The organism is Clostridium sp. LIBA-8553 (assembly GCF_057782465.1).
The window spans coordinates 576,716-1,038,088 of record NZ_CM173489.1 but is presented as its reverse complement, the minus strand read 5'-3'; the positions used below and the strand labels follow the sequence as shown (position 1 = coordinate 1,038,088).

Below are 461,373 nucleotides of genomic sequence, written 5' to 3'. Positions count from 1 at the left end.
TTCCTAACAATTTAGCTACTTCATTTTGCGTTTTCCCTTCGAAGAAAAGTAACTGAATTATTTGTTTTTCTTTATCTTTAAGCTTGTTTATAGCAATCTTTAAATCTAGCTTTTCTATCTCATTATCAATTTCAAAATTAGAAACACAATTTTCTATAACCTCAATCTTTTTTCTTGAATCTAAAGATAAAGTATTATTAAGAGAAGAAATATTTACTTTCTCATAGACCTCTTTATTATCATTTCTTTTTCTGATAAATCTATTTTTATCATGAAAATACTCTGTTCTAATATATCCTCTCATTGTGTTTATTGCATAAGTTGAAAACTTAAAACCTTTCTTTTCATCAAATAAATTTGAAGCTCTAACAAGTCCTAACATTGCAATTGAAATTAATTCATCTAAAGGTCTTTCATCACCTTTTTTATAAACTTCATTTGCTACCTTATAAGCTAATTTTAAATGTTCTTCTGCTTTTATCATTATTTCATTCCCACTCCTTAAATTACATTTACTGAAAAGATAAAACTTAAAGCGCATCCAACAAATATCATTAAATACTTAAAACTTTTTTTAGGCTCTTTCTCATTTATAGATTTATCTAAAAAATAAACACTTAAAAATAAAGTTGTTGCTGTTGTTACTATTCCAAAGGCTATTTTTCCTCCTGGATTTAACATACTGTATTCTCCTTTTCTACTGTTTTTGTATAAGCAATATCTGCAAAAACCTCATTTACATATTCAACACTTCTTGCAGATGGTTGCTTTTTTATTTCAAAGTAAGAACCATCTATCCAACCGTTGCTTACAAATGGTTTTCCATCTACCCAAGACTTTTTAGGCTCAGACCGATTGTCTATTTTCTTCTTAGCCATTTCCTTGCCCTCCTTCGTTTATTTACCTTTAGCTCCATAAGGTTTTTAATAGAGCTTGTACTATTCATTCCCTTAGCATTAGTGGGATATACTATTTAACTAATGCTTGTCCAATATCCTTTTTTGACATTATCAATATTAAAGATTTAATTGACTTTGGTTGTTAAGCATGTCTATTTCTTCTTGTAAATAGAATGGAGCTTTATAACTCTCTGCAATCTCCTTAGCTTTACTTAAATGTTTTCTCTTTATAGCTTTGTAAGTATTGACATTAAATTGATCCTTTACAAACTTCCATACATTCTTATAAACTTTATTTGAAATTGATTTATCCTTATATGCAGGGCTACCATACCCACCTAAAGCATTTGTTCCTACTCTTTTTACTACTTTTTGAAGTTCCTCTGGTTCAGCACCTATTAAAGGTAAATCTTCTTGAAATTCTTTAAGTTCATTTTTAACCTCTTGAACCTCTCCTTTAACTTCTTTAAAGGCTTGTACTTGTGCTTCGAATAAATCTATTGCACTTGTTGGTTTTTTTCGTTCCTTTAATGCTTGTTCCATTTTATTAAAAGCTTCAATATATTTTAGTTTCCATTGAAGAGCTTTAGGTCCAGTAAATCCCATAGCTAATAATGTAAAACCATCTCTAGTCATTAAATACTCTTTGTACCATTGTTTATTTTGTTGATGTTGGTATTCACTTTCTATAAATAGGGTGTCGGAACTTTTTCCTATACCCAAAATTAATTTCTCAATACTGTTTACAACATCTTTATGCTCTCTTTCAAAATCACAAGCTATCTGTCTGCTGCTTACCACAAGTTGTCCATTTTGATTTGAAAGTTTTACACCTTCTATATCTTTGTTTTTAAAAATCATTAAATTATTCATCATCAGCACCACCTTCAATTTCATCTAAGATTTTAATAAGTGTACTTAAATACTCTTCCATATTTATTCCTCCTCAATCTCATTTGGTTTACACTTAAATAATTTAGATAAAGTATATATTTCCTTATCTGTAGCTTGGCGTTCTCCATTTTCGGCTCTTGCATAATGTCTAGTACTCATACCTAAATATTCTGCAATTTTATATTGCTTATATCCAAGCTCAATTCGTTTTTGTTTTAACTTTGTCATCAGTTCGTCGCCTCCCTTCCGTGCCTTTATTATGTCTTAAATTTAAGACATTTTCAAACATTATTTTACTTTGTTTTCGGTCATTTATCCAAATTATGTCTTTATTTCTACGATTTACTTCTTTTTTCTATGTCTTAATTTAAAGACATTAAAAACTGTAAATGTCTTGTTTTTCAGACATTTATCTGTTATTATATAGTTGAAAGGAGGAACATAATATGGAATTTAAAGAAAAGCTTAAAGAATTTAGAAAATCTAATTCTTTAACTCAAGTTGAGTTTGCTAAAAAATATGGTTTTTCTAGAACTACAATTACTGAACTGGAAAGTGGAAGAAAAACACCAACATTGAAAATGATTGAGAAAATTTCAGAAGCTACTAATACAAGAACATCTTTTTGGTTAGATGACAAAGATAATATTACATTTAATAATTTTGATGGATTAAAATTGATTTATCAAAAACTAAGAGCTACTGGCGATATAGATCAAAATGGAGTTATGAACTCTAAAGCTAAAAAGCTAGTTGATGAAATGGTTGCTGCTGAATTTAGATTATTAGCTCAACAAGAAAAATAAAAAAAAGAGTTAGAGGTTAATCCTCTATCTCTTTTAATATTTTTTCTAGTGTTTCTAAATAATCTTCCAAATAATCCACTCCCATTTGCTCTTCTTCATACGAACATATGTTCTGTTTTTTATAGCTTTATTTTACTAGATTTTAATATTTTTTGCAAATATATTAATTTATTAACATAATGTACATTTGTTACAAGTAAGATTGTAGAATATTTTACTCAAAAGATTAGCTGAAAGATTAAATATTAGCAGGGAGCTTGGAGTTAAGGAGAATTATATTTTAAAATTTAAATAACTTGGAGGTAACTTATATGAAAAGAATTGCTATTTATTCAAGAAAATCTGTCTATATAGAAGGTTCTATATCTATAGAAACACAGATTAATATGTGTAAGGAGTATATGCTTAAGAAATTTCCAAACTCTAAATTTGAAATATTTGAAGATGAAGGGTTTAGTGGAGGTAATACTAATAGACCAGCTTTCCAAAGGCTGCTTAAATTAGCTGAATTAAAACAAATAGATGTAGTTGTTTGCTATAAAATAGATAGAATAGCAAGGAATACTTTAGATTTTCTAAATATACTAGAAATGTTTAAACAAAACAATGTTGAACTTGTATCTATAACAGAAGGCTTTGACCCAAACACGCAAATGGGTAAAGTAATGCTTACATTACTAGCAAGTTTTGCTGAAATGGAAAGAAGTAATATACAACAAAGAGTTAAAGATAGTATGTTTTCTTTAGCTCAAAAAGGCAACTGGACTGGTGGAACTCCTCCTTTAGGATTCAAGATTAAAGAGAGTGGTGGACTTGAAATAGGCAATAAAAACTTAATATTAGATGTATTTAATATGAAATATAAGAAATATAGAAATACTGACATAATAGAATACATTAAAGAGAAATACGACCATACTTTTGTAAACACTACTTTATCCAATACCCTTAGAAAACCTATCTACGTTAAGAGCTCTAAAGAGGTTTCTATTTATTTAAAAACTAAAGGATATGAAATACTTAAAGAAGAGAATAATCTAAATTCTTATTACACTTATAAAAATAATAATAAAGATTACGCTATAGTTAACAATGATATAGAAGGGTTAATTGAACCGCATATTTGGATTGCGGTAAATAAAGCTATGGATGATAATTCTAATGGTGAAACAAATAGATTTAGCGAAAACTTTTGGCTAACTAAAACACTTAGATGCAAGTATTGTGGCAAGACTTATTGTGGACAAGTAAAAACTGTTAGAAGTAAATATACAAATAAATATGGAGAAACTAAAGAGTATATAGGAAACTATGAATATTACATGTGTAGAGATATGCTAAAAGGTAGATTAAAAACTTGTGAAAATACTAAGAGATTAAAAAGAGATTCTCTAGAACTTAAAATAGAAAAGCTGATATACGCACTTAAAGATAAATCATATTTCTTGAAAAAATATAAGGGTAGAGAAAAAATAAATATAAATGATCTGCATGATTTAGAATCTAAAATTAAGAAAATAGATAGTAGCATAGAGAATCTAACTGACAAAATAGCATTACTAAGCAATGAGGCATCTATGTTTTTAATAGATAAAATTGAATCCCTTGTAAAAGAAAAACAATCTATAAAAGAAAAAATTATAGATTTGGAATTAAGTACTTTAAGCAATTTTGATGTTACAGAAGATTCTATATATGAAAACATACTTAAGTTTAAAAAAGATTTGAGTGTAGAGCAAAAAAGAAATCTAGCCATGAATATATTTGAGAAAATAACATATGACTATAAAGCAGATAAATTTGAGGTTTATTTTAAATAATTTTTTTGTTTAATTAAACATTATAGCACTACCGCCAGTTGCATGGAAGAAGCTTCCGTGTGGTAAGTGGTCTAAAACTGTAGCCCCAGCATGTATCATAGCCGCTGTAGCAAGTGGTGCAACTCCAAGTTGAACGATTGTTGGTCCAAATACTGATGTAGCCACTGCTGTTCCTGATGTAGTAGAAGCTGTCGCCGCTGACATAAGTATTCCTGAAACTGGTGCTAACATGAAGCTTGGTAAACCTAAAGTATTTATTCCACTTATAATAACATCCTTTAATCCTGAGTTAGCAATTATTCCTGCTAAAGTTCCAGTTCCTATTAAAAGGATTGCAACTCCACTCATCTTAGCTAGTCCATAAGTAGCGTATTGGTTAATATGCTTAACTTTTCCCATAGCTATTATTCCACACATACCACCGACTGGTAATGCTATTAATGGATCTATAGCAATTCCTGCTAATGGTCTTAACATTAATAATACTATTGCCACTAATGGTCCAACCATAGCTGGTAAGAATCCTGGCATATCAGTAACTTCTTTCATATGTTCCTCTGAACTAACTAAAGAACCTTTTTTCTTTATTCTACTTGCTAATATACATGTAACTATAACTCCAAATATAGCTGGTATAATACCTGCTATCATAACATTTGTTAATGAAACTCCTAAATTATCAGCCGCTGCAATTGTGTTTGGGTTTGGAGACATGATATTCCCGGCCTTCCCTCCTCCAACCATTGCTAGTAATATAGCCGGCTTACTTAAACCTGATTTGTGAGCGATTGCTAAAGCTATTGGAGATACTGTTATTACTGAAACGTCTACAAAAACTCCAACCATTGTTAATACCATAGTAGCTATGGCTAAAGCTATAAGAGCTCTTGATTCTCCTATTTTCTCAACTATAGTCTCTGCAATCTTAGCTGCGGCACCGGATTCAATTAAAACTCCTGCTAGTACCCCTGCTGTAAGTATTCTTAAGATAGCAGGCATCATGTTTTTTGCACCATCCATCATTAAATTAACTGTTCCTGTTAGCCCTGCTCCACCAACAAGCCCACCTATTAAAGCTCCTAATATAAGTCCGTATGCTGGATGAACCTTTTTTATAATAAGAGTAATTGCAACAACTAATGCAATCACTGCTCCTAAAGCTGTAACTGTTACGTCCACAATAAATTCCTCCTTTTTTAATAAATCTAAAACTTAACATATTCTTAATTTTGTTAACGAATTTCATTGTATAAGTTTTCATTTTTAAAATCATTATTAAATTTTCCTAATTAAAAAGGTTTTCTTTATGCATATGCACAAAGAAAACCTATACTTTTACTTTAATTCATTTGCTATATATGTAATCATAAATTGAAATAAATCCAGATAATTATCAAAGCTTAATCCTGTTATTTCCTCAATTTTCTCCAGTCTATAATTTAATGTATTTCTATGTATATGTAGTGCCTCTGCTGTCTTTTTTCTCTCTCCACTATGCTTCATATAAGCTGTAAAGGTTTCTAATAATTCTTCTCCCATATTTTCTTCTAATATCTTATTTTTGATAACTTTCCATTCTTCTTCATCAAGAAAATTATCTAAAAAACTAAAAACTTTTACTTTTGAATACTCATAAAAGAATTCATCTTTATATAATTTTTTTCCTATATCAACTGCTTCAACAGCTTCATTCATTGATTTAGAAATAATTTTATGTCTTGCACTTATTCCTATTCTAGAATTTGTATCCATCATTATCTCTTTTAATTCCTTTAAGCGCTTATATAATAAATTATTATATAATAAAATCATAACTATTCTGTTTGAAGTTAAATTTATATAGTACTCATCATCTTTTATAAATCTCTTTACCTTTTTCACAATTTCTTTAAATTTATCTTTCTCAAACTCTAAAACTAAAATTATTCTATCTAAGGAAATGTTAACCCCTACATTAGCACCTCTTTGTATGAACTCCAAATCATAAGATTCTTTTAAATATAACCATTCGTAAAGAAATTCTTCCTTTAATCTTTCTTTTACTATGTGCTTGTTTAGAGTATATTCTTGGTTTATTAAAAGCTCAGCAGTAACAGTTACAAGTTGTGTAAATTGTCTAACTTTCTTAGGATTACCAGTTATCCCAATAACCCCTATAGCCTTGTCCCTAAAGAATATTGGTGAATTTACTCCAGACTTAACTTTATCTCCATCCTTAGATATTTCTATTACTTTCTTTACTTTTAAGGCTTCTAAAGCACCATTATGCAGCATTCCAATTCTACTTGAATCACCACTTCCTATTATTATCCCTTCATGATTCATTATGTTCACATTGTAAGGAATAACTTCCATCATTTTATTAACTATGTTTTGAGCTAGTTCCCTATTTAACATCATACTACGCTAAGTAAAATTTAAAATTTTATTATACTTAACTCCTCCTCTCCATAAACTGATACTAGCAAAAAATTTAAACATTTACAATAACTTAATAAAGAAAAGGATACAAGGCACAATTACCTTGCATCCTTTAAGATCTAAACATAACTCTTTTCTTTGTTAAATATATTTACTTTCTTAAGAGTAAAATATCCTATAAAACTAAAAATAATGCTTGGTACAACAAATATCATATCAATTGGAAATATAATTGCTGAAATCAAATAAAGAATTCCTGCTGTTAAAGCAAACCCTCTTTTATTTTTTATATATGAAATCCAATTAAATATTGTAGCTAAAGCAAATAAAATCATATGTGGTATCACTATAATTACCGCAATTAATGATATAGCCTTTTCTACATCAACATTACTTATAACCCCTACAAAAAAATAAGCTGCAAAAAATCTAATTAAAAGTAAAGAATAAATTAAGCCTAGTATTCCTGATACCAATAATGCCTTTGAACGCTTCTGCTTCATTCTCTAAAAAAACACTCCTATAATTCTTATATTCGTTTAATAATAACCTACTTAGAATTGTATTGGGCTATGTTTTATGTATGCATTAATTTTTAGCTAGTTATTAATATAGTCTACTATTCTATTTAAAAATCAACACTAATTTAAAACATAGCCTTATACTAAAATATTTTTATAGTTTTCCTAGTTATCATGTTATCTAAATTCATGTACTATAATGCTAATTTGTAGATTTCAAAAACATCAGCTGTATTTAATTTCACGAAATTACCAATAGTGTGTGCATCATTATCTGTACATTTTTTAGCCATTTCTTCTAGTCTATCTTCTCCTATTTCTAGCTCTTTTAAAGTTATTGGAAGATTTATTGATTTAAAGAATTCCTCGAGTTTTTTAATTCCTTCTAAAGCAATTTCTTCTTTAGTTTTACCCTCAACTTGAACATCAAAAACTCTAGTAGCAAATTGGTTAAATCTATCTAAATCATGCTTATAGACAAACTTCATCCAAGCTGGGAATATAACTGCTAAGCCTGCTCCATGAGTTACATCATATATTCCACTTAACTCATGCTCTATTTTATGTGATGCCCAGTCTGTTTCTCTTCCTGTACTTAGAAGATTGTTGTGAGCTATTGTTCCTGACCACATAACTTCTGCAAAACTATCATAATCTTCTTTATTTTTTAATACCTTAGGAACATTATTTATAACTGTTTTCATTGTTCCTTCAATTAATCTATCTATAAGTTCTACATTTTTTGTATTTGTAAAATATCTTTCCATTAAATGAGCTAAAATATCTGCACTTCCTGCAGCTATTTGATACTCTGGTAAAGTAACACATAATTCTGGATTTAACATTGAAAACTTAGGATATAAAAGTGGTGATCCTGTTGATCTTTTGTACCATCCGTCTTCGTTAGTTATAACAGTTCCTGAGCTTGACTCGCTTCCTGCTGCTGGAATTGTAAGTACTGTACCTATTGGTAACGCTTTTTCTATATTTAGATTCTTAGTAAAGAAATCCCATACATCCCCTTCATAAGGAACTCCAAGAGCTATGGCCTTAGCTGAATCAATAACACTTCCTCCACCAACTGCAAGTATAAAATTAATATTGTTATTTTTACAAAGCTCTATACCTTTTTTAACTAAACTTAATCTTGGATTAGGTTTAACTCCTCCAAGTTCAATAACATGTAACCCAGCTTTATTTAAAGAATCTAAAATTCTATCATATAATCCATTTTTTTTGATACTTCCTCCACCATAATGGAAAAGTATCTTACTTGCACCTAAATTCTTAATTTCCTTCCCAACAGTTAATTCGACTCCTCTACCGAAGTTAATTTTAGTAGGATTATAAAAAGTAAAATTTTCCATTCAAATCATCCTTTCTATTTTTTCTCATATTGTTTTAGTTTTCCAAAATAATTACGTTTACAATATTATATATTACTTTTTACATTTAGTAAAAGATTCTACTAATATATTTTAAGGTCTTAATTATGTTTAAAATATAATAAATTATTAAATAGAAAAGGCAACCTTCCCTTAAAGGCTGCCTTTTCGTAATACCTAGTTTCCCTAAGCAAGCTATTGCTTGCTGTTTTCTTTAAGTAATTAGAAGTGTTTCTTTTAATTCCCTTAATTTTTGTTAGTATTATCTTCTATATAAATATTACTTAAATTCTTAGTTATTTTAATGTTACTTTTAAAGTATGAACTTCAAATGGTTTAAATGTAAGTTCCATTGTTTCTTTATTTAATTCTTCTCCATCTATGCTATCTTCTATTAAGTTAACCATTTCTACATTAGCATATGGAACATTTATATTAACTTTAACCTTAGCATCTTCACCGTGACACTCATATAATCTGATTATCATGTCATCATTATCTTCTGCTTTTTTAATTGTATCAATTATTACATTTTCACAATCTATTGAAGCCATTGCCTCTTTAACTAGATTTTCACCTAAGTTTTCACTATATATTACTTGAATTGGAGCATTAACTTCATGAGCTTCATGAACAACATTTCCTTCAATATAATCACCTTTGTGTGGGAATAAGCAATAAGTAAACTCATGCTCTCCTCTATCAGCATTTGGATCTGGATATCCTGGGCTTCTTAAAAGATTTAAGTCTATCTTAGTTTCTGAAACATTGTGTCCATACTTAGAATCATTTATTAAAGCTACTCCATAATCTCTTTGTGATAAATCTACCCATCTTTGAGCACAGATTTCTCCCTTAGCCATATCCCATGAAGTATTTCCATGAGTTGGTCTCTTTATTGTACCAAATTGGATTTCACAATCTGCCTCTCTAGTATAAACATTAGTATTGAAAGATGTTCTAAGCATTTTTCCATTTTCTTTCCAATCAACCTTTGTTTTAAAGTCAATTCTCTTGCTACCTTCTAAAATACTTATTTCTTGTACTAAAGTAGAATCTCCACACTTGTAGCTTTGTTTAATCGTAGCTTTTGGTCCATCAACTAGAACTTCTGATTTTACTAATTCAAATCTTTGAGATGGTCTATCCTCATAAACACCTGAAAAATCCCAAGCATCTCCATTATCTTCATAAACTCTAAGTTCATTTCCATTTTCATCTCTTAAAACTTCTTTATTTAACTCTTTATCAAAAATTCTTGAAATTGTTCCATTTTTATTGAATTCAACTTTAACTAAACTGTTCTCTAAATTATTCTCAGAAACTCTTAAAGTTGAAATTTCACAATATGGCTCAACCTCTTCTTTTTTTATGATTTCTCCACTTAAAGGCTTAACTTTAATCTTTGTCCATCTATCATAAAGCTTAATCCATTGCTCTCTGCTCCATGATAATGAGTTAATTAATGCTACTCCTTCTTCTTTGCTATCAGCGCTTTCTAAGATATCTTTATATAACCTCTCAGTCATACCTTCTACTTTGGCAAGCATCTTTTCATAAGCTTCTACTGACTCATCATATACTCTACCTATTGATGAACCTGGAAGAATATCGTGGAATTGATATAGAAGAACTTCTTTCCAAACTTTTTCTATCTCAGCTTGAGGATATTCTCCTTTTCCTAAAACCTTAGCTTGCATTGCTGCTAACTCTAAGTTTTTAAGAGCGATTTCCATTTTTCTGTTATACTTTTTATTCTTACCATGTGTTGTGTAAGTTCCTTGATGTTTCTCTAAGTATAGTTCTCCACTCCACACACTATATTTATCTATATCTTTTTCTATTCTCTTAAAGAAATTGCTTGAAGGCTCTTGTTTGACAGGAGCTATTCCATTTATATTTCTTTCTCTTCTTAATCTCTCTAAATGCTCTTCTCCTGGGCCACCGCCTCCATCACCAATTCCAAATAGCATTAAGCACTCGTCAGATAAACCTTTATCTAAGAAAGCTTTCTCTGATTTAGCAACGGCTCTTGGTGCAGCTGAACTATTATAGGTTCCTTCTGGTGGCATGTGAGATAATACTCTACTTCCATCTAATCCTTCCCATACAAATGTATGATGTGGGAATTGGTTGTGATTATTCCATGATAATTTAATTGTCATGAAGTAATCTACTCCACTTTTCTTAAGAATTTGTGGAAGAGCTGCTGAATATCCAAATACGTCTGGAAGCCATAAAGTATCCATTTCTTTTTTGAACTCTTCTCTGAAGTATCTCTTTCCGTATAATAATTGTCTTACTAAAGATTCTCCTGATGGAACGTTAGTATCTGGTTCAACCCACATACCTCCTTGAGCTTCCCATCTTCCTTCTTCTATTCTCTCTTTAATTCTTGCATATAAATCTGGATAGTATTCTTTCATCCACTCATAAATTTGAGGTTGGCTTGCTCCAAATACATACTCAGGATACTTCTCCATATTCGCTAAAACTGTTGAATATGTTCTAGCACCTTTTCTTATAGTTTCTCTTATTGGCCATAACCAAGCTAAATCTATATGAGCATGTCCAATAGCTGAAACTGAAAGTGAAGGATCTCCACCTTTTTTATCTAATTCTTTCTTTAATATCTCTCTAGCTTTTTTAACTTCTTCTTCATTTAGGATTGTAACCTCTTGTTGAGTAACAACTCCATCCTTTAAGAAATCACATCCGCTCATTCCAGTTTTAATACTTAATACCTTTGATGCTTCATAAAGAGCATTTAATATAGTATGATATCTAGCACTATCTTCTGGAAGTTGATTCATAAGTTCATGTAAAACCTCTACATCGTAGTAAAGAGCTTTTACTTCTTCATTACAAGTTGCAATATATGCATCTTTTATAATTCCATTGTCTCTATATTTACCGAATAAGTCATTACAAGCACAATCTGCCCATACATCGATGACTTCTCCACCAAGAGCTCTATCAAACATAGGAACTTCTCTCTTACCAGGCATTCCTAGACTTAAATCAAACTCTGAATTTAAAGTTGTAAGACCTCTCATAGGAGCTCCCTTTTCATCTACAACAAAGGCTTCTCCACTTACATCTATTAAAAGAACAATCTTTTCTCCCTCACAACTTGCTGGTACTTCACCCTTAAAGTTAAACCAACCACAGTCCCAAAGTTCTCCCCAAGACTCTCCTATAACTCCTTTTTTATACTCTCCAGTTAATCTATTTTCATAACTTACTGGTTCCTTAGTGATATACATATCTATGTCTAAAGGTGCAACCACATTATATATTGCCTTCTCTAACTTTTCACACAAACCGTTTACAATATTCTTACGTTCATTTATCTGAAATAACATTCATCTCACCCCTTGATAAATTTAAAACTTATAAAATAAATCTTTAGAGCTGTACATTAATAATCAAAATTAATGAGCTTCTTTTCTTTAGATTCATCTAAATTCTATATTTTAAAGATATCTTATAAGCAATTAAGTGTAAAGTGGACAAATATTAGTTTTATAGTTCATATTTTTAATAGTTAAATTTTGTACAAAAATATATTTAAATATAAAATAAATAAGACCAAGGTTAGGAAAAATTTTAGAACCTAAACCTTGATCTCAATTTATTTAAAAAGGATTAAAAAAAGCATTTTATAGTTAATACTAATTTGCGGAAGAAGTTAATTCTATAAAATTATATAATTTAATCCTTGTTAAATACTATAATTAAAATTTATCACAAACTATTTCAAAATATGATTTTGGATGATGGCAAACAGGACATTTTTCTGGAGCTGCTGTTGCTTCTAAAATAAATCCACAGTTTTGACATCTCCACAACTCTTTTTCATCCTTTTTAAATATTTCACCATCTTTCAACAGATTATGTAATTCTAGATATCTTTCTTCGTGATGTTTTTCTATTTCCCCTACTTTTTCTAGTATGAATGCTATTTCATTAAAACCTTCTTCTCTTGCTTCTTTTGCAAATTGAGCATACATATCTGTCCATTCATAGTTTTCTCCGCCTGCTGCATCTTTTAAGTTATCTACAGTTTCACCAACTGTACCATCATGTAAAAACTTAAACCAAATCTTTGCATGAGCCATCTCATTATGAGCAGTTTCTTCAAAAATATCAGCTATTTTGTTATATCCTTCTCTTCTAGCTTTTTCTGCATAAAAAGTATATTTATTTCTAGCCTGTGACTCTCCAGCAAAAGCAGTTAAAAGATTTTTTTCTGTTTTACTTCCTTTTAGCTCCATAAATTTCACCTCAAAAATTTAATTTTAAAGTTTATTAATTTCCATTTCTAATAAACATAAATACAATTTAATTTTTCCCTTTTTGAAATTTTATATTCTAAATCTATCCTTAAAATTTTTAGCTAAAAAAAAACAAAATTCTTCTTAAATAAAAACAGGCTGTATAAAATTTTATACAACCACAATATAAATGATTTCATTTTATTAAGTTATTATATAATACGTATTTCATCATTAGTTATATTGTTAATTAAATAAATTTCCATGTTATCTCTATCTACTTTATTTAAATCATAAAACATTCTTGCCATATAAAATTGATCATACTGTGAATTCGGATTATATTTTTTATCTATTTCACTATACTTTCTTATGGCAATCTCATTAAATCCAATCCATTTCTTTAAATTATAAGATTTTTCAAAATCTCCACTTTTTAATTTTACATTATATGTTTCAGAAATCTCTCTACTCTTTTCTTCATCTATATTTCCAACAAAAATGTTAACTAACGATCCAAAATCAAAGTTTCCTAAACTTAAAACTTCAAACTCAATATTATCAAATCGAATTTTTTTATTAATAACTGTGTATCCCTCATTACTTAAAGGAATTTTATCATTTGTTCTTATTGTTTTATCTACATAACCTACATTCACACGCTCTGTATAATCTTTTGGTTTAGCACTAATTGTAAACTCAGTTTTATTAATAGGCAAGCTTTTATCTTCTCTAGCAACAATAAAACCAGTAGTTAGTTTAATATGTTTTAATCTATTGTTAAATTTATACAAACTATAAAAACTACTTAACATGATAATTTATCATCTTATTAAGTTAGTATTAAAAATCATATTATAATTTTAAATCAAATAAAAAATACAACTATTATTATATTTACCTATTTTAATAGTACTTATATAAAATTCTAATTTTTCTTTTTAACTTTTAAAATTTAGCTATCCTATATTTTTCATAAATAAATCCACTAAACTTTTTTCACTATTAAAACCTAAATCCCTCAAACTGTTATGAATTGCATTTAAAACAGTAGTTATATTTTCAATCCTTGCATTCTCACCCATATGTCCTATTCTCAATAATTTATTCTCATATTTATCTAAGGATGTTGACATTAATACATTGTATTCTCTATTTAAATGGTCTCTTAATTTTAAAGCACCTATTTCTTCTGGTATTTCAACAGCTGTAACTGTATTTGAATATCCACTTTCTAAAAATAAATTTAACCCATATTCTTTTAGTGCTTTTCTAGTTGCTTCTCCAATTTTTCTATGTCTTTCAATTACTTTTTCTGTTCCTTCTTCCATAATATTATCTATTGCAACTCTAAGTGATATAATATCACTTGCTGGCATTGTATAAGGGAACCATTTATCCTTATAATAATTCTTCCATATATTTAGGTTGCAATAAAATCCTGCCACTGGAGTTTCTCTATTTTCCATAGCTTCTCTTGCATCATCACTTATGCTAACCATAGTTAATCCTGGCTCTGCTGAAAACGCCTTTTGTGAACCTCCTAGGGCTATATCAATCTTCCAATCATCAACTTTTAACTCTTCTCCTACCATCCCTGAAACAGAATCAACTACAGTTAAAATCCCATAACTTTTAAGTAAAGGACAGATCTTATTCACTGGATTTAAAACACCTGTTGGAGTATCACAATGAACAACAGTAGCATATTTAAAATCATTATTCTCCTCTAAAAATTTAGATAAAGCTTCAATATCAATCTCCTTGGTATAGTCTCCCGAAAAATACGTTACCTCTCCACCATACATAGTTACAAACCCATCAAACCATCTTCCATATAAACCATTATCAAGTACTAAAACCTTGTCTCCCTTTTCAGTTAGGGATGCACAGGCTGCTTCTAAACCTAAAATCCCCTCTCCACAAAGTATATAGCAATCATTTTTTGTATTTATAAATTTCCCAAACCTATCACAAGTCTCCTTATAAAACTCAACGAACTCTAAGTCCACATCAGGATTAGTAGTTTTTAGTGCTCTAGCCATCCTAACATTTTCGCTTAAATTAGTAGGTCCTGGTGTATAAATTATCTTATTACAATTCATGACTTATTCCTCCCAATACTCTCATTAATTTCTATAATAATAAAATATCACACCATAAGAAAACTTTAAATTATACCGGTATAATTCATTTAAATTTATGCAAAACAATCATTAACTTTAAATAAAAAGCAAAGATCTATAAATAGTTATCTACCTGTTTATTGACTATTTATAGATCTTTATTTATCTTATTAATCTAATCTTAATATTTTTCACATATGCCCTTAGCTTAATTTAATATTTTATCTGATATAAAATTAAGCTCATATTCTGTAATAATATTATCTCCATCTAAATCCCATTCTATTTTTTCTTTTCCATAATATTTAGAAGCTAATGCTAAATCGCCTAAATCTATTACTCCATTTTTATTAAAATCTCCCAGTAAACCTTTCTCTTTTTCTGGTCCATATACTTCTAATTCAAGAACTGAATATGAAGAATTATTATTTCTCTTAGAGCAATTAATTCTCACATATCTAGCCATTTCTTCTCCAAATGTTATGGAATTTAAATTTTCCGAATTATTATTTAGTGTAGAAATCTTATTCCACTGATATCCATCTTCTGATATTTCAATTGAAAACTCTTTTGCTGGATTTCCCCATCTTATTAATACTTCATTTATTTCTTTTACTTCTCCTAAATCAACCATAAGCCATTGATTATCTGAGTTTTTAGAAACCCACTTAGAACCCTCATTTTTAATATTACCATCTGTTGCTCTCCATTCATTGGTGTACAATAAATCATTTGAAGAAGAATATGCATCTTTTCCACAAGCTAGATTCACTTTGTAATTCTCATCTCCAGCAATAGCCTCGTCAGCTAAAACTCTATTATATAATTTAATATTATCCATACCACCTACTAAACCTTCTCCAATCTTCTCCAAAGGTAAAACAAAGGTAGTTAGGAATTCTTGTCCACTTATAATACTATTATCATGTCTTCTATAACTATGAAGTTGTTGTACAAACTCACCATTAGCATATAAGGATAAACTTTCAAAAGTTCCTACTAAGGTTAAAGTTGTCCATTCTCCTTCTTTTAATCTATAATCAAAATTTTGCTCATAGAAGCTTCTTCTTATAGCTAAAGTTCCATCCTCTAAAACCTTTAATTCTCCTTCATATCCTGAGAAAAGATTCATGACCTTTCCAAGTTCATCAACCTTAACATCAAAAGAAATTGTATATGGATAAGCTAGAGCCTTAAGTGGAGTTTCTATCACTGTATTACCATTAAAATTTAAATACTTATTTGAATCCTCTTCCTTAATTTCTCCATTTTGAATAGTTCCATCATATCCATTGCCACTCTTATCTAAAGCATTTTCTCCATTTTCAAAGTCATATTCTATAACTACATCACTGTTACTTTCGATTTCTCTTGAAACTTCAGTATTTGGTCCCTCATCTAATCTATTAAAGGTCTTCATAAACTCTGTATAATCTTTGTCCTCTTTATTTCCTCTCCATGTCTTTTCACTAATAGTAGCAATAGCTGGTAGTAGTCTCTCATGTAAATCAGCCTCTACTATTCCTTCCATGGATTCATCTCCCCAAATAGCCGTTTTTCCTCCTAAAAGATTTGGTTCTCCTAATGGCACAAATGTATTTGCATTAAACTGATTTGGCTCCCAATTGTTATAAACATATTGAGTATCCATAAAATCCTTATGCCATCTTGAAGGAGTTATATAAGTATATGGCTGTGGAACATTAACAATCTTGTATCCTTCCTCAATTCTCGCCTTAGGATCTTCCCAAGCTAAGCTCCATACATCTATAACAGTTTCTTTTGGAAGTATTGTATCTCCTGCAAAAGGCTTTAAAGAACCCCAAACTCTTGGTGTTTTTCCTTTATCCACTAAGTATTGTGACATATTTGCTGCATATTTTCTAAATTTATCTCCTACCCTTGTATCATATTCATCTATTCCCAAATGAACTGTATCTCCTAAAAATACTGGATTCTCCTCATTTAAAAACTCATCAAATAATTCTTGTATAAACTTAGCTCCCTCTGGATTATCTATATCTATATGATCAAACCAATAATTTTCTGAATGTATTGGTGTACCCTTCTCCCTATTATACTTAGTAAAAGGAAGTGAATGAGCAGGTGTATCTATTTCTGGTACAACCTCCATACCTCTGTCCATAGCATCTAATTGTAAATTAACAAACTCTTCTTGAGTATAATAAGGATCGTTTAAATCATCATTACTAGGCTTTAATCCTGGATGATTCTTACTCTCTAGTCTAAATGCATTATAGACTGAATCCCAACTTTTTGGCTTATTATAATTTGTTCCCGATGGAGCCCATTGATTGTCATTTAAATGTATATGGAACTCATTAATTTTATACCATGACAATATCTTGGAATAATCCTCTAAGAATTCCATTCTCATAGGCATTCTTGCTACATCAAGCATAGCTCCTCTAATTTCATACTTAGGAAAATCTCTTATAACTCCACATGGAATTTCATCATGATTTTCATCCTGCCATAATATTTGAAGTAATGTTGTTGTTCCATATAATGCTCCGGTATAATAACTTGAATATATCTTTATAGAATCTTGAACCTGAGTAAAATATCCTTCTTCTCCAACTTCATATTGATCTTCCAATTGAGACTCTATATAAATATCTCCTTTTTTAACTTCCGAATCTGATGAAACTTCTGCTATATCAAGCTCAATTCCTTTAAAGTCCTTTAAGCTTTCATTAAATAGCTTAGCTACCTTCATTAAATCTACATTATTTTTATCATTAATTAATATTCTTGACTCTTCTGTTAAAGTAAAATTCCCTTCTAATCCGTACCACTCTTGAAGACTTGGAATTACCTTTGGCTCTTCATTTCCCTTCTCTATTGGAGGGAATAACTCTTCATTTAAAGAAGTTTTATTTGGAACATTTAAATTTAAACTCTTTTCAACAGTCTTTTCTGGATCTTTCTCTTTATAAATTTCAAATAACAAACTAACATCTCTATCTTCTATATTAGAATCTGTTATTTCTCCTTCATTACTTATTACATTTTTAAACTCACTTCCTCTTAACCTAATACCAAAGCCCTCTGGCACTTCTGGTAACTTAATCATCTCATCACTTACTGTTACTTCTGGTAAAGAAGTTATTGAGTTTGCAATTTCATCTAAAGAAGGCTCAAAATCTGGTACTATTTTCTCTGTTCCTTGTACTTCTAACTCTCTTACGGAAACATTATTGTATGCATTAGCATTTCTTTCTCTTATATAAACTCTTATATATCTGGCATTTTCCTTGTTATCAAAAACGATTTCATCCACCTTATTCATATCATTACTAGGATTATGCTTTACTCTTTTAATCTCTCTCCATTCTTTACCATCATCTGAAATTTCTATACTATAATCCTCTGCAAAAGCTTTTTTGTACCAATGTATTTTGGCACTTTCAATCTCTAAAACTTTTCCAAAGTCAATAGATACCCATTGATGACTATCTTCTGAAGGTTCCACAGGCATTGTAGGACTAGACCATCTTGAATCATCTGAAGTAGTATCTCCATCAACTATTTTGTTAGAAGTCCACTCTGAATTATTATTTTCCACAGCTGATGCCTTTGTTTCTTTTCCTTGAGCTACATTTCCTTTAAAAAGCTTATATCCCATAACCTCAAACTCTCTAATACTAACACTTGTCCACTGATTCCTCTTAGTAATAAATATTCTTACATACCTTGCAGTTTCTTCATTATCAAAACTAACCTTATTAATCTTATTTTTATCATTTTCATTCTTGCCTACTGGATTAGTTAATGTTTCCGTCACATCTTTCCAATTTTCTTTGTCAGAGGATGTTTGTATCTTAAACTCTGTTGCATATGCAAAATTTTGCCACTTTATGTTGATATGATTTATAACATACTCTTCACCTAAATCAACCATAAGCCATTGTGGTTTAACTGATGTTACTTCTGCACTTGACCATCTAGAATCTTCTGTAATATAATCTCCGTCTACAGCCTTATCTCCTTGCCAATTACTTGAAGATTCTACTCCAGAAACTTCAACATCTTTTTCTAAAGCTAAGTTTACAAATGAAATATCATCTAAATTATCTATTTCATTTGCTTTTGTAATTTTCCCTTGAGTTCCTCCTAAAACATTCATCATAAAAATCCCACATAATATCGCTCCAACCTTCTTTTTATTCAACTTACAAGTTCCCCCTTAACAATAATATCACTATATATTTTTATTCTAATGAAGATTATTATATAATTAACTTATTAAAAATTATTTTATTTAGTAAATGAACCATATATTTAAGGAGTTGATTTTATGATAAAACATATTGTTATGTGGAAACTAAAAGATGAGGCTGAAGGAAATTCAAAGGCTGAAAATGCTAAAATAATAAAAGATTCTTTAGAAGACTTACAAGGAAAAATCAAGGAAATAGTTGCTCTTGAAGTTGGAATAGATGTTAATAAATCAGAACAAGCTTACGACATCGTTTTATACTCAACATTTAATTCTTTAGAGGATTTAGACTCTTACCAAAAGAATCCTGATCATGTAAAAGCAGGTTCTTTCGTAAAAAAAGTAGCAAGCTCAAGGGTTGTTGTTGATTACGAAGTTTAAAGAATATAAAACAAATCCCCTAGAATTATAAGTTATCTCAATTATAATTCTAAGGGATTTTTATTTAATCTATTTTTTCAAAAATTAAAACCTCTTTTATAGATGAAGTTATTTCTTTTATTGCAGGACCTATGATAATTTCACCATTTTCTCTTTTCCACTCCCCTTTTGGGAATTTCACAATTCTTTTTATTACCCCTTTTTTAATAGTTGGAGCCACCATGTATTTTGGGCCTAACATAAATTGATCTTGAATTCCTTCTAAACCTTCATTAGGAAATTCATACTCCATATACCTAACTATTGGTTCTCCATTTTCGCTAGCTTCTTCTGCTAAGCTATAAATATACTCTGAATATTTCACATGTTTCCAAGCTACATCTTTACATAGTTCAAAATTCTCTCTAGATAGCACTCTCCATGGTGCTGCTGAAAATTGCATCATTGGCATAAGTGCCGCACATTGAGCATATCTTACAAACAATTCTTCATCTAGATTATCACTATTTTCTAAGAAATTAAGATACTCTCCTCCCCCAATCATATCTGGGCATGTGTATGCATATCCTAAAATCCCTTGTGCTAGTTGATTAGGAATAAGCGAAGAAACCCCATTATATTCCCAACTATGATTTTTATCCGCTAACCTTTGTACTAAAGGTAATCCTGCACACTGAAAGCAAGCTCTATATTCATTATATTCATAATTTAATCCTAACAATACCCAAAGTTTACTTTGTTCATTAGCTTCTACTTTCCTATATGTTAAATCATCATTACTATAAAAACTTGCATCCCCCGCATCAAATTTAAAGCCATCAACTCCATATTCTTTAATTAAGAAGTTATTTTGATTACAATACCATTTAACAGCTTTAGGATTTGTTAAATCTAAAACTGCTGAATAACCATTCCACCATTTTTTTATTGCCACAGAACCGTCTTTATTTTTTACTAAAAAACCTTGATCTCTTAAAAATCTAAACTCTTGTGTATCAGGAGTAATAAAAGGGCATGTCCATAACATTACCTTAAACCCTAATTCATGTAAATTCTTTATCATACCCTTAGGATTTTTAAACTTTTCTCCATTGAATCTCCATTTTCCATAATAGTCGCTCCATCCATCATCAATCATTATTATTCCTGTAGGCATACCATTTTGAATTATGGAATTAGCATATTCCAATATCTTTTCTTCTGTTTGATCATATAAAAGCTCAATCCAAGTATTATATTGTGGTTTAGTAAAGAAAATTTTAGGTGGTACTTTACCATTAGCTTTGAAAAAATTTTTAGAAGCATGTAAAAAAGCATCCTTCAGATTTTCTCCAACTTCATATAATTTTGGTATTTCATCTTCAGTAATTATTTCTATAACACCCTTAGAAACTTTTAATTTAAATCCAGAATTGCACCATATGTATCTCCCATTATTTGAAATAAGTAATGTATTTGCTTGGTTAGGACTCTCATTTGGATATATATTTACTTCGTAATTTGAATTAAAACTCAATGGATACTTTATCCCATCATTAACAATTGGTCCATACCAGAATTCTTTTTCCTTCATAGCAAAAGTATAACTATTAAATTTCCCCATACCAACTTACCTCTCAACCATTTAAATTATGTTTAACTAAAATAAGCAAATTATAATGCGTCAAATATATTTTAACTCTCTTCTCATTATATTACATTTTTTTATAATTTTGGATATAAAATAATACATTTTCATAAAATAAAAAGAAGCTCAAATTAAATAATTCGAGCTTCTTTATTTTCTAAGTATATTTATTAGCTTTTATAATTATTTTTGTTTTAAAGCATTTTTTACTGTTGATTTATATCCAGTATATGTTGCATAGAAATATCCACCATAAACAATTACCATTATTAAAGCAGTTACTAATGATGAGGCTCCTATATCTGGTTTATTGAACATTGCTAGGAATCCATTTACCACCTTTATTGCAACTACTGAGTGAACTAAAGCTACAACCAATGGTAATCCAAAGTAAATACTTACTTGTGCAAAGATTGATTTATTTATCATCTTTTGAGATACACCAATTCTTCTTAAAGATTTATATCTTTCAACACTATCACTAGCTTCTGATAATTGTTGAAGTGCTAATACCGCAGTACTTGATATTAAGAATATTATTCCTAAGTATATTCCTATGAATAATATTGTATTTGTAACACCATTACTTTCTTCATATATACGATCTTTTGTATATCCATTTACAAACCCATATTTCTCTGTATCAACTCTTCCATCTCTATAGTCATCAAATAACTTTTGTACTCTTTCTCCTTCTTCTTTTGAGTTCTTGGTAAAATTTATATTAATTTTACTTGAAGAAGGCTCTAAGTTAGAAACAACATTATCTGGTACTATTAAAGTAAGGACATTACTTTGCATACCTACACTTTCAAATGCTTCATCTATTATCTTATCTTTACCTATTAATGAATCATTTGCAATAGTATATTCTTTACCATCAATCTCTATTTTGCTATTACTCTGAAGTAGATTTTTTAAAGTACCTTCCAATTTAGGAAAATCAGATGAAATTAATATTTCATTATTATTTAAGCTTAATGATTTTTCTCCTTTTAAATCTCTTATAGCGTTATATGAGCTTATATTTATAGAATTCACACCATAGTCACTTGCAATTTCTAATATTTTTTTTGCATTATTATTTTCTGCATTTTTCTCTAATAAATTTCCTAGATTAGTATTATCTAATCTATATTCATTATATGAAGCAATCTTATCGTCTGAATTAAATTTAAATCCTAACTCCTTTATTGATTCTTCAGCAGTCTTTATTTTACTATCTTTATCAGGATAATAAGTAGCTGATGCATCAAATGGAGTTGTAGCCTCTAATCCTTTTTCTAATGCATTCTTAAAACTTAGACCAGTTGATAATGTTCCTATAGTTAGGAATAACATAAGACATATAACTGTCATTGATAAGAAGTTAGTATTTATCTTACTATTTATTTGTCTTAATACAAATATATTTAGTCCTTTTAAATACATATTTTTATTCTTTTGAACTGCGAATAAAACAAATCCTGCTAAGCTAAAGAATAGTAATAAGGTTCCTAAAACGCCTAAGATTATTGATACCCAGAACATTCTATCAACTGGATTTAATCCAACTTTAATTACTAAAGCATAAGCTCCTCCTAATAACCCTAAAGATAGTAAGAAGATTATTGCTGTTAATATAGGATTTTTTATTTTTATATCCTCATTCTTTTTAGCTGCTGTTAACATATCTATAAGTTTATACTTTGAAATTACAACAGTATTAAAAAGCATAACTAAAATAAATATTATACCAAAATATAAAATAGTTTTTACAATAGCATCAGTTGATAGTAAGAACTTATAATTACTTAATGGAACTTCAAATAACTTAGCTGCAAAAGCAGATATTCCTTGAGAAACTATTATACCTACTCCTAAACCTACAACTAAAGATATAATACCAACTAAAGCTGTTTCATATGTAAGTATTTTTGAAATTTTATTTTTTCCCATACCAAGGGTCATATATATACCTAATTCTTTTTTACGCTTTTTAACTAAGAAGTTATTTGCATAAAGAATTAATCCACCTAAAACACATGATATAAATACAGAAATTCCAGATATTAATCCCTGTAATACTGTTATATATTCAGCCTGTCTTGATCCAAGCTCTGAAAAAGCTTTTTGATCTCCTATGGAGTTAAATGCATAGAATATGCACACTCCAAGAGTTAATGTTAGAAAGTATATTGAGTAATCTTTAAAGCTCTTTCTAACATTGTTTAAAGCAATCTTAAAATACATCTCTATCATCCCCTCCAAGAAGTGTTATAACCTCAATAATTCTATCGAAGAACTCTTTTCTTGAATCTGTTCCTCTTACTAATTCATTGAATATTTTTCCGTCTTTTATAAATAAAATTCTATGTGCATAACTTGCTGTAAAAGCATCATGAGTTACCATAAGTATTGTAGCATCTAATTCCTTATTTAAGTTTTCAAATGAATCAAGAAGCATTCTAGCTGATTTTGAATCTAAAGCTCCTGTTGGCTCATCGGCTAAGATTAATGATGGATTTGTCACTATTGCTCTCGCTGAAGCAACCCTTTGTTTTTGTCCACCTGATATTTGATATGGGAATTTATTTAATATTCCATCTATCCCTAAACTCTTTGCAACCTTTTTAATAAGAGCATCTATTTCCTTAGGCTTTTTACCTTGTATTGTTAATGCTAAAGCTATATTTTCATAAGCTGTTAAGGTATCTAATAAATTAAAATCTTGGAATATGAATCCTAATTCATCTCTTCTAAACTTCTCTAATTGCTTTGATTTTAATTTTGTAATATCCTTTCCATTAATAACTATACTTCCTGTAGTAACATTATCTATAGTTGATATACAATTAAGTAATGTTGTTTTACCACTTCCTGATGGTCCCATTATTCCAACAAACTCACCCTTATCAACCTTAAAGTTAATATTGTCTATTGCTTTTGTTATGTTATCTTTGTTTCCATAATACTTTTCTATATTTTCAACACTTAAAATATTTTTCATATCTTGTTCCTCCTCGTTTCATCTTACAATATTATTTTATCCTCTTTAAGATAAATCACATATTTATTTTTCTTTCATAAACCTTACAATGTTGTAAGATTTCCTTAGAAGAAAATATTTAATAAATAATAGAAGTTCAAATGAAAAAATCATTGTAATATTCGAGATATTATAAAAACTACATAAAAAGAAATAACTCTACTTAAACCTTATAAGTAGAGTTATTAATTAACTTAATTTCTTTTATATAATTTACGAAATTATCTTTTAATATCTATATCTATTATATCCACCAAATGAAGTATTATCTTTATCGAACCAAGAATCTAAAAGTTCAAACCAGTTACCAACTTTATTTATTTCTGAATCTAATCCATCTTTACACCATGCTAGTTTTCCATATCCACTTCTTAATCTATAAGCATTAGTGTCTAAAGGATTGTACCATCTTTGAATAGCCCAATGTGGTATTGCTTGTCCTGAATATTGATCATAATAATTTCTATTACCATCAGGAAGGAAAATACTTATCCCATTTTTACCTTCTTTGAAATTTTTAAACTCTTTTCCTCCAAATGAGTATAAAATTAATTGGTCAACATTTTTCATAACATTCTTTGATAATTTTTTAGTTGTTTCATCAAATTCATTACTTAAGCTAATTTTTTCACATAAATCATATAAATCAAAATATGGATATTCAATCCATTCATATTCATCATATGCCTTAAAATAATGCATAGTTGGTGCATTTTTCCCTGTACCTCTTAAACTTTCAATAGAATCCTTTTTATTATTTTTGCTTAAATTTCTAGCTAAAGCATCAACTGATTTTTTAACTTTTTCAATTTTTGAAAGATCGTAGCAACTTAGCTGTTGACTAGTTACTCCATAGCTATTTACAGAATCACGCTGCTCTTCTACAAATAAGGCACCAAGTTCATTATTTGTAACAAGTGATGGATCAAATATTTTTTCTTTACCTCCTAATGTGGAATCAACTTCTCCATTTTCACCTTTAGTAGATTTTAAACGTGAAAATATTTTGTCATAAGGATATCCATTCCCCCAAACAACTGGAGATGATGCAACAAGTGTTTTTGCTTCAAAACTTCCATTATTAGGTCTATATTGATAAGCTACCTCTGAAGTTCCCATTAAACAAGCATCAAATACTAAAACATCAACACATTCATCTTTAGTAAGTACATCTGAAATTTCTCCAGTATAAAGACAATCTTTATTATTACTATCATCCCAACATATAGATTTGTTTACTGAACTAGTTCTCTCTTCATCTTTAGCTCCACCACCATGATTAGACATTATTAACATATACTTATCTGCTTTGTAATTATTTTTACAAAATTTAACGAATTTTTTCAAAGTATTTGCATCTCCCATGTTAGCTTCATAATTACTTTCAGTAGTTATCTCTTGGAATTCACTTTTCCCACTAATTCTTTCGGCAGAATTTTCACCTATTTTATACAATCTTGTATCTTCAAAATTAGAACCTAACACTGATGAATCATTAGAATAGCCAGGAATTCTATCAACTAATACTATAATATTTAGATTAGGATTATTTTTATAACCCTCTTTCATTTCTTCAATATCATTAAGTATGTACTCTTCTAGGTTATTATCACAATCAGCATATACCATAACCGTTAGTTTTTTATTACTTTCATTTTTTTCAACATTTTTAATTTCTTCTGATACAGTTTTATGTTTTCGTTTTGGAGCAGCACTTACTGTTGAAGCTCCTCCTAGTAGAACACTACCAATGGTAATAGTAGCCATCAATAATGATAACTTTTTCTTAAACATATACATCCCCCTCTAAAATTAACATTAATTTAATACTAATTTAATATTAATTTAATATTTTAATTTTTCAATACAATTTGCATAACTGGTCAAAATTTATACATAACTGGTTATAATAATCTATTATTTAAGTTTATAAATATACAAAAAGTATTTAATTTTTGGGGAATATAATGAGTAGCTATTAGTTCATATAACAATTCCAATTCTTTCATTCCTTAATATTAAAAATTATAAAATTGCAATTTTTTACATTTTATTTACACTTATGATATAATCAACCAAATAGGAGGTTGATTACATGTATTACTTTAAAGAATTTACTTACACTTCAAGTAGTTTTCTTATCTTATTAATTATTTATTTAATAAGAGTTTATCCTTCTTATGCCATGGCTAAGAAGGCCAATTTAAAAGATCCCTTGGATGATGCTTATACCAATCCTCGGTGAATTACAAATGTTTCACCTAGCTGGTATGTCTTATTGGTATTTTATTCTTACATTTATACCAATTTTAAATATTATTATTACTATACTTGTACTTTATAAAATTTTTAAAAATTTTGGATTCGGATTACTTTCTACAATCATAGGAATAATATTTTCACTTATAGCATTCTGGTATATAGTCCTATCTGATAGAAAATTTGTAGGATCCATACCTTGGGAATATCAAAATGAATTAGTAGGGTAAATTGCCCTGCTTTTTTTATTCAACTTTAACACCTCTACTATAAATTCTGTAGAACATTCTATCTATTAACACACAATATAACTATCATTTTTCTCCACAAAAACCTCATGAACGCTATTTTTAGTTAATAGATGATGGAGCCTTGTTTAATCTTCCAGTAACTTTATTTTAGGTTTATCAAAAAAACTTATTTGATTATTTATCATATATTTCACTTCTCTTAATTTCTAAATTTAGAAAAAAAATACCGCATATCCAATATAGAATAATACGGTATAAATAATTCTTTATTTATTAAAGTTCTTATCTATTTTATCTATAACAGTATATGTACAAAAAATAATAGTTGATATTGTAGCCAGTCCTACAACCATTATTGCTGCATCTTTACCATTAAGTATGCTTCCTAAAACAAAAAGAAATGCAAATATTATAACTATTGCTAATCCAATTGACTTAAAAATCATCTTAAACAATTCCCAATCCCCCATTTATACATATCATATTTTGTAAATTATATCATTATAATCCATATATTTCAATAACCTTAATTAGTTATCTAATTGGCTATTATGGCATCTCCTATTGGGAAAATTATGCTAACTTCTGTTCCCTCATTTTCTTTTGAAGTTATTTTTAGACCTAAGCCTAACTTATCACAAAGATTTTTGCATAGGTATAATCCCATACCTGTAGATTTAGTAAATCTTCTTCCATTTTCTCCAGTAAAGCCTTTTTCAAAAACTCTACCTAAATCTTTATTAGGTATTCCAACACCACTATCTTTTATTTTAAGAGTTATACTGTTTTTAGATTTCTTTGCAAATATTTTAACTCTACTATTTTTGGAACTATATTTTATTGCGTTATTTATAACTTGATTTATTATAAATTCAACCCATTTTTCATCACTATAAACATTGTAATCTAAATCTTCTAAGTCTATAGCTATTCTTTTATTTATGAAATCCCTAGAATTTTTCTTAATTACATTTCTTACACTTTTCCCTAAGGAAAATTCTTTTACAATATAATCTTTGCTAACATCTGTACTTCTAGCATAATATAAAGCTTGATCTATATATTCTTCAATTTTCTTTATTTCCTTTTTAATATTTTCACTAGACTTACTCTCATTATTTTCTAAAATAAGCCTAGTAGAAGCTATTGGAGTTTTTATCTCATGAACCCATGTTTCCACATACTCTCTATAATCTTTTTGCTCAAGTCTATATTTTTTAACATTCTCATGCATATCTTTGTCAGTTTCTTTTAAAACCTCATATAAAAATTTACCATGATAGAAATTTGGTTCTTCTATTACCTCAGGTAGTAAATACTTTTTGTCTAAATTATCTAAAATACCACTTATGTTATCATAAAATTTTTTACTCTTGTAAAAATCTAAAATTATATATGTAAAAAGAGGAATAAACCAAAAACATCCTATTAAAAATATTATTCCTGAACCGACATTACCTATGAACAATAAAACTGCTATGGTAGCAAAAATTATAAAGTTTACAATTAAAAAGAATATTTTATCCTCAAAATAATCCCTTAGTTTCATGGCATAATATACCCTAATCCCCTTCTAGTTTCTATAGCCCCTTTTACTCCAACCTCTTCTAATTTTTTTCTAAGTCTAGTTACATTTACTGAAAGTGTGTTATCATCCACAAAAATATCTGAGTTCCACATATAATCCATAAGATCTTCCCTTGAAACAACATTTCCTTTGTTTTTTAAAAGATGTGATAATATCTTAAGTTCATTTTTAGTTAACTCTTCTTCTTTTCCTCTGCAAGAAATTGTTCCATTAGATAAGTTAAGCTTTAAATCTCCATATGTTAAAACTTCTTGCTCAGCCAAAGAATATGTTCTTCTAAGTAATGACGCTATTCTAGCTAATAAAATTTGAGTATTATAAGGTTTTGTTATAAAGTCATCTGCTCCTAAATTCATACTCATAATCTCATCCATATCACTATCTCTACTTGTAACTATTATTATAGGTACATTAGAATCTTTTCTTATTTCTCTACAAATATGATATCCATCAAAATAAGGTAAATTTATATCTAGTAGTATTAAATCTGCATTATTTTCTTTAACATATTCTAATATATTTTCAAAATCTGTTGGAGCTAAAACTTCATATCCATATCTAGTAAGAAGTTTTGTAAGTTCTTCTCGTATTGTATCTGTATCTTCAATTATAAGAATCTTCTTCATTTAACTCATCCTTCCACTTTATTTATAAACTTAGAATATCATAAAAAGTTCAAATTTTAAAACACAGTATTTCTAGAAATACTGTCTTTCTTTATGTTATTTAAACTTTTTCTTTATTTTCATTATTATTTGTAATTTTATATTTTTTAATATAAATTCTGTTTACATTATAAAAAAAACTGTATCAGAGTATATTAACAAACAATTACTTTGATACAGTCTAATTTGAATAATAAAATCTATTTTTCATCACAGAAAATATATTTCTTATAAACTCTAAATCTATAAATTAAACAAGATATACTTCCTTTTAAGATATTTGATATTGCTATACTCCACCATACTCCATTTATACCTAAAAACTTAACTAAAAATAAAGCCATAGGTATTCTTAGCATTGTAAATACTATACTTATAGTTGATGGTATTTTAGGAAGTCCTAATCCTGAGAACACTCCATTTGATATCATTTCAAAACTACTAAATATTTGAACTATACCCAGAACTCTTAAATAACTGCTTCCGATTATGATTGTAGCCTCATCCTTAACAAATAATCTAACTAAAGTTCCAGGAATGCATATAAATAAAGCTGAAACAATTATTGAATATATCGCTCCTAAAAATAAAGCCTTCTTATATCCTTCATTAACTCTATTAAGTTTCTTTGCTCCATAATTTTGACCTGTAAAGCCTGCTATGGCTCCATTCAATCCTCCAACAACCATGAAACTTACTGATTCTATTTGTAATCCTATTTTCTGAGCTGCTATAGCATCAGCACCAAAACTAGCTATTATCCTAGCTAGAATTATATTTACTAAGGTAAAAAGTACCCTTTGAGAGGCCATAGGAAATCCTAATCTAGCTATTTCTCTTATTTTTTCATAGTTTATTTTCTTTTTTAAATCTATTTTAAATATTCCTTTTCCATGATACATATACATGAAAAACATAAGCATATTTGCTAATAATGTTGCAACTGCTGCACCAAAGACACCCATTTTAAATATATATATTAAAATCGGATCCAATACCATATTTAGAATTATTCCAATAGCACTTATTTTTAAAGCTAATTTATTATTACCAAAGCTAGCTAATATTCTTGTGAAAAGATAATTAAAAAAGCTAAAGAATAATACTGGAGCACTTACAGCCAAGTATATATATGAGTCTCTCTCTACTATTGAATCATTTAAATTTAAAAAACCTATAAATCCCTTTCCAAATATAACTAATATTAAAGCATATATTATACCTATAACAAAGTTCATAATAAGACCGTTTCTTATATAATCCTCTGTTTCTATTTCATTTTTTCTTCCTACTTCATGAGAAACTTTTATTCCAGTCCCAGTCACTACTAAAGCATTTATAGAATATCCAAGTCCTAAAAAGAAGCTTGAAGAGCCAATACTGGCTACAGCACCACTTCCTAAGCCTCCAACCCAAAACATATCTATAATACCATATGCAAACTGAAGAAATGAACTTCCCATAATTGGAAGAGCTAAGGTGGTAAGTACACTTAACACCTTTCCCTTAGTTAAATCTACTTTCTTCATATTCATCTCCTAATAAATCTATTAAGCTTTTTATAATCATAAAATCTATAAATATGTTCCGAGAATCAGCTGTATTTCACTAAGAATTTATAGAAATCATTCCAATAAATTTACTAAAGCTTCGAAACTCCCTTCGGTCAAACAGTCTCAGCTTCTTAACATAAATTTCTTTCCATGATTACTTAAATTCTAAAGCTCATACAGATGTTCTCTTCACATACTTTATAGATTTTTTATGAACCCAAAAGCTTAATACTTATTTTCATAAATAACTCTTTATTAAAGTTGTCCATTTTTTATTCTATATACTAACTCTTCAACTTTTTCTTTTATTTTATTTCTTGTATATATAAAATCATCATCACTTTTACCAGTTGGATCCTCTAACCCCCAGTCTTCTCTATATTTGCAAGGTAAAGTTGGACACTGAACATTGCATCCCATAGTTATAACTATGTCTACTTCTGGAATTTCACCTAATAATTTAGGTCTTTGAGTTAACTCCATATCAATTCCTATTTCTTTCATTATTCTAACTGCATCTTGATTTATCTTATCTCTTTCTTCTGTTCCAGCAGAATAACTTTCAAAAACATTTAATCCAATTATCTTTCCAAAGGCCTCTGCCATTTGAGATCTACACGAATTATGCACACATACAAATGCTACTTTTTTCATAATAATAATACTCCTTAATCTTCTTCTCCTATTAAATATAAATACTTAAAAACATTGTTAATTCCAAATCTTCATTATATTATCCCACATCATTTTTCCATATCTGAATAGGTTATTACATCCATAAAGAATAGTATTGCTCTATTGGCATTGTTTAAATTAAGACTATAATGGTTCCACGTTCCTTCTTTTCTAGATTTAACTAACCCACACTCACTTAAAATCTTCATATGATGAGATAATGTTGATTGAGAAATATTAAAACATTTAAGTATTTCACAAGCACACTTTTCTCCATCTGATAATAAATTTAATATTATTAATCTATTTGAATCTCCTAAAGCTTTGAAGACTCTTGAATTCTTTTCAAATCTATCTTCCATAACTATACACATCCTAACACAAAGTAATCCTTTATTCATTATATTTACAAACATCGATATATGTCAATATAATTTATTAATATATGTTATATCGTAACGTAATATACTAATAATACATCTACATTTATAGATATATAACCAAACAAATTTATATTAATATTGTTCAATTCAATTAAACATATAGTCACTTTTTATTTTAAGGCTCTGTTTTAAACTAGTGTTCATTTTAGATAGAACCGTAATACTATCTTAATGAGCAATTTAGAGTTTGATTATCTATGGAAAAATAATAGCGTTAAGAGGCTTTTTTTGTTTGAGCGATAGCGAGTTTAAAAGCCTTAGCTATTATTTTGGAATAGATAATAGAAACTCTTTGCGAAATTAAGTAAGTCTGAGGGGCTAGCTAAAATCAACACTCAATTAAAACAGAGCCTTTATTTTAATATAATAAAAAGGATGCTAATTAGCATCCTTTACTTAATTCACTTTTAAGCACTTTTTATATGATTCATTTAATATTTCATTAACAAACTCTTTTTTCATATAAGGCAACTTTACTTCCTCAACTATTTCACTATAGTAATCTATAATAATTTTTCCTACTCCTAAGTTTGATTGTATAGGATTATCTTTGAAACTCACAGCTTGTATATCTCTTGCCTTTAATATGTGTATAGTTCTAAAGAATCCACCAGTAACTGCCCGTACCTTATTGTCTTTAACTTTTAAATTTGTATTTATCCCTTTTAAAATAGTAGAAGGTATTACTATTAATAAAAGTAAATTTATTAACATTACCCATGGTGTTTTAAAAATTAATAAAGCAATGACTGATGTAAAAAGAATACCTAATACTGGCTTAATTATCATGGTTATTCTACCATGTTTTATTCCTTCTCCATCACCTTCTACTTTCCACTGTGGTATAAGTTCTTCAATTAAATTTTGTACTTCTTCTAAATCTCCTAATGGATATAATAAAACACGATCTTTTCCCTCTCCAGAATACCCTTTTAAAGTTAAATTCACTTCATACTTTTTAATAAGCTGTCTAATTGGATTAGATTTTATCTTTATCATTTTAATATTATCTTCTTTAAATGAAAATTCTTTAGTACTTAGTAACCCATACTTTATTTTTATGTTCTCACCACTTTTAGAAATAGTAAAATTATAATATTTTATAAAATAATATATTGTTGCTATAAGTTTAAGTCCTAATAATATTCCAACTAAACTTATAAATACAACTACTATGATTCCAACAGATAAAGTATATTGCTCTACTCTTGAGAAAAAACTATCTAAAAAATTAATAGTCACTATCTTTTCTAAATAGTCTATTCCATTAAAAATAAATATTAATGCTACAAATAAATTAAAGCTAGTAAAACCAAAAAGTATTAGCTTTTTATTTTCAAACTTTCTTTCGTATTGTTTTTCAGATGTAGTATCATTACAATTACTATTTTCTATAATCTCTTTTTTATTTAATACTAAACTCGCCTCAGAAATTTCTAATTTCTCATCATAAATTTCACCATCTCCTGAAAAAGCAAAGTTCTTTAAAATTTCTATTTCTTTATCAGAAAACATAAACTTAATTTCTTCTAATCCTACATTCTTAGCTGAACTTTCTATTTTAAGCACCTTATAACCTAAAATTTTTTCTATTAGATTTTGAGATATATCCATTGACTTTAAATTTTTTCTAGGTATTATTAGAGTCTTCTTTGATAATATGCCTTTATGATATTTCGCTTCATCATTTGATATAACTAAAAAAGTTTTATTCCACTCAATTATCATAAAAACTAAATCTAGTAAGATAACAATGCCAATAAGATACCAGGCCTTATTTTTAGAAAATGCTATTGTTACTAAACAAAAAACTAAAATATTTATTATTGATTTAGGCAAGCTATAAATCAAACTTTTCCAATTATTTTTTATTTTTATTTCTCTATTATGTAAAGGATTTTCATAATTATTAGATTGATTTATTTTTTTACTACTCAACTCTTCACTCATAATTAACCCTTAAGTTCCTCCCTTACATTTTCATTTATCTTTTTACTTAAAAACTCTCTAATCTTTTCCACTTCATCTTTATCGATATTAGGAATATCATAACTTCCACCAGCTGTTCCTATCTTAACAGTAGCTAAATTAAAATAACTATTAATTGGTCCCTCACTTAAATTTATATTTTGTATTCTAACAATAGGAATTGTTACACTCTTCCTAAAGTATATCCCCTCTGTGAAGAATATCTCATCTTCACTTATTTTATAACTCCATTGCTTATACTCAAAAAATGGCTCAATAAATGCACTTACAGCAGTTAATAATATTACTATTAAACTTACTATATTTATTGGTGTTCTAAATTTATTTATAAACCAATTAAATCCCTGAAGATTAAACTTAGGCAAAATAACCATTGCTACTATATATATAATTAATAATATTATTAGAGCAATACTTCTAGATATTACCCAAGATTTAATTGCTTTATTACTAAGCTTTCTATTCATTAACATCCCCCTTTTTAAATTTATTTGTATTTATTTTTATGACAACTTATTAAAAAAGTTTAAATTTTATAAAATTTGTTAACTTTTCCTTAAAATATCATATAGAATTTACTTAGTCAATTTTAACCCTTAAAAATTAAGATAAGCTTAAGAAAGAAATCTAATTATTAATCTAAATAAAAAGACTGTATCTATATAATAGACTAACTTTTATAAAATTAGTTCTATATCTTAGATACAATCTTAACCACTAAATTTCTATATATTTAAGGTTTTATTTAAATATAATATTGAGCCTGTGCACTATACATAATCTCATATTCATTACCTTTATCTTTTACAAGCTCATCATGTGTACCATATTGAATAAGTCTTCCTTTATGGAACACTGCAATCTTATCACAGAACTTACAGCTAGATAATCTATGTGAAATATATATTGTAGTTTTCTTTCCTATAAGTTCATTAAACTTACTATATATCTCATGCTCGGCTTTTGGATCTAAGGCTGCTGTTGGCTCATCAAGTATTACTATTGGTGCATCCTTGTAAATAGCTCTAGCTATGGCTAATTTCTGTGCTTGTCCTCCTGAAAACTCTATACCACCTTCATCAAAGTTTTTGTATATAGGGGTATATATCCCCTTAGGTAGTTTCTCTAAATCTTTTTCAAATCCACCTTTTCTTAAAACCTCTTCTATATCCTCGTCCTTAACATTTTCAACATTATCTAAAGCTATATTTTCTTTAATTGAAAATGACAAAAGCTTAAAGTCTTGGAATACCACAGATAAAAGTTTCATATATTCATCATAATCATATTCCCTTATATTCACTCCATTTAGTAGAATTTCTCCCTCTGTTGGATCATAAAGCCTTGCTAAAAGTTTTATAAAAGTTGTTTTGCCTGCTCCATTTAATCCAACTACTGAAAGCTTTTCACCTTCTTTTATATTAATTGAAACATTTTTCAAAGTGAATTCTTTACTTCTTGGATATTTAAATGAAACATTCTTAAATTCTATATTTGCCTCTTCTAAATTTTCAATATGCTTACCATTCTTAACTTGTTTTGATTCTACACCCTCAAACTCCATATAAGCTTGAAGGTATCTACACATTTGTCTTATTGTCACATAGTTTTTAAAAAGATTAGAGATTGATGTGCTAAAGTTTATAGCTGCATTTGTATACATTGCAAAATCACCAATACCTATGCTTTTATTTAAAACTCTGTAAGTTATATACCCATAAACTACAAGCATTTGTAATTGTACAACTACCTGGTTAAATCCATCAAAAAGGCCTAATTTATTAAACATTTTGAACCAAATACTCATACTATTTTTATTAAAATTATCTATCTTATTAACTAAAAGCGGTGCTATATTATAAAGTCTTACATCCTTTGCTGCTCCAAAATCATTTACCGTATTTGCATAATACCCATACTCCCTATTTAGTGGAATTAACATATCATAAAACTTATGCTGTAATCTTTGAGATTTTTTATAAACAAAAGTGTTTAAAAGAACTATTCCAACTATAATTACTATAATAATCCAGTCTAAAGTTAGGATTAATCCTATTAAAGCTATAATTTTAATCACTTCAGTCAATATACTTGATAAAGTAAATATAAGTTGCCATATTGCCCCTTGATTTCTTATTGGAAATAATGCTCTTTCTTTCAAATTAAGCATTTCTGGATCTTCTATATTTTCAAAATCCATATCCATAACCTTTTTTCCTATTAGCAAATCAAAACCTGCAACTATTTCCTCATTTTTAAAGGCACATTTATTTTCTAAGATTCTATTTATGGCATTTAATATTCCATTACCTATTACTGTTGCCAATACTAATAAAAGAAGTACTTTTATTCTCTTAGCTCCTAGCAATTCATCTATAATATACTTTGGCATTATTATATTTAAGAAAGGAACTGCAGCAGCAAAAAATGATGAAAAGAACAATGTAGGCAAATAAGTTTTTGACATACCATGTGCTGTTTTTAAGAAATATTTTATTATATATAAATCACTAGTGTACTTTTCCTTCTTATTCATTATGATAAAGCCTCACTTTCTTCTTTATAATATTGAGACTGTATGTTAAACATCTCACTATACTTTCCATTTTTACTTAAAAGTTCATCATGTGTTCCATATTCAACAACCTCTCCATTTTCAAAGAAAGCTATAACATCGCAGAATTTTGTACTTGCTAACCTATGTGATATATAAATTGCTGTTTTCTCTCCTATTAACTCATCAAAACCCTTATAGATATTATATTCTGCTACAGCATCTAAGGCTGATGTTGGCTCGTCCAAAATTACTATTTTCCCATTCTTATATAAAGCTCTTGCTAAGGCTAACTTTTGATTTTCTCCTCCTGATAGTTCTACTCCCTCTTCATCTAATATTTTTAAAAGTGATGTATCTATACCCTTTTCAAGTGAATTTATTTTTTCTCCAACTCCTGCTTTATTTATACATTTTAAAACCTTATTCCTATCAGTATCTTTCGCCTCTTTTAAAGATACGTTCTCTAAAACACTAAAAGCAAATGTCTTGATTTCTTGAAATACTACAGATAAAATCTTAAAATATTCTTCCTTTGAAAAATTCTTTATATTAACCCCATTTATTAATATTTCCCCACTTGTTGGCTCATAAAGTCTACATAAAAGCTTAACAAAAGTTGTTTTCCCAGCTCCATTAATTCCAACAATAGCAAGTCTTTGTCCTTTTTTTATTTTTAAAGAAAGATTTTTATAAATATATCTCTCTGTTCTTGGATACTTAAATGATACATTTTTAAATTCTATCTCATAAGAATCATCTTGTGGAATTTCTATTGGATTCTCTACCTCATCACTATCCTTCATTTCTAAAAATTCTCTCATATCATCTAAATACATACTTTGAACCTTGATATTAGCAATATCCTCTAATATACCTTTCATCCAGTCACCAAATCCACTGATTGTTGAAAAATACATTGTGAAATCTCCAATAGTCATAGCAGCAAACAATACATTATATATCAAATAACCATAAACAACAGCTTCCCTTACTAAAAGAAGCCCAACATCTGCTAACTTAGCTTTTATTTCTTTTTTTCTTAAAGCTTTAGAAATATCCAGTCTTGCCCCTCTAAACTTTTTAAACTTATTAACTAAAATATTCTTTAAATTATATATTCTTATATCTTTTCCATATGAAAAATCATACATGGTATCAAAAGCATAAAAACTTCTTCTATCTTTATCAGCTGCATCATCTTTTAAACTATACTCATATTTTTTAACATTGAATGTTAAGAAGTAACTTATTAAAACGTTTAACATTAAAAATAATAAAATCCATGGACTTAGGAAGAATAATATTGAAATATATCCAATAAAAGCTGTAAGCTTACCACAAAGCCCTAACAGTAAGTGATATATACCTTCTACCCCTGTATTGTTGCTATTGACTGCATTATATACACTCTCTATTTTATTTAAAACTTCTGGATCTTCAGTATTCTTAAAATCCATACGCATTTCTTTTTCACTTATTTTTGAAATATAACCCATTCTTAGCTCAACAATTCTTGGAAAATAGGCATTTCTAAGCCAAGAAACTATAAAATTAGCTATTGAGGATAATACAAAAAAACTAGCTAGAATTATTAAGATAACTTCTATTCTCTGTTGACCCATAAGTTCATCAATCAAAAATTTAGGCAAAAATATCCCTAAAAAAGTAACTGCTGGCGCTAAAATAGTGTAAATAGCGCACTGCAAAAACACTATTTTATCCTGTTGCCAAGCATATCCTAAAACATACTTTAAATTACTTATAAGAGTACCCTTTTTCTTATGACCACTCATAAATTCTCCCCCTTCAAATACCTTTTTATTCCAAATTATCTATATATATTTTATCATTCTTTCTTGATTTTTCTATAAAATACTATGGTTTATTAAAATTTTTAACTTTTTCTATAATTTTTACAATAAATTTAATTAATCAAACTATACTTTTTAACCATATCCTTTACTCTATCTAGATTTATTTTTTGTATTACCACAGCTATTTCATCTAGGTTTATCTCTTTTCCCTCATTGACTAAATAATAAAAACAAACCCCTAACTTTCTTTTTATTATTAAAGTCATTTCATCTTCAATTCTTCCATACTCTCTTTTTAGGGCAAGAACAATATTTTTTGCTTCATCTCCATTAATAAGACCACTCAATATTAAGTCCTTATATATTAATAAAGTAAACAAAGTAACTTCATTGTAATTTTCTTCTCTTCCCGCAAAAGCATCAAACATGTTTAAAATGGTCTCTGAAACAATGTTACGTTCTACTATATACTCTCGTCTTAGATAAATATTTTTAATCTCATTAGAGAACTTCTCTGCCAATTCATCTAGGGAGGCATCATCTTTAAGTTCTATTATGGTATTTACTCTTTCTATGATCTTCTCCCTTGGGAAAAATGTCTCTTGTCCAGTAGAAACACTCTTTTTTATAAACCATTCCTCTGGAATTAGATTTTTTCTCTTCCATCTATATAACTGTCCATATGATATTCCCATTAAAGCTAATAAATCTTTTTTTGAAATTAATTCTTCATGCATACCTTATCACCTACTGTGCTTTTTTCATCTGTTATTTTTAATTCACCAGTATATTCTACTTTCTCTATTTCACATCCCTTTCCTATAGTAATATCATGTCCTCTAAGAATTTTACATTTTGTATTTTCTAAGGATATTTTGTCTCCTTCAATAATATCACATGTTAAGAATCCATCTGAATTAATAGCAAATTTAAAAAACATAAATCTTTTCCTATATTCAGCTTTCACTGTGATTTCTTCTCCTCCAATTTCTTTTATATATGACTCTCCTTCTGGGAGTATTGTTATTTTATCAGCGGCCAAAAGATTTTCCATATATATATTTCCAATACTATAAAAATCTTCTCCTTCACATTCCCCATCAATTTTGCATCCACCTCTTATTATCATCTTTTCAAAGGTTACATTACCACGAATTGAACATCCTCCATTTAAAATTATTTCTTTCCCCTTTAAATCTTGCTTAAACATTCCTGATCCATTTACTTTTAATGTTTCTGTTGATGTTACATTGCCATCGCATACCACACTACCTGAACACTTAATTTCTTTTGTAATTATATCTCCTTTAACATCTGCGCTTCCACTTGTTTTCACTGCATTAGCCTTTATATTTCCTAAAATTTGGCCAGAGCCTGATACCTTAACATTATTATATTCTCCTGGCGAAATTGTTCCTGAACCTGCTATTTTAACATCATATAAGGTTTCTTTATTTTCCATAAAACTACTATCTCCTTTTATAAGAACTATTTTATCTACTTAAAAATTATATTTCATTCAACTAAATTAAAATTTTTTCTTTAACACAACTTCCCTCAGCTACACTCAATTCTCCTGAGTATTCAATCTTCTCTATTTTGCAATTTCTGCCTATAGTTATATTATTTCCTCTAACAACCTTCGCAGTGGTATTTTCAATCTCTATATTATCTCCTTCTATAAGATTACAAATCAATTCATTTTTTTGTTTATAATTAAATATAAAAATTTTAAAGCAATTTTCCTCTCCAGCTTTAATTTTTATATTTTCTCCCCCTATTTCATTAACATTAGATCTACCTAATAGTTTTATATCAATTTCATCGGCAGATAATAATCCTTCAATATTTATTTTTCCTTCACCATAAATTTTTCTTCCTTCACAATCATTCTTGCATTTTAACCATCCTGAAAGCTCGATCAAATCAAAGTTTATTCCTTCTAAACATTTTAAAGTACCTGATATATTCACTTTATTTGCAGTAATATTTTTTAAGACTTTAAAACTTCCTGATGAGTTAATTGACTCAATAACTTTAGCCTCACCTAAAACTTTAAACATTCCAGAAATGTCTATAGAGTTAGCTTCTATATTAGCTAAACTGTCTCCCTTTCCTGATACTCCAACATTATTAGCTTTTATATCACCCCAAATTTTAACCATTCCTGATATGTTGATATTGTTATATTCACCTCCAGCAATTTTCCCCATTCCTGAAATATCTATATTATTAAGCATTGTTTCATCACCCTTCTTTCAATATAACATTGTTACGTTATATCCCAAAATAATAACAGTTTATACTAATTTAAAATTAGATTTAAAACCAACAAACGAAACATTGTTACGTTAAACTTTAAAAAAATATAAATCTATTTATATTTTTAGTATATACGAAATACCATGTTTTGTAAACAAATTCTTTTAGATTTATTATTTTTATTTTCAGTCTATTTCTAAAAAATATTAAGTTACCTATATCTATGACTTTATATTTTAAACATGTTATATAAAAAAATACGAAGCTATAGTTATTAACTATAACTTCATATTAAAAATTATCTGAAAAGCTCTATTACTTCATGAACTCTTGTGTAGCATAGTATGTATTTCCAATTTTATAAACTCCAACTCCCATAGAAGTAAAGTTTGAAGATAATATGTTAGCTCTGTGACCTGATGAATTCATCCAGTTTGTCATAAACTGATTAGCTATGTTCGCGTCGCCTGAGTATCCACTTAAGTATGCTATATTTTCTCCCCATGCATTATAAGAAACTCCATCAGCTTTCATTTTAGCTGTTATTAATTGTCCATTTGGATCTTCATGAGAAAAATACTTTTTAACTCCCATATCTTCTGATTTAATACGAGCATATTTTTGCATTGTATTATTATAACTTAAAGGCGCTACCCCTGCTTTAGCTCTTTCTTCATTAACCTTGTTGAATATCATTTGTTCAATTTGAGCTACGTAAGCACTCTCGTTACTTGATTGATCTGCTGGCTTCTCAGCTGGTTTTTCTGCTGGCTTATTTTCAGGTTTTTCTGCAGGTTTGTTAACTGGTTTATCTGCAGGTTTTTCTACTGGTTTATCAGCTGGTTTATTTGCTGGTTTTTCTGTTGGATTGTTAACAATTAGATTCTCAGCAGGCTTGTCATTAGCTGGTTTTTCTGCTGGTGCTTCAACTGAATCATTTTTATTTGAATTACCAGTTTCTGAACAACTATTTCCTTTATTTAAAGTCCCATTATTAAAACATGGAATTTTAAATCCAAAAATTGAAAATTTATTATCATTTATTTCTTTACTATTGTCACAAGTTTGATCCTTGCAATTTGTTCCATTGTTATTGGCACAATCATTATTATTTTCACACGCTTGATCCTTAGATCCATTACATTCTGCGTTTGCTTCATCACATTGTGAAGAATTGTTTATATTATCATTTTTTTCACTATTAGCTTGTCCTTCTTCTTTATTAGCTTGTCCTTGATCTTTACAGAATGTTTTAGCTACAGATTCACACACTTTTGTAAAAGGATTGCTACTCTCAGTAGTTGCCTTAGTGTTTTCAACAGAAGCTTGTCCATCTTCTACTTTTTTGTTAGTCTCAGTTAAAACATTATTACTAGTTTCTAAGCTTTTAGGATTTGTTGTACTTATAGTATTAGCGTATGCCATTCCAGCACTACCAGCAACTACTCCTAAAGATACTATTACAGAAATTAATTTTTTATTCATGTTTTTCCCCCCAATTATCTTTTGTTTTTCCTAAGAAAACTAACTCTAATTCTTATAAGCCTTCATATACATAGATATTATTGAAAGCTCTAATTATATCTTAAGTAAAGTATAATTTAAGAATTACTTAGCTATTAAATAAAAAAGTGTTATATCTTAACTACTAATATGTATAAGTCATTTGGCTCTTACATTTTTCTGTAAACTTAAGATCAACACTTTTTTTCTAACTTAGGAATCAATTGATATCAAAGTCTTTTATCTAGACTTTAACTGAATTATATATGACTATTAATCTAATATCCACTTTTTCACCTATGTTTTACCAATATTGTTTTTGGGTATACAGTAAAAATGATTCTATACTATTAAATTATTCATATTAATCCTATTTTTATAGTATAAAGTATATAAAATCTCTATGATATTTTTTCATATATTAGCTAATAATATTATTGGATCCTCTTATTTCTTTTTTTAAAAATTATATTTTCGACAGATGTCGTCCTTTCAAAGTCACGTAAAAATGGGTTATATCATTATTAGTTACATGAAATTATAGAAATCATAATAAGATCCTCTATAATGACTTTTAAAATTAATATGATATAACCCCTTTTGTTTAAATATTTAATTTTCTAATTTATAAATTTTATATTAAGGCTATAGACTTTCTAAAATACTTTAGAATAAATACTACTTTACTTAATTTCTATAGTAACTTCTTCTTCAAAATACATACTCTTAACCTTTATTTTGCAAAGTCCAGCTTCTCCATGAGTTCTTACCCAAAAGGCTGTCGCTCCACCAGAAATTCCAAATTTACTTGGCCCCATTATGCTTAAAGGTCCATCTATTTCAACTTCAATAAAATCATTATTTAAGAAAAGAACCTCTCCTAAATTATCTAAGAGTTTAACAACAATCCTTGTAGCATCATAACTTGACTTATCTGAAGAAAGTTCTAAGTCGTCTGGTATAACTTGAAGTTTATCCATACTTCTCAACTCACCAATTTCCTTTGAAGCAACCTCTTGATTATTTATGAAACCTTTTATAGTTAAAGCATTTTCTTTATCCCCCCAGCCTCCAGCTAATTTATAAACTAAAGACATGATTTTAAATACTGGCACATTAACTTTTTCACTGAATTCTTCTATATATTTATAATCCTCTTCGGCTAAATTTGTTAAATTGGAATTTTTTAATTTATTTAACACAAACTCCTTAATTTCAACTTTTTCAGCCTCACTAAGAGGTATTTCTAAATCCATAGCAAGAATATGTGAAACCTCTACTGGTGGATGTGGTAAATTAGGAAACTTTTCTTTATTAGGATAATAAGTATCAATATATATTCCATCTTTAAATAGCTTTATATAATCACAGTTTGTAAGAATGGTAAATGGAAGTATTGCACCACCATCTCTTTCCCCTTTAGCTCCTAAAGTAATAGGTTCTAAAACAACTCCAGCCTCTGCTTCCTTTTGGCTAGCATATGAATAAGCTGCATACTTAGGATTTCTAAACATATCAGAAACTCCATGGTAGCAAATTTTATCTCCTGATCCAAATGAGCTATGTGTATTATAGTCAAAGGCACACCATCCTATTGCTCCACTTATTTCATCTAATCCAAAAGATTCATTAATAACTCTTAAATGTCTATATGCATGTTCAACTTTTTTACATTCTTGATCAAAACTTTTAGTTGGATACATATGTCCATTATACTCAGTTACTAAATAAGGAACTTTCTTTCCTTGTCCTGTTACTTCATCTTGAGTTCTTAATACTTTTTCTCCACCACTGTGTATAAAATCATTCATAGTATAGACATCTTCTAAAAAATCACTATTTTCTAAGTATCTAACCCCACCAGTTTGTCTAATCGGATCTAAACTTCTTGCCATGGCATTAGTCTTCATATAAAACTCATGATTGTCTTGAGATTCATTTATTCTAACTCCCCATAAAACTATAGAAGGTCTATTATAATCTCTCTTTATCATTTCTTCTACATTTTTAATTGATTCAGCTTGCCATGCCTCATCACCTATGTGTTGCCATCCTGGTATCTCTTCGAAAACCAATAAACCAATTTCATCGCATTTTCTTAAAAAATGTCTTGATTGTGGATAATGAGATGTCCTAACTATATTAAGTCCTAATTCATTTTTTAAAATCTCAGCATCTCTTTCTTGAACTCTTTCTGGCATAGCATATCCTACATATGGATAAGCTTGATGACGATTTAATCCAACAAGTTTTATTCTTCTTCCATTTAAATAAAATCCATCTGGTCTAAATTCGGCTTCTCTAAAGCCAAAAGTATCGCTATATTCATCTATAACTTCTGACCCTTTTAATAATTTAACTTTTATTTCATAAAGCTTAGGATTTTCTATATCCCATAATTCAACCATATTTAATTCATCTATTTCTATCTTTTTAATATTTGTTCCTTTTTCAATTGGTAAGCTTGTACTTAAAGTTTCTTCAAAAGCTTCGTCTCCAAATTCTACTACTATTTCTATATCATTTCTATAGTTGACAAAGTTATTTATTTCTATATCAACTTCTAATTTCTTTTCTTCCTTTAAACAATCATATGCTCTTGCATATAAGTTATTAATAAATGTAGGTTCAACTATTCTTAATGAAACTTCTCTGTATATTCCTCCATAAGTTAAGTAATCAACAACATATCCATGTGGAGGTATATCCGGTCTTTCTCTTGAATCAACTATAACTTTTAATATATTATCCTCATTTATTTTTAGGGCATCTGTAATATCTACTGAAAAATTAGTGTAACCACCCTTATGTCCACCAACATGAATTCCATTTAAATAAATCTCTGCATCTATCATAACACCTTCAAAGTCTATAAATGCCTTTTTACCTTTAATACTCTCATCAAAATTTAAAATTTTAACATAAGTAGAAATAAATTGATATGTCTTTTCGTCAAAATAGTTATATGGTAATTCTATATTTGTATGAGGTAAATCTACTCTTTCAAAATTACTAAAATCAAACTCATTTTTTAAATACCCCTCTTTGTAATCCTTTGCATAAAACCATTGATTATTGATATGAATTATTTCTCTCATAAATTCCCCTCCTAATTTTGCAACTAATTCTGCACAAACTCAAAGTAAATTATTACCATATATATTATACACGTTTTCTCTATGAACTTTCTTTTAACAATTGAAGTTTCTAACAAATAATTTAATTTTGTCTAAGATAAAAACACTTTAAACTTAACAATATAAATAAAATTCATTATTAATGCTTAAAGTGTTCTAATTTGCATTTATAATTTTTTAATTAATGTTATTTTACCCCTTGATAAGGCTAAAACCCCTTCATTTTCTAACTTCTTAAGTTTTCTACTAACAACTTCTCTTGAAGATCCTATTTCTTTTGCAATCTCATTATGAGTAATATAAATATTACTTGTACCTTTTTCTTTTAAAAATTTAGTAAGTCTAGTATCTATTGGCTCATGAATAATATTTTCGTTTTTGTCTATTATTCCTCTAAATTTTCTATATAAATCTTTATATAACGCTTGAAAAAACTCTAAATTATTAAATAAATATGTTCTTAAAACTTCTGATGGTACTATAAACATTTCTGAATCTTGAATAGCATATCCTTCTATGTTAAGAGGGAGACAATGCATAAAGCATCCAAGAGCTTCATGACATAATTCACCTTTTTTTATAGTGTATAAATTAGTCTCATTCCCTTCTTCGTTTATTCTTTGAATTTTTATCTCTCCTCTAATTACTAAAGGAAAACCAGCACAGCTTTTTTCTTCGCTTGATTTAATGAATTCTCCACTTTTAAGTTCTATTAATATTATTTTTTCTTCAAAAGCACCATTGCTTTTTTCATTTATATCTTTTAATAATGGATATATATCATAGAGTAAGTCTAATTTTCTACTTATATCCTTGCTCATATTTAAAACTCACCTCTTCTCTTATATTCATATCTATTCTTTTTAATATTTTTAAAATAAACATTATTTCTATATATTCAATTTATAAATTTCCAAATAGTTAATTATCAGATAAGCTTTTCACAACATTTTCTCACAGTAAAACTCTATATTTATAGTAGCAAATAAGATTATAAAATAAAACAATCTCCTTTTATAACTTAATTAAATATAATAATTGTATATAGCAACTATTATAGGAGATATTATATGAGTCACGATTATATTTTAGGTGAAGAAAAAATTTTTACTGCCTTAATGAAATTAAGTATTCCAGCAACCCTTGCTATGCTTGTTAATGCTATATATAACATTGTTGATACAATCTTTGTAGGTCGTGAAATTGGTGCCTTAGGAATTGCAGGTGTATCCATATATCTTCCCTTACAAATGATTATGATGTCACTAGCATCATTAATTGGTATTGGTACGGCTTCAATTTTCTCAAGAAAAATTGGACAACATGACTTAGAGGGAGCTAATAAAGCTTTTGGTAATCTAATTTTATTAGTATATTCCTTTTCAATATTTACATTAGTATTTGGATTTATATTTTTGGAGGAGCTTGTAAAATTTCTTGGTGCTAGTAATGAGGTTTTACCTTATGCAATGGATTATGCTAAATCAATACTTCCTGGGGTTTTATTTTTTCCAATGTGTGTAGCAGCTAATAATATAACAAGAGCTGAAGGAAGTGCCAAGGATGCTATGTGCTGTATGAGTATTGGAATGGTGGCAAACATAATTCTAGACTATTTGTTCATATGCAAATTTAATATGGGGATAGTTGGTGCTGGTTTAGCAACATCAATTTCCAAATCACTAAGCTTTTCATACCTAGTTTATTACTTCGTGAATAAATCCTCTGTAAAAATTAAATTTGAGTATATAAAATTTGATTTTTCAATATTTAAGGAAATTATTGAAATAGGTTCCTCTGCTTTCATAACTCAAGTATCTATTAGTCTAGTTACATTACTACTAAATCATTCCTTAGTTAAATATGGTGGAAATCTTGCCCTATCTATATATGGAATAGTATACAAACTTACCTTGTTTATACAAATGCCTTTATCTGGACTGGTTCAAGGAATGCAGCCTATTGTTGGTTTTAATACTGGAGCTAAAAACACGACTAGGGTTAAGAGTACATTTAAATTAACATTAATAATATCAACTTGTATTGCTACAATTTTCACCTTAATAATATTAATAAAATCTGATATATTCATGCAATTATTCACAACAGATGCTACTCTAATAACTGAAGGAAGTAAGGTATTAAAAAGTAATATAATTATGTATCCAGTACTAGGTATATATCTAACATCTATTGGTTTCTATCAATCAACAGGAAGAGGAAAAGAATCATTAATTTTATCTTTGCTAAGACAATTTATTTTCTTTATTCCACTTTCAATAATACTACCATTACTATTTAACCTTGGTATATGGGGTATATGGATAGCCTTCCCTATTTCAGACTTCCTAGCATTCATATGCACATTAATAATTGCTAAAATAAGCCTTAATAAAAAGCTATGTAATCAATGAAGAATAATATAATGAATTATCTAAAAGCTTTAAAAGGGAGTATATCAAACTTATATACTCCCCATAGAATTATTTGTATTGTCAATATTAACTTATAATATGTAATTAGCTTACTGTCTTTGCTATATTCTCTAACTTTTCATTTAATTCTTTAATTTTCATATTAACTCTTACTTCTTCATTTTTTAATTTTTCTGCTATTCTTTTTATTTCGCCTTCAAGCTCAAAAATTTCATATAATGAACCTTTGGTATCTTCTTTATCTGAAAAATCATAAAACATACAATTAAAGAAATTATCAAAAATATAAACAATTCCACTAATATCCTTATCTTCTAAAGACATTGCTTTTCTAACAGCTTCTAATTCTTTATTTAACATCTCAACTGAATAACTTAATCGTTCCATAGTAGATTTTGCAAAGTCTATTTTTTCACTCTTTTCTATAGGATTTATTACTCCTGCTCCTATAATAGTGTATGACTCCCAATTTTCAGCACTATCTAAAGCACTTTTTATTTCATCAGCTATCATAAGAGCATTTTCTCCTTCATTTAAAGCTTCTAAAACCAAAACTTTTTCATTTAAAAGAGAACTAATTTCCTTTTCATATTTAATTATCTCATCTTTAACCTCTAAATTACTTCTCTTTAACATGTCTATTTTTTGTAATATGAGAGCTTCATATTGATCATCTTCTACTTGTAGCTCTCTTAACTTTTTCTTTTCTTCTTCTAAATCATTATTTAAATTTTTAATATCTGACTTTAAATTATCATATTTTAATTTAGCATCTAGATATTCTTTTTCTTCTTTATTTAATTTTTCATTTTTATTTCTCATTATGCTTGCAATTAAATTTGAAAAAGAAAATGATTTTAACCTTTCTACATCTTTTTCTTCCTTAATTAAGTTTTTTTCTAAAGATTCCAACTCTTCCTCTTTATTGTTTAAAGTTTCTATTATTGAAGAAATTTTATTTTCCAAAGCTTCTCTAAGCACCTTATTGTTTCTATACTTTTTGATTTTTTCATCTATTTCTTTAATCATTTGCATATCTTTTCTATTACTAACATTTTTAAAAAATCATAAATTATAAGTTTTTAAAATTATTAGTAACTTCTCCTCCTCATCAAAATTTAATTATTTCTTATTAAACTGAATATAGCATACCCCTAATCTATTGTAAATATATGTATTACTTTATTGGGAAATGTGAAATTTATAGTTTAATCTAAAGTAATACATATATTTTATTTCTAATTAATTTTGTTCAATAATTTTTTCTAATTTATCATTTAAAGTATTAATTTTTGCATTTATAATATTTTCTTTTTCTTCTAATCTATTTATTAACTTTATCATCTTATTCTGAAAGTCTTCAATCTTATATAAAGAATCTTTTATTTCTCCCTGAACAGAAAAATCAGTAAATATATTATCAAAGAAAATATCAAGGGTATATGAAAGTCCACTTATATTTAAACTTTCATTAAATACTGAAACATCAACATCACCTAATTCTTTGTTAAGTCTTTCAACAGCATAACTAAGTCTTTCCATATAAGTTTTAGCATCATCAATTCTACTATGTTTAATGGAAGAAGAAATCATTCCGCCTGCAATTATGTCATATGTTCCCCAACTATGAGCACTATCTAAAGAGTCTTTAACTTCTTTACTAATCATTAAACAATTATTAGCCTCTCTTAAAGCCTCTGAAATTTCAGTTTTGCTGCTTAATAATTCTTTTATTTCATTTTCAATATTAATTATCTCATCTCTTATGTTTAAATTTAATTTTTTAATTAATTCCCTTTTCTCACTTATAAGATTTTTATATCTTCCTTCAATATTAATTAAATAACCTAATCTCTCATTAGTACTTTCTATATCATGTCTTAAATTCTCAACATTAGACTTAAAGCTATCATATTTAATCTTTGCCTCTAAATATTCTTTTTCTTCTTTCTCTAATTTTTCATCTTTATTTCTTAATAAACTAGCCATTAAATTTGAAAATGAAAGTGTCTTAAGCTTTTGAACATCCTTTAATTCCTTTTTCAAACTTTTTTCAAGTTCCAATAGTTCCTTTTCTTTATTATCTAAATCCTCATTAAGAATTAAACTCTTCTTTTCAAGAGTTTCTTTTAAAGCTATATTTTCACGACACTCTTTTATTTTTTTATTTAAATCTTTAAGCATAACCACTCTGCTACCTATATTTATTGAAATATTTTAATAACAATACAAATTTAAAGTAGCATTCTATCCCCCTTTTTCCCAAAATTATTAAAACTATTATAAAATTTTAAAGTAATTATTATTAATTAATATACTAAATTTACTATCTTTATACTCTATAGTTATCTAAACCTATAATAAAGATGTAAACTTATAAATTATGCAATTACTTTAAATTATAAGCTCCTAATATTATTAAATTAAACCCTTCTTAAAGTAATGTAATATTCATAGCTTTTATACCAATTAGGAATTTTATTTTCAAAATACTCATAATCTTTAAAAGCATTTAATGCTCTTCTTTGCATTGCTTCTATTTCATCCTTACCAAAAGCTTCTGCCCATGTTATTGAAGTTAAAGATGAATATGCAACATAAATAGCTAAGATATTCCAAAACTCTTTTGGTGGATTATTATCAAAATATCCAATGTATTTCCCTTAGAATTCTTCCAGCTTTTACTCCTAAATCATACTGTTCATTTTTAGGTAAATCTGACAAACAAAGATTTAAAGGTTTTCCTTCTATCCATGAAAGAATCATATAAATATCATGGTTATTATTACAAAAACCAAAGGATATTGCTTTTGACATTTCAAATGAAAGTTTGTTGAACTTTTTAATAGCATCAAATTCTCTTTTTTTATCCTCTATATTAGCTATATGTGATAATCTTACTAACAATTTATTTCCTTTTTTATCTTCTACATAGTACTTTTCATCATTGGACCAACCTTCATTAATCTTTTTCACCAAGCTCCATCCTCTATAAAAAGGTATATCTATTAACTTGCTATACATGTTTATTCACCTCCACTTATAAGATTTAATCACCAAGTCGAGTCTCTCTCTCCCTCTAATTTTATCACTTATTTTAGAATTTATGTTAATATATTACTTTGTTTTTTTATATTACCAAAAAATTTAGGATAGGAACTTTTTTTAAAAGACCTATCCTATTATTTCTTAATTTTTAATTATATTATGTACCTTATTACACTTAAAGGAAAACGCTTTTGAATTTCTTCTTTAAAAAATTCTTTTATTTCTTGTATATCTTCTTTATTATAAACATATTTGCCATAACCAAATTGACCATATTTAAATTTTCTTTCTTCTTCGTTCATAGGAAGAGAGGTATCTGGAAATATTTCAATTATTCTATTTTTAGCCTTTATGGTATATCTATGACTTATAACTTCAAAACCTAAATTTTTATCTTGCTCTATTGGAATTTCGCTTCTTAGCCTATCTAAGAGGTCCTTATACTCTTCCTTCCAATTTTCATATAAAAATACTGGTGCAATTATAAATCCTAATGGATATCCTGCCCTTGCAACCTTACTAGCAGCTTCAGCTCTTACTTTTGCTGAGGAAGTTACATGCTCATAATCATTTATTACTTTGTCTGTATTTATACTAAATCTTATTTCTGTATGACCATTATGATTTAAGTTTAAAAGGCTATCTATATCATTATATTTAGTAACAAACCTAAATCTAGCAAACTCTTTTTTTCCAAAATGCTCTATGCATTTAGCTAAAGATTTAGTATATGGTTCAACAGGAATTGGATCTGAAGTTGCTGCCCCTTCAAATATTGTTACATCTGGATTTCTCTCTTCAATATATTTATCAGCTTTCTTTAAAATTTCATCTATATTAACATATACTCTAACAAAGGGTTTATCACCTAATTGAGTGTTTAAATAACAATATTCACATTGACCCATGCACCCTGAAACTAATGGTAACTGATAATGAGCAGAAGGCTTACAGCTCTGAAATTTCATACTTTTTTTAATCCCAACAACTAAGGTTTCCTTTCCTTCCCGATATTGCTGATTAGGATTTTCTCCTGGAATAGCTGACTTTACTCTATTAGATGATAAATTTATAATTTCTATTCCCTTTTTTTTAAAAATATCGTATAGTTCTTTACCTAGCTCATATTCTAAGGCCCCTTTTTCAAATATTACTCTTTTTGGAATAAACATAATAATCTTTTAGTAAAAGTACTAAATACCTTACTAAACCCTCCTCTTAGCTTTTTATGATTATTATTTCCCAATATCACTTAATAAATTTAAATATTAGCCTATATATTTATTATATTATAATTTACTTAATTGGAAATCAAAAGAAAGTGAGTAATTATATGATACAGATTTATGAAATGAATATAACAGATTTTAATACTTTTAAAAATAAGCTATTTTATATATTACATTCTAATATGTCATTAATATCTCCTACATATAATTCATATGAAGAGAATTTTATTATTTGAGAAAATAATATATACTCTCTTATTGAAAACCCAACTAGAAAAATAATCCTTATATATTTTCACCATGAGTGAATCAGAAATGTATCTCAATAACTTTGTTGATGAAAACTTAATCGAAAAAGATAATTCTACTATAGAAAAATAGCTCTTTCTATTGATATTAAAAGTTTTCCCTTATTTATAAAAAACTTTAAGGTAGAAAAAGATTCTTTAACTAAATTATTTCATTATTCATCTTCTCCAAATCTCAAACCTTTAAGTGGATGTGATGGTAGCATTTATGAAAATTACATTGGACAATATTCAGAAAATAAAATAATATTACTAAACTAAGAAGTAGCCTTTAATTTTCTTATAAAGCTACTTCTTTTTAAACTTTTATCTTTTTAGTATATATTATATTAAAATAGCCTGTACTGCCCATCTTCATTTTTTTCACATTAATATGCAATACCAATGTAAAAGTTTGAATTTTTGTGTCCAAAATATTGACATAGATCTAAATCCATCTGGCTCCTCGTTTTATATCTATTTTGTTATACCCAACACAAAACTCTTTAATATTATTTTTTCTTAAATATGGATTTTACCTCTCTTTTGACAACATCAAAAAAACTTAACGACTTAACCATGTGATTTGGATCAACATATTTTCTTACAGTACGAAGTACTTTCTTTGTTTCTTTAGACGAAAAAGAATATGTACCATTTTTCTTAGTTTTAATTGCATATCGTGGAATCCACTTTCCTTTTAACATTACTGACGCAATGACATAATCAACTTCTTCCCAAGGAATTTGAATGAATTTTCGATAATCACTAGAATTATAAAATTCAAACCCTTTATCACCAATCATTATTTTCCCATAATCCGCAAGACCTGCAAAAGATGTGGCATCAACAACTAAATCAACTTTTGTATTGAGTGATTGAACCATACATTACACCTCTTTTCTACTTAACATACACATTTATTTTATTTATATATTTCTAAAAAAATCAAGAGCTATTAAAAAAAATAGCTAAATATAATTAATGTTTTAATTATATTTAATCTTAAATTTCTTTATTTTCCTTTTAAAATTTCAAATTAAATAATTATTTTCTATTACATAATATCATAAAAATTGTTTTTCTTATTCTATTTTAGCTTATTTATAGTTAATAAAAGCCTAGGTTAAGTAAAAAATATTACACTAACCTAGGCTAAATAAACATATTACATTAAACCTATCACATGGAAAATAATACCGATTACGAATAAAGAAAGAATAATGACAATTGGAGATACTTTCTTTTTAAGTAACCACATACAAAGAAATGTTAATAATAATCCTGCAAGTCCAGGAATCAATAAATCTAAGTTATCTTGTAATGTTGTAACCTTATCAGGAGTTAATGATAATCCAGCTGCTTGTTGCAATAGGGCCTGTTTAACACCTTCTGCCCCAGCAGGAAGACTATTCCAATCAATGTAAGCACCTTGACTTAACTTAACAGATGATATTACAGGTGTAAATTTAATAGATACCCATCTATTAACTAATGACCCTAAGATGAACATACCAAGTATAGATGCACCTTTTGTAATATCTTGTAATAAACTACCTGATAAATCCTCTGTAATACGAGAACCTGCTTTATAACCAAACTCTTGTGTATACCAAGTAAATGCCATACGTATAATGTTCCAACCTAAGAAGAATATAATTGGTCCTAATATATTACCAGCCATAGCAAGTGAAGCACCTAATGCTCCTAATATAGGTCTAACAGTAAACCAGAAAACAGGATCTCCAATACCAGCTAAAGGTCCCATCATACCAACTTTAACCCCTTGAATAGTTACATCATCAACTGGTGTTCCATTTGCACGATCTTCTTCTAATGCTAATGTTACCCCAATAATAGGTGAAGCTACATATGGATGAGTATTAAAAAACTCTAAGTGACGTGTTAATGCTGCTGATCTTTCTTCTTTAGTTTTATATAATTTTTTGATGGCAGGAATTAATGAATATGCCCAACCACCATTTTGCATTCTTTCATAGTTCCAAGATCCTTGAATGAAAGTTGAACGCCACCAAATAGAAAGACGATCTTTTTTTGTTAACTTTAAATTTTTTTCCATCTTCGTCTTATCTCCCTTCTTAGTATCTATCAATAATATCGCCTATTGGATCTCCCATGTTTGATCCACCATTACCTGAGCCACCTCTTTTACTAAGTGCTAAGTAAATAAGAGCTAAAGCTACACCAATTGCACCTAATCCTATAAGTGTAAGTTGAGGAATAGTTGCTAATACAAAACCGATTGCGAAGAATGGCCATACTTCTTTTGTTGCCATCATGTTTATTACCATTGCATAACCAACAGCTACAACCATTCCACCACCTACTGCTAAACCATCTGTTAACCAAGCAGGCATAGAAGCAAGTAATGAACTTATTGGACCAGCGCCAATTAATAAGATTAATGCAGCTGGGATTGCTATACGTACACCTTGCATACAAATAGCAATAATATGCCACATTTCAACTTTTCTTATATTTCCTTCTTTAGCGGCAGCATCCATAAAATGTACAAATGCTGTAGCTATTGTACGACAAATGATTGTTAGTAATAATCCTGCAACTGCTAGTGGAATTGCTATAGCGATAGCTGAAGGAATTCCTGCTTGACCTTCTCCACTAAGAACTAGAATGATCGCAGCTGCAACAGATGCTAATGCTGCATCTGGTGCTACGGCAGCACCTATATTTGCCCAACCTAAGGCAATCATTTGAAGACTACCACCTAAGATTAAACAAGGTAGTAAGTTACCTGTAACTAATCCGATTAAAGTACAAGCAACTAGAGGTTGTTGGAATTGGAATTCATCTAGGATACCTCCCATTCCAGCTAAAAATGCAATAATAATAACTAATATTACTTGAAATATATTTAGATCCACGATTGTTAATCCTCCTTTTTCTATTAAAATAATTTATATTATTTTAATTTGTTTAACTCCTCTTGTGCTTTTTTAAGAATTTCATCCATATTTCCTTTTGAATCATTTGGAACTTTACGAACATCAAAATCTAATCCAGCATTTTTAAGTTTATTAAAAGTATCTATATCTTCTTGATTGAAAGCAAGTACTTTATTTGGTTGAACTTTTCCTGGAGAATGTGCCATAGAACCAACATTAACTGTCTTTATAGGTACTCCTCCTTCTACTGCTCTAAGTACATCTTCTGGATTTTCAAAAAGAAGTAATGCACGTTGTCCTCCAAAGTGTTCATTATCTTTTGCAAGTTTAATCATTTGATTAATCGGAACAGTATGAGCTTTAACTCCTGGAGGAGCAGCTTGTTGAATTAATTTCTTACGAAGTTCATCTTTAGCTACATCGTCTGACACAACTATAATTCTTGTTGGTCTCACAGTTTTTGTCCAAGCAGTTGCTACTTGACCATGAAGCAAACGTGAATCAATACGTGCTAAAACGTATTCAAATGATCCTGGCGCACCTACATTAGATTGTTGAGCAGAATCTACAACAGTTTTTTCAGAATCTACAGGTTCTAATGATTCTGGCTTAACTTTAACTCCTTCTCTAGCTGTTTTTATTATGCTAGCGGCAATTTCTTGTGCTGATTCCATTGAAAAACGTGAAGCATATGCTTCAATAACCATTGGTAAATTCATACCAGCTACGATTGCCCATTTATCTTTATGTTCTTCAACTAGGCTATCCGCTTGGTTAAATGGTGTTCCTCCCCAAAGATCAACTAAGAATAAAACCTCATCTTGATTGTCAAAGGATGCAATTGCTTCTTTCATTTTTGCTTTAATATCATCAGGTCCTTCACTAGGCATCAATGTAACAGCTTTTACATTTTCTTGTTCTCCAAAAATCATTGAACCAGATTGCAGTATTCCTTTAGCAAACTCCCCATGACTAGCAAGAATAATTCCTACCATATGTATACCTCCTATTTTTTATTTGTTGCGATAAAATTTACTTATTTTATCTTTATTTTACAAGCTTTACACTAATTTTACAACGATATATATTTAAATACAAATTTTATTAAATGAATAAAACAAAAAAAAATGGTGATTTATGCTAAATAAAGAGCATTTTCCTCTCTTATACCAATATTTTGAGCTATTTTAAAATATTTTACAAAAAAACTGTAGAAAAATTTGTTTTCACACAAATTTCCCTACAGTCTCTATTAGCTTTTAAAATACTTGTAAAAATATATTCTATATTTATTTAATACTTTTAAACTCAAAACCTTTGCTTTGTAAATATTCGATTATACTTGGTAATGCCTTAACTGTTTCTTCTTTTCCATAAGTATCATGCATTAAAATTACTACATTATCTGCATCAGGTCCTAAAGAATCTATACTTTTCTTAGCAAATTCAACTAATTCGGTAGCATTTTTCTTTTTCCCCTCTGCATCTCCATTTAAAGCATTCCAATCTATGTTCTCTATTCCTACTTCAAGCATTTTTTCCTTCATAGGTGTTCTATCTTGCCAAGACCAATATCCTCCTGGAAATCTAACTACGCTTGTTGAAAAATTTTCACCTAGAACTTCTTTCATTAAATCATTATTTTTATTTATGTCTGAAATTATGTTATTAACATTCATCTTTCTATTAGGATAAAGATATTTGTAATCGTGACTATATGTATGATTTCCTATAGCATGTCCATTTTTTACGATTTGCTTTAATAAATCCTTTGATTTATCACCAGCACTTATTGAGTTTCCAGTTACAAAAAAAGTTCCTTTTATATTGTATTTATCTAATATATTTAAAACTTTAGGTGTATTAGTTGTTGATGGTCCATCATCAAAAGTTAAATATGCTACCTTCTTTCCATCTTTTCTAACTGGATACTGTAATGTTCCTTTTAAAAGCCCATTAGTATATTCTGATACAAGTTTAGCATCCTCAGCATTTGGATCTTCCTCAAAAGATAAATATTCTAATTTATTTGTTTTTTCTTCATTATCTACTTTTTTCACCTCATCGGACTCTTTAGCGTCTATAACTTCTTTACTCTCCGTTGCTTCAACCTGTTTTTCATTTAATGACTTACAACCTACAAAAGTACCTAAGCATATAAGTACACTTAAAAAAAGACCAAATTTTACTCCTTTTCTCATAAGTTTATCCCCCATTCAATTAAATAGTACAAATTAATTTTACAAAAATAAAAAATTATAAAAAATACAAAACAGGAACAATTTATTTAAAATTATCTGACTTTTTCATTATATTTTAAAGATTAAAGTTTTCTTAAGAAAACATACATAATAAAAAGTTCAAAAAACATAAATTAATTAAATATCTTGCAACCACTTCTCATAAAATGCTAACTCACCTAAATACCCAAAACAATATTTTATGTATGACTGGTCTTTTTTTGAGTAAAACTGGGTGCAAATAAAAAAAGCCACTAATTAAGCAGCTTTTAGATGGTTGCCCATGCCATGTAATAATCATCTTCCTTGTCTTCGTTAAAATTAACCTTAACAATCTTATAAGAATCATCATTACAACAACAAGTCATTTTATTGCCATATTCATCATAAGTTCCTTTTTCATAATACTCTTTTAAGGAAACAAAATCATATCCTAAAGAATGTACTGTATCTTTTAAATTTTCTACTCCAGTTCCTTTTATCCCTAGCTCTTTTATTACATCGCATTGGCACTCTTCACATAGTGTCATAGCATATAAATTTAGTTCATCATCATAGAGAACTAACTCTACAGTGCCACATTGAGTTAATAAATCCTTGAGTTTTTCTTTAAACATAATATTCTCCCCCCTTAAGTATAAACATATTATTATATTTATATCCTTTAAGTAAAGATTTAATACATAATTAAATTATGTATCCTAGAAATTATTATACTCCTCTATATTTTCTCAATCAAACCTCTATAGAAATCCTAATCCTTTGAATTTATTAGATATTCTTATTTACACTAAATTTTGTTTACTTTTATACTACAAATATAAGTTATTTTTTATAGATATATTATTTTTTCTTTTGAATCTTTAAGTATTCTTTTAGCTAACTCTTTTGGTGTAAGATTCTCATTAACCCCACATTTTCCTGGCCAGAATATATAATCACTACAATTTGAACAATTTATACTATTATTTAAGAGAGATATATAATAATCAGTAGCAAACTCATCTAAATCTCCAGAGCAAATTAAACTTATTAATTCAGCCAACTCATCTTCTTCAATATGAATTCCCTTTTTAACATCATTGATTATTGCCCACTTTGCCATATATTCTAAAGTTGCATTATACTCCATACATACAAAGTCTTCAGATTCATATGAATATCCTGTTACCTTCTTTAATTCATCTAGTAATAAATCCTCCTTTTCTGTTCCTTGATAAATTAATATTTTCTCAATAATATTTTCTACCTCTTCTAATTTATCTTTATCAAATATAGGTAAATCAAAATCTACTCTCATTTTTCCTCCTATTTATATAAATATATATTCTAATAATAAAAAACAGTATCTATTAGCCATTTATAATTGAAAGATTAAAATAGATACACTATGATCTATTTTAATCTTTCAATTAAGAACTTAACAACGGCATCTTCATTGTTATTTCCTATGACTTTTGTTGCTATAGATTTCAGTTCCTCCGAAGCATTTTCTAAAGCATAACATTCATCTGCTATTTCAAACATAGGAACATCATTTTCTCCATCTCCAAAAGTTATAACTTTACTATGATCAACATAGTCTGCTAAAAACTTTATTCCATTTGCTTTAGATGCGTCTTTATTATATACATCTAAGAAATATGCTCCTTCATTATATATATCTTTATAACAGTTACCTGTGACCCCTTGTACATTCATTATCTTATCAAACAATTCTTTAGCTATAGCTTCATTATTTTCAAAAAACACAAAATTTACTATTTGATTATCTTCTAAAACATCTAAATAACTTTCAACTTTTTTAAATGACTTAAGAGGCTTATTACATCTTTCTTCATAATATTCTCTTTCAAAATCATATGTAAAATCTTTATGATATACCCATAAATAATCATCCTTTATTCCATAAAGGAAAAATGTCTTATTATACTCTTCAAGAATTTTTATTACCTCTTTAACACTATCCTTGTCTATTTCTTTTACATTTATATATTTTTTGTTTTCAATGTCATAAATTATAACACCATTCATAAGAACAACAGGTGTTTTTATATTAATTCCATCTAAAATCTCAGAAACAGTAGCTGGACTTCTAGCTGTTGCAATTGCAAAATTAACTCCTGTATTTATTAATCTATTAAGTTCTCTCTTTGAATAGTCTGATATAATTTGATCCTTATTTAATAAAGTTCCATCTAAATCTGAAACAAATAAATCCATTTACTACCTCTTTCTCTAATGTATAAACATTAATTACCTTTTTTATTTAATATACAACATATCTAAATATTATTCAAAGAAACTAAAGAAAAAAAGTCAATTAATAAAAGGATACCTTTCATAATCGACTCTTTAAACATCATTAATCATCTTTCTTTAGACACTGAATTAATAATAGATTTTTCTTTTACTCTTCTTTTATCTATTATCTTTATTACTATTTCTTACAATCAAAACTAATATGTACATTGTTATTATATTTATTAAAAATCCGAATAAATTTATATGACATGATAAAAGCAAACTAGACTTAAAATCAGCCCCTCCATGAACAAGAGTTATATATTTATATGGAAATCCAAAAGTTCTATACCCTTCAAAGTTAACTCCAGCCCTTGATATTATAGTTAATATTACTGTTAACCATGCAGATAGATTTAATAATTTTAAAGAAAACACTTTGCTTAACACTTTTTTCATAAAATCATCTCCTATATATAAGTATAATGAAAATTCTTTAAATTGAAATAAACCTTATTTATCTAAAAAAGATGTTTTTTTATATCTAAAAATTTTATTTAATCATTATAAAAAAACTAAATATATTTTTAAATTCACTTTAAAAAATTATTAAAATAATATATAAATTTTTATAATACTGATTATTATATATAAAAAGAGCCTTATTAAAATATAAACTAATAGATTTTATAACTAGTTTATATTAAGTAGACTCTTCTCTCAAAACTCTATTTAATTTTGTTTAATATTCAAAAACATTTTCTTATCATTAGTGTATATTGTTTCATTTAAACCTCTATCTTTTATATATTATAAATATTTATTATATTATTTTTTACTCATCTTTAATGATATTTCTATTATAGAATCTATAAACTGTGAATATGATATTCCCCTTTCCTCTGCACTTTGAGGAAATAAGCTTGTTGCTGTCATACCTGGCAATGTATTTATTTCTAATAGATACGGAACTCCCTCTTCAGAAACTATCATATCAACTCTAGCATACACTTCACATTCTAAAGCATTAAAAGCTTTTAATGCCATTTCTTTAACCTCATCATATAAAGACTTTTCTAAAGTTACTGGTAAATGTTCTGCTCCATTGGCTAAATACTTTTGTTCATAGTCATAAAACTCTGTTTTAGCCTTTATTTCAAGTATTGGGAAAAGTTCATTATTTAATATAGGACAAGTGATTTCTCTTCCTTTTATAAACTCTTCAATCATTACTTCCTCATCATACTTTAAGCCTTCCTTCACAGCCTCTTCTATATCCTCTTTTTTATAAATTTTAAATGTAGCAACACTTGATCCACCACTATTAGGTTTAACAAAAACAGGATAACCTATTTCATCAATTTTCTTATAATCAATATCCTCTATTGACTTAACAGTAATCCATTTAGCTGTTCTTATATTTTCATCTCTTAATATTTTCTTGCTTAAATTTTTGTCCATACATAAAGCACTACTTAAAGCTCCACATCCTGAATATGGTATATCCATTATATCTAAAAAAGCTTGTACAGTTCCATCTTCACCAAACTTTCCATGTAAAGCTAATAAGGCAAAATCTATGTCTTTTATCTTTTCTATAACATCAGTTTTATTATCTATTATGATTTTACTTACCTCATATTTTTCCTTATCTATATGATTAAAAATTGACTCTCCACTTGCTAAAGAAACTTCCCTCTCTGAAGAAATTCCTCCCATAATTATTCCGACCTTCATATTATTATCCTCCAAATATAAATAACTAAAATCTTTACTCTATAATATTATTATAAGATTTTAATATATAAAGGTAAGAGCCACTTAAGCCGAAAATTTACACAACAGTGGTTTACTGCTATGACATATCAACCCATATTCTATACTTTTTACAATGTAATCATCTATTTAATAACCAATCTTATCTCCAAAATTTCAAGCATATATTATATAAAACACTTAAATTCAATAACAATATTAATAATTAAAGGAGATATTCTATGAATAAAGAAGCTAACTCAAAGTTACTCCTATGTATTTTAGGAAGTATTATACTAATTCTACTTCAATTACCAATAATTCATGATGCACTTTTCAATATATTTGGTGGTGGGAGCGGAGCAAATGCATTTACTAATACCATATATAACATAAAAAATTTACTATCATTCACTGGTACAATACTTTTAATGATTTTCTCAATTACACTAGTAGTTAAAAACATAAACTTTTTAAAATAATCAAAAGCTAATAAAAAAATGATATTAGCCAGAAATCGTTAAGAGCTGACTAATATCATTCTTATTAACTTTTTAAAATCTTATCTAGCAGTTCTTACTGTTATTGTATCTCTTTCTGAAATTTCTCCATTAGAATACTTAGCTGCTACTTTGAAGTTATAGATTGTATGTCTATTTAATTTTTCAACTGTGAATTCAGTTTCATTCATTGAAACTTCTCCAACTTTCTTGTTATCTTTATAAATTATATATCCATCTAATCCATAAGTATTCTCAGGTACATCCCAAGCAAGTGTTACGCTCTTCTTTTGAACATCAATAGTTCTAAGATTTTTTGGTGCACCCTCCTCTATTTCCATTTTGATTTCTCCAAATCCTGAGTATGGAATTTCAATTCTTCTAGCTTTTTTACCTTCTGATTTAATTTCTAGTACAAATACTCCACCCTCTGGATTCACAGGTATTCTATCTAATGTAGCAATGTCTCCACCTTTAGCTACAGGTACACTAACCTTATCTGGGAATATCGAATCAGAACTACTAAATATGCTTACTACATCTCCAGCTTCTAAATCTTTTATTTTTATAGTACCATAGTTAGGATTTTCTCCATTCATTCCTGGAGCTTTATATGGAGTTAATTCAAATCTTTCAGGAGCTTTTGAGTATTCCCAATCTTCTCCTTCAAAAGCAACACTCATTCTTAAACTTTCTTCTTTTCCTTCTTCAACTATTCCATAATAAACTCTTCCACCATCTTTACCAAAGTCTAAACCTTCAAACTTAGCTTCTCCATTAGCATCTATAGTAGAAGTTGCAAAAGGAGTCTCATCATCTAATGATTTATAAAGATTAACTGTTTGTCCTTCTTTACCTCTTGTAACTAATACAGAGTCATTAGCTCCATTGTTATTTTTAGCATCTACAAATCTCATTGGAATTTCAACTGTCTGATCTACAAATGTATCCTCATAAAGTTGGAATTCATATATTCTTATAGCACCCCAAGGAGAGTTACCTGAATCATCAATTCTAAGTCTTAAATGTTGTGCAACTATTGGTTCTGCTAAGTTTCTATCTGTAATAGCATCTTCATTTCCAGTTACAACATCAACCTCTTGATAAGTTTGTCCTCCATCATATGAAACTTCTAAAGCAAAATCATTTGTATTCATATCTTTTGCTTCTCCACCAGCTTCAGCATGTTTAACAACCCATCTTTGAATATTTTTTGGCTCTTGTAGATCAATTGTTAACCATCCACTCTTAGCTCCAGCTGCACACCATTTACTGTTATTATCAACACTTCCATCTACAGCCTTAAGACCTGGTTCTGCTGCACCTTCAGCACTTGTTTCAACTGGTTTATTTAATGCAAAGTTTACAAGCTCTTTTTTCTCTGGAATTTCTGTAGCATCATGAGGAATTCCCCAATTAAATGTTACTTTCTTTCCTTCTCCTCTATTGTAATTTACATCTACAGGAACTACTTCAATATCAAATTCCATTTCTTCTCCATATCTACTAAACTCTTGAACATAATAAGCATCATTTGGAGTTGCTCCCATAAGTTCTCTAGATCCATCTGGTTTAATTCTATATATTTCATAAAAAGCTAAATCTTCATTATTTCCAGCTTCTAATCCATCCCAGTATATTCTAGCCTCTGCACTGTTTGCATTGTGAACCATTGTTTCTTCTAAGACAACATCACTATTTTTTAATCCTTTATTATTTTCAGCAGTTTCTTCTATAGATATTTGTCCTACATTCATTTTAAAGTTTTCAATGTCTTCACTGCTTTCAAATTTTAATGATATTGCAGATATTGTTTTACCAACATGCTCTCCTAAAGGTATTTTAACTTCTGTCCACTCTCCATTACTTGCTGTATTTACATCAAAGAATGTAAAGTTTTCCTCATCATAATTTTCTCCAAAACATAATCCAACCTTCATATTAGGAACAGACTCTGTTTTATAAACAATTGATAATTCCGTTGAGTTATTTTCTATAGCTAAATCTGTACTATATAGTTTTATATGATTTGGATTTGCAGCCTCTAAATTTCCCTCAATCTTTAATGAACTTCCTCCATTGTATGCAGTTTTAAAATCAAAATCTGGTGTAAGTTTTGAACCATTTGATTCAACTATCCATCTCCAAGTTGGTAAATAGTCTTGTATTGCTCTATTATTCCACTCTTCATCTCTTGAAAGTGAACCATCTATATAATAATCTTCTCCATGCCCTAGGTTGAAGTTTGTCACAAATGGTAAGTCATTTATTGCCGATCTATCTGGAACATAATTAGCTAATCCAACCCAGTCCTGTTCTGTATCTGACTTTGAAGGATCTCCTGTTGGTCCTATCCAGAATTTTTGATCATGCTTATAGAAATCATAAACATCCTTAGCCATTGAAAATGTTGAGTTTGGAGTATACATAGCCAATGAAAGTCTAAGCTTTCCATCCTCATCTAATAAGTAATCATCATTAAATGGTGTATTATATGCGTTTTGTTGAACATCTAATCCTGCATAAACATCAAAAGGACTTCTTCCTAATGCTGTTGCAGTATTAACTGTAGTCTCTATCTTTTCTGGAGTCCAGTTATAATTTAAGAAAAATTCATCAGTTGTTCTATTTTCTCCATTTTGGAAGAAAGGAGCATTCTTCTCATTTAGAGCATCTTGCCATTTAACATTTCCATCAACAGTCATAGAATCATACCAACCTATAACCATATTTGGAGCTTTCTTTTTAATATATTCAAGCATCTCTACCATAGTATCTGCGTCTTCTTTTACACAACCATAAGATTCTTGGTTAAAGAAGTATCCATCAAATCTATAATAATCTGCTATCTCAATCATCTTATCTGCCACAGGAAAGTTTCCATTTTCATCTTTCTGAAGAAATGCTCTTACTTGTTCAGCATATCCTTCTCCTGGCCCCCATGGGAATCCTATTGTAGCTAAAACTGGAACACCGTTTTTATGTGCATTATCAACTACATCTGGAGTTGGAAGTGCAAAGATTCCTCTACTTGATCCTCCCCAATAAACATATGAATTTACATACTGCCAATATGAGAACACATATGCATCCATTGAATCACTACCTTGTGATGGTGCCTTGTCTACATACGGATTAGTCAAAGCAACATTCATTATTTTTGCTTCTGGATGAGCATTTTCATTTACTATGTCTCCCATAAATCTGTCTTGAAGTTCAATACTTGCTCTGTTATACTTCGCGTCTGGATCACTTTCTGGATTCCAGTTTAATAAAGTCTCAATACTGTAAACTTCTCCTAATGGTGCTAATGATTCCTTTTGGTCATATGGAATATTTGGTGAAGCCTTAACTTCAACTCCTCCAAAACCAAATAGTGAAGTTGTTACTGATGCCATACATAAAACTGCTAGCAAACGTTTACTCATGATACCTCTTTTTCTCATTCTTTTATCCCCCTAAAAATCTAGTATTACTTTTATGACTTTATATTTATATTCAATAAACTCACATAATATTACAAAAAAGTAAAACTTTTTTTCAAAAAAAATTTTTTCTTCCATGAAATCACTCCCTCTTTTTTGGAAAATATTGTCCTAATATGTTTAAATTGGTTCAAAAATATACTATAATTAGATATATATAACTGTTTAAATATTACTTATTACTTCTCTGTTACACTAATTAAATTTAAGTTTTCATTTAATAATATTTTTTTAAAATATCACATTTAAATCAATAGAACTGTTTTAGACTATTATTGATTTTGAAATAAAACTGCGAGATTATCTTAATACGCAATTAGTGTTGCAATTAATAAATACCATAAAACTTTATAAATATATTAAACAAATGATATTAATCATACGCTTATTTTTTATTGCTAAAACTTATCAAAAACTTTAGTAATCAAAAGTAAGTGTGAAAGGAGAAAATATTATGGTTTTAATTCTTATTCTTATAGTTGGATTAATGTTTTTATTTATAGGTCTTTATATATTTAAAAATAAGAAATTTAAACTTGGATATTATCTTTTCTACTTCAAGAGGATTGAAAACTACTATGACGTAAATAAAATAAAAAATAAAGATAATATTACAACTTTAATAAGCATGACTTTCATAATAATCGGTACTATTTTAGTGCTAACAGAATTTATGTTTTTTATTTTTAAATTTGAAGATGCTTATTTATTAATTCCTGTTGTAGGTTGTTTTATATATTACATAATAGAAATGCTTGAAATCAATAAAAAACTATCTAAGTAATATTTAAAAGCAAAAAAGGGCTGTATGAAAACCTAATAATAAAACTTATTTTGATACACGCCCTTTTTATATTAAAGTTAAATCATAACTCAAATTTAATATAAACTTATTTTCGTTCTTTATAAAATATTATTTCATTTAATTTTAAGGCTCTGTTTTAGGTGACTATTGCTTTAAAACAGAGCAAAATTTAAATATTCTTCACTTGTAACATCAAGCTATTTATAATAATGTTTATTAAAAAGAAATAATAGCAATAAATTGTAAAGAATATTATATTAAATAACTTATAATTTATTAACATCTTTTTTAAGTCCTTAAATATTCCAATTATAAAAATGATCCAATAAGGTCCTAATACCATAAATGAAATTGCTATTTTATCAATAATAGAAACTTCTTCTCTCCCCATATCACTAAACCATATTGCAGCTAAATTAGTACCTAATATAAATGGAATGAACAGTATTGAAACTACTATTATTGTTATTAAATTTATCTTATTAAAAATAGTTTTATTAAACTTCATTTACCACTTCTCTCTCAAAAATTATTTCATAAGCATAAGTAACATTAATACCTGTTTTTTCATTAATTGGAGTAACTATTTGTTTCAATCTCCATCCATTTTTAGCTTCTTCTTTTATAACCTCTTTACATTTTTCAAAGGAATCCCCTCTTTTAGCCTTAAAAGACTTATCTACTGGTACGTTTATAAACTTATATTCATACATATAAAAATCTCCTTTTATTCCATAACTTTATTCACTATTTAATAATATAATAACTATATATACTATTCTTAAATCAATATTATATAGTTATCCTTGCCATTATAATTTCATCAGCATATTCTCCATTTTTCAAAGCTGATTTTACTTTTATTCCCTCTTCTACAAATCCAAATTTCTTATATAAATTTATTGCTTTACAATTATCTCTAAATACGCATAATTCTAATCTTATAATATTAAGATTTTCACTTAAACTTATTAATTTCTTCATTAATAAACTTCCTATCCCTCTGTTTTGATATTTACTATTAACCATTAATGTTATTGCCGCCACATGTCGCTTTCTTAAATTACCATGATTCATTAATATTCCTAAACCTACAACTTTTCCAGACTCTTCAGCAACGTACCAATACTGGTTCTCACCCCTATTTATAATCTTTTCTTTAATTAATTCTTCTTCTTCATCTTTATTTGAAAGTATGTTTTCCATAACTCCAACCATTTTTCTAATTCTGCTAATTTCCTTGAAGTCATCTACATTAACTTCTCTAATATCTAAATTCATATTTTATTCCTCTCCAAATTAATTCTTATACATATACTTTAATTTCATACTAATCGTTAAATATATTTTTTAATTAAAAACATTTTTTCATATATATACTTATTAATAAATATGATATTATATATCATATTCCAATTTAAACCAATTAAGTGTTATTATATCATAAAATATATTAAATTTTAGTTATATAACATTTTAAATTAGGGGGATTCAAATGAATAATACAGTTGTTATTTACAAATCTAAATATGGCGCTACTAAAAAATACGCACAATGGATTAGTGACAGTTTAAATACAGAAATTTTTGAAAGTAGTAAAATCAATATGAAAGATTTATTAAAATATAAGAACATAATATATGATGGTGGACTTTATGCAAGTGGAATTTTAGGATTTTCTTTAATATCTAAAAACTTTAACAAATTGAAAGATAAAAATATAATATTATTTACTGTTGGTTTAGCAAATCCAAGTAATAAAGAACAATTTAATCCTATTTTAGAAAAGAATTTATCTGAAGAAATGAGAAAGAAAATTAAAACTTTTCATTTTAGAGGTGCTATTGACTATAAAAGATTAAGTTTTATTCATAAATCTATGATGGCTATGTTAAAAAAATCTGTAGAAAGATTAGATGAAAATAAAAGAGATGAAGAAACAAAAATGATGTTAGAAACCTATGGACAAATTGTAGATTTTACTGATAAAGCTTCAATTATCCAATTAATTGATTACTTTAATCAACTACAAAAAATTTAGTCTTTTTAAATTAAATAAAACTTTTAAAAGGAGTTGTTTTTTTGAATAATAGTTACATGATTAAAAAAACTTTTATTTTATTTCTTACACTTACATTATGTAGCTTAATACAGTGCTATTTAAATTTTAAATTTACTAATATGTCTTTTTTTCCTTTAATATTAATTTCATTATCAATATACTTGCTTGTATTTAAAGGAATTTCTATAAAGGAACAATTTTCGATAGTCAAACCAACTATATTTTTAAATAAATCTATTCTCAAAAGCATTGCTTTTTACATCATTTTTATAATAATTTTATTTTTTGTTCCTGCATTAATACTATTTCCGCCTAATCCATATGATAAGTTAAATTGGACTGCTTTATTTATTAACTCACTTTATTTATTAACTGGTGCTTTTCAAGAAGAAATTGTTTTTAGAGTTTATGCTTTTCACTACTTAAGGAAATTTTGCTTAAAAAAACAAATAATTATTTCAAGCTTTATTTTTTCTATTATTCATTTAATAACACCTATTCTTTATGGTGATTTATTACGTTTTGAATCAATTAGAATTCTATTGTTTACATTCTCAGCAGGCCTATTTCTAGCTGTAATATATGCTAAGAATAAAAACTTAATACAAATTTCTTTAATACATTTATCTATTAATTTAGCATCAAGCTTAATCTCTATATTTTTTATAGATGTACTTTCAATAAACTTATTTAGTGTAGTAATATCTTTTATATTATTAATTTCTTCTTTTTCAATCTTTAAGTCCATAATATCAAATACTAATTTTAATAAAAGCATTAATAATATTCCTGAAATATTTTAGAGAAGTCCTTATAATCATTTAATATTATTTTTTATAAAATAAAAGAGGCTCTTTCAAATTTTATTATTCTAAGTTTTTGAATAGCCTCTTATTTATATAAAACTTATTCTACCTTATTATTAAATTCATCCACCTATTTTTGTATCATATCATAAGTTACGCATACAGGTCTGTTGTTTCTTGGATCTTGTACAATTTCTGCATCTATATTAAATAATTTTTTAAGGTTATCTTTTGTCATCACCTCATAAGCAGTTCCTTCACAAGCTATCTTTCCACTTTTCATCCCAATCATATAATCAGCGAATCTAGCAGCATTATTAAGTTCATGAATAACCATAACTATAGTTGTCCCATGCTTCTCATTTAATTCTTTAAGCAGGTTTAGAATTTCTAATTGGTGTGCTAAATCCAGATAAGTTGTTGGCTCATCAAGTATTAATATGTCTGTCTGTTGAGCTAAAGCCATTGCAATCCAAGCTCTTTGTCTTTGCCCTCCAGATAAATCTTCTATATCTCTTTCCCTAAATTCAATTAACCCTGTAACTTCTAAGGCCCATTGAATTATATTTTTATCTTCATTCTTTAATTTACCGAATCCCTTTTGATGTGGAAATCTTCCATAAGCTATTAATTCCTCAACAGTAAGACCATTAGGTGCTTGTGGGCTTTGAGGCAATACAGCCATTACTTTTGCTAATTCCTTAGCTGACTGGGCCTTTATACTTTTTTCATTTATATATATTTCTCCACTCTTCGGAGTTAAAATTCTAGCTATTGTCTTTAATACTGTAGATTTTCCGCATCCATTAGCTCCTATTATTGTAGTTATCTTTCCCTTTGGTATCTTTAAATTTAAATCCTTAACTATATCTAAACTTCCATATGAAATATTTAAATTCTCTGTAGTTATGCAATACATATTTATCTCCTCTGCTTTCGTAAAACTTTAATTATCAATACACAAAAATCTATTTTGATAACATTAAATAAATGAAATATGGAACACCTATTATAGCTACTATTATTCCTACTGGCATTTCCATTGGTGCAATTAAATTTCTAGCTATAGTATCAGATATTAACAATATTAAACTTCCAATAAGCGCTGCTATTGGAATTAATTTTTTATGCTTAGGTCCAACCAGTTTCCTTGCAATATGAGGAGAAACTAGACCTAAGAATCCTATACTACCGGCTACAGATGTTGCTACTCCTGCTAAGATAACAGCATATATTATTAGTTTTCTTCTTTCCTTTTCAACCTCTATGCCAATTCCTGTGGCAACTTCATCTCCTAAATTTAATCCATCTAAATATCTTGATTTATATAGACTTAAAACCATAAATATAATTATAAATGGTAGTATTGCTAAAACATATTTCCAGCTTGCTCCCCATATACTTCCTGATATCCAAGCCATAACCCTATTAAACTCTTGAGTAGTAAATCTTAATTGAAATATTGTTAATAATGATGTAAAAGCTATGTTTATTCCTATACCAATTAATAATAATCTTGATGAATTTATTCCATCTTTCCATGCTAATATGTAAATTAAAAACGCCCCAAAAATTGCTCCACTTAAAGCCACTATAGGCATAGTAAATATAGTTAAATTGCTCACTCCATCATATACATTTCCATTCATTATGTACATATAAATTACAACAAATAAAGCAGCACCTGAATTTATACCAAGTATTCCAGAATCAGCTAAATCATTTTTTGTGACCCCTTGTAAAATAGTTCCTGCTGTAGCTAAAGCCGTTCCTACTAATATTCCTATTACTATTCTAGGAAGTCTTAACTTAAAGATAGCAATTTCATTACTTTTAGTACCTTGTCCAATTAATGTTTTAATAACCTCACTTGGTTCTATTGATAATGAACCCATATTCAAACTTATTAAGAAGGTAATAAAGATTAATCCTACTAAAATTCCTGTTACCCAAATAAATTTATGATTCTTTTTTATATTCATAATTTACTTACCTTCCTTTCTAACTAAGTATATAAACACAGGAACTCCTAATAAAGCCGTTAAAGATCCTATTGGTGTTTCATAAGGAGGGTTTATAACTCTAGCTAATATATCACTGTATACTAATAAAACAGCTCCTAATATCATAGAACTTGGTATTATATATTTATAATCTGATCCTACTATTGCCTTACATATTTGAGGAACTATTAAACCGACAAAGACAATATTACCAGCCACAGAAACAGAGGCTCCAGTTAAACATATTACTATGACTATAGCTATAAATCTTACAAGATTCGTTTTTTGTCCAAGACCTATAGCTACCTCTTCTCCTAAACTTAAAATTGTTATTTTAGGTGACATAACCATAGCTCCAATAAAGGCTATTCCTCCTACTAAAGCTAATAAAATTACCCCTTCCCACTTAGCACTAACTAATCCTCCTGATACCCAGAAGCTTAATTGTTGAGATAAATTGAAGTACATTGAAATTCCCATTGCCAAAGATATAAGCAAAGTTCCTAAGGCTGTACCTGCAAGAGCTAACTTGACAGGATCAACTTTTCTAGAAGATCTTGAACTTATGAAATATACTAAAAGACCACTTATACTAGCCCCTAAAAAGGCAAACATCATAAGAGCAAAGCTATTTATTACTAAATTAGGATATATTCTTTGAAGAACAAATGCCACAGCTATCATAAATGTAGCACCTTGAGTTATTCCCATTACTGAAGGTTCTGCAATTGGATTCCTAGTTATTCCTTGCATAATAGCACCAGCTACAGCTAAAAATCCACCTACCAAAGCTGCTGCAAGAGCTCTCGGTATTCTTACATCCCTAATTATTTTAATATTTACATCTGCATCATTTGTAAAAATAGACTTTACTATCATAGAAAAATCAATATCTTTAGCTCCTATAGATATTGATAAAATAATTCCACCAAGCAAAAGTAATAAGCCTATAGCCATTAGCCAATAAGCTAAAGTCTTTTTCTTTTGTATTTTCATAAATTGACCTCCTTAAAGTATCACCCGAGTTTAAATAATTATTTAGTTTAAAATAAAACCTAATTTAAAAATATTCTATTTAAATTGAAATAGTAGGTGTAAAATTCTTAATCTTACACCTACTAAGAAATATGTACTATTTTACAACTTCATCTTTAATTGATTGTAGTAAAAGCTCTCTTCCCATTGGATTGTAAGCTTGACTAAAATATGGACTTACATCAAGCATTGTTACATTTCCATCTTTAACAGCTCTCATCTCATTCCAAACACTATTTGATTCTAAATTAGCCTTATCTGATTCTGTTCCTAAAACTATTATATGATCCGCATCTATTTCAGTAAGTCCTTCAAGTGTTACTGTAGGTAATGTTATACTATCTTGTTTTGGCATTTTACTTGGCTGAGGTAATCCCATATCATCTTTTAAGATTGTTCCTATTCCACCTTCAGTAAATACCATAAATTGTCCTGAATTAGCTAAAACAGCTAAATATGTTCCTTCTCCATTAGCTTTTTTTATTTCATTACCTAATTCTTTCGCTTTTTTATAATAATCATCTAACCACTTTTGAGCATCATCTTCTTGATTAAATAATTTTGCTATCTCTTTAAATTTCGCTTCCCAGTCATTTGAGTTATCTTCAAGCATAACTACTGGTGCTATTTCAGCTAATTGGTCATATATTTTTTCTTGTCTTGGTGACATTATTATTAAATCTGGATTTACTGATAGTATCCCTTCTATATCAGCTGTATCCATCATAGAATGTCCAACTATCTTTGTATCTTTTAATTTATCTGCCATATATGATGGAACTTGATCCGTTTTGTATGAGTCAACATTTGCTGTAGCAACAGGCGTATGTCCTAATAATACTAATTCCTCACTACTACCTGAAATGTCTACTATCCTCTGTGGATTAGTTGGTATTTCAACTTCTCCTTTTACAGATTGTACAACTCTTTTTTCCCCATTATTACTTTCATTATTCTTACTACTTGAACATCCAGCAAGCATTCCAACTGTAAGCACTGCAATTCCTAAAACTGCTAACCTTTTAAATCCCTTCATCATTTGTCCTCCAACTTCTTTTTTTGATTCCCATTAATATTTACTAATGATATTCAATATCATTTAAATTCTAAATTTATTATAGCATCTAATCTTATTTAGTCAATATATTTTTATATTTTTCTATCACTGCAAAATTTAACAATATGACTAAAGTTATTTAATTCCTTCTCTTATAAAAATACAATTTTCTCTTTTCTTATAAATCATTAATACTAAATGATTTCACTAAATCTTAAATTAAGTATAGAAATCTCTAAAAATCAATAAAGCCTAAAATAAATAGAAGCGTAAAGGATTCTCACCTCTACACTTCTATCTATATAATAAAACTTATTCTACATAATAAAATTTTGCATCCCCAAAGGTAGCATGATCTGAATCATTCCCATTTCCTCCATCATTTACTACTAACTTTAATTACATCTAAGTAAACTTGGAATATTACTAAAGAAACAGAACTTCCAGAAACCTCTTGGTCTACTCCGACTTTAGCCATAAAATATGTTTGATTTCCTCCTTAGTTATGCTTCGTGTTTGAAAAACATCATACTTTGAGTAATTTTCATCAATTGCTTTAAGTGCTTCCATTCCACCTACTGTTATTTAATTATTTTATTACCTAGCAGTTCTTAAAGTTAGTGTTTCTTTTTGTGATAATTCTCCATTTGAATATTTAGCTGCTACTTTAAAGTTATATATTGTATGTCTATTTAACTTCTCAACATTGTATTCAGTGACATCTTTTTCAACCTCTGCAATCTTTTTACCATCCTTATAAATTACATATCCTTCTAATCCATAAGTTGATTGCGGAGCCTCCCATCCTAACTTTATATTTCTTTGTTGGACATCCAATGCTTTTAGGTTTTTAGGTGCTTCAACTTTTACTTCCATTTCAACTTCTCCAAAACCATTATACTTAACTTCATATCTAACAGCCTTTTTACCTAGACTCTTAACTTCTAATATGAATGAGCCTCCATCCTTATTTATTTCTATTCTATCTAAAATAGCAGAACTTTCTCCTGCTCCAACCTTAACTGAAGTCTTTTCTGGAAGAATTGAATCCATACTTGAATATAGACTTACTATGTCTCCTTCACCTAATCCTTTTATTTCTAATATTCCATAGTTTGAAGATTCTACAGTAGTTCCTGGTGCTATATAAGGTTTTAGTTCATAACTTCCTGGAATACTAGTTTCAGTCCAAGCCTCATTTTCATATTCAACGCTCATTTTTAAGCTTTCTTCTTTTCCATCTTCAGCTATAGCATAATAAACTCTTCCTTCTTCACTACCTAAATCTAAATCCTCGAACTTAGCCTCTCCATTTCCATCAATAATTTTAGTAGCAAAAGGAGTTTCATCTCCTATGGATTTATAAAGATTTACTGTTTGTCCTTCTTTTCCTCTTGTAATCACTACAGAGTCATTAGCTCCAATATTATTCTTAGCACTTACAAATCTCATAGGAATATAGTCAACTTGCTCTGTATAAGTATCCTCAAATAATTGAAATTCATATATTCTTATAGCACTCCATGGTGAATTACCTGAGTCATCTACTCTTAATCTAAAGTATTGAGAAGTAACTGGTTCTACTAGATTTCTATCTGTAACGGCATCAGTATTTCCTCTTACAGTATCAACCGCCTCATAAGTTTTTCCTCCATCATATGAAACCTCTAAAGCAAAATCGTTTGTATTAGTTTCCTTTGCTTCACCACCAGCTTCTCCATGCATAACAACCCATCTTTGGACAGTCTTTGCTTCTCCTAAATCAACATTTAACCATCCTGAATAAGCATTAGTCGCACACCACTTACTATTATTTTCTACAGTTCCATCAACAGCTTTCATAGCAGGCTCTCCACTATTTTCTCTACTTGCTGTTACTGGTCTATTCAACGCAAAGTTAACAAGTTCTTTATTATCTGGAACCTCAGTTGCATCGTGAGCTATTCCCCAATCAAAAGTAACTCTTTCTCCAGTCCCTCTATTATAGTTAACATCTACAGGAACTACCTCTATTTCAAAATTCATTTCTTCTCCATGTCTCTCAAAGTCTTGAACATAATAAGCATCATTTGGAGTTGCCCCCATAAGCTCTCTTGATCCATCTGGCTTAATTCTATATACTTCATAGAATGCTAAATCTTCCTCATTTCCACTCTCTAATCCGCTCCAAGAAATTCTCGCCTCGGCACTGTTAGCATGGTGAACCATTGATTCCTCCAAAACAACTTTACCAGTTTTTAATCCCTTATTATTTGCTTCAGTATCCTCTATAGATATTTGACCTATATTTATATTAAAGTTCTCTATATCTGACTCACTTTCAAACTCTAAAGATATAGCTGAAATAGTTTTTCCTACATGCTCTCCTAAAGGAATTTTAACCTCTGTCCATTCTCCATTACTATTTTTAGTAACATCAAAGAAAGTAAAGTTTTCATAATCATAATTTTCTCCAAAACATAATCCAACTTTCATATTAGGAGCTGATTCTGTTTTATAAACAATTGATAATTCTGTTGATTCCTTTTCTAAAGTTAAATTTGTACTATAAAGCTTAATATGATTTGGATTTGATGCTTCTAAATTCCCTTGTATTTTTAAAGATGAACCACCATTATAAGCTGCCTTGAAATCAAATTCTGGAGAAAGTTTTGCTCCATTTGACTCAACAATCCATCTCCAAGTTGGGAGATATTCTTGAAGCGCTCTATAATTCCACTCTTCATTTCTTGAAACTTCTCCATCTATATAATAATCTTCCCCATGACCTAAATTAAAGTTTGTTACAAATGGCAAATCATTAATTGCTGATCTATCTGGAACATAGTTTGCTAATCCAGCCCAAGAAGAATTAGTATCTGACTTTGAAGGATCTCCTGTTGGTCCTACCCAGAATTTTTGATCATGATTATAGAAATCATAAGCATCCTTAGCCATTGAGAATGTAGAGTTTGGACAATACATAGCTAAAGAAGTTCTAAGCTTATTATTTTCATCTAGCAGTTGATCTACTCTAAAGCTTGTATTATATGCATTTTGTTGAACATCTAACCCTGCATAAACATCATAAGGACTTCTTCCTAGTCCCCTAGCTGTATCAACAGTAGTATCAATCTTCCACTTACTCCAGTTATAGTTTAAGAAAAATTGATCAGTAGTCTTAACATCTCCATTTTGGAAAAATGGTGCATTTCTATCATTTAATGAATCCTGATAAGACACATTTCCTGTGGAAACCATGGAATCATACCATCCAATAACTATATCTGGATCTTTTTCTCTAATATATTCAAGCATTTCTATCATTAAATCTGCATCATTTTTATTACATCCATAAGATTCTTGGTTGAAGAAGTAACCATCAAATCCATAGTAGTTAGCAATTTCTATCATTTTATCTGCCACTGGGAAATTTCCATTTTCATCTTTTTGAATAAATTTTCTAACTTGCTCAACATGCCCTGCTCCACTTCCCCATGGGAATCCTATTGTAGCTAAAACAGGAACTCCGTTCTTATGTCCAACATCTATTACATCTGCTGTTGGCATTAAAAATATTCCCTTACTAGAACCTCCCCAATAAACATAAGAGTCAATATATTGCCAATATGAGAAAACATAAGCATTAATTGATTCTGTTCCTTGAACTGGCGCATTATCTGTTAATGGATTAGTTAAAGCGCAATTCATTATTCTAGCCTCTGGATGAGCATTTTTATTTACTATGTCACCCATAAACCTATCTTTTCTTTCAATACTAGCTCTATTATATTTAGTATCTGGATCGCTCTCCGGTGTCCAATTCAATAAATCATCTATGCTATACCCTTGTCCAAGTGGAGCTAATGACTCCTTTTGATCATATGGAGTGTTTTGAGAAGCCTTAACTTCCTTAGGTGCTCCTAAAGTAAATAAAGATGTTGTTACTGATACTAGACATAATATAGATAGTAATCGTTTACTCATTACTCCTTTAAAATTCATACTTACTTTTCCCCCTTAAAATATAAGTTGTAGTAAAAATGTACTACTTTATATTTATATTTTTCCAAAATTAATTTATGCTATTTTAAAATAGATAATATATATTCCGAAATTTTATATTTAAAATTATTTCCTTTAAACATAAACTTTTCTAAATTTAATTAAGATATATAAATATAACTAAGTATTAAAAATATTGTATAAATATTGAATATTGTAATATTTTTTTCACATTTAAATCATAACTCTGTAAGGTATATATGAGAAAATATTCTTAAGGATAAATATTACATTACTTGAAGGTAAAAACAAAGGAAGTGAGAGATTGATTAAAAAGAAAATTTTTGTTGGAATAGCTGTTGTAATAGGTCTACTTATAGCAGCCTTCATTATTTTCGAAGGTTTTTTAACATATAAAATGATGACTTTTAAAAAGATAAACCAACTTAAGGATGTAGACTATGAAATAATTTTAGGTGCTGGATTAGAAGGAGACAAGCCAAGTCCTATCCTCCAAGAAAGACTAGATGCTGGGCTAGCTTATTTGGAACTTCATCCCAACACTAAGGTAATAGTTTCTGGTGGACAAGGTCATAATGAATTAATTCCAGAAGCTGAAGCAATGAAAGATTTTCTTGTTAGAAAAGGAATTGATCCTAATAGAATTATAGAGGAAGATAAATCTAAATCTACTTTTCAAAACTTAGAATTCAGTCAAAAAATTCTTGATGAAAGAAATGCTAGTAAAGATGAAATATTAATAGTAACAAGTGATTTTCATCTATTTAGAGCTATGGAAATTGCAGATTACTTCGACATAAAAAATGAAGGGCTTCCATCAAAAACTCCTATAGTTCTTAGAGTTCAATATATGGTTAGAGAATTTCCTGCTATGATTAAATTACTTTTACAAGAGACATTTTTAGATACTAAAGATATTGTTTAATAATAATCTTATGTTTTAAAATAAAATCAGCAATAAAAATAGATGGGATTGTATTAAAACTCAAAAATAAAACTTATAAATATTATGAAAATTATATATTTATAAGTTTTTTTGAGCTATTTTGATACAGACCCATCTTCTTTAAAATTATCTATTTTTGTATTTATTATATTTATTTCTGGACTATTTTCATCAACTCTTTCTATTTTAACTACAAGATATTTAGCTTTTTCTATATCACCTCTTCTTATAGCTTCATTTGCTTTATCTGAAAAATATACTATCATACATTGCTTGCACTCTTTTATTTCTTCGCTACTCTTATCTCTCAAATCTCCTGATTTATCAGTAATCTTACTGAAAACATCTATTGCATCTGAATATCTTCGTGCTCTTTTTAATTGCAATCCTCTATCATAAAGTTCATTTTGTTCCTTGTTAAATTGTATTTTATCTATTTTTTCACATACTATATCTGATTTGTGATCCATAATCTTTGCTTTATCCAATAATATTTCAGCTGTCTTATACTCTCTATTATCAATAGCTTTATTTGCATTCTCTATAATATTATTAAATCTTTCTTCTTTTAAATTGATGTAATGCTCAGATATTGCCCATGCCCCTAAGCCAAAACATCCAATAATTAATATAATTGTGATTAACCTTTTCATCTCCTCATCTCCATATTCAAATATATACAAACGCATCAAATTATTAACATTTTATTTACTTTATTATAACACATTCTGAAAACGTTTGTATATATGTTTTTTGAAATGGCTATATGTTCTAAATAATGTTGATTTTCAGATAGAATTTTAAGATTATTATCTTATACTAAAATATTTTTATTATATTAATTTTTTGTTTTAATAACAAAGGAATATGCATTTCTAAAGTTTCTATGATTATATTTTTCTCTATCAACAATAATTACTGTGTATTCCTTATTGGGCTCTAACCCAGTTATCTCTTTGCTATTTTCATTTAAATCAATTTTACAATATTCTTCACCATTTAAAACTATATATGCAGGTTCTATTTCCTTGTCTATAAATTCCTTCCAAGAAATTATTATCTTATTAGATTCCACTTTAATTCTAAAAGGATTGTACGCTGTTTCTAGTTCTGCACTTCCTAATGCTTTTTTATAGACCTTGAGCTCATCAATTAATAATTCTTTTATTTCATTTTCTTTAAACTTAGTTAATTTCAAAATTCCATTTATAAAAGCTTTATTTAAAGAAATATCATTTTGATTTCTTTCTTCCATATGAATTACATCTCCATCCATATGGTATTTTAATTTATTTTCATTATTTTTACTTATAGCAATTTGGTGCCACTCCTCACAATTAATCTTACTCCAAAACAAAATTGTGAACTCACTATTTTGAGATGAAATTATTAAATTTTCTTCATCAAATATTCCTTTATTAATTAAGCTTTTAAAATCTTTTATTCTCAAAGCCTTTCCTTCATAAATTCCTGTAGCAAATTCTTCTTCAATATTAATTAATTTGTTATAAGAAGATTTATCTCTTAAGGAACAATTATTAAAATCAATATCTAAAATCTTTGCTTTTTCATAGAACTTAGCGTCTAAATCTACTATATAGTTGTAATCTTTTATCCATTTATGTTCTCTATAATCGTATAGACTTATTTGAACTTTGTCCTCATTGACACTTACATGATATCCAATCTCGCCTCTAGAATCCCCATAATCATTTGAACGAAATCCAGGTACATCAACCATTATTCCATATTCAGTTTTTAAAACATCTAACTTTCCTAATCCATTATGAATATGCCCAGTAAACATTATGCATTTAGGATGTTTTCTTAAAACTTCTTTTAAAGCAAAATCCTGAACGCCAACATCCCATTCATTACTATTCCAATAAGTATCTCTTAAAGCTTGATGTAAAAATAAAAATACAGGCTTATCTTCTTCTTCTCTTTCTCCCATAGCTTTATCTAACCAATCAAGTTGTTCTTGAGAAATATAGGCACGATCCTTAATATGCCATTCAGTGTTAAGAAAAATAAAATGATATCCATTAATCCATTTATCAAAATATATTTTTCCTTCAGTTTCTCCCATATATTTTTTATTGTATTTCATGTATAAACTATAAGGTTCATTCCAAGTATCTTTCCATCTAACTTGGTGATTTCCTATTGCAGTTAAAATTTCTAATTCCTTATGGTGTTTATCTAATATATCAAAATAAGTTTTAAACTGATATTCCTCACCAGATTCTGCAAAATCTCCACAAACCATGATTCCAGAAGAATTCTTAAAATCATTTTTAATACTTTCAATTGCTTTATTCCACTTCACACTTAGCTCATGTTCCATACTATCACTAACAATATGAATATCGCTAAAAACATCAAACTCAAGTATGCCTTCTTTTGGAATCTCATGACTCTTATAAAAACCAAAGTCTCTTCCTAAAATCCTATTTACCATATATTCACTCATATAAATTAATTGCTATAAAACTTATAAAATTACAGCAATCCCTTCCCTCCTTTAATTGAAGTATTTCATAAAATATACATTTCCCTTTTACTTTATCCCTTGTTTTAGAAATTGTATATTGTCTATTCCTACAAAATCATAAATTTGCAATTCTTCTATTTAATTCTTTACTTATGTTCATAAAAAGTTTATATTAATATAGTATTAGTTAACACTTTATTCAAAATTTTAAATTAATTAGATTTTAATAGTTAACTAAAACAAAAGCTAAACTTTAAATTGTTAGTTATAAAACATATTTTCATATATAATATTTAGCTATAATAAGGAGTTGAAAAAATTGAATACAACAAACAAATTTAAAAACACTATTTCAACATTAATTATGATTGTTTTATCATTTTTAATCATTCATCTATTACATAATATTTCAAAGGGCATTGTTGGATTAATGTGTGGAGGACAATTACAATTTAGTCATGGAATTTCTGTAGTAAATGCTAATTACGGAAACTTTTCTTATGTGCTTAATCTTATAGTTGGTATTTCAATACCTGTATTATTTTTATTTGCACTAGTACTTATATTTAATAATTCATTAAGAAATGGATTATATCATAAATTTACTCTTATATTCTTCATATGTTCAGTTTTAAGTATTTCAATATACTTAATATTCTATCCTTTCATTTCATTATTTACTGATCTTGGATTACATACTGAACTAGATGAATTAATAGAATTAACAGGAATAAGTCCATTAATTATATTACTAATAGCTTTATTAACGGTAGCTTTATTAGTAAAACTAGCTTCAAGAAAAAATTTATTTAAACATATGCAAAACTCTAAATAAATCATTCTAATCTTAATAAAAAAGGTTGTATTAAAAACTTTAATCAATAAAACTTATAAATAGTATGAAGAGAATATATGGATAAGCTTTATAATTTAAGCCATTATGTAGAAGATTTTACGTTAAGAAGCGAAGTTGTTTGACCAATGGGAGTTCTTCACTTTAGCAAAATCTTCGGAATAATGGCTATAAATAAGGACTACAATGTAACTAACGTTCCATTGTATAAGTTCAAGAGCCAAATTAAAATTTGGACTTTCACTTAAAATCCAGTAATTCTCGGAATATATTTATAAATTTTATTTACTTGTTTTAATACAACCCTTTATTTATTATTATTCTTCTTTTCAAGCATTATGTTAAGTATAGTGTCATCAACAGTTTTAAAACCATTTTGAATTAATGTTTCTATACTTTCAATAGTTTTTTCTACATCTTTAGAAACTATTCCATCATTAGATGTTGCGGATATGCCGTTCATAGCCAGGTTTGCACATTGAATTGCTGCGTTTGTTCCAGTAGCAATTTTTAAAGCACAAGTTTCCTTCGCTCCATCACATATCATTCCTGAAAGATCTGAAATCATATTATTTATACAGTAATTTATATTTTCTATGCTGCCTCCAAGTAGGTAAGTTATTCCACAAGAAGCTCCTGTTGCCCCTGCAATTCCTGCACCACATAAAGGAGAAAGTCTTCCCATATGTTTTTTTATTCTAATTGTAACTAAGTTACTTAAAACTAAAGCTCTTGCTAATTCTTCTTCAGATTTTTCTAAAAGCTTTGCTGTTTGAGCTACTGGAATTGAACAGGCTATACCTTGGTTACCACTTCCTGCTGTTGTCATTATAGGCATTGCACAACCATCCATTCTAGCATCTGAAGCTGCTGCTGAAGCTGCAATTATTTTATTTGAAGCATCATTAGAAAACAGATTGAAATTTCCTTTTTGAATTATTTTACTTCCAACTTGAAGACCATAATCTCCTCTTAATCCTTCTTCTGATACTCTTTCATTCATTTTTGCGCTTTCTAAGATGAATTTTATATCATCAAAATCTACCTTTTTAGCAAAGTTGTAGATATCTTCTATTTTAAATAGTTTATGATCTTCTTCTAACTCTTCATTAACTTCATTATTGTTATCTATTAAAATTTCATTATCACATTTAATTAAAGTTACATTAGTATGAGTATCTTCTATAATTACTGTAGACTTTGAGATTTCAGAATAAAGTTCTACTTCTATGTAAAGAGCCTTATCAATATCTTTTTGCTTTATATTTATTATATTGCTTTCTACAATTTGCTTAGCTTTTTTTAGTTCATCCTCTGTAAAATTAGATAATATGGTTAATTTTTTATAGGATTTTTGAATTGAGATTCCTAATGCAGCTGCTATTTCTATTCCAACCCCACCAGTTCCAGGTATTCCAACTCCTAATGCATTTTTTATTACATTTTTACTTAAATAAATATTTACTTTTTTTATTTTTCCATTTAAATGTTCTGCTGCTATGGATGCTGCATAAGCTATTGCTATTGGCTCCGTACATCCTTCTGATGGTACCACTTCTTTTTTTAATGTTTTTAAGTATAACTCTCTCATATTCTCACCTTCATCAAGTTTAATTTATATCTTAATTATACCATTTAAAGAATTAATATGTAATCAATTACACAACTCTTTTGCTATTTGTTAAAAAAAGTAATTTATAGCTAATAAATCATTTAAATAAAGCCCTATTTTAGGTTAATGTGATTTTTATCTACACTTTCAGACCTAGCTAAAAATAAATACTAATTTAAAATATAGCCTTAAATAAAAAAGGTTACATCAAAATCATGACAAGACTAACTCTCCTTATCATATTATTTGATATAACCATTCTCTACTTTTGTGTTCAATTTACCTTATAGTAACCAATCTAAATTTCTCTACAAACTAATTCTATTTTATATATAATTTATTAAAATCCATTAAAACTTTCATCCTCTTTAAAAGTTAAGTAACTACTTTTCCAAACTCTTTAATTGTAGACTCTCTCTCTAATAACTTTGTTTCTATCACTATATGTTTATTTTCACTTTTTTTATTTATTAAATCTAATAATAGATTTATACTCTCTTTTGCTAGCTTTTCCTTTGGTTGCTCTATGGTAGAGATTCCTGGGAAATAATATTTCGTCATCTCCATACCATCAAAACCAAGTAAAGCTATATCTTCTCCAATTTTAAGGCCTTTATCCGTTATTGCCTTTGCTGCTCCTACTGCCATAATATCAGAAATTGCAAATATAGCAGTTACTTCTTTGCTTTCTTCTAGCAATTCTAAAGTTTTATTGTATGCATGCTTGCAATCATACTTTCCATATTTTATATACTTTTTATTTATTGCAAACTTCTCTTCAAGAATAGCTCTCTTATATCCATTGAATCTCTCTATACTAATTCCTTTATCATCCTCATCTCCTAATAATATAGCAATATTTTTATGTCCCTTATTAATTAAATATTTTACTCCCTTGTAAGCAGAGTATCTATTTTCAACCTTTATGGTAGAAATTGAATTTATATCCTGTTTAGTTAGTACATCTGCTGAAGTGAAAACTATAGGAACCTTTATTTCCTTAAATAACTTGCTATCTACATTATAAAGCTGAGCTCCTAAAGAAATGATGCCCTTAAGCTTATTTTCCTTAATCAAGGATAACATACTCTTTATTTCTTCAGTTTCATTTTTATATTCTCCCTGTTGAAGTATCATAAAATAACCTGCTTTTGAAATTTCTTCTCTAATGTAATTAATAATCTCTGAAAAGAACGGGTTATATACCCCCCTTACAAATATGCATATATTTCGTGTATCATTCATCTTCAAAAGTCTAGCACTATTGTTAGGTACGTAATTATATTCTTCAATTATTTTAGTTACTTTTCGTCTAGTTTTATCGCTTACATCTGAGCAATTATTTATTACTCTTGAAACAGTTCCAACACCAACTCCTGCTATTTTGGCTATATCCTTAATCTGCATAAATTCTCCTAAATCCTTCTTTATTCTTTTACAGCCCCAGCTACTAAACCTTTTGCTATAAATTTTTGAATTGATATAAATATAATCATTATAGGCACTGTAGCTACCATTGCTGCTGCTGCATATTTAGGCCAACTAGTTGTACCATTGTTCATCATACCATTTAATCCAAGCATTAATGTTTTTACTTCTGGAGCTTTTAAAAGTGCTGCTGATATCATAAATTCTCCAAATACTCCTATAAAAGAGAAGAAAAAGATTACTATAAGCATAGGAGCTGATAATGGAAGAATTATTTTCATAAATATTTTAAAATGAGATGCTCCATCAACATACCCTGATTCATCTAACTCCTTAGGAATTCCATCAACAAATCCCTTCATAAGCCATATATTATATGCGCTTGAACCACATAAAACCAATATTAAGAAAGGAATATTGTCCATTCCAAATGGTAATTTATAAGCTATTGATAATATAGCTGGAATTGCCATTGTTGCTGGGAACATCTGAAGTATTAAAAGTGTCATTAATCCATATTTTTTCCCAGCAAATTTTAATCTACTAAAAGCATAAGCCGCTGGAAGTGTCATTATAACTTGTACTATTGATACACAAAAACATACTATTAAACTGTTCTTAATCCAAATTAAAAAGTCTGTTTCCTGAAAGATATGTCTATAATTATCAAAAGTTATTGCCTTAGGAATTATTCCATTCTCATAAAAACTTGTTCCTGGTGATAAGGAAGCTGATATTATTGCCCATATAGGAAAAATTATTATGAGTATTGAGATCCATAAAAATACTCTACTAATCCATAGCTTTACTCTTCTTTTTTTACTGATTTTCTTTTTATAAACCAACTTTTTATTTTCTAGTGATTCTTCATTTTTGCTTAGTTCTATTGAATTGGCACTTTTTGATCTTGTAATACTACTCATATCTTAATCCACCTCCTTAAATTGACCTGATGCTCTCATTTGGAAAAATGAAATACCACCAACAATAATAAACATTAATATTGATAGAGTTGCTGCTAATTCGAATCTTCCAAACTGAGTTGACATCTTATATGCTGCTGAGCCTAAGATATCTGTATATCCTGCAAATGGTGAGTCTGGTCTAACTGGCCCGCCTTTGAATAGTAAGAATGCCACTCCAAAGTTACCAAAGTTCATTGCCCATGAACCAATTAATAATGGATAAGCAGTTCTTGTAAGACATGGAAGTGTAATTTTAAAGAATTTTTGAAATTCATTTGCCCCATCAATATCAGCAGCTTCATAATATGTATCTTGAATTGATGATAATCCTCCTAAACACACATTCATCATGTATGGGAATCCAATCCAAATACTAACTAAAACTAAAGCTAATCTTGCTGGTCCTACTGTTGTAAGCCACATAACTGGCTCTTTTATAATATGTAATTTAAGTAAAAGTTGATTTATAGCTCCATATTGACTATTTAATAAACCTTGGAATGCTATTATTATAATGGTAGCAGGCAATGCCCAAGGTAATATTAATAACCCTTTATAAATAAATGACTCTTTCATATCTTCATTAGACAAAATTATTGCAAAGATCAATCCTAAAGCAAAGCTTCCAAAAGTTATCACTGTTGCAGCCACTACTGTCCATCCAAAAACAGGTAAGAAAACCTCTTTTAAAGGTCCTGTTAAAACACTTTTAAAGTTTTCTAATCCAACAAACTTCCAACCAGTATTTACTGTCTCTAGATTATAATCGGTAAATGCAATTACTATTGTTAATGCTATGGGTATTATTGACAATATAAGCATGCTTATAAGTGCTGGTGCTAAAAACTTTGAAGCAGTTAAATTGTCTTTATTCTTACTTTTCTTTCTCACCATAAATTTTTCACCTCAATACTACTTTCTAAATTCTAAATAAAAAGGGGAATTGTTTTCCCCTTTTTTATCTTATTGCTTTTGTAAATCTATTCCTTTTTTAACTCCAGCCACAATTTCATTTGCAACTTCTTGTGGATTTTCTCCTTGAAGTACTCTTTGAATATTCTTTAATGGTTCCCAAACAGCATCCATAGCTTTAATATTTGGCATTGGTTCTGCATTTTTAACTGATCCTAAGAATCCTTGAACATATTCGTTATCTTTAACTTCTTTCTTATCTAACATAGCTTTAGTTACTGGAATTTTTCCTTTTTCATATAAACCTTCTTGAGTTTCTTTTACTAAATAATCTAAACATTCCCATGATAAATCTATATTTTTGGATTTTGAACTAACAAAAGCACATTGAACTCCGGACATTGGTTTAAATTCTTTACCATCTATTGAAGGAATTTTGGATACACCAAAGTTAAGATTAGCCTCTTTTAATCCTTGTATATCCCAAGGTCCTGATATGTAGAACATAGATTTTCCTTCTTTAAAGTTTGTCAAAGCTATATCTCCACTTATATCTGCTGGCATGAACTTATCTTTAACAACAAAGTCTTGAAGCATTTGTAACCCCTTAACAGATCCTGCATTATTAAGTCCTATATCATTTACATCATATTTACCATCTTTTTTACCAAATATGTATCCACCATTTGTTAATAAAAACCCTAAATCGGTATATTGATCATTTATATTAAATTGGAAAGAACCCTCACCTTTTTTAAGTGCTTCATTTACAAGCTCATCCATTGTTTTTGGAGCTTCTTTAACTAAATCTTTATTGTAATATAACGCTGTTGTTTCTACTGATATTGGAATAGCATATTTTTTATTATCTACAGTTACAGCATCCCAAACCCCTTTATCTACATATTCATCTTCTTTAACATACTTAGATGGAACTTCTGATAATATTCCTGCTTGTTCATATGCTGCCAGTTGATTATGTGCTGATCCAAAATATATATCTGGTCCTTTTGTTGAGTTAGCAGCTTGTAAAAATGCTTGAAAATCTCCATCATCTCTTACTACCTTAACTTTATTTCCAGTTTCTTTAGCCCAATTATCTGCAGCTTCTTTTAATACTGGCACCTCTTTCTCAGGTAGTTTTGTCCAAATTGTTAATTCAGTACCGCTTCCTGATGCCTCAGCCGTTTTGTCTCCGCTACCAGAGCACCCCATAAACATAGTTGTTACTAATACACCAGTTAATAATGTTGCCAATAACTTTTTCTTAATCATTTTTAATTACCTCCCATAAACTCTATACTATAGTTTTTTATTTTAATTATTAATTAAAATCTTATTTGTAAACATTTACATAAGGTGACATACATATCCTTATTAATTAATGTATATTATTGATAATATCTAATTCTTTATTTGAAATTTTGTAAAGTTTTTTAATTAAAACTAACTCAAGAATCACTAATACATAAAATAAGATTAATATTTTAATAGCTAACTTTTAAAGGTTAGCTAAAGCAAACTTTATTAAATTTAAAGCTTGCTCTAACTGAGGGATTTTATTTTATCATTTAAAATTCCTTATAAATCTTAAATGCGAAGGGCTTTAATTTAATTTCTTCCTCTAAAAACTCTATATTATTATTAAATAACTCACTAACCTTTTTATTTTTAAGTTCTTTAGGTAAAAATACTTTTTCCTCTTTACCCGAATTATTCATTATAACAACTATGTCACCTTTTGAGTAGATAAGTATATTATCCTCACTAGTCGCTCTTATCCAGTTATTATCTAGTAAATTAAATTCTTTATTTTCTTTTCTAATTCTTATAATTTTTTTCATGAATTGAAGCATATCCTTGTCTTGCTTATTTTCATCCCAAATCATACATCTTCTATGGAATTCCATTCCCATTCCTTGGTCACCTTCCATACCAACTTCATCTCCATAATATATACATGGAGACCCTGCTTGAGTAAACATAAATAGATATGCTAATTTCATCTTATTCTTATTTCCTCCAGCAACAGTTAATATCCTTGGTGTGTCATGACTATCTAATAGGTTAAATATTGTTTCTCCTATTTGTCTTAAATAACTAACCTTATTAGCTTCTATCATATATTTAAAATCTTCTGTATTAGACTGGTCTAAACAGAAATATTCTTTAGCTGCATCTGTTACAGGATAGTTCATAACTGCATCAAATTGATCTCCCATAAGCCATGGAAGTCCATCATGCCAAACTTCTCCTAATATATAAACCTCTTTATTAGTTCCTTTTACTACCTCTCTAAATTTTCTCCAAAATACATGATCAACTTCATTACATACATCTAGTCTCCAGCCATCAATGTTCATCTCCTTAACCCAGAACTCAGCAACCTTTAATAAATAATCTACAACCTCTGGATTTTCAGTATTTAATTTAGGCATTGTAGCTATTCTTCCAAAGGTTTCATAGTTTAGATTATTTCCATCAACATTTTCTAGACCTCCTTCTAGAACAGGAAACTTCTTTATACAAAACCAATCTTTATATCTTGACTTTTCATTGTTCTTTAATACATCTTGCCATTGAGGTGAAAAATAACCAATATGATTAAATACTGCATCTAGCATTATTTTCATTCCTCTTTCATGAGCCTCACTTACAAGCTTTTTAAATACTTCATTTCCTCCTAGAGCTGGGTCTACTTTAAAGTAATCAATAGTTTCATATCTATGGTTTTCTGTTGCTTCAAAGATTGGACAAAAATATAATCCATTAACCCCAAGATCACATAAATAGTCTAATTTATCTAAAACACCTTGTAAGTCTCCTCCCATAAAGTTGTATCTAGTAGGCTCTGTTCCCCACGGTTCAACATTTTCAGGGTCTATAGATTTATCTCCATTACAAAATCTATCTGGGAATATTTGATACCAAACTGTATCTTTTACCCATTGAGGTGTTTTAGCAACATCTATACTATTTAAATATGGGAAACAATAAAAGTTTTCTATAGCACTTAGCTTTCTTTCATCATTTTCTCCATTTAATTCATCTATTCTTTTTTCTGTAAATAAAAGAGTTTCTTCTTCTCCATATAATATAAACCCATATCTTGAACGCTTTGTTATTGGCTTATAATCAATTATCCAGTGATCAAAATACTTAGTTTCACATTCCTTTCTCATAGGATAGCTTTTTCCGCCTATCCATCTTCCTCCTCCAGTGGCATTCATGTTTCCTCCATCACATCCACCTACATCCCATATATATGGATCTCCAATTCTTATATCCACCTTTTTAACTTCACCCTTTTTAGTTTTAATCCTTAAATTTAAGGTATCATCATTATACCCATAAGAATAATTACTCTGTGCTATATGATGTATTGCCTCTCTTGTAATTTTATTACTCATAAACTCCTACTCCTCCATAAATATTTTTATATTTTTTGTCTTATAGCCATCAATTATGAAATTTAGCTTCAACAAATTTAATTTTAAAAATCAATATACCTTAAGATAAATTCACTAAAATTCATATTTCGAATAACCTAAATGAATCAAGTCTGATTTTATTCTAAAGTAATGAATAATCGCATTCAATAACTTTTTAGAAACGTTTCCAATTTTCTCTTAAAAAAACTTATTCACACTATAAATTTAACTACTTTATTGAATTTCTTCTTATAAATTCATAATCTAAATTAATTCCTGATACAACTTTTTTTCCCTTTATGAGATTTACTAAAAGTTGTCCTCCTTCATATCCAAGCCTATACATATCTTCTTTAACTGAACTTAATGTAGGAGTTAAATATTTTGCTATTTCCTTATCTCCAAAGCTAACTACTGAAACACTCTCTGGAATGTTTATCTTAAGTCTTTTTAATCCTTTATAAGCTCCAATAGCTATATTATCTGAAGCACAAAATACCCCATCAATCTCATTGTTAGAAATTAATTCTTCTATTGCTTCTTCACCAAATTCCTTTGAAAAATCTCCACAATAAATTAATTCATCTGTTATCTCAAGATTGCTTTTAGCTAAAGCTTCAATATATCCTTTTATTCTTTCTTTAGTAACATACAAATCTCTTTTTCCTTGGATTGTAGCTATTTTTTTACAACCACTATTTATTAGACTTGTAACAGCTTCATAAGCAGCTTTAAAATTGTCTATACTTATGCTAGCAACACTTTCTCCAGATATATCAGAATTAACAGTTACTATGGGAAAATTTTTGCCAATCAATTCTATAACATGTTCATCATTTTTATCTAAACCATATAACATTGCTCCTGCAATATCATTTTCTCTACAAAACTTATAATAGGACTTTCCATGCTTTTTTGATACTGAAGATGTAAATATTGATATGGAGTAATTTTCTTCCTCACCATATTTATATAACCCTCTTAATATATCAAATACTGAATCTTGCTCATTTAAACTATTTGTTATTATAACTAAATTATTGCTATTTCTCTTAACTAGAGCTCTTGCATGTTTATTAGGTACGTAATCTAATTCTTTGGCTACTTTCAATACCAACTCCTTAGTGTAAGAATTTATATCATCATATCCATTTAAAGCTCTAGATACTGTAGATATAGATACGTGACATCTTTTTGATATATCTTTAATTGTAGTCAATTTAACTTCTCCCCTTTTGTAACAATAGACATAATTATAATTTATTAAGTAAAATCTAAATTTAAAAACTTGTTTTAAACTCCAAATTAATGTTGTTATTTACTTAGATAAATTCAACTAAAACAATTCAAGTAAAGCAACTATTTAATTATTTATTATTTTTAATAGTTACAAAGTATTTGTGAATATATAATTAACATAGTTTTAAAATAATTTCATTTTTTAACAATTTATTCTCTTGTATGTAATTATATTCCCATTTATGAAAACGTTCAATATTTTTTCACGATTTTAATCAACGGAATCGTTTCCGAGTTTTTCCCAAACTATATTTCAAACAAAATCACACTATATTGATATTATTAATAACAAAAACTGTATGCTTATTTTTAAATTAAGCATACAGTTTTTATTTTCCTAAATAGTTATTCTAAAATCTAAACTAATTTATAACAGAAATAAATAGTAAAAATTCACCTTACATTAAAATTTATTTTTCCTACTTCTAATTTTGCCAATCTACTGTTATAATTCCTGTGGAATCAGTTGGTGTTTTATAAACATGATTGTTTCCACTTTCCCATATAACTTGATTTCCTTTTTTCTTAATAAACTTAAAATTTATTTCTTTTCCTGCTGGAACACTTACATCGAAATACCAGTTAGGATATTTATATTCTATTTGATTATACATTGCCCCAATAGCTTTATCTGGATTCCAATTTCCAAGTTCAGCTACATCACCACTTAAATATATATTTTCTCCCATTAATGTTTTAGCATTTTTAACTACAAATCTAACACATACTTGTTTATCTGTTAAAACATTTATATTCTTATATTCATTTGATTTTATTCCATTAGAAGTTGTTAAACTAACATTTACCTTACCTGGAGTCACATTAGGAACCTTAACTTTTACCTCTCTATCGTTCCAAGAAATAACTTCTCCTTCCTTATCTCCAATGTTAACAGTTCCTTTAGAATCACCAAATCCTCTACCATCAATGGTTACTGTTTTACCTGTTTCTACAGTAGAATTTCCTACATGTCCTATTATAGGATTATTTTCTTTAGCTACATAGCTCCATACGGCTGTTGCTCCTGGTTTCAAATTGAAATTCTTAATATTTCCATTACCGTCTACTTCAATGTTATTTTCTGTAGTTACTCCGTTTAAAAGACTTTCATAAGTTCCTTGTGGTAGTGCTGTCATAGCCCCTGTTATATCTACACTATTTGATTCACTATTATTTATAGCAACTAAAGCTACATTATCACCAAATTTTCTTTCATAAATGTAGACATCATTGTTAATCCATCTTTGCTCAGTAGTTCCATAAGCTATAGCTGGATTTGTTTTTCTTAAAGCCGATAGCTTTTGTATTATTTTATAAGCTGTTGTATTTTCATCGAATCCAGTCATCATTGCTCTGTTATATGGATCTCCATTACCAGTCATATATTGTTCTGTTCCATAGTATATAGCTGGTACCCCTCTTGAAGTTAGTGTACAAACTAAAGCCTCATCAACATTTCTCTTATCTCCATTTTCAGTTTGGAATCTATCCATATCATGGTTATCAATAAATGTAACTTGATCATTTACATGATCATATTGATTAGCTGTATCTGTAATAACTTGATTTAATCCATACATATTATCTGAACCATCTCTAAATACTTCTCTAACCTTTTGAGCATATCTAAAATCTAATAAATTCATTCCACTATTATTTGCAAACTCTACATTTTTGGGATCATTTTCTCCTTTTCCTAAGAACCATTCACCAAAAGTAAATACTTGCTTATGATCATAAACACTATCCATGAAGTTCTTTTGCCAACCTTCTGGCATATGTTTAACTGCATCCATTCTTATACCATCAATTCCAGTATCAAGCCATATATCTATAGCTTGTTTAAGATATGTATCCACAGTAGCATTTTCATGATTTAAATCTGCTAAATCAAACAAGTTCTTATATATTCCATTTTCTATTGTTGAGAAATCAGTTCCCCCATTATGATTAAATATTCCATTAGGATCATTAGAATGAGTTGCTATAAGCTTTCCATTATCGTAAAGTGCTCCATCTTCTGCTCCTTTACTTGTAGGAGATGTATGATTAGGTGCAAAATCTATTACAACCTTTATATTGTTATCATGAGCAGTTTTAACTAAGTTTTTAAAATCCTCCATATTACCAAAAGCAGGATTTGGCTTTTTGAAATCTCTTGCCCAATATCCATGATAAGAAGTACTTCCATCTGGAAATACACTATAAATATTTTCAACTGGTTGAGAAATCCACAATGCTGTTATTCCCATATTATTTAAATAACCACTCTTTATTTTATCAGCTATTCCCTTCCAATCTCCACCAAAGTATTTTTTTAAGTTTTCTTTGTTTGCATCATACATACCATTCTTAGGATTATTTGATGCATCACCATCATAAAATCTATCTGTTACAATTTGATATATAACATCAGTATCAAAGTTAACCTTGTTATCAACAGAGGCATCAGCTGAATATTTCTCCGCTGCATACACTGTTTCCATATTAGGAATAACAGGTAAAGTAACAACTCCTTGTGCTATAGTAATTCCAAGAGCTATACAAATCATTTTAATTTTTTTACTCATAAATCTCTTCCTTTTGGATATATAGATTTAATATTAAAAAATTGCAATTTTCTATATTATAAATTTATTATAACTTATCATGTAATCCTTTAACATAAGAGTTTTACCTAAACCGTTTCCGACTTTATAATGTAATTAAACTAAAAGCTATAAATAATCCTTATACTAATAAGATAATTTGCATATCAAAAAAATTTACAAACATTATTAAAGATCCTGTGTAACATTTAATATAACGCCTATCTTCTAATATATTTATAGATTTTATTTAGAATTATCCTATATAAATTCCTTGTTATTTCTATATTGCCCCTACTTCTAAATACTTAATTTATACCATATAAAAAACTAAGTTACTCTTTTGAATAGATTTCTAAATATATAAGGATACCTAATAAAGTGCTATTTATTAAAAAACTCATAAGAGGACTATTAACTTTAAAAAGCATATCTAGAGCGAAAATTAAAATCCAAAGTCCATAAACAAAAATTCTTGTACTTTTAGCTTTTCGCTTTTTCAACTTACTTCTTCTATTTTCTACCATAATCCCAACCCCTTATTACAAATATTTCCATATATTAAGAATAACTCATTTTTTTGATTTTCCCAAGTAATCTTATGTTAACTTTCCATTAACTTACAAAACTCTATACTATATAAAAACAATTAGCTTTAAAAGTAAACTTATATATTTTCATTATTTTTAAACAAAAAAAATTACTGAAAATAATACTTTCCAGTAATATTAGTAGTAAAACTACTAGTTTTGCTAAACTTTTATAAAATTACTTGTATCAATTTATAAAAACTCTTTTAATGCCTTTATATATTTAGCTGAATGAGAATCACTTCCTAAAATCATAGGTATCTCTTTCTCAGTGGCCATATCTAATACCTTACCTTCAACATAAAGTTCTCTACATTCTTCTTTTCTTAAGCCTGCAATATTAAAATCAAGCTCATACTCTTTTTCTTTTATGATATTTAATATCTTCTCTATCTTTGGAAGATGCTTTTCATAGTTATAAGGAAATTCTTTATTAAACTTTCTTACTAAATTTAAGTGGCCTATTCTCTTAGGCTCATAGGATCCTAAATCACTTTCTAATGCCATAATTACGGTGTCATAGTATTTATTATATACTTCATCTAAGGAACCTAAATCCCCTATAATTTTTTGAAATTCTTCTGTACTAAAATCAATGCAATAATAACCTTTATTTCCTTTAATCATATGTACTGATAAAATTCCATCACTAAAAAAAGCACCATACTTATTTAAAAGCTCTTTAATTTCCTTTTCATATCCTTCTATATAATCTACTTCTACACCTATATTAATTTTTATCTTATCTTTATATTTCTTTTGTAATAGTTGTCCTTCTTTTAAGTACTCCTTTATTTTTTCTATTTCCATAGCACTATCCTTTAAGGGTGAAGGATCTTCAAAGTTTTTTGGAAGTGGCAAGTGCTCTGTAAAACTTATCTCATCTAAACCACACTTTATTGCCTCCTCAACATAATCCTCCATATTATCTTTACTTCCATGAGGACAATATTGTGTATGAATATGTCCATCTTTTCTCTTAAATTCAACTAATTTTTTTATATAATCTAATTTCATTTATATATCCATCCTTATTCCATTAGCTTTTAGCCAATTATTTTTTTCTCTATAATCTGGCATTACTTTAACCACAGCTTCCCAATAGTTTTTTGAATGATTTTTATGAATCATATGAGTCATCTCATGAACAACTATATAATCAAGCACTTCTATAGGAGCCATTATACATCTCCAATTAAAAAGTAAGTCATTATAATATGTACAACTTCCCCATCTTCTTTTTTGCTCTTTAACCTTTATACTTCTAGGTTTTAGTGAATAAAACTTAGAATAATAATCTACTCTTTCCTTAATTATTTTTATTCCTACTTCTCTATACCATAATTCAATTGCTTTTTTTATTTTTTCTCTATCATATTTGGCAATATCAACAACTAGCTTTTTCCCTATTAGACTAACAGAAACTCCTTTTAAAAATTGATTATATCTTATTTTTAATAGATATTCTTCTCCTAAATACATAAATGGTTCTCCATCTGCAAACTCTCTTTTAACCTTTTTAGAACTAATAATCTTAGCATTTTCTTGTTTTTCAACTATCCATTTACCTTTTGTCTTAACATACTCAAGTATACTCTCCTTTGGAATACCCATAGGAGCTCTAACTTTTACCTCTCCTTTAGCTAAAATCTCTATACTCATAGTTTTTCTTTTGCTAAGTATTAATTCAAACTCTACATACTTATCTTGAAATTCAAATCCTAATTTCATAATTTCCCTCTATTCTTTAAAGCTATAATACTTGTCAGCCTCTAATCTAGTATTTAAGTAAGATTACTTATTAAATTCTTTTTTAAGTTAATGCCTTTCCTACTATATTTTTACCAGTTAAAATTAAGTATTTTTTTCATTTCTATATATATCAAGTCTTAATTCTTTTAAATAACAGTTTTTATAAAGAATTATTCATAAATCATAATCTTATTCATGTAATTTATTTACTATTTAATTATACTAATTCACTCTCAAAATTCCAAAATAATATTCTAAAAAATAAAAATGTCTCACAAAATGTGAGACATTTCTACTATATTTCTTCATTATTTTCATTCATTCTTACTATTCCAGCCATAGAGAAAGCTATAACCTCTAACATACCTAATGAAATAGTTAAAGCCATTCCTATATTAATAATGTATTTCACAAATGATATATTTAAAACCTCGGTATTAATTACATTTAAAGCAACTAATACTATTCCTAAAATAATCATTATACTCATTCCATATTTAAATATCTTTGAATAAAACTTACTAAAATACTTTAAACCTTTTATTCTCTCAGTAAAAGTTTTAATCCAGAATCTAAAAGTTAACTCTCTTTTCTTTAAATCCCATATGTGATAACCTAAAGCAAAAAGTATCCATGCAAGAGCAATTCCTGCTAATATTGATTCCTCTAAAACACTACTTGCTCTTCTAATCATAAGCATATAATCAATCATTACAAATATAGTAATAATCTCAATCTTTAGTTTTCTTTCGTAACTCTTCATTCTCTCCTCCAAAACTTTTAAATACTATATAAATCTTATCAATTTAAAGTTTTTTTGTAAACAGAATGTACTAATTTCTCTCTTCTCTTTAACTTTTTATAAAATACCATTCATATATTTAAATATAGACTTTAATACGAAAAATCTTTAATAAGAGCTTAAATTTATGATCAAATTTAAATTAAAATATCCAATAACATCCTAGGCTTCTCAAGTTCATAATCTGCGTGTATTCCATCCTTGTTTCTACAACCCCAAAGGGCTAGTGCAAAATCAATACCTGCAGCCTTTGCACAAAGATAATCTGATTCTGTATCTCCAATATAAAGACATTTATCATGCTCAGCACCTAAAAGGCTTATTGCCTTTTCTAATGGTTCTGGATGTGGTTTCGAATTTTCAACATCTTCCACTAAAACATTAACCTTCATATATGTATGAAAATTATTATTAACCATATCTATACCATATTGATACTTTGTTTTTGAACTAGCTACAGCTAAAATATATCCTTTCTCCTGCAACTTATCTAAAACCTCTTTCATTCCTTCATAAGGAACAGCTCCTGTCTTGTCCTCATTTACATAGGAAACCCATCTTGGATAAACTTCATTAATATTCTCTATCCCAAGCTTTTTTAAAGTAATTTTTCCTGGGAAAGCCATGTATGTAACGAGTTCCTCATATGACTTTTCTATTCCTAACTCTTCTTTTACAATTCTCATTAAGCTTCTAACATTCATTCCTTCAGTATTTAAAAGTGTACAATCTATATCAAAGATTATATATTTATACTTACTCACATTCTATTCCCCCTATAGTTCTAAATTAAAAATCTCTTTCATATAATAAAATAATATACTTTTTACGTTTAACCATATAAATATTATTTTATAATAAAGCATTTATTTAATTCTATCAAAATATCTAAAAATTTCTACTCCTAAATATTAATTTAAACTATTTAAATTTTAATGAAAGGACTCTTACTATGGATATATTAGTATTTTGCTTTATGGTTCTCTGTTATTCTTTATTTTTACTATGCATATAATATTAAATTTAATTCAACTGTTTATTTAAGAACTCATGCTTGTGAAAGCATAGTTTCTCCAAATAAAAATAAAGTTATTATTCTTTAAATTTAATTATAACTTTGATTTTACTATTTTTAGTTTTACTTATACACATATTATAAAATTTTATAATATGTATAAATAAATCCAATAAGCTAAATTATTCTAGCGTAAACAAAAAAATGCTATACTTTAAGAAAATGATTCTGAAAGCAGGTGAAAATTTATGTTTACAATCGATAATTTCACTTTTGACTCCTTAAGAAAATTAAACGAATTAAAACCTTATAATTGTTTAGATATAAGATCCTATAAGAAGAATAGAAAGGTTGTTATTGAAAAACTTGAAAACACCTTTAATGTTTATGAAGATGGATATGAAAAAAGAGAATTTCTAGATCTTTCAAGAGAAGAATTAAAAAAGCTTTTAAGAAGCATAGAAAAAATTGAGTTTCCTAGAAGTAATAAACTTAGAGTATATGTTTTAGAAACAAAAGATGATAGTACTTGTAGAGCAAACTATAGAGATGAAACAATTATAGAAGAGGAAAAAGAAAAACTTTCTATATTTATAGAAGCTTCTTATAGTTCATATGAAGCAATAAAAGGTTTAATTGAGGAAAGTAATGATTTAATAGAAGAAGTGACCTTTGCTCATAATGTATCCATAAAAGCAAAAGTTTCAGAAGAAACATACTTCCTTTTAAAAAGTTTTATAAAAGATAGACAAGATATAAATATATTTGCGTGTTAGAATTTCATTAAATCTAATACTTAACTCTTTTAAGTACACGTCTTATTCCTCTCTTTATCTCTATTGCTCCAAATAGAAGTAATGATAAACTATAAAAAAATAGACCTAAAGAGGTCTATTAATGTACTAATTTCTATAATAAATTATTGAAGTAATTTATTCCTATAGCTTCTCTAACTTCATAAAGAGTATTACTTGCTTTTTCTCTTGCATTTTCACTACCACTTTTTAAGATTTCATATACATAATCAATATTTTTCTCATATTCTTTTCTTCTTTCTCTTATAGGCTCTAATTCTGCTTGTAGTACTTCATTTAAGTATTTTTTTACTTTAACATCACCTAAACCACCTCTTCTATAGTGCTCCTTCATTTCTTCCACCTTTGTTTTGTCTTGTGCAAAAGCATCTAAATAAGTAAACACAGTGTTGTTTTCAACTTTTCCTGGATCCTCAACTCTAATATGATTAGGATCTGTGTACATTGACATAACTTTTTTCTTTATAACTTCTGGCTCATCAGATAAATATATTGCGTTATTTAAAGATTTACTCATCTTAGCATTTCCATCTATACCAGGTAGTCTTCCTAAACCTGCCTTTGGTAAGATAACTCTTGGTTCAACTAATACCTCTTTTTCATATATTGAATTAAAACTTCTCACTATTTCTCTTGTCTGCTCAATCATAGGTAATTGATCTTCACCAGCAGGAACTACAGTAGCTTTAAATGCTGTTATATCAGCAGCTTGACTTACAGGATAAATTAAAAACCCTGATGGTATGCTCATGTTAAAGTTTTTCTCTTTTATTTCATTCTTAACTGTTGGATTTCTTTCTAACCTTGCAACTGTTACTAAATTTAAATAATGCATAGTTAATTCATTTAACTCTGGAATTTGAGATTGAACGAATATAGTGGATTTACTTGGATCTATTCCAACGGCTAAATAATCTAAAGCAACCTCAGTTAAGCTTTTTCTTATTTTTTCTGGATTTCTAGCATTATCTGTTAACGCTTGTTGGTCTGCAATCATTATATAACTTTCATATTCTCCACTATTTTGTAATTGTACTCTATTAATCAAAGAACCAACATAATGTCCTATGTGTAATTTTCCTGTTGGTCTATCTCCTGTTAAAATTATTTCTTTTTTCATAAATTTCTCCTCCTAATCTTTTAAATTGCTTCTATAATTTAAATATATTTAATTCTACTTATTCTCTGTTCTAAAATTCGTATTAATTTTTAGATAAATCCATAAAGCCACCTTAATAAGTAACTAGATATAAAGTCTTATCTAAAAATCAACATTTACTTAAAATATAGCCTCTATTAAAATAAAAAAACTCCGTCCTAAATAAATAGGACGGAGATAACTTCCGCGTTGCCACCTAACTTGCATATAAAAATATGCCTCTCAACTTCAAGTACTATTATACTCTATCCGCTGTAAGGTGCGGCACACCACTCCGATACTCTCAAAATAAGATTTCTCTTTGTTCCTCAAAGGTCCATTCATTAAATCTCTTCTTGCTAGGATTCCACCACCCCTAACTCTCTTTATTGAAGCTAAATTTAATTACTACTCCTTATCAAAGGATTTATTATAATATATCACTTTTTTATTTATGTGTAAAAACAGTTCATTATATATTTTATATAAAAACATAGAAATTATTATAAAATATATTATAAAAAGCTACCATTTTCTAAAAAATTATAAGTAAAATTTAGATTAAAGACCTATTTTTTTAATTCTTCATTATATTGAATTTTTATTTTAGGTTTTGTTGCCATTTTTACCTCCACAAAATAATAGATATTTTAAATTAAAGCTCTACCTCAGGTAAATGTGGCTTCTTAACTATTTATTCAGAGCTAGCTTAATTCCACTAAGTATTGCTATTATTACGTAGATAATACAATCCTTATACTCTATATAAAAAAATCAACACCAGTTTAAAACAGAACCTAAATCAAATATGAAATGCTATTTTGGCAATAATGTTTTTACAAACTCTAAGTTATTAAAATCATGTTCTTTTATGTAATTTAATAAGTCAACTAAGTAAGTCTTATGATGTTCCACAACCTTTGAGAAACATTGTATAAATCTAACCACTTCCTCTTTTGAAAGTGCTTTATTATCATCATTTCCTTCTCTATTTGCATTATATAAATACATTCCAACTAAATAAAATCTCATAAAGGTATATCTTATAAGTAGCATTATATAACTATCAAATATAGATTCTATCTCACAAAATGGGAATAGATTGCTATAAATAAAATTAACAATATAATTTTCAAATATATAGCTATTTTCATCTAAAAACTCTTTCTCATAATCTTCAAAAGCTTTTATATACATTTGAGCATTTTTAGCTAAATAGTTTTCCTCATTAAGATTAAGTCCTTCCCTAACTTCTCTTGAATATTCCTTAAATCTTTCGCTATCAACATCTTTTTCTACACGCAGCATAGTAAGTAGCTTCTTAAAGAAATCAACTTGAATAATATAATTCATAGGATTTTCTTTATATGGGTCTTGGACATTATTTATGTCATATTCCTTTATGAAATTTAATACATTATCATAATTATATTCATATTCATCTTCTAAACTATTTATAAATTCGCCCAATATGTAAAGTCTCTTATCTAATGAAAACTTTCTATTTTTTATTATCTTTATACTTACTTCTCTAATTTCTTTAATAAACTCTACAGGAAGCCACTCTCCTTCACCAAGTTCAGTATTAACCTCACTTGATATTATATGTTTTCCTAAAGTTTCATCACCTTCTGAAAAATCAATACCTTCTTTTTTAAGTAAAAGAATTCTAGCTGCCTCAGGACAAGCTACAGCAAGTGACATTTCATAAATTCCATCAATTTTATTAGTTACCCTAGGAAAAGATGTACAAACATTTGAAAGATATTCTTCACCAAGATTGGCATGGATAACACAATAATTCTCACAATTTAAGAAAGGACATCTCTTAGTTTCTCCTAACTTAACTTTTGCAAAATCAATTTCATCACATTGATGGTTCTTATTTTTAATAAGATTACTTTCAAGCATATTTTTCATTTCATCATCTTGAATTCCTTTATATTGCTCAAAAGTAAACTTATCAATATCAACATCCCATCCTATACAACAGCTATCTTCACATTCTCCCCCAATACATTTAAACTCTTTAAGATATATTGGATATCTCATTTTAACACTCTTCATCATATACTTCCTTCTCAATAAAATACTTTAATTCACCTAATTATTTTACCATAGGATTCTATATATCTTAAAAATTAATTATCTTTCTCTAGAAAAACTCTCTGATTTCTTTAATCATTCTGTCTTTGTTTTCATTTAATTGAGGTATTCTATTAACATTTGCACCTGATGGATGTGGAAACCCCTTAAGAATTTGTCTTTCACTTATAAAACCTTCTTCTTTAAGCTTACATAAAACTTCTTCTACAGCTTTTCCTAAAGGTATTAGTAATATATTTTCAAAATCATCTAAACTTTTAATTTCAGAAAGAAAATTATCATAAACATACTTCATTAAGAAATCACTCTTTATTAATTTGGGAGTATGTCCTGTGTAGTTTGCCTTTTTAACAAATACAGAGTAAGGAATTAAGGACACTGTATGTAACAAATAGTCCCTTACTCCAAAAAGCTCTCCACAATCCTCTATTTCTAAAACCTTATTAAGTTCTATCTCATTTAACATACTAATTATATTTTTTCTTAAACTTCCACTAAAACGTCCTGCAATCTTGCATTTATATTGAATTTCTTTAATATCATCACTTACTTCTAACTCTTTTCTTGCAGTTGCCATAGCTGTACTCATTTGATTGAACCCTGGAGTTATACCAACTATAAAAACCTTAGCTTTAGGATTTATATACTCATTATGTGGTGCATAATAAATCTCAATATTTCTTTCCTTATCAACAAGAAAATCATCTATTAAAAGTTCTTCTTTTGTATATTTATCTTTTAAAGGCAATTTTTTAATTGCTTCTTCATAATCATATAAAGTTTTTTTCATATTAACATCTCCAAAATAAATATATTTATATCATAATCTAAGTTTAATAATCTTTTTATATTTTTTATTTAGAAAATTCATATTATAAATTTGTTCTCTAAACTAAATATACCAAAATTTCTCTCTTTATTATAATATTTAACTACTAAAAATCTAAAAAAATAAAGTATAGTCCTTATAAATTTCTATACTTTATTTTATAGTCTTAACCTTAAATTATATATTTCCAAATACATCGTAACTTTATAACAATTGTATACTAACTTTTTAATCTTTGACTCTTTTTTAGGTAAAGTTGATTTTTAGCTATCCCTTCAGACTTAGTCAAAAATCAACACTAGTTTAAAACATTGCCAAATCTTTAAATTACATTTATAGTTACATATTTTCAAGTAAGAAATTATTTATATCTCTAATGATAAATGTTATTTTAAAACTACTCTAAGAATCCTATCATCGTTTATAGCAGGATTTCCTCTTCCATCTCTATTGCTAGTTGAAATATAAATTGATCCATCCTGTGCAACTACAACCTCACGTAAACGTCCATACTTATTTTCAAATAATGTTTCTATATTAGTTACTTTAGTTCCACTTTTATCAAAAGACATAACAAGTAATTTCTGTCCTCTAAGGGTAGCAACCAATAAATTATCTTTCCTAGCCCCTTTATTTATGAATGCAATTCCTGAAGGTGCCCAAGTTTCTTCCCCACTGTGTACTATAGGCTTCTTAAGATTAAAATTAGTTAAATCTTCATCTCCTTGAACAAGAGGCCATCCATAATTTGCTCCAGGCTCTATTATATTTATCTCATCATGTGCTGATTGTCCATGTTCTGATTCATACAACATGTTTTTTGAATTCCAGGCAAGTCCCTGCGGATTTCTATGCCCCAAGCTATAAACTGGTGAACCAGAAATAGGATTATCATTAGGAATACTTCCATCTAAATTTATTCTAAGTATTTTACCAGCTAAGCTACTGGAATCCTGTGCTAAATTAGAATTTCCTGCATCTCCAGTTGTTATATATAACTTTTTATCAGGACCTATTTTTATTCTTCCACCATTATGAATTTGTCCTCCAGGAATTTTACCTAAAATAATTTTATCAATAGATGCTTTATTGTTATTTTCAACTAACCTTATAACGCGATTATAGATCTGATTTGATTCCATATATGTATGCATAACATATATATAATGGTTCTGTGCAAAATTTGGATCCAATACAATTCCCATTAATCCTCCCTCTCCTTCACTTATGAAAGGTGAACCTAAGGTAATTAAAGGTTCTAGATTAAGCTTACCATTTTCAATAACTCTAATTCTTCCTGGACGCTCAGTAAAATAAAGTTTGCCTTCTTGACTTACATCTATAGCCCAAGGTACAGATAACTTTTCAGCTATAACTTCAACCTCATAATTAAATTGTCTTAGTTTAGAGCTTCTTTTTATTGAATTTACTGCTTTAATTGAACATACTTTTATTCTTATTAGAATACGGTAAAATAACTTTTTCATATTACTATCCTCCAAGCTTTAATTAATACTTAAGAAATATATACTTTGAGAAAAAGATAATATATTTTAAAACAATTATATATGTTAAAGAATTATTTATAATTTATATATAATCTTGATATTTACCATATTTTATTAAATCCTCTTCTTTAATGTTACTAGCCCTTAAGAATTTAGATTTGAATCCTTATTTCAAATCTAAATTCTTTTATAAAATTTTCTTTAGAAACTCAATATTTTATATTTAAAATTTTACTTTAAATATATCTCTTTTCAGTCGAAAACCTCATACAAAATAGAATAGACTTAATTAAAATCTATTCTATAAATAGCGTTTTATTAATCCCAAACTGAATTTATCCAATTAATCATTTGGATATTTGTATCTACTATATCTTTATATCCATCTTTTGCAAAGAATCCTATCATTATTAACTCTATTGCTAAAAGCATATATTTTATACATTTCTTCTCTTCAATAGTAATATCTATATCACTTTCATATCCTTCAATAACAGCTTTTGAAAAATCTATCCATTTATTTCTTTTATCCTCATTATGAAAAACTGAAGCTAAGGAACCTGTACACAAATAACATACATCAAATATTCTTGCATTAACTTGAGTTAAATCAAAGTCTATATACCCTACTAGCTCATCATTTTCAAAAATCATATTTTCTCCATGAAAATCTCTATGAATTATTTGCCTTGGCAGCTTTAAATATAATTCCTCAAAGTTTTCATTTAAATCCCTCTTAATATTATTAAAACAATATATTTCTTCTTTGCTTAAGTTACTCTGAGGTAAATATTTATCTATCTGCTCCTTAACCCATCCATTTAACTCTTTAATCATATTATTATCCCATATTTTTTCTTTTTCCATAACATCTTCAGTTAAGGTTTTTAATCCTTTATGAAGCCTTGCTGCACATTCCCCTAGATAAAACCCCCTTTTTACATAATCATCTTCAAAATAATCCTTAATTACTTCTCCTTTTATTTTAGTAAATAATACATAATATTTATTATTTAGTTCAGTATAAAAATCTCCATCTACTGTTTCCACTATCTTCTGCCCTGGAATTCCACTTTTTAAAAGGAGTTTAGAAATATTAACATTATTCTTCATTTCTCTTTCATCATTAGTCATTTTTAATATATAATCCTCGCCTATAGCCCATATATGAGTTTCTCTATCTGTTTCGTAAAATATATCCTCTGCTTTAATAACTAAATTTTTATCTATTCCCCATATATCTAATAACGATTGTAATTCTTCCTTATTTTTTATTAAATCTCTCTCCAAAATACTCTTCCCCTTTTTAAAATTGCTTTTCTCTTATTAATAACTATACTACTATGTAAAGTTCTCATATTAAACCTATAAAATTTTTATGAAATAAAAATGAGCCAAGGCTAACTCATAGCTTGGCTCATTTAGATTTTTTAGATTTCTCTTTCAATATTATTCTATCTATACTCTTTTTAGCTAAGAAGTATTTCTCTGCAAGTTCTTGCCTACTTAATCCGTCCATATATTCAGCATAAATACTTTCATTTCTTAGCTTAACCTCTTCACGAGTAGATGTTTTAGCTCCCCATTCCTGTCTATTACATTCTTTCCTAGGGATATAAATATACTCGCCATCTACGTATTTTTGAATTAGTTCAATTACTTCCTTAGGTAATACCTCTTTAGCCGTGATATAGCACATAATGCTCCTCCTAAATATAAAAAATTAATTTAGGTTTAGCAAAGGCTATTTGTCTTTTATTACTTAAAATGCAATAGCCTTGCTATGCATTATTAGCAGGTTCCATCATAAAAAATTCCCCCTTTATATACCATCTAACTATGATTTTACTTATTTTAACATTAAAAATCAAATTTATATTTTTATATTGTTTTCTAATTTTATAACTGCCTCATTAATTCTTTTCTCTCTAGTTTCACTTTTCTTTGCACCAGTTATCCACTGTACATACTTTCTTTTAGCTGAATAAGATAGGCTTTCATAAAAATCTTTAGCAACTTTATTTTTATCTAAAACTAATTTAAAATCCTCTGGTAATTCAACTATTCTTTCTTCCTCATCCTTTTCTATCTCAACGATTATACAGTCTCCAGCTTCCTTACCAATTTCCTTTCTTATAGCTTTAGTTATACCTATCATATAACAAGGTAATCCCATTTTTACAATAGAACCTCTGTACTCAACCTCATCAAATTTTGCTTTAACCTTAACTCTCTTACTTCCAAAAGTCTCTTCAACATCAAAAGGAATTTCTATAAATGTAGCATCTTTACCAGGATGTTTTTGAATTACAGCCTCAAATTTATAAACCATATTTTAAACCATACTCCTCTATTGTACTTAACCAACTGTCTTTAGCTTATTATAAACCTTAGGTATGTTTTATACCATTTTCACATATTAAAAATAAAATATTTTTCTAACTTATTTAATTAAATCTCTATTTCTATTATTTTTAAAATCTTATTATTCATTTATACCACAATTTAACTATAGAAGACACTGCTTTAGAGTAGTGTTGATTTTTAGATAGAACCTTAAGACCCTCTTAATCATCTGAAAAGCTAGCTAAAAATCAACACTCACATAAAACATCGCTAACTATAAATACCTATTCCTTTATCCAATAACTACTACAATCATTAGAACGTTCAACAAAACCATATTCTATTAAAGCTCTTCTTATAGTTGCATAGTCACCATATATTCTTCCTAAAATCCTATTGATTTCTTTCTCAGAATACTTCTTTCCCTTAGAAAAATGCTTTACTATTTGAGATAGTATTATTATTTTTTTCTTTTCCTTAGAAGGGAACGTCTTTAACGCCCCACTCTCATCCATATAATTTTTAATTGTTTCTTTTATTTCTTTATCAGTGATATTATATCTATCATCTAAAGTAGTTGCTGTCTTATGTGCATCAAATAAAGTTTCTTTCTCAAGTATATTTACTTTCTTCTTTGTATTTGATGATAATAATTCCATCATAGCTAAAAATAAACGTGCTTGTTTTTCCTTTTCCCTTAATTTGTAACGATGATTTCTTATGGTAGATTGTACCACTCCAAATTTTTGTGCTATTTCTTTATCACTTAATCCAGATGCCATTAACACCAAAAGTTCTCTTTGTATTTCAGATATTCCTGTAAAAGAAGTATTCATACTTAATAAATATTCTAAAGTAGATCCATGCTTATCTTCTATATGAAGCTCAGTAGCTTTTTTTGCATCATAAAGCAAAGAGCCAATCTCATATATTCTCCCCTTTGTAAACTCTTCCTCACAAATTATACATTTAAAACTATCCTCTTGTTCAATATATCCTTTTTTTACTTCTTCAATAGTCGCATCCCAAAATAATTCTTTATTAACTTCATTCACAATTCTCAACTCCTTATTTTTCTAATTTGTATAATTAAAATTTTTTAATTATTATATGTCTATTTTCTTTATTTGTCTATATATAAACAAACTTTAACGTAACTTGTTTTCATTATTTTAAAACTACATTCTATTTTTTCTATTTCGCTCACTTTATTTCACTAAACAAGTAAAATTTGAAACTTGATAAAAAAAATAAACTATGTATAATTTATTTTAAAACTATATGAAATTATTATGAAAAATTTGTAAATACAAATTCAAAAAACTTGTTACTAAGGAGAAATACATATGAATTTTTGGGATAATATTTTTAACGCTATTAATGGACTAGCAGGAAAAAACCATATGTTAGATTCAATTATGCTTTTTAGTTCACAAAAGTTACCTTATATTTTTGCTGCTGCAATAGTAGTTGTATATTTAATAGGTGTGATAACTAAAAAGAAAGTAGCTAGAGGAGTAGCTATAGATACTGTTGTTTTCACAGCAATAAACTTATTTATTTCAATGATATTAAGTCATATTTGGTATTTTCCAAGACCATTCGTAAATGATCCTAATGCCAAATTATTATATCCACATGCAGCTAATTCCTCTTTTCCAAGTGATCATTCAGTTGCTAGTATGAGTATAGCCCTTGGATTAAATAGATATAATAAAGTTCTTGGAACAGTATTTATTCTTTTATCTATATTAATGGGGGGTTCTAGGGTTTATGTTGGGCATCACTACCCTCAACATGTAGTTGCATCATTTATAATGGTAATTATACTAAATATACTTTACACTAAATTCTTAAGCAAAAGAGTTCAAAAGATTTATTTTTCAATTGAAAAGCAGATACCACTTTTAAACAATCTAATTAAATAATATTTATAAATATACATACTAAAGTTTTTATATTTATAATAAGAGGACCACTATAAATCAAAAACAACTTATAGTGGTCTCTTTTATTTATAAAGTATTTGAAATTAAAACCTCTTAATTCTTTAAGCTCTGTTTCAAATCTATATTCACCTAAAACAAAGTCCTTATTTATTTCTATAATAATATTCTCTAATTTTCTTTAATACAAAGGTTTCTCTAACTATCCATGGGTTAATATTAGACTTTCCTTCTTCAATAATAAGCTCATTCTCTTTAATTGCATTATCTAAAGAAATCCATATTGGCAAAAACCCTAGTTCTTCCTCATATTTATCTAGATTTTGTTTTACTTTCTCATTAGTTACATCACAAAAATAATAATGTGAAGTCATTTCAAAAAGCGAATATCCTTTCTTTTTTCTTCTATCTCTTTCAATTATTATTCCCATTTCATCCTTAACTTCATCTAATATATATCCAGTTTCCTCAGTCACTTCTCTTCTTAAAGTTTCTTCTGGACTTTCACTATTTTCAACTCCCCCTCCAGGAAATTTATAATCTCCTGTATTGGATTTAACCATAAGTATTTTATCATCCTTTAATATAATTGCTCTTATGGCAACTCTATAAAATACTTTTTCCTCTTTGCCTACTTCCTTTAGTCCAATAACCTCATTAAAATACATATTCTCACTCCTTTTAATTGACTTAATATTTAATGTAAAATCAATAAGTTTATTTATTCTAAAATAATCTAAATAGTCTTTTAGGATATTAAAAATAAAAAAAGGTTAAAACAAATAGTCTAACCTTTTTTTATTTAAAACGTCTTACTTTATTTTTTTACGAAACAATATTTGCTCTAATATTTTAGGTCTATTAGAATTTTTTTGCAAATGAAGTAGCCTTTTCTATGCCTTCTTCAACTTTTGCTTGAACGTCTACACCCATAACATCTAAACCATCTACAGCTATAGTTTCTATTTCTCTTATTCCAAAGAATCCTAAGATAGTTCTTAAGTATCTATCTCCCATTTCATATGGTGCATTCTCATAGTCTCCGCCTCTAGATACTATATGCACTGCTTTTTTATTATTTAAAAGACCTACTGGACCTTCAGCAGTATATTTAAATGTTATTCCAGTAACGCTTACATAATCAATATAAGCCTTTAATATTGCTGGAAAGCTTAAATTCCACATAGGTGCTGCAATTATATATTTATCTGCTTCTGCAAATTGATATGCATATTTTAATATTGGATTTTTCTTACTCTTTTCATCTTTAGGTCCAAATATTTTTCCTAAATCATCATGTCTTAAGAAATCTATATTTTCTTTATATAAATCTAATGTTATTATTTCATCTTCAGGATTATTTCTCTTATATTCCTCTACAAAACTATCAGATACTTTAAAAGTTCTTGATTCTCCTTCATTTTTTATGTTTGCTTTAATATACAATACTTTACTCATTATATTCACTCCTTCTAATTTATATATAAATTTTAAAAATTTTCTGTTCCAAATTTATTATTTCTAAAGTCTTCATATGCATCACATATTTCACCTAATGTATTCATAACAAATGGTCCATGAGAAACAACAGGCTCATTTATTGGCTCTCCACTTAATACAAGGAATAAAGATTCTTCTGTTAAAGATTCAACTAGAATTTCTCCATCTACATTATCAAATATGATAAAGTCTCCCTCTTTGCATATTTTATCTTTGTTTATCTTAACATCACCTTTTAATATAAGCACTGCAGTATTAAAATTACCTGGTTCATGTAATATAGTATTACTATAGTCCTTTAGATTTACATTGTAAAGATTAATGTTAGTAAAAGTACTAGCTGGACCTTTTACTCCATTAACTTTTCCAGCAATTATGCTTATTTCGCCTTTATTATCATCAAGTTTAAGAATTCCCATTTCTTCTTTTAATAAAGGTTGATATTTAGGTTCTATCATTTTTTTATCTTTAGGCAGATTTACCCAAAGTTGCACCATGTGAAGAATACCACCTTTCTTACTAAACTCAGTTTCATGATATTCTTTGTGCATAATACCAGAGGCTGCAGTCATCCACTGAACATCTCCTGGGCCTATAACTCCATGATTTCCTTTATTATCATGATGTTCCACTTTACCATCATAAGCAATTGTTACTGTTTCAAATCCACGATGAGGATGAGCTCCAACACCTAATCTAGTTTCTGAAGGTTCAAAATAATGTGGTGCATTGTAATCTAGCAATAAAAATGGTGATAAACGCTCCATATTTTCTATTCCTGCTGGTATATACTGAGATACTCTAAAGCCATCTCCAACCATATGTGGTTTTGGTCCTTTAAATATATTTTCTACAGTTCTAAAATTTTTCATTCGCTTCGTCCCCTTTTATCTCAAATTTTATTTATCACTAATTAGTGATAAATACTTAAAATTTTTTATTTTTTATTGATGACTTATAAATTTTTAAATTTCTTTAATATATTTTTCAAAGTAATCTTTTCTTCATCAGTTAAAATCTCAAAAATATTTTTAATATTATTAATATGATTAGGTAAAATATTTTCTATAATCTTTCTTCCCTCATCTGTTAATGATATTATACAAGATCTTTTATCTTCTGGATCTGCATTTTTTTTAATTAATCCATCCTTTTCTAGATTTTTTATAACAACTGTTATATTTCCTGATGTTGTTAATATCTTTTCTATTATCTCACATATTCTTAAGTCACCTTTATTGTATAGAGCTTCCAAAACTCCAAATTGAGCTATGGTTAGCCCACTTTCTTTGATTGTCTGAAATTCTTTTTTATGAATAATATGCTCTGCTCTCGTAAATACAACCAAAGTTGATAATGTTAATTCATTTTCTTTAATTAAATCTTTTATCTTATCCATACTTAAAATTTATCACTAATTAGTGATATTGTCAACTAAAATATTATTAATATGTATTTTACTTATAGATTTTATTTTGAAATATTATTTTTATTTTATTAAAAAATAACCCTGAGGTTAAACCTCTATTTAATATGGATAGACAATCTGTTGGAAAGCAACTATTTTCAATACAATTACTAATTACTCAGTCAAAAAAGCTATATCAAATCAAGTAAAGATTTGATATAGCTTTTTATTATAATCCACAGTCTATGTCAACTTCATTTTCAAAATTATATTCTTCATTTCCAAATACACCATTTAAGAAATCTGGCATAAAGTATTTTTTACTTAATTTTTTCATTTCATCTTTATTAGTTATGCTGTGCTTAACTACTATTTCTTTAGCAACTTTTATATTATTATTCATAGAAACTTGAATAGCTACTGCTTCTGCTGAGTCTAGTTTTCCATTTCCATGATATAAAAATTCTCTTAAACTTATTAAAGAGTCTCTAAATTCTTCATTTAATTTTTCTATACTTTCAATATCTGATTGAGAAATTTCTTCATCACAAATAGTAGCTTTAGGAGTAGCATATAATTTATTATCAACTAAGAAATAAACTTCCTCTTCATTTGAAATTTCAATAATATTTCCTAATTCACTTAATTCATAAGCTTTAATTTCATCTATACTTCCTAATTTAAACTCATTTTTAAACTCTTCTTCAGTCATTTTCTTTATTTTTAATTCTTTCATGTATATCGCTCCTTTTAAATGTGGTAAAATAACAGTTCAGTATTATTTTTAAAATAATAAATTTATTATATCATCATTAATATTAAATAAGTAACTTTATATAATAATAATCCACAACCTCTTATTTTTTTAATTCCAAGAAGTTGTGGATTATTACTTATTTTAATATAAATTAAAAATTCTAAGAATTTGCCCTAATATTAATTATGATATTATTACATAATTAACTGTATAAAATTTTCTTTCAAAAATATATCTATTTAGGCTCTAATATTCTTGCAGAATCATTTGTTATTTTAGTTAGAAGATTATATTCTTCTTCTCCTAATATTTCTTTATAACGATTATGTAACTTTAATCTATATTTTTGTATATCCTCTTGAATTTTTTCTCCCTCTTCAGTTAAATATATATGGGACAACTTACCTTCTGCTCTTCTTTCTACTAAACCTTTTATAACTAATTTATCTATAAGTCTAGTTATTGTAGATGGTTTTAAATGTAGCTCTTCGCATAATTCTTTTTGTGTTATTCCTGGTTTAAACTTTACGCCAAGAAGTATATATACATATGTCGGAGACATCCCTAATGTTTTCAATTCTTCTTCAGCTATTTTAGCTGCTATCTTTTTTAATCTAGTTGCAGTGAAAAATAAACAACCGCAGAAATTTTCTTCAAGCATTATATCCTCCATTCTAAACTATTAAAACTTGTCTATATACTATATTAAAGATAAATTTTAAAATTTGCAACAAAATCCAATCCATCATTTCCCATTAAAGTATTTTTTGTTATATCATTTTTTATTACTAAGCTAATTATTTAATTTCATAAACGATAAATATAAAAAAGTTGATTTCTATCAAAGATAAAAATCAACTTTTTTTAAAATAAATATTTATTATCTATTCTTATTTAATAAGTAATTGCTCTTTTGCATGAACAAGAGTAGTAAGTAAATCATTATATGGTGTATTTATGTTAAATTCTTTACCTTTTCTTGATACATAACCATTTATATAATCTATTTCTGTAAGACGATGATTTTGAATTAGGTCTTGATGCATTGATGGATAGTGAGCTCCAGCTTGACTTGGATCATATATTGCCTCTATTCCTCTTGCAACTTCTTCAACATTTAACTCTACTCCATATTTAGCAGCGACATCAGCAAATTCCTTTATAATGTTACGAATAAGTTGTGGTGATTCTTTCAATTCTCCGAATTCTTTGATATTACAATCTAGAATTGTACAACCACTATTTAAAGTTCCATTTACACAAGCTTTACGCCATATTGAAAATACTACATTCTCACTATAATGAGCTTTTAATCCAGCTTCACTTAATACTTGGCAAACTTCTTTTGCTTCTGTTTCCATACTAGGGTCAATATTTTGAACCTCTAAACTTCCATCTCCAGTTAAAACAACGTGTCCAGGGCCTGCTAATCCAGCTGTCCATAAAGTTACTCCCATAAGAATATTTTTGCTGTCAACATATTTTGCAACAGTTTCATTATGTCCTAATCCATTTAATAGACATAATACTTTTGTATGCTCTCCTAAAATATTCTTAATAGACTCTAACATTGGCTCTAATCCCATTGACTTAGTGAATAAAATGATTAAATCTGGAACTTCTGTAGCATTTTCAGGTAACATTGCTGGTATTTTTACCTTCTTAATCTCTCCATTTTCTTCAACTGTTAATCCATCTCTATTGATAGTATCTACATGCTCTTTCCAACCATCTATTAGAAAAACTTCATTTCCAGCCTCATGTAACATATATCCGTAACGTGAGCCCATAGCTCCTGCTCCAACAATTGCAATTTTCATTTAAATCAACTCTCCTCTTTTATCCAAAATCTAAATTAAATATTAAATTTTAAATTAAATGTATTTAAAAATATTTTCATCATATAAGTGTAAAACTTTTCTACAGAACCATTCAATAACGAATGCTCCTACGAAAGGTATTACGAAGAATGCCATTAACACTTCAAAGATAGTTCCTGTAGCTGAAGCCGCTAGAGGACCAACTAAACCAACTATACCAAATCCTGCACTATTAGGTGTACCTAATATATTAAATAAGTAAGCTCCTATTCCACTTAGAATTCCATTCGCAATAATTGGAACTGCTATTATTGGATATTTTACTAGGTTTGGCATCATCATTTTCATAGCCCCTAATAATACTGATAAAGTAACTCCACTTTGATTTACTCTTCTTGATCCAACAACTAAAACTGCTGTACAAGCAGTAACTCCTATAGCAGCTGCTCCAGCACCTAATCCTGTGATACCTATTGCAATACCTATTGCTACAGTTGAAATTGGTGAAATAATTAAAATTGAGAATGAAATACTAATCAAAATACACATTAATAATGGCTGTAAAGTTGTAAAGTTATTTAATAAATCTCCAATTACTATAGTAATTTGTCTTACATAAGGTAACATAAACATTCCGATAATACCAACTCCAGCACCAGCTATAATTGGTAATAATAATATAGTTAAAGATCCTAGTTTGTTTCCAATTAATCTAATAACAAATACAGCTATACATGAAACTAACATTATGTTTATTAAGTCTCCAATACCGACCATTTGTACACCAGCTTCAGTAACTTTAAAAGCTCCTGATCCTAAGAATACTGCTGATCCAACAATAACTGATTGCATAGGATTAAATTCGAATTGTAAAGCGACTAAAACACCTACAAGAACAGGTACTATAAACTGCATTATATTTACAGCATTATAAAAAGTAGCAAATATAGGTGAAACACCTATTAAACTTTTAAATATTGATCCTAAAATTGCATTTGGAATTAAACCAACAACTATTCCAGTTGCAGTTCCTGCCAAAACTTTGTTTAAATAATCTTTTGGTGTTAACTTGTCTTTTTTTGAAATATTCTTCTGTGCCATATCTCTCTTCTTCCTATTATAAAATTTTTTGTTAGTTAAAATCCATAACGATACAAAATATATTAAATATTATTACTCTAAAAAAAAATATTATTCTATACCTTTGTTTATTTTTTATCATTTTGGATTTTATCGTTTTTTATTGTCTGAAGTTGTCTTTTTAATAAATTACTAGTAATTTCCCTAAAGTTAATTGTTTTCATTGCGAAATCATTATGATTTCTCCCCTTATTTGTATGTACAACTAACTTTCCGCTATCAATATATCATAATATAAATATAAATTGCAATACATTTAAGACATAAAAGTTAAAAATATAACAAATAATTGTACTAAATTAACACTTTAGAAACATTTGTGGAATTTTATACATAAATATAGCTTGTATATTAAATTAAAAATAAAAAAATAAGAATTAAAAAGATATGGTTTTGCTTATCTATCTTTTTAATTCTTATATTAAATAATTATTTTTCCCAATATGATGGTCTACTTAATTGAATTGGTAATTTTGTATTACTATCTCCAATTGATACATTTATTTGAGATTGAGTAAGAAATATAGACTTCCTTAAATCAGCTCCTTTTAAATTTGCATCTCTCATATCTGCAGCCAAGAAGTTCACTCCACTTAAATCATTTCTATTGAAATCTGCAGCTATTAATAAAGCTCCTCTTAAATCTATTCCTCTTAGATTTGTTTTACTAAGTTTCTTTCCTATAAAATCTCTATTTTTCTTTTTATTTAAAGTATTATATTTTTTCATAACTAAATCACTAGTTTTTCTTAATACCATATTAACCTTATCTCTATGAACCTCTATATCTAGATTTAATAACTCCTTTGGATCTAATTCCGTTAATTTTTCAGTTTTTTCAATCACTCTTCTAACTTCATCTTTTATTTCAGATGCAACATCAAGAATATATGCTTCATTAAGATACCAAAGCATTTCATAAAGCTGTCTCATAACTAAAAAAACATCAAACATTTCCTGTGCTAAACTAGGTGAATCTTTCCAATTACTTCCTTTATATGTTTCCTGTGCTACCTTTTGTCCAGCTCCAAAACAATCATAAGAAGTACATCCCTTAAGGCCTTTTTTTCTAAGGTTTTTATGAACTTTGCAAGTAAAATCACCTTTTAAATTAATGCAAGGCTTTCCGGCTACCTTATCAATTGGAAATCCATCACACTTTGAAAAATAAAGTGCAACACAGCAAAATCCAAAACATTTTTCACAATTTATATTAAACTTCTTAAAAGGCTTCTCATTATTCATCGACATAATAATCATTCTACTCCTTTATTATTAATTATAAGCTACACTCTTCAAATGCTATATAACATATACTAATACATTTACATTACTTTTAACAAATATATTTAAACTGACAAATTATCATTAATACTAGTATTTCCTTTATTATACTATACTCTTTTGTTTAAAAGGATGCCTGTGGCCCCTATGACATAAAATAAAAGTTATAAAAGAAATAAGGAATTTACTATGAAAAATTTATCAATATTCAACATTAAAGAAAAATATTACTTGTAGACTTAAACCCTCAATCAAATCTTACAAAACTATTTAAATCTTATAGCATGTAAAATTTATCATATAAATAAAAAAGAAGCTATTCAAAATTTGAATAGCTTCTTTTTTTCTAATTCTTTCATACACGTAGAGGTTAAAACTTAATTTTATGTTGGCTTTTTAAAACTTTATGTTATAAACAAATACACTTCAACATATACACACTATATTTAGTTTAGATTTACAAATAAGAGAAGATAAATTATACCTTCTCTCATTTTGGCTTATGTTTATAATATTAAAGTTTTACAGAAGAAATTTAAATTTTATAATATAAAAGCTAAAGTGATATATATTTTTTATTAATTTAAAACCCTTCTTAATTGTATTTTATATTATATAAAAAAAATAATCTAATAGTTTTTACCAATTGAAATTATAATTAAATAATTATAAATTATAGTTGAAATGGGTAGTTCTAAGCAAATGTTTGCTACCACATTATTTTTCTTCAAAAATTATCTTTTTTTATCTTTCTCCTATATATGATTCTACTAAAAAATTACTTAATTAAAATACTTTTTTGAATTATATTTACTCTTAATTGTTTTAACTGTTTATTATTAAGAAAGTTGTATAGCTAATATTCCTAATAAATTATTTAAAATATGTAAACTAGATGAATATACTAAATTATAATCTGACTTTCAATATATTAATCCTGCTCCTATGTAAGGTAATACTAAAATACTCCTATTAATTTTTTATTTTAAATTTCTTTATTATTTCTAATAAAGAATTATCTTTAATAATTAATAAAATTAAAAAATAAATTAATGAATTTATAATCATTACAGCTAAAGTAAATAATAAAACTCCATTTATAAATTTACCTATAAAATACGTTATAGGTATGAATAATAATGATATAGCTAAATATTTCATCTTATCTACACTAAAAATATTGAAGTTTAATCTCATGATAAACCTTATATATAAATATTCTAATGAAATAACAACTATATTAGCTAACAATGTTGTAATAACTGCATTTGTTTCATTGAAGTAGTTTGTCCAAATTAATACTGTATTTAATACTAAATTTATAAAGCCACCTATAAATGTTATTTTTACTTGTTCTTTTTCTTTTCCTTTTATATACATAATTTGATTAACTAAAATGGCTTCAAACCCTATAGTAACTATGTATATAGCAAAAATTTTAAGTATTGGAACAGCAGCTAAGTACTTACCTCCACCATATATAAGTATTATTTCTTTTGCTAGAACAAATATACCAATAGAAGCAGGAAAAAGAATTAAAAAATACATTCTTGAAATTTTATCTAATAAAATTTTATATTGATCATGACCTTGATTTGCTATATAATTTGACATTCTTGGAATGGTTGCATAAATAACTGTAAGTAACAGAGTATTTATTATATTACTTATATTTTGTGCTGTTGTATAATAAGCAACTGAATCCATTCCTATGTATTGACCAATAAAATATTTATCAAGTTGTGTGTATAAAACATTAGCATTAGACAATATAACAACTAAAAACATAGGTTTTATATGTTTTAATAGTTTTAAATCAGAAAAATCCAAAGGTATGCTTTTTCTGATATATAAAAAACTTACAATATTATTTAAAAAGGTCGATAAAACTAAAAGAATCATATATTCTTTTAAATTATTTGAAGTTCTAACAAGTATAAATAAGAAAATCACATAAATAATTCTAATTATTATAGTCTTTATTGTTATGAAATCATAATTTTCTAATCCCTCATTTACCCATTCTGTATAAAAGATATTAGCTAATAAATTAAAAGTTAATATCATGCATGCAACATATATTTCTGTTCCAGAATAATTAAATTGAACAAATATTATATATCCAATAGTTGTTAATATATTTGTTATAAAAGTTAGAGTAAATAAACTAGTATATACCTGTGATAGCTTTTTTGGGTCATCTCTAACTCTACTTATTTCTCTCAATCCATATTGATAAACTCCAAAACCAGCAAATATAAAAAAATATCCATATATTGTTTGAGAATAATTTACTGTCCCGATTAAGTCAGGTCCAAAAACTCTAAGTATATATGGGCCTATAATTATTGGAACTACAACATTAAAAATATTCAATAAAAATTTAAATATTATATTTTTTGATAGTGAATTTTTCATAATTTCTCCTCATAAAGAAACAATTCCATTTTTAAAATTGTTTAATACTCTTTATTTTTATTATTTTAAATTCATATTTTCTTACATTTATAAACAATATAGAAAAAAATATCATATTTATTTTTTAAATTCAATAAATTTTAATTATTTTTAAGGTTATATTAAGAATGAATAGTAGATATAATGAAAAGAACAAATTAAAATTTTCATTTAAAATATTGAGTTATCTTTAATATAAATATTTTGATAAATTTCTGGAGTTATTATAATAATATTTTAATTAATTAATAAAGCTAATCTTTCTTCTAAAATATTACTTAAGTTTGTATGCTTAAATATAGATTTATGAGTGTATACAATTTAATAAAAAATATTAAAATTTGGATTATGAGTGAAAATGATTATACAATAGATACTTTAATAACTGTATTATTCCCACATGAATACTAAAATTAAAAGTGTCCTCTGAGAACACCTTTTGATAAATATATAAATTTACAAATATATTTAAGGAGCATCTATTATCAGATTAATTACAATAATGAGTATCGGTATTGAAAACTTAATTAAAAATAATCAAATTTCAAAAAAAGAAATTAACAATATACTATCTAGGTTTTGTAGAAATGATTGGTGAAACCTTAAAGAAGATGATAAGGAAGAACAAAATCCTATACTAATAGAAGGATTTTATATAAAAAATAAAAATTCTAAACTTGATAAAATATTTATAGGAATATATTATAAATAATATTTTTATTTGGATAAAAAGTAAATATGATAATATAAAAGACATATTATTAATTACTATAAAATTACCCTATGAATAAACAAAAAGAGAAAGGATTTTAATCCTTTCTCTTTTTGTTGTTTTAATCAACTCAGAAGATTTTAATTTAAAAATTAAATTATTTTTAGAATAATATATACCATATTATATTATTTTTTAAGCATTATTTACTTTTATATAAATTTAAAGAAGATGTTCATATTAAACACCTTGTTTAGATAAAAATGAATTATACAAAGTGAATGAAATAAATCAACTTATGTCAACTACTTTTAATATAGTATATTTTTCATATAAAATCTAATACTTTTTTATTATGTTTTTTATAATAAAAACCTTATATTGTCTTTTCTTTTTATAATTACTATCATTTTTATTAAAATAATTAAAAGCTTTTCTAAATATGGCTTCTGTAAAACATTTTATCAATCTACGTTATCTATATAAACCTAATACTTTTTTATGAAAAGAATATGCGTTATTAATAAATAGTAAGCTTTATTGGATACTTATAGTAAATAGTGATATAATATAATATAATATATATAAACTAAAATTTAAGAAAGACGAAGGTAGTTTCAACAATGGAAATATAATCTATTTTTCAAATTTTAATTACAACAAAAAGTATTTATTTTTAGCTTTAAAAAATAACTTATTTAGAGCTTTTTTTGTTGTGTTTAACTTTATGGAGAGTAGATTATAGTGAGATAGGTATATTTTTGTCTTTTTATGACTATATATACTCTCCTGTAATTTATAGGAGGGATTTTTTTATGTCTTTAGCAAGATTAAATAAAATAAAAAAGTATTACGGTGATAGATTAATTCTAGATATAGATAAACTAGAAATTTTAGATGGGGATAGAATTGGATTAGTTGGAGTTAATGGTGCAGGTAAAACCACACTTATTAAATCTTTGCTTGGATTACTCCCTATTGATGAAGGGAATGTATCTCTAACTAAAAGCTTTGCTTATATAAGTCAAAGTGAAAATTTTAATGAAGAAACTTTAAATAATAATTTTAAGAATGTCTTTAATGCTCCTTTTGAATACCATGAGTTTTTATCTGGTGGAGAAAAGGTCAAATTTAAGATAGCACAAGCTCTAAGTGAAAATAAACATTTAATTATTGCTGATGAACCAACAGCAAATTTAGATGAAAAAAGTATTGAGATTCTTGAAAATATGTTAAAAAAATATAATGGTGCACTGCTTTTAGTATCTCATGATAGAAGGTTTTTAGATGCATTATGTAACACTATCATTGAAATTGAAGATGGAAAAATTAAAGCTTATAAAGGAAATTATTCTAAATACTTAGAGTTAAAATCTTTAGAAAGACAAAGAGCTGAAACTGAGTACACTTCTTATATAAATGAAAAAAAGCATCTTGAAAATTCTATACTTAATAAGCAAAACTTAAAAGATAGTCTTAGAAAAACTCCTAAAAGAATGGGTAATTCTGAGGCTAGATTGCACAAGATGGGACCTCAAAGAGCAAAGAAAAATCTAGATAATAATATAAAAGCTTTAAGAAGCAGAATTGATCAACTTGAAGTTAAAGAAAAACCTAAAAGCATAAAAGAAATAAAAATAATAGTTCAAGATAATTTGAAAATATCTTCTAAAAATCTTATAGAAACCAAAGATTTTACATTGTTTGCAGGTAATAAACTACTAATTAAAGATGCTAAATTTAAAATAAAGAATGGTAAGAAAGTAGCCCTTATTGGTGATAATGGATGTGGTAAAAGTACATTGCTAAAAAATATTGTTTCAAGAGAAAATAATATAAAAGTTTTAGATAATGTTATTATAGGATACTTTGATCAATCTCAAAAGATATTAAAAGATGATGAATCAATACTAAAAAATATTCTTGAAGATTGTTCTTATGATGAAAGTTTTGTGAGAATAAACTTAGATGGTTTTGGTTTTAAAGGAGATGCGGTATTTAAGAAAGTTTCATCCCTAAGTGGTGGTGAAAAAGTAAAAGTAGCACTTTGTAAAATATTATTATCTGATAATAACTTAATAATATTAGATGAACCAACAAACTATCTTGATATAAAATCTATGGAATCTCTAGAAACTGCATTGATTAATTGTAATAAAACATTAATTATAGTTTCTCATGATAGAAACTTTATTTCTAATGTATGCGATTATATTTTAGAAATAGATGACAATATAATTCATGAATTTGCTGGCACCTATGATGAATATATAAACTTTAAGAATAAACCAAAGTTAGATAATAAAGAAAGAGAGAATAAAGATAGTCTTCTTATCTTAGAGAACAGACTTTCTAATGTAATCTCTCTCCTTTCAATAGAAACTGATAGCACAAAAAAAAGCTTATTAGAAACTGAATACTCTGATTTACTTAAAGAATTAAAGAACTTAAAAAATAAATTAAGTTAGGTCTAGAAAACTATCTAAAAATAAACATTCACTTAAAACAGAATTATTAACTTAAACCAATAAAAATAACCTTAACAAAATTAAATTGTTAAGGTTATTTCTTTGTTTTTATAATAAATTATTTTATTAGCTCTAAAATATCTTCTATCTTTTGCTTTCAACTAAGATAATTTTTTACCATGTGTTTCTAATCACATTCAGTTATCCTATTATGTTTTAAACTAAGGTTGTAGATTTTCAGAAAAGAAATTTAATAGGGAGGATACTTATGAATACAGAAGTTAAGCTAAAAAACGATATCTACTCAGTAGGTGTTATAGATGATAGACCTGTTCCATTTCATAGATTAATATTAGAAAAAGGAACTACATATAATAGTTATTTATTAAAAACTAAAAAGCCAACAATTATTGATACAGTAGATTTAATATATACAAAAGATTTTTTAAATAATTTAAAAGCAATTATTGATTTAAAAGACATAAGTTACATAGTAATTAACCATACTGAACCTGATCATTCAGGTGCGTTAGGTGGATTAGCTAGACAAGCTACTAATGCTAAAATAGTTTGTAGTGAAAAGGCTGTATATCACCTAAAAGAATTATATAAATTACATGATAGAGAGTTCATAATAGTAAATGATGGAGATACCCTTGATATAGGAGGAAAGACATTATTATTTAAAATGACTCCATATCTACACACAGAAGAAACAATGATTACATATTGTATAGAAGACAAAATTTTATTCCCTTGTGATATCTTTAGTACTCACCTTACTGCAAAAGAACATTTCTCAAGTAAGGCAAAAGAAGATATTACTGATGACTTTATAACTTACTATAAGCTTATAATGGCACCACATAGAAAATATGTTAGACCAATGATTGATATAGTAAAAAATTTAGATATAGAAATGATTGCTCCATCTCATGGTTATATACTAGATGAAGATATTCAAAAGTATATTGATATATATGATAAATATAGTAAAGAAACCAAGAAAGGTAAAAAAGCTACTATAGTTTATACTACAATGAGAAATGCAACAAAAGGAATAGCTGAAAAATTTAAATCTGAATTAGAAAATGAAGATATTGAAGTTGCTATTTTTAATGCAGATAAAAGTAGTAAAGAGGATATATTAAACTCAATAAAAGAATCAGATGCAATATTATTTGGTACTTCAACTAAATATGGAGATTTAATAGGTTCTATTGAAGATATATTAAAAGAATTACCTAACTTAGATTTAAGCAACAAAATTTTAGGGGCCTTCGGTTCATTTGGCTGGAGTGGTGAACCTATAGAGATAATACAAGATTATTTAAATTCTACAAATGGTAATGTTTTAAATACTTCATCAATAATAAAATCTACTGGTATGATTGATGTTCATTTTCCAGTAAGAATTAGATTCTCATTAAATGATGAATCAGAAAAAGAAGTTGTAAGAGCTGCTGATTATATCAGTTCAATAATATAATTATTAAATTTTAGGAGGAATTAATTATGCAAAAATTTATATGTGATGTATGTGGATATATTTATGATCCTGCAGTAGGAGATCCTGATAATGGTGTAGCTCCTGGAACTGCATTTAATGATATTCCAGATGATTGGGTTTGTCCTCTTTGTGGAGTAGATAAATCTCAATTCTCTGAAACTGAATAATATTTATATTATTAAAGAGCCTAATAAATCCTATAGATTTATTAGGCTCTTTACTTTATTCAGCTAAATCTAATAAAGCTTCCCTATCTTTAACTATAATTGCCTTATTTCCTTGTAAATTTATTATTCCTATTTTATCAAACTTTGATAGTTTTCTACTTACAGTTTCTCTAGTCACTCCACAATAATTTGCCATTTGTTCTCTATTAAGTGGTAATTTTATATATATTCCTTCTTCATTTTCAAGTCCATACCTATTCATAAACTCTACCAATACCGATGCTATTCTTACCTCTACATCCTTAGTTGCTAAATTCTGAGCTAAATTCTCTGCTAAGTTTATTCTGTTGGCCATCTCTTCTATTATTTTTATTGATATTTCTGGGTTTTCTAAAAGTATTTTATCTAAACTTTTTTTATTCAATATACACATCTTACCTGACGTTATTGCATAAGCTGAAAAATTACTAATATTACTATTGACGAAAAGATTATTCTCTCCAAAGAAATCTCCTTTAGATAATATATAAACAATCTGCTCTTTTCCCTCTTTAGTAATTTTGCATATTTTTACTTCTCCTTCTCTAATTAAAAAAAGCTTATCTGATATTTCACCTTCTCTACATAAAACATCATTTTCATCAAATTCCTTATGCTCTGTCATATTAACTATTCTAAATAGTTCCTCATCAGATAATGATGAAAAAATAGCTATATTCCTAGCACACGGCCCTTTATCTGACGCACAATTACATAATCTAATCACAAATCTATACGCTCCTTTTATCTTTGGGTATTTCATATCAATTTTAACAAATGCTATTAATAACTATCAATACATCATAATATTTTGAGTATATGCTCATATAACCTTATTAAAAATAAAAGTAGTTAATTCTTAAGAATTAACTACTTTTATATAACTTTTTTATTTTAAATTTTTAATATAATAATACTTTTTATATTAAAATCTAAAATAATAATTATTAAAACTCTTCTTTTCCGAAGAATTCAAAATTAATGTTTTCTTCTTTAACGCCTAAACTTTTCAAGCTATTATTTATACTTTTCATAAATAAAGTTGGTCCACAAAAGAAAAATTCCCCATTTAAAGGTAAATTATTCTTTATCCACTCTTCTGCTATAAAGCCTTCTTCATCATAATCTTTACCCTTTATATCACTTTCTAATGGTTGACTAAATATCTTTATTTCTTTAAAATCCTTTATTTTTTTGATTTCCTGAACATCAGAATTTAAAGCTAAACTTTCTGAATTCAATACAGCCTCAACAAAATAAACCTCCCTACTTTGATCCTTAGCTCCATATAACATTGATAAAATAGGTGTTATTCCTATTCCTCCTGATAGTAAAACTAAAGGCTTTTCACTATTTTCTGTTAATGTAAACTTCCCAAATGGAGGCATGGCTAATATTGTATCCCCTACCTTAATAGATTCATGAAAATATCCACTTACCTTTCCATTAGGAACTTTTTTTATTGTTAATCTATAATAATCTTCTTGCGGATCACCTGATAAACTATATCTTCTCATTTCTTTTTTTATAACTTCATCTTCTGTTTCTATTTTAATTGGTAAAAATTGACCACACTTATATTCTTTTAATGGCTTTTGATCAGTAGCTCTTAAATAAAATGATTTTATATCTTTTGCCTCTTCTTCTATTTTAAATATCTCTAATTGTCTAAATCCATTCCAAACATTTTCCATACTATCACCTCATCCTATTTTGGCCTAATTTTTTAAGTCATTTAAAAAATAAGTAACAATATATGATTTAATCGAATATTTAATATAAATTCATATACTGTTACTTACAATTAAATTCATAATTTTAACTTCATATTTTTTATTGTATTCTAAGCTTAATAGATAAGTAACAACTAAATTATTTAAAATTTGTACATCGAAATTCTTAATTTATAGGTTTTATACATTATTTAGGGTTTAATAAAAATAGAAACTAAAATTATAAACTTATTAAGCTATTAATTTGTGCTCATATACTAATAATATGAACTTCTTAGTTACTTCTCTATTACAAGGTCATTATATCTAGAATAATTGCTCTGAAATATGATTGGTGTCACATTAAAGAAATTATATTTAGTAGAGAGTAAATTTTCTATTTAAAACATAATTTATTTAATAATTAAACATACTAAAATAATATTATTACTATAAAATTTAAGGAGGTCTTGATTATGGAAAAATATATTTGTGATGTTTGTGGATATGTTTATGATCCCGCTGTAGGCGATCCTGAGCATGGAGTTAAAGCTGGAACTGAATTTAAAGATATTCCAGATGATTGGGTATGTCCACTTTGTAAATTAGATAAAACTCATTTTTCTAAAGTTGAATAATATTAAAAGTTATAATAAAACTTAATAAACCTATAAATATTCTAATTTTATTTAAAGGCTATGTCTTAAACTAGTTTTGATTTTAGATAAATCTGTAAGACTGACTTAAATAAGTAGTTCTACATAACTATCTAAAATAAAAGCTGCCCTAAAACATAGCCTATTTAAAACTTTTTGAATTGTTTGGTATAACTCTTTACTTTACTCTGCTAAGCTCAATAAAGCTTCTTCATCCTTAATAATAAGTCCTTTATTTCCTTTTAATTTTATTATTCCCATCTTATCAAATTTGGAAAGCCTTCTGCTTACAGTTTCTCTTGTTATACCACAGTAATTTGCCATTTGCTCTCTATTAAGCGGTAATTTTATATATATTCCTTCTTCATTTTTCTGGCCATATTTATTCATAAATTCTATTAATACAGTTGCTAATCTGACTTCAACATCTCTAGTTGCTAAAGTTTGAGCTAAATTCTCAGCAGAATTTATTCTATTAGCCATTTCTTGTATTATTTTTAATGATATCTCTGGATTTTTCAGAAGTATTCCTTCTAAATTTTCCTTTTTTAAAATACATACCTTTGCATCTGTTATTGCATAAGCTGAAAAATTACTAATGTTATCACTTGTAAAAAGATTATTTTCTCCAAAGAAATCCCCTTTAGATAATACATAAACTATCTGCTCTTTTCCCTCTTTAGTAATTTTGCATATTTTTACTCTACCTTCTCTAATTAGGAAAAGTTTATCTGACTTTTCTCCTTCTCTACATAAAACATCATTTTCTTTAAAGCTTTTATGTTCAGTCATATTGACTATTTTTAACAACTCTTCATGAGATAGTGTTGAAAAAATAGCTATATTCTTAGCACAAGGTTCTTTACATGAGCCACAATTACATGATTTCTCCATACTCTTAACCGCTCCTTATTATTCTTTAACTTATTCTATATCTTTAATATACCTCTAATCAAAGAATAGTATCATATCATTCCATTTCGCTCCACCATGTGAAGAATCTGAAACTCCATGATTCTTAAATCCAAACTTCTCATAATAGTGTACTAAATGATCTTTACAAGTAAGTACCATTCCCTTTTTCCCACGTTCTTTTGATAATTCTATAAAACTATTTAATAATTTTTCTGCAATACCTTTGTTTCTAAAGTTAGGTAGCACATCAAGTCCAAATACAGTTTGATAGTCTCCATTTGGATTATGTAATTTAGTATCATGATACAGTTCATCCGGTAATTCAGGTTTATCTGTAGTACATCCATTAATAAAGCCAATTACCTTTTCATCTTTAACTGCAACAATAAAATTTTCTTTAAAAGCATCAAATCTTTTACGAATATCCTCTTCCTTTGCAGCCTCTGCTACTGGAAAGCACTCACTTTCAATAAGTATAATTTCTTCTAAATCTGCTCTATTAGCTTCTCTAACTTCCATATGTCTTCTCCTTTTTCAAACTTATATCACTATATATACATTATAAGAAAATATATTAAAAATTAACAATTTTAATATACAACAAATACCAGGTTGAAAGTATAATAGTTACTTTCAACCTGGTATTATTATAAATTAATTTAACTTTATACATGTTTATACGCAATACTAATATCTTGGGAATAATATATTATTCTCTTTATGAATGTGTATAAATAAGTCTTTTTCTAAATCATGTAAGTTGTCATATAATAATTTGAAACTTAAACATCCCCACTCTGGAACCTTATAATCATTAGTTACTTCTGCTAATTCTTTTAATATATCACCAGCAGCCTCATGTTCACTAACAATTATTCTTATATCTTCTTCTATTTCTTTCTTTTCTTTTTCATCATTTGTTTGATCATACTTCATCATTAATGGGAATAAAATCTCTTCTTCTTTAAGTAAATGTTCTTCTAATTCACATTTTAATTGTCCAAAAAGTTTATGAACTCTCATTAAAAGCTCTGGTCCATGTGAAAAGTGAACTCTGAATACTTTAACCATTAATGGATCTATCTCTTTTAATAATCTAAAAGTAGTTGCATGATGAGTTTCAACTATATGTTTTATTAACGCTTCTGAAGATTCTTCTCTCCAATCTACATATTGAGAATTTTCAAATTTAAATTCTTTAAACTCTTTATTTAATTCTTCAACAAATTTATCAACATCAACACCTTTTTTCTTAAGAGCTGATTCTAAGCTCTCACTTCCACCACAGCAATAGTCTAATTCCATATCATTAAATTTTTTAACAACTGCTGGATAAACAGTAACAACTTCTCCTAAACTAAAGTCTTTTCTAATTAATTTTTCCATAGTACTTTCCTCCTAATTCTTCATTAACATCTTTTTATCTTAAACCTATTTTTCTATACATTCTTTTGGAGTAAATGGACAATATCCTATCTCATCACATTTTTCTCTCATACCATTCCAAAGATTTCCATCCTTTATAGCTTCTAAAGCTGTTGGATATAAAATATAATTTTCTTTAAATATATGATCCTTAAGTTCAAAGCAAATTTCTTTAGATAAAGATTGCATATTATCTTTAAAGTCTTCAAAATCAAGATATTCAACTACTTTTATTAACTCTTTTAATCTTCTCTTTTTCTCTCTTAATTGATCATGTTCTAATCTCATTATTCTTGTTGGTCCAGTTATTTCTCTTTTCTCTAATTCTGGGAATAACACATCTTCTTCTCTCTTATGATGAAGTTCTGCATCTAAAATACCTTGTACTATTTCTAAGGCCTTTGAAAATTCTACATTTTCTTTATTATACTTATCCATTTTTACTATTTCATTAGTAACTATTTCAAGATCTTCTAATAAACCTAATATCTTTGCATGCTCTTCAACTAAAGTATCTAAGACATGTCCCCTTGATATATTACTTTTTAACTTTTCAAGTTCATCTTTAAGTATTTCCATATGTATATCACATAAATGTCTTAATTCACTTGGTTCCATTCCATCATCTATTAGGTTTTGTTCAGCAATTGATAATTCTAATGGATCTATTGCCTTTACAATATCTAATCCTTCTTCTTTTAATTCTTGAGTTATTCCATCTTTGTTTATTCTTCTTAAAAAATCTGTTAACATGTTGATTCTTTCAGAATCAATTACTTTTGCTTGTCCATTTTTTAATATTACTTTTTTATTTTCCATATATATATTTCAATAGCACCATAACTTGTGCTAATACTTCCTCCTATAAAACAAAATTTTTTTATTTCATATTGGCTTATTGCCTCTCTCTTATGATGCTATTATAATTTCAAAGTGCTAGTTTGAAATATGACTGTGGTCACATTAGAAAAATTAATAAAAAAAGTATGCAGACTATTTAATCCACATACTTAAATTTAGCAATTGATTATCCACAAACAATATAATAATTTTAACTATTATTAGTGACTATATATATTTGTCCATCAGATTGTAAGCCTGCAAATACAACTGTTTTTAAATCATTTATATTTCTTTTTTTCAATTCTTTAACAACCCATTTTTCATCTTTATTTATTTTCTTTAATTGTGAAGTTAATATAACACCATCTAAAATCAACTCTACCATCATATCCGTTTTAGGTTTTTTTATATTGAAATCACTGACTGTTAATGAAGAATATTCCGCCTTTTTTAACACACTAAGTGTTCCATTTGGTTCTAGTATTGCAACCTCTACCTCTGTGATATAAAATATATCTTTATCTCTTAATTGCATTAAAAGATCTCCAATATTATATCTAGCTTTTTTCATATTCTTGTAATTAACTTCTCCATTTTCTATTATTATTAAGGGCTCACTATCTATTAATAATCTTAATTTTATATTTTTTTAAGTTATATTGGCAATAAGTATTGTAAGAATAGTCCATACGGCAATAGAAAAAATGCCTTCATATACGCTAACATGTTTGTCAACTGAAGCAACTGCTGCAGTTGATCCTATTGTTATTCCAACAATATAATCAAAGTATGTTAGTTGAGATATCTGCTTTCTCCCCATAATTCTAGTAAAAAATAATAAAGTAAAATAAGTCACGACTGATCTAACTAAGATAACAATAGTATCTTTCATATAAACACTCCTTCTTAAATGATACTTATATTATTTACCTTTTACTATTTATAAATTTAAGTTATTTATTAAATATCCTCTTAAGAAAAAACTCAAGGGGCAAAATAATTTCGCGGTCCCCCCCTTTTTAATAATGTTTACTTAAATTAAGATAAATACACTATATTTAATCTCTATGTTATTTTAATTTGACCATACATTATGATAAACTTAATTACATAAAAATATTTATGTACAGGAGCAATTTAAATTATGGCTACAATTAAAGATGTTGCAAAAAGAGCTGGTGTATCTGTTGGGACTGTTTCTAACGTTATAAATAATGTTAATGTAAAATCTAAAAGTAGAGAATTAGTGGAAAAGGCAATAAAAGAATTGAATTATAAACCTAATGCCTATGCAAGAGGATTAAAACTTAATAAAACAAATACAGTAGCACTAATTCTTCCAACAGTATGGGATCCATTTTTAGGAGAATTAGCTTATCATATTGAAAAGAATCTAAGAAATTATAATTATAAAATGATATTATGCAATTCCGAGAACGACTATATGAAGGAATTAGAATATATTAATATGGTTAAACAAAATAAAGTTGATGGAATAATTTCTATTACCTACAGTAATATTGACCCTTATATTTCTGCCAATATTCCGATAGTAAGTATTGATAGATTTTTTACTAAAACTATTCCCTATGTAAGTAGTGATAACTTCGAAGGTGGACGTTTAGCTGCTGAAGAATTAGTTAAAGCCGGTTGTAAAAAGCTAGCTATTATTGGTAGAGGTTCAGAAATTAACAACTCTACTAGAAATCGTGTTGTTGGATTTATAGATTATTGTAAAGAAAACCATGTATATTATAATGACTACTATTACGTAGGTCATTCAAAATCATTTAATAATTTTCTTAATGAATTTATCTTAGAAAATTTTAAAGATGAAATTAAGTTTGATGGGATTTTTGCAATTACAGACTCTCATGCAAATGATGTTATAGAAAAATTAGAAGAATTTAATATAAGTGTTCCAGATGATGTACAAGTAATTGGATATGATGGAGCAAAAATTAATGAAAAAGCTCCAATAAAGATATCTACCATCCGTCAACCATTGGATTTAATTGCTGAAAAAGCTGTTTTTAACTTAAATAAAGTCATAAATAAGGAAGCTATTTCAAAAGAGACACTTCTACCAGTAAGATTTATTAAAGGATACACTACAAAATAAACTAATAAAATATAGAAAAATATTTATTTAATATATATTGTTTTAAATTTTTAAATTCAAATAGGGATATCTAATAAGATATCCCTATTTATTAAGAATAAACATAACATTTTTATACTTATTTATCTGATTTTAAATCCCAAATCTTAGCTTCAAGATCTGATGCTTTATCTGAAAAGAAACTTATTCCCTTACTTTCTTTATTAGGATAAATTCTTGCCGTAAAAACTTCTTCTCCATCATTAATGAATATTTCTACCATTGATGTATCTACAAACATTTGAATTTTCAGATCTTTGCTATCCATATCACATTTACGAACAGTACCAAATTCTAACACTGTAGGTTCACCAGAATTTTCTCTATCAAAAATTAATTTTTTCTCTTTTAAATCATAATAAAAAGTAGTTTCTTCTTTTATACCTTTTCTAAACTTTACCCCAACGTATCTACCTGTAATATTCTTAAAATTACAGATTAATTCATATGTATCTCCATTAAAGCCTTCAAAATCTTTCTCTTCATTATTTAGGGTTGTCTTTATTATTCTCTCATTTTCTCTTAAAGTTTCTAATTCCTTAACAGGTGTTTGATATAACTTATTATTTTTAAGTGTAAGCACTCTTGGAAGAGTCATATTATGTGCCCATCCACTTTTCTCTGTTACACAATCGACTCCAGGCAATCCACACCATCCAATTAATATTCTTCTACCTTTTTCATCTTCCATGGTCTGTGGAGCATAAAAGTCAAAGCCTCTATCTAATTCATCAAACTCTCCATGATTAAAAATTCCATCTTCAAAGCTAATCTTATTTCCAACAAGATATCCTGAATTATCTCCATTATTTAATCTATCGCCCTCTGCTTTAAGCCCTTGAGGAGAAAAAATTAATACACCTTTATCTTCTAATTCAAAATAGTCTGGACACTCCCACATAAACCCATTGCCTTTAAATTTAGTATCAATTTCTTTCTTAATTTTCCAATTTAATAAATCATCTGATTCATAATAAATCACAGTACCTAACTCATCCTTATCCTGAGTTCCTACTAAACAATAATACTTGCCATTACTTTTTAACACTTTAGGATCCCTAAAATGTTCTGTATATCCCTCAGGTTTACTAATAAGTGGCTTGTCCATCTTTCTTATTTCACCTTGTTTATTCATAATAGCTAAACATTGGTAAGGATGTCTTATCCAATTCTCATCTCTTGTATTTCCTGTGTAGAAAAGGTATAATTCATCATTTTCTACAATACCACTTCCTGAAAAAACTCCATGACTTTCAAAGTACTTTGTTGGTTCTATTCCAATGCCTCTATCTTCCCAATTTACTAAATCTTTAGAGGAAACATGATACCAATATTTCAATCCATGTACAGGTCCTAAAGGAAACCATTGATAAAAAAGATGATACTCACCATTATAAAATGAAAACCCATTTGGATCATTTAATAGCCCTGTCTTAGGTTGAACGTGAAACTTTTGTCTATAAGGACACTTTTCTACCTTTTTTTCTAAAGCTCTATATTCTTCCTCTGATATATCCTCTATTTTTCTATATCTTTGTTCCCTTGTCCACTCCATTAATTTACTCCCTCTGTTAGTTTATTTCTTCCCCAGAATCTAGATAATATTATTGTAGCTATAAAAGCCACTACAAAGGCTATAGCTAACCCAATCATATATTGAATCATTGATTCGGTTCTTATTACTATTACTCCTGGTAATCCTGCAGGCCCTGGTGAAAGTGATAAAACCTGCATAAATGTAACATAAGCAGAAGCTACGGCAGATCCTATTAAAGCTCCTATAAATGGATACTTAAGTTTTAAATTTACTCCAAATATAGCTGGTTCAGTAATTCCTAATAAAGCAGAAGTCCCTGCTGCTGATGCTAAACTTTTCATTTTATCATTTTTTCTCATAATATATAAGATTGCTAAAGCCGCTGCCCCTTGTGCTACATTTGATGCTGCTACCACAGCGAAAGTTGGAGAGCCTCCTAATGTACCTATGTTAGCTAAAATTTGAGTTTCAGCCGCAATAAGACTATGATGCATACCTGTTATTACAAGTAATGGATATACAATTCCATATATCATTCCTCCAATAGGTCCTAATTCAAAAAATAACCACATTACTCCATATGTTAATCCATCTCCTACAGTTCTCATAACAGGTCCAATTACTGTAAATGTTAAGGTTGCTGTAACTAAAACTGCCACCAAAGGAGTTATTATATTGTCTAACATTGGAGGAACAACTTTCCTACAAGATTTTTCTACTTTAGCAAGCACAAAAGCTGAAACTATGATTGGTAATACAGTTCCTTGATATCCTACCTTAGCTATTTCAAACCCAAATATATTCCATACTGGCACTGTTCCATTTAATAAAGCCTCACCATATCCATATCCATTTAACAGATCTGGATGTATCATTATTGCTCCAATTACTGCTCCAAGAACAGGTGTAGCTCCAAAAATTTTAGCCGCCGAAAATCCAATTAAAACTGGAAGAAATACAAAAGCTGCATTTGAAAAAGTATTTATCATAGATGCAAAATCAGCCCATTGAGGATATGCTTCTACTAAAGATTTTCCCTCAAAAAATAACCCTTGAGCTGTAAATACATTGTTTAATCCCATTAATAACCCGGCTGCAACCAAGGCTGGCAATATAGGAACAAATACATCTGCTAAAGCTTTAAGAATTCTCTGAAAAATATTTTGTTTCTCATCAGCTTTTTTCTTAACCTCTTCTTTACTACTTTCTGATAAGTTTGATAAAGCAATAAATTCTCTTGCCACTTGATCAACTATTCCAGTTCCTAAAACTATTTGAAATTGTCCTCCATTATTAAAACTTCCTTTAACAAGATCTATATTTTCAATCTTTCCTATATCTATTTTACTATCGTCTTTTAAAACTAATCTTAATCTTGTAGCACAATGAGCTACACTAACTAAATTCTCACTTCCGCCAATATATTCAATTATAAGTTCTGCCGTTTTTTTATAATTCCTTTGTTTTGCCATGAATTAACCTCCAATTTAATAATTTGAAACGTTTCATTTTTTTATATTTATTATATTAATCTTCTTTTTATTCCATGTCAACATTTTCTTTATACGTTTACACATTTTTCAAACTTGATAATCCATTAAATAACTTTAATTATAAACTTAGTAACAAATTTAAAAACAAAAACTGTCTACACAGACTATTTTTAAATAATCTATGAGACAGCACTACATAAAAAAAATATTATCTTTAATTATCAATTATATGATCTTTTACAAATTTCAAATAAAAATCATAAGAAAATTCTTTTTCATTAAGTCTATATTCTTCATCTAAATCAGGACCACAGCTGTTTGAGCCTATACCGCTTTGTTTATAATCTATAATTAAATAAGTTGTATCCTCTTCATTTAATTCGAAATTATGTTCTACATTGGTTAATTGCTTTAGAGAAAAGTGTGAAACATTGAAGGCAAAGTCATTTTCTGATAAAACATAAATTTTACTTTTTTCATTATTAATAGATACTTCTCTACAAAAATGATGACTACCATTCTCTTGAGGTCTTATATAGTCTTCATGCATTTCAGAAACCTTTGAATTAAATCTTCCTAAATAACAAGATGAGTTTTTGTCTACATAATTTTCATATGGTCCAAATCCAAAGTAACTTACTTCTTCATAGGACTTGTCTAGCTTAAGTTCCACACCGAATCTTGGTAAATAAGGTGTTTTCATATTTTTATTACCTTTAATATGACACTTAATTAACCCTTCTGAATAAATACTCCATGTTACCTTAATATCTAAGACTCTTTCCCTATATGGTGGTATCAAGCTTAAATCACTAGTTATCTCCACTCTATTGGAAAACTCCTTAATTTCGCTATTATATACTCTTGTAGTAATTTGATTAAAACCAGCTTCAATCCATTGATTTTTAATCTTTCTATCATTATCTGTAGGTGCTCTCCAAATAATAAACTCCATTGGATCACTTATAAACACTTTTCCTAATGACTCAATGAAATCAAAAGTTCCTGTATTCTTATTGTAATTATAACTAAACTCATTATTTATAACTCTAATTTTATTAACTGTTTCTTCTATATAAAACTTTTGTTCATTAATAGTAGTTTTTATAAATTTATTAACAGATTCGATATTCTCTACTTCATTCTTTATTGTAAACTGGTCATGCCCTAGTACAATCCCCTGTTTATAAAGAGAGTTATTATATTTTATTTTATACTCAACTAATATAGTAATAATTGCATTTGGTAATCTTGATATATTTAAATCATACCATTTTTCCTCTTTTGCCTTTAAACTTTCTAAACTTATCTTATCTAAGAAAATTATCTCTCCATCTAAAAGTACTTTATAGGTAACATCTAAAAATTCACCAGCATTCTTAAAATCAAGCATATTTTTTAATTTAACTCTTCTATTAATTTGATCAAATTCTAATGCTCTTATAGGTCTATTAATGTTTTTATATTCTAATAATCCAGTATGAGGAGTTCTATCTGGATAAACTAAACCATCAACACAGAAGTTTCCATCATGATTTTCCTCTCCAAAATCTCCTCCATATCCATATGCTTTTTTGCCATTAATATCTTCTTTAATAAGTATCGCATGATCACACCATTCCCAAACATATGCTCCTGCAAACTGATCATATTTTTGAATCATTTCATCATAATCTTGTAATCCACCAGGACCATTTCCCATGGCATGGGCATATTCACATAGTATTAATGGCTTGTCTATTCCCATTTTAAAATAATCCTTAATTTCCTCTATACTTATATACATACGACTAATAACATCAATATTAGTAAAATCATTTTTTCTTTCTTTACTAGCATAATGTGCACCTTCATAATGAAGTGGACGTGTAGAATCTAGTTCTCTAGCATATTCTAATCCTCTTTCAAAGTTACATCCAAATCCTGACTCATTTCCAAGTGACCACATAAAAATACAAGATCTATTCTTAAAAGGAACTATGGATGAATCAACTCTATCAATAATAACCTTTTCATAAATTTCGTCATCAGCTATCATATTATAATTATCTAAATACCCTAATCCATATAATTCAACAACTCCATGAATTTCAATATCAGCTTCATTCATAACATAAAAGCCGTACTCATCACATAACTCATAAAAAATTGGAGATTTAGGATAATGAGCAGTTCTTATAGAGTTGAAATTACACTCTTTCATTATTTTTAAATCCAAAATCATATCATCATATGTCATAACATATCCTTTAGTTGGATTGCTGTCATGATGATTAACTCCTCTTAACTTTATTGGAGTATTATTAATTTTTAAAATAGAATTCTCTATTTTAATTTCTCTCATACCAATTTTTTCTTTTATAACCTCATGCTCTGTTTCAATTAACAAAGTATATAAATTAGGTATCTCAGCACTCCAAAGTTTTATATCTTTAATATTTATTTCTGCTTTATTATTATCTATATTTCCAGATGAAACTATATTACTTTTAGGATCTAATAAATAATATTTAACTTCTAGATTTCCTATCTTAGATAAAATCTCAACATCTAACTTTCCTTCTTTAGCTAAAAAATCTATACTTTGAGTTATTTTATAATCAACTATTCTTGACTTTGCTCTTCTCAATATATACACATCTCTAAAAATTCCAGACATTCTAAATTTGTCTTGATCTTCAAAGTAAGTACCATCACACCATTTTAAAACTAAGACTGCAATTGTATTTTTACCATTTACCAAGAACTCCGTAATATCAAACTCAGATATACTATGAGATATCTGACTATATCCAACAAACATTCCATTTATCCAAAAATAAAAGCATGAATCAACCCCTTCAAAATTTATATTATAATCATACTTTTCAGGAAGTATCTCAACTTCAAAATCTTTCTTATAAATTCCACATGGATTATTTATAGGAACAAAAGGTGGATCATAAGGAATAGGATATTTAACATTAGTATATTGATTATAATCATATCCATTTAGTTGCCAAAGGGAAGGCACAGCAATATTGTCTTTAAAACTAATTTCATTTATATCCTTAAATTCTTTTACTGTTTGTAAGCTATCAAAATACCTAAATTCCCATTTACCATTAAGTGAAAAGAAATTATCTTGCTTACTTCTATCTTTAATATTAAGGGCCTCATCAGTATCCATAAATGGAATATAGTAACTTCTTCTTGGCATCATATTTACATGTAGTTTAGAAATATCTTCATGGTATTCATTTTTTAGTATCATTTTACCCTCCTAATACATTTAGCATCATTATGTACTCATGAATCATAATTATATATTTATGAAACATAACTCCATATAAATCATTAAAAAAAATATTTTTTACCCATAATTTAATATTAATATGTAAATTAATCTTTTAAAATAGTTAAAAAGTTCTAAAACATGTTATAATGTTTCTTATGAAATTCATTTTTTTCAAATACTATAGATAATTAATATATTATTGTATCAAGACTTTATTTATATATTTGATATAAAAACTTAATATAAAATTAGCTAGTTTTATAGGTTTAGGAGGTACAAATGCAAATACTGTGGAAAAAATATACAAAAGAAAATTTTGAAATGAATGTAGATGAATGTGGTATAGAACAAGGTATCCCAGGATTAGGATATAAATATGAAGTATTGAAAAATGCTGTCATTCATTACGTAACTAAGGGATATGGTACATTTAAATTTAATGGTAAAGTATATAATTTAAAACAAGGTGATATATTTATACTAATAAAAGGGATGAATGTTGAATATGTAGCCTCCATAGATGATCCTTGGGAATACTACTGGATAGGATTTAGTGGTTCAAATGCTAATGAATATTTAAATAGAACTTCTATTACTAACTCTTATGTTGCTAATTGTAAATCAAATTCAAAAATTCCCCACATAATATTAAATATGTGTGAAATATCAAAGACTTATAATCCCTCATGTTCCGATGACATACTATTATTAAAGGAACTTTATTCATTATTATACACACTTATAGAAGAATTCCCAAAGCCTTTTGATTACAAAGACAAAGAATTACATACATATATTCAAGATGCTCTTAATTTCATTAATTCTAATTATATGAATAATATAACTGTTCAAGAAATTGCTGATTATGTAAACCTAAGTAGAAGCTATTTATATAAAATGTTCATAAAAAACCTTGGAATTTCTCCTCAAAAATATTTAATAAATCTTAGAATGTATAAAGCAACACTTTTATTAAAAAGCACTAAACTACCTATAGGAGAAGTTGCAAACAGTGTAGGATATAGTGATTCCTTATTATTCTCAAAAACTTTTTCAAAGCATTTTTCAATGTCTCCATTACATTACAGAAATAATCAAGTGAATAAATCAAATTAATTATTTTAGAATATTTATATATAGATTTTGATTTTTAACTTATCATCCCCGTCCCTTTAAGCAAAAGCTCATTAAATATTTTTATAAAATTATTTGTTTTTAATTACTCTATTACACTTAAAATCAAAAGATTTAAAACAAAGCTTAAAAATAGCTAGGAAATATATCTTTATATAACTCTAAAATCAATACTATTTTAAAACATAAAAAGGTATAATTGAAGCTTAAACAAAACTTCAGTTATACCTTTTTAACCATAATATTATCCTACTCTTGTAACACCATTTTTCAAATCATCAACTATTGCTTCATATTCTGCCTCTGATAAATTATATCTTCTTAATAACATAAAACTTATTATTACAATAGCACATGGAACCAAGGTCTGTATTAAATGAATTCCATTTAAAGTAAATGTAGATTGACTTGAATCTGCTGTATAACCAATATATGCTAATATGTATCCACATAAGGATCCCCCAATAGCACTAGCAATTTTACTTTTAAATATATTTAAAGAGAATATCATCCCCTCTGATCTCTTTCCTGTCTTCCATTCACCATACTCAACACAATCAGCAACCATTGAAGTTAGAGTTATATATCCCGCTCCATCAAAAATTCCACTTATAAAGTTTATAACTATCATTAAAGGTAATGAAGAATATGATAGTAAAAATATTAAAAATGATCCTGCTGCACCAACTAATAATCCTAAAAGTGCAGTATTTCTTTTGCCTAACTTTTTTGTTAAAAATGGTGACATTACTCCACCTAATATACTTGCTCCCATACCAACCGAACTAACTACTGGAATCATCATTTCTGCATTAAAATTATACTTTACATAATATATAGCTATTGTATTTTTTATTGATCCACTTAGTTCTAACACTAACATTGATAATAAAACTATTCTTAAAGGCTTATTTGTTTTTAATAAGTTTATAAATTGTTTTATACCTTGTTTTTGCTTTTTCTTAGCAGCCTTATCATTAATTTCTCTAATTCCAAAGGCAGTAATCCAAGTAAATATGGTAGCAAAACAAACATATATTATTACCACAGTTGTCCAACTTCCAATAATTGATACAAGAGGTATAGTAAGTGTTAGAATTATAAAATTACCTACATACGCTATTGTTCTCGCTGATGTAACAATCTTAGTTTTTCCCTCAGAAGATCTTGTAATATTGGCAGATAATGACCAATATGGTATATCCATAGCAGTAAAAGATATGCCCCAAAATATATATGCTATGTATATCCATATAATTTTACCACTATAACTTAAATCTGGTGCTGAAAAGCACATAATTGTTGCTATTCCCATGAAAATAGGAACAACAAACAGATAAGGTCTACTCTTTCCAATTTTAGTATTAGTATTATCAACTATAACCCCCATTATAGGATCTGTTATTGCATCTATAACCCTTGCCACCAGAAATAATGTTCCTATGGCAGCTGCTCCTACTTTAAAACTATCTGTTAAAAAAATTAAAAGATAGGAACTAATCAATGCATATATCATATTATTGCCTAAACTTCCCATACTATAAGTTATTAAAGTCTTTATAGAAACATCATCACTTTTGTCAATTTGTCTATCTCTTAGTGTATTCAAACCATCACCTCTATATTCTACTAATAAAATCTTGTAATACCCGTTTAATTAAACCACTTAAAAGAAATCGATTTCTTAATCTTCGTATATATTATTACAAAATTTTGTTAATAATCAAATAGAATTAAGTTTCTAAAATATTGATTTATATTTCCTAATTAAATATAGAGTATATTAATAAACTAAAATCAAAAAAATTATTTTATTATGATAAAAATAAGGTTTGTTTTTAGAAATGTATTTAAGAAGCAATTAAATAATGATAAGTGTATTGTTAATGAAGCTTAAAGTATTGGAATATAAAAAAGGCTGTAGTTTAAAACTACAGCCTATAACACTTCAAAATTATCTTCTATTTTGTTGTTGTTTCTTAGCTCTTCTACAAGACATACATCTTGTTGGCTCATTGTCGAATCCTTTTTCTTTGTAGAATTCTTGCTCTCCTACTGAAAATATGAATTCACTTCCGCAATCTCTGCATACTATTATTTTATCTGTCATAAATATTCCTCCTAAAATTAAAGATTCTAAATTGATATAATAATCTCTAATTTACGAGAAACTATTTACCTAAATGAAACTTTTTTGTTAGCATTTTTGCTACTTCTTTATAATAACACATTATTTACTTTATTACAATGCTTTTTTAAAAATTATTATTAGGAAAAAATTTTTCGCCATTTTCTTCTTTTTTCATTATCATATCATCTCCTTTAAATTTCCTAATAAAATTTCTAAATTTGTTATTTATCCTATTTAATTTATATTTAAAATTTATAATAAAACATCAAAAAAGGCTGTAGTTTAAACTACAGCCTATAACAATCTAAAATTATCTTCTATTTTGTTGTTGTTTCTTAGCTCTTCTACAAGACATACATCTTGTTGGCTCATTATCGAATCCTTTTTCTTTGTAGAATTCTTGCTCTCCTACTGAAAATACGAATTCACTTCCACAATCTCTACATGTTATTATTTTATCTGTCATAAATATTCCTCCTAAAATTAAAGATTCTAAATTGATATAATAATCTCTAATTTACGAGAAACTATTTACCTAAATGAAACTTTTTTGTTAGCATTTTGCTACTTCTTTATAATAACATACTATTTATTTTTTTACAATACTTTTTTAAAAAAATTATTAATAAAAAAAAATTTTTAATTAATAATAGATATTTTTATAACTATTATTTTTTTATTAATTTCTATGAAATTTGCTATTTAACATTTATAAAAGAATAATATTCAAATTAAATACTAATTTTCATATTTTATTTCATATAGTCTGCTTTAAGTTTACCTAATAAAATCTTTAATTAATATACAAAAAATACTATACTTAATAATGACAACATATTAATTAGATTAGATTGAGGAGTTTATATATGAGAAAAAAAGATATACTTGAATTAAAAAAGCGTTTGAAAAAGGACCATTGCACTTTCACTAAAATGTGTGGCTGCTATGTCAATGGAGAAAAACATATTATTTTAAATTTTAGAGAAACTTTTCTAAATTTAGATGAAGATGAATACTTTAAATACTTAGAGATTGCTAAAAAAGTTATGTCTGGAACTATTGGAAACAATATTTTAGAACTTAACTTTCCACTAAATGAGTACCTTGTAAATGAAAGACAAGTTTCTCTTATGCAACTAAAAAACAGTCAATTAAAGGATGATGAACTTCTTAATGATTTTTATAAATTAGTTATAGATAATTATGATTATACAGGTAACTTTTTAATACTTCTTTTCCATGATGCTTATGATGTTATTACTAAAACTAAAGATAATCTTAAAGTAGATGAATCTGAAGAAGTATATGAATATATATTATGTGCAGTATGTCCAGTTTCCCTTTCAGGTCCTGGTCTTAGATACTTTGAAGAAGAAAACCAAATAAAAGCACGTATTAGAGATTGGGTAGTTGAAGCCCCTGCTAACGGCTTTGTATTCCCTGCTTTTATTGATCGTAGTTCAGATGTTAACTCTGTTATGTACTACACTAAAAATGCTAAAGATACACACCCAGAGTTAATGGAAAATGTCTTAGGCTGTACTTCAAGACAAACTGCTACTATTCAAAAACAAACATTTCAATCAATTATCAAAGATTCTTTTTTAGATGAAGAAAAAGCTGAAAAAGTGTTTATGGAAGTACAAGAAAACTTAAATAATATGATAGAAGAACATAATTCTATGTATGAAGATACTCCAGATAGTGAACCTATAGCTTTAACAGACAAAGATATACAAAACATCTTAATAGAAAGTGGTATTCCTGAAGATGTTACTACTCAGATTGAAAAATCTTATTTAGAAAACTTTGGCGAAGATCTTCCTCTAGCAGAAAACTTACTTGATGCAAAAACACTTAAAGCAAATGAGCAAAGAAAAAAAGAAGAACGTCTTGAAAAACAAGTGGAAGTACTTAAAACTAGACTTGAGGAAGTTAAAAAAGAAGCTGCTATAGATAAGGAAGCTAATCAACAAGTTGATGATGATAACATAGTTTCAGAAGAATCTTTAGAAACTGATTCAGAAGAAATTTCAGATGTTAATCTAGAAGATGACATTAATAACAATGAATATGATGTCGTACTTCAAGTTAAGCCTGAAAAAATACCTCAAATAAAATCTCAAATAATTGATGGGCAGAAATGCATCATTATTCCTGTTAATGAGGATGAGCAAGCTACAGTCAATGGCTTAGATGATTTAATTTAAATTATCTAACTTAATAAGTAAAATTATATTATTTCTTTTGAAATTTAATACTAATCTTTTATATTAAAAATAGTAGATAATTTTCGAAAATTATCTACTATTTTATTTTTCGTAACTTAATACAAAGTCAGCATTTTCAACTGGGGAATACTCCAATGTATATTTTTCTTCTGCTGGGAAGTACCTTCTTTCATATTTATTTTTTATATCTTCTACTCCACCTATATATTTATCTCTTTCTAAAACTCTATTTAGCCTAACTTCTTTTGGAACATCTAGATAAATTACAAAATCCAAATAACTTTTTATTTCTTTTCTTTGTAAAAACACTCCTTCTAATATCAAAACAGAACCATATGGTACACATATTGGTTATAGAATATATTTATCATTTTCTTTATCATATAATTCTATTACTGTATCTATTGTTTCTCTCTTTTTTATTGGAGATAAAATTTTTTCAATTAGATAATCATATCTCCATTATACATTGTAATAACAATCCCACGCTTCCTTAGACTCATCATATCTAATGTATTTAGGATGTATAAAATCATCAATATGCAAAACATAAGTATTATAATTTTCATTCTGTAATTGTAATTTTAATGAATTAACTATTGTACTTTTACCTGCTCCTCCTAAACCATCAATTCCAACAATATATATTCTTTTAGAAATATCTTCATTTCTTAATTTACTTAATAAACACTGCATTTAATATTTCTCCATTCTAGATCATATAAATATTTAACAAATATATAACTCTGTATCAAATCTAAACCCTTTAACTTCTGGTATAACTTAATTCACTTATGAATCTACTAAGAAATTTATTATTTCCATTCTAATCTGAATAATGTAATTACTATACTAATAATCATTTAAATATTTTACTGAAGTAACTATTCCTTTATTATTAACAATTAAGACTGTTTCATAATAAAAATTTCCATACTCACCTTCTGTACCAATTCTAATATTTCTATTATCTTTTTCGTCTAAAAATTCTTCATATTTTGTTTTAATACCAGAATTACTATTTACTTTATCTATATTTTCTTTGACAAGCTCAATATTTTCACCAATTATATTCTTACCACCATATTTAGCTATATGTCTCTCTATCCAAGCTTCTTTTACTTCTATTTCTTTAGAATCAAATTTAATTACTATTCCTCCAAAATCATAAGTTTCATTTCCTAAATATTTAAATACTCCATTACTAAACTTTTTCTTTGCACTCCAGGGCTTTAAATCTTTAAACTCAGATTCTCTACGTATATCAAAATCAGGATTTTGTAAAAAATTAAGTTCTCCATATGCATAACAATTGCTAGCCCCATCATAAATAAAACCTTCAGTATTTGTTTCCTTCATAAGCATAAAATTTATAGGTTCATAAAACTTTATATTAGTATTATGAAGCCCCACAGGCTCTGAAATAGCTAAAAATAACTTTCCTTCTTTATATGCTAAAGTTTCTCCTTTTACAGTAAATAAATATGGTAACATCACCATAAATACGGTTGTACCAGTTGCCATTATAGCTAATAATAAAGTTAAAAATAATTTTGATAAATTACCTGTAGTCATATTCCAAACTGATTTAATAACTAATATGGTTACCACTACTATAAATATACATTTGTTTAAGGCAATAAAACTTATAACTCTACTTCTAAACTCAATACCATAAGTTAATAAAACATTACTTAAAGTTAAATAAATAATATAAATTAAAATACTTATTATTATAATAGTCTTTGCAACACCTAATTTCTTAATATTCATATATCTACTCCCTAAGAATCCAAATAACTAAATATAACTTTAACGTTATATTTTACAAATATATTATTTTATTTATGGAAGCTTGTAAAGAGATATGTAAATTTTAATAAATACTTTAATAAGCATTCTTGTTAATGTAAAATATTATAAAATACATAAATAAAAATATTTTAAGGCAACTGAAAATTAAGCTACTTATATAAAACTGGGAGGATATATTATGAAATATGAAGTTATAATATTTGATGCAGACGAAACCTTATTTGATTTTAAAAAATCTGAAAGAGAAGCTTTTAAAAACACAATGCTTAAATTTGATATAGAATATGATGAAAATTATCACTTAAAAATATATAATGAAATAAATACTGGCATATGGAAAGAATTTGAGCAAGGACTTATTACACAGGAAAAGTTAAAGATAGAAAGATTTAAAAGATTATCAGATAAATTAAATATAAAATTTGATGAAATTAATTTTGCTAAATCATATATGGAGCATTTAGCTGATGCATCATTTTTATTTGATGAAAGTATTGATCTTATAGAAAATTTAAATAAATCTTATAAGCTTTCAATAGTAACTAATGGTCTTACTTCTGTTCAAGATAAGAGAATCAGAAAATCTACTATAGCAAAATACTTTGATGCCATAGTAATATCTGAAGAAATACTAATAGCAAAGCCTGATCCTAAAATCTTTGAACACACCTTAAAACATATTAATTTCTATGATAAAAGTAAAGTTTTAATGGTAGGAGATAGCCTTACTTCTGATATTCAAGGTGGAATAAACTTTGGTATAGATACTTGTTGGTACAACCCTAATAAGATTGAAAATAAAACTTCAATAACTCCTACTTATGAAATTTCTAGCTTTGAGGAATTAAAATCTTTACTAGTTAATTCATAAATAATAGCAAAAAGGTATAGAATTAAATCTAATTCTATACCTTTTTAAATTCTTATAAAACTTATTTACTTATGATATGGTTCTCCGTATCAGTATTAAGTGAGTTTCTTTGTTTAACATAGTATTTATTTTATTATAATAAAATATCAAAAAAAGGTTGTAGTTTAAACTACAACCTATAACAATCTAAAATTATCTTCTATTTTGCTCTTTCTTAGCTCTTCTACAAGATATACATCTTGTTGGCTCATTTTCAAATCCTTTTTCTTTGTAGAATTCTTGTTCTCCTACTGAAAATACGAATTCACTTCCACAATCTCTGCATTTTAATGTTTTATCTGACATAAACATTCCTCCTAAAATTAAAGATTCTAAATTGATATAATAATCTCTAATTTTTGAGAAACTATTTACCTAAATGAAACTTTTTTGTTAGCAACTTTGCTACTATTTTATAATAACATAGTATTTAATTAATTGCAACCTTTTTAATATTTTTTATAAATAATTGAAATTAAAACAATATTTTGTATTGAATTCTTACCGTAAAAGAACATTTATTAATTCTATTGACTAAACTCTTAATTTTCTATATTTATTTTACCCTTTTCTACTTTTTCCACATTTTTAGTTGCAGTAGAAAGCATAAGCTTTATTCTGTTTAATTGGTTTACTTCACTGGCACCAGGATCATAATCTATTGGAGTAATATTTAAATAAGGATGTCTTCTTTTAATTTCTCTAATCATGCCTTTTCCATTCACATGGTTTGGTAAACATGCAAAAGGCTGTATACAAATCATGTTGCTAACTCCAGACTTCAACAACTCAATAATTTCTGCGGTTAATAACCATCCCTCTCCAGCTTGATTACCAAGAGATAAGATATCATCAGTTTCTTTAGCTAATTTTTCAATTCTTTGTGGTATCATAAATTTTTTACTATTACTTAGTGCCTTTCTCATTTGTTCTACATAAAATTCTATGTATTTAGTAGCTAATCTACCACCTAATAAGCTTTTTAAGTTTCCGCCTAGCTTCTCATATTCAAATTTCTGATTATAGGCACAATATAATAGAAAATATACTAAATCTGGGATTATTACTTCTGCTCCTTCTTCCTCTAGTATTTCTATAATATTGTTATTAGCTAAACTGTTATACTTTAAGAAAATTTCTCCCACTACTGCTACCTTTGGCTTAATTACATTTTTCATTTCCAAGCTATCAAATTCATTTACCATTTCATTTGTAATATTTTTAAACTCCTTAAAGTTTCCACTAGCTATGCTATTTTTACATATACCTAACCATTTTAAACAAAGTAAATTTGTTGAATTTTTTATTTTTTCATAAGGCCTTACTCTATTTGTCATGTTTAAAAGCATATCTCCATAAGCTAATGCCATTAATGCTCTATTAATCATTGGCAATGTTATTTTAAACCCTGGATTCTTCTCTATTCCTTGAACACTTAAAGATATAACTGGTATTTTTTCATATCCTGAATCTTTTAATGCTTTTCTTATAAGAGCAATATAGTTAGATGCTCTACAAGTCCCTCCTGTTTGAGAAATCACTACAGAAGTATTGTTTAAATCATACTCCCTAGACTTAAGTGCATTTATAATTTGACCTACTATTACAATTGCAGGATAACAAGTATCATTATTTACATATTTTAATCCTTCTTCTATTGTCTGTCGATTAACTGTAGGTAATACCTTTAAATTATATCCTGAGCTTTTTAAAGCGGATTCTAGCAATTCAAAATGTATTGGAGAAAATTGTGGGCAAAGTATTGTATGTTTTTCTCTCATTTCTTTTGTAAATATAGTTTTATCATAAGGTTTAATTATTTCTAAATTTGAATTGGAGATTCTTGACTTATTTATATCATCCATAGCAGCTTTAAGAGAACGTACTCTAATTCTAGCTGCTCCTAAATTACTAACCTCATCTATTTTTAATAATGTATATATTTTACCAAAACTCTCCAGTATTTCTTGTACTTGATCTGTAGCAACTGCATCTAATCCACATCCAAAAGAGTTTAATTGAATTAACTCTAAGTTTTTTCTAGTACCTACAAAATGTGCTGCCCTATATGTTCTTGAATGATAAGTCCATTGATCCAACACTCTTAATGGTCTTGGAATTTTAACTAAATCGGCTACAGAATCCTCTGTAAATACCGCCAATCCTTCTTTTGATATCATATCTGCTATACCGTGATTTATTTCTAAATCTAAATGATATGGCCTTCCACTTAATACAATACCTTTTCCACCACTTTTATCTAAGTCTTCTAGAATTTCTAATGCTTTATTTTTTATCTCTTCTTTAACCTTATTAACTTCTTCATAAGCTTTGTCAACTGCAATGCTTATTTCCTTTTGACTTATATTAAATTCCTTTAGTTCATCATATAAGTTCTTTTTCATTGACTTCCTATCATTAAAATTTAAAAATGGATCTTTATATATCATGTCTTTGCTTCTTAAAAAGCTAATATTATTTTTAACAACCTCTGGATAAGAATTTACTATGGCACAATTATAGTGATTATCTGCACTTTTATCTTCTAGCCTCTCATAAGAAACACATGGATAAAATATAAAATTCAAGCCTTTCTTTATAAGACTTGCTATATGTCCATGAGCAATTTTAGCAGGATAACAAAGAGACTCTGATGGTATAGTATCAATACCTTCATTGTAAATTTTCTTTGTAGAATTTGGAGATAATACTACTCTAAACCCTAGTTCTGTAAAAAAAGTGTACCAAAAAGGATAATTTTCATACATATTTAAAACTCTCGGTAGGCCTACTTCTCCTCTTATTGCTTCTTCTATTGAAAGAGGTTTATATCCAAAAATTCTTTTATATTTATAATCAAATAAATTAGCTGCTTTTTTTGTATTTTGAGCGCCTCCTCCCCCTCTTTCGCATCTATTACCTGAAATAAAATTTCTGCCATCAGAAAATTTATTTACAGTAAGTAAACAATTATTACTGCATAATCCACAATGTCTAAATTCATTTGACACTTTGAAATTCTCAAGATCAGCTTCCCCTAAAATATTAGAAACCTCATTTTCATTATGGTTATCTTTTGCAATGAGAGCAGCTCCAAATGCTCCCATGAGGCCAGTAATATCAGGTCTTACTGCTTCTTTACCAGTAACTTTTTCAAAGGCCCTTAAAACAGCTTCATTATAAAAGGTTCCTCCTTGAACTATAATTTTTTCTCCAAGATCTTCAGGTTTTCTTATTTTTATAACTTTATAAAGAGCATTTTTAATTACAGAATAAGATAACCCAGAAGATATAGATCCAATATCAGCGCCTTCCTTTTGAACTTGCTTAACCTTAGAATTCATAAATACAGTGCATCTTGACCCTAAATCTACTGGACTTTTTGATAATAATCCTTCTTTTGAAAACTCTTCGATGCTCATGTTTAAAGATTGTGCAAACACATCAAGAAAAGAACCACAACCTGATGAACAAGCTTCATTTAATTGAATAGAGTTTATTACTCCATCTTTTATCTTGATGCACTTCATATCTTGACCACCTATATCAAGAATAAAGTCCACATCTTTTAAAAAATGCTTTGCTGCTCTATAATGTGCAATGGTTTCAACTTCTCCAATATCGATATTTAAAGCTGACTTTATAAGAGCCTCTCCATACCCAGTAACAGTGGCTTTAGCAATTTTTATTTTCCCATCAATTTTGCTATATATATCTTTTAATATGTTTATAGTAATTTGCATGGGATTACCCTTATTGCTACCATAAAAAGAATATAATATAGCCCCTTCATTATCTATTAATATAGCTTTAGTAGTTGTTGAACCTGCATCTATCCCTAAAAAAGCCTCTCCCTCATATGTAGTTATATCCCTTGTCTTTGCTTTGTAACTACAATGCCTTTGTCTAAATCTTTGCAATTCCTGTTCATCTTCAAATAATGGCTCTAAGGTATCTGAAGTAGCTATATTGTTATCTAAACTTTCAATATCTTTTAACAATTGTTCAAAATTTATAACTTTCTCTTTTTTGGATTCAATAGCTGCACCAATAGCTACAAATAGTTGAGGGTCTTTTGGAAATAATATTTCCTCAGGCTTTAATTTTAAGGTATCAATAAACCTTTTTCTAAGCTCTGATAAAAAGTATAAAGGACCTCCTAAAAATGCAACATTTCCCTTTATTGGCTTTCCGCAAGCAAGCCCACTTATAGTCTGGTTTACAACAGCTTGAAATATAGATGCTGCTATATCTTCCTTGGTAGCTCCTTCATTTATAAGAGATTGTATATCTGTTTTTGCAAAAACCCCACACCTTGCAGCTATTGGATAAATTATCTTATAGTTTTTAGCTAATTCATTTAATCCTTTAGCATCCGTTTCAAGTAATGTAGCCATCTGATCTATAAAAGCGCCTGTACCACCAGCACAGACCCCATTCATACGTTGTTCTAGACTACCTTCAAAATATGTTATTTTTGCATCTTCTCCACCTAACTCTATTACTACATCAGCATTATTTATAAAAACTTCAACAGCTTCTGTACAAGCAATAACTTCTTGAATAAAAGATAATCCTAAAAACTTTGACAGTGATAATCCACTAGATCCTGTTATCATTGCTGTAATATCATAATCTTTATATTTTTTAGAAACTTCTTTTATAAAGGAAGCTGTAGTTTCCTTTATATTAGAGTAGTGTCTTTCATACTTACTATAAATAATATTGTCATTAGTATCTAATAATACAAGCTTAATAGTAGTTGATCCTATATCAACTCCTAAATGTAATACTTCTTTCATAAACTTCTCACCCTAACATAAATTATTAATATAATTAAAATGATGTTTAATATTTAAACACCATTTTATAGTTCTGCCCTTTTCAAGGCATAATATACCTATTTTGGGTATAAAAAAAGAGAGGTCATAAATATTTAATTGCACCTTACGCTTTAGACTACTAAGATTGTCTAACTTAGTGAATATTAGAAATAAAACCGATATGATTGTAATTCAACAATGCAAGACATAGCTGTTAGTTTTATTATTTCTGTAATTTTAGATAAGTCACAAATTATTAGTGAGAAAAAATGAAAGGAGCAACAATAATATATGATAAAAAAATATATGAATTAACAAAAGAAGAAGTAGAATATATGTTAGAGACAGAGTCTAACAAAGAATTAATAAAAGAACAAGTGAATAAATTGCTTAGATAATTTAATTGTAATTGCAATTTTCTATATAATAAAACTGCAATTCTCTATTAAACATTATATAGAAACTTCATAAGTGCATCAAATCAGAATTTAATATTAAAACATATAAAACATTTGTTTTTTTACATAATATTCGTGATATCATTCTATTTATTAATGCAAAACTTGCATTTTTTTAATCAAGCGAAAGATTTCCATCAATCAATTTTTATATCAATTTAATTTTTTTCAATTTTAATTCACAAATACATATATTAAATTAATTTTTTTTAAAAAATATAAAGCTAAATTTATTTTTTTGTGATATACTATATGCTATAAAATGAAATTTCTATTATGCATTTCTTGCATATATTTAATTTAGCAAAATTTTAAACAAATGATTTTTAAGTTATAAACTACTCAAGGGGGCTATTAAACAAATGAAAAAATTAGGACTAGCATTTCAAATTATACTTGGACTTGTACTAGGTATTATAGTAGGAGCTGCTTTTTATGGTAATCCAGTTGTCACTTCATATTTACAACCATTTGGAGATATTTTTATAAGATTAATTAAAATGATTGTCATACCTATCGTCTTTTCATCACTTGTTGTTGGTGTTGCTGGCGTTGGAGATGTTAAAAAATTAGGGAAAATCGGCGGAAAAACAATACTTTACTTTGAGATTGTAACTACATTCGCTATTATAATAGGTTTAGTTGTAGCTAATTTATTTCATCCAGGAAACGGAGTAAACATTAGTACTCTTGCAACTACTAATATTGATAAATATATGAGTACAGCAGAAGCTGCATCTAACCATGGATTTATAGATACATTTATAAATATTGTTCCAACTAATATTTTTGAATCTCTTGCAAAGGGAGATTTACTTCCTATTATTTTCTTTTCAGTTATGTTTGGATTAGGTGTAGCTGCAATTGGAGAAAAAGGAAAACCTGTCCTTGCAATATGTCAAGGTATAGCTGATTCAATGTTTTGGATGACTAATCAAATTATGAAGCTTGCGCCACTTGGCGTATTTGGATTAATAGGTGTAACAGTTTCTAAATTTGGATTAGCTTCATTAATTCCTTTAGGAAAGTTAATAATTACTGTTTATGGTGCCATGTTCTTCTTTGTATTTTTTGTTCTTGGCTTTATTGCAAAAATGGCTGGAACAAGCATTATATCACTTATAAAGCTTTTAAAGGATGAACTTATTTTAGCTTATACTACAGCAAGTTCTGAAGCGGTTTTACCAAAGCTTATGGAAAAGATGGAGAGGTTTGGCTGTCCTAAGGCAATTACATCTTTTGTTATTCCAACAGGATATTCATTTAACTTAGATGGATCTACTTTATATCAATCTATTGCAGCACTTTTTATTGCTCAAATATATGGAATTCACTTACCACTTTCTGCTCAAATTAATTTAGTGCTTGTGTTAATGCTTACTTCAAAAGGTATGGCTGGAGTTCCTGGTGCATCTTTTGTAGTACTTTTAGCAACTGTTGGTTCTTTAGGAATTCCAGTAGCAGGAGTTGCATTTATTGCTGGTATAGATCGTATCGTTGATATGGCGAGAACTCTTGTTAATGTACTTGGAAACTCATTAGCTGTTGTTGTTATATCTAAATGGGAAAATGAATTTAACGCTGAAGAAGGACAAAAATATATTAAATCAGTTAGTGAAATAGCATAATTTTAATTTACTAAATTATGATTTTATTTAATTATAAAAATAGTCTTAGGCAAGTTATATCAATACCTAAGGCTATTTTAATATTAAAAGGATGTCTTTCGCCATCCCTAAAAAACACGTTATGCAAATTAAATCTATTTATTATTAAAATCATTAAATACAAGTCCAGCTTTTTTTATTGCAATAGTTTGAACTTCACTCACTATTAAGCTATGATCTAGCATTTCATAACATTTATCTAAATCATTTTTCTTAATAATGTCTATAAATTCAATAAACTCATTAACCATACGATGCTCATAATTATTTACATTAATTAAAGAACTAGTTCCATCATTCATTAACAATTTAAAATTCTTACAAACATTAGCTGGTGAATCTTGATATATACATCCATTATCCCCTTGAATATTATTTGCAATTGGTGCTTTACAGTCCTTTGCTCCAATACAAACACATTTAAACTTTTTATAGTCTAATATCAATATTCCAGATGTATCTATACCTCTTTCAATATTAGGATAGTATTCAACATTATTTGGCTTTCCAAATAATCCAACTACATAATGAATATTATAAATATTTAAATCCATTAATGCTCCTCCAGAGAAGTTTGGATCAAAGGCTGGTAGTACAACACCTTCTTTAAAACTATCATATCTACTAGAATATTGTGAATAATTACACTGAACGATTTTTATTTCACCTAATTTTGGAAGTAACTCTTTAATTTTTTTATAATTAGGTAAGTATTGATTTGTAATAGCTTCAAAAATAAATAACTTTTTTTCTCTAGCTAATTTATTTAATATTAATGCTTCTTCATAATTTGATGTCATTGGTTTTTCAATAATAACATTTTTATTAGCTTCTAATGCTTTTCTAGAAAATTCAAAATGAAGGTTATTTGGTAATGCAATATATACAGTATCAATATCACTACTTAGCAATTCACCATAGTCATAAAACACCTCCATAATACCATATCTATTCTTAAGTTCATTTAGATTATCCTTATTGCTTTCTCTACCATAAATTGCTGTTAATTCTAAATCTTCTAACTTTGATACAATAGTTAAAAAATCCTTAACAATCATTCCCGCTCCAATAATAGCCAGTTTCATTATTAATCCTCCTATCAATTGATAATTTTATCCTTCTTCAATACTATTATATTTAATATGTCTCATTGTCTTCGATTCAAATCAATTGTTATCTCCTATGTAAAAATATTATACTATTTTTGATAAAAAAATCAGCTTATTATGGATATACAGATAGATTTTATATTTATGAACGTTTAGATAACTTTTCATTTTAAATCAAATTTCCAGCTATCTGATTACTAAAAGTATTAATATTTTAACTTTCAATACAAACTACTTAACTCCTTCCAACAAATATCATGTTATATACTCACTCTAAAAAATTTTAGATTACTATTACTTTTATTTAAATATAAAGATACCCATAGAATAAAAAATTCTATGGGTATCTCATTATAATTTTATTTTAGTAAAAACCTTATTTACTTATGGTGTATTCATATCATTGTCATTATCGTTAGCATTGTCGTTATCTTTATCTCTAATTCTAAAAATTCCCCACATACCGGATTCTATATCCCATCTTATAATACCTGATCTATATAGATAATCCCCTGGTATAGTAGATGCTCCATTTAATAGTTCTATATTAAATACATTTCCTACACTCATAGCTCCTTGAGCTGATATAATATTTGAGAATGGGTCACTTGGTTGTGCTTTCCATTTATGACCATGAAGTACAAAGCAAGTATTTCTAGGTTTATCTCCTGGCATTAGAAGTCTTATAATAACTCTTTCCCCTGGTGAAGCTTCAAATATTGGTGTAGCTGGATCTTTGTGAACATCAGAACTAAATACATCTGCTATAACATTTCCATCCTGTAATCTATTAAAGAATCTTTCTGATCTGTAGTTAAATCCTTTTTCACCTCTATCTTCAAAATCTACTGGTTCAGGTTCTTCTCCTTCTTCCCCACCTTCAACTTCTTGATTAGTCATTATTAACTTACCCTCTTCATCTAAAAGTCTTATTCCATTATGCATAAAAATTACAAATTCTCTAAATTTTTTACTCTTAGATTCAGCTATAGTTACTTGCTCTCCATAAATATTGTCGCTCTCTACTTTTGATCCTTCTGGTTCTATTATTATTGCTCCAAATAAACCATGGTATCTATGATTTCTTATATCTGTAAAAGATGATAATAAGCAAGTTCCGTATTCTTCATCAGCATACCATAAATAAGTTTTACTATCTCCAGGTCTTACAGTTTGTTCTATATTGTTGTATCATACATTTATACCACTATCAGTTATTGGATTAAATCTTAAGAATTGTGGGCTAATTCCTACTCTCATAGATGGTGTAACCTTTTTATCAACTGGTACCCCTGGGAACTTTTGATATGGTATTGGTTTAGTAAAGCAATTAGTTAATTTTACTTTTATACATTCACCCTTTTTAGCTCTTAATATCAATGGAGTTGGTTCCATTTTACCACTTATTATATCATCCTTGTACTCATATGGTACAAATAATAATCCATCAGGATCATGATCTCCAAAATTATTATATTTAATATCTTTTTGTATAGCTGCTATATGAAACTCTCTTACTTTTTTACCTTTGCAGTCATCTATTTCATTATAACAATCCTCTGAATAGCTTATAGGAATTAATTTTTCAGTTTTCTTTTTGTAAACCCTTATTATTCCCCATAATCCTAGCCAAAGATCATCTTGACCTCCAAAGTAGTAAATATAATCTCCTGCTTTATAGTCATCTGTTATTCTTATATTAAATGCCTCTGATATTCCCATTGTTTGAGCTTGAACTAATGGTGACTTTTTATCTGTTATTTCTTTTCTCCATTTCATTCCATTTATATTAAATGCATGTTGTTCTTCTTGGGCTCCATCTAATAATCTTATTACAATTTCTTCTCCAGGATAGGTTTCCAAGATTGGTGTCACTGGATCTTCATGGATTCTAGAACTAAATACATAAGCTGAATCATCATCATTTAGCTTTTTCCCTTTTAGTCTTTCTCTTAATGGCTCACATTTATAATTTATACCCATAACACCTGGGTCATCATGTGATCCTGGAAATGGAGGTTTGTTTAATGGACGTCCTTTTTTATCAAATAGTAATGCAAAATCATGAACAAATAATCCGAATTCTCTAAAAGTTCTACCTGAAGGAGTTTCTATCACAGCTTTTGTTCCATATTTTAGTGGTTCACCTGTTTTAGGATCATAATATTTTGATCCTTCAGGCTCTATTATAAGAGCTCCAAAGACTCCATGTTGTTGATGTGAATTTGGATTAAAATGATCATGGAAAAAACAAGCATTTAATTCTTCATTAGCATAGTATCTTTCTACTAAGGTTTCTCCATAAAAAACAGAATTAATATAATTGTATCCATTTGCACCACCGTCTGAAGCTGTAACGTCAAATTTAACTAAGTGTATATGAAATCCTGCATTATCAGTTAAAGTTTTTAATTGGAATTCTGTTTCTGGCAATGTTTCTGGTAAAAAATTAGTAGTTCTAACTTCTATGCAGTCACCCTTATTAGCTCTTATGACTAATGGCTCTACATCAATACATCTACTTTCTACTCCATCCACATATTTCTTAGCTAACTTTTCTTTATTTTCATCTGTTACCTTGCATCCTGTATATCTTTCTATTTGTTCCTTTGTAACATAAAATCTTCCATATGGGTCATTCCAACCAGCATTGTTATATACTAATTTTGCTTCTAATAAAAATAGTTCAAATACAACATCTGCTTTTTTACATGAACAATTATCTTTTTTATCTGGACAAGGTTGAGTATATAAAGCTCCTCTATCAAAATTTTCTGTAAAGTTAGCTCGCTCCATAGGAGTTGGGCATATTTTATTTCCTCCCTCTTGATTTAGTATTCCTAGAGGTGGTTGCTTTGGTCTCTCCTTAAATTTTCCATCTATAAAATTCGGATATCCTGGATGACATGCATCTTTTTTAAGAGGTGGCTTTCTATCTGGAAGTGGCTGTAACGCTTTTATAATAGTTCCATCTGGATATCGTGCCGGTATGATATCTCCATTTTCAAGTACTACATCTTTACCTGTTTCTAATCTATCAAATACTCTCCATAAACTCCACATTCCTTCATGGAAGTGAGGATATAAATGGCAGTGCCATATATGATCTCCTATAGATCCAGCTAAACTTCCTGCTCCGTGTAACATATCTAGGGTGTAACTTTCTTGAGGACTTATTGATATAGAATCTATTATTGTTGAATCTGGATTGTCTGGCTCTAGTCTCCATTGATGTGTGTGAAGATGGAATACGTGTGTTTCCTTTACGCCTCCGTGTATAAGTCTAAACTTGGAAGGATCTCCTTTATATGCTCTTGGTATAAAAGTTGCTGGATCACCATAGGTCCAAGAACTCATAGAAACATCTTCTCCATCTACCATATGATCATTATGATGTGCTATATCTATTTCATTAATATTATCATCAGAATCACAAGGGTTGCAATACTTGAAACCTTTATCTTTCTCTGGTATAAAACCAGCTCTATTTACCATAGGCTCTGATCTGTAACTTATAGCAGTTACCCCTGTTGGTTGATTAGTATGCGGATCTATTATTGTTTTTCCAAATCTATTTAACATTTCGAGTTCATCATGAAAATATACTGCATATTCTCTAAAGTCTGGCTTATTCGGATTGTGTATATCAGCAAATATACCACTCTTTAGTTCATATCCACTTACAGGATCTGTCCACCATGATCCCTTAGTTTCTACTATAAGTGCTCCAAATAAACCGTGTATATTAGTTCCTTTTTCACTGAATCTAGTATCACCCATATCACTAAAATAGAATATACCTTCTCTATCTGCGTACCATTCATAAGTTATCTCTTCACCGGGACCAACTGTAGAATCATCATTGTAACCTACATTAGCACCATCAGATAATATATTTTTATACTTAAGTCCTTGCATATGAATTGATAATCTTCTTGGTTCATTATGCTTAAACTTTATTCTTACTGTATCTCCAACATTTGCCCTTATTGTAAGTGGCTGAACTTCCTCTGTTGGTTTTGGAAGTGGCTTATTATTTTCATCTTTATTATAAAAATTCTTTAAAGCTTTCTTTTTTACTTTATCTTTATACTCTTTTAATATATACATCAATCCATTTGGATCATGGTCACCAAAAAAATCATATACAATCGGTATAGATAGTACTGTAACATTAAAGGTTCTAGTTTTCTGTTCAGCATTATCGTTCTTCATTTTAATTACCCCTTTGTTTACATATTTTTATACTATATAATATTACATAACATTACGATTGGTAACTCTTTTTTAATATTTATTTATTTTTCCCAAAATATAGAAAATACAAAATATATCTTATGTTAACTAACTTCCTAAAAAACTCAAATTAATATTTATAAATCACTAAAGCTAAAGTAAATTTTTAATATTAAATACTATATTAATAAAAGCTATACTTAAATTAATAAGTATAGCTTTCAAATCAAAATTTATTTCTGATATAAAAATTCTCTATTATTTATGATACAGCTCTTTATATCATTTCTAAAGGAGGTTTATTATATAATTAAATATAAAATTACTTTCTCCTTCACTAACCCAAATCACGTCTTAGATTATTATACCTTCGAAGTGGTCCACTTCATGCTGAATAATCTGTGCAGTAAATCCAGTAAATGTTTCTTTGTGCTTATTGAAATTTCTATCAAAATATTCTACCTCTATTATTTCATATCTAGTCGTTTTTCTGAACCCAGTTAAAGATAAGCAACTTTCTTCTGTTTCATAACTTTTCTCTTTCTTTAATATAACTGGATTCACCATAGGAACTATAATATTTCCTATAGTAAATACTAATATACGCTTTTTTACTCCTATCATATTAGCAGCCATACCAACACAATATTCTAAATTTGCTCTTAAAGTATCCACTAAATCATCAATAACTGCTATATCCTCTTGAGTTGCAGGTTCTGATTTCTTTCCTAAAAATAATACATCTTTAACAACTGGTCTTATCATCTTTATTCCAACCTTTCTAGTTTCTTTACCTAAATAACCTTAATCATATAAATCTTCAATTTATATTGAGATTCTATATACTAAAATTATACTCTATCATAATGACATAATAAAATTATTTATATCCTTAACATAATGTAACATCTTTTAATCTATTTAATATACTATTAGTGAGTAATAACAAATGACAAATAGGAGGTATTTGTTATGTCAGATATGATTTGTAATAGAAGACCTAACCATTGTTGTAATACTAAATGTGATCCTTGCCGTGATAAGAAAGATCCTTGCCGTGACAAAGAAGATCATTGCCATGATAAGGACCGTAAACCTTGTAGAGAAGAGAATAGAGTTGAATTCAGATTTGATGAAAACACTCCAGCCCCACCTACTCCTATCCCTACTACTAACCCAGGTGTAGAATTACTTGCAGTAAGATTTGATGAAGTGGAAAGAGGAGATAGAGTATGGCTAAATGGTGTAATTGCAGTTGATAATACTACTGCTAGTATAATAAGACTAACAATTAGAATTGTTAAAGATTCACCTAATATGACCCCTACTACTATCTACACTTTAACTGTTGAAATTGATGTAAGTAGCGCTGACGATGTAAGTGCAATACCATTTTCACATGTAGATGTTAATAATGCTGATCTTTTTGATGTTAGATATAGAGTTTTTGCATCAGCAAATGCAACTGGATTAGTTTCACAAGGACCTAATACTCTAACAGCACTTAGATTTGAAAGAAAGTAATATACTCTTTTAAATTTAACAAATTCTAACAAACTAACTAGGGACTATATCAAATTGATATAGTCCCATTTATTTATTATTATTTTAGTGGCTAAATTCTTAATATACTTTAATTACTTAAATGCTAATATAAACACTATGAATTGGTCTAACTAAAATTCAAGGTTTTTATTTACTTCTTATGCATATAATAATATAGGAAACATTAACTTTTCTATTTTAAATGGAATTTCTTTTCTAGCTCTTATAAATAATTACTAATCTGTTTAAATCAAATTTTCAAATATCTGAGAATCTTTTAAATAGGCTTCTATAGGAGCACTTCTATATCCTGCAACTTTTAACCAAGCCGTTAGCCATGTTAAAAACATCAAAATACTATTATCCTCTGATTTTATGAATTCATATATTTCAAATATATCCTCATAACTTTTTCCTGGATTATCAGATATTACTCTTTGATTAAGTTTGCTTCCATCTTGGCCAAACTGTGACATCTTTCTGTAAGATCCACAGGTTACTATCATTGAATTTGGTACAATAATAAAATCTGGTTGTTCTTCTACTGGAACATCTCTTAATACTTCAATTATATTACTTTTTAGTGTTTCAGATGAACCTCCATCTCCTCCCCATATAATAAATAATGAATCTTTAGTTCTAGGTGTTGATGGTATTGATTGATAATATCTTCTCATTCGCTTAAATTTTCTGCATTTTAATATTATATCCTCTAATTCTGTATTTGTAAGTTGTGACTTAACATCTATCATTGCATATACAGACTCCGCTAACCAAACTTTACTTTCACTATCTAAAAATAGTGGGGAATTAAACATATGATCTACAATAAGCAACTCTTCTTGATTTGAAAACTCACCATCCATAGAAAGTATAAAACCTAAATCTACCTTAAAAGCCTTAGGTAGATTATCAGTTAAAAAATCCCCTACTATTTCTCTATTTTCACCTACTGATAATTTACGTGTACTAAAACCGATTCCCATATTATTTGCTTTTTTATTAAGTTCCTTGGCTATTAATTCGTAGTATTTAGTTATTGCCATATATACCTCCTATTAATTTTAAATTCCTCTTAATCATATTCATCTTCTTAAAAATTTTCTTTAGTACTACTATTCATGTAATATTACTTATTTTGATTATTTCCTATTTATACCTCTTTTTTACAACTATTTAGTAACATCCATATGGTTAAGACTTTTAAATTATAACAACTAATTTTTCATAAATTTCACAAATACCATACATCCAAATTCTTCTGACATAGAAAATCCAACTTTTTTTATAGAATTATTATAATCACATTCAGTTCTTCTATTAGTTAAATCACTATCAAAATATTTTCTACTTAAATGTATTGCTATGGTTATTACCATATGTTCATTTACATACTCTTCCCACACTCAATCTAACCACAGAATGTAGTTTTATATTTCTCAAACTCTTCATATACTCCTTTATACTCATTTACTAACTCTGAATTTTTCTCAGTTATTGGATTTATTATAGAATGGCTTAACTCATGAAAAATCAAATTACATAAGTCATAATACTTATTAATCAAACTATTATTTCTTATTAAGATATTTAAATTGTATGAAGCTACAAAAATAAAAGTTTTTTTAGATTTTTACAGCCGAAAGTCAAACTTAAAAGTATTTATATAATGAAGGGAATTTTAACATATAAATATATAAATTTTTTAGGTGTTATTTTGGGAGGGAGAATCATGAGCTTCACTTATTTAAGATTTAATGAAAAAAAGGCTTTAGAAATGGAATTAGATTCAATTATAAAAATACTAAGATATTTTTTTAATTTTATACGAATAGTAGTTATGCTTAAAAGAGAAATTGAAGATCACTTTGCTTATTGGATGTAATATGAAAAATCTTTAGAGAATGTACCAATCTTAGAGATTAAAAGTAAGGATGCTTTTAGAAGAATATTAAGGAAACTGTGGAATACTAAGATATTAATTTTTAGGTTGCTTAAAAGTGGAGAAATCTATACTTTTTATAGAATTGGAAAAAGGTATAAAAAACTTATTTTTCATAATAAACAGATGAAAGAAAAGGATTAAACAACACATAGGGAGGATTATGCAAAAAAGCAGTCGGCTGAAAAGCACAGCGGTATCAGCTCATATGCGGAACCCCGTTCTACTGAAAAGCTGAACCAAAATATTAATCTATTAAAAAATAATATATATATATACTTCTGCAATCCAGTACTTAAATGAGAAAATAATAAATGACTATAAAAGAGCTTTTCATTAAGTTAGGGTTTAGAAATTTACAAGGAAATATGAAAAAAATAAGATAAGCTAATTTTAGCCTATCTTATTTTTAGAAAGATATTTATTTTCTAATACATTAAATTTATACTTATTTTGGTCGAAACCTATTTCATAAAAAATATTAACCTAATCGAAAGCGAAAACCAAATATAGTTATGACCAAAATCGGAATTAAAATAACAATAAGTCCCAATAATACAATAACTGTACGAACTTTTTCCTCACTTTTTAAGAATTTACACAATCCTCTATATATTAATATTCCAATTAAGCCACCTAAACAATTAAGAATAACATCATCAATATCAGCAGCACCAAGCCCAAAAATAAGTTGAAATATTTCAATAAACAAGGCAATGAAGAATACAATCATTGTGTTTATCCATATTTTTTTATTTTTCTTTAATAATTGCAAATAAATTCCTAGAGGGACGAGCAATATGATATTTCCGAATATATTGCTTGCAACAATAATTTTAGAAACGTTCAGCGTACCTGACAGATAGCTGTATATAGTGTGAAATGGTATTACATTAGTGCTCCTAATATACTCTCTGTTTGAGCTGAACAATTCTAATGGTGAAACATACTTGAAAATCAACGCATAAGAACACAGAAAAGCATACAGCAAAAGAAAAACTCCAAACAGCATAAAGGAGTTGAATTTCTTCATCTTCTTCATTTGACTTTACCTCCGTCAAATTCTAATTTATTTCCTAAATATAAAAATATTTTCTATTCATTAAGTCTATATATTAATATTATATTTTTTCTTAATAACACCATCAATATTCTATCATCTTAATATACTAATAATCTTATCTAAATTATATAATACTATCTAAATTCAATACACTCATTCAAATATTTCTTAACATAAAAGAAGCAGTAAAAACTGCTCCTTAAAATTATACTAATTTAGAATGTCTTTATACTTTTCTTTTTTTATTAAACTTACCAACATAAATATAGAAATTATTAATAGCACTCCATAAGAAATATGGATAATATATTTAGGTTTCCAAAGTACTGTGATATTAAACATACCTAATTTCATTAAAAATGCTATTAATCCACCTAATATTGGAACTTGAACTCCTATTAATGACACATAATTGCTTACTTTGCTACTTACAAATAATGATAAACTTGCTACTATAAAAGCTACAATATACATAAGAATTATTGATAAAATAATATATTCTCCAAAAGTTAAATCAAACCAATATATAGTTGATGAAAACTTTGAATTTATGCTACAATTCCAAAATTGAAGTGTATTATTTTCAGCATATAAAGCAAATAATCCTCCTATCTCAATAGTTGCCATTAAAAATATAATAATCATTGATGCTATTATCTTTTTGCTAGCTATTTTTCTTCCTAATTTAGAACTACACTGAAGAAGGTTTACTTTATTTTTATTATCTCTTAAAAATATTGGTGATATTATAAAAGCTATACTTATAACTAAAAGTATTGAAAAATTTGATATTAAATTATTATAATTATCCATAACTTCAAAAGTTAATACTGAATTAATTTCAGCACTATTTTCAATTTCTTTTATTCTTTCCTCCATTTTAGGAGTATTATTGTCTGTTCCATAAATCATATCTCTATAATAAGAAATCATAGACTCTCTAGCTTGTAATTCCCAAAATAAATACTGATGTTCTTCAAACATAATTCTTGAACTTAATGCATTTAGTTGTTCATTTTCGCCCCTATACTCAAATCTTTCTTCTTGTAATTTTTTATAAGAATCTATTCCTAGTTTCTGTGCATCCTTGTCATTAATTAAATAATCATCTGCTTCCTTTTCCCTTAAAGCTGTTTCTTTTTCAAACTCTTTAAATTCATCTTCTTCAATAGTTGTTCCATATTTTTTAATCATATCTACACTTAAATCAAAACTTTGTGTTTCTGGATATCCATTTGGAAAATTTTTAATCCAAAATCCTATAAACATTTTAGATATTATAAAAGTTATTAATGCTAAGACCAAAATAGTCTTTACCGAAAACATTTTTTTTATCTCATTTATTATTACCCTCATTATCTTCTCCTTTTATATTGTTCAGTATTTTAAATTTATATTTTATATAGACTCCTTTTTAAAAAGCCTTATTGATAATAAACTTAATATACCAATAATAAAACTATTACTTATTAAAGTTATGTCAACATAATGCTTACTTCCTATTAGAGGGCCACCCTCCATTAACCACCATTTTGGATTTAATGATAAAACAAACATGTTAAAATTGCTGAATACTTTTAATATAGAGTCATTTTTAAATATTCCTGTTAACATGAATAAAGCTCCAAATAAAATAAAAAATACGAAAAATGACTTATAGCTGCTCTTTAATAAAGAACCTACTACAAATGCTAATCCCGCTGATAAAAGACCTAATGTGAATACTATTCCTATTGAAATCATAAGATACTCTTTAACATTTAAGTTATACCATGATAAGAATGGACCAGATTCTTCAGCATTAAAAGCTGAACTTATAGGTACATTCCATACTTCACTGTAGTCAAAAATATTAAAGTAAGTTATTAGGGTTATTCCTAAAACAATTGTAGTTACTAGTATGGAAAATACTAACCCAACCTGTAGCTTGTCCTTTATTATTCTACGTCCTCTTTTAGAAGCTACAACTAAACCTAAAGTTTTATTCTCTCTTTCATAATTAACTAAGAAAACCATTCCTAAAACCACAATAATCATTATTTCCATTATGCAAGCCTTCATTATATTTCCAAATAAAAGACTATGTGTTTTATAGTTTAATCCTTGAAAATATAAATTTTTATGCTCTCCATTAGCTATTAATTCTTCAAACCTTTTTTCAAAGTTCTTATAACTATTTTCTATAAAATTAGCAGCGTCTCCTGTTAATCCATACATGGATATACCTTTATTAGCCAACTCACCATAGTCTATACCTTCAATTTCTGAAATAGCTATTGGAATCTCGTTTTTATACATGTTTAAAAGACTCAAGCTATTAATAATCTCTTTGTCTTCATTTGAAAAAGCATTATTTGCATAAATATTTTTTTTGAATTCATCACTTTCTAAAAAGTCGTTTATAGAAGTGTACGTTTTATTAAACTTTCTAGTTGTCATTTCATTTAATTCTTCTAACTCTAATTCATATTTATAAGTCAACTTTTTAAGCATACTATCATCAATCTTATAACCTACATCCCTTATCAATTCATTTGTAAGTTTTAATGGTTCCCTTATATCTAAATTGTTATACATAATCATTAAATTATAAATTAAGAAAACTCCTATAAGTATTATAAAAATAGGATTTCTATAAAGCTTTTCAAATTCTCCCCTTTTCACATCCATATAATCCACTTAACCCCTTCTATTTTTCCTCATCAAGATATTGATATAAAAAAATATCTTCTATATTTGGAATAACTCCTATCCACATATCTTTGTTTTTATGATTATCATTTTTATCTTCATTTATAAACCTAATCTTAACCATACCACCTTCCTGTTTTTCTGAAAGTACAATATTATTTTTCCTAAAGTCTAAACTTTCTTGAAAACTCATTGTTGTTTCATAAACCATTCCATTTAATGTATTGCATATATTTTCGATTGAATCCTTAAATAATACCTTATGGTCCTTGATCATTATTACTTCATTTGATATAAATTCAATATCTGATACTATATGAGTTGAAATTATTACAATTCTATCCCTAGATAAATCACTTAAAAGATTTCTAAACCTTACTCTTTCCTTTGGATCTAATCCAGCTGTAGGTTCATCTAATATTAAAATCTTTGGATTATTAAGTAATGCTTGAGCTACACCGACTCTTTGAATCATTCCTCCTGAAAACTTCTTCATTTTTTTATTAGCTACATCTTCTAAAGCCACAAGTTTTAATAACTCTTTTATTTTTTCTTTTGCTTTATTCTCTTCTATTCCTTTTAATGCAGCTAAATATAGCAAAAATTTTGTTGGAGTATAATTTCTATAATATCCAAAATCCTGAGGCAAATATCCTATCTTATCTCTATATTCGTCATCTAAGGAAATAATATCTGTACCGTTATATAAAATCTCTCCTTTAGTAGGAAATATAAGTGTAGTTAACATCTTAATCAAAGTTGTTTTTCCTGCTCCATTGGGTGCCAAAAGAGCATATACTCCATTATTAAATTCTAAATTTATCTCTTCAAGTGCTAAAAAATCTCCATACTTTTTGCTTACATTATTAACGACTAACATAAAATCTCTCCTCTTCTTTTCCATCTATAACTTATTAGATTATTTAAATTTTTCACATAAAAAACAATACAAATTATTGAAATAATTAAGTGAATATAAATTGGAACTTTATCAAAAAAAACAATATAATATTCATTATTTCCAACACTTAATAATAGATTGCCTATAACCCATAAAACAACTATTCCAATTTTCATAAACAACCCTTTAAAATTTATTAATGAATATAAAAATATTGAAGAAAATAAAAACAATCCTGTAATTGATATGATTATTGTTCTAATAGAATTTATATCTTTGTTATAATAAGCAGCTATCAATATAATCATTGTGTTTATAAAAACACTACCAATACTAAAAATAAACATTCTTAAAGCTGATAATTGATATAAATTATATTTACAAGTCATTTCTAACTCTAAAACTCCTTTTAATTTTGAGTTATAAAAAGAAAATAAAACTACTCCTAAATAAATTAAAGGAGATCCAACAAATACTAAACTATATAAATTTTCTATATTTTCACTGCTTGAATTAAAAATAGTGAAAGTTAAAATTATAGCACCTACTATAGTTATAATTAAAAGTTCACTTTTATCATGAAATATATTTCGTAATCCTAGTTCCTTAATTGCATTTTTTAAATATGTAAAGAAGGATACTTTAGGCTTAACTCCTAAAGTTACTATTTCATCTAAATCTCCCAAATCTATATCTGGTATATCAATATCTAAATCAATATTAAAAATATCAAAATCTATTTCATCTACAGATATATCTTCTTTATTTTTACTCTCTTGATGGCTTGTCCTACTTTTGCTATTAAACTCTCTTTCCAAACTCTTTTTGTTTAAATCCTCCTTATTATTCACAGATTTTCACCTCCAATACCTTCTTTATTTTTTTAATGGTAGTATAATATCTAGTTTTTACAGTTGATTCTGATAGTTCTAACAAAGCTCCAATCTCAAAAAACGTCATATCTCCAAAGATTTTAAGTCTAAATATTTGCTGAAGGTTTGCATTTAATGTATTTACTATCTCCATAACCTCATTAACTCTTTCCTTGAATTCAAAACTTTCTTCTAGATAATTTTCTTGTCCTACTAAGCTTTCATCAAACTCATCAACTATAGTTGAATATTTATAATATGCAGACCTATAATTATCTATTATCTTATTACTGGCAATTTTATAAAGCCATGTTCTAAATGATGCCTTTTCTTCATTAAATCCTTCAATTGATTTAAGCATAGAAATAAATATTTCCTGAGTTAAGTCTTTTGATAATTCCTCATTTCTTGTTTGCTTAAAAACATAATAAAATATTTCTTTATAATATAATTTAATTAATATCTCTGCTGATTTTTTATCTCCTCTGTTCTTTAAAAGCTCTATTAACTTATTTTCATTAATCCTAACTCACCTCCCCTTATTTGTTGTTATCTATTTAACTTTTTCAATATTTAACTATGTCTTTCGTAAATATTTATCTTTTGATTTTTCTTAAGACCTAAATGAAATTTTAAAATATAATCTAATATTATAACTTTTTAAACCTCTTTACATTTCTATATTCGTATTATTTACAAAAATAGTTTTAACTTTTTAAAAAAAATTATAAAAATTTTATCTCTGTATATATTAACTATAAACTTCATAAAAATTCACATAAAAATATTATTGCATTTTAAATATTTATTAGCTTTATATGTTTAAAACATAAATGCTCTAACATCGATATACAATAATTCATTTAATATTTCTTATTTATTAATACTTCTCATAAAATATCAGCTTAACATAAAGAAAAAGGTATAGAATTCAATCTATACCTTTCTTGTTATGTATGTGATAATACTGGGAACATTAATTTTTCTGTTTTGAATGGACTATCATTTTTAGCTCTTATAAATAATGTAGTATCCTCTTCATTTACTAAACTCTCTTCATAAAAATCTGTATTATTAGTCGTAAAACCAAAAACTACCTTATTAGTTTCCTCTTTCATTAATATATTAATGACCTTATCTAAATCTATTTCTTGTGTTAATAAAAATAAGCCACAAGCTAGATAGCTTATGACTTATTAAATCTTTATTCATTTGATTTTAATGCATCAATCATATTAACTTTTCTTAACTTAACATGCATAAGTATCATAACTATTACTGTAAAAAGTATAGTTATTAAAGCTGAGAATATATAACTAGTTACATATATCTTAGGGGACATCATCATTGTGTCAACTTCTGATGTTCTTATTATAAAGGCATGTAACATCCTTCCTAAGACTGAACCTGCTAATATTCCTAATAAAGTCAATATTATATTCTCTCTTAGGATATACATAGTAACCTCATCATCAAAGAATCCAAGAACTTTTATAGTTGATAATTCTCTTATACGCTCTGATACATTTATATTGTTTAGATTGTATAAAACTACAAAAGCTAATGATCCTGCTGATAAGATTATTACTAACATTACTACATTCATGTTAGCTGCTGACTCTTCTGTTGTCTTTTCTATTTGTGATGTCATTGTTACATTTACGACATTTTCACATTCCATAAGTTTTGAAGAGACTTCATCTTCATTAATTTTATCTTTATCAAAGTTTAAAAGGTCTGTATTGTATACAGGTTTCTCTCCAAATACTTTTTCATAATATGATGGTGACATATACATTGAATGCATAAGGTAATTTTCAGCTATTGCCTCTACTTTAACATCATGAGGATTATTATCATCATCCTTAAATGTTATTGTATCTCCTACAGATACACCTAAAAGTTTTCCTAATTTTTCACTTATTACAACGCCCTCATCTGGTACTTCATATTTCTCACCTGAAACTCTATCATTTAACACTATAAATTGATCTAATTCATCTTTATTTTGTGGCACATAAAGACTAACTGTTTGCTTGTTCATGCCTTCCTTGCTAAATGTTACTGATTCTTGGTGCATTCTTAAGTCATTTTCATATCCAGGTAATTCTTTTAAAGTCTCATTGTACTTTTGAATCTCTGCCTCTGTAGGATTATCACCAAAGACTACCATAGTTTCATATTTCCATAACTTATCAAATTGTTTTTCTACCATTCCACTATTTGAATCCTTAAGTCCAAATCCAGTAACAAGAAGTGCCATACATCCAGCAATACCAAAGATAGTCATAAGCATACGCTGTTTATATCTGAAAAGATTTCTAAGAGTTACTTTCTGATTAAAGTTCAATCTTTTCCATAACGGTGTAATTCTCTCTAATAATATCTTCTTCCCTAACTTTGGAGCCTTTGCTCTCATAAGATTAGATGGCTTATTTTTAAGTTCAACTCTTACAACAAATAAGGCTGCTCCAACTGTACATAGTATTGATATTACTAAAGCCTGAATTATATAAGCTGGATAATAATAAGTCTTTATATCTGGCAAACTATATACACTTGTATAAGCATTACTGATTATATTAGGTAGAATACTACTTCCAACTAAGATTCCCAGTATGCATCCTAATACACTTGCTAAGGCTGCATATATTGTAAATTTTAAAGATATTTGAAAATCACCATATCCTAAGGCCTTCATAGTACCTATTTCTATTCTCTTCTCCTCTACCATTCTTGTCATTGTTGTTAAACAAATTAAGACTGCTACTATAAAGAAAAATACTGGTAATACTGATGCAATACTATCTAAACTATTAATTGAATCCTTATATCCTGAATATCCCGGATTATCAGTTCTATCAAATACATAGTAGTTACACTCATTTAAATCATCTAAAGTTGACTTCTCTTTTTCTTCAATTTCTTTTCTTCCCTCAGCTAGCTTTTCCTTATTTTCTGCTATAGCCTTTTCGCCCTCTGCTAACTTTTCTTCTGATTCATCTAACTTAGTCTTTGCCTTATTAAGTTCTCTTTCTCCTGTAACTTTTCCCTCTTCAAGAGATTTTTTACCCTTAGCTAATTCAGCTCTACTATTATCTAATTGCTTTTGGGCTTCTTCAAGCTTAGTTTTCCCAGCATTAAATACTGCTAATTGATTTTCATACTGTAATTTTCCTTCTTGATATTTAGTAATTCCACCTAATAATACTTGTAATTTTGAAGTATTATCATTAATTGATTTAACACTTTCATCTAAGGAAGTAGCAATTCCCATAGCAATATTTTTATTTTCAGGATTTTTTTCTAACCCATCTATTGCTCCATTTAACTCATTTGATCCTAAATTAGATATTATTCCTTTCCAATACTGGATTTTCTCAGTAGGTATTGGTTCATTTTCTAGAAGGTTTTTAACTGTATTTTTTATATCATTAGAAAGTAAAGTCATTGTTCCAGATAATTTTTTAAGATTATCTACCTTACCTTCTAGTTCACTAGTACTTTCATCTGGATTAATTCCCTGATTTAAAAATTCTTGTCTACTATTATCAAGGGTAGCCTTAGCCTTATTTAACTGACTTTCTCCCTCTTGGATATTTGCCTTTTGTTTATTAATCTCAGCTTGCCCTTCTGATAGTTTCTTTTCACCAATTAGAATATTTGCTTCTCCATCTTTAATGCCATTTTCAAATTCTAACTTCTTCTCATTATATTGTTTTTTACCCTCTGCTAACTGTGCTTTTCCCTCTTGTAATTCTTTTTCCTTATCTAAAAGTAGCTTTTCATTCTCATTTAACTCCTCATAAGCCTTGTCAAATTCCTTTTGAGCCTCTGCTTTTACCTCTTCAACTCTCTCTATTTTTCTATTTGAATATAAATTCTCAAGATATTTATTGTTTTCTTCCATTAAGTCTTTATATTCATCACTATAAGCATTAAGTCCCTGTACATTCTTAAATCTTACATATATTTCAGTGTAAGCATCCATTTTTATATCAGAACTATTTAATACTCCAAAATAGTCAATAGTACCTTTTCCCACAGGGGTTGTTCCCCTTGATTCTTTTTCAATATAAATTGGACTTTTCACAACTCCAACAATTTTAAACTTATTCTCCTTAAAGTTCTTAATTGTATCTTCATCAGTGTCAATTACAAACTCATCACCGATTTTTAAGTCCTTGTTTAATTTAAATGCTCTTTCATCTAAAGCTATTTCACCACTTTTTTCTGGTAGTCTGCCTTCTAAAACAACAAAATCGTTTATATTATTTTTACCATCATACTCCATGAATCTCACTACATTACTCATGTTAGTAAGATTGGCATCTATACTATGAGTACCCCAATAATCTAATATTTTGTCATTATCCTTAAGTAAATCTAAATCTTTATCCGTTAATCCTAAGGTTGATACAATCTTGCTGTCCATAAGATTTTGCTCACTATAAAAATTATTTATAGTCTTGTTCATATCAGGTCCAGCTGATTTTATTCCTGAATAAAAGGCAACTCCCAAAAAGATAATTACCATTATAGAAAAAAACCTTGCCTTTGATGATAGAATTTCTCTTACTATGGATTTTTTATATGACTTCATCTAAAACAATTCACTCCTACCATTCTATTTCTTCAACTGATATTGGATTAGGATTAACCTCAACGCTTCTAACCTTTGCATCATTAATCTTAATAACCTTATCAGCCATAGGTGCAATTGCTGAGTTATGAGTTATTATTATAACTGTAGTTCCTATCTTTCTACAGGTATCCTGTAATATTTTTAATATTTGCTTACCTGTACTATAATCTAAAGCACCAGTTGGTTCATCACAAAGTAATAATTTTGGATTCTTTGCAATAGCTCTTGCAATAGAAACCCTTTGTTGCTCTCCCCCTGATAACTGTGCTGGAAAGTTATCCTTTCTATGTCCAAGTCCTACTAACTCTAAAGTTTTGTCCACGTCTAATGCATTATTTGAAATTTGTGTAGCAAGCTCTACATTCTCTTTTGCTGTTAAATTCTGTACTAGATTATAAAACTGAAATACAAACCCAACATCATATCTTCTATACTTAGTAAGTTCCTTATTACTAAATTTAGATATATCAGTTTCATCAATTACTATTTTTCCTTCATCACAGCTATCCATTCCTCCAAGAATGTTAAGTGTAGTTGATTTTCCTGCACCACTTGGCCCTAAAATAACAACAAACTCTCCTTTTTCAATAGAAAAGTTAATTCCATTATTAGCCACAACTGTGTTTTCTCCGATTTTATATCTTTTATATACATCAATTACATCTATATACGCCATTTTATACCTCCCATAACTAACTATTGAATTTTAGAAAAATTACTATATACTTAAAGTTATTAAATAGACACTTTGTTCATTTAATTTTATAATTAATAGTATAAGTTAATAAAACTCTCTAGACAATAATCACATAAATTCTTAACGTTATTAAATAAACATTCCAAGTTAATTTGTTCATTTAATAACATTTAACATTAAATTATACAAACTATATTCTAAGTGAATGTTGATTTTTATCTAGTCCTTCAGACCTACTTAATAAGCACTAGTTTAAAACATAGTTTTATCTTAAGACAAACAACTTCTTAAAATATATAAATTAAAAGGAGATTTATAATATGGCAGGTGTTAAAGGAAATCGTAGAACTTTATATACTAAAAAAGTAATTAAGGAAAGTTTAATAGAATTGCTTAAAACTAAAGAAATTCATCAGGTTACTGTTACTGATATATGTAAAAAAGCTGATATTAATAGAGGTACATTTTATACTCACTATAAGGATGCTTTTGATTTATTTCAATCTATGGAAGATGAATTGTTTGATCAAATTTTAAAGTACATAAAAGAAATTCCAGTAGAAGAATATAACAGTTTACTACTTCTTAAGGTACTTGAATTAATTAAGGAAAATAAAGATTTGTGTAAAGTACTATTCTGTAATCAAAGAGATAGTAGCATATTAAATCGTATTTTAAATATTGCAAATCAAATAGATTTAGATCAATTGTTTAATAACCCTAATCTAATCAATAAAACTATAGCTAACTACTATATGAGATACTCTGTTGGAGGTTGCATTTCAATTATTGAAACATGGTTAGAAAATGACCTTCCTGAATCTCCAAAGGAGCTTGTTCACATAATTAATGGCATAAACCAAGTAAATATTCAAAGCTTTTAATAAATATCTCTGTTTTGGGTGAATGTTGATTTTTAGCTAGTCCCTCAGACCTAACTTAATTTCGCAAAGTATTGCTCATTAAGATGGTCTTACAGTTCTATCTAAAAATCAACACTAGTTTAAAACATAGCTTAATAAATAAAAAGACCATATAAAAACAATTTAATAAAACTTATAAATATATTTTGAATACTATTTATAAGTTTTATTACTAAGTTTTTGTGCTGTCTCTTTTTTACTTATAATATCCATATTCACAAAGTAATTCGTGGCAACTATTTACCTCATCATCTGTAAAAAGTTCACTATACTTACTTTCAACAATAGTGGCTTCCATTGTAAGGTCTAAACGGTTTGCCTTTTGTAATTTATCAAAACCCTCTGAAACTCTACCTTTACGTAAAATCTCTTGAACTGTTCTTACTCCACCGAACTTTTCTATTGTTAATAAAAGCCTCTTTTGAGTGCATCCACACTCTTTCTCTGCTATTTCACATTTCTTAATAAGTTCTTTTTCAAATACATTTTCTAATGACATAATATTTACTCCAAACATATTTTTTTGCACTTAATTATACTATATCATTATAGTTACATCAATCTTCTATAAGATCTTATACCGTATAAACTAATTCTGCCCAAAGCATTATAATGGCTAAAGTTTGATTTAACAATAAAAAATATCTTCATATGATGCCATAGTTTCTATTTAAATAAAATGAATATTAATTATGAATATATAGATACCTCTTTGAACAAAATAAAATCGAAATAAAATGAACAAAGGAGTATAAATCAATGAAGAAAATTTTAAAAAATTCATTATTTTCATTATTTTTATTATCTTTATTCTTAGCACCAGTTAAAGTTCAAGCTTTAGAAAATAAAGAATGTAAAAATATGCCCTATAACAAAGCTACCTGTAATTTAAGAATGGCAGAAAGGAGACTTTGGATAGACCATGTTTTGTGGACTAGAAGTGATATTGTAAGTGCCTTAGCTTCACTTGAAGACAGTAGTGCTGTATCAGAGAGACTTCTAAAAAACCAAGATGATATTGGAAATTCAATTAAACCTTACTATGGAGAAGAAGCTGGAAATAAACTTGCCACTCTTTTGAGAGAACATATAAAGCTTGCTGAACAAGTTATTGGTGCCGCTAAAAGTGGAAATAAATCTGATTTAGAAAAGTATAATACACTATGGTACGAAAATGCTGACCAAATAGATGATTTTTTAAGTTCTGCTAACCCTAACTATTCAAAAAGAACTCTAAAAAATATGTTACATAAACATTTAGAGTTTATTACAACTCAAGTTGTATCTAGATTAAATAAAGATTGGAATGCAGATATTAAGGCATTTGACCAAGGTGAAGATCATATGATTAAGTTTGCAGATATACTTGTTGATGGAATAATAAAGCAGTTTCCTGAAAAATTTAAGTAATTAATAGATATCAATTATATTTAAGGAGGATTATGTAAACAAATTCCATAATCCTCAATAATCTTTATTATTAATTTTAATATAACATTATAAAATAAACAATTATATTTTTAGACATAATAAATATTTATATATATTTTAATAAAGTTTATACCAAAGGTGCTTCAATTTGAGTAGTGAAAAGGAACTGGTGAAAATGACCATCATTACAACTAGTTCTTCCAGCTACTAAATGCACATGCTTGTTAGTACCTGGTATTCTAATTGCAGGACCAGTAAAAATACATATTTGGTGAAAATGATCAAGGAAATCTGTCCTAGTGTTAATTTTGTGAACATGGTTTTTTCCACCATGTATTGGTATAGCTTCACCTGTAACTCCTGCAGTACGATGATTGTGTCTATCATCGCCTTCTTCTGCTAACTTAACACTTTGTTCAAATTCATGAACATGTGTCTGTCTTTCTTCATTACAACATCTCATACAACATTTCATACAACATTCGTTTTTATCTCTACAGTCATTATCATCTCTACAATCATTATAATCTCTTCTGCACTTATAATTTTGATAACCCATTTTGAATATCTCCTACATACTATATATTAAGAAATTTCGCTAAAAAATCTCTTAATATATAGTATGAAAATATTCGACATATTGGTTCTTATTTTGTAGAATTTTTAGACTTACATAATAAATTAGTCACTTCATATATACTATTTTCTTATTTCTACTCAATTTTATTATAGATATCTCTTAATTTATAACCCAATATTTAATTCCTTTATAAATTTTATTCTACTTATAAAAATACCAATTAAATAATAAATGGAATTTCTTGTAATCTTGCCACACAAACCTTAAAAGAAATCTTTTATAATTTTTATATTTAACTTGATAAAATATAACCTTAAATTTAAGCATTTTGTTTAATGTTAAAAATAAATAAAATATGATATAATACATATTAAATAAAGGAGGTGTTTTTCTTGAAAGTACATGATACATTCAGCTACAAACTATCTTGCTCCTTGCAAAGATTACCAAAAGTAAGCTATGCTTTGTTTGGAGCCTAAGATATTAAGTTAGCTGAATATTTTTTAGGTTCTGTAACACATAGCTTTTTTAGTATTCTTTGCTTTAATACTATTACGTAAAGTAAAGGAGCAAGGAAATGAAATATGTAAAAGCACAAGATGTGTTACCAGAGGAAATCATTGAAATACTACAAAAATATGTAGATGGAAAGTATCTTTATATTCCAAGAAAAGATGAAAATCAAAAGGCTTGGGGAGAAAATAGTGGCATAAGAGAAAGTCTTAATGCTAGAAATACTGAGATATTTAAAAAATATAAAGATGGAATCTCCATAAATACTCTTGCAAAAGAGTACTTTCTTTCAGAGAAAAGTATAAGAAGAATTATAAGTGATAAAAAGAAATTATGCTCATAATCATTACAGAATTAATTATTAGATTGAATACTTATTTTAAAAGATGTTATTATTTCATTAAAGCATTAGCGCAAAGTAATAACATCTAAATTTAAAACAAGCTTTAAAAACAATATGATTATGAATATATTATGTTTTAAATATAGATGATTATTATTACTCTAATTTGAGTGATAATAATCATTTTTTATTTTGAAAAGGAGGTATGTTTTAATGAAACCTTTTATAAAGAAAGAAGATTTTAATTTTATAAGAAAATGTACAAATGATTTACACAGTACTTTAAGAAACTGTGTTGACCCTAATATTATAGAAACAAATAAAGCATATATAAATGAGAAAATATTAAATAGATTTATTGATATATCTGATGAAGAAAGAAACTTAATTGATATTAATAAAATAACTGATCCACTACATATTGATAAGTATTTAGAAGATTTAAATGAATATGTATATGGAATGTCTGCTATTAAAAGCACTCAACTTACTAAATTATTTAGAAAGGAAAAGAAATTAAAGATTCCTGATTTGGATTTTGAAAATTCAAAGAAAGTTTATTTAGGATGGATTGATGAAGGAAGTAGAAAATTATTCTTAGCATATAACTTAGATGGTAGGCTTACTGGTATGTCATGTAAAATACCAAGTTATAATTCAAGCAATAACCACATTTGTGCCCTTTGCAACCATATTGGAAATGATACAGAAGTAGCCTTTGTTTCAGCTGTTTGCAAAACATCCAACCCAGAGCAAGGAACTTATAGGTCAATAGGTTTTGACATATGTTTAGATAGTGAAAAATGTAATGAGAGAATTACTTCCACTGATAAACTTGAAAAACTTTTAAAGGATGTTAATAAAATAAAGAAATAATCAATTAAAATAGTCTAAGGTTAACATATAGACCTTAGACTATTTCATATTTATTTAAAAATTTCTATTTAAGAAGCTCTTTTCCTTTTCTAACATTGAATCTTCATATCTTGCGATTTTATAATTAAGACGCTCTAGCGTTCTATTCATCTCTTCTATTTTTTCTATTAGTATATTTCTTTGTTCAATCAACAACTCTTTTCTAGAATCAATAGTTGCATCTCCTTGTTGAAACAAACCAACATACTCAATTAACACTTCAATAGGAAGACCTGCTCCTCTCATGCATTTTATAAACTCTATCCAGTTACAGTCTTCTTCTGTATAATCTCTAATTCCGCTTTTATTACGATTCACAGGTGGGATTAAACCTATTCTCTCATAATATCTAAGTGTATCTTGAGAAAGATTAAACTTCTTGCTTACCTCTGTAATCTTCATATCTAAATCATCCCCTTTTTCACTTTGTATTATATAAACTAGTATATTATAACAAAATACTTAAACTAAAAAAATTCTTTTATACAGTTTTTCCAACTTCATAAGCTTCATCAAAAACTCTAGTTCCTTTAACTTCACCTTTTTTCCATACACCAGTTCCATAGATTATTCCTCTTTCCTTTGCTCCTGAAAGACAGCTTGTAAATCCTCTGAAACTTTCTATTGTCCTTTTCATAGTATCTTTACTTCCATCTGCCGCTGAAACAATAAAATAAAATTCTTTATTACTTATTTCTTCATATCTAGCAACAGTTCTATCAATTAGTGTTTTCATTTGACCATCCATTGTATAAAAATAAACTGGAGTAGCCATAACAATCACATCTGCATCAACCATTTTCTCAAGAATTTCTGCCATGTCATCATTCAATACACATTTTCCATTATTATTCAGGCAACTTTCACACCCCATACAAAAATTTATTTTCTTATCTCCTAAGAAAATTTTCTCAACTTTATTTTGAGCTTCTTGTGCGCCTTTCATGAACTGATCACATAACATATCTGAATTTCCACCTCTACGTGGACTTGAAGATAGTATTAATACCTTTTTACTCATTCTAATCTCCCCCTCTTAATAATACTAACATTATATTTTTTAATTATATTACCGATATATAAATCTTGTTCTCCTTACTTTAATTTGTTATATATCTCATCTTCTACAGCTTCTAACCATTCTGTAGCTCCTTTTTCTGACTTAATTTCCACAGCAAGATGAGAAAACCAGCTATCTTTAGCTGCACCATGCCAATGTTTTACATCAGCTGGAATTTCAACAACATCTCCTGCATGTAACTCTTGTGCTTCTTTTCCTTCTTCTTGGTAATAACCTCTTCCCCCAGTAACTAAAAGTATTTGTCCTCCTGCATGAACATGCCAATTATTTCGACATCCAGGTTCAAAGGTTACATTTCCTATAGGACAAGCACTCTCAAAAGGTGTAAGCATGTTTAAATATACTGTTCCTATAAAATTTTCACTTTCAAATTTTTCACCAACTGAGAAAATCGAATTATTTATTAAGTCTTTTTCTTTACTCATTTTAATCCGCTCCTTATAAATTTTTATTTATATGAATTTTTATAAATATCTATACAATCTTCAACACTTAAAGCTACTCTATCACAAGCAAATAAAAAGCCCATTGTATCCATAGCATTTTTAGCCATCATCTCAAATTCTTCTGGCTTGATTCCATAATCAGACATTCTTAAATCTGCTACACCACAATCTTCTTGCAATTTTACAAGCATAGTTATAAAATCCATAGGTTCTTTTGCATCTTTCATCCCCATAGCTTTTGCCATACTTACAAAACGTTCATCACAAACATGTTTATTTATGAAGTGTGTGAAATAAGATTTACTAAGCATAATAAGTCCTGCTCCATGTGGTAATTCTTGATGATATGCACTCATTGCATGTTCTAATGAATGTTGACTTGAAGTTGATCCAACACACATTTCAATTCCTGATAAATAATTTCCAAAAGCAACTTTTTCTCTAGCTTCTAAATCATTAGGATTTTTAACTGTCTTGGCAAGATTACGACTTACATTTTCTATTGCAGTAATTCCTACCATATCACTCATTAAATTTGCTCTATTTGAAATATACCCTTCCACACTATGGAATAATGCATCAAATCCTTGATATGCAGTAAACTTTGGTGGAACTGTACACATTAATTCTGGATCAACAATTGCTAATGTTGGAAATAATAATTCATGAACAATTCCTGTCTTTTCATTTGTTTCTGCATTAGTGATAACAGCACCATAATCTGTTTCTGATCCTGTTCCTGCAGTGGTTGTTATTGCAACTATTGGAAGTGTATTTACTTTAATAGATTTTCCATTTCCTGTTCCAGAAACAACATAATCCCAAAGGTCTCCTTCATTTGTTGCCATAAGTGCTATTGCTTTTGAAGCATCCATACAACTTCCACCACCTAAAGCAACAATAAAATCACAGCCATTTTTTCTTGCAAAAGCAGCCCCATCCATAACAGTACTTTTTAATGGATTAGGTTCTACCTTATCAAATACAACGGTCTCTATTCCTGCCATATGAAGTTGTTCTTCTGTCCTTGCAAGATATCCATTTTCTCTTGTTGATTTTCCATTAGATATTACTATCATTGCCTTCTTTCCCGGAAGTTTTTGAGTATTTAAATCATTTAATCTACCTGCTCCAAATAATGTTCTTGTTGGTACATACATATCAAAAGCCATAATTATTCACTCCTTAATCTATCTATTTTATTTTCGGCTACAAATATAGCCTACTCCTTGGAGTTAGCTCCAAGTCAATAGCTTTTTAAAAGATTTTATAATTATTTGAATAAAAAATAAGATAGACTATTAAAAAGTCTATCTTAAACCTTTATTACTCTATACAAAAATAGAAGTAGTTATATTTTTATTTACTTAATTCTAATATTTCATCCCAAGTAGGAATTGAATCCAAAGCTCCTATTTTGCTTGTTATTATTCTATCAATAAGTTCCTTTAAATATTATCTTCAAGTTCTAAAGTTAAGTACATATAATCTCCATCTGATGTTATTTTTCCCTGTTTAACTTTTAATTCCTCTTTAAAAAGCGGTCCTGCTATAACTGTAGTATGGAACTCCCCCGCTTCACCACAAGGATCAATTCCTCTTTTCTCTAATTCTCTCATATAATCAAGAGTAAGAGTTCTTCCTAAATCTTCTTTCTTCATTCCTTTATTTAGATTAATTGTAACAATCTTAGTTACAAATCCTAAATTAATGAATTCTTCAACTACTTCCTTATGACTTTTTCTCCAAAGTGGCATACCAAGTTCAAGCCCTACACTACTAGTAACTCTTTCATGCCAACATTCTTCTTCCGGCACATCAATATCTCCTGTTACAAGTACCTCTGCACCTAATGCCTTTGCTTCTTTCAACTTATCTACAAAAACTTTTTCATAGTCTTCCCAATTTGTAGCAGCTGTAAAAAGAGGTAGTCCAATTGCTTCTGCTTGTGCCTTAAGCACAGATGGAAAAAGACTATGAGCTCTTGATCTCTCTCCATCTTCCTCCATCATTACAATAATACCTACGGCTGTTCCTTCTTGCATCGCTTTATATAAAGCTAATGTACTATCTTTTCCTCCACTATATGAGGCTATGAACTTTTTATCTTTTGCACCATCATTCCATTTTTTCATATTTTATTAATGCTACTAATAAAAAAATATATTATTTATTAAGTAGCTTCTCCTTCCTTATAAAAAAGTAGTTTTCTAATCTAATATTACCTTTATGAATCAGCCTAATTTATTTTCTTTTTATCTTCTATTATTTATTGTCAATATAATATACCTTATTCATCTTAATAGTTACTTATAAAGTCATATACCTCTTCATCCTCCCATTGAGAGATCTTTATATTTCCAAGTTCCTTACTCTTCTCAGGAAAATTTAAAAAACTCTTTAATTCATCTTTGTTTCCTTCTCTATCTATCTTCGTTTTACTTATTAAAACTTTTTGTACACAAGGCTTACTGTTTGCATCTGATGGTAACATCATTAATGCTAATCCACCTATGTATTTATTTTTATTTAGATTAGGTTTTATCATATTTATATATGCTATACCATCATGTCCACTTTGTAGATTGAAAAATATAAGTTTTTCAGAAACTGTATAATTTCCTTTAAAAGCTTTAACTACTTCTCCCTTTGAAAGGATTTTGAATATTACCTCTTCCTCTCTAAACTCAATTTTTCCTTCATGTATTCCGCCCTCTTTGCCTATGTTAGTAATTAAAAAATATGCATAATAGTTATCCTCAAATATTTCTTCATCTATTCCATTATTATTTTCTAAGTTATCCATATCCATAGCAGTTAAAGTTCTGTTTAGAAACTTGTCTAAACTTAAATCATATATCTTGCATATATACATTAGTGTTTCTATGGAAGGAAAAGCTTCTCCAGTTTTATATTTTGAAAGCAAATCCTCTGAAACTCCAATCTTCTTTGCTAATCTTTTTTGAGTTCCTTCAAGTTGAATAAGTTTCTTTAAATTATATATAAAAACTTTTGAAGTTTTATCATATATAGTATTTTTTAAAACCTTAACCTTATTAATATCATGTTTTTCTTCTTTAACTTCATTCTTTATAGACTCTATTTTAACTTCTATATCTTCTTCTATTTTTTTAATTTCATCTAATTCCTTTTTCAAATGCATTCCTCCCAAAACTTATTATGCCACTAAACTTTATTTTTTCTCTTATTAAAGCTATTATATGCTTAATAATTAGCATAAAAATAGACCTACTTGAATTTCATTCAACTTAATATCATAAACTTTTCAAGTAAGTTTTATATTCATATATAAATATTGTAATAAATAAATCTTCATATTACTATATTAAAGAAGTTACAAAATATATTTTTTAAAAGTAAAGATAAGAGGTTCTTTAAAATATGAAAGCTTTTGATAAAAGTAAAGTTAAAGCAATTTTATTTGATTCAGGTAGAGTTTTAAATAGACCAACTACTGGTCATTGGTTTATAACACCTAACTTTTTTGAATATGTGGACAAACAAAAATTTGATTCCATAAAAAAATCCAAAAGAAATAATGCCTTCTCTAAGGCTTATGAATATATAGATAAACAAAAATTTATTCTTACTGAAAGTGATGAATATACTCATTTTTTAGAATATTATAAGATTATTTCTAATAATCTTCCTGAATTAGATTTAACTAATGAGGATATTAAATCAATAACAAATGATTATGTATACAATTATGAAAAATATACCTTCTTTGAAGATGTGCCTAGTACTCTTCAAAAACTAAGTCAATCATATAAACTAGCAGTAGTATCAGATGCTTGGCCCTCTTTAGAAGGCATATTCATAAACATGAACTTGAGAAAATATTTCTCTTCATTTATAATTTCTTCTCAAAAAGGAATAACTAAGCCAAATGAACTTATGTTTAGACTAGCTTTACAAGAACTTAATGTTCAACCAGAGGAATCAATATTTATTGATGATAACCCTAAAAACTGTGAAGCTGCTATGAAATTTGGTATTACTCCAATAATATTATGTAGAGATTTTAAATCCTATATTTATAACAAAATAAAATATAGGAACATCTTAGTAGTAAGAAATTTAAATGATATTTACGACATACTGAATTAAGTTAATTCCCCCGATTAACTTAAAATTTAAATATACATTCATACAAAACCCTAAAAAGGAGCTATATAAAAAAATTATTTAATATAGCTCCTTTTTTATGTGGTTATATTAGATAGTCTACATTACATAGAAAGTTTTTTAGATTCTTTTTAACTAGTTCACTATACGTATATTTAATAATATAGCCTAGTTACCTTCCTATTCTATCCATCTTTTTTTTAATATTTCTTTTATAATTTCTAAATTTTCCTTACCTATATTCTTTTCTATTTCTTTCTCTATAATTAATTTAAGTTCATTGTTTTTCTTGCAATATTCTTTTCCTATTTCAGTAAGTTCTGTATATTTACTATTACTTTCTGTCTTTTTAAACTTCAAATAGCCTCTACTCTCTAATTTCTTTGCACATTTAAACATTGCCTGTCTGGAAACATTTGCCTGCCTAGCAACCTCTGCAATAGATATTTTGCCCATACTAATTTTAGCCAAAAGCATTGCCTCTGTATGAGAAATTTCTTCTTCATTTTCTTTTAACCATCTATCTTCAACTTCTCTTCTAAGAACTATGTGTTTTTCACTTACTAAGTCTATTATATTTAAATCTTTATCCATTCCCTCACCTATTTATCATAATTTTATTTATTATTCCTTTTTACTTCTTCATACTTTAATATATTTTATCACATTAAGATTTGCATTTTAATCTTTCATTTTAATTTACATAATTCAATATAAAATCCCTACTATATAGTTTAATCTCTAAATAATTATTTAACCTAAATTTATAACCCCGATACCCAAAGTCAACTTAGTTGACTTTTTCTTTCCTTTATTGTTATAATATAATTTGTCAACTTAGTTGACTTTATTTTTTTACTTAGGAGGATTTTTTTATGGGAAACACTAAATTTCAAAAATTTATTTTTACATTAATGATGTGTTTTGGCATGGTACTTTGTATGACAGTATATAATATGATTTTAAATGATGGACTAAATTCAAGCTTGCTTTCAAACTTATTTAAAGACTTTTGGTTTGGATTCATTGTAGCACTTTTTTTAGATGTTTTTGTAGTGAGTAAACTTGCTAAACCTCTTGCCTTTAAAATAGTTAAACCAACTGAAAATACACATCCTTTAAAAATTGTTATAGCTATATCTACTTGTATGGTTATAGGAATGGTTTTATTAATGTCTCTTTATGGTTCTATAGTTGTTGCTGGCTTCAATTTAGAAGCAATAAAAATATACCCATACTGTATTGCAAGAAATTTTATTGTAGCATTACCACTTAATTTATTAATAATATCTCCTTTAGTTAGATTTTCTTTTGGAAAAGTTTTTGCTATTAATTAAAATTCTAAACCCAACTAAAAAAACAACATGTATCATAATCTTTTGATACATGTTGCTATATCTTATTTATCTTTAATTTTTTCTCAATTATTGATTTAAACTTCCTTTTTATTAAAATTTTAAGAATATTTAAATGCATGATATATATTATTAATAAATTTTGCAAATAAAAAATAATTTAAACTAGTCATCACTACATACGCAGAAAGAATTTTGAACTTCTATATACTCTTCCGGAGTTAAAGAAAGTATATATTTATCAAAATGATCTTCATTACAGAAATATCCTACCTTATTTTCTATATAATTTTCCTTTGGTTCTTTTTCTAAATCTTTTCCACAATATAAGCATTTTTTCATTTTGTTCTCTCTCCTTCTACCATATAAATATTATATAGTTTATTAGCTTTTCACATTATAAAAAGTTTCTTATATATTGATTATTACACAATCATATCACCGATTCCACTTATATCTAAAGTTTTATTTTCATATATTGCTTTCAAATCAGTGAAATTTTCAGGCCAAACTAATAGCTCTGAATTTGTTAGTCACTAATCACAAGCGCCTATTATGCACAAAGCTTTCAATTAATCGATTAATCTTTCCTCCATATCATTTATAATACTATTTACTGATATATCACATAAGCCTCTATTAGTCTTACTATTTTTGATTTTTAAAAAGTTAGTAATTTCAATATAAGTCTTAACATTTCATTATGTATTCTAAAAACCCTGAATCCTCATTTTCTTGCTCCTTGATTATTTCAAAACCCTTCTTTTTATAAAATTCAACTGCTTTTTCATTCATCTTATAGACAGCTAACTCTATGCTTCCATATTTCCTTTTAACATAATCGATTAAAGTTCCTCCTATGCCATTCCCCTGATTTTTAACATCGACGAATAAAGCTCCTATAAACTCATTATTAATTATGCTTATAAAACCTTTTATTTTTCCATCGTCATAATAAACAAAGTTCTTAGCCATTGGAATATAAATATTTTTTACAACCTCATAATTTTTCTTCCAATATTCCTCTTCAATAAAATCATGAGCTTTCACTGTGCTTTTCAACCATATTTTCATAATTTCATCTATTTCACTATTCATAAGTTCTCTTATTTCCATATTTATTTTCTCCTCCATACGATAAGTTTCCGATTCATACTAATCTAATTATTTTTTTAAATAATTAATATACTTATATCAAGTATACATATATTTTAAAAAATCTCCTATAAATTTCATAAAAAAATATAGGTTAGATAACATATTTAGTTAATCTACCTATATCCTTTTACTTCTATTAATAATTTTAATTTCTATTGCTGAGTAATCATCTCTATCTCTAAATTTTTAGAACTAATTTTAGTTAAGTACATACTTATTATTATAGTTACAATTTCAGCAAAAGGAATAGTTAACCATACTCCACTTATTCCTATAAGATTTGGTAAAATTATTATTCCTAAAATTATAAATACAATTCCTCTACTTGCTGCAATAACAATTGATGCCCTTGCATCACCTATTGATGTAAAATAACCTGATTTTATTATATTAAATCCACATATTAAAAATGAAAATGCATATATTTTAGAACCATCTATTGCTAATTTTAATACCTCTTCGTTCCCCTTAGCAAACATTGAAACTAATTCTTTTCCAAAAACAAATAATATTAAAAATAATATTGCCCCAACAATTAAGTTTATTTTTATGGCTAAATTTAAGGTCTCCTTTACTCTATCCTTATCTTTGTATCCATGATTATAACTAATAATTGGTCCTATTCCATCTGATATCCCAAACATTATTAGTACCCCGAATTCTCCTATATAATTTATAGTAGTAAATGCTGCAACACCTGCTGCTCCTGCTATCTGCATAAAAGCCATATTAAATACATAGGCAGTTGTTGCTATGGCTATTGCAGTAACTCCCTCTGATGAACCATTATAAACTACAGGTACTATTACTGACTTATCAAATTTACCCTTAAATACATTTACAATATTATTTTTATCAATCATTGGCTTTATAACAACAAAAAATGCTACTACATAGGCTAATCCTGTGGCAATAGCTGCTCCACTAACACCTAAACCTAATTTCTTTATAAGAAGAAAATCTAATATTATATTACAAATAACACTTAAAATCATTCCTTTTAAATATAGATCTGGTCTTCCAACTACCCTATTTATGAATCCAAATAAAAACATTAAACCAATTAGAGGCGCAAACATTGAAATTATTTTTACATAACTTGCAACTCCATTTAATAAGACCTGATCAGCCCCTAATATAAAAGCTATCCTTTCACTAAAAAATATTCCTAAAATCGAAATAATAATAGTTGATATTATGATTAATATAAATGATGTTTTAAATATATTCTGAGCTTCTTCTTCATTTCTGTCACCTAAACTTCTACCTATAAAGCTTAATGAACCAACACTTATTATCATGCTACACCCTATTATAACCTGCATAAAAGGTTGTACAATATTTACACTTGCCATTGCATTTGTTCCAACATAATTTCCTAAAAACATACCATCTATAATTGTTTGAGCACCAGCTATAATCATAGAAACTATTGCTGGTATCATAAATTTAACAAGTAATTTCGATATTTTCTCAGTTCCTAATATGTTTTCCTTCATCTCTTCCTCCTGTAAAAATAAAATATTTTGACGGAACTAATTTTAAACCTTTGTGTAACACAAAGGTCAAGTTATAAATTAACTCCTTATAAATTAATTAATCCTTACAGGTATTTGTATTTCAAATAATTCTTCATCATCTATATCTGTAACACTAATATCAATTTGTACAATCTCTATTATATCTCCACAAATCTCATAATTTTCTTTTTCTATAAACTTTATCATTTTCTCAATTTTTGAGCTAATGTCCCATATAAAACCTTTGTAATACATGCAAACATAATCTCCCTTTGGAATAATTTTAATCTTATTCTCATCCATATTTCCTGTGTCATCTATAAACAAAAACAACTTAAATACTCTTTCAATAATATTGTTAGAACTTTTTTCTCCTATAATAGCTCCATATCTATTACTTCCTACGATAGGAGCTATTTCGTTAAGCTCATTCTCAAGTTCAACATAGGAGTAATTTAACTCAACTTCATTGAAAATTTCTCTATCAAAAGTAATAACATATCTTTTTTCAATATTTTTAATAATTATCTCTTCTGAATGATCCACTTTTGAGATATACTCTAAATGTTTTATCTTTTCTTTAGTACTTTTTTCTAAAGCTTTTAATTCTTTTATTTTTTCTTCAAGTTCATTGTACTTTTGTTTTAAAATATTAAGAGATTGATTTAGATTTCTATTGTTAAAATACTTCTTAATCTCTTCAATACTCATACCTAGTTGACGAAGTTCAAGAATAGTACTAAGTCTTTCATATTGTAAAATAGAATAATATCTATAACCTGTTTTTTCATCTGTTTTAATTGGCTTTAGCAATCCAATCCTATCATAATACCTCAAAGTTTCAGAAGTAATATTTTTAAGTTTTGCAAACTCCCCTATGGTAAATTTATCTTTCAAAACTATTCTCTCCATTCTATTTAACTCTCATATTTATTTTTTATTATACCTTAAAAATTAACTATTCTTTACTTCAAAAATATTCTAGTCATTAATTTATCTATTGCCAAATCTCCAAATACTCTTTTTAATGTTTTGCATAATATACAGTCAATATTTACGGAATACTGACTTTTAGGATTTTTTTTAGAAATTATTTTTGATACAACTCTTGCTACCTTTATTGGTGGTGCATTGGTAATTAATTTAGTGAAACTTTTTTTAAATAACATGAATTCTTCTTTGTAAGCTTCAGCATTTTTTGATTTTGATGTCTTATCAAGTGTTTTCATAGCTGGATTTATAAATTCAGTATTAATAAATGAAGGTTGTATTTTTACTACTTTAATTCCACTTTTCGCATTTTCCATTCTAAAACCATCAATCATACCTTCTAATGCATGCTTTGAAGCTGGATAGAAAGACATCATTGGTGTGGAAACTACTCCTACTAAAGAAGATGTTACAATAATATGCCCATATCCCTGTTTTCTCATTTGAGGCATAACCGCCTTAATAGTTCTTAACACTCCAAATAAGTTAACATCAAATTCTTTTTTTGCATCATCTATATCTATAGTTTCTAATGCTCCTGCACAAGCATATCCTGAGTTAGCAAAAACCGCATCAATCCTACTTTCGTTTTTAATTATGGTTTCTACTGCTTTTTGTACTGATTCTTCATCTCTAACATCTAAAAACATTAATTTACCACCAATTTTTTCAAGTTCTTTCATTCTCTCTACTCTTCTTGCAGTACAATATACAGTATTCCCTTCTTCTAATAATAATTTAGCTGTTGCATAACCTATTCCAGAGCTTGCTCCTGTAATTAATATAACTTTTCTCATTATTTCTACACTCCTATTTACAGTTAATACAACTATATAATTTTTTATATTTATATCTATTTAAAACTAGTATTAATTTTTAGATAGATATATAAGATCATCTTAATAAGCATATAGTATGAAATCATATATCTAATAATAGCGTTAAGAAGCTTTTCTGCTTAAGTTTAGCAAATATTTAATCCTTAGTGTTTATATTTTTATACTTAAAGCTTTATTCTTTAGCACTAAAAATATTGATGTTACTATAACTGATATTACTAATAACCCTAGAAATAGCCATCCTTTATTTATTTTATATACATATGATGAAATCAATGGACCTACTGCATAGCCTAAAGATTCTGATGCTCCAACGACTCCAAAAATTACACCCTTTATATTCTCATCTTCTCCAAATTCCATTAATGAATTTTGAAGAGAGGCATTTAAAAATGTTGCTCCTAAAAAATAAATAATTATTACAATGGTAAATAAGGTCATACTTCTTATAAAAGATAATGCAAATAAAGATAGATCCATAACTATAAATGATAAAAATAATTGTCTTTTTACTCCAATTTTATCGCTAGTCCATCCACCCAAAGGAGCAAATAAACCAAAAACAAATAAGTAAATTGAAATTATTGATGAAGTGTAAAATATTGTTCCTCCTAAAACATCTCGACCATAAAAGGGAAAAATGGATCCTATACATCCATATATAAAGTCGCCTAAAAAAGCTATTGAACTTAGCAAGATTATTTTTGGAGCAAGTTTATATTTTTTTATATCTTCTAATATTACCTTTATCCTACATCCCAACATTTCCTTTGACTTTTTACATTTATCCATTTTCTTCTCTGGTTTATTAATTTTAAATATGGTAAATATAAGTGAAATTATTATCCCTACTGATGATACATAAAAAACCATATTATAGTTATTTATATTAGATACTATAAATCCTCCTATAATAGCTCCAATAGCGCCCCCAAGAGTAAAAACTGCTGAGGCATACCCTGTACATTCTCCCCTTTTTTCTTCATCTAAAGATCTTGAAAGTATAGAATAATTTGCTGGTGCCGACATTCCTAAAACTGCTCCTTGAATTATATATATACTCCCTGCTAAAATCTTTGTGTGAAAAATGGTATATGCAAAAGGAACGCAAGACATTAAGACAAGAGCAACTATAAGTAACAACTTATCTCCTATAGCATCTGAAACCATACCAAAAGGAACCTGAGCTAGTGCCTTACTCAATCCATAAAGTGACATTATTACTCCTATTAATAATGTGCCTATTCCAATTGAATCAAAATAAAGAGATATTATAGGTATCATAAAAGTATAACTTATACCAAATATAAACCTTAAAATACAAAAATTTAATAATTCTTTTTTCTTAAATAAAACATTATTTTTTATATTCATGGCTAACTCCTTAAGTTGAGTTTTTCTTTAGTATCCTTCATCTCTTAAATTATTATTCAAAACTATATCTTAGCTTTATTAAATAAAATTATGTATAAAGCTGTAACTAAAACTGAAACTATTAGTAAACCCAAGAACAAATAATTTTTATTAACTTCATAGATATATGCTGAAATAAGTGGTCCTAAGGCATAACCTAAAGATTCTGATGAACCAACAAAACCAAAAACAAATCCTTTGACTATATGATTGTCTCCAAATTCTGAAAGAGAACTTTGAAGAGCTGCATTTAAAAAAGTAGCTCCTAAAAAATACATTATTATAACCACTGTAAAAATTGGTACACTTCTAGTTATTACGAGAGATAGTAAGGTTACATTCATTACAGCAAAGGATAAAAGTAATTGCCTACTATTTCCTATTTTATCACTAATATACCCTGCTAAAGGAGCTCCTAATCCAAATACCAATAAATAAACTGATATAATTGAGGAAGTATAAGATGTGGACGTACCTAAGACATCTCGTCCATAAAAATGAAAAAGTGCTACAACGCAAGAATATATATAATCTCCTAAGAAAGCTATTGAACCAAGAACTAGAACCTTGTATATAAGATCTTTTCTTCTTAATTCTTCTAATATACACGTTAATCCTACTTTACTTCCTCCACATGATTTACTTACTTTTACCTTAGTTATCTTTAATGATACATAAACTAAAGTAATAAATACTCCAAAAGAAGCTAAATAAAATACAGTATTATAATCATTTAACTGTGTTACAATATATCCTGCAATTGCTGCACCTATTCCACCACTAAAGGTAAAAACTGCTGATGCAAAGCCTGTACACTCTCCTCTTCTTCTAGAATCTAATGACCTAGCTAGTATAGAATAAGTGGCTGGAGCTGCCATACCCAAAACCGCTCCCTGTATTACATATAAACTCCCTGCAGCTAATGTATTATTAGTTAATGTATATCCTATTGGAACAATTGTCATTAAACCTAAACTTAATTTTAAAGTTGACTTATCCCCCATCCTATCTGAAATAATTCCAAAAGGCATTTGTGCTAGAGTTTTACTAACACCATATAAGGACATAACTGTCCCTATTACAACAGTCTCCATACCTATAGACTCTAAGAATAATGGAATTATAGGAATCATAAGACTATAACTTATTCCAAAAATAAATCTGTATGTGCAAAAATTTCTTAATTCTGTTTTTCTAAAAAACACACTATTTCCTACTCTCATATCTTCTCCTACTTACTTAACAAAGTTTATATTATTTATTCTATTCTTCGCCTTCTTCATTTATTAAAATATGTAATCTAAAATTAATAAAAAAAGCATTTAGGTATAATCTCCTAAATGCTTTAAACTTATTATTTATTCTATAGAGTTTTTATTTTATTAATCCATATATATAATTAACTAAAGAAATTCAATAATTATTTTAAATCATAAATTTATTTAGTTAGTAGCAACCATTTCATTCTTCATTGTATTTTTCTCAAAGATTTTAAAGAATGGATAATAAAGTACCATACTTACTGGTATAAGTAAAAATACAAAAAGAACATTCATAGCATCTAAAGATGATAAATATGCTTGTGCAAAAAATGGTGTAAATGATGGATCTACTATGTATCCCGGTGTTATAAACCCAGTTAATTGAGCAAAATATGTTAAGCCACAAGTAACTATTGGCGTTAAAATAAATGGTATGGCAAGTATTGGATTAAATACTATTGGCCCTCCAAATATTATTGGCTCATTAATTCCACAAATACCTGGTACTAATGATAATCTACCTAGTGACTTTAAATGTATAGATTTACTCTTACACATTAGTAGAACTAAACCTAAGGTATTTCCAGCTCCCCCCATTATAGCTATTCTAAACATCTGAAGATTCATAAGTGCTGTTGGATCTTGTCCTGCCGCTATAAGCTCACTATTAATTCCAGTGTTAGTTATTCCAAGTGAAAATAGTATTGGAAATATTATTGATGTTCCATTAATTCCAAATAACCAAAGAATATTTCCAAAAGTTATTATAAATAAGAATCCCCAAATATTATCTACAACTGATAAAGCTGGTGTTAATATGCTCATTATTGCCTCAGGAATATTTTTACCTATCATAGAAACTAAGATAATATTTAACCCATATATTATTACTATGTTAGCTAACACTGGAAGTATAGAGTTGACAAAAGATGTTACTGCTGGTGGAACTGAACTTGGGAATTTCATTTTTAATCCCTTTAACTCTATAAATCTTGTTATTTCAACTGACAAAATTGATATTATTATTCCTACAAATAATCCATCTGCCCCTAAAAATTGAGTACTTATTCCTCCCTCAATAGCAGGAGCTGCAACCATAAGAAAAACAGAAGTTGATATTAATCCTACTATTGGTGCATTTAACTTATATTCCTTTGCCAATGAATAAGAAATTCCGAAAACACTTAGAAGGCCAAATATCCCCATTGTCATATTAAAAGGTGCTGTTAATAAAGCATAATTTTCAGTGGAAAAGTTTTTCCAATTAATTAAGAATTTAATAAGTATATTTGATGTATTCACATCTACTAAATCCATATTTATTGGTGGATTAGCTATTATTAAAAATAAAGCTCCAACAACTATAAGTGCAAGAGGCATCATCATTCCTGCTGATATGGCTCTTAAATGTATTTGGTTCCCTAATTTCGCTCCTAAAGGAGACAGTTTTTCATCTAATTTAGCTAAAAATTTGTTTTCCATCTTAAGTTATCCCCTTATAAAATTTTAATCCTTAATCTCGTATACACTTGTCCTATTAAATAAAACTCAAAATTCTTCCTCAAAGAATTTTTTGAATTGAGATATGTTAATTTATCTCTCAATTAGTCCTACCCCTTAAAGAGATTTATCTTTTAATTAATATTGAAATCCATTATATTTAAATGCTGATTCAACGGCATCTTCTGGTTTATAAACCTTAAGTATTTCTTCATATCTTTCTTTATAGTCATTATCTACATTCATTTGAGGTATAACTTTACTTGCTTCATGTAAAAAATGGAATGAATCTCTTCCCATTTCAGCGCCTCTAACTGTGTGCTTATCTAAAGCGTAATCAGGAATTTCTGGAACTTCTCCCATTGCAAATCCTTTAATAACTATATTTTTAAGTAAATCACTTGATCTATCTTTTTCACATGCACAAAGATATCTAATAGCATGTATGAAGAATATAGGTCTATCTCCATCTGCATAGTCAAACTCTTTTCTCATAGTATTTAAATTATTTATTAAAATTGGTGCATTAGTATCTCCCATTCCAATATCTTCAACAGTGATTGTTATAAGTCTTCTCCAAAGTTTATCCTCCATTTGAGGTGAAGTTATGTACATTTCATAAGCAAATTTACAAGCTTCTTCAACAAGCCCTCTTCTTATTGATTTTTGAAGGGAAGATATAACCTCGTCTCCTCTTAAACCATTTCTTGTTCTTATATTTGCCCATGGATCTTGAATGAATTTTTTACTCATAATAACTCTCCTATCTAAAATAAGTATTTAAATATGTTATAATTTATCTTAAAAAACAGTACTTCATAGAGGTGATTTTATGACATTTTTTTATTCTACTGATAAATACAATCTAAATGAACTTGAAATAAATATTCTAAATTACTTAGAAAAAAATATAAATGACATAAAAAATATTAGTATTAGAAAACTAGCTAAAGAAAACTTTACTTCTACTGCAACTATTTATAAGCTTATAAAAAAACTAGGTTTTGATGGTTATGCTGATATGATTTATGCTCTCCATTACGACAATTTAAATAAAAGTTTAGGAAGAAAATCTAATAGTCCTTATGAAGCTATTGAAAATTCCCTAAATCCATATAAAGAAAACTTTTTAAAACTTCTTAATAAGTATAAAGATAAGCAAATAGTCGTAACAGGTATGGGCTTTTCTCAAATTGTTGCCGATTATATATCAGAATCCTTATTTTTAAAAGGATTTAATATAACTTCAAAGCTTCACATACAATTTTTAAATAAAGATAATGCTAATAAACTCTTATTAATAATAATTTCCCAATCTGGTGATACACCTAGACTTGTTGAATTAGCAACTAAAGCTAAAGAAAACAATTTAGAAATTATAAGCTTTACAGGCTCTGAGAACAATAAAATAAGTAGCTTATCTAATCTTTCTATAAAGACTAAGACTAATCCTAAATTTAAAGTAGAAAGTAACTTTTTCTCTGGTGAATGTATTATCGCTATTGAACTTCTAACACAAACTCTATAAAGACTTCTATGCCTATACTTTACTTTATAAAATACAATTATAAAATAGTTTTAACGTCTTTAAAAACATGTTATAAAAATTTAAAACATTGTATTTATTAATTTTACTCTTGTGGTTTTTATAAAGAATAAATTTATTGATTTAACAAAAGCTATTTATTAATGAAAACCACAGGAGGAATTATAATGAAAATATTCAAAAGATTTTTCTTAATTTTCTTAGTTATTATAAGTTGCATAGTTACCATTTTTCCTACTAACACCAAAGCATTTACTCTCCTAAATTCTAATCTTCTTATAAATTGTGAATCTTCATTAACTCTATCAAATGAAAATAATATTCCCTATATAAAAAATTCTGTAATTCCAAAATCACTTTATGTAATAATGGAAAACCAAATGACTAATGCAGAAAAAACTATGATTGCAACACTTCAAGGACTTATTTCAAGCAAAACAGATACTCAAATTTATATTCTTCCTTCAAGTGAGAGTGATTATAAAATTTGGCTAGAAACTCTAAAAAAAGAATATAAAATTAAAGAAATTAAAATTGAAGATCCATGGGAATTAATAAATATTTTTAAACAATATATTAAAGGATATGTACTATATAGTAATTTCAAATCACCTTCAATTAACAATGCATGTACTCTTGCTTCTTTAAAAGATGCTTTGGCTATTGATGAAGCTATAGAATCTAAGTTAAATGAACATGGAATTACTAATTTAATTGAGGATTGTAGAAATACAGATAAATGCTGGGCTTTTAAGAACTTGTGGAATTCAGGTTTAAATCATTCAACAGTTATAGAGCTATCCCCAGATAAAACTACTGCCCTAAGAGATTATGCAATAATGTCTAAATCTCTTATATTCTATGAAGATATTAATAGTACAGATTTAAGAGATAAAATTTTCAGTTCTATAGATGATAATGGATGTATATTAGGTTGGGGACCTGATGAACACGGAAATGTTTCACTTTCTTCAAAATATGGAATTGATATGATTGCTGCTGATTGGTCTTATAATCTTTCTGTTTTAAGTTCTTTTCCTACAAAGGATCTAACTCAAAAAAGTTTAAAAGAAATAAAACAAGAAGATGGCTTTCATTACGTAACCTTTATTATGTCTGATGGAGATAATCAACAGTGGCTACTTGGAAGCAATTATAATAATAAAAATTGGTTTGGTTCTCCTTATAGAGGTACTTTTAATTTAGGATGGTCAATAAGTCAATCACTTTACTACTTGGCTCCTACTGTTTTTGAAGAATACTATAAAAGTGCTAAAGCTTCAATTTGCAATGACAACTTTGTTGTTTCTCCCTCTGGTAATGGATATATATATCCAAGTAAATTTCCACCTAATAAATTAGATGACTACACAACCCGATTAAATAATTATATGAAAAAAGTTGATCAAAATTATGTACTAATTCTTGATGATGATGTCCTTTATAAAAAAGATTTATGGAATAAATACACTACTAAATCAAATATAAATGGACTTTTTTATCTTAATTATTATAAAAATAATAGTTATGATGGAAAAATAATATGGTCAAATGATAAACCTGTAGTTTCTTGCCGCGATTTACTTTGGGAAGGACTAGAAACTGAAGACCAACTTATTTCTAACATAAATAATAGAGTTCTTGCTGGTCATACTAAGCTAAATGATCCTAATTCCTATACCTTTGTATATGTTCATGTATGGAGTAATACTATGGATAATGTCTATGATGTAGTAAATAAATTAACTAAGAATCCTAAAGTTAAGGTGGTAACTCCAACTGATTTTATGAAGTTAATAAATAAAAACTTAGATAAAGTTGATCAATAAACTAAAAAGACTATGCCTTAAAATAAAAGGCATAGTCTTTCTCCTTATTTTTTATAAATTAATTCACCTGAATAAATCTTATTTGTTCTAATTCCAGGCTTAATTTCTCCATTTATTGAGAATATATTATCACCATCTAGTAGTAATGCTTCTCCACATGGTGCATTAAATGGTACATCTCCAATTGACTTCCACTCATTACTCTTTGAGTTATAAATTAATATTTTTGTATTCCAAGAAAAATCCTGAGGATCTCTTCCAAAATACTCTTTCTTAAATTCAGCTAAACTCTCATCTTTTAAAGTATTTAAATTTTTAACAGCATCATCATAAACAGCCTTATTAAATCCACCTATAACAAGCATTTCATCATCATTTAATTTTACTGAATTAGCACCTAAAAGTGAAATTTCTTCATTTCCAATCTTAACATTAGCTACTTGGCTCCATGAATTATCCTTAATGCTATATTTATAACCATCTGTATATGCTATCTTGTCTCCACCACTAAATACATATATATCGTCGCCTAATAATTGAGCAACCGCTTGATTTCTAGTAGGCTCACCTGGAATTTCTTTTAACTCTTCAGTTTTTCCTGTTTCAATATTAAATTTATATACCTTATTGCTAGCTTTTCCATTTTGCTTTCCAAGGCCTAAATAAATATCCTTTTCCTTTTTAACAGCAAACCCATCACTGAATGTAAAAGGCAAATCTCCTACATGTTTTAAACTAACTTCACCCTTTTCATCAGTTGTAATAAGAGAAACATTATTCCCTTCCTCTTCATTAGGACTTCCACCTATATAATAAATCCCTTCCTCAGCAGTTATTGAACTTCCATAACCAATTTCATAATCTAATGTTGTATGATTTACTTGTTTTAAATTACCATTTTCATTCTTTAAAACATATATATCTGGATAAAGCTTTTTAGCTCCCCCTTTAGCTGCTGGCTCATCTGGAAAGTTAGCTCCTCCTCCAACAACTATATAATCTTTTGTCTTACCATAAAGCAATCCAGCCGTTCCTATATTTTTACTTTGTCCTTTTTGAGCCTCTAGTTCACCATCAACAGTCCACTTAATTGAAGTAAGCTCTTTATTTTTATTGTCACTATCATTAGCCTTACTTCCACATCCTGCTAAAACAAGTGGCAAGGTAAGTAGTATTCCATATTTCAATATTTTTTTCATAATTTTTTACCCCTCTCAAAATCCCTAAATTAAACTTTAAATTAAATGAATTATTAATTATTAGAACCACTTTCTAAATATTTTAAATTCATTTCTGTGTAAGACATTTCTTCACTCGGTGTTCCTTCATATAACAATCCAATATTTCCATTACTTAATTCTGTTAAACAAGAGTAAGCATAGTATCCTGGTTTAATTAACTTATTGTATTTCCAATCAAATTCATATTTAGGTTCCCCATTTTCATATGTTCCTACTTGATTGATTAATCCTACTCTTACAGTACCATTTACTCTATCTCTTGTACTTGAGTTTGGATTTGATAAAATAACAGCATCCTTTCCACCTACTTTTTTACTATAACTTATAACACTTAATTGACAGTATGGTTCAAAAACATTTGTATCTTTCTCTACTGTCTCATCCCAAGTAGCTCCACCATCAAAACTTGTAGCGATATTTAAATATCCAGTTAAATTTCTCATAAATAATTTTATTTGACCATTAGGCATTTCAACAGCTTGGCACTCAGTTAATTGATGTGAATCATCTGATAAAGTTTTAGAATTTATTATTTTTCCATTTTCTAATTTTCTATTATCATTTGGAGATTCTCCCATTGTCCAGTTCTTTCCACTATCATCACTATATATTACAGCACTAGATTGTTTACCCTTTTCATTTGTATAATAAACAGGAACTACTATTCTTCCTTTATGTTCTCCATTTTTTATTTGTATTCCCCTACCTGGAGCTATTCCTAAGAACTTCATCCAATCTTTTTTAACTTGGAAATTAATATTTTGTGGCTCACTCCAAGTCTTTCCATCATCATCACTATATACAAGATTTATATAGCTTGTACCCATTGATTTTAAAGGTGATGTGCTAGAATTTATATTATCTATTTTGGTTCCATCTTTAAATAAATCTCCTAGATTATTTGTTGTATACTCTGTCTTATTACCATCTTTATCATAGACTGCATTTTCTCTTACAGTAAATTCTTTACCTGATGAATCATAAAGACATAAATACTCTTTTCCATCAATATTCTTAAATCCACTTCCTAATTTAGCATTCCAAAAACCATATCCTGAAGGAAAATGTGTTACTAACAAAAATATTCTTCCAGTTTCATCGTCTTGAATTAAAGTAGTATCTATAACAGAAGATTTATCCGGATAATCCATGATTATCTTTCCTTCATCCCATGTTTTACCGCCATCTTCACTTCTTCTAACAGCAGTATCTATATCATTATAAGGTGCATCTGCTCCTCCTTGTCTTCTTGCATCTATAGAAGCTATTAAAGTACCTTCTTTTGTTTTAAATAAAGCTGGTATTCTATAGTTATTAGAGTTTAAAAATCCTTTGTAGAATAAATCCATAGGCTTCGTCTTAATTGCTCCATCCACAAGCACTTCCTCTTTAGGCTTAGTCTCTCCTGTTTTATTTATTAAGTAATCATCACTTACAGGTTCTTTATATATATTCATAAAATCTATATTTCCCTTAAAATTATATTCATTAGATTGTCCGTATCTATCAGTTTTTCCAATAAAAGCACTATCTAAATTCTCTATATTATTTAAAAACTTCGTATTGTCATCTTTAACATCTCTTACTAACTTTCCATTAATAAAAAGCTTATACCCTTTGTTCTTTTCAACTTTTAAAGCAACAGTATTATCCCCTTCATTTAAAGGCTCATCTTTATAAATATGTACTAAATTTTCAGTTCCCTTTTGTGTATCTCCTTCATTTTTTTGATTTCTAACCTCAAACCCAACTCTTGAATTAGTAACGTAAAAATTGAAATATCCATTTTTTGTTTTACTATTACTTATCCCTAATAAGCTTTGTATTTTAGAATCTTTTAAATTGAATTTTACTAGAATGGTACCTTGATCTAAGTTTTTATATTTTTCTAAATCTCCTGTAATGTTTAAAGCGTTAGATTTCTCTAGGTTGATGCTTTTATATTCTCCTAGAGAATTTAAACTCTCTCCATTTGCCACATTAAGCTCATACCCACTATTATTTTCTTCTGAGTTTAAAGTACTTCCTTTAACTAATACATAATTACCACTACTTATAACCATAGCAGCCGCTAAACTTAAAGTTATCCCTTTGTAATTCATTTTACATCCTCCCATAAATAATTTTTTATTATTTTGAAATAGCATTAATTTTTAATGCTAAAACATACGAAGTAAAATTTTTTCTTATTGTTTTTTATAATTTCTGGATTTATCTTTTAGAATATATTAAGTGTTATTTTTATGATATTTACTTATTTTGATAAAAAGATTTTTTCTCTTAGTTCTCTTTAAATCTTTTAAGAATATAATTTTTGAAATGCAGCGACTAAAATTTAATTACTAGAATGTTTAATAAAAATTATTAAATACTAAATGTATATTTAATTACTTTTTAGGGCACTAAAACATAATTTAAGTTTTTATTATAAAAGCAACTCCTCTAAAAAATTTTATTATTTTTGAAAACTATTTTCACAACAATAATTATTTGAAAATATTTTTCTTATATTTCACATTGTAATCCTTTTCTAAAGAAATTTCAATATAATAAAGATATTTTCATGGTAAGTTTTTCTATTGTTTTTTCACAAATTTATTATTAATCTTTATATTTCTTATATTAAATTTAATTTTAATATAAGAAATATTTATCAACTTACTCTAAAAATTAAGGGTTTTAGCCTTTAAATCGATATTTTTCTTATTAAATTTTATGTTCAAGAAAATTTTTTTCACTAAATTATATTTTCGAAAATAATTTTCTTAAATTTACCTATCAATTGTATAGATAAAGAGGATTATGGTTTATAAAAAAACCATAATCCTCTTTATCTATTTTTTATTATCTATTCTTATAAAAGGTTCTTCTACTTCCTTATCTATTAATTTGCCATAAGCTTTAACTTTTCTATAAGCATTTCCCCAAGTTTCACTTTTTCTATAATCACGTATGTCATCTAAATTAAATTCAGCTACAATTATTCCTTTTTCTAAATCTGTAGCCTCAACTATTTTATTATGAACATAATCACCATTTTCATTAAAAACTATAGGGCTATATGCACAGGAATATCCCCATTTTTCTCCTGGATAATTTGCCATAGCAACTCCCACCATATTTTCAAAGGCTCTTGTTGATAATTGATTTAGTCTAGCTGGATTCATATCACAAGCATTAGGCACAAAGATAATTTCTGCTCCTTTAAGCATTAGTATTCTAGCACTCTCTGGGAATTCTCTATCATAACAAATCATAACTCCTACTTTAACACCATTAAAATCACAAACCTTAAATTCTTCGCCTCCTTGAAGCAAAGCCTCTAATGAAAAATCACAAGTATGAACCTTTGAATATTTCATCAAAATTTCTCCAGTTTTATCAATTACTAAAGCTGTATTTTGTGGAGCTTTTTCTCCTTTTGAAAGATAGGTAATTACAACTCCAATTTTTAACTCTTTAGCAACTTCTCTAAATGATTTTACATAATTACTCTCTTCATCAATAGCTTCTTCAAGCCATTTTTTTCTTTCCTCTTCATATCTTTCATCAAAAGGATTGTCAAAGGTATCTTCATATGGCGGATTATATCCATTTGACCACATCTCCGGGAAAAGCACTATGTCTACCCCAAGTTCTTTTCCCTTTTTCACATATTCTAATCCTAGCTTTAAATTCATATCTATATTATTTTCAAAAGCTTTTTCTTGTACTAATCCAACTTTAAAACTTTTCATAAAACTTCTCTCCCTATTAATAATTTAATTTCCTGTATTCACCTTATAGATATTCAACATATTCTAATTCCTTAAATAGCCTCAAGCACTGATAAAATTAAACATATACCGTATTGAAAATTTAGGAAAAATTCTCTAAGAATTAAAATAAACTCATTTGAACTTTTTCATATCTGCTTTTATAATCTTTAATTATGTCATCCATCTTATATAGAAGTCCATATTTTTCACACTCTTCTTTAAATACTTTCCAAAGCTTTGAAGAATTCATAGGTGGGCACTCATATTTTTCTCCATAAGTGTCAATATACTTTTTTACTATTTCATCATTCCCATAGATTTCTTTTAATTTATTATAAAAATGTTCTCTTTGATTATGCCTTAAAGTAACTCCAAGTCCATAAGAAAATATAAATTTAGCTCCACATTCATGAGCTTTTCTAATAATATTAATAATATTTTCTTCACTATCATTTATAAAAGGAAGTATTGGCATAAGAAGTACTCCAACATCTATTCCATTATCGCTTAATTCTTTTATAGCCTTAAATCTCTCACTACTATGACTTACATTTGGCTCTATCTTTTTACATAAGTTATCATCATATGTTGTAATAGTAATTTTTATTAATACCTCTGAATGTTCTTGTATCTTTTTTAAAATATCTATATCTCTTGTTATTAAACTACTCTTTGTGGCAATACTTATTCCAAAATTATATTTATCTAATAATTTAAGTGCTTCTCTAGTAAGTAAATATTTCTTTTCAAAAGGATTATAAGGATCACTCATTGCCCCTATTCCTATTACTCCTTTTTTCTTTTTACTCTTTAAATCTTTTTCTATTATTTCTGTAGATTTTTCCTTAGCTCTTACTCTATCAAAATCTATTATATTATAACAACTACTCCTTGAATCACAATATATACACCCATGACAACACCCCTTATATATATTCATATTGTAATTAAGCCCAAACCACGAATTCTTCTCCATATATCCTGATACAATTTTTTTAGCTGGTATATACTCCATAAATTCCTCTCCTTCTATATATCTTATTTTAATTATATCCTTATTAAAATCCATTGTGTTTATAGATAAAAATATAATTTCTCTTTTTAAATTAGGCTCTGTTTTAGGTAAATATGATTTTTAACTAGTCCTTCACACATAGCTTTAAATTAAATATAAAAAGAGAATCACAACAAACCATTATGATTCTCTCCATATTATTAAAAATTACTATTCAATTCTATAATCCTACAACTTCTTTAATTTGGTGCATAACTCCATCTTCATCATTGCTCTTAGCTATAAATCTTGAAACCTTTTTTAATTTTTCATGAGCATTTTCCATAGCATAACTATGATATGCACTATCCATCATTTCTAAATCATTTAAATAATCTCCAAAAACCATAGTTTCTTCAAATTTAATATCTAGTAGATTTTGTATTTTTCTTATTGCAGCCCCTTTATTAACTCCATTTGCCATTATATCTAACCATAAATAAGCAGCTACAGTTACTTGAAGCTTGTCCTTATATTTATCAAAATAATTTAAGCTATTATTTTCTGCTCCTTCAAAATCACACATAGTAACTTTTAAGATTGTATCATCAACTTTTTCTAAATCTTCTACTATTTCAAATCTATCATAATACTTTCTTACTTCTACTAAAAATTTCTCATCATCACAATCAACATAAGCTGATTTTTTTCCACACAAAACAACATGAGCATTTTCTATAGTTTTTCCAATCTTAATAAGCTCGTTTGCCATTTCTCTATCTAGCTCATTTACCACAATTTCTTTTCCTTTGTAAACAACAAAAGTACCATTTTCAGATATAAATAACATTTCTTCTTTTATATCCGAGAACTTTTTAATTAAATTATAGTATTGTCTTCCACTAGCTGCTGCAAAAAGTATATCTCTTTTTTTAAGCTCATTAAAAACATCATAAAAGTCTTTGCTTAACTCCTTATTACTATTTAATAATGTTCCATCCATATCAGATGCAATAAATCTTATATTCTTCTTATTCATCTTCATTTCCTCCTAAGTAAAAAAGATATATGCATTTAGCATATATCAGGTATCTACAAGCTTTTCCCAAGTTCTTGTTATTTGGTTACCCACTCCAAATAAAAATCAAGCAAATTATATTATATCATTTTTAATATTTTGTTCATCTTATCAAAACTCATTTATATCACAATAAAAGTGCTTTAAATAAAAAAAATGCTATTTTTCTTGTTAAATAGCACTTTTTTTAAATAATTTAATATCTATTGAAAATATTACTTTTTTTGTATATTTATATTTTTAATATCATTTTATATAATATTATATTTAAATGATTATCTATATTTTATAAAATATATCAATATTCTCTTTTAATAATTTTCTATATACTTAACAACTAATACTTTATATGATGAAATATTATTAGCCAATACTTATAAATCAAAAGTTCTAATAATTCAATAAAGTTTAATCTAAAAGTAATGAACTTTTCAGATAATACTTCTAACTAAAGTCCAACAACCTCTTTAATTTGGTACATTACTCCATCTTCATCATTATTCTTCTCAGTTATGAATCTTGAAACCTTCTTTAAGTCCTCATGAGCATTTTCCATGGCATAACTATAATATGCACTTTTCATCATTTCTAAGTCATTTAAGTAATCTCCAAATACCATAGTCTCATCAAATCCTATATTTAAAAGTTCTTGAATTTCTTTTATGGCAACTCCCTTATTAACTCCACCAGCAGTTATATCAAGCCATATATCTCCTGCTATTGCTACCTGAAGATCATTCTCATACTTTTTAAAATATTTATGGCTATTTTTCTCTGATCCATTAAAATCACACATAGTAACCTTTAAAACTGTATCATCAACTTTTTCTAAGTCTTCTACTATTTTACATCTTTCATAGTATTTTCTAACTTCACCTAAGAATCTCTCATCATCAGATTCAACATAAGCTGAATTTTTACCACATAAAACAACATCTGCATTTTCTATGGTTCTTCCTATTCTTATAAGTTCATTAGCTACTTCTCTATCTAATCCATTAACCACAAGTTCTTTTCCTTTATAAACTACAAAAGTTCCATTTTCAGCTATAAACAGCATGTCCTCTTTTATCTTGTCAAACTCCTTAGCTAGAGTATAATATTGTCTTCCACTGGCTGCTGCAAAAAGTATATCTCTCTTCTTTAGTTCCTCAAAAACTTCATAAAATTCTGGGCTTAATTCCTTCTTACTATTTAATAAAGTTCCATCCATATCTGTTGCTATAAATTTTATCATATATATATCCTCCTAAGTAAAAAAAGTATAAACTATAATTTTCTAATGCTAAATTAAATATAAAAAATAAAGATTAATATATTATAGATATTTCTCTCTCTTCTAGTAATTTTAAAATATCTTCATTTGGTTTTTTATCACTTATTATAAAGTCTATATCTTCACATTTTGCAAAACTACAAACACCATCTGTATAAAATTTTTCATTTTCTGCAACTAAATAAGTTTTTAAGCTAGATTTAATTATAGCATTTTTCATGCTGGCTTCTTCTAAATTAAAATTACTTATAAAGCCTTCTACTAAATTTATTCCTCCAACACCTACAAATGCTTTATGGAATCTATAACTTTTAACATCTTCAACAGCTTTACCACCTATAGTTCCCCCTAAACTTTTATTATATATACCACCTATGCATATAACATCTATGGAAGGATGTGAATCAAAAAGTATTGCTATTCTATTCATATTTGTTACTACAATTACATGCTTTTTAGTATTTAAAAGCATATTGGCAATTGAGTAGTTTGTAGTGGATGCATCTAAAAATATAAAATCTCCATCTTTAATCTCATTTAAAGCAAGTTTTGCTATAATATCTTTTTCTCCTAGATTTTTCATAAGTCTAGGCATAATACTATCATCATGAATAGTTTGTCTTTCTAATATAGCTCCACCATAAGTCCTTTTAAGTAATCCTTCTTGTTCAAGTTTTTGAAGATCTTTTCTAATCATTCCTTCAGTAACATCAAATCTCTCACTTAAATCTTTAACAAAAACTTTTCCATCTCTTTTTAGTATTCTTAGAGTTTCCTCTAATCGTTCCTCCATGAACATAATCTTATTCTCCTTTTAACCTAATTAAACTCCAATTTATATAAATCTCTCAATTAAATCACTTTTTATCATTTATTATTATTTATTATTGTTTGTTCTTCTTATTTATTATTATATGTTATTATTTTGTATGAATCAATAAGAATTAATAAAAAACTTCTATTGAAATAATTATTTATTTCAATAGAAGTTTTATTTTAACTATAAAAATAATAATAAACTAACTGCCATAACAATCATTCCTGCAACTAGTCCATATATTGAAAGATGATGCTCTCCATATTTCCTTGCTGTTGGTAATAATTCATCTAAAGATATAAACACCATTATTCCAGCCACTGCAGCCAATAATATTCCTAAAGTCATGTCATTAAAAATATTTCTAAGTAATGTATATCCTATTATGGCACCTACTGGTTCAGACATTCCTGATAGAAAGGAATATAGAAAAGCTTTCTTTTTATCGCCAGTAGCATAGTAAATAGGTACCGAAACTGATATTCCTTCTGGTATATTGTGTATTGCTATTGCGATTGTTATTGGAATAGCTAAACTTGCTCCATTAAGTGCTGAAACAAAAGTAGCTAATCCTTCTGGGAAGTTGTGTATAGCTATTGCTAAAGCTGTAACTAACCCTGTTCTCATAAGAGCTTTATCTTTAAAAGATTCATTTTTAGAATCCTCATATATTAAATTTGAAGCTACATTACCTTCATCTATATCCTCAATACTTCTTGCCTCATGGGGATTTTCTTCTTCAGGTACAAACTTATCTATTAAAGCAATTATTGCTATTCCTACAAAAAATGAAATAACAGTAACTAAACTACCAGCTTTAAGCCCCATAGCTCCAATAAGTGAGTTTTTTGCCTCTTGAAATATTTCTATCATAGAAACGTAAATCATAACACCAGCAGAAAAGCCAAGACTTATACAAAGAAATTTTTTATTTGTTTTTTTTGCAAAAAATGCTATACAACTTCCTATTCCAGTAGCTAAACCAGCTAATAAAGTTAATAAAAAAGCTAAAAGTATATTATTCATTTCTCTTCCCCCTTCCATAATCAACTGATAATTATTATCAATTATATTTTATAATTTACCATTTGTCTATATAATCCTATTATTTTATAAAAGTTTTATGTTAAAACTCCTCTCATTTCTCTTTAAAATACTATATGCTAATTATATATTAACTCTATAAAAAATATTAATGCTTTAATCTAGATCTAACCATCCAAATAGAAATTATTATAAAAAATAAAAGATGTCATAGCATTTCAGCCTATAACATCTTTTTATCTTATATTTTTAATTATTCAATTTACAGATTTAGAATTTATTAAACATGAATCTTTCCACTATCTTGTATTTTATCTTCATCTATTTTAATGCCTTTTTTATTTAACCTATTATTAGTAACGCTTCCAAATACACAGTATATAACAGCTACTGTTGGAACTCCTACTAACATTCCAATAAATCCAAAGGCACTACCACCAATCATAATTGCAAGTAAAACCCATAGAGATGATAATCCTACTGATCCACCTACAACTCTTGGATAGATTAAATCTCCTTCAATTCTTTGAAGTACAAGTATAAAAATAATAAACCATATTGCTTTAATTGGGCTTATTATAAGTATTAAGAAGAATGAAGGAATTGTTCCTATAAATGCTCCTAAAATAGGTATTAAACTTGTTGTACCAACAAGAACACTTATTAGGAAAGCATATGGTATTCTTAATATTGACATACCTAGGAAACATAACGTTCCTATAATTAAGGCCTCAGTACATTGTCCAATAATAAAACCTGAGAATACTTTATTAATAGTTTGTCCAACTCCTAATATCTTATCTGCAATATCTCCTTTAAGATATGCATACATAACTTTTTTAAGTTGGCATATTAATTTTTCTTTGCTTGAAAGCATATATATTGCTAATACAAAGGCTAAACAAAAATCAATAATGGCTGTTGTTACATCAACTGTTATACTAACAATATAAGAGGCAAGTCCACCAAACAAATGAGTAACTGTTTTTAATATTTCTTGCCAAGCATTCATAACTTGATCCCACACCTTACTTAAAATCACTGTTGAATCCGCATAACTACTCATACTAATTTCAAATGATTTTAAATAACCTGGAATACTATTTGTAAGTTTAATAATGCTTGAAGTAATTTCAGGTACAACAAATAATATTATTGCAGTTATAGCACTTACTAAAACTATTATTGTGACTGTAATGGCTAAAGGTCTTTTAGCATTCCTAACCCACGATTTTTTACTATTATCTAATTTCTTAAATAATTTTCTCTCGAAAAATTTCATAGGTATGTTTAAAATAAAGGCTATTGCTATACCTAAAATTAGTGGTCTTACAAGATTTGTAATATATCCTAAACCACCAAAAATTGTGGAATATTTCATAAATATAAAAGCTAAAACTATACCATAAGTAACGACAATTAAAGCTCCTTTTAACTTTTTATCATTATAAAACACGTAATCACTCCCTTATCTAAGGTCTTATTATATTTTCTTATAAAAGCCAAATTGTTGTATATTGAAAATTTATCTATTTTTTTAAATATATCACATTGTTAACTATTTGTTAATATAATATTAAAATTTTATTTTTTCTAAATCATGTTTTAAAATTTATATATGTACTAAAAACCTATTTTCCCGTACGCTTTAAATACATTTTTACAAATAAACTTGGTGAATAAGCAGCTAATTTCATATACACATACATGCTTTTTCCATATCTATTTGTTCTCAAGGTTGCCCTCTTTAAAGCTTTTTTTACACTCTCATCTCTAAGTACTTTTAAAGTATCTTCCTTTGTTTTACTATTTAAAAATCCTAATATTTGATACATTATATGCTCAACTGTAAACTCTTTTACTATAATATCTTTTAAATTTCTCTCTAATTTTCTTTCTTCAATAAACTTAGCTACATCATCCATTGATTTTATTACTGTTATATTCTTGTATATATCAGGATTATTTGTTAAAGAATCCGCTCTTTGATAATAGAAAACCAAACTATCTTCTATTCCTCTAACTTTTTCTGAACTTAAAAGTGCTTTAAATATAAAGTTTAAATCTTCTGCACCATGAGCTCCTTCTAAAAATCTAAGATTATTCCTCTCTAAAAACTCTTTATTATAAATAAGACTTCCGGTCCAAAGTCTTATTTTATTATCCTTATAAGCATAAAAAACATCTTTACCTGACTTTTCTTTTCCAAACTCAAAACTCTGTTCTCTACTTACATTTATACTGTCATCTTCTTTTATCCTTTTATGGTCAAAAAATACTATATCAGGTTCATTAAAAAGATTTCTTTCTAAAATTTGAACTAAGTTATTCTCTGCAAAGTCGTCTGAATCTAAAAACAAAAGATACTTTCCTCTTGAATACTTAATTCCAATGTTTCTAGCAACACTTTGCCCACTATTTTCTTCACATCTAATAACTCTATGATCTATTTTAAATTTCTCTAAACATGTCTCACTAACTTCACAAGTATTATCTGTTGATCCATCATCAACAACTATAACCTCAAAGTTATTTGATGTCTGTCTCTCTAAAAACATAAGGTTTTTCTCTATATATTTTTCTGAATTGTACGCAGGAATTATTATACTTAAAAACTTATCCCTCATTACTGTCATCTTTCTTCAACTCCATTACAGTCTTAAATTATGTCTATTAATCTTTTTGAACTACTTTTACCCCTATTTCTATTTTTATTAATACCTTTTACACGATTATATAAGGAGTCTAAATTATTAAATTAAAATATTTCTTATCTTATTATTAGCATAATCAATCGCAACTTCTGTGTTTCCATTATTTTTTCCTCCACCTTGAGCTGCAAATTGATTTCCGCCCCCTCTTCCATCAATTAAAGTTATTGTGTCTTTTAAAATATCATTCATATTAACCTTTTTAATATCTCTTGAACTATTAAAAATCAGGTTTACTCTATCACCATTTTTTACTGCAAATAAAACTATAGAATTATATTCTTCAGTTATTTTATTTGCCAGTTTTCCTATGTGTTTAGTATCATCACCTTCAAAAATTTCATTAACTAAAGTAATATCACCAATTCTCTCTGACTTACTTAACATTTCTTTTATTTTATAATCACCTATTTCAGCTTTAATCTTTCTATTTTCATCTGAAAGATTTCTATTATTATCTAAAAGATTTTTAACAGCATTTAATGTATCGCCTTCTCCTGATTTTAGAAGTTTACATATTTCACCTATGATTTCATCTTTCATAAAGAAATCAGAAACAGCTCTCTTTCCAGCTACATACTCTATTCTTGTAGCATTTTTATGCTTTTCCCATCTTCTTATTTTTATGACTTGAAGCTCTCTTGTATTGCTTGGATGAACTCCACAACAAGCATTTAAATCTAATCCTACTATTTCAACAATTCTAATTTCCTCATCTGTTTTAGGTAAATCTCTTCTTGTTTTAATCTTTTTAAGCTCTTTTTTAGTTGGAGCGTAACTCTTAACCTCTAAACTTTCAAATATTAATCTATTGGCTTCTTTTTCCGCTTCTCTTATTGTCTTCTCATCTAAAAAACCTACAATATCAACTGTGCTTATTTCTTTACCTAAATGGAACCCACAAGTGTTTGCTCCAAATAAATCGTAAAAACAACCTGAAAGAAGATGTTGACCTAAATGTTGTTGCATTCCATCTAATCTTCTTTCCCAGTCTAATTCACATTGTAAGTTTTTCAAATTTTTAGGTTCTTTCTCAAGAATATGATATACTTTTCCATCTTCTTCATAAACATCAAGAACCTTAATTCCTCCAATAAGCCCTAAATCACCTGGTTGGCCACCCCCACCTGGAAAGAAGGCTGTTTGATCTAAGACAACATGAAATTTTCCATCTACCTCTTTAACTTCAAGAATTTCTGCTTTAAAGTCTTTTATGTACTGATTTTCATAATAAAGCTTTATCATTTTATCTTTACACCTCGATTACTTCTTTAATAATAGATGAGTTCTAACTTAAACATATTTTCTAACACATAAAATTACCTCTAAATTTTACAATTTTAAATACATAATAGCATAAATCATATATTGATAATGCCATCGTATTACTCAACTTTTAAAGGCTAAAGCACTAAAATATATTTTTAATTTTAAGTTCCTTAAAATATTTTAGAAACCTCTCTTATTTAAATTAAACTCTAAAATAAATTATATCATTTATTTACTAAATTAAAACTTACAAAATTCAAAAAGAATTTTAATAATTATATTAATTTGTAAAATAAATAAAAGCCATAATTTCTCTAAAAATATTAGAAAAATTATAGCTTTACTCTTATAAAAACTATTTTAAATTTATTTTAATAGCATCTCCTGCTCTCTCATAGTAGCTTTGATCTAAAAATACAACAGTATAGTTATCACCTGATAATGCCTTAGGAAATTCTATAACAAACTGTTCTCCTTCTACCTGTTTAATATTATAAGCGTATATGCTTTCTGTCTCTCCTATAGGTTTAATTTTTTCTCCTGTTTCATTATCTATAATATAGCTTGGTGCTCCATATATTGAATACTTTGATTCATAATATACCTTAGTTGTATCTCCATTACTTTCTATTTTATTAACCTTAGAATAAACTTCTCCATTATCTAATTTCACTTCACTTTCTCCAGTTAAGTTTAACTCTGTTTTAAGCTTCTTTGGAAAAGTAACTTCACCAGAAGAAGTTTCCTCATTCATATCATCTCTTTGTATATATGGAATAATTGTTAGACTCTCACAATCCTCATCAACCTCTTTAAGATTGAAAGTGCTAAATATTTTAGAGTTTCCATTTTCATCACTGTCTCCAATTCCGCGGCCCCCTTTTGGAAGTAAATTTTTCCCTTTATCATCAAAAATAACAAAACTTAAAGTGCTATAATCATATGGCTCTTTTGTTTCTACAACTTGTAAAACTGTATTTATAGGAGTTTGTATCAATTTAGTTAATGTTGCACCATTTAAATCTTTTCCTAAGTTTATATTAAGGTCTTGTTCCTTTATATTTTCTTTAACTAACTCATTACTTACAGGTATATTAAAATTCCACTTTCCTTCTACCATAACATCTTCGGTAATAGTTCCAAGGCTATTTATATCAATACTTAAATTAAAATTATCAGGAATTTCTATATCTCCCCCTAGCATATTTTCCTTTAATTCCTTAGGAGCAAGCCTTTGAGTTGCTACAGAATAACTTCTCTCACCAACATATGTGAAATCATCTATCTTTCTTGGACCCCCACTGAATCCAGAGTTTAACCATTTATCATTAACTTTAAGCGTAACATCAACTAAATCTAATCCCTTTTCTAGAGGTTTATCAGCTTGAATAGTATAAAAAACATCTAAATATAGGCTGTCATAAACAATTTTATTTATTGTTACTCTATACCCATTACACTCTTTAGTTACATTTAAATCAGAAGCATATTTATCATAATTTTCATATCTTACGTCATTAAACATTTCAAATATCTTTCCTATTACAAGAATATTTTGTGCATAGGTTGGCATTGTTACTCCAAAAATTAAAGTTCCGGCTATACAGGCAGCACATATTCCAGAAACTTTCTTATAATTTCTTTTTCTCTTTCCTAAATTATTAATAGCTTCATCCATTTTCTTATTAATATCCTCTGGTATTTTACTATTTTCCATTTTCAATTTATTTTTAACTTCCCTATCAAATAAATCATCTATATTTTTCATTAATTAAACCCTCCATTAAAGTTAAGTTCATTGAACTTCAAAATTTTTCATCAATCTTATAAAAATTGATTGTTTACCATAATATTTTTAAGCTTCGAAAAAACAATTCTAATATTTTTATGTTACATAGAACTTTTAAGTTTTTCTCTCGCTCTAGCAAGTCTTGACCTTACAGTTCCCTCTGCTACATTTAACATTTCTGATATCTCCTTTGTAGACATATCCTCAAAATAATATAATACTGTAGTCACCCTTAACTCTTCATTTAATGAATTAATTACAGAGGTTAACTCAATATTCTCATAGTCATCACTATAGACTTCTTGATTTTCTAACTTATCTAAAAATATAGTTTTTTTATTTCTTCTTAATATAAGATTGCACTCATTTATTAAAATTCTTATTATCCAAGTTTTAAAAAACTCATCCTTTTTTAGAGTTCCAATCTTTTCATAAGATTTTATTATGGTATTTTGAAGTGCATCCTCTATATCTTCCTTATTGTTTAAAATTCCTCTAGCAACCCTATAAATGCTCAACCTATTTTCATCTATAAGACTTAGAAAGGCATCTTTGTCCCCTTTTTTTACTTGAGAAACCATTGAGGTTTTTCTATGTTCTAAAAATGATAATAACTCCACAACTTTCCTCCTAAAATATAATAACTTAGCTAAGCTTTATACTTATTAGATGGTTCAACTAATAAAAATGCTCCCTATAAAAATAATTTTTATTATGTCTATGTTTTAAACTAGTGTTGATTTTTAGATAGGATTGTAAGACCATCTTAATGAGCAGTTAGTATTGCATCTCCTAATAGCTAGTAACTCTAAGATTCTAGCTTATCCAAGCTGTCATCAAGAGTTTCTACGCTTTAGATAAATTCGACTAAAATTCAGAGTTCGCATTACCTCTCTCTGAATTAAGTCTCATTTTATATACATAAGAATAATAGCGTTAAAAAGCTTTTTCTTATTTTTATAAGGAATACAATCTCACTATGTTCAATTGCATAAGTTCAAGATACCAAATTGAAAATTTGAACTTTCACTTAAAACATAGTCATTATTATAAATATTTTAAATACCACTCAGACAGTATTTACTCATATTTAACATATTGTCTACATATTTCTTGTTTGTTTATTATTAATTTTTTATAATAAAAATATAAAACTTTAAACCAATATCTTAATTCACTATTAATTATTGGACATACTTCTACACCATATTAATTAGCCTTAATATGCTTTTTATAAACCATATTAAAAGTGCATGAAAATATCTATTTAAATAACAGGAAAATTTATTTTAAACTTAAAGAAAAGAGATGTTTAATATGAAAAGAAAACTAATAATAAGTGTAATAATAGGAACTTTAATAGCATCAAGTGTTGTTTTGACTGGATGTGGAAATTCAAATAATACAGAAGCTAATACTAAAACTTCTCAATCAGTAAGTCAGGCTGATTCTAATTCAACTGAAAACAAAGACAATGCTAATGCTATAGAGGCCTCACAAAATAAAGATAATAACACTGAAGAAAATAATTCTTCTAACAAAGAAGCTTCAAATTCTGATAAAAATTCAGAAAAGTCTACTGAAACAAAAGATTCTCAAAATGCTAAATCCAATGCTTCAAGTAGTAAAGATTCTAATAATAATAATAATAATAATAATTTATCTAATAGTTCAGATAAGAAAGATAGTAACTCTAACTCTTCTCAAGAAAATACTGAAGATAATAAATCAAATTCAAATAATAGAGAGGAAAACAAGTCTAAAGTATCATTAAAAGACTTAGCTGATAAAATCGCTGATTTAGAATTAGGTGGAAATGTACAATATATAACCCCAGTAAAGGCAATAGGTTCTGGTGAAAATTTATCTTATGAAGAAGATCCAAATAGTAGTCTTTTCTTCTGTTCTGATACTAAATTTGATAGCAAAAATTTAAAATATGGAACTTTAGTAAATCTCTTTGGTTATAATGAAAAAACAGATACCTATTCATTTATTGTAAGTAGTTATGAGTTTTTAAAAAATGGTGGTAGTGGAACAATAGATCATGGAACAATATCATCAACTGGAAAAATAGAATCTGGAAATTTAAATTAATAATTTATAATACATAAATATCATTATTTTTTCATAAAAAAAGCATTATATGACTTTATGCCATATAATGCTTTTAATATATTTTAATAATTTTGATCATATTGAAGTCTATACCTAAACTTTTCAAGTCTATAATGTCCTTCTTTGTCCAATTCTTTAAGATTATATTTGTGATCATATCCCATCTTTTTATAAAAATCGCATGCTGTAATTGATGCTGGAACTTCAATTCTTCTCGCTCTTAAGAAATATTCATCCTTTTCTAAAGTCTCTATAATTTTTCTACCTATTCCTTTACCATGTAATTCAGGTAAAACAAAAATAGTTAATAATATGCTTTCATCATCTTTTCCCCAAAAACTTGAAATTGCACCACAACCAACTATTTTATTTTTTAAAACAGCAACATACATATGTGAATTCTTTGCTATATGCAAAATTTTATTTTCATTATAATGAGAAGCTAGCTTTTTGATACTTTCTTCGGAATAATCCTTTATATTAACTTCTAAAAAATTTCTTTCAATCAGTTTAGAAACTTCACTTCCATCTTTTGGCTCAAATCTACGTATTTTTAAATCATCCATTAAACAATTCACCCTACTTCCTAACTTAATCTTCCCCTATAAAAAAAATATATTAATTGGGTTTCTTTTTTAGGCTAACTCTATTTCAATCCTAAAATAAAAACTCTCCTAAAAATCACATTAAATAAACTTACTTGAAAGTTTCAAAATGAACTCTTGTTTCTAACAAATTCTCATCACTGCTTACTCTTAAAGGTTGATCTGGATATCCAATTGATATGATTGAATCAATAGCATATTCAGATGGTATATTTAAAAGTGCTTTTATGTAATCCTCAGTTGAAGTATTTTCATCAAATTCTCTTTCTCTAACCTGAATCCAACAAGATCCTAATCCTAAAAAGTGACTTTCAAGTTGAATTAAAGTAGCTGTTATAGCAGCGTCCTCTATCCATACATCTGGTGTAATCTTTGTATTAGCCATTACAACAATTGCTAAATTTGCATTTTTCACAAAAATACTCTCATTCCTAGTTCTGCATTTAGAAAGCTTTTCTAGTACTTCTTTGTTCTTAACAACTAAAAGTTCACAAGGCTTTCTATTTTTAGATGAAGGTGCTAAAAGCCCAGCTTTTAAAATTGATTCTATTTTTTCTTTTTCTACCTCAATATTCTTATACTTTCTCACACTTCTTCTTGTTTTTAATAATTCAAGCATACTTATTCCCCCTAAAAATTCTCTATTCCTATATTTTATTAATTAACTTTACAATTTAAATATTCTTCTTTAGATAAATTATAATAAAGAGCTTTAACTTTTCTTTGATCTAAAAGCTCTAAGACTTTTTCTTTAGTGAATTTATACTTAAATCCACTCTTTTCACAAACTCTTTTTGAATTTAAATTTTCTTCATAATGACAACACCAAATCAAGTCTAAATTTAAGTTATTAAATCCATAATCTATTAATACCTTAACAGCCTCTGGCATTATTCCTTGTCCCCAATATTTAGGATTTAAAACATATCCAACTTCTCTTTGGTTTAATGCATCTAGTCTCTCATCTGATTTTCTATGATGAAGTCCTATACTACCTATGACCTTATTTTCATTTTTTAATTCAATAGCATATACTTCTTCGCTTTTAATAAAATGTTCTAATATTAATTTACTATCTTCTATGCTCTTATGAACTGGCCATCCTGCATTTGGACCAACAAGCTCGCTACTTGCATATTCATACAAATCATTTAAATCATTTTCTTTCCACGACCTTAAAATTAACCGACTGCTTTCTAATAAATTCATAAAATATCCCCCTCTTTTATGATAGACCTTATTATACACCTTTTCTCTTTCTTGTAAACATTATGAAACTAATAATTTTATGCTACAACTCAAGTATACATGCTAAATTCATTAACACACCTTATCAACAATAATAATTTATTTATTCAAAGCTCTTTTGATAAAAATCTTTATAATATTTAAAGCAGTATTTTATTTTTTAATATATATTAAGTTCAATAGATTTTATTTACAAATTTAATCTTTTCTTAATTTCCAAACCCTATTTTTCTGTTAAAATTTATCAAAAGATACTTAAAAAGGAGGTTTAATTATGAAAGTTTTAATTTTTTATGCCCAAACTGGCGGTGGACATTTATCAGCCTGTAAATCATTAGAAGAAAGTTTACATTCTATGAAAATACCTGTAATAAGTTTAGATTCCTTAGAGTTTGCAGGTCATCTTGTTTCTAAGGAAATATGTTCTGCTTATACTTATATAGTTAAATCTGTTCCTGAATTATTTGGAGCACTCTATAATGCCGGTGAAAAGATTAGTGATTCCAATAAAAAATCCATAATATATAAGCTAAATTCTTTTTACGCTGATAATATATTAACTGTTTTAGAAGAAGAACAACCAGATATAATAATATCAACACATATTTTTGCAACTCAAAGCCTTAGCTACTTAAAACAAAAAAATAAAATAAATGCCTTAACAGCTTCAATTGTAACTGACTACACTTGTGCACCTTTCTGGGAAGAAACAAATTTAGACTATTATTTTTTACCTCATAAAGATTTAATAAAAGAATTTGAAGATAAGGGATTAGAGGCTTCGAAACTAGTATCTTTTGGATTGCCTATTGACTCTAAATTTAAAGTTCATACTTCAAAAAAAATAGCTAAAATAAATCTGGGACTTGAAAAAGATAGACCTCATATTTTGATAATGGGTGGCAGTATGGGGGCTGGCTCAGTTAAAGATACTACTCTTTATATTAATAAACATCTTAAAGAATGTAATATAACAACTATATGCGGAAACAATAAAAGTTTATACAATGATTTTTCTGAAATAGGAAATTTAAGTAATAGAATTAATGTTCTTAAATTTACAGATAAGATGAATGAACTAATGGACTCTGCTGACATTTTAATTACTAAACCTGGTGGATTAACTTCTACAGAAGCTATAAATAAATCATTACCTATAATAATGATAAACCCAATACCAGGAGTTGAAAGTGCAAACTATGATTTTTTCAACAAGCATAAATTAGGAATTAAATCTCATTCACTTCATGAAACACTACTTATTTGTGAAAAACTTATTACAAATAAAAAATTCTATAATGAAATTGTCTCATCTCAAAAGCTAAATTCTAATATAAATGCCGCAGACGATATATGTAAGTTTTTAATAAATGAGTATTATAAAAGAAAAGAGAAAAACTTAAATAATAAACTTTGACTACACAAAAAAATTGTTGTAAACTTATAAATAAAATCTAAGAATACGGGTGGTTCTATTGGCACTTATTATTATAGGAATATATATATTAATAAATATAATTCTACTTCATAGAACAAAAAAAATTAGAAAAGGGAAAAAAACAGTTACAATAAAGATAGTTAGTCTTGTTTCAATTATAATGTTTTTATTGTCTCTACTAATACTTTTATTTGGTGCTATGTCTTATTTACATGGTAAAACTCCAATAAATATAGTAGTAACAGTAATCTACTGCCTTATTCTAATTTTTATATCTTATAAATTCATATGTTTTTATATAGTAGATGACGCTATAATCTATGGTTATAATTACTATATGTTTAAAGATATACACAAGATAGAAATTAGAAAAATAAAAAACAAATTTCTCGTAACAATATACATAAAAGGAGCCACTATATTATATTTTAAATTAGACTATTTAAAAAAGAAAACACTATTAAATGCTCTTCATGGTAAGGTTCTATGTATAAATTTATAAATAAAGCCTATATAAACATACTAAAATTTAATATGTTTATATAGACTTTTTTATTTTTAGTTTACTCCTAAACTTACATTATAGAATTTTAATTTAGGTTCAATAAATTTTTCTTCTATAATATTGTAATTACAAAAATAATATAAAAATCTTGCTAATTGAATCTCTGCTATATTAAGCGCCTTAATAGCAGCTAATGCTTGTTCTCTTGTATCATCCTTAAAAGCATCATGAATTAATTCTTTTGCATACTCTGAACTTTCATTGCCTAAATACTTGCAATATTCATCAAAGCTAAAGTTACTATTTTTATAATATATATCTAAAACCCTCTGTTTGTCATCTTCCTTAAATACTTTATCACCTTCATCTTTTAGTATATATGAAAAAATTTCTCCATGAGTAGGCACCCCTTTTAAAAGTATATTCTCATCCTTATCTTTATTTTTGTCTAAAAGAAGAGTTACATCTTTATCACCCTTTATCCAATCTTGAGCAAGATTTTCAAATCTACGATGATTAGAGAAATATCCTTTTCCTATCCTATTTATATCAAATTTTTTTAATATGCTCATTATTTTATCATTGGGTCTCGCAATATGATGTGTTACATGATGAGGTTCACTCATATCAGCTAAATAATGACAAGCAAAACTTAAATACTTCATGCACTTTCTTCTCTTCCCCATATCTCTATATTTTAGAGCTTTTCTACCAAAGAATATAAACTTACACATTGCAGTTTTCCCTTTGCCAATTCTTCCGAAATAATTATCCTTGTGCTCTCCATGATAGAAATGGAAGGAGAATAAAGTCAGTGCTGATCTAATCATTATATCTGGTTTTCTAGAATATGATGGCCTAATCCAGCCAAAACTTTTGCTAACATTATAGTTTAGCTCAAGTATATCCATACACCATTTAAGAGATTTAGAAAAACTCTCATTATTAAGATATAAATTATTATCATTAATTACCATTCTATTTGCTTGTTCTAATAACATATCATGGGTGTTAGATTTTTTAAAAGATTTTTTCATAACTTTAGGCATTTTCTTTACTATCTTTTTCATGTTATCCATTACTGTCACCTCCCATCTTAATGTAATTATATCACTGTGAATCAAAAAAATTTAACGTTAAAAAAGGTAGTAAGGCTCAAATTTAAGCCTTTACTACCTATTTAAAAAGATTATCTATTTCCCTTGCAGGTTATTTCTTTCAACAAATCTTCTTATTCTTTTTATAGCTTCCATAATATCTTCCATTGAAGCTGCATAACACGCTCTTATGAAACCTTCCCCACATTCTCCAAAAGCGTTTCCTGGAACGGCTAGTACTTTCTCCTCAAGAAGAAGTTTTTCACAAAACTCATCGGAACTCATTCCAGTGGATTTTATACATGGAAAAACATATAAAGCTCCTAGTGGCTCAAAGCAATCTAAGCCCATACTTCTAAAACCTTCAACTAAAACTCTTCTTCTTCTGTTATACTCTCTTGCCATCTCAGCTACGCTTTCATCACCATTTTTAAGAGCCTCAATAGCAGCATACTGTGCTGTTGTTGGTGAACACATTATTGCATATTGATGTATTTTTTTCATAGCATCAATTAAAATCTTATGAGCACAAACATATCCAAGTCTCCACCCTGTCATAGCATAGGCCTTAGAAAAACCATTTATAACAATAGTTTTTTCCTTAATTTCTGGGAAACTAGCTATAGAAACATGATCTTCATCATATGATAATTCTGCATATATTTCGTCTGAAATAATTATTACATCCTTATTTTTTAGAACTTCAACAATGGCAGCAAGCTCTTCCCTATTCATTATTGCCCCTGTTGGATTGTTAGGGAATGGCACTATTACAACCTTTGTCTTCTCTGTTATAGCCTCTTCTAAAAGTTCTGGAGTTAACTTAAAATCATCCTCCGCTCTTAAATTTATTGTTTTAGCAGTTGCTCCTGTAAAAGCTGTACATCCCTTATATGCTACAAAGCTTGGTTCAGGTATTATAACCTCATCCCCAGGTCCCACTAAAGCTCTAAGAGCCAAATCTATACCCTCACTTCCTCCAACAGTAACAAGAATTTCATCTTTTGGATTGTATTTAAGTGAAAATCTTCTATGTAAATACTTTGCTATTTCTTCCCTTAATTCTATGAAACCAGCATTTGATGAATAATGAGTATGGCCTTGCTCTAGAGAATATATTCCTGCTTCTCTAATATTCCAAGGAGTTACAAAATCAGGTTCCCCAACTCCTAAAGAAATAACACCCTCCATTTCATTTATTAAATCAAAATATTTTCTAATACCTGAAGGCGGCATATTTTTTACATTATCTAATATCATATTCTCTAGCATCATATAAATAACATCTCCCTATCATCTGTTTTCTTCTCTCTAAATATTGTTCCATGCTCTTTATATTTCTTAAGTACAAAGTGAGTTGCTGTTCCTGTTACATATTCTTGAATTGCAAGTTTATCTGAAACAAACATTGCAACCTCCCTCATAGTTTTTCCCTCAACAATAACAGTTAAATCAAATCCACCTGAAGACATTAAATAGCATGCTTTAACTTGCGAAAATTGGTATATTCTCTCTGCAACTTTATCAAATCCAACACCTCTTTGAGGAGTTATTTGAACCTCTATTAAGGCTGTAACTGTTTCTCGCCCAGTATTCTCCCAATTTACAAGTGTAGTATATCCTGCAATTATACTTCTTTCTTCAAAGTCTCTTATAGCCTCTCTAACTTCCTCAACTGTTTTGCCTGTCATAATGGCTATTTCTTTGTCTGTGTGTCTACTGTTTTTTTCTAGAACTTCTAAAATCTCTTCCATGACAAAATGCCCCCTTTATTATTGTTTATTATTATTTAAACTATTTTTCATTTTTAACTAATCTCAAATAAAATTAAGTAGTTCTTGAAGTCTAACTAAAAAATTAATAAACTAAAAATATTTTAAAACAAATAAAAAAGTTCCCTCATCCCTAAAAAGGGACGAAGGAACTACTTCGCGGTACCACCCTAATAAGTAAATTATATTTACTCACCTCAGCTAGAAATCTTTAATAGTATGGTTAAAATTCAATAAATTTATGTTCCAATTATTAATTAATTTCTATCCTCTTTAACGGGAGGAACTCGTCTTAATCTAATTAAAAGTTTAACTCATCCTAAAACTTAAGATAAGTTCACTAAATCTTCTGATTCAACTTTTAGTTCTCAACAAGAAACTCCAAGACTGCTTCAACTAAGCTTTCTTACTAAATTCACACCAAACTTTAGCTCTCTGAAAAGTACACTTAATTTACTCTTTCTTTTCAATGCTTCTAATCTTTTTTCATTTTTCTATATTATATACATAAAATTTATTAAATTCAATATTTTTTTCAATATTTTTTTATAATCTCACATATATATTATTCTTTTCCTCTTAAAATTTTTATTAAAGAAGCCTTCTTACCATAATGTAATGTTCCTTTTTTGTATAATTTACTACTAAAGAACCCAACTAAAATTATAAATCCAACATTAATAATAGTAGTTATTAAAACTTCCATAAAAGTAACTTTTGATAGAACTATTCTCTCAAACATTATTAAAGGTGATGCAAATGGAATATAACTAAACACCTTTGCTAATGTTGATTCAATATTAAACATACAATTCATTGCAAGCAGGAAAACCCCAACAAATATTAAAGTTATTGCACCCATTGATGAATTTACGTCCTGAGCACTTGTAGCAAGTGAAGCTACTGCAGCATATAGCATTGAGAATGTTAAGTATCCTAAAAGGAAGTATGCTACAAAGGCGAAGATTATTCCTGCGTTTAGGTTTAGTGAACTTATAGCATCTAGACTTATTCCCGAAGTCTTAAGCATTATAAGTCCAAAACCTAAAAATACAGCTATCTGTGTAAGTCCTACGGCACATACACCCAATACCTTACCAAAGAAAAGCTCCATAGGTTTAGCCATTGTTATTAATGTCTCCATTATTCTATTACTCTTTTCTTCTATAACTGAGTTAGCAACCATAGAACCAAAGGTAAGAGTTATTATATAGATTCCAAATACAAGTGCATAAACTAAAACCATTCTCTCTTGAGAAGCATTTCCTGTTTGAACTACATCTAGTTGAGCTGGTGTCATTATATTTGCATACTCATCTGGAGTTAAATTAAATTTCTTTATTGAGAACATAAACTTAGTGTCATTTAAAATTGTATTAACCTTCTTCATTAAAGAATCACTAGGTAACTCATTTACATATAATTTTCCTGTGACTTCTTGTCCTGTTGAAATTTCAAGTAAAGCCTTATAATCTGACTTTCCATTTTCAATTTCATTCTTAACTTTATCTATTTCTCCACTATTGCTAGTTAAGGTAATTTCATAATTATCATCATTCAACCTATCTAAGGTGTCTTTATTTAAGAAACTGTTATTTGCTTCTGTACTTACCATTATTAATTCTTTGGATCCCTCACCTTTAAATAAACCTACTATCTTATCCATGTTAAAAAATCCAAGCATTAATATTAAAGTAATTATTGTTGATATTATAAGTCCTTTATTTTTAATGGTCTCTTTATAGGTAAAACTAAAAATACTCCAAAACTTTTTCATATTAATCACCTAACCTTTCTATGAAAATATCATTTAAAGACGGCCTTTCAAAATAAAAACCTCTTATATCTAAATTTGTGTTAGTGATTTTTCTTAAAAGTTCTTTTCCTTTTTCTAAATCTTTAAGGTTTATTCTATAGCTTCCTTTTTTAAATTCTAAAGAATCAAATCCTAACTCTTTTAAGAAGTCTTGAAGCTCTTTTTCTCCTTCTACTACAAGACCTTTAATTCCATATTCTTCTTTTATCTTATTAAGATTTCCTTGAAGTATTGTTTCACCTTTTTTAAGCATTATGATATCATCACAAAACTCTTCAACATCTGCCATTCTGTGGCTACTAAAAATTAAAGTTTTTCCTTCAGCTAATAATTCTCTTATTACATTTTTAAATAATTCTACATTTACAGGATCTAATCCACTAAATGGTTCATCTAATATTATCACCTCAGGATTATGCATTACTGCAACTATTAATTGTATCTTCTGTTTATTTCCTTTTGATAATGTTTCGACTTTTTTATTTAAGTAATCACTGATTTCAAATTTTTCAAGCCAATGCTCTATGCTTTTTAAAGCATCATTTTTCTTCATTCCATAAAGTGAAGCAAAATACATAAGTTGACTTTTTACTGTGTACTTAAGATAAAGACCTCTTTCCTCTGGTAAATAGCCAAAAGCATTTTGATCAAAGCTTAATTTTTTGTTATCAACCAAAACTTTTCCTGTATCACTTGGAAGTATGCCAAGCAATATTCTTATTGCAGTAGTTTTCCCAGCTCCATTCCTTCCTAGTAGACCTAAAGCCTTTCCTTTTTCAATTACAAAACTTAAATCTTTTAATGCTTGTACTTCACCAAAGGTTTTGCTTATACTTTGAGCCTCAACTCTCACTTGAAGTCCCCCTTTTTATTAAAATAATCTGTTAAAATTTAGTATCACTTAAAATATTACCATTTTTTCTGTTTTTTTGAAATACATTTACACCTTAATATTTACTTAAAAACTAAAATCAGTAAGAATGTACTTTCCTAATTTGTGTTACAATTTCAATATAAAGTATTTAAAATAACTATTTATATGGAGATTATTATGAAAGAAATATTAGTTAAAACAGATAACCATAAGAAAATTTACACTAGATTTTATAAAACAAAAAATGATAACAGAGCATTATTATTCTTACACGGTGGTCCTGGAGCAAGTTGCATAACATTTCAGTATATGGCAACACAATTATCAGAATACATAAATGTAATCTTAATAGATCAAAGAGGCGTTTTACGTTCCGATAAACTTGAATCTAATGACGAATGTACTATAGATATGTTAGTTGATGATTGTGAAACTATAAGAAATTTTTTTAATATAGATAAGCTCATTTTACTTGGTCATTCCTTTGGTGGATTTATCTCATTACTATATGCAAGTAAATATCCTAATTTAGTAGAAAAAGTTATTTTTGAAAATCCAACTTTTAGCTTTAAAGATTCAATGCAATCACTTCAAGCTAAAGTACTTAATTATCTAAAAAAAGAAAATAAATTTAAGCTTATCAATAAACTTAATATCGAGATTACTGACATACAAACTACTAAAAGCTTTATTTCCACTTTATTAGAAATGCCTGAAGAAATTAAAACTAAAATTTATAATACAAAACCTTTTGATGAATATTCTGAAGAGCAAAAAGAAAATTTAAATGCTAAAGTTGATATTGAAGAAAGATGGCAATATTGTATTACTCATTTTCAAAAAGTTATGGAAGATAAAAATGCGTATGACAATTTAATTGGACTAATTCCTAAATTAAATTGTGAAACTCTTTTATTATGTGGAGAATTTGATCCTATATTGAGCAATAACTTTAAGGAATATTATAAAAGAAATTCATTAAAAGGTAATTTGGTTATAATAAAAAATTGTGGTCATTTTATTCATACCGATTCACCTGATGAATACTTGAAAAATATTATAAAATTCATAAAAAAATAAAAGGTCTTAATTGACCTTTTATTTGATAATATTAAAAATTTCTTTTTCTATTTCTTTATCGTACTTATTACTTCTCAAATCATTTACGAAATTTTCTTTTTCTTCTAGATTATTGTTTATTTTCTCATCTAAAACTTTTGGAAACTCTATATAACTTTTTACTACTTGTCCATTTTCTATTTTTAAAATTGAAGGTACCCTTCCAGCACCTGTTAATTCCTCTAAAATCTCCTCATTTCCTTCTCTATCCCAAAACTTTATGTTTATATTCTTATTGTTTTCACTTAACTTAATTAAAAAAGGAATTGCTGAGGCTGCATCTTTACATCTAGTTATTGAAAATACAGCTATATCAACTTTATTTTCAATACTATTTATCTCATTAATTTTTTCTTCGCTAACTACAGCTCTATTAAAAAATTCTTCAATCATTTCTCTTTCTTCATCTGTAGCGGTTTTTAAATATTCCTCATAAGTTAATCCATTTTTCATATCTAACATATAATTTTCTCCTTCACTAGTCATCTTTAACTATATTGTATCTTTTCTAATCACTAATTTATATAGTAAATATCCTAATAACACTCCAATTATACTTATAATCCAATAATCTATTCCGATATAAATTACTGGAACTAAAATTCTTCCAAAATTTAATATAAATTCAATTATAGGTATTATAAAATAAACCAAACTTCCAATTGCTATACATCCTATTATATTATTGAATTTTTCTTTTAAAAATATAGGATAGAATCCTAATGGCATAAATAAAATCACTCTAATTATTAAACCCTTTAAAATAAATACTGGAGTAATTCCATTATTTATATTTTTTATAAAACTATAAAAAGGAATTAAATCATATTCAAAATTTATATTACTAATCCCTTCGATTGCTATAGGGAAAACATACCAACCAATCAAAAAAATAAAATAAGTGGAAAATAAAAATTTATATATTTCCTTCCTCCAATTTATATAATAATTAATTCCTCTATTTTTGTAATAAATTAAAACTCCTCCTCTAATTCCTATATACATTGGTATAGCTACTATAAGTAAAGCAGGTAATCTTATAAAATCGAACCTCATTATTGTTAAATAAATAAAGAATGCTGAAAGTATTATTAAAGAAGTTACTACTGTATATATAAGAGGTCTTATCCCCTTTTCCACAACAGTTTCTAATTCTTCTCTAATTTCACTAACCTCACCAAATCTTTCTAATGCAATTTTAATACTTTCTTTTTCATCATATCCATTACTTTTTAAGTCTTCTACAGTTTCTATTAAATGAGTTCTCATTACTTCTTTAATTTCTAAATTTTCTTTTGAATTTTTATCAAAATTTTTATATAAGGAATTAATATAACTATCTATCTCCCTCATTCTCTTCTCCCCCTAAAAATATATTCATAACACTTCTTAAAAACTTCCATTCTATTCTTTTTTCTTGAACATAATCAATTCCATCATCAGTTATTTTAAAATACTTTCTTCTTCCGCCTCCACTTTTACAATCTCCCCAATACGAAATTACAAAGCCGGATTTTTCGAGCCTTTTTAAAACAACATATAAAGTTCCATCTTTTACTTCAAAAGCTTCCTTACTATATTCCCTAATTAATTTTGAAATTTCATATCCATATAAATCTCTTTCTTGTAAAAGTGATAATATTATACTTTCTATATGACCTTTTATGATCTCTTTGTTTAATTCCAATATTATCTCCTCCTGTAAATAATTATAACATAAAGTACTCTATAGTATAGAGTACTTTATAGTATATTAATAAATAAAAAACTAAATCAGTATTTTATACCAATTTAGCCTTTAAATTAAATCCTATCTTACATTCTCTATCTTTACATATTTGAATCCATTATTTTCATAAAGCTTTAATGTCTTTTCATTCCATTTAGCTACATGTAAAGTTATCTTTTCTACCTTTAAATTTTGCATTTTATTAATTGCATAGAGCAATAACTTTTTACCCTATCCTTTTCCTTGATATTTTTTATTTACTATTAAATCATCTATTTCATTATCTAAAATTGCAATTGATCCAATTAATTCATTATTTTCTTTTAAAATGAATATTCTTTCTTTTTTATATTTTAATTCTTCTATTGAAGAGTAAAAATAATATGGCTTTATATCCAGAGCTTTTCTCATATCATAAAAACATTCATTATATATATTTTTATATTCTTCAAAGTATTCTTCTCTAAAAGTAATTAACTCTATATCTGACTGAACTTTTCCACCAATATACTCCATCTCATAAGCTATAATTTCCATTTATCTCTCAACTTCCTTATCTTAAAATTTAACTTAAAAACCTAATTATAAAAAAGAGCTATATCATAACTCAGCAATAAAACTTACAAATAGTAAGTTTTTGAGTTCTTTTGATACAACTCCTTCTTGATATTAATTATTAACTTTATTTAATTTTAAACTCTTTTCTAACTTTCTAAGAGTTATTTGATGAAGATAATATCTATACATCTGAATTATTTCTAAATGGTTATATTCATTTAATTCATCAATTATATTTTTATTATTACCATTAAAAAGTAAGCCTAAGGAATATCTTAGATAAACGTTACAATAAACTTCAAAGTATATAAATTCATATTTGTATTTTTGCTCATCATAATCATACTTAGGGTCTCTACATAGAACCTTTGCCTCTTCTGAAAGATTCGACCATATTTTCACAAATTCATTGTAATCCTCTGGAAACTTTTTTTCTCTAAAAAACCCCTGAAGCTTTTTTTCAGCTAATTCTCTTAAACACTTTAAATGTCTAACCTCTCCATATAAATTTTTTGAAACAGACATTCTAAGCTTTAATGTTTCCTTTAAATTTCCTTGAATTTGATCATCTGTAGTTGCAAGAATATTTTTTATTATTCTCTGTAAGTTTTCTACTCTCTCTTCCATAACCATAATCCCCTTTTACCCTTATAATAAAATTTATATTTAACTTTCATATTCATTACCCTCTTAGAAATATAAAAGTTATAAGCTAATAAATAAAAGGCTATGTTTCAAAATAATGTTTGTTATAGCTAGATACAAAATGCTAGCTAAAAATCAACATTCATATAAAACGAAGCCAGAAAATATTTTACTTTAAACTATTCTAAATTCTCTCTCTTCTCAGTAGAATTTCTAAATAAAGTTTTTAAACTCTCTTGATCATTACAGCATAAGGCCCTTTTTATCTTGTCTAACTCTCTTTGAAAGGATTCTATTCTATTTATTAAATTTTCTTTATTTCCTAAAAATAACTGACTCCATAATTCTTCATTTATCTTTGCTATTCTAGTCAACTCCCTATAACTATCACCTACAAACTTTCCTGTATCCACGGCTAAATTATCACTATTAACTAAAGATACTGCAATAGCATGTGGCAATTGACTTGTAAAAGAAATTATCTCATCATGCTCCTTTGGACTTACTCTTTTAACATTGGAAAATCCCATCTTAAAAGCTAATTCTTCAATTAACTTTATGTTTTCTTCTTTATTCTGCTCCAAAGGAGTTATTATAAAATTAGCATTTTTAAAAACCTCTGATGAAGCATACTCTAGACCTCTTTTTTCTCTTCCTGCCATAGGATGAGAGAATACAAAATCAACCCCATCTGGTAAGATAGCTAGTACATTTTGAATAAAACACTCCTTGATTCCAGTAACATCAGTAATAACTAAACCCTTTTTAAATTCATCTTTATAAATATCTATAAAGTTTATAATGTCTTCTGGATAAATACAAAGAACAAGTAGATCCGTATTTCTGATTATTTTTTTTGATTCCTCGGATTTAAATAAGGCTCCCTCTTTAATAATACAAAGTTCCTTAGTTTTGTTTAGGTAATCTAAATTTATATCAATCCCACAAACTTCAAAACCTTTACAATCCCTTAATGACAAAGCATATGAACCTCCAATAACTCCAAGTCCAACTATTGTTATCCTCATATATATCTTGCTTTAATGCATAAAACTAATTTTTTATCATTCTCAATTAAAAATTTAATTAATGAACCTAAAATTTAAAATACTTATTTTTAACCTAAGATAAAAACATTAATATGCCCAGTTCCTAATGCATTAAGACAATAGCCCACCCCCAATTAAAATACTACTTATAAAAAACCTGAGTAAATTTAAATTACAAATTTATATCCCCCCCAAATAAATATGTAATAAAAATAATAATATTTAAAATGCTACTAAAATAAAAGTTTATAAAATTTATGGATTTTATATAGTTACTTAGAGAATATAAATACTTGTAAAACCTAATTAGTTATTTTATGCCTAACAGCATGTAAAACCTAAATTTCCTCATATAAGCTATATTAAAATCCATAACTTTATAATATAATGATACCTCTTTCACCTTAAATATTCCTTCTAATTTCTTTAACTTACTGTAAACTTATTCTGAATCTAGCTATAACTAAGTTTTTAATACTATAATTAATCTCAAAATTCATATTCTAGCAAAATTTTGTTTCCATAAAAAAGGTACCTCCTATAATAAGGATTGTACCTTTTAATAAGTAATACTTCTTTATTCTTTAATTAATCTATTTAATATTAAAAATACATCTCTTTCCATAAGTTTGATAACATTGATTACATGACACACACTTAGGTTTCTTTAAATCTCCTGAAGACCATTTATTTATTAAATCAGGCTCTGCTGTTAAAGGTCTTGAAAGTGAAAAATATTCTATATTTGTATTATTTAACAACTCCTCCATAACTTCAAAGTGCCTATTACCACCTGATAAAATTACAGGTTTGTTTATTCTTTCAGCTAACTTTATAGCATATTCCTTAAAATAAGATTCTCTTTCCTTTGAAATAGCTACTTTAGTTCTTGCTGGTCCTAAGTTATTTTTCATAACCTCTTCTATAGATTCATTTCCTCCAGTAACCTCAATAGCATTAATTCCTAATTTAGCTAATTTTTCAGCTACATATAGACTGTCCTCTATAGTTAATCCCCCCTCCTTTACATAATCTGAAGAATTTAATTTTATTAAAATTGGGAAATTATCTCCAACTTTTTCTCTCATAGCCTTAAATATTTCAAAAACAAATCTTCCTCTATTTTCTATACTTCCACCATATTCATCTGTTCTTTTATTATAGTAAGGAGATAAGAATTGACTTACTAAATATCCATGTCCTCCATGTATCTCAACTCCATCAAATCCTGATTTTTTGACTCTTAAAGCTGCTTCTGCATATGCATTAACTAAATACTTTATATCTTCTTTAGTCATTTCTTTTGATAAAGTTCCTGTAACTTCATTTCTAGTAGTAGAAGGTCCCCATATAACTCTTCCTCCTACATTAAATTCAGTCATAAATCCACCGTACACTATTTGCATTATTATATTAGATCCAAGTCTATGAATTTTATCTGTAAATTCCTTATATTCTGGTATAAAAGAATCATCATATATTCCCATCATTCTTGGATTTGGCTGTTCATTCTCTGTTACAAAAGCATATCCTGTTACTATTGTCCCTACTCCACCTCTAGCCAATTCTTCATATACTTCTGATAATTCATTTGTCATATGACCTTTCTCATCAGCTAAAGCTGTCCATAATGCTCCCCTTAAAAATCTATTTTTCATGTTAATTGTTCCTAAGTTAGTTTTGTCAAATAATGTTTTCATACTTTCCTCCTAAAAATAAAACTAAATTTTATTTTTTATATTAATAAACTCAGTTTTTCTTTTATGAGAATCATATTTTATAAGCTTATAAATTTTTTCCTCACTCTATGAACATAGTATATAAAATTAATATTATTTATGTAAGTACGCACTTTTTAGTAAGTGGCCTTTTATATTTATTTGAGTTATAAAAATCATTAATATATAATGTTATCATTAGATTTTAAAATAGAAACAAATTTTGGAGATGATAACTTTGTTGAAATATAAAGATAAAAATTATGTCTGCCTATTAGATTTAGCAATGGAACTTATACGCGGCAAATGGAAGGCAGTTATTTTGTGTCACTTAAATAATGGAGAGAAAAGATTCCTTGAACTTCAGAGAATCACATCTGGAATAAGCCATAAAGTATTAGCTGAAAAACTTAAGGAATTAGAGGAAGATGAACTTGTCAAAAAAATAGTTTACGATGAGAATCCTCCAAGAGTTGAATATTATCTAAGTGAAAAAGGAAAAGAGCTTGCACCTGTCTTGGAATGTTTGGAAAATTGGTCTAGAAAATACTTTGGAAACTTAGAAACTCCTTCAAAGTAAAACTTTGAAGGAGTTTCTTTTTATTTAATATGATTTTTTAATGCATTCATTGCCATAACATATCCATATTCACCAAATCCACTTATTTGACCAATACAAGCTGATGCTGTAACTGACTTATGTCTAAACTCTTCTCTTTTATGAATATTACTTAAATGCACCTCAACTGTTGGTATCTCAACCCCCTTTAAGGCATCATAAATTGCTATACTATAATGAGTGTAGGCACCTGGATTTATGATTATGCCATCATATTTTTCAAAATACGCATTATGAATAAAATTTATTATTTCTCCCTCTATGTTGCTTTGAAAACAACTTATATCTAATCCTAAATTCTTTCCTTCTTCTTTTATATAATTAATAACTTCATTAAAATCTTTAGTACCATAAATATTCTTCTCTCTAACTCCTAAAAGATTTAAATTAGGTCCATTTATAACCATTATTTTCATTATATTTTTTAACTAAATTCCCAAAAACATTTTAAGCATTTAGCTAAAATTCACCTACTTTCTATTTAGAATTTATCCTTATAAATTCACAACTTTTCTAAGTATGTTAGAAATATTACTATATTTTCTTTTCCATAATAAAATTCTTAAGAAATTCATCTTGTCTTTTTACCTGTTGGCTTCTGATTGTTTTATAGCCTTTATTTTCAAAAAATTTCCTAGCTGTTATTGATGCCTCTGTATTTATAATGTTTACCCCTAGTTTTTTAACATGCTTTTCTAAACAATTAACTATCTTAGTAGCAATTCCTTTATTTTGATAATTTTTATGAACATAAAGTCTATCTAAATAACCGCTATCACTAATATCTCCAAATCCAACAATAATATCATTTATACAAGCAACTATAGAAAAATTCTTTATTAATGATTCATTCCAACATTCTAAATCTATATTTTCTGTAGCCCAAACATTTAACTGTGATTCTGTATAGTCTTTCCTATTAACAGTATGAACTGTTTCATAAAATAATTCAGTAATTTCTTTACAATCCTCCGGCCTATATTTTCTAATATGCATAGTAAAATTCTCCAAAATTAATTTTCTTTACTTAAATCAGAAATAGCCTTAACTATACCTCTAACGGCATCTTCAACGCTTCCGTCATTTATGATTTCTATATCATTATACTTTTTGTATAAATCAATTCTTTCTCTGTATAAATTAGTAAGCCTTTCTTTTCCATCCCATAAAAGGGGTCTTCCTTCTGTATCTATATCTTCCATAATTAAATCCAAAGGTCTGTTTATAAATATAGTTATAAACTCTTCAAAATTGCTCATATTCTCTTCCTTTGTGATTACACCGCCACCAGAAGATATAACTACACTTTTTAAAGTTGATAAAAGCTCACAACTTTTACTTTCTAAATCTCTAAAAACCTCTTCTCCTTGATCAAAAAGCTCCTTAATTTCTTTTCCTATACTTTTTTCTATAAATTCATCAATATCTACAAAATTCATTTTTAACGCCTTTGAAAGCTCTCTTCCTATAGTTGTCTTTCCTGATCCAGGCATTCCAATTAAAAGTACTCCTCTTTTTTTCATATCCTAATCCCCTTTTCTCAATGTTTTTCTTTCCCCTAAAATAATATTTTATATTTATAATTAATTTATATCACATTTAACTAATTTTGGGATTTGATTTAACACTTTTTTATTACAAAATTAACCTTAAAAATTTTATAATATAAAATATAATATTATCTCTAAATTACTTATTTTAAAATTTACATTTTAAATTCTCATAAATTTCTTCCTCAGTACTCTTATTTACACTTATGCCGTTCCATATTTCTTCAGCCTTAACTCCTTGTCCAACTAACATAAACAAACCATCAACTGTTTTAAGTCCATGTTTTTTTGCAAGCTTTAAAAATTTAGTTTCTAAAGGATTATAGACTATATCTATAGCTACTTTAAAGTTTTTTATCACCTCTTCAGATACTGCTATTGAATCAACATTAGGATACATACCACAAGGAGTAGTATTGATTAAAGTAAATTCTTCTTTAACGTCTTCTAATTCTTCATAGCTCATAACTTGAAGCTTAAATTCCTTAAATTTTTCAATAGCTTTATCTTTATTTCTAGAAAGTAACACTATTTTACTTGCCTTATTATCTTCTAAATATTTCAATATACTTCTAGCAGCCCCACCTGCTCCAAGAACAAAAAAGCTATTTCCCTCAATATTAATTTCTGCTCTCTCTAGCATTTTTCCAAAGCCATAATAATCTGTATTATATCCATATGACTTCCCTTCTTTTATTAATATTGTATTTACTGCTCCTATAGCCTCTGCTTCCTTTGAAATAAAATCTAATTGTTTCATTACAATTTCCTTATAAGGTATTGTAACATTACAACCAGTTACCCCCAAAGTTTTTAAACTTTCTACTATTTTATCTTTGTATTCCTGTTTTACAGAAAAAAGATTATATAGTCCATCTATATTGTTATCTTTAAAAACTTTATTGTGTATATTTGGTGAAAGACTATGTCCTAATTTTTCACCTATTAATCCAAAGACCTTCAAAAAATCACCCCGCGCCATCTATATTTATAGATTATAAAATATAATCCTTACTTATATAACTTAGTCAATATCATAAAAATATAACTAAAAAAAATTCTATCTCTTCATATTTTACCCTATTCATTACTACATAAAACTCCATAATTAATTCATAATTCTATGTTTAACTAGATTTGAAAAACTTACAAATTAATTAACGTTAATTGATCTTTTTACATCCCCTGTCAAAAGATTAATAATAATTTTAAGTTTTATTGTTTAAATATCCAAAACCAAATACACAAGTTCATGTGAGACACTTAGTTACCCTGCTAGGTGTCTTTTTCATTTTACAAATTATTTTAGTGAAAGTACCTAGCTATGTAACTATAAAAATATGTACTAATTCTCCTTATTATGCTTTATATACTTTTAAACTTATAAAACATAATAAAAAAAATAATTTCAATAACAAATAAAAATGCTTTTATTGCAAAATTACTAGTAATTAATATCAATATTAGAGTTATTAATATTAATCCCTTTAAAAATCTAATCAAATTTTTAATTTCCAAATTTAAGACCCTCTTTGTTTTAATAATTATTTAACAATAATTATTATTCTACTCCTTTTTAAACTTTATATATGGTATTTAAAAAAAGTTTATCTTTTATTAAAACAAATGGATGTCATGTAAATTTGACACCCACTATTTACACTATTCTAAAACTCAGCTCTTTTATAACATCCTAAAATTCTGTAGTCACTTATAGAATCTCTTAAATAATTTAGAATATTTTTTATGGATTCATCGTTTATATTTCCATCTATATCAATATAAAATAAATAACTAAAAGTTCCGTCTCCTACAGGCCTAGACTCAATTTTTCTCATATTTACTTTATTTTCTGAGAATATCTTTAACTTATCATAAAGAGATCCAACTTTATTAGGAAGGGAAAAACTTATAGTCATTTTATTGCACAGTTCATTGCTTTCTAACTCTCTACCTACAATTATAAACCTTGTATAGTTTTCCTTGAGATTATTTATTCTCTCCTTTAAAACTTCAAGATTATATATATCCGCAGCTCTTTTACTTCCAATTGCACTTTTACTTTTATCTTCACATTCACTTACATATTTTGCACTTATAGCAGTGTTATAATAAGGTATCTTTTTACATTCCTTTAGCCCTTTTAAGAATTCACTACTTTGCTCAAAGCCTTGTAAATGAGAATATATCTCCTTAATATCATTAAGCTGTGCTCCTTTAATTCCTATTAGGTTATGCTCTATTTTTAAATTTTTTTCTCCAACAATATGAAATCCATATTTATTTAACAAATCATATATATCTGTTATAGAACCAGTTGATGAGTTTTCTATAGGTAACACTCCATAATCTATTCTTTTAAATTTTAAAGCTTCAAAGACATCTTCAAACTCTTCAAAACTAAGAGTTTCATTTTCTTCTCCAAAATACTCAATTAAAGCCTCTTCACTAAAAGAACCTTTTTCTCCTTGAAATCCTATTTTTATTTTATTTCCTTTACTAAGTGGACTCTCCCTCATTCCAATTTTATATTGTTGATACTCTTTGCTTATATCCATTAAGGCATGAAGCATTTCTTCTGCATAAGGCAAAAGTTCTTTATTCTCTACTCTCTTTAGATTTTTCTCTATAACTTGATTTTCTCTATCTTTATGAAAAATAGCCATATTATTTTCTTGCTTGTATTTTGCAACATCTAAAACAACATTCATTCGTTCTTCAAAAAGGTTCATAAGCTCTTTATCTATTGCATCAATTCTATCTCTACACTGAGCTAACTTATCACTCAAAAATTTCACCTCTTTTCTAAAAATTACCATTTTATTATCTAATAACTCTATTTAAAGTTGATTTTGTTTTTTAACTATAACTGCTTAGAACTTAGCCTATTTAATTAATTCTAAAACTGAAAGGGCGGCAATGGCTTCAATAACAACTAAGGCTCTTTGAACTATACATGGGTCATGTCTTCCTGTTACGCTTAAAGTTTCATTCTCCATATTTTTAATATTTATTGTTCTTTGTTCCTTTGAAATTGAAGGAGTTGGTTTTATAACAACCTTAAATATAACTGGCATTCCATTAGAAATACCTCCAGTTATTCCACCATTATTATTTGAATATGTCTTAACTTTTCCATTTTCTATGAAGTATTCATCATTTGCTTCAGAGCCTTTCATATTGGCAAAATCAAACCCTGCTCCAAACTCAATTCCTTTTACTGCCGGAACTGAAAAAGCTAAATGAGCTATGATACTCTCTAAGGAATCAAAAAATGGATTTCCTACTCCAGCATCTAATCCCACTATTCCACACTCAACAATCCCCCCAATAGAATCACCTTCCATTCTATATGAAGTAATTTCTTCTTTAATCTCTTCTATCCTGTTACTATCTATTACTGGAAGTTCTTTATTAAGTAATGTTTCTAAATCTTCTTTGCTCAATCTTAATGGGTCAAAAGAAGAATCCCTTACCTTTCCAACTTGTTTAATATGAGAGCCAATAAAGACTCCCTTTTCTCTAAGTATTTCTTTTGCTAGGGCTCCAGCAAAAACTAAAGGTGCAGTTATTCTTCCTGAGAAATGCCCGCCTCCTCTATAGTCATTGAATCCTTTATATCTAACATACCCTGGAAAATCTGCATGTCCTGGTCTCATAACATCTTTTATTTTGGAATAATCTCTTGATCTCTTATCTGTATTTCTTATTATCATAGAAATAGGAGCTCCAGTAGTCATTCCATTAAATATTCCACTTAATATTTCTGGTTTATCTCCTTCTTTTCTTTGAGTTGACAAACTATTTCTTCCTGGTGCTCTTCTTTCCATGTCTTTTTCTATATTTTCAATGTTAACTTTAATTCCAGGTTCTATTCCATCTATAACTATTCCTATTCCTTCTCCATGAGATTCACCGAATATAGATAACTTTATCTTACTGCCCCAAACTCCACTCATTGGTTTGCTATTAGAGTTCTATCCCCCTAATAACTCCCTCCTTTCAATATATGATATCTTATAATTACATTTCACGTTAATAATAACTTTTTAATTTTATACTTTAATCAAAATTAATTAATGACCATGTTAATTATTATTGATTTTTTAAATAGAACTCATTGTAATATCTCTAAGTTCAACTGCATATAAATTCAAGATAATAAATTAAAAATTTGAATTTTCACTTAATATTCCGCCTAACATCTTAAAATCTTCCCAAAATCCTGGATAAGATTTTTTAACACAATCAGGCTCTTCTATAATAACTTCATCATTGCATCTCGTTGAAGCAATAGCTAAACTCATAGCTATTCTATGGTCTTTATGACTATAAACCACTCCACCACTTAGCTCTTTAACCCCATTTATTATAAGGCCACTTTCTAACTCTCTTATATTTGCTCCTAGCTTATTAAGCTCTGTACAAATTGCATTTAATCTATCACATTCCTTAATTCTAAGCCTTTCTCCATTTAGAACTCTAGTTTCTCCCTCACTTAAAGCTGCAACCACAGTTAAAACTGGAATTATATCTGGACATTGAGAAGCATCGATAACTGTTCCTTTTAAATCTTCTCCAACTATCTTCAACGCTAATTCTTCTAAGTATTCATTATTAGCTTCTTTAGGATTATTATTTATAAACTTTTCTTCTAAACTATACTGCTTATTATGTTTTCTTTCTATAAAATCCTCTTTTAATAAATTGCATCCCATTCTCTCTAGAATTTCAATACACTCTTTGTCCCCTTGATAAGAATTTAGATCTAAATCAAGACATTCAACATTGTTCCCTAAAGCCCCTGCTGAAAAATAGAAAGCAGCCTGAGAATAATCTCCTTCAACTTTATAATCCATAGGTCTGTAATTTTGATTTCCTTTTATTAAAAACTCTTTATAATCTCTATTTTCTATTATTACACCGAACTTCTCTATCATATCTAAAGTTAGATCTATGTACCCTTTAGATTCAAGTTCTGTAGTTATTGTTATCTTTGAATCCTCTTTTAATAAAGGAAGGGTAAATAATAAACCACTTATAAATTGAGAACTTATATTTCCTTTAACCTTAAATTCTCCTCCTTTTAAGGCTCCATCTATCTTTAAATCAAGTTCTCCTTCTTTATAAGAATATTGAACTCCTTGCTCATCAAATATTTCATAATAAGTCTTTAATGGTCTTTTTCCCAAGTTTCCTCTTCCAATAAAATTAACCTTATTATCTTTAATTAAAGATATTGGAACCAAAAATCTTAAAGTTGAACCTGATTCATTACAATCAATAATTTTTTCCTTAGAAGATTTTAAAATATTTTCTCCATTTATAATTAGTTTATCTTTTTCTACTTGAATATCTGCGCCTAAGGCTTTCATCCCTTCCATAGTAGCAATAATATCCTCTGAAAGATCTATATTATTAATAATACTTTCTCCTTTACTTAAAGAGGCACAAATAATAGCTCTATGAGCCATACTCTTTGAAGGAGGTATTTTAACATTCCCATTTAATTTATTAGGAGTTATAATCATCCTTTTCACCTTTACCCACTCCCTACATTTAATTTTAAGTTACATTGTAACCTAGTATTGATTTTAGCCTATGTTTTAAACTAATATTAATTTTTAGCTAGGTCTCAGGAGCTAGCTAAAAATTAATATTCACCTAAAATATAGCTTTTTATTCAAAGAATTCTACAGTTGTGTTATATATATAACTTTCTCCAATATCTTTTAAAAGAATAACATTTAGACTTCCATTTAAGTTCTTCTTATCTAACTTAATAGCCTCTCTTGCTAATCCATTATCTTCAATATTTACCTCAGTTCCTAACCCATATTTTTCTAATAACTTTTCAATTCTTTCAGCTGTTCCTTTTTTAGTAAGTTCCTTTTCCTCTGCAATCTTACTTATCATGTTCATTCCTATGGCAACAGCTTCTCCATGAGAATAAGTTTCATAGTTATAAATTTGCTCTATAGCATGACCTAAAGTATGCCCAAAATTTAAAACCATTCTTTCTCCTAAGTCTTTCTCATCATTTTCAACAACTTCTCTTTTTATATTGCAACATTCATAAATAATATCACCTATATTTTCTTTTAGGTCTTCTTTATTCTCAAAACCTTCTAACTTTTCAAATAGTTCCTTGCTTTTTATACATCCATACTTTATTACTTCTCCAAGTCCATCATTGAAATACTTTTCTGGAAGAGTTCCAAGCATATTAGGATCTATTAATACTAACTTAGGATGATAGAAGCTTCCTACTAAGTTTTTTCCTCTTTCTAAATCAACAGCAACCTTACCACCAACACTAGAATCAACCTGAGCTAGTAGTGATGTAGGTATCTGTATAAAATCAATTCCTCTTAAGAAAGTTGCTGCCACAAATCCAGCTAAATCTCCAACAACTCCGCCACCTAAGGCTATAATTAAATCACTTCTTGTTAGTTTAAAATCTAAAAGTTCATTATATATACCTGGTAATGTGTCAAAAGACTTACTCTTTTCTCCTGGTTTAACAGAAATAATTTTAACTTCTAATCCTTCATTTTCTATATTAGATTTTATATTTTCACCATATATATCATTTAAATTATCATCTGTTATAATTGCTACTTTATTTCCATCAAATACAGTTTTTATGTATTCTCCAAAATAATCTTTTAAATCCTTCTGAATAACTATATCGTAACTTTTTTCATCTAAATTAACTCTTAAAACTTTCATCATTCTCACTCCAAACACTTTAATTTTAAAAGCCAAAGCATTTCTAAATTTTATCCCTTAAATATTAAAATTCTAATACTTTAAAATTCTCAAGTCCTACTAATTATTTATTAACCCTAAATTTAATGGGAGTAAAAACTCCCACTAAATTAAGCACTATTTTATAATTCTCTACCAACAGCATTGGCTATAGCTCTTAAATCATCTAAAAGCTTACCGTATTCTTCTGGTTTAACTGATTGCTGTCCATCACATAACGCATTAGCCGGATCATTATGAACCTCTATTATTAATCCATCAGCTCCAACAGCTATTGCAGCTTTTGATAATGGTTCTACCATCCACGCTTTTCCTGTAGCATGGCTTGGGTCAACAATTACTGGTAAATGACTTAATTTCTTAATAGCAGGTATAGCACTTAAGTCTAAAGTATTTCTTGTGTAAGTCTCAAAGGTTCTAATTCCTCTTTCACAAAGAATTACATTTTCATTTCCACCAGCCATAATGTACTCTGCTGACATTATTAACTCTTCTATTGTTGCCGATAATCCTCTTTTTAAAAGAATAGGCTTATTTGTCTTTCCAAGCTCCTTTAAAAGATCAAAGTTTTGCATATTTCTTGCTCCAACTTGAATAACATCAACATCCTGAATAAACTTTTCTATCATATTAGTTGACATTATTTCTGTAACTATTGGAAGTCCTGTTTTTTCCTTAGCCTTTTTAAGAAGCTCTAATCCTTCAAGTTCTAGTCCTTGGAAACTATATGGTGAAGTTCTTGGTTTAAATGCGCCACCTCTTAAGAAATTTGCCCCTAATTCCTTAACTTCCTTGGCTATCTCTGTAATTTGTTCTTCACTTTCAACAGAACAAGGACCAGCTATTAATGCTATTTTCTTTCCACCAATTTTATTTCCTAAAACATCAATTATTGTGTTATCTGGATGAAATAATCTATTTGCCTTTTTGAAAGGCTCTTGAACATGCATTATTCTTTCTACATTTTTGTTAGCTTCTAATTTAGATGGATCAATTTTACTTGTATCTCCAACTAAACCAACTACACACATTTCTTTTCCAGAAATCCTTTGAGCCTCAACTCCAAGTGATTCAATCTTGTTTATCAATTTTAAAATCTCCTCTTCCTTTGTTCTTGGTTTTAATATAACTATCATAATTCGCCCTCCTTTTTATTTTAACCTTTTTATTTAAAATAGTCTAAATCTAAAAATCCAACTATTTAATAATCTTTTATTATTAAAATTTTGTTATAAAAAAATAGAACCCATTTTTAATGAGTTCTATCCAATAAATTATAATACGATATTCCTATAATATTACTATCTATTAAATTAATTATACAAACCCATTAGTCAAAAGATTATAGTTTTTTTTGCACATAAAATATCCAGCACTAAAATAAAAGCCCCAGCTAGAGTAAAAGCTATAAAATTGTGCTACTAATCCTCTTACTAATAAATTTAGCATAACATCCTCCTAAAGATTTTTTAAACAGTTGTTTCCAAACTTTTTTTAAATTTATTATACACTTTGTAATTTCAAAGTCAATAATATAAACCTTTTTTAAGTTTTAATTTTATGATATGTTGATATAAAAATATAGTTCTATATTTTTAATCAATAAAGAAAATACTTTCATGTAATCAAATACATAATTCTAAAAAATATTCTTTTAAAAATATATTACTCAACTCTAATTAAATTATTCATTTTTAAAATTTATTATATCATCTTAACAAAATATTGAAGCCATTTCTTATAATTAAATATTAAAGTTTTTATTATTAATTTCTATATATTTTTAAATTCATATAATAAAAGATAGTATGAGATTTTTTTAAAAAAACTATCTCATACTATCTCTAAAATTTACTTCAATCTAAAATATTAATCTTTAAATTATCTTTCAGTTCTAATAGTTAATGATTCTTTAGATGAAATCTCTCCATTAGAATACTTAGCAGCAATCTTAAAGTTGTAAATAGTATGTCTGTTTAATTTTTTGAAAGTATATTCAACTTCATCAGCACCTATTTCTGCAACTTTTTTGCCATCTTGATAAAGAATATATCCTTCTAATCCATAAGTTGTTTCTGGAGCTTCCCAAGCCACAGATACAGTCTTTTTATCTTTGTTAGTAATCTCAAAGTTTCTTACAGGATTAACAACAACCTCTTCTTCAACTTGAGGATCTCCCACCTTAACTTTTACTGAATTTGAAGAAACTTTCTTTCCGTCAACAGTAACATCAACTTGAACATTAACAAATCCTTCAGCCACACCAGTCATCATTCCATTTTCAATAGTTAAAGCTTCTGGGTTTGAAATCTTATATTCAACCTCAGCTTCTTCTAAATTAACAGCTGCTCCATTATTCATTAATGCATTAACTGCAAATGGTACACTTTGACCTATTTCTAAATCATGCTCTACTGTATTTAAGTTTACGTTAGCTAATTCAGGAGATTCAATTGAAGAATCTATTTCTTTAACATAAATGTTATCTAAGATTACTTCCTTGAATCCTTGTCCTTTTTCTAATGTGATATAGTAATCTCCATTAAAATCACCAGTTGTAAATTCATGCGTTACAGACTTAGTCTTAGTGAAAATATCTTGTCCATAGTTTGCACCAGTAGCTTCTAAAGGAATACTTACTACTTTTTCACCGTCTCTAGTTTTAATATTCACAGTATATCCTGGAGCTGCATTTTCTAATGAATATAAGAATCCAAATTCATAAGTTTTATTTGGCTCTAATTGGAATGATGAAACGTCTGTAGTTAACATTTCTCCAGTTTCATTTGGTTGTTGGTTAGATTTTAATGAGAATCTTCCATCAAGAACCCAATTCATTCTTTGATTAGCATCTATAGATATATCTTTTTCTGCTAAGTGAGATCTATTTGAGTGACCTCTTCCTGGAGCTAAATAGAATGGTGATATACCTTCATCTACGTTCTCGAAATCTTCATAGAATACATATCCATCTCTATTTGTTTTACCTGGGTGATCCCAAATTCTGAAGTCATCAACTATTACAACAGAGTCAGCAGCACCTTCTGAAGCTTTTAAGTAAACCTCAGCTGAATTTACTCCCTTAGGAACAGTAAACTCTACTTCCATTCTAACGAAAGTATCATCTATATACTTAACACCTTCTCCTTGTCTTGTCTTACCACCACTTGTTATTACGTTAGTTACTTCTTCTCCACCAACATTAACTCCTAGTGTAACTTCTCTATTATTATCATTTTTAACCCAAGCAGATACTGAGTAAGTTGTGCCTTCTTCTAATCCACTTATATTTTGAGAAACCTTAGCGTCAGCACCTTCATTTCCACTTATTTTAAGAACATCATTACCTAATCTCTTTTGAACTTTCTCATTCTCAATAGTAATATGGTCTGTGTTTTCAGAAGTAGACTCTTTATTCCACTTATCAAAAGTTTGTGAATCAAATCCTGGATCAGCTATTTCAGATCCATATCCCCAATCAGTTATTCTTGCCTCCTCAACAGCTTCCTTAGTTACTATATAAGGGGTATCTTGTTTAACCTCTAAAGTAACCTTTCCATCTACAACTGGAACTTCCTTAACTAAAGTTCTTCCTAAATCTGATAACTCATATAAATAAACTTTATCATTAGAAGTCCATCCTTCTGGTAAAGTCCACTCTGAAGTAGTTCCCAATGGATTCCAGTGGTATATTTTTTCACTATTTGCTTCATCAACTGGATTCCATGGTAAGAATAATTGAGTATCTCCTATACCTGTATCTCCAATTGAGCTTTCTGGAGTAGTAGCTACTAATCTATCATTTCTATAGTAGTTTATATTAGTATCTTCTCTAACAGACTTAACTCCATTTTCAAATAATACTTCATTTTCACTCATCTTAATTATTGGGAAGTGCTGTAAATACTTAGTAGGTAATACTTGATTGTAGAATACCTCCGTACCATAAGCTCCTTCTATATCATGTCTAGTTCCCCATCCACCTGATAATAAGTGTTTGTTACCTTTTACTAGTGGATCTGCTAAGAATGAGTCTTGAGTATCATTTTTCATAAATCTCATTATTTTACTTGCATTACCCTTGTTTGGATATGCAGGATCTCCACCCCAATGAGTCCATGGAACATGTTGTTCTAATGGACCATTCATTTCAGTAGCAATCATGATTCCATATTCATTTACCTTTTCTCCTAATTGATGAGCATTCCATCCATTTCCTGTATAAACGTCAACATAAATCCAACCTAAATCTGGTGCATCTTCCATTAACATATCAAGTCTTCTGAATAATTCACCACTCATTATATCTTCTCTTTGATTAACATAATAAGCTTGGTCTAACCATCCCCAACCTGGAGCATTTTCATTAACTAGTTCAGTAGGATATTCAAATGCATCCATAGTATATTCAGTTGCATTTATATGAACACCTATTTGAGCATTATACTTCTTACCTTCATCTATAAGAGTATTAAAGTCTTCCTTACCACCTTGTCTCATACCAATATGTCCGCCATAGTCTGGGTGAGAGTCATCATGACCTTCTCCTTGATATCCTTTATGAAGAACTAATTGACCAAATCCATCTGTGTAGTTAGAAAGTTTCTTAATTGTATCTAATGATCTTAAGAATGGATTTTGAGTGTATCCAATGTTAAAATCAATATATGACATTTGATTCTTTATGTCTTCTCCACCTACTGGAATTTTCATATTTTCTCTATATTGAATAGCACTATCTTGCCAATCAACTTGACCATCTTCATTTTCATCTCTAGCAATTATAACCTCTGACCATGGCATTTCACCTTGATATAACTTACTTCCTTGAGCTGTTTCATCTTGAAGAACTTCTTTATAAGTCCAAGTACCGTTTGAAATTCCAGTTCTCTTATAGTTTGTGTTATCTGGTAAAACATCATTTTCAGTTGTTAAAACAACTCTATTTCCACCTTCAATAGTATTATTATTTATAGTAACAGCAAACTTATCATCATTTATAAATGCATAAGTTTTACCTTTAACTCCTGGTCTTGCTTTAGCAACCTCTGTGAACTCTTCATTAATATTATTCCAGTCTCCTGTAGTTAATACAGATGCAGTTTTACCATTATTTAAACTACTTACTGAAGCTAAACTATGATTTGGGAAGTTTAATGTTTGAAGTTTAACTTCACCCTCTTGAATATCAGTAACTTCCATTCTTAGTTTATTTCCTTCAACAGTCATCTTTAAAGTAATAGTCATTCCTATATCTTCAAAGTTTAATGTATAAATACCTTCATTATTTGCAAATTGACTAGTTACCTTTGGAATAAGTTTTTCACCGTTGACTTCAACTAAGTATTGAGCCTCTAAATCATCTACAGCTGCTCCTGCTAGAACATCCTCAGTTCCCTTCCACTCATATCTAACAACAGTTGGGAATCTATTATCTAGAACAACTTTCATAGAATCTGATTCTATAGTTTGTTCTTCTAATGGACCTACTTGTGGTGCCATTATTCCACCTAATTCTTCAACAACAAGATTATCTAAAGTAACATTTTTATTTCCATACCATCCAGTTAAACCAACTTTTCCTTTTACATCTGGTAAATTAGATACTGCAACCTGACCTATTTTCTCGCCATCAATCCACATAGTAATATTTGTATCTTCTACTTTAAGCTTTATTCTATAAGTTTTTCCTGGCTCTGGTGTAAATGAACCTGGGAATGCTCCATATTTTCCATCTCCAGTTTTCCATACCCAAGAACCAGCATCATAACAAACAGCTCCCCACTCAGTTTCTGATACATATCTAAATAATAATCCTATTCTTCCTCCATCATTACTAACAGAAAAATCTGTTTCATAAGTGAAGTTTTTAACATCTGGTGAATTCATGTCAACAGCTGTAGCTACTCCATTCATAGGAATTTGAACTACTCCGCTCTCATATGTTGGAGTTCCACTTCCCTTTACTAATTGCCAATCTCCTCTTGTTTCCTCTGTTTCAAAATCAGTTTCATAGTATGCTAAATCTGAACTTACAGTTACATTAGCTATTGCTTTTATATCTACACCTTCAACTGTACCTTCAACTTGGAATGTTCCTGGCTTTGAATAGCTTTCTTTAGGTATATAATTCCAAGAAACTTCCTTTATTTTTGACATACCACTATCATAATTTACTGTAACTGTAGACGGTAAATTTGGTTTAAGCCTTGGAGAAGTTTCTACATTTACCTCATTTATAGAAATAGCTGTCCCTGGATCAACAGTTATAGGAGCATATTTTATATAATCAAACTTAGTAGTTTTAGAGTTACCCCATCCTCTATATCCAACTTTACCAGCGTGTAATGGAATTAAATCTGACTCTTTATCATATATAGTTTCAAATTCTCCACCATTTACAGAAACGTTAACAGTTAATTTTTTCTCTACAAAAGTAGCTTTAACTGTTACTTCATCTCCATTATTTAATTTAGGGCCTGAAATATCCTCCCAGCTACTTTTATTTTCTATAACCCAGCCAGTACCTGAATTATAGTTAATCATTCCATAGTTTGACTCAGTTGCTCTGAATATTATTCCAGTTTGTGATCCTCCAACTGTAAATTTACTTTCTAACTCACCATTTTTTATATTAGGTGATTGATCCTCCATAATTCTATAGTCTCCATTATTAGTAACTGATAAAAATCCATCAGTCACCTCAGCACTTCCTGATCCAGCTAATTTTGTCCATGTAATTCCTTCTGGTCTATCATAGTTTTGAATATATGGTTCTACATCTTCATCACTATGAGTTACAGTTTCAACAACTTCATTTTTAATATCATTGCCTGCCTCATTTGCAGGTGTAGCAAGTGCTGAAATTGGTAATTGCCCAATAATAACTGCCATAGCTATTATGGCAGCAATTTTTTTATTCATACATCTTCTACCCATGTTATACTTCCCCCTAATCTTATTTTGCTTCCTGTTAAATGTTTACATTGTAATTTTAACCTTTAGTTACATTTATTAACATGTATATTTTCGACTTTATCATGTATTTTATTTACAAAAATTCTATTTATCATTAAATTATTTTTATAAAATAAAAGAAGAGTTATCCACGATTTAGACAACTCTTCTTTATCTAATAATATACTAATTAAAAATACACTTATACAAACTATACTTGTTACTGAAATTAAAATAGAAATTACTTTTGCTAAAAATATATTGGGAACTATATATATCTCCATATCCAATAGTACTAAATGTTATTATTGTGTAATAACACAAATCAAATTTACCTTGAGCATTTGTAAATGCACTTGGACTTGCACTACCTACTAAACATACCATAAGATATAGATTCAAAATTAGCATAAATAATATTAATATTGATACAACTATTATTCTTCTAAATAAACTTTCTTCTTTTGAACCTTTTACATTAACAAAAAAGGAACTATCTAAAAAAGATAGTTCCTTGTAAAGGGTTAATTATTAACTATAATTAAAATATAGTTTTATAAATTATTAAAAATTATTTATGTGTATTAATTATATTGTATATTCAGAAATTATTTTATATTATTTATTGAAAGCTTTGTTATAATCTTCAATGAATTTCTTCATTCCAGCATCAGTTAAAGGATGTTTTATCATTTGAACTATAACGTTATATGGTATTGTTGCAATATGTGATCCTGCCATAGCTGAGTCTAGAACATGCATTGGATTTCTAACACTTGCAGATATTATTTCAGTATCTATACCATGTAAGCTAAACATTTCAGCTATTTGTGATACAATTTCAATACCTGGATTTCCTATATCATCAAGTCTTCCTAAGAATGGACTTACGAATGATGCTCCTGCTCTAGCTGCTAATAAAGCTTGTAATGGTGAGAATATTAAAGTAACGTTTGTTCTTATTCCTTCATTAGCTAGTATTCTTACAGCTTTTAAACCTTCTTCACACATTGGTATTTTTATAACTATATTTTTATGTAATTTAGCTAAATCTCTTCCTTCCTTAACCATTTCGTCACATTCTAAAGCCATAACTTCAGCACTTATTGGTCCATCAACTATACTACATATTTCTTCAATTACTTCTTTTATATCTCTTCCTTCTTTAGCTATTAATGAAGGATTAGTTGTTACTCCAGCTAAAACCCCTAATTTACTAGCTTTTCTTATTTCTTCTACATTAGCAGTATCAATGAATATTTTCATTTCATATCTCCTTTTCATTACTTTTAAAATATTAATTTAAATTCCACACTTTTATTTAACCGTTTCCACAGATAGATATTAACATTACAAATAAAAACATTCAATATTTTTATTTAAAATTTACATTTTGTTAATTTATTTTTTCTAAATATTATGCTATAATATAATATTTCATAAAACTAATGTATTCTATTACATAATTAGAGTATCCCCTATGTAATCTTTATCATGTAAAGCATATACAAATAATACAATTAATTTTTATAATTTTATTTTGTATTTTTAATAAACTTTTTTAATATATTATTATCATAGTAATTAAAAATATTCTTTATAAATAAATGAAAATTTTATTATGGAATAAAAATTAATTATAGGTTACTTTATTTAATAGACTAAATAAAAAAACCACTTAAGATTAACTCTTAAGTGGTTTTTTATTAATATTATTCAAAATATCTTTTTAATAATCCTTCGAAAGCTCTTCCATGTCTAGCTTCATCTTTACACATTTCATGAACTGTATCATGGATTGCGTCTAAGTTTAATGCTTTAGCTAAAGTAGCTAAGTCTTTTTTACCTTGGCAAGCACCTTGTTCTGCATTTACTCTTGCCATTAAGTTAGCTTTAGTATCAGCTTCTACAACTTCTCCTAACATTTCTGCAAATTTAGCAGCATGTTCAGCTTCTTCGAAAGCTATTCTTTTATATGCTTCAGCAACTTCTGGGAATCCCTCTCTATCAGCTTGTCTTGACATAGCTAAGTACATTCCTACTTCTGTACATTCTCCAGTAAAGTTAGCTTGTAATCCTTCGATTACTCTTTCATCTACGCCTTTAGCAACTCCGATTCTGTGTTCATCAGCAAAAGATAAATCTCCACTTTGTTCTACGAACTTATCAGCACCTACTCCACATACTGGGCATTTTTCTGGAGCTTTTTCTCCTTCATAAACATATCCACATACTGTACAAACAAATTTTTTCATAACATTATTCCTCCTAAATATGTATCCATATAATTTTGTTCCTAGATCATTAAGAAAATTATCTATTTAAATATATTCATAAAGAAAACTATCTATTTAAATATCTTTCTTTATAATCTACGAAATATATTTGTTAATTTTTTCTTAACCTTGTTATTATTATATGATAATTACTTTCTGTTATCAACGTTTTTTAAATAATTTACACTTTTAATAAAAAATAATATTTAATTGTTTTCTTTATATGGTAAATAGTAGTTATAATTATTATTTATAATATAAAAACATTTATATTTTATCATTTTAATTTTCTAATTAATACTTCTAGTTATTTATATCTTAGATTTACAGAAAATAAAAAAGAGAGTTGTTTCAAAACAACTCTCTTTTTTACTTAATAAATTGCATCTTTTTAATTTAATACTATATATAATTGGATTTTAATTTGCATAACTAAAAAAATTCTTTACTACTTTACCGCTTTTCCGAAAGGCATAAGTGATAATTTAGCTAATTTTAGTGATTGTATGGCAAATGGAATTCCAACTATTGTAATTGCAAATAGTGCCGCACTTATTAAATTACCAATTGCTAGAGTAAAGCCTCCAAAAACCAACCATAATATATTTAATAATAAATTACCCGCACCATCATCTACTGTTACTACTTCTTTTCCAAATGGAGCAAATTGTAATCCTGCTAATTTAAAACATTGTAGTCCTACCGGTATTCCTATTATAGTTATACACCACACACATCCCCAGAATAACCATCCTATAGCATTAATCAGACCACCAAATATCATCCAAAGTATATTCCCTAAACAGCTCAATATATATTCTCCTTTCTAAATTTGTTTACTCTATTATATAAAAAGTTCTTCTTTTCGCTAATATTTTTATTTAATAAGTATTTTAAATAAAATACCATCTTTTTTAGATTACTTCAACCATTTAAAGCGATAATCTCAATAATTTAAGAAATATTTACTTAAAAATTTCTTGAATTATATTCTATCCTAACTATGTATAAATAATATGATTATAAATTTAATATTATCCAATTTTATTTTATTAAGCTATTTATTTTAATTAAAGTAATTTTTCTTAGAAAAATTTTTATTTTTTTGTTGACATTTATATTTTATGTGTATATAATAAATATTGTCAACAGGACATGCCGAAGTGGCGGAACTGGCAGACGCACAGGACTTAAAATCCTGCGGTGCTAACACACCGTACCGGTTCGATTCCGGTCTTCGGCACCAAAACTCTTAAACTAAGTTTAAGAGTTTTTTTATTTTTGATAAAACTAATAATAAGTCCAAACACAAAAGCTCTATTAGAGTATTTTTATTAGATATAGATAAACCAAACTAATTTCACTGCTGTTAGATTGTTTAACTATATCTAATATTTTTTTCTAATAAAGCCTTTTTAAATTTAACTATCTATTATTCAATTTAGAAACTTTTATTTCTTATTTAAAACCTAAAAATTCTTTCCCCATTTAATTAAATTATATAAATATATTATAATTTAATATGCAAAAACTAACTATTTATTAATATAATAGACTTATTTTGCAGTACCTATATCAGTTCTAAAGTACATGCCATCAAAATTAATTTTAGCTATATTTTTATATGCATTTTCCTTTGCTTTCTCTAAAGTTTTTCCTTTCCCAACAACTGATAATACTCTTCCACCACTTGTTACTAAAGAATCTCCTTGAATTTTTGCTCCTGCTATAAAGTACTCTCCTTTAATACTTTCCTCAATTCTTATTTCATAACCTTTTTCATAAGCTTCTGGATATCCTTTTGAAGCAAGAACAACATTTACACAATATCCATCGTGCCACTTAACCTCAGTTTGATCTAATTTTTCATCTAAAGCATTTTCTATTATTTCTAATAAATCACTTTCCATTAAAGATAAAACACTTTGAGTTTCTGGATCACCCATTCTAACATTATATTCTAAAAGTTTAGGGCCATCTTCTGTTATCATTATTCCAAAGAAAATTACTCCCTTAAATTCAAATCCTTCTTCTCTTATTCCAATTAAGGTTTTATCTAATATATTCTTATGAAAATCATCTAAAACATCTTCGGTAACATATTTATTAGGGCAAACAACTCCCATTCCCCCTGTATTTTTACCTTTATTACCATCAAATATTTGTTTATGGTCCTTAGCTGATAGGAATGGTAATATTACTTTTCCATCAGTTACTGAAAGTATTGAAGCCTCTACTCCTTGTAAAAATTCCTCTACAACTATTTTCTTTCCAGCTCCATTAAATACATCATCTATCATAAATAAATTTAATGTATCTATTGCCTCTTCCTTATTTTCACAGATTACAACACCTTTACCTGCTGCCAATCCATCTGCTTTTATAACTCTTGGATATTTACAATTTTCTAGATAACTTTTAGCTTCTTCATACTCATAAAAAACTTCATAATCAGCTGTTTTTACACCATATTTTTTCATAAAATCCTTTGAAAAGCTCTTGCTACCTTCAAGCATAGCTCCAGCCTTATCAGGACCAAATATTTTTAGACCTGCTTTCTTAAATGTATCAACTATGCCATTAATAAGTGGCTCTTCTGGCCCAACAATGGTTAAATCAATATTATTAATTTTAGCAAACTCTAAAAGTCCTTCTATATTAGTAATATCTATATTTTTACACTTATCTTCCTTATCAGTACCCCCGTTACCAGGAGCAACATAAATCTTATCTACTCTAGAACTCTTTCCTAATTTCCATGCTAAAGCATGCTCTCTTCCACCTGATCCAACTAAAAGTATCTTCATAAATCCTCCTAATGTTTAAAATGTCTAACGCCTGTAAATACCATACTTATTCCATGTTCGTCACAAGCTTCTATTGATTCTCCATCTCTCATAGAACCACCTGGTTGAATTATTGCCTTTATTCCATTTTTAGCAGCTTCATCAACACAATCTCTAAATGGGAAGAAAGCATCTGAAGCTAGTACAGCTCCACCTTTTCCTCTGTCTAAAGCTTCTTTAGTAGCCCAAATTCTATTAACTTGTCCACCACCGATACCAGTAGCAACTCCATCTTTTACAACTACTATTGCATTAGATTTTACATATTTAACAACCTTCATTCCAAAGATCATATCTTTTAATTCTTCTTCTGTTGGTTGTTTTTTAGTTACCACATTTAAATCATCTAATAACTTGGTATCTTCTTCTTGAACTAATATTCCACCATCTACTGTTACCATATAGTTTTTAGCTTGTGGTGTATTATTACATTTTATAACCCTTAAATTTTTCTTAGTTCTTAAAATTTCTAAAGCATCTTCATCAAAATCTGGTGCTGCCACAACCTCTAAGAATATTTTAACCATCTCTTCTGCTGTAGCCTTATCTATTTTTCTATTTATAGCAACTATTCCACCAAAAATTGAAACTGGATCTGCATCATGAGCTTTTAAGTAAACTTCCTTAGAGTTTTCCCCTACAGCTACTCCACAAGGTGTGTTATGCTTTAACGCACAGCAAGCTGGTTCTTCAAATTCACATGCAACTTTCCATGCTATATCTAAGTCTTTTATGTTGTTGTAAGATAAAGCCTTGCCATTTAAAATGTCAAAACTATTCATAGCACCATCGAATTCTGTTGAACTATAGTAAGCAGCTCCTTGGTGAGGGTTTTCTCCATATCTAAGATCTTGTATCTTCTTATATGAAACTAAAAGATATTCTGGATACTCTTCTTCTCCTTCTAACAAGAAATTAGAAATTGCAGCATCGTAAGCACTCATTAAGTTAAATACCTTTCCTGCAAGAGTTTTTCTTAATTTAAATGAAACTTCGTTATTTTCCTTAATTTCATTTATTACTCTTTCATAATCTTTTTTATCTGAAAGAACTACAACATCTCTAAAATTCTTAGCAGCCGCTCTAAGCATTGTTGGTCCACCGATATCAATAAACTCAACCTTTTCTTCAAAACTTAAATCTTCTCTAACTTTTTCAAAGAAAGGATATAAATTAACAACTACATAATCAATTGTGTTTATTTCTCTCTCTTCTAGAGTTTTCATATGCTCTTCGTTATCTCTTATTGCTAATATTCCAGCATGAACTAAAGGATGTAGAGTCTTTACTCTTCCATCTAACATCTCTGGGAAGTCTGTTATTTCACTTATTTCTTTAACCTCTATGTTATTTTCCTTTAAATATCTATAAGTTCCACCACTTGAGATTATTTCTACATCTCTATCTCTTAAAAATTTTGTAAGTTCTAAAACTCCATCTTTATCAAAAACACTTATTAAAGCTCTCTTTTTCATGAAAAGACCTCCCTAGTTTAATATTTTTACTCTTCCATTATGAATTTCTATTTTTTCTTCACATAAGTACTTAACAATCTTAGGTAGTAATATATGTTCTTTCTCCAACACCTTTTTTTGAAGACTTTCTGGAGTGTCTTCAAAATCAACTTGAACTATTTCTTGTCCAATAATAGCCCCTCCATCAACTTCATCATTAACAAAGTGAACTGTACAACCAGAATATTTTACTCCCTTTTCTATAGCTGCTTTATGTACATTTATTCCATACATCTTGTTTCCACAGAAAGAAGGAATAAGAGATGGATGGATGTTTATTATCCTATTCCCATACTCTTCTAAAAGCTTTCCTTTTAATATTGAAAGATAACCAGCTAATACTATTAGATCAATATTATTTTCTTTAGCAAGTCTTAATATCTCATCTGAAGTATTCTCTCCAAACTCTTTTCTAGAAACAACTGAAGTTTTTATTCCCTGTTTTTTAGCTCTTTCTAAAGCATAAATTCCTTCCTTACTTCCAATTACCAAGGAAACTTTACCATTTATATTTCCATTCTCTATATTATCTAAAATTGACTGAAGATTAGATCCACTGCCAGAAGCTAATACAGCTATTTTATACAAACACCTTCACCTCCAGCCTTTATATATCCAATTTCAAAGGCTTTTTCTCCACTTTCTGAAAGCTCTTTTAAAACTCCCTCAACATCTGCTTCATCAACACATAAAACAAAGCCTACTCCCATATTGAAAGTATTGTACATTTCTTCTTCACAAACTCCAAGCTCCATAACTTTTTTAAATATTTCTGGAACCTCATAACTATTTCTTTTTATTACTATACTAAGCTCTTCTCCACTTAACATTCTTGGAAGATTTTCATAAAATCCTCCACCAGTTACGTGAGCCATTCCCTTAATACTAAACTTTTCTATAAGGTTTAATACAGGTTTAACGTAAATTTTTGTAGGAGTTAATAACTCTTCCCATATAGCCTTTCCATTAAAATCTTGATCTAAGTTTTTAAATACCTTTCTTATAAGAGAATATCCATTTGAATGAACTCCTGAAGAAGCAATTCCTATAAGCTTGTCACCAGGTTTTATATCCTTACCATTTATGATTTTATCTTTATCTACTATTCCTACTGCAAAACCAGCAATATCATAGTCACCTTCTTTATACATACCTGGCATTTCAGCAGTTTCTCCTCCAATTAAAGAACAGTTAGATTGAATACACCCTTCTGCCACTCCTTTTACTAAATCAGAAGAAACCTCTGCTTCAAGCTTTCCACAAGCTATATAATCTAAGAAGAATAAAGGCTTAGCTCCATGACATAAAATATCATTAACACACATTGCAACACAGTCTATTCCGACAGTATCAAACTTTCTTTTTTTACAAGCAATATCAAGTTTTGTTCCAACTCCATCTGTTCCAGAAACTAAAACTGGCTTTTTATATCCCTCTGGAAGTTCAACCATACCTGCAAAGGAACCTAGGCCATTTAACACATACTCACTCATTGTTTTTTGTGCATATTCCTTTATAAGCTTTACTGATCTATATCCTTCTTCAATATTTACTCCTGCTTCTTTGTAAGTTAACATCTAATTCTTCACCCTTTCAAGATTATCCTCTAAAGCTTCCATAGGTGCTGCTACTGGATATACTCCATTAAAACATCCTACACAGAAATTTCTTCTTCCTTCAAAGCTTTCGTACATGCCTTCTAAACTTAAATATCCTAGAGAATCACAACCTATCATTTCTCTAATCTCTTCCACACTTCTATTTGCTCCAATTAATTGACTTCTATATGGTGTATCAATTCCAAAATAACATGGATATTTAACCATTGGTGATGCAACTAAAAAGTGAACTTCTTTGGCACCTGCTCTTCTTAAAGATTCAATCAAATGCTTTGAAGTTGTTCCTCTAACAATAGAATCATCTATTAAAACAACTCTTTTACCATTTACATTAACCTTTAAAGGATTAAGCTTTACAGCCACAGCTCTTTCTCTAATTTCCTGTGATGGTGATATAAAAGTTCTTCCTACATATCTATTTTTCACAAATCCTACATCATAAGGAATTCCTGAAGCTTTGGCATACCCCATAGCCGCCGGTATTCCTGAATCTGGAACAGCTACTACAATATCAGCCTCAATTGGATGTTCCTTAAACAATATTTCCCCTTGGTTGACTCTTGTAGTTTGAACATCTAAACCATCTATAATTGAATCAGGTCTTGCAAAATATATATATTCAAAAGCACAAGTTTGACAAACAGTGTTTTCTGAATATCTGTAACTCTTAATACCATTTTCATCAATAACTACAATTTCTCCTGGTTTTATATCTCTCACAAACTCTGCTCCAATTGTATCTAAAGCACAACTTTCTGAAGTTAATATATATCCCTCTTCAAACTTTCCTAAGCATAAAGGCCTTATTCCGTGAGGATCCCTTATTCCTATAAGCTTATTTTTTGTCATTATTACCATAGCGAAAGAACCCTTTACTGCTGATATAGCATCTATAACTGCTCTCTCAATCCCATTATTATTAGCTCTTTTAGCAATCAAACTTATAAGTACTTCAGAATCAACGCTAGTATGGAATACTTGTCCCCCATCCTCTAAAAGGCTTCTTATTACATCAGCATTAACTAAATTGCCATTATGAGCAGTAGATATAGGACCAAGTTTAGTATTACTAACTAGAGGTTGTGCATTTTCAACCGTCTTAGCTCCAGCCGTTGAATATCTAACATGTCCTATTGATATATGACCATTAGCTTCTCTTAATCTCTCTAAATCACAAGGTTCAAAGGCTTCTGTTAAAACCCCTAACCCTTTATGAACCTTTATCTCTTCTCCATTTGCTACAGCGATACCTGCACTCTCTTGTCCTCTATGCTGAAGGGCATAAAGGCCATAATAATTTATAGAAGCAACATCTATTGGTTTATTTGCGAAAACTCCAAAAACTCCGCATTCATCTTTGAATTTATCATTTTGTGGATCCATAATATCAAAATTTGGCTTCACCATATTTTCTACTCCTCTTACCTAATTACTTTTAAGAAATTAATACTTAAATATTTTTAGATATGCTCCAAGAACTACTTAATTTCACAAAGTATTTCTATCATATATTCCAGAATAATATCTAAAGCTTCGAAACTTGCTTCGCTTCAAACATCTCAGCTTCTTAACGATATTATTCTTCCATATATGATGAAATACTAATTGTTCATTAAGATGTTCCTATTCGCTATATCTAAAAATTATTTATAAGTTTTAATTTCTTAGTCTATTTAAAACCTCTCTATAGCCATTGATTACATTGCCCATATCTCTTCTAAATCTATCTTTATCCATTTTTTCTCCAGTTGTAGCATCCCAAAATCTACAAGTATCTGGTGAAATTTCATCTGCTAATAATATTTCTCCATCACATCTTCCAAACTCTAATTTAAAATCTATTAAGTTTATATTTTGCTTTTTAAATGCTTCCTTTAAAACGTCATTTACTTTAGCAGTTATTTCATAAATTTTATTTAATTCCTCAAAAGTTGTAGCTCCAATTCCTACAGCATGATAATCATTTATTAATGGATCTCCTAAAGAATCATCTTTATATGATAGTTCAAAAACTGTAGTTTTTAATTCATACCCTTCTTCAAGACCTAATCTCTTAGCCATGCTACCCGCTGCAACATTTCTAACTATTACCTCTAAAGGAACAATCTCAACCTTTTTACATAATTGGTCTCTTTCATTAAGCTTTTCTACAAAATGAGTTTTTATTCCCTCTTTATTTAACATTTCAAAGATAAGACTTGTGATTTCGTTATTTAATATTCCTTTACTCTCAATCTCTGCTTTCTTTTCTCCATTAAAAGCTGTAGCATCATCCTTATAATGAACAATTACCATATCCTCTTTATCTGTTGCATATATTTTTTTAGCTTTTCCTTCATATAACATTTCTAATTGATTAACCATTATAACTCTACTCCTTCTCCATTTTCTTCTATAAATTTGTGTTTCATGTCAATTCTAAATTGAACTAGTTTTTCTCTTAGTTCTGGATATTTTAATGAAAGCATTTGAACTGCTAACATACCTGCATTGTAACTATTATTTATTCCTACAGTTGCTACTGGAATTGATTTTGGCATTTGAACTATTGATAATAATGCATCCATTCCTTCTACTGCCGCTCTTACTGGAACTCCTATTACAGGAAGTATAGTATGAGAAGCTATAACTCCTGGAAGATGAGCCGCTAACCCTGCTCCTGCTATAATTACTTCACAGCCTTCTTTTTCAATCTTTTCTAAAGTTTCAAGAAGTTTTTCTGGAACTCTATGAGCTGATAAAACATAAGCATTATACTCAACTCCAAATTCTTTAAGAGCATTTGCCGCTCCCTTCATAACATCTATATCTGACTTACTTCCGAAAAATATTGCTACTTTCATTAAAATTTCCTCCCTATACTTTTTTATTAAGTTATTATTGTTTTTAGATATGCTCCAAGAACTACTTAATTTCACAAAGTATTTCTATCATATATTCCAAAATAATATCTAAAGCTTCGAAACTTGCTTCGCTTCAAACATCTCAGCTTCTTAACGATATTATTTCTCCATATACGATGAAATACTAATTGTTCATTAAGATGTTCTTATCCGCTATATCTAAAAACAATTTAAAACTTAATAAACCTATTTTCTAAAATAATCTACACCTGCTTTGAATAATTTTTGGTCAAATTCTCCTGGTATGTTTTTATAAAGATTTTCTCCTATTCTTTCTGAGTGCCCCATTTTTCCTAGGATTCTTCCATCTTTACTTGTTATGCCTTCTATTGCTAAGCTTGAACCATTTGGATTATATGGCATATTCATAGTTGCATTGCCTTCTAAGTCAACATACTGAGTAGCTATTTGATTATTTTCTGCTAACTCCTTTAATAAACTTTCTGGTGCAACAAATCTTCCTTCTCCATGTGATATTGGAATCTTGTGAATTTCTCCAAGTGAAACCTCATTAAACCATGGAGATTTCTTAGAAGTAATCTTAGTTCTAACAATAGATGACATATGTCTATTTATATTGTTATAAGTTAATGTTGCCATATCTTCTTCAATATCAATTATTTCTCCGTATGGAAGAAGTCCTAATTTGATTAAGGCTTGGAAGCCATTACAAATTCCTAGTATTAGCCCATCTCTTTCATTTAGAAGTTTCATAACTGAATCCTTTATTTTAGGATTTCTAAATATTGTAGCTATAAATTTAGCTGATCCATCTGGCTCATCTCCTGCTGAGAATCCACCTGGTAACATAATTATTTGAGCTTGATCAATTTCTTTTTTAAGCATATCTATTGAATCAATTAAAGCTTTTTTATTTAAATTTCTAATAACGACCTCATGAACCTCTGCTCCTTCTTTTTCGAAAGCTCTTCTACAGTCATATTCACAGTTAGTTCCTGGGAACACTGGAATAACAACCCTTGGTTTTTCTACTATTGTTATTTTTGATTTAAGTTTTTCTTTTCCTATATGCACTTGTCCATTATCTAAAATATCTGCCCCATCTTCACTATTGCTTATTAAATCTGAAACACATCCCTCTTCATTTTCTATTTTAGATTTAAATACATCCTCAAGTTTTTCTTCATAACATTTTTCTAACTCTCTTAATGAAACTTCAAAATCATATTCCTCACACTTTATAACATCAGCCACGATTGTGCTTCCTATAACCTTATAATTAGTTCCCTTAAACTCCTCTTCAAGGTTAACCCCTTCTTTAACCTCTAAGATTAAACTTCCATAATTAAATCCAAAAAGCTCTTCTTGAGAAATCCCCTTTAAATCTGCCCCTATTCTATTTCCTAAGGACATCTTAGTAACCCCTTCTGATACTCCTCCAAACTTAAGAGAATATGCCGAAATTACTTTTTCTTCTCCTATTAATTCATAAAGCTTTTCTAAATTATTTTTGAACTCTTCCATATTTAAAGTTCCATCTTCTAGTCTTTCAGCTTTCATAAGAACTAAACTTGATCCTACAGTCTTAAACTCAGGTGAAATTACTCTTGAAGCTTTTTCAAGACCTACTGCAAATGAAACTAAAGTTGGTGGAACATTTAATTCTCCAAAACTTCCTGACATTGAGTCCTTACCTCCAATTGCAGGTAATCCTAAATCCATTTGAGCCTTGTAAGCTCCCAATAAAGCTGAGAAAGGTTTACCCCATTTTTCTTTATCTTTTAATAACTTCTCAAAATACTCTTGGAAAGTTAATCTAACCTTTCTATAATCCCCTCCCATGGCAGCTATCTTTGTTACTGACTCAATAACTGAATAGAATGCCATATGGAATGGACTCCATACCCCTAAATAAGGATTAAATCCATAAGTCATTAAGGAAGCTTCTTTACTTTCTCCTCCTAATACAGGAATTTTAGCAGCCATCCCTTCAGCTGGTGTTAATTGGTACTTTCCACCTAAAGGCATAAGCACTGTTCCTCCACCTATAGTTGAATCAAATCTTTCAATTAAACCTTTTTGGCTACAAACATTTAAATTTCGTAGTGATTCAATCCATTTTTCTTTAACATTTGATTCCTTAACTCCATAAGGATATTCACTTGGTGATTTTACTTTTAAAGAAATTTCTTGTTTTGCTCCATTTGTATCTAAAAAGGTTCTTTTTAGATCAACAATTGTTTTGTCTTTCCACATCATTCGCAATCTATCTGTATCTGTAACCTCTGCCACAATTGTAGATTCTAAATTTTCTTCTTCTGAAAGTTCTATAAATCTCTTGGCATTCTTAGCTTCAACAACAACTGCCATTCTTTCTTGAGATTCTGATATTGCAAGTTCTGTTCCATCTAACCCGTCATACTTCTTAGGAACCTTATTTAAATCTATATCAATCCCTCTGCATAATTCTCCAATGGCTACTGATACTCCACCAGCTCCAAAATCATTACATCTTTTTATCATTTGAGCTACTTCTTTATTCCTAAAAAGTCTCTGAATTTTTCTCTCTGTTGGAGCATTTCCTTTTTGAACCTCTGCTCCACATTGATTTATTGATTCCTCAGTATGTTCCTTTGAAGAACCAGTAGCCCCTCCAATACCATCTCTTCCTGTTCTTCCTCCAAGAAGTATTACTAAATCTCCTTTTGAAGGCTCAAGTCTTACAACATTCTCTTTTGGTGCCGCTGCTATGACTGCTCCAACTTCCATTCTCTTAGCAGCATAATTTGGATGATAAATCTCTGCTACTTGACCTGTAGCAAGTCCAATTTGGTTCCCATATGAACTATATCCATGTGCAGCTCCTAAAGTTATTTTTCTTTGAGGCAACTTTCCCTTTAAAGTTTCCTCAATGCTAACTGTTGGATCTGCTGCCCCTGTTACCCTCATAGCTTGGTAAACATAACTTCTTCCTGAAAGTGGATCCCTTATAGCTCCACCTAAACAAGTTGCTGCCCCTCCAAAAGGCTCTATTTCTGTTGGGTGATTATGTGTCTCATTCTTAAACATTAAAAGATATTCTTCAATTCCCTTACCTGTTTCTATTTCTATATTTATAGAACAAGCATTTATTTCCTCTGAAACATCTAAGTCATCAAGCTTTCCCCTTTTTCTTAGCTCCTTCATTGCTATGGTAGCTAAATCCATTAACTTAACATCTCTAGTTTCTAGGTTATCTTCATAAACATAAGCTCTTGAATTTTTATAATCTTCATAAGCTTTTTTAATAGGTTCTGAATATTTTCCTTCTTCTATTTCAACATCCTTTATTATTGTTTCAAAAGTTGTATGTCTACAGTGATCTGACCAATAAGTATCAATGACTTTAATCTCAGTTATTGTTGGATTTCTATCTTCTGATTTAAAATAATCTCTTATCAGCTTTAAATCTTCTAAACTCATAGCTAAAGAGTGATTTGTGTGAAATTCCTTAATCTCTTTTTCTGAAAAACTTAAAAAACCATTTAGAATCTCAACCTCTTTGGGTTCATCTAATTTATTATCTAAAACTTTTGATAATGGATTAACTTCTCTTGAATCAACAGGGTTAATATAATAAGCTTTTATCCTATCAATATCTTCATCACTTAAATCGCCTTTTAAAACAATAATTTTTGATGATTTAACAGGAACTTTTTCTTCCTCAGTAAGAAGCATTATACATTCTGAAGCTGAATCAGCTCTTTGATCATACTGTCCTGGTAAATATTCAACACCAAAAGCTTTTTCATCTTGTTCAATTTCAAAAGTTTCTTCATAAACCATATCTACTGGAGCCTCTGACAAAATAGTATTCACAGTCCTTATGTACTGCTCTTCTTCCATATTTCCTAGTATGTATTTATTTAAAACTCTTACATTCTCTAAAGCTTCTACTCTTAAATTATCCTTAAAATCTTTAAGTAATATCTGACTTTCAACATTAAAACCAGCCTTTTTTTCTACAAATACCATTCTAATACCAGACATTTTAATCCCCCATTCCAAATACGAACATTATTTATGATTAAATATTAATCATTCGTTAATTAAACATTATCACTACAAACACGTACTGTCAATAGTTAAAATTATTTAAACGTTCGTCTTTGGACGATCTTAGATAGATTTATTACGTTTTTAATTTTAAAAGTTCGTGTTTTGAATAATAAAAAAAGAACAGACTTTAATTTAATTCTGTTCTTCTATATAATCTATGATATTTAATTTTCATATTTTAAATCAAAATTTGATTTAAAAACTATTTCTATTTGAGTTATAGATACAAATTCCAGCAATAGCTCCTATTATACCGATAGTTATTAATCCAGGTATTTTAAACACATAAGTTCCTAAAAAATAAACAACTATAATTAATATAATAGCTATAATAACATGGACAATCCATTCCCACTTAAGATTTATTTTAAAAACTCCAAAAATTTTGTTTGATAATCTATATTTTTTATCAATAATTCCACATATAACTGCAAAAATAATTGCTGACACAACAAATACTAAGGCTTCTAATATGTTTTGTATTAAAAGAATTTTATCCATACTCTCGTTCCTTTCAATTGATACTTAATAGCTATATTATACCATTTAATGCAACTTTAAGTGAACTCTACTTTTAATACCGAATAATATATAATCTAATTTTTAAATGTAGCAATAATAATCCCAATAAAAATTCCATTTATAATTGCTACTACTAAATTACCTACTCCATAACTTATATTAAAATATCTAAAAACTGAATAACTAAAAAATAAAACTATCATGGTAGCACAGACTATTATTAAATGATAAATTAATTTATCTTTAAACTCTTTATGCCCCCATAAAATTCTATTTCTAGTATCTCTAAGTTTATAAAGAAACCATAACACTATAATTATTCCAACTAAAGTACTTCCATGCTGTAATAAACTGTATCCATAAATATTATAATTTTCTAAAGTTAACACCTTTTTTTGAAGAAAAGAAATATGTTCAACAAAAAAACCTGTTTTATGAGTAAAAGCATCCCATATTATATGAGTTATCATTCCTAATAAAGCTGAATATATAAATACAAATCCATCTTTCCAAGAATGTAACCCAAATTGTTCTGTTCTTAAATATCCGTACCATCCATCAAAAGGTCTTGGTAAATTACTTATTAAAGGTCCCTTTATAAAATTATGAAAAACATAAGCTAATAAAATGCATAAAGGTAAATTTAATATAAAAAAGCCTAAAATCTCATGGCCTAAATTACCATATGGTCTAAAATTTAAAAAGTATAAAAAATCAGGTGCCATACTCCCTAAAACTAAAGCTGTAAAATTGAATCTTTTATTTTTCAAACAAAGTACAGCTGCCGGATGTGCAGGCGTAAAAGGCATATCTGCTCCCCCTTCATATGTTAAATGTTATCCCATTATAACATATAACGATTGTACTAAAAACGATTAATAATTTTCTTTTAATCCATTAATTTCTAACTGAAGTATTCTAATACCTATTTTAAAACTATTTTTTCTTTCTAAATACATAATAACATTTATACCTAGTATTATTATGAAAAATAAAATTCTATATACTAATTCTTTTGATGAAACCATTAAAAAGAAAAGTATAACGTTAGACAGTAGCAGAATTAATTCTTTTTCTCTAATCAATTTTATTTTTAATTTAAAACTCCTATAATTTCTTCGCCATATTTATTAACCTTTACTTTACCAAAACCTCTAACTTTTAAGAGTTCTTCCTTAGTTTTTGGCATTTTATTTAAAATATCTTCTAGTGTTTCATCATTAAAAATATAATACGCTGGTAGTTTCTCTTTTATTGCAAAGGAAATTCTAACTTTCTTAAGCTTGTTCCTTAATTCCTCTTCATTTTTATATTCAATTCTATCTTTGCTTTTTAAATTATTTTCTTTTTTTAAATAATCATATTCTTCAGAGCACTCCTTAGTAAATTGATTTTTATTATTACCTTCTAATTTCTCTTCCAAACCTTCTTTTTCAATAAAATCAACTTCACTTAAAGAATATTTTTTATAATAATCAAATTTCATAGGCTTGTTGTTCTCCACTAGAAAGTTTCCTATTGAATACATAAGTTTATCTAAATTTATAACATCCTTTAATTTTTTATGATATTGAAGTTTTGAATTTATAAAAGATGTTAATTGATCATATTTTATTATTTGAGATTTTATTTCTTTTGGTGCTCTATATTTATTTATAACACTTTTTGAATTTGCAATTACTACACATGAATAAACTGGTACTCTTTTAATTATTTTATTTTTCTTTAAATACTCCGTTAATATTCTAACATGTCTTTCATTCTGTACTACTGGACTATATATCCCTTCTTTTTTATAAACTTTTCCTGTTTTATTTTTAAAGTATCTTATGAACTCTCCAGACTCATTTATACTTATATCTCCAGTTAATTTTTTAGTTTCTAGAACTAAAATAAAACTCTTTGTTATTAGGACATAATCCATTTGAGCTACTGCTTCCCCATCTTCTATTCTAATATCATGCAAAGCTAACATAGGAATAAAGGAGTTTTTTATTTCATAACTAACATTTTTCTCTCCCTCTATTCCATAGTTTAAATACATAATATCTCTATCTATAAAATTCTTTTTTTCACTTTTCACTTTACAACTTAACTCTTTTAAGTCTTCTAATTGTCTATTGTATTCACTAAATTCCTTAAGCCATATAGGACCTTTTATAGATGAAATTCCAAAAAAAAGTTCCTTCAACATAAGCAACCCTCCTCCTAATTGTTCATTCACATTGTAGCATATTTTGTAACATTTTGTTAATATTTCATTATTTATCTAAATAAAAAAATAAAGAGTGTCAGATATATTTGTTATTAAAATATATCTAACACTCAAAAATTTCTCATATAAGTGAATTAAGTTTTTGACTTCTTTTAATTCTATAATCAACTGCAATTATTTTTTACAAGTCTTTATCGAAACCTCTCCTGAATTCAAATAATCTAAATCGCCATTTTCATACTGAACAACTAAAGCACCCTCATCACTAATATCAACTGCTTTTGCCTTATTTAGCCTATTATTCTTTAAGAAACTTACTTTTTTTCCTAAGACAAAAGATAAAACCTTATACTCTTGCATTATACTTTTATCCTCTAAATTATCGCACATATAAAGAAGCTCATTTAAGATTTCAGCAACTAACTGATTTCTTGTAATATTAGGCTCCTCTCCCTCAAATATAGATCCTGCAATATCTTTAATATCATCTGGAAAATCATCTTCTTTGGTTTTAAAATTTATTCCTATTCCAACAACAACATTCTCAACTCTTCCACTTTCAAAATTCCCACTTGCCTCTGTCAATATCCCACAAATCTTTTTTTCATCTAGGAATATATCATTAACCCATTTTATCTTTGGTCTTTTATTTGTTAAGTTTTCTATTGCTCTACAGACCGATACTGCTGCAGAAGTTGTTATATGTATAGCCTTTGAAAGTTCTATATTAGGTCTTAAAATAACACTCATATATATTCCATTATTAGATGGTGAGAAAAACTTTCTTTGAAATCTTCCTCTTCCTGCTGTTTGTTCTTCTGAAAGCAAAACTGTTCCATGAGGTATATCATCATCCATTAAAAATTTTTTAGCTTCTTGATTAGTTGAATCTATAGTTTTATATACTCTTATATAATTTTCATTATATTTTGGATTTAAAAAAATCTTTATTCCTTCTGCTGACAGTAAATCATTATCCTTAGTTAATTGATATCCTCTGTTAGTTACAGCAGTAATATTATATCCTTCTCCCCTTAAAGCATTTATAGCTTTCCATACAGCCGCACGAGAAACTGATAAATATTTAGCTAGCTCCTCTCCTGATATGCTAGTCTCCCTATTTTCTTCTAGAATCTTTAATACTGACTCTTTAACTGACACTAAGCCTGCCTCCTATTTCTATTTGAAAATTAATTTTTTCTGTAATAAATTTAATGAAAAATTTATTCTTATATATTCAAAGAAAATCTTTATTTTATAAAAGATTAATAATACTAACTCTCTTTATTATTAATTAATACTTACCTTGATTATATTTTTTATACTCTTTATTGGCAACCTTTTTAATAATTAAAGTCTACAATTTTAATTAATTCTTATTAAAAATAAAAAAGGCCTTATAAAGTTGTAACCATGCAAAACTATATTAACTCTTAAGACAATATAGCTAAGATTTTTAATTTAAGTAATCATAAATCTTAGTCCCTAAATACACTTAAATCTTCTAAAACCAAAGAAATTTTAAGCTTTAGGAACCTAGATAAATAATCCTAATCAAATTTAAATCTTAGTATAAATATCTAAGTCCTAAATAATATAATTCTCTTTTACACTTTAATAGGCCTTTAAATTAATTTTTATCTTGCTGTTCTAAGTGTTATTGATTCCTTAGTTGATAATTTATCATTAACATACTTAGCAGCTATTTTGAAGTTATAGATTGTGTGTCTATTTAATCCCTTAAATATATAACTAGTTTCGCCCGCATCTACTTCTCCAATCTTTTTACCATCTTTATAAAGAACATAGCCTGTTAATCCTTCAGTGTTCTCTGGTGCGTTCCACTCTACAATTACATCTTTCTTATTTATAGTTGTAGCTCTAAAGTTATTTACAGGAGATACAACTATGCTATCTAATGATTTAACAAAATGAGTGATAGTATCTTGAATCTCTTGTCCACTTGGATGCATTGCTCTAACTTTAACTTCATAGTTACCAGCAACTTCTGGAGTCCATTCGAATACAGGATCTTGACTTTCTTCTCTTGCTAAAGTCCAATCTGATTCTCCAACTCTTCTAGTATAGAATCTAAAATTATAATATCCTGGATCATATTCTGTATTAGCTGTGAATGTTACTTTTTCTCCTTCAAAGGATTCTGTCATATCCTTATTAAGCTCTATTCCAAATCCTTCCCCATTCTCAAATATTCCTAATTCCTCAAGAACATCAATTATATCTTTTCCATCAACAATTAATTCTGGAGTTTTAGAATCATCTCTATTGAAGTTTTGTTTTCCATAATTATTAAATAGATGAATAAAATCTTCAATAGTAACTATTCCATCTTGATCAAAATCAGGAGCATTTCCTTGAGTATTTTGAACTTCTTTATCTAAGGAATTCATGACAATATTAACATCATGCATGTCAATTGCACCATCTTCATTAGCATCCCCAGCTATTGGTCTTAATGTCGGTGCAAAGTAGCTATCTGTACCTAAATCAACTTGTTTTCCAACTAGTTCGCCATCTACATAATCTCCACCTTTAATGTTTGCTATAACATTAAAATGTCCTGGCATTTCAGCAATGATTTTATATTCACCATCTATAACTGGAAGTTTAAAGGAATATAATCTTTCATATCTATAAGTATCTTGATTATCAGTTTCATATCTATTTCCATCACTATCTACAGCATATATTTCTATGTCCTTTGAGCCAAAACCTGCTGTTCCAATAGAACCATATACTAAAGTATCATTAGGATCTACTAAGCCTATAAAGTCATTAACAGTCTTACTTTCTACCTCTACAGTTTCTCCAAGAGAATTTTTAAATTTAGCATCATTACATGAGAATGAATTTTTCTTAAACTCTCCTATAGATACAAAGAAGTCTTTATTAATTCCTCTTAACTCTGATAATTTATAAGTTATATCAAATAAATCTAAATCACCTGATATTCCTACTACATTTTCGCCTTTTATTTCAAAGTTTATTTTATAGCTAGTTTTTGTATCATAATCTGAAGCTATTTTTTCAAAATTTATATCAATAGTATTATTATTTTTTTGTAACTCTGCTTTTAAAGACTCTGAAGGTTGTATATTAACTATATCATATACTGCATTTCCGAAGTCATAAAGTACAAAGTCTCCTTGAGCAACATCTTCAACATTATTCATTGATAAAGAAGCATTAAATTCTTCTCCTACCCTAGCATAATCTTTTTCTATATCAAATTCTAAATAACTTTCTCCTTCATTTATAAAGATATATGGCTCTGATTTAGAAGAAACCTTACCTGGATTAATTGATCTTCCTTCTAATACAAAAGGACCCTCAGATAAATCTTCTTTTTCTATACCAGCTAATAAGAAATCTCCATCTTCTTTAGCCCAAGCGCCTAAAGGAGCAAACATTCCACTTTTTGTTACATAAGAGAATAAAGGATTATTTACCTCTGATTGATCTAAGTAATCCATCCCATGCTTTGTTTTTAATTCCTCAACTATTCCATTGCTTATATTTCCTTCAAGCCATAAAGCCTCATAGTCATTCCCGTCAGCCCATGTTTTAGTTGAATACATATCTTCTGTAACCTCTGTAACTCCTGGTTCAACATTTAAAGTCATTTCATTTTCGTTAGCATCATTTATTATAGCCATAGGCAATGAACCATTAAATGTTGTTCCATCTGGTCTTACAGCTATTAATTCTAGCTCATAAATACCATTTTCAAGTAACATATATTCATTAGTTATATTCTCTCCTTTAAGTTTTTGTACTCTTCCATTTGGAACCAAAGCACTTATAATAGCTTGACTACCAGTTTGTATCCATGAAGTATCCATATCTCCACCAGCATACCCTAAATACTCTCCACTTTCTTTATCTTTAACAAATCCATATATTTGAGAAATAGGTTCATTTGTTTGAATTCCCACCTCAATATCTGAATACAGATTTAATTGTGTTTCATCTCTATTGAATAAGTCTGATGAAGTCATAGATGTAAGACCTTCTGCAAATCCTCCCATCATACTTGGATAAAATAATTGGTCAAATCCTGAATTTTTATATGACACAGAGAATGGCATTTGATAATCTTTTTGACTTTCTTCTTCAACAATTACTATATACCCTTCATATATTCCAGTTTCAGCATTTCCTGAAATACTTAAAGTTGCATCTACTGTTTCACTAGAATTAGCCTCAACTGTGATTTTATCTTCCATATTAACAGCGACCCCATTTGTCACAGCATCTTTTGCTCTATCACTTTGTGAATATTTAATACTAACAGTATAAGTTTTTTCACTATCTGAATTATTTTCTATTGTTACAGGAATTGATTTAGATTTATCACTTTGATTTTCTTCATCTTTAGAATACTTACCAAAGAAAATTAATCCGGTTTCATTAACAAGTTCTCTATTATCAACTCCATCATAAACTATATTTTCAGCAGTTATATGAGTATCATCATAAACAGCTTCATAAGCATTAATTCTTCCTGCACCTTGTTGATGAACACTATACTCATCACTTCTAAATTGGTTTAGATTTTCTGATGTGTTCATCATTACAGCCTTAACATCTTCTGGCTTATAATCTGGATTTTCTTGAAGTATAAGTGCAGCCACACCAGTTATATGTGGAGCCGCCATTGATGTTCCACTCATTCTTCCATAAGCCACTGAATAATCATCTACTTCTGTATTTTTATCATTTATATACTCTGGAACTGTAGAGAATATTTGACTTCCTGGCGCCACAATATCAGGTCTTATTTCATCAGTTGTAAGAACTGGCCCAGTTGAGCTAAATTCAGTAATCTCATCCCCTTTAAGTTCTTTGTCTGAAAGCTTATTTAATGTTAATTTAATAGTTCCTTCACTAGATAAATTAGCTTTTATTATTTCTCCCTCAGCCTGATTTACTGCTATGGCATTAGCTGCCTTACTTTCTCCTTGATTAGGTATCTCATTTGCAGTTGTATTATTCATTATAATTACATACTCTGCTCCTGCCTTCTTTGCATTTGTAGCCTTCTCAACAAAAGTTATATCTCCTCTATCAACTAAAGCTACTTTTCCAGTTAAATCTTTTCCTTCAAAGTCTTCTACATAACCTAGATTACAATAAACTGCCTCATACTCTTTTCCATGAGAACCTTCTATAGACTTTGAAAAATCTGTTATAACTTGATTAGCAGTTGTTAATTTTATTCCTTCTCCAACCTCTAACTCATAGTCTGCTACGATTAAAGGAGTTGTTGAGGCTCCAACAGCTATTGGTAATTGAGCTGTTCCTGGAGATCCTACTGTAACAGGATTAGGTCCTGAGTTACCATTTGATATTACAGTTACTACTCCAGCTAATGTAGCATTATTAACTGCCGTTACAAGAGGGTCAAATGGTGTCCCATTTGAACTTCCTAAAGACATATTTATTACATCCATTCCATCCTTAACAGACTTTTCTACAGCGGCTATTATACCTGAAGTAGCTCCTGAACCATACTTTCCTAAAACCCTATAACCGTAAAGTTCTACATCTGGTGCAATCCCTTTAACAGCCATCTTATTTTCTGTGTTATCAGCCGTTCCGGCTATTGTTCCTGATACATGAGTTCCATGAGCTGTATAATAAGCATTTCCTCTTGAATCAAATTCTGGTTCTCCACTCTCTTGCCAATCCTCATAAGTTGTTTCCATTGGATCTGCATCTCCACTTATGAAATCCCATCCCATAACATCATCTATATTTTGTGAATTTGAATTTCCTTGTTCTGCTCTAAATCCTTTATAAGCATTAGTTAAATCTGGGTGATTATAATCTATTCCTGTATCTAAAACACCAACTTTAACTCCTTTTCCAGTTACATTCTCTTTGTGTAAATCATCCACTCCAATATGGGGAACACTATCTGCCATTTTTCCTTCTGGCCTATTTGTTATTCCTTCACTATTTTTTTCCACTTCCTCAGGTAAATCTACTTGAACCTCAACATCTGGATGTATTCTTTTAACAACTGAACAGTTAAGTAAGTTTTTAACTTCTGATCCTGGTATTCTTAAGCTTACTCCATTAAATACCTCTTTATAAGAATATTCTATAGATGTATTTCCTGTTGATTTATACTTAGCAGGCATAGAATCTAAAAATTCTTTGAATGATTGATGATCTCTCTCAATTTTACTTTGAGTTAATGCGCTAGCTTGTCTCTCTTTGTTAACACCCTCCGCTATTGATGGACTTACAAATTCAACTATTACAGAAATCTCCTCATCAGTTTTTGTATCAACTCCATCAATAATTTTTTTCTCAGCAACCTCAGCATCATCCTTCTTTAGATATGAGGAATCTAATTTATATTCTCTAGTAAGTTTAGAGCCATTACCTGATTCCTCTTTAACTGTTGCATAAGAAACTACCGGACTAACATTAGCAGCTAAAACTAATGCTAAAGCAAATCCACACATGGACTTTACTTTTCTTCTAATCATAAAATTTCCCCCTTTTCATTGTAAACACAAATCATTGATAACAATTACATAACATTTTTCCGTTTTATTTAATAAACCCCAAATATAAAACGAATATTTTTATCATTTTATCAATGTAAATTCGATTATAATGTAACTCTATTTATTTGTAAATATATTACATTTATTTTCTTAATAATATAAATTTATTATTTTTTAACTTAACTAAGTTAATTTTTTATTTATCTTTAGTAATATTTTTTCATATAGAAAATAATATTCTTTAAAATTTATATAAAAATAAGGCTCTGTTTTAAACTAATATTGATTTTTAGCCAAATCTAAAAAGCTAGCTAAAAGTCAATATTCACCTAAAACAAAGCCCAAAATAAAAAGGCCAGTAAACTTAAAAGTTACTAACCTTTTTTTAAATTATTCAAATTCTATTGTTGAAATTCTTCTTAATGCTTCTAAAACATCACTATTAATGTTTATTGATGCTTCTCCTAATACTGCATAAACATTTCTTGCTTTTTCTAAAATATGTTTTATATCTTCATTTTCTTCATATCTCTTATAAACTGCTACAAAATCAAAAATTATTGCAGAGGCTCTTTGTATATTATCTCTTAAATTATCTTTAAATCCTGGTGTACCTAAAACATATTCATGTGAAAAAACTTTTGGCTCATCTAAATATATTTCTAACTTTTCTTTTACTAAAGCCATAGTATTTGAATATTCCTCTTTACAAGTTGAAATTATACCCTTATTGATTTCTATGTTTTTTTCCATTAAAATCATCTCCTTACTTATTTCCTTTATACTATTTACCTATAATAATTAGTATTTCTATCTTTTTTATTTATATAAAAAGATAATATAATTTTTAATCCTAACGGGTAATAAAACACTAAAAGTTATTTAAATTAACTTTAATTCCCATTAGTAATATGATTATATCTTACAAAAGAAAAAAAGGAAATATTTATTTAAAATTTAATTAATTTTTTGTTAATATGCACAAAAAAAACATATATTATCCTAATAATATATGTTTTTCCAAAAGTTAATTATTATATAATAAAAACAACAAATTACTAGGTGGTGTTTAAGATGAACTATATTGAAGATATAAAAAATTATATTCCATTTAATGAACAGGAAGAGAAAGATAAAGAACTATTCTTAAGATGCTTAAATGATTTTGATGATATTTTAACAAGAAATAATACAATTGCTCATTTAACTAGTTCTGCCTTTGCAGTAAATAAAGATAGAAACAAATTTTTAATGATTCATCATAATATATATAACTCATGGGCATGGACTGGCGGCCACTCAGATGGGGAAGAAGATCAACTTCAAGTTGCTTTAAAAGAATTAAAAGAAGAAACAGGTGTTAAGGATGCTACACCACTTTTAAATGAAGCTTTTGCACTAGATGTTTTAACTGTAAATGGTCATATAAAAAGAGGTAAATATGTATCATCTCATCTACATCTAAACCTTACTTATTTAATTGAATGCTCTGAAGATGAATCACTTACTCTTAAGGAAGATGAAAATAGTGGTGTTATGTGGATTCCTTTTGATAAAATAAAAGAATATTGTAGTGAAGCTCATATGATTCCAATATATGAAAAGCTAATAAGCAAACTAGAAACTCAAACTAAATTTTAAGATAAAAAAATTAAAGCTATGTCTTAAATTCATGTGTATTTTTAGATAATATCTAAAAATCCTATTTATTTAAAACATAGCTTTTAAACCAATAAATTCATTTTTAAGTTTAATTATTTATTATAAAAATTATGCAACCTTTTTAATATCTTCTTTTTGATTTCCTCGTGAATCCCATTTCTTTAAGACATAAGCTGATAAAAATGCAGCTATTAACATAACCCATATTAATGAACTTGGGAAGAATAACACTAACAAAAGTAAAGTAACTACAGCATTTCTTAAAACCGCACTTGTAAATGCCGTTGTAACTATAGTAACTGTGACAACTGGGTCAATTGAGAATATGGTTGAAAGAGCATATCCCATTGAAACTCCTGAAAATATTACTGGGAATATGTGTCCACCTCTCCATCCAGTAGATAAACAAACCTCTGTTAGGAACAATTTCAATAAACTAATTAATATAAGAATCCATACTGATAAAGTACTCCATTCCTTAACCAATTCTTTTACTTCATGTTCTCCTGAAAATAGTGTATATGGTAGCAGTGTACCAACTATTCCCAAAATTATTCCCCCAATTAATGCTCTTATTATTTTATAGTTTTTTAAAGGTAAAAAAACTTTATGTAGAATTTTACCATATAATCCATATAATAATGCCATCAAAATTCCACAAACTATTAATGGTATTATTGATACTACTTCACCCACTCCAAGACTAAAATTTCCAAAGTGAACTATAAAAGATGGTCTATTATCAATTTGTGATAATAGGATTAAAACAGCAAATCCAGCAGCTGTTGTAATTGAATAAATTATTGTTTTAATATTCTTTCTTACTTTAGAATCATCACCTTCTATTAATGGAGTTAATCCTATTAATGGTGCATGAAATATAAGTCCTAGTGCAGCTTCCATACTAAACTCTGTTACTACACTATCGTATTTTTGTAACTCTTTGTCCTTAACAGTCCATTTTAAAATATCTCCAACTAAAGTGGAAAGTCCTCCTATAATATTAACAAGAGCAGCTTCTGGTCCTAAACTTGCTCCAAAAAATAAAGTAATTAAGGCTGATACACAAGCCTTTGGAACATTTTTATAATCTACTCTCTTAGTTTTTTTAAATTCTGCCATAACTTCTGGCATAAGTTTTGGATATTCCCCTAAATATTTTTGACATAGCCCTACTAAGATTCCACCAACACTACATACTAATAATGTCCAATATGGAAAATTAATTTTCCCAGGTAATTCGTTCCACATAAAATGTATTCCTAAACTAACAATAGATAAAAAAAGCCAACTGACAGCTCCTACTACTCCTCCTAGAAATATCCCATAAAGAATTAAAATTCCTAAACTAAAATATTTTTTCATTCCTGCAGTTTCTCCTTAACTAATCCTTTGTTTTCTAATATTTAGCTTTCTTTATTTATAATACCACATATTAATCCTAATAATGCAAGTACTACATAATATACATCCGTTGATATTCTTATCTTAAAAAGTTCATATATCGCATTTATAAACATATGATCAAAATTAAATATACTTAATATCCAAGCAATTAATAGCCCCCATAATAATCCACCTAACACTTAATCCCTCCCTATCTTTATTAATATAAAAACCTCAATATTTTAAAATATGACTTATTAATCCTATTAAAGCAAAAATAACATAATAAAGATCTTTTGATACTTCTATATCAAAGACTTCATGTATAGAATTTATAACCATATTATCAAAATCGAATAAACTTAAAATCCAGGCAACCAATAATCCTCCTAATAATCCACGTAACATAACCTCCCCCTTAAAATCTTAATTTATTTTATTCTTTTAAATTAATATATTTTTTAAACTTAAATTTAATTACTTATTAAAAGCCGATTTGTAACTTTAACTTTAATAAAATATGGACTTAACTTAGAAAGTTATTATTTCTAAATTAAGCCCATACTTTTACTATTTCATTGGGTTTTTAGAAGTTGATGTCCATTGATTATCTCCTGCAGTCTTTGGCTGTCTATCCTTTGCAGGAACCATGTTAGGATCAACAGTTGTTGATACCCATTGATTATTTGTTGCTGATTTTAATTTTTTTTCCATAGTTATATACCTCTTTCTATTTTTATTAAAGCTTAAATTTAAGTAAAGCTTATTCAAATTTATCTTTTGTAATTATATTTTTTTAATCCTAGGTATTTATTAGAAACTTTGATTGACTTATTTTAAACTTTTGATATATAATAGATAAAAACTGAATCATTAAAAGCTTTGATTAGGAGTAGTAATATTACTTCATAGCCTAAAGAGAGTTGTGGTTTGCTGTGACACAATGGTATGAAAATATGAACTTGCCTATGAGCATATGTGTGAAAATAAGCACATACGGGAAACACCCGTTATAAAATCGAGTGAGGAAAAGAAATTTTCCTAATAAGAGTGGTACCGCGAATATCCTTTCGTCTCTTAAATATTAAGAGATGGAAGGTTTTTTTATTTGTTTTTATTTGATTCTAGCAAATAATATTAATTATATAAACTTAGAGGAGGATTAGTTAATGGGTAACTACAGTACTGCCATAGATAAGAAATGGCAAGACAAATGGGCTGAATCAGGCCTTTATAAATTTGATCCAAATAAAGAAGGAGAGAAACTTTACGTTTTAGAAATGTTCTCATATCCTTCAGGTAGCCAATTACATGCAGGTCACTGGTTTAACTACGGACCAGTTGATTCATGGGCTAGATTTAAGAGAATGCAAGGATACAATGTATTCCAACCAATGGGATTTGATGCTTTCGGTTTACCAGCTGAAAACTTTGCTATAAAGACAGGAATACATCCTCAAGACTCTACAATAAAAAATATAGCTAAAATGGAAGAACAATTAAAAGCTATGGGAGCTATGTTTAACTGGGAAAATGAAGTTGTAACTTGTTCACCAGAATACTATAAATGGACTCAATGGCTATTCCTAAAATTATATGAAAAAGGATTAGCTTATAGAAAAAAAGCTCCTGTAAACTGGTGTCCATCATGTCAAACAGTTCTTGCTAACGAGCAAGTTGTTGATGGTGCATGTGAAAGATGTGGAACAGAGGTTACTAAGAAAGACCTTACTCAATGGTTCTTCAAAATAACTGATTATGCTGATGAATTATTAGATAAATTAGATGGTTTAGATTGGCCTGAAAAAACAGTTGCTATGCAAAAGCACTGGATTGGAAGATCTACAGGCTCTCAAGTTAACTTTAAAGTTAAAGATAGCGATTTAAACTTCGATGTATTCACAACAAGAGTTGATACTTTATGTGGAGTTAGCTATGTTGTTTTAGCTCCTGAAAACCCATTAGTAGACCAAATAGTTTCAGATGAACAAAGAGAAGCTGTTGAAAACTACAAAGAAGAAACTAAAAAACAATCTGATATAGAAAGACAATCTATTTCAAGAGAAAAAACTGGTGTATTCACTGGTGCATATGCTATTCACCCACTAACAGGTAAGGAAGTTCCTATATGGGTTGGAGATTACGTTTTAGCAACTTATGGAACTGGTGCTGTTATGGCTGTTCCTGCTCATGATGAAAGAGACTTTGCTTTCGCTGAGAAGTTCAATCTTCCAATAAACAGAGTTATAGAAGCTAAAGATGGTAGCGAAACTGAACTTCCATTCTGTGAACATGGTGTATTAGTTAATTCAGGAGAATTCGATGGATTAACTACAGCTGAGGCTAAAGAAAAAATAGTTGAAAAACTAGCTTCAATGGGTCTTGGAGAAAAGAAAGTTAACTTCAGATTAAGAGACTGGTTAGTTTCAAGACAAAGATACTGGGGAGCTCCAATTCCTGTAGTTTACTGTGAAGAGTGTGGCATAGTTCCTGTACCTGAAAGTCAATTACCAGTTGAATTACCATATGATGTTGAATTCGCTCCAGACGGAAAATCTCCACTAGCTAAGAGTGAGTCATTTGTTAACACAACTTGTCCTCACTGTGGAAAACCAGCTAAGAGAGAAACTGATACTTTAGATACTTTCGTATGTTCATCATGGTACTATTTAAGATACCCTGATAATAAAAATACAGAGGCTCCATTTAACCCTGAGCTAATCAACAAGATTCTACCTGTTGATAAATATGTTGGTGGACCTGAGCATGCTTGTATGCACCTTCTTTATGCAAGATTTATAACTAAAGCATTAAGAGATATGGGATACCTAAACTTTGATGAACCATTTATTTCATTAACTCACCAAGGATTAATCCTAGGACCAGATGGATTAAAAATGAGTAAATCAAAAGGAAACACAATCTCTCCTGATGATTATATCCAAGAATATGGTGCTGATGTATTTAGAATGTATCTAATGTTTGGCTTTGCTTATACTGAAGGTGGAGCTTGGAGTGATGACGGAATCAAGTCTGTAAACAGATTTGTTGAAAGAATTGAAAGAATAATAGATACTGCTAGAGAAGCTATAGCTAAAGGTGAAAATAATAAAACTACAATAGATAAAGCTGAAAAAGAGCTTAACTTCTGGAGACATAACACTATAAAATCTGTTACAGATGATACAGATAAACTTCAGTTTAACACTGCTATAGCTAGAATGATGGAATTCATAAATGCTTTATCTAAATACACTCAAGAAAAAGAAATGAATCTTGATTTCTTAAAAGAAGTTGTTTCTGATTATTTAAGATTATTAGCACCATTTGCACCTCATTTTAGTGAAGAACAATGGAGCTTACTTGGAAATTCATATTCAATCTTCAATGAAGCATGGCCAAAATTTGATCCTAAAGCTTTAGTTAAAGATGAGGTTGAAATAGCTATCCAAGTTAACGGAAAAATCAAAAACAAAATAATGGTTTCTTCTGATTTAGATGAAGAAGGAATTAAAGCTGCCGCTTTAGCTGATGAGAAAATCATAGCTGCAACTGAAGGAAAAACAGTTGTTAAAGTAATAGTTATAAAAGGTAGACTTGTAAATATAGTTGTTAAGTAATATAATATTAACGTTGCAAATTTTTTGATTGATTGAAAATTACTAGTTAATCTTAATAATTAACACTTTTTAACATCAAGTTATATATTATATTATAAAAAGGTATCTAAACGCTGAGATTTAACTCCGTTTAGATACCTTTATCTTTTACATTATTATGTGATAATTATTTTTATCAATTTTTAATTCTTTTTCAAAGACCTTATAATATTCTGATTCATGTCCTCTTAAATCAATATTATCTATTAATTTTATATTCTTAACTATATTATTATCTATTGCCTCTAAAAACTCTTCTTTATTTCTAACTAGTTCTGTTTCTCTTGCAACATCATAATAAGTATATCCAAATACTCTTTTTTCATGAACTAATTGATTATTATCGCAATTTATTTTTCCACCATCTCTAAATTGACCTCTTATTTCAATTGGAGAATCTATTTTAATATCTCCTATTAAATTTATATCTGCATCTTTTCCTAAAATATCGAGACCAATTCCACTTTTATTTTTCAAGTTAAAACTATTTAAATTTACTTGTCCATTTTCAACTTTTAATCCATTTCCATTCTCTTGATTATTTTCTATTCTACAATTATTTACATTAATATCTTTTCCATCTAAAATATTAACTGCTCTATTAAAGTTAGATTTTATCAAAACGTTTTCTAAAGTTATATTATCTCCTGAAATAGTAATAAGATTATTCTTACTAGTATCTCCTTCATTTTCATCCTTACATACTATATTTAGATTTTTTAATACTATTCTATCTCCCTGTAGTGTAAAAAAATCTCTATTAAGATTTTTAGCTGATTTAGGAACATAGAAACTGTGCCCTTGTCCATCTATTACAATATTTGAAGTCCTTATATCTATTCCACCTGAAGTCAAATTGCTTAGATCAATATCTTTTGACAGTTTTATTTCTTCTAAGTCCCCATCATTTATTATTTTTAAGAAGCTTTCTGTATCTCCAACGCTTTTTTCTATTCTAAAAATATCACTATATTTTTTATTATCATTTATACTTTGATTTATTACTGCATTATCTTTATTTTTTTCTGTTAAATTAACTTCTTTACCTAAAACTACGCTACTAGAGAGGTTATTTACTACTATAGCAGTTGCTATTATTTTTGCGACTTTTTTATGTGCCATATTAAACTCACCTCTTCTTAAATATTTTATATTTCTATTATGCACTAATTATATCATCTTTTGTATAGGTTTTCAAAAGATAAATTATAGATTTTTTTGACATATAATAGATTTTTTTTAACTCTACTAAAATCTTATGAATTATTTATGTATATTTACTATTTTCAAGAACCTATATCTTAAATAATTAAATTTATATTATTCAAAATTAAATATTTTTCTTTCTATTAATTCAATAAAAACAAAAACTTAATCTAAAATATATAAGTCATATTAAATTATATGTTCTATTTTAATTTATAAAGTTAAAATTTAAAGACAAAAAGGTTATAATATGTTTTTTAAAGTAAAGATCTATGAACACTTAACTTCTTAAATAACATCTAAGAACTTCTTTTAAGATTCTTAATAAAACATAATTATAACCTCACTAAATAAACTATTTAATTTTCTCACTATCTTTTACTAGTTTAATTAATTATAGATTTTAACTTAATCCATAATCTAAATAAATTAAACCTATAAAAATTTATATTAATTATGGCTCTTTTTTAGGTGAATGTTAATTTTAAGATAGTCCTTTAAAACTAGATTAAAACATAGCCTTTATTATTAATAATAACTTTTTATAAAACCTTTCCAAATTCTTTAAGTACTTTTAAAACTTCATTTTCCTCTATAGGTGAAAAATATTCTATATATTTACTATGATTAAATCTTGTAAATAAATCTTTCGACATATCCATCCATTCTTCTAATACATAAACCCATATTATTTCACTTGTTGGACAGCTTAATATAAATGATTCAACTCCAAAGAAACTATATTCCTCTATATCATGAAGCTTTGTTAAGCTAACATAATCCTCAACCACCTTTGTAGTTAACTTATATTCATATATATCAACATAGAAGAAATCAAATTGTTCTCCTTTTGCTTCAAATCCATCACCTTTTATGATTTTAATCTTAGGATTTTCCCCAAAACTCTCTAAATATAAATTGATTATCTCCTGACTCATTTCATAAACAATTATTTCTTTTACATCATCTTTTTTAACTATTTCCTGGACAAAATATCCTAAACCTAACCCAAGAACACCAACTTTACCACTTGCTCTTTTTATGCTTTCAAAAGCACCTTGAATCTCATGTGGCGAAATTCTCATCCAAAGCTTTTCACCTTCAAAAAGTTCTATTGGACTTTCATTTATCTCTTCCTTATGCTCATATAAATATCCATCAAATTCATTATTATTACTATATTTAACAATAAAATTACCTTTTTTATTTTCTTTTATTTTCTTTTTATATTCTTTTATTTTATCTTCACAATAACTTAGCGTATATGGTACCATAATTTTTTCCTTCCTAAACTGCCTAAGGATAATTTATTTTTATCAAAATAACCCTTACTTATTTATATTTACTATATATTTAATGTATTTTCATATTTTATTTAACTATTTTATTTTAATTTGATAAAGAAAACTTCTCAACCTGTTTTTTATAAAAATTTTCATATTATTACAAAAACATAATAATTCTCCTCTACTTTTCTTATATTTATCTAAGATAAATTTCTATTAATCAAATTCCTACTAAAATAGTCTTGATTTATTTTATGTAAAATTATATAATTTAATCAATTAATATTAATTATTAATTAATTAAATTTAAGTAGGTGATCAAATGAAAAAGGTAGCAATGAGCGATGATGCTTATATTGAATTTAAAGCGTTCCTAAAAGCTAATGATATAGATAGTGATGTTATTAGAATAAATTTTGGTGGGAACGGACCTATGGGCCCTATGTTTTATGTAACTGCTGGAGAAAAAAATGAAGGAGATGAAATAGAGATAATAAAAGACCTAACCTTTGTTATTGCTTCTCCATTAATTGATACTTTCTTAGGTTTCTCAATACTTTCTGATGAGGAAAATTTCGGTGAAGGATTAACACTTGATCCTCTAATGAGCGATTATGAAGGTGGCAGTTGTAGTGGCAGCTGTGGTAGCTGTGGTGGTTGTCACTAATTATAATATTTCAATTTAGTGTGATATTATTTTAAAATATATTAATAATACATTATATAAAGCAAATCTTGCTTTTAATTTAATTTTAGGAGGAAATAGATATGTCAGTTGTTAAAATGAGCAATGAAGCTTATACTGAGTTCAAATCTTTTCTACAAGAAAACGGCATAGAAAAGTTTGACATAAGAATAAATCTAGCAGGAGTTGGCTGAGGCGGCCCAGTATTTAATATTGTTCTGGATGAACAATCAGATAATGATGAAGTTGTAAAAATCGAGGATATAACATTCTTCGTTGACAAGGAACTTGTTAAAGATTTTGAAGGATTCGTTCTTCTTTCTTCAGAAGAAAATGGTGGCAGAGGATTATCATTAAAACCAGTTAAAGAAAGCGAAGGCGGATGCTCTTCTTGCTCAAGCTGTCATTAATTTTAAATATAGAGATGGATTTTATTCCATCTCTACTTTTTTATCTTCTCTTAAAATTAATCCTAAATTAAAACTCTACTAAAAATAAATTTTATTCTTTAATTTTTTAAATTAAATTAATTTCAATATTTTTACTAATATGGTTGTTTATGTTTAATTTTAGTATTATAATTTAATAAACGCTTTATTTTTAAGGAGGAGAGATAATGAATACAACTCTAGTAAACCTAACTCCAACTAAAGAACAAAGAAAATACCAAGAAGATGAACTAATAGCTTTTTTAGACCTTCAAATGAATACATTTACAGCTAATTCTGAAAATAATGATGAAGCTCCTTCTTTATTAAAAAAAGAAACTTCATTTAACACAGATAGATGGATAGAAAACTTATTTAAATTTGGATTTAAGAAAGTTATTTTAACTGCTAAGCTTAATAATGGTATTTGTTTATGGCAAAGCAATTGTTCAAAAGTTAATATAAATACTTTTTCTTTGGAAAATAATTATGATGATTTAGTAAAAAAAGTTAGTAAATCTTGTAAAAAGTTTGGACTTAAATTTGGTATTCATCTTACTTTAAAAGATTATCTCACTTTAAACTTAACTCCTGAAGAATATGATAATTACTATGTAGCTCAATTAAAAGAACTTATGACTAATTATTCACATGTAAGTGAAGTTATTATGGATATGACATCTTTAGATGAATATTATGAATCACTTGATTTTGAAAGATACTTTAAGATCATTAAAGAAATAAATCCTAAATGTATGATATCTAGCCCTATTGGACCAGATGTTCGTTGGACATATTATTCTAATATAGAGTCATCTAAAAACTATTTCTACTCTTCTGTAAATTTAGATCTTTTAAAAGAAGATTTTAACAACGAAGAGATTAAAAAAGGAAATATTTATGGAGACACTTGGATGGTTGGTGAAAGTATTTACTCTCTATCTGACTGTTTAAACCATAATAAAGATTCATTATCAAACCTAAAACATGTGTACAATAATTCATTAGGAAGAAACTCAAATTTAGTATTAGTTTTATCTCCTAATACAGATGGATTATTAAATGATAATGAATTAAGTGTACTTTCTGATTTTTCTAAATATATAAAAGAAACTTTTTCTAATAACCTTATTAAGGGTTCTTCTATATTAGCTACAAATTCATCTTCTAGCGATAGCTATAATTTAATTGATGACTATAAGAAATCTTATTGGATAGCTAATGAAAATGCTATTAATCCTTATATAGAAATAGATTTCAAAACTATCACTGAATTTAATATTTTAGAAATTAGAGAGTGGATTGCTGAAGGTCAAAACGTAGAAGAATTTAAAGTTTATGCTTATAATAATGGCTGGTTTGAACTTTATAATGGCTCTTCTATAGGATATAGACACATAGCTAAACTTAATAATATCAAAACCGATAAAATTAAGATTTCATTTACTAAATATAAAAATCCACCTATGATTAATCATATTGGTGCATATTTAGGATAATTTTAATAAATAATGTTCTATAAAATACGAAAATAAATGTAGTAAGTAAAGCGTTAAAATTGCTCTTAATAGAGTTTTATACTTTTTAAAGAAAAGAGTTGTATCAAAACTTATATTTAAAACTTATAAATATATTCTCTTTATATTTTCTATAAGTTTTATTAATCTTTGATTTGGTACAACTCTCTTTTATTTTACTGTTAAATTAAAATAATTTTTTTGTAAATATAATTAAGTAAAGTTGTATTAAGAATAAAATTCCATTAAAATTATTCTTATAATATAATTGCAATATTTTATATTTACTGGAGGCGTAAAAAATGAATACAGCTTATGACTTTATAATTGCTTTAATATTAGCATTTGTATTAGTAATGATGAAACAATATATTTTTGCATTACTTGTTGTAGTAATCTATGCTTTATACAAATATAATAAGAAAAAGCCTTATATTTTAGCTTACAAAGGTAATGTTGCCTTTAGAAATGGTGAAAGAGAAAAATCTCTAGAACTTTATAAAAAAGCTTGTACATATAAAAATGCTAGTGATAGCATAAGACTTCAATATGCATATCTTACTCTTTACTTAGGTAATTTAGAAGAAGCCACTAAGCTTCTAAATGCTGTTGATTATAATAAATTACCCGAAAGATTAAGAGCTTCTTATACAATGACAGATTCTCTTATAACTTGGAAGAATGGTGATTTAAAAAAAGCTATTGAAAACTTAAAAAATCTTCACACACAATATGAACACACAACTGTTTATGAGACTTTAGGTTATTTCTTAATATTAGATAAAAGATATGAAGAAGCTTTAGAATATAACCTTTTAGCTTATGAATATGATCAAGATAATAAGGTTATAATGGATAACTTAGCTCAATCTTATTATTTCACTGGAAATATAGAAAAAGCTAAGGAAGTATATAATAAACTTTTAGAACAAGATCCTGGAATACCAGAACCATATTATTATTATGGCTTAATCCTAAGAGATGAAGGAGATACTAAAGGAGCTTTAGAGTCTTTCGATAAAGCATTAACCAAGAGAGAGTCTTATCTTTCAGCTCTTAATAAGGATAAGATTAGAGCTACTATAGCAGAATTAAGAATATAGTAAAAAGGTGCTGTATAAAAATATAACAACAAAACTTACAAACATATTCCGAGAATTATTAGATTTCGCTAAGAATTTATAATTATTACTCCGAAAATATTACTAAAACTTCGAAACTTAAGTGAAAGATCAAATTTTTAATTTGGATTCTTGAACTTATGCAATCGAACTTTGTGAGATTGTATTCCTAAGATAACAGTCTCAGTTTTTTAACGTAATATCTTCTACGTAATAATTTAAATTCTAAAGCTCATCTAGGTTTGTAAGTTTTATAAAAAGTTATTTTGATACACGCCCTTTTTAATTTTATTTTTCTAAAGCTCTATTAAATTTTTCTTCTATAAACTCTCTTGAATTCTTTATCTCAACTCTATAGTCACCAGTACCTGTGTACCAAAACTCAGTAACAAATCTTCTTACTCCCATGTTATATGATTCTTTTATTATACTTTCAAAATCAACATGTCCAGTTCCAAATGGAATCTCTCTAAACTTACCTGGTTTTGTTTCCTTAAGATGAACGGCCATTATGTGACCTTTACCACTTCTTAAATCTTCAATAACATTTTTATTATATTTAGTAGCGGCATTAGTTATATTTCCACAATCAGGATAAACCCCTAAGTATGGTGAATCAATCTTTTTAACATAATTCATCGCTTTTTCAACTGTGTTCATAAACTCAGTTTCCATAGTTTCAAAAGCTAAAATTATTCCTGATCTAGCCGCCATTTCAACAGCTTTTTTTAGATTTTCATAGAATAATTTTCTTGTTTCTTCACTACCCTCTTCATAGTAAACATCATACCCTGCTAATTGAATTATCCTAATTCCTAAATCATCAGCTAGCTCTATGGCCTTCTCCATTATTCTCATACCACGATTTCTAGTTGTTTCATCCGCACTTCCTATAGGATATTTTCTATGTCCACTAAGACACATAGTTCTTATTGGAAGCCCAACTTCATACATAAGGTCTACTAAAACCTGTCTTTCTTCTTTTGTCATATCAAGTCTTTTTAATTTTTCATCAGTTTCATCTATGCTAACCTCTAAAAAATCAAAGTTATTCTCTTTTGCACATTGAAGCTTTTCCCTCCAAGTAAGTGTATTAGGCATAGCTTTCTCATATAATCCAATAAAATATTCCTTCATTTTAATCAGCTCCTTTTCTTAAGCTCCTGTTTGTCCATAGTAAGCATTTGGACCATGCTTTCTTGAAAAGTGTTTATTTAATAAGTCATCAGACATACTATCTACATTTTTATTTGCTAATATTTCTGTGTTATATGCCATCATTGCTACTTCTTCTAGAACAACAGCATTATGAACAGCATCTTTAGCATCCTTTCCCCAAGTAAATGGACCATGATTTTTAACAAGTACTGCTGGAATATTCTCTGGATTCATGTCTTTGAATCTTTCAACAATTACAACCCCTGTATTATATTCATAATTTCCTTCAATCTCTTCTCTAGTCATGTCTCTTGTACAAGGGATTTCATCAGCAAAATAATCTGCCTGAGTTGTTCCATATGGTTTTATTCCTCTTCCTGCTTGTGCAAATATTGTTGCCCATCTAGAATGTGTATGAACTATTCCTCCTATATTCTTAAATTCCTTGTAAAGTTTTAAATGAGTATCTGTATCTGATGAAGGTTTATATTTTCCTTCAACAATATTTCCTTCTAAATCAACCACAACCATATCTTCTGGTTTCATTGTGTCATACTCAACTCCTGATGGTTTAATTACAACAAGTCCTTTTTCTCTATCTATGGCAGAAACATTCCCCCATGTAAAAGTTACTAAATTATATTTTGGAAGAAGCATATTAGCTTCGTAAACTTCTTTTTTTAAGTTCTCTAACATATAAAAGATCCTCCTTAGACTCTTAATAACACTTATAGCAAAATTTACTTTTCAGTATTTCGTATTAATTAACTTAATAAACTTTAAAATACAGCTCTCTTATTAATTAACAAACTAAAATAAACTTATTATCTTTTATTAATCAGTAACAATATATAAGGCAGCTTGTCCTAATTCTCTATTTGCAGATATTATTATATCTCTATCATCTTCATTTAAAACTGCAACATTACTTGGTCCAACCCCAGACTCAATAACTACAGTTTCAAACTCTAATTTTTCTTTATTAGTGCATTGAATATAAAATAAATCTTTATCGCATCTTCTATAACCACCTATTATAGTTGGAACGCCTCTTAGCTTGCCACCCCAAACAACATGTCCAAAATCCATTTCTTTTGGATACTCATAAATAATTTTATATTCATCTCCATACTTTTTATTTATTCTAAAATGTTTACCATGGAATTCTTCAATAGTAACTAATTCATCTTCACCATCTTCATCTATATCTACAACAGCTACATCACTTGTAGGTCTATCCATTATTTTTTCAATAGTCCATTCCTCATCATCACTTTGAGGTGGTGTTACTCTAAATACTCCTTCTTGAGATGTTACTAAACCAACCATTTTTCCATTATGATATGCTCTACAATATCCATGATTTTTAGTTAATCCTTCTTTTATAACCTTAAGCTCAATAGGTTTATTTAAATCTTCTGGAATTTCTCCTATATATATCTTACCTGGATCACTCCAATCATCTTTAAATTGCTTACTATTACATAAGACTGCTCCTAAAAAATATAACTTTCCATTAGCTTCTAAAATATCGAAACGATGTAAATATGGTAGCTTAAATAATGTTTTTATTTCCCATTTTCCATTTTCATATCTTCCCCATACTATCTCAGCATCTTCTGATTGAAATGTAGGGAAAAATCTTTGAACTGCTAGAAAATCTCCATTCTTTCCTGGGATAGGAATTATAGACATTGTTCCTCCTGGACCATCCCAAACAGTTGATTGTTTAAAATCATCTCCCTCATACATGAAGCAAGGACCTTCTCCTTCAGTTGCTATAAGTATTTTTCTATCTCCATCAATAACAGTACTACTTGTTGCATAACATCTATGTAAATCAGTTAAAAACTTCTTTTCTATTTTCATCTTATATTCCTCCTAAATTATAAATAATTAAAATAAAGTCTTATTTATAACATAGTACCTATCTCTTAACACTCTAAGAAATAAGTACTATATCATAACTTTTATATTTATTTGTTTACTATATTTTCTACAATCTTTTCTTCAATTTCTTTTTCTGATAAAAGATTTTTAAGTCCTATAACAATAGTTCCTGAAGCCTTTGCTTTATCAAAATTTCCTTTTAATGCATCTGAACAGAATACTACATCATAACTTGAAGCTTCTGTTTTTGCTGCTCCTATACTTGTATGATGAATTGATACAGGAATATTTAACTTTTTAAATATCTTCTCTATTTTCATTTTTATAATTTGACTTGATCCCATTCCATTTCCACATGCTGCTATTACTTTTAACATAAATATCTCCTCCTAATTAACACCAATTATTTTTATCTATTTTATTTTGATAGTTAGTACCACTCTGTTAAGTACTAACTATCAATTGATTTAAATCTAATTTTGTACTCTTTCCTTTTCTTTGTCTTCTAAATATCCTTCATAATCTTCAACTAACTTGAAGTAACCCTTTTTATTTTTAAAATATTGAATTTGAGGTATTAAAAGCATTCCTACTACTGCTATTCCAACCCCTACATAAGCAAACTTGTCCATAAGAACTCCAACTACTGGCCATAATGTATCCCAGTCAAAATTTCCATGCCATCCTCCAAATTGAGCTAATCCAAAATAGTAAGCGGCAAATGCTCCACCTAAAACCTGTATAACTCCTGAGACGAATGGAATTATCATGGCCGCCTTTAATCCACCTTTTCTGTTAGCAAACACTGCAAATGTAGCATTATCAAAGAATAATGGTACGAATCCACTTATTATAAGTACTGGACTTTGGAAAACTACAAGTCCTATTATTGCTATAAATTGACCTACTGCTCCAAACAAGAATCCAATAGTAACTGCATTTGGATGTCCAAATCCATAAGTTGCTGCACAGTCTACAGCTGGTACTGATCCTGGAAGTATTTTATTTGAAATACCTTGGAATGATTCAGTAAGTTCTGAAACAAACATTCTAACACCCATTTGTAATATACTTAAGTAAACTGCAAAGTTAAGTGATTTTTCTAGTATGTAAAATAAGAAATTTGTATTTTGATCAAATCCCTTATCGATTGTATGCATTAAATCTGGTCCTAGTATTCCCATAATTATTCCGAAGAAAACAGTCATTAATATACCAGTTGCTACAACGTTATCACTAAATATAGATAAGAATCCTGGAAGTTCTAAATCCTCAATACTCTTTTTACTATTTCCTATTTTTCCAGCTATTTTATCAGTTATCCAAACTCCTAACATTTGTTGGTGACCTATGGCAAATCCACCACCTTCAGTAAGGTCTTGGCATGGTTCAACTGTAAGATTAGAAAATACTGCCCAGTATGTTCCAAGAAGTAACCCTAGCATTACTACTACTCCCATATTGCTTAAGTTTGGGAAACAGAAAAATACTAACCATAAAGCTGTAGCTGATTGTTGTACCATTACATGTCCTGTAATAAATACTGTACGAACCTTTGTAAATTTTCTAAGCAATACAAGTACTAAGTTGAATAAGAATGCTATAAGTAAAACTACCATCATCATAGAAAAAGATTTTCCTATATTCCCTATAGCCTCTTGAGCCGCCGTTTGTCCAAAATAAGGATCAATAACTGCCGCCTGTAAATTAAATCTATCTTTAAGGCCTGCAAGAATTGGACGGAAGTTACTAACAAGTCCACCTGCTGCAACATTTAAAATTAAATAACCGACTGTTGCCTTTATAAATCCTGCTAAAGCATCATAAAAAGGTCTCTTAAGTAACAAATAACCAATAAGAACTATAAATCCAATGAAAAATGCAGGTTTTGTCAGAATGTTATTTTGGAAAAACTCCCAAATGTAGATTATAAAATCCATAATACTTCTCCTCCCATATCCCTTTTCTTAACTTGTTCCAATATTATTTAAACTGTTTTAATTTATAACTTAACTGAAAACTAAATAAGATTAGTCTTAAATATTTACTATAATTTCTACAGTACTTTAGTTTAAAACCTACCTAAAGCACTGTAGAAACTTTAAAACTTGTTTTTTCAAAATTTCTTATACTAATTTTTTAAGATCCTCAACTGATTGAGCTTCTAAAAGCTTTTCTACAGTTTCTTCATCTGAAATTAACTCAACCATTTTAGTTAAATTCTTTAAATGTACTTCATTATCTACTGAAGCTAAAACAAAGAACAATTGAGCATCATACTCTTCACCCTCACCAAAACTCACAGGAGTATTCGTTTTCATAAAACATATGGCTGTTTCATTAACTCCATGTCCTTCTTGTGCATGTGGTATAGCAATCTTTGGCGCAATTACTATATATGGTCCATGTTTTTTAATACTATTTATTATTAAATTCGCATACTCTTTTTCGATAACTTTTTCTTTTTCTAAGGGAGCACATGCAGCCTTAACTGCATCCTCCCAATTATCAAAGCCATCATGAAAAGAATATCTACCTTTTTCTATTAATTCTTTTAACATGATAAATTCCTCCACTCTTAAATCTTATAGGAATGAGTTATATGGTAAGTTTATATCTACAGAGAAACAATCATCAAATCCTCTTGGATAGTGATATTCTCTCTTATCCTTATCTTCTGGGAATGTAAACTTTCCACCTACTTGCCATATAAATGGTGTAAATTTATATTGTAATCTATATTTTTTCATGTCGTATAATGCTAAGATTTCATTTGTATCAGCTTGGAAGTTTGACCATATATCATGATGGAATGGTATTACTACTTGAGTATTTAATGCTTCAGCCATTCTTAAAATATCTACTGATGTCATTTTATCTGTAATACCTCTTGGGTTTTCTCCATATGATCCAAGAGCAACATCTATTTTATAATCATTTCCATGCTTAGCATAATAATTTGAATAATGTGAATCTCCACTATGATAAAGATTTCCTCCTGGAGTTTCTATTAAATAGTTAACAGCCTTATAATCCATATCTACTGGCATTTTTCCTCTTAAATCTCCTTCTGGAGGGGCTGTTATTAAAGCTGTTCTATCAAAAGATTCTAAAGCATGTAATTGAATATCTTTTATCTTTATTACATCTCCTGGTTTAACAACTATACATCTTTCCTTTGGTACTCCCCATCCTATCCATTTATCAACACATGCTTGTGGTCCTATAAATGGAACATCTGCTGAACAATTTTTTAAAACTGCTGCTGCAACATTTATATCTATATGATCGTTGTGATCATGTGTTGATATTATTGCATCAACATTCTTTATTGCAAATGGATCTAATACAAAAGGTGCAACTCTTAAATTAGGTTGTAGTTTCTTACCTCCACACATTCTTGCCATTTGATGCTCTGGATTTATGTAAGGATTCTTCTTTGTTCTTTTTCCGCTTCCGCACCAAAAATCTATACATATGTTTGTATTTCCTTGAGTTTTAAGCCATATACCTGTACATCCAAGCCACCACATAGAAAATGTTCCTGGTTTAACCACTTCATTTTCTATCTCTTCATTTAACCAAGTTCCCCATTCTGGAAATGTATTTAAAATCCATGATTCTCTTGTTATTTCATTTACTTTACTCATAATTATACCTCCACCCATTTTTGATTGTTTTGAACGTTTATTAAGTTCGTTCAATCACTTTATGATTAAATTATATACTGTAATTGTTTTCTTTGCAAGTATTTTTTGATTGTTTTTGTTATTATTCTGTTTTTTTATACTATTAATCAAATTACTTTTAGTTTTTATGTTCTTTTTGATTGTTTTTACTCTATTTGCGTTGATTTATACTGTTCTTTTATGTACAATTATTATAAATAGCAATATCGAATTTAGTGCTAAATATATTTTATAATAAACTCCAATATTTAATTATTAAAGTTAAATACAACTTCATATTTTAGAGAATTACTATCTACAGATTTTAATACTTTTTTAAGTATCTATATATAATTTAATTTCAGATTTATAATAGTCGTTGAAATATTTTAGAAAATAATACCAAACAATATTGGTTAGGAGGCATTTATAATGAAAAACGCAAAAGGCTTTGTTTTTAAAAGACAACAGGCAATATTAAAATATTTAAAAGAAAATAAATTTGCTAAAACAGAAGAATTAGCTACTTTATTAAAAACATCTAATATAACAATAAGAAGAGATTTTCAAAACTTAGAAAAAGAAGGTGTTATAAGAAGAAAATATGGTGGTGCTGAACTTATTGAAGGAGCTTTGAGTGAAGATCCTTATTTCAATCATAGCAATATTGAAAGAGAAAAAATTAAAGATTCTATAGCTAAAAAAGCTGCTGAATTTATAGAGGATGGAGATAGTATATTTATAAACTCTAGTTCAACTGCAATAAAACTCTTAGAATATATAGAAGATAAAAGAGTTATGGTAATTACAAACAACGGCAAAATCTTAGGTATGAATTTATCACCTAATGTAGAGATAATACTTACAGGCGGTGAAGTATATGGAAGAAAGCAATCTATGGTTGGTGATATAGCTACTCAAATAATTTCTAAAATAACTGCAACTAAATGTTTTATAGGAGTCAGTGGTATAAATGCTAATACAGGAATCAGTACATCTGTTCTCCAGGAAACCACAGTAAATATGAAGATGCTTGAAAATTGTAATGGCCCAACTTTCGTCTTAGCAGATAACTCAAAAATAGGGATACATCATAATTTTTCTAGTGGGGATATCTCCAAAGTTAATTATGTAATCACAAATGAAATTGAAGATGATAAGTCTGAACTTGAAAAATTAAGAGAAAAAGGAGTAAAAATAATATTCTCATAAAATAATATTGCAATATTTTTTTATTAAAATTTATAAAGCTTAACTAAAAAAGATAAAAGCAAATTAATTGCTTTTATCTTTTTACTTATATAGCTATATATTTTTAAAGCTTTCATAAATTCTTTTCTATTCTCTAATATTTAAATATTTATTTCTTATTAAATTATTATCTAATTCTAATACATAAAATATTAAGTTATTATTGTGTCAATACATCCATTTGATATAGATTTTTCTTTTAATTCATTCATATAACTATCTCTTGGACTTGTCATACCATGAACTTCTATCCCCTCTTCTCTAACTCCAAAGGGTCTATATTTTATAAGTTTATATCTACATTTATCACCAATGATTTTAGAAACTTCATCCACTGTTTTTTCGCTATTTAGTCCTGGGGATATAACAGTTCTAACTTCATACATCTTGTCTAACTCTAATATTCTTTTTAAATTTTCTAAAACTAATTTATTTGATGATTTAGTTAGCCAAATATTTTCTTTTTCATCAATTGACTTAACATCAAGCATAAACTTATCTGTAAGATTTATAAGTTCTTCATCTAGTTCAGTATTACCATTAGTATCAACAAAGCAAGTCAATCCAAGCTTTTTAACTTCTCTAAAAAGCTTTATTAAAAATTCAGAGTTTAAAGTGCATTCTCCACCACTAACAGTTATTCCTCTTATAAAAAAACTGTCCTTCTCTATCTTTTTTACAAGTTCTTCCACTGAATATTTCTTAGTTTTAGGAGAAGACATATGTTCACATAGCTTTATACATTTATCACAAGAAATACATTCTTCCTCATCCCAAATAACTTTTCCATCACTAATTGATAAGGCACCTACTTCACAATTTTCAACACATTTTCCACAAGATATACATTTATTTATAGTCTCAGGATTGTGGCAATATAAACATTGAAAATTACATCCTTGAAAAAATATAACCATTCTATTTCCTGGTCCATCAACACAAGAAAAAGGAATTATTTTATTTACTAAAGCCATAATATCACTTACTTTCTAAGTTTTCTTTCAAAGGCATGACAATTATTCTTAGCTCCCATAGCAAAGACATCAGTATTATTAAGAACAGCCTCTCCTCTTTCAAGCTTTTCAACCTCTGAACGTTTTGCTAAATATCCTGTAACTCTTATTACATCAGCTCCACTACCATAAACAGACATATATCTTATTCCTGAACTAAATGCGCCCTTTATAATATCAACTAAAGCTTCAGGATGTTTATTATAAGTATCTTCAAATACAAATATATCTCCTATTCCATTGCAAAAATACTTATGAAATGGTGCTGATTGCATTATATGATTAAATAATTCTGGTTCTTCTCCAACTGGTATTCTACATCCTGGTGATACCTTTTGATCTAAATCTATTCCTACTTGTGCATGAAGAACATAGTGTCCTCCAAAACAATTTACATGCTTTGCTTCATGCTGTGATACTATTTTATTTAATTTTTCTATTATTCTTAATCCAAGCTTATTAGCCTTTTCTGAATATCCAAATCTATCACTTTGTTTCTTTGCTCCTAGCAAGCTATTTACAGCCTCTGCTAATCCTACTACCCCAAACATTCCTGTAAATAATTTTTTCTGAATAAATCCTTCTTTTACTAAGAAATTAGAAGTAAAGAACTGAGTTTCCTCAACTAAAAATCTTATTCTCTCATCAATATACTGAATCATTTTAGTACTTACATAAGGTAATACATTATCTAAAAAGTCCTCTACTGAACTAGCCTTTTTAGCTACCTCATTTAATTTTATTCTTACAAGGGTATATCCACCCCCACCAATATGAAATCCATTATAACAACTTGCTATAGCATATCTATCTGTTCCGAAGCTTTTTACATCCATTTTATGATTAGCAAAACTTGGCTTAGCTGTGCTTAAAGCAACCTTAGCACAAAGATTTATAAAATCTTCCGGAGTATTTTCCACATCATACTTCATAGTTAAGTTTGGAACTGCACATTGAAGTTCATCCATAGACTCTAGTATTAATCTTCCTGCTACAGTCTCTCTTGGCCCTATATTAGCATGTACAAAAGAATCGGTTAGTGTTCTATCTATATGCTGTAAAAATAGCTTAATAGCTTTTTTAGCTTCTTTTTCATCTTCTATAAATGGTTCCAAAAGCTCGTCTAAATTTCCAAGATAAACTGGAAATGTAGTTATTGAAGGCACATGCTTATAAAAAATCAATAGATTATTTGTAGCCTCCCATATATCTTCTGGAGCTGAAAGTTTTAAAAACTCACATCCTTTTTCCATTAATAAAGAATAATCTGGAATTATATATCTAGGTCTAAACGGTGCATTTCCCTCAAAAAGCGTACATATGCAACCCTCATCTATTAGTTTTTTTGTTTCTTCATCAACTTTTAAAACCTCAATTGTATTTTCTGCATAAGCAGCTAAGTTTTTAATTTGTTGGTGATATGTTAATGACTTATCTTTTAGTATTTCTAATACTCTTTCCATCTCTTCCCCTCCTGTAAAATATGTATATAAATTTAGTATACCTCTTTGTGTAAGCGTGTACAATCATCTAAATAATATATAATCACTAACAAGTTTTATTTAATCCATAATTTAAAATTAAAGCTTCTTTATTCAATGAAATTCTATTTATTGAACAAAGAAGCTTTAATTATTTAACCTGACTGTTAAGTTCATCTACAGTTATAGTCTTACAACCTCTTTCTTTTAATGCAGATATTATTTTTAGTATCATTGAATCTTTATCAAAACTATAAATTTGATCATTATTTACAGTATCATTTTTATCTTTTATACTTCCTAAAAATTTATATGGATGTATAAAAAATCCTGTAAAAATATCATCTCCCCAAGTTTTAATTCTTCTTGCTACAGCTTCTCCATTATCTTTTACATATCCTAAAGGAGCTGGTACATATAATGTTGATTTATTACTAAGACTAATTAATGGATTTAAGTTCCAATAACCTGAATAAGGTTCAAACATAATAGGAAAATATTCTTCTATTATTTTTTGTTGACTTCTATCGGCTTTATAATGAGGACTCTCAAAGAAGCCTATTGGTATATTTAATGTATTAGCTGTTCTTAAAGATGACTCTACAACATTTAAAACATCACTATTTCTATTATTAACATTCCACTTTAAGTCCACTCCAATTCCACTAATTTCTTTATTATGTTGATGGGTATATCCGTGAAGTCCTATTACTGCTCCTCTATTTATTAAATGATCTAACATATTTATAAAGTGTACATTCTCAAAGTTATTATTTTTAAGAAGATCATTATCAATACCTTCTTTAGGATTTATATATCTAGGTATCCATGCTATATGAAAAACTATATCATTAACCTTAAAATAATCTCCTAAATATTTCATTTTTTCCATGTTGTTATCTTGAGAAAACACACCACCTGCAGCTACATCCTCCATTCTTATTACAGCAGCCTTTCCATTCTCAACTTTATAACTTGAATCTATATTAGGATTTTCTCCTTCAAAAAAGTATATTGAATTTTTATTTTCATACCAATCATCTCTTAAATTAAGAAGCTCTTTAAAATCATTTATAGATATGTATTTTTTATTATTTATCTCTAAAACTTCTCCTCTAAGCTCTAAAATTTCATTTCCTTTTAAAATTTCTTTTTTATCTAAATCTATATAATCATTATTTTTTTTGCTTAATATTTTATTCTCCTCTGAATGTACTATTCCGTCTTCCACCATATCATCTATTGAAATATAATACCTTAAGTTCTTTTCATATATCTTGTCCCCAAAAACTATTAAATTATTATTTAAAAAGAGTTTTAACCCTCTTACTTCACTTATAGGCCTATTTTTTTCACCTTCTACAGTTAAATATTTTTTATCTTCCCTTTTAGTTTTACAGTCAAAAGTTATTTTATTATCATTTACTTTTATATTAGTTATAGCATTTTCTCTAAATATTAATATTTTGAAAGCTATAACCATTAAAGAAACCACTAAAACTATTAATAATACCCAAAGTACATTTTTAATATTTTCTTTCACCAAATTCCTCCTTTGTAAATCTATACGACCAACAATTACTTAACTCCAATAAACTTTTATATAAAAATTTAATAATCATTGTATAATTAGATAAAGATATCTAATATAATTAAAATAAAATTTTAATTAACTAAACCTTATTTTATAAAATCATAGCTAATATAATTATTTACTCATCTAAAAACTAATATAGCACATATCGATTTCCAATTAAATCAATATGTGCTATATTTTATTTATCTCGCCCAATCATGTAGATTATCCTTCATTTCTTGTAATCCGTCCATAATTGTATATTTTTCACCTTTTTCTTTTTCTAAATGTTTAACAGTTCCAAAAGCTCTATTAAGACTTAATTCTTCCTTACCTGTTAAAACCCAAAGAGTTCTATAATTTATAGGTTTAACCTCTAAATCTTTCTCTCCAACTCCATCTGTAAAATATACAAGTATATGATTTCTCATATTATTTTCTTTTATATATCTAAAAACAGGGGAAAATTTAGTTGAACCATTTTTCTTACTTCTTGGTTTTATATCCTTTATTCCTTTTAAATCATAAACTCTTCTTATTTCATCATCACATTCAATAATTTTTATTTCAGCACTTTTGTTTTTAACAATCCCCAAAACTTCGATTATTATGTTCTCAAATTCTTTATCATAAATTGAAGCTGAAACATCTATGGCTATTAATATTTTTGGAATGGAATTAGGTAATTTTCCCCTTAAATCTAACCTTTCTGGAAGACGTCTATCTTTTCTAGTTATTGTTTTTCTATAACTCCCTCTAGTTGTAGGTAGTATATTTTTTAAAAATTCACTCCATTTGATTTCAGGCTTCTCCTTCATTAATAGAATTATTTTTTCTAAATCCTTAGGAGCCTTTCCCTTATAAGCATTTATGGCAGTCTTTTTAGTTGTTCCCTCTAGACTGTCTAAACTTACTGATACCTCTTCCCATACGTCATGAGATCCTTCTTGATCTACTAAATCTCCTGATTCTCCATCCTTATCAATAATGCTATATTTTTTTCTTTTCTCTATAGCTTTTTGAATCTCTTCAGCATATTTTTCCATAGGCATATCTGGTTTTAAATCTATATTATATTCTAGATTTACATAATCTAGCCTCTTACTATATGGAGGTAAATTCTTTATATATTGATTTATAGCTATATCCATAGCTATACTAACAGCTAATTTTGAGTATTTTCTACTTAAAGCCTTTTCTCTAGCATAATGAGACATCATTATGTGATAAACCTCATGCTTTAAAAGTGCCTGAACCTCTTTTAAATCACATTCTAATATTATTCTTGGGTTAAACGCCATTGTAAAGTGTCCCATCTCAGGCTTAGTAGCTATAGGCCATTTTATATCTATTCTTATTTCCCTTTTAACATGGATTAAGAATTGACCAAAAAATGAGTTTTCTTTGTCGTAAAGAGATATTATCACCTTTTCTATTAGCTCCCAAAATTCTCTTTTAAAATCTTCTGTTAAGGGTTTATTTTCCTCCTCAGCTTCTATAGCTATGTTAAGAAGCTTTCTTCTAGTTCTTTCAAAATCCATAAGATTTCACCACCTAGCTATATATCTCAAAGAATGCTTCTAAGAACTTATCCTCATTTAATAATTTATCGTATAAAGTTTTTAAATGGTCACTTTTTATTTCTTTCATTATTCCAAGTCTTAAATCTTTTGGATAACAAGATAATAAATCAGAGAATACTTCTAATTCTTTATTATATTCTTTTAATCCTTCAAGATAATATAAAGCACTCTTAGCTATAATATACATTCTTGAGTGATTTTCACTCATTATTCTTTCTCTAACATTAAAACCTAAAACATCACTTTCAAATATTTCTTCATTTGAAATAATAGGCTTATTAAGATTACTTATATATGATATGAACTCTTGTGCTATAGTTGAGCCTACATTTCCTTTTAAAGCACTATAAAGTATTTCCTTAGAGAAACTCTTCTTATTTGCTAAATAAACTCTATAAGCCTTAGAAACCCTTTCCCAGCTTCTTGGAGTAGCCTTTATAGTCTCTAAAGAATTAGGTGTGTGGAAATATTCTGGAAATGTTGATAAAAACTCTATTATATGCTCATGTATATTTCCTTCACCCATAGCCCAACTCATCCATTCTTTAAGATTTGAGCTAATATCAATCCAAACAAATCTATCTTCTTGAGCTGGATCCATCTCAACAACTTGATAATCACTATCTTCGTAATTATCATATTTGTTTGATGGGTTCATAGCTGCTAATATGTACACATCTTCATTTAATTTATATCCATTTATTTCTCTATTTAATATAAGGTTCATAAGCTCTTGCTGAACTGCATGCTCACATCTATTTAATTCATCAATAAATAAAAGAACCTTCTTTCCTTTTTCAATATAATCATCTATTTCCATAAGTTTAACATGTGTAGCATATCTTGTTACACTTCTTTTTACTATTTCTCCTTGAAATACAGCCTCTTTCTTCTCAACAATTGGAAGTCCACCAATCTCTCCTTCCTTAAGAAGATTCCCATCTATAGTAACTAAATGATAATTATTTACTTTACTAAGCTCTTTTGCTAAAGAAGTTTTACCTATACCACTTTCTCCAATTAAAAGAGGTACCTCTCCTGTCATAAGAACTAAATTAACTGTACTTAATGCTTCTTTAAAATCCACCTTAGTCGTCCCTTCTTTCTCCTAATCTATCCGTAAAAACTTAACTTCTAACCTCGTTAAAAATTCTAATACACTTTTCAAAACTTCCTATTAATTCCCTTTTAACTTTTTTATTTTAGCTATATTTTAAACTGATGTTGATTTTTAAATAGATAACATACTATCTACTAATATTATTTTTGCTCTTTTACTTCCATACTCTTTAATAAATTCTACCTTATTCATTTCTAAAACTTCTAAATCTATAAAATCTAAAAGATATTTTTCATCTAAATCTTCTTCAGCAACTTTTTTCATAAGAATTTCAACAACCATATCAATATCTATACTTTCATAAAGATATTTAACAACATTTATATTATCTCCTATAAATGTCTCTAAATCTTCATAAGTATAATTAGGCAAGAAATTTATTGCCTCTGCATCCTCTTTAACAGCAGCTCTCATAGCCTCTAAAGTAGGATTTTTTATAAATTTAATTGCTGACCAATGATTTTTAACTGCTATAAGTTGTACTTCTGATGAAGGATTCTCAATATATTTTATAGCATCATAATCCCTTGAAACAGCTATTTGCTGTAACTTTTCTGAAGGATTTTTTACAAACTGTATAGCCCATCCTTTTGTTTTTACAGATTCTTCTATTACTTTTTCTGATGGATTACTAATAAGTTTTAAAGCATTCCATAAAGATTTAACTGCTAATATACATAATTCCTCTGATGGTTCTTTTACATATTCTATAGTAGTTGGATTTCTTCTTATAGCTTCCTCTTTGCATTTTTCACATTGATTTTCAATATATTGAATTGTAAATGGATTCTTCTTAACAGCTTCTAATTGAATCTCTTCAGAAGGATTTTCTATCTCTTTTATATATAAAGGATTTTCCTTAACCTTTTTTAATTCTAAATTATCCATAGTATTCATAAACACACATCCTCAAGTTTATTTTATCTATCTTAATAAAATCTCAATACTTACAACATTTTAATATATTTTATTATATAATAATTATTATTAAATATAAAGACCCTCTATACAGAAAAATACCACCTTAAAGCTAAGGAGGTATTTTAAATTATTTTAATTTAAATATTATACTTATCTATATCCCTTTGAACAGCTTGTAATAATTTATTAAGCTCCCAAACTTCTCCCTCTTCAATAAGTTTATTTAAGCTTATTTGATATCTAGAAGCTTCTGCTACTTTTCCTATTGAAATAAGGGTTAAAATACTATTCATTATATTTGTTATAATATCTGATTTAACCTCAAACAAAGTTTGAGCATCCTTTATCTCATCTTTTATTTCAAGCATTTCTTCATCTAAAGTAAACGCTGCATCTGCTGCACGCTTTAACTTTAACTGTATATCTTTTGGCAGATTCTTTTTGTATTTGTAGTTTAAAGAATGTTCGATTGTAGCCCAGAAATTCATAGCTAAAGTCCTTATTTGAAACTCAGCAAGTATATCCTTTTGCCCTTCTGCCATATTTATAGGATATCTTATAACCACATGATAGCTTCTATAACCACTTGGTTTTACATTACTAACATAGTCCTTTTCATAAAGAACCTGCATATCTCTTCTATTCCTTATAATATTGACAACAGTATCTATATCATCAACAAACTGGCACATTATTCTTATACCTGCAATATCCTCCATTTCATATTGGATTCTATCTACAGGAATATTATACTTATTTGCCTTCTCTAATATACTAGATACTTCCTTTACTCTTCCAGTTACAAATTCTATTGGAGAATACTCATTTTTTCTTCTAAATTCTTTTCTAATACTTCTTAACTTTACCTTTAATTCACTTACCGCTTGATCATAAGGAGTTAAAAAGTCTTTCCAATTTTGTATAGCCATAGAACCACCTATTTCCTAACTCTCTTAGAGAGATTATTTAACTCTCCTCGCTCATTATACCAAAAAAAGTATTAAAACTAAATATTTCGAAGTTTTAATTTATATAAAATCCATAAATTATCGCTGGATAAGTTTTGCTAATTAATAAAAAAATTAAGTTTCTAATCTAATATTTTTATAGGATCAAAATCTATAAAATCACAACTTGTAAGCTTATACTCTATGCCATCTCTCTCTTCATTTAATATCTTGCCCTTAAGAGCCATACCATGAAGATGTCCATATATAACCTTATCTACGCTAAACTCTTTAAATATCTCCATAAAAGCTGAATCTTCAAATTTTTCATTTGTAGGAGGATAATGTATCATACATATTATATTTTCATATCCTGCCTTTTTAGCTTCCTCTAAGGATAATCTTAATCTTATTTGTTCTCTATCAAAAATCTTTTTATCTTTTTGAGTGAATTTATCAGACCCCTCACAAATCCATCCTCTACTTCCACATATAGCCCAATCTTTATATGTAAAAAAATTATTTTGTATAAATTTTGTATTTTCATACATTTTATTTAACTTTGAAATACTTCCCCACCAATAATCATGATTTCCTTTAATTATTATTTTTTTGCCTGGAAGTGAATCTATCCAGTCTAAATCATCCTTACTTTCATCAGCCTTCATTGACCAAGAAATGTCACCTGCTATTAAAACGGTATCTTCCTCAGTAATTTTATTTTCCCAATTTTCTTTTATCTTCTCATGATGATTACGCCACTTCTCACCAAAGATATCCATTGGTTTATCTGTATTAAGTGCTAAATGCAAATCTGAGATAGCATATAACGCCATATTTCATCACCTTTCATATTCTATTTAGTCTTATATGTAATTATTAAAGAAAATATTTTCTTTAACACACTAAAATAAAGTATCTAAACTAATCTATATTTTGTCAGTAATTTATTATACACTTTTATCAATTATATATACAAGTTTCAAAGTAATATAATATAGCAATTAAGTAAATCAATCCTCTCATAAATCTACCGTCTTCTATAGATTATTATTTTAAAAATCAGTACTTGCTAAACATTATCTAAAATAAAAAAGAGTGTACATAGAATATACTTGCTTTAATAACGCTTAGCTAATATATTCTAATACACTCCTCTAAAAAAGTATTATGCTAAAACTATTTTATTGTAGTTTTTCTTACCTCTTTTAATTAAAGCTTCACCATTTTCAAAGTCAGCTTCTTCTAATGTCTTTTTGAAATCAGCAACTTTTTCTCCGTTTAATGATAATCCACCTTGCTTAACAAGTCTCTTTCCTTCAGCTTTTGATGGAACTATTTCAGCTTCAACTAAAATATCTAAAAGTTCACTTCCTAACTTATCTCTTCCTATTTCATAAGTTGGAACATTACTCATATCTCCACCTTGTCCGAATAAAGCTTCAGCAGCTTGTTGAGCTTTTGTGGCTTCTTCTTCACCATGTATAAGCTTAGTTACTTCAAAAGCTAGAACTTTCTTAGCTTCGTTTATTTGAGCTCCTTCTAAACTTGAAAGTCTTCTTACCTCATCCATTGGAACAAATGTTAATAATTTTAAGCATTTTTCAACATCTGCATCATTAACATTTCTCCAATATTGGTAGAACTCATAAGGAGAAGTTTTTTCTGGATCTAACCATAATGCACCATTAACTGTTTTACCCATTTTTTGTCCTTCTGAGTTAGTTAATAATGTACAAGTCATAGCATATGCACTTTCTTGTGATTTCTTTCTTACTAGTTCAACACCAGCTATCATGTTTGACCATTGGTCATCTCCACCTAGCTCCATTTTACAGTTGTACTCTTTATTTAAAACGTAGAAATCGTATCCTTGCATTAACATATAGTTAAATTCTAAGAATGAAAGTCCTCTTTCAAGTCTCTGCTTAAAGCACTCTGCTGCAAGCATTCTATTAACTGAGAAATGAACTCCAACCTCTCTTAAAAATTCAACATAGTTTTGGTTTAATAACCAGTCAGCATTATTAACAAGTATAGCTTTGTCATCTGAAAAATCTATAAATTTCTCCATTTGCTTTTTAATACAAGCGACATTATGTGCTATAGTCTCGTTAGTCATCATTTTTCTCATGTCAGTTTTACCACTTGGATCTCCAATTTTAGCTGTACCACCACCAATTAAAGCTATTGGTCTATGACCGGCTTTTTGCATATGAGCCATGAACATCATTGCTATGAAGTGTCCTACATGTAAACTGTCAGCTGTTGGGTCAAATCCTATATAAAAAGTAACTTTTTCCTTTTCTAAAAGTTCTCTTGTTTCAGCTTCATGAGTAAACTGTTTTATGTACCCACGTTCCATTAACGTATCTAATACATTAGCCATTTGTTTATCCCTCCAAAAAATTTTCATCCAGCTCACTTGCTGGTGCTATATTTAGCATATCATATAGTATATAGTATATCCTTTATTATAGTAATTCTCAATTGATTTATAAAAAAAATAAGAACTATAATTTTCAATTATAGTTCTTATTCTACTTATAGTATTAAATATTTAATAAATACTACAATAATCTATATAAACCAATTATTTTCTAAACTAGCTAAACTTTACGCCACATATTTTTTTATATTTTCAGATATTCTTTCTATATCACCATGAACAGTTACAAATACGTTTACATTTAATTCTCTACTCATAAGTTCTATTTTCTCTAAATAACTTTCTAATTCTTCTAATTCTATATCCTCTAAAATATTCGCTATGCTATCAATATATATACTTTCAACATCATAATCTCTAGAAACTATTCCTTGCAAAAAACCATAAAATTGATCATAGCTATTTATACAGTAATTGTTCATAGGTATAAGTCTAACCTTTTTATTTAATTGAAGCATTCTTTTATTATCATTATCAATAAATATAATACTTCCTTTTGATCTTTCAATCTCCTCATTAGCTAGCTTAACTAAATTTTTGCTTTTTCCAGCACCTCTCTGGTTAAAGAATAATTGAATCATCTTTACCACCCCTTAATAATAATTTTAATCAGGTAAAAACTTCCTTTATATATAATATTCAGAGTTTTCTGAAATTATTAACCTATTGTGCTATATTTATTAAATATAAACTTAGTTATATTTTCTTCATTAATCTCTATAACCTTTACATTGTTAGTAAAGCTCTCTTTTATTTCTTTTCCTCCTAAATTGTAGCTCATTTCCCCATCTCTACTATCTAAACTTATTATTTTTTCATATATCCACATATTCCTTTTTACATATCCTAAACGACCATCTTTATATCTTTTTACAATTTCACCTGGGCAGTATATGGTTAAGTCCTTATTTCCTAGTACAACCTCAATTATCTTATTATATTGAGAATAATCTCTATAAATTATAATATTCCTTATAGTATCAACTATTAGAGACACAGGATATTCATTAGGTACTATCTCTCTTATTTTTTTCTCAGCATTCTTCATCATATCTAAAATATTTCCTCTTATTATAAAAGTTTGTCCGTTACCTAATGAACTTCTTATCTTTATCATATTATGTGGCACATATAGATTATTTACATCAGAAAATACTAATAATCCTCCTAATGTACACGTTGATTTTCCAGAAATACTATTTTTATAAATTATATTACTACTACTTAATAAAAATTCTCTATTTTCCTTTGAAATCTTAATACCCTTTAAGTAAAAATACCTATTTACAAGTTCTTCATTTAAAAATTCTATATTGCTATTAACAATTGGACAGGTCTCTAAATTAAAGTTTATTCCCTTTTGAAATTCAGAAAGAAGCTCTTGTTTTCTCATAATATCAGTAGTAGATCCCCTTCTTATATAAAAAGCTCCATTTTCTCTAATTTGATATGGCTTTTGATAGCTATTAAAAATTACTATTACTAATAACCTTTTCCCCTCTAAAAAACACTCCTCTAAACTAACAGGAACTGGTGGTTCAATTCTTGATGCTACTACTTGTTGAACTCTTTCCTCTGAAATATAATCAGCCTCAACTCCAACAATCCTTTTTGTTTTATCTTCAACCCCAATTATTATATAGCCTCTCCCCCCTCTAGAATTTGCTATGGCGCATATATCCTTAGCTAACTCCCTTTTGGTGCTCTCTGTGAAAAGCTCTATTTTCAGCTTAAAGTCTAACTTCTCATATTCATTTTTCTTTATCAAATTTCTCAACTTATTTTTATCCATAATAACCCTCTTTTTTAATAAGCTCTATTTACGACCTAATGCTTTAAATAAAATATAACATAAATTTAAAACCCATAGAATATTATATTCCATGGGTTCATTTTAATTCCTTATATTTTAGAGTGTATTTCCAGTAATTGTTGTTCCATCAATTTCAACATTAACATTAACCTCTATATTAGTGATAGTTATAGGGTCTTTTAATAAAACTTCATCAGGATATTTTCTGTAGAATAAGTTTCCAACATTAACAATATCTATTCCACTTTCTTTAAAATTATCAAACAGAATTTCTAAATATTGTTTTATTGTGGCTGCCTCTTCTAACTCTAAGATATTTATTACCTTCTCATTAACGATAAGTCTTGACTGTGATTCACCAATTGAACATTTAACTTTTACATCTTTATGTAGAACTATATTTTCTCCATCATAACTTAAAGATGTTTTGGTACGAGCATTAGATATCTCTAATGTTACAAATGTATTTGGATCTTGTGGATTCATAACTTCTAAAGTTCCATCTTTTAATTCTCCTATCAAAATGTTATAGCTCATTCCTTCTTCAGCAGTTATTCGTCTTACTAAAACCTCATTTTTTAGCAAAGCACCTCCACTTAATTCTAATCTTTTCTCCTTCATATCATCTCTTATACTTAAAGCACCTAAAACCATTAAATTTCCGTAATTAGTTCTAGTTTCTAAATAATCATTAGCATCAATAGCTATAACTCTAGAACTTCTATTTGATTTTTGAACTAACTCATCAATAAAAACTCCTAAATACTCTTCATCTACAGTAACATCATTTAAAAGCTCTTCTGGAGAACCAAATAAGACAAACATATATGGTCTAATCATAAATTCTTGATTCTTATTTATAATATCTATGTACTTTCTTATACCATTTTTAGCTGCTTTTTCTGTAAATATATATCCCTTACATTGAGTAAAATCCAACTTACTACTAGAATACATATTTATCTCTTTCATAGCTTCTAAAACTGTTTTTCCAGAACCTTTATATAGAACTCTTCTACCCTTATCTGAACTTTCATTTGAACTTCTATAAGGTTTTACACAATCTAAATATATATCTATATTTCCTATTTCATTTTCATCAAATACAATACTTGTTACAAAGGTAACCTTATTTATATCTTTATAATTATAGCAACCAATAAACATAGTTGACATAATTATTATGCTTAGTAAACTAGCTATAACTTTCTTTAGGTTCATTTTTACCATCCTTGCTAACTATATCTTTTGATATTTTATCTAATTTTCCTCTAGTAATAATATCCTTAAACTTATAACTATTTAAGGTTCCTAGAGGGAATAAGTATTGATACCTGCAACTTCTTAAATGTGCTAAATGGGATAATAATACAATGCTTATTAAGACAACACCTGGAATTCCAAAAAGTGCAGCTACAACTACTATTCCTATACTCCATACAGAAACCGCACCATAAAGCTTTGGAATTAAGAAATAACAGACTGCGCCTAATGCAACAACCACAATTGTTATTCTTGAAGCAATACCTGCTCCTACAGCAGCCTCTCCTAAAATCAATCCTGAAACTAAGCTCATGGAAGTTCCTATAGGTTGAGGTAATCTTAATCCTGCTTCTTTTATTATTTGAAATAATAACATCATTATTATGACTTCTGCTACTATAGGAAATGGAACTCCTGCTCTAGCAACAGCCAATCTAAAAACAAATAAACTAGGCAATATAGAAAAATGATGCGTAACTAATGCAACATAAATTCCAGGTAAAAACATAGCAATAAAAAAGGCTATCCATCTTAAAATTCTAGTAAAACTAGTAAAATACCTATTTAGATAATAATCATCTGGTGTTTGAAAGTTTTCTATAAAAAAGAATGGTACAGTAAGAACAAAAGGTGTACCATCTACTATTATGGCTACTCTTCCTTCTAGTAACTTTGCCGCAACCTCATCTGCTTTTTCTGTATATCCAACTGTATCAAATAAAGTCCTATCTTCTCTAATCTTAGCTTCAATATAGTTTGTATCCAATATAAAATTATAATCTAAGTTTTTTATCTTTTCTCTTATTTCATCGACTAACTCTTTTGGAGCCTTATTTTTTATATAAGATATACATACCACAGTTTGAGTATCTTCTCCAACATATAAAGGCTCAAATTTCAAATTATGATTTTTTATTCTTCTTCTCAATAAAGTAACGTTATCAACAAAGGCTTCATTAAATCCTTCTCTTGGTCCTTTTATTACTGCCTCTGTTATTGGAATTCCAACACTTCTTCTCGTGTATCCCTTTGTTTCACAATATATTACCTTATCATAATTTTTAAATATTATTACTACATCTCCGGACAAGACATGAAGTAATGTATCATTTTTATCCTTAGACCAGTTTGTTATGTTTATATCTATAACCTTAGTCATAATATCATACTCATTATTTATGCCATCTTTTACTAAGGTTAATGGTTTTACTATGTATTCACTAATAAATTGAGTAGAACACAAAACATCCATAAAAACAATTGTGGCTGGTCCTAAAGCAGTATCCACCTCCCTGTATTTAACATCAAAGCTATCTTTTAATTTTTCTTTTAGAAATTCTAATTGTTTTTGCATTTTATTTATCACCCAAAAATATTATCCGCTAGTATTATGTTTAATATTCATTATTTTGAGAATACTAAACTTTGAAATTATAAAAGAAATGAGGTGATGTCTTTGGAAAAGCTAACTGCAAGGCATTTTATATTTTTTATTGTTGCCGCAATAAGTACATCTTTAGTGAACTACACATCACTATTTATAAAATTAGGGGGAAGAGATTCTTGGATTTTCACTATAGTATCTGGAGTTGTTTTCTTCTTTGTAGCTTTCTATATCTTTAATATAATATCTAAAATAAACTACTATGATTTTAAGGAGACTTGCTACATTGTTCTTGGCAAAACCTTTGGCAACATATATATATTAATATTTTCTTTAACTCTAATATTGGTATGTATAGAATCGGCTTCTGTTAGTTCGACTTCTATAAACGTCAATATTTTTCTTGAAACACCAACATGGTATTGTTTATTATTCTTTGTAATTACCGTGTTTCTAATAGGGAAAAATAGATTTAATAGCATACTTATAATATGTATAGTCTCAATTAGTATCGTAATAGCAATAAATTTAATGTTAGCATTGCTAAACATTCAATATGTAAACTACACACTACTTCTTCCTATATTTAAAGATAGAAGGATTTCAGAATATACACTTTGTGCCTTAACCCAATTAGGCTCTTTATCAAGTTTGGCTATAGTACTCCCTATTATTCCAAGAATAGACGATAAAGAGAATCTAAAAAAGGTTTCAATGAATACAATATTTTTAACATGTGTTGCTTGTGCTTTGTTTGTCGTAATTCTTATAGCAACATTTGGCTCTTTAAGAGCATCAAATATATTCTATCCTCAGTTCGTTCAAGCTCAAAGAATTTATTTTGGAGGTTTTGTAGAGAATGGTAATGTTTTTGTTATGATTTCTTCTATATTATCTTGGGTTGTTAAATATCTAATAACCATATTTTCTTTATATACAATTTGGAAAGATAGAGTAAAATATAAGCGTAATTTTATAGCACTGATTTCTATAATAGTATATGTATTTTCTTACTTTATAGCTAAGAATATATACATTCTCTTTATACTATTAAAATACTATCAATACATACTTTTAGTGGTGTTCTTTATATGCCCAATTCTCATATATACAATGGCTAATTTTAAGCGCAAGAAATTTAAATATTTGAAATAAAAAAGTATTGTATTCTTTTTTCTATATGTTATAATTTAAATATAAAATAAAATTTAGTAGATATGTACTTTATTTCTGTCCTGTAAAATTTAGTTTTATAGTATAGATTTCAAACGTACCTAGTAAATTTTACAGGAGGTAAAAGAAATGGAAGATAAGAATTTAGTTTGTAAAGATTGTGGAAAAGAATTCGTATTCACTGTAGGAGAGCAAGAGTTCTTCAAAGAAAAAGGATTCGAAAACGATCCAGTTAGATGCCCAGCTTGCAGAAAAGCAAGAAAAGCTCAAAAAATGAATAGATAATTGATAATTAACGCAAGTTTATTCATAAATTAAAAAGTTCTGCATTCTGCAGAACTTTTTTTATTTCTATTTCATAAAATTAATTTTATTTGGAAATATTATATAAAGCAATCTAACTTATGATTTATATAGACACTTATTATAATACTTATAAACACTTCTCTACTTCAGTATGGAAGTATCTTTTCATAATTAGATTTAATAAATAAAATAAACTTAACTAAACTAAAATTTTCTTTAATTTAGTATCAAAAGTTCCATAGGATACATATTTTTACTTTATTTTATAAATCTTAAAGTTTTTAATTTAATTATATATATTTTATTTTAAACTATATGCTCAAAATTTTAATATATTATAGATAGATTTAGCTTTTTATGGTATATTTATGAGTATATAAAAATGAGAGAAAAGGGATGATAAACAATGTCAAATGCTGAACACTCATCAAATTTTATAAGAAACATAATAATAGATGATTTAGATAGCAAAAAACATGATACAATAATAACTCGTTTTCCACCTGAGCCTAATGGATATTTACATATAGGTCATGCAAAGTCTATAGTTTTAAACTTTGAATTAGGAAAAGAGTTCAATGGAAGAACTAACCTAAGATTTGACGATACTAACCCTACTAAAGAGGATACTGAATACGTTGAATCAATTAAAGACGATGTTAATTGGTTAGGATATAATTGGAGTGAACTTCACTTTGCATCAAACTACTTTGATGAAATGTATAAAAGAGCTATCCTTTTAATTAAGAAAGGAAAAGCTTATGTTTGTGACTTAACTCCAGAAGAAATCAAGGAATATAGAGGAACTCTTACTGAGCCAGGTAAAGAAAGTCCATATAGAAATAGATCTGTTGAAGAAAACTTAGATTTATTCGAAAGAATGAGAAAAGGTGAATTTGAAGATGGTTCTAAAGTTTTAAGAGCTAAAATAGATATGAGTTCACCAAACATAAACTTCAGAGATCCTATAATCTACAGAATAGCTCACGCTAGCCACCATAATACTGGTGATAAATGGTGTATCTACCCTATGTATGACTTCGCTCATCCATTAGAAGATGCTATAGAAGGAATAACTCACTCTATTTGTACTTTAGAGTTTGCTGATCACAGACCATTATATGATTGGTTCGTTAAAGAATGTGAAATGGAAAGTGTTCCAAGACAAATCGAGTTTGCAAGACTTAATATCACAAACACTGTTATGAGTAAGAGAAAATTAAAGCAATTAGTTGACGAAGGTATAGTTGACGGATGGGATGATCCAAGAATGCCTACTGTTGCCGGACTTAGAAGAAGAGGTTATACTCCTAAGTCAATAAGAAACTTCTGTAAGGCTATAGGTGTTGCTAAAGCAGATTCTACAGTTGATTCTCAAATGCTTGAGCATTTCATAAGAGAAGACCTTCAAGAAACTGCTCCAAGAGCTATGGCTGTTATAAACCCACTTAAATTAGTTATAACAAACTATCCTGAGGGAGAATCAGAAGTTCTTGAAATAGAAAATAATCCTAAAGATGAATCAGCAGGAAAAAGAGCTGTTACATTCTCAAGAGAGCTTTATATAGAAAAAGAAGATTTTATGGAAAATCCTCCAAAGAAATATTTCAGATTATTCCCTGGAAACGAAGTAAGATTAAAAGGTGCTTATTTTGTTAAGTGTAATGAAGTTATAAAAGATGAAAATGGTGAAGTTACAGAAATCCACTGTACTTATGACCCAGAAACTAAGAGTGGAACTGGATTTACTGGAAGAAAAGTTAAAGGAACTATTCACTGGGTTGATGCTAACAACTGTATCCCAGCTGAATTCAGATTATATGAACCATTAATCTTAGATGATTGTGAAGAAAATGAAGGAAAGCACTTCCTTGAGCAAATAAATCCTAACTCATTAACTGTATGTAATGGATTCATTGAACCAAGTGCTAAAGTTGCTAAAGTTCAAGATAAATATCAATTATTTAGACATGGTTATTTCAATGTTGATCCTAAGTTTACTAGCGATGATAACTTAGTATTCAACAGAATAGTTTCATTAAAAAGTTCATTTAAATTAAAATAATAAGAAGACCACATAAATGTGGTCTTTTTTATTACTTACTAATACTACATAATATAAAATCTTTAAATTTCTATTATTTTCTATTAAATTATTTTATAATTATAATATGTAGAATTATTCAAAAATTAAGTACATATTTATATAACACATATATAAATTCTAGGAGGTAATTATGCTTGAATTCGTAAATAAAACTGTAATTGATTACCCAATTGAAGAGGTATTTGCAATATTTATAAAAACTGCTAAAAGAGATTTTCCGAAATTTAATTCTAAAAATCCAATAGGAACAACAACTAAAAGAGAGATAGGTAATTATTCAAAGAAAAAAGCAGAGGCTACAATAACAATAACTGATTTTAAAGAAAATGAAGTTTATGCTATTAAAACAGTAACAGACACTGGAGAATACTCTTCTACTTACATATTTAAAAAAATAGATGACTCTAGCTGTCAACTTACACTAAGAGAAGAACAAACCGTGTCGGGAATATTTGGTATGCTAAATAATATTATGCATAAATTTTTATACAAAAAAAGTATTAGGATGAGATTTCAATATTTTGTTCAAGGATTAAATGAGGAACTTAAAATAAGAAAAGAAAATATTGAACGTAGCACAAAAAAAGCTGATTAATTATTATTAACTGAGTCAAAGTATTAAACTTTACTCAGTTATTTTAATATTTAGTTATATTTTAGATGAATGTTGGTTCTTAGCTAAATCTTCAAGTTTAGCTTAATTCTAAATGAAAATCTCAGATTTTAATTTGGCATCTCAAATTTATATAATGTAACATAGTTAGATTATATTATTTATAAAATAAGAAAAAGCTTCTTAACTCTATTTATTATTCTTATGCATATAATATTAAATTTAATTCAGAGAAAAATTACATAAACTCTAACTTTTAGTAAAATTTCTCTACTTATTAATATACTAGAATTCTGCTATTTAAATAATTCAACTTATTAATCAAAAAGTTTATTGAAAATTATTATCATTTATTATTGACATCTTTATATTATTATTGTACTATAATGACATAAACTAATTGAAATTGATTTTCATTTTTAATTATAAATATTAAATTTATGAGGTGATATATATGAAAAAATTAAGTATTATTTATTGGTCAGGAACTGGTAATACAGAAACTATGGCTAATCTTATAGCGGAAGGAGCTAAAGAAAATGGTTTAGAGGTAAAACTTTTAAATGTTTCAGATGCATCTACTCTTGATGTTGAAGAATGTGATGTATTAGCTTTAGGATCACCAGCTATGGGATGTGAAGTAATAGAAGAAGGAGAAATGGATCCATTTGTTGAAGAAATTTCAGGACTTGTATCTGGAAAACCTACTCTATTATTTGGTTCATATGACTGGGGAACTGGTGAATGGATGGATACTTGGAAAGATAGAATGGAAGATTACGGCGCAAGTATAATTAATACACTAATAGTTAATAATATTCCTGAAGGGCAAGATATAGATAAATGTAAAGATGCTGGTAAAGCACTTTAATTAAATTATACTTATTTAAAAGAAAGGTGGAAGTAAGGAAATGAATAATCAATTTCTTAATCTCTTAGAAACTCTTAACAACGAAAAATACATGAGAACTTTTATATCATATTTAATTTCTCCTGTAATAACAGGGATTAAGCCTTCTTCTACCATTACCCTTTCAAAACAGGGTCATAATTTATTTAAACTTTGGAACATGTATGGTGAAGATTTTTTAAATGATCTTCAACTAAAATATGTTTTACTTAGAGAAACTAGTAATTCAAAAATTATTCTTATCTATGATGAGATAAACTTAATGAATACAATATATAAAAAGTCTTCAATGGATTTTCTAGAAAAACTAGACTATAAATTAGAAATGAATTTAGATGATCTTTTAAATCATTTAATCAATAGATGTTCTACTTTTCATTGTCCTCATGAGTTAGGTATTTTTCTCGGGATTCCAGTTAAAGATGTAAAATGCTTTATGGAATGTAATAAAAATAAGTGCTTGCTTTGTAGATATTGGAAAGTATATGAAGAAGAAAAAAAAGCTCAGCAAATCTTTGAACTCTATGATAGTTCAAAAGAAATTGTAATGAATCATTTACTTTCAGGTAAAGATTTAAAAGAAGTTTATAACTTGACAAATAATGTATATAAATTTAACATTTAACTCTCATTGCTAAAAACCACTCAGATTTCTGCCATTATCTGAGTGGTTTTATTTTTAATTTTATCTCTATTTTAAGTGAATGTTGATTATTAGCTAGGTTAGCTAGCTCTTCATAACGCTCTTAATTTCGCAAAGTATTACTTATTAGGAGAGTGTTACAATTCTATCTAATAATCAACACTATTTTAAAACATAACCTAAATTTTTAAAATAGTATATATTTAACTATCTCTTGAAGTTCTTAAAAAATTTATTATATATTCCTTTGAAAATTAATAATAATCCTAAATGAACAATCAATATATTATTCATTGCTTGTAAACTTATATCCTACACCTCTTATGGTTTGAATAAATTGAGGGTTTTTGTCATCACTTTCAATTTTTTTACGTAAGTGTCTAATGTGAACATCAACTGTTCTTGTCTCTCCTATATATTCATAACCCCATATTTTATCTAATAAAAGTTCTCTTGTTAATATATTACCTTTATTCTTTATAAGAAGCTTTAAAAGTTCAAACTCTTTTAAAGTTAACTCCACATTCTTTGTTCCTTTTGTTACTTCTCTTGTTTGGAAGTTAACCACAACATCTCCAAATTTAATTATATTCTCTTCCTTCTTAACATTACTTCTTCTAAGTAAAGCCTTTATTCTAGCCATAAGCTCTCTAATTGAAAATGGCTTTGTTATATAATCATCTGCTCCAAGTTCTAATCCTAATACTTTATCAAATTCTTCACCTTTCGCTGTAATCATCATTACTGGAATATCTGAAGTTTCTTCATTTCTTCTTATTTCTTTACAAACTTCTAATCCATCAACTTCTGGTAACATTAAATCTAAAAGTATTAAATCAAATTTGGTTTCTTTTATAATCCTTAGTGCTTCAGTTCCATTAACAGCTACTTCTGTATCATACCCTTCTTTTTTTAAATTAAATTTTATAAGTTCTCTAATATGTTCCTCATCATCTACTATTAGGACTTTTTTACTGGTCATATTCTGTCCCTCCTTTACCCAAAACACTACTCTATTTTATAGCTTATCATAATATTAAAAACAAAAAAAGATATACCATTACATGATATATCTTTAGATTATTATCCTAGTTCAGTCATATCACCTTTTATGGCGTAAACTATGTTCTCACAAACATTTGTTATGTGATCCCCTATTCTCTCCAAATATCTAGCAACAAATATTAACTTAACCCCTTGGTTTATATTCTTAGGATCTTTGTGCATTGCTGATAATAAATCTACATACACATCATTGTATAAATCATCAACAATGTTATCCTCTAATGCTGCATCATAAGCTAATTTTGTTTCATTGCTATCTAAAGCATTCTTAGCATCTTTTAACATATTTAAACAAACTGATTTCATTTTAGGTATACCAACCATGCCTGTAATATGGTCTTCATTATCTATTTTTATTGTTTCCATAGCTATATTAACTGAATAATCACCTATTCTTTCAAGATCAGTAGATATTGTTGATAAAGCATAAATATTTCTTAAATCCTTAGCCATAGGTTGTTTTAAAGCTGTAAGCTCTATTGTTTTTTCAACAATTTTATTTCTTAAATTATCTATTTCATCATCCATTTTTATAACTTCTCTTGCAAGACTTAAGTCCTTATTAACTATTGAATCTACTGATTTCTCTATAGCTATCTCGCATAGTTCCATCATTTGCTTAGTTTCAACTTTTAATTCTTTTATACTCATCCTTAAATCATCTATACTCATTTTTTATAATCACCCCTTTTATAATTTTAACCGAATCTACCAGTTATATAATCCTCTGTTCTCTTATCTCTTGGATTCGTGAATATTGTATTGGTATCATCAAACTCTACAAGTTCTCCATTTAAGAAGAATGCTGTCTTATCTGATATACGTGCTGCTTGTTGCATGTTGTGTGTTACTATTACTATAGTATATTTATCTTCAAGCTTTCTTATAAGCTCTTCTACCTTTAATGTTGATATTGGATCTAGAGCTGATGTTGGTTCATCCATAAGAATTATTTCTGGATTCATAGCTATTGCTCTAGCAATACATATTCTTTGTTGCTGTCCTCCAGAAAGACCTAATGCAGATGATTTAAGTCTATTTTTAACTTCATCCCATATTGCAGCATCTCTCAAGCTTTCCTCAACAATTTTATCTAGAACCTTCTTATCTTTTATTCCATGTATTCTTGGTCCATAAGCAACATTATCATATATACTCATTGGGAAAAGATTAGGCTTTTGGAATACCATTCCGACTTTAGTACGAAGTGCTATAACATCATCATCCTTATATATGTCTTTTCCATCAACTTTAATTTCTCCCTCAATTCTAACTATAGGAATTAAATCATTCATTCTGTTTAAAGTACGAAGGAAAGTTGATTTACCACATCCTGAAGGACCGATTAATGCGGTAACTTCATTTTCTTTTATATCTATATTAATCTTTTTTAAAGCATTATTACTTGCATAAAATAAATCTAAATCTCTTACTTGAATTTTTGTTTTTTTATCACTCATCTTAATACCACCTTAAATTAATAGTTTGCCTTATTGAATTTTTTAGCTATTAACTTAGCTGAAATATTTAATGCTAGTATTATAACTATAAGCACTATTCCAACTGCAGCCGCTGTTTCTATATCTCCCTTTTCTTTTGTTACAAGATAAGCTTGAACTGTAAGTGTTCTTGCGCTTGAGAAAATTCCCTTTGGCATTTGTGCAACAGTTCCAGCAGTAAGTAATATAGCTGCTGACTCTCCAATTATACGTCCAATTGATAATATTACTCCTGAAAGTATTCCAGGCATTGCACTTGGTAATATTACTTTATATAAAGTTTGAAACTTTGTGGCTCCTAATCCTAATGAAGCTTCTCTATATGATTCAGGCACTGTTTTTAATGCCTCCTCTGTTGTTCTAATTATTACAGGTAAGATTATTATTGATACTGTTAATGAACCTGCTAAAATTGAATATCCCATCTTTAAAGCTACTACAAAGAATATACCACCGAATAATCCATAAACTATTGAAGGTATTCCAGCTAAACTCTCAGTAGCAAATCTTATAAATTTAACCATTTTTCCTTGTTTAGCATATTCTTGTAAGTAAACAGCAGCTAAAACTCCTATTGGTGTAGCTACCGCTAATGAAAGTAAGACAGTCCATAGTGTTGTCACTATCATTGGTAATATTCCACCACCACTTGCTGAATAATTACTTGTTAAGAATGTTAAATTTATTTTTCCTATACCCTTTACAAATATAAATCCTAATATTATTACAAGGATTCCAATTGTAAAGGCTGCTGATAACCAAACTAATCCATTTAATATATTATCTTTAACTTTTCTCATATTTATTTACCACCCTTATTGGAAAGTTTACTTAGCACTAAGTTTAGTATTAATATGAATGTAAATAATACTACTCCTGTTGCAAATAACATTTCTTGATGAGTTCCAAAAGCATATCCCATCTCTAAAGCTATGTTAGTTGTAAGTGGTCTTACACTATCCATTATAGAACTTGGAATAACTGGTGTATTACCTGCCACTAATATAACTGCCATTGTTTCTCCAATAGCCCTGCCTATACCTAATACTACACCTGTCATTATGCCTGACTTTGCTGCCGGTACAACAACCTTGAATATTGTTTCAGTTTTTGATGCTCCTAAAGCTAATGATCCCTCTTTATATGCATTTGGTACAGCTCTTATAGCCGTCTCTGAAACTGTGATGACAGTTGGTAACATCATTATCGCTAATACTATTATTACAGCTAATAAACTCTGTCCCTTTGGTAAGTTAAATATATCTTGTATTGTAGGAACTATTACAGCCAATCCAAATACCCCATATAAAACAGATGGTATTCCAGCTAAAAGTTCTACTGCCCCTGACATAATTTTTGCTATTTTTTTTGGTGCTATCTCTGCTATGAATATTGCTGTTAATATTCCTATAGGTACTCCTATTATTAACGATCCTATTGTAGCACCTAAAGAAGCTACTATCATAGGCAATATTCCATATTTATTTGCACTTGGTATCCATTGCGTCCCAAATATAAAGTCCCAAAAAGAATATCCTTCTATTATAAATGGTCTTAATCCTTTATAAAAAACAAATCCTATTATTAAAAGTAAGCTTATTACAGCTATTGAGGCACTTACTAAGAATATTTTTTCAGTTAAGCTCTCTATAAAGTACTTATTCTTATTATTTTGACTTTTAGCTTCCATATTTACCTCCACCTAAAAATAATCTTTCCATAATATCTTTCGCATTTTTTTCAAATTAATTCTTTTTAATTAATAAGCTTATCCTACACTTATTAATCCTTCCTCTTCTACTATTTCTTGTCCTTCTTTAGTCATCATAAAATCTATAAACTTCTTTGAATTTTCGCTTAAATTATTTTCTTTATAAACTAATAAAAATGGTCTTGATAGCTTGTACGTTTTGTTTTGTACATTTTCTGCTGTAGGTTTTACTCCATCAACACTAACTGCATGGACTGAATCATCTACATAACTAAATGATATATATCCTATTGCATTCTTATTTCCTGCTACCATAGTCTTTATGCTTCCTGACCCATCAGATATTTGAGCTTTTGGATTTAATTGTTCTGAATTAAATCCAACTATTTCTTGGAAAGCATCTCTTGTTCCTGATCCATCTTCTCTTGAAACTAATACTATTGGAGTATCTTCTCCTCCGACTTCTTTCCAATTAGTTATTTTTCCTGTATAGATATCTTTTATTTGTTCCATGGTAAGATTTTGCACTGGATTTTCATTATTAACTATTACTGACATTCCATCATAGGCAATAGGTTTCTCTTTAATTCCAGCCTCTAATTCTTTTTCTTTTAAATCTCTTGATGAAATTCCTATTTCTACAGTTCCATTTATAGCATCTTTTATCCCTGCTGATGAACCTAATTGATTTATCTCAACAGTTACATCAGGCATTTCATTTTTAAATGCTTCAGCCTCAACCTCAATAACTGGCCCTACTGAACTGGAACCTGAAATTTTTACTATATTTGCTCTTGATCCTTCTCCACAGCCTGTCATTAAAAATCCCATTGCTAAAATACTACTTAAGGCAACTATTACTCTTCTCCTATTCATTTTTGTCCTCCGCTTATATCAATTTAATATACATTTAAAATCTAATTATAATTTTTATTTATCTTTATATTTTTATTTCGCTTACAAGATTAATGATATTCTTACTAGGTTAAGTTAATATTATTTCTATGTTAAATCTATGTAAAAAACTTAAAAAAATCCTAAGGATAGCTTTAAGTTATCCTTAGGATAAATGTATATTAAATATATAAGCGAACTATTTAACTTTTATTAAGTGCTCTTTAGCAACTATATCTTGCCCTTCTTCACTTAATATAAAATCTATAAAACTCTTGCCTGATTCTGTTAAAACATCTTCCTTATAAACAACTAAGAAAGGTCTTGAAACTTTGTAAGATTTGTTTAAAACATTTTCTGGTGTTGCTTCTACTCCATCAACCTTTAATGCACTTACAGTATCATCTACATAACTAAATGATATGTATCCAATAGCATTCTCATTTCCTTCAACTAATGATTTTATGTTACCTGATCCATCTGATATTTGAGAATTTACAGTTAATTCTTCTGCTTTAAATCCTACTATCTCTTGGAAAGCATCTCTTGTTCCTGATCCATCTTCTCTTGAAACAACTACTATTGGTGTATCCTTCCCACCTACGTCTTTCCAATTTGTTATTTTGCCTGTATATATATCTTTTATTTGAGCTATAGTCAAATCTTTAACTGGATTATTTTTATTAGTTATTAATGCTATTCCATCATAAGCTATTTCTACTTCTTTAAGTCCAGCTTGCTTTTCTTCTGCCTTAAGATCACGAGAAGCCATACCTATTTGTGAAACTCCCTCCATAGCATTTTTTATTCCTGCTGATGAACCTATTTGATTTATTTCTATAGCAACATCTGGCTTTTTAGTTTTAAATGCTTCAGCTTCAGCTTCCATAACTGGTCCTACAGAAGTTGAGCCTGATACGCTTACTACATTTGAAGATTTAGTTGCCCCACCTGAAGAAGTACATCCTACCATTGCTGTTGCACCTATAAATATAGTTCCTATAATTGCTATTAATCTCTTCTTAAACATATTTAATTTCCCTCCCAAATCTCAGTTAATATTGAGTACACTCTTATATTATCTTCTCAAAGTTAAAAGGAAATTATGCTAAAGTTAAGTCCATGTTAATAAAAAAATAAAGGCTAAAATAGAATAGGAATCCATTTTAACCTTTTATGCCTATTAGCACTTATAATAAAAGTTATGAATATATTCCGAGAATTACTGAATTTCACTAAGAAATTATAGCAATTACTACGTGTTATTTACTAAAGATTCGAAACTCCCTTCGGTCAAACAGTCTCAACTTCTTAAAGTAAATCCCACTACATAATTGCTTAAATTCTAAAGCTTATTCAGATATTCTATTCATACTATTAATAACTTTTATAAATTAATGACTAAAAAACTAGCTTAATTATTATTTTATAGTATTAGCTACATTTATTAATCTTGGTAATGCGTACTCAAAGAAATCTTTGTAACTTTGGCAATAGTAGTTTAAATCTAATTCTGAATCTTCTTTTGAATCTCTACATCTTCTACATCCACCTTTACAAAGTGTGAACCATCTACATTTTTTACACTCTTCATCTATTTTAAATGATGATTTTATAAATTCGTGATTAGTCTTTGTTTCAAAAAGTTCTTTCATTGTAATATCTTCTATATTCCCAAGCTTCCATTTGTCTAAAACGTAAAAATCACATGGATATACTCCACCATCACTTTCAATTACAAATTGACAAGTGCATGTACCATTCATTCCACAAGATGATGATTTTCCAAATATCATAGTTTCTAATAAGCTATCAAAATATCTTATACTTATTCTATTTCCATTCATAAAATCTTTGTACCATTCATCAAACAGCTCTTTTAAAAACTTACTATAATCTTTAGGTTTTAATGAATATTTGTAACTTCCCCATTCTTCGTATAATGGATCTAAACAGTTTATAAATTGGAGAAACTTAAAATCTTTTTCCTTGAAATATTTGTAGACTTTTTTCACATGTTTTGCTGTATTAGATGTAACAACACAAAGTATATTGAATTCAACATTATACTTTTTAAATAATTCTGCTGTCTTTTCTACTTTATTAAAAGTATCTAGCCCTAAGCAATCTTTTCTATTTAAATTATGTATTTCTTTTGGACCATCAATAGATAATCCCACAAGAAAATTGTTCTCACTTAAAAATTTTGCCCACTTTTCATCTATTAAAGTTCCATTTGTTTGTATACTATTATATATTTTTAACCTCTTATGATTATACTTTTTCTGAAATCCAGTTAACTTTTCAAAAAATTCTAGTCCTGCTAAGGTCGGTTCTCCTCCCTGAAAAGCAAAACTACAATGTTCATCTGCCTCATTTAAAACTCTCTTGACCATATTTTCTAAAACTTCTTCTCTCATAATTCCATAACTCTTAACTTCTCTACTCTCGCTTAAAGAATGATAAAAGCAATAAGTACATTTTAAATTACATGCACTTGAAGCTGGCTTAATAAGCAAACTTAATGGTGGCATCCCAATTCCCCCTCTTAATTCTTTCATATTACTATAAAAGCTTTATTTATTCCTTTTAGTAAATTATCCTCTTCACTAATTAAATTTAAAAGTATTAATATTATTTAGTCACTATACCCCTTAAAACATAGTTCTTAACAACTTTTATATCTAGAAAAACCTTTACTTTCCCCCTATACTTTTACTAATTCTTCTTTTCCCAAAACTTGATGACTAGTCTTTTCATTTATTAATCTTACCACTTTATTCATTTCATATTGATCTCGTCCTTTAATTTTATATTCTTCGCCATTATTTAAAAATATAGTAATTAAATAAACATATCTATTAGCTGTATTATTTATGCTAATTTCTTTAACATCTTTAAAATTTAACGTTTTCTCTCCATTTACAAAAAGAACAAAATCATTCTTTCTTATAATAATAGTACTTTTAATATTTTCCTTTGTAGTATATATAACCATTCCAACACAAAAAATAATAGTTAATAATCTCCATATAATTGATGTAAGATTATCAGGTTCCCTTGCCATAACTCCAATTACCAAATCAAAAGCAAAAAATATTGTTAATACGTTTGATAGTTTATCATATAATAAACTAATACCTTTTGAATCTGTTTTTTTCTTTTCTAATTTAATAGCTTTTAATTGATTATTCCTATAAATAATCAATCCACCTAATATTAAAATACACATAATTAATCTGCCAATCATAAAATACTCCTTTGTTTACCCTTCTAAAAGTAAGTTCTCCCAAATCAAACTTCACAATTTGTTCATTTTCTTTATTATAGCATTTTTACAAATTAAAGAAAATATGAATTTTTCTGTATAAAAAATCACTAGATATAACTAAAGTAATATTTAAATAAGTGATTAGAATTTCATTTATTCTTTAATAAATATAACATTAAAAGGCTGAGACTGTTTTACCAATGGGCGTTTCGAAGCCTTAGTTATATTTATGGCAGAATGAATATAAATTCTTCACGAAATTCAATAATTACTAAGCTATATCTAGTGAACCTTTACTTAATAAAGCTATTAATTCCTATCTTGGGATTAATCCTATTTTCTTTTGCATTTTTCTTAATGTTTTCATTGCAGTATAATTTGCTTTTTCTGCACCACTCTTATATATTTCTTCTAAAGCTTTTTTATCACTTAATAAAGCCTTAACTTTTTCTTGAACTGGCGCTAATTCCTCAACTATTGCATCTCCAACATCCTTTTTGAAGTCAGCATATCCTTTTCCATTATACATTTCAACAACCTCTTCTGGAGTATTTCCTTTTATCGCACAAAGAATATTGATTAAATTCTTTACTCCTGGCTGTTCATCAGTATAGTTTACAACCCCAATACTATCTGTTACTGCTCTTGAAATTTTCTTTCTTATAACATTAGGTTCATCCATTATTAATATGAAACCATTTGGATTAGCATCTGATTTGGACATCTTTTTGCTTGGATCTTGTAAGTCCATTATTTTTGCTCCTTCTTTTGGAACATATCCATCTGGTATAGTGAATGTTGGACTATACGTATTATTAAATCTAGTAGCTATATCTCTTGCAAGCTCTAAATGTTGCATTTGATCTTTTCCCACTGGTACAAGATCTGCATTGTATAAAAGTATATCTGCTGCCATAAGAACTGGGTAATTAAATAATCCTGCTCCTATTGAATCTCCCATTTTCTTTGATTTATCTTTATATTGAGTCATTCTACTTAATTCACCCATGTATGAATTACATGTTAAAAGCCATGAAGCCTCTGAATGAGCTGGTACATGTGATTGGATAAATAAAGTGTTTTCTTCTGGTTTTATACCTGATGCTATGTATATAGCTAAAACTTCTAAAGTTCTTCTTCTTAAATCAGCTGGTAATTGTTTTACTGTTATTGCATGTAAATCAACAACACAGAAATAACAGTCATATTCCTCTTGTAATTTAGTCCAGTTTTTTATGGCTCCTAGATAATTTCCTAATGTTAAATCACCTGATGGTTTTATTCCACTAAAAATAATTTTTTTCTTATCTTCCATTACTACTCTGTCTCTATACTAAAACATAAAATTATATCAAGAGACAGATACACCTCCCTTATTTTAATTACTATATAAAATTTAACTTATTTTTCTTGAATAAAGCTCTTAATTAAATCTACGTTATTTAAAAACTTTAAATAGATCATCTTATTTATTAATTTAAAAATAAAAAAGTCCTATAAGCCATAAAGACTTATAGGACGAATATATCGTGGTACCACCTAATATTACAAAGATAAACTCTTTGCATCTCTACCTTGTAACGTAAGGATTACGATTTAGAATACTAAAAATTCCTCTAAACACCTCAAAGATCCATTCAACTTAATCATAACTATCATACTCTCAGCAACATATGACTCTCTGTAAGTCTGGTTTTAAGCCTACTAATTCTTTTCATAGATATTTTATATTAACTTTAATGTTATTTTATCATTTTTTTACTTTTAGTCAAGAATATTTCTTTTATTAAATTATTGATAAGTTAGAAATTATCTATATGCGCTAAACGCCCACATTAACATTAAATCAATATTTTCTTTATTTTTTTATTAATTTATCAATTTTATATTCTTATTATTTCATTTATAAAATATTTTTATTGATTTTATTTAACATTGTGATAATATATTATTATAACTTTTATAAATAAAATTAAAAATTACTCAAAGAATAATAATGAAATATTATAGAAAATTGTTACGAAATTTAATTTAATTATTTCAGAAAGATGAGGTGTATTATGAATAACAAAAGATCAGACTTTTTAGTAATCGGCTTTGCATTATTTTCAATGTTTTTAGGTGCAGGTAACCTTATTTTCCCTCCTTTTTTAGGAAGAAATTTAGGACCTGACTACTACTTAGGTATTATAGGCTTTATAATAACTGGTGTTGGTGTTCCTCTACTTGGAATACTATCTTCAATGAGAGTTAACGGAAAATTTGAATTATTCGGAGATAAAGTTGGTAAGAAGTTCTCATTAATATATTCAATAGCCTTGTTTATACTTATAGGACCATTATTGGCTATACCAAGAACAGCGGCTACTACATATGAATTGGCTTTTGCCCCTAACTTCCCTAACATAAATTATTTTGCAATAATAGTTGCTTACTTCTTAATAAACTTAATATTTGTATTAAAGCCATCAAAAGTTATAGATGTTTTAGGTAAATTCTTAACTCCTATATTATTAGCAATATTATTTTTCTTAATAGCTAAAGGAGTTCTTAATCCAATAGATGCCTTAACAACATCATATACTCCTGATGCTCTTTCTATATCATTACTTGAAGGATATCAAACAATGGATGCAATTGCAGCTGTTATATTCTCTTCAATAATATTAGGTTCAATAAAAGCTAAAGGATATACTGGTAAATCTAGTTTTAAAATACTTATTAAAGCTGCAGTTATTGCAATCGGAGGTTTGGCAATAATTTATGGTGGATTAATATTCCTTGGTGCTCATACTGGAAACCAAGCTTTAGATTTATCAAATTCTCAATTATTACTTTTCGTAGCTGAAAGTATTCTAGGACATGCAGGAGCAATATTAATAGGAATATCAATGGCATTAGCTTGCTTAACAACATCAATAGGATTACTTTCTGCTGGCGGAAGCTTCTTTGAAAGAGTTTCTAATGGAAAGCTACCATATAAATTCAATGTTATATTAATGACTATAACAAGTATATTCGTTGCTAGCATAGGATTAGATAACATAATATCATTATCAGCTACTTTACTTGGTATTATATATCCAGTAACAATAGTTCTTATATTATTAAATCTATTCCATAAGAGAATAACTAATCCACTTACTCCTAAAGTTACTGTATATGTTACTTTAACATTCAGTATATTAATAACTTTAGCTGGTTTTATACCTGGATTAGAAAACTTTGTTTCTTTACTTCCACTATACTCTAAAGGATTTGGCTGGTTATTACCTGCATTAGTAGGATTTATAATACCTAGTATTATTCCTGTAAGAAAAACTGCTACAGCTTAGAAAATATTAGCTTGCAATAGAAAACAAAGGATTTTTTAAATTTCTTTGTTCCTTCTACTTGCAAGCTATTTTTAATTTCAAAGTTTATACAATTAAATAAATTAAAATGTATATCTTTCTATATCTTTTTTTAAGGTAAAAGAATCTGTAATTTTTAATATTTTTCTTGCTACTTAAATTGTCTTTTAATTATTTAATAAGTATATCCATAACTTTACAACTAATACAATACGATGCTACAATTATTCTATAATTTTAAAAAGGAAGGATGTTTACATTGGCAAATAACAAAAATAAAAAAGGAAAATCGAAAAAATCTGCTAAAAATCGTAAGTTAATAATAACACTTTCGATTATAGGACTTTTAATAGTAGGTTTAGTAGGTGGAGTTGCTACCTATGGGTTAACAATGCTTAACAAAATGAATAAAGTTGATTTAAATGAGGAGGATCTTGGAATAAATAAAGATGTTGATGAAAAGCTTTCAAAATATGATGGTATAACTAACATAGCTTTATTTGGAATTGATGCAACTGAGGGGAATAATGGTAGATCAGACGCTATAATGATTGCTACCATTGATAAGATACATAAAAAACTTAAATTAACTTCAATAATGAGAGACTCTTATGTAGATATTCAAGGACATGGAAAAGATAAAATAAACCATGCTTATGCTTTTGGTGGACATGAGTTAGCATTAAAAACTTTAAATGAAAACTTTGATTTAAACATTAAAGATTTTGCTACAGTTAACTTCTCATCACTACCTAAAATAATAGATTCTGTTGGCGGAATAGAATTGGATATAAGATCTGACGAACTTCAATATATAAATAATTATATAAATGAACTTAATACTTTAAATAAAACAAATGCACCTAATATAACATCCACAGGTGTTCAACATGTTAATGGAACTCAAGCTTTAGCTTACTGTAGAATAAGATATACTTCTGGCGGTGATGGAGAAAGAACTGAAAGACAAAGGATAGTTTTAAGTAAACTATTTGAAAAATTCACTCAAGTTTCTCCAAGTAAATATCCATCAATATTAAATGAACTTATGCCTATGGTGACTACTAGTCTTTCTTCTAGTGATATTTTAAGCCTTGCAACAACAGTTGCATCTATGGGTAGTTCTGGATTAGAACAAGAAAGATTCCCTAAGGATACTTACTCAAAAGGTGAAATGATAAAAGGTGTTTATTACTTAGCTTTTGACAAAGATGCTACTGTTAAACAAATTCATAATTATATCTTTGAAGATATAAAAATTGATTAAACAACTTAAATACAGCATATAATTCATATGCTGTATTTCCACGTAAAACCTTTTATGGTATATTGTTATTAAATATTTAATAGTTAAGGAGGAGCTAATGAATAAAAAAAAATTATCTTTAGTATTAACTTCATTTTTAATAATTAACTCTAGTAAAATTGTGTTTGCTAAAGAAATTAATCATTCTGAACAAAAGGTTGCTATTGAAAACTCAATAAATAATATAAACCAAGGCTGGATTAAGAAAGACTCCAAATGGTATTATTTAGACTCTAATAATCAACCTCATAAAGGTTGGTTAAATTTAAATGAAACATGGTATTACTTAGATACTGCTAATGGTGAAATGAAAACTGGATTTCAAGAAATAAATGGGCATAAATATTACTTTGATTTATATAATGGCTTTATGAAAACTGGCTGGGTTAAATCTAATGGTGAGTACTATTTCTTTGGTAAAGATGGCGCTATGAGAACTGGTTGGATTAACGATGGTTGGACTGATTATTATTTAAAACAAGATGGTACAATTTATAAAGGTTGGCTAGATGATGGACTTAACAAATATTTTATGGATGATAATGGTCAAATGAAAAAAGGCTGGGTTAAATATAACGGAGAATATTACTTCTTTGGTCCTGATGGCGCTATGAGAACTGGCTGGATTAATGATGGTTGGACTGACTATTATTTAAAACAAGATGGTACAATCTATAAAGGTTGGTTAGATGACGGACTTAACAAATATTTTATGGATGATAATGGTCAAATGAAAAAAGGTTGGGTTAAATATAACGGAGAATATTATTTCTTTGGTCCTGATGGCGCCATGAGAACTGGTTGGATTAATGATGGTTGGACGGATTATTATTTAAATTCAAACGGAACTCCTCATACTGGTTGGCTTAATTATGATGGTAATAAATATTATTTAAACAAAGATGGATCCATAAAAAAAACATGGCTTTTCCTAGATAATAAATGGTATTACTTCGAAAACAATGGAGTAATGGTCAAAAACGCTGAAAAAAGCATCAATGGTAATACCTATAAATTTGATTCAGATGGCGTAATGATTACTGATAAATGGTTTGGTTCTACTTATGTAAATAAAGATGGAATTGTACTATATGGTTCACCATCTAGATCTCATTCATATACTCAGTACAAGCTATTTAATTATATGAGTAATGAGAATAACAGAGAATCTGTTCATCAGGCTGCAATAGATCTTCATGGTGGCGAAACAACTAATAACTGTGTTTACTTTACTTCTGAAGCACTAAGAAGAGCAGGTGTTGATATCCCTCTATATGTAGCAAATACTTACCAACTTGAAAGAGCATTACTTTCTAGAGGATGGGTTAAATCTACAAATATAAGTGATCTTAGACCAGGTGATGTAGTATTCTCTTCATATAAGCACTCATTTACTTTTATGAACTGGTATAATAACGATTATGCCTATATAGTAGATAATCAAAAAAAATATTTTGGATCAGTTCTTCATAAAAGACTGGTATCAGTAGATGATCCAGTTAATGATACTATAAGAGCAACACATTTCTTTTATTTACCGAAATAATATATGTTAAAAAGCATCTTTAAGTACTAAATCTATTAATCATTATTGAAATTTATCTTAATTTATAAAATAAAAGGACAAGCTATTAATTAAAATCATTTAGTTAATAGCTTGTCTTTATTATTTCTCAACTATTGATTTAACGTAATCTAATTCTTCTAAATTATCAATTTCATAAATACTATCTTCTGAAATCTTTTTAATATGGATATCTAGCTTAGAAATATTATTTTTCACAATATCATCCCAATATAAGTTGCTAAAATCGCCATTTTCAACCATGTCTTCAATTTCTTTAACTATTATGTCAGTATCTTTTTTATCCCAATAAGATACTCCACATAATATATACCCTTCATTATCTCCAACCTCTATATCATTAACCTTTAAATTTTCATCAAAGTGAAGTTTCCATTCGCCTTTAAATCCTTTTTTATTAGCAGAAAAATACATTGATGTTTCAGGATTTTGTAGTAAGAAGTTTTCTGCTATATAAACATCAGCATCTACAACATATGTATCTTCTAAATATTCTCTTACTAAATACATAGTGTATATATTATTATAAACATCATATTTATCATTATGAACTAATTTTACTCCATATTTATCTTTTAAATACTCAAATTTTTCTGCAAGATAACCTGTAACTACAATAATTTCTTCTACACCCTTCTCTTTTAAAAACTCTATTTGTCTTTCTAAAAGAGGTTTCCCATTGACTTGTATAAGTGACTTAGGTGTATCTAAAGTTAATGGTCTTAATCTAGTTCCCATTCCTGCTGCTAGTAATATTGCTCTCATTTATTAAATCTCCTTTATTATTCGCTACAAACTTAATTTATACTTATTCTTCTCATTAAATACTCTATTTTAAATAATATTAATTCTAAAATATATAATAATTTCTTAACTTATAAGCTATTATTGCTTATTTCAAGATATAATTTTAATTATTTAATAACTATGCTACAGAATTAGTAACATTAGTTAATTCCTCTTCATGAGCTGGTTGAGTTGCAACTACAAACGAACCTATCATAACCATTAAAGCACATATAACCATCTTAATAGTTATATCGTGTCCTAATAAGAATTTATCAAAGACCATAGCCCAAACAACATAAGTTATATTAAGCCCCATTGCTCTTGTTGGCCCTAACTTATGTATAGCCGTATAATAACATACATAAGAAATAGTTCCCATTAAAGCTGTTATTATTATGACCCAAAGGATATTTCCCTTTAAAGCCTCAAATACTAATGGATAAGCCTTTAACAAAGGAAGAATTATTAACCCTGAACAAACCGCTGATATAAATTGACGAATCTGCAAAGCTTGTTTAGGATTTATTTCTTCATCTTTCATTCCATAGGAACATATTACAGACTCTGCTCCCCATCCTAGAACGCTTAGTCCAGCGAATAAAAATCCTATTATATTTGCCTCGCCGCCATTATTGCTAAATCCTAAAAGTGCTATTCCTAATATGCTTATTATTAATCCAACATAACCTTTTTTGCTAATTCTCTCTTTTAAGAATATAGCAGCTAAAACAGCTCCAACAGCTGGATATATTGATGATATGGTAGCTGCATATGAAGGTCCTATATATTTAACAGAAAGCAAATATCCTATCATTCCTATTGGACCTCCAAGTATAGATGCTAAAACAACATATTTTGTACTTGGTGTCTTTAATGCCTTAAAAAGTTTTCCAACTTGTCTTGTACAAACCATATAAAGAAACATCCATAAAGTTGAAAATAAATCATGTAAAAATGTACTAACAAAAGGTGCTAACACTATAGCTACCTCTGTATTTATGAATGGAGCCATTGATAATATAACTCCAACTAAAACAGTATCCAGCCCCCAAGCTATAGCAGACATCACTCCGCTTCCATAGCCTTTATAATTACTTTTAAACATATGACCTCTCCTTAAAACTAATAAATTTAATTATTGCCCCATTAAAACTTTATCTAATACCTCTAAATTTTTCTTTCCTCTATTATATCTGTCTATTCCATAAGTTCCAAAGTCGTCTCCTTGAGCCTCTTTAAGCACAGTCCATATACTCCATAAAAAATCCTGACATATTTTATAAATAAGAATTCTTATCTTATGTTTTTCTTCAGTTGAATTATTAAAGTATAAATTTAAGAATAACTCCTCATCATCCTCTGAAAAATCACACTCTATTGAATGTGCTGCTAAATCCCACATAGGATCATTTAATCCACTATATTCCCAATCTATTAAGAACATTCTTTCGTTAATATCTTTAACAAAATTCTCTGGAACAGTATCATTATGACATGGCTTTATTTCCATTCCGTATTTATCCAAAGTTTTTTCTAATTTTAATACCCTTTCTTTAATTTCATAGTAATCTTTAAAAAGAGTACCATTAACCTTCTTAACAATATTCTCATAATCCTCTATTTTCTCAAAAACATTAAATCTATTTTTCATCTTTAAATTAGAATTATGTAAAGTTCTTAAGGCACCTACAACTAACTCCATATTTTCTTTCTTTTTAGCTGTTGCTGGATTAAGAGTTTCTGCTCCTTCTATAAGTTCAGCTATTTTAACTCCTGATTCCTCATCAAAGAAAAGTATCTTAGCATCTATTCCCTCTTCAGCCGCTAGCTTAGAATTTATCATTTCATCTTTTCTATTTATCATAGAACTTGTACCAGCACCAGGTATTCTAACTATGTAAGCTTTATTATTTACAAAGGCTTTATAGTTTTTATTAGTCATACCACCAACAGGAAGTATCTCTTTTATATCCTTTTCACTAATTCCTAAACCTTCAATTATAGCATTCTTAACTTGCTCTATCTTATACTGCATTTCTCTTCTTCTTATCATAGGAATAATATGTTTTTTTACCTTCTCATATTGCTCCTCATTATCAATTTCTCCCCACACAAGATCATTTATTTTTTCATATCCAACCTTATAATTTCTAGCTACATCTAGCATAGTGTATTCGTAATTCATATATGGATTTATGTTATATTTAAATTCTTCTAACATCATTTTAAATAGTTTATATGATATTTTACTTATACCTATCATTTCACCATCTATCTTATTAAACTGATGTATGTCCTTTGACATTTTAAAAAGATAACCATCTCTTATTTCAACAAAAGCTTCATCACCCGATCCACTTTCATTAGTAATTAAAATACAATCTCTATTTTCATTTTTAATAATTTGCTCTACAGCTCTACTTTCAAAAACAAGATCATTTTCTACTAATATAAAGTCATCATTTATATGTTCCTTAGCTAACTCTAAAGAACTCATAGTACCTGTCCATTTATAGTTAGAATTTGTTACACAAACAATTGATGAGTCTTTTTCTGCTAGATTCTCATAATACTCTTTCTTATAGCCAGTTACTATAACAATCTTTTCTATTCCATTTGATTTTAAGGACTCAATTATTCTATCAATAATTTTAAATTCTTCAATTTCTAAGAACCCTACTGGCTTTCCAAAACTTCCTTTACCACCAGCACCTAAAATTACAGCTTGCTTCACTTTATAGAATTTATCTTTATGTATAGCTAATTTTGTATTTTTTATTTTATCTAATGAATTTTCTAGTAAAGCAATACCTGCTTCTGTTACTTCATACTTAACATTTCTCTTATCTATATCATTCTTTGTTATATATTCACTATTTAACAATTCTTTAAGCAAAGAATTTACTTTCCCAACAGAAATATCTAGTCTTTCTGCTAGTTTTCTTTGACTTATATTTTCTTCATCATTTAAGACCTTCAATATTTCAACCTCATATGTTAACATTCCTCTTCCCCTTTCGTTCATTTTTTGAACATTTATATAATATCACAAATTTTACCTTATTACAATTAAAAGGTAGATTCAAAATAAGAATCTACCTTTAATTAATATGCTCTTTTATATGATTATAGATTTATCTAACACACACATTACAAGGATCGTTTTTACCCTTAGCTTTGGCTTCACTTAGACTCATGCTTAATATTTGAGAACTTCTTTTTAATGTTGTGCAATTTTTGCTATAATGATAACTTGTTCCATTTGGTGTTACATATACAGTTGAATTATTTTTAATAGGTGTTGCTATTCCATTTTCAGCTATTTTCCATCCATCTATACTTGTATTTTTACTCATTACACCCGAATCATTAAAATGATACCAATTATCTCCTATTGTTTGCCAACCAGTTCTCATTGCTCCATCTGATCCTAAATAATATCTTACTCCATTTTCATCAAACCAACCTTTTTTCACTGTACCATTGTTATTTAAGAAATAATAAGCATATCCATCATTTATCCAACCAGTTCTCATTGCTCCATCTGGTCCGAAGAAATAGTATTCACCATTATGGTTAACCCAACCTTTTCTCATCTGACCATTATCATCCATAAAATATTTATTTAGACCATCATCTAGCCATCCTTTATAGATTGTTCCATCCTTCTTTAAATAATAGTCTGTCCAACCATCGTTTATCCATCCTGTTCTCATTGCTCCATCTGGTCCAAAGAAATAATATTCTCCATTATATTTAACCCAACCTTTTCTCATTTGACCATTATCATCCATAAAATATTTGTTAAGGCCATCATCTAGCCATCCTTTATAGATTGTTCCATCCTTCTTTAAATAATAGTCTGTCCAACCATCGTTTATCCATCCTGTTCTCATTGCTCCGTCTGGTCCAAAAAAATAATCTTTATTACCATCATTCACCCAACCAGTTTTCATATTTCCATTTGTATCAAAATAATACTTATTTCCGTTGATATCTTTGTGCCCTGTTACCATTTGTCCAGTTTCATTATCTAAATAATACCAAATGTTGTTTAAATTAAGCCAACCTTTAACAATTTCACCTTTATCATTAATATAATACCACTTATTATTTTCATTTTTCCATGTCGGTTCATTAGCTATCACTTTTATTTTATGAGAAATAGTTTTTACTGTACCATCTTCATCCTTTATATCACAGAATAATTCTTTTTCTCCATACTCATTAAATTTAGTAACTAATGTAGAATCATATGAATATTCTTTTATTAAATCCTTTTTAGTATAGAATTTATATTTATGTCTTCCATTTCCACCTGAAGAAATAACATTAAATTTAATATCATTTCCTATAATAGCTTTATCAGTCGTTTCAGAAAATCTTGCTTGTATAGGTGCTGAATAATTGTAACTCTTAAAATGACTATCACTAATACCATATACGTCCGTTACTGTAACAGAAATATTATATGTACCATAATTAGTTAACTCTAATTCATTATATGGAGTATATGTAGATATACTATTCATATATCCCGGCCCTCTAACTGATATATTATAAGAATTTCCATTATAATTATTATTAGTATTTATTTTTATTGCAACCTTATCATTATCTAATCTTTCTACGTCAACAGATGATATAAAATCAGCATTTCCATTCTTCGCACTAATATTTTGACTAATGTTATTTTCATTTTTTTCCGCAGCTTGTACACTTATAGTTCCTGTTGTTAAAATTAGGCTACCAATAAGAACTCCAGTTAAACTTGTAATAAATTTTCTTTTCATAAAATTACCTCCTAATATGCTATTTAATTTTAGTATAAATTGGCTTTATTTTCAAAATTTTTTTCTATTAAATTTCGACAAATAAAAACAAGACAGCACATTTATGTGCTGCCTTGTTCTTATTTTGTGGCAATTCCATTATTATCTATTTTCCAACCATCTATTGTTGTATTTCTCACCATAGCTCCTGAGGTATTAAAATAATACCAATTATCATCAATATTATACCAACCTAATTTCATATCTCCCTCAGATCCTAAATAATATTTTTGACCATTCTCTTCTAACCAACCAGTATGAATAGTTCCATCTTTTTTTAAGAAATAATAAGCATATCCATCATTTATCCATCCAGTTCTCATTGCTCCATCTGGTCCAAAGAAATAGTATTCACCATTATATTTAACCCAGCCTTTTCTCATTTGACCATTTTCATCCATAAAGTATTTATTTAAGCCATCATCTAGCCATCCTTTATAGATTGTTCCATCCTTCTTTAAATAATAGTCCGTCCAACCATCATTTATCCATCCAGTTTTCATAGTTCCATCTTTACCAAAAAACCTATACTCTCCATTATAATTAACCCAACCCGTTCTCATATAACCGCTTTCATCAAGATAATATTTATATCCATCTATCTCTTGAAGTCCAGTTTTCATTTCTCCAGTATTAGGATCTAAATAGTACCAATATCCACTTAGATCTAACCATCCTTTTGCTAATGTTCCATCTGGGTGTTGGTAATAAAATTTACCATTTTCATTAATCCAACTAGATGGTTTAGTTACATCCTTACCTTGGTTTATTAATTTCACATTAGAAATTGGAGTATATCCACTTTTCCAATCATAATCCCCACTTATTTTTCCATTGCTTATAGGAGTAGTTCTATCTGGTTGTATAGTATAACTTAAGTTATTATTTATATTCTTCTTATTTAAATCATTTATTATTACAGCAGTACCAATTTTACCAACTTTACTACTCTCCATACTTCCTATATTATATAATAAATTTCCTGATTTATCTGTTACTTTACTATTTTCTACATATAATCCTAACTGATATTTATCATACTCAGTTAATCCCGCTAATCCATTTCCAGATATATGATAATCTACTTTATAGAAATTACTTGCTGCCTTTTCTCCCCAGAATGGATCTGATGCATATTGAATATTTGCTCCAAAGCCTTTGTTTCCTAAAGCGGCTCCATTGTAAGACCAGTTATATGGATCTGCATATCCTCTAGACATTTGATATTTTGCAAATTCATTTATACATTGTTCAACACTTTCAAAATAAAATGCATCATCTGGATTTGAATCAACAGCACCTATTCCAAATAAATTATTTTTATTTCTTGCATAATATGAAGTACCCCATGCTGATTCATTTATAGCTATTCCTAACATAGTTAATGCATTAACTCCATATTTATTTTGAGCCTCAATAAAATATTGACCTGTATTTCTAAGTTTACTATTAGAAGCTGCATTATTACTTATATATGTATTTATTTGATCAGCAGTAAAGCTTGTCTTACTTCTCATCGGCAAATAATAATAATAATTATAGTAAGGCTCATTAGCATTTACAGCATTTGCATGCGTATTATTCTGTAAATCACTTATTAACAAGTCTAAGCTTGTATAAAAATACTTTCCATCATAATTATAATATTTTTCCCATTCTTTTAAATAGCTTGGAGCTTTACCTAAAGGATAACGATAATATTCTTCACTACTCATTAAGTTATCGCTAATAAAATGGCTTAATTCACCATATCTATTAACATAGTTACTTGGATTTTCTACTTGGTTTAAAGGAACAATATCTATTGCATCTCTACTTATCCATCCTCTATACCCATTAACAACAACCTCTGCTGAATTTCCTTCATATTTTATTATAGGGACATCATCAATATATGAAGCTGCTATATAAGTAAACGTATTTTTCAATCCCGAATCTGAACAAATATTAATAGTACTTTGTCCACTAATCCCAACTACTCTACCTAATGCTTTTTCAGCATATATGACTTTACCTTCTGAATTTAAAATAATAGGCATTCCATCAACAGCAGCAAAACTTTGTACATTAGAACTATTATGTTCTGTTGATTTTTTTGCAATCGTATAGTCATCATAACTTCCTAGATAAACAAAAGTTCCATCATTCTTAGCTAAAGCAACCTCATAGTTTTTGTCTGTTTTAGGTTGTAAGCGCACTAATGATTCAAGTCCATTTGAATCTCTTATCTGTTCGTATTTTAGCTCTTTTCCATTATTATTTACACTGAAAAATTGGTAGGCTCTAGGGGTTGGATTGATATTTTTCTTTTCATAAACACTTCCAACTAATTCATCCTTCTTTTCAGTATTATTATCTTTATTAGTCGTTTGAACATTTTTGTTGTCTTCATTTTTTTCAGCTTCTTTTTTCTCGTCTACAGAAGTACTATTCTTGTTAAGATTATCTTCTTTATCTAAATTACTTTTTTGTTTGTCATCTTTACCCTGATTATTATCTTTTTTCATCTCAGTTTCTTGATCACTTATAGAAGATTTGTCTATATTTTCATTCTTTTCTTTTAAACCCTCTTTAACAGTATCTTCTTTTGCATCTACTGTATCCTTATTATTTTCTGAAGTTTTTTGATTATAACTATCAATATTTTTCTCTTGCTTACTATTAACAGTATTACTATTAACTTCAATTTCTGTGGCAAATACATTAGTTGTTGACAGTGCCACAACTATAGCCAACATAGCAGATGTTTTTCTTATCATCCTTAATCCTCCTAATAAAATATCTCTTATATTATATAATACTTTTTTAACTTATAAAATTTTCTTAGTATAAATAGAATTCGATAATACCTTAGTATTATCGAATTCTATAATTTAATTATTTAACAATATATTTACTAAAGCTCTTGAAAATTTACCTGAAAAATCTCTTCTTAATATATCTTCATGTGAACTTGGAACAGGGAATTCAACTAATACTGATTTGGCACCAATTGCATTTCCATAAGTTATTACAAATCCGCCAGGATATTTAGGTATATTTCTAAACCCAAACTCTTTATTAAAATAACTTGCTATGTGACTGTCACCTATAGTCTTATCTTCCCAACCATGAACATCTAATAATACTTTTTCAGTTGCTCCTCCCATAGTCTTATTTATAAAATTATATAAAGCTTTTGCTTCTGGTGATCCCAAATAACTATCTCCAGTATAATTTCTTGCACTATAATAAGGTGTAAATCCTACTGGGAAAGATCTGTTTATATCATTTCTTGTTGTTATGGTAGTTCTTCCTGGTCCATAATTTGTCCACCCATCAATTCTACCATCTGGATTAGCTGATGGAATTAAATAAACACTCCATTCACTTAAATCATCTGCGTTTGTTCCATTTTCATATTGTTTAACTAAAGTATTATAAGCTTTTTGAGCTATTAAATATAACTCTTGAGCATCACCATTCCAAGCATCCTCATAACCATGTACTCCAAAAACAGCAACTAAAACTTTTTTCCCACTTCCAACTCTGTAATATTCAAGGTCTCTACCACGTCCACTTTTCCCATATGTAGATTTCTCTATATATCTTCCACCAATCCCCTGACTATTTACATACCAATCTCCTATTACTTTATTTTTAGCCATAAATCCAGATTGTTCAAAATAATACCACTTATTATCTATATCTTGCCAACCTGTTCTCATTGCACCATCATTTCCTAAATAATACTTATTATTTCCTTCTGTAAACCATCCTTTAGTAACTTGTCCATTCTTATTCATAAAATAATATGCATATCCATCATTTATCCAACCTGTTCTCATAGCTCCATCTGGTCCAAAGAAATAATATTCTCCATCATGGTTGACCCAACCTTTTCTCATTTGACCATTTTCATCCATGAAATACTTATTAAGTCCATCATCTAACCAACCTTTATAGATTGTCCCATCTTTCTTTAAATAATAGTCTGTCCACCCATCATTTATCCATCCTGTTCTCATGGCTCCATCTGGTCCAAAGAAATAATATTCTCCATTATATTTTACCCAACCTTTTCTCATTTGACCGTTTTCATCCATGAAATACTTATTAAGTCCATCATCTAACCAACCTTTATAGATTGTCCCATCTTTCTTTAAATAATAGTCTGTCCACCCATCATTTATCCATCCTGTTCTCATGGCTCCATCTGGTCCAAAGAAATAATATTCTCCATTATATTTTACCCAACCAGTTTTCATAACACCACTATTGTCTAAGTAATACTTATATCCACCGATTTCCTTCATACCAGTTTGCATTACTCCAGTTGATGGATCTAAATAATAATATGTATTATTTAAATTTAACCATCCGGTATACTTAGTTCCGTCTGTATTAATATAATACCATTTTCCATTTTCCTCTATCCATCCAATAGTTTTCTTGTCACTTAAAGCATCAGTTTTTAATATTATGTTATTAGTCTTATTTGAATTATTCGCCACTTTAAGCTCAGTAGCTTTAACACTATTAAAAGTTAAAAATTGTACACTTAAAATACCACCTAATATAATATATTTAAGTTTTCTTCCTTTGGAAGTATGCATCACTACACCCCTTTTATTCAAATTAATTCATATTCGCTTAAATAATACCATATTTTTGGTTTTTTTACACTATTTTTTTACAATAATAAATGTTAAACATATTATGTTTAACATTTATTAATACTATCTTTTTAATTTAAAAATAATTTTATTAAATAACTCCATTAAAGTATTATCCTTTATTAATAATAGGATTCCAAAATATAAAATTCCATTTATACCTATAGCTAAAGCACTAACAATAAATATATTATTTATTGAATTAGTTATAAAACTAGTAATAGGTATAAATAGTAATGATATAAATAAATATTTACTTTTATCTAAAGAAAAAATATTAAAATCTAAATTTAATTTTTTCCTTATATATATACACTCTAATATTATAACTACGATATTTGCTATCATTGTAGTTATTATTGAGTATGTACCATTCAATAAGTTCATTTTTAAAAGAAGTATATTTAAAATTAGATTGATAAATCCTCCAATAAATATCATTTCAACTTGTTCTTTTTCTTTTTTCTTAACATACATGACTTGGTTACCAAGTATTGTTTCATATCCTAAAGTTATCATATATACGGAAAAAACAATAAGCATAGGAACTGAGTCTATATATTCTTGTCCACCATAGATAAGTATTATTTCTTTAGATAATACAGTCATTCCAATAGCAGCTGGGAATAATAACATAAAATATATTTTTGTTATTTTATCTAATAAACTTATATATTTTTCATCATTCTCCTTTGCAATATAATTTGATAATCTAGGTATTGTTGCATGTATTACCGATAATAATAAAGTGCTTATTATTGTACTTATATTCTGAGCTGCAGTATAATAACCCACCTCTTTAAGTCCAACAAATTCTCCTAAAAGAAATTTATCTAGTTGTGTATATAATACATTTACATTAGATAATATTACAACTAAAAACATAGGTTTTATATGTCTTACTATTTTTATTTCTTTAAAATTAAACTTTATGCTTTTCTTTATGTAAACATAACTTATTATATTATTTAAAACTGTAGATAAAACCAATAAATACAAATAATTATTAACATCTTTTGCACTTTTTACAAACATAAATAGTAATATTATATATATTATCCTAACAATAATTGTTTTTATTGTTATAAAATCATAATTTTCTAAAGCTTCATTTATCCATTCAACGTAAAATATGTTAGCAATTAAATTAAAAGTTAATATCATACAAGCGGTATATACAACTGTTCCAGAATACATATATTTTATGAAAAATACATATGCTATAGTTGTTAAAATAGTAGTCATTCCTGTAAATACAAATAAACTTGTAAATGTCTTTGATAATAACTCCTTGTCATGTCTAACTCTACTTATTTCTCTTAACCCATATTGATATACTCCAAATCCTGCAAATATGAAGAAATATCCAAATATAGTTTGGGCAAAGTTCACTGTACCCATAAGATCTGGTCCTAATTTTCTTAATACATATGGTCCTATTAGTATAGGTACTACTAAATTAAATAAATTAAGCAAAAACTTAAATATTATATTCTTAAAAATAGATTTACTCATAATTCCTCCTAAAGTTTAATCTATCTAATATAGATTTTCTCGCAATGTGTAGGTATACGCTTCTCTTCTGGAGGTAATATACTCCAATCTCCATACAAGCACTCTAATACATTCTCATATTTATTAGGAATCATAAATTTATATCCAGCAAATTCAGTAGTCTTTAATGGAAATACATCTGATTTTTTTAACCTCATATTCCAAGGACCTTCAATACCATAATCTATATATTCACTATCCATATTTTTTGCCTCGTCTGCAACATAAAAAGATTTCTTTATAAATCTTTTATACGGTAATACCTTGTACATTAATTTTAAAGAAAATAACATTATATTTCTCGGTATATTTTTGATACCATTTTTATATGGTAACTCACTTTTCCACTTTAAGTTTATTATATTGTAAATATGTTTCTTTTTATGATTATTATACTCATTATAATCATCATAAGGTAGTACATCTATGAATAGACCTGAATGTCCTTTTACTTCTTTTTCCCCTATACGACTATTATTATCTCTTATTTTTATCCACGGTGCTTCCGTATAGCTATCTGTCAAAGGACTTTGACAAAAATAATTTTTATTTAATTCATCTTCAACTATAGACTTAAATTTTTTATAGTCCTCTCTAACCATTCCTATATCTATGTCATCATCCCATGGAATAAACCCTTTATGTCTTATAGCTCCTAATAAAGTTCCTGCATCAAGCCAATAGTTTATATCATACTTTTTGCATATTCTATCGATTTCACAAAGCATTTCAAGCATTCTTAATTGTGCTTCCTTTAATGAACATTCTCTATACTCCATAAACAAACCTCCATAGCTAATTATCTATAACATTTTCAATTTCTAATATTTTTTCTTCAAAGCCTAATTTATGCTTAAAAATACTACAATTATTTTTTAGTTCTTTTACCAAATTATCATTTTCTAAAAGATTCTTCATCTTACAAACTATATCATCTACATTCTCTAATTCAGCTATTAGCCCTAATTTTCCATCTTTAAGTATATCCTTAGCTGATTCAAAATCAGTAGCTATAATAGGTTTCTCTAACGCTATAGCCTCACATAAACTCAATGGATACCCCTCATATCTTGATGGCATAATATAAAAATCAGCTTTTTTTAAATATTTATACGGATTTGATTTAAAACCTAAAAATTTGAAACTATTTTCTAAAGAATTCTGATTAACTAACTTTTCCAAGCAATCCATTTCTTGCCCTATCCCTAATATTGCAATGTTATGTTTAAACCCATCATTTATAAGTTTTTTGTGTGCTTCTATTAATAAATCATGTCCTTTTACTTTTTCAACTCTTCCAATAGCAATAAAAACAGGATTTGCATTATTAAATATTACTTTTTCCTCAATTTTTTCATTTGATTTTTTATCTATATCAACTAAATCTATTGGGTTGTTTATCACTTTAACTTTATCTTTAAACTCTGGATATTTTCTTAAAAGCGATCTTTTACTTCCTTCAGATACACATACTAATTTATCCATTGAATTAAGAGCCTTACGTTCCTTTTCTAAATCCATTATATTATGTTTGATTAAATCGGTATGTATCCATGCAATTTTTTTGCTTTCCAAATTAGAATCTGATATTAACTGGATACATGCTCCTTCTAAAAATGGAATATACACATCATATTTCTTTTTAATATTTTTCTTAAATAATCTTCCTAATCCTAATATTCTATTAATTTTAAAATGAATTTTAGTTAGTAAATAATATGCCTTATATATTTTTTTACCTTCAAATTTCTTATCATTATATATATAATTTACCTTTATGTTGTTTGGTACACTATTTAAATAAACACCTTTATTTCTTATTAAAAAAAGCTCTATATCATATTTTTCCAAACTTAAATTTTTCAAAATATCAATCAAAACTTTTTCAGCACCACCCCCACATAAATTATCAATTAAAAATAATAATTTCATAATTATTACACCTCATACTAATCTTTTATTTCAAGAAGAACAATTAGGCACAATCATTTAAATAATTGTGCCTGTTTTATTTTAATATATCTTTTTTTCAACTTGACTACTACCTAATATTATCCAAAAGAAAGTAATTATAGCAGTCATTTCAAAGTATGAATCAAATATCATTAAAACTAACATTATCATCGGAAGTATAGAATATATGCTATTATTTGAATACTTTTCTATACTATTAAAGAACATCAAATAAATTAAATATCCTAAAATCCCCAACTCTCCTATGATAGCCATTATACTACTAAAAGGATATGATAAAACAGCACTCATGTCTTTTACAAATGCTAAATATTCTTCATTGTACTGCTCTGCAAACTCTTTATATGGATCTATTACATGTGGAGGTATAAATTTAGATATTGTTATGGCTAATGAATCTTCTTTAACCATATATTCATATGCTCTTAAATTAGCAACCCTACTTCCATATTGTCCTGGTCCAAATCCTAAAAATAATTCATAACCTATTAATTCATCATTTATTGTTTTATCAAAATAATGAAATTTATTGTTATATGGTGGCTCGTATATATATCTATATACATACTCGCTTTTAGATTTTATATTTTCTTTAAATGAAGTATTATGTGAAATATTAGTTACCAAATATAATCCTAAAAGAATTAATATCCCTGTAGTTAATACCTTTTTATTTTTTAAATATTTTATTTTATCAAGTATAAACCATAATATAAGAACACCTATAGCCGATGCTACTATATGCTTTCCATCAGTCAAATATATCATAACTAATAGAACTAATACTTTTAATATATCATTCTTACATATAAATTTTTTTTCTTTAATAACTATTGCACTAACTACTAAATACCATATAAGCCATACACATAGTCTATGTGCATTTACAAAAGTTCCAGAAAATGAATCTGATGGTTGAAAAACCCCATAATTAATGAATTGTATTATCATCATTATTATTTGAATAATTAAAATATTTTTAAAAACATTTGAAATATCTTTTATTTTATAATTACATGCTACTGTTATTCTAAAAATAAATAGCATTACAAAAATATATCCTAATGAAAATATTGCACTTAATATAGTTTTATTTACTATAGAACTCACAAATCCTGATACTAACATAAAGACTATCAAAATACCTAGCCATTTATCTCTTTTATCAAAATTAATATTAATTTTTCTTGAAAAAATTTTATATATCCAACTTAATATAGCTATACCAATTCCTAAAAAACTATATAACTCACTTGGCATTATCATCGAATACATTATGAACTCAAATTCATCTATGGTTCCGCATATCATAAATATTGTATTTAATACAAGAGGAATCATAAGCCAATAACTAGCAATGCTCCACGTTCTAACTAAAATAAGAATTAAAGCCATAATACTTAATAATATAAATTTAATTCTTTGCTCTCTGGTATATTTTCTATAATTCAATGTTTCTGCAACACTATTTATTATATTCATTAGTATCTCCTTTAACCTCATTGTATAACTCTTCATGCTTTTTAATAAAAATATTTATATCATAATTTTTTTTAAAATTAAAAAAAGCTTCATTAGCAATCAAATCTAATTCGTCCTTGCTTTTATCTAAAGCTTGTTTTATTCCATCAGAAATATCATTAGGTTCATTAGATTTTAATTCTATACATTGATTTTTTTCTAGAAGTTTCTTTATGCCACCAACTTTATATGCTATTATCGGCATTTTATAGCTCATTGCTTCCAATAATACCATAGGTAGCCCTTCCATATCTGATTGAATTATTAAGCAATCTGCTTTATCAAAAACATCTCTTACATCTTCAATAAATCCTAAAAATTCAACTTTTTCTTTTAAATCACAATCCTCTGTTTGTCTTTTAAGTTCATTCTCCAATTCACCCGTTCCAGCTATTAAACATTTTAAATTATAACCTTCATGATTTAACTCTGCTAGAGACTCTAATAATTTATTATGAGCTTTTACCTCAGTTAACCTTCCTATACTACAAATAACAAACTGCTCATGTTTTTTTTTCTCTCTCTTAACTAAACCTTTTAGTCCATTTCTTATAAAAATTAACTTTTCTTTTTTAACTTTTAAATCATTTATAAAAAAATTCTCTAATTCATCTGAAACGACTATATATTTTTCATTAAAATTTAATAGGTATTTTTGTAATCCACAATATATCTTTCCTTTTAATTTATTAGTCGTATCAAAATCAGCTCTACTATGAATAGTTGTAACTAACTTACACTTAGTCATTTTAGATAATAACACTCCAAAGATTTCAGATGTAACTCCATGAGCATGAATTATATCTATATTGTTATTTTCGATATACTTCTTTACTTCAAATAAACTTTTTAATATCTTCTTCTTATCATTTTCAATAAACATAAAATTTTTATTTTTATCTTTAGACTTTATTACCTCAAAAAATTTAGTATCTTTTAAAGCTACTAAATGCATATTTATATCTGAATAATTATAAAAAAACAAATTCTCTATTACTTTTTCAGCACCACCATAATCTCTACCTAAATCGATTATTAAAACATTTATCATTAATTACCTCTTTATTTCATCCATAAAATGCTTTATAAATTTAGGGTACTTAACAAAATATCTTGAGAATAATCTTTTAGGCTCTTTCATAAATCTATAGAACCATTCCATTCCTATCTTTTGAACTATTTCAGGAGCTCTCTCTATTTCTTCTGAATATATCTTTAATGCTCCTCCAATAGCTATTGCAATATTTATATTAAGTTTTTCTATATTTTCAGTAATCCACATTTCTTGCTTAGGTGATCCCATACCCACAAAAAGTATATTAGAATTTGTTGCATTTATTTTTTTTACTACTTCATCATTATCTTCTTCACTGAAATAACCATTATTATAATTTATAGATTTTATGCCATTAAAATCTCTTTTAATATTATCTGTTAATTTTGTCAATGTTTCGTCTGTAGCTCCTAAAAAGAATACATTTAGATTCTTCTTATCAGCTAACTTTAACAATTCATCCATTAAGTCAACACCAGTTATTTTATATATTGGTGTTTTTTTAGCCTTTGCAGTAGCAACCACTGGCCACCCATCTGCAATTATATATTCAGCCTTGCTATATTTATCAAAAACACTTTTACTTGCTTTTATATTAATTATGTGATCTACATTAGGAGTATATATTCTAACTTTGTTATTCTCATCAATATCTTTTTCTAACTCATCAGCTATTTCACCTAAAGTCTTATCATAAAAATCTAGTTCAAAAACCTTAACCATCAATTACTCTCCTTAAAAATTAACTGGCATTCTCATCTCCAAATAGTACAAAAAATGTTTTAAATATAAGCTTTATATCTAAAGTTAAGCATCTTTCATGTACATATTTAACATCTAGCTTCATCCAATCTTCAAATTCAATTGAATTTCTACCCATAACTTGCCAGTAACATGTTAAACCTGGCTTAACTGTAAGTCTTTCCATCATCCAAGGCTCAAATTGAGCTACTTCCTTTGGCAAACTTGGTCTTGGTCCAACTAAAGTCATTTCTCCCTTTAAAACATTTATTAACTGAGGAAGCTCATCTATACTTGTCTTTCTTATAAATTTTCCTATTTTAGTTATTCTAGGATCATTCTTCATTTTAAACATAGGCCCTGACATCTCATTATGCTCATTTAACTTTTCCTTAATTTCCTCCGCATTGACTACCATCGATCTAAACTTGTACATATTAAACGGTTTACCTCTAAAGCCAATTCTTTCTTGAGAAAAAAATACTGGTCCCTTAGAATCCAATTTTATCAATATAGCTATTAATAGTAATATCGGGCTTAATACTACTAGACCTAAAGATGACGCTAATATATCTATAAGTCTTTTTATAAATAAATAACCTATTTTATTATCTTTAATGTTATCCTCAAAATCTTCTTTGGCAAAAATCTTATCTTCAACCAAAACTAGCACTCTCCTCAAATTTTATTTTTTTGCTCTTAAAACTAAAGAACGAACTTCTCAAAAACAAAAGCAACTCCATCATCTTCATTACTTTTAGTTATAAAGTTTGCTTTTTCCTTAACTTCATCAAAGGCATTTCCCATAGCAACTCCAAGTCCAGCGTATTCTATCATATGAAGATCATTTCCAGCATCACCTATTGCTATTACTTCTTCTCTCTTTATTCCTAAGCTTTTAGCAAGTGATTTAACCCCTTCACCTTTATTGCATGTTTTACTTAAAAACTCTAGGAAATACGGTGCACTTCTTACTACAGTATACTTTTCATAAACTTCTTTTGGTAACTTTTTAATACCTTCTTCTAAAACTTCAGGTTTATCAATCATCATTATTTTGATTATTTCTTCTTCTGGATCAACATTTTTGTAATCAATTTCATATACATCTATTCCATTTATTCTTCCTTCTAATTCTGTGTACTCATTCATTTTAGGAGTTACACATCCATCTTTAGAAAATCCATGTATATTTATTCCTGCATTTTTACTTATTTCATATAAATATAATAAATCGCTTCCCTTTAGAGTATCTCTACAAATTACTCTATCTGGTCCAACTTCCTTTACTATGGCACCATTAAAAGTTAAAACATATTCATCATTATGATATAAATCTAATTCCTCTAAATATCTTTTTACTCCGTCAACTGGTCTTCCTGTTGCTAAAACAACTTTAACATTTTTTTCTCTAGCTCTTTTTATTACCTCCTTTGTTTTATTAGATATAGTTTTATCCTCTCTTAATAAAGTTCCATCCATATCTATTGCTACTAATTTATACATAAAATCCACCTCTTAAATATATTAAAACAAAACTTTTCTATATTTCGTAATCATTATAAATAAATACGAAATGATTATAGCAAAACTTCCTTTGCTATTTCATCATTTTTTGGCATATTTACTTAAGATTATACCATACACTTGCATTTTTTTAAAATACAACAATTAAATTGTGACAATTTGTCTTTTCTTATTATATTTTTTTAAACTTTTTATAATATTATCTTCTTCATTAAATATTGAAATAAAACACCTAAATTGCTATAATGAAATTTGTCATTTATTTAGATATTTGAGTTGAATTAAAATGAGAAATTGTAAGTTTTTTAAAAAATTCTACTCAAACAAAAATAGTTTCAAAAAAATTTTAAATTTATTATAAATACACACTTTAATGGGGGTTTAATATGCCAATTAGAATTGCAATTCTTGGTGGTCCAAGATGTGGGAAAACAACTTTAATCCAACAACTTTATGTTGAGTTTAAAATTAGAGGCTTAGATGTTGGTGCAGCAACTGAATATAGTACAGAATATCTTAAAGAAAAAGGTATGATAGAAACTATTTCTGAACAATATGGTATTTATTTAGGACAACTTCGCTTAGAAGAATCATTAAATCAATTTGAATATGCTCTAACTGATTATGCAACTTTTGTACCATATATATATGGAAGATTTATGCTAGGAGACAAAAAAAGATCTGAAAAAGAAATTGAAATATTAAAAGATCTTTACCACTTAGCTCTTAAGGACCTTCCAAAGTATGACTACATATTCTTTGTTCCTAGAGAATTTGGTTATACTCAAGATGGTGTTAGATGGCAAGATGAATCAACTGCTTCTGCTGTTGATAATGCACTAAAGCAATTCTTAGACAGTGAAAATGTTAAATATACAACAATAGAAGGTTCAACTAAGGATAGAGCTAAACAAATATTATCTATTGTAGGATTAGATAATAAAGATGCACTTCCTACTATGAGAGAACTTAAAAAGAAAAATTCAAAATAAAATATATAAAAAAGGTCATATTAAAGATTAAGAATATGACCTTTTTTTTACTTAAAAGTATTTATTAATTTGATAGTTATTTTATGATATAATAGTCTAGGCTATTTAAGAGATAAAACAATTATTTTCTTAATCTTTCATATTTATATATATTAATGAAGGAAAATAGTTAATATTTTAATATACATAAAAAATTAAGGAGGAAATTAGATTGAGCGATTTAATTAAGGAAATAGAGAAAAGAAGAACCTTTGCCATCATATCTCACCCTGATGCTGGTAAAACTACTCTTACTGAAAAATTCTTACTTTATGGAGGAGCTATTAGAATGGCTGGTTCTGTAAAGGCTAGAAAAGCTGCTACACACGCAGTTTCTGACTGGATGGAAATAGAAAAGCAAAGAGGTATCTCTGTTACTTCATCTGTTATGCAATTTAACTATGGTGGATATTGTATAAATATACTAGATACTCCTGGTCACCAAGACTTCTCAGAAGATACATATAGAACACTTATGGCTGCCGACTCAGCTGTTATGGTTATCGATGGAGCTAAAGGGGTTGAGGATCAAACAAGAAAACTATTCCAAGTTGCTTCATTAAGAGAAATTCCTATATTTACTTTTGTAAACAAAATGGATAGAGAAACTAGAGATCCATTCCAACTTCTAGAAGATATTGAAAGTGAACTTGGTATAAAATCTTACCCAATGAATTGGCCAATAGGATGTGGAAGTCACTTTAAAGGTGTTTATGATAGAGCTACAAACACAATTCACTTATTTGATGGTGGAAATCACGGACAAAGCGAGGTTTCAACTATAACTGGTGACTTAGAAGATCCTAAATTTAAAGAACTTCTAGGTGAAGATTTACATAATAAGTTAATGGAAGATGTTGAACTTTTAGATATAGCTGGTGACGAATTTGATTTAGAGAAAGTTAGAAAAGGAGAATTAACTCCTGTATTCTTTGGATCAGCTCTTACAAACTTTGGAGTTGAGCCATTTTTAAATGACTTCTTAAAACTAACTACTTCTCCACTTCCAAGAAATTCATCAATAGGTGAAATAGATCCTATGACTGAACCATTCTCAGCTTTCGTATTTAAAATACAAGCTAACATGAATAAAGCTCATAGAGATAGACTTGCTTTCATGAGAATATGTTCTGGTAAATTTGAAAAAGGAAAAGATGTTTTCCACGTTCAAGGTGGTAAGAAAGTTAAACTTGCTCAACCTCAACAATTCTTAGCTCAAGATAGAGAGGTTGTTGAAGAAGCTTATGCTGGAGATATCATAGGGGTATTTGATCCAGGTATATTCTCAATTGGAGATACTTTATGCTTAAACCCTAAAAAATTCAAATTTGAAGGAATTCCTACATTCGCTCCTGAGCACTTTGCTAGAGTTAAACCTGTAGATACTATGAAGAGAAAGCAATTCATAAAAGGTGTTACTCAAATAGCTCAAGAAGGTGCTATTCAGGTATTTAAAGAATTACACATAGGTATGGAAGAAATCATAGTTGGTGTTGTTGGTGTTCTTCAATTTGAAGTTTTAGAATACAGATTAAAAAATGAATATAACGTTGATATAAAAATGGAAAGACTTCCATTTAGATATGTTAGATGGATTGAAAATACTGATATAGATGTAGATTCATTAAACTTAACGTCTGATACTAAGAAAGTTAAAGACTTTAAAGATAGAAATCTACTTATATTCCAAAATGACTGGGGTATATCATGGGCTATAGACCACAACCCTGGAATAATCCTTTCAGGTGTTGGTAAATCTAACGACTAATACATTATTTTAAAGAAAACACATGATTTTTAAGAAATTTCTTAATAAATCGTGTGTTTTTTTGCTTTTATCCTATTAACAATTAGTTCATAATTTCATGAAATATATGGTATTATTAATTTATAAGTATTATATTTAATTGCGAAAACTTAAGAAAAAAGCTAGTTTTTTTCTTAAGTTTGACACTACTTTATTCTTCAACAAAATATTAATTTTCTATTAATGATTGTAATTAAAGTAGTAAAAGAAAGAAGGGACTATATGAAAGAGAACTTATTAAAGAATTTTAAACTAAATAAACCACTTAGCTTTTTTATTTTAGTATTATGGTGTGCGATTGTAGCATTTTTATTTTTAACTGCTCCATCCCTATCAAAACTAGTTAGTGAAAAGGGTGGAATTCAATTACCTAATGATTATTCTTCTAAAATTTCAGAAATACTCCAAGAAAATAATCAATTTAACAATAATGATAGCTATATAGCTGTTTTCCATTCTAATAGCAAATTAACAGATGAGAATTTAAAAAATATAAAAGATACAATTGATAGGTTAAAGTCCGAAGAAAATAGTGATTATATTCAGAGCATAAATGATAGTTTTGACACTCCTGAGCTAAAAAATCAACTTAATTCACCAAATGGTGAAACTATCATGGCTTTAATGACAATCAATCCCAAAGGAGCTTCTGTAAGCACAATTGAAAAGACCTTAAATGATAAACTAAAAACTCCAGGCGTTGAAACCTATGTTACAGGTCAAAGTCTTATAGAAAATGATGTTAACGTAGCTGCACAAAAAGGATTAAATAAAACTCAAACTATAACGGTTATATTTATATTTATAGTACTTATATTATTATTTAAGTCAGTAGTTACTCCATTTATTCCTTTACTTACTGTAGGAATAAGTTATCTTGGAGCTCAATCAGTCGTAGCTATTTTAGCAGATAAATTTAATTTTCCACTTTCAAACTATACTCAAATATTTATGATATGCATTATGTTTGGTATAGGAACTGATTATTCAATTCTTTTATTAAATAGATTTAAAGAAGAATTGGTAAATGGAAATGAAGGATTCAATGCTGTAAAAACTACATTTAAGACCGCTGGTAAAACAGTCTTATCCAGTGCTACTCCAGTTTTTGTAGTTTTTGCTTCTCTTAATTTTATAGAATTTAATTTATATAGAAGTGCTGTTGCTGTAGCAATCGGTATATTATTTTTAATCACAGCATTATTTACAATTTTCCCAGCTGTAATGATTATATTAGGCAAAAATATTTTTTGGCCCGTTAAAGGGACTTTTAAAGCTGAAGAAAATAAACTTTGGGCTAAACTAGCTAATAAAGCTTTCAACAAACCCATACCTATATTAGGAATTATATTAGCTATACTTTTAATACCTATTTTATTTAACAATTTTGACCAATCCTTTAATAATTTAAATGAAATAGGTGATTCATATTCTGCAAAGGAAGGATTTAATATCATAGCAGATGATTTTGGAATAGGACAAGCTTCTCCAGTTTCCATATACATAGAAAATGATGATGATATGAGAAAACCAGAATATGTAGCTCTTGTAGAAAAACTTTCTAATGATTTACAAAACTCTAGTAAGGATATAAAATCTGTTTTAAGTGTTACTAGACCTACAGGTACTCGTATTGATGACATTTATGTAAATGATCAAGCTGGCCAAGTCCACCAAGGTATAGATAAGGCCAATAGTGGATTAAGTGAAATAAACAGTGGCTTAGCTGATGCCAGTAAAAAAATAGATTCTTCTAAAAGTCAATTAAAAGGTGCAGAAGAAGGAACTGCAAAACTTCAAGAAGGTACTAAGAAAACTGAAGCAGGCGTTTCAGAGCTTCAAAATGCTCTTAATGAACTTGTTGAAAGCATACGTCAAGAACATAATGGAGCTACAGAATTAAAAACTTCTATAGATGGAGCTTTAGATAAAGTTAATGCTTTGAAACTAAGTAAATCTCAACTTGAAGAAGATTATACTAACATAGTTAATTCTGCTAACGATGTTCTTAATAACTTAAATAAAATCGGTTCATTAACAGGTAACCCTAATGCAGTTAATGTAGATACTAGTAAGCTTAAAGAATCTCTTTCATCATTAAATTCTCACTTAAGTCAGTATTCAAAGGACCATCCTGAGATTGCTAATGATGAAAACTTTAAAAAGTTCACTCAGGATGTTAATAATTTAAACAATAATTCCAACAATTTAAAAGGAACCCTTAATAATAGTCCAGAAATTCAAGCAATAAATGAAAGCATAGGAGCACTAAAGGTTCTAATAAATAATTTAAATGAGAAAAAAGATACTGTAATAAATGATTTGGGAAAATTTAATTCTGGGATTTCTGAAATTGAAAATGGATTAAATGCCTTAGATAATGGACTTGGAAAGTCCCTAGCAGGAGGAGAAGAAATTTCTTCTAATATACCTGAAATTTCAAATGCATTAAGTCAAATTGCTAATGGCCAATCTCAAATCCAAAATGGATTTAAGGAGTTTTCAGGACAAATAAATGAATTATCTAATGGACTTGAAGCAGGTTCTAATGGAATAACTGAGATTCAAAATGGTCTTAAATATGCTAATGGTTTCATAAATGACTGGGCAAACCTTTCTTATAATCTCTCAGGAATTTGTGTTCCAATACAAGTATTCGATAATAGTGAATTTAAACAATCACTAAACCAATATATAAGTCAAGATGGAAAACTTGCTGTTATAAATGTAGTTACTAATAAAAATCCTTATTCTAATGAAGCTATTAATGAAATTCCAGAATTAAAGTCCATTGTTCAAGAGAGTGTTAAAGGAACTAAACTAGAAAATGCTAATATTGGTATTGGCGGAATGGCTAGCACAACATATGAAACTAAAAAAATGGCAGATTCTGATTATGATAAAGCTTTAATCTTTGTAATAGTTGGAGTATTTATTACCTTAATTATTATATTAAGATCCTTAACAATGCCAGCATACTTAATGATTTCATTATTATTAACTTATTTTACTTCAATAAGCGTAATACAATTTATTGTCACTAAAATCATGGGCTATCCAGGTATATCATGGATAACATCATTCTTTGGCTTTGTTGTCCTAATGGCCTTAGGAATAGATTACTCAATATTTATAATGACAAGATTTAATCAAGATGTTAATGGAACTATAAAAGATCGTATAATAAGAACAATGAAAAGTATGGGTGGAGTTATAATTTCTGCTGTAATAATCCTTAGTGGTACCTTTGCAGCATTACTTCCATCTGGAGTACTATCATTAATTGAAATTTCTATGGTAGTTTTAACAGGTATTCTTTTATATGTTGTTTTTGTTCTTCCTTTATTCATACCAGCCATGGTAAAAATATTTGGTAAAGCAAACTGGTGGCCATTTAAACCAGCTATCTCGAAGGAAGATTCAAATTTAGATAATTCGACTAAAATCGTTACAACAGTAGTTACAACAACTACTACCACCACAACAACCACAAGTAGAGGAACCTCTACTACTACAAAGAAAGAATCAAAAACAACTACCACTCAAAAATAAAAATTTATATAAAACATAAAAATAAAAGAACTTATAAAATATAGAAAGAGCTTTCACTCTCTACATACTTTATAAGTTCTTTTTAATTATTCCTTACTTTTTAAAGTACACTACACTAAAAAAACATTTTTATTAATAAACTAGTCTAATACAAATTTTTCTATAGCTTTAGCTACTCCATCATTTTCATTTGTATCTGTTGTATAATCAGCTTTTTCTTTTAAAAACTCTTCAGCATTTCCCATAGCAATTCCAAGTCCAGCAAACTCTATCATACTAAGATCATTTTCACTATCACCTAGACAAATAATCTCCTCTCTATTTATATGAAGTATATCTGCTAAAACTTTCACCGCATTACCTTTTGAAGTTCCATTATTCATAACTTCAAAATTATTAGGTGATGAACTTACCACTTCAAAATCATCATATTTTTTCAACTCTTCTTTTGCCTTAAATAATTCATCTAATTTATTATTATCATTTTCTATACAAATAGCTTTAAGTATATGTTCTCCATGAGTTTTAAAAGACTCTCTAAAATCTATTCCTTCTGAAAATTTGACTTTTTCATCTGATTCTTCCATCATTCTATTCATAACTTTATATCCATGTTCTTCTGGAACTATCTTCTCAGATATAACAGTGTCAGGTGTATTAAAATATGCCATTTGAATATCATACTTCTTTATAACATCATATATTCTTCCTATTTGTTCCTCATTTAAAACAGATTCATATATAACTTTATCTTCATCCTTCTCTCTTACAAAAGCTCCATTACATGATATTATAGGTGTCTTAACTCCAATAAGGCTTGCATAATATTTTGCTGAAGCAAATAATCTACCAGTTGTTACTGCTACCTTTACTCCTTTTTCTGTAGCTCTTTTTATGGCTTCTTTATTTCTTTCACTGATTTCATGCTTATTATTTAATAATGTTCCATCCATATCTATACATATTAATTTATATGCCATACTTAAATTCTCCCTTCAATTTACCAATCATATATCACCTATTTTTTCTTTCTATATCCTATCCTAAAATATAGTATTTGTTTTTTCAACTTTATTAATCAGACTTTACGTAAATATAACCTATATAAAACTTAATAATAATGGATTTAACAATCCAACTCATAGATTTACTACAAACCTTAATAATTACCAAATAAACTTAAACTCTATTTTAAATAACTTAAATTATTTTGGAGAAACTAAAATTAGACTTAATTTAAAGAAAATTAATCTACTCTAAATTATAGTCAAGTTTAAAATTGAAAGGAGAAATAAAAAATGAGCAAAAAAAATGAAAGCAAATTATATACTCCTAAAGATAGGACATTTTATAGTCCGGAGGGACATGATCTAGTTTCTTATTCAAAAACAGGAAAAACTTATTCAAAACTACCTAGTCCAGTTAAAGATGATATAGTTTGTAATAATATAGCGTACAATGAATTTGATTATACAGAAGATATTTTTGACGACGATGATATATAAAAAAATAAGCTATGTTTTAAACTAGTGTTGATTTTTAGATAGAACTGTAAGACCATCTTGATGAGCAGTTAGTATTGCATCATATACGTAAGAATAATAGCGTTAAGAAGCTTTTTCTGTTTGAGCATAGCGAGTTTAAAAGCTTTAGCTATTATTCTGAAGTAGATGATAGTAATACTTTGCGAAATTAAGTAGGTCTGAAGGGCTAGCTAAAAATCAACATTTACAAAATAGCTCCAAAAAATAAAAAGTGTATCAAATACTGATACACTTTTTTATTCTTATAACTACTAAAAATTATATTAACTAATATATTGAAAATTATTAATAGACTAAATTCTAAAGAATTCAGTGAATGATTTTATACAATCAAAATGATCTTTAACAGCACCGAACTCTCTTATTGAATGCATTGCTAATATTGGAGTTCCCATATCAACTGATCTTATTGGTAGATGAGTTGAAGATATTGGTCCTATTGTTGAACCACCTCTCATATCAGATCTATTTACAAATTTTTGAACATTAACACCTGCTTTTCTACATACCATTTCATAAACAGCTGCTGAATCGCTATCACTAGTATAGCTTTGTGATGCTGCTATTTTTATTACAGGGCCTTTTCCTAAAACTGGTCTAACTACAGGATCATGTTTTTCTCCTAAGTTTGGATGAACTGCATGAGCTAAATCTGCTGAAATCATAAATGATTCTGATAAAGATCTTAAGAAATCTTCTCTATCTTTGCCTAAAGCTAGTACAATTCTTTCTAATATTGTTTTTAAGAAATCTGAATCCCCACCTTGTTTAGTTGCACTTCCAACTTCTTCATTATCAAAACATACCATTACATTAGTAGCTTGTGATATCTCAGCATCCATTAATGCTTTAATACCTGCATGAACCATTGATAAGTCATCTAATCTTCCTGAAGATATGAATTCTTCATTTAATCCCATTAAACAACCTTTTTCATATTCGTATGGATATAATTCAAAATCAAGAATATCTTCTTTTTCACAATGTAATTCTTTTGCTAAAAGCTCAATTAGATAATTTCCTTTTTCTAAATTCTCGTTAACAAGTGATAATAAAGGTAATGTATCCTTTTGTCTGTTTATTTTATATCCATCATTAACCTCTCTATTCATGTGAATAGCTAAGTTTGGAATTATAAGTATTGGTCTATTTATATTAACTATTTTATTAAGTGGCTTTAATGGATTTTTACTTACTAATGATACTCTTCCTGCTAAAGCTAATGGTCTATCAAACCAAGTATTTAATATTGGTCCACCATAAACCTCAGTATTTAACTTAACGTAAGTATTTTCAACTGTTATCTCTGGGTTTGGTTTTATTCTAAATCCTGGTGAATCAGTATGAGCACCTATTATTTTAAATCCATGCTCTGCAATGTCACCTTTACCAACTCTGAAAGCAATTAAAGCTGAATCATTTTTAGTAACAAAATATTTGCCTTCAACTTCTAAATCCCATCTATCTGTCTCTTTTAATTCTTTAAATCCTTCAAACTCTAAAGTGTCTTTTACATTCTTTACAGCATGAAAAGCGGTTGGACTTTCATATAAAAAATTAATTAATTCATTTGCGATAACTTTTTCCATCTGTATCTCACCTTTCTATCTAAATAGATACTTTTAATTATACTTTACCACAAAATTCATAATTAACAAAATATTAAAGCACTATGAAAAACCTTATTTTTATTCAAAATTTATTGATTTTTGAATAGATTACATATAATTATACCCTAATATATTTTTTGCTTGCATATCCAATCTTACTTCCACTACTAGTAGTGAACTGAACCTTATACCAATCATTTTCTTCTCCTAAAATCTTAACCTTATCTCCTGATAATAGATATCCTAATACTTGATAATTAGTTCCAGGACCTGTTCTTACATTTAAATTTGTACTTACTCCATAAACAGTTCCTTCTTTATTTTCATTAATAATTCCATTATTCGATCCTTCATTAACTATAGTTATATATGATTTTGAAGCATATCCAGTCTTACCATTGAATTTTATTGCATACCAACCATCTACTTCTTTAAGTATTTCAACTTTGTCATTATTACGCAAAGTTCCTATAACATCATAATTACTTCCTGGACCACTTCTCATATTTAATGTACTGTTAACTTTAACTATTCCCTGCTTATTTATTGAAACTGGTGGCTTTTCTGGCTCTACTGGCTTTTCTTCATTTGCACCACCATTTACTATAGTTACATATTGACTTGATACATATCCACTTTTACCGTTAAACTTTATCTCATACCATCCACTTACTTCTCTTATTATTTCTACTTTATCATTATTATGTAAAATTCCTATAACTCCATACTTACTTCCTGGACCACTTCTCATATTTAATGTGCTGTTAACTTTAACTATTCCTTGTTTATTTACTGAAACTGGTGGCTCTATTGGCTTTTCTTCATTCGATCCCTCTTCTACCATACTCACATATTGGCTTGATACATATCCACTCTTACCATTAAATGTTATTTCATACCACCCATTTACTTCTTTTATTATTTCTACTTTATCATTATTACGTAAAGTTCCTATAACATTATAATTACTTCCTGGACCACTTCTCATGTTTAAGGTACTATTAACCTTTACTATTCCTTGTTTATTCACCGAAACTGGTGGTTTTTCTGGATTTTCTGGTGTACTATCACTTTCCAGAGAAATATATTTTTTACTTACATAACCTTCTTTATTTCCATTAAAAGTTATATTATACCAGCCATCCTTTTCATAATTAACCTTTACCTCTTCATTATTTAAAAGATATCCTACAACACTATAAGATGTACCTGGTCCTTTTCTTACATTTAAATTTGTTGATATACCGACAACTTTACCCGTCTTATTTATGGAATTTCCCTGATTATCTCCTGTGTTATCATCGCCTCCTGGCGCTTCATCTATTACTGATATATACTCTTTACTTACATATCCATATTTCTTTTTTAATCCATCTATATAATCAATCTTATACCATCCATTTAGCTCTTCATATATTCCTACAACTTGATTTCTATTCAACTTATGAACTATTCTCCCCGAAGTACTTGGACTCTCCCTTACATTAAGAACAGAGGCATTGATGACCTTCCCTTTCATTTTAGGCTTCAATCCATCATCTTCTAAACTTCCATCTCCACCAGAAATTTTATTCTTGAAATAAGGCCATAAACTTGGTCTATCTTCAATCATCATTCTTGAACATGTTTTTCCACTTGCATCTCTATGCATCACAACGTTTTCTGCAGGTATATTATGTTTTTCCATTAAATACTTAGTTAATTCAACTCCATGTTCTAAAGTTTTATCAAAATTATTTCCCTTATTAACACATAACTCTATGGCTATAGTTGTTGAATTATTTATATTTGGATTATTTCCATCTCCAACATGCCAACCCTTCCAATTATCCTCTAAAGCTTGAACAATATTTCCCTCATCAATTATATAATGAGCTGATGCTTTAGCATTTGGATGATTTGCGAAATAATTTCTGTTAGCCATAGCATTAGCTCCAGCTTGTCTATTATCAGTATCATGTATAACTATATATTTAGGCTTTATAGTAACCCCTTGAGAATAGTTTATATCTATTAATTGCTTATTTACCTTTATTCCATTTATAATAGGTGTATTCTTTGAATTTTTTAAATTTTCCTCACTAACTTCGTGATAATCACCAGCTATACAATTGCTTTCCTTATGGCTTTCACTATGATTTTTCTCTCCCTTATTTTCATTTGCTAAAACCACTTCATTAAAACTTGAAATATTCGTAGCCAAAACACACGACAGTATTAAAGCACTTATTTTCCCTCTATTCATATCTAATCTTCTCCCATACATCATAATTTTCTTCATATCGATTTTTTTTTATAATCGTCTTATTATTTTATATTCTATTTCAATATTTTTCAATATAAAATATTATGCTATAATAAAATGAGATTTAGTTAAGAGTAGTTTTTAAAACTTCTGGACTTTATTTTGGTCAATCTATTATTGGGAATTTTATTTTTTACATACTTTAAACAGTATAATTACTAATATTAGATTCACAATTCAATATAAAAATGGAGAGATGATACTTATGTTTTCAAATTTTATAATAAAAATGTTCATTAAGGATTATAAAAATACAGAGAACGAAGATGTCAGAAGTGCATATGGGTATCTGGCCAGCATAATTGGAATAATTGTTAATATACTTTTATTTCTAATCAAATTTTCTGTTGGATTAATTTCAGCAAGTATAGCCATAACAGCTGATGCCTTTAACAACCTTTCTGATGCCGGTTCTTCTGTAATAACAATGATTGGTTTTAAACTAGCCAAAATGCCAGCCGATAAGGAACATCCATTTGGTCATGGTAGAATTGAATATATTTCAGCACTAATAGTTGCTTTCATGGTAATGCTAGTAGGTTTTCAATTTACAAAATCATCAATTGAAAGAATTATTAATCCCACACCTGTCAATTTTGAAATAATTCCTTTTATTCTACTTGTAATCTCAATATTCTTCAAATTTTGGTTGAGTAGATTTAATAAGCTTACAGGTGAAAAAATAAATTCATCAGCTCTTAAAGCTGCCTCAGTTGATGCTTTAGGTGATGTATTTACCTCAACATGTGTTGTTATATCATTTTTAGCTGCTAAATTTACCACATTCCCTATTGATGGATATATAGGTGTTCTTGTTTCACTTGCTATTCTTTACGCTGGATTCACTTTAATAAAAGAAACTATAAATCCACTATTAGGAGAAGCTCCCGACCCGGAACTTGCGAAAAACATTAGAGATATGGTTTTATCATATGATCATATTATAGGAGTTCACGACCTTATAATTCATAACTATGGTGTAGGTAAATGTATGGCTTCAATTCATGCTGAAATACCATCTGATATAAATGTTATGAAAATACATGATATTATAGATATGGCTGAAAGAGAAATTTCTAAAAAGCTAAAAATTTATTTAGTAATTCATATGGATCCTATCTGTTTAGAAGATGATGAAATAAAACAAGCTAAAGAAGAAATAGATAAAATAATAAAATATAATCCATTAATAGAATCAATGCATGATTTTAGAATCGTTGGTCATGGTGAAAAGAAAAATCTTATATTTGATGTAGTTGTAAACCCAGAAAAACTAAAAAAAGTTATGTCCGAAAGTGAATTAAAGAAAAGTATAATAAATGCTGTTAAAGAGACTCATCCACAATATAACTGCATAATAACTATAGATAGAGATTTTACTTGTTAAAAAAGAGTAGAAATGAGAACTCTCATTTCTACTCTTTTTAATTTTGTTTTAAATAAATTTTTAGTTAACTACTCCACTCCTATTAATGAAACATGAGTATTAATTATTTTTAAAGTAATCTGATCTTATTATCTTAGTTGATATATCATAAGATTGTTTAACGTGATTTAACTCATCTTGTGATTTAGCTTCTCCAGCTACTTCTCCACCTGGAAGCGGTGCTATATTTCTATTTGTATTTAAAAGATTTCTTCCGATTACATTTCTTAAACTTCCATCATTAACACCTAATAAATATGAAACTGTTGGCATAACATCTATAAGACCACCTTTAGTTTCTATTGTCTTTCCTTGTATTGATGGATTGTAAATTATAAGGGGTACTTTCTTTTCATCAAGCTTCCAATAGTTACCGTCAAAATTCACATCTTTTAATTGATCTTTATAGTATTTATTAGGACCTGCATGGTCTCCATATATAACAAATACCGTATCATCAAATCTACCTTCAGCCTTTAATTTATCCATAAACATCTTAATAGCTTCGTCTGTATATCTTACAGTTTTAAAGTATTGTCCTAAAAGAGTTCCTTGTATTTCACTTGGTACTTTTATTGTTGTATGCGCATCATCAATTTCAAAAGGACCATGATTTGTTAAAGTAACTGTAAATAGATAAAATGGTTGTTTTAAGCTTCCTGCTTTAGTTGCTAATTGTGATAAATAACTCTTATCTGATATTCCTAATCCAATTATTTCATCCTCATTAAAATCATATAAAGTATATGAATTTTGGAATTTTAATAAGCTATGATGAACTTCTCCCCAGTTCCAACTTCCAGCAACCTCAGGATGAGCTGAAACTGTAGTATATCCAGCCTTTTCTAATAAAGATGGAAGTGTTGTTAATGTTCTACTTGGGTATGCAAATGATGTTGCAGCATTAGTTACTGGTAGCATACCTGTATTAACCATTAAATCAGCATCTGAACTAAATCCAGTTAAGTTCTCTTCATAAATGTTAGGGAAATAATATGAATTCTTCAACATTGAATTTAATGTTGGGGTTATTTCTTGTCCATCTACTTTCTTGTTTATAACAAAATCTTCTAAGGATTCAACTTGTATAACTACTAAATTTTTACCTTTTAATTCTCCTTTGTACTGATTATCAGGTAAGTTTTCATAGTTTGCATCAAGCCAACTTTGTACTTCTTGCTTTTCTTGGTCACTTAATTTTATATCCTTATCAAGAACTAACGTCTTATAAATATCAAAGAAATGATATCCTAAAGGAGTAGCTCTAAAAATTCCACTGGTAGGTGTCCAAGCAACTCTTAAGAATCCCTTTTCTCCATTAGTTATATCTTTTACATCATATAAATAATATTTTCCTAATATACATCCACTAGGAACTAAGAATGTTAATAAAAATGCTATAACTCTATATTTAAGCTTACCGAAATACAAGTTTTTAGTATACTTTTTAAATAATATGTAAAGTATAGGTAACAATACTAAATCTATTACAAATAAAAGCATTCTACTTCTAAAAAATAGCAAGTCCTTATTTAAAGGATTAAATAAATCTGGATAAATTAAGAACTTTATTGATGGAAAAGTTCCATAAAGTCTGTAGTAAAGTAAATCAAAAATTAAAAGTGCTGAAATTCCAAAATCTACAATATATAAATATATAAATTTTCCCCATCTCTTAAATAAGAACCCAAAGCTTATGAATATTAGTGGAAATAAAAGATATATTAATTTATAGTCTATTAATCCATATACAAAACCTAAATTAAGCTCCATTCCACTATTACTCTTTAGCATTGTACAAAACACAGTAATTTTAAACACAAGTAAAAGATAGAATAGTATTTCTAAAGGAAAATTTTTAAAAAATCTACCTATTTTACTTAAAAAACCATTACTTTTTTCCATAAAATATCCTCCTTTTTTATTTTTAAATATAATTTATATCTATTTTAACTTAGCTAAAACAAATCTTAAGTTGATAAAACATATTAAACCTAGTTATAAAGTTTAATTCTCTATCAATATATAAATTTTAAAATACCATATTATTATTACATTTTTTCTATAAATAACCAAGTACAAACTTATATACTATTTAACTACATAGCTATAAAAATAGAACCTATTATTATTAAAATAGTTCCTATTATCTTATTTCTAGTTATTTTCTCTCCTAGAGCAATTTTTGATATTATCATTGTCCATATATATGTCATAGCAGTTAAAGGCAAAACAATACTATATGGTAAGAACTTAAGTGCTATTATATTCAAAAGTGCCGCACTCACATAAAATATTCCTCCAAGATAAACTCTCCAATTTAAAATAAGAGATAATAACCCATTTAAATTATCTGCTCCCTTTTTAAAAAAGTATCCACCTAATGCTCCTAAAAGAGTCATTATAGGGAATAAAAAATATATATTATTCACCTTCATCCCCCCTTGCTATGAATACAATTCCTATAATTATCACAACTATCCCTACAAATTGTAAAAGAGATATTCTTTCTTTCAAAAATAAAAATCCATTTATTAGAGCAAAAATATATCCTATACACATAAGAGGGTGTAAAATTGATAATTCACCAAATTTGAATGCTATTATCATTGTTAATGCTCCAACACCATAAAGAATAAACCCTAACAATATAATCCATATGCTCTTACTTACTCCAATTTTCCAAAAAAGTTGCCCAAACGAAGTACATAGAGCTGATATAATTATTAACAATATTCCCTTCCAAAGCTTATTTTCTTTCAAACTCTTCTCCTACTTCCATCTTAGTATTTCATAATCTAAATTCTTTTTATTATAATTTATTAAATATGCCTTTCCCACTAAATTAAACATAGGCAAATCTGAAAGAGAATCTGAATATGCTAAAGAGTTAGGCTTATCTATATAGAAATCTCTTTCCTTTAAGTATGAAGTTATTCTCCTTACCTTTTCCTCTCCTTTACAGTTCTCTCCATCTATCCTATTTATGTATCTATCATTTTCTAAATATAACTTCGTTCCTATTACTCCATCTACATAATCCTCTATTTCAAAGAACTTTAAATAACATTCAGGAGAAGCTGATACTAATAATATGTAATAACCCATTTTTCTTAACTTTTTAATTTCTTCTATAGCATCACTATAGACTGTAGTTTTTATCACACAATTATAAAACTGTTCCAAATCTTCATTACTTAAATAATTTAGTGTGTAAAACATATTTTCTTTTGCTTTTTTAGTATCAATAAATTTAAATTTATATGCAACCATCATAAAAAAAAGTTTTGGTAACTTCCATTTAGCTTTTGGATACTTACTTATAGTATACTTTAGTAGCTTAAACATAGAATCTCCCTTTATTAAGGTCTTATCAATATCAAACAAAGCAATCTTTATAGCTTTCATTTTTCTTCCTCACTTCTTAATTAAATATACAATTAGACTTTATATATCATAAAAATGGTACTCAACCAACCGAATTTAAACTATTAAACTATCCATAAAAGTATTATTACACTTGTAATTGCCCATAATATTACGTCAATTATTATACTTTTATCTGTTAATATGGTTTCGGTAGGACTACCCCCTTCACCTTTTTTCATACTTAAATATTTATATCTGAAAAGTCCATAAATAACAAAAACATTTGTTATCATCATGTAAGAAGTACTGTATGCTACAAATGTATACATGGCATAAGCTATTACAGTGCAAGTTAATGTAATATCTGAAAATTGCTTTAATAGTTCATCAGAATAATCATCTAATATTTTTCTATGCTCAGTAGCCTTTCCTTCTAATTTAATTATCTCATTTCTTCTTTTTTCAAACCCTAAGAATAATGCTATAAAGAAAGTACATAGCAATATCCATCCAGATAATAAAACATCAATAGCTACTCCACCAGCAATAACTCTTAATATAAATCCAAAAGCAATTGAAATAACATCTAATATTACTATATCTTTTATCTTAAATGAATAAAGAATATTGTTTATAAAATATATTACTAGTATAAAAAATAACTTTCTATTAACAAGAAAAGCACATATCATACTAAATGCTAGCAAAATAACTAAAGCTATCTCTGCCTCTTTTATTGATATAACTCTGCTTGCAATAGGTCTAAATCTTTTTTTAGGATGTATCCTATCTTTCTCTACATCTAAAATATCATTCATAATATAGACAGTAGATGATATTAAACAAAAAAGTATAAAAGCTATAACAGCATGAATATCTTTATTTAAATCAAGGAAACTATATGAAAAAATTAAAGCTCCAAATACAAAAAAATTTTTTATCCATTGCTTAGGTCTCATTAACTTAAATAAATTTACCCAGAAACCCTCTTGTTTAATATTTACCTCTTTATTATTATTTTTTTCTTTAAATTCCATTAAACGGCCTCCATTTATAGAACATTTGGTTTTTTCAAGTTTTACAACGATTAATATTATATCATAATTGTTTTGTTTATAGTTTACGTTTTTTACTAAAAAATACATATTTAAAAGCTATTAGTTAGATTATTATCAAAATTTAACTAATAGCTTTAAATTTTATTAATTATTCTTAAAATAATTACCTTGTATAACCATATCTGCAATATTAAATGATTTTTCTAAGTGTGATGTCTCTTCAGGAGTTGGTGTTCCTACTATTGTTCCATCATTTAATATAGTTGCATTTCTATTTGTATTTACTAAAACTCTACCCATTGATGTACTATCAAAGGCATCTCTGTTAAATCCTAAAAGATATGCTATAGTTGGCAAGAAGTCTATTTGACCACCTTCTTTTGATATAGTTTCCCCTTTAATACTTGGATTATATACTAAGAAAGGAATTTCTTTATGATCATCTTTCCACCAATCACCAGCTAATGGCGCATCTTTTATTTGATCTTCATAAAATTTATGAACTCCGCCATGATCCCCATAAAGCATTATTACAGTATTATCTAGAAGTCCTTCTTCTTTTAATTGATTTAAAAATTCTCCAATTGCTTGATCTGTATATCTTATGCTTTGGAAATATGCTCCTAACATATTGTTATTTAAATCCTCTGGCAAATCTAAATACTGTTTATCCTTAGGCATATCAAAAGGTCCATGACTTGTTAATGTTACTAAGAATGTAAAGAATGGTTGCTTTTGATCTTTTAGCTTATCTCCAATCTGTCTTAAATAAGATTCATCTGACATTCCAAGTCCTATTATTTCACTTTGATCAAACTGAGATGCATCCCATATTTCATCTGCATTAAATGCTTTATGAACTTCAGCCCAGTTCCAATTTCCTGGAACCTCTGGATGTGTTGAAATTGTTGTATATCCTTTATTTTCTAACAAATCTTGTAGGGTATTATATTCAGTCCATGGATAACCGAAAAATGTAGTTCCTTTTCTAACTGGTAGTATTGATGTATTAACCATTAAATCAGCATCTGAGCTTGTTCCTGAGTTATTTTGTTCCTTTATATTGTCAAAATATAAACTATTTTTTAAAAGCTTATTTATATTTGGAGTAATCTCCTGACCATACACTTTTTGACCTATAACAAAATTTTCAAGAGATTCAACTTGTAGAGCTATAAGGTTCTTACCTTCAAACATTCCTTTGTACTTATTATCTGGTAAGTCCTCTTTGTTTTCATTAAACCATTCTTTAATTTCATTTTTCTGAGCATCACTTAAAGTTTGTTCTCTATTTGAATAATAATAAATATCATATCCATGATATCCTAAAGGACTCATATCACTAATTGTTTGGAATGGTGCCCATGATATACTAAGGAAACTTTTATCAGATTTCCTTTCAATATCTATGTAATAGTGTGATACTCCTATTACTGTTGCACTTATTCCAAAGACACATATAAATGCAATCAATCTAGTTTTTATATTACTCTTATACTTTACATTTTTTAAGCCTGTAAAGTTATAAACTAAAAATAATAATATGAAATCTACTATAAACACTAAATCTACAGTAGCAAAATTAAATAAACTCTTTCCTACAGGATTAAAAATTCCTGGCGCAATTATGTGTCTTATTGATAAGAAAGTACCATTTACTCTGTAATACCAAATATCAGCTATGAATAGTAATGTTACTAAGATATCAATTACTATAGCTGACCACATTCTTCCTTTACCTTTAAACAAGTAAACAAAACTTGCTATTAATGTTACTATTGCTATGTGTCCCCACCAAGCTGGAGGAGTAAAATACATTGAAGATAAATTAATACTCGTAGATCCTGGTGTTCTAAGCATTGATAAAAGTAACATTGATTTTATTTGAAGTGTTATCACTAGGAAAATAAAAACCCAGTTACACTTAAAAAAGCTTTTTACTTTTTCCTTCATAAAATTTTTCCTCACTATCTTTATTATTTTAATCTTTACTCTCATTATTATAACATTTACAGTAAATTTTTCATCAAAAAAATACTTAATGTTTCCCTAAGGACTTAATTTTTTTCTTAGAAATACAAAAGAGAACATAAAGATTTGAATCTTTATGTCCTCTTTTTGTACTAATTAATTTATTTAAAAGATTAAATCTATTAAAATTTAATCTTCTAAAGGCTATTATAAAACTTTTGATAAAAAGTCTTGTGTTCTTGGATTTTTAGGATTTTCAAATATTTCATTTGGAGTACCTTTTTCAATTATTTTCCCTTCATCCATGAATAATATTCTATCTCCTACTTCCTTTGCAAACCCCATTTCATGAGTTACTACAACCATGGTCATTCCATCTTTTGCCAAAGACTTCATAACATTTAAAACCTCTCCTACCATTTCAGGATCCAAAGCAGATGTTGGCTCATCAAAAAGCATAACATCTGGTTCCATAGCCAAAGCTCTTGCTATAGCTATTCTTTGCTTTTGTCCTCCTGAAAGAGAATTAGGATAAGCATCTTTTTTATCTAAAAGACCTACTTTTTCTAATAACTCGTTTCCTTTTTTTATAGCATCCTCACTAGAGACCTTTTTTATTTTAGTCGGTCCTATAGTCAAATTTTCCATAACTGTTTTATGTGGGAAAAGATTAAATTGCTGAAAAACCATCCCCATCTTCTCTCTTATTTTATTTATATCAACATTCTTATTTGTTATATCTTCCCCTTCGAAGTTAATTATCCCTGAAGTTGGTTCCTCTAATAAATTTAAACATCTTAAAATTGTACTTTTTCCTGATCCTGAAGGACCAATTATAACAACAACCTCTCCCTTTTCTATTGTTTCACTTATATCTTTTAACACTTCATTTTTCCCAAAATTTTTATATAAATTACTAACATTTATCATACTTTACTCAACTTCCTTTCTACATAAGACATAGCTCTTCCTAAACTAAACGTCATAACAAAATAGAACATAGCGATAACAATAAGTGGCTCAAACCCTTTGTAGGTAGCCCCTGTTACTATCTTTGAGGAATACATAAGTTCTGCCACACCTATTGTAGATGCCATAGATGATTCCTTAATTATAGCAACGAATTCATTTCCTATGGCTGGAAGTATATTTTTTATAGCTTGAGGAAGTATTATAAGTCTCATAGCCATTCCTTCTGTCATTCCTAAACTTCTTGCCGCTTCTAATTGACCTTTATCAATAGCATCTATTCCAGCTCTTATTATTTCTGAAACATAAGCTGCTGAGTTTAATGAAATAGCAATAATACATGAAGTTAACACTCCTAATTGTATCCCAAATGAAGGTAATCCAAAATAAACTATATATATTTGTAATAAAAGAGGTGTTCCTCTTATTAATTCTACATAAACGCTAGAAATTATATTTAATATTCTAACTTTAAATATTGAAAATTTAGAGCGCTTCATAAAGCATAAAATTGTTCCTAATAAAGCTCCCAAAACTACTGTTATTGCTGAAATTATTAATGTCCACTTAGCACCTTCCAAAAACACTGGAAAATACTCTTTTAAAAAACTAAAGTCTAAACTCCCCATGTATATTGCCCCCTAATTATTAAAACTTTTATTACTAATCCTTCTTTTGATATGGAACTAATTCAATAGCATCATTTACAAGCTGATCCATTTTACCATCGTCTTTTAATTTTTTAATTGTAGCATTTACTTGGTCAACTAAATCCTTATTTCCTTTTTGTATTGCTATAGCTGATCCTCCCTCAGAATCTTTTATGACATTATCTGCAATAGCTAACTCTTCATTAACTTCAGTAGCTATTTTTGAAACTGGCAATTCTACTATTAAAGCATCAAGTTTTCCTGTTTTTAACTCTAAAATTAAAGTATTTACATTATCTAAAAGTTTAACATCTGCTCCTTCTATTCCATTTGCTATTTCAGCCTGTATAGATCCTATTTGAGCTCCAACTTTTTTGCCTTTTAAATCTTCAATGCTTTTTATAGAATCCTTATTGTTTTTATTTATTAAAATTCCTTGTTCTGCTTCATAATAAATATCTGAAAAATCTACAGCTTCTTTTCTTTTTTCATCAGGAGTTAATCCTGAAATTCCAAGATCAATAGCTCCACTTTTAACTGATTGGACTATAGCCCCAAAGTCCATTTCTTTAATTTCTAGATCAACGCCCATATCATTTGCAATTTCCTTTGCTATGTCTATATCAAATCCAACTATTTGGTCTTTTCCATCTTTCATTATATGAAATTCATAAGGCGCATAGTCTGCACTTAATCCAACGACTAGTTTTCCATTTTCTTTTATTTCAGTTATTTTTCCATTAGAATCACTTTCTCCCTTAGCAGCATTTGCCCCACATCCTGCTAAGCTTAAAGTTAACCCTCCGATTACAGCCATTGATAATATTTTTTTAAATAAATTTTTCTTCATATATATTCCCCCTAATATTCATTCGCTTATCGCTTTCTTTTGTATAATTATACGTTATTCGTGAATAAAAGTGCAATATATTTTTTAATATAAACATGTTTCTTTTCATCATTCTTTGATATTAAATTATTTTTATAGCATATATTTTATTAATACGTTTTGTTTTAAAAGGTTTTCTATGGTTGTTTAATTAATTTTAATGCATATTTTTTATAAATTCATTATAAGCGTATTCTGCATATTTTATGCGTTTTTATACATTTTATTATTATGTTAAAGTAAACTTATTGTTCTTATATCTATAACTTAAAAAAAGCTCTAAATAGAACTAGTAACGAAACACAATACTTTTCGTAATCTATTTAGAGCTTTTTGATAATTTATTTAATTTTTATTTCTTTTAATACATGAAGAGCTCTAGTACTCATTATATATTTTATTAGATCCTCATTCTCTTCATTTTCTCTACTATCAACGATTATAACCCCATCAAATTCTAATCCCTTTGCAAAGTATGATGGTATTATAACATTTCCACCTTTATATAGAACATCCTCATTGTCAAACTTAACTAAATGAACTTTATCACTAATTAAATTATAAACCCTCTCTAACTCTTCTTTATCTCTTGTTATTATGGCTATACTTTCTAATCCATCATTAGAAAACTCTCTTAAAGAATCAATAACTGCATCACCAAATTCTTCAGTGTTATTAAATTCTAACTCTTCTACAGGTTTACCATGTCTAACAAGTGGTATTATTCTATCTTCATTAAGATATTTATTTGCATATTCCATTATTTCATAAGTACTTCTATAACTTTTATTCAAGTTATAAATTTCTGGATTTATATCATCAAATATTTTTTCTAATTCCATCATTGGTGCTACATCTAAATATTTAACAAGCCTTTGATTGACATCTCCGACAATAGTGAAATATTTAGTTCCAGTTAACTCTCTCACAACTTTAAATTGAAGTGGTGAATAATCTTGTGCCTCATCTATAACAACATGTCTATACTCTTTAGAAGCTTTTTTTCCTTCTAACTTTATTGCTAAATAAAGCATTGGTGCTAGGTCATTTATTGTATATTCTTTTTTATCGCCATTAAATCTATCATATACATCTGTAATACTTTCTCTAGAAATCCAACTGTCTAATTGGGCTCTTGAGTCCATTACCGCTTTAACAATCTCTCTTATTCTTAATTTTCTTCTAAATTCTAAGTTATTTTCCTCAACTAAAAGTTCTTCAGCAGTTAGCTTTTCTCTTTCTTTTCTTAATTCTTCATTAAGTTCCCAAACTTTTTCATCTCTCTTATCTTTTATTTTAGATAATATTATTCTCTTAATTTTGTCACTTCTTCTGAATAAAGGCATATATTCATAATGTTTAGTAAACATTTCTTCTATCTCTTCTTTAGAAATAACTACTTCGTCAAAATATTTTACATCTTCAACATTAAAGTAGCTCTTATCCATATCTTTAACTAGATTATCTAAATCTTTAATTATTTCATATGAATTCTTATATGCTGCATCTTCTATAAACTCTTTGTCATTTGAAAGTATTTTCTCTAAATACTTATCAAAACTCATTATATATAATTCATCATCCATTTCTTTTAAAGCAAAACTAGCAAAAGTTTCTTGGTTAACTCCAACTTCACCAAGACTAGGTAATACTTGTGAAATGTATTCCATGAATATACTATTTGGTCCTAAAATAAGAACCTTATCTTCTAATTCTTTTCTATAGTTGTATAAAAGATATGCAACTCTATGAAGGGCAATTGTTGTTTTACCACTACCTGCTACCCCATTTACAATTATATTAGATGTTCTATCTTTTCTTATTATTTCATCTTGTTCTTTTTGTATTGTCATTATTACATCTTTAAGCTTATCAGAACTATTGTTGCTTAAAACCATTTGTAATATATCATCTTTTACGTCTATGGCAGAGTCAAATACACCCTTTAATTCTCCTTTTTTAACTATAATCTGTCTTCTTCCTTCTATATCACATTTTATAGGTCCATCTGGCGAATTATACGTAGCCTCTCCTAAGCTTCCATGATAGAAAAGTGATGCAACAGGTGCTCTCCAGTCAACAATAACCGGTTCATAACTACCTTCTGGAGTTACTCCAAATCTACCAACATATAAGGTATCTTTCTGATCAAACTCTAAATCATTAAATGTAACTCTTCCAAAATACGGAGAATTTTTTAATATTGTTAATTCCTTTAACCTTCTATCTATTGTAGTGAATGCCTGTTCCTTTACATATCTCTCATGATCAAAGTATTCTATTAATTTATCTTCATCGTCCTTATATTCATCAACTGCATTCTTTCTATAATCTAATATGTATTGTGTTACAAATTTTCTTTTATTTATATATGAAAGCATTTCCTCATTTAATATATTGGAAACGTCCTCTAATTTTTTCTCTTCAACTAAAAATTCTATATCTTTTTTATCAGTCATTAGAATCTTCCTTTCCTACTTTCTCTATTACATTATAACCAATTATAGCATTAAGATTTCCTTTAAACAAAAGTATAAATGAAAAGTTAAAAAGTGCATGAAGTATTTTTAACTTCATGCACATTTTATTATCATATAAAATCAAACTTTGTTTAAGTAGATGTTAATTTTAACCCTTCCTCTCACCTAACTTACGGTCTATCCAAAATCAACACAAGTTTAAAACACAGCCAAATTTTAAAACTTTTTTCTCTAAATATTATTTAAGCTTTATTCATCATCAACTTTATTTGTAGAGTTATCATCTTTATTATCATCTTCAGCATTAGGAGATTGAGTTTCCTTAGATAAATCTAATTTTTCATTATTAGCTCTTGCTAATCTTGCTGCTTCCTCTTGAGCTTCAATCATAGCCTTTAACTCAGCTTGTTTTCTTTCCTCTTCTTCTAATTTTAAAGCTTCTTCTTTAGCCTTTTTAATTGCTTCTTCTTTTTCTTTTCTCTTAGCTAAAGCTTGTTCTCTTAAGCTTTGAATTTCCTGTTTAGCCTTTTCATCAGCTTCTCTCTTTTCAGGATACTTACCATAAACTATTTCCATGAATTCATCACCCATGATAGTTTCTTTGTCTAAAAGAACGCTAGTTATTTCATCTAATAATTCTCTATTTTCAATTAAAAGCTTAATTGATTTTTTATGAGCCTTTTTAATTACTGATAAAACTTCTTCATCAGCTACGGCAGCCGTAGTTTCTGAACAATTTCTAACTGGTCTACCATCTAAGTATCTGCTGCTCATAGCTTCTAAAGCCATCATATCAAATCTTTCACTCATACCATATATAGTTATCATATTTCTAGCTGATTGAGTAGCTCTTTCTATATCATTTGAAGCTCCAGTAGTTATTGTATTAAATACTACTTCTTCAGCAGCTCTACCACCTAGCATAACTGATATTTGGTCTATCATTTCATCCTTAGAAACTAAGTATTTTTCTTCCTCTGGAAGTTGCATTGTATATCCTAAAGCTCCCATTGTTCTTGGAACTATAGTTATCTTATGAACTGGATCTGTATGATTTAATAAAGCCGCAACTAATGCATGCCCAACTTCATGGTATGCAACAATTTTCTTTTCCTTTGGTGAAAGTATTCTATCTTTTTTCTCTTGACCAGCTATTATAACCTCAACAGCTTCATCTAAGTCTTCTTGAATTACCAATCTTCTACCATGCTTTACAGCTCTTAATGCAGCTTCATTAACTATATTAGCTAGGTCTGCTCCAACAGCACCTGGAGTAGCTTTAGCAACTTCTTCTAATGATACATCATCTGCTAATTTAACATCTCTAGAATGAACCTTTAATATTTCTTCTCTACCTATTAAATCTGGTCTATCAACAATTATTCTTCTATCAAATCTACCTGGTCTTAATAAAGCTTTATCTAAAACCTCTGGTCTGTTAGTAGCTGCTAATATAACAACCCCTTTAGAAGAATCGAAACCATCCATTTCAGTTAATAATTGGTTAAGAGTTTGTTCTCTTTCATCATTACCCTGAATAGAACCTTCTCTGCTTTTACCAATAGCATCAATTTCATCTATAAATACTATACAAGGAGCTTTTTCTTCAGCTTGCTTAAATAAGTCTCTTACTCTTGCTGCACCCATACCAACAAACATTTCTACAAAATCAGAACCTGACATTGAGAAAAATGGTACTTTTGCTTCTCCTGCAACAGCTTTAGCAAGTAAAGTTTTACCTGTTCCTGGAGGCCCTACTAACAATGCCCCTTTTGGAAGTTTAGCTCCAATTGCAACATACTTACTAGTATCATGTAAGAAATCTACTATCTCTACTAATGATTCTTTAGCTTCCTCTTGACCAGCAACATCTTTAAATGTTATTCCTGTTTCATTTTCAGCATAAAGTTTAGCATTATTTTTTCCAAATGACATTACTCCGCCACCCATTTTATTATTCATTTTAGAGAACATCATTCTTCCAAAAACAAATATAAGTAATAATGGGAATATCCATGATACTAAGAACCCTAAAAATTGATAATTTTCAGGTTTAGTAACATTAAACCCTACACCTGCTGCAGTTAAGTCTTTTATTAAATTTGGTTGTGTAATACCAACTACCGCTGGGTTAGTTGTATATAATATTTTTCCTTTTAATTCACTGTTATCTGAAGGTGTTATTTCAATTTGATTTCCTGAAAAATTTACTGATTTAACTTCTTTCTTATCTACCATTTGCATAAAAGTACTATAATCTACTTTTTCATATAGCATTTCATCTTTAACCATATTAAAGGTTAGTACTATACCAAATGCTATAATACCGTATATGAGAATATATTTAAGCATTTTTTTATCTTTAAACATCTCTCATTCCTCCTTTTCTAACGTTTATTTTACAAATCCTATTCTGTTAAAAGGATATACTGTTATCTGGGCTTTTGCTTCTATATCTTTTCCATCTACATATGGATTACTCCAATATCTAGCATCATCACTATTATTTCTATTATCACCTAACACTAAAAATTTCCCTGCAGGTACATCAAAAGACATATCAGTTTTTCCACCTGGATATTTAACGTAATCTTCTTCAAGTTTATTTCCATTTACATAAACTGAACCATCACTTTTTATTTCAACATGTTCACCTGGTAATCCTATAACACGCTTAAGAAGTGGTTCATTAAACTCATCTGAATTAAATACAACTATATCTCCTCTTTTAATATTATTAGTGTTGTATATTCTGGTAACAAATAATTGGTCTCCAATCTCTACTGTCGGCATCATTGATCCTGTCGGAACTTTTATTTTAAACAATAAAAATTTATGAATCAAAAAAGCTAAAATTAAAGCTGCTAAGATTGGTACAATCCAATCTAAAAAGAATGATGTCTTCTTTGAATTACTAGTACTCATTCCTATTCCCACATACCTTTCATTAAGTCTTCTATTTCTTTTTTTCTTTTCATTGTAAGCGCTTTATCGGAAAAAAACTTTCCATCCTTACCTTTTACTAAAACATCCCCCTCTTTTACATCACCTATTACATCGTCCTTATTTAATTCTAAAATCTTTTCATTTTCATCTTCACATACAATAAAATGCCCTTCTATTCTATCAACTATTAATTCTTTCATTTTATACTCCTTGCTCCGAATATTAATATAAGAAATATTAAAAATTTATTTTAAAGTACTCCTCATCAATTTTAGAATTTTTTACTTTTCAAAATTTTAAAGCATCAAATATAAGTATATCATAAATTACCATAACTTTGTAAACTTTAATTCATAGTTTTTCCCTCAAGTTTAAAAAATATTTTACTATAAGTTTATCAACCTATTGTGTCTTTTTTGTGTCTTTTTTTATTGAATATTTTTCATTCAATTTTAACTAAAAATTTGATATAAGCATATATGAATTCTAATTTAATTTAGGTTTATTATTTTATTTACTACTTCATCTTTTATTATATACTTTAATGAAGTATTCTAAATACTTTTAATAAAAAAAGTTGCATAGTTTTTACCATGCAACCTTATATTATAAATTAAAAACATTCGTTTCTAAGTAGGTCTTCATAAGTTTCTCTTTTACATATCAATCTTGAATTTCCATTATTTACACTAACTACAGCAGCTTTAGGTATTCTATTATAGTTATTAGCCATTGAATGACCGTAAGCTCCAGTAGACATTATTGCTAATATATCTCCAGTTTCCATTTTTGGCATTTCTATAGAATTTAAAAGTACATCTCCTGATTCACAGCATTTTCCTGCTATAGTTACTACTTCTTTAGAGTTATCATAAACTCTATTAGCTATTAATGACTCATAATTTGCACTATATAATGCTGGTCTTATATTATCACTCATTCCACCATCTACACTAACATATTTTCTTATATTAGGAACTTCTTTTATAGCTCCAACAGTATATAGGGTTACTCCAGCGTTTCCTACAATACTTCTTCCTGGTTCTATACTTAATATAGGAATATTCATTTTTAAATTTTTACAAACTTTCTCAGCCTTATTTATTATAACTGAACAATACTCTTCTATTTCTTTAGGCTTATCTCCTTCAGTATAATATATACCAAATCCTCCGCCTAAATCTAGTTCTTTTATTTCATATCCTATTTTATTTTTTATATCATTTATAAGATTTAGCATTATTTCTGTTGTATCTTCAAAAGGTTCTAAGTCAAATATTTGTGATCCTATATGACAATGTAATCCACTTAATTCTATATACTCTAATTCTATAGCTCTTTTAACCACATCATATACAGTATCACCAATCACAGGGAATCCAAATTTTGAGTCTAACTGTCCTGTTTTTATATATTCATGAGTATGAGCTTCTACCCCTGGAGTTATTCTTAAATACACCTTTTGGACTCTTCCATATTCTTGAGCTATTGAATTTAAAACTTCTAGTTCATGCAAATTATCTACTACAAACCTTCCTATTCCTAATCTAACCCCTAAATCTATTTCATAATCGGATTTGTTATTTCCATGAAAATATATTCTTTCTAATGGAAACCCAGCTTTATATGCTGTATAAAGTTCTCCACCTGAAACTACATCTAAATATAAATTCTCCTCATTAACTAAATTGCACATTGACATGTTTATAAATGCCTTACCCGCATAGGTAACTCTGTTTCCTCTTTCTTCGCATTTCATAGCATTATAGTATCTTCTACAATTGCTTCTAACTAACTCTTCATCAACTACATATAAAGGAGTTCCATACTCTTTACTTAAAGTACTTGCTTTTATTCCTCCCACATACAATTCATTTTCTTCTACTTTCATTGATCCAAATAATTTCATATCTTTTCCCTCCACACAATTAATTTTTTAGTGGTAGAGTATAAAAGTATGCAAAGCTACCGAAATTTTAGCATTTAATTCCAATAAATAAAACAGCAAAGGAACACCTTTGCTGCCTTAAGCGCAACTTAGCGTACCTTGTAGCACTCCACTTTTTTCAAAGTGACAGTTATATGCATATTTTACATATACCCAGGAAATTTAATTACCATCAACTCTCCTTCGGCCATAACCCCTTTCATCATATCTCATCACTCGTCAGCTACTTATGACTACTCTTAATTACAGCACCTCTACTTTGGCCCTATTATTAATTTATTTATATTTTTATTATATTTAATAATTGTTTATAATGTTACTAAAAAATTCTAATTAATGCAATACTCTAAATAAATCTTATTAATAAAAATTCTTATACATTACAATCATTTCCTTCACATCTAAAAGCCATAGTACCTTCATAGCCAATTTCTTTTAAAACTTTTCTTACTACTCTTTTTCCAATTCCATCTTCATTTAACTCGCAAAGAGCATCCTCTATGTTGTACCAAGCCGCTCCTTCCACTTCATTAGATTTTTTTATTTCACCAGATTCATAATATGCTAGGTAAGTTAACATAAGTAATTCTTTGCCATTTACAAAGTCACTACCTAAATATTTTATATCCTTTACTAATATACCTGTTTCTTCTTTTACTTCTCTATAAACAGTTTCCTCAGCACATTCATCTACTCCAACATAACCAGATATTAGCACTTTGGAGTTTTTATATATATAACTTTGTTTTAATAAAATTATTTCATCACCTTTTATCACAGCAACAACAATACATGGTTTAGGCAAATCAAAAAACATCATGTCATGTTTATTACAATAAGGTATCATTCCCTCATCCCAACTATCCTTAAGTTCTAATTTTTCACCACATAATGGACAATATTTAAACTTCATAATTAATATCTTTAGTGACGCTAGTTTAATATATTACAATATAAAATTTATTAATTTTCATGATTTAATATCAAAATAGTAATATATAAAATTAAGCTAACTAAAGTTCACCACCTTTCATATTCTCAAATACTCATTTATATTCTTTATTACATTTTTAATCTATATCTTATAAATTCTACTATTATCTATTTAGAATAATTAAAATAAGCTATCTTCCCTATAATTTATAATATTATTTCAATTGGATTAAGTAACTCTATTTCTTCTTCTGTAACTTTACAATTATAAGCAAATATATCTACCCCTTTAGCCTTCGCTAATCTAAGGGCCTCTCCAAATTTTGGGTCAGTATCATCATTAGGAGAAAACTTAAAAACATTTTCTATTTGAATTAAAAAAATTATTCCTGCTCCCATACCTAATTTTTTTACTTCAATTAACTCTAATATATGTTTTCTTCCTCTTTCAGTTGGTGCATCTGGAAATCTAGTTTCCCCATTTTCTTCTAAAGTTACACCTTTAACTTCTAAAAAATATGTATTTTCATTTTCATCTTGTAATTTGAAATCAAATCTAGATTTTCCAAAAGTTTTCTCTCTACTTATATTATTAAATTCGCTTAATTCTTTTATTTTCTTATTTCTAAGTGCTTCTTCTACAACCTTATTAGGAATCTGAGAATCTATATTTATTAAAATTTCTCCTTTATATGCTGCTATCAAATCGTAAGGAGTTTTTCTATTTGGAGTAGTTCCCTTTCTTAAAAGCACAGTGCATCCTTCTTTTAATATTTCCCTACATCTTCCTGTATTAGGAACATGAACTAATAACTCTTCTCCATCTAAAACTACATAGGCTTGAAATCTATTTGGTCTTCTTAAAAAAATAGCTTTTCTAATAATACTATTATAATTCATATATAATAACCTCTTTATCTTTATTAGACTTTTTAATTTTTATCATAAACTGTTAAAAATATTTATTTTTTATATTCCTTGTTATTATATTCTACATAAAAACTCTTTTATTAACAAGTTAGAACATATCTATATAAACATAGATAACTTTAAAAATTCAACTTTTTAAAACATTTAAAACTTATCAAAAGTTTTAATTTTAGTAATAACCACCAGTAAAATGTATAGACTAAGCTAGAGCTATAAGCCTAAAAAAATGTATCTATATATTTTTAAAACTTTTTAATATATTTAAAATAATATTAAGTGCTATAAGCATTTTACTACTACCATATAGCAAATAATTTTCATTAAAGCAAAAAAACTCGATAAGCTAAGCTTATCGAGTTAATGGTGACCCCTAGGGGAATCGAACCCCTGTTACCACCGTGAAAGGGTGGTGTCTTAACCGCTTGACCAAGGGGCCAAACTAACCTGGCGACCACCTACTCTCCCACACAGTCTCCCGTGCAGTACCATCGGCTTCTAAAGGCTTAACCGTCGTGTTCGGAATGGGAACTGGTGTTACCCTAAAGAACATCATCACCAGATATTTGAAAGTTTTTGTTCTTTCAAAATTGCACATATTTAATTTACTATATTGGTCAAGCCCTCGATCTATTAGTATCGGTCAGCTGAACATGTTACCATGCTTACACCCCCGACCTATCAACCTTGTGTTCTTCAAGGGATCTTACTAGCTTACGCTATGGGAAATCTCATCTTGAGGTTGGCTTCACGCTTAGATGCTTTCAGCGTTTATCCATTCCCGACTTAGCTACCCAGCTGTGCTCCTGGCGGAACAACTGGTACACCAGAGGTCAGTCCATCCCGGTCCTCTCGTACTAAGGACAGCTCCTCTCAAATTTCCTACGCCCGCGACGGATAGGGACCGAACTGTCTCACGACGTTCTGAACCCAGCTCGCGTGCCGCTTTAATGGGCGAACAGCCCAACCCTTGGGACCTACTTCAGCCCCAGGATGCGACGAGCCGACATCGAGGTGCCAAACCTCCCCGTCGATGTGGACTCTTGGGGGAGATCAGCCTGTTATCCCCGAGGTAGCTTTTATCCGTTGAGCGATGGCCCTCCCACGAGGTACCACCGGATCACTAAGCCCGACTTTCGTCCCTGCTCCACTTGTGGGTGTCGCAGTCAGGCTCCCTTCTGCCTTTGCACTCTACGAACGATTTCCGACCGTTCTGAGGGAACCTTTGGGCGCCTCCGTTACTTTTTAGGAGGCGACCGCCCCAGTCAAACTGCCCACCTAACAATGTCCTGTGACCAGATTCATGGCCGCCAGTTAGAATTTCAGTACTGTCAGGGTGGTATCCCAAGGATGGCTCCACTAAGGCTGACGCCCTAGTTTCCTAGCCTCCCACCTATCCTGTACAGACAATACCAAAACTCAATGCTAAGCTACAGTAAAGCTCTACGGGGTCTTTCCGTCCAATCGCGGGTAGCGAGCATCTTCACTCGCACTACAACTTCGCCGGATTTACAGTTGAGACAGTGCCCAAGTCATTACGCCATTCGTGCGGGTCAGAACTTACCTGACAAGGAATTTCGCTACCTTAGGACCGTTATAGTTACGGCCGCCGTTTACTGGGGCTTAAGTTCACACCTTCGCTTGCGCTAAGTGTTCCCCTTAACCTTCCAGCACCGGGCAGGCGTCAGCCCCTATACATCAGCTTACGCTTTAGCAGAGACCTGTGTTTTTGCTAAACAGTTGCTTGGGCCTATTCTCTGCGGCCTACTCTCGTAGGCACCCCTTCTCGCGAACTTACGGGGTCAATTTGCCGAGTTCCTTAACTGTAATTCTTCCGCCGGCCTTAGGATTCTCTCCTCACCTACCTGTGTCGGTTTGCGGTACGGGCACTACTTCTCTCTCTAGACGCTTTTCTTGGCAGCGTGGAATCATGTACTTCGGTTCCGTGGAACCTTCCCCATCACGCCTCAGCATTATGAAAGCGGATTTGCCTACTTTCACTGCCTAAACGCTTAGACTAGCATCCAATAGCTAGCACACACTATCCTCCTGCGTCACGCCATCGATAATAACGATGGTAGTGGTACTGGAATATCAACCAGTTGTCCATCACCTACGCCTTTCGGCCTCGGCTTAGGTCCCGACTAACCCTCAGCGGACGAACCTTCCTGAGGAAACCTTAGGTTTTCGGCCTGTGGGATTCTCACCCACATCTCGCTACTGATGCCAACATTCTCACTCGTAACCAGTCCACCGCTCCTTACGGTACGACTTCAGCCCGGTTACGACGCTCTCCTACCGCTTGAACTAAGTTCAAGCCCGTAGCTTCGGTGGTAAGTTTAGCCCCGTTACATTTTCGGCGCAAGATCTCTCGACTAGTGAGCTATTACGCACTCTTTTAATGAATGGCTGCTTCTAAGCCAACATCCTAGTTGTCTTAGAAATCTCACATCCTTTCCCACTTAACTTACACTTTGGGACCTTAGCTGACGATCTGGGCTGTTTCCCTTTTGACCACGGATCTTATCATTCGTAGTCTGACTGCCGAGCTCAAAGTATGTGGCATTCGGAGTTTGATAAGGTTCGGTAAGCGCTATGCCCCCTAGCCCATTCAGTGCTCTACCTCCACTACTCATACTCGACGCTAGCCCTAAAGCTATTTCGGAGAGAACCAGCTATCTCCGGGTTCGATTGGAATTTCTCCGCTATCCACAGCTCATCCCATGCTTTTTCAACAGCAACGTGGTTCGGTCCTCCACGAGGTTTTACCCTCGCTTCAACCTGGCCATGGATAGGTCACCCGGTTTCGGGTCTACGGCATGCAACTAGTCGCCCTATTCAGACTCGGTTTCCCTTCGGCTCCGTACCTTAAGTACTTAACCTTGCTACATACCGTAACTCGTTGGCTCGTTCTACAAAAAGCACCTCATCACCCTCATAAGGGGCTCTGAGCGGTTGTAGGCACACGGTTTCAGGTTCTATTTCACTCCCCTCCCGGGGTTCTTTTCACCTTTCCCTCACGGTACTGCTTCACTATCGGTCATCAGGTAGTATTTAGCCTTGGGAGGTGGTCCTCCCTGCTTCCCACAAGGTTTCACGTGTCTCGTGGTACTCTGGATCATAACTCGTGGTCTTCTCGTTTCACTTACAGGACTATTACCTTCTACGGTGGAGCTTTCCAGCTCTCTTCAGTTACAATAGCCTCCACTTTTATGTTATGTCCACAACCCCGGAAACAAGTTTCCGGTTTGGGCTCTTTCCCTTTCGCTCGCCGCTACTAAGAAAATCGATTTTTCTTTCTCTTCCTCCAGGTACTTAGATGTTTCAGTTCCCTGGGTTACCTTCATTAAGCTATGTATTCACTTAATGATACATGGGGTTTCCCATGTGAGTTTCCTCATTCGGAGATCTTCGGATCTCAGGCTATGTGCGCCTACCCGAAGCTTATCGCAGCTTATCACGTCCTTCATCGGCTCCTGATGCCAAGGCATTCACCATGCGCCCTTTGTAGCTTGACCTATATTAGTTATAGTTCTCATTTTACAAAGAATAGAAATTGGTTTTGCCAATTTGGCTTGTTGTTTCTATAAATTAAATTATGTGCAATTTTCAAAGAACAATTTTGAGAGATAGTCTCTCAAAATTAAACAGAGATATTATCCAGAATTCATTATCATCTTAGTTATCCTAAGATGTATTCCTTAGAAAGGAGGTGATCCAGCCGCAGGTTCTCCTACGGCTACCTTGTTACGACTTCACCCCAATCGCTGACCCTACCTTCGGCCGCTGCCTCCTTGCGGTTAGCTCACGGACTTCGGGTATTGCCAACTCTCATGGTGTGACGGGCGGTGTGTACAAGACCCGGGAACGTATTCACCGCGACATTCTGATTCGCGATTACTAGTAACTCCAGCTTCATGTAGGCGAGTTTCAGCCTACAATCCGAACTGAGACTGGTTTTAAAGTTTGGCTCCACCTCACGGTATTGCATCTCTCTGTACCAGCCATTGTAGCACGTGTGTAGCCCTACACATAAGGGGCATGATGATTTGACGTCATCCCCACCTTCCTCCTGGTTAACCCAGGCAGTCTCGCTAGAGTCCTCAACTTAATGGTAGTAACTAACGACAAGGGTTGCGCTCGTTGCGGGACTTAACCCAACATCTCACGACACGAGCTGACGACAACCATGCACCACCTGTCACCTTGTCCCCGAAGGGATTTCCTCGATTAAGAGTAATGCAAGGGATGTCAAGTGTAGGTAAGGTTCTTCGCGTTGCTTCGAATTAAACCACATGCTCCGCTACTTGTGCGGGTCCCCGTCAATTCCTTTGAGTTTTAATCTTGCGACCGTACTCCCCAGGCGGAATACTTAATGCGTTAGCGGCGGCACGGAGGTGTTGAACCCCCACACCTAGTATTCATCGTTTACGGCGTGGACTACCAGGGTATCTAATCCTGTTTGCTCCCCACGCTTTCGAGCCTCAGCGTCAGTTACAGTCCAGAGAGTCGCCTTCGCCACTGGTGTTCTTCCTAATCTCTACGCATTTCACCGCTACACTAGGAATTCCACTCTCCTCTCCTGCACTCTAGATAACCAGTTTGGAATGCAGCACCCAAGTTGAGCCCGGGTATTTCACATCCCACTTAATCATCCGCCTACGCTCCCTTTACGCCCAGTAAATCCGGATAACGCTCGCCACCTACGTATTACCGCGGCTGCTGGCACGTAGTTAGCCGTGGCTTCCTCCTTGGGTACCGTCATTATCTTCCCCAAAGACAGAGCTTTACGATCCGAAAACCTTCATCACTCACGCGGCGTTGCTGCATCAGGGTTTCCCCCATTGTGCAATATTCCCCACTGCTGCCTCCCGTAGGAGTCTGGGCCGTGTCTCAGTCCCAATGTGGCCGATCACCCTCTCAGGTCGGCTACGCATCGTCGCCTTGGTAGGCCGTTACCCCACCAACTAGCTAATGCGCCGCGGGTCCATCTCATAGCGGATTGCTCCTTTGGTTAAAAGACGATGCCACCTCTCAACATTATGCGGTATTAATCTCCCTTTCGGGAGGCTATTCCACTCTATGAGGCAGGTTACCCACGTGTTACTCACCCGTCCGCCGCTAATCCGTTTCCCGAAGGAAACTTCATCGCTCGACTTGCATGTGTTAAGCACGCCGCCAGCGTTCATCCTGAGCCAGGATCAAACTCTCAATTTAAAAGTTTAATCTATACTCATATTACTTATAAAAGAATTGCTGGTTTATGTTAATATCTTCTGTTTAATTTTCAAAGACCATTTCTTTGTCGCCCTCAAGCGACTTTCTTAGTTTAACATCACTTTGAAACTTTGTCAACAACTTTTTTCTTAATTATTTTTGATTTTTTTAATCAAATTTAATTCTCGAAGCAAATTGTTTATTTGTCTCTCAGCGACGTGTTTTATCTTATCATATCTTGTACCCTAAATTAAAATATATACACTCAATTTATTAAATTATTTTAAAATTACTTATTATCTCTCAACATTTCTTTGAATTTTTCATCCCGATACACTTGGGGTAGTTTTCTCTATATATTTGTCTTATATTGTAAAAAGATAAATATATAAGTTTAATTCTATATAAAAAACCTATATTCTTAAGTAATTTTACTGCCTTTAACTAAAATATATTTTTCACTCATATTATAATTCGCTGTATTCACTTATCTTTATAATTCCATCATTTATACTTAATTTATTTATTATTTCTCCAACTTCAACATAATTAGGTAAGTCAACTATATATATTGCACTCTTATAATTTAAATTTTCACTATTATTTTTTCTTAAAAACTCAATACTAACAATTTTAACTCCTTTTTGAGCAAAAGTTCTTTCTATAAATTCTAATACATGTGAATCTTTTTCATATATTATCTCAAATCTTTTTTCTCCAGCCTTTGTTATAAATCTAGATTGAAATTTCTTTAATATTGCCAAAGTTAAAAATATAAACAATGATCCTAAAATTCCCAACTCATAATATCCCATTCCTAAAGCTAATCCAAGACAAGCTACGGCCCATAAAGAAGCAGCAGTTGTTAATCCTTTTACCGACCCTTTATTTTGTAATATTGTTCCAGCGCCTAAAAAACCAATTCCTGAGATAACCTGTGCTCCTAATCTAGCATAATCAACTTTGACAACATTCCGAGCATAAAAATTGTTACTTATTAACTGTAAGACCTCTTCTCCCAATTTTATTTCAATAAGAGAAACGATAGTTGCTCCTATACAAACTAATATGTGAGTTCTAAAACCAGCAGCCCTATTATGGTATTCTCTTTCATAACCTATAATACCCCCTACCAGAGTTGCAAGTAATAATCTTAAAATGACATCTTTTATACCTAAAGTTAACTCCATAAAAAACTCCCTAAAAACCCATAAAATAAACTTTCTATTATTAAAGTATGCTTGATATAAAAGATAAATCATTTTACTTAATTTTTTTCTAAAAAAATTAATAAGAGAACTACATAAGATTAGTTAAATTCTAATCTTATGTAGTTCTCTTATTAATTATATTTATTTAGAGGACTTTGAGTCTGATTATTTATATAAATAATCTTCTGCTTTTGTTTGTATTTAATTATCATCTAAATATATCTAATTTTAATTTATCTGTTATTTGTTTAAGTAATTTTAAACTAGCAACACTATTTCCTGGTACATCTAGAGCTGGACTAAACAACCCTATACCACATTTATTAGGAACAGCAGATAAAATGCCTCCTCCTACACCACTTTTAGATGGTAATCCAATATGAACTGAAAAACTTCCTGATTCATCATATAAACCATAAGTAGTCATTAATGATTTAACAACTGTTGCTGTTTCTGTTGAAAATAATCTTTCTCCATTCCAAGGCATAACTCCTTCATTAGCTAAAACAGCACCTAACCTTGCTAAATCTCTAGATGTAACTGAAACTGAGCATTGTTTAAAATATGAGTCTAGAATATCTGGAACATCTCCTTTCATTATTCCATTACCCTTCATATAATAAGCAAGAGATCTATTTATATCTCCAGTTTCTCTTTCAGATAAATAAATTTCAGTATTTAATGTAATATCATCGTCATTCATAATTTTTTTATAAAAATCTAAAATTCTTTGGAAACGTTCCTCATCATTTTTTCCTTTAAGTAAAGATACTACTTTAATAGCACCTGCGTTAATAAATGGATTTGATGGTTTATTCTTATGATTTATTTGCATATTCATAATTGAGTTGAAAGGAAATCCGGATGGTTCTGTTCCAACTTCTGAGAATATCTTCTCTATTCCATTGTCTAATATAGCAAGTATTAATGTAGGAACCTTTGATATACTTTCAATTGCAAATCTAACATCACATTCTCCTGCTGAATATTCCTTATTATCTTTCAAATCATAAATACAAACTCCTAATTGATTAGGATCTACTTTTGCAAGTGCTGGAATATATGTAGCTACATGTCCATCTTTTGTATACTTTCTATTTTCTTCTACTAATGCATCTAAATTTATGTCCATAAAAATCACCTCTCAATTTACTTTCTAAATGTATTATAGGCAGTTAATAAACTCAAAATCAAAAATCATAATTTGAACTTCCAACAACTTTTTCATTGATAATTTATAAATTTAATTCCAAAATTACAATTTCTTTGAAACAAAAAGAATTTTGATTCTTTTACAGTTTAAAAAGTGTATTTTTTGCAAATTAATTTACTATTTATTAACTTTTACCTTTTAAAACTTATCAAAGGTTACCTTATGTATTTTCACTTATCAAGCTATTATATTGTACTTCTGATTATTTATTTCATAACTTCCTTCTTATTATATGAAGAAAGTGTTGAATTTTTAGGAAAGACTATTAAATCACTTTTACTAACACCTATTTTCTGAGAATTATATATACCCGTATGCCCTGAAAAAATATAACTTATTGCGCAAGCCATAAATAAGTATGGTGCTCCAGCTGACCCAAACATCTCTAATCCTAATATAAATGATGCTATTGGTGTATTGGTAGCTCCTGCAAAAACTCCAACTAATCCTAACGCTGCTAAGAATGATGGAGATAAATTTAATATTCCTGATAATGCATTTCCTAAAGTTGAACCAATAACAAACAAAGGTGTAACTTCTCCCCCTTGATATCCAGAACCTAAGGTTACAGATGTAAATATTAATTTACCTAAAAAATCTAAAGGAGCTACATGCTCTTTAAAAGCATCTGATAATAAAGGAAGACTTAGCCCTAAATATTTTCTACTACCAACTAAATATACTAATGATATTACTATACATCCACCTACAAAACTTTTTAATGCTGTATTCTTAAATTTATTAGAAAATACTTCTTTTAATTTATGAGTTAATTGACTAAATAACTTACTTGCTAGTCCAAAGCAAATAGAAGCAATTATTATTTTTAATAAAACTAGTGCAGAAAGTTCAGGCACTCCAAAAACTTCATAATGAGAATGATGCACACCAAGTCTTTTAACCACTTCATTTCCGACAATACTAGCAAAGAAGCTTGGTATTAAAGCTTCGTAACTCATCTTACCTAAAACAGATACCTCTAACCCAAATATTGTTCCAGCAAGAGGTGTTCCAAATATGGCTGAAAAGCCCCCACTGACACCAGCCATAAGCATTATCTTAGAATCTTCTTTATTTAACTTTAATAACTTTCCTATAGCCTCCGCTATACTTGCTCCAATTTGAACTCCAGTACCCTCTCTACCAGCTGACCCACCAAAAAAGTGCGTTACAACTGTTCCAAAGAAAACTAAGGGAACCATACGAAGTGGTATATCTCCACAATATTCATTTATATTTTCAATAATTAAATTATTACCTTTTACTGAGTTTCTTCCAAATTTATAATATAAAAAACTTACTAATGCTCCTCCAAATGGTAATAAGAATAGAACCCAACCATGATTCACTCTATAGTCTGTTGCCCATTCTAAAGATTTCAAAAATGCTGCTATTACGCTACCTATAAAAATACCTATTAAACTTCCTATTAATAGCCACTTTAAAAATGTTCTTCCTAGTAGAATTGTATCGTTACTATTTATTTTAAAATACTTCTTCCATCTATGCTTCATTAATATTCTCCCTTCTTGTTTAAATAAAATTTTTTATCAAAAAAATAACTCCTACAAAATATAAGTTATATAGTTATAACTTATATTTTGTAGGAGTCATTAGCATAAAGCATTTAATGGCGAACTCCATCGCCCGTAAGATTTACTTTAAAATAATAACATAATTATAAATACTTGTCCATATTTAATTTAGTATCTTCAACTTATATAATGCAGTGAAATGAAATAATATTCCTTTAATATTTTGATTCCATAAAAAACGCTCTTTAAGACTATTATTCTTACGTAGATAAGATGAAACTTAATTCAGAGAAAAATAAATAGGAGTCATGCTAGTATTAAATTCTTTTAACATAACTCCATCTAAAATTTATAACAAATTCAAATAACCATATTTAATAATTTTTATTAACTTTTGACCTACTGTATAATACTAATGCTACTAAAGAGAAAAATATGGGCCCAGCTATCATCCATAAAGTAGAACTCCAATCTCCATTTATAGCTGGTGAAATTATTGTAAATACATTAGCAAATCCCACTACCAAAACAGTAACGAAAGTTCCTAATAATGCAACCCCTTCACCTTTATATATTTCGAAAGGCTTCTTTATATTTTTATTTCTTTTGAATGAATAAAAGGCTCCTGCTATAAACATATATGGTATTGTCATAGCAACATTAGTCATAAGAACTAATTTTGAAAAGAATTTTGAAGCTCCTTCTCCACCAAAAGATACCAATAATATTATTACAACAACAATAATACATTGGGCTATCATTGCATTTCTAGGTACTCCATCATCTAGTTTAGCAATTTTTTTAGGCCAAACAGTCTCTGGTGTTCCTTCAATTAATTGTCTTAAAGGAGAATATGCACCAGTAAAAACAGCTCCAACTAAAGCAAAGAACATTGATAATCCAACAAACCTAGAAATCCATAAACCCAAACTTAAAGCACTACTCTCAGCTAAGTTTAATGCTACCCCAAGTTCATACCCTAAATTTCTCATTAGTACATATGCTACGTTTCCCATATGAACGGTATCAAAAGATAATACTTTTTGCCAGTTTGTAAATACTCCACACATCAATATTCCTAATGAATATCCTATAGCTATAATAGTAGCAGCTAAGATTATTCCTTTAGGGAACGTTTTAGTAGGATTTTCTGTTTCATCAACCAATCCTCCGACAACTTCTATTCCACCATAAGCAAATATTGCAAAAACTGAAAAAGATAATACTGATACTATATTTTGATAATCAGGATTAGGAGAATTTATAAAATCCATAGTATTTTTAATTGGCTGAGCCAAAGTAAAATCATTCAAAACCCATATTATTATTGCTCCTAATATTAAAAGAACATTTAATAGCATTACAAAAATCCCTGCTGTACTTGTAACTTTTTTTATTTTATCTATACCCTTTATAGCTATTGAAGTTATAACTATTATTAGTATACAACCCAATACTCCTAATGTTTGAGTTGAATTTAGATTAAAAAGATGCCAAGTACTTGTCGTATCTTTACCTGTAATACCATTTGATAAAGGTATCCAAATGCTTGATGATACATTAACCATCCAAATTAAGTAAGCAGCATACCACATAAAAGTTCCTATAAATGCATATTTAGCTCCTACTGATTTTTCCATCCATGAATATATACCACCTTTTTCCGTTTTAAAGGCAGCACCATATTCTGCAATCATAAATGCAAAAGGTATCAAAAAGGCTATAGCTGCTATTACATACCATAAGATTGCTCCATAACCCATTAAATAAAAGGCTCTTGGCATATTAGCAAAACCAAATACTGTAGTAAATATCATAAGGACTAATTGACTTAGGTTAAGCCTACCTTTTTTTTCGCTCATAAAAACAACTCCTCATCATAAGTTAAACTATTAATATTTAGTTTTGCTAATTATTTAATTATTTATTTAGGAAATATATGCCTTTAATCTATAACAACATCTTCAATAACATTAATGCCATTATCAAGCATAGAGTTTAAAAATACATAATTCATAAAATTTCCTCTATGCATAGGCATATCAAATGTATCTACAAGCTTTTTAGGTACATATATTTCTCCACTTTTATTAACTCTATTAAAATCTGCTCTTAAACTTATGGCTAATTGATAAATACATATATCTGTACAATCCCCTACTATTATTATGTTATCTATTTTATTTTCATCGAAATTAAATTTTTCTTCTAAAAATCCATTAGTTGAATTTTTCTTTATAACTTCTATTCCTTCCAAATTTAATTCATCTACTAATTCCCACTCTTCAGTATCAACCATACAGTGTTTAGGATAAGATCTTAACTCTACAGATTCTTCTGTATGATAATCAGTAAAAGCTTTAACTTTCATTCCTTTTTCTAAAGCTACTTTAGCTAATTTACTTATTGGATTTACCAAACTTTCTATTCTCGAACTATATAAAGCACCTTCCTTTGCAAATCCTTTATTCATATCAACTATTAAAAGCATTGTTCTTTCTTTATCTAAAGCCTCTAATGATATACTTTCTAAAGATTGAAGTCTTTCATAAATTCCCTCCATCATTTCATGAGTTTCATTCAATAGTATTTCTTTAGTATTCATAATATAATGCCCCCTATACTTAAAGATAATATTTTATATATAAAATATTATCTAATCAATCAATTCTTTTATCAATAATTCTAGATATTTTTAACATTTAATTAAAGTATTTATTCTTAATAAATTCTTAAGTTTAAATATAATAAACTAATTTATGATAGTCTTATGTATCTTATAATTGATTAATTTATTTTAAACAAATATAATTAGATGATAATCATATAAAAGGAGGTTTCATATTGAATAAGTTTTTTAAAAACAATCAAACATATATAAAAGTAGTATTAGTGGTAATAGTATCTTACTTATCAATAAAATTAATCGATAACGTACCAAGCGTTATGTCTGGAGTTCATACTGTATTAGCTATACTATCACCTTTTTTACTAGCTTTTATTATTGCTTATATATTAAATCCAATTGTCAATTTATTTAATAAGAAATTCCAATTGTCAAGAGGAATTAGTATTGTAATAACTTATTTATTATTTGTTGTATCAATTTCTTTAGCTGCAACTTATTTACTGCCTAAATTATATACAAGCTTAGTTGAATTAATAGATAATATACCATCTTTTACCATCTATGTTCAAAACTTATTTACTGAAATAATGACAAATTTAAAAATTCCAGAAGGAATAAATTCTTATTTACCTCAAAGTGATGCAAATAAGGTAATTACTTTTATAGGTTCATTAGTTACAGTATTGTCAAATTGGTTATTAGATACGGCAATTAGCTTAACTAGTTCAATAATAAATTGGGTATTTGGATTCTTAATTTCAATTTATGTATTAGTAGATAAGGACAAGTTCCTTAGTTCAAGCGCTAAGGTTACAAAAATTATTTTTGGTAAAAAATTTGGAAATGAGTTAATAGATTTTGTAAAAATACTTAACTATAAGATAGGTTCTTATGTAGGTATAAAAGCTATTGATTCCTTAATCATAGGAATTTTAGCATTTATAGGATTATCATTAATGAGATCTGAATATGCTCTTTTATTATCAGTAGTAGTTGCAATAACTAATATGATTCCTTATTTTGGTCCATTTATAGGAATGGTTGTTGGATTCTTTATAAATGTATTTGTAAGTCCAATGAAAGCACTTGTTGTTCTAATTTATCTTTTCTTATTACAACAATTTGATGCTTGGTACCTAGACCCTAAACTTATAGGAAACAGAGTTGGTCTTAGTCCATTTTTAGTAATTCTAGGTGTAACTATAGGTGGTGCCGTTTATGGCCCTATAGGCATGATTCTTGGAAGTCCAATTATGTCAGTCTTTAAAATATATACTAAAAAATTAATAAATAAATTTGAATACAGAGCAGAATAAATAAAGATAGATTGTATATTTTTTATACAATCTATCTTTATTTTAATTTATTATTCTCTATCTGTTCTAGTTTAAATTTAACTTCATTACAAACTCATTTACAAGTATATTTTTATTTTTTGATTTTACTAATCTTAAAATTGAATTAGATTTTTTTATTGCTACCGTAATTGGTAAATCATAGTCATATTCTTTTTCAAAATACATAAGAGGTTGTCCTGTCAAAACATTTCCTCCAATATCAATCATAGGTTCTACAGATTTTATATTCTTGTTTATATGGGTACTCACTATTACATCAACTTCATCATTAACTCTTATTTCTATGATGCCATCTTCTCTTGAAATATTAGTAACTTCTCCATCAACTGGTGAAAAGAAAAATTCATTATGTGAACTTAAGCTAATCAAGTCCTCTAAATCACACAATTTGAAAGCCTTATTTAAAACAACATACTCCAAAACAATTCCGTCTCCTGGAGCCATAACACTAATCTCACCACTTACCCTACTCATCATTTATAAACACCTCTTGTTTCAAGAATTTTCTGACTCTTAATAATTTATATGTTATTAGGTTGAAATTTATTATAATAAATATTAAAACTTTTGAATGTTTATTATTGATTTTGATTGTTTTTGGTTGTATAATCTAATTACAAGGTTCTAGGAGGTTATTATGTTAAGTGAAAAAAGACATGAAATAATATTAAACTTATTAAAACTAAAAGGATTTGTTACTCTTAATGAATTGCTTGAATCTACAGAAAGCTCTGAGTCAACTATAAGAAGGGACCTTAGCTACTTAGAATCAATTAACTTGCTTAAAAGAGTTCATGGTGGGGCAAAATCACTAGATAATGTATCAAAAGAATTAAGCTATAACGAAAAATCATCCAAAAGCATTCATGAGAAAAGAGCTATAGCAAAATATGCAGCTTCTTTAATTGAAGATGGAGATTGTATTTTTATCGATGCAGGAACTACAACCTATGAATTAATCGATTACTTAGAAAATAAAGATATTCTTGTAGTAAGTAATGGATTATCTCATATAGATACGCTTATTCAAAAAAATATTAAATGTTACATAATTGGTGGAAATGTAAAAATTTCTACAAAAGCAATAACAGGATGCGATGCACTAATGTGTCTTTCAAAATTCAGATTTGATAAATGCTTTATTGGAGCCAATGGAGTGCACCACACTTATGGATTAACTACTCCAGATAATGATGAAGCAATAATAAAAAATTGCGCAATAAAGAATTCTAGAAAATCTTATTTATTAGTTGATGACTCAAAATTCGGAGAAATTTCAACTATAAAATTTGCTGATATTGATAAATGTATAATAGTAACCAACGAAAAACCAGAAGATAGTACATATGATAAAAAAACTGATATAAAGGTGGTCGATATTTAATGATTTATACACTTACCCTTAATCCATCTATTGATTATGTAATAGATGTAGAAAATCTAGAACTTGGAAAGGTTAATAGAACTTCTAAAGACTTTAAATTTCCAGGTGGAAAAGGAATTAATGTTTCAAGAATCTTAAGTAATCAAAGCACTGAAAATATAGCATTAGGATTTCTAGGTGGGTTTACTGGTAAATTTATTGAAGATAAATTAATTTCTTTAGGTGTAAAAACTGAATTTATAAAAGTAAATGGAGATTCAAGAATTAATGTAAAAATTAAGTCTAACGAAGAAACAGAAATAAATGGATCTGGTCCATTAATATCTGATGGAGATTTAAATTTACTTTTCAATAGATTAGATCAATTAAAAGAAGGAGATATATTAGTACTTGCAGGTAGTATTCCTACTACTCTTCCTAGAGATTTATATCTTCAAATACAAAAAAGAGTTTCTCAAAGAAATGTAAAAGTAGTTGTTGATACTTCTGGAAAGGCTCTTTTAGAGGCTATAAAAAACAAACCATTTTTAATAAAACCAAATAATCATGAAATTGAAGAGATATTTAATGTAAAAATCAACTCTGAAAAAGAACTTATTAAATATGGGAAAGAATTAGTTTCTCTTGGAGCTGAAAATGTAATAATTTCTATGGCTGGATCTGGTGCCATACTAATAACTGAAGATGGTGTATTTAAAGGAAACGCACCTAAAGGCGAAGTTAAAAATTCTGTTGGAGCTGGTGATTCTCTAGTAGGCGGTTTCTTAGCTAAATATGTTGAGACTAAAGATTTAATTGCTTCTTTTAAAAATGGAATAGCCTCAGGAAGTGCTAGTGCATTTTCTTTAGATTTAGCTCTTGCTGAAGATGTTAATAAACTACTACCAATTATAGAAATCAAAAAATACGAGGAGGAGTAAACTATGAAAATTTCTCAATTATTAAGTCTTGATACAATTAAACTTAATCTTGTAGCAACTAATAAAGATGAAGTTATAAATCAATTAGTTGATGTTTTATGGAATGCCGGAAAATTAAATGATAAAGCTCTTTATAAAGAAGAAATTTTAAAAAGAGAAAGCTTATCTTCAACTGGCATTGGTGAAAGAATAGCTATTCCTCATGCTAAGACTTCTGCAGTTAAAAATGCTTCTTTAGCTCTTGGTATATATAAAGATGGCGTTGATTATGATTCACTTGATGGTGAACCTGTTAATATAGTTTTTATGATAGCTGCTCCTGAAGGAGCTAATAATGAACATTTAGAGACTCTTTCAAGACTTTCAGTGTTATTAATGAATCCTGAGTTTAAGAATGGACTTTTAAATGCTAAAACACCACAAGAAGTTATTTCACTTCTTGATAAATTTGAAGAAGATGATGAATCATCAGACTCAAACCTTGAAGAAAACGATTCAAATAAGAAGTATGTCTTAGCTGTTACAGCATGTCCAACTGGTATTGCTCATACTTATATGGCTGCTGATTCACTTAATAAAACAGCTAAGGAAATGAATATAAATATAAAGGTTGAAACAAATGGTTCAACAGGGGTTAAAAATCAATTAACTCAAGAAGATATAGATAAAGCTGATGGTATAATAGTTGCCGCTGACAAGCAAGTTGAAATGGCTAGATTTAATGGTAAAAAGGTCGTGATAGTACCTGTAGTGCAAGCTATGAAAAGACCAAAAGAATTAATAAATGAATCTTTAAGTGGCTCTGCTCCAGTTTATTCTCATTCTGGTGATTCTTCTAATCAATCATCTGGTAAGACTGAAAGAAGAGGATTTTATAAACACTTAATGAATGGAGTTTCAAATATGTTACCATTCGTTGTTGGTGGTGGTATATTAATAGCCATATCATTTATGTTTGGTATTCACTCAGCTGAAATAAATGATCCTACTTTTAGTCCAATAGCTAAATTACTAAAAGATATTGGTGGTGGAAATGCTTTCTTCCTTATGATTCCTGTTCTTGCTGGATTTATTGGATCAAGTATAGCTGATAGACCTGGATTTGCTCCTGCTATGGTTGGTGGTTTAATAGCATATAATAGCGGATCTGGATTTTTAGGTGGTCTAATAGCCGGTTTCCTAGGTGGTTATGTAGTTGTATTATTAAAGAAAATATTTAGTAAATTACCTCAATCATTAGAAGGTATTAAGCCTGTTTTACTATATCCTCTATTTGGTATACTAATAACTGGTGCCTTAATGTACTTAGTAATTGTGGGACCTGTAACTGCTTTAAATAATAATATTGCCATATGGTTAAGCAACATGGGAACTGGAAACCTAGTTCTTCTTGGAATAGTATTAGGTGGAATGATGGCTATAGATATGGGTGGTCCTATAAATAAAGCTGCATTTACATTTGGTATAGCAATGATTGCTTCTGGCAACTACTATCCACATGCTGCTATAATGGCTGGTGGTATGGTACCTCCACTTGCAACAGCTTTAGCAACAACTTTCTTCAAAAATAAATTTACTAAAGATGAAAGAGATGCTGGTGTTACTAACTATATAATGGGATTAACTTTCATAACTGAAGGAGCTATTCCATTCGCTGCTGCTGATCCATTTAGAGTTATTCCAGCCTGTGTTATAGGTTCAGCTATAGCTGGAGGGTTATCAATGGTATTTAAAATAGGTTTACCTGCTCCTCACGGTGGAATATTTGTAATTCCAGTAGTTGAAGGAAATCCATTTTTATACATGCTATCAATAGTAGTAGGCTCAATCGTAGCTGCTCTTATAATAGGATTCTTAAAGAAACCTGTTTCTGAAAGAAATAAATAGAATATAATTAAAAGGTGATGTATAAAAAAATACATCACCTTTTATTATTAAGCTGATTAAGCTTTTTAAATTGTTATTAAACTCTTTAAAAACTTCCCATTTATTATTTATCTCTTCTACTAAAGGATGTGTTATAAAGAGATTTTCTAATGCAAATCTTAGAAAAATATTCTTGTTTTATTATCGATTAATTCTATTTTTCCATCCTTTAGATATAAATCTGCCTAAGAATCTTCTCTATAGTATACCAAGACTACGAATAAGAAGCCTTCTCCTGCGCTTTATTATTATACCCAACAAGTTTGCTTGCAAATAATGCTATATCTAATATTCACAACAAATACAAATATATAAATAAATATTATATATTTGATAACTTTAAATATAATATTATTAAATAAATAAAAGGTTAGATAAAATCACTTTAAATTTTATCTAACCTATATTTCAATGACTTAAAGTATAAGTCTATAATATTTACTTATTTAAATTATAATATAAACTTAAATATTTCTACTACTATTGCTGCTATACCAGCACTTATTGGAATTGTTAATATCCAAGCCCAAACTATATTCTTAGCAACACCCCATTTAACAGCCTTAGGGTTTTTAGAAGCTCCAACTCCCATTATAGTAGTTGTTATTATGTGAGTTGTACTTACTGGTGCATGGAACATAGTGGCTATCCCAATAACTCCTGCAGCTCCAGTTTGTGCCGCAAATCCGTTAACTGGGTTTAATTTAGCAACTCCACTTCCCATTGTTTTTATTATCTTTTGTCCACCTATTGAAGTTCCTGTAGCCATAGCAATAGCACATAAAGCTATAACCCAAGTTGGTACTTCAAAAGTAGATAAAAATCCACCACTTAAAAGTGCCATAGTAATTATACCCATTGATTTTTGAGCATCATTGCCTCCATGATTTAATGCCATTAATGCTCCTGATATTACTTGTAACTTTGAGAATATTCTATTTACAGGACCTGGCTTGCATTTTCTTAAAGCCCAGTTTAATAAAATCATAAATATGTATCCAACTATTAAACCTATAATTGGTGATAATATAAGCCAAAGAATTACTTCATCAAAAAGTGTTCCCCAACTTACTATGTTAATTGAATGAGAATAAGCTATTCCTCCACCTATTAAAGCACCTATTAGGGCATGAGACGAACTACTTGGAATTCCAAAATACCAAGTAATAAGATTCCATATAATAGCTCCTAATATAACTGCTGCAATTACCCATAAAGGCATTTTACTTTGATCTACTATACCATCTCCAACAGTCTTAGCAACTTCAGTTCCTAAAAAAGCCCCTATAAAGTTAAATATAGCACATAAAGCTATGGCTGCTTTAGGTGAAAGAGCTCTTGTTGAAATTGATGTAGCAACGGCAGTTGCTGTATCATGAAATCCATTTATAAAGTCAAAAAGTAATGTTAAGAGAATGATAACAATAGTTACCGCTAAAGTACTAGACATACTTCATCACAACTCCCTCAACTATATTGGCTACAGCCTCGCAACTATCTAAAGTTGCTTCTAAGAATTTATATATTTCTCTCCACTTTATTATTTCAAGAACTGGAGTTTTTCCATCCTCAGCAAATAATTCTGAAACTATTTGTCTATAGAAAACATCTCCTTTGTTTTCTATTTTATTTATTGAAATTACTCTCTCTGTAATTTCTTTATTTTTCTTTTTCATATGCTTAAATTCTTCCATTAAAGCTACTAATTCCTTAGCTGCATCAACTATTAAATTTCCTAAAACTTTAGCACCTTCTCTTGACTCATTTATATTAAACATAGTGAATCTATGCATAGTACTTTCTATTGAGTCTAAAATATCGTCCATTCTTTTTGTTATAGAAAATATATCTTCTCTATCAATAGGAGTTATGAAAGCATTATTTAATTCTTCTATAAGATTATGAACTATTTCATCTCCTTTATGCTCTAACTCTTCTACTCTTGCTACGTGGCTTGTCTTGTTCCCAAGATCACCTAAAGCTTCACTTAATATCATTGCTGCTTTTTCTACATTTTTTGCTTCTTCGATAAACATGTCATAAAATTTATCTTCTTTAGGATTTAAGTTAAACATTCTTTTTTCATCTCCTGATTTTCATTATGAATTTTTATTTAACAAACTTAGTATATCATAAGATTTTTTTATTTTTAACATTGAATTAATTAATTAACTTACACTTAACACAGTATGCATTTTTATCCATTTGTTTTGAAATTATTCTTTATATTTTTAAATCTAATTAAATATATTGTCATAAAATACATTTCATAGTTAATTTAGTGTAAATTAACTTAACATTTAATTATGTAATCATCAATTTATCTCTTAATACTTTATTAAAAAAATCACTAAAATAAAGATTTATTTATAAATTTATATAATTCTATTTGAACAGAATTTTTAGACACGACTCTGTTTTAAATTCACCTAAAACAGAACTTTAAATAAAAAAACGTCTATTCTATGTTAAAAGTTTTTTAGCTTCTAGTGCTCTTTGTATTATTGTTATTAATATTACTATAGAAAATATATTGGTTACTAACTCCAATTTAGTATATGATAGTAAAATCATTAAAGAAAAGAAAATGAATCCTTCTGATCTTTCTGCTATTCCTGCTTGATATCTAAAAGATTTAACTCCATTATTTTTTGCTAAAGCACCTACAGTTAAAAATATTGTCATAGATATTAATATCATCATGGTTAAAATCAATAATTCTAATCTACTGTTTTCAAACTTTAAAGCTAAAACTAAAATTATGCTTAATTCTACAATTCTATCAAAAGTTATATCTAAAAGTGTTCCAAAAGCACTAGTTAAATTCTTTTTTCTTGCCATAGCACCATCTACTGAATCCAAATATCCTGATATCCAAAGAAATGCTACAGCTAAAATCAATTTATCAAAATAAAGCAATACAGAACTTAAAATTCCTATTATTAAGGCTATTATACTAACACTGTTTGGTGTCAGCTTACACTTTAATAAAATATTAGCACCTAAATCTATAAATGGATTTACATACTTTCTTCCATAAGTATCTAACATTAATCTTCTCTCCCTACTTTGTTAGCTAATTTAATTCTATTTATCCATTGATTAATTGTACTCACATTTTTCTGACTCTTAATTTTTCCACTAATAACCTCCTCATTAAAAATCAAATCTAATATATGCAGTACATTTTTATTTGAAGATTTAAAGGTATTAACACATGATTCACAATAAGAAATTATATTCTCACATTCTGTAGAGTTTGCTCTCTTATTTTTCTGACTTTCCCATAGCTCTTTATTAGTAACTCCTACCATACCTCCACAGCCACAGCATTCCGTTTTGCTTCTATTTTTTTCAAACTCAACTATTTTTATTCCTAATTCATTAAGAATATTTCTAACTGATTCATGTATTTGTTCCTCTTTTTTTATTGGACATGGATCATGCAAAGCAAACTTTTCCTTACAATTCAAATACTTATTTTTAAGCTCTGCAGGTACTCCAAGTTCATTAATAACTTCCCATAGTGTTATTACCTTAATATCCTTAAAAGCTTCTCCAAAAGTTTTGTAGCAATTTTCGCAAGCAACTATTATTTCATTAACATTTTTATTTTTTAAGCTTTCTTCTATATACTTAAGATTGCTTTCAAATAAATCTAAATCTCCAATATCTTTGGAAGGTTTTCCACAACACTTTAATAGTATTTCTGTTTCTCCTAAGTTCTCATCTAAGTATTTTTTCACTTTCATAATAATATCATTATCATATCCACTTAAACTACATCCTGGAATAAAGACTTTTTCTGCTATTTTATTATTATTTTTTGAGGTTAAAAACTTAGAAAAGCTTCCTTTTTGATGAGCTTGAACAACTCTTAAGTTAAATTTTTTTCTAGTGTCTTTTAAATTTTCTCTGTAAGATTTTATCCTAAATTTATGAAACATATCTTTTAAATTTATTTCCTTTGGACACACCTCAGTACATGCATTACAAAGCATACAAGAATATGAGATATCATCAAAGTTAATTTTATTTTCATTAATACTATTTAATATACTTTTAGGACTCTCTCCAAAGGTACTCATCATAGGACAAACTTTATAACAAAGTCCACAATCAATACAATTTTCTAAATTTTTCTTTAGTTCTTTAGTTGACATTTTTACCTCTCTTTTCATTCCAAACTTTTTTACCTACATATATAGCTATACTTAAAGCAAATAAGATTAAAAGTCCGCTCATAAGTAATTGTGCTCCTCCTGTAAGCATTCCACCTACATAAGAGTATATTATTGTTGCTGGTAATTGACCAATTCCAGTAGCTATAAAGAATGACCAAAAACTCATTGATGTTAATCCAGCTGCATAGCTAACTATATCAAAAGATATAAATGGTAATAATCTAGCTATTAATATAGTATGCTTACCATATCTCTCAAAAAATTCATCTATATCTTTTAACGCAAATTTACTAGTTAATTTTTCAACCGCATCTCTCCCTAATCCTCTTGCTATAAAGAAACATAAGGCAGCTCCAGCCATAGCACTGCTCCATGATAATATAGCACCTTTAATCCATCCAAATATAGCTGCATTACTTAAAGTTATTAAGAAAGCTGGTATTGGAGCAATTATAGATTGAAGTACCATTAATAAAAATGATATTATTGGAGCCCATATACCAAAAGAAAGTATATACTCTTTTATCATATCCAAATTCATACTGCTTAAATAAAAAATCATTTGATTTACTTTACTATTTACAATTGGAACAAAAAAATATATTCCTAAAATAACTATTAAAATTCCTAAGGTAATAACCCATGATTTTGTATTTTTTTTCGCCATATTCCCTCCATTTTAATTTAATAAATTTCACATTATTATTAACTTTAAATTATTAAATTGTATAAATAATTTATTGAAATAATTTTTCTTAAAAATCTATAGTATAAAACCATGTACTTAATATACAAAAATTTTATATTATCCACACTAATTAATTATATAGTAAAATTCATAAATGAACATACTCCTCACTGTAAATAAAAAATAGAGTGTTCAAATACTTCTAAATATGCCCTTTATTATAAATAAAAAATCAGGTACTACTCTTAAAGTAATACCTGATTTTTTTAAACTATATTGGTTATATATTAAAAAATTATTTTTTAACCTTTAACTCCACCAATATTAACACCTTCTGTTAGTTTCTTATGAACTAATGAGTAAATTATCATTGTAGGCACCATTACTATTACTAGTCCTGCAAATAATGCACCCCAGTCAGTAGCAAACTTTTGAACTTCCATTAAGTTTTGTAGACCTACAGGTAATGTCTTTTTCTCTGCATCTGTTATGAAAGTCATTGCCATAGCATACTCATTCCAGTAGTTCATGAAGTTAAATATCATAATAGTTATTATACCTGGTTTAGCTAATGGAACTACTATCTTTGTTAATATTTGAAGATTAGTACATCCATCTATCATTGCAGCTTCTTCATAATCCTTAGCAATACCCTTCATAAATCCGCTCATTATATAGATTGAGAAAGGTAAACTTAGTACTGCATATACAAGAGCTAATGCAAAAAGATTATTTAATAACTTCATTTTCTCTAATATTGTAAATAAAGGAACTATGATATATACAGGTTGAATGAATAATCCAGCCATAAATAAGTTCTTTATAAAATTACATCCAAAAAACTTTTGTCTAGCTAAAACATAAGATGCTGGAACACTTAAACATAATGATAAAACCATAGCTATTACCGTTACTAAAATTGAGTTAAGGAAGTAAGCTCCCATGTTAGCTTCAGTAAATGCAGTCACATAGTTTGCAAATCCAAAACTTGTTGGTAGAGCCCATGGGCTTGCATAGAACTCTTTAGTAGTTTTGAATGAAGACATTATTGTCCATATTATTGGTACTATAACTAAAATAGTTGCAGCTATTAATATTACTCTTAATAAAGTATGTGATATTATTTTTTTAGTTTTATTTTCAGTATCTAACCCGACATTCTTCTTTTTCTTAGTTTCTAACATGTTATCTCACTCCTTTCTGTTGTAATTTTTTAATTCTCTTTTCTTCTCTTGCATCAGAATCACTTAACTTGTTAATTATTAATGCAAGGATCATAGCAAAGGCAAATATAGTTACTCCAACTGCCATGGCATATCCATATTGAGAGTTTGTAAATGCTTGCTTATACATGTATGTTAATAAAACTTCTGATTTCCCATTTGGCCCACCCTTAGTCATTACAGTTACGAATATGAAACTTAGGTTAAGTGCACCAGTTATAAAGAAAGCAAAGGTTACTCTAACAACATCCCATAAAAGAGGTAATGTTACATATCTAAACTTTTGCCAAGCTGAAGCTCCCTCTAAATAACACACTTCGTAAAGTGAAGGTGATATTCCATCTAATCCAGCTATATAAATTACCATGTAATAACCAACAGCTTGCCATACCATAGTTATAACTAATGCCCATAGAACTAACTTTGAATCTCCAAGCCATGCTAATCCAGCTAACTTATCTAGTCCTATCATTTCAAAAAATGCTTTAAGTATTCCTATTGATGGGTCATAAACATATGTAAATAAAACCCCTATAACAACCATTGATAATATATTTGGGAAAAATAGTATAACTCTATAGAAATTCCTCTCTTTTAGCTTACTTTGAGTTATTACTACTGCTAAGAATAAAGAAAGGGTTATTGTTATTGTTGGAAATAAAACTATTATGAAAAATGTATTCCCAAATGCTTCTTTAAAATATCTATCACTTAAAAGTGCCTGAAAATTTTCTAACCCTACAAATACTGGCTCTCCTGAAATCCCACTCCATTCATATAAAGACATCATGAACCCTTTTCCAATTGGATACAACATAAATATTGTAAATAGTATAAGTGCAGGCAACACACACATTGCTAAAAATATTTTCCTTTTATTACTGTTCATGAAATTTCACCCCCTATAAATTTAAAGAAGGAGAAGAATTTCTCCTCCTTCTCAATACTTTTGCTTTATATTTAGTAATTATTCAACAATTTCTTTAGCCATAGTTTGAGAATCTGCTTCTAAGTTCTCTATCCATTCGTCAACAGTTAACTCTTTGTTTATGATACTTCCTATTGGTGCAAATACGCTATCTTGTCTAAAGTCAATCTTTGAGTTAGTTGGTTTGAATGAAAGTGGGATTGGTTTAGCTCCCTCTTCAACTACCTTATAAGACTCATATCCTGATGCGTCTAATGAAGATTTAGCTTTTTCAACTGCTCCTTTAACTGGAACTACAGCTTTAGCTATCTCTGCATTCTTTTGAACCATAGCATCTGTGTATTGGAATGCTAAGAAATCTTTAGCTAATTCAACTTGATCTGATTTAGCAGGGATATACATTTGCTCTATTGTAGTAGTTACATATGGAGTATCCCCTTCTTTAAATGATGGTGGAGCCATAAATCCGAATTCAAATCCTTCTGGTATAGCATCCTTCATTTCTCCTTCTAACCAGCTACCACATGGTAAGAATAATGCTTTTCCATTTAAGAACTCAACTTGAGCTTGAGTATGAGACATACCAACTGTTCCATTAAGAACCATATCCTCATCAGCCATCTTTTGGAATACATCTAATGCCTTCTTAACATTTGGATCTTTCCAAGCTCCTTCTTCATAATTAAATATCTTCTCTACAGCCTCTTCTCCTGCAGCACTAGCTAACATTGGGAATACTATAGCTTCATTATATCCTGGAGCTTGTCCTTGATAAGTATAAAGAGCTATTCCTTCAGCTTTAGCTTTTTCACCTAAAGCAAAGAATTCATCCCAAGTTTTTGGAACATCCCATCCTTTTTCTTTAAATAAAGCTTTATTGTACCACATACCTGTAACGTTATAGTAAAGTGGTGCTAAGAACACTTTTCCATCTCCATATGGAGTTGTAAGTGGTGTATCTAAGAAACCTGGTAATATTTTATCTTTTAATTTTTGTCCTGGATTGTCTGGGTCTTCTCTATCAAATACATCAGTTAAATCTACTAAAGCTTTATCTTTTACTAAAGCATTAGCTATACCTGATGGGTCGTTTGAACTTAAGTATATGAAGTCTGGTGTATTTTCTGATGATAATTTTGGTCTTATAATATCACCAATTTTAGGGTTAGCCTCCATCTTAACTTCTACACCTGGATTTGCAGCCTCGAAAGCATCTATACAAGCTTCCCAGTAGTCTTTACCAAATCCACCTTCAAAAACAGCTATTTCTAAAACTTTTTTCTCTCCTGAACCATCAGATTGCTCAGTTGACGGTTTTTCATTATCTTTTGGTGCTTCATCTTTACTACCACATCCAACAAATGTAGATGCAGCGATAGCTGTAACACATGCAACTGTTAGCATTTTAACTAATTTTCTTTTCATAATCTCTCTCCTCCAATACCCTTACTCATTTCTTGTAAACATTTTCTTTACACTCTTATGATACTTCTTAATGGAAATTTTTTGAATATAAGGATTTTACTTAAATATGCACTTTTTTTACAACATTTATTCAAAACAAAAATAATACATATCTATGACAAAACTTTATTGCTATAATCTTTTTTAAATTTAGATGGACTTACACCATAAAACTTTTTAAAAACTCTATTGAAGTAAAATTGATCTGTCATTCCAATGCTATTAGCAACTTCCTTAACTAAATTATCTGGAGATTTTAATAATTCCTTAGCCTTTTTCATTTTTACCTCATTTATGAAATACATAAGGTTTTTACCAGTTTCATTTTTAAAAATCCTACTTAAATAACTCTCATTTAAATTAACTGCATTAGCAACCATAACTAAGGTTATTCTCTTATCCACATTTCTCTCTATAAACTTTATAATTTCATTAACTTCTTTTTTATAATTTAATTCTTTACTTTTTATATATCTTTGATTTATATAATCTATTGATTTAAGGGAACTATTTATTAATTCATCCACATTTTCACTCTTTAATATAGTTTCCTTAAGAAATTTTAAATCATTTGAATTTTCTTCCTGAACATACTCATGATTTTCTATTAACTCACAAATAAAATTAACATGGTTTATTAAATCTTCAGGTTTTATGTTCATATTAGAACATCTTCTAACAAGCTCTTTTATAAGCTCTTTGTTAGCAGAAATCTCTCCTAATTCTATATTTTCTAAAATAGCATCTGTAATTTCTTTCTTAAGTTTTATAGCATCTCCAAAGCCTGGAAAATCATCAATAACAGTTAAAGAACCTTCCTTTCCATAGAATCTTAAGCTAAGAATTTCCTCTCCCTTTTTAAATAATTCTTTCAGTCTTTGTACATTCTCTATTTTAGATAAAATAACTGCACTTACTTTAATATTTAAATAAAGCTTTATTAAATTTTGAATATTAACTGTTTTAAGCTTTAAATTAGTAGCATCCATTTTTGAAATAAAAAGATATTTATGATTGTTTATTGGAATAATCTTAATTTCATTAGAACTAAACTCTTCTTTTATTATGTTCTCTATAGTAACAGTTAATTTATTTTTATCTTTTATCTTATCTTCATAAACCTTTTTATGGTTGTCTATACAAATACACGCTCCACTATAAACTCCATCTCCTTTATTTAAAAAACTTAAATTAGGAAATTTACTTAAAAGCTCATCATATAAAAGTTCATCTTTAAGATATTCTCTTATTAAAGATAGTTCTGCTATTTTTTTAGTTTTATTGAACTCACTCTTTAACTTTTCTTCCTTTTTTTCATCTTCTTTCAATTCTTCTAAATTCTCACGGAACTTATCTACAATTTCTTCTAATTCCTTTGGTCTAAGAGTTATTTTTAATAAATAATCAGCTGCTCCTTTTTTCATAGCCTCTCTAACTAATTCAAATTCACCATGATTGCTTAGAACAAGTATTTTCCCTTTAAAATTTACTTCCTTAAGCTTTTCAATTAATTCAATTCCATTTAACCCCTTCATTTTAAGATCGGTTATTATAAGATCAGCACCATTTTTATTTAGTATATCCAAAACCTCTTCTCCATTTTGAGCTAACCCAACTATACTAAATCCATGTGCCTCCCAGTCGATTATATTTTGCATGGCAATTCTAACTATTTTCTCATCATCAGCAATAATAACCTTAAGCATAAAAATTCCCCCTTAAATTCTTTTTGGAATTATTATTCTAACAACAGTCCCTTTATTTATTTCACTATTAATAGTTGTTCCATAACCTACCCCAAAAGTTAACTTTATTCTTTCATCAACATTGTTCCATCCAATACCAGAAAGTTTATTGTCTTTTACCTTTTCCTTACTATTAAAACCTTTTCCATTGTCTTTAACAGATATTAAAATCTCTTCGCCTTCTTCAGTAACATTAATAATAATCTTTTGATTTTCCTTATTTTCATCAATACCGTGAATTATTGAATTTTCAACTATAGGTTGAAGAATGAACTTTATTACCTTATTATCCAATAAATTTTCATCTACCTCATATTCAACATCAAAAGAATTACCATACCTTATTTTTTGAATGACAACATAGTTCTTTATATTATCAAGTTCCTCTTTAATAGTCACCAGTTCATTTTTATCTATAATAGTATTTCTTAAAAGTTCTGCTAAAGAGCTAAGCCCTTCACTTACTGTATAATCTTGATTCATTAAAGCTGTCCACTTTAATGAATTTAATGTATTAAAAAGAAAATGAGGATTAATTTGCGCTTGTAACATTCTTATTTCTAAATCCCTTTTCTCTATTTCTTGTAACTTTGTTTTTTTAATTAAGTCATTTACTCTTCTTAGCATAGAATCAAAATTATCAGAAATCACACCAATTTCATCCTTATAAAAATCATTTACTTCAACAGTTAAATCACCTTTAGATACTCTTTTCATTTTGTTTAAAAGATTGTATAAAGGTACCTTAATGCTTGAATATAGAAAATATGAAAATATTAAAATTACTAAAATAAAAAGCACGCTTATTATTATCATTTCTTTTCTTAAACTTTGAATATCTGAATTTATAAAATCATAAGGAGTTATTGATGCTATATACCAGTTAAACCCCTTTAATTTTCTATAGGTTGCCACATAGTTTTCTTCATTAACTAATATCCTTCTAACCGTATCCTTCGAATCTTTAGTTCCAAGAAATTTATTTAAATATGGTTGATTTAATATGAAATCTCTATTAAGATTATTCTCAGAAATTATTATGTTGTTTTCTTCATCAATTATAAATGTTTCACTTCCATTTTTTATATTTAAAAGAGAAAAGGAAGATGTAAAAACCTCATTTTTTATAGCCATAAAAACATATCCAACGGTATTTTCATCTTGCTTTACTGGAGTTGCTATACATATATGCTCCTCATTATTTAAAAGAGTAGAAAACCAAATCAATCCCTCCTCTGCTTCATCAGCATACTTTTCGATATCCCCTCTTTTAAAATATTTGAATCCCTGCATATAAACTACATCGTAGTCCTTTGATATTATTTCAACCTCTGCTAAGTTAGGTAGAAGTGATAATTTCTTCGATAAATAATCATTCATATATTTTAGAAATTCATTTTTTTCTTTTCCATCCATAAACTTATAATTTATAAGATGATCTGCTATCTCTTCATTTATAGATAATTCAACGGATGCTCTTTCTAAAAACTCTTTATTCTTGTAAATGTCTTCATCCATGATTGAAAGCATATTTTCTGAATAATTGATTGCATTAATTTTCAGTGCATTAGTAGCTTTTTGGTATAAGAGTATTCCTAATATACTACTACAAAATATTATTCCTATGGAAAAAGAAACTATAAGCCTATTTTTAATAGAAGTTTTTCTAAGAAAATTCGATATTTCACCTAAGATATTTATTATTTTCTTTATAATCTTCCTCACTCCTCAGCATAATTTCTATATTCTTTTAATATTTTATCATATATGTAATTTATTTGAAATTAAAACAATAATTTCAATCACTATTTTTTATTAAGATTTGTACAACATTCTGTAAACATTAAAAAGATCCTTAGTGAAAATTACACTAAGGATCTTTAATATAAGGGAATTAAAAGAAAAAGCTTATTTATTTATATCTAGCCATCTAATTTCCATAGGCTCTAAAGTTAAAGTTTCAACCTTAACACCATTTATATATGCATCTGTAACCTTTTCTTCTTGAGTGTTATTTATTACAGCCATCTTTCCTACTTCTAAGAATGCAGCACACTCAGTATCTATATTAGTTACATAGAATTTTTTCATTTCGTCTTCTTTACTTGCAGCCCAATAAATTGCTCTTAATAAAATTCTGCAATTTTCTGGAGTGTATGGGAATCCTGCAAAATAAACACTTCTACCTTTTCCATATGTGTTTACAGCACAAGTTGTATCTCCTCTAAAGTTATTCTTTAAGCAGTGTTCATTACCAAAATCCATTCTTAAAACTTGATAATTATCACCTTTGCCATAAACACCCTTCATTCCTTCACCAAAATCTATAGGCTTTTCCCCAATTTCTTCAGTTATAAAATGATATGGGTTTAATTCATTATACTTTCTAGTACTTAAGCTAAATCCAACCTCTTTATCTACTCCTAAAACATCTGCTAACTGGAAGAACTTATTTTCATAATGTATTGCTGTTGGTTCTCCAACCCCTATGAATCCTCCACCATTATTAACCCAATTTCTAATCATAGAAACTAATTTAGGATTTTTCCAATACTCTCCACCACTCCAAGCAGTGTAAGCATCTCCAGCATTTATCATAACTCCAATATCATTTGGAATACCATTTTCTAATATATCATCAAAACTTATGAACTCTACTTCTACTGGCATACCACTTAAACATTCAACTATTCCAGCATATGAATATATTTCTTTATACCATAGTGCATGAGCTACCTGTTGTGTTTGCCAACTTCTTAATTTACCCCAACAGTTTAATACTCCAACCTTAAATGGTGTTGTATAAGCTTTAGTTCCCTTTATAGTGTTATGAATTTCTCTGAACTCATCACATATTTTTTCAACTTGCTCAACAAACTCTGGGAATTTAACTGCAAGTCCTAAATATCCACCATATCCTATTCTATCTAATGGACTTCTCAATATAGCTCTTCTTGCTTGTAGCCAGTTTTCTCTTGCCTCTCCAACAGGATCCCCTGTTTCATTAAATACATCTGGGAAGAAATATGGTAAGAATCTTCCTTCTGTATACTTAACTCCTGGAATATCAGCTATCATTCTCATAGTTGTTCCATTACCGACTGAGCCAACTACTGCATCTAATCCAATGCTTGGGAAATACTTTCCATAAGGCTCTGTTCCTATCCAGTTATCGCCTAGGAACATCATTGCTTCTTTTCCATTTTCATGACATAAATCAACTAACTCTTTAGCCATTTTTGAAACATGTTGACATTGAAAATCTATAAAATCTTTATATTGTTTTGTTGGCACTCTAAATGTTGAATTATAGTAACCAGCATCAACTATATCCTCTGGTCTTAACTTATAGCCTTTTTCTTCTTCAAACTGTTCTAAAGCAAGTGGACTTACTGATGAACTATATCCAAACCAATCAACAAACTTCTCCTTAGCAACTTCATTGAAGCATAATGTAAAGTGATAGAAGAATGTTGTAAATCTAACTACATCAACTTCTGGATTCTCATCCATCCATTTCTTTAAAGCCTCTTTAACATGTACACTAGTTTTAGCTTGTCTACAATCATAAGGCATTTCATGAGGTTTATCGCCCCAATCGTTAGTTATATGGTTATACATTTGAGTTGGATCCCAAACCATATAAACTAAGAAATTTACTGTATATTCATGATAAGGTGTAGTTTCTTCAACAGTTAATATTTCATTTTCTTTATTAAAACTCCATTTTGAAGTTTCTATGACTTCTCCAGTAGTTCTATCTATAACTTCCCACCATTTCTTTTCATCATGAACTTTATCTATTTCAAATTGCTGATCATAATATCCAGCTAATATTTTTATTTCAGTTTTTTGTGATTTAGCAATAACAGGTTCTGACATTAAGTAAAGCTGTTGTAACTCATCTTTATTTTCTCTAGCCCATTCCTGATCACTTCTAACTGTTAAGTATGTAGAATATAACTTAACACCTAAGTCAACTATGTCCTTAGAAAGCTTGGTTCCATCACAATCTCTTAATGCGTCAGCTCCCCATCTATCTATAATATTTTTTATTTCTTCTTTCATATTAGAATCAGTTGGTATTGTAACTCTTCCTTTTAACTCTCCCATAATTCTCTCCTCCATTTACTCTACTGTATGACCTTTAAAGTCTTGTATAGTAATCTCACCTTTTTCTTACAATTTAATATTAACACCTAACAATTAACGTTTACATGCAATTTATTTACTAAATTATTGAAAATTTTGAGTATATTAATTTTAATGATAATTTCTACAATTTAGCATTAAAAAAGTCACCATAATATATATTATGGTGACTTTTTTAAAATAACTAATTATTAAAGGTTTAATAATTTAGCTGTTACATCTTCTAATGAGTTTAACTCATTATCTAATTTTTCTATTTCTTCTTTAGCACTTGGTGTAAGATTTAAAAGGATAAGTCCTGAAGTTGAACATGTATTTTCAGTAGCTTCATGTAATCCTATTCTAGTATGTATTATACAACCATATCTAGTTAATATCTCTTGAACTTTAGGTGCCACACTTGTTCTAGGTGATAGTTTTATTGCCATTATAGTGTACATATTGAATTCCTCCATAAATTTAAATAATCTCAATGTTAAATATATATTAGCATATAGTGGTAACTTTTTCTCATATTTTCCTTACTTATTATTCACAAAGTAAATTTATAATATACAATTCTCTCTTATTTTAAATTCTCTTAATAATAAATTAAAATTAATTCACTAGAAATAATTTTAATTTCATAAAATTATCAAATAGTATTTTTAATAATTAAATATTAAGTTTATATATATTTATAATTAGTAACTATTACTACTATAAATTACAAATACATATACGTAAGAAACATCATTATAAATTTTCTTTCCTCTATTAAGTTCATTTCTCTCATAGCTTTATCTTCTTTGTCAAAAATAAAATCAAACATACTACTTCCTCCAATATCAATTCTTCATATGTGATTCTATCCATAAATCAGAAGATTAAACCTAATAATATCTTTTATACTAAATAAAAAAGACTCTGCTTTAGACTAATATTAATTTTCACATAAAGCTGTAAAAAGCCTTATTAAATCAACATTTGTCTAAAACATAGTCTAATAAACTATTTTAAATTAATATAAAATTCTTCTTCATTTAACTTTCTACTCTTAAAATGCATTCCTATAAGCTTAAAGAAACTATTTCTCTCTTCATATAATACTGGAACAACCTTTATTTTATTAACTTCCTTCTCACCTCTATACTCATAGGAAAGTCCTTTTTCAGAATTTCCACCTTTACTTATAAAATCTATCTTTTCTCCGTTTTCATCATAAAACTCAAAGTCAATATATCTATGCTTATCTTCATTATTTATAAAATCTGTTGATTCTTTACTATTTAATTTTACTACTATTGAAGCTGGTGTTTTTCTTACTTCTTTTAATATCCAATCCATATATCCATATTTCTCAAAATTCATAGTCTTATCTATTTTTATTATTTCAAGTTTATCTTTTAATTTTTTACCATTAAAATCTACATCTAAACTCCAATTACCTTCAATATGTTTATCTTCTCCCAGTATATATTGATCTAACAACATATCCTCTAATCTAACTCTCAGATTATAATCCTTATCTAAATCTACTCCAGTCATGTCAAAATACATAATCATATTAGTTATTTCATTTTCATGTTCATAATCATAACTTGCACCCATACCACTTGTATTAAAGTTAATGCCATTTGATGATGTTATAGTAGTAAAAGTATTTGGGCAAACTGAAACCTTATTAGCTTTATTTTCTTTTATCCCAACACTTTCAAAATCAAAATCTCCATAGTCAACCATCATACTTACTACTAATTCTTCATCGTTTAAAATAAGTTCATTTAAAGAGAATGTTATCCCCTTATCCTCTACTGATTTTAATACTTCATCCTTATAAGGTCTTAAAGAATCATCTTCTCTTCCAAAATAACTTTCTATTTTTTTCCCTAAAGAAGTCATACTAGCTATTACACTTTCACTATTTAAAACAAGACTTCCTATAAGTACACATGATAAAGAAGCCACTATTATTTTATTTCTACTCTTTCTCTTTATATATTTTGAATTATTCTCTTCTTTTATTAATTCTCTTACTTTTAACTTTAAAGAATCCTTTTCTTCCTGGCTAGGAGTTATTTCTTCTATTCTATCCTTACTATTATCTAAACCATTTAAAATTTTAAACTTATTCTTCTTCATATCCCAATCCCCCTAAAAATCATATAAATGAATTAATTTTCTAAGTTTTCTTCTTCCTCTTGAAAGCCTGTTGTATAATGTGGATTCTTTAATGTTCATAACTTTAGATATCTTTTTAAGTTCCAATTCCTCTATGTAGTACTTAATGAAAACCTCTCTATCCTTATGATTAAGATTTTTTAAAAGTGCATACACATCCTCTTGAAGTTCTTCTCTTAATATATCTGTCTCAACGCTTCTTGAATCCCTTATTAAATTTAAATCTATCTCTAAATCCTCTAATTCTTTAAGATATTTCCTTTTATAATCAATTGCTTTATACTTAGAAACTGATATTATCCAATTTCTAAATGTATTTTTCTTTGCATCAAAACTCTCTATATTATTCCAAATAGAAAGAAGTATATCATTTAAACATTCCTCTTCATATTCCCTTAAATTAAACAAATACTTTCTAGTAACTCCTTTAATAATTGGAGAATATTTATCTATTAGCATATCTAATCCTTCTTCTTTTCTGTTTTCAATGTATTTTATGATAAGGCTATCTTCCATATAATTTGCTCCTCCTAATTTACTTCCCTAAGTACTAGTACACTATTTAAATACGAATTGGAATATAAAAACCTATCATCTTTTACAAAGTTTTTTATTTGTTAATGTTAAGACTAATTATAATCTCTAAAAATTCTTATTTACTTAATATCACCATCTTCAACTATAGAATTACTGATTCTATAATAACTATCTCTCAAAAATTTTATAATTAAAAATCATATTTAGTTTGAAATAAATCACAACCTAAATAGCCTATTTGTTATATAATTTGTATATACTAAGATTTAAAGGGGTGGTTTTTTATGAATAATTTTTTTAAGCATACATTAGAAACTCATATACCTCAAAGTATGAGTAAGATTACATCATATATAAAAGAGGACATAAAGGAAAGTAATATTGAAAATGGAATTGTTGTTGTTTACTGCCCACACACTACAGCAGGAATAACAATAAACGAAAATGCTGATCCTGATGTGGTTAAAGATTTAATTTATGGTTTTGAAAAAACTTATCCAACTAAAGATCATAAATATAAACACTTTGAGGGCAATTCACATTCACACCTAAAAAGCTCAACTATTGGAGTTTCTCAACAATTAATTCTACATAGAGGAAGATTAATATTAGGTCAATGGCAAGATGTGTACTTCTGTGATTTTGATGGTCCAAGAAATAGAACCTTTTATGTTAAGATCTTAGAAGGTTAATATTTAAGCTTAAAATAAATAGCTATATCAAAAATAAAAGCTCTGAACAAAAGTTCAGAGCAAAAAATTCCAAATTATAATAGTACATTTTATATTCATATAAAAATACACAAATAAAAAGATAAATTATTAAATATTCTTCTTTCATCCAGCCTTTACTGTCAATTGTCTTTTTAGTTTATAAATTCTCATTCTAACTAACGATTCACTACATCTTTTTTATTTCCTCAATAATACTACTTTTTATATTATCCATAGGGAAAAGACTTCCTGGACACAAAGTATCCACAACATCTCTATGAGGAATTATATCTTTTATAGGGTATTTTAAACTCAAATAAGTCCCTAGTTTAATAAGAGAATTTCTCTGTGCCTCATTTAATCCTTCTTTTTCAAAGTTACCCTCAACACATATACCTAAGGTGTTATAATTTGCATTTTTAGCATGAGCACCTATTATATTTTCATCTCTTCCTTTATAAATTGTTCCATCTTCTCTTATATAAAAATGATATCCAATCCCACTCCATCCATTTTGTAAATGAAATTTATGAATTGCTTCTGGAGTTTCTGGCGAATCTGTAGCTGAATGGTGTATAATCAGTTTTTTAGGTGAATTTCCTTTTTTAAGTTCATTTCCCCATTTATATTCAACATCTTGTATATTTAAATCTATCCTCATTTTCTCTAACTCTCTTTTTGAAAGACTTTTATTATATAAATCTCTGTAACTTTCTTCTCTTCCTATAATTGAAAACGTAAAGAAAATAATGATTCCTAAAAATAATACAATACCAAGAAAAAATATAATCCTTCTTCTTAAAATTTTCTTTCGTCTTTCTAAGGAATTTCCATTCTTAATTTTTCTCTTATCCAAACCTTATACACCCCTTTTCCCTATATATAAAATTTATAATTCAACCCTTTTTTAATATATTTTTCACTAAATAATCTTCACATAAAAACCTTATATGTAAATAATAAACAAAAACCAAACTAATCTCCACCTAATTTTTAATAATTAACACTTTATTCCATTTATAATTTTTTTTAAATTTAATAATTAAATCCTCCTTTTACTAATATTATGTATAGATATAGTTTTTTGAAGGAGGTATGAAATATTGAAGAGATTATACAGAGATATGGCAGTAATCAGGAAACGACTCTCGTTTATCTTAGCGTTTATTATAATTATGTTTTTCATTTTAAGTCTTAGGTTATCTTATGTAATGGTAGCTAAGGGACCAGAATATGCTGAACTTGCTGTTGAACAATGGACAAACGAAGTTAAAATCTCTGCAAGAAGAGGAAAAATTCTTGATAGGGATTTAAATGAACTTGCTGTTAGCTCTAATGTTTACAGAGTTGACTTTAACTTAAATGCAATTAGATCCTACACAAAGAAAACTGGCAAGACTAATGACGAGTTAGCTTTGGAAATTTCTAAAGTACTAGAGATGGATAAGGATGCTGTTTTAAAGAAATTAGAATTTAGACTTCCTTCTGGCGCACCTGCCGGTGCTGCAATAGTTGCTAGAAGAATAGAAAAAGATAAAGCTGATAAGGTTAAAGAATTAGAAATCCCAGGGGTAATGGTTTCTCCTGATACTCAAAGATATTATCCTAATGATAATTTCCTTTCCCATGTCTTAGGAACTACCAACTCAGATGGCGTTGGATTAAATGGTGTTGAATTAAAATACGATAAGGTTTTAGCCGGAACTCCTGGATTAAAAATAACTGAAATGGTTAAGGACGGAGCTGAATACCCTTATACTATTTCTAGATTTACCGCTCCTGTAGATGGTAAAGATGTAGTTTTAACAATTGATGAAAAACTACAATATTTTGCAGAGCAAATAGCTGAAATAGGTCTTGTTCATAATAATGCCGACGCTACTTCAGTAATTATAATGAACCCAAATAATGGTGAAATTTTAGCAATGGCTAATAAACCTGATTTTAATCCAAATAAACCTTATGATGGAGCAGAAAGCTTCCCAGGTAACACTTCATCAGATAGAATTCAAAAAATGTGGAGAAACAGAGCTGTTTCAGATTCCTTTGAACCGGGTTCTATCTTTAAGATAATAACAGCCTCTGCAGCTGTTGAAGAAGGATTAGCCGGTAAAGATGAGACCTATACTTGTGGAGGTGGTCTTCAAAAAGGCGATAGATTTATTAAATGTTGGAAAAGAGGAGGTCATGGAACTCAGACTTTTGAAGAAATAATACAAAATTCATGTAACGTTGGTTTTATGCATCTAGGAGAAAAATTAGGTGCAGAAAAGTTAAATAAATATATCAAAAATTTTGGCCTTGGAAAAAAATCAGGTGTAGACTTACCTGGTGAATCTCCTGGAATTGTTAAGAAAACTGAAAACATAACTGATATGGACCTTGCTACTATTGCATTTGGACAAACCAACACGGTTAATCCAATTCAATTTATGGCAGCTGTTAATGCCGTTGCTAATGGTGGTACATTAATTCAGCCTCATGTAGTTAAAGAAATAAGTTATATAAATGAAGCTAATGAAAGAGTTATAGATGAAAGCTTTGTGCCTAAAAAAACAGATAATATAATAAGCAAAGAGACTGCTGAACAAATAAATGCAGCCTTAGCCAATGCTGCTAAGAATGGTTCTGCTAAATCTGCCTATAAAGAGGGTTATGGAGTGGCTGGTAAGACTGGTACTGCCCAAAAAGTTAATCCTGAAACTGGTGGCTATGGTGGTGGCTATGTTGCTTCCTTTGTTGGATTTGCCCCTTATGATAATCCTCAAATATCTGTAATGGTATCTGTTGATAATCCTAAGAATGGAGAATATTATGGTGGTAGAGTTGCTGCTCCACTAGCGGGAATGTTATTCCAAAATATATTTAACTATATAGACTTAACAGAATTCCATTTAGATGAAAAACTTCCTGAAAAAGAAACTGTTATAATTCCTGAAGTTTGTGGTTTACCTGTAGATGATGCTACTAAAATTTTAAAAGATTTAGGAATTTCTTATGCTGTAGAAGGTGAAGGTGAATTTATAGTTGATAGTAATCCTGCTACAGGCTATCCAATTTCACCAGATACAAAGATAACTTTAATTGCAGGTGATAGCTCAAATTTAAATAGAGATGTTATTGTTCCTGATTTCACTAACTATTCTAAAGAATCTGCTGAAAAGCTTCTTAATCAATTAGGACTTAAAGGTGAATTTGTTGGTGAAGGACCATCTGTAACTAAACAAAGTATTTCACCTGAGGAAGTGGTAGATGGAAATTCAAAAATTACATTAACTTTGGGATATTAAAGATTTAGTAATGTAAAATGTATACATTCCTTATTTAGATAATATTTACTAGTTAAAATAGATTTAATTTCAAAATATAGCCTTTAATATTACAATTATTTAATTTCATGTATTTGACATGAGACTTAAAAAGGTTTATAAATAAATTGTAAACATTATTAACTTTTTAAAAATTGTTTAATACTTAAGTGGCTTTCCTAAATTAGCCTTTACTACATCGAAACTTTTTCCTTTGCTATTTTAGGTGTTAAACATTATTCAATGAATGAGGGTACATTTGTACTCTCCTTTTTTTATGCTGATAATTGTTTAGTCTCACTATGGAAGCAATCTAAAAAGTAGCCATATCAAAATATTCATAAGTTTTTTTGATATAGCTACTTCTATATATTTTCACTCTATTTATTTAAATATGTCTTCAATACTTACTTCTAATTCGTTACAAGCTTCCTCTAAGCTACATCCATTGTTGTCTATGTATCTCGATACATATCCCTCTAATCCTAAAGGTCCATAAAACTTTTCCACTACTTCACCTCCTTTTAAAATTTAATAATTATTATTACCCCTAACTTATTTTTTATCCATGAGATTTTTAGTATAAATTTAATTATCACTTATAAATATAAGAAACTACATATTTATGATTGTATTATTTGTTAAAATTTTCTATAAAAAAATATCACAATTCACAGTGTATTGTCTAAGTATTTACCAACTATGAATGTGATAGTTATATTTTTTCTTTACAAAAATAGTTTTCAAAAAAATTAAAAACTTAATTAATTATTTTTATCTTCTTGCAAAATCTACAAACTTAAACTTATCTGGCCTATGTCTTGATTCTGTGTATTGAAACAAATTTCTTCCCTCTAAATATGTATAGCTTTTAACTACAGCTACCATATCATATCCTCTTAAATCTAATAATCTTCTATCTTCTTCTGTAGCATTTTGAACTGTTATTTCCTTTTCTGCATAAGCTATTTTTAATCCTAACTCTCCTTCTATGTAATCATATAAGGAATTTTTGCAGATTTCCTCAGTTAATCTTGGAACAAACTCTGAATTTAGATAATCTTTATCTAAAATTATTTTTTCTCCATCTATATTCCTAGTTCTTATTAAGCTCCAAATATATTCATTAGGTGAAATCTCAAGTTTCTTCATTATATTCTCACTTGGATTTTTTAATGTTAACTCTTCAACTATTGTTTCACATTTCTTTCCTAAATTTTTCTCTATCTCTTTAAAACTCTTTATTCCTGAAACCGGAAAATTAAACTTATTCATAGCAAGTACAAAAGATCCCTTACCTTTAGACTTCTCAATATATCCATTTTGCTCTAATAAATTTAAAGCTTTTCTTACAGTATCCCTTGATACCCCATACTCATCCATAAGTTGTGATTCAGATGGTAATTTACTATTTGTCTCCAAAACACCACTATCTATTTTTCCAACAATTTCATTGTATATATTTAAATACTTAATAGACATCTTTAACTCTCCCTAAACTATTATTACAATTTATATTCTTACTAAACTTCAATATTAAAATCAATTTAATACTTTGAAACTAGCCCTCATCTAAATAAAATCTCTTTAACTCTTAAATCTATTTTAAACTAATATTGTTTTTTCATGTCTAAAGATCTACATAAAACTCAGCATTCCCCTAGAGCATAGTCTGATATTTAAATTTACTTATATTTTAACATAAAACTCTATTTCGCCAAATAAAACCTCTTAACATAAAAAATTAAAACCTCTCTTAAATAATTTTACTTAAGAGAGGTCTTTTTCTTATTTTTCTAATTTATAAATTATTGATTCATATGGTCTTAAATTTAACTTAGATAGATGTAAAGTGCTATCATCATAGTTAGATAATAAAATTTTCTTATTATATTTCTCTAATTCCTTAATTTCTTTTGATAAATCTAATGAACACTCTTCTCCATAGAAATTATTTATAACAAGTAACTTATCTCCATTATAGTTTCTTTCATAAACATATACTTTAGGATGATTTTCTAAAAGTTGAACATAATCTCCATATGCTATTATGTCTTCAATTTTTCTAAGTTCTATAAGCTTTTTATAATGATAAAACACAGAATCATTATCTTCTAAAGCTTTTTCAACATTTATTTCATCATAGTTGTTAGATACGTTTATCCAAGGAATTGATGTAGTAAATCCTGCATTTTTTTCTTTATTCCATTGAACAGGCGTTCTTGAATTATCTCTTGATTTACTCTTAAGAATTTCTATTATCTCTTTTTCATCAACGCCTCCTTCTCTTAATATATTAAAATAATTTATTGATTCTACATCTCTATAATCTTCAATATCCTCAAAGCCAGGATTCGTCATTCCAATTTCTTCTCCTTGGTACACATAAGGAGTTCCACTCATCATATGAATTGAAGTTGCTAACATTTTTGAAGATTCTTTAAGATAATTTTTAACATCCCCAAATCTTGAGTTAATTCTTGGTTGATCGTGATTGCACCAGAATACTGCATTCCAGCCACCACCTTCTATCATACCTCTTTGCCAGTGATTAAATATTTTTTTAAGTTCAATAAAATCAAAGTCCATTAAAGACCACTTTTGTCCATTTTTATAATCAACTTTTAAATGATGGAAATTGAATACCATTGATAGCTCTTTTTCCTTAGGATTAGAATATTTTATACAATTTTCTATAGTTGTTGATGACATTTCTCCAACAGTTACTATTTCTATATCTTTACCAAAGGTTCTTTCATTAAGTTCTTTTAAATACTCATGAATTCTATGTCCATCAGTATAAAATCTTCTTCCATCACCTTCATAATCATTTTCGAATTTTTCTGGTTTAGAAATAAGGTTTATAACATCTAATCTAAATCCCTTAACTCCTTTTTCAATCCAGAAGTTTACTACCTTATAAATTTCCTCTCTTAACTCTGGATTATCCCAGTTCAAATCTGCTTGTGAAACATCAAATAAATGTAAGTAGTATTCTCCTAACTCTTCAACATACTGCCAAGCATTTCCTCCAAATTTAGAAATCCAATTTGTAGGCGGTTCTCCCTTTTTGCCCTCTTTAAAAATGTAATAATTTTTATATTTTTCTTCTCCTTTTAAAGCTCTTTGGAACCATTCATGATCTGTTGAAGTATGATTAAATACCATATCAAGCATAATATCTATATTTCTATTTTTTGCTTCTCTAACTAATTCTTCAAAGTCTTCCATAGTACCATATCTAGGATCTATATTATAATAGTCCGCTATATCATACCCATTATCCTTTTGAGGAGATACATAAACAGGGGTCATCCAAATATAATCAACTCCTAATTCCTTAAGATAATCTAATTTTTCAATTACTCCTCTTAAATCTCCAAGACCATCTCCATTAGAGTCCCTAAATGATTTTGGATATATTTGATAAACAACACTTTTCTTAAAATCTTTCATAATTCACACCTCACACAACTTGTACGTATAAGTTATCTTAAATATATTCTAAATTCTTCTTTCTGTCAACATTATTAAACTCTTTAATTATTACTAGCTTTTAAAGTTCTTAATTTAGATATAGGTGAAATAATATCTGAATGAGCAGTTAGTATTTCATTAATTTTGGAATTAATATACCGTTAAGAAGCTGAGATTGTTTGAGCGAAGCAAGTTTCGAAGCTTTAGGTATATTAATGGAAAAATTAATAGAAATACTTTGCAAAATTCAGTAATTGTTGAACTATAGCTAAATCAAGAAATAAAAAACTAGATAATATAAAAGGTGGAGTCATCCCCCACCCTTTTTATATTATTTTGAAGCCATGTTAGCTAATTTTGTCTTTGAGAACACTATTGTTAAAATAAATGGTACAACTATTGCTATTCCCATTGCTATTAGATACATTAACATGCTAGCTGGTTGCATTGATAGTATTGCTGGTAATCCACCAACTCCTACTGAGTTTGCCATGCATCCCATTGCCATTGAGAACATACCTGCCACCCCTGATCCAATCATAGCTGCTATGAATGGGTATAGGTATTTTAAGTTAACACCAAACATTGCTGGTTCAGTTACCCCTAAATATCCTGAAATACATGCTGGTATTGATATTTGTTTTTCATCTTCATTTTTTCTATTTACATATATCATAGCTAAAACTGCTGATGCCTGAGCTATGTTTGATAATGCAACTATTGGCCATAAGAATGTTCCACCTATATCACTTATAAGTTGTAAGTCAACAGGTAATAAAGTATGGTGTAATCCTGTTATAACTAATGGAGCATAAATCATACCAAAAATTCCTGCAAATAACCATCCAAATGATGATGTTAAACCTGCCACTATAACTCCTGATATTACACTTCCTATTTTCCAACCTATTGGTCCTAAAACAGTGTGTGCTAATAATACTGTTGGTATTACTGAGAAGAATGGTACTATTATCATTTGTATAGGTCCTGGTGTAATTTTCTTAAAGAATCTTTCTAAGTAAACAAAAGTGAATCCAACCATGATTGCTGGTAAAACTTGTGCTTGATATCCTATCATTGGAACTTGAGCAAATCCAAAGTCCCAAACTGGAGCCACTGCTCCACCACCTGCACTATATGCATTTAATAATTGTGGTGATACTAATGTTATACCAATAACTATTCCTAACATTTGATCTGCACCCATTTTCTTAGCTACAGACCAAACAACTCCTACAGGTAAGAAGTGGAATATTGCTTCACCTATTAACCACAAGAAGCTATGAGTTCCTGCCCAAAATTGAGATATTTCAATTAAGCTTTTTGTTCCATCTTCAAATAACTTCATATCTCCGATTACGTTACGGAATCCTAATATAAGCCCTCCAACTATGATAGCTGGTATTAATGGAGCAAATATTTCTGCTAAGCCTGCAACTGCCCTCTGAACTATATTCATATTCTTTTTAGCAGCTTTTTTAACTTCTTCCTTACTTTGTCCTTCTATCCCTGTTTGTCCAACAAAATCATTATAAAAAGTTGAAACTTCAGGTCCAATAATTACTTGAAACTGTCCTGCTTGTGTAAACGTCCCTTTTACACAAGTAATGGCTTTTATCTTATCTACATCTGCTTTGCTTGTATCATTTAAAACGAATCTCATTCTTGTAGCACAGTGAGTTACTGAAGCTACGTTTTCTTTTCCACCTATGTACTCGGTTAGTAACTTTGCATCTTTTTCAAACTTACTCATCTTTTTCCCTCCATAACTTGTACGTATATCTTATGTGTTTATACTAACATATACGTATAAGTTATGTCAACATTTTCATTTAACGTTTTCAATTTTTTTCTTGGAAATTTTCTTTCACAATAATATAACTTTATAAATTAACTTAAATAAATATAAAAAATAAGCTATGGTAATATTTATTCTTCTACCATAGCTTTTAATCAATATTATTCTAATAATTTAAATTACTTTCATAAAATACTTTCTGTAAACTAAATCATTATAATTCTAACTAGTATAAAAATTTTTATAGCATTAATTTTCTAAATTTATCTCTTTTGAATACATTATTATACTTTTATCTACATTAGCTCTTTCTTCATCGCCTTTTACAACTTCACTCCAAAACTCTACTCTTATTTTATTAAGAGCCTTATATTTTTTAGGTAGTCTTGTAACTGAATAATCACCATATGAGCCACCAGATCCGTAAGTAATTAATTTTCCATCTTCATCAAATATTTGAAGAACACAGTCCCATGGTTCCATATCTTTAGGAGATGTTGTTACTATTTTAAATTCAAATGGTGTATCATAAATTTTAATTACTCCCATTCCCTTTTCATTTATATCATTAATTTCTATCTCCTTTGTAAGTGATTTATCAACTTTTACTGGGACTTTGAAATCCCAACTACCTTTAAATACTTGACCTTCATCATCAGAGGAATTCATATTCTCTATTGCTAATGCATTAATATTTGTAGTAAACTCAAATTCATTTGGTATTTGAGTATTTAAATTCATTAAGTCATACTGTTCATTGCCAATGAATGTATGCTCATCTAGAAACTCACCTTCAATTCTTCTATTTACTTTATCAAGCTTTTCGTCTGTAAAGCTTACCTCTGATGTTGATAAAGGTAATATTTCTGTATTAACTACATTAGGGAACTCTTCATCTCTTAAATATTTAAAAGGCTTCTCACTTTCAACTTTATAAGTTATATATAAAGATTGACCATCATAAATTGCCTCTGATATTGTTACTCCTACCCCATTATCATAAACTGTTTTATTGATTTCAGTTTCGTATTTTGACAAAACTCCACTTCCACCAATCTTATCATGTATTTCTTTAAAAATACTTTTTATATTAGGAACTCCTTGTGCTAAAGTAGTGGTCCCAATCCCTAAAGTAGTAACTATAGCAAGCCCCGCTGCAATATTTTTTAATACTTTTTTATAGCCTTTACTTTTCCTATTTTTCTTTTTATCTTCCTCAGCCATATTTATTGCATCATCTATAATATTATCTAAATTATCTGGTAAATTTATCTTATCTAGATCTTTTCTATTCATTTAAATAGCCCTCCTTTAAAACCTCACCTAAAGCCTGTTTTGCTCTTCTCAAATAAGTTTTAACTGTATTTTCTGGAATTTCCATGATCTTTGCAATATCCTTTATCTTCATATCATTAAAGTACATCATGATTATTACTGTCTTATAATTATCATTTAATAAATCTATTGCATTATATAAATCTAATTTCTCTTCTGTTGATACTTCAGATTTTTCTTTTATTGTAGGTATACTTTCATCTAATATCTCGCTTTTTCCTTTTCTCTTTAAAAAATCAATTGATACATTTATTAGAATTCTTGTAATCCATGTATTAAAGAATTTTGCCTTTTTTAATTTTTCAATATTCAAAAAGGCTCTATATACTGTCTCGTGTATAACCTCTAAGGCATCTTGTTCATCCTTAACATATAAAAAAGCCATCTTATACAAATATTCCTTATTATTTTTTATAAGAATTCCAAAAGACTCCTTATTTCCTTTAATTGATTCTTTTATTAGTTTCATTTCACTTAATTCATTTTTTCTATCTATATCTAGATATGATATACTCATAGTTTTTCCCATCCTTCTCCTCCTAACCAAAACTTTAACATCGATGCTTACATACATTAGTCTTTTTAAGTGGTCAGAAAGTTTCAAAAAGTTTCTAAATTTTTGTTCTATATAAATCTTTTAGTTAATTTTAAAGTCCTATCATCAGTTCTTTTAAAATACTAAAAATAAAATAGCCTTATACAGTTCTCTCCAACTGGTAATATTTTAAAAGGCATTTATTATAAAACTATCCTAATTATAAATTACCTAAATAAAAAAGCATATTAAGATTATCTAAATCTTAATATGCTTTTTATAATTTTTATTTTATTAAACCTTCTTTAATTAAAAAACTTTTAGCAACCTCTTCTGGTGACTTTCCTAAAACATCTACTTGATAGTTTAAATCAATCATAGTCTGTTCATCTATTTTTCCACTTAAAGAATTTAGTACTTCTTTTAATTCTGGATACTTATCTAAAGTTTTATTATTAACTATAGGTACAGCACTATAATTTACAAAGAAATTCTTATCATCTTTTAAAGTTTTTAAGTCAAACTTTTTAAGAAGTCCATCGGTAGAGAAAGCATCTATAACCTGAGATTCTCCACTTGTTAAAGCTGAATATCTAAGACTTCCATCTAAAGATTTAACATTTTTAAAATTCATTCCATAATGTTTTTGTAATCCAACTAAACCATCTTCTCTATTTTGGAATTCCATAGTTGGAGATAATGTTAAATCACCACTATACTTCGCTAAATCTGATATGGTATTTATTCCGTACTTATCAGATAGTTCTTTTGATATAGCCAAATTATATGTGTTATTAAAACCTAATGGATCTAATAATGTTAATCCATGTTCACTATCCATGTTTTTCTTTATACCTTCATAATAATCTATACTATTATCAATATTTTTTTCTTTCATAACATTGGCAAGTAGTGTACCCGTATAGTCAACATACATGTCTATATCACCTTTTTCAAGAGCTCCGAAGGCAACAGATGTTCCCCCTAAATTCAACTTTCTTTCTACCTCTAAGTCTGTCTTATCCTCTACTAAATCTGCATACATATTTCCTAAAATAAGCTGCTCTGTAAAGTTTTTTGAACCAATAACTATTTTATCCTTCTTACTTGATAGAAATGAAGAAACTCCCATGAATAAAATAGCTATTGCCATTATTACTCCTATGATTTTAAGAACGAAGGTATTTTTCTTTTTATCTTGATTACTTAATCCCTTTGGTGTAACAGCTACCTCTATTTTTCCAAAAATAAAGTCAACTATTAAGGCTAAGATACAAGCTGGTATAGCTCCTGCTAAAATCATATTATTATTTACAGTTTGGACCCCTGAAAATACTAAGTAACCAAGTCCACCAGCACCAATGAAGGCCGCTAAAGTCATAAGACCTACAGCTGTAACTGCTGATATTCTTATACCAGACATTATTATTGGTAATGCTAATGGTAATTGTATCTTAAATAAACTTTGGTTCTTAGTAAGTCCAATTCCTTTAGCTGATTCTAGTACCACAGGATCTATGCTTGCAATTCCCGTGTAAGTATTTTTAACAATTGGAAGTAATGAATATACTACAACCATAAAAATCGCTGGTGTACTTCCTATTCCTAGTACTGGAATAAGTAATCCTAATAAAGCCATTGAAGGAACGGCTTGTACTAAATTAACAAATCCAATAATCGGCTTTCTTAAAAATTTAACCCTAGAAACAATAATCCCTAAAGGTATTCCTATAACTATAGCTATTCCTATAGCTGCAAGGGTTAAGTATATATGTTGAACTAATAAATCTAATATCTGAGTTTTTTGTGAAACCATGTATTGTAATAAATTATTCAAATATATTCACCTCCATATCCAAGAACTGATCACTTAATATTGAAAGTAAACTACTTCTTGTTATAAGTCCTACCAGTTTCTCATCTGAATTAACAACGGGTATGAACCCTACTGAATTTTCATTCATTACAGTTAAAATATCCACTAAACTATCATTTTCATTAACTCTAAGTGGATTTTCACTCATAATTTCTGAAAGTGCTCTAGATTTTTCATTTGTAGTTTTTATATCCTTAAAGGTAACAATACCCTTAAGTATATTTTCTTTATCTACAATTAATAAACTATCTACCTTATTACTTCTCATTATTTCAATTCCTTGTAATATGGTTCTTGCACCTTTAACAGAAACAGGATTTTTTATCATTATATCTTTAGCTTTTATAAAATCTGGATTATTCCAAACTCTATCTGAACCTATGAAATCTCTAACAAAATCATTTGCTGGATTTCTAAGGATATTTTCTGGAGTATCATATTGAGCTATTCTTCCTCCATTCATTATGCATATCTTATCAGCTATCTTTAAAGCTTCATCCATATCATGAGTAACGAAAATAATTGTTTTCTTTAATTCCTCTTGAATTGTAAAAAGCTCTTCTTGAAGTGAAGTACGAGTTATTGGATCTAGAGCACTAAATGGCTCGTCCATTAAAATTATCTCTGCATCTGTTGCAAAGGCTCTGGCAAATCCTACCCTCTGTTGCTGTCCTCCACTAAGTTCTGATGGATATTTGTTTAAATAAATTTCCGGGTCTAATCCAACCATATTCAAAAGATCTATAGTTGTCTGTTCTATTTTCTCAATTTCCTTATCCTTTTTAAGTCTTGGAATAAGTTCTATATTCTCCTTAATAGTTAGATGTGGAAATAAACCATTATTCTGAATTACATATCCAACTTTTCTTCTTAACTCAATTGGATCTTCTTTAGACAAAGGTTTTCCATTTATAAATATTTCACCTGAAGTCGGTGTTATTAACTTATTAATAAGCTTTAAAGTAGTAGTCTTACCACATCCACTAGAACCTATTAAAACAACTAAGCTTCCTTTATCAATAGTCAGAGAAATATTATCTAGTATCTTTCTATCCCCAATTTGTTTAGATACATTTCTTACTTCTATCATTAAAAATCCCCCTTTTCTACTGCCAACTTTATTTATGCATTAAAGTTGTTAGTTTATTGTAACACGATATAAAGTTAAATGCAAATCTCAAGTCATTTAACCTTAAACTTGTTATCTAAAATTTACTACATACTGAATGTTATATTCTTTCACATTAATAGCTATATTTCCTCATTTAATAGCTATTAAATATATAATTTAAATAATAAAAAAACACTATTATATAAAACAGTGCTCTACATAATAAAACTATTTATTTTTAACATCTTTTAAAATTTTTTTCACATCTTTACTTGTTTTTCTTTTATTTTTTTTATTTTTACTAAATTCATTACAAATTTTATATATTAACAAATTAATCCTCCTTTAAATATATAATTTATTATTTTTTTATAAATCATATTTGTTTATTTTATTTATTGTTTATTTCAGGCCTAAATTTAAGCATTAAAAATCATCTAGTTTCTCTTTTGAGTTAACAACTAGCATGAATATATTCTATTTTTATCAATTAAAACTAAACTAATCAAATATTATTCTAAATAATCTTTAATTAGTAGTTTATTGTTTATAATAAACTGTCTATAAATATTTAGTAAATAGTCATGCAAATTAAGACTATTCTAAAATTAATACTATATTTTGAAATCATTTATTGGATTTATAAGAATATTTTAGGTGTTATATTTTTTTATACCATTTATCATGTTTTTATAATTTTTATTTAAAACATTAATATAAAAAATATTTTTAACCTATTGAAGTGAAAAACCTTCTTTTTGAAGTGAATTACAATTTACCGTCTTGTAATTTAATATATATTTTCTCTCTCTTCTATACCTTTTTAAACCTGAGAATAAACTTTAAACTTTATTTAATCACTAAATATAAAAACAATTTATTTCTATATTTTCCCTTCAGCACTAAAACCCATAAGCTGATAACTTAGTATAACATATAAAATAAACAAATGCAAACATTAGTTCTCTTGTATATACAATTATTTCAAAAAATATATCTTTCTCTAACTTAATAATTATTGTATTTATATCAAAAGAAAGAGACCATACCAAAAAAGTAGCTCATAAATAAAACTTATAAATAGTATTAAAAGAATATCTAAATTAACTTAGTGAAATTAATTAATTCTCAGAATATATTTATAAGTTTTACTCTTTAGTTTTGATATAGCCCCAATAATAATTCTATTTAATTTTATACATTATAGCTTCATAAGGTCTTAAATTTAATTCATATAGATTTGCTGCTGAATCCTTATAGTTGCTTAATAATATCTCTGGTTCTTTTTCTAAATCTTCTTTTAACATAAATTTAGCTGGATTTTCTTTAAAATTACATACAACTAGTATTTTTTCTCCATTTAGTTCCCTTATATAAGCAAATACATTTTCATCCTCAGGATTTAATAGTTCATAATCACCATAAATTATGGTTTCATTATTTTTTCTTATGTCAATAAGCTTCTTATAATGATAAAATATTGAATCCCTATTTTCTAAAGCTTCCTTAGCATTTATAGTTTTATAATTTAAGTTTACTCCAAGCCAAGGTTCTACAGTTGAAAAGCCTCCGAACTCTGAATCATCCCATTGCATAGGAGTTCTAGCATTATCTCTCCCCTTTGCATAAATAGATTCCATAATATCTTCATGTTTATATCCTTGAGCTATTCTCTCCTTATACATGTTATGAATTTCTATATCATCATACATATCTATAGATTCAAATCTTATATTAGTCATACCAAGTTCTTCTCCTTGATATATATAAGGAGTTCCTTTCATTCCATGAAGAAGTGTTGCAAGCATTTTTGCACTTTCAACTCTATATTCCTTATCATTTCCCCATCTCGAAACTATTCTTGGTAAATCATGATTATTCCAGAATAAGCTATTCCATCCTTCTCCATCTAGTTCAGTTTGCCACTTAGATAAAACTCTCTTTAAATCTCTTAAATCTAGAGGTTTTAAATCCCACTTTCTTTTTCCTGGAATTTTATCTAAACTTATATGTTCAAATTGGAATACCATACTTAATTCATTTCTGCTTGGATTTGAATAAAGTTTGGCCGCTTCTGGAGTTGCTCCCCAAGTTTCTCCAACTGTTAATAAATCATGTTTGCCAAAAGATTTTTCATTCATTTCTCTTAAGTATTCGTGAAGTTTTGGACCATTTTCCTTTATCATTTCATCTGGAACTTTTCCAATAAGGTCAATTACATCCATTCTGAATCCACCAACTCCTTTTTCTATCCAGAAATTGATTAAACCCCAAACTTCCTTACGAACATTTTCATTTTCCCAGTTTAAATCAGGTTGCTTTTTACTAAATAGATGTAGATAGTATTGTTCTGATGCTTCATCATATTCCCAAGCACTTCCCCCAAAGGTTGAACCTAACTCATTTGGCTCCTTACCATTAACAGGATCTCTCCAAACATAATAATCTCTATATTTATTATTTTTTGATTTTTTAGCTTCAATAAACCACTTATGTTCATCTGATGTATGATTTACCACTAAGTCCATAAGAATTTTTATTCCTCTTTCTTTAGCTTCCTTAAGGAGGTTGTCCATATCATCCATAGTTCCAAACTCATCCATTATGTCACAATAATCGCTTATATCGTATCCATTATCATCATTTGGTGATTTATAAACTGGACTTAACCAAATAACATCAATTCCTAGCTCTTTTAAATAATCAAGCTTTTCTCTTATTCCATTTATATCTCCAATTCCATCATTATTACTATCATTAAAACTTCTTGGGTATATTTGATATACCACTGAACTATGCCACCATTTTTTCTCCATTCTCTTATCCTCCTATGGTACCAACTTGTACGTATATGTTAATTTCATAATATAATGTAAAGGTTTTTCTGTCAACAAGTATTTTATGAAATACTTTATAAATCTTATTTCTATTATAAGCTCTCTTTAAATTAAACTTTTATTAAATAAATTAGGCTATGTTTTAAGCTGGTGTTGATTTCTAGATAGTTCCGTAAGATCATCTTAATAAGCAGTTAGAGTTTAATTATATATTATTCTATAATATATAATATTATTTTTAGGAAGCACATTTTCACTTCACTCAAATGTATAAGTTCAAACTGCAAAATTAAAATAAATCTGAATAAATACCTAAGAATCAATCTTCACTTAAAACATAGCCATAAATTAAAATCTATCTTTAACAAAAACATAGCTAAATATTTTTTAAATCTTTATTTTCATTTAACCTTTGTTACTGAAATATATACTCTTTACTACATCATCTATCTTTTCAACAGCTTTATCCTCAGCCTTAAACTTTTCTTCTATACTAGATCCTGTGCCGTCAACTAAGAGCTGATGGAATTTCTTTATTCCTAAGAACTTCATTATATCTTCAACATACTTTAGTCCTAAATTTAATCCCCCTTTAGCAAGCCAAGGTATTTGTCCGCCTGAAGATTGTATATAAACCATTTCTCTTTGCTTATCATCTAATAATCCTTTTACTTCATCTTGAGAAATCTTTACTGTTATCTTATTTTGAACGATACAATCTATATACTCTTTTAAAGGTGCAGGGAAAGATAAGGTCCATAATGGTGCTGCAATTACATATAAATCTGCACTCTTAAATTGTTCGCTTAATTCAATTATTCTCTTAACTTCTTTTTTAGTTTTTTCGTCTAAATCAGATTTTTCACCATCCACTACACAACTTCTTCCTGAAAAATGTTTATCCTCTAATCTAGGTATAAAGTCTTTATATAAATCTACTTCTTCAACCTCGAATTCAGGATTTAGTTCTAAAAACCTACTTACAAAAGCTCTTCCAATTGTTTTGCTTGATGAAAACTTCTCTGGTTTTGAATTCACCGTAATATAAAGTAACTTTTTCATATACTCACCTCGTTTAATTTTCTAAAGTAACTTCTTATCTTATCTTGTGATTTTTCTTACTTTTTATTAGTATCTATATCAAAAAAATTTTAGTATTTACTTTTTAAATAAATTTTTATTTCTTAGATAAACTAAAAATATAATTTTAAAAAAAACTCAATTAAATTCTTCTAAAATTTAATTGATAAAAATTATTACTTCATTGTTGACAAAAAAAAATTCAAGGAGTATATTAAGATTGTACCCCACCCCCTGGGGGTGGTTAATTTGATTAAAGGAGGAAAACTGTTATTTCTTTTTATTAATATTAAATTTATATAAGGAATTTAACAGCCAATAATTTTATGATAAATAAATCATTAAAAATAAAAGGCATGAGTTGTGCCTCTTGTGCTGCTAGAATCGAAAAAGTTCTAGGAAAAGTTAATGGCATCTCAAAAGCTAATGTTAATTTTGCAACAGAAAAATTAAACTTAGAATTTGATGAAAATAAAATAACTTTTAAGGAAATAGAAGAAAAAATCAATAAACTTGGTTTTTCAATAGTTCAAAATACTAAAAGAGAAACTTTTAAGGTATCAGGTATGCATTGCGCTTCATGTGCTGCTAAAATTGAGAAAACATTAAATAAACTATCTGGAATTTCTAATGCATCAGTTAATTTAGCTAGTGAAAATCTTCAATTAGAATACAATAAAGATGAAGTTTCAATAAATGAAATTAAAGATAAAATCAAAAAATTAGGTTTTGAATTAAAAGGTAATAATCAATCAGCTTCATTTAAAGTTGAAGGTATGACATGCTCTGCCTGTGCAGCTAGAATTGAAAAAGTAACAGGTAAAATGGATGGTGTAGAAAACTCAAATGTAAATTTTGCAAACTCTACTCTAAATATAAGCTTTGATAAGGACAAAGTTTCTATAAACGACATAAAAGCTAAGGTTGAAAAACTAGGATACAAGCTTTTAGATGCTTCACAGGAAGATGAGCATCAAAAAACTAAGGAAAAAGAAACTAAAAAGATGAAAAACAGACTTATATGGTCAGCAGTGTTTACTATTCCACTATTTATAATTTCAATGGGACATATGTTTGGTCTTCACTTACCTCATATAATAGATCCAATGTATAACCCATTAAATTTTGCACTTATCCAGTTTATTCTTACAACTATAGTTATATTCATATGTAGAGATTTCTTCATACATGGATTTAAAAACTTATTCATGAGAAGTCCCAATATGGATTCCCTAATTGCTATAGGTGCTGGAGCAGCATATGCTTATGGAATATTTGCTATATACCATATCTATATGGGAGATAGTAGTTATGCAATGCAATTATATTTTGAATCAGCAGGAACAATTCTTACTTTAATAAGTTTAGGTAAATATTTAGAAACTTTAACTAAAGGAAAAACTTCTGAAGCAATCAAAAAATTAATGGGATTAGCTCCTAAAACTGCTACTATTCTTGTTGATGGAAATGAAAAAGTTGTTTCTATTGATGATGTTCAAGTTGGTGATTTAATACTTGTTAAACCTGGTGAAAAACTTCCTGTAGATGGTGAGGTTATAGAAGGATATACATCAATTGATGAAAGTATGTTAACTGGTGAAAGCATTCCAGCAGAAAAAAAAGTTGGAGACACTGTGTTTGGAGCTAGTATCAATAAAAACGGAAGAATTGTCTATAAAGCTACAAAAGTAGGTAAAGATACTGTAATTTCTCAAATAGTTAAGTTAGTTGAGGATGCTCAAGGTTCTAAGGCTCCTATTGCTAAATTAGCCGATACAATTTCAGGTTACTTTGTACCTGTAGTAATCTCCTTAGCTATTATTTCAAGTTTAGCTTGGTATTTCTCTGGTGAAAGTAAAATCTTTACTCTTACAATATTTATATCTGTCTTAGTAATAGCTTGTCCATGCGCTTTAGGATTAGCTACTCCAACAGCCATTATGGTTGGTACAGGTAAAGGTGCCGAAAATGGAATTCTTATTAAGAGTGGTGAAGCTTTAGAAACTACTCAAAGCTTAAATACTGTAGTATTTGATAAAACAGGAACAATAACAGAGGGAAAACCTAAGGTTACAGATATTATATGTGAAGATTTTTCAAAAGAAGAACTTCTTATAATAGCTGCCTCAGCTGAAAAAGGTTCTGAACACCCCCTTGGGGAAGCCATCGTTAAAGATGCTAAAGAAAAACATCTTACTTTAAAAACTGTTTCAAACTTTGAAGCAATACCAGGTAAGGGAATTCAATGCTCTATTGATGACAATTTAGTTTTACTAGGTAATCAAAAACTTATGAATGAAGAAAATATAGCTCTTGGAAGTCTATTAAAAATTTCTGAAGAATTAGCTTCAAAAGGTAAAACTCCAATGTTTATTGCTCTTAATGGAAAAATAGCTGGTATAATCGCCGTTGCCGATACAGTTAAAGAAACAAGTAAAAAAGCAATAGAAACTCTTCAAAAAATGGGTCTTGAAGTTGTTATGTTAACAGGAGATAACTTAAAAACTGCTAAGGCTATTGCAAAAGAGGTAGGCGTAGATAGAGTTATCGCAGAGGTTCTTCCTCAAGAAAAAGCTGAAAAAGTTAAAGAACTTCAAAATGAAGGCAAAAAAGTTGCCATGGTTGGAGATGGTATAAATGATGCTCCTGCCCTAGCTATTGCCGATATTGGAATGGCAATAGGTTCTGGAACAGATATAGCAATGGAATCTGCTGATATAGTTCTAATGAAAGGTGATATCCTACATGTAGTTGGAGCTATTCAATTAAGTAGACAAACAATGAAAAATATAAGAGAAAACTTATTCTGGGCATTTGGATACAATACTTTAGGTATTCCAGTAGCTATGGGAATACTTCATATCTTTGGTGGTCCATTACTTAACCCAATGATAGGTGCTCTTGCTATGAGCTTTAGTTCAGTATCAGTATTATTAAATGCCTTAAGATTAAAAAGATTCAAACCAAATTACAAATAATATTTTTAGAATATTATTTATTTTAAAAATCTAATTATAAACTTTAAAATTTCTTAAACCTTAATCACAAAATAAAAAACAGAGTCAAAAGACTCTGTTTTTTATTTCAATTTATTATTATTTATTAACTTGTTCTGCTTCAACAACTACTAATGGAACTGAATTATCTTTTAAGAAATCAAATATTTCAACAAATTTATTTCCTTCATGGTTAAATCTGTTATCCATCTTTTCTTTATCTACTTCTAAATTAACTTTCATATTAACAGCACTTGTTGATGGATTTGCATCTTCAGCCTCAGTATAAAGTGAATCTAACATAAACTTAACTTCTGATGGATTTTCTGCACTTAATGGAGTTGCTTCTAAGTCAAAAGTTAAATTAAATAATTCATCAAAAGTAACTGCCTGTCCATCAACTGTAGCAACAATTTTTTTTGCTATATCTGGATTTAACTTAACTGTTACATTTTGTTTTAATGTACCTGTATTATTGATATAGAACTCTCTCTGGAAAACATCTCCTGGTCTAACATTCTTAAAGTGCTTAGTTGCATCTTTATTTATTATTTCTGATGTTTCGTCCATAACAACCCATCCGTCAGTATGCTCTTTTACTTCTACATCCAATGTACCCATTGTTAATTTAATATTTGAATCAACCTTAGCTTGATCTGTAAACCAAGCGTATGATCCAATAGCTCCTACCATTAATGTACCTGCTAATAACATTCCTATTACTTTTTTCTTCATAAAAATTCTCCCCCAAACATTTCATTTTATATACATAATACATATATATACATAATTTAATCGTCTACATAAATATTTATATTCACCTTAATTACATTGTATTACTATTTTTTTATTTATTTACATTTAGTTACAAATTTATTCATTATCTAACTGTTCTAATAGTCTTAGACTCTTTATTTGATAACTCTCCATTAGAATATTTAGCAGCTATTTTAAAGTTATAAATAGTATGTCTATTTAATCCTGATGCCACAAACTCAGTAGTATCAACTGGAAGTTCAGTTAGTTTCTTTCCATCTTTATAGATTACATAACCTTCTAATCCGTTCCCAGTTTCTGGAGCCTCCCATATTAGTTTGACATCTTTTTTATTTATATCTGTAATATCAAAGTTTCTAACAGGATTCACAACTATAACACCATCTTCTTGCTCTTTAACCTTAACTTCTTTATTAACAAGTTCTAATTCATGAGTACTTCCATCACTAGTTCCAATTGATGCTGTTGTTATTCCTATTAACTCAACTTCTGAAGAAGCTTTTGGGGTTAAATTAACCTTAACTAATTCTGATGTTTTTTCTATTTCATTTCCTAAAGAAGCCACTAATATTCTAACTTTACCTGGCTCAACTTCTTTACTATTAGCAAATAAAGTATCACTAACTGAAGTTACTTCATTTAATGTAAACACTTCTGGATTATATTCAAATACATACTCTGCTGAATATACATCCTTATCCTCGGCTAAGTCTTCTACTCCTAATGTAACATCAAATGCTGTTCCAACTTGGACTTCGTTATTAGATTCTAAAGTTGAATTTCCAACAGTTGTTTTAACTTCACCAATCTGTACAGTAATACCTGTAGTGTCTAATCCATTCAAAGTTGAAACTTTATCATAAACAGTAGAAAGTTCCATAGATTCATTTGCTTTAAGCTTTATTTCATAACTTCCTGGAGTAATTCCTTCTGGTATAGTTCCTTTAAATATAGCTGAGCTTTTTCCTTCATAATTAGTCATATTTAATGGAACTTCTACTCCACCAATATCTATAGTTATTGTTCTATCTCCAATGATACTTGCTAATTGATTAAAGTTTACTTTTATTGAAACTTCATCTCCAGCATTATAAACTAAATCTTCATCTAAACTTTCAATTGACTGAGCTGTAGCTGATGGTGAATCCTCAGAAGCATTAAACTTAAGATAATTCAAATCAAATTCAGTGTATGCCATTCTACTTGCGCCTTCACCCTCATAAAATAATCCTAAATTTCCATCTGGTAATTCTGTTAAACAAGAATAAGAGAATGAACCTGGTTTAACTGTTTTATTATAAATCCAATCAAACTCATATCTTGGCTCCCCATTTTCATAAGTTCCATTTTCATTTATTAAACCAACTTTTACACTTCCATTCGTTCTGCCACTTGCATCTGGATTTGAGAAGATAATTGCATCTTTACCATTTATCTTTCCACTATAATTTATAACACTTAACTGACAATATGGCTCTCTTAGAGAATTATCCTCTGGAACATCATCATGCCATGTTGCTCCCCCATCAAAGCTAGTAGCGATCCTTGTATATGAACCTGTATTTCTCATAAATAACTTAAGTTGTCCATTTGGCATTTCAACGACTTGGCATTCTGTTAACTGAGTTCCTGAAGAAACTGTTTCAGAACTTACTGAATCTGTATCTATTGGAGATTCACCCAATTCCCAAGTTTCTCCAAAATCATCACTATAAATTACAGCACTTGATTGGAAATTATTTTGATTAGTATAGTACATTGGGAATACCAATCTACCTTTGTGCTCTCCATTTTTTATTTGAATTCCCTTTCCTGGCGCTGTTCCAAAGAATTTCATCCATTCTTTCTTAAGTCCTGGGTTTAAATCCCTTGCCTCACTCCATGTCTTACCATCATCATCACTATAAATCATTTCAATATGAGCTGTTCCTATAGCCTTAAGTGGAGCATTGTTTAATAAAGCATTTCCAATCTCTGTTCCATTCTGAAGAAGAGTTTTATCATTTTTCATTACATATTCAGTCTGATTACCTTCTGCATCATAAACAATTCCTTCTTCTCTAACTGTATATTCATTATTTTGAGCATCTTTTAATATAAAACAATATTTTCCATCAATCTCTTTATATCCACTTCCACTCCCTGTATTAGGGAATCCATAACCTTCTGGGAAATGAGTCACTATAAGAAATAATCTCTCTTTTTCAACTCCATCTTCTTCTATTGTAGCTGACATAAGAGAAGTATCTATAGCTGCAGATTTACCTGGGTAATCTAAGATTACTTGAGCTTCTTCCCATTCTCCATTTACTTCTTTTCTTCTTATACCAACATCTATGTTATTATTTGGAGCATCATGATCTCCATCATTTCTAACATCTATAGATGCTAAGATAGTTCCTTGCTTAGTCGTTTCTAAGGCTGGAATTCTATATCCTCTTGATCCTAAATATCCAGGATAGAATAAATCTATTGGCTCTGTCTTATAAACATCATCTGGTAATAAGCTATCCTCTGCTGGTGCTTTAGTCTCGCCAGTCTTTCTTAATAAATAATTGTCACTTACAGGCTCACCATAAATATCCATGAAATCTATATCTCCTCTAAATAAATATTCATTAGATCCACTTGCTCTATCAGTTTTTCCAATAAATCCACTATTAATGTTTATTGCATTTAAGAATTTAATATTTGAATCTGATACAGTTTTAACTAGAGAACCATTTAAAAATATCTTAGCTCCTACACCCTTCTCTATTTTTAATGCTAGGGTATTTACTCCCTTATTAAAGGTAACATCTGTACTATGATGTACATTAAAATCTCCATTTCCTTCTTGTCTTCTAAGCTCATATCCTACTTTTCCTCCACTTACATAAAGTGAAAAATAGTTATTTGCTTTATTTCCATCACTCAAGCCAATTAAACTCTGAATTGAAGTATCATTCATATTAAATCTAGTTATTATTGTTCCTTCATCTAAAGAAGAAAATTTCTCTAAATCTCCAGTTATATTTACTCTCTCTTCCTCTTTAGTTATCTTTAAGTTTCCATAGTTAGCAATTTCATTTACTTCACCCTTAGTTTCATAAACATTTAACTCTGCTATTGAAGCAAATCCACCAACACCTTGAATTGCAGTTATTTTTATCTCTTCTGCATCAACAGGATTATCAAAAGGTACAGTTTTAACTAAATTATTTTCTTCCCATCTTCCCTCTGCAACTAAAGTTTCAACACCATTATTCACAGCATGAATTTCATACTTAGTTATAAATCCATTACTTCCACTAGTTCTTGGTGTAACGGCTATAGAACTAACTTTTTTAGCTCCTCCTAAATCAACTGTTAAACTTTGAGGAAGTGCATCACTTCCATCCCACTTTGTATGCCACATAGTATTTGCATTTCCATCAATAGCATTTGAGGCTGGGTCTTGTCCCTGTTGAGAAGTTGCACTAGCAGTCATCTCAGATTGTGGAATAGCTGTTTCAACAACAGCTTGCCTACTTTCTATAACTACATCATTACCACTTAAAATTGGATTTGCCTTTACTAAATAGCCTCCTATATTTGAAATAACTAGACCAGCAATAAGTGTCGCTATTATTTTTCTACTTTTCATTAACTCTCCCCCTTAGCATAAAAATTAACCTCATTATTATGTATACGTTTAAAAATGCTTTAATATGACTAAAAATATGTAAAATATACTTTATAATACACAAAAAGATATTTTCTAATTATTTAATTTTCTATACAAATATATTTTTATTTATAAAGTCCAGTTTAATATTAATATCAAAAATTATTATATTAATTACTTATATTAAAATTCTCCTTAAATTCCATAAAAATTTATCTGCTAATTAATAATGATTTTCTATAAAATAAGTTATAATTAAATTAGGAAACGGATATTAAATACTAATGAAAAAAAATTAGGAGGGATGATTATTGAAAGAACTTTTTATAGGATATTTAGTGTTAATAAATTTAGTTGCAATAGTACTAATGTATATAGATAAACAAAAAGCTAGAAAACATCAATGGAGAATTAGTGAAGATACATTAATTGGTGTAGCAATATTAGGAGGAGGCATTGGAGCCTTATGGGGAATGCATGTTTTTCGTCACAAAACAAAACATGCAAAGTTCACTATAGGAATTCCTATAATATTATCAATTCAAGCTCTTTTAATTCTTTACATTATCAGATAAATAATTAGAGGATGTGTATCATTAATCTTTCATACACATCCTCTTACTTATTAAGCTTTATTTTAAACTAGTGTTGATTTTTAGATAGAACTGTAAGACCATCTTAATGAGCAGTTAGTATTGCATCTCCTATAGCTAGTAACTCTAGATAAATTCGACTAAAATTCAGAGTTCGCATAACTTCTCTCTGAATTAAGTTTCATTTTATATACGTAAGAATAATAGCGTTAAAAAGATTTTTCTCTTTGAGCATATTATTAAGGAATACAATCTCACTAAAGTTCGATTGCATAAGTTCAAGATACTAAATTGAAAATTTGGACTTTCACTTAACCTTTAGCTATCATTCTGAAGCAGATGATGGCAATACTTTTCGAAGTTAAGTTAGGTCTGAAGGGTTATCTAAAAATCAACATCTATAAAAATCCTAATTATTATTTACTACTAACAACATTTCTCTTAAAACTTTACACGCAACAGCAGTTGATGCTCCTGTTTGATCATATTGAGGTGATAATTCATTGATATCAAATCCTACAATATTTAATCCTTTAAGTTTTAATATTGAACTTAAAAGTTCAGTAAACTGTACTCCACCTGGTTCTGGTGTACCTGTTCCTGGAAATACTGATGGATCTAAAACATCTAAATCTATTGTTACATAAACAGGTTTATCTTTAATCTTTTCTAAAGCATACTCTAGATTATCACAATTAAACTTATTTGTATAAACATGCTCTTTTCCCCATAAGAATTCTTCTCTTTCACCTGAACGTATTCCAAATTGGAATATCTTATTATCTCCTACTAAATCCCAAACTCTATGCATAACTGTAGCATGAGATAGTTTTTGTCCTAAATAATGCTCTCTTAAATCTGCATGAGCATCAAAATGAATAACATGAACATCAGGATATTTTTTAAATACTCCTCTAAAAGATCCTAATGTTACTAAGTGTTCCCCACCTATCATAGCTGGTATTTTCCCATCTTCAACAACCTTTGTTGAAAACTCTTCTATTTGAGCTAAAGCTCCTTCTGAATTTCCAAAAGGAAGTTCTAATTCTCCACCATCAAAAATATTAAAATCATAAAGATCTAAATCTTGATATGGACTATAGCTTTCTAATCCCCAAGACTCTCCTCTCATAACCTGACTAGCAAATCTAGTACCCGGTCTAAAAGATGTTGTTGAATCAAAAGGTGCTCCAAAGACAACTATGCTTGATTCATTATAATCTGATTCACATCCTATGAATGTACTTATATTCTTATTCATCAACGCTCTCTAACATCTCCTTAACATAATTAGGTAATGCAAAGCATCCTTTGTGTAAATCTGTATTATAATACTTAGTTTTTAATCCTAAATCATTCCATTTTTCTATGTCAGCAGTTAATGGATCATATTTCTTTGAAGCGAATCCGAATAGCCAATGTCCTGATGGATAAGTTGGAATATGAGCTTGGTAAACTCTACATACTGGGAAACATTCCTTTATTCTCTTATGAGCTCTCTTCATTCCTCTTGCATAATCTTCATAATATGGACTTTCATGTTGATTTACAAGTATTCCATCTTCTTTTAATGCCTTAAAGCAATTTCCATAAAATTCTCTTGTGAATAAACCTTCTCCTGGTCCAAATGGATCTGTTGAGTCAACTATTATTAAATCATATTTATCCTCTACTGAACGTACAAATTTTAGTCCATCTTCAAAGAATAAACTTACTCTAGGATCATCTAATTTGTTAGCTGTTTGTGGTAAATACTCTTTACAAACATCAACTACTAGTTTATCTATTTCAACCATATCTATTTTTTCTATAGTTTCATATCTCGTAAGTTCTCTTACTGTTCCACCATCTCCAGCTCCTATAACTAATACATTTTTAATATTAGGGTTTGTAGCCATTGGAACATGAACTATCATATCATGATAAATAAATTCATCCTTTTCTGTTACCATCATAAGTCCATCTAGTGTAAAGAAAGTTCCAAACTCTTGAGATTTAAAAACATCTATTCTTTGGAAATCACTCTTTCCACTATAAAGTTGTTCGTCTACTTTTATTGAGAAACGCACCTTGTCTGTATGTTCTTCTGTGTACCATAATTCCATAATTAAAAATCCTCCTAACAATCTAAAACATTTATATATTCAATTTCCATATCTTCAGGGCCTGTAACTAAACTTCCCTTTTTCTTAGAATACTCAATATATTCTATGGTCTCTCTGGTTATAAGCTCTCCTGGGGCAAGTATTGGAATTCCAGGTGGATAACACATTACAAATTCTCCAGAAATTAATCCTTCACTTTCTTTTAAAAGAACTTTCTTTTTATCAGCATAAAAGGCTTCTTTCGGCTTAACCTTGACTATAGGATCTATATATTCGTGGTCAAAAATATCTTTTTTATCTTTTTCATGAATTCTCTTAATTTCACTTAATGCTGAAACCAATCTCTCAATGTTATATCTAGTATCTCCTACTGATATAATTGCAAGAACATTAGCTACATCACCAAGTTCTATTTGAATTCCATAATCATCTCTTAAGATGTCATAAACTTCAATTCCAGCAAGACCAGTATCTAAAGTATTTATTGTTAGCTTTGTTATATCGAAATCATAAATATCATCGCCATTATTTATTTCTTTTGAAAATGCATAATAACCATCAATTTTATTTATTTCTTCTCTTGCATACTCAGCAATACTAACAACCTCTTCAAAGATTTTTTCCCCATTTAAAACTAAGTTTCTTCTAGCAATATCTAGAGAAGATAACAATAAATAAGACCCACTAGTTGTTTGTGTTAAGTTTATTATTGTTCTCACATAATCTGGCTTAATTCTATTGCATCTCATAAGTAACATAGAACTTTGAGTCAATGAACCACCTGTTTTATGTATGCTTACTGCAGCCATATCTGCTCCAGCCTCCATAGCTGACACTGGAAGCCTTTTATCAAAATAAAAATGAGTTCCATGAGCTTCATCAACTAAAACATACATGTTATTTTCATGAGCTAACTTAACTATTTCTCTTAAATTAGAGCAAATTCCATAGTATGTTGGATTATTAACAAAAATAGCCTTAGCATCTGGATTTTCTTTAATAGCTTTTTCTATATCTTCCATTGCCATTCCTAAAGAAATTCCAAGTCTACCATGAATTCCTGGGTTTATATATACAGGAGTAACCCCTGTTATTATTAATGAGTTTATAGCTGATCTATGAACATTTCTAGGCATTATAATTTTATCTCCATCTTTACAAACACTCATTATCATAGCTTGTACTGCTGATGTAGTTCCATTAACCATGAAAAATGCTTTATCAGCTCCAAAAGCCTCAGCTGCTAACTCCTCTGCATCCTTTATTACAGAAGTTGGATGGCAAAGATTATCTAGTGGTTTCATTGAGTTTACATCAACTGAAACACAATCTTCACCTAAAAACTCTCTTAATTCTGCATTTCCTCTCCCTTGTTTATGACCTGGCACATCAAAAGGAACAATTCTTTGACCTTTGTACCATTTTAATGCTTCATAGATAGGAGCATTTTCTTGAGAAAGTCTTTTCACAGAAATCCCTCCTTTTCTTAATAAATATTTACACCACCGTATATTTCAATCATCTCTTTTGATATTCTATCTCGTATTTCTCTCCTAGTATTTGGAGATAATTCATATGGATCTGAATTAAATAAATAGTCATTTAAAACAATATCCTTAAGCATCATTTTTGTATGGAATATATTAGATTGATAAACATTAACATCCATAGCATCGTATCTTTTTAGGGTTTCTCCATCTATATAATCTTGAATAGATTTTATATCATGGTCTATATAACACTTTCTCCCATCAACATCTCTAGTAAATCCTCTAACTCTATAATCAATAGTTATTACATCTGAATCAAAACTTCCAATTAAGTAATCTAGAGCATTTAGTGGAGATATTTTTCCACAGGTAGATACATCTATATCCACTCTAAATGAAATTATATCGTTATTTGGATGAAATTCTGGATAGGTATGGACCGTAAGGTGACTTTTATCTAAATGTCCAACCACACTATCTCTAAGCTCCAAATAAGAAAGTTCTCCTTTATTACATGATGGGTCAATCAGTGCTACTGGTAATGCCTCCTCTGTTATAAGAACATTTACGCTAGCTCCCTGAGGTTCATAATCTTGTTTTGAAATATTTAGGACATGAGCTCCTATCATCTCTGTAACATCACAAAGAATCTTTGTAAGACGTTCAGAGTTATACTGCTCATCTATATACTTTATATAGTCTTCTTTTTCTCTTTCTGTTTTTGCATAACAGATATCATAAATATTAAAACTTAATGTCTTAGTAAGATTATTAAAACCATAAAGGCATATTTTTTCTTTCAACCCTAACATCAATCCTTTCTTTAAACAACTTATTTTTGCATAAATATAAATTTTGAATTCATTATATATTACTATTTTATTTTTTGCTATAGCAAATTCTTTCCGCCCCTTACTTCAAGCTAACTTCAGAGGGTAACGTTAATATTTCGGTAACAAAAACTAAATAAAATACTTAGTATTACTAAACTTAAACTTTAGCAAAGTGAACTGAAAAAGTGTTTAAATATGCCCTTTTAAAGTAATTCTGAGCAAAAATAAAAAAACTCCAAAAAAACTTATTTGTGAAGTTTTTTTAGAGTTTGTAAAGTTTTTGTTAATAACTATACAATATATTCATCAAATATAGATTTAAATTCTTCTTTATTATTTTCAATCCATTCTTCAAAAGTTGAATTTTTAGCTTCTACAGCCTTTGCAACTTTAATTAAAAACTCTGGAGCATTATCTTGAAGTATATCTCCATAATATTCTCCTAATCTAGTTTCTCCTATACCTAATTTACCACCAAAATGCAGTTCGAAAACATTTGATAATGCATCGCCAACTCTTTTCTTTTTACCAGCAAATCCAATCTCTCCTATTTCATGCATACTACAAGAATTTGGACAGCCTGAGAAACGAACTCTTGGTAATGAATTTTCCTTAATTGCATTTTCTTTTAACAGTTCCACGAACTCTCTTAAAGTTTTTTGACTTTCTAATACACCCATTTGACATGTTGGAACTCCTATACAAGCCACACTTCTTTGAGCTAAAGTCTCTCCACCTTTACCTTGAGTAAATTCTAAAATGGACTCTGCTTCTTTTCCATTTAAGTTTCTAACATATATGTTTTCATCCATACCTAATCTTATTTCTACTTCTTCTAAATTTTCTATTTTTTCTACTAATTCTTTTAATATATCTAATTCTAATTGACCTCCAACTGGATGGAACAATACAGTATATAATCCTTCTTGTTTTTGAGGAATTAACCTTTCATGTTTTATATTAGTTTTCTCACCTTTTTTATTGTATTTTATATCTTCAACCTCAAGATCTAAACCACCTTTAGCTTTTACTTCTTCTAAGTGTTTTCTAAAGCAGTTTTTAAATTCTTCTTCGCCCATTCTCTCAACAATATATCTGATACGAGCTTTTCCGTGATTTGCGTAATCACCTTCAGCTACGAATAAATTTGTCATAGCTTCAATGCAATATAATACGTCTTTTTCATCTATTAATTCATCAAATTCAACAGATTTTCTAGGATTTCTTCCTAGTCCACCACCTATATAAAGTTTGAATGCTCTCTTACCATTATTATCAACAGCTAAGAAACCTAAATCTGTAACTGTACAATGTGCTGCATCCGCTTCTGTATTTGAGAATGCAGTTTTTATTTTTCTTGGTAATTTATAAGTATATATTTTACTCATATAATGTGCGTTAGCTGCCAATGCATAAGGAGTTACATCAAAAGTTTCTCCTATTTGAACTCCTGATAGAGGATTTAAAGCAACGTTTCTTGGAAAATTTCCGCCACCGCCTCTAGTATATATTCCTTTAGTTAATCCATCTTGCATTATGTCACATACAGCATCTATAGATATTCCATGTAATTGTATTGCTTCACGAGTTGTTAAATGCACCTTATCTAAGTTGTATTTTTCAGCCCAATTATAAGCTTCTTTTAATAAACTTAATCCAGCAACTCCTGATGGAACTCTTAATCTTACCATGAATTCTTTTCCTCCACGATGTGCGTAAGCTCCCATTCCTCCTGATGCTTTTTTAAATTCGCCAACAGTCATTTCTTTATTTAAAAACTTATGTCCTTTTTCTCTAAATTCTTCGATTTCCTTTGATAAAATCTCATTTAATGTACTCATTCTATATCACCTCATTAAAATTTTAAACGTCTATATTTTATTAGTAAACAATTGTTTCTTTATGATAAATATAAGTAAAAACCTATATGTATTATATAAAAACCAAATATTTCATTTTAAGAAAATACTATCAAAATATATTTTCCACTTAGATAATTTTTAGTATTTTGTTCACAAAAATTTTTGTTTATTTACACAATTTTAAAATATATACTTTTATTATATAATATATTTATAGGTTTTGTAAGGAGTTGATTTTATGGGAGAAAATAAATTTAAAGAAGATTTAATTAAACTTTACAAAAAATGGAGAACTTCTGAAAAAGATTTTTTTGAAAAAATGAAATTAAATCATGATTTTAAAAACTTAGAAAAAGACCAACAAAAGCTTCTAGCTAAAAATTTCTCTGAGTTTGCTAAATTAGATAATCCTCTAACAGAAGAAGAAATACTTAGCTTAGAAGAATATTACAATAATACATTTATTTAAAGGAGATGTTTTTTATGGGCAATAACAAAGTAAAAGAAGATTTAGTGAAGGTTTATAAAGAGTGGAAGGACCTAGAACATAAAACTGGTGAAAAAATTAGACACCATCATGAATTAAAAAAAGAAGAACAAGAAGATGCTGCAAAAAGGTTTTCTGATTATGCAGGTTTATCAGTTCCCATAACTCAAGAAATGCTTTTATATTTAGATGAAGAATATTTTAGAATGTAATATAAAAAAAGACACATTAATTTAATTAATGTGTCTTTTTCTTTATTTTAAATTTAAATATCCTAACCTAATTTATCTAATTGAAATCTCTTCAAGAAATTTTTCTTAAACCTTAATATCATTTTATTCCATCATAGCTGTAATCTTTTTGCTCAGTAGTAATAATACTAAACCTAATACTATACTTACTCCAGCTATTGAACCAAATAATTCTAAAGCTCCTAGTTTTTCAACAAATGATGCTATAAATCCTGATAAATAGTTTGCTACTCCGTTACTTGCAAGCCATACACCCATTAATAATGATGCATATTTAGCTGGTGCTAATGAACTTACCATTGAAAGTCCTATTGGTGATAAACAAAGTTCTCCCATTGTATTGAATAAATAAGTTCCTACTAACCAAAACATACTTGCTTTAACTGCTGGATTTTCAACATTTCCACCTAATGACATAGTTGCAAAAACCATTAATAAGAATCCACACCCTAAAACTATCATACCCATAGCCATTTTAGTTGGAATTGATAAATCTCCTCTTTTACTATTAGCAAGTGTAAACCACAATTTTGAGAATAATGGTGCTAATAATAGTATAAATAATGGGTTTATAGATTGGAAAAATGCTACCGGTACTGTCCATCCAAATATTTGTCTATTAGTTGCATTCTCAGCAAATAATGTTAAAGTAGTACCTGCTTGTTCAAATCCAGCCCAGAAGAATACAACGAATGATGCAAGTATTAATATAACTGCAACTCTCTTCTTTTCTTGCTTAGTTAAAGGTTTCTTTTCTTTTACAACGTCTTTCTTATTTCCTTCTCTTTTAATCTCACCAACATGTGATAGATATTTTGGAGATAAAGTTATGAAGATAATTTCTCCTAAAATTATACCTATAGCTGCTGCTAAGAATCCATATCTAAATCCATAATGAAGTATTACTTCTCCTGATTTTGTAGCAAAAAAGTTTTCTGCTAATAATCCACATATTATTGGTGCTATTAAAGATCCAAGGTTTATACCCATATAGAATATTGTGAAAGCTGAATCTTTTCTCTTATCTCCATCTTCATATAATTGACCAACTATTGTTGATATATTAGGTTTAAAGAAAGCATTTCCTACTATTATAAATCCTAATCCTAAATATAAAGCCCATCTAGTTTGCCATCCAAATAGAGTTAAATTTCCTAAAATCATTACTGCTGCCCCAAGCATAATTGATTTTTTCTGTCCTAAAAATTTATCTGCTATTTCTCCTCCAATTATTGGTGTGAAATAAACTAAAAAGGTATAAGTTCCATATATTTTAGCGGCACTAGATACATCATATCCTAATCCACCTGTAACAAATGATGCTGTTAAATAAAGCATCAATAAAGCTCTCATTCCATAGTAACTAAATCTTTCCCACATCTCTGTGAAAAATAGTAAATACAATCCTGCTGGATGTTTTAATCGCCCTTTATTCTTCGCTACTTCAATATCAGTAGCATTAATTACCTCTGCCATTTTATATTAAGCCCCCTCTTTTAATTATAACTTTATTAAATTCTTTGTATTATATTAATTTATCATTAAAGTTATTATTTCGTTAACACATTTTTAATTATAAATACATTTTTAATTCTAATCAAACGTCACTTTCACAATTTATTGTAAGTTTATTAATAATTTAATCATATTTCCTCTTAAATACTCCTTTTTTCTATGTATACCGTAACAACACATTTGTTTTTTTATGAGATACATACTTTTACCACTTTACTTATTATTATGTAAATTAATTAATACATTAATAAATTTTATTGTTAAAGTTTATCCTTTTGAAGTAAACAAGATTAAAAAAGCATAAAAATTAGACCAATATATTTCTTAATAATATATTGATCTAATCTAAAAACTTTGATTTCTAATATTTAATTATCGCTATTCTAATTACTTATACATCCCTTTTTCTCTAAGTCGTCTGTTGGTTAATCTTTTTAATACCTTGAAAAAAACTCCAAAGATAGGTATGCCTATTAACATTCCCATAATTCCAAATAAACTTCCACCAACTAATATTGCAAACATAACCCATAAGGCTGATAATCCTATAGAACTACCTACGACTCTAGGATATATTAAGTTTCCCTCTAATTGCTGAAGAACTATTATAAATAATATAAACCATAAAGCTTTTATTGGATCTATTATTAAGATAATAAATGCTGATGGTATCGTTCCTAAAAAAGCTCCAAAAACAGGTATTAAAGCCGTTACCCCTATCATTACACTTATTAATAAAGCATATGGCATTTTAAAAATAGTCATTCCTATAAAACATAATACTCCTATAACTATAGCCTCAGTACATTGTCCTGCTATAAATTTAGAAAATGTATAATTGCACATTTCTCCAAGTTCAATAAGCCTGTCTGCCTTATCCTTTTTCATAAATGCATATATCATTAACTTTACTTGTCTTATTAGCGCTTCCTTACTAGCTAACATATATATTGCTAAAATTAAAGCTAAGAAAAAATTAACTATTCCAACTGTAACACCTAAAGTAAAATCTAATAAATATCCTAGGGAACTTCCAACAATCTGACCTGTAACTTTGAAAATTTCTCTCCACATATTAACAAGTTCATCTGTAAGGTTTTGCAAGATGACTTGCGATTGCGAATTATTTATTGCACTATCTTGTAGCATTTGCTCAAAAGCTATTAAATATCCTGGTACATTTTCTATCAAAGTAGTAATACTATTTGTTAGTTGAGGAATTATAAATATAGTAAGTATTGCTATTGCTAATACAAAAATAGCTAAAGTTATTGTTATTGATAATACTCTCTTAACACCCCTAACAAATTCTCCATTTCCTAAACATTTTTCTATTAATGTCATTGGAATGTTAAGAACAAATGCTATAGCTATTCCCCAAAGAAATGGTTTTATTATCTCTAAAAAATTTGACAAAAAACCTAATACCTCTTTTATATTTATAAATAAAAAAGTTAAAAATATTATATATGTGACTAAAAAAATATAATTTTTGAAATTTTTATTCTTGTATTCCAATATTGTTTTCTCCTAAACTCTAAATTGGTGTGAACTATCACCTTAAAAGATTTTTATTATTTCATCACTATATTATTGACCTAATTGAAAAATATTAATCTTTTATACACTAAATTTTCAAAAATATGATATAAAAAAAGTTTTTTTTAAATATATAATACCTATATAAATTATAAAAACTACATATATGGTTTACTTATAAACCATCTTAAGGTATAATCTAAATAAAGTTTACAATTAAACTATTTAAGGGGGAAGGTTAATGGATTTAAAAACTCTAAATCCTAACGGTAACGCATTTTTAGTTTCATTTACTAAAGCTAAAAAGACATATAAGAAATTTATATCACCAACTTTAAATGATTTAGGATTAACACATAATGAGTTTGAAATATTAGTTTTCTTACAAGAAAATTTAGAATACAACACAGCAAAAGATATAGTAGAATTTTCTGGTCTTTCAAAAGGATTAATTTCAAGATCTATAGAAAGCTTATTAAAAAAAGAAATGCTAACAATAAAAAAGGATGATAAAGATAAAAGAATAGTTAGACTTTATATATCTAACTCAGCTATTGAAACAATTAATTTTTTAAATAAAATAAGTAATGATTTTTGTAAATTGTTATTAGAAGGTTTAAAAGATGAAGAACTTATTTCCTTTGATAACATATTAAACAAAATGATTAAGAACCTAAATAACTTAAAAATTTAAATAGCTATACATAAAAAAATCTATAAACAGCTCTAAGATTCCTTATCTAGATGCTATTTATAGATTTTCTATATTTTTATACCATATATACTGATGAAATTATTTCACTTCATTTATATGCTCAAACATACTCTTTATATTTTTTAAATTTCCATACACAGTTATTTTATCGTAAGTTTCAAAAACATAATCAGGAGTTGGAAAATTAATAAATTTATCTCCCTTATCTATGTTTAAAACTTCAATTTCCATAGGTTTAAGTCCGCTATCCCTTATATTCTTTCCTATAATTGTGGCTTTACTTGAAAGATATATTTCATAAACACCAAATCCTCTAGTATGAGTTATTAATGTTAAGTGCTTTGAATTCAGCTTGTCCCAAATTTTAGATTGCACAATAAATTTTTCTATTTTATTTTCTAGTTTTTCAAGTAAAGAACTTTTATGAAAAAATAAAACAAATATAATAAATAATACTATTATTGCTATAGAACCTATATCTATAACACTACTGGTTATTATGTTTACTGCGAAGGATATTATAGTTGCTGTACTTGCGTAACTAAATCCCATAAGCCAAACAGCAAGTTTTCTTCTAGTAGGATGTTGAACTATTATTTCACTTTCCTTTGTTGTAAACCCCGTTCCTGTTAAAAGAGAAGTAACCTGAAATCTTGCTTTTTCTATAGGAACTCCTGTAAGTCTAAATAATATAGCAAAAAAGTCTACTATAATTAAAAATATCATTAAAAATAAAATAAATGTAAGTACTAAAACCAAAACTTCTCTCCTCCCTAATAACTTTTAAATTAGGTTCTATTTTAGGTGAATGCTGATTTTTAGCTAGACTTTCAGATCCATCTAAAAATCAACACTATTTTAAAACATAACCTTAAATTAATATATTGCAAACTAACAATCTCTCTGATAATTCATCCTCTAATTTAATTTTTGATTTATTATCGATTGACTTTTGCTCAGTACTATTGCCTGTAATTTTAGATAAAACTCCTAAAAGTAATAAAACTATAAGCAGAATCTCTCCTGCAGTTACAATCATTCTTATTAATTTCATATACCCTCCTAGTAAAGAGTTTTATAAATTTTTACTATATCATCAATACTCATAGGTACGTAATTATTTTTTAATAATCTTTGTTGATTTTTTATAACACTATCAGCAAATATATCTATTTCTTCTATTTTCATTCCATATTCTTTTAAATCTTTTCTTCTGATAAGGTTATTTAATAAATTTTCTAACTCTAAATAACATTCTTTTTCATCTGAATTAACAATATTACTTATTAATCTTGTTAGTTCATTAATCTTTCCTTTTGCATTATTTTTCTTATAAAAATTAAGTACTGCCATTAAAAATTCATAATTTGCTTCTCCATGAGGAACATGATATTTACCACCTAAAGGATATGATAATGCATGAACTGCACCAACTCCTGCATTTCCAAAGGCTATTCCTGCATAATTACTTGCGATTAGGAACTTATCCATTATAGCATTTCTATACTCTTCTCCATTGTTTATTACATCCTTATAACCACTTAAAATCATTTCTATAGCTTTTAAAGCAAATAAATCTGTATAAGGAGTCGAATTTGGAGATAAAAATCCCTCAATACTATGAATCAAAGCATCAATTGAGCTATAAACAAAAGCTTTATAAGGCATTGTTTTACAAAGTTCAGGAATTAAAACTGCCTTGTCTGCATAAATTTCATCTATAGCTAATCCAAGCTTCGTATTTTCACTCTTTATCTCAACGATAGATATGTTAGTAACTTCACTGCCAGTACCACAAGTTGTAGGCACAATAACAAGTTCCTTGTCTCTTATAACAGGAATTTCTCTTTTAAATAATTTTTTTGTACTATCTACGTCTTTTAAAGATAAAAGCTTTCCTACATCTAATATAGATCCTCCACCAATCGCTATAACTCTATGAAAATCTAAATCTTTTATATCCTTAAAAATTTCATCTACAACTTCGTCATTTGGCTCATTAAAATCATACTTATCTTTTAATATATAATTACATTTTAAATTTAGCTCTTCAAAACTTCCCTTATATATTCTTTTATTAGTAAAAACTAAATCTTTTTCTCCTAAATTTAATTCTTTTGCAAAATCATAAGCATTATTAAAGCTTAATATTTCTGTATTTAAACTAAAAAGTTTCATTATAATCACCTACTAAACTAATAAAATATTTTTTTCAATTTCAAAATCAACAATCATATAAAAAGAGCCTGAAGTTAAATCAGTATATTTATGCTCCTTAATTTTATTTACAATATATTAATAATTTTATTATACTAAACTTTCTATTCTTACTCCAACACAAATTATATACAGTAAATTCTTAAAATAAGTTTTTGTAAAAAATTAAAATAAAAAACCTATAAATGTTACATAAAACCCTGCAACATTTATAGATTTTAATCATTATATGTAATATAAAAATTTAAATTTATAAATTTATCTTATAAATAATATTCTGAATTAATCTACCTGTCTTAAAAGTCTTTTCATAACATCATTAACTTTTGCTATTCCAAGATCTTCATGTGCCATAACCATTATTAATTTTACATCATTATAAGACATATCCCATTTATATGATCTTATATCTAAAACAGCATCTTCTGGCATGTATTCAAATATCATTCCAGCAACTTCTTCTGCTAAATCTAAATAATCTTCAAAAAGCTCTTCATCATTTAAAGTCTTAAGATTATTATTCTCTTTTATAAGTCCTCTTAATATATCCATATCTATGCTTAACTTAAAAGCAACTATATCCTCTCTTTTTGAACTTTTACATAAATCACTTACAACCTTAGCATCAGTATTGTGTTCTATCTCTTTTTTTATTTCTTCACTATCTAAAACTCTGTTTCCAAATGCAACATACATGTAAATTACCTCCTTAGTTATTTCTATAAAACTATCTAAAAACTTTAATTAAACTATATTTTAATCTAATTAAAATCATCTTTCTAAAATCTACCTATATATTTATAACATTTGTTCACTCAATATTACAAGTAATATTTTGATTTTTATTCTATTTGATACTAAGAAAATAGTTTTTCAATAATTCCAGTATGTTCTAGTAATATATTTATACCTATAAGTATTAAAATTACTCCTCCAATTATCTCAGCGTAATTTTTAAATATATCGCCTAACTTTTCTCCTATTATTACTCCTAAAAAACATAAAACAAAAGTTATAACGCCAATTATTATTACAGATTGAACTATAGAAATTCCTAAAAATGCAAAGCTAACTCCAACTGCTAATGCATCAATACTAGTTGCAATAGCTAATATTGTAAGATTTTTAGTACTTAATTCATCATTACTACTACGAACCATTTCTAGACCACTATCTTCAAATGCCTCTAAAGTTACTGAAACCTCTCCTTTCTCTTCTCTCTTTTCTTTTATTGCTTCAAAAATCATCTTTCCTCCGATTAAGCTTAATAATATGAAAGCTATCCAATGGTCAAAAGCCTTTATATAATCAGCAAAGTATCTTCCAGCTCCCCACCCTATTAGTGGCATAATCGCTTGAAATCCTCCAAAAAATAAAGCAACTTTTAATGCATCCTTAACTCTTATTCTTGTAAGTGTTATTCCTTTTGCAACCGATACAGCAAAAGCATCCATAGCAAGCCCAAAACCAGTTAAAACAATTGATAAAATACTCATAACAAACACATCCTCCTACTTATTAAAATATGCATAAAAAAAGACTTATATGCAGCAAAAAAAACTGCATATAAGTCTCGCTATTTAAGACTAAGCCAGACCAAATTTCTTTGATCAATTTGTTGACTTAATCACTCATTCAACTTGAGCTAACTACTCCCTCATATGGAAACAAAGTTTATTAAATACCTAAAAACTTTATCATAAATATTTATAAAAATCAAGTATATATTAAATTCAGCGTAAAGTATTCAATATAATTATTTTTATTCTTTAAGTTCACTTACCCAATTATAATCAACCTGAAAATCTTTTCCTTCTTCTAAAATAAAATAAAGATATAAATAAATTTATTCTTTTAATAAATTCATTTATATCCTTATATTAATGCTTTGACTTTTAGGTTTTTGAACTTAATTATTTCCCACAACATCTTTCATGAGACTTAATTTTATCTGCCATTTTTTCTTCTTCTTTTCTGACTTCAGCCATTTTTTCTTTTTCTATTTTCATTGTGTGTTCACTGTCCCAATGACTTATTTTATGATTTTTTGCCATATAAAACACCTTCTTACATTTAAATATTAGCATAGGTAACTTTAAATTTTAGGTAAGGAGTCTAGCTTCAAAGTCATCCTCATCATCAATTTCATAATACTCTTATGCTAAACTTTTGTAAAAATCAATAACTCTTTATTTTAATGCATATATACTTAAAATATTCCATTTTTCATAAAGTTCAATGTATTTTCTTTATATTATTAACTCTATCATCCTATTTTTAAAAATAACTTATAATAAGACTAATTCTAATAAAATACCTTCTTCTTTATTAAAATACTATTCATTAAAATAAAAAAAAATTAAGAAACTTATAGTTTCAAAACTACAAGTCCCTTAAATTTTATTAAATAGCATTTTTATTTACAGTTAATATTGTTTCTTCACCAACTTCAGAAAGCTTATATTGATATCCGTCCTTTTCCCATTTATAAACTTTAGAATCGCCGTTTTCTTCATCATTACTAATCTTTGGTTCACCTAAGCTTTCTTTAATACTTCCTAATATGTTATCAGGTTTTATTCCTTTAAAATGGACACTTACAGCACTTATATTCTTAGAATCATCAAGTTCTAGTACTAAACTTGCATCATAGTTAAACATTCTTATAGAATAGCTTGAAGATACGATAACCTTCTTTCCTTCAACTTCTTCTATTTTTTCAGTTCCAGTTCCTTTGCTTGCTGTTACTTCATCATAGGTTTTTCCTACGTAAGTACTTAAATCATTAAAGTTAGTTTGATTTTGAGTGCTTTGTTGAATATTAGAATTATTACTATTAGTATTAGCTTTATCACTAGAATTAGTACAACCAACAAATGATACAACTAATAAAGAAGTTATTATTAAACTAGCAACAATTTTTTTCCTATTCATTATTTCTTCTCCCCCGACTCTTTCTCTTATGTATTTTCCCTGACATGCAAATATATAATCATTTGCACAATAACTTTATTATAATATATTTTGTATAACTATAGGTTAAAAAATTTATTTTTATTTACTAACTTTAAATGGATTACCAGTGTAAATCCAGCTATTTTCATAAAATAATGTGAACCATAAGAAATTAATAAAGAAAATATACCATAAATTATTTCCTGTGGTAAATCCTTTAAGCCCAATTAATGAAATTAATCCTAAAAATCCTAGATATCTATGTTTGTTATATTTCATAATATCCCTCCTAGTGAATATTTCTTATTTTAATTATACTATATTCACTAGGTAATTTTTACTATTTAAAACTCAATTTACTAACTTAAAGTATATTTATACTCAGGTCTTCCAACATTTCCGCTAGTTAATGTTACATTAACTTTCTTTATATTTTCTAAGTAATCCATATATTTCTTTATAGTTACATTACTTATTTTAAGCTCATAAGCTATCTCTCTTAACGTCCATATTTTCCCCTGATTTTCTTTTAAAAACTCTAAAATTCTCTCTAATGTTTTTTCATTTAGTCCTTTAGGCAACTCAAATTTTTCCTCTGAAATCTTTGAAATAACATCTATATCCTTCTGACTTAAAGAAGGTCCTTTATTTAACATATTATTTTTTTGCTTATATTTGTTTACTGCTTCTTCAAATCTCTCAAACTCAAAAGGCTTAACTAAATAATCAATTATTCCATAAGCAAAGGCTCTCTTCACCTCTTCAACACTATTAGCTGCTGTTATCATTATCACATCAGTTAAATACTTTTTATATCTTAAGCTTTTTAATATATCAATTCCATTTTTTTTAGGAAGGTATACATCTAAAAGTATTAAGTCAACCTCTTCTTCATCTAAAACTTTTATTATCTCTTCCTCTGTTTGCACTGGCCCTAATATATTTCTAAAGCCCATATTTTCTAAATATCTTTTATTTATAAGAGCCACCATTGGATCATCTTCCACTATAAGTATCTTCTTCACCATAATTTTCTCCTTTTAAAATAGTTATAATAAATATTTTTTCTCCATTGAATTCCTCAATATCAATACAACCATCATAAAGTTCCACTCTATTCTTAACTAATGATAATCCTGTTCCTCTTCCTTCTCCCTTTGAGGAAACTCCTAGTTCAAATATTTTTTCTTTTATGTTCTTATCTATAGCCTTCCCATTATCTCTAACTTGCATTTCAATTTTTTCATCATCTTCATATAAAGTCACTTCAACTTGTTTATTTTCAGTATCTGAAGATGCACAAGAATCAAAGGCATTCTCTATAAGATTACCTAAAATAGTAACAATATCATATGAATCAACATAATTATGTCTTCCAAACAAGAAGGATTCCTCTGTTAAAATGAACTCCACACCTTTTTCCTTTGCAACTAGCTCTCTACTAAGAAGTAATCCTCTAACATAATAATCTTCTATGCTTGAAAACTTTAAGGAATTATCCTCATGCATTTTTTGTGTTTTTAATATGTACTTTCTAGCTTCTTCATATTCTCCTAACTGAATTAACCCTAAAATTACATGAAGATTATTTCTAAATTCATGTACATTAGCTCTTAGGTTTTTAACAACTTCATCAACACCAGTTATCTCTTTAGCAATCTTTCTAATATCATTTCTATCCATTAAAGTTATTACAGAGCCTAAGTATTCCCCATTTTTCAAAATAGGATGTATGTTTATGAATACCTTTTTCCCTTGTACTATAATTTCCTTCATCTCTACTGATTTATTTTTTTCTATATAAGGAACTAATTTTTTTAAAGCTCTTTCTTTTGAAAATCCATCTATAAGCTTATAGCAATTTTCATTTACCTCTGTTATTTCATTATTTTTATTTAATGCTATAATTCCTTCGCTTACCGTATTTAATATAATTTTCTTTTCCTTATAAAGAGTCGCAATCTCCTCTGGTTCCATTCCTAAAATTGCTCTTTTAACCTCTCTAGCAAAAAGTTTAGATATCAATATAGTAATTGAAAAAACTATTATAAAAAGCCACATATATTTTACTAAAGTCTTGTGAGTTAATAATTGAATTTCATTATAATATTTTCCTACCATAACAAATCCAACTTGCTTACCATTATACATTATAGGTTGAAACCATCTTAAGGTTTCTCCCATTGATCCTTGCATTAAGGAATAATAACTAGATCCATATTCTAAAACATCTTTTTTATCATTATTTACAAATACTGTTCCTATCTGCCCTTCATCTAAATGAGAGTATTTAACCCCTCTCATATCAGCCACAACAATTATGTCTACATCCTTTCTAGATTCAATAAACTGTTTAGTATATTCTTGAATCTTCGGATTTATTTTCCCTTTACTAAGACTCTCTTGAACGAAAGGTGTTTGGCTTATACTAAAGGCTGTTTCTTTTAAAGTATTTCTTATTCCTTCATCCATATAGGAAATCTTATCTTCTATAAATAAAGTAAAAGATAAAGCTAAAGGAATAAAGGCGATAAGTATAGCCCATAGTAATATTTTATTTTCAAATTTTACTTTCATAGCTTTCACCACCGTGAAGGAATTATATCATATTAATAAAATTACTCCAATTATCTTTTGAATTTTATTTAATATTTTTCATAAAAAAAGAGTATATCATAATTTATAAACCTAGAAAATATAATTTATATCTTCTTAGTAATTAAATTATTGATATACTGCTTTTTTCATTTATTTAAGTCTAATTTTAATTACCCTAAATAACACTCTATTTTCATTATGCTATTGCATTCTTACAAGTATTTCCCTCTAAATACTCTTTTAAGTTTTCATATGATATTCCTATCATATTTCTTAAAGCCTCATCTGTATATGAGCCCATATGAGGAGTTACTAAAGCTCTTGGGTATAATCCTATTAATTTTTCATATGATTCATTTTCTAACTTTTGTCCTTCTAAATCCTTGAAGAATACTGCTGATTCACCTTCTAAAACGTCAGTTCCGAATCCACCTAATTTTCCTGCTTCAAGAGCTTTCACTATAGCCTCTACGTCTTGTAATTCTCCTCTTGCAGTGTTGATTATGATAGCATCATCTTTCATTTTTGATATGAATTCTTCATTAATCATGTGGTAGTTTTGACCTTTTATATATGGCATATGTACTGATATTACATCAGAAACTTTTAAAACTTCATCTAAAGGCATAAATTCAACTACTTCCTTAGCAGCATCGCTTTGGAATACATCGTATGCTACAACCTTAGCTCCTAAGCCTTTAAATAATTTGGCAGCTGTTAATCCGATTCTACCTGCCCCTAATATTCCAACTGTACAGTTTCTTATTTCTTTACTAAACATGAATCCATCTACTATAAAGTTCTTATTGCTTGTTCTATTAGTAGTGTATGCTGTATGTCTTAAAAGCATCATAGCTAAAGTTACCGCTAATTCTCCTATAGCGTTTGGTGAGTAACCAGGTACTCTAGCAACATGTAATCCTAAGTCTTTAGCTGCCTCTAAGTCAACATGATCGAACCCAACTGTTCTAGTTAAAACATATTTAAGTCCCTTACTCTTTAAAAGTTCTAAGTTTTGTCTATCAGCCATGCAGTTTCCTCTTACCATTATAGCTTCAGCTCCGATAGCTTCTTCTACATTTTCATGGTTTAAGTTTTTCTCAACTAAAGTTAAGTTATATCCGAACTCTTCATTTAATTTATGGAAGTATGGTACCTCTGTTTCTCTTACTCCATAACATACTAATTTTATCATATGAAAATCCTCCTCTTTTTCCCCATCTTTTCTACTTTATTTTAAATTTGAAACTGAATTTTTCTATATTAAATATAAGTGAAATAATATTTGAATGAGTGATTAGAAATTCATTGTTTATGGAATAGATTCAGCGTTAAGAAGCGAAAACTGTCCGAAGTGAAGCAAGTTTTTGAGCTTTAGCTGAATCTATGGAATAAACAATAGAAATTCTTCATGAAATTCAATAATTATTGAACTATATTTAATATGAAAAATATGTTTTTAATTCTAAAAATGTTTATTACTATTTAAATATCTATGCTATTATGCGAATACGCCTAAATTCTTGATTATTTCTAAAAGTACTATCCAGAATGGCATTGCTACTACGGCAACAACTGTTGATAATAATGAACAGTTTGATGTTAATAAAGCTTCCTTATCAAAGCTTATTGCATAAGCCGCTGCAACTGTTGCTGTTGGAGTTGCTAACATGATAACTGTTGTAGCCATTCCTTCGAATGAAACTGGTAATATACCTGTTTTAGTTAATACTACTAATAATACTAAGTTTATAGCTGGAACTAACATTATTTTTATTAAACTGTATATCCATGGATCTTTTTGTCCTACAGCCTGCTTAAATGGTACCTCTGCTAAAGTAATACCTATAGCTAACCAAGCAAGTGGTGAACATAACTTATCTAAATATGTAAGTGGTTGATATAACCATGGTAAAGTTTTATCTATTCTTAAGAAAGCATAGCTCTTATCTCCAATTTGAACTTGTGGTAACATTCCTTGGAATAACCATATGAATAATCCTAAGAATGTTGCTATAATAACTGGATTTAATAACATTTCTTTTAAATTCTTCTTCATGTTTTCTTTGTCCATTTTTACACCAGACATTTTTATGTATCCATATGAATATAAGAAAACTCTGTATGCTATATTAAATATTGATGAGTACATAGCACCTACTGAACCATAAACAGCTTTAACTATTGGAACTCCAAAGAAAGTTGTTGATCCAAATATAGTAAGTACTCTAAATACGTCTTGCTTGTCTCCTTTAACTCTTGCAAAGATAAACTTTGTTAAGACGATTAATAATATGTAAACTACAAATCCCCATATTAAAATATTAATACCTTCTTGTAATTCCTTTTGGTTAACATCTTTCATGAATGAAGTGAATGCTAATGCTGGAATTGCAACTGTTAAAACTACTTTAGTTAATATTTTTGATGCAGTACCTGATACTATATTTCTTTTTCTAATATAAAATCCTAAAAATATAATTGCTATTGATGAAAATATTGCACCTATAATTGCATTATCTGTAAGTGTTTTTTGAATGATTTCTAACATTCTTAACCTTCCTCCTATTTTGTGTTTTTTTTAACATTTAAAATCATGTTGTTTTTTGTCGAATCTTTTCCTTACAAGAATTATTGTACAAGCCTTGCCTCTTTCAAACAATTTATTTAAGTTTTTAAATAATTATTTAAGTTATTTAAGTTAAATAATTAACAATTAAAATATTTATTTAAAATAAGAAAAAGTTCTTAAAATAGCTTTATAAGCCACTTTAAGAACTCTAATCCGTATATGTATTTAGTTTTTTATTTTGAAAAAAGCAAAAATCTAACTTCATTATTTAAAAATTCGTTTGTTAATTGTTTAATTATTAATTTGGAACTTAAAGGTATATAATCCTTTAAAGCATCCTCTATAAGTGAAATTTCATTTAAATTTATATAATTATTGCTCATTAATATTAATTTAAATAAATTATCCCTTTGAATTTTAGAAAAATCACTTAAAATCTTCAATATTATATCGCCCGAAAAATTTTCACCTTTTCCTTTACCTAAAGTTAATTTGCATTTAGCTAGTTCCTTTCTATAAAAAAACCATTTGTCATACAAATCATTTTTTAACGAAATAAAATCAACAAAACTATGAACAAACTCTTTTAAATCCACATCATAATTATTTAATAATAATGATATCTCTTCAATTTCTGAGTTAAACTCTATAATTCTATTAAATACTGCTTCTTCATTAAATATAATTAATACCTTTTCTGAGCTTACTTCTTTAAAAAGCTCATTTAATCTATTAAAAAATAACTTCATACTCTCTTTTGGAATATCACTTCCTCTATTTAACGAGTCAAAAAAAATTATATTAATTTCTTTTTTTTTCTTAATGCCTTTATTTAATTTAAATAAGTCTTTAAATGAAAAATTCTCATTTAGACACCTATTAATGAAATTTTTAGTTTCTAATGAAAAAAAATCAATAACAGCACCTTTTTTATTTAAGCATACTCTTTTAAAATTCTCTTCCTCATTATCTACCTTCTCTAAATTACTGTTATAAATTTTCTTATGTTCAAAAATACTATTCCTCAAAGAATGATTTTCACAATTAAAAACCCTAAGAAGCCCCTCTTCTCTATGACTTAAGGTTTTATCCCCTAAGTACAAAAACCTAAATTTCATAAAAAACCTCACACCAACTAATTACTAAATAACATTCTATAAAACCCCAAATTATAAAATCTATTAGTAACTTTTCTATTTATTTAGATAAAACTAGCTTATTTATCTACTTCAACTAATTACAATTATATCATAGTAATTTCTTTACTCCCCTTTAAAAAAGTAAAATTATTTAATAATAGACTTTATATTAGGTAAACAATTATTTTTAGACTATATTTTATTTGTAAATAAAAATATAAGATTATCTTAATTAATGTCTAAGCTAGTATGTACCTCTTAACTTTACTGAGATATGTGAGTTCAAAATATATAGTTAGAAATTTTGATTTCCACTTTAAATTACTCTATGTCTGAAAATTCAACTAAATATCACTCTTAGCTTAAATATATAAAAAATATAGCTGATATGAGCAGAGAAAACATTCACTCTCTAAGCTCTATCAGCTATAATTAAAAATTTTATTTAAATTTTATTTCTTTATTATGAAGCACTACTTTGTTCAAATTGGCTATTATAAAGTGATGAATAGAATCCACCTTTCTTTAGAAGTTCTTCATGATTTCCTTG

391 protein-coding genes, 2 tRNA genes, 3 rRNA genes, 2 pseudogenes, 2 riboswitches and 3 other annotated features (2 of these 403 only partly in view) are annotated in these 461,373 nt (G+C 28.2%); of the genes and pseudogenes, 71 read left to right on the top strand and 327 right to left on the bottom strand.

The window, feature by feature from the left end; translation table 11 throughout:
* The 5 genes from AC2JAQ_RS04415 to AC2JAQ_RS04395 all read right to left on the bottom strand — a co-directional run.
* Positions 1 to 484, bottom strand: partial view of a sigma-70 family RNA polymerase sigma factor gene (locus AC2JAQ_RS04415; RefSeq protein ID WP_488458097.1) — the 5' portion only. Its footprint begins 71 nt before the window's first position; the window shows 484 of its 555 coding nt (coding positions 1-484); the start codon lies at positions 482 to 484; its stop codon lies beyond the left edge, outside the window.
* Between the two features lie 17 nt (positions 485 to 501).
* Complete coding sequence (locus AC2JAQ_RS04410; protein WP_488458096.1) at positions 502 to 681, bottom strand: hypothetical protein; 180 nt, start codon at positions 679 to 681, stop codon at positions 502 to 504.
* Entirely contained in the window at positions 675 to 878 is a 204-nt protein-coding gene (locus tag AC2JAQ_RS04405; RefSeq protein WP_488458095.1) for a hypothetical protein, read from the bottom strand. The genes AC2JAQ_RS04410 and AC2JAQ_RS04405 overlap by 7 nt, the downstream gene beginning before the upstream one ends.
* 138 nt (positions 879 to 1,016) lie before the next feature.
* On the bottom strand, positions 1,017 to 1,775 hold the full coding sequence (locus AC2JAQ_RS04400; protein ID WP_488458094.1) for an ORF6C domain-containing protein: 759 nt from the start codon (positions 1,773 to 1,775) through the stop codon (positions 1,017 to 1,019).
* A gap of 60 nt (positions 1,776 to 1,835) precedes the next feature.
* Complete coding sequence (locus AC2JAQ_RS04395; protein WP_488458093.1) at positions 1,836 to 2,021, bottom strand: helix-turn-helix domain-containing protein; 186 nt, start codon at positions 2,019 to 2,021, stop codon at positions 1,836 to 1,838.
* Positions 2,022 to 2,239: 218 nt separating this feature from the next.
* On the opposite strand from AC2JAQ_RS04395, the gene AC2JAQ_RS04390 reads away from it, so the two are divergent.
* Together AC2JAQ_RS04390 and AC2JAQ_RS04385 are read left to right on the top strand one after the other, a co-directional pair.
* Positions 2,240 to 2,599 carry a helix-turn-helix domain-containing protein gene (locus tag AC2JAQ_RS04390; RefSeq protein WP_488458092.1) on the top strand — a complete coding sequence of 120 codons (360 nt, stop codon included), beginning with the start codon at positions 2,240 to 2,242 and terminating at the stop codon, positions 2,597 to 2,599.
* 311 nt (positions 2,600 to 2,910) lie between these two features.
* Positions 2,911 to 4,419 carry a recombinase family protein gene (locus AC2JAQ_RS04385; protein WP_488458091.1) on the top strand — a complete coding sequence of 503 codons (1,509 nt, stop codon included), beginning with the start codon at positions 2,911 to 2,913 and terminating at the stop codon, positions 4,417 to 4,419.
* A gap of 9 nt (positions 4,420 to 4,428) precedes the next feature.
* Here the strand turns inward: AC2JAQ_RS04385 and AC2JAQ_RS04380 are convergent, their stop codons facing one another.
* The 9 genes from AC2JAQ_RS04380 to AC2JAQ_RS04340 form a co-directional block, all read right to left on the bottom strand.
* A complete protein-coding gene (locus AC2JAQ_RS04380) occupies positions 4,429 to 5,598 on the bottom strand; it encodes a GntP family permease (protein ID WP_488458090.1) in 1,170 nt (389 codons plus the stop codon).
* Between the two features lie 156 nt (positions 5,599 to 5,754).
* The gene (locus AC2JAQ_RS04375) at positions 5,755 to 6,816 is read right to left on the bottom strand and encodes a CdaR family transcriptional regulator (protein ID WP_488458089.1); all 1,062 of its coding nucleotides are present in this window, start codon (positions 6,814 to 6,816) and stop codon (positions 5,755 to 5,757) included.
* Between the two features lie 143 nt (positions 6,817 to 6,959).
* Entirely contained in the window at positions 6,960 to 7,343 is a 384-nt protein-coding gene (locus AC2JAQ_RS04370; RefSeq protein WP_488458088.1) for a hypothetical protein, read from the bottom strand.
* Positions 7,344 to 7,555: 212 nt separating this feature from the next.
* Complete coding sequence (locus tag AC2JAQ_RS04365; RefSeq protein WP_488458087.1) at positions 7,556 to 8,728, bottom strand: iron-containing alcohol dehydrogenase; 1,173 nt, start codon at positions 8,726 to 8,728, stop codon at positions 7,556 to 7,558.
* Between the two features lie 314 nt (positions 8,729 to 9,042).
* Positions 9,043 to 12,111, bottom strand: coding sequence for an alpha-mannosidase (locus AC2JAQ_RS04360; protein WP_488458086.1), 3,069 nt, complete (start codon positions 12,109 to 12,111; stop codon positions 9,043 to 9,045).
* Positions 12,112 to 12,483: 372 nt separating this feature from the next.
* On the bottom strand, positions 12,484 to 13,023 hold the full coding sequence (gene rbr / locus AC2JAQ_RS04355) for a rubrerythrin (protein ID WP_488458085.1): 540 nt from the start codon (positions 13,021 to 13,023) through the stop codon (positions 12,484 to 12,486).
* Between the two features lie 212 nt (positions 13,024 to 13,235).
* Positions 13,236 to 13,817, bottom strand: coding sequence for a hypothetical protein (locus AC2JAQ_RS04350; RefSeq protein WP_488458084.1), 582 nt, complete (start codon positions 13,815 to 13,817; stop codon positions 13,236 to 13,238).
* A 165-nt stretch (positions 13,818 to 13,982) separates the two neighbouring features.
* A complete protein-coding gene (locus AC2JAQ_RS04345) occupies positions 13,983 to 15,128 on the bottom strand; it encodes a pyridoxal-phosphate-dependent aminotransferase family protein (RefSeq protein WP_488458083.1) in 1,146 nt (381 codons plus the stop codon).
* A gap of 229 nt (positions 15,129 to 15,357) precedes the next feature.
* Positions 15,358 to 19,344: a discoidin domain-containing protein gene (locus AC2JAQ_RS04340; RefSeq protein ID WP_488458082.1), complete on the bottom strand. Its 3,987-nt coding sequence runs from the start codon at positions 19,342 to 19,344 to the stop codon at positions 15,358 to 15,360.
* 126 nt (positions 19,345 to 19,470) lie between these two features.
* Here AC2JAQ_RS04340 and AC2JAQ_RS04335 point away from each other — a divergent pair, with 126 nt between their 5' ends.
* Positions 19,471 to 19,773, top strand: coding sequence for a Dabb family protein (locus AC2JAQ_RS04335; protein WP_488458081.1), 303 nt, complete (start codon positions 19,471 to 19,473; stop codon positions 19,771 to 19,773).
* A 64-nt stretch (positions 19,774 to 19,837) separates the two neighbouring features.
* On the opposite strand, the gene AC2JAQ_RS04330 is transcribed toward AC2JAQ_RS04335, so the two are convergent.
* The 4 genes from AC2JAQ_RS04330 to cloSI all read right to left on the bottom strand — a co-directional run bounded on the left by AC2JAQ_RS04330 (position 19,838) and on the right by cloSI (position 26,222).
* On the bottom strand, positions 19,838 to 21,376 hold the full coding sequence (locus AC2JAQ_RS04330; protein WP_488458080.1) for a glycoside hydrolase family 31 protein: 1,539 nt from the start codon (positions 21,374 to 21,376) through the stop codon (positions 19,838 to 19,840).
* 207 nt (positions 21,377 to 21,583) lie between these two features.
* Positions 21,584 to 23,632, bottom strand: a complete 2,049-nt coding sequence (locus AC2JAQ_RS04325) for an FtsX-like permease family protein (protein WP_488458079.1) — start codon at positions 23,630 to 23,632, stop codon at positions 21,584 to 21,586.
* Positions 23,622 to 24,389: an ABC transporter ATP-binding protein gene (locus AC2JAQ_RS04320; protein ID WP_488458078.1), complete on the bottom strand. Its 768-nt coding sequence runs from the start codon at positions 24,387 to 24,389 to the stop codon at positions 23,622 to 23,624. The genes AC2JAQ_RS04325 and AC2JAQ_RS04320 overlap by 11 nt, the downstream gene beginning before the upstream one ends.
* Before the next feature lie 267 nt (positions 24,390 to 24,656).
* Complete coding sequence (cloSI, locus tag AC2JAQ_RS04315) at positions 24,657 to 26,222, bottom strand: clostripain (protein WP_488458077.1); 1,566 nt, start codon at positions 26,220 to 26,222, stop codon at positions 24,657 to 24,659.
* 458 nt (positions 26,223 to 26,680) lie between these two features.
* Between cloSI and AC2JAQ_RS04310 the strand changes: the two genes are divergently transcribed.
* The gene (locus AC2JAQ_RS04310) at positions 26,681 to 26,917 is read left to right on the top strand and encodes a DUF5684 domain-containing protein (protein ID WP_488458076.1); all 237 of its coding nucleotides are present in this window, start codon (positions 26,681 to 26,683) and stop codon (positions 26,915 to 26,917) included.
* A 287-nt stretch (positions 26,918 to 27,204) separates the two neighbouring features.
* Here AC2JAQ_RS04310 and AC2JAQ_RS04305 read toward each other — a convergent pair whose 3' ends face one another.
* The 16 genes from AC2JAQ_RS04305 to AC2JAQ_RS04230 all read right to left on the bottom strand — a co-directional run bounded on the left by AC2JAQ_RS04305 (position 27,205) and on the right by AC2JAQ_RS04230 (position 45,945).
* Entirely contained in the window at positions 27,205 to 27,393 is a 189-nt protein-coding gene (locus tag AC2JAQ_RS04305; RefSeq protein ID WP_488458075.1) for a hypothetical protein, read from the bottom strand.
* 83 nt (positions 27,394 to 27,476) lie between these two features.
* The gene (locus tag AC2JAQ_RS04300) at positions 27,477 to 28,487 is read right to left on the bottom strand and encodes a sensor histidine kinase (RefSeq protein WP_283679017.1); all 1,011 of its coding nucleotides are present in this window, start codon (positions 28,485 to 28,487) and stop codon (positions 27,477 to 27,479) included.
* The gene (locus tag AC2JAQ_RS04295) at positions 28,484 to 29,152 is read right to left on the bottom strand and encodes a response regulator transcription factor (RefSeq protein ID WP_488458074.1); all 669 of its coding nucleotides are present in this window, start codon (positions 29,150 to 29,152) and stop codon (positions 28,484 to 28,486) included. The genes AC2JAQ_RS04300 and AC2JAQ_RS04295 overlap by 4 nt, the downstream gene beginning before the upstream one ends.
* 239 nt (positions 29,153 to 29,391) lie before the next feature.
* Complete coding sequence (locus tag AC2JAQ_RS04290; protein ID WP_488458073.1) at positions 29,392 to 30,720, bottom strand: MATE family efflux transporter; 1,329 nt, start codon at positions 30,718 to 30,720, stop codon at positions 29,392 to 29,394.
* Between the two features lie 279 nt (positions 30,721 to 30,999).
* Positions 31,000 to 31,398, bottom strand: a complete 399-nt coding sequence (locus AC2JAQ_RS04285; protein WP_488458072.1) for an arsenate reductase ArsC — start codon at positions 31,396 to 31,398, stop codon at positions 31,000 to 31,002.
* An 89-nt stretch (positions 31,399 to 31,487) separates the two neighbouring features.
* Positions 31,488 to 31,781 (bottom strand): ArsR/SmtB family transcription factor, encoded by a 294-nt coding sequence (locus tag AC2JAQ_RS04280; RefSeq protein WP_488458071.1) that lies wholly within the window; start codon positions 31,779 to 31,781, stop codon positions 31,488 to 31,490.
* Positions 31,782 to 32,258: 477 nt separating this feature from the next.
* Positions 32,259 to 33,812, bottom strand: coding sequence for a PH domain-containing protein (locus AC2JAQ_RS04275; RefSeq protein ID WP_488458070.1), 1,554 nt, complete (start codon positions 33,810 to 33,812; stop codon positions 32,259 to 32,261).
* Between the two features lie 2 nt (positions 33,813 to 33,814).
* The gene (locus AC2JAQ_RS04270) at positions 33,815 to 34,318 is read right to left on the bottom strand and encodes a PH domain-containing protein (RefSeq protein ID WP_488458069.1); all 504 of its coding nucleotides are present in this window, start codon (positions 34,316 to 34,318) and stop codon (positions 33,815 to 33,817) included.
* A gap of 278 nt (positions 34,319 to 34,596) precedes the next feature.
* Positions 34,597 to 36,387: an ABC transporter ATP-binding protein gene (locus AC2JAQ_RS04265; RefSeq protein ID WP_488458068.1), complete on the bottom strand. Its 1,791-nt coding sequence runs from the start codon at positions 36,385 to 36,387 to the stop codon at positions 34,597 to 34,599.
* The gene (locus AC2JAQ_RS04260; protein WP_488458067.1) at positions 36,387 to 38,201 is read right to left on the bottom strand and encodes an ABC transporter ATP-binding protein; all 1,815 of its coding nucleotides are present in this window, start codon (positions 38,199 to 38,201) and stop codon (positions 36,387 to 36,389) included. The genes AC2JAQ_RS04265 and AC2JAQ_RS04260 overlap by 1 nt, the downstream gene beginning before the upstream one ends.
* Before the next feature lie 131 nt (positions 38,202 to 38,332).
* Positions 38,333 to 38,959, bottom strand: a complete 627-nt coding sequence (locus AC2JAQ_RS04255) for a DUF4004 family protein (protein WP_488458066.1) — start codon at positions 38,957 to 38,959, stop codon at positions 38,333 to 38,335.
* The gene (locus tag AC2JAQ_RS04250) at positions 38,944 to 39,684 is read right to left on the bottom strand and encodes a polymer-forming cytoskeletal protein (RefSeq protein WP_488458065.1); all 741 of its coding nucleotides are present in this window, start codon (positions 39,682 to 39,684) and stop codon (positions 38,944 to 38,946) included. The genes AC2JAQ_RS04255 and AC2JAQ_RS04250 overlap by 16 nt, the downstream gene beginning before the upstream one ends.
* A gap of 61 nt (positions 39,685 to 39,745) precedes the next feature.
* Entirely contained in the window at positions 39,746 to 40,462 is a 717-nt protein-coding gene (locus tag AC2JAQ_RS04245) for a polymer-forming cytoskeletal protein (protein ID WP_488458064.1), read from the bottom strand.
* Positions 40,463 to 40,799: 337 nt separating this feature from the next.
* Positions 40,800 to 41,969 (bottom strand): CAP domain-containing protein, encoded by a 1,170-nt coding sequence (locus AC2JAQ_RS04240; protein ID WP_488458063.1) that lies wholly within the window; start codon positions 41,967 to 41,969, stop codon positions 40,800 to 40,802.
* A 701-nt stretch (positions 41,970 to 42,670) separates the two neighbouring features.
* On the bottom strand, positions 42,671 to 45,085 hold the full coding sequence (locus tag AC2JAQ_RS04235) for a glycoside hydrolase family 2 protein (protein ID WP_488458062.1): 2,415 nt from the start codon (positions 45,083 to 45,085) through the stop codon (positions 42,671 to 42,673).
* 206 nt (positions 45,086 to 45,291) lie between these two features.
* Complete coding sequence (locus AC2JAQ_RS04230; RefSeq protein WP_488458061.1) at positions 45,292 to 45,945, bottom strand: Crp/Fnr family transcriptional regulator; 654 nt, start codon at positions 45,943 to 45,945, stop codon at positions 45,292 to 45,294.
* A gap of 249 nt (positions 45,946 to 46,194) precedes the next feature.
* On the opposite strand from AC2JAQ_RS04230, the gene AC2JAQ_RS04225 reads away from it, so the two are divergent.
* On the top strand, positions 46,195 to 47,538 hold the full coding sequence (locus AC2JAQ_RS04225; protein ID WP_488458060.1) for an MATE family efflux transporter: 1,344 nt from the start codon (positions 46,195 to 46,197) through the stop codon (positions 47,536 to 47,538).
* Positions 47,539 to 47,643: 105 nt separating this feature from the next.
* On the opposite strand, the gene AC2JAQ_RS04220 is transcribed toward AC2JAQ_RS04225, so the two are convergent.
* The 14 genes from AC2JAQ_RS04220 to AC2JAQ_RS04155 form a co-directional block, all read right to left on the bottom strand.
* Positions 47,644 to 48,588, bottom strand: a complete 945-nt coding sequence (locus AC2JAQ_RS04220) for a hypothetical protein (RefSeq protein ID WP_488458059.1) — start codon at positions 48,586 to 48,588, stop codon at positions 47,644 to 47,646.
* Positions 48,589 to 48,801: 213 nt separating this feature from the next.
* Positions 48,802 to 49,743 carry a hypothetical protein gene (locus AC2JAQ_RS04215; protein WP_488458058.1) on the bottom strand — a complete coding sequence of 314 codons (942 nt, stop codon included), beginning with the start codon at positions 49,741 to 49,743 and terminating at the stop codon, positions 48,802 to 48,804.
* A 456-nt stretch (positions 49,744 to 50,199) separates the two neighbouring features.
* Positions 50,200 to 50,583, bottom strand: coding sequence for a phosphotransferase family protein (locus AC2JAQ_RS04210; protein ID WP_488458057.1), 384 nt, complete (start codon positions 50,581 to 50,583; stop codon positions 50,200 to 50,202).
* 176 nt (positions 50,584 to 50,759) lie between these two features.
* The gene (gene splB / locus AC2JAQ_RS04205; RefSeq protein ID WP_488458056.1) at positions 50,760 to 51,779 is read right to left on the bottom strand and encodes a spore photoproduct lyase; all 1,020 of its coding nucleotides are present in this window, start codon (positions 51,777 to 51,779) and stop codon (positions 50,760 to 50,762) included.
* An 856-nt stretch (positions 51,780 to 52,635) separates the two neighbouring features.
* Complete coding sequence (locus AC2JAQ_RS04200; RefSeq protein ID WP_488458055.1) at positions 52,636 to 53,010, bottom strand: DUF956 family protein; 375 nt, start codon at positions 53,008 to 53,010, stop codon at positions 52,636 to 52,638.
* 281 nt (positions 53,011 to 53,291) lie between these two features.
* Positions 53,292 to 54,203, bottom strand: coding sequence for a PTS system mannose/fructose/sorbose family transporter subunit IID (locus tag AC2JAQ_RS04195; protein ID WP_488458054.1), 912 nt, complete (start codon positions 54,201 to 54,203; stop codon positions 53,292 to 53,294).
* 19 nt (positions 54,204 to 54,222) lie between these two features.
* On the bottom strand, positions 54,223 to 55,026 hold the full coding sequence (locus AC2JAQ_RS04190) for a PTS mannose/fructose/sorbose transporter subunit IIC (protein WP_488458053.1): 804 nt from the start codon (positions 55,024 to 55,026) through the stop codon (positions 54,223 to 54,225).
* 38 nt (positions 55,027 to 55,064) lie between these two features.
* Complete coding sequence (locus AC2JAQ_RS04185) at positions 55,065 to 56,042, bottom strand: mannose/fructose/sorbose PTS transporter subunit IIA (protein WP_488458052.1); 978 nt, start codon at positions 56,040 to 56,042, stop codon at positions 55,065 to 55,067.
* 294 nt (positions 56,043 to 56,336) lie between these two features.
* The gene (locus tag AC2JAQ_RS04180; protein WP_488458051.1) at positions 56,337 to 57,248 is read right to left on the bottom strand and encodes a polysaccharide deacetylase family protein; all 912 of its coding nucleotides are present in this window, start codon (positions 57,246 to 57,248) and stop codon (positions 56,337 to 56,339) included.
* A gap of 308 nt (positions 57,249 to 57,556) precedes the next feature.
* Positions 57,557 to 57,904 carry a hypothetical protein gene (locus AC2JAQ_RS04175; RefSeq protein WP_488458050.1) on the bottom strand — a complete coding sequence of 116 codons (348 nt, stop codon included), beginning with the start codon at positions 57,902 to 57,904 and terminating at the stop codon, positions 57,557 to 57,559.
* A gap of 215 nt (positions 57,905 to 58,119) precedes the next feature.
* Positions 58,120 to 58,587, bottom strand: a complete 468-nt coding sequence (locus AC2JAQ_RS04170; RefSeq protein ID WP_488458049.1) for a hypothetical protein — start codon at positions 58,585 to 58,587, stop codon at positions 58,120 to 58,122.
* 95 nt (positions 58,588 to 58,682) lie between these two features.
* Positions 58,683 to 59,510, bottom strand: a complete 828-nt coding sequence (locus AC2JAQ_RS04165) for an HAD family hydrolase (protein ID WP_488458048.1) — start codon at positions 59,508 to 59,510, stop codon at positions 58,683 to 58,685.
* 198 nt (positions 59,511 to 59,708) lie between these two features.
* Complete coding sequence (locus AC2JAQ_RS04160) at positions 59,709 to 59,990, bottom strand: hypothetical protein (protein WP_488458047.1); 282 nt, start codon at positions 59,988 to 59,990, stop codon at positions 59,709 to 59,711.
* Positions 59,991 to 60,359: 369 nt separating this feature from the next.
* Positions 60,360 to 61,268: a D-alanine--D-alanine ligase gene (locus AC2JAQ_RS04155; RefSeq protein WP_488458046.1), complete on the bottom strand. Its 909-nt coding sequence runs from the start codon at positions 61,266 to 61,268 to the stop codon at positions 60,360 to 60,362.
* A 260-nt stretch (positions 61,269 to 61,528) separates the two neighbouring features.
* On the opposite strand from AC2JAQ_RS04155, the gene AC2JAQ_RS04150 reads away from it, so the two are divergent.
* The gene (locus AC2JAQ_RS04150; RefSeq protein WP_488458045.1) at positions 61,529 to 61,768 is read left to right on the top strand and encodes a hypothetical protein; all 240 of its coding nucleotides are present in this window, start codon (positions 61,529 to 61,531) and stop codon (positions 61,766 to 61,768) included.
* 80 nt (positions 61,769 to 61,848) lie between these two features.
* On the opposite strand, the gene AC2JAQ_RS04145 is transcribed toward AC2JAQ_RS04150, so the two are convergent.
* Positions 61,849 to 65,232 (bottom strand): endo-beta-N-acetylglucosaminidase, encoded by a 3,384-nt coding sequence (locus AC2JAQ_RS04145; protein ID WP_488458044.1) that lies wholly within the window; start codon positions 65,230 to 65,232, stop codon positions 61,849 to 61,851.
* Between the two features lie 493 nt (positions 65,233 to 65,725).
* Between AC2JAQ_RS04145 and AC2JAQ_RS04140 the strand changes: the two genes are divergently transcribed.
* Positions 65,726 to 66,055, top strand: coding sequence for a hypothetical protein (locus tag AC2JAQ_RS04140; protein WP_488458043.1), 330 nt, complete (start codon positions 65,726 to 65,728; stop codon positions 66,053 to 66,055).
* A 190-nt stretch (positions 66,056 to 66,245) separates the two neighbouring features.
* On the opposite strand, the gene AC2JAQ_RS04135 is transcribed toward AC2JAQ_RS04140, so the two are convergent.
* The 3 genes from AC2JAQ_RS04135 to AC2JAQ_RS04125 form a co-directional block, all read right to left on the bottom strand.
* Positions 66,246 to 66,584 (bottom strand): hypothetical protein, encoded by a 339-nt coding sequence (locus AC2JAQ_RS04135; RefSeq protein WP_488458042.1) that lies wholly within the window; start codon positions 66,582 to 66,584, stop codon positions 66,246 to 66,248.
* On the bottom strand, positions 66,574 to 66,789 hold the full coding sequence (locus AC2JAQ_RS04130; protein ID WP_488458041.1) for a DUF4177 domain-containing protein: 216 nt from the start codon (positions 66,787 to 66,789) through the stop codon (positions 66,574 to 66,576). The genes AC2JAQ_RS04135 and AC2JAQ_RS04130 overlap by 11 nt, the downstream gene beginning before the upstream one ends.
* 79 nt (positions 66,790 to 66,868) lie before the next feature.
* Positions 66,869 to 67,357: a GNAT family N-acetyltransferase gene (locus tag AC2JAQ_RS04125; RefSeq protein ID WP_488458040.1), complete on the bottom strand. Its 489-nt coding sequence runs from the start codon at positions 67,355 to 67,357 to the stop codon at positions 66,869 to 66,871.
* Between the two features lie 214 nt (positions 67,358 to 67,571).
* Here AC2JAQ_RS04125 and AC2JAQ_RS04120 point away from each other — a divergent pair, with 214 nt between their 5' ends.
* Positions 67,572 to 68,117, top strand: coding sequence for a flavodoxin domain-containing protein (locus AC2JAQ_RS04120; protein WP_488458039.1), 546 nt, complete (start codon positions 67,572 to 67,574; stop codon positions 68,115 to 68,117).
* A 56-nt stretch (positions 68,118 to 68,173) separates the two neighbouring features.
* Positions 68,174 to 68,941, top strand: a complete 768-nt coding sequence (locus AC2JAQ_RS04115) for a CPBP family glutamic-type intramembrane protease (protein WP_488458038.1) — start codon at positions 68,174 to 68,176, stop codon at positions 68,939 to 68,941.
* A 133-nt stretch (positions 68,942 to 69,074) separates the two neighbouring features.
* Here AC2JAQ_RS04115 and AC2JAQ_RS04110 read toward each other — a convergent pair whose 3' ends face one another.
* The 6 genes and pseudogenes from AC2JAQ_RS04110 to AC2JAQ_RS04085 form a co-directional block, all read right to left on the bottom strand.
* Entirely contained in the window at positions 69,075 to 69,863 is a 789-nt protein-coding gene (locus AC2JAQ_RS04110) for an ABC transporter ATP-binding protein (RefSeq protein WP_488458037.1), read from the bottom strand.
* 49 nt (positions 69,864 to 69,912) lie between these two features.
* Positions 69,913 to 70,926, bottom strand: a complete 1,014-nt coding sequence (locus AC2JAQ_RS04105; protein WP_488458036.1) for a FecCD family ABC transporter permease — start codon at positions 70,924 to 70,926, stop codon at positions 69,913 to 69,915.
* Positions 70,927 to 70,929: 3 nt separating this feature from the next.
* Complete coding sequence (locus AC2JAQ_RS04100; protein WP_488458035.1) at positions 70,930 to 71,943, bottom strand: FecCD family ABC transporter permease; 1,014 nt, start codon at positions 71,941 to 71,943, stop codon at positions 70,930 to 70,932.
* 136 nt (positions 71,944 to 72,079) lie between these two features.
* Positions 72,080 to 73,018, bottom strand: coding sequence for an iron-hydroxamate ABC transporter substrate-binding protein (locus AC2JAQ_RS04095; protein WP_488458773.1), 939 nt, complete (start codon positions 73,016 to 73,018; stop codon positions 72,080 to 72,082).
* 333 nt (positions 73,019 to 73,351) lie between these two features.
* Positions 73,352 to 73,405: pseudogene (locus tag AC2JAQ_RS04090) on the bottom strand (hypothetical protein); the annotation flags it as partial.
* Positions 73,406 to 73,636: 231 nt separating this feature from the next.
* Complete coding sequence (locus AC2JAQ_RS04085; protein ID WP_488458034.1) at positions 73,637 to 77,023, bottom strand: endo-beta-N-acetylglucosaminidase; 3,387 nt, start codon at positions 77,021 to 77,023, stop codon at positions 73,637 to 73,639.
* A gap of 325 nt (positions 77,024 to 77,348) precedes the next feature.
* On the opposite strand from AC2JAQ_RS04085, the gene AC2JAQ_RS04080 reads away from it, so the two are divergent.
* Complete coding sequence (locus tag AC2JAQ_RS04080; RefSeq protein WP_488458033.1) at positions 77,349 to 77,969, top strand: YdcF family protein; 621 nt, start codon at positions 77,349 to 77,351, stop codon at positions 77,967 to 77,969.
* Between the two features lie 116 nt (positions 77,970 to 78,085).
* Here AC2JAQ_RS04080 and AC2JAQ_RS04075 read toward each other — a convergent pair whose 3' ends face one another.
* A complete protein-coding gene (locus AC2JAQ_RS04075) occupies positions 78,086 to 78,643 on the bottom strand; it encodes a hypothetical protein (protein WP_488458032.1) in 558 nt (185 codons plus the stop codon).
* A gap of 185 nt (positions 78,644 to 78,828) precedes the next feature.
* On the bottom strand, positions 78,829 to 80,451 hold the full coding sequence (locus AC2JAQ_RS04070) for a metallophosphoesterase (RefSeq protein ID WP_488458031.1): 1,623 nt from the start codon (positions 80,449 to 80,451) through the stop codon (positions 78,829 to 78,831).
* Between the two features lie 352 nt (positions 80,452 to 80,803).
* On the opposite strand from AC2JAQ_RS04070, the gene AC2JAQ_RS04065 reads away from it, so the two are divergent.
* Positions 80,804 to 81,319: a hypothetical protein gene (locus AC2JAQ_RS04065; RefSeq protein WP_488458030.1), complete on the top strand. Its 516-nt coding sequence runs from the start codon at positions 80,804 to 80,806 to the stop codon at positions 81,317 to 81,319.
* A 325-nt stretch (positions 81,320 to 81,644) separates the two neighbouring features.
* Here the strand turns inward: AC2JAQ_RS04065 and AC2JAQ_RS04060 are convergent, their stop codons facing one another.
* From AC2JAQ_RS04060 to AC2JAQ_RS04000, 13 genes are all read right to left on the bottom strand, one after another.
* On the bottom strand, positions 81,645 to 82,928 hold the full coding sequence (locus AC2JAQ_RS04060) for an L-cysteine desulfidase family protein (protein ID WP_488458029.1): 1,284 nt from the start codon (positions 82,926 to 82,928) through the stop codon (positions 81,645 to 81,647).
* Between the two features lie 396 nt (positions 82,929 to 83,324).
* A complete protein-coding gene (locus AC2JAQ_RS04055; protein ID WP_488458028.1) occupies positions 83,325 to 84,356 on the bottom strand; it encodes a LacI family DNA-binding transcriptional regulator in 1,032 nt (343 codons plus the stop codon).
* 20 nt (positions 84,357 to 84,376) lie between these two features.
* Entirely contained in the window at positions 84,377 to 85,300 is a 924-nt protein-coding gene (locus AC2JAQ_RS04050) for a sugar ABC transporter permease (RefSeq protein WP_488458027.1), read from the bottom strand.
* Positions 85,301 to 85,303: 3 nt separating this feature from the next.
* Positions 85,304 to 86,236, bottom strand: a complete 933-nt coding sequence (locus tag AC2JAQ_RS04045; RefSeq protein WP_488458026.1) for a carbohydrate ABC transporter permease — start codon at positions 86,234 to 86,236, stop codon at positions 85,304 to 85,306.
* 69 nt (positions 86,237 to 86,305) lie between these two features.
* The gene (locus tag AC2JAQ_RS04040) at positions 86,306 to 87,529 is read right to left on the bottom strand and encodes a sugar ABC transporter substrate-binding protein (protein WP_488458025.1); all 1,224 of its coding nucleotides are present in this window, start codon (positions 87,527 to 87,529) and stop codon (positions 86,306 to 86,308) included.
* A 296-nt stretch (positions 87,530 to 87,825) separates the two neighbouring features.
* Complete coding sequence (locus AC2JAQ_RS04035; RefSeq protein ID WP_488458024.1) at positions 87,826 to 89,664, bottom strand: glycoside hydrolase family 13 protein; 1,839 nt, start codon at positions 89,662 to 89,664, stop codon at positions 87,826 to 87,828.
* Positions 89,665 to 89,914: 250 nt separating this feature from the next.
* Positions 89,915 to 90,904, bottom strand: coding sequence for a LacI family DNA-binding transcriptional regulator (locus tag AC2JAQ_RS04030; RefSeq protein WP_488458023.1), 990 nt, complete (start codon positions 90,902 to 90,904; stop codon positions 89,915 to 89,917).
* A gap of 505 nt (positions 90,905 to 91,409) precedes the next feature.
* A complete protein-coding gene (locus AC2JAQ_RS04025; RefSeq protein WP_488458022.1) occupies positions 91,410 to 93,554 on the bottom strand; it encodes an alpha-amylase family glycosyl hydrolase in 2,145 nt (714 codons plus the stop codon).
* 353 nt (positions 93,555 to 93,907) lie between these two features.
* On the bottom strand, positions 93,908 to 94,099 hold the full coding sequence (locus AC2JAQ_RS04020) for a hypothetical protein (protein WP_488458021.1): 192 nt from the start codon (positions 94,097 to 94,099) through the stop codon (positions 93,908 to 93,910).
* A gap of 255 nt (positions 94,100 to 94,354) precedes the next feature.
* Complete coding sequence (gene hisJ / locus AC2JAQ_RS04015) at positions 94,355 to 95,179, bottom strand: histidinol-phosphatase HisJ (RefSeq protein ID WP_488458020.1); 825 nt, start codon at positions 95,177 to 95,179, stop codon at positions 94,355 to 94,357.
* Complete coding sequence (locus tag AC2JAQ_RS04010) at positions 95,180 to 95,893, bottom strand: M48 family metallopeptidase (protein WP_488458019.1); 714 nt, start codon at positions 95,891 to 95,893, stop codon at positions 95,180 to 95,182.
* Positions 95,894 to 96,209: 316 nt separating this feature from the next.
* Positions 96,210 to 96,677 (bottom strand): hypothetical protein, encoded by a 468-nt coding sequence (locus AC2JAQ_RS04005; protein WP_488458018.1) that lies wholly within the window; start codon positions 96,675 to 96,677, stop codon positions 96,210 to 96,212.
* A gap of 176 nt (positions 96,678 to 96,853) precedes the next feature.
* Positions 96,854 to 97,480 (bottom strand): HAD family hydrolase, encoded by a 627-nt coding sequence (locus AC2JAQ_RS04000; protein WP_488458017.1) that lies wholly within the window; start codon positions 97,478 to 97,480, stop codon positions 96,854 to 96,856.
* Positions 97,481 to 97,979: 499 nt separating this feature from the next.
* On the opposite strand from AC2JAQ_RS04000, the gene AC2JAQ_RS03995 reads away from it, so the two are divergent.
* A complete protein-coding gene (locus AC2JAQ_RS03995) occupies positions 97,980 to 98,507 on the top strand; it encodes a hypothetical protein (RefSeq protein WP_488458016.1) in 528 nt (175 codons plus the stop codon).
* Between the two features lie 133 nt (positions 98,508 to 98,640).
* Here the strand turns inward: AC2JAQ_RS03995 and trpS (AC2JAQ_RS03990) are convergent, their stop codons facing one another.
* The 8 genes from trpS (AC2JAQ_RS03990) to AC2JAQ_RS03955 all read right to left on the bottom strand — a co-directional run bounded on the left by trpS (AC2JAQ_RS03990) (position 98,641) and on the right by AC2JAQ_RS03955 (position 107,528).
* Positions 98,641 to 99,666, bottom strand: a complete 1,026-nt coding sequence (gene trpS, locus AC2JAQ_RS03990; protein WP_488458015.1) for a tryptophan--tRNA ligase — start codon at positions 99,664 to 99,666, stop codon at positions 98,641 to 98,643.
* 203 nt (positions 99,667 to 99,869) lie between these two features.
* Positions 99,870 to 100,115 (bottom strand) — a binding site (T-box leader).
* A 385-nt stretch (positions 100,116 to 100,500) separates the two neighbouring features.
* The gene (gene fliB, locus AC2JAQ_RS03985; protein WP_488458772.1) at positions 100,501 to 101,751 is read right to left on the bottom strand and encodes a flagellin lysine-N-methylase; all 1,251 of its coding nucleotides are present in this window, start codon (positions 101,749 to 101,751) and stop codon (positions 100,501 to 100,503) included.
* Between the two features lie 88 nt (positions 101,752 to 101,839).
* Positions 101,840 to 102,580 carry a hypothetical protein gene (locus AC2JAQ_RS03980; RefSeq protein ID WP_488458014.1) on the bottom strand — a complete coding sequence of 247 codons (741 nt, stop codon included), beginning with the start codon at positions 102,578 to 102,580 and terminating at the stop codon, positions 101,840 to 101,842.
* Between the two features lie 425 nt (positions 102,581 to 103,005).
* Positions 103,006 to 104,106 (bottom strand): PQQ-dependent sugar dehydrogenase, encoded by a 1,101-nt coding sequence (locus AC2JAQ_RS03975; RefSeq protein ID WP_488458013.1) that lies wholly within the window; start codon positions 104,104 to 104,106, stop codon positions 103,006 to 103,008.
* A 339-nt stretch (positions 104,107 to 104,445) separates the two neighbouring features.
* Complete coding sequence (locus tag AC2JAQ_RS03970; protein WP_488458012.1) at positions 104,446 to 105,417, bottom strand: phosphotransferase enzyme family protein; 972 nt, start codon at positions 105,415 to 105,417, stop codon at positions 104,446 to 104,448.
* Between the two features lie 127 nt (positions 105,418 to 105,544).
* Positions 105,545 to 105,826: a CD3324 family protein gene (locus tag AC2JAQ_RS03965; protein ID WP_488458011.1), complete on the bottom strand. Its 282-nt coding sequence runs from the start codon at positions 105,824 to 105,826 to the stop codon at positions 105,545 to 105,547.
* Between the two features lie 174 nt (positions 105,827 to 106,000).
* Positions 106,001 to 106,459: a DUF1905 domain-containing protein gene (locus AC2JAQ_RS03960; protein ID WP_488458010.1), complete on the bottom strand. Its 459-nt coding sequence runs from the start codon at positions 106,457 to 106,459 to the stop codon at positions 106,001 to 106,003.
* 298 nt (positions 106,460 to 106,757) lie between these two features.
* Positions 106,758 to 107,528, bottom strand: coding sequence for a DUF2087 domain-containing protein (locus tag AC2JAQ_RS03955; protein ID WP_488458009.1), 771 nt, complete (start codon positions 107,526 to 107,528; stop codon positions 106,758 to 106,760).
* A 291-nt stretch (positions 107,529 to 107,819) separates the two neighbouring features.
* On the opposite strand from AC2JAQ_RS03955, the gene AC2JAQ_RS03950 reads away from it, so the two are divergent.
* Entirely contained in the window at positions 107,820 to 108,401 is a 582-nt protein-coding gene (locus tag AC2JAQ_RS03950) for a phosphatase PAP2 family protein (protein WP_488458008.1), read from the top strand.
* A 164-nt stretch (positions 108,402 to 108,565) separates the two neighbouring features.
* On the opposite strand, the gene AC2JAQ_RS03945 is transcribed toward AC2JAQ_RS03950, so the two are convergent.
* The 10 genes from AC2JAQ_RS03945 to AC2JAQ_RS03900 all read right to left on the bottom strand — a co-directional run bounded on the left by AC2JAQ_RS03945 (position 108,566) and on the right by AC2JAQ_RS03900 (position 118,746).
* A complete protein-coding gene (locus AC2JAQ_RS03945; RefSeq protein WP_488458007.1) occupies positions 108,566 to 109,087 on the bottom strand; it encodes an NUDIX hydrolase in 522 nt (173 codons plus the stop codon).
* A 193-nt stretch (positions 109,088 to 109,280) separates the two neighbouring features.
* Entirely contained in the window at positions 109,281 to 109,877 is a 597-nt protein-coding gene (locus AC2JAQ_RS03940; RefSeq protein WP_488458006.1) for an FMN-dependent NADH-azoreductase, read from the bottom strand.
* A 32-nt stretch (positions 109,878 to 109,909) separates the two neighbouring features.
* Positions 109,910 to 110,791 carry a pirin family protein gene (locus AC2JAQ_RS03935; RefSeq protein WP_488458005.1) on the bottom strand — a complete coding sequence of 294 codons (882 nt, stop codon included), beginning with the start codon at positions 110,789 to 110,791 and terminating at the stop codon, positions 109,910 to 109,912.
* Positions 110,792 to 110,874: 83 nt separating this feature from the next.
* Positions 110,875 to 111,318: a MarR family winged helix-turn-helix transcriptional regulator gene (locus tag AC2JAQ_RS03930; protein ID WP_488458004.1), complete on the bottom strand. Its 444-nt coding sequence runs from the start codon at positions 111,316 to 111,318 to the stop codon at positions 110,875 to 110,877.
* 238 nt (positions 111,319 to 111,556) lie between these two features.
* Complete coding sequence (locus AC2JAQ_RS03925; protein WP_488458003.1) at positions 111,557 to 112,063, bottom strand: hypothetical protein; 507 nt, start codon at positions 112,061 to 112,063, stop codon at positions 111,557 to 111,559.
* A gap of 256 nt (positions 112,064 to 112,319) precedes the next feature.
* Complete coding sequence (locus tag AC2JAQ_RS03920) at positions 112,320 to 112,745, bottom strand: MarR family winged helix-turn-helix transcriptional regulator (protein ID WP_488458002.1); 426 nt, start codon at positions 112,743 to 112,745, stop codon at positions 112,320 to 112,322.
* A gap of 229 nt (positions 112,746 to 112,974) precedes the next feature.
* Complete coding sequence (locus AC2JAQ_RS03915) at positions 112,975 to 113,904, bottom strand: 2-dehydropantoate 2-reductase (protein ID WP_488458001.1); 930 nt, start codon at positions 113,902 to 113,904, stop codon at positions 112,975 to 112,977.
* 54 nt (positions 113,905 to 113,958) lie between these two features.
* On the bottom strand, positions 113,959 to 115,005 hold the full coding sequence (locus AC2JAQ_RS03910) for a PTS sugar transporter subunit IIC (protein WP_488458000.1): 1,047 nt from the start codon (positions 115,003 to 115,005) through the stop codon (positions 113,959 to 113,961).
* Positions 115,006 to 115,473: 468 nt separating this feature from the next.
* Positions 115,474 to 116,304 (bottom strand): pentapeptide repeat-containing protein, encoded by an 831-nt coding sequence (locus AC2JAQ_RS03905; RefSeq protein WP_488457999.1) that lies wholly within the window; start codon positions 116,302 to 116,304, stop codon positions 115,474 to 115,476.
* Between the two features lie 996 nt (positions 116,305 to 117,300).
* Positions 117,301 to 118,746 carry a flippase gene (locus tag AC2JAQ_RS03900; protein WP_488457998.1) on the bottom strand — a complete coding sequence of 482 codons (1,446 nt, stop codon included), beginning with the start codon at positions 118,744 to 118,746 and terminating at the stop codon, positions 117,301 to 117,303.
* Positions 118,747 to 120,312: 1,566 nt separating this feature from the next.
* Between AC2JAQ_RS03900 and cplR the strand changes: the two genes are divergently transcribed.
* The 3 genes from cplR to rd (AC2JAQ_RS03885) all read left to right on the top strand — a co-directional run bounded on the left by cplR (position 120,313) and on the right by rd (AC2JAQ_RS03885) (position 123,642).
* On the top strand, positions 120,313 to 121,965 hold the full coding sequence (gene cplR / locus AC2JAQ_RS03895) for an ABC-F type ribosomal protection protein CplR (protein WP_488457997.1): 1,653 nt from the start codon (positions 120,313 to 120,315) through the stop codon (positions 121,963 to 121,965).
* Positions 121,966 to 122,233: 268 nt separating this feature from the next.
* Entirely contained in the window at positions 122,234 to 123,454 is a 1,221-nt protein-coding gene (locus tag AC2JAQ_RS03890; protein ID WP_488457996.1) for an FprA family A-type flavoprotein, read from the top strand.
* A 26-nt stretch (positions 123,455 to 123,480) separates the two neighbouring features.
* Complete coding sequence (gene rd, locus AC2JAQ_RS03885) at positions 123,481 to 123,642, top strand: rubredoxin (RefSeq protein ID WP_488457995.1); 162 nt, start codon at positions 123,481 to 123,483, stop codon at positions 123,640 to 123,642.
* A gap of 55 nt (positions 123,643 to 123,697) precedes the next feature.
* On the opposite strand, the gene AC2JAQ_RS03880 is transcribed toward rd (AC2JAQ_RS03885), so the two are convergent.
* Positions 123,698 to 124,408: a Crp/Fnr family transcriptional regulator gene (locus tag AC2JAQ_RS03880; RefSeq protein WP_488457994.1), complete on the bottom strand. Its 711-nt coding sequence runs from the start codon at positions 124,406 to 124,408 to the stop codon at positions 123,698 to 123,700.
* Positions 124,409 to 124,628: 220 nt separating this feature from the next.
* The gene (locus tag AC2JAQ_RS03875; RefSeq protein WP_488457993.1) at positions 124,629 to 125,375 is read right to left on the bottom strand and encodes an FAD-binding oxidoreductase; all 747 of its coding nucleotides are present in this window, start codon (positions 125,373 to 125,375) and stop codon (positions 124,629 to 124,631) included.
* Between the two features lie 494 nt (positions 125,376 to 125,869).
* On the opposite strand from AC2JAQ_RS03875, the gene rd (AC2JAQ_RS03870) reads away from it, so the two are divergent.
* Positions 125,870 to 126,031: a rubredoxin gene (gene rd, locus AC2JAQ_RS03870; RefSeq protein ID WP_488457992.1), complete on the top strand. Its 162-nt coding sequence runs from the start codon at positions 125,870 to 125,872 to the stop codon at positions 126,029 to 126,031.
* Between the two features lie 201 nt (positions 126,032 to 126,232).
* Here rd (AC2JAQ_RS03870) and AC2JAQ_RS03865 read toward each other — a convergent pair whose 3' ends face one another.
* The 6 genes from AC2JAQ_RS03865 to AC2JAQ_RS03840 form a co-directional block, all read right to left on the bottom strand.
* Positions 126,233 to 126,943 carry a Crp/Fnr family transcriptional regulator gene (locus tag AC2JAQ_RS03865; protein ID WP_488457991.1) on the bottom strand — a complete coding sequence of 237 codons (711 nt, stop codon included), beginning with the start codon at positions 126,941 to 126,943 and terminating at the stop codon, positions 126,233 to 126,235.
* A gap of 54 nt (positions 126,944 to 126,997) precedes the next feature.
* Positions 126,998 to 127,483: a GNAT family N-acetyltransferase gene (locus AC2JAQ_RS03860; RefSeq protein ID WP_488457990.1), complete on the bottom strand. Its 486-nt coding sequence runs from the start codon at positions 127,481 to 127,483 to the stop codon at positions 126,998 to 127,000.
* Between the two features lie 168 nt (positions 127,484 to 127,651).
* The gene (gene ric, locus AC2JAQ_RS03855; protein WP_488457989.1) at positions 127,652 to 128,350 is read right to left on the bottom strand and encodes an iron-sulfur cluster repair di-iron protein; all 699 of its coding nucleotides are present in this window, start codon (positions 128,348 to 128,350) and stop codon (positions 127,652 to 127,654) included.
* Between the two features lie 45 nt (positions 128,351 to 128,395).
* Positions 128,396 to 129,208, bottom strand: coding sequence for a DUF438 domain-containing protein (locus AC2JAQ_RS03850; protein WP_488457988.1), 813 nt, complete (start codon positions 129,206 to 129,208; stop codon positions 128,396 to 128,398).
* Positions 129,209 to 129,440: 232 nt separating this feature from the next.
* The gene (locus tag AC2JAQ_RS03845) at positions 129,441 to 129,875 is read right to left on the bottom strand and encodes a DUF421 domain-containing protein (RefSeq protein WP_488458771.1); all 435 of its coding nucleotides are present in this window, start codon (positions 129,873 to 129,875) and stop codon (positions 129,441 to 129,443) included.
* Between the two features lie 6 nt (positions 129,876 to 129,881).
* Positions 129,882 to 130,124, bottom strand: coding sequence for a DUF421 domain-containing protein (locus AC2JAQ_RS03840; RefSeq protein WP_488457987.1), 243 nt, complete (start codon positions 130,122 to 130,124; stop codon positions 129,882 to 129,884).
* A 252-nt stretch (positions 130,125 to 130,376) separates the two neighbouring features.
* Here AC2JAQ_RS03840 and AC2JAQ_RS03835 point away from each other — a divergent pair, with 252 nt between their 5' ends.
* Positions 130,377 to 131,354: a LacI family DNA-binding transcriptional regulator gene (locus AC2JAQ_RS03835; RefSeq protein WP_488457986.1), complete on the top strand. Its 978-nt coding sequence runs from the start codon at positions 130,377 to 130,379 to the stop codon at positions 131,352 to 131,354.
* Positions 131,355 to 131,472: 118 nt separating this feature from the next.
* Here the strand turns inward: AC2JAQ_RS03835 and AC2JAQ_RS03830 are convergent, their stop codons facing one another.
* From AC2JAQ_RS03830 to AC2JAQ_RS03820, 3 genes are all read right to left on the bottom strand, one after another.
* Positions 131,473 to 132,948: a glycoside hydrolase family 32 protein gene (locus AC2JAQ_RS03830; RefSeq protein WP_488457985.1), complete on the bottom strand. Its 1,476-nt coding sequence runs from the start codon at positions 132,946 to 132,948 to the stop codon at positions 131,473 to 131,475.
* The gene (locus tag AC2JAQ_RS03825; protein ID WP_488457984.1) at positions 132,948 to 134,402 is read right to left on the bottom strand and encodes a sucrose-specific PTS transporter subunit IIBC; all 1,455 of its coding nucleotides are present in this window, start codon (positions 134,400 to 134,402) and stop codon (positions 132,948 to 132,950) included. Before AC2JAQ_RS03825 ends, AC2JAQ_RS03830 begins: the two co-directional genes overlap by 1 nt.
* A gap of 235 nt (positions 134,403 to 134,637) precedes the next feature.
* The gene (locus AC2JAQ_RS03820; RefSeq protein ID WP_488457983.1) at positions 134,638 to 137,676 is read right to left on the bottom strand and encodes a glycoside hydrolase family 2 TIM barrel-domain containing protein; all 3,039 of its coding nucleotides are present in this window, start codon (positions 137,674 to 137,676) and stop codon (positions 134,638 to 134,640) included.
* 303 nt (positions 137,677 to 137,979) lie between these two features.
* Between AC2JAQ_RS03820 and AC2JAQ_RS03815 the strand changes: the two genes are divergently transcribed.
* Entirely contained in the window at positions 137,980 to 138,816 is an 837-nt protein-coding gene (locus tag AC2JAQ_RS03815; protein WP_488457982.1) for an AraC family transcriptional regulator, read from the top strand.
* A 262-nt stretch (positions 138,817 to 139,078) separates the two neighbouring features.
* Here the strand turns inward: AC2JAQ_RS03815 and AC2JAQ_RS03810 are convergent, their stop codons facing one another.
* The 3 genes from AC2JAQ_RS03810 to AC2JAQ_RS03800 all read right to left on the bottom strand — a co-directional run bounded on the left by AC2JAQ_RS03810 (position 139,079) and on the right by AC2JAQ_RS03800 (position 141,431).
* Positions 139,079 to 140,443: an MFS transporter gene (locus AC2JAQ_RS03810; protein WP_488457981.1), complete on the bottom strand. Its 1,365-nt coding sequence runs from the start codon at positions 140,441 to 140,443 to the stop codon at positions 139,079 to 139,081.
* A 345-nt stretch (positions 140,444 to 140,788) separates the two neighbouring features.
* The gene (locus AC2JAQ_RS03805) at positions 140,789 to 140,944 is read right to left on the bottom strand and encodes a zinc-ribbon domain-containing protein (protein ID WP_488457980.1); all 156 of its coding nucleotides are present in this window, start codon (positions 140,942 to 140,944) and stop codon (positions 140,789 to 140,791) included.
* Between the two features lie 331 nt (positions 140,945 to 141,275).
* Positions 141,276 to 141,431 (bottom strand): zinc-ribbon domain-containing protein, encoded by a 156-nt coding sequence (locus AC2JAQ_RS03800; RefSeq protein WP_061426727.1) that lies wholly within the window; start codon positions 141,429 to 141,431, stop codon positions 141,276 to 141,278.
* A gap of 400 nt (positions 141,432 to 141,831) precedes the next feature.
* On the opposite strand from AC2JAQ_RS03800, the gene AC2JAQ_RS03795 reads away from it, so the two are divergent.
* Positions 141,832 to 143,175 carry a DUF4317 domain-containing protein gene (locus tag AC2JAQ_RS03795; RefSeq protein ID WP_488457979.1) on the top strand — a complete coding sequence of 448 codons (1,344 nt, stop codon included), beginning with the start codon at positions 141,832 to 141,834 and terminating at the stop codon, positions 143,173 to 143,175.
* A gap of 102 nt (positions 143,176 to 143,277) precedes the next feature.
* On the opposite strand, the gene AC2JAQ_RS03790 is transcribed toward AC2JAQ_RS03795, so the two are convergent.
* The 3 genes from AC2JAQ_RS03790 to AC2JAQ_RS03780 all read right to left on the bottom strand — a co-directional run bounded on the left by AC2JAQ_RS03790 (position 143,278) and on the right by AC2JAQ_RS03780 (position 144,969).
* Positions 143,278 to 143,520, bottom strand: coding sequence for a nucleoside/nucleotide kinase family protein (locus AC2JAQ_RS03790; RefSeq protein ID WP_488457978.1), 243 nt, complete (start codon positions 143,518 to 143,520; stop codon positions 143,278 to 143,280).
* Between the two features lie 138 nt (positions 143,521 to 143,658).
* The gene (locus AC2JAQ_RS03785; RefSeq protein ID WP_488457977.1) at positions 143,659 to 143,892 is read right to left on the bottom strand and encodes a hypothetical protein; all 234 of its coding nucleotides are present in this window, start codon (positions 143,890 to 143,892) and stop codon (positions 143,659 to 143,661) included.
* Positions 143,893 to 144,048: 156 nt separating this feature from the next.
* Positions 144,049 to 144,969: a hypothetical protein gene (locus AC2JAQ_RS03780; RefSeq protein ID WP_488457976.1), complete on the bottom strand. Its 921-nt coding sequence runs from the start codon at positions 144,967 to 144,969 to the stop codon at positions 144,049 to 144,051.
* A gap of 220 nt (positions 144,970 to 145,189) precedes the next feature.
* On the opposite strand from AC2JAQ_RS03780, the gene AC2JAQ_RS03775 reads away from it, so the two are divergent.
* On the top strand, positions 145,190 to 145,882 hold the full coding sequence (locus AC2JAQ_RS03775) for a YjjG family noncanonical pyrimidine nucleotidase (RefSeq protein ID WP_488457975.1): 693 nt from the start codon (positions 145,190 to 145,192) through the stop codon (positions 145,880 to 145,882).
* A 192-nt stretch (positions 145,883 to 146,074) separates the two neighbouring features.
* Here the strand turns inward: AC2JAQ_RS03775 and AC2JAQ_RS03770 are convergent, their stop codons facing one another.
* The gene (locus tag AC2JAQ_RS03770; RefSeq protein ID WP_003479686.1) at positions 146,075 to 146,227 is read right to left on the bottom strand and encodes a zinc-ribbon domain-containing protein; all 153 of its coding nucleotides are present in this window, start codon (positions 146,225 to 146,227) and stop codon (positions 146,075 to 146,077) included.
* A gap of 236 nt (positions 146,228 to 146,463) precedes the next feature.
* Positions 146,464 to 150,723, bottom strand: coding sequence for an acyl-CoA dehydratase activase-related protein (locus tag AC2JAQ_RS03765; protein ID WP_488457974.1), 4,260 nt, complete (start codon positions 150,721 to 150,723; stop codon positions 146,464 to 146,466).
* Positions 150,724 to 151,013: 290 nt separating this feature from the next.
* Here AC2JAQ_RS03765 and AC2JAQ_RS03760 point away from each other — a divergent pair, with 290 nt between their 5' ends.
* On the top strand, positions 151,014 to 151,142 hold the full coding sequence (locus AC2JAQ_RS03760) for a hypothetical protein (RefSeq protein ID WP_488457973.1): 129 nt from the start codon (positions 151,014 to 151,016) through the stop codon (positions 151,140 to 151,142).
* A 422-nt stretch (positions 151,143 to 151,564) separates the two neighbouring features.
* A complete protein-coding gene (locus tag AC2JAQ_RS03755; protein ID WP_488457972.1) occupies positions 151,565 to 152,830 on the top strand; it encodes a cation:dicarboxylate symporter family transporter in 1,266 nt (421 codons plus the stop codon).
* Between the two features lie 134 nt (positions 152,831 to 152,964).
* Here the strand turns inward: AC2JAQ_RS03755 and AC2JAQ_RS03750 are convergent, their stop codons facing one another.
* The 4 genes from AC2JAQ_RS03750 to AC2JAQ_RS03735 form a co-directional block, all read right to left on the bottom strand.
* On the bottom strand, positions 152,965 to 153,954 hold the full coding sequence (locus tag AC2JAQ_RS03750; RefSeq protein WP_488457971.1) for a Gfo/Idh/MocA family protein: 990 nt from the start codon (positions 153,952 to 153,954) through the stop codon (positions 152,965 to 152,967).
* Between the two features lie 408 nt (positions 153,955 to 154,362).
* On the bottom strand, positions 154,363 to 154,923 hold the full coding sequence (locus AC2JAQ_RS03745) for a hypothetical protein (RefSeq protein ID WP_488457970.1): 561 nt from the start codon (positions 154,921 to 154,923) through the stop codon (positions 154,363 to 154,365).
* A gap of 246 nt (positions 154,924 to 155,169) precedes the next feature.
* The gene (locus AC2JAQ_RS03740) at positions 155,170 to 158,193 is read right to left on the bottom strand and encodes a multicopper oxidase domain-containing protein (protein ID WP_488457969.1); all 3,024 of its coding nucleotides are present in this window, start codon (positions 158,191 to 158,193) and stop codon (positions 155,170 to 155,172) included.
* A 375-nt stretch (positions 158,194 to 158,568) separates the two neighbouring features.
* A complete protein-coding gene (locus AC2JAQ_RS03735) occupies positions 158,569 to 158,979 on the bottom strand; it encodes a peptide deformylase (RefSeq protein ID WP_488457968.1) in 411 nt (136 codons plus the stop codon).
* Positions 158,980 to 159,186: 207 nt separating this feature from the next.
* On the opposite strand from AC2JAQ_RS03735, the gene AC2JAQ_RS03730 reads away from it, so the two are divergent.
* Positions 159,187 to 159,738 (top strand): hypothetical protein, encoded by a 552-nt coding sequence (locus AC2JAQ_RS03730; RefSeq protein WP_488457967.1) that lies wholly within the window; start codon positions 159,187 to 159,189, stop codon positions 159,736 to 159,738.
* Between the two features lie 266 nt (positions 159,739 to 160,004).
* Here AC2JAQ_RS03730 and AC2JAQ_RS03725 read toward each other — a convergent pair whose 3' ends face one another.
* From AC2JAQ_RS03725 to AC2JAQ_RS03715, 3 genes are all read right to left on the bottom strand, one after another.
* Positions 160,005 to 160,805, bottom strand: a complete 801-nt coding sequence (locus tag AC2JAQ_RS03725) for a DUF6602 domain-containing protein (protein WP_488457966.1) — start codon at positions 160,803 to 160,805, stop codon at positions 160,005 to 160,007.
* A gap of 171 nt (positions 160,806 to 160,976) precedes the next feature.
* Positions 160,977 to 161,165, bottom strand: a complete 189-nt coding sequence (locus AC2JAQ_RS03720) for a DUF4932 domain-containing protein (protein WP_488457965.1) — start codon at positions 161,163 to 161,165, stop codon at positions 160,977 to 160,979.
* Positions 161,166 to 161,170: 5 nt separating this feature from the next.
* Positions 161,171 to 161,374 (bottom strand): DUF4932 domain-containing protein, encoded by a 204-nt coding sequence (locus AC2JAQ_RS03715; RefSeq protein WP_488458770.1) that lies wholly within the window; start codon positions 161,372 to 161,374, stop codon positions 161,171 to 161,173.
* A gap of 117 nt (positions 161,375 to 161,491) precedes the next feature.
* Between AC2JAQ_RS03715 and AC2JAQ_RS03710 the strand changes: the two genes are divergently transcribed.
* Positions 161,492 to 161,644, top strand: a complete 153-nt coding sequence (locus AC2JAQ_RS03710; RefSeq protein ID WP_488457964.1) for a hypothetical protein — start codon at positions 161,492 to 161,494, stop codon at positions 161,642 to 161,644.
* A gap of 538 nt (positions 161,645 to 162,182) precedes the next feature.
* Here AC2JAQ_RS03710 and AC2JAQ_RS03705 read toward each other — a convergent pair.
* The 9 genes from AC2JAQ_RS03705 to AC2JAQ_RS03665 form a co-directional block, all read right to left on the bottom strand.
* A complete protein-coding gene (locus tag AC2JAQ_RS03705) occupies positions 162,183 to 162,743 on the bottom strand; it encodes a VanZ family protein (RefSeq protein WP_488457963.1) in 561 nt (186 codons plus the stop codon).
* Positions 162,744 to 162,974: 231 nt separating this feature from the next.
* A complete protein-coding gene (locus AC2JAQ_RS03700; RefSeq protein ID WP_488457962.1) occupies positions 162,975 to 164,120 on the bottom strand; it encodes a hypothetical protein in 1,146 nt (381 codons plus the stop codon).
* A gap of 42 nt (positions 164,121 to 164,162) precedes the next feature.
* The gene (locus AC2JAQ_RS03695) at positions 164,163 to 165,434 is read right to left on the bottom strand and encodes a hypothetical protein (protein WP_488457961.1); all 1,272 of its coding nucleotides are present in this window, start codon (positions 165,432 to 165,434) and stop codon (positions 164,163 to 164,165) included.
* 19 nt (positions 165,435 to 165,453) lie between these two features.
* On the bottom strand, positions 165,454 to 166,335 hold the full coding sequence (locus AC2JAQ_RS03690) for an ABC transporter ATP-binding protein (RefSeq protein WP_488457960.1): 882 nt from the start codon (positions 166,333 to 166,335) through the stop codon (positions 165,454 to 165,456).
* Positions 166,329 to 167,207, bottom strand: a complete 879-nt coding sequence (locus tag AC2JAQ_RS03685; RefSeq protein ID WP_488457959.1) for a hypothetical protein — start codon at positions 167,205 to 167,207, stop codon at positions 166,329 to 166,331. Before AC2JAQ_RS03685 ends, AC2JAQ_RS03690 begins: the two co-directional genes overlap by 7 nt.
* A complete protein-coding gene (locus AC2JAQ_RS03680) occupies positions 167,200 to 167,733 on the bottom strand; it encodes an RNA polymerase sigma factor (RefSeq protein WP_488458769.1) in 534 nt (177 codons plus the stop codon). Before AC2JAQ_RS03680 ends, AC2JAQ_RS03685 begins: the two co-directional genes overlap by 8 nt.
* A 445-nt stretch (positions 167,734 to 168,178) precedes the next feature.
* The gene (locus tag AC2JAQ_RS03675) at positions 168,179 to 168,346 is read right to left on the bottom strand and encodes a hypothetical protein (protein WP_488457958.1); all 168 of its coding nucleotides are present in this window, start codon (positions 168,344 to 168,346) and stop codon (positions 168,179 to 168,181) included.
* Between the two features lie 86 nt (positions 168,347 to 168,432).
* The gene (locus AC2JAQ_RS03670; RefSeq protein ID WP_488457957.1) at positions 168,433 to 171,831 is read right to left on the bottom strand and encodes an FtsX-like permease family protein; all 3,399 of its coding nucleotides are present in this window, start codon (positions 171,829 to 171,831) and stop codon (positions 168,433 to 168,435) included.
* 16 nt (positions 171,832 to 171,847) lie between these two features.
* Positions 171,848 to 172,549, bottom strand: coding sequence for an ABC transporter ATP-binding protein (locus AC2JAQ_RS03665; RefSeq protein ID WP_488457956.1), 702 nt, complete (start codon positions 172,547 to 172,549; stop codon positions 171,848 to 171,850).
* A gap of 341 nt (positions 172,550 to 172,890) precedes the next feature.
* Between AC2JAQ_RS03665 and AC2JAQ_RS03660 the strand changes: the two genes are divergently transcribed.
* Positions 172,891 to 173,454 (top strand): TetR/AcrR family transcriptional regulator, encoded by a 564-nt coding sequence (locus AC2JAQ_RS03660; RefSeq protein WP_488457955.1) that lies wholly within the window; start codon positions 172,891 to 172,893, stop codon positions 173,452 to 173,454.
* A gap of 235 nt (positions 173,455 to 173,689) precedes the next feature.
* Here the strand turns inward: AC2JAQ_RS03660 and AC2JAQ_RS03655 are convergent, their stop codons facing one another.
* The gene (locus AC2JAQ_RS03655) at positions 173,690 to 173,992 is read right to left on the bottom strand and encodes a hypothetical protein (RefSeq protein WP_488457954.1); all 303 of its coding nucleotides are present in this window, start codon (positions 173,990 to 173,992) and stop codon (positions 173,690 to 173,692) included.
* Positions 173,993 to 174,252: 260 nt separating this feature from the next.
* Between AC2JAQ_RS03655 and AC2JAQ_RS03650 the strand changes: the two genes are divergently transcribed.
* A complete protein-coding gene (locus AC2JAQ_RS03650; RefSeq protein ID WP_488457953.1) occupies positions 174,253 to 174,903 on the top strand; it encodes a glycosyltransferase in 651 nt (216 codons plus the stop codon).
* Positions 174,904 to 175,051: 148 nt separating this feature from the next.
* Here AC2JAQ_RS03650 and AC2JAQ_RS03645 read toward each other — a convergent pair whose 3' ends face one another.
* On the bottom strand, positions 175,052 to 175,387 hold the full coding sequence (locus AC2JAQ_RS03645) for a YmaF family protein (protein ID WP_488458768.1): 336 nt from the start codon (positions 175,385 to 175,387) through the stop codon (positions 175,052 to 175,054).
* A 694-nt stretch (positions 175,388 to 176,081) separates the two neighbouring features.
* Here AC2JAQ_RS03645 and AC2JAQ_RS03640 point away from each other — a divergent pair.
* Both AC2JAQ_RS03640 and AC2JAQ_RS03635 read left to right on the top strand, forming a co-directional pair.
* Positions 176,082 to 176,360, top strand: coding sequence for a CD3324 family protein (locus AC2JAQ_RS03640; RefSeq protein WP_322504147.1), 279 nt, complete (start codon positions 176,082 to 176,084; stop codon positions 176,358 to 176,360).
* A gap of 213 nt (positions 176,361 to 176,573) precedes the next feature.
* Positions 176,574 to 177,236, top strand: a complete 663-nt coding sequence (locus AC2JAQ_RS03635; protein WP_488457952.1) for a FusB/FusC family EF-G-binding protein — start codon at positions 176,574 to 176,576, stop codon at positions 177,234 to 177,236.
* A 54-nt stretch (positions 177,237 to 177,290) separates the two neighbouring features.
* Here AC2JAQ_RS03635 and AC2JAQ_RS03630 read toward each other — a convergent pair whose 3' ends face one another.
* From AC2JAQ_RS03630 to AC2JAQ_RS03605, 6 genes are all read right to left on the bottom strand, one after another.
* Entirely contained in the window at positions 177,291 to 177,677 is a 387-nt protein-coding gene (locus AC2JAQ_RS03630) for a MerR family transcriptional regulator (protein WP_488457951.1), read from the bottom strand.
* 79 nt (positions 177,678 to 177,756) lie between these two features.
* Positions 177,757 to 178,296, bottom strand: a complete 540-nt coding sequence (locus AC2JAQ_RS03625) for a flavodoxin family protein (RefSeq protein ID WP_488457950.1) — start codon at positions 178,294 to 178,296, stop codon at positions 177,757 to 177,759.
* Between the two features lie 74 nt (positions 178,297 to 178,370).
* A complete protein-coding gene (locus tag AC2JAQ_RS03620; protein ID WP_488457949.1) occupies positions 178,371 to 178,781 on the bottom strand; it encodes a cupin domain-containing protein in 411 nt (136 codons plus the stop codon).
* Between the two features lie 23 nt (positions 178,782 to 178,804).
* A complete protein-coding gene (locus AC2JAQ_RS03615; RefSeq protein WP_488457948.1) occupies positions 178,805 to 179,974 on the bottom strand; it encodes an iron-containing alcohol dehydrogenase in 1,170 nt (389 codons plus the stop codon).
* Between the two features lie 276 nt (positions 179,975 to 180,250).
* Positions 180,251 to 180,937, bottom strand: a complete 687-nt coding sequence (locus tag AC2JAQ_RS03610; RefSeq protein WP_488457947.1) for a Dph6-related ATP pyrophosphatase — start codon at positions 180,935 to 180,937, stop codon at positions 180,251 to 180,253.
* 164 nt (positions 180,938 to 181,101) lie between these two features.
* On the bottom strand, positions 181,102 to 181,959 hold the full coding sequence (locus AC2JAQ_RS03605) for a helix-turn-helix domain-containing protein (protein WP_488457946.1): 858 nt from the start codon (positions 181,957 to 181,959) through the stop codon (positions 181,102 to 181,104).
* A gap of 245 nt (positions 181,960 to 182,204) precedes the next feature.
* On the opposite strand from AC2JAQ_RS03605, the gene AC2JAQ_RS03600 reads away from it, so the two are divergent.
* Entirely contained in the window at positions 182,205 to 182,933 is a 729-nt protein-coding gene (locus AC2JAQ_RS03600) for an HAD-IA family hydrolase (protein WP_488457945.1), read from the top strand.
* A gap of 198 nt (positions 182,934 to 183,131) precedes the next feature.
* Here the strand turns inward: AC2JAQ_RS03600 and AC2JAQ_RS03595 are convergent, their stop codons facing one another.
* On the bottom strand, positions 183,132 to 183,545 hold the full coding sequence (locus AC2JAQ_RS03595) for a MarR family transcriptional regulator (protein WP_488457944.1): 414 nt from the start codon (positions 183,543 to 183,545) through the stop codon (positions 183,132 to 183,134).
* 281 nt (positions 183,546 to 183,826) lie between these two features.
* Between AC2JAQ_RS03595 and AC2JAQ_RS03590 the strand changes: the two genes are divergently transcribed.
* A complete protein-coding gene (locus AC2JAQ_RS03590; RefSeq protein ID WP_488457943.1) occupies positions 183,827 to 184,288 on the top strand; it encodes a DUF2798 domain-containing protein in 462 nt (153 codons plus the stop codon).
* 183 nt (positions 184,289 to 184,471) lie between these two features.
* Here AC2JAQ_RS03590 and AC2JAQ_RS03585 read toward each other — a convergent pair whose 3' ends face one another.
* The 9 genes from AC2JAQ_RS03585 to AC2JAQ_RS03545 all read right to left on the bottom strand — a co-directional run bounded on the left by AC2JAQ_RS03585 (position 184,472) and on the right by AC2JAQ_RS03545 (position 193,741).
* Positions 184,472 to 184,648, bottom strand: coding sequence for a hypothetical protein (locus tag AC2JAQ_RS03585; protein WP_003477030.1), 177 nt, complete (start codon positions 184,646 to 184,648; stop codon positions 184,472 to 184,474).
* Between the two features lie 348 nt (positions 184,649 to 184,996).
* A complete protein-coding gene (locus tag AC2JAQ_RS03580) occupies positions 184,997 to 185,422 on the bottom strand; it encodes an N-acetyltransferase (protein WP_488457942.1) in 426 nt (141 codons plus the stop codon).
* A gap of 194 nt (positions 185,423 to 185,616) precedes the next feature.
* Positions 185,617 to 186,963 carry an MATE family efflux transporter gene (locus AC2JAQ_RS03575; protein WP_488457941.1) on the bottom strand — a complete coding sequence of 449 codons (1,347 nt, stop codon included), beginning with the start codon at positions 186,961 to 186,963 and terminating at the stop codon, positions 185,617 to 185,619.
* Between the two features lie 93 nt (positions 186,964 to 187,056).
* Complete coding sequence (locus tag AC2JAQ_RS03570) at positions 187,057 to 187,881, bottom strand: MerR family transcriptional regulator (protein WP_488457940.1); 825 nt, start codon at positions 187,879 to 187,881, stop codon at positions 187,057 to 187,059.
* Between the two features lie 68 nt (positions 187,882 to 187,949).
* Positions 187,950 to 188,771: an SDR family oxidoreductase gene (locus AC2JAQ_RS03565; protein ID WP_488457939.1), complete on the bottom strand. Its 822-nt coding sequence runs from the start codon at positions 188,769 to 188,771 to the stop codon at positions 187,950 to 187,952.
* 192 nt (positions 188,772 to 188,963) lie between these two features.
* Positions 188,964 to 190,187 carry an MFS transporter gene (locus tag AC2JAQ_RS03560; RefSeq protein WP_488457938.1) on the bottom strand — a complete coding sequence of 408 codons (1,224 nt, stop codon included), beginning with the start codon at positions 190,185 to 190,187 and terminating at the stop codon, positions 188,964 to 188,966.
* A gap of 62 nt (positions 190,188 to 190,249) precedes the next feature.
* Positions 190,250 to 191,449 carry an MFS transporter gene (locus tag AC2JAQ_RS03555; protein ID WP_488457937.1) on the bottom strand — a complete coding sequence of 400 codons (1,200 nt, stop codon included), beginning with the start codon at positions 191,447 to 191,449 and terminating at the stop codon, positions 190,250 to 190,252.
* A 219-nt stretch (positions 191,450 to 191,668) separates the two neighbouring features.
* Complete coding sequence (locus AC2JAQ_RS03550; protein WP_488457936.1) at positions 191,669 to 192,970, bottom strand: PTS sugar transporter subunit IIC; 1,302 nt, start codon at positions 192,968 to 192,970, stop codon at positions 191,669 to 191,671.
* Positions 192,971 to 193,126: 156 nt separating this feature from the next.
* A complete protein-coding gene (locus tag AC2JAQ_RS03545) occupies positions 193,127 to 193,741 on the bottom strand; it encodes an AAA family ATPase (RefSeq protein WP_488457935.1) in 615 nt (204 codons plus the stop codon).
* A 79-nt stretch (positions 193,742 to 193,820) separates the two neighbouring features.
* On the opposite strand from AC2JAQ_RS03545, the gene AC2JAQ_RS03540 reads away from it, so the two are divergent.
* Together AC2JAQ_RS03540 and AC2JAQ_RS03535 are read left to right on the top strand one after the other, a co-directional pair.
* The gene (locus AC2JAQ_RS03540; protein ID WP_488457934.1) at positions 193,821 to 194,516 is read left to right on the top strand and encodes a MurR/RpiR family transcriptional regulator; all 696 of its coding nucleotides are present in this window, start codon (positions 193,821 to 193,823) and stop codon (positions 194,514 to 194,516) included.
* A 182-nt stretch (positions 194,517 to 194,698) separates the two neighbouring features.
* Positions 194,699 to 196,363 (top strand): GxGYxYP domain-containing protein, encoded by a 1,665-nt coding sequence (locus tag AC2JAQ_RS03535; protein WP_488458767.1) that lies wholly within the window; start codon positions 194,699 to 194,701, stop codon positions 196,361 to 196,363.
* 44 nt (positions 196,364 to 196,407) lie between these two features.
* On the opposite strand, the gene AC2JAQ_RS03530 is transcribed toward AC2JAQ_RS03535, so the two are convergent.
* The 13 genes from AC2JAQ_RS03530 to AC2JAQ_RS03470 all read right to left on the bottom strand — a co-directional run bounded on the left by AC2JAQ_RS03530 (position 196,408) and on the right by AC2JAQ_RS03470 (position 212,960).
* Entirely contained in the window at positions 196,408 to 197,562 is a 1,155-nt protein-coding gene (locus AC2JAQ_RS03530; RefSeq protein WP_488457933.1) for a cyclically-permuted mutarotase family protein, read from the bottom strand.
* A gap of 53 nt (positions 197,563 to 197,615) precedes the next feature.
* Entirely contained in the window at positions 197,616 to 199,706 is a 2,091-nt protein-coding gene (locus AC2JAQ_RS03525) for a sialidase domain-containing protein (RefSeq protein WP_488457932.1), read from the bottom strand.
* Between the two features lie 732 nt (positions 199,707 to 200,438).
* Positions 200,439 to 201,341 (bottom strand): carbon-nitrogen hydrolase family protein, encoded by a 903-nt coding sequence (locus AC2JAQ_RS03520; RefSeq protein WP_488457931.1) that lies wholly within the window; start codon positions 201,339 to 201,341, stop codon positions 200,439 to 200,441.
* Between the two features lie 142 nt (positions 201,342 to 201,483).
* A complete protein-coding gene (locus AC2JAQ_RS03515; protein ID WP_488457930.1) occupies positions 201,484 to 202,377 on the bottom strand; it encodes an SPL family radical SAM protein in 894 nt (297 codons plus the stop codon).
* A gap of 220 nt (positions 202,378 to 202,597) precedes the next feature.
* Positions 202,598 to 203,395: a Cof-type HAD-IIB family hydrolase gene (locus AC2JAQ_RS03510; RefSeq protein ID WP_488457929.1), complete on the bottom strand. Its 798-nt coding sequence runs from the start codon at positions 203,393 to 203,395 to the stop codon at positions 202,598 to 202,600.
* A gap of 487 nt (positions 203,396 to 203,882) precedes the next feature.
* Positions 203,883 to 204,671 (bottom strand): HAD family hydrolase, encoded by a 789-nt coding sequence (locus tag AC2JAQ_RS03505; RefSeq protein ID WP_488457928.1) that lies wholly within the window; start codon positions 204,669 to 204,671, stop codon positions 203,883 to 203,885.
* 73 nt (positions 204,672 to 204,744) lie between these two features.
* A complete protein-coding gene (locus tag AC2JAQ_RS03500; RefSeq protein ID WP_488457927.1) occupies positions 204,745 to 205,509 on the bottom strand; it encodes a DeoR/GlpR family DNA-binding transcription regulator in 765 nt (254 codons plus the stop codon).
* A gap of 201 nt (positions 205,510 to 205,710) precedes the next feature.
* Positions 205,711 to 206,553 (bottom strand): zinc transporter ZupT, encoded by an 843-nt coding sequence (zupT, locus tag AC2JAQ_RS03495; RefSeq protein WP_488457926.1) that lies wholly within the window; start codon positions 206,551 to 206,553, stop codon positions 205,711 to 205,713.
* Between the two features lie 298 nt (positions 206,554 to 206,851).
* Positions 206,852 to 208,027, bottom strand: coding sequence for an AI-2E family transporter (locus tag AC2JAQ_RS03490; protein ID WP_488457925.1), 1,176 nt, complete (start codon positions 208,025 to 208,027; stop codon positions 206,852 to 206,854).
* A gap of 175 nt (positions 208,028 to 208,202) precedes the next feature.
* Complete coding sequence (locus AC2JAQ_RS03485; protein ID WP_488457924.1) at positions 208,203 to 209,207, bottom strand: glycosyltransferase family 2 protein; 1,005 nt, start codon at positions 209,205 to 209,207, stop codon at positions 208,203 to 208,205.
* A gap of 117 nt (positions 209,208 to 209,324) precedes the next feature.
* Positions 209,325 to 210,527: an alanyl-tRNA editing protein gene (locus AC2JAQ_RS03480; RefSeq protein WP_488457923.1), complete on the bottom strand. Its 1,203-nt coding sequence runs from the start codon at positions 210,525 to 210,527 to the stop codon at positions 209,325 to 209,327.
* 379 nt (positions 210,528 to 210,906) lie between these two features.
* Positions 210,907 to 212,319 carry a DUF4179 domain-containing protein gene (locus AC2JAQ_RS03475; protein WP_488457922.1) on the bottom strand — a complete coding sequence of 471 codons (1,413 nt, stop codon included), beginning with the start codon at positions 212,317 to 212,319 and terminating at the stop codon, positions 210,907 to 210,909.
* 122 nt (positions 212,320 to 212,441) lie between these two features.
* Positions 212,442 to 212,960, bottom strand: coding sequence for an RNA polymerase sigma factor (locus AC2JAQ_RS03470; protein ID WP_488457921.1), 519 nt, complete (start codon positions 212,958 to 212,960; stop codon positions 212,442 to 212,444).
* A gap of 697 nt (positions 212,961 to 213,657) precedes the next feature.
* On the opposite strand from AC2JAQ_RS03470, the gene AC2JAQ_RS03465 reads away from it, so the two are divergent.
* Positions 213,658 to 214,437 carry a hypothetical protein gene (locus tag AC2JAQ_RS03465; protein WP_488457920.1) on the top strand — a complete coding sequence of 260 codons (780 nt, stop codon included), beginning with the start codon at positions 213,658 to 213,660 and terminating at the stop codon, positions 214,435 to 214,437.
* Positions 214,438 to 214,520: 83 nt separating this feature from the next.
* On the opposite strand, the gene AC2JAQ_RS03460 is transcribed toward AC2JAQ_RS03465, so the two are convergent.
* From AC2JAQ_RS03460 to AC2JAQ_RS03450, 3 genes are all read right to left on the bottom strand, one after another.
* Positions 214,521 to 215,024 carry a GNAT family N-acetyltransferase gene (locus AC2JAQ_RS03460; RefSeq protein WP_488457919.1) on the bottom strand — a complete coding sequence of 168 codons (504 nt, stop codon included), beginning with the start codon at positions 215,022 to 215,024 and terminating at the stop codon, positions 214,521 to 214,523.
* 130 nt (positions 215,025 to 215,154) lie between these two features.
* Positions 215,155 to 215,682 (bottom strand): nitroreductase family protein, encoded by a 528-nt coding sequence (locus tag AC2JAQ_RS03455; RefSeq protein ID WP_488457918.1) that lies wholly within the window; start codon positions 215,680 to 215,682, stop codon positions 215,155 to 215,157.
* A 38-nt stretch (positions 215,683 to 215,720) separates the two neighbouring features.
* Positions 215,721 to 216,272 carry a GNAT family N-acetyltransferase gene (locus AC2JAQ_RS03450; protein ID WP_488457917.1) on the bottom strand — a complete coding sequence of 184 codons (552 nt, stop codon included), beginning with the start codon at positions 216,270 to 216,272 and terminating at the stop codon, positions 215,721 to 215,723.
* 313 nt (positions 216,273 to 216,585) lie between these two features.
* Between AC2JAQ_RS03450 and AC2JAQ_RS03445 the strand changes: the two genes are divergently transcribed.
* Positions 216,586 to 217,728, top strand: a complete 1,143-nt coding sequence (locus tag AC2JAQ_RS03445; RefSeq protein WP_488457916.1) for an MGDG synthase family glycosyltransferase — start codon at positions 216,586 to 216,588, stop codon at positions 217,726 to 217,728.
* A 49-nt stretch (positions 217,729 to 217,777) separates the two neighbouring features.
* Positions 217,778 to 218,251 carry a hypothetical protein gene (locus AC2JAQ_RS03440; protein ID WP_488457915.1) on the top strand — a complete coding sequence of 158 codons (474 nt, stop codon included), beginning with the start codon at positions 217,778 to 217,780 and terminating at the stop codon, positions 218,249 to 218,251.
* Between the two features lie 56 nt (positions 218,252 to 218,307).
* Here the strand turns inward: AC2JAQ_RS03440 and AC2JAQ_RS03435 are convergent, their stop codons facing one another.
* From AC2JAQ_RS03435 to AC2JAQ_RS03415, 5 genes are all read right to left on the bottom strand, one after another.
* Positions 218,308 to 219,333: a phospholipase C/P1 nuclease family protein gene (locus AC2JAQ_RS03435; protein ID WP_488457914.1), complete on the bottom strand. Its 1,026-nt coding sequence runs from the start codon at positions 219,331 to 219,333 to the stop codon at positions 218,308 to 218,310.
* Positions 219,334 to 219,447: 114 nt separating this feature from the next.
* Positions 219,448 to 220,626, bottom strand: a complete 1,179-nt coding sequence (locus tag AC2JAQ_RS03430; RefSeq protein WP_488457913.1) for an aminotransferase class I/II-fold pyridoxal phosphate-dependent enzyme — start codon at positions 220,624 to 220,626, stop codon at positions 219,448 to 219,450.
* Complete coding sequence (locus tag AC2JAQ_RS03425) at positions 220,623 to 221,105, bottom strand: Lrp/AsnC family transcriptional regulator (protein WP_488457912.1); 483 nt, start codon at positions 221,103 to 221,105, stop codon at positions 220,623 to 220,625. Before AC2JAQ_RS03425 ends, AC2JAQ_RS03430 begins: the two co-directional genes overlap by 4 nt.
* A gap of 583 nt (positions 221,106 to 221,688) precedes the next feature.
* Positions 221,689 to 222,900, bottom strand: a complete 1,212-nt coding sequence (locus AC2JAQ_RS03420; RefSeq protein WP_488457911.1) for an ABC transporter permease — start codon at positions 222,898 to 222,900, stop codon at positions 221,689 to 221,691.
* 1 nt (position 222,901) lies between these two features.
* Positions 222,902 to 223,792, bottom strand: coding sequence for an ABC transporter ATP-binding protein (locus tag AC2JAQ_RS03415; RefSeq protein WP_488457910.1), 891 nt, complete (start codon positions 223,790 to 223,792; stop codon positions 222,902 to 222,904).
* Between the two features lie 198 nt (positions 223,793 to 223,990).
* On the opposite strand from AC2JAQ_RS03415, the gene AC2JAQ_RS03410 reads away from it, so the two are divergent.
* Positions 223,991 to 224,893 carry an alpha/beta fold hydrolase gene (locus AC2JAQ_RS03410; RefSeq protein WP_488457909.1) on the top strand — a complete coding sequence of 301 codons (903 nt, stop codon included), beginning with the start codon at positions 223,991 to 223,993 and terminating at the stop codon, positions 224,891 to 224,893.
* A gap of 18 nt (positions 224,894 to 224,911) precedes the next feature.
* On the opposite strand, the gene AC2JAQ_RS03405 is transcribed toward AC2JAQ_RS03410, so the two are convergent.
* From AC2JAQ_RS03405 to AC2JAQ_RS03375, 7 genes and pseudogenes are all read right to left on the bottom strand, one after another.
* On the bottom strand, positions 224,912 to 225,394 hold the full coding sequence (locus AC2JAQ_RS03405; protein WP_488457908.1) for a thioredoxin family protein: 483 nt from the start codon (positions 225,392 to 225,394) through the stop codon (positions 224,912 to 224,914).
* Positions 225,395 to 225,424: 30 nt separating this feature from the next.
* The gene (locus tag AC2JAQ_RS03400) at positions 225,425 to 226,285 is read right to left on the bottom strand and encodes a permease prefix domain 1-containing protein (protein WP_488457907.1); all 861 of its coding nucleotides are present in this window, start codon (positions 226,283 to 226,285) and stop codon (positions 225,425 to 225,427) included.
* Positions 226,269 to 226,619, bottom strand: coding sequence for a PadR family transcriptional regulator (locus AC2JAQ_RS03395; RefSeq protein ID WP_488457906.1), 351 nt, complete (start codon positions 226,617 to 226,619; stop codon positions 226,269 to 226,271). The genes AC2JAQ_RS03400 and AC2JAQ_RS03395 overlap by 17 nt, the downstream gene beginning before the upstream one ends.
* Before the next feature lie 123 nt (positions 226,620 to 226,742).
* Positions 226,743 to 227,177, bottom strand: a pseudogene (locus AC2JAQ_RS03390) (GNAT family N-acetyltransferase).
* Between the two features lie 153 nt (positions 227,178 to 227,330).
* The gene (locus AC2JAQ_RS03385; RefSeq protein WP_488457905.1) at positions 227,331 to 227,846 is read right to left on the bottom strand and encodes a hypothetical protein; all 516 of its coding nucleotides are present in this window, start codon (positions 227,844 to 227,846) and stop codon (positions 227,331 to 227,333) included.
* Positions 227,847 to 228,043: 197 nt separating this feature from the next.
* Positions 228,044 to 228,892 carry a prephenate dehydrogenase gene (locus tag AC2JAQ_RS03380; protein ID WP_488457904.1) on the bottom strand — a complete coding sequence of 283 codons (849 nt, stop codon included), beginning with the start codon at positions 228,890 to 228,892 and terminating at the stop codon, positions 228,044 to 228,046.
* 614 nt (positions 228,893 to 229,506) lie between these two features.
* A complete protein-coding gene (locus AC2JAQ_RS03375) occupies positions 229,507 to 230,613 on the bottom strand; it encodes an NADH:flavin oxidoreductase (RefSeq protein WP_488457903.1) in 1,107 nt (368 codons plus the stop codon).
* 256 nt (positions 230,614 to 230,869) lie between these two features.
* Between AC2JAQ_RS03375 and AC2JAQ_RS03370 the strand changes: the two genes are divergently transcribed.
* Complete coding sequence (locus AC2JAQ_RS03370) at positions 230,870 to 231,211, top strand: winged helix-turn-helix transcriptional regulator (protein ID WP_488457902.1); 342 nt, start codon at positions 230,870 to 230,872, stop codon at positions 231,209 to 231,211.
* 20 nt (positions 231,212 to 231,231) lie between these two features.
* Here the strand turns inward: AC2JAQ_RS03370 and aroQ are convergent, their stop codons facing one another.
* The 14 genes from aroQ to AC2JAQ_RS03300 form a co-directional block, all read right to left on the bottom strand.
* Positions 231,232 to 231,666: a type II 3-dehydroquinate dehydratase gene (gene aroQ, locus AC2JAQ_RS03365; protein ID WP_488457901.1), complete on the bottom strand. Its 435-nt coding sequence runs from the start codon at positions 231,664 to 231,666 to the stop codon at positions 231,232 to 231,234.
* 118 nt (positions 231,667 to 231,784) lie between these two features.
* A complete protein-coding gene (locus AC2JAQ_RS03360; RefSeq protein ID WP_488457900.1) occupies positions 231,785 to 232,246 on the bottom strand; it encodes a GNAT family N-acetyltransferase in 462 nt (153 codons plus the stop codon).
* Positions 232,247 to 232,263: 17 nt separating this feature from the next.
* The gene (locus AC2JAQ_RS03355) at positions 232,264 to 232,773 is read right to left on the bottom strand and encodes a shikimate kinase (protein ID WP_488457899.1); all 510 of its coding nucleotides are present in this window, start codon (positions 232,771 to 232,773) and stop codon (positions 232,264 to 232,266) included.
* A 175-nt stretch (positions 232,774 to 232,948) separates the two neighbouring features.
* Positions 232,949 to 233,764, bottom strand: a complete 816-nt coding sequence (gene aroE, locus AC2JAQ_RS03350) for a shikimate dehydrogenase (protein WP_488457898.1) — start codon at positions 233,762 to 233,764, stop codon at positions 232,949 to 232,951.
* Between the two features lie 703 nt (positions 233,765 to 234,467).
* Positions 234,468 to 235,589 carry a chorismate mutase gene (locus tag AC2JAQ_RS03345; protein WP_488457897.1) on the bottom strand — a complete coding sequence of 374 codons (1,122 nt, stop codon included), beginning with the start codon at positions 235,587 to 235,589 and terminating at the stop codon, positions 234,468 to 234,470.
* A gap of 96 nt (positions 235,590 to 235,685) precedes the next feature.
* Positions 235,686 to 236,759: a chorismate synthase gene (aroC, locus tag AC2JAQ_RS03340; protein WP_488457896.1), complete on the bottom strand. Its 1,074-nt coding sequence runs from the start codon at positions 236,757 to 236,759 to the stop codon at positions 235,686 to 235,688.
* 207 nt (positions 236,760 to 236,966) lie between these two features.
* Complete coding sequence (gene aroA, locus AC2JAQ_RS03335; RefSeq protein ID WP_488457895.1) at positions 236,967 to 238,340, bottom strand: 3-phosphoshikimate 1-carboxyvinyltransferase; 1,374 nt, start codon at positions 238,338 to 238,340, stop codon at positions 236,967 to 236,969.
* 139 nt (positions 238,341 to 238,479) lie between these two features.
* Entirely contained in the window at positions 238,480 to 239,532 is a 1,053-nt protein-coding gene (gene aroB, locus AC2JAQ_RS03330) for a 3-dehydroquinate synthase (protein WP_488458766.1), read from the bottom strand.
* Positions 239,533 to 239,693: 161 nt separating this feature from the next.
* The gene (aroF, locus tag AC2JAQ_RS03325; protein ID WP_488457894.1) at positions 239,694 to 240,707 is read right to left on the bottom strand and encodes a 3-deoxy-7-phosphoheptulonate synthase; all 1,014 of its coding nucleotides are present in this window, start codon (positions 240,705 to 240,707) and stop codon (positions 239,694 to 239,696) included.
* A gap of 181 nt (positions 240,708 to 240,888) precedes the next feature.
* Positions 240,889 to 241,020, bottom strand: a complete 132-nt coding sequence (locus tag AC2JAQ_RS03320; protein WP_322504210.1) for a hypothetical protein — start codon at positions 241,018 to 241,020, stop codon at positions 240,889 to 240,891.
* Positions 241,021 to 241,452: 432 nt separating this feature from the next.
* Complete coding sequence (locus tag AC2JAQ_RS03315) at positions 241,453 to 246,510, bottom strand: endo-alpha-N-acetylgalactosaminidase family protein (protein ID WP_488457893.1); 5,058 nt, start codon at positions 246,508 to 246,510, stop codon at positions 241,453 to 241,455.
* Between the two features lie 636 nt (positions 246,511 to 247,146).
* On the bottom strand, positions 247,147 to 247,794 hold the full coding sequence (fsa, locus tag AC2JAQ_RS03310; RefSeq protein ID WP_488457892.1) for a fructose-6-phosphate aldolase: 648 nt from the start codon (positions 247,792 to 247,794) through the stop codon (positions 247,147 to 247,149).
* Between the two features lie 446 nt (positions 247,795 to 248,240).
* A complete protein-coding gene (locus AC2JAQ_RS03305) occupies positions 248,241 to 248,783 on the bottom strand; it encodes an NADH peroxidase (protein WP_423240685.1) in 543 nt (180 codons plus the stop codon).
* Between the two features lie 469 nt (positions 248,784 to 249,252).
* Positions 249,253 to 249,615: a YccF domain-containing protein gene (locus AC2JAQ_RS03300; RefSeq protein ID WP_488457891.1), complete on the bottom strand. Its 363-nt coding sequence runs from the start codon at positions 249,613 to 249,615 to the stop codon at positions 249,253 to 249,255.
* 346 nt (positions 249,616 to 249,961) lie between these two features.
* Between AC2JAQ_RS03300 and AC2JAQ_RS03295 the strand changes: the two genes are divergently transcribed.
* A tRNA-Leu gene (locus AC2JAQ_RS03295) sits at positions 249,962 to 250,050 on the top strand.
* A 310-nt stretch (positions 250,051 to 250,360) separates the two neighbouring features.
* On the opposite strand, the gene purD is transcribed toward AC2JAQ_RS03295, so the two are convergent.
* The 14 genes from purD to AC2JAQ_RS03225 all read right to left on the bottom strand — a co-directional run bounded on the left by purD (position 250,361) and on the right by AC2JAQ_RS03225 (position 271,777).
* On the bottom strand, positions 250,361 to 251,611 hold the full coding sequence (gene purD / locus AC2JAQ_RS03290; protein WP_488457890.1) for a phosphoribosylamine--glycine ligase: 1,251 nt from the start codon (positions 251,609 to 251,611) through the stop codon (positions 250,361 to 250,363).
* A gap of 8 nt (positions 251,612 to 251,619) precedes the next feature.
* Positions 251,620 to 253,125, bottom strand: coding sequence for a bifunctional phosphoribosylaminoimidazolecarboxamide formyltransferase/IMP cyclohydrolase (gene purH / locus AC2JAQ_RS03285; RefSeq protein ID WP_488457889.1), 1,506 nt, complete (start codon positions 253,123 to 253,125; stop codon positions 251,620 to 251,622).
* A gap of 12 nt (positions 253,126 to 253,137) precedes the next feature.
* A complete protein-coding gene (gene purN / locus AC2JAQ_RS03280) occupies positions 253,138 to 253,752 on the bottom strand; it encodes a phosphoribosylglycinamide formyltransferase (protein ID WP_488457888.1) in 615 nt (204 codons plus the stop codon).
* Positions 253,740 to 254,741 (bottom strand): phosphoribosylformylglycinamidine cyclo-ligase, encoded by a 1,002-nt coding sequence (gene purM, locus AC2JAQ_RS03275; RefSeq protein ID WP_488457887.1) that lies wholly within the window; start codon positions 254,739 to 254,741, stop codon positions 253,740 to 253,742. The genes purN and purM overlap by 13 nt, the downstream gene beginning before the upstream one ends.
* Entirely contained in the window at positions 254,742 to 256,190 is a 1,449-nt protein-coding gene (gene purF / locus AC2JAQ_RS03270; RefSeq protein WP_488457886.1) for an amidophosphoribosyltransferase, read from the bottom strand. It abuts the gene before it with no gap.
* A 249-nt stretch (positions 256,191 to 256,439) separates the two neighbouring features.
* Positions 256,440 to 257,147: a phosphoribosylaminoimidazolesuccinocarboxamide synthase gene (gene purC / locus AC2JAQ_RS03265; RefSeq protein ID WP_488457885.1), complete on the bottom strand. Its 708-nt coding sequence runs from the start codon at positions 257,145 to 257,147 to the stop codon at positions 256,440 to 256,442.
* Entirely contained in the window at positions 257,147 to 257,626 is a 480-nt protein-coding gene (gene purE / locus AC2JAQ_RS03260) for a 5-(carboxyamino)imidazole ribonucleotide mutase (RefSeq protein ID WP_488457884.1), read from the bottom strand. Before purE ends, purC begins: the two co-directional genes overlap by 1 nt.
* 246 nt (positions 257,627 to 257,872) lie before the next feature.
* Positions 257,873 to 261,676 (bottom strand): phosphoribosylformylglycinamidine synthase, encoded by a 3,804-nt coding sequence (locus AC2JAQ_RS03255; RefSeq protein ID WP_488457883.1) that lies wholly within the window; start codon positions 261,674 to 261,676, stop codon positions 257,873 to 257,875.
* Between the two features lie 264 nt (positions 261,677 to 261,940).
* Entirely contained in the window at positions 261,941 to 262,246 is a 306-nt protein-coding gene (locus AC2JAQ_RS03250) for a hypothetical protein (protein WP_488457882.1), read from the bottom strand.
* A gap of 95 nt (positions 262,247 to 262,341) precedes the next feature.
* On the bottom strand, positions 262,342 to 263,076 hold the full coding sequence (locus AC2JAQ_RS03245) for a DUF4184 family protein (RefSeq protein ID WP_488457881.1): 735 nt from the start codon (positions 263,074 to 263,076) through the stop codon (positions 262,342 to 262,344).
* Positions 263,077 to 263,360: 284 nt separating this feature from the next.
* The gene (locus AC2JAQ_RS03240; RefSeq protein ID WP_488457880.1) at positions 263,361 to 264,461 is read right to left on the bottom strand and encodes an HRDC domain-containing protein; all 1,101 of its coding nucleotides are present in this window, start codon (positions 264,459 to 264,461) and stop codon (positions 263,361 to 263,363) included.
* Between the two features lie 195 nt (positions 264,462 to 264,656).
* Positions 264,657 to 265,643, bottom strand: a complete 987-nt coding sequence (locus tag AC2JAQ_RS03235) for a biotin--[acetyl-CoA-carboxylase] ligase (protein ID WP_488457879.1) — start codon at positions 265,641 to 265,643, stop codon at positions 264,657 to 264,659.
* Positions 265,644 to 266,119: 476 nt separating this feature from the next.
* On the bottom strand, positions 266,120 to 271,003 hold the full coding sequence (locus AC2JAQ_RS03230; protein WP_488457878.1) for a S8 family serine peptidase: 4,884 nt from the start codon (positions 271,001 to 271,003) through the stop codon (positions 266,120 to 266,122).
* Between the two features lie 411 nt (positions 271,004 to 271,414).
* Positions 271,415 to 271,777: a hypothetical protein gene (locus tag AC2JAQ_RS03225; protein WP_488457877.1), complete on the bottom strand. Its 363-nt coding sequence runs from the start codon at positions 271,775 to 271,777 to the stop codon at positions 271,415 to 271,417.
* Positions 271,778 to 272,098: 321 nt separating this feature from the next.
* Between AC2JAQ_RS03225 and AC2JAQ_RS03220 the strand changes: the two genes are divergently transcribed.
* Positions 272,099 to 272,665, top strand: a complete 567-nt coding sequence (locus AC2JAQ_RS03220; protein WP_488457876.1) for an NUDIX hydrolase — start codon at positions 272,099 to 272,101, stop codon at positions 272,663 to 272,665.
* A gap of 129 nt (positions 272,666 to 272,794) precedes the next feature.
* Here the strand turns inward: AC2JAQ_RS03220 and AC2JAQ_RS03215 are convergent, their stop codons facing one another.
* The 4 genes from AC2JAQ_RS03215 to AC2JAQ_RS03200 form a co-directional block, all read right to left on the bottom strand.
* On the bottom strand, positions 272,795 to 274,051 hold the full coding sequence (locus tag AC2JAQ_RS03215; RefSeq protein ID WP_488457875.1) for a chloride channel protein: 1,257 nt from the start codon (positions 274,049 to 274,051) through the stop codon (positions 272,795 to 272,797).
* A gap of 41 nt (positions 274,052 to 274,092) precedes the next feature.
* On the bottom strand, positions 274,093 to 274,272 hold the full coding sequence (locus tag AC2JAQ_RS03210) for a hypothetical protein (RefSeq protein WP_488457874.1): 180 nt from the start codon (positions 274,270 to 274,272) through the stop codon (positions 274,093 to 274,095).
* A gap of 34 nt (positions 274,273 to 274,306) precedes the next feature.
* The gene (locus tag AC2JAQ_RS03205; protein WP_488457873.1) at positions 274,307 to 274,480 is read right to left on the bottom strand and encodes a hypothetical protein; all 174 of its coding nucleotides are present in this window, start codon (positions 274,478 to 274,480) and stop codon (positions 274,307 to 274,309) included.
* 162 nt (positions 274,481 to 274,642) lie between these two features.
* Entirely contained in the window at positions 274,643 to 274,786 is a 144-nt protein-coding gene (locus AC2JAQ_RS03200) for a hypothetical protein (RefSeq protein WP_368235740.1), read from the bottom strand.
* A gap of 159 nt (positions 274,787 to 274,945) precedes the next feature.
* Positions 274,946 to 275,153 (top strand) — a binding site (T-box leader).
* An 88-nt stretch (positions 275,154 to 275,241) separates the two neighbouring features.
* Here AC2JAQ_RS03200 and leuS point away from each other — a divergent pair.
* Complete coding sequence (gene leuS / locus AC2JAQ_RS03195; RefSeq protein WP_488457872.1) at positions 275,242 to 277,692, top strand: leucine--tRNA ligase; 2,451 nt, start codon at positions 275,242 to 275,244, stop codon at positions 277,690 to 277,692.
* Positions 277,693 to 277,839: 147 nt separating this feature from the next.
* Here the strand turns inward: leuS and AC2JAQ_RS03190 are convergent, their stop codons facing one another.
* Together AC2JAQ_RS03190 and AC2JAQ_RS03185 are read right to left on the bottom strand one after the other, a co-directional pair.
* On the bottom strand, positions 277,840 to 278,853 hold the full coding sequence (locus tag AC2JAQ_RS03190) for a pectate lyase-like adhesive domain-containing protein (protein ID WP_488457871.1): 1,014 nt from the start codon (positions 278,851 to 278,853) through the stop codon (positions 277,840 to 277,842).
* A gap of 626 nt (positions 278,854 to 279,479) precedes the next feature.
* On the bottom strand, positions 279,480 to 280,211 hold the full coding sequence (locus tag AC2JAQ_RS03185) for a hypothetical protein (protein WP_488457870.1): 732 nt from the start codon (positions 280,209 to 280,211) through the stop codon (positions 279,480 to 279,482).
* A 334-nt stretch (positions 280,212 to 280,545) separates the two neighbouring features.
* On the opposite strand from AC2JAQ_RS03185, the gene AC2JAQ_RS03180 reads away from it, so the two are divergent.
* From AC2JAQ_RS03180 to AC2JAQ_RS03165, 4 genes are all read left to right on the top strand, one after another.
* Positions 280,546 to 280,890, top strand: a complete 345-nt coding sequence (locus AC2JAQ_RS03180; RefSeq protein ID WP_488457869.1) for a HesB-like protein — start codon at positions 280,546 to 280,548, stop codon at positions 280,888 to 280,890.
* Between the two features lie 101 nt (positions 280,891 to 280,991).
* Complete coding sequence (locus AC2JAQ_RS03175) at positions 280,992 to 281,318, top strand: HesB-like protein (protein WP_488457868.1); 327 nt, start codon at positions 280,992 to 280,994, stop codon at positions 281,316 to 281,318.
* A 206-nt stretch (positions 281,319 to 281,524) separates the two neighbouring features.
* Positions 281,525 to 282,835, top strand: a complete 1,311-nt coding sequence (locus tag AC2JAQ_RS03170) for an alpha-L-fucosidase (protein WP_488457867.1) — start codon at positions 281,525 to 281,527, stop codon at positions 282,833 to 282,835.
* Between the two features lie 320 nt (positions 282,836 to 283,155).
* Positions 283,156 to 283,956 (top strand): tetratricopeptide repeat protein, encoded by an 801-nt coding sequence (locus tag AC2JAQ_RS03165; RefSeq protein WP_488457866.1) that lies wholly within the window; start codon positions 283,156 to 283,158, stop codon positions 283,954 to 283,956.
* Positions 283,957 to 284,262: 306 nt separating this feature from the next.
* Here the strand turns inward: AC2JAQ_RS03165 and AC2JAQ_RS03160 are convergent, their stop codons facing one another.
* From AC2JAQ_RS03160 to ulaG, 7 genes are all read right to left on the bottom strand, one after another.
* Complete coding sequence (locus AC2JAQ_RS03160; RefSeq protein ID WP_488457865.1) at positions 284,263 to 285,111, bottom strand: L-ribulose-5-phosphate 3-epimerase; 849 nt, start codon at positions 285,109 to 285,111, stop codon at positions 284,263 to 284,265.
* A gap of 18 nt (positions 285,112 to 285,129) precedes the next feature.
* Positions 285,130 to 285,828, bottom strand: a complete 699-nt coding sequence (gene araD, locus AC2JAQ_RS03155) for an L-ribulose-5-phosphate 4-epimerase (RefSeq protein WP_003456978.1) — start codon at positions 285,826 to 285,828, stop codon at positions 285,130 to 285,132.
* Between the two features lie 138 nt (positions 285,829 to 285,966).
* Positions 285,967 to 287,001 (bottom strand): hypothetical protein, encoded by a 1,035-nt coding sequence (locus AC2JAQ_RS03150; RefSeq protein ID WP_488457864.1) that lies wholly within the window; start codon positions 286,999 to 287,001, stop codon positions 285,967 to 285,969.
* A 107-nt stretch (positions 287,002 to 287,108) separates the two neighbouring features.
* The gene (locus AC2JAQ_RS03145) at positions 287,109 to 287,399 is read right to left on the bottom strand and encodes a PTS sugar transporter subunit IIB (RefSeq protein ID WP_003457096.1); all 291 of its coding nucleotides are present in this window, start codon (positions 287,397 to 287,399) and stop codon (positions 287,109 to 287,111) included.
* A gap of 96 nt (positions 287,400 to 287,495) precedes the next feature.
* Positions 287,496 to 288,962 carry a PTS ascorbate transporter subunit IIC gene (ulaA, locus tag AC2JAQ_RS03140; RefSeq protein WP_003456976.1) on the bottom strand — a complete coding sequence of 489 codons (1,467 nt, stop codon included), beginning with the start codon at positions 288,960 to 288,962 and terminating at the stop codon, positions 287,496 to 287,498.
* Between the two features lie 186 nt (positions 288,963 to 289,148).
* A complete protein-coding gene (locus AC2JAQ_RS03135; protein WP_488457863.1) occupies positions 289,149 to 289,583 on the bottom strand; it encodes a PTS sugar transporter subunit IIA in 435 nt (144 codons plus the stop codon).
* A 24-nt stretch (positions 289,584 to 289,607) separates the two neighbouring features.
* Complete coding sequence (gene ulaG, locus AC2JAQ_RS03130; RefSeq protein ID WP_488457862.1) at positions 289,608 to 290,672, bottom strand: L-ascorbate 6-phosphate lactonase; 1,065 nt, start codon at positions 290,670 to 290,672, stop codon at positions 289,608 to 289,610.
* 450 nt (positions 290,673 to 291,122) lie between these two features.
* On the opposite strand from ulaG, the gene AC2JAQ_RS03125 reads away from it, so the two are divergent.
* On the top strand, positions 291,123 to 291,902 hold the full coding sequence (locus AC2JAQ_RS03125; protein WP_003461699.1) for a DeoR/GlpR family DNA-binding transcription regulator: 780 nt from the start codon (positions 291,123 to 291,125) through the stop codon (positions 291,900 to 291,902).
* 191 nt (positions 291,903 to 292,093) lie between these two features.
* On the opposite strand, the gene AC2JAQ_RS03120 is transcribed toward AC2JAQ_RS03125, so the two are convergent.
* The 13 genes from AC2JAQ_RS03120 to AC2JAQ_RS03060 all read right to left on the bottom strand — a co-directional run bounded on the left by AC2JAQ_RS03120 (position 292,094) and on the right by AC2JAQ_RS03060 (position 307,461).
* Positions 292,094 to 292,915, bottom strand: coding sequence for a YjjW family glycine radical enzyme activase (locus AC2JAQ_RS03120; protein ID WP_488457861.1), 822 nt, complete (start codon positions 292,913 to 292,915; stop codon positions 292,094 to 292,096).
* Between the two features lie 8 nt (positions 292,916 to 292,923).
* On the bottom strand, positions 292,924 to 294,417 hold the full coding sequence (locus tag AC2JAQ_RS03115) for a YjjI family glycine radical enzyme (protein ID WP_488457860.1): 1,494 nt from the start codon (positions 294,415 to 294,417) through the stop codon (positions 292,924 to 292,926).
* 169 nt (positions 294,418 to 294,586) lie between these two features.
* The gene (locus tag AC2JAQ_RS03110; protein WP_488457859.1) at positions 294,587 to 295,978 is read right to left on the bottom strand and encodes a polysaccharide deacetylase family protein; all 1,392 of its coding nucleotides are present in this window, start codon (positions 295,976 to 295,978) and stop codon (positions 294,587 to 294,589) included.
* A gap of 236 nt (positions 295,979 to 296,214) precedes the next feature.
* Complete coding sequence (locus AC2JAQ_RS03105; RefSeq protein ID WP_488457858.1) at positions 296,215 to 297,552, bottom strand: vWA domain-containing protein; 1,338 nt, start codon at positions 297,550 to 297,552, stop codon at positions 296,215 to 296,217.
* A 13-nt stretch (positions 297,553 to 297,565) separates the two neighbouring features.
* Positions 297,566 to 298,681, bottom strand: coding sequence for an AAA family ATPase (locus AC2JAQ_RS03100; protein WP_488457857.1), 1,116 nt, complete (start codon positions 298,679 to 298,681; stop codon positions 297,566 to 297,568).
* A gap of 144 nt (positions 298,682 to 298,825) precedes the next feature.
* Positions 298,826 to 299,611: a DUF4116 domain-containing protein gene (locus AC2JAQ_RS03095; protein ID WP_488457856.1), complete on the bottom strand. Its 786-nt coding sequence runs from the start codon at positions 299,609 to 299,611 to the stop codon at positions 298,826 to 298,828.
* 161 nt (positions 299,612 to 299,772) lie between these two features.
* Positions 299,773 to 300,564 (bottom strand): GTP diphosphokinase, encoded by a 792-nt coding sequence (yjbM, locus tag AC2JAQ_RS03090; protein ID WP_488457855.1) that lies wholly within the window; start codon positions 300,562 to 300,564, stop codon positions 299,773 to 299,775.
* 161 nt (positions 300,565 to 300,725) lie between these two features.
* Positions 300,726 to 301,418 carry a metallophosphoesterase gene (locus AC2JAQ_RS03085; RefSeq protein WP_488457854.1) on the bottom strand — a complete coding sequence of 231 codons (693 nt, stop codon included), beginning with the start codon at positions 301,416 to 301,418 and terminating at the stop codon, positions 300,726 to 300,728.
* Between the two features lie 332 nt (positions 301,419 to 301,750).
* Positions 301,751 to 302,971 carry a tyrosine--tRNA ligase gene (tyrS, locus tag AC2JAQ_RS03080; RefSeq protein ID WP_488457853.1) on the bottom strand — a complete coding sequence of 407 codons (1,221 nt, stop codon included), beginning with the start codon at positions 302,969 to 302,971 and terminating at the stop codon, positions 301,751 to 301,753.
* Between the two features lie 227 nt (positions 302,972 to 303,198).
* Positions 303,199 to 303,612 carry a hypothetical protein gene (locus AC2JAQ_RS03075; protein ID WP_488457852.1) on the bottom strand — a complete coding sequence of 138 codons (414 nt, stop codon included), beginning with the start codon at positions 303,610 to 303,612 and terminating at the stop codon, positions 303,199 to 303,201.
* 77 nt (positions 303,613 to 303,689) lie between these two features.
* Complete coding sequence (locus tag AC2JAQ_RS03070) at positions 303,690 to 304,823, bottom strand: AlbA family DNA-binding domain-containing protein (protein ID WP_488457851.1); 1,134 nt, start codon at positions 304,821 to 304,823, stop codon at positions 303,690 to 303,692.
* A 117-nt stretch (positions 304,824 to 304,940) separates the two neighbouring features.
* The gene (locus AC2JAQ_RS03065) at positions 304,941 to 306,065 is read right to left on the bottom strand and encodes a Ger(x)C family spore germination protein (RefSeq protein ID WP_488457850.1); all 1,125 of its coding nucleotides are present in this window, start codon (positions 306,063 to 306,065) and stop codon (positions 304,941 to 304,943) included.
* Positions 306,040 to 307,461 (bottom strand): spore germination protein, encoded by a 1,422-nt coding sequence (locus tag AC2JAQ_RS03060; protein ID WP_488457849.1) that lies wholly within the window; start codon positions 307,459 to 307,461, stop codon positions 306,040 to 306,042. The genes AC2JAQ_RS03065 and AC2JAQ_RS03060 overlap by 26 nt, the downstream gene beginning before the upstream one ends.
* Before the next feature lie 96 nt (positions 307,462 to 307,557).
* On the opposite strand from AC2JAQ_RS03060, the gene AC2JAQ_RS03055 reads away from it, so the two are divergent.
* The 6 genes from AC2JAQ_RS03055 (at position 307,558) to AC2JAQ_RS03030 (ending at position 313,225) form a co-directional block, all read left to right on the top strand.
* Positions 307,558 to 308,646, top strand: a complete 1,089-nt coding sequence (locus AC2JAQ_RS03055; protein WP_488457848.1) for a GerAB/ArcD/ProY family transporter — start codon at positions 307,558 to 307,560, stop codon at positions 308,644 to 308,646.
* Between the two features lie 147 nt (positions 308,647 to 308,793).
* Positions 308,794 to 308,949 carry a zinc-ribbon domain-containing protein gene (locus AC2JAQ_RS03050; protein WP_003452998.1) on the top strand — a complete coding sequence of 52 codons (156 nt, stop codon included), beginning with the start codon at positions 308,794 to 308,796 and terminating at the stop codon, positions 308,947 to 308,949.
* A gap of 427 nt (positions 308,950 to 309,376) precedes the next feature.
* A complete protein-coding gene (locus AC2JAQ_RS03045) occupies positions 309,377 to 311,035 on the top strand; it encodes a glutamine--tRNA ligase/YqeY domain fusion protein (RefSeq protein ID WP_488457847.1) in 1,659 nt (552 codons plus the stop codon).
* A 172-nt stretch (positions 311,036 to 311,207) separates the two neighbouring features.
* Entirely contained in the window at positions 311,208 to 311,672 is a 465-nt protein-coding gene (locus AC2JAQ_RS03040; protein ID WP_488457846.1) for a DUF3284 domain-containing protein, read from the top strand.
* A 472-nt stretch (positions 311,673 to 312,144) separates the two neighbouring features.
* Positions 312,145 to 312,561 carry a flavodoxin gene (locus AC2JAQ_RS03035; RefSeq protein ID WP_488457845.1) on the top strand — a complete coding sequence of 139 codons (417 nt, stop codon included), beginning with the start codon at positions 312,145 to 312,147 and terminating at the stop codon, positions 312,559 to 312,561.
* Positions 312,562 to 312,601: 40 nt separating this feature from the next.
* Positions 312,602 to 313,225 (top strand): DUF3793 family protein, encoded by a 624-nt coding sequence (locus AC2JAQ_RS03030; protein ID WP_488457844.1) that lies wholly within the window; start codon positions 312,602 to 312,604, stop codon positions 313,223 to 313,225.
* A gap of 304 nt (positions 313,226 to 313,529) precedes the next feature.
* Here AC2JAQ_RS03030 and AC2JAQ_RS03025 read toward each other — a convergent pair whose 3' ends face one another.
* From AC2JAQ_RS03025 to trpS (AC2JAQ_RS02980), 10 genes are all read right to left on the bottom strand, one after another.
* Positions 313,530 to 314,225 (bottom strand): response regulator transcription factor, encoded by a 696-nt coding sequence (locus AC2JAQ_RS03025; RefSeq protein ID WP_488457843.1) that lies wholly within the window; start codon positions 314,223 to 314,225, stop codon positions 313,530 to 313,532.
* Positions 314,226 to 314,326: 101 nt separating this feature from the next.
* On the bottom strand, positions 314,327 to 314,980 hold the full coding sequence (gene phoU, locus AC2JAQ_RS03020) for a phosphate signaling complex protein PhoU (protein ID WP_488457842.1): 654 nt from the start codon (positions 314,978 to 314,980) through the stop codon (positions 314,327 to 314,329).
* Positions 314,981 to 315,006: 26 nt separating this feature from the next.
* The gene (pstB, locus tag AC2JAQ_RS03015; protein ID WP_488457841.1) at positions 315,007 to 315,768 is read right to left on the bottom strand and encodes a phosphate ABC transporter ATP-binding protein PstB; all 762 of its coding nucleotides are present in this window, start codon (positions 315,766 to 315,768) and stop codon (positions 315,007 to 315,009) included.
* Between the two features lie 17 nt (positions 315,769 to 315,785).
* The gene (gene pstA / locus AC2JAQ_RS03010; RefSeq protein WP_488457840.1) at positions 315,786 to 316,607 is read right to left on the bottom strand and encodes a phosphate ABC transporter permease PstA; all 822 of its coding nucleotides are present in this window, start codon (positions 316,605 to 316,607) and stop codon (positions 315,786 to 315,788) included.
* A gap of 2 nt (positions 316,608 to 316,609) precedes the next feature.
* On the bottom strand, positions 316,610 to 317,497 hold the full coding sequence (gene pstC, locus AC2JAQ_RS03005; protein WP_488457839.1) for a phosphate ABC transporter permease subunit PstC: 888 nt from the start codon (positions 317,495 to 317,497) through the stop codon (positions 316,610 to 316,612).
* A gap of 78 nt (positions 317,498 to 317,575) precedes the next feature.
* Complete coding sequence (locus AC2JAQ_RS03000; RefSeq protein WP_488457838.1) at positions 317,576 to 318,394, bottom strand: phosphate ABC transporter substrate-binding protein; 819 nt, start codon at positions 318,392 to 318,394, stop codon at positions 317,576 to 317,578.
* Between the two features lie 217 nt (positions 318,395 to 318,611).
* The gene (locus tag AC2JAQ_RS02995; protein WP_488457837.1) at positions 318,612 to 319,442 is read right to left on the bottom strand and encodes a phosphate ABC transporter substrate-binding protein; all 831 of its coding nucleotides are present in this window, start codon (positions 319,440 to 319,442) and stop codon (positions 318,612 to 318,614) included.
* A 391-nt stretch (positions 319,443 to 319,833) separates the two neighbouring features.
* Positions 319,834 to 320,946, bottom strand: a complete 1,113-nt coding sequence (locus AC2JAQ_RS02990; RefSeq protein ID WP_488457836.1) for an anaerobic sulfatase maturase — start codon at positions 320,944 to 320,946, stop codon at positions 319,834 to 319,836.
* A gap of 173 nt (positions 320,947 to 321,119) precedes the next feature.
* The gene (locus tag AC2JAQ_RS02985) at positions 321,120 to 321,662 is read right to left on the bottom strand and encodes a hypothetical protein (protein WP_488457835.1); all 543 of its coding nucleotides are present in this window, start codon (positions 321,660 to 321,662) and stop codon (positions 321,120 to 321,122) included.
* A 337-nt stretch (positions 321,663 to 321,999) separates the two neighbouring features.
* Positions 322,000 to 322,998, bottom strand: coding sequence for a tryptophan--tRNA ligase (trpS, locus tag AC2JAQ_RS02980; RefSeq protein ID WP_488457834.1), 999 nt, complete (start codon positions 322,996 to 322,998; stop codon positions 322,000 to 322,002).
* A gap of 196 nt (positions 322,999 to 323,194) precedes the next feature.
* Positions 323,195 to 323,410, bottom strand: a binding site (T-box leader).
* 333 nt (positions 323,411 to 323,743) lie between these two features.
* Between trpS (AC2JAQ_RS02980) and brnQ the strand changes: the two genes are divergently transcribed.
* The 3 genes from brnQ to AC2JAQ_RS02965 all read left to right on the top strand — a co-directional run bounded on the left by brnQ (position 323,744) and on the right by AC2JAQ_RS02965 (position 327,888).
* Complete coding sequence (brnQ, locus tag AC2JAQ_RS02975) at positions 323,744 to 325,018, top strand: branched-chain amino acid transport system II carrier protein (protein ID WP_488457833.1); 1,275 nt, start codon at positions 323,744 to 323,746, stop codon at positions 325,016 to 325,018.
* 277 nt (positions 325,019 to 325,295) lie between these two features.
* Positions 325,296 to 326,303, top strand: a complete 1,008-nt coding sequence (locus AC2JAQ_RS02970; RefSeq protein WP_488457832.1) for an LCP family protein — start codon at positions 325,296 to 325,298, stop codon at positions 326,301 to 326,303.
* A gap of 97 nt (positions 326,304 to 326,400) precedes the next feature.
* On the top strand, positions 326,401 to 327,888 hold the full coding sequence (locus tag AC2JAQ_RS02965) for a cell wall-binding protein (RefSeq protein ID WP_488457831.1): 1,488 nt from the start codon (positions 326,401 to 326,403) through the stop codon (positions 327,886 to 327,888).
* 120 nt (positions 327,889 to 328,008) lie between these two features.
* Here AC2JAQ_RS02965 and AC2JAQ_RS02960 read toward each other — a convergent pair whose 3' ends face one another.
* From AC2JAQ_RS02960 to yidA, 14 genes are all read right to left on the bottom strand, one after another.
* On the bottom strand, positions 328,009 to 328,692 hold the full coding sequence (locus AC2JAQ_RS02960; protein ID WP_488457830.1) for a sugar phosphate nucleotidyltransferase: 684 nt from the start codon (positions 328,690 to 328,692) through the stop codon (positions 328,009 to 328,011).
* Between the two features lie 160 nt (positions 328,693 to 328,852).
* Positions 328,853 to 329,821 (bottom strand): DMT family transporter, encoded by a 969-nt coding sequence (locus AC2JAQ_RS02955; protein ID WP_488457829.1) that lies wholly within the window; start codon positions 329,819 to 329,821, stop codon positions 328,853 to 328,855.
* 30 nt (positions 329,822 to 329,851) lie between these two features.
* Positions 329,852 to 331,720 (bottom strand): phosphotransferase, encoded by a 1,869-nt coding sequence (locus tag AC2JAQ_RS02950; protein WP_488457828.1) that lies wholly within the window; start codon positions 331,718 to 331,720, stop codon positions 329,852 to 329,854.
* Between the two features lie 130 nt (positions 331,721 to 331,850).
* The gene (locus AC2JAQ_RS02945; RefSeq protein WP_488457827.1) at positions 331,851 to 333,509 is read right to left on the bottom strand and encodes an N-acetylmuramoyl-L-alanine amidase family protein; all 1,659 of its coding nucleotides are present in this window, start codon (positions 333,507 to 333,509) and stop codon (positions 331,851 to 331,853) included.
* A 119-nt stretch (positions 333,510 to 333,628) separates the two neighbouring features.
* Positions 333,629 to 336,307: an N-acetylmuramoyl-L-alanine amidase family protein gene (locus AC2JAQ_RS02940; protein WP_488457826.1), complete on the bottom strand. Its 2,679-nt coding sequence runs from the start codon at positions 336,305 to 336,307 to the stop codon at positions 333,629 to 333,631.
* A 114-nt stretch (positions 336,308 to 336,421) separates the two neighbouring features.
* Positions 336,422 to 338,143: a M14 family zinc carboxypeptidase gene (locus AC2JAQ_RS02935; protein WP_488457825.1), complete on the bottom strand. Its 1,722-nt coding sequence runs from the start codon at positions 338,141 to 338,143 to the stop codon at positions 336,422 to 336,424.
* Between the two features lie 123 nt (positions 338,144 to 338,266).
* On the bottom strand, positions 338,267 to 339,718 hold the full coding sequence (locus AC2JAQ_RS02930; protein ID WP_488457824.1) for an oligosaccharide flippase family protein: 1,452 nt from the start codon (positions 339,716 to 339,718) through the stop codon (positions 338,267 to 338,269).
* 20 nt (positions 339,719 to 339,738) lie between these two features.
* Complete coding sequence (locus tag AC2JAQ_RS02925) at positions 339,739 to 340,536, bottom strand: LicD family protein (protein ID WP_488457823.1); 798 nt, start codon at positions 340,534 to 340,536, stop codon at positions 339,739 to 339,741.
* A 16-nt stretch (positions 340,537 to 340,552) separates the two neighbouring features.
* Positions 340,553 to 341,689 (bottom strand): glycosyltransferase, encoded by a 1,137-nt coding sequence (locus tag AC2JAQ_RS02920; protein WP_488457822.1) that lies wholly within the window; start codon positions 341,687 to 341,689, stop codon positions 340,553 to 340,555.
* Between the two features lie 81 nt (positions 341,690 to 341,770).
* On the bottom strand, positions 341,771 to 343,213 hold the full coding sequence (locus AC2JAQ_RS02915) for a hypothetical protein (RefSeq protein ID WP_488457821.1): 1,443 nt from the start codon (positions 343,211 to 343,213) through the stop codon (positions 341,771 to 341,773).
* Complete coding sequence (locus tag AC2JAQ_RS02910; protein WP_488457820.1) at positions 343,197 to 344,303, bottom strand: glycosyltransferase; 1,107 nt, start codon at positions 344,301 to 344,303, stop codon at positions 343,197 to 343,199. Before AC2JAQ_RS02910 ends, AC2JAQ_RS02915 begins: the two co-directional genes overlap by 17 nt.
* A gap of 3 nt (positions 344,304 to 344,306) precedes the next feature.
* Positions 344,307 to 345,029, bottom strand: a complete 723-nt coding sequence (locus AC2JAQ_RS02905) for a WecB/TagA/CpsF family glycosyltransferase (RefSeq protein ID WP_488457819.1) — start codon at positions 345,027 to 345,029, stop codon at positions 344,307 to 344,309.
* Positions 345,030 to 345,048: 19 nt separating this feature from the next.
* Positions 345,049 to 345,696, bottom strand: a complete 648-nt coding sequence (locus AC2JAQ_RS02900; RefSeq protein WP_488458765.1) for a sugar transferase — start codon at positions 345,694 to 345,696, stop codon at positions 345,049 to 345,051.
* Between the two features lie 56 nt (positions 345,697 to 345,752).
* Complete coding sequence (gene yidA, locus AC2JAQ_RS02895) at positions 345,753 to 346,553, bottom strand: sugar-phosphatase (RefSeq protein ID WP_488457818.1); 801 nt, start codon at positions 346,551 to 346,553, stop codon at positions 345,753 to 345,755.
* 407 nt (positions 346,554 to 346,960) lie between these two features.
* Between yidA and AC2JAQ_RS02890 the strand changes: the two genes are divergently transcribed.
* The 3 genes from AC2JAQ_RS02890 to AC2JAQ_RS02880 all read left to right on the top strand — a co-directional run bounded on the left by AC2JAQ_RS02890 (position 346,961) and on the right by AC2JAQ_RS02880 (position 352,964).
* Positions 346,961 to 347,566 carry an AAA family ATPase gene (locus tag AC2JAQ_RS02890; protein ID WP_488457817.1) on the top strand — a complete coding sequence of 202 codons (606 nt, stop codon included), beginning with the start codon at positions 346,961 to 346,963 and terminating at the stop codon, positions 347,564 to 347,566.
* A gap of 211 nt (positions 347,567 to 347,777) precedes the next feature.
* Complete coding sequence (locus AC2JAQ_RS02885) at positions 347,778 to 349,373, top strand: peptide chain release factor 3 (protein ID WP_488457816.1); 1,596 nt, start codon at positions 347,778 to 347,780, stop codon at positions 349,371 to 349,373.
* Positions 349,374 to 349,634: 261 nt separating this feature from the next.
* Complete coding sequence (locus tag AC2JAQ_RS02880) at positions 349,635 to 352,964, top strand: MMPL family transporter (protein WP_488457815.1); 3,330 nt, start codon at positions 349,635 to 349,637, stop codon at positions 352,962 to 352,964.
* A 140-nt stretch (positions 352,965 to 353,104) separates the two neighbouring features.
* On the opposite strand, the gene AC2JAQ_RS02875 is transcribed toward AC2JAQ_RS02880, so the two are convergent.
* Positions 353,105 to 353,944: a Cof-type HAD-IIB family hydrolase gene (locus tag AC2JAQ_RS02875; RefSeq protein ID WP_488457814.1), complete on the bottom strand. Its 840-nt coding sequence runs from the start codon at positions 353,942 to 353,944 to the stop codon at positions 353,105 to 353,107.
* A gap of 318 nt (positions 353,945 to 354,262) precedes the next feature.
* On the opposite strand from AC2JAQ_RS02875, the gene AC2JAQ_RS02870 reads away from it, so the two are divergent.
* Complete coding sequence (locus tag AC2JAQ_RS02870) at positions 354,263 to 354,469, top strand: hypothetical protein (protein WP_423240069.1); 207 nt, start codon at positions 354,263 to 354,265, stop codon at positions 354,467 to 354,469.
* A 332-nt stretch (positions 354,470 to 354,801) separates the two neighbouring features.
* Here AC2JAQ_RS02870 and AC2JAQ_RS02865 read toward each other — a convergent pair whose 3' ends face one another.
* Together AC2JAQ_RS02865 and AC2JAQ_RS02860 are read right to left on the bottom strand one after the other, a co-directional pair.
* Positions 354,802 to 356,103, bottom strand: coding sequence for a M18 family aminopeptidase (locus AC2JAQ_RS02865; RefSeq protein WP_488458764.1), 1,302 nt, complete (start codon positions 356,101 to 356,103; stop codon positions 354,802 to 354,804).
* A 133-nt stretch (positions 356,104 to 356,236) separates the two neighbouring features.
* Positions 356,237 to 358,363: an N-acetylmuramoyl-L-alanine amidase gene (locus AC2JAQ_RS02860; RefSeq protein ID WP_488457813.1), complete on the bottom strand. Its 2,127-nt coding sequence runs from the start codon at positions 358,361 to 358,363 to the stop codon at positions 356,237 to 356,239.
* Between the two features lie 265 nt (positions 358,364 to 358,628).
* On the opposite strand from AC2JAQ_RS02860, the gene AC2JAQ_RS02855 reads away from it, so the two are divergent.
* Positions 358,629 to 359,810 carry a cation diffusion facilitator family transporter gene (locus AC2JAQ_RS02855; RefSeq protein ID WP_488457812.1) on the top strand — a complete coding sequence of 394 codons (1,182 nt, stop codon included), beginning with the start codon at positions 358,629 to 358,631 and terminating at the stop codon, positions 359,808 to 359,810.
* 99 nt (positions 359,811 to 359,909) lie between these two features.
* On the opposite strand, the gene AC2JAQ_RS02850 is transcribed toward AC2JAQ_RS02855, so the two are convergent.
* The 25 genes from AC2JAQ_RS02850 to AC2JAQ_RS02730 form a co-directional block, all read right to left on the bottom strand.
* Positions 359,910 to 361,754 (bottom strand): LTA synthase family protein, encoded by a 1,845-nt coding sequence (locus AC2JAQ_RS02850; protein ID WP_488457811.1) that lies wholly within the window; start codon positions 361,752 to 361,754, stop codon positions 359,910 to 359,912.
* 194 nt (positions 361,755 to 361,948) lie between these two features.
* On the bottom strand, positions 361,949 to 362,281 hold the full coding sequence (locus AC2JAQ_RS02845; RefSeq protein ID WP_488457810.1) for an EamA family transporter: 333 nt from the start codon (positions 362,279 to 362,281) through the stop codon (positions 361,949 to 361,951).
* Positions 362,274 to 362,612: an EamA family transporter gene (locus tag AC2JAQ_RS02840; RefSeq protein WP_488457809.1), complete on the bottom strand. Its 339-nt coding sequence runs from the start codon at positions 362,610 to 362,612 to the stop codon at positions 362,274 to 362,276. The genes AC2JAQ_RS02845 and AC2JAQ_RS02840 overlap by 8 nt, the downstream gene beginning before the upstream one ends.
* Before the next feature lie 9 nt (positions 362,613 to 362,621).
* A complete protein-coding gene (locus AC2JAQ_RS02835; RefSeq protein WP_488457808.1) occupies positions 362,622 to 363,257 on the bottom strand; it encodes an HAD family hydrolase in 636 nt (211 codons plus the stop codon).
* Between the two features lie 83 nt (positions 363,258 to 363,340).
* Positions 363,341 to 364,255, bottom strand: a complete 915-nt coding sequence (locus AC2JAQ_RS02830; protein WP_488457807.1) for a decaprenyl-phosphate phosphoribosyltransferase — start codon at positions 364,253 to 364,255, stop codon at positions 363,341 to 363,343.
* Between the two features lie 165 nt (positions 364,256 to 364,420).
* Positions 364,421 to 366,229, bottom strand: coding sequence for an LTA synthase family protein (locus AC2JAQ_RS02825; RefSeq protein ID WP_488457806.1), 1,809 nt, complete (start codon positions 366,227 to 366,229; stop codon positions 364,421 to 364,423).
* A gap of 225 nt (positions 366,230 to 366,454) precedes the next feature.
* On the bottom strand, positions 366,455 to 367,177 hold the full coding sequence (locus tag AC2JAQ_RS02820) for an amino acid ABC transporter ATP-binding protein (protein ID WP_488457805.1): 723 nt from the start codon (positions 367,175 to 367,177) through the stop codon (positions 366,455 to 366,457).
* Positions 367,174 to 367,845, bottom strand: coding sequence for an amino acid ABC transporter permease (locus tag AC2JAQ_RS02815; protein ID WP_488457804.1), 672 nt, complete (start codon positions 367,843 to 367,845; stop codon positions 367,174 to 367,176). The genes AC2JAQ_RS02820 and AC2JAQ_RS02815 overlap by 4 nt, the downstream gene beginning before the upstream one ends.
* A 34-nt stretch (positions 367,846 to 367,879) precedes the next feature.
* The gene (locus AC2JAQ_RS02810) at positions 367,880 to 368,716 is read right to left on the bottom strand and encodes an ABC transporter substrate-binding protein (protein WP_488457803.1); all 837 of its coding nucleotides are present in this window, start codon (positions 368,714 to 368,716) and stop codon (positions 367,880 to 367,882) included.
* 380 nt (positions 368,717 to 369,096) lie between these two features.
* Complete coding sequence (locus tag AC2JAQ_RS02805) at positions 369,097 to 371,214, bottom strand: HelD family protein (RefSeq protein WP_488457802.1); 2,118 nt, start codon at positions 371,212 to 371,214, stop codon at positions 369,097 to 369,099.
* Positions 371,215 to 371,484: 270 nt separating this feature from the next.
* Positions 371,485 to 373,605 (bottom strand): ATP-dependent zinc metalloprotease FtsH, encoded by a 2,121-nt coding sequence (gene ftsH, locus AC2JAQ_RS02800; protein WP_488457801.1) that lies wholly within the window; start codon positions 373,603 to 373,605, stop codon positions 371,485 to 371,487.
* A 24-nt stretch (positions 373,606 to 373,629) separates the two neighbouring features.
* Entirely contained in the window at positions 373,630 to 374,160 is a 531-nt protein-coding gene (lepB, locus tag AC2JAQ_RS02795) for a signal peptidase I (protein ID WP_488457800.1), read from the bottom strand.
* A gap of 2 nt (positions 374,161 to 374,162) precedes the next feature.
* Positions 374,163 to 374,381, bottom strand: a complete 219-nt coding sequence (locus AC2JAQ_RS02790) for a DUF3006 domain-containing protein (RefSeq protein WP_488457799.1) — start codon at positions 374,379 to 374,381, stop codon at positions 374,163 to 374,165.
* A 413-nt stretch (positions 374,382 to 374,794) separates the two neighbouring features.
* Positions 374,795 to 376,090 carry a diaminopimelate decarboxylase gene (gene lysA / locus AC2JAQ_RS02785; protein WP_488457798.1) on the bottom strand — a complete coding sequence of 432 codons (1,296 nt, stop codon included), beginning with the start codon at positions 376,088 to 376,090 and terminating at the stop codon, positions 374,795 to 374,797.
* A 133-nt stretch (positions 376,091 to 376,223) separates the two neighbouring features.
* Positions 376,224 to 376,394, bottom strand: a riboswitch (Lysine riboswitch).
* 108 nt (positions 376,395 to 376,502) lie between these two features.
* Entirely contained in the window at positions 376,503 to 377,042 is a 540-nt protein-coding gene (locus AC2JAQ_RS02780; protein WP_488457797.1) for an NAD(+) diphosphatase, read from the bottom strand.
* Between the two features lie 227 nt (positions 377,043 to 377,269).
* On the bottom strand, positions 377,270 to 377,962 hold the full coding sequence (sfsA, locus tag AC2JAQ_RS02775) for a DNA/RNA nuclease SfsA (RefSeq protein WP_488457796.1): 693 nt from the start codon (positions 377,960 to 377,962) through the stop codon (positions 377,270 to 377,272).
* 391 nt (positions 377,963 to 378,353) lie between these two features.
* Positions 378,354 to 378,428, bottom strand: a tRNA-Glu gene (locus AC2JAQ_RS02770).
* Between the two features lie 6 nt (positions 378,429 to 378,434).
* Positions 378,435 to 378,552, bottom strand: a 5S ribosomal RNA gene (gene rrf / locus AC2JAQ_RS02765).
* Between the two features lie 50 nt (positions 378,553 to 378,602).
* Positions 378,603 to 381,507: ribosomal RNA gene (locus AC2JAQ_RS02760) — 23S ribosomal RNA — on the bottom strand.
* Between the two features lie 187 nt (positions 381,508 to 381,694).
* Positions 381,695 to 383,206 (bottom strand): 16S ribosomal RNA (locus AC2JAQ_RS02755).
* The 16S, 23S and 5S rRNA genes sit together here with 1 tRNA gene alongside, the layout of an rRNA operon.
* 467 nt (positions 383,207 to 383,673) lie before the next feature.
* Complete coding sequence (locus tag AC2JAQ_RS02750; protein WP_488457795.1) at positions 383,674 to 384,396, bottom strand: MgtC/SapB family protein; 723 nt, start codon at positions 384,394 to 384,396, stop codon at positions 383,674 to 383,676.
* Positions 384,397 to 384,625: 229 nt separating this feature from the next.
* Positions 384,626 to 385,549: a glutaminase A gene (glsA, locus tag AC2JAQ_RS02745; RefSeq protein ID WP_488457794.1), complete on the bottom strand. Its 924-nt coding sequence runs from the start codon at positions 385,547 to 385,549 to the stop codon at positions 384,626 to 384,628.
* A gap of 287 nt (positions 385,550 to 385,836) precedes the next feature.
* A complete protein-coding gene (locus AC2JAQ_RS02740) occupies positions 385,837 to 387,144 on the bottom strand; it encodes a voltage-gated chloride channel family protein (RefSeq protein WP_488457793.1) in 1,308 nt (435 codons plus the stop codon).
* Between the two features lie 83 nt (positions 387,145 to 387,227).
* Positions 387,228 to 387,287, bottom strand: a riboswitch (Fluoride riboswitch).
* A 252-nt stretch (positions 387,288 to 387,539) separates the two neighbouring features.
* Complete coding sequence (gene yjeM / locus AC2JAQ_RS02735; RefSeq protein WP_488457792.1) at positions 387,540 to 389,027, bottom strand: glutamate/gamma-aminobutyrate family transporter YjeM; 1,488 nt, start codon at positions 389,025 to 389,027, stop codon at positions 387,540 to 387,542.
* 83 nt (positions 389,028 to 389,110) lie between these two features.
* Positions 389,111 to 389,770 carry a cysteine hydrolase family protein gene (locus AC2JAQ_RS02730; protein ID WP_488457791.1) on the bottom strand — a complete coding sequence of 220 codons (660 nt, stop codon included), beginning with the start codon at positions 389,768 to 389,770 and terminating at the stop codon, positions 389,111 to 389,113.
* Between the two features lie 239 nt (positions 389,771 to 390,009).
* Here AC2JAQ_RS02730 and AC2JAQ_RS02725 point away from each other — a divergent pair, with 239 nt between their 5' ends.
* Positions 390,010 to 391,110, top strand: coding sequence for an AI-2E family transporter (locus AC2JAQ_RS02725; RefSeq protein ID WP_488457790.1), 1,101 nt, complete (start codon positions 390,010 to 390,012; stop codon positions 391,108 to 391,110).
* Positions 391,111 to 391,176: 66 nt separating this feature from the next.
* On the opposite strand, the gene AC2JAQ_RS02720 is transcribed toward AC2JAQ_RS02725, so the two are convergent.
* Positions 391,177 to 391,629, bottom strand: coding sequence for a hypothetical protein (locus AC2JAQ_RS02720; protein WP_488457789.1), 453 nt, complete (start codon positions 391,627 to 391,629; stop codon positions 391,177 to 391,179).
* A gap of 160 nt (positions 391,630 to 391,789) precedes the next feature.
* On the opposite strand from AC2JAQ_RS02720, the gene AC2JAQ_RS02715 reads away from it, so the two are divergent.
* From AC2JAQ_RS02715 to AC2JAQ_RS02705, 3 genes are read left to right on the top strand one after another with little or no spacing between them, the layout of a single operon-like run.
* Positions 391,790 to 392,536: a DeoR/GlpR family DNA-binding transcription regulator gene (locus AC2JAQ_RS02715; RefSeq protein WP_488457788.1), complete on the top strand. Its 747-nt coding sequence runs from the start codon at positions 391,790 to 391,792 to the stop codon at positions 392,534 to 392,536.
* A complete protein-coding gene (pfkB, locus tag AC2JAQ_RS02710; RefSeq protein ID WP_488457787.1) occupies positions 392,536 to 393,456 on the top strand; it encodes a 1-phosphofructokinase in 921 nt (306 codons plus the stop codon). The genes AC2JAQ_RS02715 and pfkB overlap by 1 nt, the downstream gene beginning before the upstream one ends.
* Before the next feature lie 3 nt (positions 393,457 to 393,459).
* Positions 393,460 to 395,343, top strand: a complete 1,884-nt coding sequence (locus AC2JAQ_RS02705; RefSeq protein WP_488457786.1) for a PTS fructose transporter subunit IIABC — start codon at positions 393,460 to 393,462, stop codon at positions 395,341 to 395,343.
* Positions 395,344 to 395,833: 490 nt separating this feature from the next.
* Here AC2JAQ_RS02705 and AC2JAQ_RS02700 read toward each other — a convergent pair whose 3' ends face one another.
* The 14 genes from AC2JAQ_RS02700 to AC2JAQ_RS02635 form a co-directional block, all read right to left on the bottom strand.
* Entirely contained in the window at positions 395,834 to 396,832 is a 999-nt protein-coding gene (locus AC2JAQ_RS02700; RefSeq protein ID WP_488457785.1) for an inorganic phosphate transporter, read from the bottom strand.
* Positions 396,825 to 397,457 carry a DUF47 domain-containing protein gene (locus AC2JAQ_RS02695; RefSeq protein WP_423238316.1) on the bottom strand — a complete coding sequence of 211 codons (633 nt, stop codon included), beginning with the start codon at positions 397,455 to 397,457 and terminating at the stop codon, positions 396,825 to 396,827. Before AC2JAQ_RS02695 ends, AC2JAQ_RS02700 begins: the two co-directional genes overlap by 8 nt.
* A gap of 388 nt (positions 397,458 to 397,845) precedes the next feature.
* Positions 397,846 to 398,433 carry a CDP-alcohol phosphatidyltransferase family protein gene (locus AC2JAQ_RS02690; protein WP_488457784.1) on the bottom strand — a complete coding sequence of 196 codons (588 nt, stop codon included), beginning with the start codon at positions 398,431 to 398,433 and terminating at the stop codon, positions 397,846 to 397,848.
* The gene (locus tag AC2JAQ_RS02685) at positions 398,433 to 399,545 is read right to left on the bottom strand and encodes a (Fe-S)-binding protein (protein ID WP_488457783.1); all 1,113 of its coding nucleotides are present in this window, start codon (positions 399,543 to 399,545) and stop codon (positions 398,433 to 398,435) included. The genes AC2JAQ_RS02690 and AC2JAQ_RS02685 overlap by 1 nt, the downstream gene beginning before the upstream one ends.
* Positions 399,535 to 400,233: a TVP38/TMEM64 family protein gene (locus AC2JAQ_RS02680; protein ID WP_488457782.1), complete on the bottom strand. Its 699-nt coding sequence runs from the start codon at positions 400,231 to 400,233 to the stop codon at positions 399,535 to 399,537. Before AC2JAQ_RS02680 ends, AC2JAQ_RS02685 begins: the two co-directional genes overlap by 11 nt.
* Before the next feature lie 323 nt (positions 400,234 to 400,556).
* Entirely contained in the window at positions 400,557 to 401,438 is an 882-nt protein-coding gene (locus tag AC2JAQ_RS02675; protein ID WP_488457781.1) for a carbohydrate ABC transporter permease, read from the bottom strand.
* Position 401,439: 1 nt separating this feature from the next.
* Complete coding sequence (locus AC2JAQ_RS02670) at positions 401,440 to 402,366, bottom strand: carbohydrate ABC transporter permease (protein WP_488457780.1); 927 nt, start codon at positions 402,364 to 402,366, stop codon at positions 401,440 to 401,442.
* Between the two features lie 78 nt (positions 402,367 to 402,444).
* Positions 402,445 to 403,830 (bottom strand): carbohydrate ABC transporter substrate-binding protein, encoded by a 1,386-nt coding sequence (locus AC2JAQ_RS02665; protein ID WP_488457779.1) that lies wholly within the window; start codon positions 403,828 to 403,830, stop codon positions 402,445 to 402,447.
* A 152-nt stretch (positions 403,831 to 403,982) separates the two neighbouring features.
* Positions 403,983 to 405,575 carry a response regulator transcription factor gene (locus AC2JAQ_RS02660; protein ID WP_488457778.1) on the bottom strand — a complete coding sequence of 531 codons (1,593 nt, stop codon included), beginning with the start codon at positions 405,573 to 405,575 and terminating at the stop codon, positions 403,983 to 403,985.
* Positions 405,576 to 405,587: 12 nt separating this feature from the next.
* Positions 405,588 to 407,339 carry a sensor histidine kinase gene (locus AC2JAQ_RS02655; protein ID WP_488457777.1) on the bottom strand — a complete coding sequence of 584 codons (1,752 nt, stop codon included), beginning with the start codon at positions 407,337 to 407,339 and terminating at the stop codon, positions 405,588 to 405,590.
* A gap of 183 nt (positions 407,340 to 407,522) precedes the next feature.
* Positions 407,523 to 409,727 carry a 1,3-beta-galactosyl-N-acetylhexosamine phosphorylase gene (gnpA, locus tag AC2JAQ_RS02650; RefSeq protein ID WP_488457776.1) on the bottom strand — a complete coding sequence of 735 codons (2,205 nt, stop codon included), beginning with the start codon at positions 409,725 to 409,727 and terminating at the stop codon, positions 407,523 to 407,525.
* 230 nt (positions 409,728 to 409,957) lie between these two features.
* Complete coding sequence (locus AC2JAQ_RS02645) at positions 409,958 to 410,206, bottom strand: CPF_0552 family protein (RefSeq protein ID WP_488457775.1); 249 nt, start codon at positions 410,204 to 410,206, stop codon at positions 409,958 to 409,960.
* 550 nt (positions 410,207 to 410,756) lie between these two features.
* Entirely contained in the window at positions 410,757 to 411,887 is a 1,131-nt protein-coding gene (locus tag AC2JAQ_RS02640; protein WP_488457774.1) for a DUF4179 domain-containing protein, read from the bottom strand.
* 12 nt (positions 411,888 to 411,899) lie between these two features.
* The gene (locus tag AC2JAQ_RS02635; RefSeq protein WP_488457773.1) at positions 411,900 to 412,442 is read right to left on the bottom strand and encodes a sigma-70 family RNA polymerase sigma factor; all 543 of its coding nucleotides are present in this window, start codon (positions 412,440 to 412,442) and stop codon (positions 411,900 to 411,902) included.
* A gap of 305 nt (positions 412,443 to 412,747) precedes the next feature.
* Here AC2JAQ_RS02635 and AC2JAQ_RS02630 point away from each other — a divergent pair, with 305 nt between their 5' ends.
* Complete coding sequence (locus AC2JAQ_RS02630) at positions 412,748 to 413,155, top strand: secondary thiamine-phosphate synthase enzyme YjbQ (RefSeq protein WP_488457772.1); 408 nt, start codon at positions 412,748 to 412,750, stop codon at positions 413,153 to 413,155.
* A 208-nt stretch (positions 413,156 to 413,363) separates the two neighbouring features.
* On the opposite strand, the gene AC2JAQ_RS02625 is transcribed toward AC2JAQ_RS02630, so the two are convergent.
* Positions 413,364 to 414,032 (bottom strand): peptidoglycan recognition protein family protein, encoded by a 669-nt coding sequence (locus tag AC2JAQ_RS02625; protein ID WP_488457771.1) that lies wholly within the window; start codon positions 414,030 to 414,032, stop codon positions 413,364 to 413,366.
* A 247-nt stretch (positions 414,033 to 414,279) separates the two neighbouring features.
* Here AC2JAQ_RS02625 and AC2JAQ_RS02620 point away from each other — a divergent pair, with 247 nt between their 5' ends.
* Positions 414,280 to 416,466 (top strand): stage V sporulation protein D, encoded by a 2,187-nt coding sequence (locus AC2JAQ_RS02620; RefSeq protein ID WP_488457770.1) that lies wholly within the window; start codon positions 414,280 to 414,282, stop codon positions 416,464 to 416,466.
* A 402-nt stretch (positions 416,467 to 416,868) separates the two neighbouring features.
* Here the strand turns inward: AC2JAQ_RS02620 and AC2JAQ_RS02615 are convergent, their stop codons facing one another.
* The 10 genes from AC2JAQ_RS02615 to AC2JAQ_RS02570 all read right to left on the bottom strand — a co-directional run bounded on the left by AC2JAQ_RS02615 (position 416,869) and on the right by AC2JAQ_RS02570 (position 430,515).
* Positions 416,869 to 416,994, bottom strand: coding sequence for a hypothetical protein (locus AC2JAQ_RS02615; RefSeq protein ID WP_488457769.1), 126 nt, complete (start codon positions 416,992 to 416,994; stop codon positions 416,869 to 416,871).
* A 264-nt stretch (positions 416,995 to 417,258) separates the two neighbouring features.
* The gene (gene treR, locus AC2JAQ_RS02610; RefSeq protein ID WP_488457768.1) at positions 417,259 to 417,966 is read right to left on the bottom strand and encodes a trehalose operon repressor; all 708 of its coding nucleotides are present in this window, start codon (positions 417,964 to 417,966) and stop codon (positions 417,259 to 417,261) included.
* A gap of 306 nt (positions 417,967 to 418,272) precedes the next feature.
* Positions 418,273 to 419,940 carry an alpha,alpha-phosphotrehalase gene (gene treC, locus AC2JAQ_RS02605; protein ID WP_488457767.1) on the bottom strand — a complete coding sequence of 556 codons (1,668 nt, stop codon included), beginning with the start codon at positions 419,938 to 419,940 and terminating at the stop codon, positions 418,273 to 418,275.
* 352 nt (positions 419,941 to 420,292) lie between these two features.
* Complete coding sequence (gene treP, locus AC2JAQ_RS02600; RefSeq protein ID WP_488457766.1) at positions 420,293 to 421,714, bottom strand: PTS system trehalose-specific EIIBC component; 1,422 nt, start codon at positions 421,712 to 421,714, stop codon at positions 420,293 to 420,295.
* Between the two features lie 294 nt (positions 421,715 to 422,008).
* Positions 422,009 to 423,055 carry a DUF4179 domain-containing protein gene (locus tag AC2JAQ_RS02595; RefSeq protein WP_488457765.1) on the bottom strand — a complete coding sequence of 349 codons (1,047 nt, stop codon included), beginning with the start codon at positions 423,053 to 423,055 and terminating at the stop codon, positions 422,009 to 422,011.
* Complete coding sequence (locus AC2JAQ_RS02590) at positions 423,048 to 423,623, bottom strand: sigma-70 family RNA polymerase sigma factor (RefSeq protein WP_488457764.1); 576 nt, start codon at positions 423,621 to 423,623, stop codon at positions 423,048 to 423,050. The genes AC2JAQ_RS02595 and AC2JAQ_RS02590 overlap by 8 nt, the downstream gene beginning before the upstream one ends.
* A gap of 292 nt (positions 423,624 to 423,915) precedes the next feature.
* Positions 423,916 to 425,466, bottom strand: a complete 1,551-nt coding sequence (locus AC2JAQ_RS02585) for an ABC transporter permease/substrate-binding protein (RefSeq protein WP_488457763.1) — start codon at positions 425,464 to 425,466, stop codon at positions 423,916 to 423,918.
* Positions 425,459 to 426,595, bottom strand: coding sequence for a betaine/proline/choline family ABC transporter ATP-binding protein (locus tag AC2JAQ_RS02580; protein WP_488457762.1), 1,137 nt, complete (start codon positions 426,593 to 426,595; stop codon positions 425,459 to 425,461). The genes AC2JAQ_RS02585 and AC2JAQ_RS02580 overlap by 8 nt, the downstream gene beginning before the upstream one ends.
* Positions 426,596 to 427,800: 1,205 nt before the next feature.
* Positions 427,801 to 429,432: a glycoside hydrolase family 13 protein gene (locus AC2JAQ_RS02575; RefSeq protein ID WP_488457761.1), complete on the bottom strand. Its 1,632-nt coding sequence runs from the start codon at positions 429,430 to 429,432 to the stop codon at positions 427,801 to 427,803.
* 426 nt (positions 429,433 to 429,858) lie between these two features.
* A complete protein-coding gene (locus AC2JAQ_RS02570) occupies positions 429,859 to 430,515 on the bottom strand; it encodes an FMN-dependent NADH-azoreductase (protein ID WP_488457760.1) in 657 nt (218 codons plus the stop codon).
* A gap of 344 nt (positions 430,516 to 430,859) precedes the next feature.
* On the opposite strand from AC2JAQ_RS02570, the gene AC2JAQ_RS02565 reads away from it, so the two are divergent.
* Complete coding sequence (locus AC2JAQ_RS02565) at positions 430,860 to 433,511, top strand: heavy metal translocating P-type ATPase (RefSeq protein WP_488457759.1); 2,652 nt, start codon at positions 430,860 to 430,862, stop codon at positions 433,509 to 433,511.
* Between the two features lie 117 nt (positions 433,512 to 433,628).
* Here AC2JAQ_RS02565 and AC2JAQ_RS02560 read toward each other — a convergent pair whose 3' ends face one another.
* Together AC2JAQ_RS02560 and AC2JAQ_RS02555 are read right to left on the bottom strand one after the other, a co-directional pair.
* Positions 433,629 to 434,264: a TasA family protein gene (locus AC2JAQ_RS02560; RefSeq protein ID WP_488457758.1), complete on the bottom strand. Its 636-nt coding sequence runs from the start codon at positions 434,262 to 434,264 to the stop codon at positions 433,629 to 433,631.
* Positions 434,265 to 434,409: 145 nt separating this feature from the next.
* A complete protein-coding gene (locus AC2JAQ_RS02555) occupies positions 434,410 to 437,931 on the bottom strand; it encodes a sialidase domain-containing protein (protein ID WP_488457757.1) in 3,522 nt (1,173 codons plus the stop codon).
* A gap of 332 nt (positions 437,932 to 438,263) precedes the next feature.
* On the opposite strand from AC2JAQ_RS02555, the gene AC2JAQ_RS02550 reads away from it, so the two are divergent.
* Positions 438,264 to 438,527, top strand: a complete 264-nt coding sequence (locus AC2JAQ_RS02550) for a DUF1294 domain-containing protein (RefSeq protein ID WP_488457756.1) — start codon at positions 438,264 to 438,266, stop codon at positions 438,525 to 438,527.
* Between the two features lie 427 nt (positions 438,528 to 438,954).
* On the opposite strand, the gene speB is transcribed toward AC2JAQ_RS02550, so the two are convergent.
* The 5 genes from speB to AC2JAQ_RS02525 form a co-directional block, all read right to left on the bottom strand.
* Positions 438,955 to 439,806: an agmatinase gene (gene speB, locus AC2JAQ_RS02545; RefSeq protein WP_488458763.1), complete on the bottom strand. Its 852-nt coding sequence runs from the start codon at positions 439,804 to 439,806 to the stop codon at positions 438,955 to 438,957.
* Positions 439,799 to 440,650: a polyamine aminopropyltransferase gene (speE, locus tag AC2JAQ_RS02540; protein ID WP_488457755.1), complete on the bottom strand. Its 852-nt coding sequence runs from the start codon at positions 440,648 to 440,650 to the stop codon at positions 439,799 to 439,801. The genes speB and speE overlap by 8 nt, the downstream gene beginning before the upstream one ends.
* A 14-nt stretch (positions 440,651 to 440,664) precedes the next feature.
* Positions 440,665 to 442,119, bottom strand: a complete 1,455-nt coding sequence (locus AC2JAQ_RS02535) for an aminotransferase class I/II-fold pyridoxal phosphate-dependent enzyme (RefSeq protein WP_488457754.1) — start codon at positions 442,117 to 442,119, stop codon at positions 440,665 to 440,667.
* A 17-nt stretch (positions 442,120 to 442,136) separates the two neighbouring features.
* Positions 442,137 to 442,952 (bottom strand): adenosylmethionine decarboxylase, encoded by an 816-nt coding sequence (speD, locus tag AC2JAQ_RS02530; protein WP_488457753.1) that lies wholly within the window; start codon positions 442,950 to 442,952, stop codon positions 442,137 to 442,139.
* A 311-nt stretch (positions 442,953 to 443,263) separates the two neighbouring features.
* Positions 443,264 to 444,814: a nitrite/sulfite reductase gene (locus AC2JAQ_RS02525; RefSeq protein WP_488457752.1), complete on the bottom strand. Its 1,551-nt coding sequence runs from the start codon at positions 444,812 to 444,814 to the stop codon at positions 443,264 to 443,266.
* A 259-nt stretch (positions 444,815 to 445,073) separates the two neighbouring features.
* Here AC2JAQ_RS02525 and AC2JAQ_RS02520 point away from each other — a divergent pair, with 259 nt between their 5' ends.
* Positions 445,074 to 445,304, top strand: coding sequence for a hypothetical protein (locus AC2JAQ_RS02520; RefSeq protein WP_488457751.1), 231 nt, complete (start codon positions 445,074 to 445,076; stop codon positions 445,302 to 445,304).
* Positions 445,305 to 445,318: 14 nt separating this feature from the next.
* Positions 445,319 to 445,534, top strand: coding sequence for a hypothetical protein (locus AC2JAQ_RS02515; protein ID WP_423238278.1), 216 nt, complete (start codon positions 445,319 to 445,321; stop codon positions 445,532 to 445,534).
* Positions 445,535 to 445,657: 123 nt separating this feature from the next.
* Here AC2JAQ_RS02515 and AC2JAQ_RS02510 read toward each other — a convergent pair whose 3' ends face one another.
* Positions 445,658 to 447,049 carry a peptide MFS transporter gene (locus AC2JAQ_RS02510; protein WP_488457750.1) on the bottom strand — a complete coding sequence of 464 codons (1,392 nt, stop codon included), beginning with the start codon at positions 447,047 to 447,049 and terminating at the stop codon, positions 445,658 to 445,660.
* Between the two features lie 426 nt (positions 447,050 to 447,475).
* On the bottom strand, positions 447,476 to 448,606 hold the full coding sequence (locus AC2JAQ_RS02505) for an AI-2E family transporter (RefSeq protein ID WP_488457749.1): 1,131 nt from the start codon (positions 448,604 to 448,606) through the stop codon (positions 447,476 to 447,478).
* Between the two features lie 262 nt (positions 448,607 to 448,868).
* Between AC2JAQ_RS02505 and AC2JAQ_RS02500 the strand changes: the two genes are divergently transcribed.
* Positions 448,869 to 449,321 carry a MarR family winged helix-turn-helix transcriptional regulator gene (locus AC2JAQ_RS02500; RefSeq protein ID WP_488457748.1) on the top strand — a complete coding sequence of 151 codons (453 nt, stop codon included), beginning with the start codon at positions 448,869 to 448,871 and terminating at the stop codon, positions 449,319 to 449,321.
* 99 nt (positions 449,322 to 449,420) lie between these two features.
* On the opposite strand, the gene AC2JAQ_RS02495 is transcribed toward AC2JAQ_RS02500, so the two are convergent.
* The 14 genes from AC2JAQ_RS02495 to AC2JAQ_RS02430 all read right to left on the bottom strand — a co-directional run.
* Positions 449,421 to 450,101 (bottom strand): TrkA C-terminal domain-containing protein, encoded by a 681-nt coding sequence (locus AC2JAQ_RS02495; protein WP_488457747.1) that lies wholly within the window; start codon positions 450,099 to 450,101, stop codon positions 449,421 to 449,423.
* 112 nt (positions 450,102 to 450,213) lie between these two features.
* The gene (locus AC2JAQ_RS02490; RefSeq protein WP_488457746.1) at positions 450,214 to 450,396 is read right to left on the bottom strand and encodes a hypothetical protein; all 183 of its coding nucleotides are present in this window, start codon (positions 450,394 to 450,396) and stop codon (positions 450,214 to 450,216) included.
* Between the two features lie 8 nt (positions 450,397 to 450,404).
* Entirely contained in the window at positions 450,405 to 451,520 is a 1,116-nt protein-coding gene (locus tag AC2JAQ_RS02485; RefSeq protein WP_488457745.1) for a 4-hydroxybutyrate dehydrogenase, read from the bottom strand.
* A gap of 321 nt (positions 451,521 to 451,841) precedes the next feature.
* Positions 451,842 to 452,255, bottom strand: coding sequence for a hypothetical protein (locus tag AC2JAQ_RS02480; protein WP_488457744.1), 414 nt, complete (start codon positions 452,253 to 452,255; stop codon positions 451,842 to 451,844).
* A gap of 161 nt (positions 452,256 to 452,416) precedes the next feature.
* The gene (locus tag AC2JAQ_RS02475) at positions 452,417 to 453,055 is read right to left on the bottom strand and encodes a manganese efflux pump MntP (RefSeq protein ID WP_488457743.1); all 639 of its coding nucleotides are present in this window, start codon (positions 453,053 to 453,055) and stop codon (positions 452,417 to 452,419) included.
* 417 nt (positions 453,056 to 453,472) lie between these two features.
* A complete protein-coding gene (locus AC2JAQ_RS02470; RefSeq protein ID WP_488457742.1) occupies positions 453,473 to 453,613 on the bottom strand; it encodes a hypothetical protein in 141 nt (46 codons plus the stop codon).
* A gap of 349 nt (positions 453,614 to 453,962) precedes the next feature.
* On the bottom strand, positions 453,963 to 454,493 hold the full coding sequence (locus AC2JAQ_RS02465; RefSeq protein WP_488457741.1) for a hypothetical protein: 531 nt from the start codon (positions 454,491 to 454,493) through the stop codon (positions 453,963 to 453,965).
* A gap of 120 nt (positions 454,494 to 454,613) precedes the next feature.
* Positions 454,614 to 454,793 carry a hypothetical protein gene (locus AC2JAQ_RS02460; protein WP_488457740.1) on the bottom strand — a complete coding sequence of 60 codons (180 nt, stop codon included), beginning with the start codon at positions 454,791 to 454,793 and terminating at the stop codon, positions 454,614 to 454,616.
* Positions 454,794 to 454,873: 80 nt separating this feature from the next.
* Positions 454,874 to 455,542: a response regulator gene (locus AC2JAQ_RS02455; RefSeq protein ID WP_488457739.1), complete on the bottom strand. Its 669-nt coding sequence runs from the start codon at positions 455,540 to 455,542 to the stop codon at positions 454,874 to 454,876.
* Entirely contained in the window at positions 455,511 to 457,091 is a 1,581-nt protein-coding gene (locus AC2JAQ_RS02450; RefSeq protein ID WP_488457738.1) for an ATP-binding protein, read from the bottom strand. Before AC2JAQ_RS02450 ends, AC2JAQ_RS02455 begins: the two co-directional genes overlap by 32 nt.
* A 217-nt stretch (positions 457,092 to 457,308) precedes the next feature.
* On the bottom strand, positions 457,309 to 458,307 hold the full coding sequence (locus tag AC2JAQ_RS02445) for a 2-hydroxyacid dehydrogenase (RefSeq protein ID WP_488457737.1): 999 nt from the start codon (positions 458,305 to 458,307) through the stop codon (positions 457,309 to 457,311).
* A gap of 306 nt (positions 458,308 to 458,613) precedes the next feature.
* Positions 458,614 to 459,663: an AEC family transporter gene (locus tag AC2JAQ_RS02440; protein WP_488457736.1), complete on the bottom strand. Its 1,050-nt coding sequence runs from the start codon at positions 459,661 to 459,663 to the stop codon at positions 458,614 to 458,616.
* A gap of 254 nt (positions 459,664 to 459,917) precedes the next feature.
* Positions 459,918 to 460,802 (bottom strand): hypothetical protein, encoded by an 885-nt coding sequence (locus AC2JAQ_RS02435; RefSeq protein WP_488457735.1) that lies wholly within the window; start codon positions 460,800 to 460,802, stop codon positions 459,918 to 459,920.
* A gap of 484 nt (positions 460,803 to 461,286) precedes the next feature.
* A protein-coding gene (locus tag AC2JAQ_RS02430; protein WP_488457734.1) for an ABC transporter ATP-binding protein crosses the window boundary here: on the bottom strand, positions 461,287 to 461,373 show its final stretch. It continues 1,770 nt past the right edge of the window; the window shows 87 of its 1,857 coding nt (coding positions 1,771-1,857); the start codon falls outside the window, past its right edge; it ends in the stop codon at positions 461,287 to 461,289.

What these genes read in the sequence shown, in the direction of transcription:
- AC2JAQ_RS04410 (WP_488458096.1), bottom strand. Translation starts at nt 681, where the DNA reads ATGTTAAATCCAGGAGGAAAAATAGCCTTTGGAATAGTAACAACAGCA.
- AC2JAQ_RS04405 (WP_488458095.1), bottom strand. Translation starts at nt 878, where the DNA reads ATGGCTAAGAAGAAAATAGACAATCGGTCTGAGCCTAAAAAGTCTTGG.
- AC2JAQ_RS04400 (WP_488458094.1), bottom strand. Translation starts at nt 1,775, where the DNA reads ATGATGAATAATTTAATGATTTTTAAAAACAAAGATATAGAAGGTGTA.
- AC2JAQ_RS04395 (WP_488458093.1), bottom strand. Translation starts at nt 2,021, where the DNA reads ATGACAAAGTTAAAACAAAAACGAATTGAGCTTGGATATAAGCAATAT.
- AC2JAQ_RS04390 (WP_488458092.1), top strand. Translation starts at nt 2,240, where the DNA reads ATGGAATTTAAAGAAAAGCTTAAAGAATTTAGAAAATCTAATTCTTTA.
- AC2JAQ_RS04385 (WP_488458091.1), top strand. Translation starts at nt 2,911, where the DNA reads ATGAAAAGAATTGCTATTTATTCAAGAAAATCTGTCTATATAGAAGGT.
- AC2JAQ_RS04375 (WP_488458089.1), bottom strand. Translation starts at nt 6,816, where the DNA reads ATGTTAAATAGGGAACTAGCTCAAAACATAGTTAATAAAATGATGGAA.
- AC2JAQ_RS04370 (WP_488458088.1), bottom strand. Translation starts at nt 7,343, where the DNA reads ATGAAGCAGAAGCGTTCAAAGGCATTATTGGTATCAGGAATACTAGGC.
- AC2JAQ_RS04365 (WP_488458087.1), bottom strand. Translation starts at nt 8,728, where the DNA reads ATGGAAAATTTTACTTTTTATAATCCTACTAAAATTAACTTCGGTAGA.
- AC2JAQ_RS04360 (WP_488458086.1), bottom strand. Translation starts at nt 12,111, where the DNA reads ATGTTATTTCAGATAAATGAACGTAAGAATATTGTAAACGGTTTGTGT.
- rbr (WP_488458085.1), bottom strand. Translation starts at nt 13,023, where the DNA reads ATGGAGCTAAAAGGAAGTAAAACAGAAAAAAATCTTTTAACTGCTTTT.
- AC2JAQ_RS04345 (WP_488458083.1), bottom strand. Translation starts at nt 15,128, where the DNA reads ATGAATTGTAATAAGATAATTTATACACCAGGACCTACTAATTTAAGC.
- AC2JAQ_RS04335 (WP_488458081.1), top strand. Translation starts at nt 19,471, where the DNA reads ATGATAAAACATATTGTTATGTGGAAACTAAAAGATGAGGCTGAAGGA.
- AC2JAQ_RS04330 (WP_488458080.1), bottom strand. Translation starts at nt 21,376, where the DNA reads ATGGGGAAATTTAATAGTTATACTTTTGCTATGAAGGAAAAAGAATTC.
- AC2JAQ_RS04325 (WP_488458079.1), bottom strand. Translation starts at nt 23,632, where the DNA reads ATGTATTTTAAGATTGCTTTAAACAATGTTAGAAAGAGCTTTAAAGAT.
- AC2JAQ_RS04320 (WP_488458078.1), bottom strand. Translation starts at nt 24,389, where the DNA reads ATGAAAAATATTTTAAGTGTTGAAAATATAGAAAAGTATTATGGAAAC.
- cloSI (WP_488458077.1), bottom strand. Translation starts at nt 26,222, where the DNA reads ATGTTTAAGAAAAAGTTATCATTATTGATGGCTACTATTACCATTGGT.
- AC2JAQ_RS04310 (WP_488458076.1), top strand. Translation starts at nt 26,681, where the DNA reads ATGTTTCACCTAGCTGGTATGTCTTATTGGTATTTTATTCTTACATTT.
- AC2JAQ_RS04300 (WP_283679017.1), bottom strand. Translation starts at nt 28,487, where the DNA reads ATGAAACTAAGGGATTATTTTGAGGATAAAATATTCTTTTTAATTGTA.
- AC2JAQ_RS04295 (WP_488458074.1), bottom strand. Translation starts at nt 29,152, where the DNA reads ATGAAGAAGATTCTTATAATTGAAGATACAGATACAATACGAGAAGAA.
- AC2JAQ_RS04290 (WP_488458073.1), bottom strand. Translation starts at nt 30,720, where the DNA reads ATGAAGAAAGTAGATTTAACTAAGGGAAAGGTGTTAAGTGTACTTACC.
- AC2JAQ_RS04285 (WP_488458072.1), bottom strand. Translation starts at nt 31,398, where the DNA reads ATGAAAAAAGTAGCATTTGTATGTGTGCATAATTCGTGTAGATCTCAA.
- AC2JAQ_RS04280 (WP_488458071.1), bottom strand. Translation starts at nt 31,781, where the DNA reads ATGGAAGATAGATTTGAAAAGAATTCAAGAGTCTTCAAAGCTTTAGGA.
- AC2JAQ_RS04275 (WP_488458070.1), bottom strand. Translation starts at nt 33,812, where the DNA reads ATGAGTGAAGAGTTGAGTAGTAAAAAAATAAATCAATCTAATAATTAT.
- AC2JAQ_RS04270 (WP_488458069.1), bottom strand. Translation starts at nt 34,318, where the DNA reads ATGAATAGAAAGCTTAGTAATAAAGCAATTAAATCTTGGGTAATATCT.
- AC2JAQ_RS04265 (WP_488458068.1), bottom strand. Translation starts at nt 36,387, where the DNA reads ATGAATAAGAAGGAAAAGTACACTAGTGATTTATATATAATAAAATAT.
- AC2JAQ_RS04260 (WP_488458067.1), bottom strand. Translation starts at nt 38,201, where the DNA reads ATGAGTGGTCATAAGAAAAAGGGTACTCTTATAAGTAATTTAAAGTAT.
- AC2JAQ_RS04255 (WP_488458066.1), bottom strand. Translation starts at nt 38,959, where the DNA reads ATGCATGAAGAATTAATTTCAAAAAAAGATTTATTAGCTTTAATGGGA.
- AC2JAQ_RS04250 (WP_488458065.1), bottom strand. Translation starts at nt 39,684, where the DNA reads ATGGAAAATAAAGAAACCTTATATGATGTTAAAATAGCAGGTTCAGGA.
- AC2JAQ_RS04245 (WP_488458064.1), bottom strand. Translation starts at nt 40,462, where the DNA reads ATGCTTAATAATATAGATATTTCAGGAATGGGGAAAATTGCTGGAGGT.
- AC2JAQ_RS04240 (WP_488458063.1), bottom strand. Translation starts at nt 41,969, where the DNA reads ATGAATAAAAAATTAATTTCTGTAATAGTATCTTTAGGAGTAGTTGCT.
- AC2JAQ_RS04235 (WP_488458062.1), bottom strand. Translation starts at nt 45,085, where the DNA reads ATGAGAGAAATAATTCATATCAATAATCAATGGTTTTATGCAAAGGAT.
- AC2JAQ_RS04230 (WP_488458061.1), bottom strand. Translation starts at nt 45,945, where the DNA reads ATGAGCAAGGATATAAGTAGAAAATTAGACTTACTCTATGATATATAT.
- AC2JAQ_RS04225 (WP_488458060.1), top strand. Translation starts at nt 46,195, where the DNA reads ATGAGTCACGATTATATTTTAGGTGAAGAAAAAATTTTTACTGCCTTA.
- AC2JAQ_RS04220 (WP_488458059.1), bottom strand. Translation starts at nt 48,588, where the DNA reads ATGATTAAAGAAATAGATGAAAAAATCAAAAAGTATAGAAACAATAAG.
- AC2JAQ_RS04215 (WP_488458058.1), bottom strand. Translation starts at nt 49,743, where the DNA reads ATGCTTAAAGATTTAAATAAAAAAATAAAAGAGTGTCGTGAAAATATA.
- AC2JAQ_RS04210 (WP_488458057.1), bottom strand. Translation starts at nt 50,583, where the DNA reads ATGTATAGCAAGTTAATAGATATACCTTTTTATAGAGGATGGAGCTTG.
- splB (WP_488458056.1), bottom strand. Translation starts at nt 51,779, where the DNA reads ATGTTTATTCCAAAAAGAGTAATATTTGAAAAAGGGGCCTTAGAATAT.
- AC2JAQ_RS04200 (WP_488458055.1), bottom strand. Translation starts at nt 53,010, where the DNA reads ATGGTTCAATCACTCAATACAAAAGTTGATTTAGTTGTTGATGCCACA.
- AC2JAQ_RS04195 (WP_488458054.1), bottom strand. Translation starts at nt 54,203, where the DNA reads ATGGAAAAAAATTTAAAGTTAACAAAAAAAGATCGTCTTTCTATTTGG.
- AC2JAQ_RS04185 (WP_488458052.1), bottom strand. Translation starts at nt 56,042, where the DNA reads ATGGTAGGAATTATTCTTGCTAGTCATGGGGAGTTTGCTAAAGGAATA.
- AC2JAQ_RS04180 (WP_488458051.1), bottom strand. Translation starts at nt 57,248, where the DNA reads ATGAGAAAAGGAGTAAAATTTGGTCTTTTTTTAAGTGTACTTATATGC.
- AC2JAQ_RS04175 (WP_488458050.1), bottom strand. Translation starts at nt 57,904, where the DNA reads ATGTTTAAAGAAAAACTCAAGGATTTATTAACTCAATGTGGCACTGTA.
- AC2JAQ_RS04170 (WP_488458049.1), bottom strand. Translation starts at nt 58,587, where the DNA reads ATGAGAGTAGATTTTGATTTACCTATATTTGATAAAGATAAATTAGAA.
- AC2JAQ_RS04165 (WP_488458048.1), bottom strand. Translation starts at nt 59,510, where the DNA reads ATGGATTTATTTGTTTCAGATTTAGATGGAACTTTATTAAATAAGGAT.
- AC2JAQ_RS04160 (WP_488458047.1), bottom strand. Translation starts at nt 59,990, where the DNA reads ATGAAAAAAGTGTTAAGCAAAGTGTTTTCTTTAAAATTATTAAATCTA.
- AC2JAQ_RS04155 (WP_488458046.1), bottom strand. Translation starts at nt 61,268, where the DNA reads ATGAAGGTCGGAATAATTATGGGAGGAATTTCTTCAGAGAGGGAAGTT.
- AC2JAQ_RS04150 (WP_488458045.1), top strand. Translation starts at nt 61,529, where the DNA reads ATGAATAAAGAAGCTAACTCAAAGTTACTCCTATGTATTTTAGGAAGT.
- AC2JAQ_RS04145 (WP_488458044.1), bottom strand. Translation starts at nt 65,232, where the DNA reads ATGAGAAAAAGAGGTATCATGAGTAAACGTTTGCTAGCAGTTTTATGT.
- AC2JAQ_RS04140 (WP_488458043.1), top strand. Translation starts at nt 65,726, where the DNA reads ATGGTTTTAATTCTTATTCTTATAGTTGGATTAATGTTTTTATTTATA.
- AC2JAQ_RS04135 (WP_488458042.1), bottom strand. Translation starts at nt 66,584, where the DNA reads ATGAAGTTTAATAAAACTATTTTTAATAAGATAAATTTAATAACAATA.
- AC2JAQ_RS04130 (WP_488458041.1), bottom strand. Translation starts at nt 66,789, where the DNA reads ATGTATGAATATAAGTTTATAAACGTACCAGTAGATAAGTCTTTTAAG.
- AC2JAQ_RS04125 (WP_488458040.1), bottom strand. Translation starts at nt 67,357, where the DNA reads ATGAATTTAGATATTAGAGAAGTTAATGTAGATGACTTCAAGGAAATT.
- AC2JAQ_RS04120 (WP_488458039.1), top strand. Translation starts at nt 67,572, where the DNA reads ATGAATAATACAGTTGTTATTTACAAATCTAAATATGGCGCTACTAAA.
- AC2JAQ_RS04115 (WP_488458038.1), top strand. Translation starts at nt 68,174, where the DNA reads ATGATTAAAAAAACTTTTATTTTATTTCTTACACTTACATTATGTAGC.
- AC2JAQ_RS04110 (WP_488458037.1), bottom strand. Translation starts at nt 69,863, where the DNA reads ATGTATTGCATAACTACAGAGAATTTAAATATTTCATATGGAAGTTTA.
- AC2JAQ_RS04105 (WP_488458036.1), bottom strand. Translation starts at nt 70,926, where the DNA reads ATGAATATAAAAAAGAATCATAAATTTATTTGGGTAACAGGAATTTTA.
- AC2JAQ_RS04100 (WP_488458035.1), bottom strand. Translation starts at nt 71,943, where the DNA reads ATGAAAATACAAAAGAAAAAGACTTTAGCTTATTGGCTAATGGCTATA.
- AC2JAQ_RS04095 (WP_488458773.1), bottom strand. Translation starts at nt 73,018, where the DNA reads ATGAAGGGATTTAAAAGGTTAGCAGTTTTAGGAATTGCAGTGCTTACA.
- AC2JAQ_RS04085 (WP_488458034.1), bottom strand. Translation starts at nt 77,023, where the DNA reads ATGAATTTTAAAGGAGTAATGAGTAAACGATTACTATCTATATTATGT.
- AC2JAQ_RS04075 (WP_488458032.1), bottom strand. Translation starts at nt 78,643, where the DNA reads ATGAAAAGGTTAATCACAATTATATTAATTATTGGATGTTTTGGCTTA.
- AC2JAQ_RS04070 (WP_488458031.1), bottom strand. Translation starts at nt 80,451, where the DNA reads ATGGTAAATAGGATTTTAGGAAGAGACTTTGGTTTTTATAAGAGTCAT.
- AC2JAQ_RS04060 (WP_488458029.1), bottom strand. Translation starts at nt 82,928, where the DNA reads ATGAGAGAGTTATACTTAAAAACATTAAAAAAAGAAGTGGTACCATCA.
- AC2JAQ_RS04055 (WP_488458028.1), bottom strand. Translation starts at nt 84,356, where the DNA reads ATGCAGATTAAGGATATAGCCAAAATAGCAGGAGTTGGTGTTGGAACT.
- AC2JAQ_RS04050 (WP_488458027.1), bottom strand. Translation starts at nt 85,300, where the DNA reads ATGAGTAGTATTACAAGATCAAAAAGTGCCAATTCAATAGAACTAAGC.
- AC2JAQ_RS04045 (WP_488458026.1), bottom strand. Translation starts at nt 86,236, where the DNA reads ATGGTGAGAAAGAAAAGTAAGAATAAAGACAATTTAACTGCTTCAAAG.
- AC2JAQ_RS04040 (WP_488458025.1), bottom strand. Translation starts at nt 87,529, where the DNA reads ATGATTAAGAAAAAGTTATTGGCAACATTATTAACTGGTGTATTAGTA.
- AC2JAQ_RS04035 (WP_488458024.1), bottom strand. Translation starts at nt 89,664, where the DNA reads ATGAGTAATAAAATTACAAGAGAGGCAATACATCATATAGCACAGAGT.
- AC2JAQ_RS04025 (WP_488458022.1), bottom strand. Translation starts at nt 93,554, where the DNA reads ATGAGTAAAAAAATTAAAATGATTTGTATAGCTCTTGGAATTACTATA.
- AC2JAQ_RS04020 (WP_488458021.1), bottom strand. Translation starts at nt 94,099, where the DNA reads ATGGTAGAAAATAGAAGAAGTAAGTTGAAAAAGCGAAAAGCTAAAAGT.
- hisJ (WP_488458020.1), bottom strand. Translation starts at nt 95,179, where the DNA reads ATGAAATTAGATTATATAAAAAAATTAGTTGAATTTAAGAGAAAAGAT.
- AC2JAQ_RS04010 (WP_488458019.1), bottom strand. Translation starts at nt 95,893, where the DNA reads ATGAAATTAGGATTTGAATTTCAAGATAAGTATGTAGAGTTTGAATTA.
- AC2JAQ_RS04005 (WP_488458018.1), bottom strand. Translation starts at nt 96,677, where the DNA reads ATGAAGAGTTACGAAAGAAAACTAAAGATTGAGATTATTACTATATTT.
- AC2JAQ_RS03995 (WP_488458016.1), top strand. Translation starts at nt 97,980, where the DNA reads ATGTTTACAATCGATAATTTCACTTTTGACTCCTTAAGAAAATTAAAC.
- trpS (WP_488458015.1), bottom strand. Translation starts at nt 99,666, where the DNA reads ATGAAAAAAGAAATAATTTTAACAGGAGATAGACCAACAGGAAAATTA.
- fliB (WP_488458772.1), bottom strand. Translation starts at nt 101,751, where the DNA reads ATGAAGAGTGTTAAAATGAGATATCCAATATATCTTAAAGAGTTTAAA.
- AC2JAQ_RS03980 (WP_488458014.1), bottom strand. Translation starts at nt 102,580, where the DNA reads ATGAAAAAAACTTTATATGATTATGAAGAAGCAATTAAAAAATTGCCT.
- AC2JAQ_RS03975 (WP_488458013.1), bottom strand. Translation starts at nt 104,106, where the DNA reads ATGAAAAAGTTATTTTACCGTATTCTAATAAGAATAAAAGTATGTTCA.
- AC2JAQ_RS03965 (WP_488458011.1), bottom strand. Translation starts at nt 105,826, where the DNA reads ATGTGCTATATCACGGCTAAAGAGGTATTACCTAAGGAAGTAATTGAA.
- AC2JAQ_RS03960 (WP_488458010.1), bottom strand. Translation starts at nt 106,459, where the DNA reads ATGGTTTATAAATTTGAGGCTGTAATTCAAAAACATCCTGGTAAAGAT.
- AC2JAQ_RS03950 (WP_488458008.1), top strand. Translation starts at nt 107,820, where the DNA reads ATGAATTTTTGGGATAATATTTTTAACGCTATTAATGGACTAGCAGGA.
- AC2JAQ_RS03945 (WP_488458007.1), bottom strand. Translation starts at nt 109,087, where the DNA reads ATGTATTTTAATGAGGTTATTGGACTAAAGGAAGTAGGCAAAGAGGAA.
- AC2JAQ_RS03940 (WP_488458006.1), bottom strand. Translation starts at nt 109,877, where the DNA reads ATGAGTAAAGTATTGTATATTAAAGCAAACATAAAAAATGAAGGAGAA.
- AC2JAQ_RS03935 (WP_488458005.1), bottom strand. Translation starts at nt 110,791, where the DNA reads ATGAAAAATTTTAGAACTGTAGAAAATATATTTAAAGGACCAAAACCA.
- AC2JAQ_RS03930 (WP_488458004.1), bottom strand. Translation starts at nt 111,318, where the DNA reads ATGGATAAGATAAAAGATTTAATTAAAGAAAATGAATTAACATTATCA.
- AC2JAQ_RS03925 (WP_488458003.1), bottom strand. Translation starts at nt 112,063, where the DNA reads ATGAAAGAATTAAAAATAAAGAAAATGACTGAAGAAGAGTTTAAAAAT.
- AC2JAQ_RS03920 (WP_488458002.1), bottom strand. Translation starts at nt 112,745, where the DNA reads ATGCTTGAAGAAAATTTCTGCGGTTGTTTATTTTTCACTGCAACTAGA.
- AC2JAQ_RS03915 (WP_488458001.1), bottom strand. Translation starts at nt 113,904, where the DNA reads ATGAAAATTGCAATTGTTGGAGCAGGAGCTATGGGCTCACGTTACGGA.
- AC2JAQ_RS03910 (WP_488458000.1), bottom strand. Translation starts at nt 115,005, where the DNA reads ATGGCACAGAAGAATATTTCAAAAAAAGACAAGTTAACACCAAAAGAT.
- AC2JAQ_RS03905 (WP_488457999.1), bottom strand. Translation starts at nt 116,304, where the DNA reads ATGATTATTATGTCGATGAATAATGAGAAGCCTTTTAAGAAGTTTAAT.
- AC2JAQ_RS03900 (WP_488457998.1), bottom strand. Translation starts at nt 118,746, where the DNA reads ATGAAAAATTCACTATCAAAAAATATAATATTTAAATTTTTATTGAAT.
- cplR (WP_488457997.1), top strand. Translation starts at nt 120,313, where the DNA reads ATGTCTTTAGCAAGATTAAATAAAATAAAAAAGTATTACGGTGATAGA.
- AC2JAQ_RS03890 (WP_488457996.1), top strand. Translation starts at nt 122,234, where the DNA reads ATGAATACAGAAGTTAAGCTAAAAAACGATATCTACTCAGTAGGTGTT.
- rd (WP_488457995.1), top strand. Translation starts at nt 123,481, where the DNA reads ATGCAAAAATTTATATGTGATGTATGTGGATATATTTATGATCCTGCA.
- AC2JAQ_RS03875 (WP_488457993.1), bottom strand. Translation starts at nt 125,375, where the DNA reads ATGGAAAATGTTTGGAATGGATTTAGACAATTAGAGATATTTAAAATA.
- rd (WP_488457992.1), top strand. Translation starts at nt 125,870, where the DNA reads ATGGAAAAATATATTTGTGATGTTTGTGGATATGTTTATGATCCCGCT.
- AC2JAQ_RS03865 (WP_488457991.1), bottom strand. Translation starts at nt 126,943, where the DNA reads ATGGAGAAATCATGTAATTGTGGCTCATGTAAAGAACCTTGTGCTAAG.
- AC2JAQ_RS03860 (WP_488457990.1), bottom strand. Translation starts at nt 127,483, where the DNA reads ATGGAAGTTAGAGAAGCTAATAGAGCAGATTTAGAAGAAATTATACTT.
- ric (WP_488457989.1), bottom strand. Translation starts at nt 128,350, where the DNA reads ATGGAAAAATTAATTAGAAAAGACTTTAGTTTAGGAGAAGTTGTTACT.
- AC2JAQ_RS03850 (WP_488457988.1), bottom strand. Translation starts at nt 129,208, where the DNA reads ATGGAAAATAAAAAAGTAATATTAAAAAATGGACAAGCAAAAGTAATT.
- AC2JAQ_RS03840 (WP_488457987.1), bottom strand. Translation starts at nt 130,124, where the DNA reads ATGAAAGATACTATTGTTATCTTAGTTAGATCAGTCGTGACTTATTTT.
- AC2JAQ_RS03835 (WP_488457986.1), top strand. Translation starts at nt 130,377, where the DNA reads ATGGCTACAATTAAAGATGTTGCAAAAAGAGCTGGTGTATCTGTTGGG.
- AC2JAQ_RS03830 (WP_488457985.1), bottom strand. Translation starts at nt 132,948, where the DNA reads ATGGAGTGGACAAGGGAACAAAGATATAGAAAAATAGAGGATATATCA.
- AC2JAQ_RS03825 (WP_488457984.1), bottom strand. Translation starts at nt 134,402, where the DNA reads ATGGCAAAACAAAGGAATTATAAAAAAACGGCAGAACTTATAATTGAA.
- AC2JAQ_RS03820 (WP_488457983.1), bottom strand. Translation starts at nt 137,676, where the DNA reads ATGATACTAAAAAATGAATACCATGAAGATATTTCTAAACTACATGTA.
- AC2JAQ_RS03815 (WP_488457982.1), top strand. Translation starts at nt 137,980, where the DNA reads ATGCAAATACTGTGGAAAAAATATACAAAAGAAAATTTTGAAATGAAT.
- AC2JAQ_RS03805 (WP_488457980.1), bottom strand. Translation starts at nt 140,944, where the DNA reads ATGACAGATAAAATAATAGTATGCAGAGATTGCGGAAGTGAATTCATA.
- AC2JAQ_RS03800 (WP_061426727.1), bottom strand. Translation starts at nt 141,431, where the DNA reads ATGACAGATAAAATAATAACATGTAGAGATTGTGGAAGTGAATTCGTA.
- AC2JAQ_RS03795 (WP_488457979.1), top strand. Translation starts at nt 141,832, where the DNA reads ATGAGAAAAAAAGATATACTTGAATTAAAAAAGCGTTTGAAAAAGGAC.
- AC2JAQ_RS03785 (WP_488457977.1), bottom strand. Translation starts at nt 143,892, where the DNA reads ATGCAGTGTTTATTAAGTAAATTAAGAAATGAAGATATTTCTAAAAGA.
- AC2JAQ_RS03780 (WP_488457976.1), bottom strand. Translation starts at nt 144,969, where the DNA reads ATGAATATTAAGAAATTAGGTGTTGCAAAGACTATTATAATAATAAGT.
- AC2JAQ_RS03775 (WP_488457975.1), top strand. Translation starts at nt 145,190, where the DNA reads ATGAAATATGAAGTTATAATATTTGATGCAGACGAAACCTTATTTGAT.
- AC2JAQ_RS03770 (WP_003479686.1), bottom strand. Translation starts at nt 146,227, where the DNA reads ATGTCAGATAAAACATTAAAATGCAGAGATTGTGGAAGTGAATTCGTA.
- AC2JAQ_RS03765 (WP_488457974.1), bottom strand. Translation starts at nt 150,723, where the DNA reads ATGAAAGAAGTATTACATTTAGGAGTTGATATAGGATCAACTACTATT.
- AC2JAQ_RS03760 (WP_488457973.1), top strand. Translation starts at nt 151,014, where the DNA reads ATGAAAGGAGCAACAATAATATATGATAAAAAAATATATGAATTAACA.
- AC2JAQ_RS03755 (WP_488457972.1), top strand. Translation starts at nt 151,565, where the DNA reads ATGAAAAAATTAGGACTAGCATTTCAAATTATACTTGGACTTGTACTA.
- AC2JAQ_RS03750 (WP_488457971.1), bottom strand. Translation starts at nt 153,954, where the DNA reads ATGAAACTGGCTATTATTGGAGCGGGAATGATTGTTAAGGATTTTTTA.
- AC2JAQ_RS03745 (WP_488457970.1), bottom strand. Translation starts at nt 154,923, where the DNA reads ATGCATAATGGAATAAGACTTTTAGATGAAGAGGGTAAGTTAATAATG.
- AC2JAQ_RS03740 (WP_488457969.1), bottom strand. Translation starts at nt 158,193, where the DNA reads ATGAAGAACGATAATGCTGAACAGAAAACTAGAACCTTTAATGTTACA.
- AC2JAQ_RS03735 (WP_488457968.1), bottom strand. Translation starts at nt 158,979, where the DNA reads ATGATAAGACCAGTTGTTAAAGATGTATTATTTTTAGGAAAGAAATCA.
- AC2JAQ_RS03730 (WP_488457967.1), top strand. Translation starts at nt 159,187, where the DNA reads ATGTCAGATATGATTTGTAATAGAAGACCTAACCATTGTTGTAATACT.
- AC2JAQ_RS03725 (WP_488457966.1), bottom strand. Translation starts at nt 160,805, where the DNA reads ATGGCAATAACTAAATACTACGAATTAATAGCCAAGGAACTTAATAAA.
- AC2JAQ_RS03710 (WP_488457964.1), top strand. Translation starts at nt 161,492, where the DNA reads ATGAGCTTCACTTATTTAAGATTTAATGAAAAAAAGGCTTTAGAAATG.
- AC2JAQ_RS03705 (WP_488457963.1), bottom strand. Translation starts at nt 162,743, where the DNA reads ATGAAGAAGATGAAGAAATTCAACTCCTTTATGCTGTTTGGAGTTTTT.
- AC2JAQ_RS03700 (WP_488457962.1), bottom strand. Translation starts at nt 164,120, where the DNA reads ATGAGGGTAATAATAAATGAGATAAAAAAAATGTTTTCGGTAAAGACT.
- AC2JAQ_RS03695 (WP_488457961.1), bottom strand. Translation starts at nt 165,434, where the DNA reads ATGGATGTGAAAAGGGGAGAATTTGAAAAGCTTTATAGAAATCCTATT.
- AC2JAQ_RS03690 (WP_488457960.1), bottom strand. Translation starts at nt 166,335, where the DNA reads ATGTTAGTCGTTAATAATGTAAGCAAAAAGTATGGAGATTTTTTAGCA.
- AC2JAQ_RS03675 (WP_488457958.1), bottom strand. Translation starts at nt 168,346, where the DNA reads ATGAAAGAGGAAACTAATAAGGTAGTTTTTGGTTTTACGACTAATAAT.
- AC2JAQ_RS03670 (WP_488457957.1), bottom strand. Translation starts at nt 171,831, where the DNA reads ATGAAGTCATATAAAAAATCCATAGTAAGAGAAATTCTATCATCAAAG.
- AC2JAQ_RS03665 (WP_488457956.1), bottom strand. Translation starts at nt 172,549, where the DNA reads ATGGCGTATATAGATGTAATTGATGTATATAAAAGATATAAAATCGGA.
- AC2JAQ_RS03660 (WP_488457955.1), top strand. Translation starts at nt 172,891, where the DNA reads ATGGCAGGTGTTAAAGGAAATCGTAGAACTTTATATACTAAAAAAGTA.
- AC2JAQ_RS03655 (WP_488457954.1), bottom strand. Translation starts at nt 173,992, where the DNA reads ATGTCATTAGAAAATGTATTTGAAAAAGAACTTATTAAGAAATGTGAA.
- AC2JAQ_RS03650 (WP_488457953.1), top strand. Translation starts at nt 174,253, where the DNA reads ATGAAGAAAATTTTAAAAAATTCATTATTTTCATTATTTTTATTATCT.
- AC2JAQ_RS03645 (WP_488458768.1), bottom strand. Translation starts at nt 175,387, where the DNA reads ATGAGATGTTGTAATGAAGAAAGACAGACACATGTTCATGAATTTGAA.
- AC2JAQ_RS03640 (WP_322504147.1), top strand. Translation starts at nt 176,082, where the DNA reads ATGAAATATGTAAAAGCACAAGATGTGTTACCAGAGGAAATCATTGAA.
- AC2JAQ_RS03635 (WP_488457952.1), top strand. Translation starts at nt 176,574, where the DNA reads ATGAAACCTTTTATAAAGAAAGAAGATTTTAATTTTATAAGAAAATGT.
- AC2JAQ_RS03630 (WP_488457951.1), bottom strand. Translation starts at nt 177,677, where the DNA reads ATGAAGATTACAGAGGTAAGCAAGAAGTTTAATCTTTCTCAAGATACA.
- AC2JAQ_RS03625 (WP_488457950.1), bottom strand. Translation starts at nt 178,296, where the DNA reads ATGAGTAAAAAGGTATTAATACTATCTTCAAGTCCACGTAGAGGTGGA.
- AC2JAQ_RS03620 (WP_488457949.1), bottom strand. Translation starts at nt 178,781, where the DNA reads ATGAGTAAAGAAAAAGACTTAATAAATAATTCGATTTTCTCAGTTGGT.
- AC2JAQ_RS03615 (WP_488457948.1), bottom strand. Translation starts at nt 179,974, where the DNA reads ATGGCTTTTGATATGTATGTACCAACAAGAACATTATTTGGAGCAGGT.
- AC2JAQ_RS03610 (WP_488457947.1), bottom strand. Translation starts at nt 180,937, where the DNA reads ATGAAAAAATGGAATGATGGTGCAAAAGATAAAAAGTTCATAGCCTCA.
- AC2JAQ_RS03600 (WP_488457945.1), top strand. Translation starts at nt 182,205, where the DNA reads ATGAAAGCTTTTGATAAAAGTAAAGTTAAAGCAATTTTATTTGATTCA.
- AC2JAQ_RS03595 (WP_488457944.1), bottom strand. Translation starts at nt 183,545, where the DNA reads ATGGATAAAGATTTAAATATAATAGACTTAGTAAGTGAAAAACACATA.
- AC2JAQ_RS03590 (WP_488457943.1), top strand. Translation starts at nt 183,827, where the DNA reads ATGGGAAACACTAAATTTCAAAAATTTATTTTTACATTAATGATGTGT.
- AC2JAQ_RS03585 (WP_003477030.1), bottom strand. Translation starts at nt 184,648, where the DNA reads ATGAAAAAATGCTTATATTGTGGAAAAGATTTAGAAAAAGAACCAAAG.
- AC2JAQ_RS03580 (WP_488457942.1), bottom strand. Translation starts at nt 185,422, where the DNA reads ATGGAAATAAGAGAACTTATGAATAGTGAAATAGATGAAATTATGAAA.
- AC2JAQ_RS03575 (WP_488457941.1), bottom strand. Translation starts at nt 186,963, where the DNA reads ATGAAGGAAAACATATTAGGAACTGAGAAAATATCGAAATTACTTGTT.
- AC2JAQ_RS03565 (WP_488457939.1), bottom strand. Translation starts at nt 188,771, where the DNA reads ATGAGAAAAGTTATATTAATTACAGGAGCAAGCTCTGGAATAGGTTAT.
- AC2JAQ_RS03560 (WP_488457938.1), bottom strand. Translation starts at nt 190,187, where the DNA reads ATGAATATAAAAAATAATGTTTTATTTAAGAAAAAAGAATTATTAAAT.
- AC2JAQ_RS03555 (WP_488457937.1), bottom strand. Translation starts at nt 191,449, where the DNA reads ATGAGAGTAGGAAATAGTGTGTTTTTTAGAAAAACAGAATTAAGAAAT.
- AC2JAQ_RS03550 (WP_488457936.1), bottom strand. Translation starts at nt 192,970, where the DNA reads ATGGAAAACAAATTTTTAGCTAAATTAGATGAAAAACTGTCTCCTTTA.
- AC2JAQ_RS03545 (WP_488457935.1), bottom strand. Translation starts at nt 193,741, where the DNA reads ATGAGTAAAAAATTCATTCAAGATCCATGGGCAAATATAAGAACAAGA.
- AC2JAQ_RS03540 (WP_488457934.1), top strand. Translation starts at nt 193,821, where the DNA reads ATGACATTTTTTTATTCTACTGATAAATACAATCTAAATGAACTTGAA.
- AC2JAQ_RS03530 (WP_488457933.1), bottom strand. Translation starts at nt 197,562, where the DNA reads ATGAAAAAAATATTGAAATATGGAATACTACTTACCTTGCCACTTGTT.
- AC2JAQ_RS03525 (WP_488457932.1), bottom strand. Translation starts at nt 199,706, where the DNA reads ATGAATTACAAAGGGATAACTTTAAGTTTAGCGGCTGCTATGGTTATA.
- AC2JAQ_RS03520 (WP_488457931.1), bottom strand. Translation starts at nt 201,341, where the DNA reads ATGAAAAGTTTTAAAGTTGGATTAGTACAAGAAAAAGCTTTTGAAAAT.
- AC2JAQ_RS03515 (WP_488457930.1), bottom strand. Translation starts at nt 202,377, where the DNA reads ATGGAGTATATACCAGCTAAAAAAATTGTATCAGGATATATGGAGAAG.
- AC2JAQ_RS03510 (WP_488457929.1), bottom strand. Translation starts at nt 203,395, where the DNA reads ATGAATAAGAAGAATATAAGATTTATTGCATCTGATATGGATGGAACA.
- AC2JAQ_RS03505 (WP_488457928.1), bottom strand. Translation starts at nt 204,671, where the DNA reads ATGATAAAATTTATAGCAACAGATATGGATGGAACTTTATTAAATAGT.
- AC2JAQ_RS03500 (WP_488457927.1), bottom strand. Translation starts at nt 205,509, where the DNA reads ATGTTCATGGAGGAACGATTAGAGGAAACTCTAAGAATACTAAAAAGA.
- zupT (WP_488457926.1), bottom strand. Translation starts at nt 206,553, where the DNA reads ATGAATAATATACTTTTAGCTTTTTTATTAACTTTATTAGCTGGTTTA.
- AC2JAQ_RS03485 (WP_488457924.1), bottom strand. Translation starts at nt 209,207, where the DNA reads ATGACAGTAATGAGGGATAAGTTTTTAAGTATAATAATTCCTGCGTAC.
- AC2JAQ_RS03480 (WP_488457923.1), bottom strand. Translation starts at nt 210,527, where the DNA reads ATGATAAAGCTTTATTATGAAAATCAGTACATAAAAGACTTTAAAGCA.
- AC2JAQ_RS03475 (WP_488457922.1), bottom strand. Translation starts at nt 212,319, where the DNA reads ATGAAAAATATAGATGATTTATTTGATAGGGAAGTTAAAAATAAATTG.
- AC2JAQ_RS03465 (WP_488457920.1), top strand. Translation starts at nt 213,658, where the DNA reads ATGAAAAGAAAACTAATAATAAGTGTAATAATAGGAACTTTAATAGCA.
- AC2JAQ_RS03460 (WP_488457919.1), bottom strand. Translation starts at nt 215,024, where the DNA reads ATGGATGATTTAAAAATACGTAGATTTGAGCCAAAAGATGGAAGTGAA.
- AC2JAQ_RS03455 (WP_488457918.1), bottom strand. Translation starts at nt 215,682, where the DNA reads ATGCTTGAATTATTAAAAACAAGAAGAAGTGTGAGAAAGTATAAGAAT.
- AC2JAQ_RS03450 (WP_488457917.1), bottom strand. Translation starts at nt 216,272, where the DNA reads ATGAATTTATTAGAAAGCAGTCGGTTAATTTTAAGGTCGTGGAAAGAA.
- AC2JAQ_RS03445 (WP_488457916.1), top strand. Translation starts at nt 216,586, where the DNA reads ATGAAAGTTTTAATTTTTTATGCCCAAACTGGCGGTGGACATTTATCA.
- AC2JAQ_RS03435 (WP_488457914.1), bottom strand. Translation starts at nt 219,333, where the DNA reads ATGGATAACATGAAAAAGATAGTAAAGAAAATGCCTAAAGTTATGAAA.
- AC2JAQ_RS03430 (WP_488457913.1), bottom strand. Translation starts at nt 220,626, where the DNA reads ATGATGCTAGAGAATATGATATTAGATAATGTAAAAAATATGCCGCCT.
- AC2JAQ_RS03425 (WP_488457912.1), bottom strand. Translation starts at nt 221,105, where the DNA reads ATGGAAGAGATTTTAGAAGTTCTAGAAAAAAACAGTAGACACACAGAC.
- AC2JAQ_RS03420 (WP_488457911.1), bottom strand. Translation starts at nt 222,900, where the DNA reads ATGAAAAAGTTTTGGAGTATTTTTAGTTTTACCTATAAAGAGACCATT.
- AC2JAQ_RS03410 (WP_488457909.1), top strand. Translation starts at nt 223,991, where the DNA reads ATGAAAGAAATATTAGTTAAAACAGATAACCATAAGAAAATTTACACT.
- AC2JAQ_RS03405 (WP_488457908.1), bottom strand. Translation starts at nt 225,394, where the DNA reads ATGTTAGATATGAAAAATGGATTAACTTATGAGGAATATTTAAAAACC.
- AC2JAQ_RS03400 (WP_488457907.1), bottom strand. Translation starts at nt 226,285, where the DNA reads ATGAGGGAGATAGATAGTTATATTAATTCCTTATATAAAAATTTTGAT.
- AC2JAQ_RS03385 (WP_488457905.1), bottom strand. Translation starts at nt 227,846, where the DNA reads ATGGAAGAGAGAGTAGAAAACTTACAGAGAATAATAAAAAATATTCTT.
- AC2JAQ_RS03380 (WP_488457904.1), bottom strand. Translation starts at nt 228,892, where the DNA reads ATGAGGATAACAATAGTTGGACTTGGAGTTATTGGAGGTTCATATGCT.
- AC2JAQ_RS03375 (WP_488457903.1), bottom strand. Translation starts at nt 230,613, where the DNA reads ATGAAAACATTATTTGACAAAACTAACTTAGGAACAATTAACATGAAA.
- aroQ (WP_488457901.1), bottom strand. Translation starts at nt 231,666, where the DNA reads ATGAAAATAATGGTTATAAATGGACCTAATTTAAATCTTTTAGGAGTT.
- AC2JAQ_RS03360 (WP_488457900.1), bottom strand. Translation starts at nt 232,246, where the DNA reads ATGCATATTAGAAAATATAGGCCGGAGGATTGTAAAGAAATTACTGAA.
- AC2JAQ_RS03355 (WP_488457899.1), bottom strand. Translation starts at nt 232,773, where the DNA reads ATGAAAAAAAGAGGAGTACTTTTAATTGGAATGCCTGGATCAGGAAAG.
- aroC (WP_488457896.1), bottom strand. Translation starts at nt 236,759, where the DNA reads ATGAGTGGAGTTTGGGGCAGTAAGATAAAGTTATCTATATTCGGTGAA.
- aroB (WP_488458766.1), bottom strand. Translation starts at nt 239,532, where the DNA reads ATGAAAGTTTTAAGAGTTAATTTAGATGAAAAAAGTTACGATATAGTT.
- aroF (WP_488457894.1), bottom strand. Translation starts at nt 240,707, where the DNA reads ATGATAGTTATATTAAAACCAAGAACAAAGGAAGAGGAGATTTTAAAA.
- AC2JAQ_RS03320 (WP_322504210.1), bottom strand. Translation starts at nt 241,020, where the DNA reads ATGCTAAATTTATTAGTAAGAGGATTAGTAGCACAATTTTATAGCTTT.
- AC2JAQ_RS03315 (WP_488457893.1), bottom strand. Translation starts at nt 246,510, where the DNA reads ATGGGTAGAAGATGTATGAATAAAAAAATTGCTGCCATAATAGCTATG.
- fsa (WP_488457892.1), bottom strand. Translation starts at nt 247,794, where the DNA reads ATGAAAATATTCATTGATACTGCTAATGTAGAAGAAATAAGAAAAGCT.
- AC2JAQ_RS03305 (WP_423240685.1), bottom strand. Translation starts at nt 248,783, where the DNA reads ATGAAAAAATTTGTTTGTACAGTATGTGGATATGTTTATGAAGGAGAA.
- purD (WP_488457890.1), bottom strand. Translation starts at nt 251,611, where the DNA reads ATGAAGATACTTTTAGTTGGATCAGGTGGAAGAGAGCATGCTTTAGCA.
- purH (WP_488457889.1), bottom strand. Translation starts at nt 253,125, where the DNA reads ATGAAAAAGAGAGCTTTAATAAGTGTTTTTGATAAAGATGGAGTTTTA.
- purM (WP_488457887.1), bottom strand. Translation starts at nt 254,741, where the DNA reads ATGTTAACTTACAAAGAAGCAGGAGTAAATATTGAAGAAGGATATAGA.
- purF (WP_488457886.1), bottom strand. Translation starts at nt 256,190, where the DNA reads ATGGTGAAGCCAAATTTTGATATTATGGATCCACAAAATGATAAATTC.
- purC (WP_488457885.1), bottom strand. Translation starts at nt 257,147, where the DNA reads ATGGTTAATCAATTAGAAATGTTATATGAAGGAAAAGCTAAAAAAATA.
- purE (WP_488457884.1), bottom strand. Translation starts at nt 257,626, where the DNA reads ATGAAAGTAGCAATATTTTTCGGAAGTAAGTCAGATATAGATGTTATG.
- AC2JAQ_RS03255 (WP_488457883.1), bottom strand. Translation starts at nt 261,676, where the DNA reads ATGTCTGGTATTAGAATGGTATTTGTAGAAAAAAAGGCTGGTTTTAAT.
- AC2JAQ_RS03250 (WP_488457882.1), bottom strand. Translation starts at nt 262,246, where the DNA reads ATGGATAAAATTCTTTTAATACAAAACATATTAGAAGCCTTAGTATTT.
- AC2JAQ_RS03245 (WP_488457881.1), bottom strand. Translation starts at nt 263,076, where the DNA reads ATGCCTTTTACGCCTGCACATCCGGCAGCTGTACTTTGTTTGAAAAAT.
- AC2JAQ_RS03240 (WP_488457880.1), bottom strand. Translation starts at nt 264,461, where the DNA reads ATGTTGAAGGAACTTTTTTTTGGAATTTCATCTATAAAAGGTCCTATA.
- AC2JAQ_RS03230 (WP_488457878.1), bottom strand. Translation starts at nt 271,003, where the DNA reads ATGATTAGAAGAAAAGTAAAGTCCATGTGTGGATTTGCTTTAGCATTA.
- AC2JAQ_RS03225 (WP_488457877.1), bottom strand. Translation starts at nt 271,777, where the DNA reads ATGGAAAAAAACATAGAAATCAATAAGGGTATAATTTCAACTTGTAAA.
- AC2JAQ_RS03220 (WP_488457876.1), top strand. Translation starts at nt 272,099, where the DNA reads ATGAACTATATTGAAGATATAAAAAATTATATTCCATTTAATGAACAG.
- AC2JAQ_RS03215 (WP_488457875.1), bottom strand. Translation starts at nt 274,051, where the DNA reads ATGAAAAAATATTTTAGTTTAGGAATTTTAATTCTTTATGGGATATTT.
- AC2JAQ_RS03205 (WP_488457873.1), bottom strand. Translation starts at nt 274,480, where the DNA reads ATGTTACGTGGATTATTAGGAGGATTATTGGTTGCCTGGATTTTAAGT.
- AC2JAQ_RS03200 (WP_368235740.1), bottom strand. Translation starts at nt 274,786, where the DNA reads ATGGAAAAAAAATTAAAATCAGCAACAAATAATCAATGGGTATCAACA.
- leuS (WP_488457872.1), top strand. Translation starts at nt 275,242, where the DNA reads ATGGGTAACTACAGTACTGCCATAGATAAGAAATGGCAAGACAAATGG.
- AC2JAQ_RS03190 (WP_488457871.1), bottom strand. Translation starts at nt 278,853, where the DNA reads ATGGCACATAAAAAAGTCGCAAAAATAATAGCAACTGCTATAGTAGTA.
- AC2JAQ_RS03185 (WP_488457870.1), bottom strand. Translation starts at nt 280,211, where the DNA reads ATGGTACCATATACGCTAAGTTATTGTGAAGATAAAATAAAAGAATAT.
- AC2JAQ_RS03180 (WP_488457869.1), top strand. Translation starts at nt 280,546, where the DNA reads ATGAAAAAGGTAGCAATGAGCGATGATGCTTATATTGAATTTAAAGCG.
- AC2JAQ_RS03170 (WP_488457867.1), top strand. Translation starts at nt 281,525, where the DNA reads ATGAATACAACTCTAGTAAACCTAACTCCAACTAAAGAACAAAGAAAA.
- AC2JAQ_RS03165 (WP_488457866.1), top strand. Translation starts at nt 283,156, where the DNA reads ATGAATACAGCTTATGACTTTATAATTGCTTTAATATTAGCATTTGTA.
- AC2JAQ_RS03160 (WP_488457865.1), bottom strand. Translation starts at nt 285,111, where the DNA reads ATGAAGGAATATTTTATTGGATTATATGAGAAAGCTATGCCTAATACA.
- araD (WP_003456978.1), bottom strand. Translation starts at nt 285,828, where the DNA reads ATGTTAGAGAACTTAAAAAAAGAAGTTTACGAAGCTAATATGCTTCTT.
- AC2JAQ_RS03150 (WP_488457864.1), bottom strand. Translation starts at nt 287,001, where the DNA reads ATGAAAATAGAAAAGAAGTTTTTAACTGATTTACATAGATGTTATGCA.
- AC2JAQ_RS03145 (WP_003457096.1), bottom strand. Translation starts at nt 287,399, where the DNA reads ATGTTAAAAGTAATAGCAGCATGTGGAAATGGAATGGGATCAAGTCAA.
- ulaA (WP_003456976.1), bottom strand. Translation starts at nt 288,962, where the DNA reads ATGGATTTTATAATCTACATTTGGGAGTTTTTCCAAAATAACATTCTG.
- AC2JAQ_RS03135 (WP_488457863.1), bottom strand. Translation starts at nt 289,583, where the DNA reads ATGTTAAAAGAATTAATAGAAAAAGGTAGATATTCTTTTCATGATGGC.
- ulaG (WP_488457862.1), bottom strand. Translation starts at nt 290,672, where the DNA reads ATGAGTAAAGTAAATGAAATAACAAGAGAATCATGGATTTTAAATACA.
- AC2JAQ_RS03125 (WP_003461699.1), top strand. Translation starts at nt 291,123, where the DNA reads ATGAAAAACGCAAAAGGCTTTGTTTTTAAAAGACAACAGGCAATATTA.
- AC2JAQ_RS03120 (WP_488457861.1), bottom strand. Translation starts at nt 292,915, where the DNA reads ATGGCTTTAGTAAATAAAATAATTCCTTTTTCTTGTGTTGATGGACCA.
- AC2JAQ_RS03115 (WP_488457860.1), bottom strand. Translation starts at nt 294,417, where the DNA reads ATGGAAAGAGTATTAGAAATACTAAAAGATAAGTCATTAACATATCAC.
- AC2JAQ_RS03105 (WP_488457858.1), bottom strand. Translation starts at nt 297,552, where the DNA reads ATGGATTTTGAAAGAACTAGAAGAAAGCTTCTTAACATAGCTATAGAA.
- AC2JAQ_RS03095 (WP_488457856.1), bottom strand. Translation starts at nt 299,611, where the DNA reads ATGAATACTATGGATAATTTAGAATTAAAAAAGGTTAAGGAAAATCCT.
- yjbM (WP_488457855.1), bottom strand. Translation starts at nt 300,564, where the DNA reads ATGGCTATACAAAATTGGAAAGACTTTTTAACTCCTTATGATCAAGCG.
- AC2JAQ_RS03085 (WP_488457854.1), bottom strand. Translation starts at nt 301,418, where the DNA reads ATGGCGTTATATGCTATCTCAGATTTGCATTTAGCACTTAATACAGAT.
- tyrS (WP_488457853.1), bottom strand. Translation starts at nt 302,971, where the DNA reads ATGGCTAATGTATTAGATACGTTAATGGAACGTGGGTACATAAAACAG.
- AC2JAQ_RS03075 (WP_488457852.1), bottom strand. Translation starts at nt 303,612, where the DNA reads ATGATTCAATTATTCTTTAACCAGAGAGGTGCTGGAAAAAGCAAAAAT.
- AC2JAQ_RS03070 (WP_488457851.1), bottom strand. Translation starts at nt 304,823, where the DNA reads ATGGATAAAAATAAGTTGAGAAATTTGATAAAGAAAAATGAATATGAG.
- AC2JAQ_RS03065 (WP_488457850.1), bottom strand. Translation starts at nt 306,065, where the DNA reads ATGAACCTAAAGAAAGTTATAGCTAGTTTACTAAGCATAATAATTATG.
- AC2JAQ_RS03060 (WP_488457849.1), bottom strand. Translation starts at nt 307,461, where the DNA reads ATGCAAAAACAATTAGAATTTCTAAAAGAAAAATTAAAAGATAGCTTT.
- AC2JAQ_RS03055 (WP_488457848.1), top strand. Translation starts at nt 307,558, where the DNA reads ATGTCTTTGGAAAAGCTAACTGCAAGGCATTTTATATTTTTTATTGTT.
- AC2JAQ_RS03050 (WP_003452998.1), top strand. Translation starts at nt 308,794, where the DNA reads ATGGAAGATAAGAATTTAGTTTGTAAAGATTGTGGAAAAGAATTCGTA.
- AC2JAQ_RS03045 (WP_488457847.1), top strand. Translation starts at nt 309,377, where the DNA reads ATGTCAAATGCTGAACACTCATCAAATTTTATAAGAAACATAATAATA.
- AC2JAQ_RS03040 (WP_488457846.1), top strand. Translation starts at nt 311,208, where the DNA reads ATGCTTGAATTCGTAAATAAAACTGTAATTGATTACCCAATTGAAGAG.
- AC2JAQ_RS03035 (WP_488457845.1), top strand. Translation starts at nt 312,145, where the DNA reads ATGAAAAAATTAAGTATTATTTATTGGTCAGGAACTGGTAATACAGAA.
- AC2JAQ_RS03030 (WP_488457844.1), top strand. Translation starts at nt 312,602, where the DNA reads ATGAATAATCAATTTCTTAATCTCTTAGAAACTCTTAACAACGAAAAA.
- AC2JAQ_RS03025 (WP_488457843.1), bottom strand. Translation starts at nt 314,225, where the DNA reads ATGACCAGTAAAAAAGTCCTAATAGTAGATGATGAGGAACATATTAGA.
- phoU (WP_488457842.1), bottom strand. Translation starts at nt 314,980, where the DNA reads ATGAGTATAGATGATTTAAGGATGAGTATAAAAGAATTAAAAGTTGAA.
- pstB (WP_488457841.1), bottom strand. Translation starts at nt 315,768, where the DNA reads ATGAGTGATAAAAAAACAAAAATTCAAGTAAGAGATTTAGATTTATTT.
- pstA (WP_488457840.1), bottom strand. Translation starts at nt 316,607, where the DNA reads ATGAGAAAAGTTAAAGATAATATATTAAATGGATTAGTTTGGTTATCA.
- pstC (WP_488457839.1), bottom strand. Translation starts at nt 317,497, where the DNA reads ATGGAAGCTAAAAGTCAAAATAATAAGAATAAGTACTTTATAGAGAGC.
- AC2JAQ_RS03000 (WP_488457838.1), bottom strand. Translation starts at nt 318,394, where the DNA reads ATGAATAGGAGAAGAGTAATAGTTGCCTTAAGTAGTATTTTAGCAATG.
- AC2JAQ_RS02995 (WP_488457837.1), bottom strand. Translation starts at nt 319,442, where the DNA reads ATGTTTAAGAAGAGATTAATAGCAATTATAGGAACTATATTTATAGGT.
- AC2JAQ_RS02990 (WP_488457836.1), bottom strand. Translation starts at nt 320,946, where the DNA reads ATGCCACCATTAAGTTTGCTTATTAAGCCAGCTTCAAGTGCATGTAAT.
- AC2JAQ_RS02985 (WP_488457835.1), bottom strand. Translation starts at nt 321,662, where the DNA reads ATGATTGGCAGATTAATTATGTGTATTTTAATATTAGGTGGATTGATT.
- trpS (WP_488457834.1), bottom strand. Translation starts at nt 322,998, where the DNA reads ATGGAAGATAAGAAAAAAATTATTTTTAGTGGAATAAAACCATCAGGT.
- brnQ (WP_488457833.1), top strand. Translation starts at nt 323,744, where the DNA reads ATGAATAACAAAAGATCAGACTTTTTAGTAATCGGCTTTGCATTATTT.
- AC2JAQ_RS02965 (WP_488457831.1), top strand. Translation starts at nt 326,401, where the DNA reads ATGAATAAAAAAAAATTATCTTTAGTATTAACTTCATTTTTAATAATT.
- AC2JAQ_RS02960 (WP_488457830.1), bottom strand. Translation starts at nt 328,692, where the DNA reads ATGAGAGCAATATTACTAGCAGCAGGAATGGGAACTAGATTAAGACCA.
- AC2JAQ_RS02955 (WP_488457829.1), bottom strand. Translation starts at nt 329,821, where the DNA reads ATGTTTAAAAGTAATTATAAAGGCTATGGAAGCGGAGTGATGTCTGCT.
- AC2JAQ_RS02950 (WP_488457828.1), bottom strand. Translation starts at nt 331,720, where the DNA reads ATGTTAACATATGAGGTTGAAATATTGAAGGTCTTAAATGATGAAGAA.
- AC2JAQ_RS02945 (WP_488457827.1), bottom strand. Translation starts at nt 333,509, where the DNA reads ATGAAAAGAAAATTTATTACAAGTTTAACTGGAGTTCTTATTGGTAGC.
- AC2JAQ_RS02940 (WP_488457826.1), bottom strand. Translation starts at nt 336,307, where the DNA reads ATGATAAGAAAAACATCTGCTATGTTGGCTATAGTTGTGGCACTGTCA.
- AC2JAQ_RS02935 (WP_488457825.1), bottom strand. Translation starts at nt 338,143, where the DNA reads ATGCATACTTCCAAAGGAAGAAAACTTAAATATATTATATTAGGTGGT.
- AC2JAQ_RS02930 (WP_488457824.1), bottom strand. Translation starts at nt 339,718, where the DNA reads ATGAGTAAATCTATTTTTAAGAATATAATATTTAAGTTTTTGCTTAAT.
- AC2JAQ_RS02925 (WP_488457823.1), bottom strand. Translation starts at nt 340,536, where the DNA reads ATGGAGTATAGAGAATGTTCATTAAAGGAAGCACAATTAAGAATGCTT.
- AC2JAQ_RS02920 (WP_488457822.1), bottom strand. Translation starts at nt 341,689, where the DNA reads ATGAAATTATTATTTTTAATTGATAATTTATGTGGGGGTGGTGCTGAA.
- AC2JAQ_RS02915 (WP_488457821.1), bottom strand. Translation starts at nt 343,213, where the DNA reads ATGAATATAATAAATAGTGTTGCAGAAACATTGAATTATAGAAAATAT.
- AC2JAQ_RS02910 (WP_488457820.1), bottom strand. Translation starts at nt 344,303, where the DNA reads ATGATAAATGTTTTAATAATCGATTTAGGTAGAGATTATGGTGGTGCT.
- AC2JAQ_RS02905 (WP_488457819.1), bottom strand. Translation starts at nt 345,029, where the DNA reads ATGGTTAAGGTTTTTGAACTAGATTTTTATGATAAGACTTTAGGTGAA.
- yidA (WP_488457818.1), bottom strand. Translation starts at nt 346,553, where the DNA reads ATGTATAAATTAGTAGCAATAGATATGGATGGAACTTTATTAAGAGAG.
- AC2JAQ_RS02890 (WP_488457817.1), top strand. Translation starts at nt 346,961, where the DNA reads ATGCCAATTAGAATTGCAATTCTTGGTGGTCCAAGATGTGGGAAAACA.
- AC2JAQ_RS02880 (WP_488457815.1), top strand. Translation starts at nt 349,635, where the DNA reads ATGAAAGAGAACTTATTAAAGAATTTTAAACTAAATAAACCACTTAGC.
- AC2JAQ_RS02875 (WP_488457814.1), bottom strand. Translation starts at nt 353,944, where the DNA reads ATGGCATATAAATTAATATGTATAGATATGGATGGAACATTATTAAAT.
- AC2JAQ_RS02870 (WP_423240069.1), top strand. Translation starts at nt 354,263, where the DNA reads ATGAGCAAAAAAAATGAAAGCAAATTATATACTCCTAAAGATAGGACA.
- AC2JAQ_RS02860 (WP_488457813.1), bottom strand. Translation starts at nt 358,363, where the DNA reads ATGAATAGAGGGAAAATAAGTGCTTTAATACTGTCGTGTGTTTTGGCT.
- AC2JAQ_RS02855 (WP_488457812.1), top strand. Translation starts at nt 358,629, where the DNA reads ATGTTTTCAAATTTTATAATAAAAATGTTCATTAAGGATTATAAAAAT.
- AC2JAQ_RS02850 (WP_488457811.1), bottom strand. Translation starts at nt 361,754, where the DNA reads ATGGAAAAAAGTAATGGTTTTTTAAGTAAAATAGGTAGATTTTTTAAA.
- AC2JAQ_RS02835 (WP_488457808.1), bottom strand. Translation starts at nt 363,257, where the DNA reads ATGAAAGCTATAAAGATTGCTTTGTTTGATATTGATAAGACCTTAATA.
- AC2JAQ_RS02830 (WP_488457807.1), bottom strand. Translation starts at nt 364,255, where the DNA reads ATGGAATTTAAAGAAAAAAATAATAATAAAGAGGTAAATATTAAACAA.
- AC2JAQ_RS02825 (WP_488457806.1), bottom strand. Translation starts at nt 366,229, where the DNA reads ATGAAGGAAAAAGTAAAAAGCTTTTTTAAGTGTAACTGGGTTTTTATT.
- AC2JAQ_RS02820 (WP_488457805.1), bottom strand. Translation starts at nt 367,177, where the DNA reads ATGATAAATGTTAGTAATTTATATAAAAATTTTGGGAAAAATGAAGTG.
- AC2JAQ_RS02815 (WP_488457804.1), bottom strand. Translation starts at nt 367,845, where the DNA reads ATGGGGAGTTTAGACTTTAGTTTTTTAAAAGAGTATTTTCCAGTGTTT.
- AC2JAQ_RS02810 (WP_488457803.1), bottom strand. Translation starts at nt 368,716, where the DNA reads ATGAAGAAAAATTTATTTAAAAAAATATTATCAATGGCTGTAATCGGA.
- AC2JAQ_RS02805 (WP_488457802.1), bottom strand. Translation starts at nt 371,214, where the DNA reads ATGACTGATAAAAAAGATATAGAATTTTTAGTTGAAGAGAAAAAATTA.
- ftsH (WP_488457801.1), bottom strand. Translation starts at nt 373,605, where the DNA reads ATGTTTAAAGATAAAAAAATGCTTAAATATATTCTCATATACGGTATT.
- lepB (WP_488457800.1), bottom strand. Translation starts at nt 374,160, where the DNA reads ATGAGTACTAGTAATTCAAAGAAGACATCATTCTTTTTAGATTGGATT.
- AC2JAQ_RS02790 (WP_488457799.1), bottom strand. Translation starts at nt 374,381, where the DNA reads ATGAAAGAATTAATAGTTGATAGAATAGAAGGGCATTTTATTGTATGT.
- lysA (WP_488457798.1), bottom strand. Translation starts at nt 376,090, where the DNA reads ATGAAATTATTTGGATCAATGAAAGTAGAAGAAAATGAATTGTATGTG.
- AC2JAQ_RS02780 (WP_488457797.1), bottom strand. Translation starts at nt 377,042, where the DNA reads ATGAAGTTTAAATATTGTCCATTATGTGGTGAAAAATTAGAACTTAAG.
- sfsA (WP_488457796.1), bottom strand. Translation starts at nt 377,962, where the DNA reads ATGAATTATAATAGTATTATTAGAAAAGCTATTTTTTTAAGAAGACCA.
- AC2JAQ_RS02750 (WP_488457795.1), bottom strand. Translation starts at nt 384,396, where the DNA reads ATGGAGTTAACTTTAGGTATAAAAGATGTCATTTTAAGATTATTACTT.
- glsA (WP_488457794.1), bottom strand. Translation starts at nt 385,549, where the DNA reads ATGGACATAAATTTAGATGCATTAGTAGAAGAAAATAGAAAGTATACA.
- AC2JAQ_RS02740 (WP_488457793.1), bottom strand. Translation starts at nt 387,144, where the DNA reads ATGAAGCATAGATGGAAGAAGTATTTTAAAATAAATAGTAACGATACA.
- yjeM (WP_488457792.1), bottom strand. Translation starts at nt 389,027, where the DNA reads ATGAGCGAAAAAAAAGGTAGGCTTAACCTAAGTCAATTAGTCCTTATG.
- AC2JAQ_RS02730 (WP_488457791.1), bottom strand. Translation starts at nt 389,770, where the DNA reads ATGAATACTAAAGAAATACTATTGAATGAAACTCATGAAATGATGGAG.
- AC2JAQ_RS02720 (WP_488457789.1), bottom strand. Translation starts at nt 391,629, where the DNA reads ATGATGAGTAGGGTAAGTGGTGAGATTAGTGTTATGGCTCCAGGAGAC.
- AC2JAQ_RS02715 (WP_488457788.1), top strand. Translation starts at nt 391,790, where the DNA reads ATGTTAAGTGAAAAAAGACATGAAATAATATTAAACTTATTAAAACTA.
- pfkB (WP_488457787.1), top strand. Translation starts at nt 392,536, where the DNA reads ATGATTTATACACTTACCCTTAATCCATCTATTGATTATGTAATAGAT.
- AC2JAQ_RS02705 (WP_488457786.1), top strand. Translation starts at nt 393,460, where the DNA reads ATGAAAATTTCTCAATTATTAAGTCTTGATACAATTAAACTTAATCTT.
- AC2JAQ_RS02700 (WP_488457785.1), bottom strand. Translation starts at nt 396,832, where the DNA reads ATGTCTAGTACTTTAGCGGTAACTATTGTTATCATTCTCTTAACATTA.
- AC2JAQ_RS02695 (WP_423238316.1), bottom strand. Translation starts at nt 397,457, where the DNA reads ATGTTTAACTTAAATCCTAAAGAAGATAAATTTTATGACATGTTTATC.
- AC2JAQ_RS02690 (WP_488457784.1), bottom strand. Translation starts at nt 398,433, where the DNA reads ATGTTAGATACTTATGGAAGAAAGTATGTAAATCCATTTATAGATTTA.
- AC2JAQ_RS02685 (WP_488457783.1), bottom strand. Translation starts at nt 399,545, where the DNA reads ATGTCAACTAAAGAACTAAAGAAAAATTTAGAAAATTGTATTGATTGT.
- AC2JAQ_RS02680 (WP_488457782.1), bottom strand. Translation starts at nt 400,233, where the DNA reads ATGGCGAAAAAAAATACAAAATCATGGGTTATTACCTTAGGAATTTTA.
- AC2JAQ_RS02675 (WP_488457781.1), bottom strand. Translation starts at nt 401,438, where the DNA reads ATGTTAGAAACTAAGAAAAAGAAGAATGTCGGGTTAGATACTGAAAAT.
- AC2JAQ_RS02670 (WP_488457780.1), bottom strand. Translation starts at nt 402,366, where the DNA reads ATGAACAGTAATAAAAGGAAAATATTTTTAGCAATGTGTGTGTTGCCT.
- AC2JAQ_RS02665 (WP_488457779.1), bottom strand. Translation starts at nt 403,830, where the DNA reads ATGAAAAGAAAATTAGTTAAAATGCTAACAGTTGCATGTGTTACAGCT.
- AC2JAQ_RS02660 (WP_488457778.1), bottom strand. Translation starts at nt 405,575, where the DNA reads ATGCTTAAGGTTATTATTGCTGATGATGAGAAAATAGTTAGAATTGCC.
- gnpA (WP_488457776.1), bottom strand. Translation starts at nt 409,727, where the DNA reads ATGGGAGAGTTAAAAGGAAGAGTTACAATACCAACTGATTCTAATATG.
- AC2JAQ_RS02645 (WP_488457775.1), bottom strand. Translation starts at nt 410,206, where the DNA reads ATGTACACTATAATGGCAATAAAACTATCACCTAGAACAAGTGTGGCA.
- AC2JAQ_RS02640 (WP_488457774.1), bottom strand. Translation starts at nt 411,887, where the DNA reads ATGAAGAAGAATAAGTTTAAAATTTTAAATGGTTTAGATAATAGTAAG.
- AC2JAQ_RS02635 (WP_488457773.1), bottom strand. Translation starts at nt 412,442, where the DNA reads ATGGAAGATAGCCTTATCATAAAATACATTGAAAACAGAAAAGAAGAA.
- AC2JAQ_RS02630 (WP_488457772.1), top strand. Translation starts at nt 412,748, where the DNA reads ATGAATAATTTTTTTAAGCATACATTAGAAACTCATATACCTCAAAGT.
- treR (WP_488457768.1), bottom strand. Translation starts at nt 417,966, where the DNA reads ATGTCTATTAAGTATTTAAATATATACAATGAAATTGTTGGAAAAATA.
- treC (WP_488457767.1), bottom strand. Translation starts at nt 419,940, where the DNA reads ATGAAAGATTTTAAGAAAAGTGTTGTTTATCAAATATATCCAAAATCA.
- treP (WP_488457766.1), bottom strand. Translation starts at nt 421,714, where the DNA reads ATGAGTAAGTTTGAAAAAGATGCAAAGTTACTAACCGAGTACATAGGT.
- AC2JAQ_RS02595 (WP_488457765.1), bottom strand. Translation starts at nt 423,055, where the DNA reads ATGAATAGAAAAGATCTAGATAAGATAAATTTACCAGATAATTTAGAT.
- AC2JAQ_RS02590 (WP_488457764.1), bottom strand. Translation starts at nt 423,623, where the DNA reads ATGGGAAAAACTATGAGTATATCATATCTAGATATAGATAGAAAAAAT.
- AC2JAQ_RS02580 (WP_488457762.1), bottom strand. Translation starts at nt 426,595, where the DNA reads ATGATAGAAGTAAGAAATGTATCTAAACAAATTGGGGATAGAAAGATA.
- AC2JAQ_RS02575 (WP_488457761.1), bottom strand. Translation starts at nt 429,432, where the DNA reads ATGGAGAAAAAATGGTGGCATAGTTCAGTGGTATATCAAATATACCCA.
- AC2JAQ_RS02570 (WP_488457760.1), bottom strand. Translation starts at nt 430,515, where the DNA reads ATGAAAAAGTTACTTTATATTACGGTGAATTCAAAACCAGAGAAGTTT.
- AC2JAQ_RS02565 (WP_488457759.1), top strand. Translation starts at nt 430,860, where the DNA reads ATGATAAATAAATCATTAAAAATAAAAGGCATGAGTTGTGCCTCTTGT.
- AC2JAQ_RS02560 (WP_488457758.1), bottom strand. Translation starts at nt 434,264, where the DNA reads ATGAAGAAAAAAGTAATAGGAATGTTATTAGCAGGTACATTAATGGTA.
- AC2JAQ_RS02555 (WP_488457757.1), bottom strand. Translation starts at nt 437,931, where the DNA reads ATGAAAAGTAGAAAAATAATAGCGACACTTATTGCTGGTCTAGTTATT.
- speB (WP_488458763.1), bottom strand. Translation starts at nt 439,806, where the DNA reads ATGAATAAGAATATAAGTACATTCATAGGATGTGAATCAGATTATAAT.
- speE (WP_488457755.1), bottom strand. Translation starts at nt 440,650, where the DNA reads ATGGAATTATGGTACACAGAAGAACATACAGACAAGGTGCGTTTCTCA.
- speD (WP_488457753.1), bottom strand. Translation starts at nt 442,952, where the DNA reads ATGTTAGGGTTGAAAGAAAAAATATGCCTTTATGGTTTTAATAATCTT.
- AC2JAQ_RS02525 (WP_488457752.1), bottom strand. Translation starts at nt 444,814, where the DNA reads ATGAGTACATTAAATGAGATTTTATCAAAGGAAATCGAAGAATTTAGA.
- AC2JAQ_RS02520 (WP_488457751.1), top strand. Translation starts at nt 445,074, where the DNA reads ATGGGAGAAAATAAATTTAAAGAAGATTTAATTAAACTTTACAAAAAA.
- AC2JAQ_RS02515 (WP_423238278.1), top strand. Translation starts at nt 445,319, where the DNA reads ATGGGCAATAACAAAGTAAAAGAAGATTTAGTGAAGGTTTATAAAGAG.
- AC2JAQ_RS02510 (WP_488457750.1), bottom strand. Translation starts at nt 447,049, where the DNA reads ATGGCAGAGGTAATTAATGCTACTGATATTGAAGTAGCGAAGAATAAA.
- AC2JAQ_RS02500 (WP_488457748.1), top strand. Translation starts at nt 448,869, where the DNA reads ATGGATTTAAAAACTCTAAATCCTAACGGTAACGCATTTTTAGTTTCA.
- AC2JAQ_RS02490 (WP_488457746.1), bottom strand. Translation starts at nt 450,396, where the DNA reads ATGAAATTAATAAGAATGATTGTAACTGCAGGAGAGATTCTGCTTATA.
- AC2JAQ_RS02485 (WP_488457745.1), bottom strand. Translation starts at nt 451,520, where the DNA reads ATGAAACTTTTTAGTTTAAATACAGAAATATTAAGCTTTAATAATGCT.
- AC2JAQ_RS02480 (WP_488457744.1), bottom strand. Translation starts at nt 452,255, where the DNA reads ATGTATGTTGCATTTGGAAACAGAGTTTTAGATAGTGAAGAAATAAAA.
- AC2JAQ_RS02475 (WP_488457743.1), bottom strand. Translation starts at nt 453,055, where the DNA reads ATGAGTATTTTATCAATTGTTTTAACTGGTTTTGGGCTTGCTATGGAT.
- AC2JAQ_RS02470 (WP_488457742.1), bottom strand. Translation starts at nt 453,613, where the DNA reads ATGGCAAAAAATCATAAAATAAGTCATTGGGACAGTGAACACACAATG.
- AC2JAQ_RS02465 (WP_488457741.1), bottom strand. Translation starts at nt 454,493, where the DNA reads ATGAATAGGAAAAAAATTGTTGCTAGTTTAATAATAACTTCTTTATTA.
- AC2JAQ_RS02460 (WP_488457740.1), bottom strand. Translation starts at nt 454,793, where the DNA reads ATGAAATATAACAAACATAGATATCTAGGATTTTTAGGATTAATTTCA.
- AC2JAQ_RS02455 (WP_488457739.1), bottom strand. Translation starts at nt 455,542, where the DNA reads ATGGTGAAGAAGATACTTATAGTGGAAGATGATCCAATGGTGGCTCTT.
- AC2JAQ_RS02450 (WP_488457738.1), bottom strand. Translation starts at nt 457,091, where the DNA reads ATGAAAGTAAAATTTGAAAATAAAATATTACTATGGGCTATACTTATC.
- AC2JAQ_RS02445 (WP_488457737.1), bottom strand. Translation starts at nt 458,307, where the DNA reads ATGATAAAATTAGTATGTTATGGAGTAAGAGAAACAGAGGTACCATAC.
- AC2JAQ_RS02440 (WP_488457736.1), bottom strand. Translation starts at nt 459,663, where the DNA reads ATGTTAGAAATCATTCAAAAAACACTTACAGATAATGCAATTATAGGT.
- AC2JAQ_RS02435 (WP_488457735.1), bottom strand. Translation starts at nt 460,802, where the DNA reads ATGAAATTTAGGTTTTTGTACTTAGGGGATAAAACCTTAAGTCATAGA.